Here is a 461,373-nt window from a genome sequence, read left to right on the forward strand (position 1 = left end):
AGCAGTTGCCCAAGGCCCGCGAATACGCCGAGACCACCACCCGTGTGCGCCTGGCCTATCAGGAGCAGTTCGGTATCGGCCAGCGGACCCTGCTCGACGTGCTGGACAGCGAGAACGAGCTGTACACTGCGGCCCTGCGCCTGAACGAAGTGCGCTACACCGGTGAGTACTCCAAGTACCGCGTGCTGGCGACCATGGGCGACCTGCTGAGCAAGCAGCGGATCGTGCTGCCCTCCGAAGCGGTCGCGCGCAACGATGTGCGCAACGAGGCCAGGCTGCCGGCCATGCAATAAGGCCGGCTCATCGACCGACTGTACGGTCGATTGCAGCCCTGGCTGTATGGCAAGGGCTGCCTGAGGGCACGCTAGGCTTCGAAGGTGATCGCGCAAAGGGACGGACGCTGGCGACAGCGCCGTGGCTTGCCCGGTCACCTTTTGTTCGCCGCGTAAAGGATCTACCCTCATGTCCAGTGTCACCCCCTTCCCCCGCCGGCTGCTGGCCGACACCTCGCCCTCGGCCCTGGTCGCAGGGTTCATCGCCATGCTCACCGCCTACACCAGTTCGCTGGTGCTGATGTTCCAAGCCGGCCAGGCCGCCGGGTTGAGCAGCGCGCAGATCTCGTCCTGGATCTGGGCGCTGTCGATCGGCATGGCGGTGTGCAGTGTCGGCTTGTCGCTGCGTTATCGCATGCCCATCACCGTAGCCTGGTCGACCCCGGGCGCGGCGCTGCTGATCACCAGCCTGGGTGGGGTCGCCTACAGCGAGGCGATCGGCGCCTACATCGTCTGCGCGCTGCTGGTGCTGGTCTGCGGGCTCACGGGCAGCTTCGAACGGCTGGTCCGCCGCATACCGGCGTCGCTGGCGTCCGCCCTGCTGGCCGGGATCCTGTTCAAGATCGGCAGCGAGCTGTTCGTGGCCGCCGAGCACCGCACGTTGCTGGTGCTGGGCATGTTCTTCAGTTACCTGCTGACCAAGCGTCTGTCGCCGCGTTACTGCGTGCTGGCGGCGCTGGTGGTCGGCACCGCCTTGTCCGGCGCGCTCGGCCTGCTCGACTTCAGGGGGTTCACGCTGGAGCTGGCGCAACCGGTGTGGACCACGCCGACCTTTTCCCTGGCGGCGACCATCAGCATCGCCCTGCCGCTGTTCGTGGTGGCGATGACCTCCCAGAACATGCCGGGCATGGCCGTGCTGCGCGCCGATGGCTACACGGTGCCGGCCTCGCCGCTGATCAGCGCCACCGGCCTGATGTCGCTGCTGATCGCGCCGTTCGGTGCCCACGGGGTCAACCTGGCGGCCATCAGCGCGGCGATCTGCACCGGGCCCCATGCGCACGAGGATCCGTCCAGGCGCTATGTCGCGGCGGTCTGGTGTGGGCTGCTGTACGCCGTCGCCGGCGTGTTCGGGGCGACTTTGGCGGCCCTGTTCGCAGCGCTGCCCAAGGAGCTGGTGCTGTCGATCGCCGCTCTGGCGCTGTTCGGCTCGATCATGAACGGGTTGAGCGTGGCCATGGCCGAGGCGCGCGAGCGTGAAGCCGCGTTGATCACCTTCATGGTCACGGCTTCGGGGCTGACGTTGTTCTCGGTGGGGTCGGCGTTCTGGGGGATCGTCGCGGGGCTGATTGCGCAGGCGATTCTGACAGGGCGCAGGGGGTCAGTGGGGCGGTGACGGACCCGACGCCATCGCGGGCAAGCCCGCTCCCACAGGTCCGTGACAGCCGGTTTCAGCGAGGTGTGGTGGGGTTGATCGCGCAGGCGATTCTGACAGGGCGCAGGGGGTCAGTGGGGCGGTGACGGACCCGACGCTATCGCGGGCAAGCCCGCTCCCACAGGTCCGTGACAGCCGGTTTCAGCGAGGTGTGGCGGGGTTGATCGCGCAGGCGATTCTGACGCGATGAGGCGGGACGCCGCGGGCCCATGTGGGAGCGGGCTTGCCCGCGATCGGGCCCGCAGGGCCCGTGCGTGCTGGAGCATGGAGCATGGAGCATGGAGCATGGAGCGAGCGAGCGAGAAGACCATGGCTTGTGCCTCAGATGCCCCCAAATGAAAAAACCCGGCCAAGGCCGGGTTTTTCGCACTGCTGGGACCGCTTACTTCTTGCTGCGGCCCTTGAAGGTGCCGTCGCGGGTATCGATGTCGATCATTTCGTCGATCTCGATGAAGTCGGCAACCTGGATTTCAGTGCCGTTGGCCAGCTTGGCAGGCTTCATGACCTTGCCGGAGGTGTCGCCACGGGCGGAACCTTCGGTGTAGTCGACGCGGCGGCTGATGGTGGTCGGCAGCTCGACCGACACCAGACGGTCTTCGAAGAACACGGCTTCGCAGACGTCGGTCATGCCTTCTTCGATGTACGGCAGAACGGCTTCGATGTCCTCGGCGTTCAGTTCGTACATGGTGTAGTCGGTGGTGTCCATGAACGTGTACGAGTCACCGCTGATGAAGGACAGGGTCGCTTCTTTACGGTCCAGGATCACGTCGTCCAGCTTGTCGTCGGCGAAGTAGACGGTTTCAGTCTTGTAGCCGGTCAGCAGGTTCTTCAGCTTGGTCTTCATGATCGCGCTGTTGCGACCGGACTTGGTGAACTCGGCTTTCTGTACCAGCCATGGGTCGTTTTCGATCCGCAGGACGGTGCCGGGTTTCAGTTCTTTACCAGTTTTCATTACGAGTATCCGAATCTGGATGGATTTATAAAAAATCGAGGCCGCGTATCATAGCCAATTTCGGTAAAACTGTACCAGCGCCATGGCGAGGTCCGGCCGAGCGGCCTGTGCGGCGCTCCACTGCCGGGCATGGGCGCGCCAGGCGTCCCAGTGCGGCGACAGCTGGCGCCAGGCCTGGCCCATGTCCTGGTTGGTGTTCCAGGCGCGCCACAGGTTGGCCACGGCCTCGGCCAGCGGCGCGGGCGCTTCCTGCAGGTACTGCGCGAGAAACGCCTCGAGCTTGTCCAGGTGAGCCTGCTCCTCCTGCACATAGATGTGCCAGAGCAGCGGCCGGGCCGCCCACTGGGCGCGGACGAACGAGTCCTCGCCGCGCACCGCGTTGAAATCGCAGCTCCACAGCAGACGATCGTAATCGTCCTGGCTCAGGAACGGCAGCACCTGCAGGGTCAGGCTGCCGCGCACGACCGGCGGGCCGGCCTCGAGTATCGACGCCCCCAGCCAGGCCTGCACGTCCCCGATCACGCGCCCTTCCGGCACCAGCAGATGGCTGGGCTGGGCGTCCTCGGCCAAGGCGGTCAGCCAGGTGCCCACCTGAGGGTTCTCGTAGGCGAACAGCGACAGCAGCCGCGCACCGGGCGCCGGGTGGATGCCCAACCGTGCCAGGAACGCTTCGCGCACGGAGGCCTCGTCCTGCAGGGCCTGGCGCTGGGTGAGCAGCGTGGCTTCGCGCAGCAGCCCGCCGGTCTTCGCCGTGAAGCCCGGGAAGAAGAACAGCATGCGCAGGCCGTTGCCCTGGGGCGACCACAGCCCATGGCAGCCCTCGACCCAGGGTTCGGCGCTGAGGTACTCCAGGTTGATCAGCAGCGCCGGCACCGGACGCGCGCTCAAGGCGTCCAGGTACGCGGGGGGCAAGCGGCAACCGAAGGCGGCGATGACCACATCGGCCGTGTCCGTCGCAGACCAGGTGTCCTCCCAGCGGCACACGGTCACGCCCTCGAGGTGCTGGACGGCGGCAGTGACGTCGGCACGCGGGCAGAGGCGCCCGAACGCCTGGGGGTCGTCGACCCATAGACGCACCGACAGCGCATGCTCCTCGGCCAACTGTCGGGCCAGGCGCCAGGTCACGCCGATATCGCCGAAGTTGTCCACGACCTTGCAGAAGATGTCCCAGGTGGCGCTCACGCCCGCTCCTCGTGTGTGGGCCCATGAAGCGGGCGATTGTGCGAGCAAACGTCGACGGAGGAAAGCCTCGCGAGGCGGGCAGCGTCGTGGGACGGTCGGGGTGGCACGCGGGCCTGCGCCCCACTACGCTGCCTTCAGGGTCGGTCGTCCGCCCTGTTCCATCGTTCGCAGGACTGGCACTCGTGCGCCGCCATGCGACAATGGCCCACGTTCCTTCTGTCCCGCAGGCACCGCCATGTCCGATTCCCCTCGTCGCAGCCTCACGCCGCTTCACCTGATCCTGTGCATCGCCCTGGGCCTCTGGCTGGGCGCGGTCGCCATCGCGGCCAGCGCCTGGCTGGCCTGGCGGATTTGGCCCAGCCAGGTCGAGCGCGTGCTGCCGACGGCCCCGACCCGCGTCGAGACGCCTGCCCGCCCCGCGCCACCGCCCGGCACGAGCGAGGCGCAGCAACAGATGTTCGAGCGCTACCAGCAGACCCTGCAGCGTGAACAGGATCGCCAGGCCGTGGACGCCGCCCAGGCCGACCCGCGCAATCTCGACAACCCGCGCTGTCAGTTCTGGCTGGAGCAGCACCGCAACGCACCGACGGACAAGAGCCAGGCTCAGGTCCAGGCGTTGTGCCGCTGACATGGACAAGCACGCCCTGCTCCAGGCGATCATCGCCACCCTGGAAGAAAACGTCCGCACCCTCGAACGGGCGGCGCAGACGGCCTATGAAGCCGCCACCGCCGAAGAGAACATCGCCGAGAACAAGTACGACACCCTCAGCCTGGAAGCCTCCTACCTGGCCACCGGCCAGGCCCGGCGTACCGCCGAGATCCGCCAGGCGCTGCTCGCGTTTCGGCAGCTGACCCTGCGCGACTACGACCCGGCACGGGGCATCCAGGTCAGTCAGCTGGTCGAGCTGGAGGACGCCCAGGGCGCAGCGCGCCTGGTGTTTCTCGGCCCCGAAGGCGCCGGCCTGAACATCACCCTGGCAGGCCGCCAGGTCACGGTCATCACGCCGCGCTCGCCACTGGGCCAGCAGTTGCTCGGCAAGCGGCCAGACGACGAGGTTCGGCTGTCGATCGGCGCCACCGCGCAGTGCCTGTCGATCGTCGAGGTGACGTGAGCCGTCGCGCCACTGTCCGATCACTACCGCGTCACCTGCCGTGATGCCCTGCCTTCGTCCGAAGAGGTCCCGATGGATACCCCGCCCCTGAGCCGTGCCTTGATCCTGCTGATGGCCACGGCCACCGGTCTGGCCGTGGCCAGCAACTATTACGCCCAACCGTTGCTGCACAGCATCGCCGAGTACTTCGGCCTCAGCACCGTCAGTGCCGGCAGCATCGTCATCGCCGCGCAGCTGAGCTACGGCGTGGGCCTGGTCTTGCTGGCACCGCTGGGTGACCTGTTCGAGCAACGCCGGCTGATCGTGGTGATGATGGGCGTGGCGGTGCTCGGACTGTTGATCAGCGCCAGTGCATCCAGCCTGCCATGGCTGATCGTCGGCACGGCGCTGACCGGGCTGTTCTCGGTGGTGGCCCAGGTGCTGGTGCCGATGGCCGCGGCGCTGAGTTCGCCGGCCGAGCGCGGACGCGCCGTGGGCACCTTGATGAGCGGGCTGCTGCTCGGCATCCTGCTGGCGCGCACCGCGGCTGGATTCACCGCCGAGCTGGGTGGCTGGCGCGCCATCTACTGCCTGGCCGCGGTGCTGATGGCGATCTGCGCCATCGCCTTGCACCGCAGCCTGCCGGTGCACCGCAGCCACGCCGGCCTGAGCTACCCTGCCCTGCTCGGCTCGCTGTTCGTCCTGTTCCGCGAAGAACCCGTGCTGCGCCTGCGCGCTGCATTGGGGTTGCTGTCGTTCAGCCTGTTCGCGCTGTTCTGGACACCGCTGGCCTTCCTGCTGGCCCGCGAGCCGTACCACTACTCCGACGCCACCATCGGCCTGTTCGGGCTGGCCGGGGCGGCCGGTGCACTGGCGGCGAACTGGGCCGGGCGCCTGGCCGATCGGGGCCAGGGAGCGCTGGGCACCACCGTGGGCCTGCTGGCGCTGCTGGCCGCCTGGCTGCCGCTGGGCCTGGCCGAAACTTCACTGGTCGCGCTGCTGGCCGGTGTCCTGCTATTGGACCTGGCGGTGCAACTGGTGCACGTCAGCAACCAGAACGCGGTGATCGCCCTGCGCCCGACGGCCCGCACGCGATTGAATGCCGTGTACATCACCTGCTACTTCATCGGCGGCGCCCTGGGTTCACTGCTCGGCACGCAGCTGTTCGAACGGGCCGGCTGGATGGGCATCGTCTGGGCCGGCGTGGCCATCAGCACCCTGGCCCTGCTGGTGTGGGGCGGGGCCGAGCATGCACGGCGACGCGCCGCGCGGGTAGCCGCCGCCGTGTGAGAACGCCTGGCTGTCCCTGCGGGCCGTCACCTTGGAGGAAACAAACGGCGCCGTCGGCCGGCGCCCCTGCTACCATGCGCGCGATTTTCGTCCAGCCCGCCCGCGCCCCGCGATGACCGCCCGCGCCCGGCCTTCGAGGAGCCCCGCATGCCCCTGTCCCGCCCTCCACTGCCGCTGGGCCTGCTCAGCCTGAGCCTGGCCCTGTACGGTGTACCCGTGTTGGCCGAGACGGGCATCGAACTCGACGCCCTGCGTGTGTCCGACACTTACGATGCCGACAGCGAGCAGGCCCCACAGGCCAGCGTCGGGCAGTTCCAGAACACCCCGGTGCTCGATACGCCCGCTGCCATTCGCGTGTTCGATCGCGCGCAGCTGGAGGACCGCCAGGTCCGGCAACTGAGCGAGGTGCTGCACGGCGATGCCTCGGTCGGCGAAAGCTACGCACCGATCGGCTACTACGAGAACTTCAACGTTCGCGGCTTCACCCTCGATGCCGCCAGCAGCTACCAGATCAACGGCCAGACCGTCGTCGGCGAGCAGAACGTGGCGCTCGAGAACAAGGAACGGGTCGAACTGCTCAAGGGGCTGTCGGGGCTGCAAAGCGGCGTCTCCGAGCCGGGCGGGCTGATCGACTACGTGACCAAGCGCCCGGAAGACGTGCGCCGCGTGACCCTGTCGACCAACGATCAGGGCGAGCGCTACCTGGCCACCGACCTGGGCGGTTGGTTCGGCGGCGAGCGGCAGTTCGGCCTGCGCGCCAACCTGGCCCACGAGGACATCCGCAGCTACGTCGACCATGCCGACGGCCGACGCGACTTCGCCTCCCTGGCGTTCGACTGGCAGATCAACCCGGACGCCACCTTGCAGCTCGATGCCGACTACCAGCACCGCGAGCAGCGCTCGGTGCCCGGCTATCAACTGCTCGGCGGGGATCGCCTGCCGCACCACGTGGACCCGAACGACCGGCTGGCCTACCAGCCTTGGGCCAAGCCGGTGCAGAGCGATGCCCTGAACCTCGGTGGACGTTTCGAGTACCGCTTCGACGACGACTGGACCGGCACCGTGAGCGCCTCCCACAGCCGCGTGGTGATCGACGACTACAGCGCGTTCGCCTGGGGCTGCTACGGCGCCGCCAGCTGCGCCGGCCTGGACGTGCCGAACCACTTCAGCCCCGACGGCGAGTACGACATCTACGACTACCGCAGCCCCGACGACACGCGCCGCACCGACGAGCTGCAGGCCACGCTCGGCGGGCGCTTCACGGCCTTCGGCCTGGCGCACGCCGTGACCTTGGGCAGCAGCGCCCGCCGGCGCACGCTCGACCAGCGCCCCTATTACAACGAATGGGTCGGCAGCGGCCAGATCGGGACCGGTGCGCCCTGGGTCGAGCCGTCGACGCGCGCGGTCGGTGCCAGCGTGCGGCGCCTGGACAGCCGGCAGTACGGGGTGTTCTTCAGCGACCGCATCACGCTCAGTGAACGCTGGCAGGTGGTGGTCGGTGCGCGTGAAGTGCGCCTGGACGAGCGCGCCTGGGCCGAGGACAAGACCCTCGACCGACACACCCAACGCTACGAACTGCTGCCCAATGCCGCGCTGCTCTACAAGCCGCAGGCCGATACCACGCTGTACCTGAGCTACGCCAAGGGCCTGTCGGACGGCGGCACGGCGCCCTGGTTCACCCGCAACGCCGCGCAGATCCTGGCGCCGACCGTGTCACGACAGCTCGAACTGGGCGTCAAGCACGACTGGCATGGCATGAGCCTGAGCGCAGCGCTGTTCCAGATCCGCCAGGCCTACCAGTACGCACGGCCGCAAGACGGTGGCTTCACCTACGTGCAGCAAGGGCAGCAGAAGAACCTCGGGCTGGAGCTGGGTGCCAGCGGCGCGCTGACCGACAACCTGCGCCTGCAGGCCAGCGCTGCGGCCTTGCGCGCTCGCGTCGAAGACAGCGGCACCTCGGCCTACGAAGGCCACCAGGCGCTGAACGTGCCGAACCTGCGCCTGGCGGTGCAGGCCGAGTACAGCCTGCCGGTGCCTGGCCTGGCGCTGCTGGGCGGTGCGCGCTACAGCGCCAGCAAGTACGCCGACCGCACCGGTGACGTCGCCGTGGGCGGCTACACGGTAGTGGATGTGGGCGCTCGCTATCGCACCCGCCTCGGCGACTACGACACGACATGGCGGCTGACCGTGGACAACCTGTTCGACAAGCGTTACTGGCGCGACGTGGGCGATTACCTGGGGGATGCCTACCTGTTCCAGGGTGCGCCGCGTACGGCGCGGTTGTCGGCGTCGGTGGACTTCTAGCGGCTGCGCCCGGTCCTGTCGCGCTTCGCACAGGACCAGGCGACACGGGCGAGTTCGCCTTCAGAAACGAAAAACCCCCGAAGGTTTTCACCTTCGGGGGCTCTTCTGAATGTGGCGGTGAAGAAGGGATTTGAACCCTTGATACGGTTTCCCGTATACACACTTTCCAGGCGTGCTCCTTCGACCACTCGGACACTTCACCGTTTCTCTTCAAGCTGTTCAGCCTGTCGAGGCGCGCTAATTTAGTCGAAGCCCTGGACGATGGCAAGCTTTTTTTCAGAATTTTCATGCGCTTAAGCCGTCTGGCCGGAAACCTGCCCCGGACAGGGCTATCCGGCCAATCGAACCGGCGGTTCGGCAGGGCCAACGTATGGGTGCGCACACTGGCGCCAGCGGCCCAGTCCTGCCTGACTGGCCGGTCAGCCTTGCTGCTTTACCTGGCCGCCCGCGCTGGGTAACGTCGGCGGCTCATCCATCGAAAGGACGCTGTCATGACCGAGCTGATCACCTACCACTGCGAAGACGGCGTTGCCCTGCTGACCTTGAACAACGGCAAGGTCAACGCCATCTCGCCAGCGGTCGTCGAGGCCTTCAACACCGCCCTGGACCGCGCCGAGCAGGACCGTGCGGTGGTGGTGATCACGGGGCAGCCGGGCATTCTCTCGGGTGGCTACGACCTGAAGGTGATGACCAGCGGCCCCCAGGCGGCGATCGACCTGGTCAGCGCCGGTTCGAGCCTGTCCCGTCGCCTGCTCGCCCACCCCTTCCCGGTGATCGCCGCCTGCCCTGGCAACGCGGTGGCCAAGGGCGCGTTCCTGCTGCTGTCGAGCGACTACCGGATCGGCGTCGACGGGCCTTACAAGATCTGCCTGAACGAAGTGCAGATCGGCATGACCATGCACCATGCCGGCATCACCCTGGCGCGCGATCGCCTGCAACCGGCGGCGTTCCAGCGCGCGGTGATCAATGCCGAGGTGTTCGATCCGCAGCAGGCGCGTGAGGCTGGCTTCCTGGACAAGGTGGTGTCGCCGGAGCAACTTCACGAGACTGCCCTGGCTGCGGCCCATGAGCTGAAGAAGCTGAACATGCGGGCGCACCGGGAGACCAAGCTGAAGGTGCGCAAGGTGCTGCTGGAGACGCTGGACGAGGCGATCGGGCTGGACAAGGTGTACTGAGATCGCTGTTGGTGTGTGGTGAGCCCGTCCACAAGGCAGAAGGGTCGCTGACCCATACCCTATCTTGATCAGACCGGCCGTCCCGGACCTGTAGGAACAAACTTGCTTGCGATGCAGGCGGTGACGGGCCGGACGCCATCGCGGGCAAGCCCGCTCCCACAAGCTGCTTGCGCAGCCATGCCGGCACTGAACTGACAGGCTGCAGCGATCTAGGTGGGAGCTGGCTTGCCAGCGATAGGGCCCTGTCAAGCGCCGCCTGCATCGCGGGCAAGCCCCACAAGCTGCTTACGCAGCCATGCCGGCACTGAACTGACAGGCTGCAGCGATCTAGGTGGGAGCTGGCTTGCCAGCGATAGGGCCCTGTCAGGCGCCACCTACGTCGCGGGCAAGCCCGCTCCCACAAGCTGCTTGCGCAGCCATGCCGGCACTGAACTGACAGGCTGCAGCGATCTGGGTGGGAGCTGGCTTGCCAGCGATAGGGCCCTGTCAGGCGCCGCCTGCATCGCAGGCAAGCCCCACAGGATCCCGCGATAGCCTGCAATGCCGTAGTACGCCCCCTTGCAGCTTTTCAGTGCACAGCCGTACACTGCCCCGCGAACCTTTGGTTGCGAGCCTTTCCATGCTTTATCTTCTGCGCATGATGCTTCTCGGCCTGCACGTCGTCCTGGCCAGCCTGGTGGGCCTGGTGATCGGCCTGTGCCGCCCCTTCAATCCAGACAACAGCCGCCTCTTCGCGCGTCTTTACGGCATTCCCGCGACGCGCATCATGGGCCTGCGCCTGAAGGATGAAACCGGCCCTCTGGCCGATCAGCCGCCAGGCTGCGTGATCATCGCCAACCACCAGTCCAACTACGATCTGTTCATCCTTGGCCAGGTCATCCCGCGCTGCACGGTGGCCGTGGGCAAGAAGAGCCTCGGACTGATCCCGCTGTTCGGCCAGCTGCTGTGGCTGGGCGGCAACGTACTGGTGGACCGGGGCAATGCCTACCAGGCGCGCAAGGCCATGCACCTGACCACGCGCAAGCTGCAGAATGGCGCGTCGATCTTCATCTTCCCCGAAGGCACGCGCAACCGCAGCGATCATCTGCTCGGCTTCAAGAAAGGCGCCTTCCACATGGCGATCGAGGCCGGTGTGCCGATCGTGCCGGTATGCGTCAGCCGCTATGCCGCCGACCTGACGCTCAACGGCTGGCGTCGGCGCACGGTGGTGGTGCGCTCGCTGCCGCCGATCCCGACCACCGGCCTGAGCAAGCAGGACATCCCGGCCTTGATCGAACAGTGCCGTGGCCAGATGCAGCAGTGCATCGACCGCCTGGACCAGGAGCGCCTGAGCGACGCCCGCTATCGCTGACATGCCCCTTGCCCGCCAGCGCGGCCGGCCCCAAGCTAGGCCGCAATCGGGCGAGAGAGCAGGTCATCATGGGACGTGTCGTGGCGGCAGCGGTATACAGCGGTGGGCGCAAGGTCACCAACATCGGTATCGATCAAGGCCGTGAATGGGCGACCAAGCCAGGGCACTTCGTCTGGATAGGCCTGGAGGAGCCCTGCGCCCAGGAACTGGAGACCTTGCAGCAGCAGTTCGACCTGCACGAGCTGTCCATCGAGGACGCCCTGGAAAAGCACAGCCGCTCCAAGCTCGAAACCTTCGGCGACGCGCTGTTCATCGTGACCTACTCGCCCGTCCGACAGAACGGGCAACTGCAGTTCATCGAGACACACATCTTCGCCGGCAAGGGCTATGTCATCACCTGCCGCAACGGTCACTCCACCTCCTACGCCCAGGTGCGCCAGCGCTGCGAGGCGCGTCCGCTGCTGCTCGAGCACGGCGAGGACTTCGTGCTGTACGCGCTGCTGGACTTCGTCACCGAGAACTACCAGCCGGTCAGCGAGGCGATCCACGAAGAGATCCAGTCCTTGGAGCAACGGGTGCTGGCCGGCACCCTGGTGGAAGAGGACATCAAGCACCTGCACCGCCTGCGCCGCGACGTCCTGCGCATGAAGCGCTACGTGGCACCGATGGTGGAGATCAGTGAGGAGCTGCAACGGCTGAAATTCCCCTTCATCGACAAGAACATGCGCCCCTACTTTCGCGACGTGCAGATCCACGTCAAACGGCAGATGGAAGACCTCTCCACCGTTCACGAGATCGCCAGCCAGACCATCGAAGTCGGCCTGCTGCTGGATTCGGCGCGCCAGAGCGCGGTGCAACGCAAGTTCGCCGCCTGGGCGGCGATCCTGGCCTTCCCCACGGCCATTGCCGGGATCTACGGCATGAACTTCCAGAACATGCCCGAGCTGAGCTGGCACTACGGCTACTTCATGGTGCTGGGGGTCATCGCCACGGGCTGCACGGGGCTGTTCGTCAGCTTCAAGCGCTCCGGCTGGCTGTGACGGCGTTCAGGAAGGCTTGATCAGGTAATTGATGAACAACCGGAACAGCTCGGTGTGGCTGGCGATGCCCAGGCGTTGGCAGATGTTGTGGCGGTGGACCTTGACCGTACCCTCGGAGATGCCCAGGGTGGCCGAAATCGACTGACTGCTGTGCCCTTGCAGGATCAGCTTGGCCACGTGCCGTTGGGTTTCGGTCAACTGCCCCTGGAGGATTTCCACGAAGGCGTCTTCCATCACCGGGTCGGCGCGGGTCGGATCGCTCAGGTCGTCGGCGTGGCGCAGGCTCAGGTGCAGCCCGAATGCCGACTCGATGACCGGGGCCAATGCGGCCAGCGCCTGCAGCTCGGCCTCGCTGAAGGCGCCCTGGTCCAATCCGCGCATGAGCGAGTAGACCAGCGCGGTCTTGGGCTGCACCGGGACGATGAAGCCGATTTCCTCGATCAGGCTGCCATGGTGCGAGGACACGCACGGGTGGATGTCACGCGAGATGGAAAACCCCGAGGCATGGAAGCTGTCCGGGGCCAGGTCGCTCATGCGCCAGAGGCCCGCCGGGTGCTGGTGGGTGCAGGCCACGTAGAACGGGTCGAGCAGGTAACCGCCACGCAGGTAGGCCTTGAGCGTGCGCTCGGCCACGCGCTGGCGGTAGCCGTCGTGCACCAGCACCGGCGGCTGGTTGAAGCGAAACAGGTAGGCGCAGCTCATGTCGAAGGCGAGCGTGGCCTGCACCGCGGCATCGACCGCCTGACCCAGGCGCTCAGAGCCGATGGCATCGATGACGTAGGCAAGGCGAGAGACGTCTGCGGCGTTCATGGGGTGGCGACCCTGGGGCGATGGACGATGCGCCGGTCGAAGCCGACCCTGCCGGTGGGCAAGGTCGCGACGCGGCGCTCATTGAACGACGCCCAGTGGCTTCAGTGCAACTGCGCGCCGACCCGCACGGCGACCTCGGCCTGCTCTTCACGCCCCAGTTCCACGGCCTTGGGCACGGCCAGCCAGTACGCCAGGAAGATGCCGAGCACCCCGCCACTGAGCTTGCCGAGGATCAACGGCAGGATCAGCGTCGGCTGGAAGTTGGCCGAATAGGCCAGGTGATCGCCGAAGGTGAAGGCCGCGCACACGGCGAAAGCGATCACCAGCACTTTGTCCTTGGGCGGCATGTCGGCGACCAGGCGGAACATCGCCAGGATGTTCGCCGATGCGGCCAGAATGCCCGCCGCCCCGACCGGCGACAGCCCCAGGCGCCCGGCCACCGCTTCGATGGGCCGGGACAGGAACCGCTTGATCAGGTACACCATCGGGAACGCGCCGCAGAGCATGATGCCCACGTAACCGGCGATCTCCAGCGCCCGGAACTGGTCCGCCTTGTCGGCGATGATCGGCGCGAAGCCCCAGCCCCCGAACAGGTGGGTGAAGACGCCGGTGAAGTACTCGACGATCGACGCCACCAGCACCAGGGTCACCGCGGCATACATCAACTGCCCCAGGCGCAGGAACAGGCTGACCATCAGGTTCGGCATGAAGCGCAGCGCAGCGGCCAACGCACAGCAGAACAGGATCAGCGGCGACAGGTTCTGCAGCAACTGCCCCAGGGAGAAGTGCAGCACCTGGGTCGGTGCGCCGCTGGTGGCGATGTCCGGGCGTACGCCGAGATCGAGCCACTGCATCCCCAGGGCGATCAGGACGATGCTGACCGGGATGCTCAGCAGGCCGGCCATGATCCCCAGCGCCATGTACTTGTGATCGGCCTTGTCGAGCATGGCCAGCCCCACCGGGATCACGAAGATCACCGTCGACCCGCACTGAAAGCCGGTGATCAGCCCGAGGATCCAGCCTTCGGGGCTGTGGGACAGGGCCTGCGCCAGCTGGTAGCCGCCCAGGTCGGAGGCGATGAAGATCGGCCCGGCGATCCCGGCATCGGCCCCCATCGCCAGGAACATCGGGCCGATGACCTGGCTGATGAAGCTGGAAATGAACGGGATGGAGGCCATGATCCCGGCCACGGGGATGAAGATCGGCCCGATGCTGTGGAGCCCGGCGGTGAACTCCTTGGCCAGCTCCGATTCGGCGTTGACGATCGATGCGATCGCGCCGATCACGGCGCAGACCATGATGAGGTAAATGACGTACGTGCCTATGTTTTCCATCTGCTGCCTCGTTCTTGTTGGCTATTGTGGTGTGGGCAGAATTGAAAGGGTGTGGCGCGCGCCTGGGGCGCTGTCGTTGTAAATGAAAAGCCCGGCAGGGTGAGCCGCCGGGTGGGGTTCACATGGCGGTGTAGGCGTTGTCGACGAACAGGTGCGAGCCGCTGACGAAGCTGGCGTCGTCGCTGGCCAGGAACAGCGCCGCCGAGGCCACCTCGGCCGGGTCGCAGAGACGGCCTTGCATCGTCTTGATGGCCTCGTCGGAAGCATCGACGCCCAGGCCGCGCAACAGGTCCAGCTCGCGGCGACCATGGGCGGTGCCGATGAAGCCAGGGCAGATGGCATTGCTGCGGATGTTGCGGTCGCGGTACTCCACCGCCAGCGCCCGGGCGAACATGTGGCAGGCGCCCTTGGTGGTGCAGTACAGCACCTCCATGGGCGTGCCGACCACGGCGGAGATCGACGAGGTGCAGATGATGCTGCCACCGCCGGCGGCGAGCATGCCGGGCAGCACGGCCTGGGTGACCAGGAACATGCTCTTGACGTTGACGTTCATCAACCGGTCCCAGTCGGCTTCGGTGGTGTCCAGGAACGGCCCGGCGGCGATGATACCGGCGTGGTTCATCAGCACGGTGATGGGGCCGAAGGCCGCCTGCGCCTCGCGCACCGCCTGCTGCACCTGGTCGGCCACCGAGACGTCGGCCGGCAGGAACAGCGCCTCGCCGCCCGCGGCATTGATCCGTGCAGCGACGACCTCGCCCTGGCTGGTCGGCAGGTCGAGCATCGCGACCTTGGCGCCCTGTGCGGCGAACAGCTCCGAAGCCGCCAGGCCGCAGCCGCCTGCACCGCCGGTGATCAACGCGACCTTGCCTTGAAGACGTCCCATGGTATGCACTCCTCGCTGTGATCAGCTGTTAGGTTTGTGCGTTTACGCTAAGGGGCGTGGGCGGGGGCGTCCATATAGTCCAGGGTATAGGGAGGGGCTGGCAGAGGGAATGGCGAGTGGGAAGCAGGGCCATTGATCGATGGCTAATCACGGGCCCATGCACCCGCGCGTGACAGACTTCATGGGCCCTGCAGGCCCAATCGCGGCCGGTCCGGCGCCACGGCTGGGGCCGCTCACCCGTAACCCCACCGCGGGGTTGCAGGCTATCGCGGTCCCCTGTAGGAGCGGCCCCTGTGCCGCGATTGGGCCCGCAGGGCCCACAAAACCAGCCAATCCGCCAGAACAGGCGATAAAGCAAAGCCCAGCCCCCTGTGGGAGCGGGCTTGCCCGCGATGACGGCCATGCAGTCACCATCGCCCCCAAGCCTATCCACCCCTGTAAAAGCAGACGTGCCTGGCACCCGCCCCAACGAAGCCGACCCTCGCCTTACTCCGCCGCGGGCGTACGCTTCTTCAACGGCGCCATCCCATCGGCACTGGCCAGGGGCTTGGCCTTCGGACGAGCAGCCGGCTTGCGCTTGGCGGCGGTCTTCTTGTCGGTCTTCTTCTCGACCTTTTTCTTCTTGCTGCCCGCTGCCTTGCCCGAGGCCTTGACCTTCTTCGGCCCGTTGTAGGTGCCCTTGACCTCCTTGATCACCCGACGCTCGAACTGCTGCTTGAGGTAGCGTTCGATGCTCGACATCAGGTTCCAGTCGTTATGGCACACCAGCGAGATCGCCAGACCTTCGGCGCCAGCCCGCCCGGTACGCCCGACACGGTGCACGTACTCGTCACCACTGCGCGGCATGTCGAAGTTGATCACCAGGTCCAGGCCTTCGATGTCCAGCCCGCGCGCCGCCACGTCGGTGGCCACCAGCACCTTGGAACTGCCCTGCTTGAAGCGCTCGATGGCCAGCTTGCGGTCCTTGGAGTCCTTCTCGCCGTGCAGCACGAACACCTTCACGTCCTGCGCCACCAGGTGTCCGTACAGACGGTCGGCCCAGGCGCGGGTGTTGGTGAAGATGATCGCCTTCTGGTAGGTCTCGTTCTGCAGCAGCCACTGGACGATCTTTTCCTTGTGCTGGTCATGATCGGCAGTGATGACCTGCTGACGGGTGCCTTCGGCCAGCTGCGAAACACTGTTGAGCATCAGGTGCTCAGGGTCCTTGAGCACCTTGCCGATCACATCGCGCAGCGCCGCGCCACCCGTAGTGGCGGAGAACAGCAGGGTCTGCTCGCGGTTGGCGCACTCGTGGCACAGCCGCTCCATGTCTTCGGCGAAGCCCATGTCGAGCATGCGGTCGGCTTCATCGAGGATCAGCACCTGCACGTGGGACAGATCGAGGTTGCCGGCATTGAGCTGCTCGAGCAGGCGCCCCGGTGTGCCGATCAGCACGTCCGGCACCTTGCGCAGCATGGCTGCCTGTTCCTTGAAGTCCGCGCCGCCCGTGACCAGGCCCGACTTGATGTAGGTGAACTGCGAGAACAGCTGCACCTGCTTGAGGGTCTGCTGCGCCAGCTCACGGGTCGGCAGCAGGATCAGCGCACGGATCTCCACACGGCGCTCGCGCAGGTCCACCAGCCGGTTGAGCATGGGCAGCACGAACGCCGCCGTCTTGCCGCTGCCGGTTTGCGCCGTGACCCGCAGGTCTCGCCCTTGCAAGGCCGGGGGGATGGCCGCTGCCTGTACCGGGGTCGGCTCGACAAAGTTCAGCTCGGCCACGGCTTTGAGCAGGCGTTCATGCAGGGCGAATTGGGAAAACACGGGATGTAACCTCGGGCATGTGCAGAAATTCAGTTGCATAGGGTAACGTTTTCCGTGCCCATAGCCGAGTTTCTTTTATCCAACACACCGCCGTTACGCGGTCTAATAGCGCCTGATTTCGCAACGATGGCCACACGCTTCCCATGGATATCCGACAACTCTGGCTCGACACCCTCGACCTCTGGGGCTCCCTCGACCAACACCCCCTGCTCCACGCCAGCCTCGGCCTGGCCGTGCTCTTCGGCGTCTCGCTGGTCCTGGGCCGCCTGGCCCGCTTCCTGGTCCTGCACGGCAGCCGCCTGCTGGCCCGCCAACCGGCCCTACGCTGGCTGGACGACCTGCGGCACAACAAGGTCTTCCATCGCCTGGCCCAGACCACGCCATCACTGGTCATCCAGTTCGGCCTCAAGCTGGTGCCGGGCCTGAGCGCCGTCACCCTGCACTTTCTCGACAACCTGGCGCTGGCCTTCACCCTGCTGTTCATGACCCTGGCCCTGGCCAGCCTGCTGGACGCCCTGCTCGACATCTACGCGCGCACCGAGCACGCCCGCACTCGCTCGATCAAAGGCTACGTGCAATTGGCGAAGATGGTCCTGTGGGTGTTCAGCGCCATCGTCATCGTCGCCACCCTGATCGACCGCTCGCCGCTGCTGCTGCTCTCGGGTCTGGGCGCCATGTCGGCGGTGCTGCTGTTGGTCTACAAGGACACCCTGCTGTCGTTCGTCGCCAGCGTGCAGCTCACCAGCAACGACATGCTCCATGTCGGCGATTGGATCGAGATGCCCCAGGTCGGCGCCGATGGCGATGTGGTGGACATCACGCTGCACACGGTCAAGGTGCAGAACTTCGACAAGACCATCGTCTCGATTCCCACCTGGCGGTTGATGAGCGAGTCCTTCCGCAACTACCGCGGCATGCAGCAAGCGGGTGGACGGCGGATCAAACGCAGCCTGTTCATCGACGCGACCGGCGTGCGCTTTCTCACCGCGCCTGAGGAACGCACGCTGAGTCAGGTGCGTTTGCTGGGCGATTATCTGGTCGGCAAGCAGCATGAATTGACCGCCTGGAACGAGGCCCTGGGCCCTGCTGGCGAGGTGACGGCGAACCGGCGGCAACTGACCAATATCGGCACCTTCCGCGCCTTCGCACTGGCCTACCTGCGGCATCACCCCGAGATACGCCAGGACATGACCTGCATGGTCCGGCAGATGGAACCGACCGCCCAAGGGGTGCCGCTGGAGATCTATTGCTTCACTTCGACCACGGTGTGGGCGGAGTACGAGCGGATCCAGGGGGATATCTTCGATTACCTGCTGGCGGTGCTGCCGGAGTTTGGGCTGGGGGTGTATCAGCAGCCCAGTGGGGCGGATTGGCGGGTGGGGTTGGCGGGGCGGGGGCGTGATCGGGCTTTGCACAGCCTCAAGGAGATGAGTGAGGCCTGAGGTGGCTGGGGCTTGCGCCCGCCAGGGCGCGAGTCTTTCTCTCGCACGAGCCAGTGATCGCGATGGATTATCCAGATGTAATCCGTCGTGCAAGGCAGTTATCGACTCAAGTCTATTAGGCGCAACGCTGCGGTTCATCTGCTGCGTGTGCTGATCGGTCAAGGGCTGCATGAAGGTAGCGCTTGGCGATCACGCCTTCCCATTGTAATTGCTGGCGTCGCTGAGGGTTTCCGCTATCGTGCTGGCTGTACATCTAGAATATAGATAACGCTATGCCAAGTTCGTCACTCGTTGTGCGCGTTTTTTTCGCATGCTGTCTTTGCCTTGCCACCGCTAATCATATCCATGCAGACGTTTCGCATGGATTGCTCTGGGACTACGGATACGGGTCTAGCGCTTACTTAGCCAGCCGTCTTTTCTGGGGCGCCCTCACGTTTTTGGACCCACTTGCGGCACTGCTGCTTTTCGTCAAACCGAGAGCCGGAGTCGTGCTGACGGCGGCAATTATCGTAGTCGACGTAGCGCACAACACATTCTACGTCGCCTTGAAGCAACAGTGGCTAGAGCCATTCTATCTGTCCCAGGTAGCCTTCCTTATTCTGGTATCCCTACTCTCACCCATGGCTTGGAATGACCCTGTTCGAGGGGCAGGGCTCATCCATCCAGCTCGAGAATAATGCGTAAAAGTACGGGAATACGCCTTTTACAGGTGAGGCCATTATGCATGCATCCGGCTCATGGGCTGAGCCGGTCCCATTGCTGGCGCACGAAGGCTGCGGCACTGCCGAACCAGACCAGCCAGGCCAGTGCTACCTGCCAATGGGCGAATATGGCTTGTGGCTCACCCATAAAAAATATGGTCGCGATCAGCGAGAGAAGCAGTGCCACGACGGCTAGCGGTATCCTGACCAGCCCGATGAACCCGCGAGCCATGCCCCATTTCCTCAACAGGGTCAAGCTGCCCAGTAGCAGGGACAAGATGAACAATAAAAACGGAATACCGATGAGCGCCATCGCGGGCTCCACTTCGCCGCCATCCTCTCCTGGCACATAGTAGCTGGCGTACCAGAGCTCTTGGCATATGATAAAGGTCAGATAGATCACTGCAATCGGCGCGATTGGAAAGATCAGCACGCTGATGACATGGGTGGCGATTTTCATGATTCAGTCCTGTCCTTAGACATTGTTCCCAACCTGTAATACGGGATAGGCTGCCTCTGCTTTAGTTTCCACCTTTGCTATTAAGGAAACTCGCATGAAAGGGCTGCGCACTGCCGCTGCCGTATTTGAACATATCCATTCTACCTGGGAGTCTCTACGCGCAGCGTTTGACAGGCCTGCGAAACGGGTGAGAGATCGAACTGCGGTCGACATCGTACAGACACGAAAATGCGTTGGCGGCGTTGGATGCCAACGCGAACGCAGTCCGTGGGGAGAGTGCTGAGCTCGTTGCGGCGAGCATTGGGCCGGGATGATCAACTGTTTCAACGCTGGGTGGACGCCTGCTTCATTGCCGACCGCGTATAGTGATCGTCGGCCATGACGCTCATAAAGCCTTGGCGTTACCCAGCCAGGCAGTCCATCAAGCGGCTGCGCTTCCTGATTACCTGCGTTAATACAGCGAGTGCAGGCTGACTGTCTAGCCGCACATTGGTCACCGCGCTCAGTCAACATTCAATCTGCGTACAAGGAATCACTCGATGCATCATTCCATCAGTGCTGGTCGCTACCAAGCCAAATTTTCTCGCAGCGCCTGCGCGTGGCTAATGATTGATGGGATCGGTATTGAGCAGTGGGTTGCCCGGCACCTGGACTATCAGGACGCAGCAATGCTTGCCCTTTCATTGATCTGGCTGATCAATGAGGATGAAGAGGCTCTGGCCAAACGTCGATTCGCTATTGGTGAAAACAACACCTCAACCTTGGTACCACTGCTGGTTTGTTCAGACGATATGGACTTCGACTGCACCGTGCTCATGGTCGAGCAGGTCGTTGCAGACGGAGTGGTGACGTGGTCAAGGTTTGGGCTGAGTGTTTCGGACGGATTGGAGGTGGGTGTGCAAACGCGGTGGATGGAGGACTGCAAGCCGGCATCCTTTCTCGCCTCTGAGTTTCAACAGGCGCTTGAAGATTTCGAAGGGATCCTAGCCAACTGGACTGAAAGCTGACGCCTTGATGGCCGACTGGCTTCATCTGGAGACCTGCAGCCTGAATCATCTTGTTGGGCACACACGTCGCGTGGTGATGGTTCGTCCTCTGCCAAGCCACCAGTCGCTGGAAGAACGTCAGCACGGCAGCTTGCAGCATGTCTGGTGCAGCGTCGCGCTGGGTCAACGTCAGGTAAAGACTATCCAGCCCAGCAAACAACGCAGGGTCGGTGCTGTGGGTCTCTACGAAAGGCGTGAAGCCCTTTGTCGCTCCGATACCCTCCTCCTGTTGCACCGAGGCCAGCCACTCGGCATCGACGTAGAACATCCGATAAGCCCAAGGCTGGCCCTGCAAGGGATTGCACGCATGCACCACACCAGGGTTCATCAACACGACACTCCCGGCTGAAATGTGACGGACACTTTGCCCGTTCAGGTAGCTGCTCTGCCCTGCCATGATCGCGCCGATGGAAAAGGTGGCGTGAGCGTGGCTTGCGTGACTGAAGGTGCGGCCATCCTCTACATTCCGGATCTCGATATGGGGAACAGCCGGGTGACGCCAGTAGTGGGACATGGATTCTCCAATCCGTTAGAGCACGTTTTTCATTCCGTCGATGACTGAGGCGCAAGACAGCCCTGCCCCAATCCTAGCTTCAGTTCCTGATCCATGCGCGTCGTTTACGCGTCCTCGGCCATCAGCTCGCTTGAGGTGCCTTCACCGTCGGCGTCACCACCTACAGCCCCGTGGGTATCGGCACTCAGGTAAAATATCGTTGTCTTCCACGCGGATGTCTGGAGCGTTCGTCGTCATGTCCCTTCTGCTCACACTCCCCCAGAATCACGCTGGCCGCGACTTCATCGTGGGCGACATCCACTTCAAGATCCGTGAGCTTCACAGAGGCCTGCAAGCGCTCGCTTTCGATCGGTCTGTCGACCGGCTGATCGCCGTGGGGGATCTCATCGACCGTGGGCCAGACATGCTGGACGGCCTCACCTTGCTGGGTGAGCCCTGGTTCTTTTGCGTGAGGGGCAATCACGAGCAAATGCTCATCGACGCCTATCGCGCCAATCCTCACCTGCCCTATTCGGCGCACGGTGCAGGGTGGTGGATGACGATCGATGAGTCATCGAAGCCCATGATCATCGCCAAGCTCGAGAGCTTGCCCCTGGTCATCGAGGTGGAGACCGCTCGAGGTCGGGTAGGTGTGGTGCATGCTGATGTGCCTAGGGGATTGGCCTGGGACGAGTTCACCCAACGGCTTGCAGACACGCAGGTTCAGGCTGTCGCACAGTGGGGCCGCGAGCGGATCAAAACGCATCAGGCGCACGGCGTAGGGGGCGTCTGGCGTATCTGTGTCGGGCATACATGGGTTCCTCATGCTCTGCGGCTGGGGAATGTCGTTGCCCTGGATGTGACGGGGGGTGGTGAGGGTCCGCTGGCGATCTATTCGGTTCAGGAAGACAGCGTTTACGTGAAGGGTGAAACCTCGGAACCTACTCAGGCAAAGCCTCTCAGTGAGTAACTGAGTGAGCTTGGGTAATCGCTCACCTCACTGAAAATCCTGATGAACGCAAACGGGCTACTTGAAATTCGAATCGCGAGTTTTGATGTTGAGGCCCGTATTTGGCAGATACCTCTATCTGGCTAGCCTGAACCGTTCAAGACAGCTTTGAGGCTGCTAGAACAGTTTGCCATTCCAGCCTGAGCATCTAAGCTGTTTGAGAGGACAATTCCTAACTTCGAGGATGCAAAGGATATGCGTAATAAAGGTCAGTCTTGGCTCCTGCCGTTACTAGTTTTCTTTGTCGTTCTCTGGGCGATTGGCAAAAAAGACCCATCTGAAATTGATCCTCCAGTGAGCCCAACGCCTGTGAACACGTTGGCAATAGCGTCATCACCTGAACCCCAACCCACTCAAGACTCAGCACCAGAGCACTTCGTCAACGCGGACAAGCTGAATCTGCGAGCGCAACCAGGTGGGAAAGTAATTTCAAGCCTCAAGCGTGGTGAAAAGGTACAGGTTTTTGAGCAGCGTGAGGAATGGGCGCGCATCAGCTTTGATGGGCAGCCTCAGCGTTGGATTTCCTACAAAAATCTATGTAAAGGCTTGAACTGCTTTGTTACCTCGAAGCCAAAGAGGGAACGCCCTGCTCCTCAACCCGCTCGAACGGCAACACCTGATTACGGATCATCATGCCCTTGCTCTTCAGGTCGCATCTGCATCGGCCCAAGAGGGGGCCGCTACTGCATCACATCTGGCGGCAACAAGCGATACGGCGTTTAGGTCTTGTACGAAAAGTCAGTGTGATCAGAATGGCCGCCATGACTGCTTGGAGGCCCACATGTCGAGGCGTTACGAACTCTCTGATGCATCGTGGGAACTGATCAAGGTTTTGGTTTCTCCACAACAGATAACGGGCCGTCGTCGCAGCGAGGATCGCTTTGTTCTCTCCGGAATTCTCTGAGTTCTAGGTTCGGGCGCTACCCGGCCTGATCTGCCTGAGCGCTTTGGGTCTTGGTCAACGGTGTGTCGGCGTTTTCATGACTGGCGCAACGACAGCACATTCGAGCGAGTACTGGAGCGTCTGCACATTCGGCTGGGCTAATTGACTTGGACACCTGAATGATCGACCCCACCGCGATACGAGCAACCCTAGCCCTTCAGGCGCCGCGAAAAAAGGGGTTTGAAAAACCGTTAAACTTTGCCTTGGGACGCAATCGAGGCGGTCTGACCGCCAAGATTCACATGGTTTGCGCTATCAATGGCGTCCCACTGTATTCAGGCTTTCATCAGGATAAGCCAGTGATATTCCCCCCGCTCAGCTGTACTCTCAAGCGAATGTTTGACTGGCTGAAAGAGGACCCTCGGATCGCCCCGTGCTTCGAAAAACTCGCAAACAGCTATGCTGCCATGGTCTCACTAGCCTGTGCCATGGGTGTTGACCACATCTTTTTCGTACTAGAAGCCTAATCATGATGCTTTGCAATGGAAAAACAGGACATCGAAACAATGAAATGCTGGCTCAAGACGCTACTGATCGATAGTCTAAACAGCCTCTATTTTCCACACGGCAATCCACTCGGTAAAAATTCTCCCCAACATCCGTAAGCACCTTAATGCTCCTGGGCGAAAGCCGACGATATGATAAGCGTAGACTACAGAAATACCATTATAGAAAATGGCTGCAGGCTAGCACATCGAAGCTTGCTCGCGCATAAAACCTAGACTTTAAAATCAACTATAACGTTAACGAAAAGGATGCAATTATGTGGGTACTAAACGCAGGAAGAAAATCTTTCCTGGAATTCCTTCGCAACACATCGGCTCAATTTTTCATCATGCTCCTTGTTGCAATTCTGCTTAAGAAACTTGACATCCTCATCGCACACCAAGACACAAATAACATTATCTCATTGAGCATCATCTGTGCGCTTGTTTTTTTCATTCTCCTACTGGCAGCCATTGCCAATATCAAAGCATTCTTCCTGGACTTTAAGGAATGGGCTATGGCTGACTTTAACGCCTACGTCGCAGCATTTGACAGCAAAAACGTCAGAAGTAAAAAGCTCATGACAGTTTCCTATCTACTTAAAAATAAGAAGATTGCCTTCTTAGAATCCTGCCTCCTGATGGCAGGCATCTATTTCTTTATGGTCTTTGGCCTTTTTCATTCTATAGAAAGTGCCCACCTATTACTGAGCAATGCCACAAACGCCAGCGTGTAAAGTACGACGGAATCAAAAGGGGCCTACTTCGGCGTTAAACAGCCTCTGCCTCTTCTGGTCCGCCTCCTATGCACAAGGGAATCAATGCGATCTGATCAGTACCACTTGAAAGTATCCAGCCACAGTCTACGCTCATTGGACATCCCCTGATCTTCACATGAACACGAGGACGATCCCATGGCTCTCAAACCCGGCCCGAAGCCTACCGCCAAATCAACCGGCGAAGTCGACAAGCGTCGTCATGACAACAAGGAGACACAAGGAAACAATCCCGAGTTGAAGCCGAGCAAACCTGAAAAGAAATAGCCATTCACTGACAAGCGACCTTGGCTGTGGCGTGCTCATCATTCAAACCAAGGGCTACTCACGAAGGCGCGTGTACGTCGTGAGCAGCCCTTGAGCACATTACCAGCGCATGCCCTTGAACGGGTTCCAGCCCTGCTCACCCTTACGCTCTTTCAGGTAGTAGGCATAGTTCGTACTCAGCCCGTACAGCAGGTTGGTTGCTACACCAAACCCGCTGTTGATGGCACGTGGTGTTTCCATGCCGAGCAAGGCGAAAAGCACATCGATCGCCAAACCGGCCCCGATGATGATACCCAGCAACGCCAGGTTCTTTTTCCACAAGCCCAGTACGAACAGGTAGATAGGGCCAAAGAACAAGGCAATGAAGTTCATGTTGATCAGCAGCTTCTTCTTGAACGGCTGCTGTTTGAGTGCTGCCTTGTACTCGGGCGAACTGGGCGCCCCATGCGCATCGAAAAACGCAAACCGCTCTTGCCATTTGGGCTTGTGCTGAGAAATATCCTTGCTGGCTTCGGCGACGCTCATTTAAAAATTCCCTATAGTCCTTGAATGATCGAACACACGGCTTGCCGTGCTTGGAGCATCTGAAGGCCCGACTTCATTGTTCAAGCCTACTGCCGACGCTCCACGCATCATTTTGTCACCCGCCAGCTCAACCAACAACCGCATCGCCCGCACGTCCATGCCCAGGTGTGATCGACCGCACGTTTCCAACGCCAGGCTGTAAGCTGCCGGATGTTGCTACGCTGATAGCACACCCTGCGACCTATGCAACGGAGGCTGACTTGACGACCACCCATGCCTATCTGAGCGAGTCAGGTGACCGCAACGCGATCGCTGCAACAGCACCAGGCTCGGGCCGTCTGGTCATCTGCACCCTCCTCGTCAGCACCACGCACCTGCACGCAGTCCGCGAGCAGGCCGAGCACCTGTGCCGACAGCAGATCCACCTCGCCGACCTGACGCCTGGCAAACGCCGCGCAGCCCAGGCAAACCAGCACGCCGAGCTGCTGGCCGATGTCGCGCGATGGCCGGTGAAGCTGCACGTCATCGTCGTGGACAGGGCGCGCATCCACCGGGACGGCGGCCTGCAACTGAAAACCTCGTTCACCGAGCATGTCGCCGGGCTGTTGCATGCCCGCCTGTTCCGGGACCTACGTGACGTTCAGGTGAACGTGGACGCGGACGGTGACGTGACGCTTCGCGAGCGTCTGCAAGGGCTGATACAGGGCCGCTACGCCGATGATCTGTTCGGCGACGAGCAGATGTTCCAGGTGCGCGCCCGTGAGGATGATGCCTTGCTCCACATCGCGCAGGGGCTGGCGAACGCCGTGAGCGAGGTGCATGGCGGCAAGGCCAAGCCAGGGGTCCGGCACGCCTACGAGACGCTGTTGCAGGCCCGCACCTTGGGCCTGCTGGAATGGCCGCCGGCCTTCACCTCGCTTCTGCCACCGCCCATGGACGAGGCGCAATACGCCGATTATCAGGTGCATCAGGAAGCGTTGCGTCAGGCCGACCGTTTCATCGAGCAGGCTGGCGAGCATCCGGACGAGGACATGCGCTTGCAACTGGCCATCCTGGAGTACCTGAGGTTCCAGAGTGAATTCGTCACCCAGGACTACCTGCCGACGGCCGACATCCTGGCCCACCTCCATGACCGGGGCTTCGGCGATGTGTCCGAACACAAGATCCGCTCCAATGGCATCGCCAAGCTGCGCGACGCCAACGTGATCATCACCAGCACGGCCAAGGGCTACAAGATTCCGCAGACACGGGCCGACCTCAACGACTTTCTCGAGATGGCCTCAGGGGTGGTGGTGCCGTTGCTCGAACGGGTGCGCAAAGCGCGTGAGGTCTATCGGCAGAGCAGTGGCGGCACCTACGACATCGTCAGTGAGGCAGGCTTGGCGGCCCTGGAGCGTCTGCTGGTGACGTCCGACACGCCCTCTGCTGACTAGCACCAGGCGTCAGTGCTGCCCCTGGGCCAGGGCGAAGGCGTCCAGCGTGTGCTGGAAGTCGTCCAGGGCGCGCGACAGGAACTTGTCCCGGTGGTGTACGACGTGCAACTGGCGTGTCTGCGCCGGGAGGTCATGATCGAGGACGGCCAACTACCCTTGAGCGATCAGGTCGCTCACCACCCAGTACGACAGACAACTGATCCCCAGACCGGCAGCGACCATGCGCTTGATCGCTTCGGAGCTGCCGATGCGGCGGGTGTCTTCCAGGTGACCCAAATGAGGCATCAACCGGTGGGCGACTTCCTCGGCGGTGCCTGAACCGGCCTCGCGCATCAGCCAGGATGCGGTGCGCAAGGCCTGGCGCGTGACCGGATGGCCTTGCGCCAGGGGGTCGTCAGCGGCGGCGATAATCACCAGCTCGTCTTCGAACCAGGGGCGCACGATCAGCTCAGGCAGGTGGCAGGGGCCCTCGATCAGGCCGATGTCGATGGACAGCTGGCCGGCCTGGCGGGCGATGTCGGCGCTGTTGCCGATGACCACGTCGATGCGCAGGCCGGGGTGATGCCGGGCGAGCGTCTCCATCAGGATCGGCATGAGGTAGCTGCCGATGGTGGTGCTGCAGCCGACCGTAAGTCGCGTGGCCTGATCGCTGCCCTCGAAGCCGTCCTCGATCTGCGCGGCCGCTTCCAGCAGGCGCACGGCCTGGGGCAGCAAGGCGTGGCCGTTGGCATTGAGGACCAGACGCTTGCCGACACGGTCGAACAGGCGCACGTCGAGTGCGCTTTCCAGCTCCTGGAGCGCTGAACTGGTGGCTGATTGGGAAAGCGACAGGGCCGCGCTGGCATTCACGGTCGAGCCGTGCTGGGCAATGGCCTTGAAGATATCGAGTTGACGCAAGGTAAGGCGCATCGATCTAACGGCTCAATGGGTAAGTGATAAGCAGATTACGCGTTTTACCGGTTGATGCCAGTTCGTCATGCTCTTAGCGTCATCGACTCGACGCCCTGGAGGGCACTGTGCAGTACTTCGGCCCACGCTTGCGTACGCCTTTCCCGCGACCGCTGTCCGCCCTTTCGGGCTGGCCGGAGGTGGTGCGGCAGTTCACGCCGCAATGGTTCTCGGTGGTCATGGGCACGGGCATCCTGGCATTGCTGCTGGGGCAGCTGCCTGACGCCGGGGCTTCACTGTCGTATCTGGGCACTGGGCTCTGGCAATTCAGCGCGGTGCTGTTCGTCGTGTTCACCGGGCTGTACCTGGCGCGCTGGGTGCTGTTCTTCGACGAAGCCAGGCGCATCGTCGAGCACCCGACTGCCTCGATGTTTCTCGGGACGATCCCGATGGCCTTGGCGACGTTGATCAACGGCCTGCTGCAGTATGGTTTGCCGGCCTGGGGGACTGCTGTCGTGCCGTGGGCGCAGGCGCTCTGGTGGCTGGATGTGGCGTTGGCGATGGCCTGTGGGGTATGGGTGCCGTTTCTGATGGTCACGCGCCAGCGGCACAGCCTGGAGCAGATGACGGCGGTCTGGTTGTTGCCGGTGGTGGCGGCCGAAGTGGCGGCCGTCACGGGTGGGCTCATCGTGCCGCATGTGACGCAGGCGCCTGCGCAGTTGCACATGCTGGTGCTGTGTTACGTGCTGTGGGCGTATTCGGTGCCGGTCGCGCTGAGCCTGCTGGTGGTGCTGCTGTTGCGCTTGGTGGTGCACCGGCTGCCGCCGCAGGCGCTGGCGGCGTCGATCTGGCTGTCGCTCGGCCCGATCGGCACGGGGGCGTTGGGGATGCTGGTGCTGGGCAGTGCGGCACCGACGGTCTTTGCGGCCAATGGGTTGGGCGAGATCGGTGCGACGGCGGCGGGGATGGGGGCGATTGGTGGCATGCTGTTGTGGGGCCTGGGGGTGTGGTGGCTGTTGCTGGCGGTGCTCATCACCGTGCGCCAGGTGGCGTTGGGGATGTCGTTCAATCTGGGGTGGTGGGCCTTCGTGTTTCCGTTGGGGGTGTATGCGGCGGCGACCTTGAAGCTGGGGGGTGTGCTGGGGATGGGGGTGTTCGAAGGGTTGGGTGAGGGGTTGGTCGTGATCGTTGGGGTGATGTGGGGATGGGTGGCGGTGCGTACGGCGGTGGGGGCGTATCGGGGGGAGTTGTTTCATTCGCCGTGCGGTGGTCAACTTTTTCCGGACACCTTGATCGGTGATTTTCAGGCGGCCTTCAGCTCGTATTGATTCGGAGCCAGGTAGCCTAGTGTCGAGTGCAACCGTGTCCTGTTGTAGAAGCGCATGATGTAGTCCGTGATGTCCTTGATCGCCTCGCCATGATTGGCGTAATCCTTGCGCCAGACGCGCTCCATCTTCAGGTTCAGGAAGAAGCGCTCCATCACGGCGTTGTCCCAACAGTTCCCCTTGCGACTCATGCTGCAGTGCATGCCGTGCCGCGCCAGCAGACTCTGATAGGCAACGCCGGCGTACTGGCTGCCGCGGTCAGAGTGGGCAATCAGGCCCGGTGGCGGCTGCCGTTGCGCAATCGCCAGTTGCAGGGCATTGCATACCAGGTCGGCACGCATGTGCGGCGCCATCGCCCAACCCACGATCTTGCGCGAGAACAAGTCCATGACCACGGCCAGGTACAGCCAGCCGCTGCGGGTACGGATGTACGTGATGTCAGCTACCCAAGACTGATTGACCCCTGCTGGCGTGAACTGGCGGTTGAGCAGGTTTGGGGCGACCGGGTAACTGTGCTTGCTGTTGGTAGTATGAACAAACTTGCGTTTCCAGACTGGGCGTAAGCCCTGTTGTTTCATGAGGCTGCGGACCTTGAAGCGACCGATGACCATGCCCTCATTGCGCAGTGCGCCGAGCAGGCGGCGGCTTCCGTAGCAGCGCTCCGTGGATTCGAAGGTGGCCTTGAGCCGGGCAGTGATCGGACAGGCCGGACGCGGTCTGGCTTGTTGCTGACGGGCTTCGTAGAACCTCGAGCGACTGATCCGCAGTACCCGGCAGACACGTGCCACCGGGTAGGCCTTGCGTTGCAATTGGTGAACCAGCTGGTGGATCACTTCAATTCGCGGGCAAAGAAGGCCGTAGCTTTTTTTAAGATGTCGTTGTCCATCTTCAACTCGCGAACCTGCTGCTCCAGCTGGCGAATCCGCTGCTGCTCACTGGTAAGCGGCTTGCCGATGCCCGGACCACCCAGCTGCTCGGCCTTGTACTGCTGAACCCAGCGGCGCACGGCCGTGTCGCTCAGGCTCAGATCCATGCACACCGAGTTCACACTCTGGCCCTGGTCGACGATCAGCCGGCAAACCTCCAGCTTGAACGCAGCATCGAATTGTCTGTATTTCTTGGTCATGAAAACTCCTCAGTAGGGGTATTTTCACCTATTGAGGTGTCCGGGGCCATTAGACCAGCTCACCGTGTCTGGTGGGGCTGTGAGGGTGTGGTCTGGGGTTGGGACGGCGGGGCTGATTTTATGGGCCCTTCGGGCCCAATCGCGGCACAGGGGCCGCTCCTTGTATCTACACCCGTAGCGCCAACGCGGTGACTCAGAACAGCACCACATTTCTCCTGTAGGAGCGGCCCCCGTGCCGCGATTGGGCCTGGAAGGCCCACAAAACCATTCAACGCAGTAGCGCAGGCCAAAGAAAAACGGCCATGCCCACCCTCACGCTCACTGGACAACCCCACCGCCAGACGCTAGAAAGAGCCACCTCAACCGCCCTGCCCCCTCTGGAGCCTGTCTTGAACTCGAAACCCTTCTGGTCCCTGGCCATGGTCGCCATCACCGCCGTCTGGGGCTGGAGCTTCGTGGCCAAGCAGCAGAGCCTGCACGGCATGACAGCGTCTGCGCTGAACACGTGGATCTTCACCATCGCCACGCTGTTCCTCGCGCCGATGGCCTATGCCTCGCTGAAGCGCCTGACGCGTCGGGACGTGCTGTCGGGCATCGCCGCCGGTGTCATGCTGTTCATCGCCTTTGCCTTCCAGACCAGCGGTATCGGCCTGACGACGCCGTCCAACGCCGGGTTCATCACCGGGCTGTCGGTGGTGTTCACGCCCATCCTGTTGTTCTTCCTCTACCGCGACCGGCTGACCGGGCCGCAGTGGCTGGGCGCGGCGGTAGCACTGGTGGGGTTGGGGCTGCTCAGCCTGGCGGATTTTGCCCTGCACCTGGGCGATGCGCTGATCCTCTGCTGCGCGCTGTTCTTCGCCGGTCACATCGTCATGCTGGCCAAGCTGCCGTTTTCCGGCACGCCCCTGGCGTTCGCCTGCCTGCAGATGCTGACCGTGGCGCTGCTCTCGGGCCTGTGGAGCACGGCGTCGGGCGAGTTCAGCGTGCCAACCGACGGCGATACCTGGCGCGTCCTCGTGCTGCTCGGCATCCTCGGCACGGGGCTGGCCTACTTCGTGCAAACCCAGGCCCAGTCGCTCATGCACCCGCAGGCCGTGGCCTTGATCCTGTTGTTCGAACCGGTGTTCAGCGGCCTGTTCGGCTACTGGCTGGCGGGGGACCGGCTCACCGACGTGAACATCCTGGGGGCCGTACTGATCCTGGTGGGCATGCTGGTCAGCGAGTTCGGCGCCTTCGCCCAGGGCAAGCTCAAACGCCCGGCCCGCGGCTGACCCGCGTCGCTCCCGTCACCCTCGATCTCATGAAGAAGGCTGCCGTCGCAGCCTTCTCCCGCAGCGCCTTCACGCCGCTTGCGGCATGCGCCGTGTGCCCAGTCGGCTGAGCCATACCGACGCCAGAATGATGCCCCCGCCCACCAGCAACCGACCCAATGGCTGGGCCTGATTCCAGATCAGCAGGTTGAGCACCAGCCCGATGGGCACATGCAGGTTGTTCATCACCGCCAAGGTCGCGCCCGGCACCAGGCAGGCGCCCTTGTTCCACCAGTACAGCCCCAGCGCCGTCGGGCACAGGCCCAGGAACAGCAGCACCAGCCATTGGCTGTCGGTGCTGGGCAGGTGCTGGACGTTGCCGAAGGCGAGAAACGCCGGCAACACCACCAGCAACGCGCCGAGGTAGAAGTAGCCGAAGCGTCGGTAATGCGGCTCGTCGCTCGGGTGACGGGCGACCAGATGACGATAGAACACCTGACCGGCTGCATAGGTGAAGTTGGCCAGTTGCAGCAGCAGGAAGCCGATGAAGAAGTCTCCGCTCAAGGTGTCAAAGCGGATCACCGCCGCGCCTGCCACCGCCACGGCCGCCGCCACCAGGGCCCAGGCATTGAAGCGCCGGTTTAGGGCATCCTCGATCAGGGTTACGTGCAACGGCGTGAGGATGGTGAACAGCAGTACCTCCGGCACGCTGAGCACCCGAAAGCTCAAGTACAGGCATACGTAGGTGATACCGTACTGCAAGGCGCCGATGAGCAGCATGGCACGCAGGAAGCGCGGCTCGACCTGACGCCAGCGGGTCAGCGGCAGAAACACCAGGCCAGCCAGGATCACCCTGGCCAGCACGGCGAAATAGCTGTCCACCTGGCCGGCGAGGTATTCACCGATGAGGTTGAAGGAAAACGCCTGGATCAGCGCGACGACGAATAGGTAGACCATGGTTGCCTCTGTGCAGTCGAGGCGGCGACCTTAGCGGCTGGCGTTCGAACGGGCAATGACTAACGACCTCGCCGGTACGTCAGGGCAAAGAGGGACACAGGGAAAAGCCTTCCCCTCCCCCTGTCCACTGCACGGACAAAGGGAACGGGCCATGGGTTGTCAGACGGAAAACGACAGGACTGCGCCGGCTCAGGCCAGCAACCGCTCGTGCTTGACGCCCCAGCCTTCGACTTCGCCGCCCAGGGGCGACACTGCCGACTCGAACACCTGTTCGAACGCCCCGATGCCTTTGTAGGTGGCGTACATGACCTTGCTCAACTGCAGGTGCCAGGCACCGTCGTCGAGCTCGGAAACTTGTGCATTCAGGGATTCACCCCGGAACTGCCCTGCCGCTTCGCGGGCGCAGGCTTCGTCGGGGAAGGTGGCGTAGAACTCGATGGGATGAATACGGGTGAAGTCGAACCCCCCGTCCTTCATCTGCCGCAGGACACTGCTGCTGACATCTTCGTTATGGCTGCTCATGAAACGTCCTCCTCAAGTGCATGGATAGACTTTCAGTGCGTAGGCACCTGCCGGGCGCTGGTGCGCCGGGTAATGCGAGCTGCTTGCTTCGATGTGGAGCGGTGTTGAAAAGGCGACCCGGAAAGGACAGTCGCCTACTGACACGTTAGCGCCCCGCAAGGGCACTTGCCAAGGGCCTGTCAGGCCTTTTCTTCGACGCCGAGGATGATGACGCTGTTCTGTTCCTTGAGCACACGCTCGGTGGGCGACTCCACACGGCCCTGCAGGTCGTTGAGGTCGGCCTGGGCCATGACCGGGAACAGCTTGGCCCGGATCCACTGTGCGGCCTCTTCCTTGCTGGGGCGTTCTTCGGCGCTATAGGCCAGGGAACTCTGCACACCGTTCTGATCCAGAAAAGTGATTTCCCATTCTTTCATCAAATAGACCTCGCCATGAAAAACGTTGAATGACGCCCGTTCTAGCTTGACCTTGCAGGTCGGGTTTTTGTTCAGCCCAAAAGCGGCCCACCCGATGGAAAACCCGACGAGCCGGGCCACGGAGCCTAGGGGACGAAGGGGCATGCCTGCCCCTCCGTCGTCTGCATCAGTCCGGAACGCCGTGCACCACGCCGGCCGTGTTGTCCAGCAGGCTCTTGGTGGCCGTCTGAATGTAGGACTCGAGCTTCTTCACCATCGCGGATTGATCGTCACTGTCGATCAGCTCGGCCTTGAACTCGCCGCCCAACTGGTAGCGGTACAGGCGCGGCGACATGTCCTTGGACTCGATCAGGATGCGGTCGCCCTGCACCAAGCCGACGATCTGCTCGCTGCCCGACGGCTTGATGATGCCGATGCCCGGATCGCCTGCCGGCAGGTTGAGCAGGTCACGGCCCCAGCACTGGTGGCGGGTCTCGCCACCCAGACGGCCCATGATGGTCGGCACGATGTCGACCTGGGTGCCCACAGTGTGGTTGACCGCCCCAAAGGCGTCCTGGATGCCAGGGGCGATCAGCAGCAGCGGCACGTTGAAGCGCCCCAGGTCCAGCTCGGTGACCTGCTGGTGGTTACCGAAGCCATGGTCGCCGACGATCACGAACAGGGTGTCCTTGTAGTACGGCTGCTTGCTGGCCTTCTCGAAGAACTGGCCCAGCGCCCAGTCGGAGTAGCGCATGGCGGTCAGGTGCTCGTCCAGGCGGCCCTGGCCGGTGACCGGCTTGACCGGCAGGTCCTTGGGCAGCGCGTACGGCGTGTGGTTGGACAGCGTCTGCAGCAAGGCATAGAACGGTTTCTTGCCGTAGTTGTGCGCCAGCTCCTCGTTCGCCCGGTCGAACATGTCCTGGTCGGACACGCCCCAGGTTGGGTCGGAGAACACCGGATTGACGAAGTCGTTACGGCCGATGAAGGTGGTCATGCCCTGGTTGCCGAAGAACCCGGACTGGTTGTCCCAGGCAAAATCGCCGTTGTAGACGTACACGTCGTCGTAGTCACGGGCGCTGAGCAGCGCTGGCAGACCGGACAGCTTGTGCCCGCCTTCGGGTGTCTGCATCAGGTATTCGAACCCGGGCAGGTTGGGGAAGCAGGCCATGGTGGCGAACATGCCCTGGTGGGTATGGGTGCCGTTGGAGAAGAAGCGGTCGAACAGCAGCCCCTGCTTGGCCAGGCGGTCGAAGTTCGGGGTGATGTCGTTGCGGCTGCCCAGGGCGCCCACCGAGTGCCCGGCGAAGCTCTCCATCAGGATCACCACCACGTTGCGGATCGGCAGGGTGCGCTCGGCGGGCGGCACGAAGTCGCGACGCACGGCGGCGCTGTCGGCATCGACCAGGGTGTCATGGGGGGTCAGCAGCAGGTCGCGCACGGTCTGCTGGGCCTGCTGAGGGTCCAGGGTAGCCTTCCAGATGTTGGCGCGGTCTTCGCCGAAGCGGCTCTTGGCAGCATCGATCAGCGTCAGGGTGCCATTGAGGCCCAGCTGGTTGACGAAGTTCGAGTCCGTGGTGAAGGCATCGCCCCAGCGCATGGGCGGGCCCTGGCGCAGGGTGCCACGGGCTGCGACCACCGCCACCAGCAGGATGACCATGAACACCGCCAGGCGGTTGTACCACGGGGTGACCACACGGGTGGCGACCTGCCCGGGCTCGCGCGCCGGGCCACGGGTCAGGCGGTCGATGCCCTTGAACAGCAGACTGATCAGCCAGGTGCCGAAGGCCCAGGCGAGCAGGTAGCGCACGACCGGGAAGCCGTACCAGAGCATGCTCATCACGGTCTTGGGGTCTTCCTTGATGTACTGGAAGACCAGGCCGTTGAGGCGCTGGTGGAACTCGCGGTAGAAGTCCATCTCCACCAGCCCGAGGAACAGCACGGCGCTGGAGGCCAGGGTCAGCCACAGACGGAACACGCCGCGCCGCGCCATCGCCCAGGGGCTGAGGATGGCCAGCAGCAGCGGGATGCTGATGTACACCACCACGCGCAGGTCGAAGCGCAACCCGTTGAGGAAGCCCTCGGCCACGGTCGAATAGGGCGTCTCGCCGATCATGTCGCTGTTGTAGATCAGCAGGCCGAGACGCACCAGGCTGAGCATCAGCATGATGGTCAGGCCGCTGAGCAGCGTGTAGGCCAGGTGGGACGTGAGCGTGGGAGAGAACGTGCGCGACGGCGCGGGTTGCTTCAGGGCATCCGGATTAGCCATGAACGAGGGTCCTGGACAGGCGGTTTTCGAAGAGGCGCAGGCGTCTGCTACCGAGGGGGTGGGCAGTGCCTTGCGCGACGGCCATTGGGCCAAGGCCGTATTGTGCGGCGCGGAGTGTGGGCAATCCAGTGTGAAAATTGTGTCGGGGGGGCAGGAGCGTGTTGGGTTAGGCCGTCGGATGGGGCTGTCTGTGCAGGTTTTACCTGATCCATGGGGTGGCTGATTTCATGGGCCCCTTGGGCCCAATCGCGGCACAGGAGCCGCTCTTACACCCGTAGCCCCTCTGCGGAGTTGCAGGCTATCGCGGTCATCTGTGGGAGGAGCGTGTCGGGTCAGGCCGTCGGATGGGGCTGTCTGTGCAGGTTTTACCTGATCCATGGGGTGGCTGATTTCATGGGCCCGTTGGGCCCAATCGCGGCACAGGGGCCGCTCCTACACCCGTAGCGCCTCTGCGGAGTTGCAGGCTATCGCGGTCATCTGTGGGAGCGGCCCCTGTGCCGCGATTGGGCCTGAAAGGCCCACAAATCCCGTCACCGCGTTGGCTCAGGCCTGCGCTGCCAGCGAGGCCCGGCAATGCCCCAGACGATGACGCCGATCACCGGCGCCCCCACGATCCACAAACTCCAGAGGCCTTTCTTCCACCCCTGTACCCCGCTGCCGAGAACGTTGACGAGCGCCCAGAGGTCGAACCCGAGTAGGATCAGACCGGCCAGCCCGTTGAACGTCGAACCCATATCGATGCTCCCGTGCCTGTCTTCGATCGTCGCGCCATGGTCCGTCATTCATCATGAAGAAGGAACCCTGGCGCCTCGAATCCGCCCTACCCTGACACGCCCAACCCACCTGCCACGAGGTTTGCATGCCCCAAGCCACCACCGACAGCGTCGTCGTCAATACCTTGCGCAGTGCCTGGCGCGACCAGATCAAGACCGCGCCCTGGCTCAGCGCAGGGCTGGGCGTGAGCCTGCTGGCGGTGTTGGCGCTGCTGGGCGCGAGCATCTGGAATGCCTTCAGCGGGGATCATGCGCACAACCTGCACTTGGCAGCATTGGGCGGGCTGTCGGGCTTTGCCGCCACTGCGCTTGGTGCCGTGCTGGCCGTGGTGCTGCGTGATGTCAGCGTGCGCAGCCAGGACGTGATGCTGGGCTTCGCGGCCGGCATGATGCTGGCGGCCAGTTCATTCTCGCTGATCCTGCCGGGGCTCGAGGCCGCGCGGGAGATCACCGGCAGTGGCACCGGTGCCGCGTTCACGGTGGTGGTCGGCCTGGGGCTGGGCGTGCTGCTGATGCTGGGGCTCGAGCGTTTCACGCCCCATGAACATGAGAGCACCGGCCCGCTGGGCCCGGAAGCCGACCGCATCAACCGCGTCTGGCTGTTCGTGCTGGCCATCACCTTGCACAACCTACCCGAAGGCATGGCCATCGGCGTCAGCTTCACCAACGGCGACATGGCGGTCGGGCTGCCGTTGACCAGCGCCATCGCCATCCAGGACATCCCGGAAGGCCTGGCGGTCGCCCTGGCGCTGCGGGCCACGGGCCTGTCGAACTTCAAGGCGGCGATGGTCGCGATCGGCTCGGGCCTGATGGAGCCCCTGGGCGCCGTGATCGGCCTGGGCATCTCCACCGGCTTCGCCCTGGCCTACCCGGTCAGCATGGGCCTGGCGGCCGGGGCAATGCTGTTCGTGGTCTCCCACGAGGTGATCCCGGAAACCCACCGCCACGGTCACCAGACCTCGGCCACCCTCGGGTTGATGGGCGGCTTCGCGGTCATGATGTTCCTCGACACGGCGTTGGGCTGAAAGAACCTCAGGCCTGGCGCAGGGCCTCGAGCGCCGGGGCGGCGGCGATACCGACTTCTTCGCTCAATGCCAGCACGCGCGCCAGGTCGTGCTGGCCGACCATGACCATCTGCAGCTCATCGTCAAGGGGCTGGCTGAAGTTGACCAGCACGTAGCCGCCCGCTTCCTTGTTCAAGGCGCCCAGTTGCACCTGGATGCGGTTCAGCGCCGTCAACGGCTCGGTACGCGCCAGCTGTTTGGCCTTGAGGTTCAGCGGCACGCTCTTGTCGAACGACGCGGCGATCTGCTCGAACAGCTCTTGGTAGCTGTCGGCCTGGAACAGCACGGTATCCGGCAGGCTGCCGACCACCACCCATTCGCCCAGCGGAATCGGGAAGCTGTCGTCGTAGTTGATGTCCGGGTTGGCCGCGAGGAAGGCGGCCGGATCGGCGTAGGCCTGGGCCGCCTCGTCGGCGATCCGCGCCATGTCGTCCTCGGGCATGCAGCCGGCGCCGACCAGGCGGATGAGTTCGAGCAGTGCGTGTTTCATGGTGGCCCCTTGCGAGCGACGAAAAAAGTCGCCAAGGATAGCCGCAAACGCCCGCCGCCGGTTAGTGGGTCAAGGCCTGCAGCCGTGCCACCGCTTCACTGGCGCCCATGGTCATGGCCGCAGCCAGGGCATTGGCGCCACCGACGTCGCGACGCGCAGGGTCGGCGCCCTTCTCCAGCAGGTAGTCGAGCATTTCCACACGGTTGAACATGGCGGCCAGCATCAGTGCGGTACGGCCATCGGCAGCACAGGCATCGACCGGCACGCCTTCTTCGAGCAGCAGCTGGATCATCTGCAGGTCACCCTTGAACGCGGCACCGGCGATGGGCAGTTGCCCACGGTCATTGGCCATCAAGGGGTCGGCACCGTGCTTGAGCAACACGCGGACCGCGTCGTGGTGCCCGTGGTAGCTGGCCAGCATCAGCAAGGTGTCGCCCTTGCCGTTGCGCAGGTTGACCGGCAGCCCGCTGGTGATCAACCGCTCGAGCATCTCGGCATCCCCCACACGAGCCCGATCGAAGACCTGCTCGGCAAATTGCACCGCCTCTTCTTCGGTCATGGCGCGGCCGGCACCGGCTGGGGTCTGCGACGAATCGGTCATCTGTGTGCTCCTGGGCAATCGGGTCGAATGGTTTAGGCAGCACGCCCGGAAGGATGGTTCCAAGCCGACGCGCCTGCCGGGCGTTGCAAAATGCACTGTGCAATTTGCATGACCATGCACTCTGCATGGCACACTGAAATTGTCACATAGTTAAGCTATTGATTTTAAAGGATATTTTTTTAGCAAAAAGCTGGCACGCTCGCTGCAATCCTTCTACCCAGAATCTGCACACATCCATTTCGGGAGTTGGACATGAACCTCATTCAAGAGAAATTCGCCTCGGTATTCGCAGCCTACCAGGTCGCTACCCAGCCGCGTCCCGATGGCGGCATCCTGCTGACCCTGCGCAGCGCCGACGGCAAAACCACCCGTCGCGTACTGTCCTACGGCCAACTGCACAGCGCCGAACAGCTGTCCTGGGCCATCAGCGCCATCCGCCGTGATCTGGCCGAACAAGCCAGCGAGCTGCCGGTCATCAACATGCTGCAAAGCCAGCAACGCTTCGCCCTGCCTACCTACCGCTAATGACGGTCCGGGCCTCGTAAGGCACGCCAACGCTCATCGGGCTTTCCCTGTGAACATTGGCCTGCCTTTCGAACGGCACGTGACTGCTTTCAGAACGCTTCGATGCCAGGAAATTCCCTGGCCGTCTCGTCGCCCGTAAACCGCGTCAGTGCTTCGCCTTCGTTCCTGAACGCGCGGATGGCCAGGCAGAACGGACGCTCCCCCAGTTCCAACCAGCGCCGCACCCCTGCGGGTAGCGTCAGCACATCCCCTTTCTCGCACACTACCGACAGCACGCGCTCATCCAGGCGCACGCTCAGTTCGGCACGCCCGCTCAGCACCACGAACACTTCCTCACCGCTCTGCACATGCTCTTCGCGCCAGCCCAGCGAACCCTGGTCGACGCCATCCTGATTGAGCAGCCGCAGCACACCGCAGTCACGCTCATGGGCCAGACGTTCGAACACGTCTACGTAACGCGCCCTCACCTCGCCCTCTTCCGTTCCCGGACGCACGGCCGTGTCGCTCGGCCAGTGCTCGAAGCGCAGGCCATGCTCGGCGAGGGTCGCCGCGATGTCTTCGTGATGGGTCAGGACCTTGTCCGGCACGGCCGGGCTGGATACCTGGAATACACTGAGGATGCTCATGCATTGCTCCTGCTTCGTTTCAGTCGAACGATCATGATGAAAGCGGCCAGCAGCGCTGCGCCGCTGGCCAGCCCGAACGTCATGCCAGGCCCGAGCCGGGCCCAGCTGTAACCGGAGTACAGCGCACCCAGGGCGCCGCCGGTACCGGCCAGTGCCGCGTACAGCGCCTGACCCTGGCCCTGCTGACGCGCGCCGAAACTGCCCTGCACGAACGCGATCGCTGCCGCATGGAAACAGCCGAAGGTGGCCGCATGCAACAGCTGGGCGAACAACAGCACGGCGGGCACCTGCGCCAGCTCGCCCAGCAGCAGCCAGCGCAGGGCCGCCAACAGGAAACTGGCGCACAGCACCTGCTGTACCGAAAACCGCTGGAACACCCGGGCCATCAGCAGGAACATCAGCACTTCGGCGACCACGCCCAGCGCCCACAACAGGCCGATGGCGCCCCGTGTGTAGCCCAGGTGTTCCAGGTGCAAGGTGAGGAAGGTGTAGTACGGCCCATGGCTGAACTGCATCAGTGCCACGCACAGGTAAAAGGCCAGCACGCCCGGCGCCGCCAGTTGCGCGAGAAAACCGCCGGCTGGCTGCCGCTCGGTCGGTTCAGGCGGCTGTGCATTGGGCACCCAAAGGCTGGCGACGACGATACCGGCCATGATGAGCACCACCGCGACCGGGTAGACGTCCAGGCTGAAACGCTCGAACAGCCCGCCCAGGCCGATCACCGCCAGGATGAAACCGATCGAGCCCCACAAGCGTACCTGGCTGTAGCGGCCAGTCTGCCCTTGCAGGTGCGCCAGGGTGATGACCTCGAACTGCGGCAGCACCGCATGCCAGAAGAACGCATGCAGGGCCATCACCAGCGCCAGCCAGGCATAGCTGGCCCCGAAGAAGATCAGCGCGAAACTGGCCAGGGTCGACAGCGCGCCCAGGCGCACGATCAGCAGGCGGCGCCCGCTGCGATCACCCAGCCACCCCCACAGGTTCGGCGCGACGCAGCGCATCAGCATGGGGATGGCCACCAGCTCGCCGATGCGCGCCGGGGCGAACCCCAGGTGGTCGAAGTACAGCGCCAGGAACGGCGCGGTGGCGCCGAGCAGGGCGAAATAGAACAGATAGAAACTGGACAGGCGCCAGTAGGGCAGCGGCGCCATGGTTCAGTGCACCGCGCGCCGGTCGCGCATCAGCGCAGCACCGGCGTCGACACCTGCACCTCGGCGTTCTGCCCACGGTGACGCAGCAGGTGGTCCATCAGCACGATGGCCATCATCGCCTCGGCGATCGGCGTGGCGCGGATGCCCACGCACGGGTCGTGACGGCCCTTGGTGACCATGTCCACCGGGTTGCCCTGGGTGTCGATCGAGCGGCCCGGCACGGTGATGCTCGAGGTGGGCTTGAGCGCCAGGTGCGCGACGATCGGCTGGCCCGAGGAAATACCACCGAGGATGCCCCCGGCGTTGTTGCTGAGAAAACCGTCCGGCGTCAGTTCGTCGCGGTGTTCGGTACCGCGCTGGGCGACGCTGGCGAAGCCTGCGCCGATCTCCACGCCCTTGACCGCGTTGATGCTCATCAGCGCATGGGCAAGCTCGGCGTCCAACCGGTCGAAGATCGGCTCGCCCAGCCCTGGCATCACGCCTTCGGCGACCACGGTGATCTTGGCACCGACCGAGTCCTGGTCACGGCGCAGCTGGTCCATGTAGGTCTCGAGTTCGGTGACCTTGTCCGGGTCGGGGCAGAAGAAGGCGTTCTGCTCGACGCTGTCCCAGGTCTTGAACGGAATCTCGATGGGCCCGAGCTGGCTCATGTAGCCGCGCACCTGGATGCCCTGGGTGGCGAGGTACTTCTTGGCGATGGCCCCGGCCGCCACGCGCATGGCAGTCTCGCGCGCCGAGCTGCGGCCACCGCCACGGTAGTCGCGGGTACCGTACTTGTGGTGGTAGGTGTAGTCGGCATGGGCCGGGCGGAACAGGTCCTTGATGGCCGAGTAGTCCTTGGACTTCTGGTCGGTGTTGCGGATCAGCAGGCCGATCGAGCAGCCGGTGGTGCGGCCTTCGAACACCCCGGAAAGGATCTCGACCTCGTCGGCCTCCTGACGCTGGGTGGTGTGGCGGCTGGTGCCCGGCTTGCGGCGGTCCAGGTCGTGCTGCAGGTCGGCCAGGGTGATCTCCAGGCCCGGCGGGCAGCCGTCGACAATGGCGACCAACGCCGGGCCATGGCTTTCGCCAGCGGTGGTGACAGTGAACAGCTTGCCAAAGGTATTGCCGGACATGCAGGACGCTCCGCGAATCAGCCTGGTTTGAACAAGGCCGCCAGTATACGCAGCCCTACCCATGAGTTCATCCCTGACGAACGAACCTTGTGCCGCAGCGCCCGGTCCAAGCGCCATCCCACCTCTGGAAGCGGCCTGGCCGCGTTGGTAGCTTGATGAAGTCGCGCATGGTCGCCGTGTTTCTGCTGTGTTTCGCTGGCCTGGTCCAGGCCGCCTCCCCCACCGTCCTGCAACGCCCGATCAGCCTGGACACCGGGCAAGGTGTGCTGCACGGCAGCCTGCTGCTGCCCGAAAGCGAGACGCCACCGCCGGTGGCGCTGATCATCGCCGGCTCCGGCCCGACCGATCGCAACGGCAACAACCCGGCCGGCGGTCGGGTCGACAACCTCAAGCGCCTGGCCCTGCTGCTGGCCAACGCGCACATCGCCAGCGTGCGCTACGACAAGCGTGGCGTGGCGGCCAGCCAACCGGCCACGCCGGACGAGCGTGACCTGAGCGTCGAGCGCTACGTGCAGGACGTGGTGGCCTGGGGGCAGACGCTCAAGGCCGACCCACGGTTCGGCCCGCTGATCCTGATCGGCCACAGCGAAGGCGCCTTGATCGCCAGCCTGGCCGCCGAACCGGCCGGTGCCAGTGCCGTGATCACCCTGGCCGGCAGCGGTCGGCCGGTGGCGGACGTCCTGCGCGAGCAACTGGCCCAGCGCCTGCCACCCCGCCAGCTGGCCAAGGGCAATGCCTTGCTCGATCGCCTGCAGGCCGGCCAGACCAGCCTGGACGTGCCTGCACCCCTGCGCCAGGTCTTTCGTCCCAGCGTGCAGCCCTACCTGATCAGCCTGTTCCGCCAGGACCCGGCCCAGGCCTTCGCCCGGCTGACGGTGCCCGCGCTGATCATCCAGGGCCGCAACGACGTGCAGGTCGACGTGGAGGATGCCGAACGCCTGAAGGCCGCACGACCCGAGGCCGAGCTGGTGCTGATCGACGGCATGAACCACATGCTGCGCATCAGCCCACGGGACATGAGCCAGCAGCGCGAGAGCTACAACAACCCGGAACTGCCGCTGGCGCGGGAACTGGGGGAGCGCGTGGTGGCGTTCATCCGCCAGGTCGTGGGGCCGTAAGCGTTCAGGTTTTGCGCCGGATGCCGATAGCAGGAGGATGGGTGGGTCGAGCCGAGACGTCCGGACGCCACCCCGCCTGACCCGAGGATCAACGGATGACCGATACCGAAACACCCCCTTCGCCGGAGCCTGCCGCCCTGCCCTGGGCCGACGTGCATGCCGAGCACTTTCAACTGCTGCGCCTGGCGCCGCTGCCCACCAGCCACGACGGCAGCCGCCCCCTGCGCTTCGTCGAAGTCGGGCATGCCGAGCGCCATGACCTGGCCTTCAGCCTGCTGCGTCTGGAAGTCCGCCTGCCCGGCCAACGGGTACACAAGACCCAGAACCGCCTGGACGTCTGGGTCGATCACCAGAGCAAGTCCGTTCGCCTGGGGGCCGACCTCGACCTTCAGCCGCTCGATCGCGGCCTGGGCCGCTTCCTGCTAGCCCAGGCCGTGACCTGGCTGCAACGGCGTTGGTCGCACTACCGGGTCGAAAGTCGGGTTCTGCCGCCCCGGGATGCCCTGCGGCCGGAGACCAAGCTGCGGCGCGACCACGTGCTGGAACGGCTCGGCATCCCCCTGGTCGATGCGGATGGCCAGACCCCCGACCATACGGCCGAGCTGGACGTCGCCCAGCTCAAGGGCGGCTTCAACCCCGAACGGGTCCAGCGCGTGGACACGCTCGAGTCCGCCGGCCTGCTGCAACAGGCCGATGCCGACCTTCAGGCCCAGGAGGCTTCGCTGCGCGAGCGGGACGAACGGGTGGCGCGCTACCAGCGTGAAGACGGCAGCCTGCGCTTCACCATCGCCTGCCTGGTGGCCTTCGCGGTGTTTCAGGCCGCCTTGCTGATCTGGATGGCGTCACGTTGAGGCCTGCCTGGATGGCAGCAGGCCTCGACGCACGAAGCGCGGGTCAGACCCGCGACTGGAACAGGGCCTGGTGGTCGCGGCACTGCTGGGCGGTCAACATGAACACGCCATGCCCGCCACGCTCGAAGTCGAGCCAGGCGAAGTCCACTTCAGGGTATTGCTCGGCCACGTGCACCTGGCTGTTGCCGACCTCGACGATCAGCAAGCCTTTCTCGGTCAGGTGATCGGCGGCTTCGGCCAGCATGCGACGTACCAGGTCCAGGCCGTCCTGCCCGCAGGCCAGGCCCAGCTCGGGTTCGTGGTGGTATTCGGCCGGCATGTCGGCGAAGTCTTCGGCATCGACGTAGGGCGGGTTGGACAGGATCAGGTCGAAGCGCTGGCCCGGCAGGCCGCCGAAGCCGTCGCCCTGCACGGTGTAGACCCGGCCCTCCAGCCCATGGCGCTCGATGTTGCGGTTGGCCACTTCCAGGGCGTCGAACGACAGGTCGGCCAGCGCCACTTCGGCGTCGGGGAACACGTCGGCGGCGACGATGCCGATGCAGCCCGAGCCGGTGCACAGGTCGAGGATGCGCGCAGGATCCTGGGCCAGCCAGGGTTCGAAGCGCTTCTCGATCAGTTCGCCGATGGGCGAGCGTGGTACCAGCACGCGCTCGTCGACCAGGAACGACATGCCGCAGAACCATGCCTCACCCAGCAGGTACGCCGTCGGCACGCGCTCGTCGATGCGGCGCTTGATCAGGTGCAGCAGGCGCACGCGCTCGTCGTCCTCGAGCTGGCAATCCAGGTAGCTGTCGGCGATCTCCCACGGCAGGTGCACGGCACCGAGCACCAGCAGGCGCGCCTCGTCCCAGGCGTTGTCGGCCCCGTGGCCGAAGAACAGGTCGTGTTCGTGGAAGCGGCTGACCGCCCAGCGGATGTGGTCGCGCAGCGTGCGCAGGCGGGATGTGATCACGAAGAACTCCTTATCAGACAGTCCGAAAGTCTAACAGCAGCCAGGTGCAAATGGTTCCCCCGGGCTGCCGGCGAACCCGCTCCAGGCCAGGAAACGCGCTGCCTGCGCTGTCAAGCATTCCCAACGGCGTCGCGGCAGAGGACAATAGGCCACAAAAGCCCTAGCCAAGGAGCCATCGATGTCCGTTCCAACCACCATGTTCCGCCTGAGCGGCCGCGACTACCCGCCGGCCCGGCTGAACCAGGCCAGCCTCATCGTGATCGACGCCCAGAAGGAATACCTGAGTGGGCCGCTGGCGCTGTCGGGCATGGACGCGGCGGTCGCCAACATCGCCCGGCTGCTGGACGCCGCGCGCAAAGCCGGACGCCCGATCGTCCATGTCCGCCACCTCGGCACCGTGGGCGGCCCGTTCGACCCGCAGGGCAGCCGTGGCGAGTTCATTCCCGGGCTCGAACCACGTGACGGCGAGACCGTCATCGAAAAGCGCATGCCCAATGCCTTCAAGAACACCCCCTTGCACGAGACGCTCCAGGCGCTGGGTCATCTGGACCTCATCGTCTGCGGCTTCATGAGCCACTCCAGCGTCAGCACCACCGTGCGCCGCGCCAAAGACTACGGCTACCGCTGCACGCTGGTCGAGGATGCCTCCACCACCCGCGATCTGGCGTTCAAGGACGAGATCATTCCGGCAGCGCAGATCCACCGCTGCGAGATGGCGGTGATGGCCGACAACTTCGCCTGCGTCGCACCGACCGACAGCCTGATCTGATCCGTACCGCCCGCCCGACGGTCGCGTGGAACGCCCGTCCGGTCCGGCGAGTCTCATGAACGGATACCCCCGGAGGAGACCGGCATGAAACCCACCGACCGTTTCGACACCCCTTCCTCGCGCGCCAAAGGCCCTGGCGGTCGCGGCGCGCAGCTGGCGGCCGGCCTGTCGGCCATGGTCGCGACCCTGGGCATCCTCATGGCCATGGCTGGCGTCGCCGGCCTGCTGGGCAATTACGAGGCCTTCGCCGAACTCAATGCCAACCGTCCGCTGGCCAGCGTGCTGGTGGTGGCCGGCCTGCTGCTGCTCTGGCTGGGCGTGCGTGGCTGGCGCCTCAGCCGCCTGCGCCTGCGTCGGCGTCATGAGCTGGGCCTGTCGCCCCACCTGACGAAAAAGCGCGGTTGAGCGCCGGACAGTCGCGTAAGATACGCCGCCTCAAGGCGTGGAGACCGGCATGCAAGACGATGACTTTTCCCTTTTCCGGGGCCAGATGCAGGGCGTGAAGCAGATCCGTCATGACCGTGCGGACGTCGGCAAGCCCAAGGCCGATCGCCGGCAACTGGCCGGTCTGCGTCAGGCGGCCACCGTTCGCAGCGACCAGCCACTGGTGATCGACGGGCTGTCCGATCAGTTCGTGATCGACGTGGGGGCCGAGGATGAGCTGATGTGGCGCCGCGACGGCGTGCAGGAAGCGCAGATGCGCAAGCTCAAGCTGGGCCAGATCCCCTTCGAGGGCAGCCTGGACCTGCATGGCATGAGTGTCGAGAAAGCGCGTGAAACGCTGTGGGATTTCATCGCCGAAGCGACCAAGCTCGAAGTGCGCTGCGTGCGTGTGACCCACGGCAAGGCGGCACGGCTCGATGGCAAGCGTCCGATGATCAAGAGCCACGTCAATACCTGGCTGCGTCAGCATCCCCAGGTGCTGGGGTTCACGTCATGCAACGCGCGCCACGGGGGCACGGGGGCGGTGTATGTGATGCTCAAGCGCACCATGCTCGAAGGCCGTGACGAGTGACGCCGCGCTTGCAGCGTCGCGCGTGCCGCCGTAACCTTCGCCTTTGCAAAAATTCCCACAGGTAGATCCATGTCCCTGGAACAGAACTACACCGAGATCCTCAGCCAGATCGGCGAGGACGTCTCCCGCGAGGGCCTGCGCGACACGCCCAAGCGGGCAGCGAAGGCCATGCAGTACCTTTGCCGCGGTTATGAGCAAACTCTGGAAGAAGTCACCAACGGCGCGTTGTTCACCTCGGACAACAGCGAGATGGTGCTGGTTCGGGACATTGAGCTGTATTCGATGTGCGAGCATCACATGCTGCCGTTCATCGGCAAGGCGCACGTGGCCTACCTGCCCAAGGGCAAGGTCCTGGGCCTGTCGAAGGTCGCGCGCATCGTTGACATGTACGCCCGCCGCCTGCAGATCCAGGAAAACCTCAGCCGGCAGATCGCCGACGCGATCGCCCAGGTCACCGATGCGGCCGGCGTGGCCGTGGTCATCGAAGCCAAGCACATGTGCATGATGATGCGCGGCGTCGAAAAGCAGAATTCGGCGATGATCACCTCGGTCATGCTCGGCGAGTTCCGCCACAACGCCGCCACCCGCAGCGAGTTCCTCAGCCTGATCAAGTGACAGGCCCATGACGCCAGGCCCACAGGGTCTGGCTCTTGCATCAGGAGTCATCGATGATCGTCAAAGCCCTCCGGGTCGGACTCGGCCAACTGATCGTGTTCGGCGAGTGGATCAGCCGCCCGGCCAAGCGCAAGCGCAACCCGGCCGCCCAGGCCCAGGTCGACCAGGCTGCCCGTCAGCTGTCGCTGTACCAGTTCCATGCCTGCCCGTTCTGCGTGAAGACGCGACGTACCTTGCACCGCCTGAACGTGCCGGTGGCGCTGCGCGATGCCAAGCATGATCCCGTGCATCGCCAGGCGCTGCTCGAAGGCGGTGGGCGGGTGAAGGTGCCGTGCCTGCGGATCGACGAGGGTGACAAGACGACGTGGATGTATGAGTCCAAGGACATCATTGCGTATCTGGATGGGCGGTTTGCTGGGGTGTAGAGGCTGACTGGCTGGTAAGGCGGTGCTGGTTTTACGGGCCCGGTGGGCCTGATCGCGGCCGGTCCGGCGCCCCGGCAGGGGCCGCTCCTACAGAGAGCGCGTTTGGCTACGCAGGTGGGTCAGATCAGCGCTGCGATCCTCTGTGAGCGGTCCCTGCCGGGGCCGTCAGCCCTACACGACGATGACCCAGGCTTACCTACCCTACCCCCGCTTCACCCGTGATTACGCGCAAACACCTCCGCCCCCATGGCCTCGATCTGCCCTTCGATCAAGGCGTCGAAGGGCCTGAGCAGCTCATCGAAACACGCCGGCGCGTCCAGCACGTTCAGGGCCCGTGTCACGGCCTCGATGGTCGACAAGGCGCCCTCCCCGGGTGCCTTGCGCAGACGGTAGCGAGAAGGCGCGGCGTCATCCTCCAGGGTCACCCGCGGCAATGCTGCCAGCGCCGGGTTTAGGTACACCAGCTTGCGTGCCTTGCGCCATGTCCCGTCCGGTACCACCAGCAGCCAGGGCCGGTCGTCTGGTCTCGAAGGCTTCACCACCTCTGCCCCTTCCCCCGGAAACAGCAGGACGGGTCGATAGGCCGGCGTGGCCAGCCAATCGGGCAAGCGGTCGAACACTTCACCCACCTCAAGCACTGCATTCACCAATCCCAGGCTCGCCAGACGCGCCGTGTTCAACGCATGCCCGACCTCACTGGGGTGTTGCAGCAACAGCACCCGCGTACGGCTTGGCAATCGAGGGATCAGCGGGCACAGGCAATGATCGAGCGGCCTGAGGCAGCGCTCACAGCGGGGTCTTGGCATGGGGGTCTCTGGACGCGAGGCTGGAACTGAGAGCTGCGAACGAAGGCGGCTGGCTGTCAGCCGCTTGGCTGCACGCTCTCAAAGCGCTGCATCTTAAAGCGCTGCAAGACTCATGGCGAGCCGAGCAGGTACAGGCAGGCTGCCTGACTCTTGCAACGTGCGGTGTGCAGCGACACCGCCTAGCGGCGCTGCCCGGGGCGACGACGCTTGTCATCGGTTGGGATCGGCACCGGCTGCAGCGGTGGCGGGACGAGACCCAGCGCGACGGCCAGGTCATGGAGCCAATTGTTCATACGGTTCTTCATAATGCCCCCTTTGACGGGTCAGGCTCACGGTCTAACGGCTCTGCGATGCTTCTTACAGATTTTAGCGGCGTATCTGAATAAACACGCCGCTCTGTTCTTGCAGATTGTGCCAAGTGTGCCGGGTATCAAGCCGCTTGTGCGAGTCCCGGCGGTCGGCCAACTGTTTCACCTTGTTGCAACATGGGCAACACGTTCGCTTACCGTCGACTGAACGTGCCCCACGCCTCTCAAATCGCTCCGTTGGACAACTGCGGGTCGGCGGTCACTTCCTTGAACACTTCCACGTCCAGTGCATCGCCTTGCTTGTCGAGGGTACGGCGTGGACGGTCGTCACCGGGAATGCTGCTGTCGATGGCGCTGAGCAGCCGCGAGCCCAGTTCGGTGAGCATCAAGTCGCCTTGGGCATCGCCTGTCGAGGACGTCAGGTAGCCGCGCTCGAGCAGCAAAGCCATGTAGTCGCGCGCCTGGGCATGGAGCTGGGTGGCGTCGCGGGCGGAGCGGCCTTTGGCAGCCATCGCATCGACCAACGCCTGCGGGTCGGTATTGGGCGTCATGCTCTGGTTGGCGCCTTTTTGAACGTTCTGGAGCAGGTGTTCGATCAAGTCCCAATCGTATTTTTTTTCTGTCGATTCAGTCATGGACGAAGTCTCCGAGGGTGACACCGTGGGTTCATGCATGAGACCGGGCATGAGCGGCGGTTGTTCGATCCGATCCTGGGCAGAAGGATGACTGGCAAGTCTTTTTCGCCGGCGATCAGGCCAGGTACCGATGGTTTGCCAATGGCCTGTACCTGCCATACCCACCTTCTGCAACCGAACTGAACGCGTCAGCGACTCGATGGGTCTGCTGCTTACACTTGAACAGGAGACTTTGCCATGCTCGATCTTCATTCCGATTCCAAGAACGTCCACGGCCTGGAACGCGCCGGTTCCCTGGCAGGCGGCGCGCTGATGGTCAGCAAAGGCCTGCGCCAGGGCGGCTTCCTTGGCCTGCTGCAACTGGCCGTCGGTGGCCTGGCGCTGGCCCGCGGGTTCAGCGGCCATTGCGCGGCCAAGAGCTGGCTGCACCGCCAGACCAACGAGATGCATGGCCTGCGTGCCGACATCGAGGACAGTGCGGACAAACTGGTGCGCCTGAAAGACAAGGCCGTCGACACGGTGAGCGAGAAGGCCGAGACAGGTGCAGACAAACTGTCCCGCCTGAAGGACAAAGCCGTCGATGCCGTCAGCGAAACCACCGTGACCGGTAACGAGACGCTGTCGAATCCGAAGCTGTAAGGACGAGAAGCGGTCGCCTGAGCGATGGCGGCGTCTGACAGGCCATCGCCGGCAAGCCGGCTCCCACAGGTTCGGGTCAAGTCTTGCATTGCAAGCATTGGCCTGATGCCAACCTGAGGGAGTCCGCTCGCCGCCTTGGCGCTGTGCTGTCTCGCAGAGATCATGGCGATAGATGGAAGGTTCCGGGGCTTCATTGCTAAGCGATTTTAGGGCCGCCTTGCGGCCCATCGCGGCACAGGGGCCGCTCCTACACCCGTAGTCCCACCGCGGAGTTGCAGGCTATCGCGGTCAACTGTGGGAGCGGCCCCTGTGCCGCGATTGGGCCCGCAGGGCCCACAAAATCCTGAAATTATTCCTTTTAAAATCAAAAAGATATTTTATGTTATATGAGAGCGGGCTTGCCCGCGATGAGCTCGAAGCCACCCGCTCATCCCCATGGCCGTGCTAGTGCAGCACCGGCGCCTCCAGCACGCTCGACCCCCGCTCCAGCACCTGCTCGCTCAACTGCACGAACTCCTCCGTACTGACACTCGGCAGGCGCATCAGCGCACGGGTCACGTCATCCAGCGAGCGCTTGCCATGGCTGTACACCCGAATTTCCTTGTCCAGCGCCTGCAACAGCAGCACGCCACGCGCCACCTGCGCTGGGGTCGCCTGGTCGCCGCGCAGGGTCGTGACGCCCTCGGCCTCGGCATGCAGACGCCGCTGCAGGACGCGGTAGCGGTCATCGCTCAGACCGCCGGCCCGGTGCAGCACGACCATGGCGTAGTAATCGACCAGGCTCTCCCCCAGCCAGTCGCTGCGCTCGCGATCCCGCACCTGGGCGAAGGTCTCGACCAGGCCGCGCAACAGCGGACTGCTGCCGTTCTCGCTGACCAGCGCACGCCCACTGTTGAGGTACAACGAATGGGGCGCGGCCACTGCGGTACGGCGCATCGGATCGTGGGCGCCGACCACCAGCAGCTTGGGCAGAGGGCGTGGGAACACGGCCTGCAACTGCGGCCAGACGAAGGTCATCAGGGTCAGCGTGTCGAGGCGGCGCATCCCTTGCCCGCGCGGTGCGGCGATCGTCACGTCGGTCTCGCCCAGGCGCGCCCGTCGGCTGCCCAGGTTGCCTGCCAGCATCCAGCCCGTGGGCCGGTCGAACCGCCGGGATACGTCATCGATGCGAAAACGCTGCTTGCCGATGCGCGGCCAGGCCGTCTCGATGCCGGTCCAGCCCTTGGGCAGCGCCACGGTCAGGCGCGCGACCAAGTCGACGCCATCCTGCTGATCGAGCTTCGCCGGGGGCACCAGTTGCTCGCCGCGAAACAGGGCCCAATGTGGCGTGAGACGCGTGTCGTAATCACCGTTGGCCGCTTGCTGGGTCAGGCGCACGCGGTACGTCAGGCTGCTCTTGCCCGGCGCAGGTCTCCACAGACCCCGGTGGCCCTGCTGGCCAAGCGTCCACTGCCCGTCGCCGGCGAAGTCACTGTAGGCGCCGCGCTGCCCCAGGTTGAAATCCAGGCTGCGCACGGCGCTGCCGTCTGCCAGCGTGACCTGGACCTCGGCCTGGCCGCTGCCGGGCAGCAGCTGGACGTGGTAGTCCAGATCGACCTTGCGCGCCCAACTGGGTGTGCTGACGCACAAGCACAGCAACACCATCACGACACGATGCATTCGAAGCTCCAGGGGAGGCGGAAAGCGGAAGTTGGACGCGCTCAGCTGGCGCGGAAGATCAGGTAGTCTTCCCAATCGTCTTCGGCCACGCTCTTTTCGCTGAGCATGCGACCCGACTGAGAAACGCGCTGCACGTGCACCTGGCTGCGGTCGCCGCAGACCAGGTGGTGCCAGTCCGGCAGGTCCTTGCCCTCGCTGACCAGCCGGTAACCGCAGGTCGCCGGCAGCCAGGTGAAGGCATCGGCCTTGCCGGGCGTGAGCTGGATGCAGTCGGGGACGTGGTCGAAACGTCGGGGGTAGTCGCTGCACTGGCAGGTGCCCAGGTCCAGCAGTTTGCAGGCCACACGGGTGTACCAGATGCTGTTGTCGTCCTCGTCCTCGAGCTTTTGCAGGCAGCACAGCCCACAGCCGTCACAGAGCGATTCCCACTCTTGCGCGTCGAGTTGGTCGAGGGTCTTGCGCCGCCAGAAGGGCGCGGTGTCAGCATTCATCACACGGGGTTCCTGCAGTGAGCTCGAAGGCCGCCAGGCGCGGCGGCGCCAGTCTAGAGCCTGATCGCGACCTTTGCCAGACCGCTTGTCAGGGTTGAGGCAACCCAGTAGCGTGCGGGTTTGCCCACCGTTGCAGGAGCCCTCATGAGCGCCAATACCCGTATCGCCGATCATGCCATCGACGAACTGTTCATCACCCGCTGGTCACCCCGTGCCTTCAACGCCGAGCCGATCGGCGAGCAGACCGTCCTCACCTTCCTCGAAGCCGCCCGCTGGGCACCGTCGGCGTACAACTCGCAACCGTGGCGCTTTCTCTACGCACGCCGCGACACGCCGAACTGGACGCGCTACCTGGACCTGCTGGTGCCCTTCAACCGCGACTGGGCACAGCATGCCTCGGCGCTGGTGGTGATCGTGTCCAAGACCACCTTCACCGCACCCGGGGCCACTGAAGAAAAGCCGGCCCTGTGGCACACCTTCGACACCGGCGCGGCCTGGGCGCACCTGGCGCTGCAGGCCAGTCTGAGCGGCTGGCACACCCACGGCATGGCCGGCTTCGACAAGGACCTAGCCCGTCGCGAGCTGAAGATTCCGGAAGGCTATGAAGTGCACGCGATGATCGCCATCGGCAAGTTGGGCGACAAGGTCAACCTGGCCGAAGCCCTGCAAGCCCGTGAGACCCCGAGTCTGCGTCGGCCCTTGAGCGAGCTGGCGGCCGAGGGGGATTTTTCGTTGTGATGTGGGGGTGAGGGGCGAGCTGCAAGCTACAAGCTACAAGCTACAAGCAGATGCTCAGGGCTGATGGTTAGCGGCAACGGTTCATGAACCAAGCGCTTAACCAAAAGCCCTGCAGATCGCTTTTGCTTGCAGCTTGCAGCTTGCGGCTTGCAGCTTGCAGCTTGCGGCTTGCGGCTTGCGGCTTGCGGCTTGCGGCTTGCAGCTTGCCACTCGCAGCTCCCCTCTCAGTAACCGCGATTGAAATCGACCTCCCCCTGAAGCGACTGGCCATGCTGGAACGCGTGCAGGTTGTGCAGGAACAGCTGCGCCATGGCCGGCGTCGACGTCGGGGCGGCGGTGTGGCCGGTCAGCAGCAGGTTGGGTGTGCGCCAGAACGGGTGATCGCCGGGGGGCGGTTCCTGGCGGCAGACGTCCAGGACGGCGGCGGCCAGCCGACCCTCGATCAGGGCCGCGCACAGGTCGGCATCGACCACCGAGGTGCCGCGACCGGCGTTGACCAGTACGGCGCTGGGTTTGCAGCGGCGCAGCAGCGTGGCGTCGTAGAGATCACGGGTCGTGGGCGTGTCGGGCAGCAGGTTGAGGATGTAGTCGGCCTGGGGAATGCACTCGGCCAACGCGCTCAAGGGCGCCACCCGTTCGAATGGAGGCTGCTCGCGCGCCTGGCTGGCGATGCCGTGCAGCACGACGCCGAAAGGCTCCAGCATTCGCGCGACCTGCTGGCCGATGTCGCCAATGCCGACGATCAGGACGGTGCGCCCTTGCAGGGTGCCACCGGGGCGCGTGTCCCACTGTCGCTCGGCTTGAGTACGCGGCAGGGCCAGGAGTCGGCGCTCATGGGCCAGCAAGTGACCCACCATGTACTCGGCCATGACCTGGCCGAAGATGCCGACGGCGCGGCTCAGGCGATAGGTGCGCGGTACGGCGGTGGCCAACAGTGGCGTGATGCCGGCCCAGGTGGACTGTATCCAGTGCGGGGGCGGTGCCTTGTGCAGGAGGTCGGCCAACAGGTCGGGCTGGCCGAGCCAGATCGGGCAATGGGCGGCGTGTTGGGCGAGATCGGCCAGGGCGGCGCTGGCGGTGATGTTCAAGGTGGGGTGGGTGCTGGACAGCAGCTGGCTGTAGCGGACGTGGTCGTGCTCGGCGATCAGGAGGCGCATGAGGGGCTGCCTTTTCAGGAAACAGGGGCCGGGCAAAAGGGATCGGGGTGGGAAGAGGTCGTGCCGCGGCTGGGAGGTTGATCGTGGCGGATAAGGCGGGGATTGGCCAGTGATGGGTGGGGCTGACTTACGGGCCCTGCGGGCCCGATCGCGGCACAGGGGCCGCTCCTACACCCGTAGCTCCATTGCGGGGTTGCAGGCTATCGCGGTCACCTGTGGGAGCGGCCCCAGTGCCGCGATCGGGCCCGCAGGGCCCGCAAGACCCTTCAGGCGCTGAGGGTCAGACCGGATCGTTACGCCGCAACAGCTCATCCGGCAAATGCTCGATGTACTCGTCGTCCGGCGGTGGCATCTGCAGGTGATACCCCTGCCCGTCCAGGTTCTCCAGCACCTTGGCAATGTCTTCGCGGGCCAGCTTGCGCTCGGGCGACAGCACCAGGTCGAAGGCGTGCACCGGTGTGCCAAAGAACGGGATCAACCCTTCGGGCACTTTCTCCAGGCCATCGGCCTTGAGCACGTACAGATACATCTCGCGCTTGCGTGGGCTCTTGTAGATCGAGCAGATACGTTTCATCAGGATTCTCCAGCGCTGGCCAAGCTGTCGAGCAGGGCTTGGCCCATGCGTTCGCGACGCCAGCCGCGCAAGGCGTCGGGCAATTGGTAAGGGCCGTTGGGGTAGCCGCTCTTGAGCAGCGCCTCGAGGGCCTTCTTGCGCAGCATCAGCTCGGGCGCGATGCCCAGCCGCTCGCCCTCGGCCTGGCCGATGGCGCGCAGCCGCTTGAGCACGCTCGAGGCTTCGATCGGCAAGGGCTCGGGCAACGGCTCCGGCCATTGTTCGGGCGGCGTGGCGGCAGCCGTGCGGATCAGCGCGAGCAGGGTTTCCCCATCCTGGCGCAGGGTGCGTGGGTGCATGTCTTCGATCTTGGCCAGCGCCGTCAGGTGGCTGGGCTGGTTCTTGGCCAACGGCCAGAGCGAGTGCTCACGCAGGATACGGTTGCGCGGGACGTCGCGACTGCGCGCCTCGCGCTCACGCCAGGCGCACAGGGCACGCAGCACGGCCAGTTGCTGGCGCGACAGCTTCCAGCCCAGCTTGACGTCGCGATACAGCGACTCCGGCTCGACCTCGCGGCGCAACTGCGCGACCAGCTCGGCGCCATCGTCCAGCACCCAGGCGAACTTGTCGTCCGACAGACGGGGCTGCAAGGCGCTGAACAGCTCGGCCAGGTGCACGGCATCCTCGGCGGCGTAGCTGACCTGCGTGTCGGACAGGGGGCGCTGCAACCAGTCCGAGCGCGTCTCGCCCTTGGGCAGCTCGAGGCCCAGGACCTCCTGCACCAGGCGCGAGTAACCCATCGAGAACCCGATGTTCAGGTAACCGGCGGCCAGTTGCGTGTCGAACAACGGCTGCGGCAGCTTGCCGGTCAGGCGCAGCAGCACTTCGAGGTCTTCGCTGCAGGCATGCAGCACCTTGACCACCGCCGGATCTTCGAGCAGGTCGGCCAGGGGCTGCCAGTCGCCGATCGACAGCGGGTCGATGAGAAAGGCACGGCCTTCGTCACCGACCTGGATCAGGCCGGCCTTCGGGTAGAAGGTATCGACCCGCATGAATTCAGTGTCCAGTGCCACGAACGGGCGTCGGCGCCAGGCCCGGCAATGCTCGGCCAGACTCTGGTCGTCGCGTATCCAGTGTATTTCGATGGCCACAAGGTTCTCCCACAAACAGTGGCGCGCAGTATATACGGCGCGGGCCATGCACGGGAAACCGGGCCATGCCGGCGGGCGCCCTTCGACCGCTGGCACCCTGAGCGGATCGCTACTGCGGCGGCAGGTGCAGCTTGACGTAGGTGTGCGGATCCAGCTCGTGGATTTCGACGCTGAACTGCACGTCCACCTCGGCGCTCGGGCCGATGGACTCGTGCAGCACCTCCAGCAAGGCACTGGACAGCTGTTTTTTCACCAAGGGGTGACGACCGGCCATGATCGCCAGGCGGATATGGGCGAACCCACGCGGCAGTGGCGAGGTGCCGACCCGAAAGTGAGCAACGGCCTGCGCCCGGCTCTTGATGTCCAGTTCGTCGGCGAACTGCCCACTGGCGACCAGGGCCTGGTTCAGGCGCAACAGGAGCAGATCCACCTTGATATCGGGCAGGTTGGCGCTGTATTCGAGGTTCAGGTGCGGCATGAAGGACGATCCCGGCAATGAAGACGTCTGCCAAGGCTAGCGCAGGATGGGAACCTCGCCAGGCAGCGGGTCTCAAACGTCATGATCCTGCCAATCCCTGAACGAGGTGAAGAGATGCCAGTCCCGCACGATCTGCTCGCTGACCTGCATGTGACCGAAGACGCCTTCCAGGCGCTCATCGACAAGGATGCCGACCTGCATCGACTGCACAAGGAGTACAACGCCAGTGACAAAGCCGTCATAGCGGCGGAAAACAACGGTAGGTCCGACGATGAGGTCAGCCGCCTGCGCAAGGAGCGGCTGTTGATCAAGGACAAGATCGAACGCCTGGTACACCCGCCCAAGGCCTGAACCCGCCGACCGCCTGGCCGAACGTCGTGCGCACCATGACGTCGGTCTGGGGTCCCCAGAGGAAGGGGCAGCCGCTCACGACTGCCCTTCCCGCTACCGCCAGCTTTCTTTCACCGGTTCACGCCTGAAACCCAGGATCAACCGGCCCAGCAGCACCAGCACACTCTCCACCACCAGCGCCAGCACGAAGCCCAGGCCGATGCCCCAGCCGACGGCCTCGGGGACCAGCAGCACCTGATAGGTGTAGCCGTCCAGCGTTTCATCGCGCAGCTGAGGATCCGGCGTCACCAGCACGTGCCAGGTGCGGCTAGCCCAGGGGCCTTGCAACTGTCGCCACTCTTCTTCCAAGACCTGATTGCGCGTCAACAGGCTGTCGATGCTGTTGGCATCGCTGTTGAACACCGGATCATCACTGGTGCGGTAATGCCGGACCAGCGCCTGCAGGTCGCCATTGAAGAAACGTTCCGCGGTTTGCTGGAAGCCTTTGAGCGCTTCACGCGATTCGAGCAGATGCGCCTCGACCCGTTGCGTGTAGCTGTCGATGAAACCTGGCACCTGGACACCGACCAGCAGGCCGAGGGTGAACAACAGCAATCGAAGGTAGCTTCTGAACATCAAACGGCTTCCCTGGCTTCAGCTTTGCCCGTGGGCGACGCACTCGCCATGCCGCCACAGGGCCCATTGACCTGGCGCGTAGCGCTGCCAGATCTCGTTCTCGGTCAGCGGTTCGGTGGCGATCACGGTGACCACGTCGTTGGGCGTGGTCTCGGACTGGAAATCGACGATCACGTCGACGTCCTTGAGCCGAGCCGGACCGAACGGCGCACGGCGCGTGATGTGGACCAGCTTGGTCGAACAGAAGCAGAACAACCAGTCGCCGTTGCTGAACAGGCAGTTGAACACGCCCTTGCCCCGATACTCCGCACAGGCTTCGACCAGCACCGGCAGCAGCTGTTCCACCTCTACAGGGTCGGGGAAGGCCGTGCGCACGCGGTTGAGCAGGTCGCAGAACGCCGCTTCGCTGTCGGTGTCGCCCACGGGCCGGTAGAAGCTGGCCGACCCTTGGAACGCCGCCAGCTGGCCATTGTGCGCGAAGCACCAGTTGTGGCCCCACAGTTCACGCACGAAGGGGTGGGTGTTGGCCAGGCAGACCCGGCCGACGTTGGCCTGGCGGATATGGCCGATGACCACCTCGCTCTTGATCGGGTAGCGCTGCACCAGGTTGGCGACTTCCGACTCGCTGCTGGCGGTCGGGTCCTGGAACAGACGCAGGCCACGGCCCTCGTAGAAGGCGATGCCCCAACCGTCGCGGTGCGGGCCGGTGCGCCCGCCGCGCTGCATCAGGCCGGTGAAGCTGAAGACGATGTCGGTCGGTACGTTGGCGCTCATGCCCAGCAGTTCGCACATGGTCCAGCGCTCGCTCAGAGACGGGGTTCGACACGCCCGCCGGCAGGGGCCGGCGTCGTATCGCGGTAGCGATCCTGGCGATCGGCGACCAGCGAAGGCTCGACCGCCGTGGAGGCATAAGGCTCATCGGCCGCCGTCTGCTCCGCACGCTTGGCCTGCGCTTCGGCGCGCGCCTGACGACGCTTGAGCCACGGCCAGCGGATCAGCGCGAACACCCCGTACAGCACGAAGGCGATCATGCCGTACATGGCCAGGTCAGAGGCTGCGCGCAGGACGTTGTTGCCGACCTTGAAGGCCAGGTCCAGCACGACGATGGCGATGGCGGGGGCGAAGCTGTCCTTGGCCGGGTCGACGATGGTCGGGGTCAGCAGCAGGACGGCCAGCACGACCCGCAGGGGCTCGCGCAGCCAGCGCCACATCCAGCCCGTGAACACGAAGCCCACCAGCAGACAGCCCAGGGCCGCGACGACGTAAAGGCCCCAGGCCAGCTGATAATCATGTTCGGTCATGGTGTATGGGTGCATGCCAGGCAAAGAGAGGCCTATGATAAACCCTTTTCGGCGCGCAGGCGCCCCCATGCCAAGAGATCGCCCCATGCCCGTCACCGAGACCGCCCCCCGCGCCCCGATCGCCCGTCAGGACGACGGCGCGGACCCGTACGCCTGGCTGCAGGCGCGTGACACCCCCGAGGTGCTGGAGTACCTGAACGCGGAAAACGCTTACACCGACGCTTGCCTGGCGGATCAGGCGCCCTTGCGCGAACAGCTGTTCGAAGAGATCAAGGGCCGCATCCTGGAAACCGACCTGTCGCTGCCCTCCCCCTGGGGCCCCTGGCTGTACTACACCCGCACCACCGCAGGTGACGAGTACGCGCGGCACTACCGCTGCCCTCGCCCCGCGGACGACACCCTGACGGTCGACCCGGCGCAAGAGCAGTTGCTGCTCGACCCCAATGCGCTGGCGGGGGGCGGCTTCCTGTCGCTGGGCGCCTTCAGCATCAGCCCGGATCACCGTCTGCTGGCCTACAGCCTGGACACCTCGGGCGACGAGATCTACCAGCTGCAGGTCAAGGACCTGGCGAGCGGTCAGGTCACGCCCCTGCCCTTCGAAGACTGCGACGGCAGCATGACCTGGGCCAATGACAACCAGACCCTGTTCTTCACCCAGCTGGACGAGACCCATCGGCCGTTCAGGCTGATGCGTCATCGCCTGGGTGAGGACGACGCGCAGCCGGTGTTCGAAGAGCCCGATGGCCGTTTCTTCCTGCATTGCTACCGGACCAGCTCCGAACGCCAGCTGGTGCTGCTGCTCAACAGCAAGACCACCAGCGAGGCCTGGGTGCTGGACGCCGAGATGCCCCAGGCGGACTTCACCTGCCTGGCGCCCCGCAGCGAAGGGCACGAGTACTACCCCGATCACGGGCATCTCGACGGCGACTGGCGCTGGTTCATCCGCACCAACCAGGATGGCATCAACTACGCGCTCTACCAAGCGCCTACCGAGCCGGTGCCGAGCCGCGCGCAGTGGCAGCCGCTGGTCGCGCACCGCGACACGGTCATGCTCGACGACGTGAGCCTGAACGCCGAAGCCGTGAGCCTGAGCCTGCGAGAAGGCGGCCTGCCGATCATCGAAGTCCACCCCCAGGGCCTGCCGAGCTACCGCGTGCAGTTGCCCGATGCGGCCTACAGCCTGTACGTACAGGACAGCCTGGAGTTCGACAGCCCGAGCGTGCGCCTGCGCTACGAGGCCTTGAACCGACCGGCCCAGGTACGCCAGCTGAGCCTGGCCGACGGCGCCCAGCAGGTGCTCAAGCAGACGCCGGTGCTGGGCGAGTTCGACGCCGACGACTACGTCAGCGAACGCCTGTGGGCCAGCGCGCCCGACGGCACGCAGATCCCAATCAGCCTGGTGCGCCGCCGTGAGGACGTGGGCCGTGAAGTGCCCTTGTACCTCTATGGCTACGGCGCCTACGGCAGCAGCCTCGACCCGTGGTTCTCCCATGCGCGCCTGAGCCTGCTGCAACGGGGCATGGGCTTTGCCATCGCCCACGTGCGTGGCGGCGGCGAACTGGGCGAGGCCTGGTACCGGGCCGGCAAGCAGGCGCACAAGCAGAACACCTTCGATGACTTCATCGCCTGCGCCGAGCACTTGGTGGCTTGCGGCGTGACGTCCTCGGCACGGCTGGCGATCAGCGGCGGCAGCGCGGGCGGGCTGCTGATCGGCGCGGTGCTCAACCTGCGTCCCGCGCTGTTCCGCTGCGCCATCGCCGAAGTGCCGTTCGTCGATGTCCTCAACACCATGCTCGACCCTGAGCTGCCGCTGACCGTCACCGAATACGACGAATGGGGCAACCCGCAGGAGCCGGAGGTGTTCGAGCGCATCAAGGCCTACGCGCCCTATGAGAACGTCAAGGCCCAGGCCTACCCGGCCATGCTGGTGATCGCCGGTTACAACGACAGCCGTGTGCAGTACTGGGAAGCGGCCAAGTGGGTAGCGCGCCTGCGCACGCACAAGACCGACGACAACCGCCTGCTGCTCAAGACCGAAATGGGCGCCGGCCATGGCGGCATGAGCGGGCGTTACCAGGGGCTGCGCGATGTGGCGCTGGAATACGCGTTCGTCTTCGACGAGCTTGGTGTGGTCTAGGGCGCCGGATCGGTCCAGTTCGGTGCGCCGAGCCCCGTGGGCGACGGTTGCACCGGGTCGGGTCGCAGGCCGGGCAAGGGCTGGTCTTTCGGCGGCCCTGGCACGGGCATGGGCAACAGCAAGGGCGCACCGGGCCGGGCGTCACCGGCCCTGACCGGCGTGGCCGGGGTGATCTGCGGATAGGGCGTCGGCGTGGCGGTGCCGGGCGAGCCCGGTACGGGTACGCTCAGGCGCGGCGGTTCGGCGGCCGCCTGGGCGGTCGTGGCGCTGAGGAACGCCAGCATGACGAGAAGCAGAAGACGCATCGTTCACCTCCTGTCGGTAAGGTGGCCCCAGCCTACGCCCAACCGCGCGTTTTTGCCTGTCCGTCGTGACGGTGGCCCGCTAGAATCCAAGGTATAACCGTCATCTGCCTGAACGAGAACAAAGGACCTACCATGAGCACGGCCTCCTCCGCTGCCGCCACTGCCCGCCTCGACCGCATCCTTGCCGACGCCAAGCGCGACAAGGAAATGGGCTACCGGGACAAGGCACTGAAAATGTATCCGCATGTTTGCGGTCGTTGCACCCGCGAGTTTTCCGGCAAACGTTTGTCGGAGCTGACCGTGCACCACCGCGACCATAACCATGACAACAACCCGCAGGATGGCTCGAACTGGGAGCTGCTGTGCCTGTATTGCCATGACAACGAACATTCGCGGTACACCGACCAGCAGTACTTCGGCGAAGGCTCGCTGAGCAGCCCCAAGACCGCGACCGCGACCCATAACCCGTTTGCGGGGTTGGCGGATCTGTTGAAGAAGTGATTGGGCGGGTGAAGGTGACGGGGTGTTCTGGCGGATACCGTGTTGCCTTCATCGCTGGCAAGCCAGCTCCCACAGGGTCTCCTGTGCCTGGTCTGGCTTGGTTCATCTCACCGAGCGACTGTCAGGCTGCATGGGCTCTTGTGTGAGAGCAGTTCCCCCAGGGACTAATGTCCCTGGTCCAGCTTGGTTCGTTTCACCGAGCGACTGTCAGGCTGCAGAGGCTCTTGTGTGAGAGCAGTCCTACAGGGACCAATGTCCCTGGTCCAGCTTGGTTCATTTCACCGAGCGACTGTCAGGCTGCATGGGTTCTTGTGTGAGAGCAGTTCCCCCAGGGACTAATGTCCCTGGTCCAGCTTGGTTCATTTCACCGGACGATTGTCAGGCCGCATTGGCCCCTGTGGGAGCGGGCTTGCCCGCGATGGCGTCAGGTCATGCACCGCCTTCATCGCGCGTCAGCTTTCCCCGAGATTGAAGTGGCCTCAGCCCTGTCGATACGGCAACGCCTGGCGTGCCGCTTCGGCATAGCCCAGCACACCTTCGCGCTCTTGGACCAGGAACTCTTCCACCGCCTGGCGCAGACCTGGGTGCAGTAGGTAATGCCAGGACCGTGTGATCACCGGCTCGAATCCGCGGATCAGCTTGTGCTCGCCTTGAGCCCCGGCATCGAACCGCTGTAGACCCTCGCGAATGGCGAACTCCATGCCCTGGTAGAAACAGGTCTCGAAGTGCAGCCGGTCGAATTCGTCCAGGCACCCCCAGTACCGTCCGTAGAAACTGTCGCCGCCTACCAGGCTCAGGGCCATCGCCACGTCCTGCTGCCCCTGGCGCGCGATCACCACGCGGATCGCCTCGGGCATGCGCTCGGCCAGCAGGCTGAAGAACGCACGCGTCAGGTACGGCGGGCGCCCGCGCACCCGGTAGGTGTTGGCATAGCAGGTGTAGACGAAGTCCCACTGCACCTCGCTGAGCTGGTCGCCCCGGTACCAGTCGAAGGTCATCCCCTGCCCGGCAACCTGCTCGCGCTCCTTGCGCATCTGCTTGCGCTTGCGCGAGCTGAGCGCGTCGAGAAAGTCCTGGAAATCGCGGTAGCCCTGGTTGCGCCAGTGGAACTGACAACCCAGTCGCTCCATCCAGCCCGGCAGCTCGCGCAAGGGTACGTCGGTGGCCGTGTCCGTGAAGTTGATGTGAGCGCCGGAGAGGCCAGCCTGGGCCAGGTACTGCGGCAAGGCCTGCAGCAATAACCGGGCATCGTCCGGGTCGGCGGCCAGCAGCCGTGGCCCCCCGACCGGGCTGAACGGCACCGCGCCGAGCAACTTGGGGTAGTAGGCGATGCCGGCCCGCTCACAGGCATCCGCCCAGCCGTGATCGAACACGTATTCGCCATAGGAGTGCCATTTGCGATAGGCCGGCAGCAAGGCACGCACCTGGCCATCGCGCTCCAGCACCAGGTGTTCGGCGGCCCATCCGGTTCCTTCGCCGAGGCTGCCGCTGTCCTCCAGCGACGACAGGAAGGCATGCCGCAGGAAAGGCTGGTCGGCGGGGACCTGTGCATCCCACACGGCCGGTGGCAAGTCGCTCAATCGGGCAAGGCTGTAGAGGCTGGTCACAGGGCAGGACTCGTGGCGAGTGAGCCGACAGTATCGCGGAAGACGACGCCCGGACTCAAATGCCTCGACCCCTGCCGCTTCATCACAGCGCCATCAAAGAGACATCAACCTGTCATTTGCCCCCGCAATACTTGCGCCTGTTTTCCGGAAGCCCAGAACCTGTCTAGCCAGGCACTTTCCGGTGACATGCCAATTCGGGGCGGGCGCCAGCCTCCCCACTTTTTTCAACAGGGAGAACCGTATGCGTCTTGTTTCTACACTCACCGGAGCGGGCCTGTGCACCAGCGTGATGCTGGCTCTGAGTACTCCGGCCAGTGCGGCCGTCGACGCCAAGCTGCTCGAGATGCTGCGCGCCAACGGCTCGATCAACCAGGCGCAATACAACGAACTGCAAGGCGACCTGGCCAAGGAAACGCAAGAGAAGGCCACCCAGAAGGCCCAGTCGGAACGCCTGAATTCGTTCGAGCAGAAAGTGGCCTGGGCGGCCAAGACCCAGATCAAGGGCGACGTGCGCCTGCGCTACGAAGACGTCAACGTCGAGAACCCGACCTCGCGCAGCAACAACCAGGACCGTGAGCGCGTCCGTGCCCGCCTGGGTGTCTACAGCGAGATCAACCCGCAAGTCGATGCCGGCATCCGCGTGGCCACCGGCAGCGGCGCCGATGCGCGCTCGACCAACCAGAGCCTGGACAACTACTTCGAGAAGAAATCGCTGTGGGTCGACCTGGCCTACCTCGACTGGCACCCGACCGGCGTGCCGAACCTGCACCTGATCGGCGGCAAGATGCCCCAACCGTGGGTGAGCATGGGCGACGTGATCTGGGACAGCGACGTCAACCCGGAAGGCGTGGCCGCCACCTACAAGACCGACCTGGGCGGGGTCGAGCTGTTCGGCAGTGCCGGTCACTACATGCTCAAGGACAACGTCGATGGCGACGGCGTGCAGTTCAAGCATGACCTGCAGCTGTACGCAGGCCAGCTGGGCGCTCGCTTCGCACCGGCCGACACGCTCAAGCTGACCCTGGGCGGCAGCGTGTATGGTTACGACAACGGCGATTCGTCGGCACCGCTGCTGGTCAACGGCAACACCACCAACCAGTTCAACCTGGTGGAAGGCTTCGGCCAGCTGGACTTCACCGGCCTGGCCATCCCGCTTTCGGCGTATGGCCAGTACGTGGTCAACACCGAGGCCGACGACAGCGAGGACACCGCCTGGCTGGCGGGCGTGAAGACCAAGCTCGGCGCCTTCGGCATCGACTACAACTACCGCGACGTGCAGCGCAACGCGGTGGTCAGCGCCTTCACCGACTCGGACTTCGCCAACGGCTTCACCGGTTCGCGCGGGCACAAGATCAAGGTCGGTTACGAGATCGACAAGAACTTCTCGGTGGCCGCGGCGTACCTGGCGGCCAAGTCGGACCGCTCGAACCTGCCGCGTAACGATGCGAACGTGGATACGGTGCAGGTGGATCTGGAGGCGAAGTTCTAAGCGCGACTTGGAAGCAGGCGTGGGGTAGAGGCGGACGTCCTAGGGGGCGTCTGCCTTTTTGGCTGTGCGGGCGGTGCATTGAGGATGGGTCGGGGTGGCTGGTTTGTGGGCCCTGCGGGCCCAATCGCGGCACTGGGGCCGCTCCTACACCCGTAGTGAGAGCGGTGTTGTATCGGCTATTGCTGAGGGTGCGTAGGCGCGGGTTGGGGTGGCTGTTTTGTGGGCCCTGCGGGCCCAATCGCGGCACTGGGGCCGCTCCTGCACCCGTAGTGACACCACCGTAGTAACAGCTATCGCGGCTCCATGGAATCGCCCCTGCCGTAGCGCCGGACCGGCCGCGATTGCGCCTGTAGGGCCCACAAACAACGCCGGTGTTACTACGGGTGTAGGAGCGGCCCCTGTGCCGCGATTGGGCCTGCAAGGCCCATGAAATCAGCCATCGACTACTGTCAGGTGAGTTGCTCAGCCTTAGAAACACAGGCCACTGCAAACGTGGGGAATGATCGGTAAAACAGTCATGCCTGCACATGATCACCTCACCTTCTAAGCTTCCTGGCCTCTATCCCGCCAAGGAGGCCCCCCATGCCCTACCCCGCATCCCATCGACTGCGCCGCGGCCGGTTTTCAGAGCCTGGCCGCCTCTACCTCGTCACCACCGTCACCCATCGGCGGGCGCCGCTGTTTCAGCAGCTCAAGGCCGCCCGAACCGTCATCCGCCACGTACAAACGCGCCCCGGCGAATTCGACACCCTGGCCTGGGTCCTGATGCCCGATCACCTGCACTGGCTGCTCCAGCTGGAATCAGCCGGGCTCGCGCAGGTGGTGCATGGCTTCAAGTCCTGCAGCAGTGCGGCGCTGATCAAGGCAGGGTTGGCTTGCGGGCAGGTATGGCAGGCGGGTTATCACGACCGGGCGCTGCGTCGTTGGGACGATGTACGAACCGCAGCGCGCTATATCGTAGCCAACCCGCTACGGGCAGGCCTGGTGGACCGGGTGGGCGCTTATCCGCACTGGGACGCAGTATGGCTATGAACGACCTGCGCGGCGGCCCCGCTCTGTCGAGAAACGAGGCCAGCCCATGGCCTGCCTTTACCGCTTGCGCAGCACCACGCTCCCGATCGAGTACCCCGCCCCGAACGAACTCAACACCCCCAATGCCCCCGACGCCAGGTCGTCCTGGTACAGATGGAAGGCGATCACCGAGCCGGCCGAACTGGTGTTGGCATAACGGTCGAGGATCACCGGCGCCTCGGCCTCGGTCGCCTCGCGCCCCAGCAGTTTCTTGACGATCAGCTGGTTCATGCTCAGGTTGGCCTGGTGCAGCCAGAAACGCTGCACGTCCTGGGGCTGCAGGTCGTGTTCGGCCAGGTGCTGGCCGATCAGTTCGGCGACCATCGGACAGACTTCGCGGAACACCTTGCGGCCTTCCTGCACGAACAGCTTCTCCTGGGCCAGGCCGTCGTCCGCTTCGGCGCGGTTGAGGAAGCCGAAGTTGTTGCGGATGTTGTTGGAGAACTGGGTCAGCAGCTTGGTCCCGAGGATCTCGAAGACCTGATCCGAGACGGCCTGGTCGGCCCGCTCGATCACCAGGGCGGTGGCGGCATCGCCGAAGATGAAGTGGCTGTCGCGGTCGCGGAAGTTCAGGTGGCCGGTGCAGATCTCCGGGTTGACCACCAGGATGGCCCGTGCCTGGCCCAGCTGCACACTGTTGGCGGCGGTCTGGATGCCGAAGGTGGCCGAGGAGCAGGCCACGTTCATGTCGAAGGCGAAGCCCTGGACACCCAGCGCCTGCTGCACTTCGATGGCGATGGCCGGATAAGGACGCTGCAGGTTGGAGCAGGCGACGATCACCCCGTCGATGTCGGCAGCGCTGCGACCGGCGCGCTCGAGCGCCTGGTGGGCGGCGGCCACGGCCATCTCGCAGAGGATCGAGGGTTCGTCGTCGCTACGCGCCCGCAGGTGCGGCTTCATGCGCTGAGGGTCGAGGATGCCGGCCTTGTCCATGACGTAGCGGCTCTTGATGCCGGAGGCCTTTTCGATGAAGGCGGCGTTGGATTCGTCCTTGGCCTGCAGCTCGCCGCGGGCGATGGCCTCGGCGTGCTCATGGTTGTACTGGTGCACCCAGGTGTTGAAAGACGCCACCAGCTCTTCGTTGCTGATGCGCTGGGCCGGGGTGTAGAGCCCGGTGCCGCTGATCACGACGTTGTGCACGCTCGTTCCTCTTGTTCTGTGGCCCCGCGCGGTGTGGCATGGGCCTGGATCGGGTGGAGTGGATGGCACGGTGTGCCGATGGGCAGTGGTCTGGATTCTAAGCCGCCGCAGGGCCCTGGCGGCAAGTTTTTACGCCACGATTGAGTGACCAATGGGTCACATCCGTGACGCAGTTGGCGAACGGGGGCCGCCGTGCAGCCCCCACCCAGGCCCTACCCTTCCACCAGCGTCCACTGCTTGTTCAGGCGCTTGTCCGACACCGGCACCTTGGTGCCCAGCTGCTGGGCGAACAACGACACGCGGTACTCTTCCAGCCACCAGCGGTACAGGGCCAGCTGCTCGTCGCGCTTGCCTTCCTGGGCATGCTTGTCGGCGCGGGCCTGGTACTGGGCCCAGAGCGTGCTCAGCTCGCTGCTCCAGACCCGGTCCTTCTGCACCTGCGCGCCCAGCTTCTCCAGCCGCAGCTCGATGGCCTTGAGGTAGCGCGACAACTCCTTGAACCAGACATGGGGCGTCTGGCGCACGAAGCCGGTATAGACCAGGTGGCCCAGCTGCTGCTTGATGTCGTTGAGCGCCACCGCCTGGCTCAGGTCGATCTTGCCCTTGAAGCGCTTTTGCAGGCCATGCCACAGCTTGAGCACCTCCAGGGTCTGGCGGGCCAGGCGTTCGGCGTGCTCGGCCCAGGCACCGCGCTTGCGCTCGGCCAGCGAGGCCAGAGCCGCGCCGTCACGGGGCAGCGGGTCCTCGCCTTCGAGGATGCAGCTGTCCAGGCTGGCCAGCAGGATGTCCTCGACCAGGGCCTCGACCCGGCCCAGTTCACGGTAGAGCAGCCCCAGCTCGGTCAGCCCCGGCAGCTTGCCGCGCAGGAACTTGGCCGGCTCGGCCAACTGCTGCAGGAGCAGGCGCTGCAAGGCCCGACGGTGCTGGAACTCGGCCTCGGCCTGGGTCGAGAACCGGCCTTCGCGCACGGCGCCGTTGTCTTCCACCAAGGCCGGATAGACCGTCAGCGACAGCCCGGCGATCTTCTGCTGGGCGGTCTGGGCCACCTGGCCGAAGGCCTTGGCCTGGACGGGCTGATCGGCCTTTTCGTGACGCGGCATGGCCAATGCGGCCTGGCTGGCGGCGGCAAAGCGCGCGGTCAGCTCGGCCAGGTCGCGGCCTTCGCCGAGGAACTTGCCCTGCCCGTCGACCACCTCGATGTTCATCCGCAGGTGGCTGTCGACCTGGCTGGCCGCCTCCGCCCAGGCCTCGTCGCTGACCCGGGCGCCGGTCATGCGCAACAGCTCGTGGCCCAGGGCCTGGGGCAAGGCCCCCTGGCCGAAGACCAGCCGAGCCATGGCTGCCTTGACGAAGTCCGGCACCGGCACGAAGTTCTTGCGCAGCGCCTTGGGCAGGTTGCGCACCAGGGCGATGCACTTGGCTTCCAGCAGACCTGGCACCAGCCATTCCAGGCGTTCGGCCGGCAGGCTCGGCAGCAGGGGCGCGGGCACCCGCACGGTGACGCCGTCACGGGCGTGGTTGGGCTCGAAATGGTAGGTCAGCGACAGGCGCAGGTCGCCGAACTGCAAGGTATCGGGGTACTGCGCGGCGGTCACCTCGCTGGCCTCGCGGGCCAGCACGTCCTCCTCGCGCATGATCAGCAGGTTCGGGTCCTTCTGGCTCTGGGTGCGGTACCAGCTGTCGAAGGTGGCGGTCTGGTGGATCTCTTCCGGCAGGCGCGCTTCGTAGAAGGCGTACAAGGTCTCTTCGTCGGCCAGGATGTCGCGCCGACGGGCCTTGGCTTCCAGTTCATCGAGCTGCTCGAGCAGGCGCCGGTTGGCCGCCAGGCACTTGGCGCGCGACTGGATCTGCCCGCCGACCAGGCCCTCGCGGATGAACAGCTCGCGCGAGACCACCGGGTCGATCGGCCCGAAGTGCACGGGACGACGCCCGACCAGGATCAGCCCGTACAAGGTGATCTGCTCGAAGGCCACCACTTGCCCGCGCTTCTTCTCCCAGTGCGGCTCGAAGTGGTTCTTCTTGATCAGGTGCCCGGCCAGTGGCTCGATCCAGTCCGGCTCGATCCGCGCCACCATGCGTGCGTACAGCTTGGTGGTCTCCACCAGTTCGGCCGCCATCAGCCACTGCGGGCGCTTGCGGCCCAGGCCGGACGACGGGTGCACCCAGAAGCGCCGCTGACGGGCGCCCTGGTAGTCGCCCTCTTCGGCCTTGTGGCCGATCTGGCTGAGCAGGCCGCTGAGGATGGCCTTGTGCACCGGCAGGTAATCGGCCGGCTCCTTGTTGACCACCAGGTGCAGGTCGCGGCAGATCAGCGCCAGCTGGCGGTGGGCGTCGCGCCATTCGCGCAGGCGCAGGTAATTGAGGAACTGCTTGCGGCACCAGTTGCGCAGCGGGTTGGCGGTGAGCGCCTGACGCTGCTCCTCGAAGCCGCGCCAGAGGTTGATCAAGGCCGCGAAGTCCGAGTCGACGTCCTTCCACTGGGCATGGGCCTGGTCGGCCGCCTGTTGACGCTCCGGCGGACGTTCGCGCGGATCCTGCACCGACAGCGCACTGGCGACGATCAGCACTTCTTGCAGGCTGCCCTGGCGGGCGCCCTCGAGCAGCATGCGGCCCAGGCGCGGGTCGATGGGCAGGCGCGCCAGCTGACGCCCGAGCGGGGTCAGCTGGTTCTCGCGGTTGACCGCCGACAGCTCCTGCAACAGGTTGAAGCCGTCGCTGATGGCCTTGCCGTCCGGCGGCTCGATGAACGGGAAGGCATCGATGGCGCCCAGGCGCAGGTGCAGCATCTGCAGGATCACCGCCGCCAGGTTGGTGCGCAGGATCTCCGGGTCGGTGAAGGCCGGCCGTGCGTTGAAATCCTCTTCGCTGTACAGCCGGATGCAGATGCCCGGCTCGACCCGTCCGCAACGGCCCTTGCGCTGGTTGGCGCTGGCCTGGGAGACCGCCTCGATGGGCAGCCGCTGGACCTTGGCGCGGTAGCTGTAGCGGCTGATGCGCGCCGTGCCGCTGTCGATCACGTAGCGGATGCCCGGCACGGTCAGCGAGGTTTCCGCCACGTTGGTGGCCAGCACCACGCGGCGTCCGGCATGGGACTGGAAGATACGCTGCTGCTCGGCGGGCGACAGGCGCGCGTACAGCGGCAGGATCTCGGTGTGACGCAGCTGGGCCTTGCGCAGCATCTCGGCGGCGTCGCGAATCTCGCGCTCGCCCGGCAGGAACACCAGCACGTCACCCGGGCTCTTGCGTTCGCGGCGCTCGTGGTCGGCGATCTCGTCCAGCGTGGCCAGGATCGCCTGGTCGACAGTGAGGTCGTCCTCGACCGGGTTGCCCTCCTCGTCCTGCTCGCTGGTCAACGGGCGGTACCAGGTCTCGACCGGGTAGGTACGGCCCGACACCTCGATGATCGGCGCGTCGTCGAAGTGCTTGGAGAAGCGCTCCAGGTCAATAGTCGCCGAGGTGATGATCAGCTTGAGGTCCGGGCGGCGCGGCAGCAGGGTCTTGAGGTAACCCAGCAGGAAGTCGATGTTCAGGCTGCGTTCGTGGGCCTCGTCGACGATGATGGTGTCGTAGCGCTCGAGGAAGCGATCGTGCTGGGTTTCGGCCAGCAGGATGCCGTCGGTCATCAGCTTGACCAGGGTGTTGGCGTCGCTCTGGTCCTCGAAACGCACCTGGTAGCCGACCAGGCCACCCAGGGGTGTACCCAGTTCGTCGGCCACTCGCGAGGCCACGCTGCGCGCGGCGATCCGGCGCGGCTGGGTGTGGGCGATCAGCCCGTGGCTGCCACGGCCCAGTTCGAGGCAGATCTTCGGCAGCTGGGTGGTCTTGCCCGAGCCGGTTTCGCCGGCGATCACCAGCACCTGGTGTTCGGACAGGGCTTTCTTGATGTCGTCGCGCTTGGCGGCGATCGGCAGGCTGTCGTCGTAGCGCACGGTCGGCACGCTGGCCTGGCGGGCGCTGACCTGGGCGCAGGAGGCCTGCAGGCGTTCGGCCCACTGCGCCAGCTTGGCGTCGTCGGGGCGCTTGTTCAGCTCGTGCAGTTGCCGACGCAGGCGATGGCGGTCGGCGATCATGGCGTGGTCGAGGTTGTTCAGCAGCTTGGCGGTGGCGTGGTCTGTCATGAGGCTCGCGTGGCGCAGGGGGGCCCTGCTTGATGAGAGGTCATCCAGCCCGCAGGGCATGGCGTGCAGGGTGCCGGATCGGCAACGCCCGCCCGTGCCCAGGGGCCGCGTGGGTGACGCAGGCGCAGTGGATGAGCAGCAATGTAAGGCGGTGATTGTCGCAGATTTGCCGATGGGAGGCACGCGGCCACCGGTCAGGACGACCGGCAGCGTACAGCCCGAGGCGTCACCGACGGGGCTGCACAGCCCTGTGGCGACGGCTCCGGATCAGGCGGTCTTGGCCTGGCCCTGTTTCTTCAGCTCTTCGTCACGCAGCTCGCGGCGCAGGATCTTGCCGACGTTGGTGGTCGGCAGCGAATCGCGGAACTCGACCTGGCGCGGGATCTTGTAGCCGGTGAGGTTGGCCCGCGTGTGTTCCAGGACCTGCTCCTTGGTCAGGGTCATGCCCGGCTTGACCACCAGGAATACTTTGATCAGCTCGCCGGACTTCTCGTTCGGCACGCCGATGGCCGCGCATTGCAACACGCCAGGCAGGCTGGCCAGCACGTCCTCGATCTCGTTGGGGTACACGTTGAAGCCGGACACCAGGATCATGTCCTTCTTACGGTCGACGATGCGCAGGTAGCCATCGGGCTCGATCAGCGCGATGTCGCCGGTCTTGAGCCAGCCCTCGTGGTCGAGCACCTCGTCGGTAGCTTCCTGGCGCTGCCAGTAGCCCTTCATCACCTGCGGGCCCTTGACGCACAGCTCGCCCGGCTCGCCGTGGGGCACCTCGCGGCCTTGGTCATCGACGATCTTGCACAGGGTCGACGGCACCGGGATACCGATGGTGCCGACGCGGTTGGCTTCGGCCGGGTTGACGGTGGCCACCGGGCTGGTCTCGGTCATGCCGTAGCCTTCGCAGATGGCGCAGCCGGTCACCGACTTCCAGCGCTCGGCGACGCTCAACTGCAGGGCCATGCCGCCAGACAGGGTGATCTTCAGCGAGGAGAAGTCCAGGGCGCGGAAAGCATCGTTGTTGCACAGCGCGACGAACAGGGTGTTGAGCCCGACGAAGCCGCTGAACTTCCACTTCGACAGTTCCTTGACCATCGCCGGCAGGTCGCGCGGGTTGGTGATCAGCACGTTGTGGTTGCCGATCAGCATCATCGCCATGCAATGGAAGGTGAAGGCATAGATGTGGTACAGCGGCAGCGGCGTGATGAGGATCTCGCAGCCTTCGCGCAGGTTGGCGCCCATCAGCGCGCGGCACTGCAGCATGTTCGCCACCAGGTTGCGGTGGGTGAGCATGGCGCCCTTGGCCACGCCCGTGGTGCCGCCGGTGTACTGCAGCACGGCCACGTCATGAGCGCCCGGGTTGGCCTCCACCACCGGCTGGCCCTTGCCCTTGGCCAGGGCGTCGTTGAAGCGCACGGCCTTGGGCAGGTGGTAGGCCGGGACCATCTTCTTGACGTACTTGACCACGCTGTTGACCAGCAGGCGCTTGAGCGGCGGCAGCAGGTCGGCGACTTCGGTGATGATGACGTGGCGCACGTCGGTCTTGGGCACGACCTTTTCGGCCAGGTGGGCCATGTTGGCCAGACAGACCAGCGCCTTGGCGCCGGAGTCCTTGAACTGGTGCTCGAGTTCGCGGGCGGTGTACAGGGGGTTGGTGTTGACCACGACCAGGCCGGCGCGCATGGCGCCGAAGACCACCACCGGGTACTGCAGGACGTTGGGCAGTTGCACGGCGATGCGATCGCCCGGCTGCAGGTCGGTGTGCTGCTGCAGCCAGGCGGCGAAGGCGCCCGACAGGCTGTAGAGCTCGCCGTAGGTCAGGGTCTTGCCGAGGTTGCTGAAGGCAGGCTTGTCGGCGAAGCGTTGGCAGGACTGCTTGAGTACGGCCTGGAGGTTGGGAAACTCGTCGGCATCGATTTCGGCCGCGACTCCGGCTGGGTACTTGTCCTTCCAAAAGGTTTCGATCATGGAACCCCACTCCTTGAACACAGCAGAATCTTGATCGCATCGATGCGATTATTATTGATATAGGATGACGGTCGCTGGAACCGTTTCATCGGCAAGCGGGGCGAGATTAGCAGCTTTGCCAGGGGGCGCCTAGGGCCAGCGGTGGCCATGGAGTTGTCTTTGTGACCGAAATTTTAATATTGGTCACATTTTGTTTCAGCCGTAGTGCCTTGTTACGCAGGTCGGGTTCTGCTGGATCCGCCGCCCTCTTCATTCAGGCTCGGCGTGTCCCTGTACGCGTCAATCAGCCAAGCAACAAACCCCACCAACCGATATCATCGCACCCTTTCGCCGGCGTCCTGCGGGACGTGCCGTCACGTATCGTCTTTCTCGCTCAAGGAAGCCCAGATGACCCAGGTCACCAATACCCCCTACGAAACCCTCGAAGTCGGTCAGACCGCGACCTACAGCAAGTCCGTGGAAGAGCGCGACATTCAGTTGTTCGCCGCGATGTCCGGTGACCACAACCCGGTGCACCTGGACGCCGAGTTCGCCGCCAAGAGCCTGTTCCGCGAGCGTATCGCCCATGGCATGTTCAGCGGCGCGCTGATCAGCGCCGCCGTGGCCTGCACGCTGCCAGGCCCGGGCACCATCTACCTGGGGCAGACCATGAGCTTCCAGAAGCCGGTCAAGATCGGCGACACCCTGACGGTGCGCCTGGAAATCCTCGAGAAGCTGCCCAAGTTCAAGGTGCGCATCGCCACCAACGTCTACAACCAGCACGATGAACTGGTAGTGCAAGGCGAGGCCGAGATCCTGGCGCCGCGCAAGCAGCAGACGGTCGAGCTGGTCAGCCCGCCGAACTTCGTCGCCAGCTGAAGGCAGGACGGGCGGGCCTGATCGCGCCTACAGCCCCGTGGGCGCGAGGATGAATTCGCGGTAGCCGGACAGGATCACGTACACCGCGAAGTAGCAGAAGATGGCGGCCGAGGCCAGGTAGGACCAGGTCAGCAGACGATCGCCCAGCAGCCGCCCGCCGTGGCTGGCCACGCCGCACAGCCCGGCGCTCCAGACCAGCCCGGCCAGAAAGAAACCGCTCAGGAACAGGCTGGCCTCGACCAGCCCGCCCTCGGCCGAGCGGGAGATCAGCACCCCACCGACCGCCGCGAACCAGAGGATGGCGCTGGGCGAGGACATGGCCAGGAACAGGCCACGCAGGAACTCGCGCCAGGCAGGCTCTACCACCGCCGCCCCCTGGGCTCGCAGGTGCCCACCGCGCCAGGCGGCCAGCAGCATCTTGACTGCGAACAGCACCAGCAAGGCCGAGCCTCCGAGCCACAGCACCCAGCGGACGGTCTCGAACTGCAGCAGCACGGTCATCCCGGCCAACGCCGCCACGGCGTAGATCAGATCCCCCACGCAGGTGCCCAGCCCCAGCCAGAACCCTTGCAGGAATCCGCGCTGCATGGCGAGGGTGATCATGGCGATGTTGGCGACACCGATGTCCAGGCAAAGGGACAGGCTGAGGAGGAATCCGTTCGAGAAAGGCATGGGGCGTTGGGGTCCGGGCGAGCGAGGGCTGGAGGGGTGTGAAAGCGGGGGCAGTATACGGCGGGGAGGTAGGATCGGGCAGGTGGAGCAGTAAGTCGGGAGTCTTCATGTCCGTCCAGCGGTGGCCTGAGCAGCGCTCGGTCTGGGCTGCGGTGGTCAACTTTTTCCGGACACCTTGATCGGTGATTTTCAGGCGGCCTTCAGCTCGTATTGATTCGGAGCCAGGTAGCCTAGTGTCGAGTGCAACCGTGTCCTGTTGTAGAAGCGCATGATGTAGTCCGTGATGTCCTTGATCGCCTCGCCATGATTGGCGTAATCCTTGCGCCAGACGCGCTCCATCTTCAGGTTCAGGAAGAAGCGCTCCATCACGGCGTTGTCCCAACAGTTCCCCTTGCGACTCATGCTGCAGTGCATGCCGTGCCGCGCCAGCAGACTCTGATAGGCAACGCCGGCGTACTGGCTGCCGCGGTCAGAGTGGGCAATCAGGCCCGGTGGCGGCTGCCGTTGCGCAATCGCCAGTTGCAGGGCATTGCATACCAGGTCGGCACGCATGTGCGGCGCCATCGCCCAACCCACGATCTTGCGCGAGAACAAGTCCATGACCACGGCCAGGTACAGCCAGCCGCTGCGGGTACGGATGTACGTGATGTCAGCTACCCAAGACTGATTGACCCCTGCTGGCGTGAACTGGCGGTTGAGCAGGTTTGGGGCGACCGGGTAACTGTGTTTGCTGTTGGTAGTATGAACAAACTTGCGTTTCCAGACTGGCCGTAAGCCCTGTTGTTTCATGAGGCTGCGGACCTTGAAGCGGCCGATGACCATGCCCTCATTGCGCAGTGCGCCGAGCAGGCGGCGGCTTCCGTAGCAGCGCTCCGTGGATTCGAAGGTGGCCTTGAGCCGGGCAGTGATCGGACAGGCCGGACGCGGTCTGGCTTGTTGCTGACGGGCTTCGTAGAACCTCGAGCGACTGATCCGCAGTACCCGGCAGACACGTGCCACCGGGTAGGCCTTGCGTTGCAATTGGTGAACCAGCTGGTGGATCACTTCAATTCGCGGGCAAAGAAGGCCGTAGCTTTTTTTAAGATGTCGTTGTCCATCTTCAACTCGCGAACCTGCTGCTCCAGCTGGCGAATCCGCTGCTGCTCACTGGTAAGCGGCTTGCCGATGCCCGGACCACCCAGCTGCTCGGCCTTGTACTGCTGAACCCAGCGGCGCACGGCCGTGTCGCTCAGGCTCAGATCCATGCACACCGAGTTCACACTCTGGCCCTGGTCGACGATCAGCCGGCAGACCTCCAGCTTGAACGCAGCATCGAATTGTCTGTATTTCTTGGTCATGAAAACTCCTCAGTAGGGGTATTTTCACCTATTGAGGTGTCCGGGGCCATTAGACCAGCTCAGGCCTTTCGCGGTGGCTTCATCGCGGGCAAGCCCGCTCCCACACCTGTAGTTGTACTCCCACACCCGTAGTTACACCGCGTTGGTGCAGGCTATCTCAGGTCCATGTGGGAGATTCTATGGTTTCTGCTAAGTGCTGATGTGAACCCTGGCGGGCCCAATCGCGGCCGGTCCGGCGCCCCGGCAGGGGTCGCTCCTACACCCGTAGCTACATCGCAGTGGTGCAAGCGATCGCGGTACTGTGGGAGATTCTATGGTAATTGCCAAGCGCTTAAGCGGCTTTGGGGCGATATTCCTCTCCGCTTCTGATCAGGGCAAAGACCACTCGAGCCAGCTTGCGGGCCAGCATGACCAGGACTTGAGTCTTTTTAAAACCGCGGCTCTGCTTGTCTTCGTAAAACGTTTTCCAAGCAGCTGTCCTGCCTGCTGACATCGCCGCGTTGTGCAGCAAACGACGGACCTCTGGATCGCCTCGTTTGGTCAACGTCGAGCGTTCTTTTTTCTTGCCCGACTGAGCCACTCGCAGGTCCATTCCTAGAAAGGCGATAAAGGCATCGGCACTCTTGAACTCGCCTCGCTGGTAGGTGGCGACCAAACGCGCAGCGGTAAGAAAACCAATACCTTCAACTTTCATACACTGCTTTACTAACGGCATCAGTCCTGCCTGGTCGAGCAGCTTCTTGATCATGTTTTCAATGAGGTCTTCAAGGCGCTTCATCGAGGTGAGCTGGGACTTCAAAAGGTTCTTGAGCAGCGGCTCACCCTCCCAGCTCAGTCTCAGCGCTGTACGCGTCTGGACGAGCATCGCGCGCCTGCGAAACAGGCTGACAAGGTCGCGATAGAGCGTCGAAGGTGGGACCCAGGGGGTAAGATTAGCGCCTTCGTTCTTGAGGTACCGGGCCAGTACCCTTGCATCGATCGGGTCAGTCTTGGCGCGTGAACCAATACCTTTTCGGTAGTGACTCAGGGCATAACCATCCATCAAGTAAAGGGTATGTCCTGCTTCATGGACCATATCGGTAAACAGCAGGTGATAGACATTGGTGGCCTCGATTGCAATCGAGACCTTGCCGTGCAATGCCTTGATCCATTGCTTGATGGCCGTCTTGTTGTTGGCAATAGTGCTCAACTGTCCGGAGCTGTCTTCGTAAATGACGAGCTCAGCCTTAGCAACGTCGACGCCTATGATCGTGCTGTGTTCGGATGATGGCATTGCCATGAGCGCGTCTCCGCAGGTAAGGTCTAAGGGCTTGAAGGGCCACCCAGAGGCGCAGGCTTGTACTTTCGTCGGTCAAAACCGGAAGCATTCCTTATCGGCGCTTAGGTGAAGGGAGGAGGGGCGAAATCTCCCACGGTCTGTACTGCGCGAACAGTCAGAAGCGGATCTAGTCCCTCCTCCTCCCTTCAAGTCCTACCATACAAGCGGGCTTGCCCGCGATGAAGGCCCCGCGCTGTGGGCAGGGAAGACAAGCAGGTATGCTGTGCGCTCTTCAACCCATGGCCCTTTCATGCACGCCTCACCCGCCCTGCGCTGTACGCCCCTGACCGGACTCGAACGCCGCTTGCTGGATCACTTCTACCGCCAGCACGGCTCACGCATGCGCACGCCAGCCGACGGCCAACCCTGGGTCGCGCGGTCCGTGTCAATCGTGGCCGGGTTGAGTCTGACGCCCGTGGAAGGCGGTCACTGGTTAACCGGATTGCTGGTAGCCCCCCAGTGGCGGCAACGGGGTGTTGCCTCGAGCCTGATGACGGCGGCCATGGCCGGGCTGGAAGGGACGGTATGGCTGTTCTGCCACCCTGACCTGCTGCCGTTCTACCGACGGCTGTGCTTCGAACCGGCCGTCGCTCTGCCCGAGGTCTTGGCGGGGCGCCTGCACCGTTACCAACGGCACAAGCCCCTGATCGCCTTGCAGTCCACCCCGTGCCTACCACCGGCAGGTGTGGGCATCGACACCTGAGCCACCCCGCTGAAGTGCCCTGCTCTTTCAGGCCAGGGCACCCTCAGCCTCAATGGCCGTTGGCGCCGCCTGGCTGCGCGGCAGCGGGTGCAGGCTCTTCCTTGCCCAAGACCGACTTGGGCTCCGGCGCCGTGGTGCCGTCGAAGTCCTTCTCGCCCTTGTCCTTGCCCTCGGCGGACATGTGCTCGATCACCGCGTTCATCTCCGCGCCCAGCAACAGCACGGCCGAGGAGATGTAGAAGTACAGCAGCAGCACGATGATGGTCCCGATGCTGCCGTACATGGCGTTGTAGTCGGCAAAGTTCTTCACGTAGAACCCAAAGCCCAGCGAGGCGACGATCCACACCACCACGGCCAGCACGGAGCCAGGGGTGATGAAGCGAAACTGCTGCTTCACGTCGGGCATCAGGTAGTACATCAAGGCCACCGCGATCATCATCAGGATGATGATCACCGGCCACCGCAGCACGGTCCATACAGTGACGATGAAGTCACCCAGCCCGACCTGCGAAGCGATCCACTCCATCACCTGTGGCCCCAGCACCATGAGTGCCGCAACCGACAACAGCATGCCGGCGAAGCCTATGGTGTAGAGCACCGACAGCGGAATGCGCTTCCACACCGGACGGCCTTCCGGCACGTCGTAGGCAGCGTTCATCGCGCTCATCATCAGGCGCACGCCGGCCGAAGCCGTCCACAGCGCGATGACGATACCCACAGACAGCAACCCGCCCTGGGACTGCTGCAACTGGTCGATCACCGGGTTTACCTGCTCCAGCGCCTGGCCGGGCAAGACCAGTTCGGCCTGCAAGCGCAGCCAGGAGAAGAAGTCCGGCAGGTGCAGGAAGCCGATCAGCGCAATGAGAAACAGCAGGAAGGGGAACAGCGAAAACAGCATCTGGTACGCCAGTGCGGAGGCATACGTGGACATCTCGTCATCGAGAAACTCGTTGACGGTGCGAATCAATACCTTGTGTACAGGCAGGCCCTGCATGGCTTTGAACATGGTTAGCGTCTCCCTCGCCGCTTCGACGGTCATCGGTACAGGCCCGACAACGCTTCGGGGCCTACGTGGCTGCAATCTAGTCTAGTAGACCACGCTGACCGGCCACCGCTCCCTTGCGAGCCAACAAAAACGACCCCGCATAAAAAACGGCCACTCGAGGTGGCCGTTTTCGCGAAACGGGACCTTATGGCTTGGTCACGTCGTCGACTTTGTTCTTCACATCGCCCTTGACCTGCTGGCCTTCGCCTTTGATCTCTTGGGCCTTGCCTTCGGCTTTCAGCTTGTCGTTGTCGGTCATGTTGCCGACGCCTTGCTTGACGTTGCCGACCGCTTCGTTAGCCATCCCTTTTACTTTGTCTGTGGTGCCGCTCATGGGAACTCTCCTTCAAAGGACACGGGACTGTGTCGTTACTAGATGGAGGGGTAAGCCCGGGTGGAAGTTCCAGATTTTTTGCGCAGCCTTGCCACAAAAACGACGGGCTCAGAACACACGGGGCAATGCATGGCCTGTCCGCTGTAGCAGCTTTGCTGCCGCTGCTTTCCCGTTCTGCCCTTGCGACGCCGATTGCGCCCACCCCTCTCTAGGCCGAAAGCCATGACGACGACGATGGGTCCGACGGCCTGCGCCGGGGAGGCGTGACATGCAAGATGTGAATGTCAGCGGTCTTGGAGTGCGTGCCTTGCATGGACACTGATAATTCTGACAGTTGTGCCGATGCCAAAGGTCTGAAATCGTGTGCTCAGCCGTATCTTAACAAGGCAAACGGGAGCCCACCATGTCTACTGTGCTTTTTTTCTACCAAGGGGCTACGCTAACCAGTGAGATTTTGGGCCCAACGAAACGCAGCTTTTTTACACATGGGCGGGATGCATTTGCAGAAATCGTACATCTGCCCAGGACATCGAGCACTACGTTGCTAGGGGTTGATAGGCTCGGTTCAATCACCACCGCAGCCCCAACGACGCAACGGTATGGTCCTTATGGATACGATCGTGCAACCCTACCCTCACGCTCGACCGTACTGGGTTTTACGGGTGCACGGCGCGGGCCAATGGAAGGAGACTATCTACTAGGCAACGGCTATCGCACTTACAAGTCATGGCTCATGCGTTTCAACTCTCCTGACGTCATGAGTCCGTTTCTTGAAGGCGGCATTAATGCCTATGCCTATTGCCAAGGCGACCCTATCAATTTCGCTGACCCCACCGGTAAGATAAAGAAAAAAATGTTTGAGAGATACAAGCTATTGCAGCGACAGCAACAGCAACGATCCAGTGCCATCCAGCATGCACCTGGAACCAGACGAACACCTCATAACCCTTCAGCTAGCATCCCTGCTTCAAGCCCGCCTGCTACGGGCAGCTCTGCCAACGCAATGCCTGGTTCATCGTCTCAAATGACGCGGGGAATCGCCGAGCCCATAACCCCATCAAAACCCATGAAATGGGCAATGACTGCATCGCGCTTTAAAGATAAGAACGCACGTGCAGAGCGAGTGAAGGAAGTTGTTGATGCGCTTATTATCTCCCCCCCTAGAGACGTCAAACATGCACAGCTGGATGTTCCCCACCCACAAGACGCCTTAAAGGCTGAACTAGAAGAAACCAAGACAATTGTGTTGCAACAGATGGATCAGCCTTGGTCATCCACACCACGAGGCTACGTTGGAAGAAACACCAGGCCCGAGTATCTACGAGGTATTATCGAAAAAGTTCGAAAGGCGTTGTAATATCAAAAACCTCGCTGACACTACCGTGCGAAGAGCACCTTCATCCCTATGGCTAACCGCTCACGGACGCATTAACACGTTAGTACTTGCCTGTACGAAGTCTTACTGACTGCTCAAGCTGAAACACGCCTCGAGTAGACATTTTAAATGTGCGGGATCATCGTACCGGCCCTATATGGCATCATGACCGGTACTGCCCCAGCTCACGCAAGAGGGTGGTGCCTACGTCAGCTTACCGTCCAAGCTCACTGACTACCGACGCCAGTGCCACGGCCGGGTCGGATGCCTGCGTAATCGGCCGCCCGATGACCAGATAATCCGACCCTACCTCCAACGCCTGGCGCGGCGTCAGGATGCGGCGCTGGTCGTCCTGGGCGCTGCCGGCCGGACGGATCCCCGGCGTCACCAGTTGCAAGCCTGGGTAGGTGCCTTTCAGGGCGGGCGCTTCGAGCGCCGAGCACACCAGACCGTCCATGCCCGCCTGCTGCGCCAGACCTGCCAGGCGCAGCACCTGCTCCTGCGGCTCGATGTCCAGGCCGATGCCGGCCAGGTCCTCGCGCTCCATGCTGGTGAGCACGGTCACACCGATCAGCAGCGGCTGCGGGCCGCTGCGCTGGGCGAGCACTTCGCGGCAGGCCGACATCATGCGCAGGCCACCGGAGCAGTGCACGTTGACCATCCACACACCCATCTCCGCGGCGGCCTTGACGGCCATGGCGGTGGTGTTGGGGATGTCGTGGAACTTGAGGTCGAGGAACACTTCGAAGCCCTTGTCGCGCAGCGCCTCGACGATGCCCGATGCGCTGCTGGTGAACAGCTCCTTGCCGACCTTGACCCGGCACAGGGCAGGGTCGAGCTGGTCGGCCAGGCGCAGGGCGGCTTCGCGGGTCGGGAAATCCAGGGCAACGATCAGGGGCGTCTGGCAGGCGGGCATGGCAATGGTCTCTAGGCAAGGCGTGAACGGCGCGCATTGTAAACGAAGTGCCCCGCCGATGGGGCGCGGATCGACGCCAGGGCGTCGCGGTCCGTGGGAACCCCCGCCCTGCCCCAGGCTCGAACGTTACAATGGGCCTCGGCCTTCATGAGAGTGGGAGAACATCATGCCGTGGTACGCCTGGTTGATACTGCTGGTGGCGATTGGGTCCATCGTGGGTGGGCTGCTGATGCTGCGTGACACAGCGAGCAAGCTGCCGTTGAGCGACGAGCAGAAGCAGAAGATCAAGCAACGCAATGCCGAGATGGATGCCAAGGAGGCGCGGGATCGCTGAGGCCTGCGTCATGCCTGGACGGAGGGCACTGCCCAGGCGACGCAAGACGGGAGGAACACGGCCCCCAGGTGGAAGGGGTATACTGACGCCCTTTCATTTTCCACCGACTAGGGCCGTCACTTCCCCATGGTTAAGATCACCCCCACTATCGACTGCGCCAACGACAAACCCTTCGTCCTGTTCGGCGGCGTCAACGTGCTCGAATCCCTCGACCTGGCCCTGACCGCCTGCGCCGAGTACGTCCGGGTCACTGAAAAGCTCGGCATCCCCTACGTGTTCAAGGCCAGCTTCGACAAGGCCAACCGTTCCTCGATCCACTCCTACCGTGGCCCAGGCCTGGAAGAAGGCCTGCGCATCTTCGAAAAGGTGAAGGCCGAATTCGGCGTGCCGGTGATCACCGACGTGCACGAGATCCACCAGGCCGCGCCCGTGGCCGAAGTGGTCGACGTGCTGCAGCTGCCTGCCTTCCTGGCGCGCCAGACCGACCTGGTGATGGCGCTGGCCAAGACCAACAAGCCGGTCAACATCAAGAAGCCGCAGTTCCTCAGCCCGTCGCAGATGCAGAACATCGTGCAGAAATTCCGCGAAGCCGGTAACGAGCAGCTGATCCTCTGCGACCGCGGCACCTGCCTGGGCTACGACAACCTGGTGGTGGACATGCTCGGCTTCGGCGTGATGAAGCGCACCTGCGACGACCTGCCGATCATCTTCGACGTGACCCACGCCCTGCAGCAGCGCGACCCGTCGGGCGCAGCTTCCGGTGGCCGTCGCGAGCAGGTGGTGGAGCTGGCGCGTGCCGGCATGGGCGTCGGCCTGGCCGGCCTGTTCCTCGAAGCGCACCCCAACCCCGACCAGGCCAAGTGCGACGGCCCCAGCGCCCTGCCGCTGGACCAGCTCGAGCCGTTCCTGGCGCAGATCAAGGCGCTGGACGACCTGGTCAAGTCCTTCCCGGCCCTGAACATCCGCTAAGCCCATCGCGCTGAACGAGGGACTGACATGACAGGTACCGAACAACGGGTCGCGATCGTGATCCCGGCGCGCTATGGCTCGACCCGTCTGCCGGGCAAGCCGCTGGCGGACATCCTCGGCAAGCCGATGGTGCAGCACGTCTACGAGCGCGCCTTGCAGGTCGGCAACGCCGATCAGGTGGTGATCGCCACGGACGATGCCCGTGTGGCGCAGGCCGTGGAGGCCTTCGGTGGGGTCTGCGTGATGACCTCGCCCGAGCATCCGTCGGGCACCGACCGCCTGGCCGAGGTGATGGGCCAGGTGCAGGCCGATGTGTACATCAACCTGCAAGGCGACGAGCCGCTGGTGCGGCCGACCGACATCGAGGCGCTGATCGCCGGCATGCTGGCCGACCCCACGGTCGCCATCGGCACCCTGTGCCACGCCATCGACAGCCACGAGGCCAAGCGCCCCGAGGCGGTCAAGGTGGTGCTGGGCCACAACGGCAACGCGCTGTACTTCAGCCGCTCGCCGATCCCCTATCCGCGCGATGGGGAGGCTGCCCGCTACCTCAAGCATGTGGGGGTGTACGGTTATCGCCGTCAGGTCCTGGCCGAGTACAGCGCCCTGCCGCAACCGATGCTCGAACATGCCGAAAAGCTCGAGCAGTTGCGCCTGCTGGCCGCGGGCTACAGCATCCGCGCGTATCACGTCGAGCCGACCGGCCCAGGCGTCGACACGCCTGAAGGGCTGGAGCAGGTGCGTGCGCTGATGAGTGGCCAGCCAGCACCGGTCCTGCCGACGCTGGCCGACGTGCGCCTGGTGATCACCGACGTCGACGGCGTGCTGACCGATGGCGGCCTGTTCTACGACGGCAACGGCGAGTGCATCAAGCGCTTCCACGTGCGCGACGGCATGGGCATGCGCCTGCTGGAAGAGAACGGCGTGCGCGTGGCAGTGCTGTCGGGGCGCGACTCGGCGACCTTGCGCAAGCGCGTCGCCGACCTGGGCATCACGCTGTGCCAGTTCGGGGTCAAGGACAAGCAGACGGCCTGCGAGCAGTTGATGGACGAAGCGGGCGTCAGCGCCGCGCAGACGGCCTGCCTTGGCGATGACAGCATCGACCTGCCCGCCTTCGCCACGTGCGGCCTGTCGTTCGCGGTGGCCGATGCTCCGGTGTATGTCAAGGCTGCGGCCTCGGGCGTGCTGAACGCCGCAGGCGGTACGGGCGCGTTCCGCGAGCTGGCCGATGCCATCCTGATCGCCCAGGGCAAAGCCGAGGTGTTCGAGACGGCGGCGGGCTATTCGCGGGTCATGGGCAAGATGGCCCAGTGACTCCCACTGCGTGAGCGGTCGGCCAGCCCTGCCAGGTGCAGGCTGGCCGACCGGCCTTGCCTAACGGCCCCACGGGCCCGAACGCTTCATGGGCCGGACGGGGCGCAGGCTCACTCCAGCGTGAGCTTGTCCCGATTTCGCTCCAGCAGCGCACTGCCGATGCCTTTCACCTCCAACAGCTCATCCACGCTCGTGAATGGGCCGTGCGCCTCTCGGTAGGCCACGATGGCCTCGGCCTTTGACTTGCCGATACCGGTCAGCTCGCTTTGCAACGTGGCGACATCGGCCTTGTTCACGTCGACCGTGGCCGCTGTCTGCACCACGGCTGACGGCGTGCCGGGTTGCGTGGCCGAGGCTGCGCTGATGGAGAACGACAGGCTGGCGAACAGGGGCAGCAGCAGGGATTTGCAGAGGGTCTTGCGCATGGGGATCACTCCTGTGAATGGTGGACATGGTGCAGCGATTCCAGTGGCTGCCCCGTCACACTAGCCGTTGCCCGGCCCCTCGCCCAGCCTCGCACGCAGGCCAATGGTTACTGAATCAGACAGCGTAAACAGGGCGTTGCACGCGGCCTTCGCCTGCTTGCCACACGTCCTACAGCCGGCATTGGAAAGCGCCATTGGGCACGACCATTTGAATTGATCCGCATTGCTTGCCAGACTCGCGTCCCGCTGCGGCCATCGCCGCCGGGATGCACGTCGAAAAGAGGATCACCGTTGAACGAACACACCCTGTCCCAGCGCCTGGAGCGCGTCGCGGCGCACGTGCCTGCCGGCGCACGCCTGGCCGACATCGGCTCGGACCATGGCTACCTGCCCGTGGCCCTGGTGCGCCGTGGCGTCATCGAAGCTGCCGTGGCTGGCGAAGTGGCGCTGACGCCCTTCCACGCCGCCGAACGCACCGTGCGCGAGAACGACCTGGCCGACCAAATTACGGTGCGCCTGGCCGATGGCCTGGAGGCGTTGCGACCGGAAGACGGCATCACCACGGTCAGCCTGTGCGGCATGGGCGGTGAGACCATTCGCGACATCCTCGACCGGGGCAAGGCACGCTTGAATGGGCAGGAGCGTCTGGTGCTGCAGCCCAATGGGGGTGAGCAACCCTTGCGGGTGTGGCTGATGGAACACGGTTACCGGATCGTGCACGAAGAGGCCTTGCGTGAGCACCGCTTCGACTACGAAATCATCGTCGCCGAACCCACCGGACCGGTGCAGTACACCGAGCAGGAGCTGTACTTCGGCCCCGTGCAGATGCAGGTGCGCAGCCCGGCGTTCCTGAACAAGTGGCAACGCATGCTGCGCCAGAAAGAGCAGACGCTGAAGAACCTGGCGCGTGCGCGGCAAGCGGTGCCAGAGGAGAAAGTGCGCGAGATGACCCGCCAGGCCGAGTGGATCACCCACCTGCTGGCGCAGGCCTGAGCGCGCCGCCCGGGCGACTTGGTTTACAATGCGCCCGCTCATGCCTGGTCGACGACGGTCTATTCCGTGCAGCGCCAGCCAGGCTGATTTCCCGTCCCGTGCCACCTCTGCGCACGGTCGTCGTGCCCATCGGCCCTGCCTTTGGCCGACGTGTTTCCCGTTATTTGCGAAGACGAATCCTGCACATGAAACATCTACCGATCGCCCAACAAGCCCTCGCCGCCCAGGCCCAGGCCCTGACCCAGATGGCAGACCGCCTCGATGGCGCCTTTCAGCAGGCCGTGGACCTGATACTGGGTTGCCAGGGCCGTACGGTGGTCTGCGGTATCGGCAAGTCCGGCCTGATCGGCAAGAAGATGGTCGCCACCTTCGCCTCCACCGGCACGCCGAGCTTCTTCCTGCACCCGGCCGAAGCGTTTCACGGTGACCTGGGCATGCTCAAGCCCATCGACGTGCTGGTCCTGATCAGCTACAGCGGCGAGACCGACGAGCTGATCAAGCTGATCCCGAGCCTGAAGTCCTTCGGCAACCCGATCATCGCCATGACCGGCAACGGCCGCTCGACCCTGGCGCGGCATGCCGACGTCTGGCTGGACGTGTCGGTCGAGCGCGAGGTGTGCCCGAACAACCTGGCACCGACCACCTCGACCCTGGCGACCATGGCCATGGGCGATGCCCTGGCCGTGGCCCTGATCGACGCCTTGCAGTTCAAGCCCATGGATTTTGCCCGTTACCACCCCGGCGGCAGCCTGGGCCGCAAGCTGCTGACCCGCGTGCGGGACGTGATGCATGCACCGGCGCCGGTCGTGACGCCGCAGACTGCGTTCCACGATTGCCTGCTGGTGATGACGCAGAGTCGGTTGGGGATGGCGGTGGTGATGGAGGGCGAGACCCTGGCCGGGATCGTCACCGATGGCGATCTGCGACGGGCGTTGCTGGAGGACCAAGGGGTGGTGAAGGCGTCGGTCGCCGAATTCATGACGACGACACCGCGGACCATTCGCAGCGATGCGCAGCTGGCCGAGGCGGAGGCGTTCATGGTGGAGCACAAGATTCGGGTGTTGGCGGTGACGGATGAAGTGGGTGCGGTGGTGGGGGTGGTTGAGATATTTGATTGAGAGGTGGGGGCGGTAGAGGACGGTGCTGGTCAGGCGTAGTCATTGATCGGAGACGGCGGGGCTGGGTTGTGGGCCCTGCGGGCCCAATCGCGGCACAGGGGCCGCTCCTACAGGGGACAGTGTCAGCCTGCCAGATCAGCAGCGCGGTCCAAACCTACAGCGGAACAACACACCTCTGCCAGATCAGCAACGCGGTCCACCTGTAGGAGCGGCCCCTGTGCCGCGATTGGGCCTGAAAGGCCCACAAACCCGCCCCACCGTCTCTGCATGTCGAGGCGCATCCGAAGCGCCTCACCACCTCGACTCAGGAATCCTGCCGCCGCTGCTGGTAGATCCAATCCACGATCTCCCCCTCCGGCGCATACCCGCACACCAGCTCGCGCAGCAGCTTGCGCACCTGTGGGTAATCGTTCGCCTCGACCGAGGCCAGCAAGGCCTCCAGCCGGCCCTTGAGCACGCTCCACGGCAGGCAATCCTCGTTCGCCGACATGATCATCGGGTGCCGGGTCGGTTCGACGTTGTCGCCGATCAGCAGCTCTTCGTACAGCTTCTCCCCCGGCCGCAGCCCGGTGAACTCGATGGCAATGTCGCCCGTCGGGTTGCGCTCGGAGCGCACGCTGAAGCCGGACAGGTGGATCATCTTCTCGGCCAGCTCGACGATCTTCACCGGCTTGCCCATGTCCAGCACGAACACATCGCCGCCCTGCCCCATGGACCCGGCCTGGATCACCAGCTGCGCCGCCTCAGGAATGGTCATGAAGTACCGCGTGATCTTCGGGTGGGTGACCGACAGGGGCCCGCCCGCCTTGATCTGCTTGTGGAACAGCGGAATCACCGACCCCGACGACCCCAGCACGTTGCCGAAGCGCACCATGGTGAAGCGGGTCTTGTTGACCTGCGCGACGTTGTGCGGATCTCCCAGCAACACGGGGGCGGTTTCGCCGCTCAGGGCCTGCAGGGTCATCTCGGCCAGGCGCTTGGTACTGCCCATGACGTTGGTCGGGCGCACGGCCTTGTCGGTGGAGATCAGCACGAAGCTCGACACGCCGGCCTGCAGCGCGGCCTGGGCCGTGCTGAGCGTGCCCATGACATTGTTCAGCACACCCTCGGCCACGTTGTGCTCGACGATCGGCACGTGCTTGTAGGCGGCGGCGTGGTAGACGGTGTCGACCCGCCACGCGTTGAGGATGTCCACCAGTTGCGTCTGGTTGCGCACCGAGCCGAGGATGGGCAGCAGCTGCACGGGCCGCGGCTCGCGCCGCAGGGTCGCCTCCAGCTCGGCATGGATGCAGTAGAGGTTGTACTCGCAGTGATCGAAGAGGATCAGTACCTGGGGCTGCTGCTCCAGAATCTGCCGACACAGCTCCGAACCGATCGAGCCACCCGCGCCGGTGACCAGCACCACCTGGCCCACGATGCAGCGCTCCAGCAGATCGCTCTGGGCCGGCACCGGATCGCGGCCCAGCAGGTCACCGATGTCCACTTCGCGAATGTCGTCGACCTGCACCCGTCCACTGGCCAGGTCCATGATCCCGGGAATACTGCGCACGTGCAGCGCGAAGCCTTCCAGGTAGCCGAGAATCTCTCGTCGCCGCTCCCGGGCAGCCGAAGGCAAGGCCAGCAGGATCTCTTCGGCACCCGTGGCCTTGATCATGCGCTGGATATCGGCAGGTTTGTAGACCTGCAGGCCGGAGATCATCCGGTCGGCGATGTCGGGATCGTCGTCGATGAAGGCCACCGGGCGCATGACCTTGCCCATGCGCAGGGCCGCGACCAGCTGGTTGCCCGCCGAGCCGGCGCCGTAGATAGCCACCTTGGGCAAGCCATTGTCACGGTTGGCGAACGGCACGTGCTGGGCAGCGGTGAACCAGTCGCCCAAAAAATACTGGCGCATCGCAAGGCGCAGGCCGCCGACGATCACCATGCTCAACCACCAGTAGTTGAAGATGATCGAGCGCGGGACCACGGGCGGCGGCGGGCTGTACCAGTAGACGACCAGGGTCAGCAGCAGGGACGACAGGCTGACGGCCTTGACGATGGCGACCAGGGCGTCGTTGCCGAAGTAGCGCATGACCGCCCGGTACAGGCCGAAACGAATGAACAGCGGAATCGCCACGATCGGAGCGGCAATGAACAGGAAGGCGTGGACCTTGATCGGGTTGTACATCTCGTCGTAGCCGAGCCGGATGACGAACGCCAGCCACAGGGCGGCCCACACCAGCATGACGTCGGTGGTCACTTGGATCAGGCGCTTCTGTCGACGCGACAGGTTCACCAGGAAGGTACGCAGCTTGTCCATATCCGCCGACCGGGTCGGCTTGCCCTCATCGTTGTTGTACAGAGGATGCCGCCGGGCATCCGTCAGTGAACAGGTACACTACACCTGACCGTCAGTCGCCGGCCTTTCCGGCATCGTAACGCACGGCCAGCAGCACCAGCGGTACGTAGGCGATCACGGTGCCCAGCACGCCGTCGAGCCCGGCCAGCACCACGAGGCAGGCGATGGGCAGCAACCAGCCCAGCGTGAGCGCGGCCACGGCCAGGGTGACGGGGCGATGACCGGCCACACGGCGAGCAGCATGCTGATAGGCATGGCTGCGGTGCGCTTCGTAGACCTTGTCGCCATTGAACAGCCGTCGCAGCAGGGTCACGGTGGCATCGACGATGAACACCCCGAGCAGGATCAGCCAGGCCCACAGGTAGTCAGGCGCGACCCAGGCCCCTTGCAGCGATAGCCCACCCAAGGTCACGCCCAGAAAGCCGCTGCCGGCATCGCCCATGAAGATCTTGGCCGGCGGGAAGTTCCAGAGCAGAAACCCCATCACTGCCGCGACCAGCACCAGCGGCGCGATCATCGCCTCGGCATGCCCGCCGGCCAGGTACAGCGCACTCATGGCCAGGCACACGACGACTGCCTCGAGCCCGGCGATGCCATCGATCCCGTCCATGAAATTATAGAGGTTGAGCAGCCAGACCAGGTACAGCACCGCCAGGGGGACGAGCAGCCAGGGCGCGCTCACGGACAGGCCAGCGACCACCACGGTGGGCAGCCCGCCCAGCCAGGCGAGCAGCCAGATGGCTGCCAGCCCATGCCCGAGCAACCGCCAGCGCGCGGGGATGTGCTGGTGATCGTCGATGAAACCGACCACGGCGACCAGCAGGCCCGCGCCGCCCAGGGCGATGACGTCAGCGCTGGCGACCTGGCCGAACGACCAGAGCCCGGCCAGCGCCAGCAGGAAGGCGCACACGATGGCCACGCCACCGCCGCGCGGGGTCGGCACGCTGTGGGAACTGCGCGCATTGGGAACATCCATCAGGCTGCGCGCCAAGGCATAGCGCCGGATCAGCGCGGTCAACACAAAAGCAGCCAGCGCGACGGCGGCCAGCAGCCAGACGAAGGACATCAAGGGCGTGACTCCAGGAAAGAAGCGGCAGTGGTACGCAAGGCATGGTCTACCGTGACGACAGGCCGCCAGCCCAGCAGCCGTCGGTTCTTGTCGATGTCCACCTGCAGCGAGCCGAACAGCCGCTGGGTGATCGACGTGCGCCCGATCAGGTGCGCGGCCAGCGTCAGCAGGCGCGGGGGGACGGGCAGCAGCCAAGGCCGCCGTCCCAGGGCCAAGCCCAGACGGCGCAGCAGATCGGTGGTGGACAGGTCTTCGCCGTCGCTGACCAGAAAGACCTGGTTGGCGGCGTTGGGGTGGTCCAGACAGACGGCGATCAGGTCTACCAGATTGTCCAGGCTCACCAAGCTGCGCCGGTTGCGCACGGCGCCCAACGGCAGCGGCACCCCGCGCTTCAGCCAGCGCATCAGGCTGGCGAAGTTGGCGCCGACACCAGGGCCATAGACCAGCACGGGGCGGATGATCACCACCTCCATGGCCGTGTCGCGGGCCAGACGAAGCAGGCCCTGCTCGGCTTCATGCTTGGAGAGGCCATAGGGGTCGGTGGGCGCGACGGGTTGATCCGCGTCGAAGGGTCGGCCCGGCGCGGTCTGCTCACCATTGACCTTGATCGAGCTGATGAACACGAAGCGGCGCACACCGGCCCGTGCGGCCTGCTCGGCCAGGGCCAGGGTGCCCTGGGTGTTGACTCGACGGAACGCGGTGAGCGGGTCGGCTTCGGTCTCGTCCATGACGTGCACACGGGCAGCCGCATGAACGACCTGGTCGACACCCGCCAAGGCGTTCGCCCAATCCGCCTCCGGCCCCAGGGTCGGCACGCTCCGAGGCTCGGCACCCGCCGGTACACGGGCGTCGGAGCGCCGTACGCCTGCGACCACGGTACGGTCATGACGACGCAGCAAGTGGTCGACCAAGGCGTGCCCGACAAAGCCATTGGCCCCGGTCACCAGCACCGTGCCGCCGTTCAGGGCCTCGCTCATGCCGGACGATCGAGCAGTTGACGGTACAGCTGCACGTAGCTGTCGATCATGGTGGTGGACGCGAACATCGTCTCGAAGCGCCGACGGGCGTTTTGCCCCATTTCGGCTGCCCGCTGGGGATCGTTCCACAAGGTGCGCATGGCATCGGCCAGGCTGTCGACATCGCGCGGCGCCGCCACCAGGCCGGTTTCACCGTCCAGGTTGATGTAGGTGGTGCCGCTGCCGATCTCGCAGGAGATCATCGGCTTGCCATACATTGCCGCCTCGAGCAGCGAGATCCCGAAGGCTTCCGAACGCAGGTGCGAGGGGAAGACGAAACCTTCGCACAGCTTGAGCAGTGCCACCTTGTCGAGATCATCGACGCCGCCGACGAAACGCACCGAATCGGCGCCGAGGCTGCTGGCCTGGGCGCGCAGTGTCTGCTCGAGGTGGCCATGGCCGACGATGACCACCGGCAGCCCGGTCTTGCTGGCGGCTTCGATCAGGTAGTTCAGGCCCTTGTAGTAACGCAGCGCACCGACGAAGAGGAAGAACCGAGGGCCGACCTGCTTACGCCAATGGTCCAGGCGCTGTTCGTCCACCGTCGGGTAGGTCGACTCATCCAGGCCGAAGGGAATCACTTCGACCTTGTTCTCGAAACGCTGCAGCGTCTCGCTGTGCGCCACGTAGTTCGGGGACGAGGCGACGATGCGATCGACGCTGCGAAGGAAGCGATGCATCAAGGGCTGGTACAGCTTGAGCAGGGTCTTCTGCTTGACGATATCGGAGTGATACGTGACCACGGTCGGCTTGTTCAGGCGATTGGCGAAGTGCACCAGGTCCATGAACGGCCAGGGGAAGTGGTAATGGATGATATCGGCCTGCCGGGCCAGCTCGGCGAAGTCCTTGAACGCCGACGCCGAGAAGCCGGTCGAGGCGACCTGCAGGTCCAGCTTGGAGCGATGGGCCCGGTGATGCCCGACCACCTCGTCACGCCCGGCACCGCGCGTGCTCAACGACAAGACCTCGGCTTCGATGCCGTGGGCACGCCCCCCCTCGGCCAACTGGAAGATCACCTGTTCGATGCCGCCCATGGTCTCGGGGTAGTACGTCTTGAAGAAGTGCAGGACCTTGATCATCGCGAGGCCACCGTGCGGCGATAGACATTGAGGGTGTCGAGCGCGCAGCGCTCCCAGGAGAAACGGGCGGCATGGGCCAGCCCGGCAGGTACGGCGCGGGCGCGCCAGGCGTCGTCTTCCAGCCCTTTGGCGATCAACGCCGTCAGTACCTCGACATCCATGGCGTCACACATCATCGCCGCCTCGCCCGCCACTTCCGGTAGCGACGAGGTGTTGGAGCAGACCACCGGCACGCCGGAGGCCATGGCTTCGAGCACGGGCAGGCCGAAGCCTTCGTACAGCGAGGGGAAGGTGAACAGCCGTGCTCCTGCGAACAACGAAGGCAGGTCCTGGCTGGGCACGAAGCCCAGGTAGTAGGCCCAGCCCTCGCGGCGGGCGCTCTCGAGCCGCTGGTGAATGGCTTCGCTGCACCATCCCTGGTAACCGGTCAGCACCAACGGCCAACGGGTGCGCACGGCCAGCGGCAGACGCTGGTAGGCATCGAGCAGGGTCTGGATGTTCTTGCGCGGCTCGATGGTACCGACGAACAGGCTGTAGCCCCCCGGCTGCAGACCATGCCGGTCGAGCACGGGGCGAAGCGCTGCCTCGTTGCGCGGGTGGAACTCCGGTGCACTGGCCAGGGGGACGGTGTCGATGCGGTCCAACGGCCAGTCGAAGAACGCCGCCAGTTCCTGGCGGGTGAACTCCGAGTCGGTGATCAGCCGATCGGCGCGCTTGGTGGTCTGTGTCAGCTCCTTGCGCAGGAAGCGCGCCATCTGCGGCGCATGACACTGTGGCCAGGTGAAGGGCGACAAGTCATGAAAGGTCGCCACCCGCGGCCCCTTGAACGGGGGCAGGTAGTAGTTGGGGCTGTGGTAGAGGTAATCAGCGTGACCTTTCAGGGCGCGGCTCTTGAGCCAGGGCATGAGCACGCGGTAGGCCTCGATGGCGACCGGCATCTTCTGCACCAGGCGCTTGAGGCCATGCCCGCCACCGGATTGATCCTGGGGGCTGGGCAGCGCGGGCAGGAAACGCCGACCCGCCATGTAGCGCAGCTCGGTGATGTCAGGGCATTGCGCCAGGCGCTGCGCCAGCTCGTAGGTATAGCGGCCGATGCCCGTCAGCGGAAAGCGGACAGGCTCGACGGAAAGCACGACTTTCATTATTGCGCATCCAGCATCCAGGCCAAGGTGTCCCTCAGGGGGGGCGTGCTCCAATCCGGCACCAGACCCCGCAGGCGCGTGTTGTCGCCAGTCAGCGTCTTCACCTCGTTGGCCCGCACGAAGGCCGGGTTCACGGTCACTTCGATCTGGTGGCCGGTGATCTGCTCGCACAGCGCGATGACGTCGCGCAGCGAATGGGCCACACCAGAGCTGACGTTCACCGTCTGGCCGACCGGTGCCGCTTCGAGCAGCCCACGGTAGGCGGCCACGACCGCGCGCACGTCACTGAAGTCGCGCCAGACATCGAGGTTGCCCAGTTCGATCACAGGCGCGCGACGGCGGAAGTGCGACACGATCTTGGACAACAGGAAATTCTCGCCCTGTCCCACACCCGAATAGTTGAACGGGCGTGTGATGACCAGGGGTAGATGGTCTTGCCACAAGCGGGCCATGTACTCCATGCCCAGCTTGCTGACTGCATAATCGTTCGCCGGGGCCGGCAGCGTGGCTTCGCTCAGCATCCCGTCGGAGGCATTGCCGTAGACGTTGGCGCTGCTGGCGAGCAGCACGCAGTCCGGCACCTTGCCACAGGCGGCGATGGCTTCGAGCAGGTTGCGCGTGCCGATCAGGTTGACCTGATAGAACGCGTCGGCCACGCCATGGCCCACGAAGGCGAGTGCAGCCAGATGCACGACGACATCGGGCTGCAGGTCGGCCAGCAGCGCGCGCAGCCTGACCGCATCGGTCAGGTCTGCCTGAAAATAGCCTGGCTCATCGGACGGCTGGCTGCCGGTACCGAGCACTTCGAAGCCTTGAGCCCGAAGTTCGGCAGCCATGTAGCGCCCGGTGAAGCCTTGGATACCGGTGATCAGTGCGCGTTTGCTGGCCTGGGTCATCAGAACGAGAACCCTTGCTCGTTACGACGCAGGTCGGCTTCGACCATCATGCGGCACAGCTCTTCGAGCGAGGTCTTCGGCTCCCAGCCCAGAACTTCCTTGGCCTTGGCCGGGTTGCCGATCAGCAGGTCGACTTCGGTCGGGCGGTAGAACTTCGGATTGATCGAGACCAGGACCTTGCCGGTAGCGGCGCAGATGCCTTGCTCGGCTTCGGCTTCGCCCTTCCAGTTCAGAGTGATGTCGACGGCCTTGAAGGCCATGCTGACGAAGTCACGCACGGTTTCGGTACGGTTGGTGGCCAGGACGAAGGTGTCCGGCTCGTCGGCCTGCAGCATGCGCCACATGCCTTCGACGTATTCCTTGGCGAAGCCCCAGTCGCGCTTGGCGTCGAGGTTGCCCAGTTCCAGGGTGTCCTGCAGGCCCAGCTTGATCTTGGCGACGGTGTCGGTGATCTTGCGGGTCACGAACTCACGGCCGCGCAGTGGCGACTCGTGGTTGAACAGGATGCCGCTGGTGGCGAAGATGCCGTAGGACTCGCGGTAGTTGATGGTCATCCAGTGCGCGTACAGCTTGGCGACGCCGTACGGGCTGCGCGGGTAGAACGGGGTGCTCTCGATCTGCGGGATGGCCTGGACCTTGCCGAACATCTCGGAGGTGGACGCCTGGTAGAAGCGGACCTTCGGGTTGACGATGCGGATGGCTTCCAGCAGGTTGACCGCGCCCAGGCCGGTGATTTCGGCGGTGGTCAGCGGCTGCTCGAAGGACACGCCGACGAAGCTCTGCGCGGCAAGGTTGTACACCTCGGTGGCTTCGGTGGTCTGCAGCAGACGGATGCTGGCGGACAGGTCGGTCAGGTCGTACTCGACCAGGTGCAGGTTCGGGTTGTTCTGGATGCCCAGTTCTTCAATACGCCAGAAGTTGACGGAGCTGGTACGGCGGTAGGTGCCATAGACGGTGTAGCCCTTCTCCAGCAGCAGTTCTGCCAGGTAGGCGCCATCTTGACCAGTGATCCCAGTGACGATTGCTTTCATGCGAATTAACCAACTCCGTTAGTACGATAAAGGGCATTCATGTGCCGATGGCAGGCCCCGAAAGGCTGCAAAGCACGCCGGCGTGAACTGTGGGTGCGTGAGTATACATCTACCGCCGCATCGTGCTCGACGTAGATCACGTAACAGGATCACACACTGCGACTTGCGGCGACATGATCGTGCAGGTGGTAGGGACATCAAAGCAAATTTTTCGTTCGCGGGGGTATCGGATAAAACCGATTTTGGGGGTGGGCGGCAAGCGGCGAGGCGTGTGGGTGTAGGTAGGCGGCGGGGAAAGAGGCAGGTGGCAGGATTGGAGGGGTAGAGGCGTGCCATCGTTGTTTAAACGAGTAGCTGTATCCTGAGGCAGCGGGTTGAATGGTTTCGTGGGTCCTGCGGACCCAATCGCGGCACTGGGGCCGCTCCCACAGGTGACCGCGATAGCCTGCAACGCCGCGGTGGGGCTACGGGTGTAGGAGCGGCCCCTGCCGGGGCGCCGGACCAGCCGCGATGGACCGCAAAGCGATCCCTGAAATCGATCAACGACATATCTTACGAGACCGCCGCCTATCGCCATGTTCTCTGCACAACAGCGCGGCGCCAAGGCGGCGGGCGGACTCCCATAGAGGATCGCGTTTCCCTCCAACACCATGATGGCACTACGGGTGTAGGAGCGGCCCCTGTGCCGCGATTGGGCCCGCAGGGCCCACAAGACAGTCACTACGCAGGCCCATGGAACAAGGCAAAGACAGCCACCTCCCCATGAAGCCGCAACGGTTTGCGCCCCTGCGCTGTACCTAGAGACGCAAAAGCCGGCTTGTCAACGACAGAGCCGGCTCAGACTATACCTACCCTACTCTCTCCACTCAGCGCTTGGCCGTAGGCTTGTCATCCACCCTGGCCAGATCCCCACCCGGCAACCCTTTGTCCGGCTCCGGGCTGAGCCACACGTTCACGCTGTCCACACTCTCCTGGTTCAACTGACCGCTCCAGCGGTTGAGCATGAACAGGTTGGTGATGAAGTCATACTGCGACTTGAGCAGATCCCGACGGGCCTTGAACTCGTTCTGCACGCTGGTCAGCACGTCCACCGCGTTCACCACGCCATAGGCGAACGCCTTCTGCGCCGCGATGCTCGACTGCTGCGCCGAAGACAGCGCATTGCGGTTGGCGCGGATCTTCTCGACGGCCGCCTGGGCGGTCAGGTAAGAGGTCGTAGTCTCCTTGACGACTTGGCGACGAACACCTTCCAGGTCCTGCTCGGCGGCCAACTGGTCGTTATACAGACCGCGCACCCGCGCCGAGGTCGAGCCACCGCTGTACAACGGCAGCGAGATCCCGACGCTCGCCACATAGCTGTCACTGCGCGGCGTCTGCGTGTTGTCGTAGCCCACGTCACTGCGCTGGGCACTCAGGTTCAGGGACACTTGCGGGTAATGCCCGCCCTTCCCTTCACGCACGGCCGCATTGGCGGCTTCGGCGCCATATTCGTAGGACTTGAGCAACGGGTTGGCGTCGATCGCCTGGGCCACGTAATTGGCCAAGGGACGGGGCGGTGCCTCCAGGGCCACATCGTTACGCACTCGGCTCAACCGCTCGGTGATCGGCCGCCCGACCAGCTCGGACAACGCCTCACGGCTGACCTGCACCTGATTGCGCGCCTCGACCTCCTGGGCCGCGAGGAAGTCCACGCGCGCCTGGAGATCGAGCTTGTCGGTGATCTTGGCCATCTGCTGCGCGAACATCATCGTCACGCGATCGAGGTTCTTCTGCGTCGCGCGCCGCTCGGCCTGCACCAGCTCGAGTTCGTCATCCGCCGCCAGGGCCACGAAGTAGCGCTTGGCCAGCTCGACGGTCGCTTCGGCATGGGCATCCTCGGCCTGCTCGCCACGCTGACGCGTCACGCTCTTGGACTTCTGCCAGGTTTCCCAAGCCGTCTTGTTGTACAGGTACTGGGTCAGCGTGACCGAGTTGCTTTTGTTGTTGTAGATCTCGCGCGAGGCTTCGTCCTTGCGCAAGATCCGGTTGCCGCTGCTGTTGGCGGAGAGCTGGGGAAGCAGGCCACCCAACGAGGCACGCTGCTGTTCGACCGCTGACTGCGCACGCAGGTAGGCGGCCAGTACGCGTGGGTCTTCCAGGCGCGCCTCGCGGTACAGCCCCCCCAGGTCCAACGCATAGGTGGAGGCCGACACCTGCTTGGGCGGCACGTCCTTGGGCACGACAGGTTCAGCGGCCATGGCTTGCGCCACGGCCAGGCTCAGCAATACACCGGGTAAGAAACGCAACACACTCATTCCTCGATCATCGATGTGGCAAACATGTTGCGCGCCGGCTTGAGCAGGTACTCGAGCATGGTGCGATCGCCGGCGTTGATCAGCACTTCGGCTGGCATACCCGGCTGCAGCTTGCGGTTGGCGAGCTTCTTCATGCCGTCGTCGGTGACCTTGACCCGGACCAGGTAGTAAGGGTCGCCCGAACGTTCATCGGTCAAGCGGTCGGCAGAGATGCGGGTCAGCTTGCCTTCGATGACCGGGGTGGTGGCGTTGTTGAACGCGCTGAAACGAATGTCAGCCGTCTTGCCCAGCTCCAACCGATCAATATCGTTCGGCGCTACCTTGGCCTCGACGACCAGGTCGGAGGTGATGGGCACGATGTCCATCAAGGGGGTCGCCGCTTGCACGACACCGCCAATGGTGTGCACCTTCATGTCCAGCACCATGCCGCTTTCCGGCGCACGGATCACGATGCGCGACAGGCGATCCTGCAGCGCCGCTTCCTTCTCTTGCAGATCGAACACCTGCGCCTGGACCTGCGCCAGCTCATCGGCCACATCGGCGCTGAATTTCTTGTCCAGCTGGACGATCTGCAGCTCGGTCTCGCTGATCTGCAATTTGGTCTTGGCGATGGTCGATTTGTGATCGGCCATTTCGGTGCGCAACATGTCCAGCTTGCGCTGCGACTCCAGCAGGCGCTGGTTATCGACGAAGCCTTGGGCCAGCAGGTCCTTGAGCTGTTTGATTTCACCGCTGTAGGACTTCTCGAGCCCCTGCTTGGTCCGGATCATCTCTTCCAGACCACCGATCTGCGCCTTGAGCTGGCTGATCTGTTCGCGGTGTACCGAGATCTCACCCAGTCGCGATGCCTTGCGGGAGACGAAGACCTGTTGCTCGCCGGCGAGTGCTTCCTTGGCACGATCGGAATCGGTGCCTTTGAGTTCCACAGGCGGAATCGTATCGAGCTGGTCCCGCTCCGCACGCAGACGCGCTTCTTTATAACGTGCGACGATCAGTTGGTTACGGGTGGACTCGTACTCGGCGCTGAGCTGGGATTCGTCCAGAACGATGACGGGGTCACCCTTCTTCACCGAATCACCGTCCCGCACCAGCAGTTCCTTGACGATCCCGCCTTCCAGGTGCTGGACGGTCTTGCGGTAGCTCTGCACGGTCACGAAACCGGAGCCGTGCACCGCATTGCTCAAGGGCGCGAAGGCAGCCCAGGTGCCGAAAATGCCAAAGGTCACCAGGACGATGGTCAGGCCGATGCGGCGAATGCCACGATCGGAGGTGGGCATGTCATCGAAGTTGTGGTCGAACTGCGTTATGGCTTTGCTGGTCATCGATGAGGTCCTTTCACACGCCGTTGGGGGTTGCTGGTGATGGCGCGGCGGGGTTGCCCCCCGCAGGTGCTACAGGTGGTGTGGGGGCCGCAGGCGCCCCGGGTGCGGCAGGGCCAGCAGGCGCGGTAGGCGCAGCAGGGCCGGCGGGGGGAGCCGCCTTGGCAACCCGTGGCTGGTTACCCGCCTGCTGTTGCGCCAATTGGGCGATGACCTTGTCACGCTCGCCATAGAGGGAGATGGTACCGCCAGCCATGACCAGCACACGATCGAGACGCGAGAGGATGTTCGGACGGTGCGACACGATGAAGACGGTCGCCCCGCTTTCCTTGACCTTCTGAAGCGCGATGCCCAAGGCCTTCTCACCCACATCGTCAAGGTTGGAGTTGGGCTCGTCGAGCACGATCAGCCGCGGCTTGCCATACAGGGCACGGGCCAGGCCGATACGCTGACGCTGACCACCCGACAGGTTGACCCCCTCACTGCCAATGACCGTGTCGTAGCCATCGGGCTGCATGAGGATCATCTCGTGCACGCCGGCCATCTGCGCCGCTTCCACTACCTTTTCAGGGTCGACCTTGTCGAACCGAGCGATGTTTTCGCTGATGCTGCCTTCGAACAGTTCGATGTCCTGGGGCAGGTAACCCACATAAGGGCCAAGGGCTTGCTTGTCCCAAGTGGCGATGTCGGCACCATCGAGGCGCACGACGCCATGCTGAGGCGGCCAGATACCCATGAGGGCACGTACCAAGGTGGACTTGCCGGCGGCACTGGGGCCTACGATGCCGACGATGGAGCCAGCCGGAGCGACGAAGCTGATGCTGCGCAGGACCGGGGCTTTGGAACCCGGGGGAGCCACAATAAGGTTTTCGACCTGGATGTGGCCTTCGGGCGCGGGCAGCGGCATGCGCTCGGGCTCGTTTTTCAGGTCGTCCATTACCTTGTTCAGGCGATCATATTGAACCTTGGCCCCAACGAAGCCTTTCCAGTTGCTGATCATCTGATCAATAGGCGCCAACGCACGACCTAACAACAGCGACCCTGCCATGAGCAAGCCAGGGTTGATTTCGTGAGTGATCACCAGATAAGCGCCTGTGGCCAGCATGATCGACTGGGACCAGGTGCGGAACGTCTTGGAGGTCGAGCTTACAAGGCCGCCTTTATCGCTGGCGTTCGACTGCAGCAACATGACATTGCGCTGGCGTTTGGCCCAGCGGTTCATCAGCGTTTCCAGCATCCCCATCGATTCGATGACTTCGGCGTTGCGCAGGGTCTTGGTGGTCACGACATTGGAAGCGACGTTCTCCTTGTTGGCGGTGGCCAGCGCCTGACCCGTCACCCTATGGTTGACGACCGCCAGTACCGTGAGGACTGCACCACACCCCAGAGTTATCCAGCCGAACCAGGGGTGGAACAAGAACATCACGATCGTGTAGATGGGGAACCAAGGCGCGTCGAAGAACGCGAACAGCCCTGAACCCGTGAAGAACTGCCGAAGGGAGGTCAAATCGCTGAGTGATTGGGCTGTCGCATCGGCACCACCGCTGGAGAGCGCACGCTTGAAGCTGGCTCGATAAACATCCCGGCTGAGCAGGACATCCAAGCGGTTGCTGATACGCACCATGATGCGAGAGCGCACCCACTCCAGAGCGCCCATGGTCACCACCAGCACCGTCATGATGAGCGTCAGCATGAGCAGGGTCGAGGTGCTGCTGGATGGTACGACACGACCCGATACCTGGATCATGTAAAAGGTAGGCACCAGCATCAGAGCGTTGACGAAGAAACTGAAGAAGCCTACCGAGAGAAAGCTGCTCTTGCAGGCTTTGAGGGCGGCTTGCAGGTTATTGTCGGATTGATAACTCATGGCATCCATACTGAGGAATGGCGAAAGCGGCGGGCAGTGTACCACCGACCAAAGAAGGCGGCGCATCGGACTGCGCCTGCCGTGATTTTGTTCACACAAGACGCCCAGTGTTTCATGAAATTTGTCGCCGATCATGAAACCTAGCACCGTCTGGATCAGCATCCTGACGATGCGACCAGTGGCGTCCCCTAATATGATCACGGGAGAGGTGTGTCAAAAAAACTGTCCGACTTTGCGGGAAAAATTCTTAAGTCTTCATTCCTATGATTTAAAAGGAATTTTCCTATTGAAAAAGATTCCTACTAGGATACTCGGATATCCTTGAACCGCCTTCGCGGATCGCAGCGCTAGCGGCTAAGTTCCCACGGAATTCAGAATTTTTTTTTAATTTCTTGGTTGACATCCTTTCCCTCGGACGGCATCTTCGCCACTCGCAGGAAGCCTTCAATGGCCGCTTAGTGTATGCACGGGTCTGAGCAAGTTAGCTACCAGTGTTAGTGCTTAAAAGGAGCTTAACAACGCCATGTCTATGCCTTCACAGACCCTCGATGGCCTGAAGATCAGCTCACGGGTCACGCTACTCGAGCCGGGCATGTACATCTTCAGATACGCCTCGCAGCCCCCCGCTGACAAGCCCGTCTGCATCGCCCTTCAGCAAGCCCCCCTGGGTAAAGGCTCCATCGACTTCTTCCCCGCCGAGGGTGTCAGCAAGAACATGCTGACCAAGCTGGGCGACACCATCATCGCCCGCGTCAAGGCCGGTGTCACCACGGTGCTGATCACCGAATACCACATGTTCGACGAAGTGATCGAACCAGTGGATCTGCGCATCGACCGCATCGACACCTCGCCCGCCATCATGCGCACTTTTGCCGTGGTGGCCAGCACCGACTCGAACCAAGCCCTCCCGGCCGACACGCCCCTGCCCCTCACGATCACCGCTCACTTGAACGCGAGTGGCGAAGTCGTTTCTAACGACGGCTACGTGGGTGAACCGGGTGCCGACGAATTCATCGAATCGTTCGCAATCGACTGGGCCGAGAAACCAATCGGCATCGACCTTGTCTACACCTGCACGGTGGCCGGGTCCGGCCCCTGCCGCAACGTTTCCACAGGCACCGTTATCGGTGCGCGCGCTCAAGGCTTGCCCTTGATCAGCGCAGGCTTCAGCCTCGTGGGCCCAATGCGCAAGCATTACGAATTGACGGGCGTTGTGGTGTTCGGTACTGCCGAACCACAACACCTGGTTGCCAATCAGATGATGCATGGCCCCACCGGCAACGAGCCGTTGGTGGCGCTGCACCTCACCGTAACCCCCGCTACGAAGATGAACGCTGCCCGCCTTAAGTCTCCGTGGGAAAACTCTGCGTCACAGCAGAACATTATTGCAGCAGGCCACATGGCTTGAAGTAACAGGAATACATCATGCAATACGATAGCCCCGTATCGAGCAGCGCTCTTCAATCCGACCTGAACGCCACCAGCGCCAACCTGTCGGAAAGCACCCTGGCAGCAATCAACAGCCTGCTGAACCTGGACACCGTCGAGAACGTCGGCATCGCCGGCATCGAAGGCAATGCCGTTCAGCTGCCAACTTCCGGCACCGCTGACATCGTCTTCGGCGCAGTCGAAGGCGAGCAAGGCGACCAAGTCGTTGTTGACCTGGCTGCTGCTGAAGAAGCTGGCGTCAGCGCTTACGTGCTGCAGAGCGATGCCAACCTGGTTGTTGACCTGCAAGGTCAAGCAGCTGCTGGCGACGTTCAGACCTTCGCTGCTGCTATCGCTCCAGCTGCAGTCGACACCTCGGCCATCGAACTGGTAGTTGCTACCGGTAACGGCGACGACGTGATCACCGTTAGCGGCGACCAGAACACCCTGATCGATGCTGGCGCCGGCAACGACACCATCATCACCGGCAACGGCAACAACACCGTTATCGCTGGCCTGGGCAACAACAACGTCACCACCGGCTCGGGCGATGACACCATCATCCTGAGCGGCTCCAACCACGCTGACATCGTCAACGCTGGCGAAGGCTACGACGTCGTTCAACTGGACGGCTCGCGTGACGACTACACCGTGACCACCGGCAACAGCTTCAACGTCAACCTGACCGGCAACCAAACTGCCGCCATCAGCAACGCTGAATTCCTGTCGTTCGTGAACGGTGACGAAGTCGAGACCATCGCACTGGCTCACAGCGAAGCTGAAGCTTCCGCTCTGCGCCTGTTCGAAGGCATCCTGGGTCGCGACGCTGACCAGGACGGCGCCAAGTTCTTCGTTGACCAAGTCAACCAAGGCACTACCCTGGACGTGATCGCCAACCAGTTCCTGAACTCTGCCGAGTTCGCTGGCGTTGCCAACGGCGAGAACATCAACGACCTGTACAACGCCCTGCTGGGTCGTGACGCTGACGAAGATGGCACCGCGCTGTTCCAGAACTACCTGGCTACCGGTGGTTCGCTGGCAGACGTTGCTGCGTTCATCTCGGTTTCCGAGGAAGCGCAGGACCGTGACCAGTCCAACGGCGACTTCGTCCGTGAGCTGTACACCAGCGCACTGGGTCGTGACGCTGACGAAAGCGGTCTGGACACCTATGTCTCGGCACTGTTCAACGGCACCAGCCGTGCAGATGTTGCCAAGTACATCGTTGGTTCGGAAGAAGCTGCTCAGAAATCCACCGGCGAGTTCATCGACGCACTGTACAGCTCCGCGCTGGGTCGTGAAGCTGACACCGCTGGCAAGGCATTCTGGACTGCCCAGCTGGACGGCGGCCTGAACAAAGCCGACGTAGCTATCAGCATCATCGGTTCGCCTGAAGCTGCTGATCACATCGACAACGTGGTAGTTCTGCACGGTAACGTGTAACTAGCACTGTCGTAGTGAAGGATACGCCCGGCCGCAAGGCCGGGACGTATACGAAAAGGGGCGACTTTCGAGTTGCCCCTCTTTTTATTTATCTCCCGAATACGCCAGCTTATGTCCAGACAACTCGACCATGGGCGAGAAACGCTCATGGACATTTTCCACCGTTATCAGCAAGCCAATGAGCACGAGGCGGCAGCAGCCGTACTGGAACGTGCTCTACAGGTTCCCGCCTACCGGCCCGAAGCATTAGTGTGGAAAGGCATCGCGGCTCTGCCGCAAACTCCCAAGCTGGCCTTTTTATTTTTTGCAGAAGCAGCCCAGGCTCTCCCGGAGCGGGCCGATGTACACGCCTTGGTTGGTCGAAGCCTCTTGGCTCAAGGCAATCCAGCGCTTGCAACACGCTATCTCACGCATGCATGGAAAACTCAACCCAATGACCTTGCACTGCGCCTGACCCTTTGGGAAGCCAGAAGCCAGTCTGAGACGCCTGCTGAATTACGCCGCATGATTCTCGCCCACCTTCCCGATATCCACGGGGGCAAGGAGCTTGGGGTAGTTCTGAAGCTGCTGGCTGCACAAGCCAATGCTCCAAGTACCGTCGGTGTGGTGCGCTACGTCCCAGAGCATAAAGAAATACAGGGTTGGGCGATCAATCTGCGGGACCTGCAAACGCCGGTCGCCTTGCAGATAGACGTTGAAGGCAACCGAGTCAATATGGTGGCCAACGCTATTCATCCCCTGCTGAAGGCCGCGGGTCTGCCAGATACAAATGGCGGGATAAGGATACGCGCGCCCAATCCAACTCCAGCAGTGCATGTACGTTTTGTCGACGGTACGCCCCTGCTTGGGAGCCCACTCTACGCAATGCCCGCGTTCGTACCGCCCGCTCCCGCCGCTACGCGTGGAGGCAAGAAGGGCTCCGTCGATGTGTTGATCCCTGTCTACGACGGTCTTGAGGAAACGCTTGAGTGCATCAACAGTGCATTGGAAGCCCGCAAGCTCAACCGTACCCCACACCGGCTGGTGGTGATCGAAGATAAAACGCCTGTATCTGCGCTGGCAAAAGCCCTGAAAGTGCTTGCAGCCAAAGGCAAGATCACGCTCGTGCAGAACCAGGTGAACCTGGGCTTCATCCGTAGCATGAACCGGGCTATGGCCTTGAGCCCTACCAGGGATGTGGTATGGCTTAATGCTGACACCCGAGTGCACGGAGCTTGGCTGGATCGCCTCCATGCGGTGGCCTACAGCGCCAACGATATTGCCTCAGTCACACCTTTTACCAACAATGGTGAACTGATGAGCTTTCCACGCAGCCGGTTTAGTCATCCGATGCCCAATGCGGTAGAGCATGCTCAACTCGATGATCTAGCGCGTCAGGTTGCCAGCTTGCCAGTGGATATAGAAACCGGTTGTGGATTCTGTCTTTACATTAAGCGCGAAGCGATTGAGCAGACAGGTTATTTAGATGAAATTTACCTATCACGGGGCTATGGTGAGGAAACCGACTGGTGCCTGCGTGCGCGGATCCTTGGCTGGCGACACGTAGGCGCACCTAATGTTTTCGTGGCGCACCAAGGCGGGATCTCATTCGGCGCGGAAAAGACATTGCGTGTGGCGCATAATAATGCTGTTCTGCGTAAGCGTTACCCGGAAGCTTCAGCGCGCTACCAAGACTTTTGTCAGCGTGACCCTATTAAGCCTGCGCGCGATGCCTTGCAGCGCGCTCGCCTCGCTAAGCTTGGGCAATCGACCGATGTAGGGCAATCGAAAACATGGCCAACTCAGGGATCTAGGACGCTATACTTGGGTCGCAGCCTTTCGGATGATGATTGCTCTCTTCGTTTGAGCTGGCAGCATGATAGTCATCGAAGCTGGGTTACTCTCCAAGCGCCAATAAGCGCGTTGTCATTGACGTTGGATTATGAGATGCCGCATGATTTTACCGATCTTGTGGAATCACTTCGCCTGCTTCCACTAGAAGAACTGGTGTTCGAGCAGCTGGATCATTGCCCTGTTGAGTTATGTGGCTTACCTGCGCTTCTGAACAAGCCATACCACATCCTCCGCTGCGACTCGCGGCTATCTAGTCAAGAAAATTCGTATGATTGGCAGCGCTTCGCTCGCGAGGCTACGAGCATTAATAGGTTTTGGAATGCTTTGAAGGAACACGATGTCACCGTGTTGTCAAATAGCTACCTATCGGCTGCTACTACCCTTGCTGCTAATACCCTCTTAGGAGATTCACCTCGCGTATTGCTTATCGGCGACTCTCTCCAGGATGCAGATCTCAGCCATCAATGGCTTGTTTTGGCACGTCGCATTGCTCGTGAATGCATATCTTTGATATTAGTAGCAAAAGATGATAAGCCCTGGCTAAAGGCACTCTGTGCAACAGGCGTCGTTCATCTGCTTCCCAAGCTCGATGAACTGACTTTTGCAGAGACTGTCAAGGCCATTGGGTGCGATGTCGTGGTCAGCCTTACTGAAAAACCTGATAACAATTGGTTGGCAATCAGTCTGGCTATTGAGTTGGGTTTGCCATTGGATGCCAGACCCATATCGACCAATGAAGAGGTCGATACGATGGCAGCTACCCATTTACCCTTATATTGAGCCAAGTGAAATGTCTCAAAAAGCTTTCGACGTGTCCCAAGCAGGACAGACATCTACTAAACATACACATATACGTGGCGCGATACTTGGTTTACAAGGCGATGTGCTTCAGGGCTGGGCACTGGACAGCGTGCGACCTGAACAACGCCTAGTGGTCGAGATATTTGTTGATGGCACCAGTGTAGCTTTAGCTCGCGCCGATCAGTTTGAACCCGAGGCACCAATCGGTGACCTCTTTCACGGGTTTGCCGTGCAGTTACGACAAAGTTGGCTGGATGACGCAGCTTTGATCACAGCTCACATTGCCAACCAAGATCTGGTGCTGGACGGCCAAGTGCGGATCCCAGCACCCACCACTCAAAATGCTTCTGCCATTACCGCCCAAGTTTGGCATAGCGGCGGTCTGCGTGTTAGTGGCTGGGCATGGGATCCTGCCTTACCAACACGACATATGCAGATCAGCGTGCAGGAGGGGAATCGTGTTATTGCCCAAGCCCTGTGCAACGAGCACCATCAGGCTTTGGTGTATCGTACGTCGGCAAACCATGGTTTCACACTCGACCTGCCTTGGGAAATTGCTGATGGCCAACTCCATATCTTGAATGTAGTGAACGATCTAGGTCAACCGCTGCCTGGAAGTCCTATCCGTTTGTGCTGTCATCCGGAAGGTATAGAAGGGCTTCTGCAGCGGTTAGATATACCAAAGAACGATCCGACCTTTAAACTACTTGAAGGCGTAGCCAAAGAACAGGCTGTTAGGTTGCCTAAAAGCGCGGGCTGGCATCTTTATCCTCAATGGTTCAAAGCCTTTCAATCGTTGGATAACGTATCCTCACCTATTTTGAAAAGCACATTGGGCATATTGCTGATTAGCGCAGGTGATAAAACACTTGAGGATATCAGCCTCGCAAATGTGAACGATGGGAGTGTATCAGTACAAGCTGTTGCAATAGCGCCTCCCGAGCAGGTAGCCCCTGCACTCCAAAAACTGCTCAACGCAGGATGTGATCGCATCATTGCGATAACAGCAGGCGATCGGTTAGCACGCCATGCGCTTCCGCATCTTAGTGCGTTATTGGACGACAAGAGTGCATGGGGCTACGCAGATTGTGACCATGACGACGAATATGGTAATCGTAGTTATCCGTGGCTAAAGCCTATCTGGGATGTGGATCTGTTTATTGGGGCCGATATTTATACGCCTGGGGCAATTTTTGGCAACGATGTCATCCAACGAGCCTTGTGCTCAATAGACGAGTATAGTTCCAATAAATCCGTTCATTGGTACGATTTTATCGCGGCCGTTGCATGGATCACGGAGCGCGATAAGCTAGTCGTCTCCCACCTGCCTCGCGTACTCTATCATAGGCAACATACTGCACCGGTGAGCCCTGAGCAAAGTGTACGCTCTCCGCAGCGTCGGCAAGCAATCAGTTGGCTTTGCGAGCGACTAGCACCCGGCACGACAGTCAGTGAATTGGCATCGTACCCTGCCTTGTTGAGGGCCCACTGGCCGTTACCTAAAATTCTTCCGCGCGTAAGCCTGATAGTACCTACAAAGGATCAATATAAGCTGTTATCAACGTGCATAGATGGGCTTATCAACCATACAGATTACCCCAATCTAGAAATCATCATAGTAGACAATCAATCAACAGACATTGAAACGCTTAACTACTTGGAGCAATTGCAGGAGCAAGGCCTCACTATACTTAGGCACCCTTACCCCTTTAACTATTCCATTATCAACAACAGAGCGGCTCGTATAGCCACTGGCGATCTAATAGGATTGATAAATAATGATATCGAAATTATTAGTCGTGACTGGTTAAAAGAACTAGTAACTCAACTACTAAGGCCCTCCGTTGGAGCTGTAGGGGCCAAACTGCTTTGGCCTAACCACATGGTACAGCATGGCGGAGTAGTGGTTGGTATCAATGGCCTGGCGGCTCATGTGGGCAATAAAATAGCGCGGTGCGATCCTGGTTATCTTGCAACAAACCAACTTACCCGCCGTCTAAGTGCTGTGACGGCAGCCTGTTTGCTCATGAGAAAATCAGTATTTGAGCAGTTGGATGGACTGGATGAAAATAATTATCCTGTTGCCTTCAACGACGTCGATCTGTGCCTGCGCATCAGATCGCTTAATTTGAATATTGTTTGGTGCGCCTCATCGGAACTGATTCATGCAGAATCAGCAAGCCGTGGAAAAGATTTGAGTACGGAAAAGCAATCGCGTGCGTTACGAGAGCAGCGTAACTTTATCGAAAGTTGGTGTATAACTGGCACAAATGACAAACACTACCATCCAGCTTTAAGCTTGGATTATTTAAGTGAGCCTTATGGCGGCCTAGCCATTCCATTCAAGTACCCACAGGCGCGTAGCTGAGCATGCCGACATTCAGCGATAGGTCCGCTGCACTCTCAACACCCAACGTTTATAAATGTGGTGAGCCTCAGCTTGAACGTCCTGTAATGCTAAGAATCCCCGTAGATCGAAAGAATAGGTGATGCCTACTATGAAAAAAGAAGAGCAAGCTTTTCATTTTAGATTGCGTTAGCATTTTGACAGCTGCCGTCTCCTTTCAATGCAGAATACTGCACGTCGATATTACAGCATGAATTCAGCCCTCTATTACTACTCAGCAGATCAAAAATGACCATCTTCTGTATATCGCCCAATACGCCAAATTCGACCAACCGATTCGAAGCTGCTTTTGCCAATGCTGGGGTTGCTTCTGCTCAAAGCTCCCACAAAAGCGCTGATATTTCGATACAGCAGTGGCAAACGCGGGTATTAGCACAACACCCACTAAGCTGGAGAGAAAACTTCAGCAAAGAAAATATTGACAAAAAATCGATAAAACTTGCTATAGAAGTTCTTTCAGCAAATCCTGAAGACCATTGGTTCTGGGCTAGCGAAGACAGTTTGCAATTCATTGACTTTTGGAAGGCGATGGATGAGAAAATTAAATTCTTACTGGTCTACACGGACATAAAAGTCTACCTTGCAAACTTATTAGAGCATGGTGAACTCGACTCCAACCATCTTTCAGAAATTATTGGCATCTGGGTCGAGCGGACTGAGAAAATTCGGCTATTTCAAAAAGGTGATCCTGAACGTTGCGTTCTTGTGTGGAATGAAGAGACGGACGCTCAAGCGAGATCGGTGGTTAAACTGCTAACGGAAAAGAAAAAAAGCAGCAGTGGAAAAGCTACAAGTAAAACCTCGAAAGCTTCACCTGTACAAAATGAAGTTCACGCTTATATTGTCGCGCAAATATTGAACGACTATCCGGATGCTGTGCAACTCTCCAACACGATGTCCGCGCTACTGACAAAGCACATTCCTGATACCCAATTGTCGCCAGTGAAAAATATAGCCAAGATTGTTGACTATATTAGGTCTTCAAAGTACCAAGCAACTGATGAAGCTTTGAACAAACGTAAAAAAAGTAACAGAACCTTTTCCGCTGACAACACGGTCAGATTTGACGCGCTCGAGACTGAGAAACTCAGTCTCCAAGAAAGCTTCAGCCAATTAGCTGAGGAACACGAACGCCTCAAGACAAATGCCGAAAATCAGCTAGAACAGGTTAGAAGCGAAAACGAATCTATTATGTACCAGCTTCATAACTGCCAAGAACAGCTCGAAAAGGCATATATCAACTCGCGCGCAGCTCAAAAACATAACGTAAACTTGGCAAAAGCACTTGCCGCCCTTTCAAAAAAACTCCCCGATTTTTATCATTTCGAAAGCATACATGTTCTGCCAATAGCTGGAAACGATCACTTGCATACGCAGTGGCACATTGAAAACTGCATTATAAACGGAAAATTTATTCCGCAGATTCGTTTTCATACTGGCGTCTTCCAGGGCAATTTTGGGATTATCTTTCATCATCCGTTTACCGATTGGCTAACGACCCCTAAAGACGCAACACAAGACAATATGCTGCGCTGTATACCTGAAAAGAATACAGTTTACGACGGCAATAATTTGCCTCTTACAAGCCTATCAACATCTTCTTGGAGAAGCCTGAAGGCGCTATTAGGCAGCCTCGTACAAGAATGGAATAATTCGAATGACTTGAACATGGGTTCAAACATTGAAAATAAAATCTTGAAACCCTATTTTTCGAATCTCTATCAAACACTCGATGCTTGGCCTAACGTTCTGAGATACGACGACATCGATGTACTTGCTGAAATCGAGACAGAAACTCTTAACCGCCTTGAACTCCGACTAAGAAACGCCAGTATCATTAATGATCAGTGGGAGGAGGTTCATTATGCGCTCTCCAGTATTGATAACCCTGGCTCATTTGGGACCCATCCAAAACTGGAGTTTCCAAAATCCTCTCCAAGCGCGCTAGACAAATGGTACCCGGAAACCATTGATGAGCGTGGGTCGCGTTTAGAGCTACGCTTCAAGCAACCAAATGTAATGGACACAGAAGTTTGGAATGTGCTTAGTGGGAAAGACCAAATCCTGATCGCCTCTTTGCTTACATCTTTAAAAGCACAGCTCACAGAGCTAGTACGTGGCGAAAAGATTGACAGAGACGGTTTCCAAAAATGGCACGACCTCAGCACAAAAATCAAAAATATCATGTCCAAGAACTTAAATCCTCTTGCTACCTGACAAAAAATTTGAATCTATTACGGCTGCTAACAGCTGCAGCACTGCAACCCTGGGTAGAAAGATAAATTTTTATGATGGCCTTTAACATGAATGAAATATCTCAACAATCTTCCTTGAGCCTGGGCAATATCGCATTTCGCAACGGCGATTACAGCACAGCAATTGCTTATTATAAAAAAGCCGCTCAGGAAAACCCTGAAATGGCTGATGCTATTGCTTTTAATATCATAAATTGCGAAGGAAAACTTAAAAAAATTGATTATCCTGAGCTTTCCGAAAAATCAATAAAGAAAACGGCCATCAAAACCAAGCCAATAGAAGAGGTAGAGCTCTCTAGCACTTTCGTACCACTTAAATCGCTCAGAAACTGGAATGAGACACAAGACTATCTGAAAGAGGCAGAGCCCTTAGATGAAAACTTTTCTGCCATTTCCAAAAGCGGCTTATTCGACAAAGAATACTACTATAAAACATACGTCGACGTTGCAAACAGTGGTATAAATCCTATAGAACACTACTGCAATCACGGGTGGCAAGAGCATCGAAATCCTAGTCCAAACTTTAACAGCCATTATTATCTAGGAAAAAACCAGGACGTCGCACAGGCAGGCGTGAACCCTTTTGTTCATTGGATCAAATATGGTCGTCATGAAGGCCGGAAAGCTAACATAATTGAAATCGATACAACATTAAATATCGAACGCCACACACCTACGCTTTTATTTGTTAGCCATGAAGCCTCGCAAACAGGTGCACCAGCAGTTCTCCTGACTTTAATGAAGTGGCTAAAAGAAAACACTTCTATCAAATTCTCGATACTAGTAGGTGCAAGCGGCCCTTGGAACGAACGATTCAAACAAATTGCACCATGCTTTTTCTTTGACGACGACCATCCTCAAGGCTTCGAGGAAGAACTAAAATTCTTTTGCGGGAGTGATGTTAGTACCATCTATATCAACACGATTGCAGCAGGATTATACGCAAAGCATCTTGACTATTTGGATGCTGAACTGATTACTCATGTTCACGAGATGGAGAATCTTTTTGAAATATTTGCTGATAGCTTTGATTATATAAAACAGCGATGCAATAAGTACATAGCCGTCTCGCAAGGCTCCGTGGATGCCTTGAACAAAAGGTTACCTGCCACAGCCGAGATAAGCTTTCTGAAGCCATTTATCGACAAACGACCAGCTTATGCAAGCGCTGCTTCAAGGCGAACGTCAAAGTTTACAATTTTTGGATGTGGTGCCGTTGAGAGAAGAAAAGGATTTGATTTATTCTGCGATGTAGCCGCTCAAATGCTTAAAATGGGATTCCAGGACTTCAAAATGTACTGGATTGGTTCAGCAGAAAATAAAGATCTTATTCCCACAGCTGAAATTCATAAGCACAACGTTAGCGGCTATGTTGAGTGGTTGGGACCTCAAGAAAACGTACGTGACCATTTCGTAAACGGTAACGTCTTCCTGCTGCCCTCCCGTGAAGATCCTTATCCACTGGTCTGTATGGAAGCAGCTGAATGCCGCATGCCCGTCATTTGCTTTGATGCTGCTGCAGGGGGTATGCATTCTTTTGTGGAAGCGGATGCTGGAGTAGTCGTGCCCTACTTGGACACTCGAGCTATGGCATCGGCCGTGATTGATATTTACGGCAATAATGAGCTTCGTGACCAGATGGGCAAAATGGCCGCGAAAAAAGTAGCTGAACGACACTACGTCAGTGTCGTTGCCCCCAAAATCATGACGCTATTTCCCCCTGTAGAAGAAATTCTGGAACCACGTCTATTAAGGTTTGCTCGCCTAATTGATGAAAGCGAAGCAGTCTCCTTCGATATTTTCGATACGCTCGTGACACGTAGGATAAGTGATCCAGCGGTTGCGTTTGATCTCATTGAATTCAAACATACGCAGAATGAACCTGCACTCGTCCCATTGTTTCAGGAGCGAATGAACACCGCAGGTCAGGTACTCGCCTCCCACAATGGAAAGGTGGACGACATCTCCATCGACGACATTTACAAATCCATGCCATTTTTCAAAGATTCATCACATGAAAAAGGCATTGAAATCGCACTATGCGTACCGCACCCACTTGGTATAAAGCTTTATAATTACGCTCGAAAAAAGAAGAAAAAGATCTACATTGCAAGCGATATGTATCTTGACCAAACAACTATTGAATCAATACTTAGGAATTGTGGCATTACCCATTGGGATGAACTCTATCTTTCTTCTTCAATTGGAAAAAAGAAGGATACGGGTAAACTATTCGCTCTGATGATTGAAAAGGCAAGACGCACAGGAATTTCTGCAAACAAGATTTTTCACATCGGTGATAACTGGACTGGAGACGTTAGACAGCCAAAACTCCAAGGACTGGCTGTCAAGCGTTTTTCCCCGATTAATGAAACTGTACCGAATTTAATAGCGCTGAATACTGAAATAAAGAAAAGCCTCTCTCAAGCGGGTAAGATCTGGGAGAGTTTTTGCACGCAATCAAGTAGACTCTGGCATAAATCCAATCCAGGCTCTGCGGTCGACTTTTACACTAAACTCGGCTTTGAACTAACTGGCCCTCTTGCTTCCATGATGGCAATGCATACTGCCATCGAGGCGAGAAAAGGCAATGTTAAGAAAGTTGTCTTCATGGCTCGTGATGGTCGAATTATAAAGAAAGCATTTGACTCCCTTTATAGAGAAGAAATCAGCTGTGGAATTTTTGACTCCTGCTATCTTCATTTGTCACGTGCTACTGTAGTACCTGCCACCTTTTCACATCCTCTTAGTGCAAACGACGTAGCTTTTCTAACTGAAGGATTACATCTTGCACAAAAGCCCATCAGCTACTTTATTGAAAAAGCCGGCCTAAGCCCTGACAACAAAGATGTCGCAAAGGTTGTATATAGCAGATTTGACTCTTTTGAGTATATTCCAACTTGGAATGATTTGGGCAAAATGGGCAGCATGTTTGATGCCCTTTCCCAACAGGTCTTTGATGCCAATAAAATTCACCGTGATAACCTACGCGGTTACCTAGAGCATCATGGACTTCTATCTTGTGAAAAAATCATCGTTGTTGATGTAGGATGGCTGCTTAACATTCATTCACGTTTAAAAAAATTTCTCAAGGCAGAAGGCAGTCATTCAGAAATTATTGGCTGCTATGTAGGTTCACGGGACCGCGCTGATAAGAGCCTTGCGGTACAGCCGCTTCTTTTCAATGGAGGCGATCCTTACCAATACTCTAGCTTCATTGAGAAGCATACTACTTTGTTTGAAGTATTGTTTTCAGCTCCAGAAGCCTCAGCCAAAGCGCTTAGCAAAAACGCGCGTAGTGTAAGCCCGCAATTTAAACCGCTGGGCAACCCATTGCCTAATGAAATCCTAGTGGCTCAAAAACTTCATATGGGGGCTGAAGCCTTCTTTGAGATGCTCACAAGTGCTAGAGAAGACTTTTTCCCTGAAGTCATTTCCAAAGATTACTTCTTCCACATTTTTGAAGCACTTGTTAATGTTGATAATGACGCAGCAAAGGCAACATTAGGGTCTTTCGAAGTCCGCTTAGGCGGACATCACGAATTCATTTCATATGAAAGTCTTATTGCCCAGACGGATCCGACAGTAGATTACGTCACTAAACCACCTCAGGACGAATTCTCTCCAATAACAACCACGTGCCGTAATCCTAAAGCGAAGGCTGTCATAGTCACTTCTGCAGGGACTTTCAATGGCTCAACACGGTATCGCAGTCTTCACCTTGCTGAAGTGCTGAAAAATATTGAAATTGAGTCCGTGCTGCTTTATGCATCTCTTAGACCTGAATTCTTTAGCGAAGCTATTCTCGATGCGACTTATGTCATCTTCCAGCGTTGCTTTGAGGAGCAGGGGAACATTGGCGAATTCCTTAAACTTGCTAAAGCTGCTGGCAAGATTTGCGTGGGTGAAATGGATGACTTGGTCTTCCCTGAGCATATTGAGACTATTGGATCAGTGAAAGGAGGAGAATGGAATCTCAAAGAAGCACTTCACGTAGCGTCTGGCTATGAAAAGCTTATCAAAAAAATGGATCAATGCATCGCATCTACGCCTGTACTAAAATCCTATATTGAAACCACTTACAAAAAGCCTACATTACTTCTGAGGAATCGCGTTCTTCCTGAAATCCTTCGTTCACCTAAGCAGAAAGAGTATCGGTCTCTTAATTTACTCTATGCCTCAGGAACTTACTCTCATAAAGCCGACTTCATGATGATTGAAGAGACTTTGTTTGAACTCTTATCACGCGAGCCCCACTTGCAGCTTTCCATCTTGGGGGCTGCGCAGGCGTCAGAGCGCATACTGGCTTTGAATAATGTATCAAGCTACCCATTACTACCGTATCACGCCATGCTGGACTTCTTTGCAAAGCATGATGTGTTGTTAGTACCGCTCGAAGATACAATTTTCAATAGAGCTAAATCCACAGTTAAATTCATCGAGGCTGCGGCAGTAGGCTTACCAATCCTCGCTTCGGCAGTGGGCGAGTTCAACTCGTGTATTGCACACAGAAGCAACGGCCTTCTTGCTAAGTCAGTAGATGACTGGAAAAACTTGCTGAATGAGTTAACTGCTAGACCTAAACAGCTGAAAAACTTAGCAAAAAACGCTAATCAAGCGGTGAGAAGCCACTACCTCACTACTTCCGGCACTGACTTAGTCAAAAATTTTTTATTTGGCTATGAATCGAACGAGCGCGTAGTTAACTAATCAAAGAAATATGAGTAAGACTATGAAAATTTTAGTAGTGGGTGGAGCTGGGTATATTGGCTCGCATATGGTGCATCTTCTTAACACTTCGGGTTATGAAGCCGTAGTGTTAGATGATTTCAGTGCAGGGCATCGAGATGCAGTGAAAAATGCACTCGTTATCGAAGGCTCGATAAAAGACCGTGGACTGCTAGATAATTTGTTTACACAGCATAATTTTGAAGCCGTGATGCATTTCGCCTCATCAATACAAGTGGGAGAATCGGTTCGCCAACCCGACTTATATTACGAAAACAACTTTAGCAATACTTTGATCTTGCTTAACGCGATGATTAAGGCTGGCATCAAGAAATTCATATTTTCCTCGACAGCCGCCGTATACGGCGATCCTCTTTATACTCCTATCGATGAAAGTCATCAGAAAGTGCCTGTCAATCCATATGGCCGAACAAAATGGATGGTAGAGCAAGCGCTTAGTGATTATGACAGCGCTTATGGATTAAAATCGCTGACCTTACGTTATTTCAATGCTGCAGGCGGCATGCCACAGCAGGGACTGGGGGAGCGTCATGAACCAGAAACACATCTTATCCCGCTAGTTCTTCAAGCAGCTTCTGGGCGAAGGCAATCTATCTCTGTATTCGGCTCGGACTATCCTACCCAAGATGGTACGTGCGTCCGTGATTACATTCATGTAGAAGATTTGTGCAGTGCGCATCTATTGGCATTGAAAAAAATTCTGAGCGGCGCCGACTCAGACCAATATAATTTAGGTAATGGGGAAGGTTTCTCGGTACAAGAAGTAATCAATTGCGCCAAATCTGTGACGGCGCGTGATATTAAAATTGAGTATTCGCCTAGACGTCCAGGCGATCCTGCAGTTTTGGTGGCCGATTCAACAAAAGCTAAATGCGCTTTAGGATGGGCGCCTCAAAGGGCAGAGCTATCTGAAATTATCAAAGATGCTTGGGAGTGGGAAATTAAGCACAACTGGCCTCTGGCATAAATACATCAAATAAATCGAAAATCTGCTGGAGTAAAGATGAGCAAACTCAAAACTACTCCAGCATTTGGCCTAATTATTCAGAAGGCAATACATTCAAAAAGCGCTCTATACTTTGACAGACAACCAAGTCAGGTCTCACCTGATTTACTAGATTTGGCAAGTACTCTGGCGACCAGCAAAAATGAAACTCTTTGAATAAACGAGAAAACCACCACGACAGCGTACTTGAAACTTGGCCGCGCTCGAACGAAGAACCTCCAAAACATAACACACGTTTTTGTATAGGAGCATCGGAACACTTCCACGCGCGCTGCAAACCGATATTGCCCTTTGGGCTATCATAAGAATATATAAGAGAAGGCTCTAACAAATTGCCGCTTACATCATATAAACTCGAGTAAAGCGGTGGCTTTTCTATAACCTGGCCATCATCCAAAAAGCGTGATCCAATATCACCATGTGCTTCACCAAAGCACACCTCACCAGTTCTATAGAGTAAACCCTTGAAGAAAAATTTTTCGAAGAATTTGTCTACAATTAACTTAGCCCCATATGTAGACAAATGCGTATCAAAAGATCTGAAAATGCTCTCACAGTGAATCTCGTCCGGCAAATATTCTAAATGACTAAGCGTAATGGCTGGAAGCAGTTCATCCTGCTTGATTTGCTGCAATAGCTTATTAAAAGCAGGTGATCCCTTTGTTGCCTTAAATGGCACATTCCAATAATTAACCGATGATTTTTCGGGAATAAACATCTGAATAAAACTAACATCTAACGCATTTGACGTTTTTTTTCTTCGATTTAAAAGCTCAACCCAACCTTCTGTATCTATATTGAACTCATCTAAATACATGCCTTCAACATTGTTAGACCCCCCCTTTAAAAAGATATTACCTCCCGCGCCTATTACGGCCGCGCCATCCGATGAAACTCTACCGAAAGCTATGCCGCTTTTTATACCAATATTAGAATTTAACGCTTGAAGCATCAATTGCGGAGTCACGCATATTGGATACTCTTGAAGGTCATGCGAAATCCTTAGCTGAATTGAGCATGTTGAAGCTCCCTTGTAAAATCTTTCCGAATCAAAGTCAAACTCTATGTTATATGTGTTCGGAATACGCTCTAAATCTGGACGATTGCTCCTTACAACAGTGATTGGCTTGACCCAACTTCTTCTGCCAGACTCAAACACGACCAAGCTCATCTCAGAACCTGTCCATTCATTCTTCATCGATATCCATCCAGAAAAACGATTACCAGCAACTCCTTCGACCCATCCAATAATCATACAATTCGTCCCTTCAAAAGGCCATAAATTATCATTAATCCTTTACACATGCAATTATATGATTAATATTTAACACGCCCGCTATATAGTTATTGCTCTCTCTGACAAAAGTAAACGAACAGAGCCTTGACCTTCTCAGCCTTGACGGCTCATGCACAAAAATATTCTACAGCCATTAACCTTAAATTTGATACACATATCACCTTTATAACCTTTGCCAAACATATTTATCGCGCTTCTTGCAAAAAATAGCCACCAAAACTTCCTTGCTTCGCATCAATTACACCTCATTACTTCATTTCGAATCCATAGAGTTAACCTCTTTAAATAATTTTACAAACAATATTGCGAACTTTAATATCCACATCAAAATATTAACTCTGACCCATTCGTCGCAAGCCCTCACCCAAACCATTACTTGGCTTCTGAACTATAATAAGGGCGCCCATGCAGTTGACATCAGCACGAGCTTAAATTGAACTCAAAAAACCTGAGATAGCGCTATTAATCCGAAATGCGAGGTGATACTCATGTCACACCAATTTTTTTATATCTGTCGCGCTCTGGTATCAATATTGCTTGACCAAACCTATCACGATAGAGTGTCATTTCCGAGGCCATGCTTATCGGACTAGCAGTTCTCAGCGCATCTTTTTAAAGCCTTGCATCGTACTAACATTGCGAAGCCTTAAGGTATACTCTCTCCCTCGCATTTCCATGAATGCTATTTCTCACATATTTGGATTTGCACCACGCTTATCCGCTTTTTCAGAACGCAAGGTAAATTTCTTATGAAGATCTTAGTAACAGGTGGTGCCGGCTTCATAGGCTCGGCAGTCGTGCGACACATCATCTCCAACACCACCGACTCGGTCGTCAACGTCGACAAGCTGACGTACGCGGGCAATCTCGAGTCGCTCCAGTCGGTCGATCAGAGCGACCGCTACGCCTTCGAACGCGTCGACATCTGTGACCGCGAAGCGCTAGACCGCATGTTCCGTGAACACCAGCCTGATGCCGTCATGCACCTCGCTGCCGAGTCGCATGTTGACCGTTCGATCAGCGGCCCCTCCGAGTTCATCCACACCAACATCATTGGTACCTACGCGCTGCTGGAAGCGGCACGTAGCTACTGGAGTTCGCTGGACGAGAACCGCAAGGCTGCCTTCCGCTTCCACCACATCTCCACCGATGAGGTATATGGCGACCTGGAAGGCCCGGAGGATCTGTTCACCGAGACCACCCCTTACCAGCCAAGCTCACCCTACTCCGCCAGCAAGGCCAGCTCGGACCACTTGGTCCGCGCCTGGGCACGCACCTATGGGCTGCCTACGCTGGTAACCAACTGCTCTAACAACTACGGCCCGTTCCACTTCCCCGAGAAGCTGATCCCGCTGGTCATCCTCAATGCCTTGGAAGGCAAACCTCTGCCCATCTACGGCAAAGGCGACCAGATCCGCGACTGGCTGTACGTCGAAGATCACGCTCGCGCGCTCTACAAGGTCGTTACCGAAGGTGAAGTAGGTGAAACCTACAACATCGGCGGGCACAACGAAAAACAGAACATCGAAGTGGTACGAACGGTTTGCGCACTGCTTGACGAGCTGCGGCCTGACTCCCAATTCCGCCCACATGTCGACCTGCTGACCTATGTACAGGATCGCCCAGGCCACGATCTGCGTTATGCGATCGATGCCAGCAAAATCCAGCGTGAACTGGGCTGGGTGCCGGAAGAAACCTTCGAATCCGGTATCCGCAAGACCGTGCAGTGGTACCTGGACAACCCCGAGTGGGTCGCTCACGTCAAAAGCGGCAGCTACCAGCAGTGGATCGACAGCAACTACGCCGAGCGCACGGACCAAGCATGAAAATCCTGCTGCTAGGTAAAAATGGCCAGGTGGGTTGGGAGCTGCAACGGGCGCTGAGCGTGCTCGGTGAAGTCGTGGCACTCGATCGTCATCGTGCGGCTACGGACCATGGGGATCTGGCAGGTGATTTGTCAGACCTTGACGGCCTACGGGATGCCATCCGCGCTGTCTCGCCTCAGGTGATCGTCAACGCGGCCGCCTATACAGCCGTCGACAAGGCCGAAAGCGAGCGAGAGATGGCCCACACCGTCAATGCGCTGGCTAGCCAGGTCATGGCCGAAGAAGCCAAGCGCCTCGATGCTTGGTTGGTTCACTACTCCACCGACTACGTTTTTGACGGTACAGGCTCCACGTCTTGGAAGGAGACCGACGACGTTTCGCCGGTCAACCACTACGGTGCAACCAAGCTCGAAGGCGAACGACTGATTCAGGCGTCGGGCTGCAAGCATCTGATTTTCCGCACCAGCTGGGTATATGCCGCACGGGGTAACAACTTCGCGAAAACCATGCTGCGCCTGGCCAAGGATCGCCCCACGCTCAACGTCATCGCCGATCAGGTCGGGGTGCCGACAGGGGCCGATCTGCTTGCGGATGTGGCGGTGGCTGCGCTTCAACAAGCCCAGCATAACCCAGCGCTGAGTGGCATCTACCACTTGGCGCCATCGGGCGAGACGAGCTGGCACGGCTACGCCAGCTACGTTATTCAGTTTGCCCGGAAACATGGCGAAGCGCTTGCGGTCGAAGCGGTGAATCCGATCGCCACGACCGAGTATCCCACCCCGGCCAGTCGCCCATTGAATTCCCGCTTGGATACCGCCAAGCTTCGTCACTCGTTCGCACTGCACCTGCCCGATTGGCAGTGTGGTGTCACCCGTATGCTCATGGAAGTTCTGAACAAATGAACGCAACCAATCGTAAAGGGATTATTCTGGCAGGGGGCTCAGGCACCCGTCTTCACCCGGCCACCCTGTCGGTGTCCAAGCAACTGCTGCCAGTCTACGACAAACCCATGATCTACTATCCGCTGAGCACGCTGCTGCTCGCCGGGATTCGGGACATCCTGATCATCTCCACACCGCAGGACACCCCGCGTTTCGAACAGTTGTTGGGGAACGGTCACCAGTGGGGCATCAATCTGTCCTATGCCGTTCAACCTAGCCCCGATGGGCTGGCCCAGGCGTTCACCATTGGTGCTGATTTCATCGGTAACAATCCTTCTGCGCTCGTGCTTGGCGACAACATCTTCTACGGTCACGACTTCCAGTCGCTTCTGCTCAGTGCAGACAAGCGCTCGTCCGGCGCGTCGGTGTTCGCGTACCACGTGCACGATCCTGAGCGCTACGGCGTCGCCGAGTTCGACGACAGCGGTCGCGTGCTTTCGTTGGAAGAGAAACCGGCAGTTCCCAAATCGAGCTATGCCGTGACGGGGCTGTACTTCTATGACAACCAGGTGGTCGACCTGGCCCGCGAACTCAAGCCCTCCGTGCGTGGCGAGCTGGAAATCACCGACCTCAACAACCTTTACCTGCAGCAGCAGCAACTCCAGGTCGAGATCATGGGCCGTGGTTACGCGTGGTTGGATACCGGTACCCACGACAGTCTGCTCGAAGCCAGCCAGTACATCGCAACCATGGAGCGCCGTCAGGGGCTGAAGGTCGCGTGCCCTGAGGAAATCTGCTACCGCGCCGGGTGGATCTCGGCTGAACAGGTAGAGCGTCTGGCACAGCCCATGCTGAAAAATGGCTACGGCAAGTACCTGCAAAATCTGCTGAAAGAAAAGGTGTTCTGATGCAGGCCGTTCGCTTGGCTATCCCCGATGTCGTGCTGCTCACCCCGAAAGTCTTCGGCGACGACCGCGGCTTCTTCTACGAGAGCTTCAACGCACGCGCCTTCGAAGCCGCCACCGGCCTGAACCCGGACTTCGTGCAGGACAACCACTCCCGCTCGGTCAAGGGCGTGCTCCGTGGCCTGCACTACCAGCTGGCACCCCACGCCCAGGGCAAGCTCGTGCGCGTGGTGCAGGGCGAGGTCTTCGACGTGGCGGTGGATATCCGCCGCGCCTCGCCGACCTTCGGTCAATGGGTCGGTGCCGTGCTGTCCGCCGAGAACAAGAACCAGCTGTGGATCCCGCCAGGGTTCGCGCATGGCTTCGTCACCTTGAGCGACACCGCCGAGTTCCTCTACAAGACGACGGACGTCTACTCGCCCGAGTGTGAGCGCTGCATCGCCTGGGATGACCCGACCATCGCCATCGACTGGCCCATCGACTACGCGCCCAGCTTGTCCGGCAAGGACCAGCTAGGCGTGGCGTTGACCGAAGCAGACGTCTTCGATTGACGAACGGCGGGGTTGTGGCATCTGTCGCAGCCCCGCTTCGTTGACCACCACACGTTTTCACGCCCCACTCAGACTTGCATTGACAGTGTCTTGCGCAAGGTCCCGGCATTTCGCCTCTACCTCGCCCTGATCCCTCCAATGCCTGCCGCCTTCTCCTCGACCGAACGGCTCTATACCCTGGATACCCTGTGCGGTCTCGCCGCGCTCAGTGCCGCGTGCTGCCACTGGTGGGTCGAACGGCCGGCGCAACACTGGTTGCGCAACAGGCGTCTGCCGGACGTTTGTCGAACGCACGGTCAGGCCCTCGTCTAGCGCTGCGGCGCACCCTGCCCTTGTCGCCAAGGCCGCGCAGTGCCGGATTGGCCGCTGTCGACGGCCCACGCCGCAGCCCTGCTCGATGAGCGAGCGGCCGCCCGCTCATCCTTCTCCGAACGCACAACGTTCTCTGGTATCCTCAGGCGTTTTTTCGACAGGCTGCAGGCCGATGTCAGGCAACGGCCTGCAACCGGCTGGGCATGAGTGGCACAGGACCCGTCGGCCTGGATTCGATGCCCAGTGTCGTGCCCGAGGGTTCTGAAAGAACCATTGCCCGGTCAGTCACCGATCTCATCCTCTGCCTGTCGGCACCGCCCTGTCCCAACCCTGAATCGGTTGAGGACAGCGGCTACAGCTATCCATGACAAAAACTGTCAAGCTGCCGGATTGGATTCGGCAGCCGTTCAGCGGACGCCGAGCGACCTTGAGCTGAGCGAAGAACCAACGCACTGAAACAGCGTCTCATGGCGCTCCAGTACCTTAAGAAAGGAGATCACATGTTTGGATTATTGAGAGGGCTATTCAGCTATCGCAGCTTTATCGCCACCTCGATCCGCAACGAGTTCGTTTCTCGATTCTCGCGGAGTAGCCTTGGCGGGCTGTGGATGATCATCAACCCCTTGGCGAACGTGCTGATCTATGCGCTCATCCTGTCGAACGTGCTGGCGGCGAAGCTGCCGGGCATCGACAACAAATATGCGTATGCCCTGTATCTGATGGCCGGCACCCTGGCCTGGAGCCTGTTCTCCGAAATCGTCAACCGGTGCCTGACGCTGTTCATCGAAAACGGCAACCTCATGAAGAAGATGAAGTTTCCCAGGATCACCCTGCCCTTCATCGTCCTGGGTTCGGCGTTGCTCAACAATTTCCTGCTGCTGCTTTCCGTCCTGGGCGTGTTCATCTGTCTCGGCCATTTGCCGACCTGGCAGATGCTGTGGGCAGTGCCCCTGATCCTGACCGTGGCTGCGCTGGCGATGGGGTTGGGGCTGGTACTGGGCGTGCTGAACGTCTTCGTCAGGGACATTGGCCAGGTCGTTCCCATCGTCTTGCAGATTCTGTTCTGGTTCACACCGATCGTGTACCCGATCAACATCATCCCCGAGGACTTGCAGTCGCTGATCGGCTACAACCCCATGCTGCCGCTCGTCACCGCCTACCACGACGTGTTCGTCTACGGCCTGTCGCCCAATTTCATGGACTTGACCAGCACCGTTGTCCTGACCCTGCTGCTGCTGGCATTGGGTCTTTACATTTTCCGCCGCGCGGCGCCTGAAATGGTGGATGCCCTATGACTCTGTTGAGCGCCAAAGACCTAGGCAAAGCCTACCGTACCTACCGAAGCGAATGGCAGCGTATCGCACGCTGGCTGGGGATCAGGATCGCCCCACGCGAAGAGCACTGGGTGCTGCGGCACATCAATTTCGTGATCAACGCGGGCGAAGCGATCGGCATCGTCGGTCAGAACGGCGCCGGCAAGTCGACCCTGCTGAAGATGCTGACCGGCACGCTGCAACCCACCACGGGCGAGGTGAAGGTCAATGGCCGGATCGCGGCCATCCTGGAACTCGGCATGGGCTTCAACCCGGAGCTGACCGGGCGCCAGAACGTCCGCCACGCTGCCGGCCTGATGGGCTTCAATGCCCAGGAGATCGAGGCGTTCATGCCGGAGGTCGAGGCCTTCGCCGAGGTCGGTGAGTACTTCGATCAGGCGGTGCGGACCTATTCCAGCGGCATGCAGATGCGCGTCGCGTTCGCCGTGGCCACGGCGCGGCGCCCGGAGATTCTGATCGTCGACGAAGCGCTCTCGGTGGGCGACAGCTATTTCCAGCATAAAAGCTTTGACCGCATACGCGAATTCCAGGAGCAAGGCACCACGCTGCTGATCGTGTCCCACGACCGCAGCTCGATCCAGGCCTTGTGCGATCGCGTCCTGCTGATCGAAGGCGGCACCGTGATCAAGGATGGCGCGCCTGAAGAGGTGATGGATTTCTACAACGCCATCATCGCCGAAAAAGAAAACGCCACCGTCCAGGTCCATACATTGGCCGACGGCACCGTGCAGACCCGATCCGGCTCGGGTGAAGCGACCATCGAAAGCCTGGCCCTCTACAACGAGCTCGATGCGCCGATCGAATTCGTGAGCGTGGGGCAACCTGTGAACCTGAAGATCAAGGTCAAGGTGAACCAGGCGATCCCCGAGCTGGTGGTGGGCTACATGATCAAGGATCGCCTGGGTCAGCCCATCTATGGAACCAACACCCACCATCTGGGCAAGAAGATGGAGCACCTGGCTGCCGGCGCCGAGATGGAATACACCTTCACGTTCGAAGCCAACATCGGTGTGGGCTCCTATTCCATCGCGGTAGCGCTTCATACCGCCGACACCCACCTCAGTGCCAATTACGAGTGGCGGGACCTCGCGCTCGTGTTCAACGTCATCAATGCTGACAAGGTGCCCTTCGTGGGTTCGGCATGGATCCAGCCCACAGTGGAGTGCGCCCAATGAGCCAGTTCTATCGCGCTTTCGAGGATGAACACCGCGGTTCACACGACACCATCAAGCAGCGCCTGCAGGTCTACCTGCCGTTCATCACCCCCCTGTTGAAGCTCTACCCCGAGTGTCGAGCCGTCGATGTGGGCTGTGGCCGTGGCGAATGGCTGGAGACGCTGATCGAAAACGGTTTCGACGCCACGGGCGTCGACCTGGACGAAGGCATGCTGGAGGCCTGTCAGGCGCGTTCGTTGCCTGCCGAGAAAGCAGAAGCCGTTTCATACCTGCAGTCACTGCCCGATGAAAGCCTGACCGTCCTGAGCGGTTTTCATATCGTCGAACATATTCCGTTCGACGCGCTGAAGGCGTTGGTCAGCGAGGCGAACCGGGTGCTCAAGCCCGGTGGGCTGCTGATTCTCGAAACGCCGAATGCCGAAAACCTGATCGTCGGCACCCAGAATTTCTATCTGGACCCTACCCACGAGCGCCCGATTCCGCACATGCTGCTGGAATTTTTGGTGAAGTTCAGCGGCTTCCAGCGCTCCAAGCTGATGCGCCTGCAGGAAAGCCCGAGGTTGGTCGAATCGCCTTCACCGACCCTGATGGAGGTGCTCGGTGGCGCCAGCCCCGATTATGCGATCGTCGCCCAGAAAGCGCCGGCCAACGTCGACCTCTCGGCATTCGACGCCGTGTTCGAGGGCAGCTACGGTCTGAGCCTGGCGGATCTGGCGCAGCGCTACGAGGCAAGCCTGGCCACCAAGACCGAAGAACAGCGGCAGCGGTGGGACACCGACAATGCAACGGTCAGCCAGCGCCTGGATGCCCTGGAATATGACAATGCAGCCCTGCACAAACGTGCGGATTTCGTCGAGCACGAAAACTCAGTGCTTCACAACCGCGTGGACTTCGTCGAGCACGAACATGCGGCGCTGCTCACCCAGATGCACGACCTGAAAGCCTCCGTGTCGGACCTGAAATTCGATGAGCTCAAGCTGGCCAACGAAGCGCTTCAGCGCTCGCTGGACGAGTCGCTGAAAAATGCGCATCACTGGTACACCGAGGCCGTTGCTCATCAGCAGCACATCGCGGCCCTCGGCGATGCCCACGCCTATCAGCATCAGACGGTCAGTGCCCTGACGGACCAGATCCAGCAGCTGCGCACCAGTACCTCGTGGCGAGTGACAGCGCCCATGCGGCAGGGCGTCATCGTCACGAGGAAATTGGCCTCCTCACCGGTACAGACCTCCAAACACCTCGCTCGCACAGCGCTGAAAGGGGTTCTGAACCAGCCAAGACTTCGCACGCTCATCAAGAAGATCCTGGTCCGCCACCCCCCGACCTACGCCCGCCTGCAAAGGCTGGCGGCGCGCTTGCGCGCTGCACCGGTTGCGCCCTTCCAGAGCGTGCCGTCCACGGCGCCTCAGGCCTTCGCGGCAACCGAGGCGGGTCACGCGCCAGCAGCGCCCGCCCATCTCTCGGAAAATGCCAAAGCGATCTACTTGCGGTTGAACAGAAACGAACCACGTAAGGATGTGAAGTGATGCGCGTAGTCATTGACCTGCAGGGCGCCCAAGCCGAGAACAGAAACCGGGGCATCGGGCGTTACGCGCTTTCCTTCACCAAGGCCTTCATCCAGAACGCCGGCGACATCGAAGTGTTCGTCGTGCTCAATGGTCTGTTCGGCGAGTCGATCGACGCGATTCGCGACGAGCTGCAAGGCGTTCTGCCTGAACGCCAGATCCGGGTGTGGACGCCTTGCGGCAAGGTCAGCGCCTTGCCGCCCGAGCACCGGTGGAGCACGCAAGCATCGGAACGGGTGAGAGAGGCTTTCATCGGCGAACTGCACCCCGACCTGGTGCTGGTCACCAGCCTGTTCGAAGGCTTGGTGGACGACGCCGTGACCAGCATCAAGGCGCTGGACTCGACCGTGCCCACGGCAGCCATCGTCTATGACCTGATCCCGCACATCAACCCTGAGACCTACCTGAGTTCGGCGCCGGTCCGGCAGTGGTACGAAGCGAAGCTCAAGCACCTGCGCCGCGCCGATCTGGTACTGGCCATTTCGAATTCGTCTCGCGCCGAGGTGATCGATCACCTGGGCTTCCTGCCCGAGCGCGTGGTCAACATTTCGACGGCGATCGACACCGACCACTTCAAGCCCACGCCCGATGATCTGCAGGGTGCAGCGCTCAAGGCCCGCCTGGGTATCGACCGCCCGTTCGTGATGTACACGGGCGGTATCGACCCGCGGAAGAACATCGAAGGGCTGATCAGCGCCTACGCAGCACTCGAGGCACCGCTGCGCCGTGCACACCAGTTGGTCATCGTCTGCAACATCCGTCCTGAGGATCGCTCACGGCTCGAAGGCCTTGCCCTTGCCAACGGTTTGAAGAAGGGCGATGTCTGCTTCACCGGTTTCGTCAGTGAAGAAGACCTGCTCGCGCTCTACAACCTGTGCACGCTGTTCGTCTTCCCCTCCTTGCACGAAGGCTTCGGCCTGCCTGCACTGGAGGCGATGGCCTGCGGCAAGCCCGTGATCGGCTCGAACACCTCCAGCCTGCCCGAAGTCATCGGCAATGCCGAGGCGCTCTTCGACCCTTACCAGGTCACGTCCATCACGGCGAAGCTCGAAGCAGTGCTTGGCGATGAAGCCTTGAGGGCCCAGATGGCGTCGCTGGCGCTCGAGCAGGCGCGTCACTTCAGCTGGGACCAGACAGCGATCACGGCCGTGGAGGCCGTTCACACGCTCCTCGGTGAACTCACCCGCCGCTCCCACACCCTGCGGTCGACCAGACGCCCTCGTCTGGCGTACGTGTCCCCTCTTCCGCCGGCCCGCAGCGGCATCAGCGACTACAGCGCAGAGCTGCTTCCCGAGCTTGCCCAGTACTACGAGATCGATGCCATCGTGGCCCAGGAGTCGGTTTCCAGCTCGGATGCCGGCATCAACTACGCTGTTCGTTCGGTGGCGTGGTTCGAGGAGAATGCGCACCGGTTCGACCGCGTCATCTACCACTTCGGCAACTCCTCCTTCCATGAACACATGTTCCGGTTGCTGGAGAAGATTCCGGGAACGGTGGTGCTGCACGACTTCTTCCTGTCAGGTGTCGTGGCAGACATCGACGTCAACAAGGGGCGGTCAGGCTTCTGGACGGACGCCCTGTACCATAGCCATGGCTACAAGGCCATCGAGGAACGTATCAACGGGCTGGACAGCGCCGATGCCGTCTGGAAATACCCGTGCAACCTGCGCGTGCTCCAACAGGCCGAGGGCGTCATCGTTCACTCGAACTATTCGATCCGCCTGACGCATGCCTGGTATGGCGAGCATATCGGCCGCGACTGGAAGGAAATCCCCCTCCTGCGCACGCCGCGGTTCCCCAACGCGCGCAAGCGGGCTGCCGCCCGGGATAAGCTTGGGTTTGGCGAACAGGATTTCATCGTCTGCAGCTTCGGCTTGCTCGGCCCTTCCAAACTGAACGACCGCCTGCTCGAGGCCTGGCTCGAGTCGGAGCTGTCGAAAGACGAACGCTGCCACTTGATCTACGTCGGCCAGAACAACGAAGGTCTGTATGGCGAACGCCTGCTCAAGCGCATCAATGGCAGCCATTGTCGCAACCGTGTAAAGATCACGGGCTGGACGGACACGGAGCTGTTCAAGGCCTATCTGGACATCGCGGACGCCGCCGTTCAACTGCGCACCTTGTCACGAGGCGAAACGTCGGCCGCCGTGCTGGACTGCCTGAACTACGGCATTCCCACGATCGTCAACGCCAACGGCAGCATGGCGGACATTCCCGAAGCCAGCCTCATCATGCTGCCCGACACGTTCGAGGATGGCGCGCTGTCCGAGGCGCTGAACCTGTTACGCAATGACGTCCCCACGCGCGAACGCTTGAGTGCACAGGCCCAACGCCTGATTCATACCGATCACGCACCTCGAGCCTGCGCAGCCCTGTACCGCGATGCGATCGAGACCTTCCACGAAGACGCCACCCACTCCATAGCCGGGACGATCGACGCGATCGCGGAGCTGGACAAGGCCCACTTCACGTTCGAAGATTCCGTGGCCCTTGCCCAGTCCATCGACGAAAGCCTCACGCCGCCGATGACGAAGCCGCAACTGCTGGTCGATATTTCCGAACTGGTCAACCGGGATGCCAAGAGCGGTATCCAGCGGGTCGTTCGGAACATCCTGAGCATCTGGCTCTCGACGCCCCCTGCCGGCTACCGTGTGGAGCCTGTCTACGCGACCGACGACAGCGCAGGTTACCGATATGCTCGGCACTTCACGCTGGGCTTCCTGAACTGCCCTCAGCATCTGCTGCAGGACGAACCCGTGGTGGTGCGCCAGGGTGACCGTTTCATCGGTCTGGACCTGCAGCCCTCCATCGTGCCGAAACAGCGACACGCGCTGGCAGAAATGAGGCGCCGGGGTGTGAACGTGCAGTTCGTGGTGTACGACCTGCTGCTGAAGAAGCTCTCGCATTGCTTCGTCGAAGGCGCAGCAGACGCCCTCGACCGCTGGCTGGACGTCGTCTCGCAATCGGATGGCGTCGTCTGCATCTCCAAGGCCGTGGCCGATGAAATGGAAGAATGGGTGGCCGAGCACCGGCCATCCAGCAAGCGTCCCTTCTCCATCTCCTGGTTCCACCTGGGCGCCGACATCGCTGCGCCTTCGCAGACCAAGGCTGCCAACGTCATTCCAAAGCAGGTGCTCTCGCAACTGCAGGCGCGCCCTTCTCTGTTGATGGTAGGTACCGTCGAGCCCAGGAAGGGCCACACCCAGGTACTGGATGCGTTCGAACTGCTCTGGGCCGACCAGAAGGACGCGAACCTGCTCATCGTCGGCAAGCAAGGGTGGATGGTCGAATCGCTCGTGCAGCGCTTGAAGAGTCACCCTGAGCAGGGCAAACGGCTCTTCTGGTTCGAAGGGATCGACGACGATTACCTGTGCAACCTATACGCACAGGCCGACGCACTGATTGCCGCTTCGTTGGGAGAAGGGTTCGGCTTGCCACTGATCGAAGCCGCGCAAGCCAACTTGCCGCTGATCGTGAGAGACATCCCCGTGTTCCGCGAGGTGGCAGGCGATCATGCCTTCTACTTTGAAGGCGAACAGCCAGAGGCGCTGTACGAGTCCCTCGTCACCTGGCTGGACCTGCACAAGGATGGCCGCCATCCCTCGTCCGCTGCGATGCCGTGGATCACCTGGGAGCAGAGTGCGCAGCAGCTGTTTGCCGCAATCGAGGCAACCGCCAAGTAGCGCTGAAATCGGTGTCTCCCTCCTGGTACAGGAAGGAGACACCGGGTTTCTTACGCCGTTACCTTGGCGCTAGCGACAGAAAAGTAACGCTTTTTCATGTCGAGCGCAGGCTTCTCGACGAAGTGCCACGAGGCGGCACCGACCAGCGCGGAGAGCGCCAGCGACAGGAACGTGAAGGCATACACGTCGGTCAGGTCAGGGAACAGACTGACCAGCATCTGCTGGATGACGAAGCCGTACACGTAGATCCCGTACGAGTAGTCGAACCGGTTCAGGAAGCTCATTTTCTTCGAGAGCACGCAGATCGAGATCAGGCAGTAAGGCCACAGCACCAGGTAGAAACCTGCGGAGAAGTGCCAATCACCGCCGTTGTTGAAGAAGGCCCAGAGGATGAGGGCCACGGCCGGCACCGTGATGAACCACGACATGTAGACCTTGTCCTTCAGGTGCGCCAGCAGTGCGCCGTACAGGAACAGGTAACCCAGCTCGTTCAGGAACAGTTTGGACACGGTGAAGACGTAGCTGTCGCGCATGAACGTATCGTGCAGGTGCAGGGTCAGCATCACCAGCATGGCCAACAGCACGAACCGCCAGTTGAACGCCTTGGACCAGGCCAGCACCAGGATACCGAGGTAGCACAGCACTTCCAGGGGCAGCGTCCACAGGCATCCATTGATCACCTGCACGGGGTTTTCAGTGAACACGCCAGGTATGAACGGATGCAGATCGAAGAGGGTCGCGTTGCGCAGGTATTGCCAGGTTTCGCCTTGCGCCAGGTACTGCGAGTAGCTGGGCGCGAACAGGCCGACTACCAGCATCGTCGCCAGCACCGAAACGATCAGGCCGGGGAAGATGCGCGTCACGCGATTGGTGAAGAAGGTGACGAGGCTCTGCCCTCTGAGCATCGACAGCGTCACCAGGTACCCGGAAATAACGAAGAAGGCGTCGACGCCAATCTTGCTGAAACCGATCAGTCCATTTCGTTCAAAGACGTCGCCGTGGTCCAGGCCAAGCACGACGTACGTATGAGTAATGATTACCAACGATGCGGCAATGAGCCTCACCATAGTAAAGCCATTTCTCTTGTCAGCAATCACATCTCTTCTCCATCGGAAACCCTTAAAGATACCTACCCTGTGGCCATATTTTGACGCATGGCCGTCAACACTCAGGCGGTGATCTTTATACGCACTTTGGAAGCGTCGGCCAACTGACGACCGACGCAGGGTGACCTAGAGCGCGCCTGAAGCCGCGATGCACCGCGACCTCGTGCGTCGTTGAGGAAGGGCTTAACCTTGAATCAGACGTTCGATTTCAGCGACACGCTGAGCCACCAGGGCCTCGTCACCGCGGCTCTCGACGTTCAGACGCAGCAACGGCTCGGTGTTGGAGCCGCGCAGGCTGAAGCGCCAATCGGCGAAGGCCACGCTGATACCGTCGGTGCGGTCGACCTCGGGGGCCTGGGGCAGATAGAAGGCCAGGACCTTTTCCACCGATGCCTTGACGTCGTCGACCTGGTAGTTGATCTCGCCACTGCACGGGAACGCCGCGATGCGCTCGTCCACCAGCTGGGCCAAGGTCTTGCCGCTGACGCTCATCAGCTCGGCCACCAGCAGCCATGGGATGTTGCCGCTGTCGCAGTAGGCAAAGTCACGGAAGTAATGGTGAGCGCTCATTTCGCCGCCGTAGACCGCATCCTCGGCGCGCATGCGTTCCTTGATGAAGGCATGGCCGGTCTTGCTCTGGATGGCCTGGCCGCCAGCGGCCTGCACCTGCTCGATGGTGTTCCAGGTCAGGCGCGGGTCGTGGATGATCTTGCTGCCGGGATGCTTGCGCAGCAGCATTTCGGCCAGCAGGCCGACCAGGTAGTAGCCTTCGATGAAGCGGCCCTGGCCGTCGAAGAAGAAGCAGCGGTCGAAGTCACCGTCCCAGGCCAGACCCAGATCGGCCTGGCGCTCGAGCACGGCGTTGCGGGTCAGTTCGCGGTTTTCCGGCAGCAGCGGGTTGGGTACGCCGTTGGGGAATTCACCGTCCGGTTCACCGTTGATGACATCGATGTGCAGCGGCAGGCGCGCCTTGAGCAGCTCGATCACCGGGCCCACGGCACCGTTGCCGGGATCGGCCAGGACCTTGAGCGGCTTGAGTGCCGAGACGTCGACGTAGGTCAGCAGGTGGTCGATGTAGGCGGTCTTGTCGAAGGCTTCCTGCACCTGGCCTGGGGTTGCAGCCAGCTCACCCAGACGGCCAGCCTCGACGCGGTCGCGAATGGCGAACAGCCCCGAGTCACCGCTGATCGGCTTGGAGTGCTCGCGCACCAGCTTCATGCCGTTGTAACCCTTGGGGTTGTGGCTGGCGGTGATCATGATGCCGCCATCGGCCTGCAGGTGGCTGGTGGCGAAGTAGACTTCTTCGGTACCGCACAGGCCGATGTCCAGCACGTCGGCACCCGCCTCGGTCAGGCCGCGGGTCAGGGCCTGGGCCAGCATGGGGCTTTCCAGACGCATGTCACGGCCGACCACGTAGCGCTTGCCGCCCAGTTCGGCGACCAGCGCACGGCCGATTCGGTAGGCGACGTCCTCGTTGAGGTCGGCAGGTACTTGCCCACGGATGTCGTAGGCCTTGAAGCAACGGGTCTGGATAGATGGGTACATGGTTCTCACTTTGACGAGCCGTCCGCAGACGGCGATCGATGTGTACGCAGGCCACTCATGGGCAGCCGATGGCAAACGGCCCATGGTACTCGGAAGGAGCACCACGGGCCGCGCGGGAAGCATCAGGACTCAGCCGGTGCAGCGACCGTACTTGTCCTCGAAGCGGACGATGTCGTCTTCGCCGAGGTAGTCACCGCTCTGCACTTCGATCAGGACCAGGTCGATGACGCCCGGGTTTTCCAGTCGGTGCGTATGGCCTGCACGAATGAAGGTGGATTCATTGGTGTGCAGCATCATTTCCTTGTCGTCGTTGACCACGACGGCGGTGCCGCTGACCACGATCCAGTGCTCGCTGCGGTGATGGTGCATCTGCAGCGACAGCGACGCCTTGGGCTTGACCACGATGCGCTTGATCTTGAAGCGATCGCCGTTTTCCAAGGTGGTGTAGGTACCCCATGGGCGGTGCACGGTGCGGTGCAGCTGGTGCACGGTGTGGCCCTTGCTCTTGAGCTGGCCGACGATGTGCTTGACGTCCTGGGCGTGGTCCTTGTGGGCAATCATCACCGCGTCAGGGGTGTCGATCACCAGCAGGTCCTCGACGCCGACCAGGGCGGTGAGACGGTCTTCGCTGTTGACGTAGTTGTTGCGCGAGGCATGGGCCAGCACTTCGCCTTCGAAGCGGTTGCCGTCGGCGTCCGCCGGGGTGAGTTCGCTGACCGCGTTCCACGAGCCGATGTCGCTCCAGCCGATGTCGCACGGGACGGTGGCAACACGCTCGGAGCGCTCCATCAGGGCGTAGTCGATGGAAATGTCCGGGACCTGGGCGAAGCTGTCGGGGTCGATGCTCAGGCAGCTGTAGCTCTTGCCTTCGGCCAGGCGCGACTGGCGCTTGGCGTGAGCAGCGGCCTGCAGCACGTCGGGGGAGTGCTTTTCGAACTCTTCCAGGACCGTGCCGACACGGAAGCAGAACATGCCGGAGTTCCAGAAGTAGTTGCCGGCGGCCACATAGGACTCAGCCACTTGCAGGGTCGGCTTCTCGACGAACCGCGCGACCTTCAGGCCATGCTGCAGCTCGCCCGCCTGGCCGGCCTCGATGTAGCCGAAACCGGTCTCGGGGTACTGGGGCTTGATACCGAAGGTCACCAGCCAGCCTTGGCTGGACAGCTCGACGGCCTTACTCACGGCTTCGGCGAAAGCCTGTTCGTTCTGGATCAGGTGGTCGGCTGCCAGCACCAGCATGTGCGCGTCGTCGCCATGGCTGTCGCGCAGTTGCAGGGCGGCCAGCGCGACGGCTGCGGCGGTATTGCGGCCGAAGGGTTCAAGGATGAAGGCCTGGGCAGGACCAGACTGCTGCACGGCGCGGTATTCGTCTTCGGTCTTGAACAGCAGCTCCCGGTTGGTCACGGTGAGCACTTCCGAGACACCGGCCAGGTTCGAAGCCCGCAGGAAAGTCTTTTGAATCAGGTTCTGGCCATCAGGCAAGGTCATGAAGGGTTTGGGATGAGCCTCGCGGGACACGGGCCACAGCCGGCTGCCGACGCCGCCTGACAAAATTACGGGTATCAAGTCCATATCTTATAATCCTGCTGGCCATTCGCATGGCACGTAGACGAAACGCAAAGTACTACAGCAACGATATGCCACTTCGCATCTTTAACGATCAAATTCCTTGCTGATCCAGCTGCTTGGCTTCAACGACGCGTGAAGGCAGGCTAACCCCTAAATTCGAGCGCTCAAGAATATCAGAGAACATTCAGTGAGGCTCGTCCATAGGCGCTGTGCTGGGCGATCCATTGTCGCCCCCTTGGACACCAATGAGATTCATTCGATCTTCACGGTCAGGCCTTTTTTTGCATAGGCCTCTCGCAGACGCTCTGCCAGGGCCTGACGGGCAGGTGCCTCACCGTGCACCAACCGTATGCGCGACGGCCACCGCGCCATGCTCGTCACGAACTCGACCAAGCCTGCCTGATCCGCATGGGCCGAATACCCCGGCACGCTGAACACCTTGGCGCGCACGTCGTACAACTGCCCATCCAGGTCGATGCTAACGAACCCCTCCGCGCCGGCACTCGCCTGAATCACGGCGCCCGGCGTCCCCGGCACCTGATGCCCGACGAACACGACCTCATGGCGCGGATCGCCCAGCATCGCCTTGAGGTACGCGACGATGCGCCCGCCGGAGCACATGCCGTTACCCGCGATGACGATGGCCGGCTTGCCGGTGCTCTTGAGGTAATTCACCACCCGGGCGTGGTCGGCATGGCGGTCGATGGAAATCAACTGCCCGAACCCCAGCGGTGCGCGTCCTTCGCGCAGGCGCTGGCTGGCGTCGTCGTTCCAATGGGCATGCAGCTCGCGGTAGACCTGGGTGATGCGCTGGGCCAGCGGCGAGTCGAGGATGACCGGCAGTTGCGACCAGTCCAGCCTGGACAACGGATCGTCGGGTGCACCACCTTGACTCGACGCACACAGCGCCTTGCGGTGCAGGATGGCTTCCAGATCGAACAGCACTTCCTGCGTGCGCCCCAGGCTGAATGCCGGAATCAACACGGTGCCCTGGTCGGCGAGCGCGCGCTCTACCACCGCCTCGAGGGCCTGCTGTCGATCGCCGGCGGCGTGCAGGCGGTCTCCATAGGTGCTTTCGAGCACCAGCAGGTCGGCGTGCTCAGGGGGCTCGACCGCCCGCAACAGGCCACGAGACGGCGCGCCGAGGTCGCCCGAGAACACGACCCGGGTATGCCGGTCGGTCGCGTGGTCATGGACATCGCATTCGACGTAGGCGGACCCGAGCACATGCCCGGCGCGCTGCAGGCGCACGCGGCAGGTCAGGCCCTGGCGCTCCACCAGGGTATGCCATTGCGCGAAGGGCAACGGGCGAACGCGGGCCTGGACGAACGCCAGGTAGCGCGCCACGTCGGCAGGCTCGCTGCTGATGGTCAGCTTGTAGGCGTCTTCGAGTACCAGCGGCAACAGCTTGGCCGAGGGCTCGCTGCAGAAAATGGGCCCACGGTAACCGGCTGCGAACAACGCCGGCAGTCGGCCGACATGGTCCAGGTGCACATGGGTGACGATGAGCGCTTCGAGGGTATCGAGGGCGACAGTGAGCGAGGCAGGCCCGGGTGTCGCGTCGGCGCCCTGCTCCAGGCCACAGTCGATCAGCACACTGGAGTGGGCGTCGAGATGCAGTTGGTGGCACGAGCCCGTGACGGTCTGGGCGCCACCGTGATGAGTAAGGCTGGGATAGGGCATGGGTACGCGCTCTGTAGCGGCAGGGCGCGGTATTACGGCAGAGCGTGAACGCCGGGAAAATCAGATCTCAGCGTTCATTGTGTAGGACTTTTCTTAGCGTTCGGCCAGGGCCGCTTCACGGGCCTTGAGACGAATGCGACGGCGCGACCGCAACACGGCATAGCTGCCCAGCACGGGCCCGACGGCCAAGCCTATGATCAACGCGGCGAGCACCGGCAAGGCCACCGGCATGGCGGGCGCTGCCCAGCCGAACAGGACCAGGGACACGTCCTGCTGGTTTTCCAGCACAAAGAACAGGACCACCGCGGCCAACAGCAGTACCAGCAGCGCCACCAGGGCACGTTTGAGATTACGCATCAGACAGTTCCTTGGGGCACGTCAGGCCTGGGCCTCGTGCTCGTCTTCGTTGACCCGGTCGCGCAGTTCCTTGCCGGGCTTGAAGTGCGGCACGAACTTGCCATCCAGGCTGACCGACTGGCCAGTCTTGGGGTTACGCCCCACACGGGGGGCACGATAATGGAGAGAAAAGCTGCCGAAGCCCCGGATCTCGATACGATCGCCCGTGGCCAAGCACTGTGACATCTGTTCAAGCATGGTCTTGATGGCCAGCTCCACGTCTTTGGGGGACAGCAGACCCTGGTGGTTGACAATCCGATCGATCAGCTCCGACTTCGTCATGTTTTTCCCTTCGTTATCAAGCAGCTAGATCATTGCTCAATTGGTTGTAGCACGTCGCGCTGGATTTGAACAGGGTGATGCTTGACTTCGGGAAAAAATCGAGTTTGAGCAGATTTCAGGATCGGGCCAGGTACCCGCTTGCGTCAGACTGTATCCGCCTCACCATCGCGTCTGGGCCGGGTCTTGTAGATGGCCCGGTGCTCGGTATAGACCACGGTGTCGTCCGGCACGTCCTTGTCCACGTAGGCCTGGGCGCCGATCATGACGTTGTTGCCGATGGTGATCTCACCGACGATGCAGGCGTTGGCACCAATGGTCACGTCATCGCCGATGCGGATGTGGCCGTTGATGTCCTTGGAGCCGATGGTGGTGTTCTGGCGCAGGCGCAGGTTGCGGCCGATGATCGCCCGATGGGTGATCACGATGCCGATACGGTGCGAGAAGCAGATGCCGGGACCGATCTGGGCGGGCAGTCCGATGTCGATGTTGTGCTCACGGATCAGGCGTCGATTGATGCGCTTGGCCCACTTGCGGTAATTGATCAGCCCACGCGGCTTGTTGTACAGGTACTGCGCGATCCTGAACCAGAACACATAGTGGTAGCGCTCCTTGGCCATCACCCGGTTGAACAGGGTGCTGAGCTTGGCGCTGCCATCTTCCTTGGTGGCGATTTCCTCGGTGAGGTAGGCGCGCAGTTCTTTGAAATCTTTCACGTCTCGTCCCTTGCAGGCTTCAGGGCGTCAGACGGCGCGTGGCCGTGACGAACCGGTACGGTCATGGGGTCAATCGATGGACGAAAAAAAGGGCGACCGAAGTCGCCCTTTTCTTTCGCAAGCCGAACTTAGTTCTGCTTGGCCATCGCTTCGCGCAGCAGCGCAGCCATGGTGGTGTCGCCAGTGCTTTCCGGAGCGTTGGTTTTCAGGCTCTGGATCGCTTCGCGCTCGTCAGCATCGTCCTTCGACTTGATGGACAGGCTGATGACGCGGCTCTTGCGGTCGACGCTGATGATCTTGGCTTCGATCTCTTCGCCTTCTTTCAGCACGTTGCGGGCGTCTTCAACGCGGTCGCGGCTGATTTCGGAGGCTTTGAGGGTCGCTTCGATGTCGTCGGCCAAGGTCACGATGGCGCCTTTGGCGTCAACTTCCTTGACGATGCCCTTGACGATGGCACCCTTGTCGTTCAGGGACACGAAGTTGGAGAACGGATCGTCTTCCAGCTGCTTGATGCCCAGGGAGATGCGCTCGCGCTCTGGGTCAACCGACAGGATGACGGTTTCCAGCTCGTCGCCCTTCTTGAAGCGACGCACGGCTTCTTCGCCGGCTTCGTTCCAGGAGATGTCGGACAGGTGAACCAGACCGTCGATGCCGCCTTCCAGACCAATGAAGATACCGAAATCGGTGATCGACTTGATGGTGCCGGAGATCTTGTCGCCCTTGTTGAACTGGCCAGAGAAGTCTTCCCATGGGTTCGACTTGCACTGCTTGATGCCCAGGGAGATACGACGACGCTCTTCGTCGATGTCCAGAACCATGACTTCCACTTCGTCGCCAACCTGAACGACTTTCGACGGGTGGATGTTCTTGTTGGTCCAGTCCATTTCGGACACGTGCACCAGGCCTTCAACGCCTTCTTCCAGCTCAGCGAAGCAGCCGTAGTCGGTCAGGTTGGTGACGCGTGCGGTGACGCGGGTGCCTTCTGGGTAACGTGCCTTGATAGCAACCCATGGGTCTTCGCCCAGTTGCTTCAGGCCCAGGGAAACACGGTTACGCTCGCGATCGTACTTCAGGACCTTGACGTCGATCTCGTCGCCAACGTTGACGATCTCGGACGGGTGCTTGATACGCTTCCAGGCCATGTCGGTGATGTGCAGCAGGCCGTCCACGCCGCCCAGGTCCACGAAGGCGCCGTAGTCGGTGAGGTTCTTGACGATACCCTTGACCTGCTGGCCTTCCTGCAGCGATTCCAGCAGCGCTTCGCGCTCTGCACTGTTCTCGGCTTCCAGGACGCTACGACGGGAAACGACAACGTTGTTGCGCTTCTGGTCCAGCTTGATGACCTTGAATTCCAGCTCTTTGCCTTCGAGGTGGGTGGTGTCGCGCACTGGGCGGACATCAACCAGGGAGCCCGGCAGGAACGCACGGATGCCGTTAACGTCGACCGTGAAGCCGCCCTTAACCTTACCGTTGATAACGCCCTTGACGACTTCTTCGGCAGCGAAAGCAGCTTCCAGAACGATCCAGCACTCGGCGCGCTTGGCTTTTTCACGGGACAGCTTGGTTTCGCCAAAGCCGTCTTCGACCGCGTCCAGCGCAACGTGAACTTCGTCACCGACCTTGATGGTCAGCTCGCCAGCTTCGTTGTAGAACTGCTCGAGCGGGATGACGCCCTCGGACTTCAGGCCAGCGTGTACGGTAACCCAGTCGCCGTCGATGTCGACAACGATACCGGTGATGATCGCACCCGGCTGAAGATTGAGGGTTTTCAGGCTTTCTTCAAAGAGTTCTGCAAAGCTTTCGCTCATTTTAATTCCTGTAGATTAGGGCGAGACAGACGCCCATCAGCCACATTCCAGACAATGTGGGTTTCGTTCATGTAAAGGAAGGCCGACAGGACAGTGACTGGAGCCCCTGCCTGCCATTCCTGATGATCAGAGCAGATCGCGCTGGGCGAGCTCGCTTCTGATCCGTTGCAACACCTGCTCGATGGACAACTCGGTCGAGTCCAGCTGGATGGCATCGGCCGCCGGCTTGAGCGGGGCCACTGCACGCTGGGTATCACGCTCATCGCGTGCCTGTATCTCTTCCAGCAGACTCGACAGACTAACAGCTTCGCCCTTCCCCTTCAACTGCAGGAAACGACGACGTGCGCGTTCCTCGGCGCTGGCGGTCAGGAAGACCTTCAGCGGCGCGTCGGGGAACACCACGGTGCCCATGTCCCGCCCGTCGGCGATCAGCCCGGGGGCCTCGCGAAACGCGCGCTGACGCTGCAGCAAGGCTTCGCGTACCGCCGGCAGCGAGGCGACCAGGGAGGCGCCGGCACCGACCGTTTCGGTACGGATGACGTTGCTGACGTCTTCGCCTTCGAGAATGATCTGCTGGAGTTTACCGGGTTCGGCGGCGATGAACTGCACGTCCAGATGAGCGGCCAGCGCCTTGAGCAGTTCTTCGTTGGTCAGGTCCACGCCGTGGTTGCTGGCATTGAACGCCAGCAGACGGTACAGCGCGCCGGAATCCAGCAGTCGCCAGCCCAGTTCGCGCGCCAGCAGGCCCGCCACGGTGCCCTTGCCCGAGCCGCTCGGCCCGTCGATGGTAATGACCGGTGCCAAGGTGTTCACGACTTGCCCTCTTCTGCCACACGGATGCCGACCTGCGCGCACAGGGCGAGGAAGTTGGGGAACGAGGTCGCGACGTTGGCGCAGTCATGAATGCGGATCGGCGCGCTGGCGCGCAGCGAGGCGACGCTGAAGGCCATGGCGATGCGGTGGTCACCGTGACCGTGCACCTCGCCGCCGCCGATCTGGCCACCGTCGATGACGATGCCATCGGGCGTCGGCTCGCACTGCACGCCCAGGACCTTGAGGCCGTCGGCCATGACCTGGATGCGGTCGGATTCCTTGACCCGCAGCTCTTCGGCGCCGCGCAGCACGGTACGGCCTTCGGCGCAGGCCGCGGCGACGAACAGCACGGGGAATTCGTCGATGGCCAGGGGCACGAGGTGCTCCGGGATGTCGATGCCCTTCAGGCGTGCGCCACGCACGCGCAGGTCGGCCACCGGCTCGCCGCCGACTTCACGCTGGTTTTCCAGTGTGATGTCGCCGCCCATCAGGCGCAGGATGTCGATGACACCGGTGCGGGTCGGGTTGATGCCGACATGCTCGAGCACCAGCTCCGAGCCTTCGGCGATCGACGCCGCCACCAGGAAGAACGCCGCCGAGGAGATGTCGGCCGGTACTTCGATGCGGGTGGCGGTCAGCGTGCCCCCGGCGCGCAGCGAGGCGACGGGGCCGTTGGATTCCACGGTGTAGCCGAAGCCGCGCAGCATGCGCTCGGTATGGTCGCGGGTCGGTGCGGGCTCGGTCACGGTGGTGACGCCTTCGGCGTACAGGCCGGCCAGCAGCAGGCAGGATTTGACCTGGGCGCTGGCCATCGGCAGCGTGTAGTCGAGCGCCTTGAGCGGCTGCCCGCCACGGATGGTCAGCGGCGGACGCCCGTCCGGGCCGGTCTCGATCACCGCCCCCATCTCACGCAGCGGGTTGGCGACACGGTTCATCGGACGCTTGGACAGCGACGCATCGCCGGTCATGGTCACGTCGAACGGTTGCGCGGCCAGCAGGCCGGACAGCAGGCGCATCGAGGTGCCCGAATTGCCCAGGTAGATCGGCCCCGGTGGTGGCTTCAGGCCGTGCAGGCCGACACCGTGAATGGTCACGCGCCCCTGGCTGGGGCCTTCGATGACCACGCCCATGTCGCGGAAGGCCTGCAACGTGGCCAGGGCGTCCTCGCCCTCGAGGAACCCTTCGACTTCGGTCGTGCCTTCGGCCAGCGAGCCCAGCATGATCGAGCGGTGGGAAATCGATTTGTCGCCCGGAACGCGGATCCGTCCGCTCAGGCGGCCACCCGGTTGGGCCAGGAAAATCAAGTCGTTGGCGTTCATAGCGTCCACATAGGCCCGGCGGGCCAGGATTGTGCTGAAGTGCTCGCGGGCCACCTGTGCGCGGGTGAATACCCCCAGCAACTGGTGCCCGTCCCCTGAATCGACCGCGTCGCGCAAGGCGTCGAGGTCACTGCGATACGTGTCCAGCGTGCGTAGCACGGCCTCGCGGTTGGCGAGGAAGATATCGTGCCACATGGTCGGATCGCTGCCGGCGATCCGGGTGAAGTCGCGGAAACCTCCCGCAGCGTAGCGGAAGATCTCCAGGTTTTCGTCGCGCTTGGCCAGCGAGTCCACCAGACCGAAGGCCAGCAGGTGCGGCAGGTGGCTGGTGGCAGCCAGGACTTCGTCGTGGCGCTCCACGGCCATGTGCTCGACGTCGGCCTCGAGGGCGCGCCAGAGGCGGTCCACGACAGCCAGGGCGTCGGCGTCGGTTTCCGGCAGCGGCGTGAGGATCACCTTGTGACGGCGGTACAGCTCGGCGTTGGAGGCCTCCACGCCGCTCTGCTCGGAGCCGGCGATCGGGTGCCCGGGCACGAAGCGCGACAGGCGATCGCCCAGTACGGCACGCGCGGCGCGCACTACGTTGCCCTTGGCGCTGCCAGCGTCGGTGAGCACGGCTGCGCCCAGGTCGAGGGCGGCGAGCTTGGCCAGGAGGGTTTCCATGGCCAGGATCGGCACGGCGAGCTGGATCACGTCGGCACCGACGCAGGCCGCAGCCAGGTCGTCCTCGCAGCGATCGACCACGCCCAGCTCGACGGCCTTCTGTCGCGAACGCGGGTCGAGGTCGACGCCCACTACTTCGCGGCACAGACCGCTCTGGCGGATACCCTTGGCGAAAGAGCCGCCGATCAGGCCGAGGCCGATGACCACCAGGCGGCCGATGGGCGGGGTAGGTTTGTTCGTGACTGCATCAACCACAAGTGTGGGCCCTGTGTAGTACGGCGGTTTTTGCGGAGTTTGTGGGGCCGCGTTGCGGCCCATCGCGGCCGGTCCGGCGATCCGGCAGGGGCCGCTCCTACAGGTCGAGCCCGCAACACCCTTTTCGAAGGTGAGCGCAATCACTTTGTAGGAGCGGCCCCTGTGCCGCGATAGGCCGCACAGCGACCTCACAGCCTCTGAATGTCAACGGCTCAAAGCACCGCCTTCGGATACGACCCCAGCACCTTCAACCCCACGGCTTCCTGGCTGATCTGCTCCAGTACGGCCTTGATCAGCGGGTCGCGGTGGTGGCCGACGAAGTCGATGAAGAACACGTAGGTCCACTTGCCGCTGCGCGAAGGCCGGGTCTCGATGCGGGTCAGGTCGATGTCGTTCTGGTGGAACGGCACCAGCAGCTCGTGCAAGGCCCCGGGCTTGTTGCTCATGGAGACGATGATCGAGGTCTTGTCGTCGCCGGTCGGTGGCACTTCCTGGTTGCCGATCATCAGGAACCGCGTGGAGTTGTCCGGGCGGTCCTCGATCTTCTCGGCCAGGCGCTCCAGACCATACAGGTTGGCCGCCATGTCGCCGGCGATCGCCGCCGAGTTCCACTCGCCCTTGACCCGCTTGGCCGCCTCGGCATTGCTCGACACGGCGATACGCTCGACGTTCGGGTAATGCGCGTCCAGCCACTTGCGGCACTGGGCCAGGGACTGGGCGTGGGAGTAGATGCGGGTGATGCTGTTGGTCTTGGTGTTCTCGCCCACCAGCAGGTGATGGTGGATACGCAGCTCGACTTCGCCACAGATGACCATGTCGTGCTCGAGGAAGCTGTCCAGGGTGTGGCTCACGGCGCCCTCGGTGGAGTTCTCCACCGGCACCACACCGAAGTTGACGGCACCGGCCGCCACTTCACGGAACACTTCGTCGATGGCCGCCATGGGCCGGCTGACCACGGCGTGGCCGAAGTGCTTCATGGCCGCGGCCTGGGTGAAGGTGCCCTCAGGGCCGAGGTAGGCGACCTTGAGCGGCTCTTCCAGGGCCAGGCAGGACGACATGATCTCGCGGAACAACCGGGCCATTTCTTCGTTGCCCAATGGGCCACGGTTACGCTCCATGACCCGTTTGAGCACCTGGGCCTCGCGCTCGGGCCGGTAGAACACCGGCTTCTCGCCTTCGGCCAGGGTCGCGGTCTTGACCCGCGCCACTTCCTGGGCGCAGCGGGCGCGCTCGCTGATCAGCTCGAGGATCTTCTCGTCGAGGCTGTCGATGCGGACCCGCAGCGCCTTGAGTTCCTGCTCGGACATCAGGCGTGCTCCTTCTCGAATTCACTCATGTAGGCGATCAGTGCCTCGACCGCATCCATCCCCAGGGCGTTGTAGATCGACGCGCGCATGCCGCCCACCGAACGGTGCCCCTTGAGGTTGAGCAGGCCACGGGCGTCGGCGCCCGCCAGGAAGGTCTTGTCCAGGCGCTCGTCGGCCAGGCGGAACGGCACGTTCATCCACGACCGGGCGCTGGTGCTGATCGGGTTGCTGTAGAAGGCGCTGGCATCGATGAAGCCGTAGAGACGGTCCTTCTTCGCCCGGTTGCGCGCTTCCATGGCCTCGACGCCGCCCTGCTCCTTGAGCCACTCGAAGACCAGGCCGGAGAGGTACCAGGAGTAGCTCGCCGGGGTGTTGTACATCGAGCCGTTGTCGGCCGAGATCTTGTAGTCGAGCATGGTCGGGCAGCTGCTGCGGGCATGGCCGAGCAGGTCTTCGCGCACGATCACCACCACCAGGCCGCTGGGGCCGATGTTCTTCTGCGCGCCAGCGTAGATCAGGCCGAACTGCGAGACGTCGATGCTGCGCGAGAGGATGTCCGAGGACATGTCCACCACCAGCGGCACGTCGCCGGTCTGCGGCACCCAGTCGAACTGCAGGCCGCCGATGGTCTCGTTGGAAGCGTAGTGGACATAGGCCGCGTTCTGGCTCAACTGCCATTCGTTCTGCCCGGGAATGGCCTGGTAATCGTAGGCCTTGGCGCTGGCCGCGACGTTGACGTGGCCGAAACGGCTGGCCTCGTCGACAGCCTTCTTCGACCAGATGCCGGTGTCGATGTAGTCGGCCGTGCCGCCTTCAGGCATCAGGTTCAGCGGAATCTGTGCGAACTGCTGGCTGGCACCGCCCTGGAGGAACAGCACCTTGTAGTTGGACGGGATGCTGAGCAGGTCGCGCAGGTCCTGCTCGGCCTTCTCGGCGATGGCCACGTAGTCGTCGCTGCGATGGCTCATCTCCATCACCGACAACCCCTTGCCGCGCCAGTCGAGCAGCTCGTCCTGGGCACGCCGCAGGACCGCTTCGGGAAGCGCGGCCGGGCCTGCGCAGAAGTTAAAGGCTCGTTTGCTCACATCCACTCTCGCTCTGCCTACCTAAATAGAACACACCGTGACCGCTGCTCGTCCGCAAGGCAGCGCTGCAGCGGTCATGCCAGCTGTAGTAATCGAACGGGGCAACCTTGGTTGCCCCGTCCGGGTTTGTCGCCTGTTACTCCTGCGGGGCCTGCTCGGCGTCCGCTGCCTCGTCGTCTTCTCCGGCCACGAGGTCGGCCGCGTCGTCCAGCGCCTCGTCGTCGAGCAGCGCGTCGAGCTCTTCCTCGGCCGGTTCCTGGATACGCTCCAGGCCCACCAGGGTCTCGTCGCTGGCCAGCTTGATCAGCGTCACACCCTGGGTGTTACGGCCCAGGCTGGACACTTCGCCGACGCGGGTGCGGACCAGGGTGCCCTGGTCGGAGATCAGCATGATCTCTTCGCCCAGGTGCACCTGGATGGCGCCGACCAGGTTGCCGTTGCGGCCCTTGGTGCCCATGGCGATCACGCCCTGGCCACCGCGGCCGCGACGCGGGAACTTCGACAGCGGCGTGCGCTTGCCGAAGCCGCGCTCGGAGGCGGTGAGGATCTGCGCACCGGACTCGGGGATCAGCATGGAGATGACCTCCTGGCCCTTGCCCAGCTTCATGCCGCGCACGCCGCGCGCGGTACGGCCCATCTCGCGGACCATGCCTTCGGCGAAGCGAATGACCTTGCCGGCGCTGGAGAACATCATGACTTCCTTGGCGCCGTCGGTGATGGCCGCGGCGATCAGGGTGTCGCCTTCCTTGAGCTTCAGGGCGATCAGGCCGTTGGAGCGCGGACGGGCGAACTGCACCAGCGGGGTCTTCTTGACCGTGCCGCCCGCGGTGGCCATGAAGATGTAGGCACCGGTCGGCTCGGCGACCAGCTCGGGGGTGTCTTCTTCGTCGACGTCCTCGGGCTCGATCACTTCACCTTCGAGGACGGTGTCGTCGACCTCTTCCAGTTCTTCGTCGAGGTCGGCGCTCTGCTGCAGGGCTTCCAGGTCGATCTGCAGCATGGCGGTGATGCGCTCACCCTCCTCCAGCGGCAGCAGGTTGACCAGCGGACGCCCACGGGCGGCGCGGGAGGCTTCCGGGATCTCGTAGGTCTTCTTCCAGTACACCTTGCCCTTGCTGGAGAACAGCAGCAGCGTGGCGTGGCTGTTGGCGACCAGCAGGTGCTCGATGAAGTCCTCGTCCTTGACGCCACTGGCCGACTTGCCCTTGCCGCCGCGGCGCTGGGCCTGGTAGGACGACAGTGGCTGGGTCTTGGCGTAGCCGCCGTGGGAGATGGTCACCACGCGCTCTTCCTCGGGGATCATGTCGCCCAGGCTGAGGTCGTGGCGCGCATCGAGGATTTCGGTGCGGCGCGCATCGCCGTATTCGGCGCGGATGGCTTCGAGCTCTTCGCGGATCACTTCCATCAGGCGCTGGGCGCTGTTCAGGATGCGGATCAGCTCGCCGATCTGCTCGAGGATCTCCTGGTACTCGGCCAGCAGCTTCTCGTGCTCCAGGCCGGTCAGGCGGTGCAGGCGCAGGTCGAGGATGGCCTGGGCCTGTTCGGGCGACAGGTAGTAGCGACCGTCGCGCAGGCCGTATTGCGCGTCGAGGTTTTCCGGACGGCAGGATTCGGCACCCGCACGCTCGACCATGACCTGCACGGCGTTGGATTCCCACGGCGTGCCGATCAGGGCTTCCTTGGCTTCGGACGGCGTCGGCGAGGCCTTGATCAGCGCGATGACCGGGTCGATGTTGGACAGCGCCACCGCCTGGCCTTCGAGGATGTGGCCACGCTCGCGGGCCTTGCGCAGCTCGAAGACCGTACGACGGGTCACCACTTCACGGCGGTGACGGACGAAGGCTTCGAGCAGGTCCTTGAGGTTGAGCAGGCGTGGACGGCCGTCGATCAGGGCCACCACGTTGATGCCGAAGACGCTCTGCAGCTGGGTCTGGGCATACAGGTTGTTGAGCACCACTTCCGGCACTTCGCCACGGCGCAGCTCGATGACCACGCGCATGCCGTCCTTGTCGGACTCGTCGCGCAGCTCGGTGATGCCTTCGAGCTTCTTGTCCTTGACCAGCTCGGCGATCTTCTCGATCAGACGCGCCTTGTTCAGCTGGTAGGGCAGCTCGGTGATGACGATCTGCTGGCGGCCGCCGACCTTGTCGATGTCCTCGACCTCGGAGCGTGCACGCATGTAGATGCGCCCGCGACCGGTGCGGTAGGCCTCGATGATGCCCTGGCGGCCGTTGATCAGGCCGGCGGTGGGGAAGTCCGGGCCCGGGATGAACTGCATCAGCTCATCGACCGTGATCTCGGGGTTGTCGATCAGCGCCAGGCAGCCATCGATCACTTCGCCCAGGTTGTGCGGCGGAATGTTGGTGGCCATGCCCACGGCGATGCCGCTGGAGCCGTTGACCAGCAGGTTGGGGATGCGCGTGGGCATGACCGCCGGGATCTGCTCGGTGCCGTCGTAGTTGGGCACCCAGTCGACGGTCTCCTTGTGCAGGTCGGCCAGCAGCTCGTGGGCCAGCTTGGACATGCGCACTTCGGTGTATCGCATGGCCGCGGCGTTGTCGCCGTCGACCGAACCGAAGTTGCCCTGGCCGTCGACCAGCAGGTAGCGCAGCGAGAACGGCTGCGCCATGCGCACGATGGTGTCGTAGACCGCGGTATCACCGTGGGGGTGGTACTTACCGATCACGTCACCGACCACGCGGGCGGATTTCTTGTAGGGTTTGTTCCAGTCGTTGCCCAGCTCGCTCATCGCAAACAGAACGCGACGATGCACGGGCTTCAAGCCATCACGCGCATCGGGCAGTGCCCGCCCGACAATGACGCTCATCGCGTAGTCGAGGTAAGACTGTCTCAGTTCGTCTTCGATATTGACCGGGAGGATTTCTTTGGCCAGTTCGCCCATGAGAAGCCTGATTCCTTTTTCTGGTGAAACCCCGCCGCCCCCTGGGGCGCACGAAGCTCGCCGTCGCAGCGCACGAAGGGGGTGCGACGACATACGACAAATCAATGAATTGAGCCACGGATCTGCGCAGTGAAGGCCGCATCAAGGGGCGGCCTTGGAAACTGTCGGATGGTACCACAAAAGGACGTGGCTTGGGAGGGTCGAGGGGTAGGTTTGGTGGGGGTGTCGGGGTGGCTGCCGGGGGGCGTGGCGGGGCTTCTGGACGTGTCCTGCGAGGTGGGGCTTCCTGGGTCGGCGAGGGAGGGGCTGGGCTGCTGAAAGGGTGCAGGATAAAAGGCACGGCGGCGCTGGTTTTATGGGCCTTGCAGGCCCAATCGCGGCACAGGGGCCGCTCCTACAGGGACCGCGCCTGCCTGCTTTATCCGAGTGCGGCTAGGAAGCTCTTGCCAAAGTACCCGTACGCTGACAAATAGGCGGCGCGGTCTCCTGTAGGAGCGGCCCCTGTGCCGCGATCGGGCCCCCAGGGCCCGCAAAACCAGCGATTGCGCCCTTTCAGAACACCTGCAGAAGCACAGCCCTGCCGCCACCCTTCAATGCAACCGCTTGCGACACATCAGCTGGGCCAGCTTGGCCTTGTCCGGCCGCTCGACGACGCCCTTCTCGGTGACGATCACGTCGATCAGGTCCGCCGGGGTGATGTCGAACACCGGATTGAAGGCCTCGACCTGCGCCGCCACCCGTGTACCGGCCAGGTCCAGCAGCTCGCTCTGGGCGCGTTCCTCGAGCTCGATGTCTTCGCCGCTCTCCAGGTTCAGGTCGATGGTGGAGCTGGGCGCCACCACCATGAAGCGTACCCCGTGGTGCATGGCCAGGACCGCCAGCTGGTAGGTGCCGATCTTGCTGGCCACGTCGCCATTGGCGGTGATGCAGTCCGCCCCCACGATCACCCAGGTCAGGCCCTTGGTCTTCATCAGGTGGGCGGCGGCGGAGTCGGCACTGACCACCACCGGCACCTGCTCGCCCGCCAGCTCCCAGGCGGTCAGCCGCGAGCCCTGCAGCCAGGGCCGGGTCTCGCTGGCGAACACACGCTCGATCATGCCTTCCAGGTAAGCGGCACGGATCACCCCCAGCGCAGTGCCGAAGCCGCCCGTGGCCAGGGCGCCGGCGTTGCCGTGGGTCAGCACCACCTGTTCGTTGCCCTGGTGGCGGCGGATCAGGTCGACGCCATGCTGGGCCATGGTCAGGTTGGCTTCGCGGTCGCTCTGGTGGATGGCCACCGCCTCGGCCTCCATGATCGCCAGCACGTCGTCGCCGTCACGCAGGCGCAGCAGGCGCTCGCGCATGCGGTTCAAGGCCCAGAACAGGTTGGCGGCCGTGGGCCGGGACTCGGCCAGCTGCTGGAAGTCCTCTTCCAGCGCGACCTCCCAGTCGCCGCCCTCGGCCAGGCGCTGACGCAGCGCCAGCAGCAGGCCATAGGCCGCGCTGATGCCGATGGCTGGCGCACCGCGCACGGCCATGCCACGGATCGCCTCGGCCACGCTGTCGATGTCGGTGCAGGTCAGCCAGCTCTCGCGGGCTGGCAACAGGCGTTGGTCGAGCAGGTGCAAGGCGCCGTCTCGCCACTCGAGCGCCCGCACCTTTTCCGCCGCCAACAGTCGCTCGCGCATTGCCTCTCCCCGTCGTTCGAACATCAAAAGCCGGCGATTATAGCGACCCTGGGCGATGGGCGCTCGGGTATACTGCGGCTCACGTCAAATCGCCCCAGGTGCCCCACGCATGCCCACGACCGCCCTGCCCCTCGACCTGCTGCTGTTGCCCGACTGGCTGGTGCCCGTCGAACCGGCCGGGGTGGTGCTGCGGGACCAAGGATTGGGTATTCGCGATGGCCTGATCGCCTGGGTCGGCCCCCGCGCGCAGGCGCCGATCGCCCAGGAGACCCGCGAGCTGCCGGGCTGCGTGCTGACGCCGGGCCTGGTCAACGCCCATGGGCATGCGGCGATGAGCCTGTTCCGAGGGCTGGCCGACGATCTGCCGCTGATGACCTGGCTGCAGGATCACATCTGGCCGGCCGAGGCACGCTGGGTCGATGAAGCCTTCGTGCGCGACGGCACCGACCTGGCCATCGCCGAGCAGCTCAAGGGCGGCATCACCTGTTTCGCCGACATGTACTTCTTCCCCCGCGAAGCCTGCGAACGGGTGCACCGCAGCGGCATTCGCGCCCAGATCGCCGCCCCGCTGCTGGACTTCCCGATCCCCGGCGCGGCGACGCCCGACGAAGGCTTGAACGCGGCGGTCGAGCTGTACAGCGAACTGCGTCACCACCCGCGCATCAGCATCGCCCTGGGCCCGCATGCGCCCTACACGGTCAGCGACCAGACGCTGGAGAAGGTCCGGGTCATCGCCGACGAGCTTGACGCCCCTATCCAGATGCACCTGCACGAAACCGCCGACGAGGTCGAGCGCGCCCTGGCCCAGCACGGTGAGCGCCCCTTGGCGCGCCTGGCCCGCCTCGGCCTGCTGGGCCCGCGCTTGCAGGCCGTGCACGTGACCCAGGTCAACGACGAGGACCTGGCCCTGCTGGTGGAGAGCAACACCAGCGTGGTGCACTGCCCCGAATCCAACCTCAAGCTGGCCAGCGGCTTCTGCCCGGTGGAGCGGCTCTGGCAGGCCGGGGTCAACGTGGCCATCGGCACCGACGGCGCGGCCAGCAACAACGACCTGGACCTGCTCGGCGAAACCCGTACCGCCGCGCTGCTGGCCAAGGCCGTGGCCGGCTCGGCGACGGCCCTGGACGCCCACCGCGCCCTGCGCATGGCGACCCTCAATGGCGCCCGGGCGCTGGGCCTGGAGGCGGTCATCGGTTCGCTGGAGGTCGGCAAGGCAGCGGACCTTGCGGCCTTCGACCTTTCGGGGCTGGCACAGCAGCCGGTGCACGACCCGGTCTCGCAACTGATCTACGCCACCGGCCGGGACTGCGTCCGGCACGTCTGGGTCGCCGGGCGCCCGCTGCTCGACGACCGGCGCCTGCTGCGCATGGACGAGGCCGCCCTGATCCAGACCGCGCGCGCCTGGGGCGAGCGCATCGGCGAACACCTTCATTGAGCGGCCGGCAGCGCTGGCTGCCGCCGCCCGACACCTTGACATCGAAGTTTCAGAGGACCGTTCCATGAGCAACGTCGACCACGCCGAAATCGCCAAATTCGAGGCCCTGGCCCACCGCTGGTGGGACCGCGAGAGCGAGTTCAAGCCCTTGCACGACATCAACCCGCTGCGGGTCAACTGGGTCGACGAGCGCGTCGGCCTGGCCGGCAAGAAGGTGCTGGACGTCGGCTGCGGCGGCGGCATCCTCAGCGAGGCGATGGCCCTGCGCGGCGCCACGGTCACCGGCATCGACATGGGCGAGGCGCCGCTGGCGGTGGCCCGCCTGCACCAGCTGGAGTCCGGCGTCGAGGTCGACTACCGGCAGATCACTGCCGAAGCCATGGCCGAAGAGATGCCCGGCCAGTTCGACGTGGTCACCTGCCTGGAGATGCTCGAGCACGTGCCGGATCCGTCCTCGGTGATCCGCGCCTGCCATCGCCTGGTCAAGCCCGGCGGCCAGGTGTTCTTCTCGACCATCAACCGCAACCCCAAGGCTTACCTGTTCGCCATCATCGGTGCCGAGTACATCATGAAGCTGCTGCCGCGCGGCACGCACGACTTCAAGAAATTCATCCGCCCCTCCGAGCTGGGCGTGTGGAGCCGCACGGCCGGCCTCACCGTCAAGGACATCGTCGGCCTGACCTACAACCCGCTGACCAAGCACTACAAGCTCAGCAGCGACGTCGACGTCAACTACATGATCCAGACCCTGCGCGAGGAATGAGCATGCGTTTGCGAGCGGTACTTTTCGACATGGACGGCACCCTGCTCGACACGGCGCCGGACTTCATCGCCATCTGCCAGGGCATGCTCGCCGACCGCGGCCTGCCACCGGTCGAGGACGCGCGCATTCGCGACGAAATTTCCGGCGGTGCGCGGGCGATGGTCGCGGCCACCTTCGGCATGGACCCGGACGCGCCGGACTTCGAGGCCTTGCGCCTGGAGTTCCTCGAGCGCTACCTGCGTGACTGCGCGGTGCACAGCCGCTTGTTCGACGGCATGGAGCAGCTGCTGGCCGACCTCGAGCACGGCAAGCTGCTGTGGGGCGTGGTGACCAACAAGCCGGTGCGTTTCGCCGAGCCGATCATGCAGCGGCTGGGCCTGGCCGAGCGCTCGGCGGTGCTGATCTGCCCGGACCATGTGACCCACAGCAAACCGGACCCCGAGCCGGTGACCCTGGCGTGCAAGACCTTGAACCTGGATCCGGGCAGCGTGCTGTTCGTCGGGGACGATTTGCGCGACATCCAGTCGGGTCGTGATGCGGGGACGCGTACGGCGGCGGTGCGTTATGGGTACATTCATCCGCAGGACAATCCCGATCATTGGGGGGCGGATGTGGTTGTGGATCGGCCGCAGGATCTACGTCGGATCATTGATGGGGCGTTGTGTGGGTGTTGAGGAGCAGATCCATGCTGCACTGCATTGGCTGATCTTGTGGGCCCTGCGGGCCCAATCGCGGCACTGGGGCCGCTCCCACAGGTGACCGCGATAGCCTGTGCTGCCATGGGTGATGGCGGAGGTGACCGCTGGCAAGCTGGCAAGCTGGCGAGCTGGCAAGCCAGTGCGATTACCCAGGGGTGGCTGTCCTGTTCCGAAGATCCATGCTGCATTGCGATGGCTGATCTTGTGGGCCCTGCGGGCCCAATCGCGGCACAGGGGCCGCTCCTACAGGGGATCGTGCAATCTGACAAACTGGCGTTGCGATCCCTGCCGGGGCGCGGGGCCAGCCGCGATCGGGTCTGCAGGGTCTGGATTCGATGAAATGACCGGGGTGTCTGGTAGAGTGGTCCTTTGAGGAACCGCAGGCCTCGCTGGTCCTGTGGGAGCCGGCTTGCCGGCGATGGCGGCGGCACAGACGCCCTCGCCTTCGCCGACGCGGCGCCTGGCAGGCAAGCGGCACCTGTGACGCCGACCGATGTTCGGCCCTTCTACCCTTCCCGACCCGGAGACCCCACCATGTTCGACTACACCGCCCGCCCCGACCTGCTCGCAGGCCGTATCATCCTGGTGACCGGTGCCGGTCGCGGCATCGGCGCCGCGGCGGCCCGGGCCTATGCGGCCCATGGCGCCACGGTCCTGCTGCTGGGCAAGACCGAGGCCAACCTCGTCGAGGTCTATGACCAGATCGAAGCGGCAGGCCACCCGCAACCGGTGGTGATCCCGTTCAACCTGGAAACCGCCGAACCGCACCACTACGGCGAACTCGCCGCCCTGATCGAAACCCAGTTCGGCCGTCTGGACGGGCTGCTCAACAACGCCTCGATCATCGGCCCGCGCACGCCGCTGGACCAGCTGTCCGGCGAGCACTTCATGCGCGTCATGCACATCAACGTCAATGCCACGTTCCTGCTGACCAGCACCCTGCTGCCGCTGCTCAGGCTGTCGAGCGATGCGTCGATCGCCTTCACCTCCAGCAGTGTCGGGCGCAAGGGTCGGGCGCACTGGGGCGCCTATGGTGTCTCGAAGTTCGCCACCGAAGGCCTGATGCAGACCCTGGCCGACGAACTCGAAGGCGTCGCCCCGATCCGCTCCAACAGCATCAACCCTGGCGCCACGCGCACGGCCATGCGTGCGCTGGCCTACCCGGCCGAGAACCCCCAGGACAACCCGGCACCCGAAGACATCATGCCGGTCTACCTCTACCTGATGGGCCCGGACAGCGCCGGGGTCAACGGTCAGGCGTTCAACGCCCAATAGCCTCGGCGACCGCCAGGGTGGGCCGCACGTGCTCGTCCTGGCCCAGCTCCATCTGCATGCAGCGCTCCAGGAACACGAACATGCAGTCGTAGCTCTTGCAGATCGCCTTGCGCAGCGCGGTGCACAGCGCCGGGTCCGGGTGCTCGCCCGCCAGCGTGCAGATGATCTCCAGCGCTTCCCACGGGTGGGTGTCGTCGTAATGGGCGTGCATCTTCAGCCACTTCATCGCCCGCTTGCGGCCTTCCTCGGGGAAGCCCTGGGCGTAGGTGTCGGTCGAGCACACCAGCGCCGACCACTCGCCCGTCGCCCCCTCGATGGCATAGTTGGTCGCGGCGATCGCCACCACCAGCGGCTCGGTGGTGCAGACGCGCCAGCACCAGTCGTTCAAGGCGTTGAGCTCCAACGGCACGTCCTGCGCCTGAAGGTCCGCCAGGCTGACGCCATGGGCCTGGGCCCAGTGCAACCAGTAGTCGGCGTGGTTGAGCTCGACGCGGATGTTGCGCATCAACCAGCGGCGCGCCATGTCTTCCCCCGGATGACGGGCGAAGCGCGTGCGGGTGAGGTTGTGCGCCATGTACAGCGAAAACTGCTCGACCACCGGCCAGCCACCGATCAGGTACTGCTGGATGGTCGCCGGCTTGATCCGGTCGTCGCGCAGACGCTGGTAGAACTCATGTTCGACCACGCGGCGCTTGCTCTCATGACAATCGCGCAACAGTTGCTGGGCCCAGGCGGGGTAACTGGCGGGGTCCATGAGAGGTCCGACTCGAACGAATGCATCTTTCACGATCAGCTCCTTGATTCCTTGTGATGTACAACGTTTGTTTCAGCGAAAAGCCCCCGGCACCGACTGACGGGCGACCGCCACGGCCGGGCGTCGAGGATACAGGCTGGCGCAATTGAACGCCTGGGGACGTTCGACCAGGTACCCTTGGGCGTAATCTACGCCGATGTCCCGCAAGACGCTTTCGATCACGGGCGTTTCGACGAACTCGGCGATGGTGCGCTTGCCCATGACGTGACCAATGTGGTTGATGACCTCGACCATGGCCCGGTTGATCGGGTCGTCGAGCATGTCCTTCACGAAACTGCCGTCGATCTTCAGATAATCCACCGGCAAATGTTTCAAATAGGCGAACGACGACATGCCGGCGCAGAAATCATCCAGCGAGAACCGGCAACCCAGGTTCTTGAGCTGGTTGATGAAGCGGATGGCGCTGCCCAGGTTGGAAATGGCGCTGGTCTCGGTGATCTCGAAACAGATCATCTGCGCCGGAATGCGGAATTCGCTGAACTGGCGCTCCAGGTATTCGAGGAACTTGTCGTCACCGATGCTGGTGCCCGAGAGGTTGATGGCGCACATGGCCAACGGGCCTTCGTGTCCGTCGTCCAGGCACTGGCGGATGGTCTGGAATACGCTGCGTACCACCCAGCGGTCGAGCGCGCTCATCAGCCCGTAGCGCTCGGCGGCAGGGATGAAGTTCTCCGGCAGGATTGTCCGCCCGTTCTCGTCATGCAGGCGCAGCAGGATTTCGATGTGGCTGTCGCCTTCCCCGTTGAGCGGCACGATGGCCTGGGCGTACAGGCAGAAGCGGTTCTCCTCGAGGGCGACGTGCAGCCGCTGGATCCAGGCCATCTCGCCGAAGCGCGTGGACAGCTCGCTGTCGTCGGCATGGTAGACCTGCACGCGGTTGCGGCCTTTTTCCTTGGCCATGTAGCAGGCCATGTCGGCGGCGCGCAGCGAGGCTTCCAGGGTGGTCGGCCCTTGGGCGATGTGCACCAGACCGACGCTCACGGTGGTGACGAAAGGTCGCTCCTTCCACACGAAATGCAGGCTTTGCACCAGCTGGCGCAGGTGTTCGGCGATGCGCTCGGCCTGGTCGGCCGGGCAGTTCTTCAGCAGCACGCCGAATTCGTCGCCGCCCAGTCGCGCCAAGGTGTCGCCCTCGCGCAGGCCGGACTGCAGCACGGCGCAGATGTGCCGCAGCAGCTCGTCACCGGCCGCATGGCCACAGGTGTCGTTGACCAGCTTGAACTGGTCCAGGTCGAGGAACATCAGGGCGTGTCGGGCCGGCTGGCGGGCCAGTTCGTTCAGCGCCTGTTCCAGGCGGTATTCGAACTCCCGGCGGTTGGCCAGGCCGGTCAGCGCATCGTGGGTGGCCTGCCAGGACAGGTTGGCGATGTACTGGCGCTCCTGGGTCATGTCATGGAGCACCAGCACGGTGCCGCTGGCCACGCCTTCGGTCAGGATCGGCGAGCCGACCAGGTTGACCGACACGGTGCTGCCATCCAGGCGCTGGATGCAGCGCGTGTGCTCGGTGCCCCCACGCAGGTTGCCGGACAGCACCTGCTCGACCAGGTTGTGGCTCTCCTGCGCGGCCGGCTCGTCGAGCAGGCTGAACAGCGCGGCCATGGGCAGGCCGTGGGCGTGCTCGGCGTTCCAGTGGGTCAGCTGCTCGGCGGCCGGGTTCATGTAGGTGATGCTGCCTTCGACATCGGTGGTGATCACCGCATCGCCGATCGAGGCCAGGGTGATCTGCGCACGCTCCTTTTCCGCCTGCAGGGCATTGGCGAAGGCCTGGCGTTGGGTCAGCAGCCGGGCCGAGCGTCGCCAGGCCAGGGCGATCAGGAACAGCGCGGTGGCCAGGTTGGTCAGCAGCAGCACCTTCAACAGTGTGCGTGAGCCAGCCCCCAGGGCATCGCTGAAGGCCACGGCCGCCGGGGTAACGTCGTCGTTGATGGCTGCGATCCTGGCCTTCCAGTCGGCGATGCGTGCGGCCTCCACCGGCCCCTGGTCGAAGGCCTGGCGCATCTGCCCGGCCAGCTGGTTCAGCGCCATGAGGTAGCTGTCGCCCACTTCCCACTTGTCGATGGCCTGGTCCATGTAGCTGACGTCGCGGAAGTACCGGTAGAACCAGATCACCCGGGTGACGTCGGCGGGGTGGTTGCCGCCGAGCAGGATGCCTTCGCGGGCAGCCTCCAGGTCGGGTTCGGGTTGGTCCATGGCCTTGCGCAGCTGGTAGCCGCCCAAGGGGATGGCGATGGCGCGCTGGTAGCTCTGGAAGATCCGTTCGTCGTGGGTATCGGCGTAGAGACTGAGGTAATAGATGGCGTCTTTCTGGCCTTTGGACCACAGGCTTTCACCAGCCACGTAGGCGCGCACGGCGGACAGCGCGTAGAGGCTCAGGCTGCCGAGCAGGACCTGAAACGCGACCACGGCGATGAACGGCCAGATGATGCCGAGCAGTCTTGGTGTGTCGAGCGTCCGATGTTCCTTCATGGGGTCCTTGTCGTGCGACGTTTACGGCTTGGATAACGCCTGGCCCAGCACAGCCTAGGCGATGTGCCATGACTGTGGCAGCTTTTTTGCGACCCGCAAAGCCCCGGTCGGCGGGGGACGACGGGGGTTGTGGGGTGGGGGGCGTGATTGGGGGAATGTGGTGAAGGTTTCTGGGCGTAGGATGGAGTATCTGATGGAAGGAGATGGCTGATCTGCGGGCCCTTCAGGCCCGATCGCGGCACAGGGGCCGCTCCTACAGGGATCGCGATAGCCTGCAACCCTGCGGTGGGGCTACAGGTGTAGGAGCGGCCCCTGCCGGGGCGCCGGACCGGCCGCGATCGGGTCCAAAGGACCCGTAAAACCAGCGCCCCCTGCGCCACAGGCACGCCTCCTCCCCTCAACTCTGCTGCAAATGCCCATACAGCTTGGCATACAGCCCACCCTCGGCGATCAGCTGCTGATGATCGCCATCCTCGGCCACCTGCCCGCCATCGAACACCAGCACGCGGTCGGCCTGCTTCACCGCTGACAACCGGTGAGCAATGATCAGGGTCGTGCGGCCGCTGAGGAAGCGGGCCAGCGCCTGGTGCAGGTTGTACTCGGTGGCCGCGTCCAGGGCCGAGGTGGCTTCGTCGAGGATCACCACCTTGGGTTCGGCCAGGATCATGCGGGCGATGGCCAGGCGTTGCCGCTGCCCGCCGGACAGGCGCACTCCGGAGCGGCCGACCATGCTGTCCAGGCCGTGCGGCAGGGCAGCGATGACCGGCTCGAGCTGGGCGATGCGCAGGGCCTCCCAGCAGGCCTCGTCGGTGCAGTCGCGGCCCATGGCCAGGTTGGCGCGCACGCTGTCGTTGAACAGCGCCGGGTGTTGCAGCACCACGGCCACCTGCTCGCGCAGGGTCTCCAGGCCGATCTCCTGCAGGCTCGCGCCACCGAAGCGGATGGTGCCGGCCTGGGCGCTGTAGAGACCCAGCAGCAACTGCACCAAGGTGCTCTTGCCGCCCCCGCTGGCGCCGACGATCGCGACTTTTTCGCCAGGGGCGATCGACAGGTTCAGCTGGTCCAGCACCGGCTCGTCGCCGTAGGCGAAGCGCAGATCGCGTACGTCGATCCCCACCGTGGTGCGCCCGGCGAACGGGTCGGTGGCGCTGGCGAAGTGCGGTTCGTCCTCGCGAGACAGCAGCTCGTTGAGCCGCCCCAGGGCCCCGCCTGCGGCATAGTAGGCGTATTGCAGGTTGAGCAGCTGCTCGACCGGCCCGATCATGAACCACAGGTAGCTGAACACCGCCAGCATCTGCCCGATGGACAGGTCGGAAAACAGCACGGTGAGCATGGCCGCCGCGCGGAACAGGTCGATGCCGAACTGGAACAGCAGCCCGCTGGCGCGACTGCTGGCATCGCTCTTCCACTGCGAGGCGACGGCCCGGTCGCGCACTTCACGGGCGCGCAGGCCCAGGCGACCGAGGAAATACCCCTGGCGGTTGCTGGCACGGATCTCCTGAACGGCGTCGAGGGTTTCGGTCAACGCCTGGGTGAAGCGGGCGGTGCTGTCGTTCTCCAGTTTCTTCAGGTGCTTGACCCGCTTGCCCAGCTGCACGGTGCAGTAGATCACCAGCGGGTTGAACAGCAGGATCAGCAGCGCCAGCTTCCAGTGCATCCAGATCAGGATGGCGGCGGTGCCGGTCAGGGTGAGCATGGCCACCAGGAACCGGCTCAGGGTCTCGCCGACGAACTTGTCCAGCGTGTCCAGATCGGTCACCAGGTGCGTGGCGACGGTGCCGCTGCCCAGGTTCTCGTATTCCTTGAGCGAAATCCGCTTGAGCCGTTCGATCAGGCGGATACGCAGGCGGTAGACGATGTCCTTGGCCAGCCCGGCGAACAGGCGCGCCTGGGCGACGTTGAACGCCAGCGCCGCCAGCCGCAGGCAGAAGGTCACGCCCAGCATCAGGCCGATGTAGCCGACCGGCACCTGCCAGTCGGCAGGCAACAGTCGGTTCATCCAGTTCAGGGCCTTGTCGCCGTTGCCCAGCAGCACTTCGTCGACCAGCAGCGGCAAGAGCAGCGGAATGGGCACGCTGCACAAGGCGCCGAACACGGCGATCAGGTTGGCGGCCCAGAGGGCTTTGCGGTGGTGCAGCGCCAGGCGACGAATCTCGGCCCAGCTCAGGCGGTCGGCCGCTTTGGGCGAGGCCCCGGCGGGCGGCTCGGGCGAGCCGGGCAGGTCAAGCACAGGCTGCCTGCTCCAGCCAACGGGCCAGCAAGGGTTGCAGACGTTCCAAGGGTTGGAAGCCGTTGGTCAACAAGGCCAGCTGACCGTTGCGCTCGGCCAGCAAGGTCGGGAAGCCGGCGATCCCCAGGCGCTGCGCCCAGGCGAAATCGGCCTCGGTGGCGGCGCGGGTATCGGCCTGGTCGAAGGCGATGCGGAACCGCTCGCGGTCGAACCCGGCCTGCTCGGCCAGCGCCACCAGTTGCGGGGCGCGGGTGATGTCCGTCCCCGCCTGGTAGAACGCCTTCTGGATCAGTACCAGCAGCGGCCACAGGCGCGAAGCGTCCAGTTCACGGGCCGCCACCAGGGCCCGGCACGCCGGCTCGGTGTCGTAGACGAAACCGTCCGGCAAGGCGCCCTCGAACGCGAACGGTTGCCCGGTCGCCTCGCTGACGGCCTGCCAGTGGTCGAGGATGTAACGCCGGGTCGAGGCATCCAGTACGCTGCTGCCCCGGCGCAGCCCACCGACCACCAGGCAGGTGTCGACCCCGGCCTGCGCCGCCTGCTCGATCAGGGCCTGCGCCACCGGCGCGAAGCCCCAGCACCAGGAACACATCGGGTCCATCACATAGAGCAGGCGTGCACTCATGGATCAGGCCTCGGCCTTGCGGTAGTTGTGCCCGATCGGGTGCGGCAGGTTGCGGGCCTTGGCCAGCTCGATCTGCTTCTGCCGGTCGATGGCGCTGCGACGGGTCTTCTCGCTCAGGCTGTCCCAGCAATGGGGGCAGCTGATGCCTGGCGCATAATGCTCGCTGGCCCGGTCCTCGACGCTGACCGGGTGACGGCAGGCGTGGCACTGGTCGTAGTCACCTTCGGAAAGGTCATGGCGCACGGTGACGCGGTTGTCGAAGACGAAGCAGTCGCCTTCCCACAGGCTGTCTTCCTGGGGCACCTCCTCGAAGTACTTGAGGATGCCGCCCTTGAGGTGATAGACCGCCTCGAAACCTTCGCCGAGCATGTAGCTGGAGGCCTTCTCGCAGCGGATGCCGCCGGTGCAGAACATGGCGACCTTCTTGTGCCGGCTCGGGTCGAAGTGCTCCTTGATGTACTGGGGGAACTCGCGGAAGCTGGTGGTCTTGGGGTCGATGGCGTCCTTGAAGGTGCCGATGGCCACTTCGTAGTCGTTGCGGGTGTCGATCAGCAGCACTTCAGGGTCGCTGATCAGCGCGTTCCAGTCCTTGGGCTCGACGTAGGTCCCGACCGCCTGGTTGGGGTCGACGCCCGGCACGCCAAGGGTGACGATCTCTTTCTTGAGCTTGACCTTGGTGCGGTAGAACGGCTGCTCGTCGCAGAGGGATTCTTTGTGGTCGATGTCGACCAGGCGCGGGTCGTTGCGCAGCCAGGCGAGCAAGGCATCGATGCCCTGACGGGTGCCCGAGACGGTGCCGTTGATGCCTTCTTCGGCCAGCAGCAGCGTGCCTTTGACGTCATGGGCCAGCATGGCCTGGTGCAGAGGCTCGCGCAGGGCCTCGTAGTCTTTCAGGGTGACGAACTTGTACAGCGCCGCGACGACGATCGGTTGGGACATGCAGGGATTCTCCAGGTGGTCACCCGCGCAAGGGGCGGACCGGACGACAAACGAAAAACGCGCCGACGGGCGGCGCGCTTCGAAGTCTAGCAAATTCCGGCGAACGAATCAGTGCCGGCTGCCGCCTGCACAGACGGGCGAGGCCGGCGCGGCGCCGACCTGTGCCCATTCTTCCGGGGTGTAGGTGTGCAGCGCCAGGGCATGGAACTCGCCCATCAGCGCGCCCAGGATGGCGTAGACCTTCTGGTGACGCTTGACGCTGTTCAGGCCGGCGAACTGCGCACTGACGATGATCGCCTTGTAGTGCGTCTGCTGGCCACGGCTGTGCATGTGGCTCTCGTCGAGCACCTCGAGGTGCTCGGGCGTCAGCAGGGCCAGACTGTGCTCGATGCGTTGCTGCATGGTCATCGTGCCGGGCTCACTTCTTCGCCGGCGCGGCAGCCTTGCCGGCGTTCGGGTCGAGTTCCTTGGTCATGTCCTCGAGCAGCTTGTTGACCACCGGAACGGCCGGCTCCAGCTTGGACTGGGTCAGCTGGGCGGACTGCTGGGTGACCTTGGGCATTTCACGCATCACCTTGCGACCGACCGGCGACTCGTAGAACTTGACCAGTTCCTTGAGCTCGTCCTCGGTGAAGCTGGTGGTGTACAGCTTGACCATGTCGGGCTTGAGCTTCTTCCAGCCGATGGCGCTTTCCAGCGCGGCATTGGCCTTGGCCTGATAGCTGTCGAGCACGGCTTTCTTCGAGGCAGGCGCCTTGGTCTGTTCGAAGCGCTGGGCGAACATCTGCTGGACCTGCATGTACACCGGGGTGCCCAGCTTGTCGGCGTTGGCCAGGGCGAGGAATTTCTCGGCGCTGGCGTTGTGGCTGGCTGTGTCGGCGAGTACCTGGCCACTGGCACAGGCCAGTGCCACGGCGGCGCAGAGGGCACGAAGACGGGTCATTGCACTTCCTTCATCTGACAGGCGAGGTAGCACCTCGGGGTAGAGCATTCTGCGCCTCGAAGGGCCCAGGGCTCAAGCGGGTGACGAGCGATGGAACCGCTCGAATGGATCAGGGCCTAAAACTGCGGATACACACCACAAAGGAGTGAGCAGCATGAGCCGTACCGAAACTGACAGCCTGGGACCGGTCGAAGTTCCTCAAGAGGCCTACTGGGGGGCGCAGACGCAACGCTCGCTGATCAACTTCGCCATCGGTCAGCAGCGCATGCCGATCGAGGTGGTGCACGCCCTGGCGCTGATCAAGAAGGCTGCCGCACGGGTCAACGATCGCAACGGCGACCTGGCGGCCGACCTGGCCCGGTTGATCGAACAGGCGGCGGACGAAGTCCTGGCGGGCGACCACGACACGCAGTTCCCGCTGGTGGTCTGGCAGACCGGCAGCGGCACCCAGAGCAACATGAACGTCAACGAGGTGATCGCCGGGCGGGCCAACGAACTGGCCGGGCAAGGCCGCGGCGGCAAGTCGCCGGTGCACCCGAACGATCACGTCAACCGCTCGCAGAGTTCCAACGACTGCTTCCCGACCGCCATGCACATCGCCGCCGCCAAGGCCGTGCACGAGCAGCTGCTGCCGGCGATCGCCGAGCTGTCCGCCGGCCTGGCCGAGCTGGGCGCGCGCCACCAGCACCTGGTCAAGACCGGGCGTACCCACATGATGGACGCCACGCCGATCACCTTCGGCCAGGAAGTGTCGGCGTTCGTCGCGCAACTCGACTATGCCCAGCGCGCCATCCGCGCCAGCCTGCCGGCGGTGTACGAGCTGGCCCAGGGCGGCACGGCGGTCGGGACCGGGCTGAACGCGCCTCAGGGTTTTGCCGAAGCAGTGGCGGCCGAACTGGCGGCGTTGTCGGGCTTGCCGTTCGTCACCGCACCGAACAAGTTCGCCGCACTGGCCGGGCATGAGCCGCTGACCAGCCTGGCCGGTGGCTTGAAGACCTTGGCGGTGGCGCTGATGAAGATCGCCAACGACTTGCGCCTGCTCGGCTCCGGCCCACGTGCCGGGCTGGCCGAAGTGCGCCTGCCGGCCAACGAACCCGGCAGCTCGATCATGCCGGGCAAGGTCAACCCGACCCAGTGCGAGGCCTTGTCGATGCTGGCCTGCCAGGTGCTGGGCAACGATGCGACGATCGGCTTTGCCGCCAGTCAGGGCCACCTGCAGCTGAACGTGTTCAAGCCGGTGATCATCCACAACCTGCTGCAGTCGATCGAGCTGTTGGCCGACGGCTGCCGCAACTTCACCGAGCATTGCGTGACGGGGATCGAACCGGATGCCGAGAAGATGGCCGAGCACCTGGAGCGTGGCCTGATGCTGGTGACGGCCCTGAACCCGCACATCGGCTACGACAAGTCGGCCGAGATCGCCAAGAAGGCCTATGGCGAGGGGCTGACCTTGCGTGAAGCCGCGCTGGCGTTGGGGTACCTGACCAACGAGCAGTTCGATGAGTGGGTGCGGCCCGAGCAGATGCTGGCGCCGGGCAGCAGAGGCTGATCGTAAGGCCGAGGTCCGGGCGCCGCCCCCCATCGCGGCGCCCTCCTCGGCTCAAAGGCTTTTGCCGGGCTTAAGCAGACGCTTGAAAAACGATGTCGCTGACTGCCGTACGGCTCTGCTGCGCTCGCGTATGGCCTCGCAGTGCTCGCAATCGTCGGCCGGCCCTTGCTCAGGGTAGCGCAGAGACATCGGGTGAGTGTCTTTGCAGCACGCGACACAGCCGACCTCGGGGTACCCATGGGTGAGGGTTTCCCACATGTAGTGGAAATCGCCCTGCGCAGGACGATGCCGGGCGATGAACGCGCGGGTCTGTGGCAGGTGCCTGCCCAAGCGCACCGCGTAATGGGTATAGGCGATCTCGAATGTCCACTGCGCACTGAGCTTGAAGCCTGAGTACTGCGTGCTCAGGTCTGGCATCAGCGCAATGTTTTCGTACCCGCAATGCAGCTCCATGGCCTTGGTGAGGCGTTCTTCCGCTTGGGTCTCGGTGTCCTGATAGAGATCGATACCGTGCATCAACGCCGTTTCGGCCACATTGATGGTCGAGGCCAGGCCATAGGCCGTGTGGGCGAAGTCGCGACAGGTTTCGATGTTCAAACCGTCGATGAAGCGCCAGGGTCGACCCCAGGCGACCTTGAATTCCTCTTCCGTGGGTTGCCTGCTCCAGTTGGGCAGTAACCGGGGGACCGGGCCGTCGGTCTCCAGATAGATCTGGGCGACCAGATGGTCCTTCCAGAACTGCAGGCTGCGGGCGGCTAACGCAAGGTCGTCGGTATGGATGGCAATGTAGTAGAGCGCCTCGATGCCGGTCGCGCGCCAGTTGCTTGCCCAGATATCACGCAACCAGCCTTCGCCGTAGAACAGTTTTTCGATGATCGGCTGAAACTGGGTCTTCAGCATGGTCTTGAAGGCTTGCTGGCCCTGGCTGCTCCAACCCGCGTCGGTATGGACCAGGATTTCGGCGGCGCAGGTAAAGATCGAAGCGGCCCAGGAGGCCTGTAGCCTGGCATTTTCACCGACATGGCCCTGTGTCAGATTGGCAGACCAGGCATCGAGGATGCGGATGGACGTGGCGGCGTAGTCCCGATCGCCAGTGATGGTCCACAGCAGCGCTTGCCCGTAGGCGGCCTGCGCATCGCGCGTTTCGTCGGTGCACCCCAGATCAGGGTTGCTGTAGGCGCCACACTCGACCTGGTGCCTGGGTTTGGGTTGCCAGTTCTTCGAGCCGCGACCCAGATAGTCGTTGACGACTTTCTCATAGGCACTTTTCCACGGTTCCTTGTCCAGATTCCTGCCGACGAAGGTGCTCATGTAGTGGACGTTGACCTTGATGCCGGGATGCATGAAGGGGGACACCGCGCCGTGCTCGATCGCGTCTGTCTTTTCCATTGTCTTGTGCCCTGTAGGTGGAGGCCTTATTGAATGCCCTCACCTCATGAAGGGACAACTGGCACAATTGACAGGTCACCCACGCGTCTGGCCGCTCTGCGCGGATCCGCGCCGCAGACGCCACTGCGCGACCAGCGAAGGCCCCAGCGCCACCAGCGTCGAGCCCACCACTACGGTGACCGCCCCGACATAGCCCACGGCATTGATGTCCTCGGCCTGCACATAGTCGGGCCAGACGACGGCCGCCAGCGCCACGGCCACGAAGGTCACCAGAGGCGTCAGGGCCAGGGTGGCGCTGACCTTCGAGGCCTCCCAGTGCGCCAGCGCCTCGGCGAAGGCGCCATAGGCCACCAGGGTATTGAGGCAGCAGGCCAGCAGCAGCCACTTCTGCACGGAGGACAGCTCGAGCGCTTCCAGCGGATGCACCCAGGGGATCAGCAACGTGGCGCAGCCCAGGTAGATCACCATCATCACCTGCTGCGAGTGCCAGACCGTGAGCAGCTGCTTCTGGCTCAAGGCGTAGAAGACCCAGATGCTGGTGGCCAGAAGGATGGTCAGCACGCCCGTGGTGTAGGTGCCCAGCGAGGTCAGCAGTTCGCTCAGGCGCTGGTTGAAGAACAGGCCGAAGCCCACCAGCAACACCAGCAATCCCAGGCCTTGGCCGAGGCTGAAGCGTTCCTTGAAGACGAACACGCTGGCCACCAGCAACAGCACCGGCCCCATCTGCACCACCAGTTGTGCCGTCCCCGGGCTGAGCAGGTTGAGCCCCATCAGGTACAACACGTAGTTGCCCAGCAGACCGGCGATCGCCAGCCCGACCAGCCCATAGCGCCGACGCCCCAGCCCCTGGAAGCGCGGCAGGCGCTTCTGCGCCGCCAGCCAGGCCAGCAGCAACCCACCCGATACCAGCAGGCGGTACCAGGTGACCGTCACCGGATCCATCACCTGCAGCACCTGCTTGAGCTTGATCGGCAAGATGCCCCACAGAAACGCGGTCACGAGCGCCAAGAACAGACCGCGTACCCAGCGTCCGGAAGAAATGTGCATGAAACCCTCGAATGACGCCTGAACGAAAAGATGCCTGGATTCTAGGCGGTGCGCCGGAGCAGCGGTATTGGAAAAGGCTGAAAAGAATTCCTCGGCTCATTCCCCGGCGGATCGATGTCGCCCCACACGTCAGGCCACGCTGGCCTTCACGTCGTCCTGACGATACGCTATGTATACGTTTCATATAGCGAGAGACCCATGGGCATCGTCAAGATCTCCGACACCCTGCATGAAGACCTGCGCCTGGCCAGCACGGTCATGTCCCGTTCGATCAATGCCCAGGCCGAGCACTGGATTCGCCTGGGCATGCTCGCCGAGCTGCACCCGCAAGCCACGTATCAGGACCTGCTGCGCCAACTGCTGCGCCAGGAACAGGCCACCCTCCAGGCGTTGCTGCAATGAGCCAGGTCATCCTCAAGACCGCACCGCAACTGGCGTTGATGCGTCGCGCCGGGCAACTGCTGGCCGAGGTATTCGCCGAGCTAGACCGCTTTATCCAGCCTGGCGTCACCACGATGCAGATCAACGACCACGCCGAAGCCTTCATCGTCCAGACGCTCAAGGCACGCCCGGCCAGCAAGGGGCAATACGGCTTCCCCTACGCCCTGAACACCTCGGTCGATCACGTGGTCTGCCACGGCATGCCCGATGCCAGGCAGCGTCTGGAGGCAGGCAGCATCGTCAATGTCGACATCACCCTCGAGCAAGGCGGCTACATTGCCGACTCGTCGAAGATGTACGCCATCGGCGCCATCGACGAGGCAGCCCGCCACCTGGTCGACACCACCTACGAGGCGCTGTGGAAAGGCATCGAGCAGGTGCGACCTGGCGCGACCCTGGGCGATATCGGCCATGCCATCCAGGCCCACGCCGAAGCGGCGGGCTACAGCGTGGTGCGCGAATACTGCGGCCACGGCATCGGCCAGCAGATGCACGAAAAGCCCGAGGTGCTGCATTACGGCCAACGTGGCAGCGGCCTGCGCCTGAAACCTGGCATGGTCTTCACCATCGAGCCGATGATCAACCAGGGCGCCCGTGGCGTGAAGACCTTGCGCGATGGCTGGACCGTGATCACCCGCGATCGCCTGCTGTCGGCGCAATGGGAGCATACCGTGGCGGTGACCGAGGACGGGGTCGAGGTGCTGACCCTGCGGGCCGAAGAGGCCGGACGCCTGGGGCGCTGAGGATTGCCCGGGGCGCCGGGCCTCTTCTACACTCGGCGCCCAGGTCACCCCTTCTCGTGCTGCACAGGAGTCTTTTTTCAGTGGATGAAAACGCCCGTCGCTGGCTGTATGCCTTGTCGAGCCCCATGGCCGCGCTCAATGGCGCCAGCTACACCTCGGCCACGTACTTCGAGGGTGAAGACACCTCCAACCTGGAGCACGCCTGGGGCATCGACGGCCGCGAGCGCTTGCTCGACACCCTGTCGATGGCCGACGCAGGCCACGCCTGCGAGCTGAACGACCTCTATTGGCAGTACCAGCGCTGCCTGCCCAGCCAATGGCGTGCGTTGCTCGACAGCCTGCCGCGCCGGGCACGTCGTCTGCACGAATACGTCGCCAGCACCTTCGCCGACTGTGGCGACGGCGGAACCCGGGCCTGGGACCTCGGCCGCATGAGCTACCTGCTGCGGGTCGGCACGCTGCGCGGCTATATCGACGAAGACGAAAGCCTGTACCTGCACTACCGGCTCTCGTTGCGCGCCCGGCATTACTACGAGAGCTGGAACCGCTACCTGACCGGCTACCTGCTGGGCAAGGCGCTGTGGAACGTCTCCGATCTCGACGACGACGCCTTCGACGCTGCCCTGCCCCGGCAAGGCAGCGACCACTGGAATCGCTGCATCGCCCTCAACCTGAGCCAGGGCGCCAGCGAGGTGCTGGCCTCGCTGCCGTGGCACCTGCCGCTGCCCGAACTCGAGCGCCCAGCCAGCCTGCCGCGGGAGGGCTGGTCATGAGCTGCTGGACCCTGCTGGACATCGCACCGACCGACGATACCCAGGCCATTCGCCTGGCCTACCGTACGCGCCTGCCGGCGTTTCACCCCGAGACTGACCCCGAGGGCTTCCAGGCCCTGCGCGAAGCCTATGAACAGGCCCTGCGCCTAGCCCGCGAACAGCCCCAGGCAGCGACCGCCGACTCGACTGAAGTCGGGGCGCAGGCAGACGTGGAAACCGTGCACGAGGCCGAAGCGGTCGATGACGCTCGGCGTCAACGCGATGAGGCCTTCCAGGCCTTCGAAACGCTGCTCGACACCCCCCGCACGCGCTTCGACCTGGCGGCCTGGCAGGCCTATGTGGTGGCGCTCGACGACCTGCCGCTCGACGCCCTGGATGACCTGGGCTGGGACATTCTGGCCCTGCTGCAGGACTGCGGGCCGATCTCCCACCGCTGCGCCGACTTGCTGGCCCAGCGCTTCGCCTGGGCGCAACAGCTGCTGCGGCTCGACGATCCCGCCGAGACCGAAGCCTTCCTGCAACGCCTGAGCACGCCAGACCCGTTCGACACGGGGTTGATGCGCGACTGGCCAAGCGCGGCACAGCTGGAAACGTTCTGGTACCTGCGCACCCTGGCCTATTGCTACGCCCAACGTCCCTTCCACGAGTACCGCGACTTCGCCGGACGTCACACCTGCCTGCCCTTGCCGGACGACGACGCCCTGATGCTGCGGCTGCGAACCCAGTTCTGTCAGGTCGGCGTGCCGGCCAAGGCCTGGCGTGACGAGCTGCAGGCCCAGTGGCAGGCGGCCCCGGACGATATCGACCTGTTGTACCTGCTGACGCGTCAGCACGGGGCCTTGGGCGACGATGAGCAGGCGCTGGACTGCTGGGCGACGCTGTGGCGTACGCACCGTCACCCCGAAGCGCCCGCCGCCCTCCTGGCCCTGTGCAGCCGACAGGCGCCGCATCGCCTGCCGTTGCTGATCCAGGCCCTGGATGGTTTCGAGCTGCCGGGCTATTGGCCACAGGATCTGGCTCATCCGATTCAAGGCTGGGCCAGTCCGGCGCAGCGCCCAGAAACCTTGACCCGTTGGCTGGTCGCCTCTCGCCTGCCACTCGAAGGGATCGCCGCAGCCTTTACCCAGTGGTGCCTGAACGGTGACGATGAACTGCCGCTGCTGGCCTGGCTGCTCGAGGCTCCGGCGGATGCCACCTTGCAGCGCCGCTACTGGCATGCCTGGGCCTTGCAGCGCGGGGAAGCCGATCTGCTGCGCCAGGTGGTGGACGAGCCGGACGGCGAAGCAGGGCTCGATGCCTTGATCGTCGAGGGTTTTCGCGCCCAGGCCAGGCAGACCCTGCACTGGCTGCACCAGGCACCGATCCCGCGCGCACTGGCCACCTTCTGTGCCAACGACGACGCCAGCCTGCCCCCTGCCCTGCTGACGGACGAGGCCCACCCGGCGTGCCGCGAATGGCTGCGCCGCCTGCGTCGCTACTCGCCCCGTGCGCTGGACGCCCTGCTCGAACACTTCCAGACCGGCCGCATGCTGCCTCGCCCGTTCGGGCTGTGGGCACAGTACCGGTTGATGCTCGAAGGCTTCACGCTGCCAGCGGTCGACGACACCCAGGACCTGATCGCCTGGCATCGCCAGCAGTTGTTCACGCTGGCCCTGCTGGAGCAGCCCGGGCGCTGGCTGAGGCTGGTGTCACGCGACTGCGTCGAGCGGCTGGCCTTCCCGCCCGCGCATTTCCTCGCCTCGCTGCCCGTCGACCACCTGCGGCCTGTGGACACCGACGACCTGGAGGGCGTGCTGCTCGATCGGCTCGACCTGAACGACACGGCCCAGCGCCTGCTGGCGTCACGCTTGATCACCTGGGCCCATTGCTTCGACAGCCCGCGCCTGCCCAGTACGGCACAGCTCTTCGAGTGTGCCGACCAGGACAGCGGCTGGCTGGAAGACCATCCGCTCGGTTGCCTGCTGCTCAGTGCCACCTTCCTCTGCGATGCCAGCCTGTCCGACGAACAACGGGGCAAGGCCCACGGGATGATGGACTTCATCAAGGAAGCCCATCCTCGGCTCGGGCCGGTGTTCGAACAGTTGCTCAAGGGCCAGGGCAGACGACTCTCGGCCGACCTGCTCGAAGGGGTCGATGTGGCCTTGTACAACACTGCGCTGGAAGCCTTCGGCAACCTGGCCGGGCACGGCCGCGTGTCGAGCCTGCGGGTGCTCAAGGCCCTTCAGCGCGGCAAGGACGACCCTGCGCAGGATGCGGGTCTGCGCTGTGCGATCCTGGCCCTGCTGGCCTGGTCGGAGCGCCTGCTCGAGCAACAGGCGCAGCAGCCGTCGGCACCGGCCTGGGCGGTCTGGCGGCTGGACACACGGCTGACGCGCACGGGACTTGCCGGCCACTTGGCGTCAGGCCTGTTATTGATACCGCCGCAGACCCAGGGGGTGGCGATGATCGTGGTCGGCCTGCTGGTCATGAGCGGGCTGCTGCGGCGCCTGCGCGACGTGGGCCAGGGCGTGCCGGCCTTGATCATCCTGCTGGCGCTGCTGCGCTGGATACCGATCCTGCCGTTGCTGCTGCTCGGCTGGCCGGGCGACCCGCTGCCCAACCGCAGCGGCCCTCCGCCTGGCCAGACCAACACTCTGCCCCACGGCCTGCAGGCGGCCTTGCGTCAGCTCGACGCTCAGTAACGCAGTTCGTCCAGCGCCTGATTCAGGTGCTGGCGCTGGCGGCTGATCTCGGCACTGTGCTGGGCACTGAGCACGGCGTTGAACGCCGCCAGCCAACTGCCGATCAGGTCGCGCTCCTCGCCCAGGCTCTGCATCCAGGCCCGCTCCAGCCGCGCCAGCAAGGTGCGATTGGGCAAGGTGTCGCGCGGGTGGATCTTCAACCCGGCCAGCCGGTCGTGGCTGGCCTGGCGCGCGTCGGCGTCCAGGCCGGTGGGGCTGCGGTCGATGCTGTGGCTGTGCTTGAGCCCGGTTTCCAGGAAGGTCACGTCGACTTCCAGCAAGCCATTGATGTCGTAGCTGAAGCGCACGTCCAGCGACTGGATCTCGCCCGTGGACTTGAGCGGGATCTCGAAGCTGTCGACCAGAATGTTGTCGCGTACCCAGGGCCGCTCACCCTGGTACACGGCGATGCGCACCACCTCCTGTTGCGGGTGCGAGCTATAGAAGCGCTCCACCTTGGACGTCGGGATGACCGTGTTGCGTTCGATGATCGGTGAGAACGACGCGCCGGTGTGCTCGGTGTGTCCGGCGGCGACCCCCAGGGTGTAAGGGCAGACGTCGGTCAGGATCAGCTCTTCGATGGTCTGCTCGCGGGCCTTGCAGGCCGCCTGGCTGGCAGCGCCCAGGGCGACCAGGGTATCCGGGTCCAGGTGGCGGTACGGCAGGCGACCGAACAGCTTGGCCACCAGCTGCTGGATCTGTGGCATGCGCGTGGCGCCACCGACCAGCACCAGGCTGTCCAGCTCGCGCGGGCTCAGCCGGGCGTCGCGCAACGCTTGCTCGATCGGGGCGCGCACCCGGGTCAGCAGGGGCGCCCACAGCGACTGCAAGGCCGCGCCATCGAGCACCCACTGGCGTGCCTGGCCATCGCCCTTCCAGTGCAGGGTACCGCCGCCCTCGCCCAGCTCGCATTTGAACCGCTCGATGGCGTCCCGCAGGCTGGCCAGCTCGCGCGGTTGCAAGGCCTGGGCGCTGAGCTGCCAGTCACGCAGGCAACCGGCCAACAGCGCTTCGGTGAAGTCTTCGCCGCCCAGGTAGTTGTCGCCGGTGGAGGCATGCACCTCGATCAGCGGCAAGGCGTACTCGAGCACGGTGACATCGAAGGTGCCACCGCCCAGGTCGAAGACCAGTGTCCGTTCCAGGGCCTGCTCATGCAGCCCGTAAGCCATGGCGGCGGCAGTCGGCTCGTTGATCAGCCGCTGCACGGTCAGCCCGGCCAGTTCGGCGGCGAAGACCGTGCGCTTGCGCTGTTCGTCGCTGAAATAGGCCGGTACCGAGATCACCGCCTCGGTCACGGGGCAACCCAGGTAGGCCTCGGCGTCGCGCTTGAGCGCGCCCAGCACCAGGGCGGACAGTTCCTCGGGGGAAAACGACTGTTCGCCCAGCTGAAACCGTTTGTCGCTGCCCATGAAACGCTTGAAGGCCGCCACGCTGAGGTGGGGATGGGTGGTGAGCCGGGCCTTGGCAGCCTGACCGACCAGTACGCTGCCGTCGTCGTCCACGCTGACCACCGACGGGGTCAGGGTCTCACCCAGGGCATTGGCGATCAGCTGCGCCCGCCCCTGCTGCCAGACGGCGATCAAGCTGTTGGTGGTGCCCAGGTCGATGCCCAGCAAGGGCGCGGACCGCGAAGGGCCTGAGGGAAACGGAGCGGAGGGAAGAGCGGCATCCTGCATGTTCGGCCTCTTGCATGAGAAGAGCCGGTGGCAGCCTGCTGGCCGCGGGCCGGCGGACAAGGCATTTTGACCCAATCGGAGAAACAAAAAAAGCGACCCTAAGGTCGCTTTCGTTGTGGCTTCCGGGTGTTCAGTGGGCCCTGGAAGCTCGAAGATGGCGCAGCGGACGGGACTCGAACCCGCGACCCCCGGCGTGACAGGCCGGTATTCTAACCGACTGAACTACCGCTGCGCGATACACTGAGAAGTGGTGGGTGATGACGGGATCGAACCGCCGACCCTCTGCTTGTAAGGCAGATGCTCTCCCGGCTGAGCTAATCACCCTTCGTCTCGGTGTGGCGCGCATTCTACGGAGGACATCCCACCCTGGCAAGCACTTTTTTAAAAAAATTTTCCAAGCCTTTCAATGACCTATCGGCACCCCTGCTCACCGACCAATAACCGGGCAAATGCCGGCCGTAGGGTTGGCCTGGCCCCTGACTCGGAGAATAATGCCCGCCTCGTGTATTAAGGAGAGCTTCACCCCATGTGGTTCAAGAACCTGCTGACCTACCGCCTCACCCAGGACGTACCGTTCGACCCCGAGACCCTCGAGGCAGCCCTGGCCAGCAAGCCGGCTCGCCCCTGCGCCAGCCAGGAACTGACCACCTACGGTTTCGTCGCGCCCTTCGGCAAAGGCGAGGACGCTCCGCTGGTCCACGTCAGTGGCGAGTTCCTGCTGATCGCCGCGCGCAAGGAAGAACGCATCCTGCCCAGCAGCGTGGTCAATGACGCGGTCAAGGAAAAGGTCGAAGAGATCGAGACCGAGCAGATGCGCAAGGTCTACAAGAAGGAGCGCGACCAGATTAAGGACGAGATCATCCAGGCCTTCCTGCCGCGTGCGTTCATCCGCCGCTCGATGATCTTCGCCGCCATCGCCCCGCGCCAGGGCCTCATCCTGGTCAACTCGGCCAGCGCCAAGCGTGCCGAAGACCTGCTGTCGACGCTGCGCGAAGTGATGGGCTCGCTGCCGGTGCGCCCGGCCACCGTGAAGATCGCCCCGAGCGCCACCATGACCGACTGGGTCAAGTCGCAACAGGCCGCCGACGGCTTCTATGTACTGGACGAATGCGAACTGCGCGACACCGCCGAAGATGGCGGCATCGTGCGCTGCAAGCGCCAGGACCTGACCAGCGAGGAAATCCAGCTGCACCTGAGCACCGGCAAGCTGGTCACCCAGCTGTCCCTGGCCTGGCAGGACAAGCTGTCGTTCGTGCTGGACGACAAGATGGTGATCAAGCGCCTGAAGTTCGAGGAGCTGCTGCAAGAGCAAGCCGAACAGGATGGCGGCGACGAGGCCCAGCAACAGTTCGACGCCTCGTTCCAGCTGATGATGATGACCTTCGCCGAGTTCCTGCCGATCCTCTTCGAAGCCTTGGGTGGTGAAGAGCTGCCGCAGGGCGTCTGACCGAGGCCTTGAGCTGCATGCTGCCCGCTGGGACGCGGGGTGGCCTGGACGCTGTATCCTTCAGGCCACCTTATAGAGGTGCTTCACAGCCGATCAGCTTTTAGCGTGCAGCCTGCCACTTGCCGCCAATGATAGGAGATCCCATGCGAGCCTTGGCCGCCTTGAGCCGCTTCGTCGGCAACACGTTCGCCCTGTGGGTCCTGGTGTTTTCCTGCCTGGCCTACCTCCAGCCCCAGTGGTTCATCGGCCTGAAGGTCGCCATCGTTCCCTTGCTGGGGCTGGTGATGTTCGGCATGGGGTTGACCCTCAAGCTCGACGACTTCGCCGCCCTTGCCCGCCAGCCCTGGCGGGTGGCGCTGGGGGTGGTCGCGCATTTCGTGATCATGCCGGGCGTGGCCTGGCTGCTGTGCCAGCTGTTCCACCTGCCCCCGGAGATCGCCGTGGGCGTGATCCTGGTCGGCTGCTGCCCCAGCGGCACGGCCTCGAACGTGATGGTCTGGCTGTCCAAGGGTGACCTGGCGTTGGCCGTGGCGATCGCCGCGGTCACGACGTTGCTCGCGCCTCTGCTCACCCCGACCTTGATCTGGCTGCTGGCGTCGGCCTGGCTGCCGGTTTCGTTCATGGACATGTTCTGGTCGATCCTGCAGCTGGTGATGCTGCCCATCGTGCTAGGGGTGCTGGCGCAGAAACTGCTCGGCGCCCGGGTGCACCTGGCGGTTCAGGTGCTGCCGCTGGTGTCGGTGGTGAGCATCGTGCTGATCGTCTGCGCCGTGGTGGCGGCCAGCCAGGCGAAGATCGCCGAGTCGGGCCTGCTGATCATGGCGGTGGTGATCCTGCACAACAGCTTCGGCTTCCTGCTGGGCTACCTGACAGGCAAGTTCTGCAAGCTGCCTCTGGCCCAGCGCAAGTCCCTGGCGCTGGAGGTCGGCATGCAGAACTCGGGGCTGGGCGCAGCCTTGGCCAGTGCGCACTTCTCGCCCCTGGCGGCCGTGCCGAGCGCGCTGTTCAGCGTGTGGCACAATATCTCCGGTGCGTTGCTCTCCACTTGGTTCAGACGCATGAAGGAAGACCCGGCGGCGGCCCAGAGGCCGAGTACTCGACCCTGAGGCTTGCTGCGTCGGCATGGACGCCATCGCAGGCAAGCCCGCTCCCACAGGTCGGTGGCATTGACGTGATCGTGGTCCAGCAGTCTTGTGGAGGCGGGCTTTTCTGGGCTGACGTGGGGGCTGATTCTGTGGGCCCTGCGGGCCCAATCGCGGCACTGGGGCCGCTCCTACACCCGTAGTCCCTCCGCGGGGTTGCAGGCTATAGCGGTCATCTGTGAGCGGCCCCTGCCGGGGCGCCGGACCGGCCGCGATTGGGCCTGCAAGGCCCATAAAATCAGCGCACCTTCTCCGTCAGGCGAACCTGCCTCCCACAGGTCGGTGGCATTGGCGTGATCATGGGCCAGCAGTCTTGTGGAAGCGGGCTTTTCTGAGCTGACGTGGGGGCTGATCCTGTGGGCCCTGCGGGCCCAATCGCGGCACTGGGGCCGCTCCTACACCCGTAGCCCCACCGCGGGGTTGCAGGCTATCGCGGTCATCTGTGGGAGCGGCCCCAGTGCCGCGATTGGGCCCGCAGGGCCCATAAAATCAGCGCACCCCCTCTATCAGGCACGCCTGCCTTTCTGCCGCCACCCCATGAAAACAGGCCACGGCCTCCGCACCCCACTTGCCAGAAACGCCCGGCTTGTGCAGCATGCAGGCACGGTAAGGACGGCCTTACGACGCTTGGCGTGAACACTTCGGGGACGGCCCCATTCGCATGTCTGAATGGAGGTTTTCCATGTCCTGGATCATTCTGTTTTTCGCAGGCCTGTTCGAAGTGGGCTGGGCCGTCGGGCTCAAGTACACCGAAGGCTTCACCCGTCCCCTGCCCACGGCGTTGACGATCGCCGCCATGGCCGTGAGCCTGGGGTTGCTGGGCCTGGCGGTGAAGGAGCTGCCACTGGGGACCGCCTACGCGATCTGGACCGGCGTCGGCGCCGTGGGCACGGTCATTGCCGGGATCATCCTGTTCGGTGAATCCATGGCGTTGGTGCGGCTGCTCAGCGTCGCGCTGATCGTCGCCGGCCTGATCGGCCTGAAGGTCAGCGCGAGCTGACCTCCCCTCCCCGCCTCAGCGAAGGTCGCCCCGCAACGCGGCGACCTTTTCCCGCAGCACGCCGGGCTTTGCCGCTTCTGCCGGCACCGGGTCGCCCGCCACCAGGGTCACCCGCGACCAGAACCGCTTGAACAGGCCTTTGTCCGGATCGCGGCTGAAGAAGCTGCCCCACAACCCTTGCAACGCCAGCGGGATCACCGGCACCGGCGTTTCGGCCAGGATCCGGTTGATGCCGCCCTTGAACGCATCGATCTCGCCATCGGTGCTCAGCTTGCCTTCGGGGAAGATGCACACCAGCTCGCCCTCGGCCAGGTACTGGGCGACGCGGGCGAAGGCGCGTTCATAGGTGGCTTCGTCCTCGCCGCGCCCCGCGATCGGAATGGCCCCCGCGGTGCGGAAGATGAAATGCAGCACCGGCAGGCGGTAGATCTTGTAGTACATGACGAAGCGGATCGGACGTCGCACGGCCCCGGCCATGAGCAGCGCGTCGACGTAGGACACGTGGTTGCACACCAGCAACGCCGCCCCTTCGTCAGGAATGCGCTGCAGATCACGGTGCTCGACCCGGTACATGGCATGGCCGAGCAGCCAGATCATGAAGCGCATGGTGAACTCGGGCACGATGCTGAAGATGTACGCGTTGACGCCGATGTTGAGCAGCGAGACCACCAGGAACAGCTGCGGAATGCTCAGGTCGGCCACGCTCAGCAACGCGATGGTGACGAGCGCCGAGACCACCATGAACAAGGCGTTGAGGATGTTGTTGGCGGCGATCACCCGGGCGCGCTGGCGCTCGGGCGTGCGGGCCTGGATCAGGGCATACAGCGGCACGATGTAGAAGCCGCCGAACACGCCCAGGCCGACGATCGACAGCAGGATCCACCAGGCCTGGCCGAGCGACAGCAGCGCGAGCCAGTCGTAGGGCGCATCGCCACGTGGCACATCACCCGAATGCCACCACCAGAGCAGGCCGAACAGGGTCAGGCCGAACGAGCCGAACGGTACCAGCCCGATCTCGACCTTGCGCCCGCTGAGTCGCTCGCACAGCAGCGAGCCGAGGGCGATGCCGATGGAAAACAGCGTCAGCACCAGGGTCACCACGGTCTCGTCACCGTGCAGCCAGTCCTTGGCATAGGCCGGGATCTGCGTCAGGTAGATGGCGCCGACGAACCAGAACCAGGAGTTGCCGACGATCGAGCGCGATACCGCGGGGGTCTGGCCGAGCCCCAGGCGCAAGGTGGCCCAGGACTGACTGACGATGTTCCAGTTGAGCTTCATGCCCGGTTCGGCGGCAGGCGCCTTGGGAATCCACTGGCTGGCCAGGTAGCCCAGCACCGCCGTGCCCACTACGCCGCCGGCCACCACCGTGGCATAGGACGCGGACGACATCATCATCCCGGCACCGATGGTCCCGGCCAGGATCGCCAGGAACGTGCCCATTTCCACCAGGCCATTGCCGCCCACCAGCTCCTGCTCGCGCAGGGCCTGGGGCAGGATCGAATACTTCACCGGGCCGAACAGCGCCGAATGGGTGCCCATGGCGAACAGCGCCACCAGCATCAGGGTCAGGTGGCCGGTGACGAACCCGGCGCCGCCGATGGCCATGATCCCGATCTCGGCCAGCTTGATCATCCGGATCAGGCGGTCCTTGGCGAACTTCTCGCCGAACTGCCCGGCCAGGGCGGAGAACAGGAAGAACGGGAGGATGAACAGCAAGGCGCACAGGTTGACCCAGATCGAGCGGTCGCCCTCCAGGCTGAGCTTGTAGAGGATCGCCAGGATCAGGGATTGCTTGAACAGGTTGTCATTGAAGGCGCCGAGCGACTGGGTGACGAAGAACGGCAGGAATCGCCGCTTGCCGAGCAGCGCGAATTGCGAAGGGTGACTCATCGTCCTTGTACCTGAATGGCTTTGTCCATCGCGCAAACTACAAGGGTTGGCGGGGGGCGACAAGTTTCAAGCTTCAAGCTTCAAGCTTCAAGCTTCAAGCTTCAAGCGAAAGCCTCAGCGCCGCCTCGACGTCATGCCAACCCCTGACTTACCGCACTACCGTCCGCTTGTAGCTTGTAGCTTGCAGCTTGCAGCTCGCCTCTCTACAGCTGCGACCTTGGTCGGCGCTGACGAACGCGAAGCGGCATGCCAGACTGCCCGACCGAGAATGGGCCTTCTTCTTGTCGCGGAGTCTTCATGTCGTTGTCCAGCGGGCTGATCGCCCTGGTCGCCCTGGCCTACATGGCCGTCATGTTCGCCATCGCCTTCTATGGCGATCGCCGCAGCACACCGCTGCCGCCGCGCCTGCGGGCGTGGGTGTACAGCCTGTCGCTGGCGGTGTACTGCACCAGCTGGACGTTCTTCGGCGCGGTCGGGCAGGCAGCCGAGCAGCTGTGGGCGTTCCTGCCGATCTACCTGGGGCCGATCCTGCTGCTGATCCTGGCGCCCTGGGTGGTGCAGAAGATGGTGCTGATCAGCAAGCAGGAAAACATCACCTCTATCGCCGACTTCATCGCCGCCCGCTACGGCAAGTCGCAGGCGCTGGCCGTGGTGGTGGCGCTGATCTGCCTGGTCGGAGTGCTGCCCTACATCGCCCTGCAGCTCAAGGGCATCGTGCTGGGCGTGAACCTGCTGATCGGCGCCAGTGCCGACGCCACCGGCACCCGTGTCCAGGACACCGCCCTGGTGGTGTCGCTGGTGCTGGCCCTGTTCGCCATCGTGTTCGGCACGCGCAGCCTCGACGTCACCGAGCACCACCGCGGCATGGTGCTGGCGATCGCCTTCGAGTCCCTGGTCAAGCTGCTGGCCTTCCTGGCCGTGGGCGTGTTCGTGGTGTTCAACCTCTATGACGGCTTCGACGACCTGCTGAGCCAGGCGCGGCAGTCCCTCCAGTTGCAAGGGTACTGGCAGGAGACCGTCAACTGGCCGTCGATGATCGTGCAGACCGGGGTGGCGATGATGGCGATCATCTGCCTGCCGCGGCAATTCCACGTCACCGTGGTGGAGAACATCGAACCGCAGGACGTGCGCCTGGCGCGCTGGGTGTTTCCGCTGTACCTGGCCCTGGCCGGGCTGTTCGTGGTGCCCATCGCGCTGGCCGGGCAGATGCTGCTGCCCGGCAGCCTGCTGCCAGACTCCTTCGTCATCAGCCTGCCCCTGGCCCAGGCCCATCCGAGCCTGGCGCTGCTGGCGTTCATCGGCGGGGCGTCGGCCGCCACCGGCATGGTGATCGTCGAGGCGGTGGCGCTGTCGACCATGGTCTCCAACGACATGCTGCTGCCCTGGCTGCTGCGGCGCAACAATGCCGAGCGCCCCTTCGAGGCCTTCCGCCACTGGATGCTGTCGGTGCGCCGCGTCACCATCGTGGTGATCCTGCTGCTGGCCTACGTCAGCTATCGCCTGCTCGGCTCCACCGCAAGCCTGGCGACCATCGGCCAGATCGCCTTCGCCGCCGTGACCCAGCTCGCCCCGGCGATGATCGGTGCGCTGTACTGGAAGCAGGCCAACCGTCGCGGCGTGTTCGCCGGCCTGGCCGCCGGCACCTTCCTGTGGTTCTACACGCTGGTGCTGCCGATCGCCGCCCACAGCCTGGGCTGGCCGCTGACGCTGTTCCCGGGCTTGGCCTGGCTGCACGGCAACCCGCTGAACCTGCCGATCTCGCCGCTGACCCAAGGCGTGGTGCTGTCGCTGGCCGGCAACTTCACCCTGTTCGCCTGGGTCTCGGTGCTGTCGCGTACGCGGGTCTCCGAGCACTGGCAGGCCGGGCGCTTCATCGGCCAGCAGACCAGTGCCCGCCCCGGCAGCCGCACGCTGCTGGCGGTGCAGATCGACGACCTGCTCAACCTGGCCTCGCGCTTCGTCGGCGAGGAACGGGCGCGGCAGAGCTTCATCCGCTTCGCCTACCGCCAGGGCAAGGGCTTCAACCCCAACCAGAACGCCGATGGCGAATGGATCGAGCACACCGAACGGCTCCTGGCCGGGGTGCTCGGCACCTCGTCGACGCGTGCCGTGGTCAAGGCGGCCATCGAAGGCCGCGACATGCAGCTCGAGGACGTGGTACGCATCGCCGACGAAGCCTCGGAAGTGCTGCAGTTCAACCGGGCGCTGCTGCAAGGCGCCATCGAGAACATCAACCAGGGCCTGAGCGTGGTCGACCAGAACCTGCACCTGGTGGCCTGGAACCGGCGCTACCTGGAGCTATTCAACTACCCGGACGGCCTGATCGCCGTGGGCCGGCCGATCGCCGACATCATCCGCTACAACGCCGAGCGCGGCCTGTGCGGCCCGGGCGAGGCCCAGGTCCATGTCGCCCGGCGCCTGCACTGGATGCGCCAGGGCCGTGCGCACACCTCCGAACGGCTGTTCCCCAATGGCCGGGTCATCGAGCTGATCGGCAACCCGATGCCGGGGGGCGGGTTCGTCATGAGCTTCAGCGACATCACCCCGTTCCGGGAAGCCGAGCAGGCCCTGAAGGACGCCAACGAGCGCCTCGAGCAACGGGTCGCCGAACGTACCCACGAGCTGTCGCAGCTCAACCAGGCGTTGAGCGAGGCCAAGAGCCATGCCGAAGCGGTCAGCCAGTCCAAGACGCGCTTCCTGGCCGCCGTGAGCCACGACCTGATGCAGCCGCTCAACGCAGCGCGGCTGTTCTCCGCCGCATTGTCGCAGCAGGACGAGCATCTTTCGGAAGAGGCCCGGCAACTGGTCGGCCACATGGACAGTTCATTGCGCTCGGCCGAAGAGCTGATCAGCGACCTGCTGGACATCTCGCGCCTGGAAAACGGCCGCATCACCCCGGATGCCAAACCCTTCGCCCTGCACGACCTGTTCGACATGCTGGGCGCCGAGTTCGCCGTGCTGGCCGCGGAAAAAGGGCTGGACTTCCGGCTACGGGGCAGCCGCCTGCGGGTGCACAGCGACGTCAAGCTGCTGCGCCGGATCCTGCAGAACTTCCTGACCAACGCCCTGCGCTATGGCAAGGGCCCGATCCTGCTGGGCGCACGGCGCAGTGGCGAGCACCTGTGGCTCGAGGTCTGGGATCGCGGCCCGGGCATCGCCGATGACAAGCTGCAGGTGATCTTCCAGGAGTTCAAGCGCCTGGACAGCCACCAGACACGGGCGGAAAAGGGCCTGGGCCTGGGGCTGGCGATCGCCGATGGCCTGTGCCGCGTCCTGGGTCATCGCCTCGAAGTGCGCTCCTGGCCCGGCAAGGGCAGCGTGTTTCGCGTGCAGGTCCCTGTCAGCCGCACGGCCGCCGCCCCGGTCGCCGCGCCGGAACAGGCAGGGCAACCCCTGGCCGGCCTGCGGGTGCTGTGCGTGGACAACGAGGCCAGCATCCTGATCGGCATGAGCAGCCTGCTCACGCGCTGGGGCTGCCAGGTCTGGACCGCACCGGACCGCGCGACCTGCGAAGCCTTGCTGGACGAAGGCCATCGGCCGCACCTGGCGCTGGTCGACTACCACCTGGATGCCGGCGAAACCGGCATCGGCCTGATGGCCTGGCTGCGCACGCGCCTGGGCGAGCCCGTGCCAGGGGTGGTGATCAGCGCCGACAACCGCAGCGAGATGGTCACCCAGGTGCATGCCGCCGGCCTGGACTTCCTGCCAAAGCCGGTCAAGCCGGCGGCGCTGCGTGCCTTGCTCAATCGCTATCTGAACCTGGTTCAGTGACGGCAGCATCGCTCATCGCCCGCTCCAGCAGGTCGGCAGGCAGGCTCTTGCTGGCGCGGGCCCCGAGCAGCTTGAGCTGCTCGCTGCGGCTGACCAGGTTGCCGCGACCTTCGCACAGCTTGTTGCGTGCCGCGGCGTAGGCCTTGTCCACCTGCTGCAGGCGGTTGCCCAGCTCGTCCAGGTCCTGGATGAACAGCACGAACTTGTCGTACAGCCAGCCGGCGCGCTCGGCGATCTCGCGGGCGTTCTGGGTCTGACGCTCCTGCTTCCACAGGCTGTCGATGACCCGCAGGGTCGCCAGCAAGGTGGTGGGGCTGACGATCACGATCTGCCGGTCGAAGGCTTCCTGGAACAGGTTCGGCTCGGCCTGCAGGGCAGCGGAGAAGGCGGCTTCGATGGGCACGAAGAGCAGCACGAAGTCCAGGCTGTGCAGCCCTTCGAGGCGGTTGTAGTCCTTGCCGGACAGCCCTTTGACGTGGTTGCGCAGCGACTGCACGTGCTGCTTGAGCGCCGCCTGGGCCCGCTCGCCGTCCGGGTCGCTGACGAACTGCTGGTAGGCGGTCAGGCTGACCTTGGCATCGACCACCACCTGCTTGTTGCCGGGCAGCATGATCAGTACGTCGGGCTGGTAGCGCTCGCCGTCGGCGCTCTTGAGGCTGACCTGGGTGTGGTACTCGCGGCCCTTCTCCAGGCCGGCATGCTCCAGCACCCGCTCGAGAATCAGCTCGCCCCAGTTGCCCTGGGTCTTCTGGCCCTTGAGCGCCTGGGTCAGATTGGTGGCCTCGTCGGACAGCCGCTGGTTGAGCTGCTGCAGGCGCTCGAGCTCCTTGGCCAGCGAGAACCGCTCGCGCGCCTCCTGCTGGTAGCTGTCCTCGACCCGCTTCTCGAAAGCCTGGATGCGCTCCTTGAGCGGATCGAGCAGTTGCCCCAGGTGCTGCTGGCTGGTCTGGGCAAAGCGTTGTTCGCGCTCGTCGAAGATGCGTGTTGCCAGGTCAGCGAACTGTGCACGCAAGGTGTCGCGGGCGTCCTGCAGGTCTTCGAGGCGTTGCGTATGGCCTTCCTGCTGCTCGCGCAACTCGGCCTCCAGCCCGGCGACCCTCGATTCCAGGCGCCGCAGCTCGGCTTCGCGCGCGGTGCGCTCCAGGTTCCAGGCATGGGCTGCATCGCGGGCATTGTCGCGCTCGATCTGCAGCAGCTCCACCTCCCGCTGCTGCGCGGCCAGGCTGGCCTGTTTGAGCGCGTTGGCCTCACCGAGGTCGCTGACCTCGTCGCGACAGGCGTCCAGCTGCGCCTGCAAGCCTTCCTGGGCCAGCTGGGCGCTGAGCAGGCGCTCTTCGGCCAGCGACAGGGCCGCCTGGTGCACGGTTGCCTGGCGCTGCACCCGGAACGTCCAGACGAGGCCGGGTATCGACGCCGCCACGATGCCAAGCAGGATGCTGGCCAGATCCACTGTCATGATGTTTCCCGGTGCTGTGCGTAGAAGTGGACACGAGCTTATCAGGCCATGGCGGCCAGGGCTTCAGTCGGGAAACAGGCGCCTGAGCAGGTGGCGGGCTTCCGGGGAGCCTTGCGCCGCGGCCAGCTCGAGCCAGTGGCGCGCACGCTCGGACGAAAGGTCGGGCGAATCCGCGCACAGACGACCGTATTCGAACTGGGCCTTGGGGTCACCGGAGCGGGCCGCCTGACGCAGCAGTTCGTGGCCCATGCGCCGGTCGCGCGCACTGCCGCACTCGTTGCACAGCATCTGGCCCAGGCGACGTTGCGCCACGACCACGCCCTGGCGTGCGGGCTGCTTGAGCAGGCGTCCGGCAAGGTGCTTGATATGGGGCTTGCTGCCCAGGTGAGGGCTGTCGAGCAACCAGAGGGCGACCTTGAGCGTGAAGCGTTTGCCCGGTGCGGGTTCGATGATCCCTTGGCCAGGCGAGACGATTTTTTTGCCTTGAAACATAGGAGCGAGCGTTGAGGCGGATGTGGGGCGCGCCACTCTACGCTTTTTTTCAGCCGATGGCGTCCCCTGCAGAAGCCCGACACATGCTGAAAATTTTATTTCTGCCTGGATTTCGGACGAACGGTAGGCGCTTGGATTATTACGCTCTTGATTGTCAGACAATGGCGGTTTGGCAGACAGGCTTGCGCTAGAGCCTGTGGCGCGCACAATCCACAGAAGCTGTGGATAACTCGGTGGACAACCTCTTGGGTAACCTCGCAAACCCTTGTGGAATGGGCGCTCCAGACAAACTGGCGTTTTTTTCACCAGTTCAAATTAGTGTTTTTTTTCATTGACTTAACGCCCGCCGGGGTGCATCTGCCGACGACGAGCGTGTTCTGACGAGCTGCAGGCTCACGCTAAACGCATTGTGTACAACCGGCGGAATATCGCTATATCAGCGAAACTGCTTAGCACTTTTGCCACCTTTCAGGGTCTGAGCCCCCTTCCCATCCGCTAGACGAATGGCCATAATGGTCGGCTTTCCGGGGAATCGACAAAACACTTGCACAGCCTTCACGCTTTGTGTAGTGTGGCGACCGTTAGTACCCAAGCTGAAAAATCAAAAGGTCGCTGACCAGGCGTTCGACACTCGAACCTACCCCCTGGCCGCACCGACTCCTCGGATGGTTCACTCGGCAGCCTGCGCTGCTCCAGCACGAATCACCTCTCGGATTGATCAGGACCTGCACCGGGCGTTCTTGAACCTCGTTCCCGTGTGTTGCCTGCCTCCTCAAGTACCTACCAGTCAGCCCAGCGCTCTAGATCATGCGCCCCGCCTGGCTGCTCTGTTCCAGACAGGTTCTGCGCCTTTTTCCTAATTCTTGGCGCCACTGGAACGTTTTCATCGTGCACGGTTCGAATCCGTGTCAATTGCAGGACATCCAATAATATGAATACGCATCATCAGTTCCAAACCGCCATCGGCGCCCTGTCCCAAGCCTTCGCACCGATGAAGTGCCTGATCGTGGCACCCCGCAACGGCAGCTTCAGCTTCACCCTCGTCGACGAGCATGGCATCGCCTGCCACAGCGAGCGTCTGTATCCGGAGCAGTACAACCGCGCCGGTACTTTGCAGGCCGTCATCGACCGTACGCGCCAGTCCATCACCGCGTGATCGCGTCCGCGTTCACTCATCTCGCACATGAAGAAATGCCCGGTCCAGCCACCGGGCTAATCGCCAGTGGGTATATGCCTGGCGCCTTCTGCGTGCAATCGATTTAAAAACAGTCCTTTACCTCAGCCTCATCACACTACACTTGAACTTGAGCGGTCCAGGCCGCTTTCGGCGGGTCCGGCTGTGATCCATTCGCTGCCAGGCGCCCGGGCCCGTCGGTCACCCACGTGCGAGGGCATCATGGCATTCGCCGCTATCGAGTTGAGCCATTACGTGATTCGCCCGACCCTCGAGTACCTGGGGCGGCGGACAATCCGTGCAGAAGCTTTGTTACTGGGCGTTGCGGCTAGCCAGTCGGCCCTGGGCGCAGGCCTGTGTGATCGACGCGGCCATGGGCTCTACCGCATCACTGGGCCCCGCCATCACGACCTGTGGGACACCTATCTGGCTGCCGACCCGGAGTTGGCCAGCCTGGTACGCGGGTTGGCCAGCCAGCATGCGTTCCTGCGCGGACCGCACATCGAATTGACGGTCAATCTGCGCTATGCCACGGCGATTGCTTGGATGCTGATCGAGGCACAGGCGGTGTCTCTGCCTGCGCCGAACGATCTGATGGGCATGGCGCGTCTGTGGCGTCAGATCTTCCATCCCCAGGGGCGTCTACGTGATTTTGCGACCGCGTGGCAGACCTGCGTCGCGCCGGGCATTCCTCTGGCCTCCTGAAAAGGCCTACACCCTATTCTGGTTTTGTCTTACAAAGCAGTTAGATTGTCCTACAAAACTCGTCTAACTCCTTAAAATTCGCCTATAGCGCCCTGCGCAAAATGTTGGTAGCGTTCCGCCTCGGAGATCCCAAGGAGTTCTAATAATGAAAAAAGCAATGCTCAACACCTCCCTCGGTCTGGCTGTCGCACTGGCATCCGGGCACCTGCTGGCCAACGGCTTCGCGCTCAATGAGCAGAGCATCAGCAGCATGGGGGTAGGTTTCGCGGGTCGTTCTTCCTCTGCCGAAGACGCAAGCACCATCTACGGCAACCCTGCCGGCATGTCACAACTCAAGCGCGCGCAGGCGACCGTCGGGGCAGCAGGCATCTTCGCCAAGTCCGACATCAGTGGCCGAAGCACCTTCGGGGGGGAAACCGACGGTGACATGGTGCCGGTCGTCGCCGTGCCCATGGGCTACTACGTCAAGCCCCTGGACGATCACTGGACCGTGGGCTTCGGGGTCTACGTGCCGTTCGGCCTGGTCACCGACTACGGCAGCGACGACGCGGCGCGTTACTGGGGCAAGAAAAGCCACGTCGAAGTTATCACCTTCCAGCCGACCATCAGCTACGCCTTCAACGACAAGGTCTCGATCGGCGTCGGGCCGACGTTCAACCGCATCCGTGGCGAGCTGGGTTCCAACCTGCTCAACCCACGCAGCCCGGGCCGCAACGACGGCGAAGTCAAGATCAAGGGCGACGACACGGCCGTCGGCTACAACGTGGGCCTGCTGGTCCAGGCGACCGACCGTACGCGCATCGGCCTGACCTACCACTCGATGGTCGACTACAAGCTCGAAGGCAAGACCAAGGTGAGCTCCACGGCCATCGGCCCGTTCAGTGGCAGCAAGTTCGACGCCGACCTCAACATCAAGACGCCGGAATCGGTCGACCTGTCGGTGACCCATGCGCTCGATGACCAGTGGACCCTGTACGCAGGCAGCACCTGGACGCGCTGGAGCCGCCTGGAACACATCATCGTGAACAACGATGTGCCAGCGCCGCTGGCAGGCTCTCCGTTCGCCACCATCACCGAAGAGCAGAACTGGCATGACACCTGGTCGCACGCCATCGGCGCCGCCTACAAGGTGAACAAGCAGTGGACGTTGCGCAGCGGCTTCACCGTCGACCAGTCGCCGACCAACAACCATGACCGTTCTCCGCGCATCCCGACCGGCGATCGCAAGATGGTCAGCCTGGGCGCCGGCTGGAGCCCGAACGACGACATGACCATCGATGTGGCCTACTCCTACCTGTGGGAAGAGGACGCCAAGGTCAACCTGGCCAGCTCGACCAAGGGCGCCTACCGCGCCAAGTACGAAAACAGCGCCCACACCGTCGGTGCTTCGCTGACCTACCGCTTCTGATCCACGCCTGTGCACACGGCGCCCTCTCCAGTCTGGACAGGGCGCCGTGTTCGTTTGGGGGGATTACAGGGCGGGTGAGCCAATGGCCTTCTCGAGGGTGGCCTTGAAGGCTTCGTCGTCCGGCTTGGTCAGGCTGGAGAAACTGCCGATCACCTTGCCTCGGCGGTCCACCACGTACTTGTAGAAATTCCACTTGGGCGCGCTGCTCTGGCGCGCCAGCTCGACGAACAGTGGGATCGCATCGCTGCCGCGTACGGGCTGGGCCTTGGTCATGGTGAACGTCACGCCATAGTTGGCGTAGCAGACCTTGGCAGTCTTCTCGCTGTCGCTGTCCTCCTGCTTGAAGTCATTGGACGGCACGCCGAGCATCTCCAGACCTTGGGCGTGATAATGCTGGTACACCGCCTCCAGTCCTTCGAACTGCGGTGCGAAACCGCAGTAGCTGGCCGTGTTGATGATCACCAACGGCTTGCCCGCGTAGCGGTCGCATAGATCGATCTGCCCCTTGCCCCGCAGCTCGGGCAAGCTGCCTTGAAGCAGTGCCGGGCAGTCGCTGGCCCAAGCGGGACCGAGTGCCGAAAGTGCCAATAATGGGACGACCCACCAACGTGCCTGCATATGCGTTCTCCTGCCGAACATTCCTGAACGTGCAGCGTAGCGGCTTATGCAGGCGCGTGCGTGGTTCTCGCGCTCGACCCGCCTTTCAGCTGCCTTCGACCGGCCTGGACAAGCGTCGCCGAATGGGTTCGAACGCCGACGTGGCCTGGCGTGCCAGCGGGTCGGGCTGGCCTGCATCGATGGCCTGCCAGTAGCGCCAGGGCACCTTGGCCTGCCCCAGTTCGTAATCCATGCCATCCCAGCTGTCTTCGCGGAAGCTGTAGAACGCCCAGTGCACACGCTGCTCGTCGAGCACCGTCAACACGTCTTCGAGGTACTGCCTGCAACCGGGCAGGCGGCGCATGCAGCCGAACTCACCGACGACCAGGCGCGAGCGCGGCACCTGGTGTGCGTCGGCCCAGTCGATCGGTCGACGCAGATAGGCAGCCACACGTGGCGCATCCCAGCGCATTTGCTGACCGGCGTAAGGGGCCTTGCCGGGGTAATCGAAGGGCTTGGCCCTGGCCAGGTTCGGCGCGCTGGTGGCCGAATAGGGTTCGTACATGTGCACGCTGTAGAGGACGCGCGGGTCCTCCAGTGCGTTTGGCCAGTAGTCGAATGCGTCGGCGGCCGCGTACCAGCCTGCATCGACCATCACCGGCGTCACCGAGTCGACCTCGCGCACTGCCGCCAGCATGTGGCGGTAGAACGCTGGCAGGTCCCGGCTGCTGCCCTGACGCGTCGCATACCAGCGCTTCATGCGTTCGAGCGTGGCGTGCTCGGCCAGCCCGCCCAGCTTTTCAGGCGCAGGTTCGTTGATCAGGTTGTAGGCGGCCACGGCCGGGTGATCCTTGAGCGCCGCGGCCAGGTCCCGCCAGAAGGCGGCCGCCTGGTCCCACCAGGCCTTGTCCTGCCAGAGACGGTCGTCGAACACGTCGCCGTTGTTCTGCGACCAGCGCATGCCGGGCAAGGACAGAGGGGCGATCACGACTTTCAGGCCAGCGCGGTGTGCGCGGTCCAGGGTGGAGCGCAGCTGCTGCAGGTCGGCAGGTTCGAGCCCCTGGTAGTGATCGGCATCGCCCAACAGCATGTCGCGTCGAGCGGGTTGCCATTTGTCGTAGGAGAGCCGTACCCACGTTGCGCCGTAGTCGTGCAACGCATCGAAATAGGCCTGGTCGGGCGGGAGACGGTTGAAGCTGTTGCCGCCGTAGCGGGGGGTGTCCCAGAAATCGATCAGGTCGGCGGCCTGGAGCGATGGGAGGCCGAGCGCGAGCAGGCAGGCGAGGAGAAATCGACGCATCATGATGGGGCTTCCTTGGCCTGGGGAAGCGGCGATTTTACGAAGGTGGTCGAGGGGGATCACGGGGGAAAATTTTGCTAGGCGTTTCAAAGCAGAAAGCGGTGAGCCGCAAGCGGCAGGCGAGTGTATGGCGGCACGATACAGGGGTGCCTGATTTACCCGGTGGCTGATTTTATGGGCCCTGCGGGCCCAATCGCGGCACTGGGGCCGCTCCTACAGGTGACCGCGATAGCCTGCAACACCGCGGTGGGGCTACGGGTGTAGGAGCGGCCCCTGTGCCGCGATTGGGTCCGCCAGGGCCCACGCATTCGGCAAAAACCACAGAATCCCCCACAGGTAACCGCGATAACCTGCAACACCGCGGTGTGGCTACGGGTGGAGCGGCCCCCGTGCCGCGATTGGGCCCGCCAGGGCCCACATCAGCATTGGCAAAGCCCACGGAATCTGTCAGCTGCCCCGAAGCAAGGCGACTCACAGCACCAACCCGATCACCACCACCGCTTCCAGCAACTCGAGCAACGCGCCGGCCGTGTCGCCGGTGGTACCGCCCAGGCGACGTATCATGGCTGCGCGCAGGCCCATGAAGGCGACCAGCACGAGGCACAGCGTCATGATGCCGGCACTGCCCAGGCACAGCAGACAGGCCAGCGTACTCGCCCCCAGCACCCACCAGCCCTGCCTGACCGGCAAGTGCTGCGCCAGAGCCTCGCCCAGCCCGCCGGGCCGCACATAGGTCGTGCACAGGAACAGCGCCAGCAGCGCCGCGCGCCCGATCACCGGGGCCACGAGCAGGCCGAGGCTGTCGCCCTGTTCGATCAAGGCCAGCAGCGCACAGAACTTGAGCAGCAGCAGCAGCACCAGGGTCACCACCGCGATCGGCCCGCTGCGGGGGTCCTTCATGATCCGCAAGGTGCGCTCGCGGTCGCCGAAACCGCCCAGCCAGGCATCGGCGCTGTCGGCCAGGCCATCGAGGTGCAGGGCGCCGCTGAGCATCACCCAGAGGCTGAGCAACAAGGCGGCGTGCAGATAAGGCGGCGTGCCGCCCAGCGCATGACTGACCAGCCACAGCACGGCCCCGAACACGGCCCCGACCACCGGGTACCAGAGCAACGAGCGGCCCAGTTGCGCGGGTGTCGGCATGCCGGGCAAGGTGACCGGCAGGCTGCTCAGGAACTGCAAGGCGATCCAGAACGGCAGCATCTCAGACTTCCTCGCGCAGCAGGCCATCGGCGCCGACGTAGAGCCGCGACAGGCTGCCATGGGGCACCTCGACCTGCAGCAGGTGCGCCCTCGGCAAGCCGCGTGCGCGCGCCAGCAACAGGCGGATGACGCCCCCATGGGTGACCAGCAGCACCGCCTGCCCGGCGTAGCGCTCGCGCAACCGGGCGAGCGCCGCCAGAACCCGCTCGGCGAAGGCTTCCACCGGCTCGCCCTGGGGAGGCGTGAAGGCGTAGGGATCGTTCCAAAAAGCCCCCAGACCGTCGGCGTCGGTTTCCATGAGCTGGGCGGCGCTGTGGCCTTCCCAGTCACCGAAATGCAGCTCGCGCAGGTCCGGCTCCAACGCGAATGGCACGTCCAGCCGTTGAGCCAGGGGCTCGGCGAAACGGGCGCACCGTTGCAGGGGCGAGCTGATCACCACCTGCCATGGCCCGGCGTCGGCGACGGCGGCCTGCATCTGCGCCCAGCCCTGTTCGGTCAAGGCATCGTCGAGGCTGCCACGCAGTCCGCCGCCCAGTTCGGTCTGCCCATGGCGCAACAGGTCGAGCCTCATGCCGGACGATCCGCCACGGCGGCCTCGGCGAAGGTGGCCATGTCGGCATGCAGGGCGCAGGCCAGCCGCAACAGCGGAACCGCCAGCGCAGCGCCGCTGCCCTCCCCCAGGCGCAGGCCGAGGGCCAGCAAGGGGTCGGCGTCGAGCGCGTCGAGCACTTGCCGGTGGCCTGGCTCGGCGCCGTGGTGGGCGAACAGCAGCCAAGGGCGGCAAGTCGGGCTCAGGCGTACGGCGAGCAACGCCGCCACGCTGCAGATGAAGCCATCGACCAGCACGGCGATGCCCCGTTGCGCGCAGGCCAGGTAGGCTCCCGCCAGCGCGACCAGCTCGAAGCCGCCGACGCAGGCAGCGGCGCGCCATGGGTCCTGGGCATCCAGCCCATGCAAGGCCAGCGCCCGTTCGATGACCTCGGCCTTGTGCCGCACACCGGCCTCGTCCAGCCCCGTGCCAGGCCCGCTCAGGGTGGCCGCGCCACACCCGAGCAAGGCACTGGCCAGCGCGGCCGCCGCCGTGGTGTTGCCGATGCCCATCTCGCCGCCGATGAACAGTTGCGTCCCTGTCTGGGCGGCCCGTTCGGCACTGTCATGGCCGGCCTGCAAGGCAGCGTTCAACTGCGCTTCGGTCATCGCCGGTTGGTGGGCGAAGTTGGCCGTGCCGGCGCCCAGGCGCAGATGGCGCACGCCGGGCAGCGTCAGCGTCGGGTCCACGGTGCCGAGGTCGACCACCTCGAGGTGGGCCTGCAAATGGCGCGCCAGCACGCTGATCGCCGCACCGCCAGCGACGAAGTTGCCGAGCATCTGCCCAGTCACCGATTGCGGGTAGGCCGAGATACCTTCGGCCACCACGCCATGGTCGCCGGCGAAGACCGCGATGGCGACCTGCTCCAGGCGCGGACGCTCACGCCCTTGCAGCCCGGCCAGGCGGATCGCCACGGTCTCGAGCTGGCCCAGGGAGCCGGCAGGCTTGGTCAGTTGGCGTTGCCGCTCGGTCGCCTGGGTCATGGCAGCGGTGTCGACGGGTTGGCAGGCATCGCGCCACCAGAGGTGTGTCATACAGCAGGTCCTTTGAGCAGAAGAGGAAGGCCAGCGACCGTGAGCACCACGCGCTGGCACCGTTCGGCGATCGCCTGGTGCAGCCAGCCGGCCTCGTCGACGTAGCGCCGGGTCAGTTCGCCCATGGGCACCACGCCCAGGCCGGTTTCGTTGCTGACCAGCAGCACCACGCCAGGCAAGGTGTCGAGGCAGTCGAGTAGTGCATCACGCTCGCGCGCCAGGCGCTCGGGGTCGTCGAGCATCAGCAGGTTGGTCAGCCACAGTGTCAGGCAATCGACCAGCAGGCAGCGATCGGCAGCCGCCGACGCGCGCAGGGTCGCGGCAAGGGCCAGGGGCTCTTCGATCAGGCCCCAGGTGTCGGGGCGACGCTCGCGGTGCAGGCGCACGCGCGCGGACATTTCGCCGTCCAGTGGTTCGCTGGTGGCGATGTAGGTCACCGGCAGGCCGCTGTCGGCCGCAAGGCGCTCGGCCAGTCGGCTCTTGCCGGAGCGGGCGCCGCCCAGGATCAGGCTGCGCATTCAGGCCACTCCACACAGGGCGCGCAGGCGCGCGGTATCCAGATGCTGGTCGACCAGGTCGGCCAGGCGTTCGATGTCACGCTCGCGCAGGCCGTGGTAGTCGAAGGCTTCCACCGTCTCCAGGCCAGCCCAGTGCAGCAGCGCGGCACAGGCGCGTTCGTTCTCGAACAGGCCGTGCAGGTAGGTCGCCAGCACCTGGCCGTCGTTGCTCACGGCGCCGTCGCAGCGGCCGTCGGCCAGGCGCACCGCCGGGCGCTCCAGGGCGGCGCCCGTGGTCACGCCGGCATGGATCTCGTAGCCCTCGATCGGCACAGCGTCCAGGTGCAGGACGCCGGTGACGTTGCGCAACTGCTTGTCGGCTTCCAGCACGGTCTCGTAGTCCAGCACCCCCAGGCCTGGGCTGGTGCCGGCCGGGCCTTCCAGCCCGAGCGGGTCGTGCACGGCCTGGCCGAGCATCTGCAACCCGCCGCAGACGCCGATCACCTTGCCGCCGTAGCGCAGGTGACGCGCCAGCGCCTGCGCCCAGCCGCGCTCGCGCAGTTGCGCCAAGTCGCTGCGCACGCTCTTGGAGCCGGGCAAAATGATCAGGTCGGCGGCGGGGATCGGCTCACCGGGGCCAATGAAGTGCAGGTCGACCTGCGGGTGCAGGCGCAGCGGGTCGAAGTCGGTGTGGTTGCTGATGCGTGGCAGCACCGGCACGATCACCTTCAGCAGCCGTCCCTGCTTGGGCGCCTGGCGTGCATCGACGGCGTCTTCGGCTTCCAGGTGCAGGTCGCTGACGAATGGCAGCACGCCCAGCACCGGTTTGCCGGTGCGCTGTTCGAGCCAGTCCAGGCCCGGTTGCAGCAGGGCGATGTCGCCACGGAAGCGGTTGATGACGAAGCCCTGCACGCGAGCCTGTTCGCTGGGCGAAAGCAACTCGAGCGTGCCGACCAGATGGGCGAAGACCCCGCCACGGTGGATGTCGGCCACCAGGATCACCGGGCAGTCGACGGCTTCGGCGAAGCCCATGTTGGCGATGTCGCCGGCCCGCAGGTTGATCTCGGCAGGCGACCCGGCGCCTTCGACCATGACCACCGGGTAGGCGTCGCTCAGCCGCTGGTGCGATGCCAGCACGGCCTGCATGGCGACGGCCTTGTAGTCGTGGTAGGCCACCGCGTTCATGCTGGTGACGGCGCGCCCATGGATGATCACCTGGGCGCCGGTCTCGCTGTTGGGCTTGAGCAGCACCGGGTTCATGTCAGTGTGCGGTGCCAGACGGCAGGCCTGGGCCTGGACGGCCTGGGCGCGACCGATCTCGCCGCCTTCGGCGGTAACGGCACTGTTGAGCGCCATGTTCTGCGGCTTGAACGGCACCACCGCGACACCCTGGCGCAGCAGCCAGCGGCACAGCGCGGTGACCAGGGTGCTCTTGCCGGCATCGGAGGTGGTGCCCTGCACCATCAGTGTGGTCATGGTCGGTTCTCTTCGAGTGACGGAGGGAAGGCCTGCAGGGCATCGGTCAGACGTTGCCACTGGGTTTCGTCGGCCGGCAGGCCCAGGCGCACGGCAGGCGGGTGCTCGAACAGCCGCACGAGAATGCCCTGTCGGGCCAGGTGCTCGTGCAGCTGGGCAGCCTCGGGCAGGGCGATGTACTGGAACAGGTCGCACCCGCCGGAGGGCGGGAGCTGCGCGGCCTGGAGCACTGTGGCCAGGCGCTGGCTGGCCGTGGCGCAGCGTTCGGTCTGCAGACGGCAGGCGGCTGCATCGTTCAGGCAGGCCTGCCCGACCACCCGGGCCGGGCCGCTGACCGTCCAGGGGCCAAGCACGTCGGCCAGGCGTTCGAGCAGCGTCGGCTCGGCCATCACGAAGCCCAGGCGCACGCCGGCCAGGCCGAAGAACTTGCCGAACGAGCGCAGGACGATCAGCCCCGGCTGCCCGGCCTGGTCCACGAGGCTGTCGGCGGGCGTGTTGTCCATGAAGGCTTCGTCCACCACCAGCCAGCCGCCGCGGCGGGCCAGGCGCGCGTGCCAGTCGAGCAGGCGTGCGCGGGACAGGCGCAGGCCGGTGGGGTTGTTGGGGTTGACCAGCAGCAGTACGTCCAGGCTGTCCAGGACGGAGTCGACGCCCTCGGCGTCGAGGGTCACGAGCTGGTGGCCGGCGTGGGTCCAGGCATGGGGGTGCTCGGCGTAACAGGGCGACAGTACCCCCACGCGACCGCGCGGGCGCAAACCGGGCAAGGCCTGGATCGCGGCCTGGGAGCCCGCCGTGGCGAGCAGCGTCTGGGCGCCATAGTAGCGCCGCGCGGCCTGTTCGAGGCCGTCTTCGGTTTCCGGCAGGCGGGCCCAGGCCTCCTGCCCGATGGCCGGGATCGCGAAGGGCCAGGGGGCAATCCCGCTGGACAGGTCGACCCACCGTTCGCGCGCGATCCCGTAGCGGCGCACCGCGCCGAGCAACCGTCCGCCATGTTCTATCAAACCCGATGCCTCTCTGGTGCGCCGCTGGGCGCTGTCGATGATGGAAGGAAGTGTGTGCCACCTATTACGCGAACCTGAACGCGCCTCTGTATTGGCGAGGCCGACAGGGCTTCACCGGCGCCATCGCGGGCAAGCCCGCTCCCACAGGTTGCCTGGGCATTACGTTCGTTCACCCCAGGTAACCCGCCAGGCAGATGACCAGCAACCACAGCCATACCCCGCGGCTCACCAGTGCCCAGCCACGCTCGATGGACCCGGCATCGGCAGCCGGTCCCTGCCCCAGGGGGGGACGCTCGTGCAGTTGGCCATGGTAGATCGCCGGGCCGCCCAGGGCGACGCCCAGGGCGCCGGCACCGGCCGCCATCACCGGGCCGGCGTTCGGGCTGTCCCAGGTCGGGGCCTGGCGCCGCCAGCAGCTCAGGGCCAGGCGGGTCTTGCCAAGCACGGCATAGGTCAGCGCCACCAGGCGCGCCGGCAGGTAGTTGAGCCCATCGTCGATGCGCGCCGCCGCCCAGCCGAAGCGCTCGAAGCGCGCATTGCGGTATCCCCACATGGCATCGAGGGTATTGCTCAGCCGGTACAGCACCACTCCTGGCGCACCGGCCACGACGAACCAGAACAACGCGGCGAACACCGCATCGCTGCCGTTTTCCAGCACCGACTCGGTCGCCGCGCGGGCCACCGCCGTTTCGTCCAGTTCGGCCGTCTCGCGGCTGACCAGGTAGCTCACGCGGCGCCGCGCTTCGCCCAGGTCGCCTCGGCGCAAGGCCGTGGCCACCGGCAGCACGTGCTCGCCCAGGCTGCGCAAGCCCAGCGCGCAGTACAGCGCCAGCGCATCGACCAGCCAACCGATACCCGGCAGCCGTGACAGCACCAGCGCCAGCAGCGTCAGCGGTACCACGGCCAGGCACCAGGCACTCACGCCATGGCTGCGCCAGCCTCGGCCACCGGCATTGAGGCGTTTTTCCAGGCGCCCCGCCAAGCGTCCGAAGGCCACCAGCGGATGGCGGCGACGGGGCTCGCCCAGCAGCGCATCCAGGGCGACGCCGATCACGGTCAGCAAGGCGATGCTCATGGACGCTGCTCCCACCGGTTCTCGAACACGAAGGCCTCCAGCGGCTGCACCTGCGCCCACTGCTCCAGGGCCAGCATCGGCGCCGGGTAGAAGGCCTCGACAGGCCCCAGGCACAGCACCGCGACCGGCTTGGCGCCCGGCGGCATGCCCAGCAGCTCGCCCAGGGCCTGCGGGTCGAACAGCGACACCCAGCCCATGCCGAGCCCTTCGGCGCGGGCAGCCAGCCAGAGGTTCTGGATGGCGCACGCCAGGGAGGCCAGGTCCATCTCGGGCAAGGTACGGCGCCCGAACACGTAGCCTTCACGCGCGTCCATTAGGGCAGCCACCAGCACCTCGGCGCAGTCGCCAATGCCTTCGACTTTGAGTTTCATGAAGTCCTCGCCCCGCTCGCCCAGGGCGTCGGCGGTGCGCTGGCGTTCGTCCTCGACCTGGGCCTGGATGCGCACGCGCAAGGCCGGGTCGGTGATGCGCACGAAGCGCCAAGGCTGCATGAGCCCAACGCTGGGTGCCTGGTGCGCCGCGGCCAGCAGCCGGGCGAGCACGCTCGGCTCGACCTGACCACCGATGAAATGACGCATGTCGCGCCGCTCACCGATGGCCCGGTAGACCGCCGCCCTGTCGGCCTCGCTGAAGGCATGCTCGCTCATGGTCGCAACAGCGCGGCGGCCGCCTCCGGGTTGGACGGGAAATAGAAGTGCACGTAGGAAGCGGTCAGCCTGCCGATCCGGTACACCGCCTCGGCGCCTCGGCCGCCATTGGGGCTGTGGCCGCGGGCGATCGGCGTGTGCGGCGTCTCGGTCAACGAGTGGTGATAGGTGTGCCCGCGCAGGGCGCCTTCGGGCAGGTCGACGGTTTGCAGGGCCAGGGCCGCCAGGCGCTTCTGCATCACCGCCTCGCCGCTGAGCAACCCCAGCAGTTCGGCGCGCTGGCCTGCCACATCGGTCAACGCGTCGAGCAGGTAGAGCATGCCGCCACACTCGGCGAGCAGGGGCTTGCCGTCGGCATGGTGCGCGCGGATTGCCTCCCCCATGGCGGTGTTCTGCGCCAGTGCGCCATGGTGCAGCTCGGGATAGCCGCCTGGCAGGTACAGGCTGTCGACCGCCGGCAGCACCGTGTCGTGCAGCGGCGAGAAGAACGCCAGTTCGGCGCCCATGGCCCGCAGCAGGTCGAGGTTGGCCCCATAGAGGAAGGCGAAGGCTTCGTCACGGGCAACCCCGATGCGTACCCCGGCCAGCAGCGGCGGAAGGGCCACTGCGTCAGGCGCGGCGAAGCGCACGGCGGGCGGCAAAGCCGCATCGCAACTGGCGCCCAAGGCCTCGGCGGCGGCGTCCAGGCGCTGGTCCAGGTCGTTCAGCTCACTGGCCTGGACCAACCCCAGATGACGGCTGGGCAACTCGATGCCGCGCTCGCGCGACAGGCCGCCGTACCAGCGCAGCCCTTCGGTCAGGCTGCCTTCGAGCAGTTGCGCGTGGCGCAGGCTGCCGACCCGGTTGGCCAGCACGCCGGCGAACGGCAGGTCAGGCTGGTAACGGGCCAGGCCCAATGCCAGCGCCCCGAATGTCTGGGCCATGGCGGTACCGTCGATGACTGCCAGCACCGGCACGCCGAAGTGCCGGGCCAGGTCGGCGCTCGACGGCGTGCCGTCGAACAGCCCCATCACGCCTTCGATGAGGATCAGGTCCGCTTCGCCTGCCGCCTCCCACAGCAGCCTGCGGCTTTCCTCGACGCCGATCATCCACAGGTCCAGCTGGTAGACCGGCGCGCCGCTGGCCCGCTCGTGGATCATCGGGTCGAGAAAGTCCGGCCCGCACTTGAACACCCGCACGGTACGCCCGAGGTTGCGGTGCAGCCGTGCCAACGCGGCGGTGACGGTGGTCTTGCCCTGGCCGGAGGCCGGGGCGGCGATCAGCACCGCCGGGCAGTGGCGCGCCTCTCTCACAGTTCGACGCCCTTCTGCGCGCGGATGCCGGCCTGGAAGGCGTGCTTGACCATGCCCATCTCGGTCACCGTGTCGGCCAGCTCGACCATCTCGGGCTTGGCGCCGCGCCCGGTGACGATCACGTGCTGCATGGGTGGCCGCGCCTGCAGGTCGCTCAGCACCTGGTCCAGGTCCAGGTAGCCGTGCTTGAGCGCGATGTTCAGCTCGTCGAGCACCACGAAGTGCACGTCCGGGTCCTGCAGCATCTGCTGCGAGACCGCCCAGGCCGCCTCGGCCGCGGCGATGTCGCGCTGGCGGTCCTGGGTCTCCCAGGTGAAGCCTTCGCCCATCACGTGGTAGCGCACCTCCTCCGGGAAGCGCCGGAAGAACAGCTCCTCGCCGGTGCTCTGGCGCCCCTTGATGAACTGCACCACGCCGCAGCGCATGCCATGCCCCATGGCCCGGGCGAGCATGCCGAACGCCGAGCTGCTCTTGCCCTTGCCGTTGCCGCTCAGGACCAGCAGCAGGCCGCACTGGTTGGGCGAGTTGGCGATGCGCTCGTCGATGATCGCCTTCTTGCGCTGCATGCGCGCCAGGTGACGTTGATCACGGTCGTCGGGGGATGGGTTCATCGAGGTTCTCCGCAAGCTGCCGGCCCGTCGCCGGGCGACAGGGGTCTGGCGAACGCCAGGCGACAGATGAATGACAGACTCACGGGGGCGCGCAGGGGCTGCGACAGGCTCGCAGGGCTCCGCGCATCACCCTCCGTGATGCCGTTTGGCAGTGACAGGCCGGTCTCCGGGCTCGCGCGCGGCCCGATGGGCCCTCAGGCGCCTTCCCGGGTGAATGCCCAGTGGCCTTGCCTGATCTCGACTCGCTTACCGTTGCGGGGGCAGCGCCGGACTCGCGCCACGACAGCGCCCACCGGCTTCCCAGTTTCACCCTGCCCAGCGATGGCTGGCGGGGCACCTGAAACGAAGCGCGAAGGGTAGAGGGTTGCCGGCGGAGCGTCAATCGAACCCCAGGCCCGACACGACCGCAGGTGCTGTTGCGGGGAACCTCCTGGCGCGGTTGCGCTTCTCACCTCAAGCGAACCATTGGTCGAGGAAACGGACATGGGCAAGGTACGGGTTGCAGGCATGCTGGTGCTGATGGTCGGTCTGGGGGGCTGCGGCGAAGCGGCGCGGCTGAGCGTCAGCGACGGGACCGGGCCCACGCCGCGCCTGCCCGAGCCGGACAAACGCCTGATTCCGACCGTGAACATCGCGCCCGCCGTCGGCTGGCCACGGGGCCGTACCCCGCACGCGGCGCCCGGTACCCAGGTCACGGCCTTCGCCACCGGCCTGGACCATCCGCGCTGGCTGTACGTGCTGCCCAACGGCGACGTGCTGGTGGCCGAAACCAATGCGCCGCCCAAACCGGACGACACCCGTGGCCTGCGCGGCTGGGTGATGGAAAAGGTCATGAAGCGGGCCGGTGCTGGCGTGCCCAGCGCCAACCGGATCACCCTGCTGCGCGACCAGAACAAGGATGGCGTGGCCGAGATGCGCGCGACCTTCCTGGAAGGGCTGAACTCGCCCTTCGGCATGGCGCTGGTGGGCAACGATTTCTACGTCGCCGATACCGACAAGCTGCTGCGCTATCACTACTCCCCCGGCGCCATGCAGCTCACGGGCGAAGCGACCACCGTGACCGACCTTCCCGCCGGGACGCTCAACCACCACTGGACCAAGAACGTCATCGCCAGCCCGGACGGCAAGACCCTCTACGTGACCGTCGGCTCCAACAGCAACGTTGGCGAGAATGGGCTGGAGCAGGAGCAGGGCCGCGCGGCGATCTGGGAAGTCGACCGTGCCACCGGCCAGCGGCAGCTGTTCGCCTCGGGCCTGCGCAACCCTAACGGGATGGCCTGGGAACCGAGCAGCGGTGCGCTGTGGACGGTGGTCAATGAACGCGACGAGATCGGCAGCGACCTGGTGCCGGACTACATGACCTCGGTCAAGCGCGGCGGCTTCTATGGCTGGCCCTACAGCTATTATGGCCAACACGTGGATGCGCGGGTGAAGCCTCAGGCGCCGGACCGGGTAGCGCAGGCGATCGTCCCGGATTATGCCCTGGGTCCGCACACGGCTTCTCTCGGGCTGACCTTCATTCAGCCAGGGGCCTTGCCGGCGCCGTTCGAACGTGGCGCGCTCATTGGCCAGCATGGGTCCTGGAACCGCAAGCCCCATAGCGGCTACAAGGTGGTGTTCGTGCCCTTCGATGCCCATGGTGCTCCGCAGGGTCAGCCGGTCGACCTGCTGAGTGGTTTTCTCAATGAGAAGGAAGAGGCGATGGGGCGCCCCGTGGGCGTGGTCACTGATGCGCGCGGTGGTGTGCTGGTGGCCGATGATGTGGGGAATGTAATCTGGCGGGTCAGCAAGACGCCTTGAGAGGCTGGGGCTGCGCGGTCGTGCAGCGAGCAGAGCGATGGCTGGCAGGATTCAAGGCTTCCCTGCTGAGCGATCTCCAGGGTCGCTCACTCATGACTACGCCACAGTAAGACAGGCTGTCACGGGCATGGAGGGCAACCGTCTTTTCCACTCGGTACATGCACGACCGCATGGGGCGCCTGGCAGTGCCCTATCGCTGGCAAGCCAGCTCCCACCCAGACCTCCGCAGCCGTCAATGTCGGCAGGGCTGCGCAAGCAGCTTATGGGAGCAACCTTCTTTTCTACTCGGTACATGTTCGACCGCATGCGGCGTCTGGCAGGGCCCTATCGCTGGCAAGCCAGCTCCCACCCAGACCTCCGCAGCCGTCAATGTCGGCAGGGCTGTGCAAGCAGCTTGTGGGAGCAACCTTCTTTTCTACTCGGTACATGTTCGACCGCATGCGGCGTCTGGCAGGGCCCTATCGCTGGCAAGCCAGCTCCCACCCAGACCTTTGTAGTGGTCAATATAGACAGGGCTGCGCAAGCAGCTTGTGGGAGCGGGCTTGCCCGCGATAGCGTCCGATCCGTCACAGCCTGCATCGCGGGCAAGCCCGCTCCCACAGTACCGTGATCGCCTTTACCACAGCGGCGTAACAACAGGTGTGGCGACCGTGATTAGGCTTGCAGGGCCCACCAGTCCACAAGCCCGTGTCACGGGTTCTGTGCCAGGTGCCCCGCCGGGATGATGCGCTTGGCCTGTAAATAGGCCTTGTGCCAGTAACTGTTCGACAGATGGTCCAGGCGCACGGTGCCGCCCGTGGACGGGGCGTGGACGAAGCGCCCCTCTCCGACATAGATCCCTGCATGGCTGACCTGCGAACCGCCGCCGGTGGCGAAGAACACCACGTCGCCTGACTGCAAGGCATTGATGTCGACGTTGGGCGCGCGCATGACGATCATCTCGCGGGTGGAGCGCGGCAGGCGGATGCCTGCCGCATCCTGGTACACGTACTTGATCAAGCCGCTGCAATCGAACCCGGAATCCGGCGTGTTGCCACCCCAGCGGTACGGGGTACCGACCAGACCGATGGCGCGAAACAGCACGTCTTCGGCGACTGGCGAGAACGAGGGTTGATGGTTGATCACCAGAGGTCGCTGCTTGGGCACGACCGGTGCCGGGGCAGGCGCCTGACTGGAACAGGCAGTCAACAGGGCTGCCAGGGAGAGAAATGCGAAGCGCGCCAACATCGCCATGAGCCAGAGCTTCCTGTCTGAGTCGTTCGGGCAATTGCCGAAAAGAGTTGAGAAATTAGATTAGACGCTTTCTGTAAATACGCACGGCGGCTCGCTTTTCAGCTGAGCCGCCGTGTTGGACCACGCCGCCTTGCGTCAGTTGCGCGCGATCGTGGTCGGTGCCATGGCCAAGGCGCGCTTGGCTTCCATGAAGGTCTTGCTCCAGTAGCGATCGCCCAGGCTGTCGATGCGCACGCCACCGCTGCGGCGGCTGCTGGAGTGGATGAACTGGTTGTCGCCGAGGTAGATGCCCGCGTGGCTGACGCGACCGCGACCGTTGGTGCTGAAGAACAGCAGGTCGCCTGGCTTGAGCTTGCTGCGCGACACGGTCGGCGCGTCGACGTTGATCATTTCGCGCGTCGAGCGTGGCAGGTTCATGCCGGCTTCTTCACGGAACAGGTAGCCGATGAAACCGCTGCAATCGAACCCGGATTTCTCCGTGGTGCCACCGAACCGGTAGCGCGTTCCGATCAGCTCTTTGCCACGTTCGAGGATGCTGTCGGCCAGCACCGGCAGGCGGTAAGGCTGGCTGCCATGGGCGAAGGGCTGAGTGTCTTCGTCTTCTGCAGGTTCTGCGTCGAAGACCGAAGCGACCGGTGCTTGCGCCTTGTGTTGAACCTGAGCGGTGACGGGGGCGTGATCCTGAGGCTGGGAAACAGGGCCTTGAGCGGCGCAGCCAAAAAGCAGGGTCACCAGTGCAAGTGGCACGAGGGGTGCGAAGCGAGACAGCATGGGCACGACCGTGACTGATTGTTGGGAAGGTTGGCACTATGCCTTCCGCTAAATCTATTTGCAAATTTTATCGAAAAAAATGTGACTTTTGCGTTTCGACGCGTTCGAAGGGTTTCGCATAGATCGGTTGATGCTTACCAACCCAGCGTTTCCTTGAGAAAAGGAATGGTCAATTTGCGCTGCGCCTGCAGCGAAGCCTGGTCGAGACGCTCGAGCAGGTCGAACAAGGCAGCCATGCTGCGCGTGCCCCGGGTCAGGATGAAATGGCCCACCTCGTCGGTCATCTGCAGGCCGCGACGCGACGCCCGCAGTTGCAGCGCACGCAACTTGTCTTCATCGCTCAACCCTCGCATCTGGAAAATCAGCGCCAAGGTCAGCCGCGACTTGAGGTCGGGCAGACGAATCGGCAGCTCGCGTGGAGAGCTGGCCGCAGCCAGCAGCAGACGTCGACCACTGTCGCGCAGGCGATTGAACAGGTGGAACATGGCCTCTTCCCAGTCGGCCTTGCCGGCGATCACGTGCAGGTCGTCGATGCAGACCAGTTCGTACTGCTCCAGGTGATCGAGCAGTTCCACGCCGCGGTCGAGCAGTTGCGCCAGAGGCAGGTAGACGGCCGGCTCGCCCAGTTGCTGGAAACGGTGGGTGGCGGCCTGTAGCAGATGGGTACGCCCGACGCCCTGCTTGCCCCACAGGTAGATGAGGCTTTCGGTCCAGCCGGCGTCGGCTTCGCATAACCGTTCGACATAGCCCAGCGCCGCGGCGTTGGCGCCCGGGTAGTAGTTGATGAAGGTGGCGTCGTCGCGCAAGCGCACACCCAGGGGCAACTGGATCGGTTTCATGCTGGCTGACGGTCGCGAGGACCACGGGGGGCCTTTGGAGAACGGTGCGCGAAGTCTATACCCGCAATGCCGAGCGCACAATCGGCGACGCACCAAGGGCGAGGGAAATCAACGGCTTGCGGGACGGATCGAGGGCGGGTGTCGAACAGTGGGCGCTTCTTGACCTTCTATTAAGGAGGGCGACAGATTCTATGCCGCCCTCCTGAAAAGCGACGCTCACCAACCGAAGCGCAAGCCCTCGAACGACTCGGCCGGTGGTGTCGCGGCCTTGGCCTCGCTGCCGTCTGCCGGGGGCACCGGTGCCGGTACGAGGGCAGGCGCTGCCGGCAGCTCGTGCAGCTTGGCCAGCCCCAATTGCGCACGCAGCTGTTCGCGGTTGCCGGTCACGGCATAGGTCAGCGTGTCGCCGTCCACCTGATGCAACTGCGCGCCATAGGGCTCGAGCGTCCGACCCAGCTCGGCATAACGGGGCAGGTTCATGCCCTCGACCTGTATCTGCAGATCGCTGCCGCTGCCAGGGCGGGTGACGAAGCGTGGTGCCAGGCGCAGACTGACCGCCCGCATCACCGCATCGGCCAGGCTGGCCGGGTCGGCGCCCTCGGCCCGCCCCTGTTCGTGGGTATCACCGAGCCACAGCTGCCAGCCCGCCTGCCAGCCCCCTTCGCCCTGGCGTGCATGCACGGCCAGTACGGCATCGGTGGCATAGCGCTGCGACGCGTCTCGCAGCGCGTCGGGCGCCTGGCTGTCGAGCTGCGCGCCGTCGGCGACCAGTTGCTCCTGCAGGTCGGCCAGGGGCAGGCGCAGCGGCAAGCCGCGGTGCTGCGCGGCCTGACGCAGCACGCCGGCTTCGGACTGGCCATCGCCTACCAGATGGCTGCCCTCGACGGTCTCGTTGAGCCACCAGCCAATGATCGATGGTCGGTTGCTGCCCCAGAGCGCCAGCCCTGCCTGATGCAAGGCGCGCTCGGTGCTGCCGGGGTCGAAGTCGACGACCAGGGTTTCCGGCGGCCCGGCCTCGTAACCGAACTGGCTGATGATGCGCTGAGGGTCCTTGCGCAAGGAGGCCAGGGCCGCGCCTTGGGCCGCCTTGGGGTCGCCGGTCAGGCGCAGCACCAAGGTCTGCAAGGCCTTGCCAGTGGCGGCGGCGCGTGCCTCGGGCCCTTGGCCTTCGACGGCTTCGCGCACCTGGTAGAGTCCGGGAACGGACGCGGCCTGCGCGACGGCGCCAACGGTGACGAGGCAGCCGGCGAGCAGGTAGTTGAACAATCGCATGAATGAATCCTGTCCTGATGACATGGGGCACTGTCCTGCCGGGCCGAACCAGGTCGGCCTGGGCGGGACGAGGCTGGCGCCTACCTTATTACAGGCATCGGCACGACAACCAGAGCAGGCGCGCGCACAGGCACTTTTTGTCGTTCGGCCCTGCCGGCCGACGGCTTGAGGATGGCCGCTGCCGGGCAACCCTGATAAAATCGCGCGCCTTCGCAGACCATTGGCGTTCATGCCCCGCCGTCCTTCAGGACCGGCCGTGGCCGTCGCGGTCGTTTCCCCTGAATCCCTCCCTCTAAAGGCCTGGATCAATGAGCAAGCAACCCTCCCTGAGCTACAAGGACGCCGGTGTAGACATCGACGCCGGCGAAGCACTGGTCGAACGCATCAAGGGCGTGGCCAAGCGCACCGCGCGCCCTGAAGTCATGGGTGGCCTGGGCGGCTTCGGCGCCCTCTGCGAGATCCCGGCCGGCTACAAGCAGCCGGTGCTGGTCTCGGGAACCGACGGTGTGGGCACCAAGCTGCGTCTGGCGCTGAACCTGAACAAGCATGACAGCATCGGCCAGGACCTGGTCGCCATGTGCGTCAACGACCTGGTGGTCTGCGGTGCCGAGCCGCTGTTCTTCCTCGACTACTACGCCACCGGCAAGCTGAACGTCGACGTGGCGGCCACCGTGGTCACCGGCATCGGCGCAGGTTGCGAGCTGGCCGGCTGCTCGCTGGTAGGCGGCGAGACCGCCGAGATGCCAGGCATGTACGAAGGCGAAGACTACGACCTGGCCGGCTTCTGCGTCGGCGTGGTGGAGAAGGCCGAGATCATCGACGGCTCCAAGGTCGCCACGGGTGACGCGCTGATCGCCCTGCCCTCTTCCGGCCCGCACTCCAATGGCTATTCGCTGATCCGCAAGATCCTCGAGGTCTCCGGCACCGACATCGACAGCACCCAGCTCGACGGCACGCCTCTGGCCGACCTGCTGATGGCGCCCACGCGCATCTACGTCAAGCCACTGCTGGAGCTGATCAAGCGCACCGGCGCGGTCAAGGCCATGGCCCACATCACCGGTGGCGGCCTGCTGGACAACATCCCGCGCGTGCTGCCCGAAGGCGCTCAGGCGGTGGTCGATGTGGCCAGCTGGCAGCGTCCGGCGGTGTTCGACTTCCTGCAGCAGAAAGGCAACGTCGACGAGCACGAGATGCACCGCGTGCTCAACTGCGGCGTCGGCATGGTCATCTGCGTGGCCCAGGACCAGGTGGACAGCGCCCTGAACGTGCTCACCGAAGCCGGCGAGCAGCCGTGGGTCATCGGTCACATCGCCCAGGCACCGGCCGGTGCCGCCCAGGTCGAGCTGCAGAACCTCAAGGCACACTGATGCCGAGCGAGTCCTGCAATGTCGTGGTCCTGCTGTCCGGTAGCGGCAGCAACCTGCAAGCCCTGATCGACAGCACGCGCGCAGCACCGGGCCCGGCCCGGATCTGCGCGGTGATCGCCAACCGCGCCGATGCCTATGGCCTGCAGCGCGCCCAGGCGGCCGGGATCCCCACTGCCGTGCTCGAACACCCCGGTTTCGAAGGTCGCGAAGCCTTCGACGCCGCCCTGGCCGAGCTGATCGACGGGTTCTCGCCGGACCTGGTGGTGCTGGCAGGCTTCATGCGCATCCTCAGTGCCGGCTTCGTCCGGCACTACCAGGGCCGCCTGCTGAACATCCACCCGTCCCTGCTTCCGAAGTACAAGGGCCTGCACACGCATCGCCGTGCGCTGGAGGCCGGGGATGCCGAGCATGGCTGCAGCGTGCACTTCGTGACCGAGGAACTCGATGGCGGCCCCTTGGTCGTACAGGCTGTGCTGCCGGTCGAGCCGGACGATACCGTCGAGTCGCTCGCCCAGCGCGTGCACCACCACGAACACCAGATCTACCCGCTGGCGGTACGCTGGTTTGCCGAAGGACGCTTGCGTCTGGGCGCAGAGGGTGCCTTACTGGATGCCCAACCGCTGCCTGCCTGCGGTCACCTGATCCGATCCTAGGAGAACATATGCGTCGTGCCCTTTTCCTGGCTCTTGCCGTGCTTGCCCTGCCCTTGCACGCGGCTGAACTGAAGCCGTTCTCGGCCAGCTACACGGCCGACTGGAAGCAACTGCCCATGAGCGGTACCGCCGAACGCAGCCTGACCAAAGGCGCCGACGGCAACTGGTCGCTCGACTTCAAGGCATCGATGATGATCGCCAGCCTGACCGAGCAAAGCACCGTGCGGATGGACAAGGACCTTCTGCTGCCGCAGAAGTACCACTTCGAACGGGGCGGCCTGGGCAAGGCCAAGAAAGTCGACCTGACCTTCGACTGGTCGGCCAAGAAGATCACCGGCAGCGACCGTGGCGATGCGGTGAGCCTGCCGCTGAACCGGGGCGTGCTGGACAAGTCGTCCTACCAGCTGGCGTTGCAGCATGACGTGGCGGCCGGCAAGAAGAGCATGACCTACCAGGTGGTCGACGGTGACGAGATCGACACCTACGACTTCCGCGTGCTGGGCACCGAGAAAGTCACCACCAAGACCGGTCAGGTCGAGGCGGTCAAGGTCGAGCGTGTGCGCGATCCGAGCCAGAGCAAGCGGGTGACCGAGTTGTGGTTCGCCAAGGATTGGGACTACCTGCTGGTGCAGTTGCGCCAAGTGGAGACCGATGGCAAGGAATACGTGATCGTGCTGCAGGATGGCACGGTGGACGGCAAGGCGGTCAAGGGCAGTTGAGGTGATCGGGGTGTGACAACGCTCTGGTGATCGACTGATCGAGCATCCCGGTTCGTGCTGAGGCATGGGCCGGGATTTTTTGTTTGTGCGGGCAAGGTGACTGTCGGATCGGCGTTGGCTGAGCCGACGCTATCGCTGGCAAGCCAGCTCCCACAGGGTCCCGCGATAACCTGCAATGCTGCGGTATGGCTAGGGGTGTAGGAGATTCTATGGTTTCTACCAAGTGCTAATGTGGGCCCTGGCGGGCCCAATCGCGGCACTGGGGCCGCTCCCACAGGTGACCGCGATAGCCTGCAACCCCGCGGTGGGGCTACGGGTGTAGGAGCGGCCCCAGTGCCGCGATTGGGCCCGCCAGGGCCCACATTGGCACGTGGCAAAACCATAGAATCTCCCCCCTCGGGCCAGTCCAGGCGTTGATGACTTCATCGGGCTCATGGAAGCTGACGACACCGTGGACAACCTGTCCTCTCCGGGAGCTGCATGAAACATGTTTCACCGTCGTTTTATTTACTTAGGCGGCTATCGAACCCTATAACAGAGGCATGCGACATGGTGTCGCAGCCTACTGAAAGTGGAGTTTGACGATGACTGTTCAAGTGACCGAACGCGACGAATCGAAACTGTCCCACGAAGGTCTGGCCGCCGGTGTGCGGATCTGGGACGTGCACCAGCAGGGCTTGCTGGTCGGCATGTTCCACACCGAGCAAGACGCCAATGCCTACCGGCAGGAACTCGAAGGGCTGGAACACGAGGGGCGGTTGCAGCACGGCTGAGGATGCCTGAGGGCCGTCGTTCACGGCCCTCGGCGCCGCCGGGCGAATCAACGAGCGGTGGTTACCACATCAGGTCGTCCGGGATCTTGTAGGCCGCGTACGGATCGTCCTCGTCCGCTTCTTCCACATGGGTATTGAGCAGCAGGATGCGGTGCGCATCGCGCTCCTGGATCTTCAGCGCGGCCTCGCGCGGAATCACCTCGTACCCTCCCCCATGTGAAACGATCGCCAGGGCGCCGTTGCTCAGCTTGCTGCGCATCAGGGCATTGACGGCGATCCGCTTGACCTTCTTGTCGTCGACGAAGTTGAAATAATCTTCCGTCGTCAGCTTCGGCAGACGGGTCGCTTCGATCAACTGCTTGACCTGGGCGGCACGGGCCTTCTGCTCGGCCTTTTCCTGCTGCTGTCGGTTCAGCTCGTTGTCGCGCTTGACCTTTTCGGCCATGGCCTCTTTGGCCAGGCGCTGCTGGGTGTCGTCGACCTCGACCTGGCCTTTCTGCTCCAGGCGTTTCTGCTTCTTCTCGGTTTTGTTGACCTGCTTGACCTGCTTCTGGTTGACCAGACCGGCCTTGAGCAACTGGTCGCGAAGGGAAAGACTCATGTGTTCACTCACTTATGCATCGGCTCAGCCGCAGCTGGGCAGGTTCTTTTCCTGACGCTTGGCTTCGCCCCACAGGGCGTCCAGCTCGTCGAGGGTGCAATCTTCGAACGGACGGGCGCTGTCGCGCAATGCCTGTTCGATGAATCGGAAACGCCGCTCGAACTTGCGGTTGGCGCGGCGCAGGGCATTTTCGGGGTCCTGCTTCAGGTGACGGGCCAGGTTGGCCGTGGCGAACAGCAGGTCGCCCAGCTCATCCTCGATCGCGTCGGCGTCGCCCTCGGCCATGGCCTGCAGGACTTCGTCGAGCTCCTCGCGCACCTTGTCGAGCACCGGCAGTGCGTCAGGCCAGTCAAAGCCGACCTGGGCAGCGCGCTTTTGCAGCTTGGTCGCCCGCGACAGCGTCGGCAAGGCGGCGGGCACGTCGTCGAGCAACGACAATTGCTCAGGCACGCCCTGCTCGGCACGTTCCTCGGCCTTGATCGCCTCCCAGCGTGCCTTGACCTGGTCTTCGCTCAGGCGCGGGGTGTCCAGAGGGGCATGCAGGTCGCCGGTGGGAAAGACATGGGGATGACGGCGGATCAGCTTGCGGGTGATGCCATCGACCACCTCGGCGAAGGCGAAGCGCCCTTCCTCGCGAGCCAGCTGGCTGTAGTAGACCACCTGGAACAGCAGATCGCCCAGCTCACCTTGCAGGTGCGCGAAATCGCCCCGCTCGATGGTGTCGGCGACCTCGTAGGCTTCCTCGAGGGTGTGCTTCACGATACTGGCGTAATCCTGCTTCAGGTCCCAGGGGCACCCGTGTTGCGGATGGCGCAGGCGCGCCATCAGGGCGAGCAGGTCGTCTAGCGTGTAGGTCATACGTGTGTCCTTCATCGCCCGACGGCACTGCCTGGGCAGGCAGTGCCGTCGGGCGATCGCGAGGGTCAAGGCGTGCGGTTGCGTCGGGTCTCGATGATGTTGGGCAACTGGGAAATCCTGCCCAGCAGCCGGCCCAGGGCGTCGATCCCCGGAATCTCGATGGTCAACGACATCAGCGCGCTGTTGTCTTCCTTGTTGGAGCGGGTGTTGACCGCCAGCACGTTGATCCGCTCGTTGAGCAGCACCTGCGAGACGTCGCGCAGCAGCCCCGGACGGTCGTAGGCGCGGACGATGATGTCCACCGGGTAAGTCTGGACCGGCACCGGGCCCCAGTTCACCTGGATCATGCGTTCCGGTTCACGGCCACCCAGCTGCAGCACCGAGGCGCAGTCCTGGCGATGGATGGTCACGCCGCGGCCCTGGGTGATGTAGCCGACGATGGGATCGCCGGGCAACGGCTGGCAGCAACCGGCGATCTGCGTCAGCAGGTTGCCCACGCCCTGGATCTGGATGTCGCCACGCTTGCCGTTGCGCGGGCTGGTGGGCTTGCGCGCGATCAGCTCGATCTGCTCGTTGCGGTCGGGCTCGAGCAGTTGCTGGGCGGCATTGACCATCTGCGCCAGGCGCAGGTCGCCGGCCCCGAGCGCCGCGAACATGTCCTCGGCGGTCTTGACGTTGGCTTTTTCGGCCAACTTCTCGAAGTCCACCTGCGGCAGGCCCAGTCGGCTCAGCTCACGCTCGAACAGACTCTTGCCGGCAGCGACGTTCTGATCGCGGGCCTGCAGCTTGAACCAGTGCACGATCTTGGCCCGGGCACGCGAGGTGGTGACGTAGCCGAGGTTGGAGTTCAGCCAGTCGCGGCTCGGGTTGCCGTGCTTGCTGGTGATGATCTCCACCTGCTCGCCGGTCTGCAGGCTGTAGTTCAGCGGCACGATGCGCCCGTTGATCTTGGCGCCCCGGCAGTTGTGGCCGATCTCGGTGTGCACGCGGTAGGCGAAGTCCAGCGGCGTGGCGCCCTTGGGCAGGTCGATGGCATGGCCGTCGGGGGTGAAGACGTAGACCCGGTCCGGCTCGATGTCGACGCGCAACTGGTCGGCCAGGCCGCCGATGTCGCCCAGCTCCTCGTGCCACTCGAGCACCTGGCGCAGCCAGGAGATCTTCTCTTCGTAGTGATTGGAGCTGGGCTTGACGTCGGTGCCCTTGTAGCGCCAGTGGGCGCAGACACCCAGCTCGGCTTCCTCGTGCATGCCGTGGGTGCGGATCTGCACTTCCAGCACCTTGCCCTCGGGACCGATCACCGCCGTGTGCAGCGAGCGGTAGCCGTTTTCCTTGGGGTTGGCGATGTAGTCGTCGAATTCCTTGGGGATGTGCCGCCACAAGGTGTGCACGATGCCCAGCGCGGTGTAGCAGTCGCGTACTTCGGGCACCAGCACGCGCACGGCGCGCACGTCGTAGATCTGGCTGAATTCCAGCCCTTTGCGCTTCATCTTGCGCCAGATCGAATAGATGTGTTTCGCGCGGCCGCTGATGTCGGCATTGACGCCGGTGGCCAGCAGCTCGTTCTGCAACTGGTTCATCACGTCATTGATGAAACGCTCGCGGTCCAGCCGGCGCTCGTGCAACAGCTTGGCGATCTGCTTGTACTGCTCGGGCTCGAGGTAGCGGAAGGACAGGTCCTCCAGCTCCCACTTGATATGACCAATGCCCAGCCGGTGGGCCAGAGGCGCATAGATGTCGAAGACCTCGCGGGCCACGCGCAGGCGCTTGTCGTCGTCGGCGACCTTGACCGCACGGATGGCGCAGGTCCGTTCGGCCAGCTTGATCAGCGCCACGCGCACGTCATCGACCATGGCCACGAGCATCTTGCGCAGGTTCTCGACCTGCGCCTGGGAACCGAGCACCAGCGACTGGCGGGGGTTGAGGCTGGCGCTGATGGCGGCCATGCGCAGCACGCCGTCGATCAGCTTGGCCACCACCGGGCCGAAGCGCTCGCCGACCTCGGCCAGGGTCGCCTTGCCTTCGCGCACGGCGCGGTAGACCACCGCTGCGACCAGCGAGTCCTGATCGAGCTTGAGGTCGGCGAGGATCTCGGCGATCTCCAGGCCCGCCTGGAAGCTGGAGGTGCCGTCGGCCCAGGAATGCTTGGCCGGGTTGCCGTTCTTCTCGACGTCCTGGGCGAAATCGCAAGCCTCCTTGAGGGCCGCACGATCGAGCGCCGAATCGACGCTCACCACATGGTCGAGCCATGCATCGAGATTGATACTGCCGTCGGTATTGACCGGCTGGTGCACTCTCACCTGTACCATCTTTGTTCTACCTTTCCATACAGCGCGTCTCGCAGGACACGCTGGCAATCACCGTGCGACCTCCCGTCCGTGGACGTCGCACCAAGGGGCCAGCCTGGCTAGCCCACTTCGAATAACGCCATGGCTTCGACATGCGCCGTCTGAGGAAACATGTCGAGAATCCCGGCTCTCTTTAACCGGTACCCCTGGGCCACCAAGGTCTGGGTATCTCTTGCCAGCGTAGCTGGGTTGCAGGAGACGTAGACCAGTCGACGGGCGCCCAGGCGCACAATATTTTTCACCACTTCCTGGGCACCGTCCCGAGGGGGGTCCAAGAGTACCGCAGAAAATCCGTTGGCGGCCCAGGCAGCATCGCCCAAGGGCTGCGACAAGTCAGCCTGATGGAAGCTGGCGTTGACGAGACCGTTGGCCTGCGCATTGGCCGCCGCGCGCTCGACCATGGCCTGCACGCCTTCGACCGCCACCACTTCACCCGCCGAGCGGGCCAGCGGCAGGGCGAAGTTGCCCAGGCCGCAGAACAGGTCAAGCACACGCTCGTCGGCCTGGGGTGCGAGCCAGGCCAGGGCCTGCTCGATCATCGCCAGGTTGACGGCGGCATTGACCTGGACGAAGTCTCCAGGCCGCCAGGCCAGGGTCAGGTCCCACGGCGTCAGCTCGAAGCCCAAGGTCTGCCCCGGCTGGTCCGGTGTCGGTTCGCCCTCCCCCTGCAACCACAACTGGGCGTCGCTCTGCTGGCAGAACGCACGCAGGCGGGCCAGGTCCTGGTCGGCCAGGGGCGCGACATGCCGCACCAGCACGGCCTCGGCCGTGGCGCTGAACAGTTCGACATGGCCCAGTACCTGGGGTTTGTCGAAGCTGCGCAGCACCGTCGGCAGGTGCCGCAGGATCGTCTGCAAGGGCTGTACCAGCACCGGGCAGTCTTCGATGGCGACGATGTCCTGGCTGGCTTCGGCCCGGAAGCCCACGTCGAGTTCCCGACGTTTCGGATCCCAGCGCACGGCGACCCGGGCACGGCGGCGGTAGCCGAACTCCGGCCCGCTCAACGGCGCGGCCCAGTGCTCCGGCGCCACGCCAGCGACCCGCTGCAGCTGCTCGGCCAGGGTGCGCTGCTTGAGCGCCAGCTGGTCGGCGTGGGGCAGGTGCTGAAGGTTGCACCCGCCGCAGCGGTCATAGTGCCGGCAAGGCGCTGCACGTCGCTCGGCGCTGGCCTGCTGGACCCGCTCCAGGCGCGCCTCGACCACCTTGCCACGGGCGGCAAGCACCCGGGCCTCGACGGTTTCGCCCGCCAGCGCGCCACTGACGAACCAGGTGCGGCCGTCCTCGAAGGCGATGCCACGGCCGTCACCGGCCAGGCGTTCGATGACCAGGCGTTGCTTCTTGCCCACGGGCACCTGAGTGGCGCGCTCGCCACCGGCCGGCTGGAAGCGCAGCCCGCCATTGCGTTTATGTCTGGACATCAGGGTGCGTCGAACAGGCCGGTGGACAGGTAGCGATCGCCGCGGTCGCAGATGATCGCCACCATCACCGCGTTCTCGACTTCGCGGGACAGGCGCAGCATGGCCGCCACCGCACCACCGGACGACACGCCACAGAAAATGCCCTCTTCTCGGGCAAGCCGGCGCATGGTGACCTCGGCTTCGTCCTGGGACATGTCGACCACGCGGTCGATGCGCGTGGCATCGAAGATCTTCGGCAGGTAGGCCTCCGGCCAGCGCCGGATACCCGGGATGGCCGCGCCTTCCATGGGTTGCAGGCCAACCACCTGCACCGCCGGATTCTGTTCCTTGAGGTAGCGCGAGCAGCCCATGATGGTGCCGGTCGTGCCCATGGAACTGATGAAGTGGGTGACCTGGCCCTGGGTCTGCTGCCAGATTTCCGGCCCGGTGCTGGCGTAATGCGCCTCGGGGTTGTCGCCGTTGCCGAACTGGTCCAGCACCAGACCACGGCCTTCGGCCTGCAGCCGCTCGGCCAGGTCGCGCGCGCCTTCCATGCCCTCGTCCTTGCTCACCACGATCAGCTCGGCGCCGTAGGCGGCCATGGCCGCCTTGCGCTCGGCGGTGGAGTTGTCGGGCATGATCAGGATCATCTTGTAGCCCTTGATCGCCGCCGCCATGGCCAGGGCGATGCCGGTGTTGCCGGAGGTCGCCTCGATGAGCGTGTCGCCCGGCGTGATCTGGCCGCGCAGCTCGGCACGGGTGATCATCGACAGCGCTGGACGGTCCTTCACCGAACCGGCCGGGTTGTTGCCTTCGAGCTTGAGCAGCAAGGTATTGCTGGTTTCCCCGGCAAGGCGTTGCAGGCGCACCAGCGGCGTGTTGCCGACGCAGTCGGCGATGGTTGGAAACTGCAGGGTCATGGCGTAGTTCGCAATCGGGACGACAAGGGCGCCCATCATACCGACAAACCCGCACAGGCCATATCACGCAATCGATGGACGTCATAGCCAGGGGTTCTAAGGCGCTGGCGCGGGGTGTCGATCTAGGGAGTGCATTGGCGTCACGGGCGGAGTAACGTGCGGGGGCTGGGTTCGCCTGCATCACAACAAGACAGCCACGAAACAGGAGTACGTCGTGTTCGATCGACTGGGAATCAGGAGCCGGGTGCTGCTGCTGGCACTGGTGCCTGCCGGCCTGATGGCGGTGGTACTGGGCAGTTACTTCACCTGGTTGCAGCAGAACGAATTGCGCACGCAGCTACTGCAGCGTGGCCAGATGCTGGCCGAGCACCTGGCGCCCCTGGCCGCCCCCGCCCTGGCCCAGGGCGCCACGGCCCAACTCGAACGCATCGCCGCCGAATCCCTGGAGCAGGAAGACGTGCGCGCCGTGACCTTCCTGGACGCCGACAGGAAGCGCCTGGCCCATGCCGGGCCGAGCATGCTCAACCCCTCGCCCAGCGACTCCGGCACCGGCAGGCGCCTGCTGCAACGCACGGGCAACGATGCCACCCGCTACCTGCTGCCCGTGCTGGGCCACCACCGCGACCTGGCGACCCACGCCGTGCCCGCCGAATCGGAGCGGCTGCTGGGCTGGGTCGAGATCGAGCTGTCCCATGGCAACACCTTGCTGCGGGGTTACCGCAACGGGTTCGCCAGCGTGCTGCTGATCCTCGCCTGCCTGGCCTTCACCGTCCTGCTGGCCTTGCGCATGGGCCGAGCGATCAATACGCCGATCAGCCAGATCAAGCATGCCGTGGGCCAGCTCAAGGACGGTCACCTCGACGAGCGCTTGCCCGCGCTGGGCAGCCGCGAGCTGGACGAGCTGGCCTCCGGCATCAACCGCATGGCCGAGACGCTGCACATCGCTCGCGAGGAGCTGCAGCACAGCATCGACCAGGCCACCGAAGACGTGCGCCAGAACCTGGAGACCATCGAGATCCAGAACATCGAGCTGGACATGGCACGCAAAGAGGCGCTCGAGGCCAGCCGCATCAAGTCCGAATTCCTGACCAACATGAGCCATGAGATCCGCACGCCGCTCAATGGCATCCTGGGGTTCACGCACCTGTTGCAGAAGAGCGAGCTGGCGCCGCGCCAGCTCGACTACCTGAACACCATCGAGAACTCGGCCGACAACCTGCTGGGCATCATCAACGAGGTCCTGGACTTCTCCAAGATCGAAGCCGGCAAGCTGGTGCTCGACAGCGTGCCGTTCAACCTGCGCGACGTGCTGCAGGACACCTTGACCATCATGGCCCCCACGGCCCATGCCAAGCAGCTGGAGCTGGTCAGCCTGATCTACCGCGACACGCCGCTGTCGCTGATCGGCGACCCGCTGCGCCTGCGGCAGATCGTCACCAACCTGGTCAGCAATGCCATCAAGTTCACCCACGAGGGCACCATCGTCGTGCGGGCCATGCTGGAGGACGAGCACAAGGACCAGGCGCAGTTGCGCATCAGTGTGCAGGACACCGGCATCGGCCTGTCGCCGGACGATGTGCGTGCCCTGTTCCAGGCGTTCAGCCAGGCCGACAACTCGCTGTCGCGCCAGACCGGCGGAACCGGCCTGGGGCTGGTGATCTCCAAGCGCCTGATCGAGCAGATGGGCGGCGAGATCGGCGTCGACAGCACACCGGGCGAGGGCTCGCAGTTCTGGATCACCCTGAGCCTGCCCAAGGCCCACGACGATGTGGAAACCTCGCCACCCTCGGCCCTGGTCGGCCGTCGCGTCGCCCTTGCCGACCCTCATGCCCTGGCCTGCCAGGCCCTGGAGCACCAGGTCGCCGATTGCGGGCTCGACGGTACTGTCTTCGCTTCTTTCGACACCCTGCTCGAGGCCGTCCAGGCCTCCGCCCAGGCGGGTCGGCCGTTCGACTTCGCGGTCCTGGGCGTGCACCTGGGGGTGCTTTCGCCCACCCAGCTGGGCGAGCTTGCGCACCAACTCGAGCACCTGGGATGCCAGTGCGTGGTGCTCTGCCCCACGACTCAGCAGGCCCAGTACCACGCCTACCTGAGCGATGGGCAGACTCAACTGCTGGCCAAGCCGACCTGCACCCGCAAGTTGCGGCGTACCTTGCTGGAACTGGTGCAGCCCCGCCGCCTCACCCGCGAGCCTGCGGGCAGCGACATGCGCGCACCGCGCCTGCTGTGCGTGGACGACAACCCGGCCAACCTGCTGCTGGTCCAGACCTTGCTCGAAGACATGGGCGCCGAGGTCACGGCGGTGGACAACGGCCAGGCGGCGATCGATGCGGTGCGCGATCGCCCCTTCGACCTGGTGCTGATGGACGTGCAGATGCCTGGCATGGACGGCCCCACCTGTACACAACGGATTCGCCAGTGGGAGTCGGGCCGCGAGACCGCACGCCTGCCGATCGTCGCGCTGACCGCCCATGCCATGGCCAATGAAAAGCGTGCGTTGCTGCTGGGCGGGATGGACGACTACCTGACCAAGCCCATCAGCGAGCGCCAGCTGGCCCAGGTGGTCCTGAAGTGGACCGGGCTGAGCCTGGACACCTCCGATTCGCTGTCACGCCCCGAACGCTTCGCGCACCGTCACGAACTCAAGGTGCTGGACGCCGAGGAAGGCTTGCGCCTGGCCGCCGGCAAGCCGGACCTGGCCGCGGACATGCTGGCGATGCTGCTGGCTTCGCTCGACAGCGACCGGGAAGCCATCCGCGCGGCGCGCGCTGCCGACGACCGCGATACGTTGATCGCCCAGGTGCACCGACTCAACGGCGCCACGCGCTACTGTGGCGTGCCCCAGTTGCGCGCGGCCTGCCAGCACAGCGAGACCTTGCTCAAGCAGGACCATGTCGAGGCGCCCCAGGCCCTGGACGAACTCGACCGCGCCATCACCCGTCTGGCGCAGCAGGCCAGGTCGAACGCCTGACGCGTCCTGGGCCAGGTGCCGACACAGGTCAATGCAGGTGTCGGGCGCCTGGCTACACTTGGGCTTTCTTCGAGTGGAAGACGGCCATGCGCGTTCTCGTGTTCAGCAGCCAGCACTACGACCAGCACAGCTTCGATCGCGCCGCCGCTGATCAGGCGCTCGTCCTGCACCATCAGCCCGCGCGCCTGACGTTCGATACCGCGGTGCTGGCCCAGGGGTTCGATGTGGTCTGCGCCTTCATCAACGACCAGCTGGATGCGCCCGTGCTCGAACGCCTGGCCGCCGGTGGGACGCGCCTGATCGCCCTGCGGTCGGCCGGCTACAACCATGTCGACCTGGCAGCCGCTGCGCGCCTCGGCCTGGTGGTGACGCGCGTACCGGCCTATTCCCCGCACGCCGTGGCCGAACATGCCGTCGCCCTGGTGCTGGCGCTCAACCGCCACCTGCACCGGGCCTATAACCGCACCCGTGATGGTGACTTCACCCTGCACGGGCTGACCGGGTTCGACCTGCACGGCAAGACAGTGGGCATCGTCGGCACAGGCCAGATCGGCGAAGCCTTCGCCCGGATCATGGCCGGGTTCGGTTGCCAGCTGCTGGCGCACGACCCCTCCCCCAACCCCGCCGTGCTGGCCCTGGGCGCGCGTTACGTCACCCTGCCAACGCTGCTGCGCCAGTCGCACATCATCAGCCTGCACTGCCCCTTGACCGAACAGACCCATCACCTGATCGATGCCCACAGCCTGGCCGAACTGCAACCGGGTGCCATGCTGATCAACACCGGGCGGGGTGCGCTGGTCGATACCCCGGCGCTGATCGATGCGCTCAAGTGCGGGCAACTGGGTTACCTGGGGCTGGACGTCTACGAAGAGGAAGCGCAGCTGTTCTTCGAGGACCGTTCGGACCTGCCGCTGCAGGACGATGTACTGGCGCGTCTGCTGACGTTCCCCAACGTGATCGTCACCGCCCACCAGGCCTTTCTGACCCGCGAGGCGCTGGATGCCATCGCCCGCACGACCCTGGACAACATCCTCGCCTGGTCGCAAGGCCAGCCCCGCCACACCGTGCTCGCCTGAGGCGGACAGGGGGCGGACGGTCGTGATTAAAAGCGCGGCAGCCCTTACACTAGGCGGCATTTCTGGAGGACCCATGGTCGAACACGATTTCCGCTACACCCTGTTCAATCCGCAGCACACCTTGATCGAATGCCGTGCCCTGGTGCCGGGCCGCTATCAGGTCACCGGCAACGGTGGCTCGATTCAGCGCGGCGACGTGCTGCTGGTGACGCTCAAGGGCAGCAAGAGCCTGTCCATGCGCCTGACCGTCGAAAGCGTGCGCCACCTGATCAACCCTCACGGCCAATGGGTGGCGGTGGCCAGCGGGCCTGCGTTCACCGAACTGGAAATCCTGCAATGGCAGGTTACCTGCGATCAGTGCCAGGCCGTGCTGGACGTCGAGTTCGCCGTGGACGCCAAGCTCGGCGCCAAGGCACGCAAGCCGGCGGCCACTGCACGGGTGGCCGAACTGGGCTGGGCGACACAGGGCCAGGGGCACCTGTGCCCTGCCTGTCAGGAGGCGTCTGCATGAAACACCTGCTCGTCACTTCGCTCGTGGCCCTAGGGCTGACCGGCTGCGCGACCGAGGCACCGCCGTTGCAACAAGAGCGCAGCTACGTACTGGAATGGATTGGCGAACGTCCGCTGATCGACGACAGCCACCTGACCCTGACCCTGGGCTCGGACAATCGCGCCTATGGCAACGCTGGCTGCAACCACTGGTTCGCGCCCTACACGCTCGACGGCGATCACCTGGTGTTCGGCCCGCCGGGGAGCACGCGCAAGCTGTGTGCGCCGGCGATCATGGAGCAGGAACAGCGCTTCCTCGAGGCCCTGCCCAAGGTGCAGCGTTGGGATACGTCCGCCGAAGGGCAACTGCGCCTGTGGACGGGCGTGGGGCAGCCGTTGCGGTTGTGGCCGGACGAGGGTTGAGTGGGTAGAGGCTAGCGGTGTTCGACGGGTGAGATTCGGCTCGTCTGGTTGACCTGGCAGGCCGGTGCAGGCTCCTGTGGGAGTCCGCCCGCCGTCTTGGCGCCGCGCTGTCGCATAAGAGAACATGGCGATAGTTGGCAGGATCCGAAGCTTCATTGCTAATCGATTTTAGGGCCGCTTTGCGGCCCATCGCGGCACTGGGGCCGCTCCTACACCCGTAGCCCCACCGCGGGGTTGCAGGCTATCGCGGTCACCTGTGGGAGCGGCCCCTGTGCCGCGATTGGGCCCGCAGGGCCCACAAAACCTTGAAATTATTCCTTTCAAAATCAACAAGATATTTTATGTTCTGTGGGAGCGGGCTTGCCCGCGATAGCGTTCGGTCCGTCACCGCCTGCATCGCGGGCAAGCCCGCTCCCACACGATGGAATCCACGCGCGCTTACCTGCTTCTTGCAGCCCCCGCTCAGACCTCCGGCCCATTCAGTGCCTTCAGGCGCGCCTTGAGGCTTTCCAGGGTCTGCTCGCCGACCAGTTGCTCGCGCACCTTGCCCTTGTCGTCGATGATGTAGGTGACCGGCAGCGCCTCGCTGCGCGGCAGGTCGTAGTGCTCGGCCGGGTCCTGGGCCAGCACGGTGAACTGGATGCCGAGGGTCTCGCTGGCCTGCTTGAGCTCATCGCCCTGCAAACCGTCGAAGTTGACGCCGATGACCTTCACGCCACTGGCCTGCCAGCGCTGCGCGGCGGTGTTCAGTTCGGGGACTTCCAGACGGCACGGTCCGCACCATTCGGCCCAATAGTTGAGAATCACCCAATGTCCGTCGACCTGGCTGGCCTCGACGGCCTTGCCGTGCTGATCGACACCGTAGTCCGCGCCGCAACCACCGAGCAGCAGGCCTGCGGTAATGGCCAGTGCTGCCGCGAAACGCCTTGCCATGCGTGCATCCTTCTTGAAGTTTGAAGCGAACGATCGATTCGCTGAGGTTAGAATAGCCGCCACACCCTGCTGGATGCGACCTGTGATGACCGATCTGACGCTGTATCATAACCCGCGCTGCTCCAAATCCCGCGAGGCCCTGGCGCTGCTCGAGGCCCGCGGCCTGGCGCCGACGGTGGTGCGCTACCTGGAGACGCCGCCGGATGCCGAGACCCTGCGTGCCGTGCTCGGTGCCCTGGGGCTGTCGGCACGCCAGCTGCTGCGCAGTGGCGAAGACGCCTACAAGACCTTGGGATTGGCCGACCCTGCACTCACCGAGGCCCAGCTGGTCGATGCCATGGTCGCGCACCCCATCCTGATCGAGCGCCCCATCCTGGTCGCGGGTGACCGGGCCGTGGTCGGTCGTCCGCCCGAGAAGGTGCTGGAGATCCTGCCATGAGCGCGCCCTACATCCTGGTGCTGTTCTACAGCCGGCACGGCGCGACCCGTGACATGGCTCGGCACATCGCCCGTGGCATCGAGCTGACGGGCCTTGAAGCACGCCTGCGGACCGTGCCGGCCGTGTCCAGCGACTGCGAAGCGGTCGCGCCGGACATCCCCGAGCACGGCGCGCCGTACGCCACGCTCGACGACCTGCGCGACTGCGCCGGCCTGGTGCTGGGCAGCCCGACCCGCTTCGGCAACATGGCCGCACCGTTGAAGTACTTCCTGGACGGCACCAGCGGCCTGTGGCTCAGCGGCGATCTGGTCGGCAAGCCGGCGGCGGTGTTCACCTCCACGGCCAGCCTGCATGGCGGCCAGGAGAGCACCCTGCTGTCGATGCTGTTGCCGCTGCTGCACCACGGCATGCTGGTGCTGGGCCTGCCGTACAGCGAATCGGCGCTGATCGAGACCCGGGGTGGTGGCACGCCTTATGGCGCCAGCCACCATGCCGGTGCCGATGGCAAACGTGCGCTGGATGCGGAAGAGATCGCCCTGTGCCGCGCCCTGGGCCAGCGCGTGGCGAACACTGCCAAGACGCTCGCCCACCCGGCCCGCTGAGACGCGAGCGCTCGGGCCTCAGTGATTGACCGTGTGTGCCAGCATCACCGACAGCTGGCACAGCGGTCGACCGCTTTCCTGATGCCACTGGTTGAATGCCTGCTGCACCAGCGCCAGGTCGCGCTGGCTGGTGGGCTGCTTGTCGATCACGCCCTGGGCGATCAAGGCGGCCGCCATATCGGTGGTGGGCACGAAGGTGTCTTTGCCGATCATGCGCAGGAAGCGCGGTGCCGACAACCCGCCCAGCTGGTTGCCATGGCGGGTCAGGTACTTCCATAGCCCCACGATGTCGTCCACCGGCCAGTCGGCGATGAACGCCGCGAAACTACCGTGCTCATACTGCACGTCGAGGATCATCTGGGCATTGCGCGGCACGCTCTTGAGCTTGGCCAGGTGGCGGATGATGCGCGTGTCCTGCATCAGCCGCTCCAGGTGCTCGGCGCCCATCAGCACGACCTTCTCTGGGTCGAAGCCGAAGAACACCTGCTCGAAGGCCGGCCACTTGGCATCGACCAGGCTGTGCTTGAGCCCGGCGCGGAAGACCCGCAACGCCAGGGTCGACAGGTAGCGGTCGTCACCGATCGCCCGAAGCTGGTCGGGCGTCTTGGGCCGTGGCAGGCGCGCTTCGAGCGCGGCGGCCGAGCCGAAGCGGTTGAGGCAGTACTCGTGCAGCCACGTGTAGTTACGCATGGGTCAGAGGTTCACCACGTCGAGGAAGCGCGGGGTCGCGTTTTCGTCGATCTTCAGGCTGCCGAAGTCGAACAGGTCGCGGTCGGCCAGCTGGGACGGCACCACGTGCTGCAGGCCGCGGAAGATGTTGTCGGTACGCCCCGGGTGCTTGCGTTCCCACTCCACCAGCATGTCCTTGACCACCTGGCGTTGCAGGTTCTCCTGGGAGCCGCAGAGGTTGCACGGGATGATCGGGAACTCGCGCATGTCCGAGTAGGCCTGGATGTCCTTCTCGCTGCAGTAGGCCAGCGGGCGGATCACCACATTGCGGCCATCGTCGGCCCGCAGCTTGGGCGGCATGGCCTTGAGCGTGCCGTTGAAGAACATGTTGAGGAAGAAGGTCTCGACGATGTCGTCGCGGTGGTGCCCCAGGGCCATCTTGGTCGCGCCGATCTCGTCGGCGAAGGTGTACAGCGTGCCACGGCGCAGGCGCGAGCACAGCGAGCAGGTGGTCTTGCCTTCGGGGATCAGTTCCTTGACCACCGAGTAGGTGTCCTTCTCGACGATGTGGTACTCGATGCCGAGGGTCTTGAGGTAGGCCGGCAGCACGTGCTCGGGGAAGCCTGGCTGCTTCTGGTCCATGTTCACCGCGACGATCTCGAACTGGATCGGCGCCACTTTCTGCAGGTGCAGCAGAACGTCGAGCATGGTGTAGCTGTCCTTGCCACCGGACAGGCAGACCATGACCTTGTCGCCATCCTCGATCATGTTGTAGTCGGTGATGGCTTCGCCGGCAAGGCGTCGCAGGCGTTTCTGCAGTTTGTTCTGATTGACCGAAAGGGTGCCCATAGCGCTTGGATCCGCAAGGTGTGACAAAAGCCGGCCATTTTACGCACAAAGCGGCGTTTCGCGTAGGGTAATCCGATGAAGACCGTGACCGGCGACCGGCCGGCCGACGGTGCCTTGGCGATGCCGGGCGTGAGGCATAATGGCCGGCCAGGAGATCGTTCGTCATGCCAGACCTGCTCAACCAACGCGTGGACGCCTGCTACCGACAGGCCGAAGCGTTCTTCGACCGTCGCTTCCCTCGGCCCGAGGTGAGCCTCAAGCTGCGCGGCCAGAAAGCGGGGGTGGCGCACCTTCAGCAGAACCTGTTGCGGTTCAATGCCCAGTTGTATCGGGAGAACGCCGAGCACTTCCTGCGCCAGACCGTGGCCCATGAGGTCGCGCACCTGGTGGCGCACCAGGTGTTCGGCGGTCGCATCCAGCCCCATGGCCGCGAGTGGCAGTCGATCATGGTCGGGGTGTACGGCCTGCCGGCCGATCGTTGCCACAGCTACGCCGTGGAGCGGCGCAGCGTCTTGCGCTACCTGTACCACTGCCCGTGCCCGGAGAGCGAGTTCGCGTTCACGGCGCAGCGGCACCGGCTGGTGCGCAATGGGCGGCGGTATGTGTGTCGGCGCTGCAAGCAGGTGTTGCAGTACAGAGGGGAGACTCGGGTGGTGTGAGTCCGGGTGGAGGGGTTACAGGCAGCGCGGTACCTTGGTGGTTTGTCTGGGCTTTGGGGGTGGCTGATTTCGTGGGCCCTGCGGGCCCAATCGCGGCACTGGGGCCGCTCCTACACCCGTAGCCCCGCCGCAGCGTTGCAGGCCATCGCGGTCACCTGAGCGGCCCCTGCCGGGGTGCCGGACCGACCGCGATCGCGCGGAAGGATCGCTGCTTCACAAAAGCGGGCTACCCGCCCTCACGAAAAAGGCGACCCGAAGGTCGCCTTTTTCATACACGTCAATCGATCAGCGGGCCGGACCTTCGGCCACGCCCAGGTCGTCGGTCGGACGGGTTTCGACCAGTGGCGCGCCACCGGAGGCCAGCTCGGAAGCCAGCTTGTCGTTGTCCATCTCGTTGACCCACTTGGCCACGACCACGGTGGCCACGGCGTTGCCGACCAGGTTGGTCAGGGCGCGCGCTTCGGACATGAAGCGGTCGATGCCGAGGATCAGCGCCAGGCCTGCCACCGGCAGGTGACCGACGGCCGACAGGGTGGCCGCCAGGACGATGAAGCCCGAACCGGTCACGCCCGCAGCGCCCTTGGAGGCGACCAGCAGTACCAGCAGCAGGGTGATCTGGTGGGTGATGTCCATGGTGGTGTCGGTCGCCTGGGCGATGAACACGGCCGCCATGGTCAGGTAGATCGAGGTGCCGTCGAGGTTGAACGAGTAACCGGTCGGAATGACCAGACCCACCACCGACTTCTTGGCGCCCAGACGCTCCATCTTGGCCAGCATGCGTGGCAGGGCCGATTCCGACGATGAGGTGCCCAGCACGATCAGCAACTCTTCACGGATGTAGCGGATCAGCTTCAGGACGCTGAAGCCATGGGCGCGGCAGATGCCACCGAGCACCACCAGCACGAACAGCAGGCAGGTGATGTAGAAGCAGGCCATCAGGTAGCCCAGCTGTACCAGCGAGCCGACGCCGTATTGGCCGATGGTGAAAGCCATGGCGCCGAACGCGCCGACCGGGGCCAGCTTCATGATCATGTTGATGATGTTGAACATGACATGGGCGAAGCGATCGATCATGTCCAGCATCGGCTTGCCGAAGCTGCCCAGACGGTGCAGGGCGAAGCCGAACAGCACGGAGAACATCAGCACCTGGAGGATGTCGCCGTTGGCGAAGGCACCGACCACGGTATTGGGGATCACGTTGAGCAGGAAGCCCACGGTGGTCTGCTGCGCACCGGCGGCGGCATAGGCAGCCACGCTGCTGGCGTTCAGGGTGCTGACGTCGACGTGCATGCCGGCGCCTGGCTGGACCACGTTGACCACGACCAGACCGATGATCAGGGCAATGGTGGAGACAACTTCGAAGTACAGCAGCGCGTAGCCACCGGTCTTGCCGACCGACTTCATGCTCTGCATGCCGGCGATACCGCTGACCACGGTACAGAAGATGATCGGGGCGATCACCATCTTGATGAGTTTGACGAAGCCGTCGCCCAGGGGCTTCAGAGCAACACCGGTTTCAGGATAGAAGTGGCCGAGCAGGATACCGACGGTGATGGCGACCAACACCTGGACATACAGGGATTTGTACAGCGGCTGACGTGTCGTCATGGCTCAATTTCCTCAGTGTGCGGCGCCACCCTTCCCAGGGCGTCGAAGCACCTAGCGCGAACCCTCCTGCACTGGGAGGGATTTGTTGTAGGAGCTGCTGATTGCAAGACTCTGCCAAATGCTTAGCAAGGCCGGTGCCACAATGCACGGAGTCGGGGCACACGCCGTGTTCATGGGACTTTGCTGCGCCATTCGGGGGCAGGCCTGACAGGCCCTCATGGCGGAAACCCGCCGCCACCGCCAGCCGACCGTGCCGTGATGGCGGAAATCCGCCCGTGCCTGCGCGTCTACCGCCCCCTTCACCGCCGGCTCCCCTCCCACGCCTGAGGCTGGCACAATGGCCACCATGAACCGACTTCCCCACTGCTGTGCCCCCCTCCAGCACTACTGGCCCCTGCCCCGTCCACTTCCGGGCGCGGTGCTGGTCAGCTGCGCCTTCGATCCCGCTCGACTGGCAGCGGACGATTTCCAACGTGCGGGTATCGTGCAGACCCCAGCGCTGCAACGCTCGGTCGCCAAGCGCCAGGCCGAGTACCTGGCCGGGCGGGTCTGCGCCCGCGCTGCGCTGAAACGCCTGGACGGCCGTGATCACGTGCCGGCGACCCACGAGGATCGCTCGCCCATCTGGGCCAGTGGCGTGCATGGCGCCATTACCCATGGTCAGGGCTGGGCCGCCGCCGTGGTGGTTGCCCACGACGACTGTGGAGGGGTCGGCCTGGATGTGGAAAGCCTGTTAAGCGACGAGCGTGCCGAGCGCCTGGCGGGCGAGATCCTGACCCCTGCCGAGCTGCAACGTCTGGACCGGAGCCAGCTCGGCCTGACAGTTACCCTCACCTTCTCGCTCAAGGAAAGCCTGTTCAAGACCTTGTACCCGCTGACCGGCACGCGGTTCTGGTTCGAGGATGCCGAGGTGCTGGACTGGTCGGCAGACGGTGACGCACGACTGCGGTTGCTGACGGACCTGTCGCCAACCTGGCGCGCCGGTCAGGAAATACAGGGGCAGTTCCAGGTCGAACGCGGGCAGTTGCTCAGCCTGGTCAGTGTCTGACGCGCTGGCTATGGAGTTCCCTCAAAAAACAAAGAAAATTCGCCGACCAATGGCGATGCCGTTGTAAGACGCGAGCTACAAGGGATGCGACCCCCTACGCACAAAATACCCACACGTTATCCACAGATGCGTCGTCTTGCATTAGGCCTTCGACCGCACTATCTTGTATCGCCATGACCGGCGACCAACTACATGTTGGGTTTTACGCCAAATCGCAAACACAAGTCAGGCAGAAAACTCAAGCCCTTCAAGGGCCTTTTTTCGGCGTGTACGTGACGCGAAGTCGCCAACCAGACCGCTCCTGCGGAGGCCCTCGAGGCCTGTCTGAATCAGACGTGATCGAGGTAGGAAAACCAGCGCCCATGGCGCGGTAGACCACGGCAACAGATGTTGGGCACATGCCCAGGACGTTTGACATCGGCCAGGGAGCGGCAGGCGATTGCCCCCTTTTATTTCCGATCTGTCCAACGTCGGTGGGCCCTGGCGGGCCATTGCACCTGTGTCGTGCATTGGCCGCCTGGGCCCACCAGCGCTTGATCAGCTCGGTGGACGTCCCGGACGTTCGTACAAACATTGAGAATGTGGAGAGTCACCCCCCATGCAAACCGACACAACTCGCGAGAACCCGCAGGCCCAGGTGCCCTCGGCCGCCGATTCCAATGCGGATCTGGCTGCGACCGCTCCCGGTCAACTGCGTGTGATCAAGCGCAACGGTACCGTCGTCGCCTACACCGATGACAAGATCACCGTCGCCATCACCAAGGCGTTCCTCGCGGTTGAGGGCGGCACCGCCGCCGCCTCGTCGCGCATCCATGACACCGTCGCCCGCCTGACCGAACAGGTCACCGCCACCTTCAAGCGTCGCATGCCTTCGGGCGGCACCATCCACATCGAAGAGATCCAGGACCAGGTCGAACTGGCCCTGATGCGCTCCGGTGAGCAGAAGGTCGCGCGCGACTACGTGATCTACCGCGAACAACGCGCCAAGGAGCGCGCCACCCGCGCCAACACCGGCGCCGTGGTCGAACCGCACCCGTCGATCCGTATCACCCTGGCCGACGGCAGCAAGTCGCCGCTGGACATGGCGCGCCTGAACACCATCATCAGCGAAGCCTGCGAAGGCCTGGCCGAAGTCGACGGCGAGCTGATCCAGCGCGAGACCCTGAAGAACCTGTACGACGGCGTGTCCCTCAAGGACGTCAACACCGCCCTGGTGATGACCGCCCGTACCCTGGTCGAGCGTGAACCGAACTACTCGTTCGTTACCGCCCGCCTGCTGATGGACACCCTGCGCGCCGAAGGCCTGGGCTTCCTCGGCGTGGCCGAGAGCGCCACGCACCACGAGATGGCCGAGCTGTACGCCAAGGCCCTGCCTGCCTATGTCGCCAAGGGCATCGAGTTCGAGCTGCTCAACCCGGCACTGGCCGACTTCGATCTGGAGCGCCTGGGCAAGGCCATCGATCACGAGCGTGACCAGCAGTTCACCTACCTGGGCCTGCAGACCCTGTACGACCGTTACTTCATCCACAAGGATGGCGTGCGCTTCGAGCTGCCGCAGGTGTTCTTCATGCGCGTGGCCATGGGCCTGGCGCTGGAAGAGGCCGACAAGGAAGCCCGTGCGATCGAGTTCTACACCCTGCTGTCGTCCTTCGACTACATGGCCTCGACCCCGACCCTGTTCAACGCCGGTACCCTGCGTCCACAGCTGTCGAGCTGCTACCTGACCACCGTGCCGGACGACCTGTCGGGCATCTACCACGCGATCCACGACAACGCCATGCTGTCGAAATTCGCCGGTGGCCTGGGCAACGACTGGACTCCGGTCCGTGCGCTGGGCTCGTACATCAAGGGCACCAACGGCAAGTCCCAGGGCGTCGTGCCCTTCCTGAAGGTGGTCAACGACACCGCCGTGGCGGTCAACCAGGGCGGCAAGCGCAAGGGCGCGGTCTGCGCGTACCTGGAAACCTGGCACTTGGACATCGAAGAGTTCATCGAGCTGCGCAAGAACACCGGTGACGATCGTCGTCGTACCCACGACATGAACACCGCCAACTGGATCCCGGACCTGTTCATGAAGCGCGTCTTCGACGACGGCAAGTGGACCCTGTTCTCGCCGTCGGAAGTGCCGGACCTGCACGACCTGACCGGCAAGGCCTTCGAAGAGCGCTACGAGTACTACGAAGCCCTGACCGAGTACAACAAGATCAAGGTGTTCAAGACCATCCAGGCCAAGGACCTGTGGCGCAAGATGCTCTCGATGCTGTTCGAGACCGGCCACCCGTGGCTGACCTTCAAGGATCCGTGCAACCTGCGCTCGCCGCAGCAGCACGTGGGCGTCGTGCACAGCTCCAACCTGTGCACCGAGATCACCCTGAACACCAACAAGGACGAGATCGCCGTCTGCAACCTGGGCTCGATCAACCTGCCGAACCACATCGTCGATGGCAAGCTGGACACCGCCAAGCTGCAGCGCACCGTCAACACCGCCGTGCGCATGCTCGACAACGTGATCGACATCAACTACTACTCGGTCCCGCAGGCACGCAACTCGAACTTCAAGCACCGTCCGGTCGGCCTGGGCATCATGGGCTTCCAGGACGCGCTGTACCTGCAGCACATCCCGTACGGCTCCGATGCCGCGGTCGAGTTCGCCGACAAGTCGATGGAAGCGGTCAGCTACTACGCGATCCAGGCCTCGTGCGATCTGGCCGACGAGCGTGGCGCCTACGAGACGTTCCAGGGCTCGCTGTGGTCCAAAGGCATCCTGCCACTGGATTCCCAGCAGATCCTGATCGAAGCCCGTGGCCAGAAGTACATCGACGTCGACCTCAACGAGAGCCTCGACTGGGCGCCGGTCCGTGCCCGCGTGCAGAAAGGCATCCGTAACTCGAACATCATGGCCATCGCACCGACCGCGACCATCGCCAACATCACCGGCGTGTCGCAGTCGATCGAGCCGACGTACCAGAACCTGTACGTCAAGTCGAACCTGTCCGGCGAATTCACCGTGATCAACCCGTACCTGGTCCGCGACCTCAAGGCGCGCGACCTGTGGGACTCGGTGATGATCAACGACCTCAAGTACTACGACGGCTCCGTGCAGCAGATCGAGCGTATTCCGCAAGAGCTGAAAGACCTGTACGCCACCGCCTTCGAAGTCGAGACCAAGTGGATCGTCGATGCCGCCAGCCGTCGCCAGAAGTGGATCGACCAGGCGCAATCGCTGAACCTGTACATCGCCGGCGCCTCGGGCAAGAAACTCGACGTGACCTACCGCATGGCCTGGTACCGTGGTCTGAAGACCACCTACTACCTCCGTGCCCTGGCCGCGACCAGCACCGAGAAGTCGACCATCAACACCGGCAAGCTCAACGCCGTGTCCAGCGGTGGCGACAGCGCTCCGATCCAGGCCGCCGGCCCTGCCCCGGTACCGAAGGCGTGCGCGATCGACGAGCCGGATTGCGAGGCGTGCCAGTAAGCGCCGCGCGAGGCCTTCCCCGGAAGGCCTCTTTGCCCGGACGTGTCATCGCGTCAGGGTCGCCGTGACAGCACCAAGGCTGCAGGGCATGGGCCATCACTCCATCGAGTGGACTGTCCCAGCCCTGCAACCTCCTACAACAGGCCGACGCCGCGTAGCGTCAGCCCGCCCCTTCCGGGGCCTCCCCGATTTGCGTGCACCCGCAGTACCCCCACACGGGGCTCAGGCACCGCAACCATGATCCACTGGCTTTCCGTCATGGAAGGCCCCTCGAGCAGGAGATGTTCACCATGCTGAGCTGGGACGAATTCGATAAAGAAGACGGCGACGTCGCCGCCAAAGGCAACACCCATGCCCCCCAGGCCGAATCGGCCACTGCCCTGGACAAGCTCGACAGCGCCGGCGATGCCGCTGCGCAACAGGCTCGTGCCGTCGTCGCCACCGACTCCGAGGCCGTCAAGCGCGCCAAGGCGTCGCTGGACAAGCTCGACATCGCCGAAGGCCTGGCCGAGCTGGAAGGCTCCTCGGCCCGTGTCGCGGTCGACGAGAAACGCATGATCAACTGCCGCGCCGACCTCAACCAGCTGGTGCCCTTCAAGTATGACTGGGCCTGGCAGAAGTACCTGGACGGCTGCGCCAACCACTGGATGCCGCAAGAGGTCAACATGACCGCGGACATCGCCCTGTGGCGTGCCCAGGACGGCCTGACCGAAGACGAGCGCCGCATCGTGATGCGCAACCTCGGCTTCTTCTCCACCGCCGACTCGCTGGTCGCCAACAACCTGGCCCTGGCCGTGTACCGCCTGATCACCAACCCGGAGTGCCGCCAGTACATCCTGCGCCAGGCCTTCGAAGAGGCGATCCACACCCACGCCTACCAGTACTGCATCGAATCGCTGGGCATGGACGAAGGCGAGATCTTCAACATGTACCACGAGATCCCGTCGGTGGCGAAGAAAGCCGCCTGGGGCCTGAAGTACACCCGCGCCATCTCCGACCCGGAATTCGACACCGGTACCGTCGAGACCGACAAGGAGCTGCTGCGCAACCTGATCGCCTACTACTGCGTGCTCGAAGGCATCTTCTTCTACTGCGGCTTCACCCAGATCCTGTCCATGGGTCGCCGCAACAAGATGACCGGCGTCGCCGAGCAGTTCCAGTACATCCTGCGTGACGAGTCCATGCACCTGAACTTCGGCATCGACGTGATCAACCAGATCAAGATCGAGAACCCGCACCTGTGGGACGCCGAGATGAAGGAAGAAGCGACCCAGATGATCCTGCAGGGCACCCAGCTGGAGATCGAATACGCACGCGACACCATGCCGCGCGGTGTACTGGGCATGAACGCGGCGATGATGGAGGACTACCTCAAGTTCATCGCCAACCGTCGCCTGACCCAGATCGGCCTGAAGGAAGAGTACCCAGGGACCACCAACCCGTTCCCGTGGATGAGCGAGATCATGGACTTGAAGAAAGAGAAGAACTTCTTCGAGACCCGCGTGATCGAGTATCAGACCGGTGGGGCGTTGAGCTGGGATTGATTCGCCTGGCTTTATGAAAAGGCTGCCTTTGGGCAGCCTTTTTCGCTTAAGGGCTGTCGCCCTGCCAGAGAACTGCTCGCCGATATCGCCTCGCTAAGCACGCGTCACCCAACTTAAGGCGGATGGAATTCATGGAGCGCTTACGGTATTCCCACAGCCCGCCGATACCTGCCTGATCCCCCTCCTCCTATCCTGCATCTGTAGGATGGCGACACGCCTCGAACAATCCGATACTCAGTCCAAGCCCCGTCACCTCGACGCCAGGCTGTTACCCATGCCGTGACAGAACAACAACAACGTCGCAATCGGGGAAACCGCATGAACAGCAATGACCCTGCTGATCACACGATTGGAATTGACCTGCTGAAAGCCTTCAGTGAAATCACACTGGAGATCCAGCGCTTGGCCCGCGACCGGCCGATCGAGCATTTTCACGCCCAGGCTCTGGCCTTGTTGCAACGTTTGCTCCCATTCGACAGAGCCTGGTGGGGGCGCGCGGCCATCGTCGACGGCCTACCGGAAATGCACAGCTCGCACCTGCTCAACTTACCACCGGAGTACGTGGCTGATTGGCAATCGATTCGCCACGAGGACATTACCGTGGGCTTGACCATCGCCACGCCCAGAAAAACGGTGCTCATCGACAGCGGCAAAAGCACACCGGGCCTGAGCTGGTTGGGTAAACGCCACGGTTTTCGCGAATTTCTTTGCGTCATCCATTCAGACCCGCAAACCGGGCTAATCGATCACCTTACGCTCTACCGGGCTCCAGACGCTGACGCTTTCACTGCACAGGATAAACTGCTGCTGGACAACCTGATGGGGCACCTGACCGCTGCGGTATCGGCCAATCAGATCCGCACCCTGGTCACCAAGCGCGAAAGCCTGGCCCACTCTTCTACCCTAGCCCTGGCAGTGTGCGACGCACGTGGCACATTGCACTGTGCCGAACGCGGCTTCATCGACTTGTTGCTCAGCGAGTGGCCCGACTGGACCGGCCCGCAATTGCCCGACACGATCGGTCTGGACGGCTACCAGGGAAACCAATTGTTGCTGGAAGCGTCAGCCGTGGGCGACCTGTTGCTGCTCACCGGAAGAAGTCACGGCCTGATGCACCACCTCAGCGCTCGCGAGAACGAAGTGGCGCGGCGCTTTGGCGAAGGCAAGACCTATAAAGAAATTGCCCGGGACCTGGGCCTAGCACCCAACACGGTTCGTCATCATATCCGCACCATCTATTCCAAGCTGGGAGTGAACGACAAGGTGAGCATCGCCCACCTCATCCACGCGCCCGTCGACTGACCTTCCTACTGCCTGAACGTCGCTGCCCTGCCCGGCAGGACAAGGGCGGAGCTTTGCCTGAAAACTACACTATAAAAAGAGAGAGGCGCACCGCCCATGCTCCCTGCTTACCTGACCCGCACGGCCTTGCTTGGTTATACCCTGCTGTCGCTGACCGCACAGGCCGCCGACATGAACGCCAGAGACTTCTTCTCTGCCCCCTCAGGCACCCAGCTGGGCGTGCTCTACCTATCCGCCAACCGCGCCCATAACTTCCATGGCGCAGCGGATGCCAACGGCAAGGCCACGCTTGAGGTCAACGCTCTGGCTTACCGCCACGTGCTGTTCACCGATGCCTGCGGCACCCTCTGCACACCACAATTCATCGTGCCTTACGTGGACATCGACGCACGTTTACCGGGCGCTACCGAACAGACGGCCGAGCGTGGCGTTGGCGACCCTCAACTCGGCGGCACGCTGTTCATCATCAACGACCCGGCAAGCCGTACTTACAGCGGGCTGCTCAGCCTCCTGACAGTGCCCGTGGGCGAGTATCACAGCAACAACCCAGGCGTCTCACCGGGCGCCAATCGCTGGGGCTTGACCTTCAACTACAACTACACCCAAGGCGTGGGGGAGCGCTGGGTGCTGGAGGCCAACCTCGAAGCGCAGTTCTACGGCAAGAACGACGACTATTACGGCATGCCCCTGGAGCAGGCGCCGCTTTACCGCCTGCAGGCATTCGCTTCCTATGATTTCACCCCGACCACCTATGGCGCACTACGCCTCATACATGCCGAGGGCGGGGAACTGAGCCTGAACGACCATACGCTCGATGCTACCCATCAGCGCTACACCCAACTGGGTGCCGAACTTGGTCACTGGTTGGATCGCAACAACCAACTGATGGTGTCCTTCTCGCACAACGTCGACACCGACAACGGCTACCACGGCGCCCAGGCGTTGCTGCGCCTGACTCACGTGTTTTGACGTGGGGAATAGCGCTGATCCTGATGGCCAATGCTCTGTCGTTTCTGACAGTGCCTGCCACCCTCGGCAGCCGTCTGCGCCCTGCGCCTCTCTTCCGACATGAACCTTGCAAGCCCATTTCAAAACCGCGGAGCAACCGAACATGAGCCGTCGTACTGCTTTTTTCTTTGATGAACTGTCGCTTTGGCATAGTGCCAGCCAATATGCTCTGGTCTTGCCAGTGGGTGGCTGGGTGCAACCCCCCTCGGCCGCCGGCCATGCCGAATCGCCGGAAACCAAACGGCGCCTGAAAAACCTGATGGATGTTTCCGGCCTCACCCGCCGGTTAGACCTTCGCAGCGCAGCGCCTGCCAGCGAAGAAGACTTGATGCGCGTGCATCCGCCGCATTACCTGGAGCGTTTCAAGGCCCTGAGCGACGCTGGCGGAGGTGACCTTGGTGACCACGCGCCCATCGGACCCGGTAGCTACGAAATCGCCAAACTGTCCGCCGGTCTAGCGATGGCAGCCGTCGATGCCGTGCTCAAGGGCGAAGCTGACAATGCCTATTCCTTGTCACGCCCACCGGGGCACCATTGCCTGCCAGACCATGCCATGGGGTTCTGCATGCTGGCGAACATTCCGATCGCCATCGAAGCGGCGAAGGCGCGCCATGGTCTTGGCAAAGTCGCAGTGATCGACTGGGACGTACACCATGGCAATGGCACTCAGGCGGTGTATTACAACCGTGCTGACGTGCTCACCATTTCCTTGCACCAGGACGGTTGTTTCCCACCAGGCTATAACGGTGCCGAAGATCGTGGCGAAGGCGAAGGGATGGGGGCCAACCTCAATATTCCACTACTGCCTGGCAGTGGCCACGATGCCTATATGGAAGCCATGACGCGCATCGTGGTACCAGCGCTGGAGCGTTTCGGGCCCGAATTGATCGTGGTGGCCTGTGGTTTCGACGCCAATGGCGTGGATCCCTTGGCGCGCATGCTGCTGCACAGTGAAAGCTTTCGCAGTATGACCAGGACCGTTCGTGAAGTAGCCGAACGCCTGTGCCAGGGGAGACTGGTACTGGTGCATGAAGGCGGGTATGCCGAGGCGTATGTGCCGTTTTGTGGCCAGGCGGTGATCGAGGAGTTGTCAGGTGTGAGCACCGACGTGAACGACCCGTTAAGAGGACTGATCGAACAGCAGCAGCCAAATGCTGCTCATCGTCAGCTTCAGAGCGAATTGATCGGGGAGATGACCAGAAACTTCGGCTTGACCTGACTCTAGAAGCGCAACAGCCTGGCGTTCCTTTCGGGAACGCCAGGCCTTTCGCCTCCCCCGCCTCTAGTGTCGGGTACCGGCAGCGACCTGCTGCTGATGGCGGTAGAGCCCACGCACGGCCTCGACGACCTCGGGTACGCAGGCTTGCCGCTGCGCCTCGCTCATGGCATCGAGCAGCTCGACGTTGTCTTCCAGGCCATGCAGGGAAATCGTCTTGAGCAACGCGTCCTGCTCGGCAGGCAAGTCCGCCCATTCGGCGACCTGGGTACCGCGCATGTAGCCAAAGCACCACTCTTCCAGGATGGTGACCGGCCCCTCCTCGCCCTCGCCTTCCTCGAACAATGGCTCGAAACCGTCCAGGTCCGACACCAGTGCCTGGTCGATCTGGTCGCAGTAGCGCAGCATCAGGGCGGTGTAGGCCTCGCCATGGGCGGCGCTCTTGAACTTGGGCACCTTGCCGCCGCTGACGGCAGGCAGCCAGCGCTCGGCGTTGACCCGGGCCGGCGAGCTGGCCAGGGCGGTGAAGAAGCCGTTGAGCTCGGCCAGGTTGATGACGGAGAAGTCGTTGCCGTAGGTGATCAGCAGGTCTTCGAGGCGGTTGAGTTCTTTTTCGGAGAGTGCAGGCAGCATGAAAGCAGGTGTCCTTGGGTGAGTGCCTGCACCCTAGCACAGCGGGTCGCGGACTGCCGCCTCAGGAGGCGAAGCTGCGAGCCGCCTTGATGGCACTGAAGATCCCCAGCAAAGGGGCGAGCGCCAGCAGCGCGAACAGCCAGAACGCTGCATGGCTGAGCGTAGCGACGTCCGTGCTGCCATCACCGAGCCCGGCCAGGTTGACGATCATGCCGCTCAAGGCCGCACCCAACGCCGTGGCGAACAATTGAACGGTGGTGAGCGAAGCGCCAGCGGCCTCCTGGTCCGCCTCGGGCGTGATGACCAACACCTGCGTCAACAAGTGCGGCCAACCCAGGCCGATGCCGAAACCGACCAGGCCGAGCCCTGCGCAGATGCCGGTCATGACCCACGCATCGCCCAGCGACGCGATGGGGCTGGCGGCCGCCAGCATGGCCATGCCGACGAACACGCAGATCGGCCCGTTGATGATGGCCAGGCGTGCGCCTCGTGCCTGCCAGCCGGAGCTCATGACTTCCGAGACCGTCCAGCCCGCAGCCATGAGCGCGGCGATGTAGCCGGATACCAGCGGTGTCTGGCCCTGCAGCGTCTGCAGGAAGTACGGCACGAAGGTTTCGCTGGTCATGCCGACCACCAGCAACCCCATGGTCAGGTAGAGCGCACACAAGGGCGAGGACAGTCGGAGGGCACCCTGCGGCAGCAAGCGGACCTCGCTCACGCGCTCCAGGCGTGCGATCCAGACCACCAGCAACAGCGCGGTGACGACGCCCAGCACGTTCAGCGCCGGTACGCTCGAGACGCTGCCGGCACTGACCGCCAGCACCGCGGCAGTCAAGGCCATGAGCTGTGGAATGGCCAGCGCACCGCCGTCGCTTCCGCCCTCTTTGGCCGGCAGCACCCACCAGACGAATACGGTGTAGAGCAGCGTGATGGGGACCAGGATACCGAAGGCCATGCGCCAGGCGTCGTACTCGGCGAAGATGCCACCGATGGCCGGCCCCAACAGGGTGGCGACACCCCACATGGCTGAAATCAATGCCATGGCCCGTGGCCACAAGCGCTCCGCGAAGACGCTTTGAATCATCGAATAGCTCAACGCGAACAGGAAACCTCCGCCCAGGCCTTGCAGCGTTCGGCCTATCAACATCACGGTCATGCTGGGCGCAAGGGCGCAGGTCAGGCTGCCCAGCATGAAGCACAGCGCCGCTACCGCGTAGGCGCCGCGCGATCCACGGCGTGCCAACAGGCGAGCCGTCAGGGCCGAACCAATAATCGACGCCACGACGAACAGCGTCATGTTCCAGGCATAGAGACTGACTCCGCCGATCTCGGCGACGACAGACGGCAACACGGTGGTCGCGATGTAGATATTGATGGCGTGCAACGCCACCCCCCCTGACAAGGCGAGCGAACGTGCGCCATTGCGGCCTGACAGCAGGCTCCCCCAACTTGCATTCACAGTATCCATACAGCCCTCCTGGCTTATCCTCGTGCGGATTGTCTGAATCCGCGCCGTGGGTTACGCTTAATAAAACAAGTGAATTCTTTTTTTATTCTTGAAGGGAGAGGTTGCCGTTGTCAAGCCACCATCAGGACATCGAGGACAGGCCACAGGCCACGGCGGATCGTCTGCTCCACCTGCTCAAGACACGTGGTGCGCAACAGGCGGTCGATGCAGGTCAGGTATTGGGCATGACGCCCGAAGCGGCCAGGCAGCAGTTCGCGAAGCTGGCTGCACAGGGGTGGGTGGAGGCGTATTCGGAAGCGCGAGGGGTGGGACGCCCTGCGCAGTTCTGGCAGTTGACGAGCAAAGGGCATGGTCGTTTTCCCGACACGCATGCGGACCTGACGGTGCAACTGCTCGATTCGGTGCGCCAGGCTTTCGGGGAGCCGGCCATCGAGACGCTGATCTCGATCCGCGAACGGCAGAATCTCGACACCTACCTGAAGGCGATCGGTGAAACGGATTCGCTCGTGGAAAAGGTCCAGCGCCTGACCGAGGCACGCTGTCGCGAAGGGTACATGGCGGAGTATGCCCTTGAGACGGATGGCACCCTGACGTTCATCGAGAATCACTGCCCGATCTGTTCGGCAGCGGCGTCTTGCCAAGGTTTCTGTCGCTCCGAACTGGAGCTGTTCGAGCGGATCCTGGGCGCACGTGTGGAGAGAACCGAGCATATCCTGGCTCAGGCACGGCGTTGTTGCTACAGGATCAGTCCACTCTGAATGCAGGACCATGCCGCCCGTACTGCCAATGGCTGGCAGTACGGGCGATTGCAGGGGTCAGACCGCCAGCGCACGCTCACGCAGTTCGCTGTTGAGGATGCGGTCGTTCTCGCTGTAGTCGACCGGGCAGTCGATCACGTGCACGCCTGGGGTCTTCACGCAGTGCTCGAGCAGCGGCAACAGGCCGTCTGCGCTTTCCACGCGGTGGCCGTTGGCGCCATAGGCTTCGGCGTACTTGACGAAGTCCGGGTTGCCGTAGTCCAGGCCGAAATCGGTGAAGCCCATGTTGGCCTGCTTCCAGCGGATCATGCCGTAGCCATCGTCACGCAGGATCACCACAGTGATGTGCATGCCCAGACGTACGGCCGTTTCCAGCTCCTGGCTGTTCATCATGAAGCCGCCGTCGCCGCAGACCGAGATGACCGGGCGCTCCGGGTAGACCAGGTGCGCAGCCATGGCCGACGGCAGGCCGGCGCCCATGGTCGCCAGGGCGTTGTCCAGCAGCACGGTGTTGGGCTTGTGCGCCTTGTAGTTGCGGGCGAACCAGATCTTGTAGATGCCGTTGTCCAGCGCCACGATGCCTTCGGACGGCAGTACGCGACGGATGTCGGCAACCAGGCGCTGCGGGTAGACCGGGAAGCGGTCGTCGTCGGCGCCTTCGGCGATCTGCGCTTCGTTGGCCTCACGGATCGCCATCAGGCGGGTGAAGTCCCAGTGGCTGGTGTCGCTCAGGGCTTCGCCGATCTGCCAGACGGTGTTGGCGATGTCGCCGATCACTTCGACCTGGGGGAAGTACACGGCATCGACTTCGGCGCTGCGGAAGCTGATGTGAATGACTTCGGTACCGCCACGGACCATGAAGAACGGCGGCTTCTCGATCACGTCGTGGCCGATGTTGATGATCAGGTCGGCGGCCTCGACGGCGCGGTGCACGAAGTCACCGGACGACAGGGCGGCGTTACCGAGGAAGCGTGGGTGACGCTCGTCGACCACGCCCTTGCCCATCTGGGTGGTGATGAACGGGATGCCGGTCTTGTCGATCAGCTGCTTGAGGACCTTGGCGGTCATCTTGCGGTTGGCGCCGGCGCCGATCACCAGGATCGGGCTGCGAGCGTTCTGCAGCTTCTGCACGGCAGCTTCGATGGCCTTGTGCTCGGCCAGCGGGCGACGGTGCAGGCTGCGCGGGATCGGCAGGGCATCGGTCTGCTCGGCGGCGATGTCTTCCGGCAGCTCCAGGTGCACGGCACCGGGCTTTTCTTCTTCGGCCAGGCGGAAGGCTTCACGCATGCGGGCCGGGATGTTGTCGGCCGAGGCGAACTGGTGGGTGTACTTGGTGATGGGGTCCATCATGCCGCACACGTCGATGATCTGGAAGCGGCCCTGCTTGGACTTCTTGATCGGCTTCTGGCCGGTGATCATCATCATCGGCATGCCGCCGAGATAAGCGTAGGCGCTGGCGGTCACCAGGTTGGTGGCGCCTGGGCCGAGGGTCGACAGGCTGACGCCGGTCTTGCCGGTCAGACGGCCATAGGTCGCCGCCATGAAGCCTGCGGACTGTTCGTGGCGAGTCAGTACCAGCTTGATCTTGGATTTGCGCAGGGACTCGAGCAGGTCGAGGTTTTCCTCACCTGGGATGCCGAATACAAACTCGACACCTTCGTTTTCCAGGCATTGCACAACGACATCGGCGGCCTTGGCCATCTTGCTTCTTACCTCAAGTGATAGTGCGGTGGTGAATCCGGGCATGTTTCAGCGCACAGCGCTGCATCGGTCGGTCCGCGAGCCTGTCTGTGGATCGCGAACAAGGTCTTGACGCAACGTCAGCACGCGAAAGTCACGTGCGATCACGTTCCTGTCGCAATCGGTGACAAGGGTGCCGTGCATGACTGACGGCGTCCAGGCTTTATTGCCCGTGCAGCAACAAACACCTCCGGGTCACGACCTCAAAACGTCGAGGGGCCGATGAGCAGGCCGATGAGTGGATTCAGCACCAAGGTGCCCAACGCCATGGCCAGGGCACAGCCGATGTGCACGTGCAGGTCGTCCGGCAAGCGCAGCGTGATGGCAATGGCCAGGGGCGGCAGAATGGTGGCCCCGAGTAGAGCGCTCCAGAGGATGACGCTGAGCTGGCCCCCATAGGTCATCAAGGCGACGGGCACGATCGAGACGATGGGCAGGTAGGTGGGGTACCAGCCCAGGCTGATCCAATGCCGCCGCCAGATCAGGATGCCCAGCAACGAGGCCAGGGCTTGGCCAGCGATCAGCTCGGGGACGAGGTCTGAACCGTAGGCAGGGCTGACAGGCGACAGCAGATAGGCCAGCAACACGCCGCCCAACAGACCCAGACTGGCCCACTCGTTGCCGAAAAACATCACTTCGCTGAAGTCAGCCAGCACGCGCCGCAGGATCCACACGGGGCCGTGCCCTGTGTGGACCTTCACCGGCCGTTTTGCAAAATCGCACTGACGACTGCCCAGCCAGTGGGAGTAATGCGTACACAGGCGTGAGGCCAAGGCACACGCGATCGCCACGCCGAGCATGTTGCCTGTGACGCTCGGCCAATTCAGGGGCCGACACATTAAATTGAAGAGCAGCAGGCTGATGGGCGTGACCAGCAGAGCGCCCAGTACGGCACCACTGCACAGCACCCGCCACCCACCGCCGTGGGCCATCACCAGCAAGGCCGGAACGGACACGAAAGCCACATAGGTGGGTTGCCAGTTGCCCCATTGCAGCGTCCATCCCCAGAGGGCATTGCTCAGCAGTAGGCTGACGACCGAACTGCCGACCACCCATCCCCAACCTCCATTGCCGTGGCAGATGGCGAAGCCTTGCCAGCCAGAGGCACGCCGGCAAGCCTGATGGGCGAACCAGCCGCCCCATAGCAACCCCAGCGAGGCCAGTTCGTGCTTGTAGAAGGTCGCCTCGCTCATGTCGCCCAGGAACCAGCGCAGGCGGCCCAGGGGTTCGCCGATATGCAGCAGCATGTCCTGGTAGTCGGGCCACACGCCCAGCCAGGCCTGTGCACGGCCGCTGACGATCTCGATGAACAAGACGGTGAACAGGGAAATTGCCAGGCAGATCAGTCCATGTGAATAGACGCTCTGGCGAAAAGGAGGGAGGGCATTATCCATCTGCAGATCCTTCACGGTAAGAAGGTCACAGTTAAGCGGGCAAAGCCTGGGGGGTGACAGTCAGACGCTTCCGACACGAACGCGGGAAACCTCAATTAGCCAGGCGCGAGTCGGCCTATTGAAAGACAGACGTGAACGCTCTGCGCTTTTGCCTCATGGCGTCAAGGCGAGGTGCGCTCGGGGTTTCGGGCGTAGAAAAGACAAAACCCCTACCTGCATATGCAGATAGGGGTTTTGCGAAATGAATCTTGGCGATGACCTACTCTCACATGGGGAAACCCCACACTACCATCGGCGATGCATCGTTTCACTACTGAGTTCGGGAAGGGATCAGGTGGTTCCAATGCTCTATGGTCGCCAAGAAATTCGGTAGCCGGACCGTCGTATCGACAGGCCAGCAGATTCGGATATGTGATCTTTGTGTGTTTGCGAACTTTCGGTTCGTGTGTCTTCGCACCCAACCTGCGCTTGGCAGATTGCTTGGGTGTTATATGGTCAAGCCTCACGGGCAATTAGTATTGGTTAGCTCAACGCCTCACAGCGCTTACACACCCAACCTATCAACGTCGTAGTCTTCGACGGCCCTTTAGGGGATTCAAGATCCCAGTGAGATCTCATCTTGAGGCAAGTTTCCCGCTTAGATGCTTTCAGCGGTTATCTCTTCCGAACATAGCTACCCGGCAATGCCACTGGCGTGACAACCGGAACACCAGAGGTTCGTCCACTCCGGTCCTCTCGTACTAGGAGCAGCCCCTCTCAAATCTCAAACGTCCACGGCAGATAGGGACCGAACTGTCTCACGACGTTCTAAACCCAGCTCGCGTACCACTTTAAATGGCGAACAGCCATACCCTTGGGACCGGCTTCAGCCCCAGGATGTGATGAGCCGACATCGAGGTGCCAAACACCGCCGTCGATATGAACTCTTGGGCGGTATCAGCCTGTTATCCCCGGAGTACCTTTTATCCGTTGAGCGATGGCCCTTCCATACAGAACCACCGGATCACTAAGACCTACTTTCGTACCTGCTCGACGTGTGGGTCTCGCAGTCAAGCGCGCTTTTGCCTTTATACTCTACGACCGATTTCCGACCGGTCTGAGCGCACCTTCGTACTCCTCCGTTACTCTTTGGGAGGAGACCGCCCCAGTCAAACTACCCACCATACACTGTCCTCGATCCGGATGACGGACCTGAGTTAGAACCTCAAAGTTGCCAGGGTGGTATTTCAAGGATGGCTCCACGCAGACTGGCGTCCACGCTTCAAAGCCTCCCACCTATCCTACACAAGCAAATTCAAAGTCCAGTGCAAAGCTATAGTAAAGGTTCACGGGGTCTTTCCGTCTAGCCGCGGATACACTGCATCTTCACAGCGATTTCAATTTCACTGAGTCTCGGGTGGAGACAGCGCCGCCATCGTTACGCCATTCGTGCAGGTCGGAACTTACCCGACAAGGAATTTCGCTACCTTAGGACCGTTATAGTTACGGCCGCCGTTTACCGGGGCTTCGATCAAGAGCTTCGCTTGCGCTAACCCCATCAATTAACCTTCCGGCACCGGGCAGGCGTCACACCCTATACGTCCACTTTCGTGTTTGCAGAGTGCTGTGTTTTTAATAAACAGTCGCAGCGGCCTGGTATCTTCGACCGGCATGGGCTTACGGAGCAAGTCCTTGACCCTCGCCGGCGCACCTTCTCCCGAAGTTACGGTGCCATTTTGCCTAGTTCCTTCACCCGAGTTCTCTCAAGCGCCTTGGTATTCTCTACCTAACCACCTGTGTCGGTTTGGGGTACGGTTCCCGATTATCTGAAGCTTAGGAGCTTTTCTTGGAAGCATGGCATCAACCACTTCGTCGCCTAAAGGCAACTCGTCATCAGCTCTCGGCCTTGAGATCCCGGATTTGCCTAAGATCTCAGCCTACCACCTTAAACTTGGACAACCAACGCCAAGCTGGCCTAGCCTTCTCCGTCCCTCCATCGCAATAACCGGAAGTACAGGAATATTAACCTGTTTTCCATCGACTACGCTTTTCAGCCTCGCCTTAGGGACCGACTAACCCTGCGTCGATTAACGTTGCGCAGGAAACCTTGGTCTTTCGGCGTGGGAGTTTTTCACTCCCATTGTCGTTACTCATGTCAGCATTCGCACTTCTGATACCTCCAGCCAGCTTCTCAACTGACCTTCACAGGCTTACAGAACGCTCCTCTACCGCATCACCTAGTGGTGATACCCGTAGCTTCGGTGCATGGTTTGAGCCCCGTTACATCTTCCGCGCAGGCCGACTCGACTAGTGAGCTATTACGCTTTCTTTAAAGGGTGGCTGCTTCTAAGCCAACCTCCTAGCTGTCTAAGCCTTCCCACATCGTTTCCCACTTAACCATGACTTTGGGACCTTAGCTGACGGTCTGGGTTGTTTCCCTTTTCACGACGGACGTTAGCACCCGCCGTGTGTCTCCCATGCTCGGCACTTGCTGGTATTCGGAGTTTGCATCGGTTTGGTAAGTCGGGATGACCCCCTAGCCGAAACAGTGCTCTACCCCCAGCAGTGATACATGAGGCGCTACCTAAATAGCTTTCGAGGAGAACCAGCTATCTCCGAGCTTGATTAGCCTTTCACTCCGATCCACAGGTCATCCGCTAACTTTTCAACGGTAGTCGGTTCGGTCCTCCAGTCAGTGTTACCTAACCTTCAACCTGCCCATGGATAGATCGCCCGGTTTCGGGTCTATACCCAGCGACTGTTCGCCCTATTAAGACTCGCTTTCGCTACGCCTCCCCTATTCGGTTAAGCTCGCCACTGAATATAAGTCGCTGACCCATTATACAAAAGGTACGCAGTCACCTAACAAGTAGGCTCCCACTGCTTGTACGCATACGGTTTCAGGTTCTATTTCACTCCCCTCTCCGGGGTTCTTTTCGCCTTTCCCTCACGGTACTGGTTCACTATCGGTCAGTCAGTAGTATTTAGCCTTGGAGGATGGTCCCCCCATATTCAGACAAAGTTTCTCGTGCTCCGTCCTACTCGATTTCATTGGAAGAAGATTTTCGTGTACGGGGCTATCACCCACTATGGCCGCACTTTCCAGAGCGTTCCACTAATCTTCAACCAACTTAAGGGCTGGTCCCCGTTCGCTCGCCACTACTAAGGGAATCTCGGTTGATTTCTATTCCTCAGGGTACTTAGATGTTTCAGTTCCCCTGGTTCGCCTCATGCACCTATGTATTCAGTGCAGGATACTCAGCTTATGCTGAGTGGGTTCCCCCATTCAGAGATCTCTGGATCACAGTCTGTTTGCCGACTCCCCAAAGCTTATCGCAGGCTACCACGTCTTTCATCGCCTCTGACTGCCAAGGCATCCACCGTATGCGCTTCTTCACTTGACCATATAACCCCAAGCAATCTGGTTATACTGTGAAGACGACATTCGCCGAAAATTCGCATGTTGCGCTTTCGCGCAGAACTCACAAATTTTACCTTAGCCTGATCACCACCAGTGAAAGTGGCCATCAGTCTATTTCTATCACATATCCGAATTTTTAAAGAACGATCTGACAAAAGTCAGAAATCAACATTTCACAGCTTCAGGCTGCAAATGTTCATTTCTAAGTTCTGAACAGCGGCGACGATGGAAGTGGTGGAGCCAAGCGGGATCGAACCGCTGACCTCCTGCGTGCAAGGCAGGCGCTCTCCCAGCTGAGCTATGGCCCCGTGTGTCGTAGCATCAAGCCGCACCATGAAATGGTAGGTCTGGGCAGATTTGAACTGCCGACCTCACCCTTATCAGGGGTGCGCTCTAACCAACTGAGCTACAGACCTATAACAGGGTCGCGTTACAGCATCGTCTTCGTACAAAGAATCAAGCAATTCGTGTGGGGGCTCATCAGCTGGCTGATGTCGTCGATTAAGGAGGTGATCCAGCCGCAGGTTCCCCTACGGCTACCTTGTTACGACTTCACCCCAGTCATGAATCACACCGTGGTAACCGTCCTCCCGAGGGTTAGACTAGCTACTTCTGGTGCAACCCACTCCCATGGTGTGACGGGCGGTGTGTACAAGGCCCGGGAACGTATTCACCGCGACATTCTGATTCGCGATTACTAGCGATTCCGACTTCACGCAGTCGAGTTGCAGACTGCGATCCGGACTACGATCGGTTTTGTGAGATTAGCTCCACCTCGCGGCTTGGCAACCCTCTGTACCGACCATTGTAGCACGTGTGTAGCCCAGGCCGTAAGGGCCATGATGACTTGACGTCATCCCCACCTTCCTCCGGTTTGTCACCGGCAGTCTCCTTAGAGTGCCCACCATAACGTGCTGGTAACTAAGGACAAGGGTTGCGCTCGTTACGGGACTTAACCCAACATCTCACGACACGAGCTGACGACAGCCATGCAGCACCTGTGTCAGAGTTCCCGAAGGCACCCATCCATCTCTGGAAAGTTCTCTGCATGTCAAGGCCTGGTAAGGTTCTTCGCGTTGCTTCGAATTAAACCACATGCTCCACCGCTTGTGCGGGCCCCCGTCAATTCATTTGAGTTTTAACCTTGCGGCCGTACTCCCCAGGCGGTCAACTTAATGCGTTAGCTGCGCCACTAAAATCTCAAGGATTCCAACGGCTAGTTGACATCGTTTACGGCGTGGACTACCAGGGTATCTAATCCTGTTTGCTCCCCACGCTTTCGCACCTCAGTGTCAGTATCAGTCCAGGTGGTCGCCTTCGCCACTGGTGTTCCTTCCTATATCTACGCATTTCACCGCTACACAGGAAATTCCACCACCCTCTACCGTACTCTAGCCTGCCAGTTTTGGATGCAGTTCCCAGGTTGAGCCCGGGGCTTTCACATCCAACTTAACAAACCACCTACGCGCGCTTTACGCCCAGTAATTCCGATTAACGCTTGCACCCTCTGTATTACCGCGGCTGCTGGCACAGAGTTAGCCGGTGCTTATTCTGTCGGTAACGTCAAAATTGCAGAGTATTAATCTACAACCCTTCCTCCCAACTTAAAGTGCTTTACAATCCGAAGACCTTCTTCACACACGCGGCATGGCTGGATCAGGCTTTCGCCCATTGTCCAATATTCCCCACTGCTGCCTCCCGTAGGAGTCTGGACCGTGTCTCAGTTCCAGTGTGACTGATCATCCTCTCAGACCAGTTACGGATCGTCGCCTTGGTGAGCCATTACCTCACCAACTAGCTAATCCGACCTAGGCTCATCTGATAGCGCAAGGCCCGAAGGTCCCCTGCTTTCTCCCGTAGGACGTATGCGGTATTAGCGTTCCTTTCGAAACGTTGTCCCCCACTACCAGGCAGATTCCTAGGCATTACTCACCCGTCCGCCGCTGAATCCGGGAGCAAGCTCCCGTCATCCGCTCGACTTGCATGTGTTAGGCCTGCCGCCAGCGTTCAATCTGAGCCATGATCAAACTCTTCAGTTCAATACTGCTTGGGTTTTTAAGAAACCCTAAACTTGGCTCAGCAATCTCAAATGACTACTATGATTACTCATGTGTCACTTGTGATGCTGATAATCTATGTGACTATCAGTCCAAACTCACAAGCACCCACACGAATTGCTTGATTCAATTTGTTAAAGAGCGTTTGGCTGAGAAGCTTTCGTCTCAACCGAGGCGCGCATTCTACGCTGTCCTCGTTGTGTGTCAAGCGTTTATTTTGAAGTTTTTTTCGATCTGGTTTCTGTCGAAACCGTGATCACTTCATGCCGCGCTTGACCCCGCTGCAAGTGCATCGCTGCGGGAGGCGAATAATACGTCATTCACAGACAGTGTCAACCACGATATCGAAAATATTTCCAAATCCCTGGATGGGGCCCAGGCAACTATTTAAGGCCGCTCTGATCTGTACCTACAGTCACCTGCAGAGCGAACCCTTCATGAACGACGAACACGAAGAAAAGACCCCGGGCCTCTCGGCCGACGAAGAGCAGGAAGCCAGCCACAACCAACCTCCCCGCGCCGCCGTGCTGCACGAGATCATTCGCACCCAGGGTGATCACGAGCTCGAGCGCACCGTGGCGGCCCTCTGGTGGTCGGCCCTGGCTGCCGGCCTGAGCATGGGATTGTCCTTCATGGCGATGGGCCTGTTCTCGGCACGCTTGCCGGACGTCGAAAGCAGCCACGTGATCGCCAGCCTCGGCTACAGCGCCGGCTTCCTGGCCGTCATCATCGCCCGTCAGCAACTCTTCACCGAGAACACCCTCACGGCCGTGCTGCCGCTGATGAGCGCCCCGACCTTCGCCAATCTCGGACGCCTGCTCAGGTTGTGGGGCGTGGTACTGGTCGGCAACCTGGCCGGCACGCTGCTGGTGGCCTGGGTCATGCTCGAACTGCCGATCTTCGACATCAAGACCGACGCGGCCTTCCTCGACATCGGGCGCAAGGTCATGGAGAACGACATCGCTCAGATGTTTGCCAAGGGCATCATCTCGGGCTGGATGATCGCCACCATGGTCTGGATGATCCCGTCCATGGAGCACGCCAAGATCTGGATCATCATACTGATCACCTACCTGATGGCCCTGGGCGACTTCACCCATATCGTGGTCGGTTCGGTCGAGGTCTCCTATCTGGTCTGGGCAGGCGAGCAAACCTGGGGCGACTTCTGGCTTCAGTTCGCGTTGCCGACTCTGGCCGGCAACATCATCGGCGGCAGCTTCATCTTTGCCTTGATCAGTCACGCCCAGGTTCGCAGCGACAGCGAACACCCTTCCCCTGATCTCGAAAAGCCTGACGCTTCCAAGTCAGAACGCCGGCGCGACGCCGACGAAGGTTCGTCACGCAAGCCATGACGTCCTGCATGGGCAGCCGCCAGCCCTGGCTGCCCATGCTGCTTTCCCCTCCCACCTCCACCGCTGATCGGCAGCGCCCGCATACCGTCGTATTTTTTCGAATAGCCCATTCCCTGCTCGCTGCGTACGGCTATCATAAGCAGGCCTGACGCAATGTCCTTTTCGTCAGGCGACGATCGTCGCCGCCGGCAGTGCTGCACCGCCACGCCATATGCCTGGCAGGCATCGTGATCGAAACGGCCCCATATCGGCCTCAAGGTCAAGTTCCTCCCTATAGAAGTGCTTCTAAAACCGTTTGCCTGCAACGTGCGCCCCGACGCGCCCAGGGATTGACCTCGATCATGATCGACAACACGACCGGTAGCGGTCTTTCTTTCGTCAAACGCATCTACTGGCCACGCATCGTGGGCAAGGTGCTCGGCCTGATCGCCGTGCTGGCGGTATTCACCACGCTGAGCCTGCCCGATTGGGTCTGGGGCCTGGTCCTGTTCAATGGGCTGGTCTGGCCGCACGTTGCCTACTGCTGGGCGTCACGCGCACGCATCCCTTACAAGGCCGAGCGACGCAACCTGCTGATCGACTCCTTGATGACCGGGTTCTGGATCGCCTGCATGCAGTTCAACCCCCTCCCCAGCCTGACCATTCTGTCGATGGTAACCATGAACAACGTGGCCGTGGGCGGCAAGCGCCTGGTGGCCCACGGCATGCTCGCGCAACTGATCGGCATGACGTTGGGCGTCGCCTGCTTCGGCCTGAACCTGCAACTCGACGTCACCCCCTACCAGGTCTATGCCTGCCTGCCGATGCTGACGTTTTACCCACTGGCGCTTGGCTGGGTGTCCTACCGCCTGGCGATCACGCTGTCCGAACACAAGCAACGCCTGGGCGTCCTGAGCCGTACGGACAGCCTGACCGGCCTGCTCAACCACGGCGCCTGGCAGAACCTGCTGAAAATAGCGTTCAATCGCTGCCAGACGAAGGGCGAGCACGCCATCATCGCGCTGATCGATGTCGACCACTTCAAGCCCATCAACGACACTTTCGGCCATGCCGTGGGCGATACCGTGTTGCGCCTGCTGAGCCAGGAACTCAAGGGCAACCTGCGCCCGACCGACCGCGCCGGCCGTTATGGCGGCGACGAGTTCTGTGTACTGCTGCGGGACGTCACAGAAGCCCAGGCCTACCAGATCATGGACCGCGTGCGGCAGCGCATCGCCAGCTACCATGATCCGCTGTTGCCTGAGCTGCGCATCAGCCTGAGCATCGGGCTGGCCAGCTTCCGTGCCGACCTGGTCAGTGCCGACGCCTGGCTGGAGAACGCCGACAAGGCGCTCTATGCCGCCAAGCACCAAGGCCGCGACCGGGTCTTCGCACGCCCGTCGCACCCGCAATTGCGCTTGGTCAACCCCGACTGACGAGCCTGATGCCCGGCGAGGCGGTCGCGCCACCACCTTTGCGGCATGACGCACGTCAATACATTGTGCGATGCCTTCGATTCGACCTGCGCTCGTGCCCCGCCGCGATGACCTGCCGACTAGACTGAGCGGCACACGGTCCGTCCTGACAAGCCGCCAGGTAAGGTATGAGCATCGACATCGCAGCCGACATCGCAATCCTTGGGCGCATCACGGCGGTGCCCGCCATCTTGCAAGTCATCCACGAGCAGACCGGCCTGCGCTTCGCGGCCGTGGCGCGGGTGACCGAAGACCGCTGGACGGCCTGCGCCGTGCTCGACCTGAACCAGGTCGGCCTCAAGCCGGGCGATGCCCTGGACGCGACCACGACGCTGTGCCACGACATCCGGGCGACCCGTCGCACCATCGTGATCGACCATGCCCGTGAAGATCCGCGTTATTGTCACCACCAGGCCCCTCGCCTGCACCATTTCGAAAGCTACATCTCGGTGCCCATCCTGCGCACCGACGGCCGTTTCTTCGGCACCCTCTGCGCGCTCGACGTACAGCCCGCCGCCCTGCAAGGCAGCGCCATCGTGCCGATGATGGAGGCCTTCGCCCGGCTGCTGTCGATCCAGATCGCCAGCGAAGAGAGCGCGCAACGCACCGAGCACGCCCTGCTCGAAGCGCGTGCCATGGCCGACGTGCGCGAGCATTTCATCGCCGTGCTGGGTCATGACCTGCGCAATCCGTTGTTCGCCATCAGTGCAGGGGCCGAGCTGTTGGCGCAACGCCTCACATCGCCACGCGACGTGACCATCGCGCGGCATATCCAGACTTGCGGCAAGCGCGCGTCACAACTGGTACGCGATGTACTGGACTTCGCTCGAGGCCGGCTGGGTGGAGGCATCCTGCTGGACGTGCGCCCCTGCCCGGACCTCGACAAGGCCATCGAGCACGTCGCCCTGGAACTGCACAGCGTGCATCCGCACCGAGACATTCGCCTGTGCCTGCAGGCCCTGCACGGCGTGCATTGCGATCGGGAGCGGGTCATGCAACTGCTCTCCAACCTGATCGCCAATGCCCTCAATCATGGTGCGAGCGATGGCCCCATCACCATACAGGCCGAGGTCGAGCGCGACATGCTGCGCCTGAGCGTCCACAACCAGGGGGAGCCGATCCCGCCTGCCATCCTGGCGCATCTGTTCCAGCCGTTCTCAAGCCCGGTCGATGGCAAGCCTCGGCAAGGCCTGGGGCTGGGGCTCTACATCGCCAACCAGATCGCCGTGGCCCATGGCGGGCGTCTCAGCGTCGTCTCGAACCAGGCCGCCGGCACAACGTTCACCTTCACCTTGCCGCTGACGCACGTGCTGCCCAAGGCCGGCGGCAACCCGCTGTCGGGTGCGACCGAACACCATCAGCGGTCGGAGCGATCGGCGCTCTGATGAACCCGCACGCTGGCCGTCATGCCGGCGCTGAGCACCCTGTCTGCCGGCACCTGCTCGAGCCGAATGCGCACCGGGATGCGCTGCGCCAGCCGTACCCAGTTGAACGTAGGTTCCACCTCGGCGAGCAACTGGCCATCTGGCGTCGTGTTGCGGTCGTTGATCCCCCGGCTGATGCTGTCGATACGACCGGCGAGCGGCTCCCCCGCGCTCATCAACCACACCTGCACCGGATCACCCACGTGTACACGCGGCAGTTTGGTTTCCTCGAAATAGGCCTGCACGTAGAACGTGGCATCGTCCACCAGCGCCATGACCGACTGCCCGGCCGTGGCGTAGTTGCCCTGCGCCAGGCGCAGGTTGGTGATGTGTCCTGCCCGGGGCGCACGCACGTCGCTGCGCGCCAGGTTGATCTTCGCCAGCTCCAGGTCCGCCTGGGCCTGGTGCAGTTCGCCACGGGCGATGGCGGCCGTGATCTGCGCGTTCTCGCGGGTTTCGGCACTGATCGCCTCGGCCCCCAACGCCACCCGGCGCGCCGCTTCGCGTTCGCGCAGGCGTGCTTGCTGCGCGCGGGTCTCGACCACGGCCTTGGCCTTGTCCACTGCCGCCTGGAAACGCTCCCGATCGATGCGCATCAACAGCTCACCGGCCTTGACCGCCTGGTTGTCCCGCACCCTGAGCTCGCTCACCCACCCCGACACATCCGGCGCGATCACGACCACGTCGGCGCGCACCCGCGCATCACGGGTCCAGGGCGTGAGCATGTAGTACTGCCACAGCTGGTAACCGGCGAACAGGGCGACGATCACCACGCACAAGGTGACCAGAACACGGGCGGTCATACGCATGACAGGCTCCTTAGCGATAGCTCGGCAGATGGACGATCAACGACAACACACAGACGAACAGCGCCGTGTCGAACAACGCTTCGTGCCAGATCCAGCGTCCCAGCACCGTGGCCTGCACCAGCAAACGCAGCACGCCGGTCACCGCCAGCGCCAGCACCACATCCAACAGGAAAGGACTCAGCAGTACCCCGCCCAACGCCCATTCACGCAACTCCATCCTCGACCTCCTGCCAACGACACCACCGGGCCCAACTGCTGCGCAACTGCAGGATCGCTCCTTCAGCCAGACGCACGGCATCGCTCGACGGTTGCCGCTGCAGCGCATCGAGCAAGTGCGCGCTGACCGCATCGAGCCGGTCTTCACGGTCGGGGGCAGGTCCCTCGGCCAAGGCGCTGCGCACTTGTTCCAGGTACTGCTGCTCGGCCCCGGCCAAAGGCGCCTGGGCGATGGCCAGGCACATGCGCAGGTGCACCAGCTCGTCACCGATGTCCAGCCCGTGCAACCCCTCGTCCCACCGACGCCGCTCGGTCTGCGGCAGTTCCTGGGCGTGACGCGCCAGTAGCATCAGGCGGTCGGCCATGCGTCCGCCGAACCAGCCATCGGCGCTGCGCAGGTCGCGTCGCGTGAGCCTGACCAGGTCGTTCTGGGTGGCCGCACGCAAACGACGACGCAGCCAGTTGGGGTGCCGCAGCACCACCAGCTTGAAGGCCAGCACGGCGGCACTCACCCCCATCAGCATGGCCAAGGCGCTGTTGAGCATGGTCTCGACGCTGAACTGCATCGTGTTGAGCGGCGCCACCAGCACGATGAAGTGCAGGCAGAAGGACGTCGCCGTCGGCCCGGTGCGTGGGTTGGCCATGCACAAGGCGCCGAGAAACAGGGGCACGCCCAGGCCCAGGCACAGCAGCGCGAAGCCGCTCCACTGCGGCAGCAGGATCTGCCCGACGACGAAGGCACTGGGGATGGCCAGGGCAATGCCGCGCAGGAAGCTCAGGCCGATCTGGGCGCCGTTCTCACGGCTGGCGAACAAGCTGCAGACCACACAGGTCAGCACCAGCCCACCGATGGCCGAGGGCCAGGCGGTGGCCAGCCAGAACGTGCACATGGTCAGGAAGGCCAGGGCACTGCGCGCGCCGAACAGCAAGGCCAGTGGCGGGTCACGGTGCGCGGCCAGGCCTTCGACGACTCCCTTGGGCGTCCTGCCCGCCTCCACATCGGCCAACGCCTGGTGAGCGGCCAGCACCTTGTCCAGCAGCAAGGCCAGACGTGCCAGGCAATAATGCTCGGTGGCACTGACCTGCTCGTCATGCGCGGCGTCCCGAATACGCTGACCGAGCAAGGACAGGTCCGGTGCCTGGGGCGCCAGCAGGTGCTCATGCACCTCGTCCAGCCACGGCGCCAGGCGTGCGGCTTCATGATCGTCGAGCTGCCGCCACTGACGACGTACCGAGCGGGCCACCCGCAGCAGCACCATCAACTGCTGACTCAGTGCTCCGATGGCCCGCTCCCGCTGGCGCCCACGGGAGCCTTCGAAACCCGCATGCTCACGCTGGGTATCGATCGCCACGATGCGCCCCAGGATTTCCAGCAACCCTTGACGGGCCTGCTCGTCGCCTGCCAGCACCGCCCTGGCCGCACGCAACCCCGCGTCCCAGGCCTGACGCGCCTGGTCGGCCAACTGCTGCTCGACCCGCATGGGCCAGAGCAATGCGCTGGTCAAGGTGGCGCAGACGATCCCCAGGCTGATCTCGGTGCAGCGTGCGACCGCCTGATCGAAGACCTGCAAGGGGTTCGAGGTGGCAGGCAAGGCGATGATCGCCGCCGTGTAGCCGGCCAGGACGAACGCATAGGCCCATGCGCTGCGCAACTGTGTGGAGGTGGCGGTGCAGATGGCCAACCAAGTGGCCAGGCTCAGCAGGAACAGCCAGGGTGTCTGCGCGAACAGCGCGATCAGCAGCACCGCCATGCAGGTGCCGGCCACGGTCCCGGCCAACCGTGCCAGGCCTTTCTGGATCACCATGCCGGACAGCGGCTGCGCGACCACGAACGCCGTCATCAAGGCCCAGGACGGCTGTTCCAGCTCCAGGCGCATCGCCAGCCACAACGCCAGGCCGCCACCGAGCACGGTCTTGAGCGCGAATTTCACGGCGGTGGCGTTGGGCGCGAACAGCGCCTGCAAGGTGATCGGCACGACGGAGAACCCTGGACGTCCATGGGGAATCATCCATAGACAGCAGCGGCGCGTAGAGGGTCGATCAGTCGCCACCTGAAATATGGCACGCAAAAAAAAGGGGCAACCGAAGTTGCCCTAAATGCCTTGCGTGCCCTTGGACCCGAGGACACCGACAGCCTGACCGTGTCGATGTACCCCGCGTGAATAGCCCGGATCGGCGACGGCCTGTCCCGTGAGCCGAAGGTGCCGTGGTAGGCACCCGTCACCGTCCGATGGGGCACAAGGTAATCGATCTTCGACACGACACCATTGATCAGGGTCAATGGTCGCGATGGGGCAGCTCTTGAAGGGCAAGGCCTCAGCCTTTGCGTGGCTTGCCCTTGGGCTTTTTCTTCTTTTTCGGCTTCGTGGCGCCCAGGGGCATGGCCTGTTCGAAGGCCTGGCGCATGTCGTCCAGGCGCTTGTCGTTGAGGTCATGGACACGTTTGGCGCGCTCGGCGCCGAAATCGATGAGGTTATCCTGGCTCATGGCATGGTCGTTCTGGCGGGACAGGTGCCCATGATGAAGCGGCGTACCGGCGCTGACCAGCCCCGGCTCAGATTTCGATGTCCACCAACAGGCCCTGCCGCGGGCTGTCGCCGGTCAGCGGCGCGACCGGTACGGTGTTGTCGGCATTGAGTTCGTCACCTGGCACGGCGCTGTAGCGCTCTTCACGCTCGCGCTCGCGACGCCCCTGCTGCTGGCGCTGCTCTTCACGCAGCAGGTAGGTCTGCTCATCAGGATCGCGCTGATTCTTCAGGTCGATGGTGCTGTCGCCCGCCCCTGGCTGAACGGCCACCACGGGCGCGATGGCCGGCGCCTGCCTGGGCGGATCGAGCTGGGACGTGACGGACACGGCGCTGAGCGGAATGATGGGTGGCAGCATGGGGACTCTCCTGTTCACCACTGTATCGGCCTGTCAGCCGTGCACTTGAGTGTGCACCGCTCGGCATGCCGACGCGAGCCCTGATCGAGGCGGGGCGATGAGCCGAGTCAACGGGGATCGTCGTCCTGCTCGTCGGACACGCTGCCGGTCTCGCTCCAGGGCCGTTTGTAGATGGTCTGCCAGACCTCGTCCAGGTGCGTCCGGAATACCTGCGGGGCCGTCTTGAACGAAGCACTGTCGTGCCGCTCGCCGCCGATCGGCTCCTCGGCGGCCGGCACGATCAGCGATTCCCCGGTGAGGGTATAGCGGGCCTCGCCTTCGCGCATGTCGAGGGTGATGTCATGGGGGTCGATGCCGCCGCCGCAGAACGCGTGGCTGGCCACGGTGGTCTCGGCGCGACCGTTGCCGTCCAGGTCGCTCACGCCACTGACGTCCCCATAGAAATCCACGTCCAGGTCGAGCCCGGCGCACGTGGTCTCCTGCTCGGTCTGCCAGCGCGGCGTGAAGCCTGCGCCCTCGTGCCGCTCGTACAGGGTCGTGCGCAGCACCACCCTGTCCACTTCCTGCTCGGTCTCAGGATCGGTGGCCTGCCCGTCCACACGGCTCAGGACCAGCAGCCCTTCGCCGTCGACGTCGCGAAAATGCACGCTCTTGATGGGCGTCTGCACGCCCAGGACTTCCAGCTGCTCGACCGGAACGGGATCGAGCACCTCGAAACGTTTCTGTTCGCAGCCTGCCAGCAGCGCGAGGCCGCTCAGGGCGAATGCAAGGGGCAACGCAGGGTAGGCAGCAAGCATGTCGGACATCACCCTTTCGATCAGCATGGCGTTCGTCGATGAAGTGGCCAGAGGCTTTGGTCTGCATCGGCTATCCGTTAAGATAGTCGGCTTTTCATCGCGGGAGTCAGGCAGTATGGCGCAGCAGTATCAACCGGGGCAACGCTGGATCAGCGACAGCGAAGCCGAGCTAGGCCTAGGCACCGTCCTGGCGCAAGACGGTCGCCTGCTGACCGTGCTCTATCCGGCCACCGGCGAGACCCGTCAGTACGCCCTGCGAAACGCACCGCTGACCCGCGTGCGCTTCTCCCCCGGCGACCAGATCACCCACTTCGAAGGCTGGAAACTGACCGTCCGCGAGGTCGAGGACCATGAAGGCCTGCTGGTCTACCACGGCCTGGACCAGCAGAACCAGCTGCGCACCTTGCCAGAGACCCAGCTGTCGAACTTCATCCAGTTCCGCCTGGCCAGCGATCGCCTGTTCGCCGGTCAGATCGACCCGCTGCCCTGGTTCTCGCTGCGCTACAACACCCTCGAGCACACCAGCCGGCAGATGCAGTCTCCGCTGTGGGGCCTGGGCGGCTACCGGGCACAGCCGATCGCCCACCAGTTGCACATCGCCCGTGAAGTGGCCGACCGGATCGCCCCGCGCGTCCTGCTGGCCGACGAAGTCGGTCTGGGCAAGACCATCGAGGCGGGCCTGGTGATCCATCGCCAACTGCTGTCGGGGCGCGCCAGCCGCGTGCTGATCCTGGTGCCGGAGAACCTTCAGCACCAGTGGCTGGTGGAAATGCGCCGACGCTTCAACCTGCAGGTGGCGCTGTTCGACGCCGAACGCTTCATCGAAAGCGACGCCAGCAACCCCTTCGAGGACACCCAGCTGGCGCTGGTGGCACTGGAATGGGTGACCGAGGACGAAAAGGCCCAGGACGCCCTGTTCGCCGCGGGCTGGGACCTGATGGTGGTCGACGAGGCCCACCACCTGGTGTGGCACGAGGACCGTGTCAGCCGTGAGTATTCTCTGGTCGAGCAACTGGCCGAAGTCACGCCTGGCGTGCTGCTGCTGACGGCGACCCCGGAGCAGCTCGGGCAGGACAGCCACTTCGCCCGCTTGCGTCTGCTGGACCCTAACCGCTTCCATGACCTGCAGGCCTTCCGCGCCGAAAGCGCGCATTACCGGCCGGTAGCCGAGGCGGTTCAGGAGCTGCTCGACGAAGGCCGCCTGTCGCCAGCGTCCCAGGCCACCATCCACGACTTCCTCGGCGCCGAGGGCGATGCCCTGCTCGAGGCCGTGAACGGCGGTGACAGCCAGGCCAGCGCACGCCTGATCCGCGAGCTGCTCGATCGCCACGGCACCGGCCGGGTGCTGTTCCGCAACACCCGTGCCGCCATCCAGGGCTTCCCCGAGCGCGAGCTGCACGCCCACCCGCTGGCGCTGCCCGAACCCTACCAGGACCACCCGGAACAGGTGGGCGATGGCCTCTACCCGGAAGCGGCCTTCCAGGCGCCGGATGCCACTGACGATGCGCGCTGGTGGCGGTTCGACCCACGGGTCGACTGGCTGGTCGACACCCTCAAGCAGCTCAAGCGCACCAAGGTGCTGGTGATCTGCGCCCATGCCGAAACCGCCATGGACCTGGAAGACGCGCTGCGCTTGCGCTCCGGTATCCCTGCCAGCGTGTTCCACGAAGGCATGAGCATTCTCGAGCGTGACCGCGCCGCCGCCTACTTCGCCGACGAAGAGTTCGGCGCCCAGGTGCTGATCTGTTCGGAAATCGGCAGCGAGGGGCGCAACTTCCAGTTCGCTCATCACCTGGTGATGTTCGACCTGCCCGCCCACCCTGACCTGCTCGAGCAGCGCATCGGTCGTCTCGACCGGATCGGCCAGAAGCAGGTGATCCAGCTGCACGTGCCTTATCTGCTCGACAGCCCGCAGGCGCGGCTGTTCCAGTGGTATCACCTGGCCCTGAATGCCTTCCTGGCCACCTGCCCGACCGGCAATGCCCTGCAGCATCAGTTCGGCGAGCGCCTGCACGCGCTGCTGCAAGGCGGCGACGACAGCGACTGGGAAGCGCTGATCGAAGAGGCCCGGGGTGAGCGTGAGCGGCTCGAAGCCGAGCTGCACAGTGGCCGTGACCGTCTGCTGGAGCTCAACTCCGGTGGCGCGGGCGAAGGCGAAGCCCTGGTCGAGGCGATCCTCGAACAGGACGACCAGTTCGCCCTGCCGATCTACATGGAAACCCTGTTCGATGCGTTCGGCATCGACAGCGAGGACCATTCCGACAACGCGCTGATCCTGCGCCCCAGCGAAAAGATGCTCGACGCCAGCTTCCCCCTGGGCGACGACGAAGGCGTGACCATCACCTACGACCGTGACCAGGCGCTGTCGCGCGAGGACATGCAGTTCCTCACCTGGGAACACCCCATGGTGCAGGGCGGCATGGACCTGGTGCTGTCCGGCTCCATGGGCAACACGGCCGTGGCGCTGATCAAGAACAAGGCACTCAAGCCCGGCACCGTCCTGCTCGAACTGCTGTACGTCAGCGAGGTGGTCGCGCCCCGCAACCTGCAACTGGGCCGTTACCTGCCTCCTGCCGCGCTGCGCTGCCTGCTCGATGCCAACGGCAACGACCTGGCGCCGCGGGTGGCCTTCGAGACGCTCAACGATCAGCTCGAAAGCGTGCCCCGGGCCAGCGCCAACAAGTTCATCCAGGCCCAGCGCGACGTGCTGTCCAAGCGCATCGCCGCCGGTGAGGAGAAGGTGCTGCCGCGTCACGAGGCGCGCGTCGCCGAAGCGCGCCGTCGCCTGGGCGACGAGGCCGACGAAGAGCTGGCACGCCTGATCGCCTTGAAGGCCGTGAACCCGAGCGTGCGTGACAGCGAGATCCAGACGCTGGGCAAGCAGCGTGACGATGGCCTGGCCATGCTGGAGAAGGCTGCACTGCGCCTGGAGGCGATTCGCATCCTGGTGGCAGGCTAGATCGCGTCGTCAGGCCTTGGCACATCCCTTTCAGGTGTCCAGGGCGTGACACGCATGATCTCGTGATGACTGTTACCGGCAGCGGGCTGCAATGGCCCGACTGTTACCAAGGGTCACTTAAAGAGGCAGGCGCCGCACCTGAAAAGTGCCAAGGCGCCTGGCTTCGCACCAAGACTGTGCGTTCAGTGCGGCCCTTGGTTTTCCTGAACCAGCACGAAGGGCGAGACGACCACGGCCCACAGCTCGGGATCTCGTTGCTGGAAGTCCAGCGCCTGCTCTACCGCCAGGGGTCCGACGGTGCCGGCCTCGCGCCAGGCGGCGAATGTTCCTTGCTGGTTTTCGGCCATGGCGGCTGCGACTTCGATGAGGTCCAGCGAAGGGTCGACCCAAATCAGGTCACCTTTGGCCCAGAAGCGCTCCAAAGCTTTCCACTCGATGGTGGCGGTCTCGCCAAGCAGTTTGGCATAGAGGGTGCTTGTTCGATCAGTCATGACTAGGTAATCCGGCAGCGGTCCATTCGTTTCGAAGCGGCGGATTGTCCCAGAAAAACCTGGTTTCAAATACGGACGAACGGCTTTGGCGCGGTTTTACGGGGCGATAGAGGGTCAGTCGAGTCGGTAATGGCGTTTTAATGTACGTTCATGTCGATCAGGCGACACCTTCGAATCAAGCCTTCAAACCGCGGCTTTTCAAGCGAACGGACCCCGCTCTACACTGTACCGGTACAGTTCCGGGACATGTTCCGGGGGAAGGTGTGGCATGGGTGATGGCATGGCCATGACACCCGTCCCGCCCGGTCTGTCGCCCTGGCCGCCAGGACCATAAGAATTACAACAGAATGAGTGGAGCACCATGATCAAGATTTCCAAGCTGTTCGCTGCAATGGTATTGGCCGGTGTCGCGAGCCATTCGATGGCCGCCGACACCATCAAGATCGGCATCGCCGGCCCCAAGACCGGCCCGGTCACGCAGTACGGCGACATGCAGTTCATCGGCGCCAAGCAGGCCATCAAGGACATCAACGCCAAGGGCGGCGTCGATGGCAAGATGCTCGAGGCCAAGGAATACGATGATGCCTGCGATCCCAAGCAGGCCGTGGCAGTCGCCAACAAGGTGGTCAACGACGGCGTCAAGTTCGTGATCGGCCACCTGTGCTCCAGCTCCACTCAACCGGCCTCGGACATCTACGAGGACGAAGGCGTGATCATGATCACCCCTGCGGCCACCAGCCCGGACATCACCTCGCGTGGCTACAAGCTGGTGTTCCGCACCATCGGTCTGGACAGCGCCCAGGGTCCGGCTGCCGGCAACTACATCGCCGACCACGTCAAGCCCAAGGTGGTCGCGGTCCTGCACGACAAGCAGCAGTACGGTGAAGGCATCGCCACCGCCGTCAAGCAGACCCTCGAAAGCAAGAACATCAAGGTGGCGGTCTTCGAAGGCCTCAACGCGGGTGACAAGGACTTCTCCTCGATCATCCAGAAGCTCAAGCAGAACAACGTCGACTTCGTCTACTACGGCGGCTACCACCCCGAGCTGGGCCTGATCCTGCGCCAAGCCAAGGAAAAAGGCCTGAACGCCAAGTTCATGGGCCCCGAGGGCGTGGGCAACGACTCGATCTCGCAGATCGCCCAGAACGCCTCCGAGGGCTTGCTGGTCACCCTGCCCAAGTCCTTCGATGCCGATCCTGAGAACCAGGCCATCGTCGAGGCGATCAAGGCTGACGGCAAGGATCCGAGCGGTCCATTCGTCTTCCCCTCCTACTCGGCCGTGGAGCTGATCGCCCAGGGCATCAAGGCGGCTGGGAACGAGGAGCCGGAAGACGTGGCGGCGGCCCTGCACAAGGGTAGCTTCAAGACCCCGACCGGTACCCTGTCGTTCGACGACAAGGGCGACCTCAAGGACTTCAAGTTCGTGGTCTACGAGTGGCACTTCGGCAAGCCCAAGACCGAAGTTTCGCCCCAGTGATCGGTATCTGATCCGCTGACCGAAAGCCCACTGTGCGAGCAGTGGGCTTTGTTTTACGAGGTTCATGGGCCCGGCGACCGCGATCCGGCGACCGGCCCACCTGAAAATCTTAAAACCGTCACCCGCGGTTCCCTGGTTATGCGCGTTCGAATCGGCTCATGCCGTCGGTCGAGGCCGAGCGTGTGCCTGTGAATGCGATCAGGTTTTTAGGAGCGTTGTAATGCCCGAGATCTACCACTTCTTCCAACAGCTGATCAATGGCCTGACCATTGGCAGCACCTATGCCTTGATAGCCATTGGCTACACGATGGTGTACGGCATCATTGGAATGATCAACTTCGCCCACGGCGAGGTGTACATGATCGGTTCCTACGTGGCCTTCATCGCCCTGGCGGGGCTGGCCATGATGGGCATCGATTCGTTGCCGATCCTGATGACCGTGGCCTTCGTCGCCACCATCTTCGTCACCAGCGCCTACGGCTACAGCATCGAACGGGTCGCCTACCGGCCGCTGCGCAACAGCAACCGGCTGATCCCGCTGATTTCCGCGATCGGCATGTCGATCTTCCTGCAGAACACCGTGCTGCTGTCGCAGGACTCCAAGGACAAGTCGATCCCCAACCTGATCCCCGGGAGCTTCTCCTTCGGCCCAGGCGGGGCCGAGGAAGTCCTGGTGTCGTACATGCAGATCCTGGTGTTCGTCGTCACCCTGGTGTCGATGGTCGGCCTGACCCTGTTCATCTCGCGCTCGCGCCTGGGTCGTGCCTGCCGTGCCTGCGCCGAAGACATCAAGATGGCCAACCTGCTGGGCATCAACACCAACAACATCATCGCCCTGACCTTCGTCATCGGTGCCGCGCTGGCGGCAGTGGCAGCCGTGCTGCTGAGCATGCAGTACGGTGTGATCAACCCCAACGCCGGCTTCCTGGTGGGCCTGAAGGCTTTCACCGCCGCGGTGCTCGGCGGCATCGGCAGCATTCCGGGCGCCATGCTCGGTGGGCTGGTGCTGGGCGTCGCCGAAGCCTTCGGTGCCGACATCTTCGGCGACCAGTACAAGGATGTGGTGGCGTTCGGGCTTCTGGTCCTGGTCCTGCTGTTCCGGCCGACTGGCATTCTGGGCCGTCCGGAGGTTGAAAAAGTATGAATCGAAATCTCAAACCGGCGTTCTTCAGCGCCCTGCTGGTCTGGGCCGTGGCCTTCCCGGTGCTCGGCCTGAAACTCAGCATCGACGGCATCAATCTCATCGTGCACAGCCAGGGGCCCTTCACCCTGACGGTGATCGCGGTCTGCTCGGTGCTGATGTTCCTGCGCGTGCTGTTCGACAAGCAGTGGAGCGCCGTGATGCGCAGCCGCTCGGACCGCAAGCTGATCTCCCCGGCCGTCAGCAACTTCCTGACTCTGCCGCGCACCCAGCGCTGGATCATCCTCGGGCTGATCGTGGTGGCGCTGGTCTGGCCGTTCTTCGGCTCGCGCGGCGCAGTGGACATCGCCACGCTGATCCTGATCTACGTGATGCTGGGCCTGGGCCTGAACATCGTGGTCGGTCTGGCGGGCCTGCTCGACCTGGGCTACGTGGGCTTCTACGCGGTCGGCGCCTACAGCTACGCGCTGCTGTCGCACTACTACGGCCTGAGCTTCTGGGTCTGCCTGCCGATCGCCGGGCTGATGGCCGCGACCTTCGGCTTCCTGTTGGGCTTCCCGGTGCTGCGCCTGCGTGGCGACTACCTGGCCATCGTCACCCTGGGCTTCGGCGAGATCATCCGGCTGTTCCTGCGCAACCTCACCGACCTCACCGGTGGCCCCAACGGCATCAGCAACATCGAGAAGCCCACGTTCTTCGGCCTGAGCTTCGAGCGCCGCGCGGCCGAGGGCATGCAGACGTTCCACGAGTTCTTCGGCTTGCCCTACAACTCGATCAACAAGGTGATCTTCCTCTACCTGGTGGCCCTGCTGCTGGCGCTGCTCGCGCTGTTCGTGATCAACCGGCTGCTGCGCATGCCGATCGGCCGCGCCTGGGAAGCCCTGCGCGAGGATGAGATCGCCTGCCGTGCGCTCGGCCTGAACCCCACCGTGATCAAGCTCTCGGCCTTCACCCTCGGGGCCAGTTTCGCCGGCTTCGCCGGCAGCTTCTTCGCGGCGCGGCAAGGCCTGGTGACGCCTGAATCGTTCACCTTCATCGAGTCGGCCATCATCCTGGCGATCGTGGTGCTCGGCGGCATGGGCTCGCAGCTGGGCGTGATCCTGGCCGCGATCGTCATGATCCTGCTGCCGGAGCTGATGCGTGAATTCAGCGAATACCGGATGCTCATGTTCGGTGCGCTGATGGTGTTGATGATGATCTGGCGTCCGCAAGGCCTGCTGCCGATGCAACGCCCCCACCTGGAGCTGCGCCGATGAGCCGTGACATTCTGCAAGTCAGCGACCTGAGCATGCGCTTCGGCGGCCTGCTGGCGGTCAACGGCGTCGGCCTGACCGTCAAGGAGCGTCAGGTCGTGGCACTGATCGGTCCCAATGGGGCCGGCAAGACCACCGTCTTCAACTGCCTGACCGGTTTCTACAAGCCCAGTGGCGGCACCATCCTGCTCGATGGCCAGCCGATCCAGGGGCTGGCCGGGCACCAGATCGCCCGCAAGGGCGTGGTGCGTACCTTCCAGAACGTGCGCCTGTTCAAGGAAATGACCGCGCTGGAGAACCTGCTGATCGCCCAGCACCGCCACCTGAACACCAACTTCCTGGCAGGCCTGTTCAAGACGCCGGCATTCCGCCGCAGCGAGCAGGAAGCCATGGAGCGGGCGCAGTACTGGCTGGAGCGGGTCAACCTGACCGAGTTCGCCAACCGCACGGCAGGCACCCTGGCCTATGGGCAGCAACGTCGCCTGGAAATCGCCCGCTGCATGATGACCCGTCCGCGGATCATCATGCTCGACGAGCCAGCGGCCGGTCTCAACCCCAAGGAAACCGAAGACCTCAAGGCCCTGATCGGCTACCTGCGCGAGGAGCATGCGGTCACGGTGCTACTGATCGAGCACGACATGAAACTGGTGATGAGCATTTCCGACCACATCGTGGTCATCAACCAGGGCACGCCCCTGGCCGACGGCACGCCCGATGCGATTCGCGGCAACCCCGAGGTGATCAAGGCCTACCTGGGGGAAGCGTGATGCTGACATTCGAGAACGTATCCACCTTCTACGGCAAGATCCAGGCGCTGCACAGCGTCAACGTGGAGATCAAGCAAGGCGAGATCGTCACCTTGATCGGTGCCAACGGCGCGGGCAAATCCACGCTGCTGATGACCTTGTGCGGATCACCTCAGGCACACGCTGGCAGCATCCGCTACCTGGGCGAAGAGCTGGTGGGCCAGCCCTCGTCGCACATCATGCGCAAGAGCATCGCGGTGGTGCCCGAAGGTCGCCGCGTGTTTTCGCGGCTGACGGTGGAGGAGAACCTGGCCATGGGCGGGTTCTTCACCGACAAGGGCGACTACCAGGCGCAGCTGGACAAGGTGCTGCACCTGTTCCCGCGCCTGAAGGAGCGCTATGCCCAGCGCGGCGGCACCATGTCCGGGGGCGAGCAGCAGATGCTGGCGATCGGCCGTGCCTTGATGAGCAAGCCGAAGCTGCTGCTGCTCGATGAACCGTCGCTGGGGCTGGCGCCGATCATCATCCAGCAGATCTTCGACATCATCGAGCAGCTGCGCCAGGATGGCGTGACGGTGTTCCTGGTGGAGCAGAACGCCAACCAGGCGCTGAAGATCGCCGACCGGGCTTATGTGCTGGAAAACGGCCATGTGGTGATGCAAGGGTCCGGGGAAGCGTTGCTGACCGATCCGAAGGTACGGGAGGCGTACCTGGGGGGGTGAGGCCTGGCCTGGGTTTCACCGTGCCTCGATGCCCGTCGTACAAGTGACGAGCATCGAGGCAAGCGCCGCTAGCTGGTCAGTTGCATGATGAATCCGGTAAAACTTCCGACATTGTATAGGCTTCAATGAGGAATAAAGTAAGCCTCGAGCATGGTTCCCCCCCACCGCCCCGTCTACTGACAGAAATGGCAGGCCCTGGCTTCGATTCGACAGCGGATTTGCAGCCTGGCTGGCGCGCAGGCCGTTCAAACTCCCCTTGAGCTGCCTCGAAAGCCTGAGTACCGTGACGGGCACTTTTGCACGGATCTCGGAGTTTTCGATGCGCCTCACCCTCCTCCTGCCGCTCGCCGCGCTGCTACCGGTATTCGCCGGCTGTCAGATGTTCTCGGAGCAGCCGAGCAATCCAAACGTGGGCACCTCCCGCCTGCAAGGCGAACTGGTCAGCAGTGATGGCCAGTTGTTGTTCAAGCCTTGTACCGAAGCGCGCCGTTTCGTGGTCAACGACGCTGCCGACCTCGGGCTGTCCCAGGATGTGAAGAACCTGCCGCAGAGCGCATCAGGCAAGGTGTTCGCCGACCTGCGCGGCACCCTGGGCGGTACCCCCACCGCCACGGGCGATGGCACCTTTGACGTGACCCGCGTCTATCGCCTGGAGGCTGCATCCGGCGCCTGTGAGGATCCGGCCTTCAAGCGCCTGACCGTACACGCCAGCGGCCAGAACCCCACCTGGGAACTCAAGGCCAGCGGCAAGGGCATGGTCCTGAACCGTGAAGGCCAGCCGCCACTGGCGCTGCCGTTCGTGGAGGAACAGATTCCGGGCGGCAGTCTCAACCTGTCGACCGAAGCCAACCATCAGCAGATCCAGGTGTGGCTGGCGCCACAACGCTGCGTCGACACCGGGAGCGGCGCGATCCGGCACCTGCATGCCGAGCTGCGCATCGATGGCCAGACCCTGCAGGGGTGCGGTTATTACGGCGGGGCGCGGGACAACTGATCACTGGTGACGTTTCTCCTGCCAGTCAGGCGGACGAAAGGCTTATAATCGGCGGTTTACGTAAAGCCACCGGCCGTTCGAGGCCGGGATACCGGACTCCGCCATGCTACGAATCACCGAACTGAAGCTGCCCCTGGACCATCCTGACGAGGCGCTGCGCGAAGCCATCCTGCAGCGCCTGGGCATCACCGACGAACAGCTGACGGGCTTCACCCTGTTCAAACGCAGCTACGATGCGCGCAAGAAGAACAGCGAGCTGCTGTTCATCTACACCATCGACCTGGAAGCGACCAACGAAGCCGAGCTGCTGCGCCGCTTCGCCGACGATCGCAACATCAGCGTGGCCCCGGACACCACCTACCGCTTCGTCGGCCATGCCAGCCAGGCACCCGAGCAGCGCCCCCTGGTGGTCGGGTTCGGCCCATGCGGCATCTTCGCCGGGCTGCTGCTGGCGCAGATGGGCCTGCGCCCGATCATCCTCGAGCGTGGCAAGGACGTGCGTCAGCGCACCAAGGACACCTGGGGCCTGTGGCGCAAGAGCGAACTCAACCCGGAGTCGAACGTGCAGTTCGGCGAGGGGGGTGCAGGCACCTTCTCCGACGGCAAGCTGTACAGCCAGATCAAGGACCCCCAGCACCATGGCCGCAAGGTCTTGGAAGAGTTCGTCAAGGCCGGTGCGCCCGAGGAAATCCTCTACATCAACAAGCCGCACATCGGCACCTTCCGCCTGACCGGCATGGTCGAGCGCATGCGCGAGGAGATCATCGCCTTGGGCGGCGAGGTGCGCTTCGAGCAGAAGGTCACCGACCTGCTGATCGACAATGACCAACTGCAGGGTGTCGTGCTGCACAGTGGCGAGCAGTTGCAGGCACGTCACGTGGTGCTGGCGCTGGGCCACAGCGCGCGCGACACCTTCCGCATGCTGCACGGCAAGGGTGTGTACATGGAAGCCAAGCCGTTCTCGGTGGGTTTCCGCATCGAGCATCCGCAGTCACTGATCGACCAGGCGCGCCTGGGCAAGTACGCGGGCCATCCGAAACTGGGCGCTGCCGACTACAAGCTGGTCTACCACGCCAGCAACGGGCGTTCGGTGTACAGCTTCTGCATGTGTCCGGGCGGCACCGTGGTCGCGGCCACCAGCGAACCGGGCCGCGTCGTGACCAACGGCATGAGCCAGTACTCGCGCAACGAGCGCAATGCCAACTCGGGCATCGTGGTCGGGATCGATCCTGAACGCGATTACCCCGGTAGCCCGCTGGCCGGTATCGAGCTGCAGGAGCGCCTGGAAGCGCACGCCTATGTGATGGGCGGCAGCAACTACCAGGCACCTGCGCAGTTGGTCGGTGACTTCGTCGCCGGTCGTCCGTCCACCGCGCTGGGCAGCGTCGAGCCGTCCTACAAGCCGGGTGTGACCCTCGGTGACCTGGCCCCTAGCCTGCCGGCCTTCGCCATCGAGGCGATCCGCGAAGCGCTGCCGGCCTTCGACCGCCAGATCAAGGGGTACAACCTGCCGGACGCGATCCTGACCGGCATCGAGACCCGCACCTCGTCGCCGCTGCGCATCACCCGTGACGACAGTTACCAGAGCCTGAACCTCAAGGGCCTGTTCCCGGCGGGTGAAGGCGCCGGTTATGCCGGTGGCATTCTGTCGGCCGGGGTCGATGGCATCCGTGTGGCCGAGGCCGTGGCGCGCGACATGCTGGGCCTCACGGCCTGAGACGTGCGCCCATGAAAACGCCCCGGGCAGCAAGGCTGGCCGGGGCGCTTGGGTAACGCAGTGATCAGTGCGAGACGCGGCTGGTGCCATCCACGGTCATGATGCGCACGCGCTCGCCAACCCGGAAGATTTCGTTCGACTGCACGGCCTGGACATAGGCGCGGGTGCTGCCGTCGTCCTCACGCACGGTGATCTCCACGCCCTGGGTACGGGTGATGCCTTCTTCAGCCGCCGAACCGGCCAGGCCGCCAGCGACCGCACCGATCACCGCGGCGACGAGGCTGCCGCGTCCACCACCGATGGCGCTGCCTGCCACACCACCGACGATGGCGCCTGCGCCACCACCGATCGGCGTCTTGGTGCCTTCGATCTTCACGGGGCGCAAGGCTTCGATGGTACCCATGCGCACCGTCTGGACGCGCCGGGCCTCATCGCGAGAGTAGGTATCGCCCGCCAGGTTCGAGGCACAGCCGCCGAGCAGCAATGAAAAGGCGGTGAAGCTCGCTACCAGCAATCCGGATCTACGCATGGGATGTTCTCCAATAATCGAGTGTCCATTAGACCCCGTGTGCGCAGTGGCTGTCACGGGGCCTGAGGTTAAATCGTTTTTCATTCAGGCCTGGCGACGGCTGTCGCACACGGTGCGGTTACCCATGGGACCACGCCTGGCGGCAATGAATCCGTCACGTTGCGCCAGTCTGGGCTATAAGGGCGGGTCTGACAGACCGGCGTCATGCTGGCGATACAGGCGGAGACGGAGCAGACGCCATCGCGGGCAAGCCCCCCACAGTACCGCGACCGCCTGTACCACTGCGGTGTAACTACGGGTGTGGGAGATTCTATGGTTTCTGCCAATTGCTAATGTGGGCCCTGGCGGGCCCAATCGCGGCACAGGGGCCGCTCCTACACCCGTAGCCCTACCGCGGTGATGCAGGCCATCGCGGTTACTGTGTGCGGGCTTGCCCGCGACGCAAGGGGTGACGAACGTCAGGGCGCGAGGCGCTCACGTTGCCATTGCCCTTCCACCGCACGGTAGTTCAGGCGGTCGTGCAGGCGGCTGGGGCGGCCTTGCCAGAACTCAACGCGATCCGGCACCAGACGGTAGCCGCCCCAATGCTCGGGGCAGTGCGGCGCCGTGTCCTTGAAGCGTGTCTGCGTGGCCTGCACCAGGCCCTCCAGTTCCTCACGACCCGAGATCACCCGACTCTGCGGCGATGCCCATGCCCCCAGGCGGCTGCCCAGGGGGCGCACCTGGTAGTAGGCGTCGGACTCTTGCGCCGTGACCTTCTCCACGCGGCCCTCGATCCGCACCTGACGCTCCAGCGCCGGCCAGAAGAAGGTGATGGCAGCGAACGGGTTGCTGCGCAGCTGCTCGCCCTTGGCACTGTCGTAGTTGCTGAAGAAGGTGAACCCTCGCGCGTCCAGCCCCTTGAGCAACAAGACCCGGCAGTGCGGCCGACCGTCGGCATCGACGGTGGCGAGGGTCATGGCATTGGCCTCGACAGGCGCCTGCTCGGTCTGCACGGCGTCGTCGAACCACTGGTGAAACAGCGCGAACGGTTCGTCCGGCGCCTGTGCTTCGGCCAGGCCATCGCGGGTGTAGTCACGCCGCATATCAGCCAGGGTCTGGGTCATGTCGAGCTTCCTTGACGATCAGTTGGTCTTGTTGGCCGCAACCTTCTTGTCCACGGCGGCCTTCTTGGCGGCAGGCTTGGCTGCGGCTTTCTTCGCCACCGGCTTGGCCTTGGCCTTGGCCACGGTTTTCTTGGCGGCTGGCTTGGCAGCGGCCTTGGCCGTCGGCTTGCTGGCCGCTGCCTTGACCACAGGCGCCTTGGCATCCTGGGTGGCGACCATGGCCGCAGGCGCGACCACCGGGGTCGCCTGCTGGTACTTGGCGAGCAGGGCGACCATGGTGTTCTGCGGCGTCAGCAGCATTTCGACGCGGCGGTTCAGGGCACGGCCTTCGGCGCTGTCGTTGGCCGCACGCGGCATTACCGACCCCATGCCCTTGAGGATCAGGCGGTCACGCTGCAGGCCGCTGAGACGGAAAATCGCCGAGACCGAAGCCGCACGCTCCAGGCTGAGCTTCTGGTTGGCCGCCGCGGCGCCCGTGCTGTCGGCATGGCCCAGGACCAGGACGGCGGTCTTCGGGTCGCTTTCCACGGCCTTGGCCACGCGGGTGATCGGACCCAGCGTGACAGGCAGCAGCATGTTCGGACGGTCCGGGTTGTAGTTGCCATCGACCGGCAGGGTCACGGCCAGCAGGTCGTCGCGACGCTCGACCTGCAGGTTGGTGCCTTTTACCGCCTCACGCAATTTCGGCTCGTAGTCGTCCAGCCAGGCCTGGGTGGCCTTCTGGTCGATCTTCGGCACCACTGGCTGAGCCTGGGCGGTCTGCTTGTCTTCACCGCCGAACGGCCACCACCAGCGGCTGCCGCTCTCGGACTTGGCATCAGCCTTGGCGACTTTTTCGGTCACCGCGTCCTTGACCTCCTGGTCAGCCACCTGGTCGGAGCCAAACGGCCACCAGTGACGGCTGGTCTGGGCAGAGCCGTCTTGAGCGTGCTGAGCGCAGCCGGTCATGGCTAGGCACAGGGCAAGTGCTAAGGTTTTTTGTGAAGACATCAGCGATACACCATGAATTGGAAGGAGTTCTGCCCAGCCGGGGAGGGGCGTTGGCGTTGAGGATAGACAAAGCCTGCGGTCAATACTTGTACAACCCGATCAAAGGCAACCGGCCAAGGCGCGAACCAGCGCCTGGGCGCGTGGGTCCATCAGGACGTACGGCCCCAAGGTAGGGGTGACGAAGCCGAACGCGACGTCGTGCTCAGGATCGGCAAAGCCGACCGAGCCGCCTGCACCGGGGTGACCGAAGGCCTTGGCGCCCAGACCGAAGGTGGCATTGGGCTGGTCGGGTTGATCGAGCATGCAGCCCAGACCGAAGCGGGTCGAGGTGAGCAGCGTCAGGTCATGCCCGCAGCTGTGCTCGCGGGTCATTTCATCCAGCAGCTCGGCTTCCAGCAGGCTGCCGTCGAGCAGACCGGCATAGAAGCCTGCCAGGGCTCGCGCCGTGCCATGCCCGTTCGCCGCCGGTTGCTGCATGCGGCGCCAGGCAGGCTTGTTGGTACTGGTCAGCATGCCCGGCGGGTTGGTGAAGGCGCGTGTGGACAATGCCTCGGGTTCGCGCAGGGTCACGTGCAGCAGGCGCTGCGCGGCGGCGTCGCCGGCATTGCCCTTGGCCCGGGCCAGGTGCGCCACACGGTCGAAGTCATCGTCATGCAGCCCGATGTGGAAGTCCAGGCCCAGGGGCCTGGCGGTGCGGGCGACGATCGAGTCGCCCGGCATGCGGCCATCCACACGGCGGATCAGCTCGCCCACCAGCCAACCATAGGTGAGGGCTGCATAGCCGTGTGCCGTGCCCGGCGTCCACCAGGGCGTCTCGGCAGCCAGCGTATCGACCATGCGCGGCCAGTCGTAGAGCGCTTCGGCCGGCAGCAGGTCGTGGATGGCCGGCACACCGGCGCGGTGGCTGAGCAGCTGGCGAACGGTGACGGACTGCTTGCCGGCCTGGGCGAATTCCGGCCAGTAGCGCGCCACCGGGGCATCCAGGGCCAGCTTGCCCTCGCCCACCAGTTGCAACACCGTCACGGCAGTGAAGGCCTTGGTGCAGGAGAACAGGTTGACCAGGGTGTCGCTGTGCCAGGCCTCGGTGCCGTCCTTGTCGGCCATACCGGCCCACAGGTCGATCACGACCTCGCCGCCGACCTGGATGCACAACGCCGCGCCGCGCGCCTGAGGATCGTCGAACAGCGCGGCGAATGCCTCGCGCACGGCTTCGAACTTCAGCTCGTAATGACCCTGGATCTGCACTTACCCGCCCCTCGTTCACCGGTGTCGCAAAGGCGTGCATTGTTTCAGTAGTTGGGCGTTTTGCATACACCACGCTCGCGAGGAAAAGACGAGCCCCTGCGCTCGCCATCCCGCGAAGTGGAGTGTCAGGCCAGGCATGCGGGCGTCAGGGCACCTGGGCGGGCGCCGCGACCTTCACCTGCTCACGCAAGGCCGTCATGGCCCGTGCATGGCTCTTGCTCACCGCCTCGACGAACCCTGACCAGGGCACATCGGTGATTGCCACCAGGCCCAGGTGACCGTTCTCGCCATCGAGCAGGCGCCCGCTCGCCGGTTGATCGAGGTACTGGAACCAGTGCGCCCCCACGATCAACGGCTGCGCCAGCGCGGCGTCGATGAACGCGGCGTAGGCCGGCCCGCGGGCTTCCTCACGGGGCACTTCCACCGGCCCGGGCCAGAACGGACCGCGGTCGCGTGAACCGAACTGGAACTCCGACACCAGCACGGGCTTGTCCAGCTCGGCCAGGCGCGCGAAGTCGTAACCGTCCTCGGGCTTGAGGGTGTAGAAGTTGAAGCTCAGCACGTCGCAGAACTCGGCGCAGGCCTGCACCGCCTCGGGCGTGCTGACCGCGAAACGCCCACCGAGCAGCAGGTGATTGGGGGCATGCCAATCCAGTGCGTCGGCGATGGTCTTGAAATAGGTCTGGGCGAACACTGCCTGGAAGTGCTGGTAGTCGCGCTCGATCTCCGGGTGCGCCGGGTCGGGCAAGGGGGCTTCGAAGCCGGGGTCTTCCATCAGCTCCCAGGCCGGCAACTGGATACCCCAGGCTTTCGACAGCCCTTCCTGGTTGCGGTACTTGTCGCGCAGCTGCTTGAGAAACGCGCGCTTGGCCGGCACGTCGGTGGTCAGGCGCAGGGTGCCGAAGGCCAGGCCATAGCGCGCCCTGGGGTCGTCGCCCGGCGCTGCCCAGGCCAGCTCGTTGTCGGCGAAGTAGCCGATCAGCCACGGGTCGTCGCGGTGATCTCGCGCCGCGATGGCCACGGCGCGTTCGGTGGCCATGGCAAAGCGCGGGTCGAACGGATCGGGCATGCGCCCCCACCAGTCCATGCCGGTGCTGATGCTGGCGTAGTCGCCGACGATCGACAAAGGCAGCGTATAGGGCACCCGTGCCGCCTGGCCGAGCGCCGGGTCGCTCCAGTTGCCCAGGGTATTGAAGCCCCAGGCCTGGAGCCGATCCAGCGTCTGGGCCTGCCAGCGTGACGCATCGACCTGCGCAGGTGGGCAGGCCGCCTCAGGCGTGGCGACCGGAGCCGCGCAGTCGGCCGTCACGGTACGCGCCAGGTTGGCGGCGTAGAAGTCGAACCAGCGCCCTTGCTTGTAGCCGCGGCCTTGCGAGGAGGCATTGCCGTCATCGTTGTTGCCTTCACCATAGAAAGCGGCCAGAGGCTCGCCCTCGCCCGGCAGCTGGCTGAACATGCGTTCCCGACCTGCCACGTACGTGCGCCCGCCGTCGCGAGCCACGGCATTGACGCCCAACGAAAAGAACGGATGACCTTCCGGCGTGACCAGGTACCAGTGTCCATCGCGCTTCTCCGTGCGGAAGAACCCGGTGGCCTCGAACGCCTGACCGCCACTGACGCCGCCGTAGGTATCCAGCGCTTGCTGGCTTCGGGCCTGCAACGCCGCCTGCACGCGCTGCCGCTCGCGCTCGGCCCCCGTCTTGAGTTGCGTATCGTTCTCGACCTTGTCTGGCCAGCGTCCACGGTTGGCCTGCCCATACCCGTCTATCAGGTTGGCATACGCCGCCTCGATGGCCTGGGCATCGTCCTGCACCGCCACCTTTTCGATCAGCAGGCTTTGCGCCACGGCCGGTCGTGGAATGCTCAAGGTGATCGACGCCACCTGCGCCAGGTCGACCCCGCCACTGCTGGCCGTGACCAGCAGGCGTTGGCCTTCCTGTATCCAGGGCATGGGGGGGCCGGCGCGCATGCCCTCGCTCAGCGGCCCATGGGCCTGCAAGGGGATCCAGACCGTCTGGGCAGGGCCGGCCGGCAGGTCGATGCGACTGGTCAGGCGCTGTCCGGCCGTGTCCTGCACCGTCACCTCGACGGTCAGGGCCCAGTCCATGCCGCTTTGCAGGCGCAGGCTCACCGCTCGCTGGGCCGACCAGTCCCAGACGCCCTCCTGGGGCGCCAGGCGCAACCAGGGGCTAGGCGCCGGATTGAAGACCACCCGCCGCAAGACTTCGCCGGCGATGGTCTGCTCGGCATTGGACTGCGGCAATCCAGCGTCGCCCGTCGTGACCGCCACTACCGACGCCGGGCGCACGAAGCTGAACAGCGTCTGCTGCGCGGCCCAGGCAGGGGAAGCCAACGCCGCGCTCAACGCGGTGGCCATCAGGTAACGGATCATGACGCAGGTTCTCCTTGAAAGCGCAAGGCCCCTGAATGGGGCCTGGGTCAGCCGGCCGTGGCGCCTGACGTCGAGGGTTCAGCCAATCTCCCGCCGGAAAGGCGGCAACGCATTGAGGATAGCCTTTCCGTAGCGCTGGGTGACCACGCGCCGGTCCAGCAAGGTGATGGTGCCGCGGTCCTGTTCGGTCCGCAGCAGTCGACCGCACGCCTGGATCAGACGCAGCGAGGCATCCGGCACGGCGATCTCCATGAACGGATTGCCGCCCCGCGCCTCGATCCACTCGGCCAGGGCCGCCTCCACCGGATCGTCCGGTACGGCGAACGGGATCTTGGCGATCACCACGTGCTCGCAATAGGCGCCAGGCAGGTCGACGCCCTCGGCGAAACTGGCCAGCCCGAACAGCACGCTGGACTGGCCGTCGTCGACCCGGGCCTTGTGCTTGTTGAGGGTTTCCTGCTTGGACAGGTTGCCCTGAATCAGCACGACCTTGCGCCAGTCGCGGTCCAGCCCGTCGAACACGTCCTGCATCTGCTTGCGCGAGGAGAACAGCACCAGCGAGCCGCGCGAGCCTTCGACCAGGTCGGGCAGGTCGCGGATGATGGCAGCGGTGTGCGCGGGCACGTCGCGCGGGTCGGCCCGCAGGTCGGGCACCCGCAGCACACCGGCATCGGCATGGTGGAACGGGCTGGGCACCACGCAGGTGACCGCATCGCGGGGCACGCCGGAACGCATGCGGAAGCGGTCGAACTTGCCCAGCGCGGTCAGCGTCGCCGAGGTCACCAGCGCGCCATGGGCCACGTTCCACAAGCTGCGGCGCAGCATGTCGGCAGCCAGGATCGGGCTGGCGTTGACCTCGATGTCGAACAAGGCACCGCCTTCGACCAAGGTCAGCCAGCGCGCCATGGGCGGGTTGTCTTCCGGGTCTTCGGCGGTGAACGCGCCCCACAGTTCCCAGTTGCCCTGGGCACGGGTCACCAGGGTGCCGAACAGCGGGTACCACTCCTCGGCCTGGTGGCTGGCGATGCCGATGTTCTTCTCGCCGTCCATGCCTTCCTTGAGCAGGTCGGCCAGACGAGTGAACAGGTCGTTCAGCTGGCCGAAACCTTTCTTCAGTTCCAGGCCCGCCTCGCGCATGGCGTCGGGCACCACCCCGCCCTCGAAGCGATAACGCGGCCGCTCGCGGCCTTCGACGTCCTCGCCAGGGCGGAAATCGGCGATCTGCTCGCACAGGGTGAACATGAACTGCTGCTGGGTGCGCAGGGCCCGCGCCAGTTCCGGCACCTGCTCGATCAGCCGGCCCAGGTCGCCCGGTAGCGGGTGCTGGGCCAGCAGCTTGGTGAGGTTCTTGGCGGTCTGCTCCAGCCAGTCGGCGGTGGAACGCAGGCGCGAATAATGGGCGAAGTGGCCGATGGCCTTGTCCGGCAGGTGATGGCCCTCGTCGAACACATAGACCGTGTCGCGCGGATCGGGCAGCACGGCACCGCCGCCCAGCGCCAGGTCGGCCAAGACCATGTCGTGGTTGGTGACGATGACGTCCACCTTGCCCATGCCTTCGCGGGCTTTGTAGAACACGCACTGCTGGAAATTCGGACAGTGTCGGCCGGTGCACTGGCCATGATCGGTGGTCAGCCGGGCCCAGGCCTGGTCGTCCACGGCCTCGGGCCAGCTGTCGCGGTCGCCATCCCAGCGGTTGCCGGCCAGGCGCTCGATCATGGTATTGAAGAGCTTCTGGCTGGCCTCGTCGACCTCGATGTGAAAGCCCTCCTCCTCGAACAGCTGCGCGGTGGCCGAATGGGCGTTGCCTTCCTGCAGCAGCAGGTCGAGCTTGGACAGGCACAGGTAGCGGCCACGGCCCTTGGCCAAGGCGAAGCTGAAGTTCAGCCCGCTGTTGCGCATCAGGTCGGGCAGGTCCTTGAAGACGATCTGCTCCTGCAGGGCCACGGTGGCGGTGGCGATCACCAGGCGCTTGCCGGCTGCCTTGGCCGCCGGAATGGCCGCCAGGCTGTAGGCGACGGTCTTGCCGGTACCGGTGCCTGCCTCGACCGCGACCACGGCCGGCTCACCGGACCGCCGCCCTTCGTCGTCGCAGGGGATGTCGCCGAGGACCTTGGCCACTTCGGCGATCATCAGCCGCTGGCCATAACGGGGACGCAGGCTCTTGGCCTCGAGGAAACGCGAATAGGCGCCCTGGATGGTGCTCTTGAGTTCGGTACTGATCATGATCTGGGCGCGCCCGGAGGGCTGTATGGATTTTCAGTGTTTCGCATGGGCCGCTATCATACCCGGCTCGCGCGTCGATTGCCCCCCGGAGATCCACATGACTGCCCTTGCCCTGCCCAACCTGCTGCACGCCGCCGCCACCGCGATCTGGCTGTGCGGGCTGGGCTACCTGTGGTGGGCGCTACGCCTGGAGCCGGTCGCGACCGTCCATCGGCCGGCGCACCTGCAGCGCTGGGGCGACCTTTTCCGACAGCGTTTCGGAGCGATCTGGCTGGTACTGGTGATTCTCTCGGCCAGCGGCGTCAGCCTGATGCACGCCAGCGGCCTGACCCTGGACACGGCGCCACGCCCGGTCCAGGTAATGATCGGGGGTGCCATCGCCAGCTTCGCCCTGTGCCTGCGCATCCGCTCACTACTAGGTCCGGAACTGGACGCAGCGCTCGCGGTGCAGGACTGGGCGACCGGCGCCTGGGTACTGGCCAGGATCCGACGAATGGTCGGGGCCTGCCTGCTCATCGGCGTGGCCGTGGCCAGCGTGGCCCTGTGGCAGCTGTCCTGGTGACCGGTCCTGCCCGGCAAGCGCCCGGGCCGATCAGTCGACCGTGCGGCGACGAGACATGGAGACGATGTGGAAGATCCCCGTCAGCAGGATCTGCAGACGGTCGAACACGCGGTGACGACGCCCACGCAGGCTGGCGTTGAACCACAGCATCTCCAGCACGTGCAGGCCCAGCAGCAGGCACCCGGCTGCGGCGATCAGCAGGTTGAAGGGCCTGGCAGCAGGCATCAGTACGTTCCACAGCACCACCCACCAGAACGCGATGGTCAGCAGCTTGCCCACGGCGGTCACGACGCCCATGTTCGCCTCCCTTGATTCGATCATCGATGCAGAGGCCGGCAGCGGCGCCCCTTGGCCCGCCCGACCTTACCGCATGCAGTAAAGCCCCGCAGCCTGTCTCCCGCCAGCCGAGCCCTGGCGACGCACTCACCTGCCCCTATGCCGGATGCCTGCAACCCCTTACTCTTGCCGCTTCAGCACGAGGACCGGCCATGCGCGACGGATTTTCCCAACGAACGCCCCAACAGGCCCTGGCGGCCCTGCTCGAGCGGGTTTCACCGCAGCGTCTGCTGCTGGTCGGCAGCCGCTTTCCAGCGCTCGACGCCTTCGTCGAGGCGCATCCACACGTACAGATCGACATCGCACCGCCCGGACCGCTGCCGAGCGCCCTGGCAGCCGCGCGCTTCGACCTGGCCGTGCTGGTCGAGTGCCTGGAACACCTGCCCAAGCGCGAGGGCCTGCAATTGCTGGGCGGCATCCGCAACCTCAACGCCAGCCGCGTGGCCGTGCTGGCGGACCTGGCCGCCTGCGGCTGGCACGCCACGGACTTCTTCGCCCTGGCCCTGTCTGAAAGCGAACGGTTTCGCCGCGAGGCGCAGGTGCTGAGCCTGTTCACCTATGACCTGCACGACTACAAGCAGGTGCCGGACTGGCTCAATGCCCGGTTCTGGGCCAACCCGGAGATGTTCGGCAAGTATTGGTGGTGACCCTGCGTACCCGCTTGCGGTCCGGGAGTCTGTCGCTGACACTGTCTTCTGCCCGCCCCTGACTCCCGAGGCCTTCCATGAATGCATCCACACCTGCCCTGCCCGCCTGCCTGCCCATCGAGGGCGGGCGATGAGCGTCGCGGTCTGCCCCTGCGGCAGTGGCAACCTGCTCGACGCCTGCTGCGGCCACCTGCACGCCGGCACCCCCGCGCCGGATGCGCAATCGTTGATGCGCTCGCGCTACAGCGCCTACGTGCTGGGCCTGGTCGACTACCTGGTGGAGACGACCCTGCCGGTGCAGCGCGATGCCCTGGATCGCGCCGGCATCGCGGCGTGGAGCGCCGAGAGCACCTGGTTGGGCCTGGAGGTGGAAGACGCCGAAGTGTTCGGCGGCCAGCCCGAGCATGCCTTCGTCACCTTCACCGCTCGCTGGCACGACGCCTCGGGCGACCACCAGCACCGTGAGCGCTCGGCCTTCGTCCAGCAGGCAGGTCGCTGGTACTTCCTCGACCCGACCGTCGGCCTCAAGGCCGGGCGCAACGACCCCTGCCCCTGCGCCAGCGGGCAGAAGTTCAAGAAGTGCTGTTCCAGTTACCTGGAGCAGTGAGATGAGCGCCCTCTTGCGTGCGCTGACACTCGGGATCGTCCTGGCGCTGCTCAGCGGCTGCGTGAGCTGGGGGGCGGATACCTGGCAAGAACCTGAACTGCACTTGTTGAAGGTGCGCAAGGTCAAGGCGGGCCTGCACCAGCAGGAATTCGTGCTGTACGTGCGCGTGGTCAACCCGAACGACAGCCGTCTGTTCATTCGTCACCTGGACTACTCGGTGCGCCTGGGCGGCCTGCTGCTGGTGGACGCCGACGAAAGCCTGTGGCGCAGCGTCGGGGCGCATGAGCAACGGACCTTCCAGATCACCGCACGGACCAACCTGTGGAAGCAGCTGCGCCCCCTGGCCCGCCTGCTCAAGCGCCACGAGCCGTTGCCGTACCAGCTGGAGGTGGACGTGGCCAGCGGATTATTCTTCTGGCACGACCTGCACTTGTCGCGCAGGGGTGAGATAATGCCCGGTGATCTCAAACCGGAGTAACCGCAATGACCCAGCAACCCCATGTTCACGGCCCTGACTGCAACCACGATCATGACCATCATCACGACCATGACCACGGCCACGTGCATGGCCCGCACTGCAACCACGCCCCGCAAGAGCCGGTGCGCAACGCGCTGAAGGACGTAGGCCGCAACGACCCGTGCCCCTGCGGCAGCGAGAAGAAATTCAAGAAGTGCCACGGGGCTTGAGTTGACTGCACGCTGCAAGCCGGACCGTCCGTTTCGGCTTGCAGCGCATAGCTCGTCCCCTTTCTCTTTCAGGAGCCTGGCCATGGCCGTCCTTCGTTTTCCTTCCTCGCGCCCACGCCTGCGTGCGGCGGCGATGCTTTGCGGCGTGCTCGGCCTGGCCGGCTGTCAGACAGTGTCCCAGCAGTCCACCTTGCCCCCGAGCGCAGGCGTACAGCCACTCAAGGGCCTAGCCCAGAACGTCTCGGTGCGGCGCAATCCCCAGGGCATGCCGTTGATCGAGAGCAGCACGTTCCACGACGCGCTGTTCAGCCTCGGCTACCTGCACGCCGTAGACCGTATCGAGCAGATGATCACCCTGCGCCTGCTGGCGCAGGGGCGGTTGGCCGAGCTGGAAGGTCCGCAGGCCCTGGACACCGACCGCTTGATGCGCGCCGCCAACCTGCGGCGCAGCGCCGACCAGCTGTACGCCGACGCCTCGCCGCGCCTGAAGCGCTTCTTCGAGGTCTATGCCCGGGGCGTCAACGCCTACCTGTTCCGCTTCCGCGACGCCCTGCCGGGCAACCTGGCCAAGGCCGGCTATCGACCCGACTACTGGAAACCCGAAGACTCGGCCTTGCTGTTCAGCCTCTACGCCTTCAGCCAGTCGGTGAACCTGCAGGAAGAGCTTGCCGGCCTGACCCTGGCGCAACGGGTCGGCGTCGATCGGCTGGCCTGGCTGTTGCCCAGCGCCGCAGACGAACCGCTGCCCGAGGCCGAGGCGGCCAAGCTCCAGGGCCTGGACCTGACCCGCGGGTTGCCAGGGCTCGGTGCGCTGAATGCCGCCAGCCAGCGGTTGGCGGCCTTCGACCTGCTGGGCAGTCCAGGCTCGGCGAGCTGGGTCCTGGGCCCGCAGCGCAGCCAGAGCGGCCGCAGCCTGCTCGCCAGCGACAGCCGTGCGGCCTGGGCGTTGTCCCCGGTGCAGATCCACACGGGCAAATACCAGGCCGCCGGCCTGACCCTGCCGGGGTTGCCGCTGATCCTGGCCGGCTTCAACGGCAAGCTGGCCTGGAGCAGCAGCGCGGTGATGGCCGACAACCAGGACCTCTACCTGGAGAAACTGCGGCGCCAGGGCAACCAGCTGACCTACCTGGCCGACGGCAAATGGCAGCCCGCACGCGGACGTACCGAAACGTTCCTGGTCCGTGGCCAGCGCCCGCAGCGCGAGGTCCTGTACGAAACGCGGCATGGCACGCTGCTCGGGCAACCGGGCAACGAGGCCCTCGGCCTGGCCTTGCAGATGCCGACGCTGCAGGGCGATCGCAGCCTGGATGCACTGTTCGACCTGACCCGCGCCAGCACCCTGGAGCGCGCGTCCGACAGCGCACGCGCCATTGGCGCCGCCGCGCTCAACCTGGTCTTCGCCGACGCCCAGCACATCGGCTGGCAGGTCACCGGCCGCTACCCGAACCGGCGTGACGGGCAGGGCCTGCTGCCCTCGCCGGGCTGGGACGGACGTTACGACTGGGATGGCTATGCCGACGCGATGCTGCATCCCTATGACCAGGACCCTGCCAGTGGCTGGATCGGCCACGCCAACCAGCGCAGCCTGGCGCGCGGCTATGGCATGCAGCTGTCCAACACCTGGGACTACCCCGAGCGCGCCGAACGCCTGGCGCAACTGATCGGCACCGGGCGTCATGATGCGCGCAGCCTGGCGGCCATGCAGAACGATCAGCTCACGCCCCTGGCCGGCAAGCTCAAGCAGATGCTCGATGCACCCGGCATGGCCTCGGCGCTGCCACAGGCCATCGACGCCCTGCCTGCGGCGCAACGCGACCTTGCCCGTCAGGCTCTGGCTCGCCTCAAGGCTTTCGACGGTCGCCTGAGCGCCCAGTCGGCGGACGCGGCCCTGTACGCGCTGTTCCTGCACCAGGTCGCCCGGCAGACGTTCCTCGACGAGCTGGGCCCGGAGTCGGGCGAGGCCTGGCAGACCTTCGTCGCCAATGCGCGGCTGTCCTACTCGGCCCAGGCCGACCATCTGCTGGGGCGTGACGACAGCCCGTTCTGGGACGACCGTTCGACCCCGCAGCACGAAGACAAACCGACCATTCTGGCGCGCAGCCTGGCGGCCGCGATGGAGGCCGGCCGGGCGCAACTGGGCAACGATCCGCGCACCTGGCAATGGGGCCGCCTGCATGCCTACCACTGGCCGATGCCGACCTGGCAGGGGTTGGGCGATGGCGTGGCGCGCCCCGCGCGTGCTGCCGGTGGCGACTTCAGCACCCTGGCGCTCACGCCCTACGCCTGGGGCCGCGATTTCGACACGCAATTGCCACCGTCGGTACGCCTGATCGTCGATTTCGGCCAGGCCGAGCCGCTACGCGTGCTGACCAGCACCGGCCCGTCCGGCCACTCGGCCAGCGCCCGCGCGAACGACGGCCTCCAGGACTGGTTCGCAGGCCGCTTCACCACCTTGCCGCTGCAGCCGCAGCACTTCACCCAGGGGTATGGCAGCCAGCGCCTGAGCCTGGTCCCCGAGCGCTAGCCGCGACCGGGTCGGGACCCTGCGCAAGCCGGTGTCCCGACCCTCTGTCCACGCGCCCGGTCATGTCGCGACCGGGCCACCCCCAATCCCCTCGAACTCCCCGGCAGGGCACGACTCCTACCTTGTAACTCCCCTGCCAGTGGCCTGCCCATGGACCTCGTCATCGCCCGCCCCGAAGGGTTGTACTGCCCGCCCGGTGATTTCTACATCGATCCCTGGCGCCCGGTGGAGCGCGCGGTCATCACCCATGGCCACGGCGACCACTCCCGACCGGGCAATACCCATTACCTGACCGCCGAACCCGGCGCGGGCGTGCTGCGCAGCCGGCTGGGCGAGGACATTCGCCTGCAGACCTTGCCCTATGGGCAACGCCTCGATCACCACGGCGTGACCCTGAGTTTCCACCCGGCCGGACACGTGCTGGGGTCGGCCCAGGTACGCCTGGAATACCAGGGTGAAGTCTGGGTGGCTTCGGGCGACTACAAGGTCGAGCCGGACGGCACCTGCACCCCGTTCGAACCGGTGCGCTGCCATACCTTCATCACCGAGTCGACCTTCGGCCTGCCCATCTACCGCTGGCCGTCGCAGGCCGAGGTGTTCGCCGAGATCAACGCCTGGTGGCGCGCCAACCGCGAACAGGGCAAGGCCAGCGTGCTGTTCAGCTACGCCTTCGGCAAGGCCCAGCGCATCCTCCATGGGCTGGACGCCGGGATCGGGCCGATCCTGGTGCACGGCGCCGTGGAGCCGCTCAACCGGGTTTACCGTGAGGCCGGTGTGGCCTTGCCACCGACGGTGTACGCCGGCGATGTACCGCGCAACGACCCGATGATGCGCGAGGCCTTGATCATGGCGCCGCCCTCGGCCTCGGGCAGCAGCTGGATGAAACGCTTCGGCGACTACAGCGACGCCTTCGCCAGCGGCTGGATGCTGCTGCGCGGCACCCGTCGGCGGCGCGGCGTGGACCGGGGCTTCGTGCTGTCCGACCATGCCGACTGGCCGGGGCTGCTGTGGGCCATTGAGCAGACTGGCGCAGAGCGGGTGATGGTCACCCACGGCTCGGTCGGCGTGCTGGTGCGTTACCTCAACGAGCTGGGGCTCGACGCACGAGCGTTCGTCACCGAATACGGCGACGAAGACGATGCCCAGGCCACCCCGGAGACCCCGACATGAAGGCCTTCGCCGAGCTTTACCTGCGCCTGGACGCCACCACCTCCAGCAACGCCAAGCTTCGTGCGTTGCAGGACTATTTTGCCGAGGCGGCGCCCCATGAAGCGGCCTGGGCCGTGTATTTCCTGGCCGGCGGCCGCCCTCGGCAACTGGTGCCCACGCGCCTGCTGCGCGAACTGACCATCGAGCTGACGGGCTTGCCTGAATGGTTGTTCGAGGAAAGCTACCAGTCGGTGGGCGACCTGGCCGAAGCCATCTCGCTGCTATTGCCGTCGTCCGAGCAGACCAGTGACGAGGACCTGGCGCACTGGGTCGAAGTGCACCTGCTGCCGCTGCGTGGTCAGGCGCCCGAGCAGATCAAGGAGCAACTGCCGGCGCTGTGGGCACGCCTGGACCGGCCCAGCCTGATGCTCTGCCTCAAGCTGATCACCGGCAGCTTCCGGGTCGGGGTGTCGAAGCTGCTGGTCACCCGCGCCCTCGCGCAACTGGCCGGGCTGGACGCCAAGCGCGTCGCCCAGCGCCTGGTGGGCTACACCGACCTGTCCCATCGGCCGACGGCGGCCAGCTACCAGAAGCTGATCGCCCCGGAGTCGGCGGACGAGCATGCCCAGCGCGGTGGACAACCCTACCCGTTCTTCCTGGCTCACGCCCTGCAAGCGCCCACCGAGCAGTTCGATGCACTGCTCGGGCCGACCGGCGACTGGCAGGCCGAATGGAAGTGGGACGGCATCCGCGCCCAGGTGGTCAAGCGTGACGGCCAGTTGTGGATCTGGTCACGCGGCGAAGAGCTGGTCACCGACCGCTTTCCGGAACTGCACAGCCTGGTCGACAGCCTGCCCGACGGCGTCGTGCTCGATGGCGAAATCCTGGTCTGGAAAGCGCCCGACGCCGGGCAGGAAGCGGCGGTCCAGCCCTTTGCCCTCCTGCAGCAGCGATTAGGGCGCAAGACCCTGGGCAAGAAACTGTTGGCCGATGCCCCGGTGGTGCTGCAAGCCTACGACCTGCTCGAATGGGAAGGCGAAGACTGGCGCACGCGCCCTCAGCACGTACGACGCGCCCAGCTCGAACACCTGGTCGAGCACCACCCCTCGGCACCGGTGCTGCTCTCGCCGCTGCTCACGGGCAAGGACTGGGCCGATCTTGCCCAGCAGCGCGAGCAGTCACGGGCCCTGGGCGTCGAAGGGCTGATGCTCAAGCAGCGTGAAGCGCTGTACGGCGTCGGGCGCACCAAGGACATGGGCCTGTGGTGGAAGTGGAAGATCGACCCGTTCAGCGTGGACGCCGTGCTGATCTACGCACAACGAGGCCATGGACGCCGCGCCAGCCTCTACAGCGACTACACCTTCGCGGTCTGGGACGGCCCGCCCGGTTCGCCGGACCGTACCCTGGTGCCTTTCGCCAAGGCCTACTCGGGGCTGACCGATGCCGAAATGCGCAAGGTCGACGCCATCGTGCGCAAGACCACCGTCGACACCTTCGGCCCGGTGCGCAGCGTGACACCAACCTTGGTGTTCGAGCTGGGGTTCGAGGGCATCGCCCTGTCCAAGCGCCACAAGAGCGGCATCGCCGTGCGCTTCCCGCGCATGCTGCGCTGGCGCCACGACAAACCGGTGGACGAGGCCGACGACCTGGCGACCCTGCAGGACCTGCTGGCCTGAGCGCGCAGGGCGGTCCATGCTGCACGATCGTCCGTCCTGTGAGTGTATGCTCCTTCCAGTGCCTCTCTCTCGTCGATCCAGGAGTCCCATGCGCCACATGATCCATGACCTGCTCGGGCCCACGCCCGGCAGCGTCCGTCAACTGCACAGCTTTCACTACGGCCCGAGCACCGGCGGCAAGGTCTACATCCAGGCCTCGCTGCACGCCGACGAACTGCCCGGCATGCTGGTGGCCTGGCACCTCAAGCATCGATTGGCCGCGCTGGAAGCCGAAGGGCAACTGCGGCACGAGATCGTCCTGGTGCCGGTCGCCAACCCGGCGGGCCTGGAGCAGGTCGTGCTCGATGCACCGCTGGGGCGCTTCGAGTTGCACAGCGGCGAAAACTTCAACCGGCACTTCGTCGACCTGTCCGACACGATCGGCGACCAGGTCGAAGGCCTGCTCGGCCAGGACCCGGAGCTGAACCAGGAGCTGATCCGCGACCACCTGCGGCGCAACCTGCTGGCCCATCCGGCCCACACCCCGTTGCAGGCCCAACGCCTGACCCTGCAGCGCCTGGCCTGCGACGCCGACCTGATCCTCGACCTGCACTGCGATTTCGAGGCAGTCGAGCACCTCTACACCACGCCCGAGGCCTGGCCACAGATCGAACCCCTGGCCGGCTATCTGGGCGCCCAGGCCAGCCTGCTGGCCACCGACTCGGGCGGTCAGTCGTTCGATGAATGTTTCAGCCTGCTGTGGTTGCAGCTGCAGCAACGGTTCGCCAGGCGTTTTCCGATCCCCACGGGCAGCGTTTCGGTGACCCTCGAGTTGCGCGGGCAGGCGGATGTCAGCCATGGGCTGGCTGAACGGGACTGCCAGGCGATCCTCGACTACCTGACATTCAGGGGCGCCCTGGCAGGCCAGGCACCGCCACCGCCCGCGCCGCCACGTCCGGCGACCCCCCTGGCGGCCGTGGAATTGCTGGTGGCGCCGCATGGCGGCCTGCTGGTGTTCCGGGCCAAGCCAGGGCAATACCTGGAGGCCGGCCAGGTGGTCGCCGAGGTCATCGATCCGCTCGACGATCGCGTCACGCCCATCCACACGCAGCAGGCAGGCCTGCTCTACGCGCGCAGCGGCCGCCGCCTGGCCACCCACGGCATGGCCATCGCCCATGTGGCAGGCGAACGTCTCTGTCGCTCAGGCTACCTGCTGGCGCCTTGAGCGAGTAAAACCAACCGGGCCTGGCGGCGGTCTGTAGAGCACACCCTCCAGAACGGTCCGCCGCATGCCGCCAGCTTCCGACCTTGCCAGTCAATGGTTCAGCGCCCAGGGCTGGAAGCCCTTTGCCTTCCAGCGCAGCGTCTGGGCCGCCGTGTCGCGAGGCGAGTCCGGGCTGTTGCACGCCAACACCGGCGCGGGCAAGACCTACGCGGTGTGGTTCGCCGCGCTGCGCGCATTCCGCGTGCCCAAGGCCCGTCAGCCGGCGCCGATCCAGGTGCTCTGGATCACCCCGATGCGAGCCCTGGCGGCGGACACGGCCAAGGCCCTGCAAGCGCCCCTGGCCGACCTGGAACTGGACTGGAGCGTCGGCGTGCGCAGCGGCGACACCGGCGCGGCCGAGCGTGCGCGTCAGGCCCGCCGCCTGCCCAGCGTGCTGATCACCACCCCGAGAGCCTGACCCTGCTGCTCACCCGCGAACATGCCGAGGAAGAGTTCAAGACCTTGCGCATGGTGGTGGTCGATGAGTGGCACGAACTGCTCGGCAGCAAACGCGGCGTGCAACTGCAGCTGGCGCTGGCTCGGCTGCGACGCTGGCGCCCTGAACTGGTGACCTGGGGGCTGTCGGCTACGCTGGGCAACCTCGAACACGCCCGAGACGTGCTGTTGCCCGAGGGCGGCGCGCTGGTCAAGGGCCGCCAGGACAAGCGCATCGAGGTCGACAGCCTGCTGCCACCGGCCCTCGAGCGCTTTCCGTGGGCCGGCCAGATGGGCCTGAAAATGCTGGCTCAGGTCCGCGACGAAATCGAGGCCAGTGCCAGCTGTCTGGTGTTCACCAACACCCGTGCACAGGCCGAACTCTGGTACCAGGCGCTGCTCGATGCACGTCCCGACTGGGCGGGCCTGATCGCGCTGCACCATTCCTCGCTGGCCCGGGCGACCCGCGACTGGGTCGAACGCAGTCTGAAGGAAGGCGCGCTGAAGGCGGTCATCTGCACGTCCAGCCTCGACCTGGGCGTGGATTTCCTGCCCGTGGAGCGGGTGCTGCAGATCGGTTCGCCCAAGGGCGTGGCGCGGCTGCTGCAACGGGCCGGACGCTCCGGTCACGCACCAGGACGGGCTTCGCGCATCACCTTGGTTCCCACCCACAGCATGGAACTGGTGGAGGCGGCCGCCGTGCGCCAGGCGCTTGCCGCAGGCCACATCGAAGCGCGGCAGTCGCCCCGGCTGTGCATGGACGTGCTGGTACAGCATCTGGTGAGCATGGCCCTGGGCAGCGGTTTCGTCCCCGACCAGCTGCTGGCCGAGGTGCGCAGCACCTGGGCGTTCAAGGACCTGCGCGACAGCCAGTGGGCCTGGGCGCTGGCCTTCGTGCGCAACGGCGGCGACTCGCTGAGCGCTTACCCCGACTATCAACGGGTGGAAGTGCACCCCGACGGTGTCTGGCGCGTGGCCAGCCAGCGCCTGGCGCGCCGGCACCGGATGGGCATCGGCACCATCGTCAGCGAGGCGCAGTTGCAGCTCAAGTTCTGGAGCAAGGGCGGCGGCGGGCGCTCGCTGGGCAGCGTAGAGGAAGGCTTCATCGCACGGTTGCGCCCTGGCGATACCCTGGTGTTCGGCGGGCGCATCCTCGAGCTGGTGCGGGTCGAGAACATGACCGCCTACGTGCGGCGCAGCACCCAGCGCAAGGCAGCGGTGGCGCGCTGGAGCGGCTCGCGACTCCCGCTGTCCAGCGAGCTGGCCGACGCCATGGTGGATCAGCTGGACACCGCCAGCCAGGGGCGCTTCACCGGACCGGAAATGCGCGCGGTGCGTCCGCTGCTGGACATCCAGGCGCAGTGGTCCGCCCTGCCCGCACGCGACACGTTGCTGGTCGAGACCCTCGACTCGCGGCAAGGCTCGCACCTGTTCGTCTACCCGTTCGCCGGGCGCATGGCGAACCTTGGCCTGGCCAACCTGATCGCCTGGCGGATCAGCCAGACCCAGCCGCTGAGCATTTCCATCGCCGTGAACGACTATGGCTTCGAACTGCTCAGCCCCAGCCACGTCGCCTGGGCCGACCTGTTGCCGACGGCGATGAAGGCAGAGGGTCTGCTGGAGGATGTCCTGCACAGCCTGAACGCCGGTGAAATGGCGCTGCGGCGCTTTCGCGAGATCGCCCGGATTTCCGGTCTGGTGTTCGGCGGCTACCCGGCCGCGCAGAAGAGCATGCGGCAGATCCAGGCCTCCAGCGGTCTGTTCTACGAAGTGTTTCGCAAGCACGATACCGACAACCTGTTGCTGGGGCAGGCCCGGGACGAAGTCCTGCGCGAGGAGCTTGAAATCGAACGGCTGCAGCGCCAACTGGTGCGTATCAACCAGTTGCGCCTGGACGTGCATGCGCTGGCGCGCCCGGGGCCCTTGGCCTTTGCCCTGATCGTCGAGGGCCTGCGCGAAACCATGACCAGCGAAAAGCTCGCCGACCGTATCGCACGCATGGTCGCCGATCTGGAAAAAGCTGCAGGAGGCCCTTGGCCGTGAGTGAGCACCACGTCATCGAACATCGCGGGGAAACGTTGTGGTTGCTGGTGGACAAGGCGCTGTATTGGCCTCGGGAGAAAACCCTGCTGATCGCTGACCTGCACCTGGGCAAGGCCGCCAGCTACCGGGCTCTGCACCAGCCGGTGCCGCGCGGCACCACAGAATTGAACCTGTCGCGCCTGGACGCCTTGCTGGCGGCATACGACTGCAAACGCCTGGTCGTGCTCGGCGACTTCCTGCATGCCAAGACCGCACGTGCCCCCGCCGTCATGGCGCGCCTGGAAGCCTGGCGCGCGCGTCATTCTGACTTGGACATCGTGCTGATTCGCGGCAACCACGACCAGCATGCCGGCGATCCGCCTGCCAGCCTGGGCATGCAGGTGGTCGACGAGCCTTGGTTGCTGGGGCCCTTCGCCCTGCGTCATGAGCCCGAGCCGCACCCGACCCATGCCGTACTGGCAGGACACGTGCATCCGGTCTACGTGTTGCGCGGGCGCGGTCGGCAACGGTTACGCCTGCCTTGCTACGTCGTAGAGGACGGGGTCAGCCTGTTGCCGGCCTTCGGGGAGTTCACAGGCGGCTGGGAGGTCAAGCCCACCGGAGCCGCCAGGGTCTACCTGACGGGCGGCGAGCGGGTCTGGGCCGTGCCGTGACTCACGCCTGTGGCGCGGGTGGCGGCTCGTCAGGCACAGTCGGCACACCTCCGGGCTCGTTATCTGGCTCGGTCGGCTGAGGGAAATCGGGATCAGGTTGTCCGGGCATGCCGCCGGCCTGCAAGGGGGAGCGCGGCTGGGCCAGCAGTGACCATGCCAACAGCCCGATCTGGTTGGGCTGCAGCACGGCCAGCTTTGCATTGATGACGGGGTCTAGTTTCATAGGGTACTCCTGGCGAGCGCCCGGCGCTCTTGATGAGCACCGGGACTGTTCACTGGTTTGGAGCCCTGATCGACAAACTAATTCCCGCGCTTCGTCGGCTCAGGTACGTGGCAGGGTGACACCACGCTGGCCCTGGTACTTGCCGCCACGGTCCTTGTACGAGACTTCGCAGGCTTCGTCCGACTCGAGGAACAGCATCTGTGCCACGCCTTCGTTGGCGTAGATCTTGGCCGGCAAGGTGGTGGTATTGGAGAATTCCAGCGTCACGTGGCCTTCCCATTCCGGCTCGAGCGGCGTCACGTTGACGATGATGCCGCAACGCGCGTAGGTGCTCTTGCCCAGGCAGATGGTCAGCACGTTGCGCGGGATGCGGAAGTACTCGACGGTGCGCGCCAGGGCGAAGGAGTTGGGCGGAATGATGCAGACGTCGCTCTTGATGTCGACGAAGCTGCCGGCGTCGAAGTTCTTCGGGTCGACGGTGGCCGAGTTGATGTTGGTGAACACCTTGAATTCATCGGCGCAGCGCACGTCGTAGCCGTAGCTCGAGACGCCAAAGGAGATGACCCGGCTGTCCTGCTCGCCGCGCACCTGGCGCTCGACGAACGGCTCGATCATGCCGTGTTCCTGCGCCATGCGGCGAATCCACTTGTCCGATTTGATGCTCATGGCCGGTGTCCTGAAAGTGCGATGTGAAAAACCTGGGCGCATCTTACCGGTCCGGGCGCCGACGGCAAAGTTTCCCGCCGCAATCCCGCGCCGTCCGTGACGTGCGGCCACCACCGATCCGAATTCGAACAAAGGGGGCATTGGCCATTGGCAGGTTGCCCAAAGTGGGGTAAGGTGACGCCACTGTGCTGCACGTGACACCGAGAATCTCTGTTTGATGCACGATTACCATCGGCCCATCGCTGAATTTTCCTGCTCTTTGCACTCAGTCCCGGCCGGGGCGTTTCCCGTGCCGAAATCAACTTTGTCCAAGGAGACAGACACATGTCCAATCGCCAATCCGGTACCGTCAAGTGGTTCAACGATGAGAAGGGCTACGGCTTCATCACTCCTCAGTCGGGTGACGACCTGTTCGTACACTTCAAGGCCATCCAGGCTGACGGCTTCAAAACCCTGAAAGAAGGCCAGGCTGTTACTTTCGTCGCTACCCGCGGCCAGAAAGGCATGCAGGCTGAAGAAGTGCAGATCGCCTAAGTCGATCTCGCTTTAGAAAAAACCCGCCAATGGCGGGTTTTTTCATGCCTGCAGAAAAGGCCCAGGCGCCGCCGACCGCGCAGGTCGACGGCGCCTGACGGGCTCAGGCGTCGGTGATGGTGATGCTCGGCATCGCAGCCGAGGCCGCCTCTTCGAGGACGATGCGGGCGCCGACCTGTCGCGCCAGCTCCTGGTAGACCAGGGCGATCTGCCCATCGGGTTCGGCGATGACCGTGGGCTGGCCGTTGTCGGCCTGCTCGCGGATCGTCATCGACAGGGGCAACGAGGCCAGCAGCTCGACGCCATAGCCGGCGGCGAGCTTTTCACCGCCCCCCTCGCCGAACAGATGCTCGGCGTGCCCACAGTTCGAGCACACGTGCACGGCCATGTTCTCGACCACACCCAGGACCGGGATGTTGACCTTGCGGAACATTTCCACGCCCTTGCGCGCATCCAGCAGGGCCAGGTCCTGGGGCGTGGTGACGATCACCGAGCCGGCGACCGGGACTTTCTGCGCCAAGGTCAACTGGATGTCGCCGGTGCCTGGCGGCATGTCGATCACCAGGTAGTCCAGGTCATCCCAGGCCGTCTGCGTGACCAGTTGCAGCAAGGCACCGGAGACCATCGGCCCTCGCCAGACCATGGGTGTGTTGTCATCGGTCAAGAAAGCCATCGACATGACGTCCACGCCGTGGGCCTTGATCGGCACGAACCACTTCTGCTCGCGCACCTGGGGCCGCGTGCCTTCGGGGATGCCGAACATGATGCCCTGGCTGGGGCCGTAGATGTCCGCATCGAGGATACCGACCCGCGCGCCCTCGCGCGCCAGGGCCAGGGCCAGGTTGGCGGCGGTGGTGGACTTGCCGACGCCGCCCTTGCCCGAGGCCACGGCGATGACGTTCTTGACATTGGCCAGGCCCGGCACCTGCGCCTGAGCCTTGTGCGGCACGATCACGCTGTCGACGGTCACCCGTGCGGTCTCGACGCCGTCCAGGCCCTCGAGCGCGGTACGCAGGACCTGCGCCCAACCGTTCACGAACAGGCCGGCGGCATAGCCGATGCGCAGGCGCACGTCGACCTGGCCACCCTGCACCTCGATGTGCTCGACGCACCCGGCCGTGACGGGGTCCTGGTTCAGGTAAGGGTCGGTGTACTGGCGAAGGACGGCTTCGACGGCGGCGCGCGTGACGGCACTCATGGGATCTCCCGTGGCGGAACTGACGTGGTGGACGAGCGCCTATGCTAACCCGTCAGCCATCGACAGTTGTGCCGATGGGGTGAAATATCTTCGCCAGCGCTTTATAGTGACCGATCATCTTCACGTCATCACGCCGTCAAACAAGTAGCCGAGCCACCATGTCCGAGCCACGCCAGATTCTCGTTACCAGCGCCCTGCCCTATGCCAATGGATCCATCCACCTTGGCCACATGCTCGAGTACATCCAGACGGACATGTGGGTTCGCTTCCAGAAACTGCGCGGCCACCAGTGCATCTACGTCTGCGCGGACGATGCGCACGGCTCGGCCATCATGCTGCGCGCCGAGAAGGAGGGCGTCACGCCCGAGCAACTGATCGCGGCAGTGCAGGCCGAGCACAGCGCCGACTTCGCCGACTTCCTGGTGAACTTCGACAATTTCCACTCGACCCACTGCGACGAGAACCGCGAGCTGTCCGCCGAGATCTACCGGCGCCTGCGCGATGCCGGGCATATCGCCAGCCGTGCGGTCACGCAGTACTTCGACCCGGAAAAAGGCATGTTCCTGGCCGACCGTTTCATCAAGGGCACCTGCCCCAAGTGCGCGGCCGAAGACCAGTACGGCGACAACTGCGAGAAGTGCGGCGCCACCTACTCGCCCACTGAATTGAAAGACCCGCGCTCGGCGATCTCGGGCGCCACGCCCGTGCTGCGCGACTCCAAGCACTTCTTCTTCAAGCTGCCGAACTTCCAGGCCATGCTGCAGGACTGGACCCGCAGCGGCACCCTGCAAGAGCCGGTGGCCAACAAGATCGCCGAATGGCTCGACGCAGGCCTGCAGGAGTGGGACATCTCCCGTGATGCGCCGTACTTCGGCTTCGAGATCCCCGACGAACCGGGCAAGTACTTCTATGTCTGGCTGGATGCGCCGATCGGCTACATGGCCAGCCTCAAGAACCTCTGCGCACGACGCCCCGAGCTGGACTTCGATGCCTTCTGGCACAAGGACTCCACGGCCGAGCTGTATCACTTCATCGGCAAGGACATCGTCAACTTCCACGCCCTGTTCTGGCCGGCCATGCTCGAAGGCGCGGGCCTGCGCAAGCCGACCGCGATCAACGTGCACGGCTACCTGACGGTCAACGGCGCGAAAATGTCGAAGTCCCGCGGCACCTTCATCAAGGCCCGCACCTACCTCGACCACCTGTCGCCGGAGTACCTGCGCTACTACTACGCGTCCAAGCTGGGCCGCGGCGTGGACGACCTGGACCTCAACCTCGACGACTTCGTGCAGAAGGTCAACTCCGACCTGGTGGGCAAGGTGGTCAACATCGCCAGCCGTTGCGCCGGCTTCATCCATAAAGGCAACCAGGGTGTCATGGTGGCGGGCGACGCCGAGCCTGCACTGACCGAGGCCTTCCTGGCCGCCGCGCCCGGTATCGCCGAGGCCTACGAGGCCCGTGACTTCGCCCGTGCCATGCGCGAGATCATGGCGCTGGCCGACCGCGCCAATGCCTGGATCGCCGACAAGGCCCCTTGGTCGCTGGCCAAGCAGGACGGCAAGCAGGACGAGGTCCAGGCCATCTGCGCCCAGGGCATCAACCTGTTCCGCAGCCTGGTGATCTTCCTCAAGCCGGTGCTGCCGCAGCTGGCGGCCGACGCCGAGGCCTTCCTGAACGTGGCGCCGCTGTGCTGGGACGACCACGCCACGCGTCTGGAGAACCACCGCCTGGAGGCCTTCAAGCCGTTGATGAGCCGGATCGAGCCGGCCAAGATCGAGGCGATCGTCACCGCCAGCCAGCAGGACCTGGCCGCTGCCAGCGCGAGCGCGCCACAGGCACCGGTGGGCAACGGCGAGCTGGCCAAGGAGCCAGTGGCCGAGCAGATCGAGTTCGATACCTTCGCCGCCGTCGACCTGCGTGTGGCCTTGATCGTCAAGGCCGAAGCCGTGGAGGGTGCCGACAAGCTGCTGCGCCTGACGCTCGACATCGGTGACGAGCAGCGCAACGTGTTTTCCGGCATCAAGTCGGCCTACCCGGACCCCGCGCAGCTGGAAGGCCGCCTGACGATGATGGTCGCCAACCTCAAGCCCCGCAAGATGCGTTTCGGCGTGTCCGAAGGCATGGTCATGGCGGCCGGCCCTGGCGGTGAAGAGATCTACCTGCTCAGCCCGGACAGCGGCGCCAAGCCCGGTCAGCGCATCAAGTGATCGTTCGCGCTCCGGCACCGCTGGAGCGCATCACCAACGAGGCCCGTCAGCCGCTGGACGGCGCCTGTGGTGTCAGGCCTCTGAACCGCAGCGCCGGGCCGACGCTGACGCCTGGAGAACACCACACGCATGAATGCCGCCAAACGCCTGGAAATCTTCCGTCGACTGCGTGAGGACAACCCCGAGCCGCGCACGGAGTTGTCCTACACGACCCCTTTCGAACTGCTGATCGCCGTCATCCTGTCCGCCCAGGCCACCGATGTCGGGGTCAACAAGGCCACGGCACGTCTGTTCCCGGTCGCCAATACGCCCGAGGCGATCCACGCGCTGGGCGTCGAGGGCTTGAGCGACTACATCAAGACCATCGGTCTGTACAACGCCAAGGCACGCAATGTCATCGAAACCTGCCGGTTGCTGATCGAGCGTCATGGCAGCCAGGTACCCGACGAGCGTGAAGCGCTCGAGGCCTTGCCGGGCGTTGGGCGCAAGACGGCCAACGTCGTGCTCAACACGGCCTTCAGGCAACTGACCATGGCGGTGGATACGCACATCTTCCGGGTGAGCAACCGCACGAACATCGCGCCAGGCAAGAACGTCCTGGAGGTCGAGCACAAGCTGTTGAAGTTCGTGCCGCGTGATTACCTGCTGGACGCCCACCACTGGTTGATCCTGCATGGCCGGTACGTCTGCCAGGCACGCAAGCCACGCTGCGGCAGCTGTCGCATCGAAGACCTGTGCGAGTACAAGGCCAAGACCTCGGACGATTGAGCCGATTTGGAAAATCATTCGTTTCGATTGAAAAAATCTTTTTTACCGGCTTCACGAATCCCGTTATAAGGTCGCCCATGGCTCTCGCTTGGAGTGACACATGGGTAGTGAAAAAGAAGACCTGGTGCTGGACGACGATTTCAGTACCAGCACCGAAGACGAGGCAGACCAGCCAGCCGTCAGCCTCAAGACCGACCTGAGCAAGCGACGCACCATCGACAACCTGCTGGAAGAGCGCAGGCTGAAACGCCAACTGGCCGAGTACGATTACGACCTCTAGGGGACGCGCCTGAGCCTGTCGGGTCGGGTCGTCAGGTCAGACCATGGCGGTTGGCAAGCTCGATGAGGTCGACCAGTGAGCGCGCATTGAGCTTGTGAAGCAGCCGTGTCTTGTAGGTGCTGACGGTCTTGTTGCTGAGGAACATGCTGTCGGCGATTTCCTTGTTGCTACGCCCCTTGGCCAGCTGTTGCAACACCATCATCTCCCGCCCGGACAGGCGTTCGACCATTTCGGTCTCCGTGCCCCCGTTGAGCACACAGCGCGCCTTGTGCAACGCCTGGTTCGGGAAATAGCTATACCCTGACAGGACCGCCTTGATGGCGCTGAGCAGCTCGGTCAGCTCCTGTTGCTTGCACACGTAGCCCGCGGCGCCTGCCTGCATGCACCGCATCGAGAAATGGCCAGGCGCCTGGGACGTCAGGACCAGCACCTTGGCATTGGGGTTGCACATGGCCAGCCGCGTGATGACTTCAAGGCCATCGAGCTTGGGAATACCAATGTCCAGGATGATGACGTCGGGACGGTGCTCTTTCGCCAACTGCAAGGCATCGACGCCATTGTCCGTCTCTGCCGCCACATCGTAACCATGCCGCTCCATCAACATGCGCACTGCCAGCCGGATGACTGGATGGTCATCTACGATCAACACTTTGTTCATGTGCTACCCAACTTTCCGTTGTTCTCGTTCTGAAGCGCCACAATAACCGAGACGGTCGTATAATTGCGTACGGCTTCTGCGCTCATTTGATAGCAAAGATAAAACTTACAGCAACTAGCGAAACTTCCTACATCCAGTACGGTTTTGATTTAGTTAGCGATCCAGACACTCGCGACTTAAGTAACACCCTATCAGACGAAGGACCGAACCTGATGTGGGCGACATCGCACTCGTTGGCAGGCAAAGACTCTTTTGAATGGCAGAAAGGGCAGTGGGTCGAAACGCGGCGTATCGGCAACTCGCCTTTCTGAAGAAGTGTTTCACCTTCCAGGCCACGCGCGGCTTGTGGTACACCCGCTGCAATGTCCTGACAGGCCGGCCGTCATGAACGAAACGAACCCCATCAGCCCGTTGACCGTGATCGCGATCTTCGCGGGCATCATCGAAGCGTCCGCCCTGGCCTCGCTGCCTTTTCTGAGCGAGCGCAGCCAGACGATCTACACCTGGTTCCTGGTGGGCTTTCCGTTTTTCCTGACGCTGTTGTTCTTCCTGACGCTCAACTTCAACTACAGGTCGCTGTACTCGCCCACGACACAGGCCTCCAGGCTCAGCGCTGCCGAGCGCTCCGAGGGTAACGTGCCACGTTCGCAGGCTCGCACCCTCGCGCACAGCTCGGGCCTCCCTATCGATGTCGATGCGCAAACGTTGGTGGTATCAGGGCCGGAAGCCAGGCGTACGGTCGAGCAGCACATGACGCAAGTGGTCAACACGACGCCACCGGTTCATTGCCACTGGATCATCTATGACAGGGAACGCAGCCTGTGCGTACGCCTGAGGGTAGAGCCGTTGTCCACCGCGCAGTCCCCTTGCGCCACGGCGACATGAGCGCAGCGCTCGAGGCAAGGCCGAGTGCGCGACGCCAGGGCGTCGCCACTCGCTTGCCGGTCCAGGACTGACCGGCAGGAGCGCCCGCCTTGCGCACCGACCCTGTGGCCGGGCACCCAGCGGGCGAGGTCGTTACAGCATCGAACGGCCTTTGTTGGCCGCGATGCGCATGCGCAGGGCGTTGAGCTTGATGAAGCCCGCCGCATCGGCCTGGTTGTAGGCACCGCCGTCCTCTTCGAACGTCGCGATGTTGGCATCGAACAGCGAGTCGTCCGACTTGCGCCCTACTACCACGATGTTGCCCTTGTACAGCTTCAGACGCACCACGCCGTTGACGCTGGTCTGGGACGCATCGATCATCTGCTGGAGCATCAGGCGCTCCGGGCTCCACCAGTAGCCGGTGTAGATCAGGCTGGCGTACTTGGGCATCAGCTCGTCCTTGAGGTGCGCCACTTCGCGGTCCAGGGTGATCGACTCGATGGCGCGGTGCGCCTTGAGCATGATGCTGCCACCTGGGGTTTCGTAGCAGCCGCGCGACTTCATGCCGACATAGCGGTTCTCGACGATGTCCAGTCGGCCGATGCCGTTGGCGCCGCCGATGCGGTTGAGTTCGGCCAGCACGGTAGCCGGGCTCATCTCGACGCCATCGATGGCAACGATGTCGCCATTGCGGTAGGTCAGCTCGAGGTAGGTCGCCTGGTCAGGCGCGTTCTCGGGCGAGACGCTCCAGCGCCACATGTCCTCTTCGTGCTCGGTCCAGGTGTCTTCCAGCACACCGCCCTCATAGGAGATGTGCAGCAGGTTGGCGTCCATCGAGTAGGGCGACTTCTTCTTGCCGTGACGCTCGATCGGAATGCCGTGCTTCTCGGCGTAGTCCATCAGCTTCTCGCGGGACAGCAGGTCCCACTCGCGCCACGGTGCGATGACCTTGACGCCGGGCTTGAGCGCGTAGGCACCCAGCTCGAAACGGACCTGATCGTTGCCCTTGCCGGTAGCACCGTGGGAAATGGCGTCGGCACCGGTTTCGTTGGCGATTTCGATCAGACGCTTGGCGATCAGCGGACGAGCGATCGAGGTACCGAGCAGGTACTCACCCTCGTAGACGGTATTGGCACGGAACATCGGGAAGACGAAGTCGCGCACGAACTCTTCGCGCAGGTCGTCGATGTAGATTTCCTTGACGCCCATTGCCTGCGCCTTGGCGCGTGCAGGCTCGACTTCCTCGCCCTGACCGAGGTCGGCGGTGAAGGTCACCACTTCGCAGTCATAGGTGTCTTGCAGCCACTTGAGAATCACCGAAGTATCGAGGCCGCCGGAATACGCCAGTACGACCTTTTTTACGTCCGCCATGCCATCACTCCACGGGGTTGTGCGAAAAGCCCACGATTCTACCGGGCTCGGCACAAAATTTACAGTGGGGCGACAGCTTGTGACGGCCAGGCGACACTACCTTGAAGGGCCAACGGGCACGCCCGGCTGCTCAGGGCTTGGCTGAGGCCGGCGCAGGCGCCGCGGCGCTCGGAGCGGGGGCCGGTGCCGTCGCAGGCGCCTGGCTGGCCGCGGGCGTCGCAGGCGTGGCGACTTCGCTGGCCGGTGCAGGCGCTTCGAGCGGTGCACCTCGCTCCAGCTGGATGCTGACACGTCGGTTGCGGGCCCGATTGGCCGCGCTGTTGTTGCGCACCAGAGGGTAGCGCTCGCCATGGAAGCGAACGGTGAGCCGCGCGTCGGTAACGCCATGGGCCTTGAAGTAGTCCGCCACGGCCAGGGCACGCCGCCGGGACAGCTCGCGATTGGTCAGGCGATCGCCACTGTTGTCGGAGTGTCCGTCGAGCTCGATGCGGTTGACGGTCGGATCGGCCTTCATGTAATCGAGCAGCACATCTAGGCGTGCCTTGGCGGAGGCGTCCAGGTCCGTGCCATCGCGGGCGGGGAAGCCGACCTGGGTCTGGCGGATCTGGTCGTAGTTCATCGGCAGCAGACGACTGGCGCACGCCTGGTAGTCCGCATAGGCCTTGGTGAAACTCACCGGCAGCACACGCACTTCCATCGCCCGACCGCCCTCCCCGGCCCGGTTGCGCACGACCGTGCTGCGTCCGTCGAGCAACCCGTTGATCAGGCGACTGGCCTGGCCCTGGGAGGAACTGAACAGCACGCCCGTGCGACCTAGGCTTACGCTGCCCAGATCGATGTCGGCACGGCCTGGCTGCCAGGGCGCCGCAGCGGCCAGCAGGGTCGCAGGTCCGGCCCCCAAGGCATTGCCGGACGAGCGCAGCTGGAACGTGGCCGCCTCCCCTGCACGGCGCACGAATTCCCCGCTGCCGAAGCCTTCCACGGGCTGGACCAGCCGGCACTCGAAGACATCGCCCTCGACCTTCCAGGCGACGTTCTCCATGCGCGTCTGGAACGTCAGCGCCATCGCCGGCAGGCTGGCAAACATACTGAACAAGGCAAGGTAACGCTGGCGCACGGCGGGCTCCACGGATGATCACGGCTCACGTCAGCGTATCGGTCGCCGCGCGGCAAACTTGATAGCCCGTGCCCGAGAAGGGCTTTTCCGGTAGCATTGCGCCTTGAGTTCGACCCGCCTGGAATCCCCAATGTCCGATCGCCTGACCCTTCTGCGTCCCGATGACTGGCATATTCACCTGCGCGATGGCGCGGTGTTGCCGCATACCGTCGGCGACGTGGCGCGCACGTTCGCCCGCGCCATCATCATGCCCAACCTGGTCCCGCCCGTGCGCACCGCTTCCGAGGCCAGCGCCTACCGTGAGCGCATCCTGGCGGCCCGACCGACCGGCAGCCGCTTCGAGCCGCTGATGGTGCTGTACCTCACCGACCGGACCACCGCGCAGGACATCGCCGAGGCCAAGGCCAGCGGCCTGGTGTACGCCGCCAAGCTGTACCCGGCAGGCGCGACCACCAATTCCGATTCCGGCGTCACGAGCATCGACAACATCTTCCCCGCACTGGAGGCGCTGGCCGAGGCCGGTCTGCCGTTGCTGGTGCATGGCGAGGTGACACGCGCGGAGATCGACGTGTTCGACCGCGAGAAGCGTTTCATCGACGAGCACCTGCGCCGTGTGGTCGAACGCTTCCCGACCCTCAAGGTGGTCTTCGAGCACATCACCACCGCCGATGCCGCGCAGTTCGTCACCGAGGCACCCGACAACGTCGGGGCGACCATCACCGCGCAGCACCTGCTGTACAACCGCAACCACATGCTGGTGGGCGGTATCCGTCCGCACTTCTACTGCCTGCCGATCCTCAAGCGCAATACGCACCAGGAGGCCTTGCTCGACGCCGCCACCAGTGGCAACCGCAAGTTCTTCCTGGGCACCGATTCGGCGCCCCATGCACGTCACGCCAAGGAGTCGGCCTGCGGCTGTGCAGGCTGCTACACCGCCTATGCGGCGATCGAGCTGTATGCCGAGGCCTTCGAAAGCCGCAACGCGCTGGACAAGCTGGAAGGCTTCGCCAGCCTGCACGGCCCGGCGTTCTACGGTCTGCCGGCCAACACCGACACCATCACCCTGGTCCGCGAGGCCTGGACCGCACCTGAGAGCCTGCCCTTCGGCGAGCAGACGGTGATACCGCTACGCGCCGGCGAAACGCTGCGCTGGCGCCTGCTGGAGGACCACGCGTGAGCGACGATCTGTACGACGAAGACCAGGACGGTCAATCGGCCAACCTGCGCCACCCCATGGCCGAACGCTTCCGCGGCTACCTGCCGGTGGTCGTGGACGTGGAGACGGGCGGCTTCAACAGCGCCACCGACGCGCTGCTGGAGATCGCCGCAGTCACCATCGGCATGGACGAGAAAGGCTTCCTGTTCCCGGAGCACACCTACTTCCACCGAGTCGAGCCATTCGCCGGCGCCAACATCGAGCAGGCGGCACTGGAGTTCACCGGCATCAAGCTCGATCACCCGTTGCGCATGGCCGTCAGCGAGGAAACCGCGCTGACCGACATCTTCCGCGGCGTGCGCAAGGCCTTGAAGGCCAACGGTTGCAAGCGCGCCATCCTGGTCGGCCACAACAGCAGCTTCGACCTGGGCTTCCTCAACGCCGCCGTGGCGCGGGGCGACCTCAAGCGCAACCCGTTCCACCCGTTCTCCAGCTTCGACACGGCCACCCTGGCCGGCCTGGCCTACGGTCAGACGGTGCTGGCGCGGGCATGCCAGAGCGCGGACATCGACTTCGATGGCCGCGAGGCTCATTCGGCCCGTTACGACACGGAAAAGACCGCCGAGCTGTTCTGCGCCATCGTCAATCGCTGGAAGGACATGGGCGGCTGGCGTCATTTCGACGACTGAATGCCTCCTGACAGCGCGAGGCCGCCCAGGCATGCACCTGGACGGCCTCGAAAACCGGCGCGCAACGCGCCGGTCGTCATCGACCGGGCCCATGGTGGCCCGGTCTGACGCTTACAGCTTGCCGGCGTTCTCGCTCAGGTATGCCGCAACGCCTTCAGGCGAGGCGGTCATGCCCTTGTCGCCCTTCTTCCAGTTGGCAGGGCAGACTTCACCGTGCTCTTCGTGGAACTGCAAGGCATCGACCAGACGCAGCAGCTCGTCCATGTTACGGCCCAGCGGCAGGTCGTTGATGATCTGCGAGCGCACCACGCCGTTCTGGTCGATCAGGAACGCGCCGCGGAAGGCCACGCCGCCTTCGGACTCGACGTCGTAGGCTTTGCAGATCTCATGGGAGATGTCGGCTGCCAGGGTGTACTTGACCTGGCCGATACCGCCCTTCTCGACCGGCGTGTTGCGCCAGGCGTTGTGAGTGAAATGGGAGTCGATGGACACGCCGATCACTTCCACGCCGCGTGCCTGAAACTCAGGCATGCGGTTGTCCAGGGCGATCAGCTCCGACGGGCAGACGAAGGTGAAGTCCAGGGGATAGAAGAACACCAGGCCGTACTTGCCCTTGATGGCCGAAGCCAGGTTGAAGCTGTCGACGATCTCGCCACTGCCCAGTACGGCGGCGACGGTGAAGTCCGGGGCGGGTTTTCCAACGAGTACGCTCATTGCTCATCTCCTGATAGGTAAACGTCATGCACGACCCGCACAGACAGGCTGCGCAGTTCGCAAGGGCGCCCATCATACATGGCATCCCAGGGCAGGCCGACCCTGACCGTTGGTCAGAAGCCTCGAACGCCCTGCTCCGGTATTTTGACAAGCATTCTCATTAGCATTACTCTCCTGACCATCCAGCCGCCACTGACGATGGGCCGACTATGTACGTGTGTCTTTGTGTAGGTGTCACCGACGGACAGATCCGCGACGCGATCTATGAAGGATGCTGCAGCTACAAGGAAGTCCGGGCCGCCACGAACGTGGGGACCCAGTGCGGCAAATGCGCGTGCCTGGCCAAGGAGGTGGTACGCGACACCCTTGCCGATCTGCAGGTCGGCCAGCAGGCGGCCTTGGCCTACCCGGTAGAATTTACCGCGGCGTGAACACACCGATTTCCAAAGAACCAGGCCCCGGCCTGGTTTTTTTATGCCTTCAATTCAAACAGTTAGTCGCCAGACGCGGTTTTGAAACATTCTTATTCTTATTGATTTTCATAGACTATTCAATTACTTAAGTTTGACACTTGCCCAGCCTCGTCGCACACTTCGCCCATTGCACTTATTGAATGGCAGGCTCCCGACATGAAAGGCGACATCAGCGTTATCCAGCACCTCAACAAAATCCTCGGAAACGAGCTGGTCGCGATCAACCAATACTTCCTGCATGCGCGCATGTATGAAGACTGGGGCCTGCATGCGATTGGCAAGCACGAGTACAAAGCCTCGATTCACGCGATGAAATACGCCGACGTCCTGATCAAGCGTATCTTGTTCCTCGAGGGCATTCCCAACGTGCAGGACCTGGGCAAGCTGCTGATCGGCGAGCATACCCGCGAGATGATCGAGTGCGACCTGCGTGTCGAACAGAAAGGCTTGTCCGACCTCAAGGCCGCCATTGCCCACTGCGAGACGGCAGGCGATTTCGGCAGCCGGGATCAGCTCGAGGACATTCTCGAGGGCAAGGAAGAACAGATCGACTGGTTGGAAACCCAACTGGGGCTGATCGACAAGATCAGCATCGAAAACTACATGCAGTCGCAGATGGGCGAAGAGTAAGCCCGCGACGGCATCGTGCTCCCGCCTGGGCAGCACCTACACATCAGCGCGCCGGTACCGGCTTGGCACGGGAGCATTCCCAGTGGCAAGCCGGTACCGGCGCGATGTGCATGAAGCCGGGTCAAGAGGCAGCCTTGCGCTGCATCATGACCGCCCTCGAGGCGCCGCCGCATGGGCGACGCGCGATGGATCAGGCCTCGGACGTCTTGGCCTTGGCGGCCGCTTCCTTGATCAAGGTCTGCAGTTCACCCTTCTCGTACATTTCCAGCAGGATGTCGCTACCGCCGACCAGCTCGCCGCCGACCCACAGTTGCGGGAACGTCGGCCAGTTGGCGTACTTGGGCAGGTTGGCGCGGATTTCAGGGTTCTGCAGGATATCGACGTAGGCGAACTTCTCGCCGCATCCCATCACTGCCTGCGACGCGCGAGCGGAGAAACCACACTGCGGCGCGTTCGGCGAGCCTTTCATGTAAAGCAGAACCGTATTGTTGGCAATCTGCTCTTTGATTGTTTCGATGATATCCATGGAGCACCTCGGCTTAACTTTCCGACACGATCGCCGGCACGGTAGCGCAGTGTAACGGAAAGCCGGGCGACTTGTCCGGTCCCCTGGCGCGCTTGCCCTCCCGTGTCGCAGCAAGAGCGAAATGATAGGCTGCGGGACGGCAGTCACCGCTTCGTTTGCGACAGGCGTTTGCCAAGCCCGCCAGAGACCGTGTACAAACGGAGCGGTCCTGAACGTCACGCGAGCCTCCGGCCGGAAACGCCTTGTGACAGCCTTGCGTCACACCCTCTTGGTTTCAGGCGACATTTAATTATAGTATTGCGCCCTTCCCATTCTCGTCGCTTGGTGCGGCATACGCCGCAGGTCACACCCGTTGTCGTTCGAAAACGCCGGAACTGGCCTGCATCCGTTGCAGATAAGGTAGTCACTCATGAACGCTAGGCACTTCCTCTCCCTGATGGATCTCACTGCTGACGAACTGCTCGGCGTGATTCGTCGCGGCATCGAGCTGAAGGCCCTGCGCCAGCGCGGCGTGGTGTTCGAACCGTTGAAGAACCGCGTCCTGGGCATGATTTTCGAAAAATCCTCCACGCGTACGCGGGTGTCGTTCGAAGCCGGCATGATCCAGCTCGGTGGCCAGGCCATCTTCCTCTCGCCTCGCGATACGCAACTGGGCCGTGGCGAGCCGATCGCCGACAGCGCCATCGTGATGTCGAGCATGCTCGATGCCGTGATGATCCGCACCTTCGCCCACGCCACGCTCACCGAATTCGCCGCCCACTCCCGGGTGCCGGTCATCAATGGGTTGTCCGACGACCTGCACCCCTGCCAGTTGCTGGCCGACATGCAGACGTTCCTCGAACATCGCGGCTCGATCCAGGGCAAGACCGTGGCCTGGATCGGCGATGGCAACAACATGTGCAACAGCTACGTGGAGGCGGCTCGCCAGTTCGACTTCCAGTTGCGCATCGCCTGCCCCGAAGGCTACGAGCCCGATCCACGCTTCCTGGCCGAGGCAGGCGATCGTGTGCAGGTCCTGCGCGACCCGCGTGAAGCCGTGCGCGATGCGCACCTGATCAGCACCGACGTCTGGACTTCCATGGGCCAGGAGGAGGAAACTGCACGGCGCCTGGCGCACTTCGCGCCTTACCAGGTCAACAAGGCACTGCTCGACCTGGCGGCACCCGATGCCCTGTTCATGCATTGCCTGCCCGCCCACCGTGGCGAGGAAATCAGCCTGGACCTGCTCGACGACCCACGTTCGGTCGCCTGGTCCCAGGCAGAAAACCGCTTGCATGCGCAGAAGGCGCTTCTCGAACTTCTGGTAGAACCGGCATACCACCACGCATGAGCCCTTCCCTACTGTTGTCGTTGCGCGATCTCGCCTGCGGCTATGGCGACCAGCGTGTCGTCCAGAACCTCAACCTGCACCTCAACGCGGGCGACATCGGTTGCCTGCTCGGGTCCTCAGGGTGCGGCAAGACCACGACCCTGCGCGCGATCGCGGGCTTCGAGCCGGTGCATGCCGGCGAGATCCGCCTGGCGGGCGAGGTCATCTCCCGGGCCGGCTTCACGCTGGCGCCCGAGAAACGCCGGATCGGCATGGTGTTCCAGGACTATGCGCTGTTTCCGCACCTGACCGTGGCGCAGAACATCGCCTTCGGCATCGCCAAGCACCCGCAACAACGCCGGGTGATCGAGGAGATGCTCGAACTGGTCAAGCTCGACGGCCTGGGCGGGCGGTATCCGCACGAGCTGTCGGGCGGGCAGCAGCAGCGTGTCGCCCTGGCACGGGCCCTGGCGCCGGAGCCGCAACTGCTCCTGCTGGACGAGCCTTTCTCCAACCTCGACGTCGAACTGCGCCGTCGCCTCAGCCATGAAGTGCGCGACATCCTGAAAAGCCGTGGCACCAGCGCCATCCTGGTGACCCACGATCAGGAGGAGGCCTTCGCGGTCAGCGATCACGTCGGCGTGTTCAAGGCCGGCTGCCTGGAGCAATGGGATACGCCCTACAACCTCTACCACGAGCCACAGACACCGTTCGTGGCCAGCTTCATCGGTCAGGGCTACTTCATCCGTGGCCAATTGACCAGCCACGAATCGGTCAGTACCGAGCTGGGCGAGCTGCGCGGCAACCGTGCCTACAGCATGGCGCCCGGCAGTGCCGTCGACGTGCTGTTGCGGCCCGACGACATCGTGCACGCGCCGAACAGCCCGTTGCGCCCGCGCATCGTCGGCAAGAGCTTCCTGGGCGCTTCGACCCTGTATCGCCTCCAGCTGGCGACCGGCAGCCAGCTCGAGGCGATCTTCCCCAGCCATGTCGATCACCAGGTCGGTGAAGACGTGGGCGTGGCCGTCGAGGCCGATCACCTGGTGGTGTTTCCGGCCCAAGGCAGTGTCGCTGCGCAGCTGCCAAATGCGCAGGCCAGCGTTCGACGCTACAGCACGTCGCACTGATCGCGACGCATGACGGCAGCGTCAGGGCTGCCGTCCCTCATCCTCGCCCGATATCGGCGAACGTGGCCTGGGTCAGCGCTGCCAGCGCGGCGGCGGTCAGCTCGACTTCCAGGCCGCGCCGCCCGGCGCTCACATGCAGGGTCGCCAGCCCCTGGGCAGACGTGTCGATGAACGTACGCAGGCGTTTCTTCTGGCCCAGCGGGCTGATCCCTCCGACCAGGTAACCCGTCGAGCGCTGGGCAGCCGTCGGGTCGGCCATCTCGCACTTCTTCACCTGCGCTGCCTGGGCCAGCCCCTTGAGGTCCAAGGTGCCCGTCACCGGCACCACGGCCACCAGCAGCTCGCCCTTCTCGGTGCAGGCCAGCAAGGTCTTGAACACCTGACGCGCCTCCAGACCGAGCTTTTCAGCCGCCTCCAGACCATAGGAAGCGGCTTTCGGATCATGTTCGTAGCTGTGTACGCGGTGGTCGACGCGGGCTTTCTTGAGCAGGGCCAGTGCGGGGGTCATGGGCAATTCCGACGAGGGACGGTCAGGGGCACTGTAGGCCAAAACCGTGGTGCGGACCAGATCAGGCACACGCCGTTCGCGCGTCCATGACGAGACGCCCTTCAAAAGACCGGTCACGAAATGGCTGACCGTTCGGTTTCGACCTTTGACATTAGTATTTCTTGTCTATATTTTTTCGTTTCTGAAGAAACCCTGCCTCATCAGGGTGCATCCCGATTCAAACGCCCAGCTTCAGTGCGGATCGAAGCGGGCCTTGCTGTCGAGCGCAGCCGCGCCTAACAACAACAAGAACGAGGTCATACATGACGAATACCGCTCCTACCCTACGGGCCCAGTGCCTGGCCGAGTTTCTCGGCACTGCCCTGCTCATCTTCTTCGGCACCGGCTGCGTGGCGGCCATGAAAGTCGCCGGCGCCGGCTTCGGACTCTGGGAAATCAGCATCGTCTGGGGCATCGGCGTGAGCATGGGCATCTACCTGACCGCGGGCATTTCCGGTGCTCACCTGAACCCGGCCGTCAGCATCGCGCTGTGGCTGTTCGCCGGCTTCGAGCGACGCAAGGTGCCTTTCTACATCCTGGCCCAGGTGCTGGGCGCCTTCTGCTCGGCGGCGCTGGTGTACACCTTGTACAGCAACCTGTTTTTCGATTTCGAACAAAGCCATGGCATGGTGCGGGGCAGCGTCGAGAGCCTCGAGCTGGCCTCGATCTTCTCCACCTATCCCAACGCCGCCCTGGGTGTCGGCCAGGCCTTCCTGGTCGAGGTGGTCATCACGGCCATCCTGATGGGGGTGATCATGGCCCTGACCGATGACAACAATGGGCTGCGCCGCGGTCCGATGGCCCCGCTGCTGATCGGCCTGCTGATCGCAGTGATCGGCAGTGCCATGGGCCCGCTGACCGGCTTTGCCATGAACCCGGCGCGGGACTTCGGCCCCAAGCTGATGACGTTCCTGGCCGGCTGGGGCGAGGTGAGCCTGACCGGCGGCCGCGACATTCCCTACTTCCTGATACCGATCGTCGCGCCGATCCTCGGTGCCTGCCTGGGGGCTGCGGCCTACCGTGGCATGATTGCGCGCCACTTGCCGAGCGTGGCCCTCGAGCCTGAGCAGGCCGATGCGGCCCGTGTGAATACCCCTGTTTCCTGAGCGACGGCTGCGAATCTTCCCCACGCCCAGCCGCCTCCCCTTTTTTGCAAGGTCACCGACATGACAGACAGCCTCGACAAACAGTACATCATCGCCCTGGACCAGGGCACGACCAGTTCGCGAGCCATCATTTTCGACCGTGACGCCAACGTGGTTTGCACTTCACAACGCGAATTCGCCCAGCACTACCCCCAGGCGGGCTGGGTCGAGCATGACCCGATGGAGATCTTCGCCACCCAGAGCGCCACCATGGTCGAAGCGCTGGCCCAGGCCAACATCAGCCATGCCCAGGTGGCGGCGCTGGGGATCACCAACCAGCGTGAAACCACCGTGGTCTGGGACCGGGAAACCGGTCGTCCGGTGTACAACGCCATCGTCTGGCAGTGCCGACGCAGCACCGGCATCTGCGAGCAGCTCAAGCTCGACGGGCACGAGGACTACATTCGCCAGACCACCGGGCTGGTCATCGACCCCTACTTCTCCGGCACCAAGCTCAAGTGGATCCTGGACAATGTCGAGGGTGTGCGCGAACGTGCCGAGCGCGGCGAGCTGATGTTCGGAACCGTCGATACCTGGCTGATCTGGAAGTTCTCCGGCGGCAAGATCCACGTCACCGACTACACCAATGCTTCGCGCACCTTGATGTTCAACATCCACACCCTGACCTGGGACGCGAAGATGCTGGACCTGCTCGGCATTCCGTCGAGTCTGCTGCCGGAAGTCCGCAGCTCCTCGGAAGTCTATGGCCATACCAAGAGCGGTATCGCCATCGCCGGTATCGCGGGTGACCAGCAGTCTGCGCTCTTCGGGCAGATGTGCGTGGAGCCTGGGCAGGCCAAGAACACCTACGGCACCGGCTGCTTCCTGTTGATGAACACCGGCAGCCAGCCGGTGAGTTCCTCCCATGGTTTGCTGACCACCATCGCCTGCGGTCCACGTGGCGAAGTGGCCTATGCACTGGAAGGCGCGGTGTTCAATGGCGGCTCGACCGTGCAGTGGCTGCGTGACGAACTGAAGATCGTCAACGACGCGCTCGACACCGAATACTTCGCCAGTAAGGTCAAGGACAGCAACGGCGTGTACCTGGTCCCGGCCTTCACCGGTCTGGGCGCGCCCTACTGGGACCCCTATGCACGTGGCGCGCTGTTCGGCCTGACCCGCGGCGTGAAGGTGGATCACATCATCCGCGCGGCCCTGGAGTCCATCGCCTACCAGACCCGTGACGTGCTCGATGCCATGCAGCAGGACTGCGGCCAGCGCCTCAGCGAGCTGCGCGTGGATGGCGGCGCGGTGGCCAACAACTTCCTCATGCAGTTCCAGGCCGACATCCTGGGCACCTGTGTCGAACGTCCGCAGATGCGCGAGACCACCGCCCTGGGCGCTGCCTACCTGGCAGGCCTGGCCTGCGGTTTCTGGAGCGGGCTGGACGAGCTGCGCGGCAAGGCCGTGATCGAACGCGAATTCACGCCACGCCTGGAAGAAGCCGAGAAAGAAAAGCTCTATGCCGGCTGGAAGAAGGCCATCGAGCGTACTCGCGACTGGGAGGCCTGATAGCGGCAAGCTGCGTTGGGTGAACCTTCTCCTTCAGGGTTCACCTGTTTCCGGGGTCGCCTCGCGGCCCCTGCCGATGCACCGGGCTGCCAACGCCCGGTGATGCGCCCCATCAGTCACGCCCTCCATCAGTCTTGCGCCACCGTCCAGCTTGCAGCCAGCGCCCCCTAGCTTGTACCGTCTGGGCTTTTGCTGGCCGCCTGAAGGAAGCCCATGAACCTGCCCCCCCGACAACAACAGATTCTCGAGCTGGTGCGCGAACGCGGCTACGTCAGCATCGAGGAAATGGCGCAGCTGTTCGTCATGACGCCGCAAACCATTCGACGCGACATCAACCAACTGGCCGAAGCCAACCTGCTGCGCCGCTACCATGGTGGCGCCGCCTACGACTCGAGCATCGAGAACACCGCCTACGCCATGCGCGCCGACCAGATGCGCGACGAGAAGCAACGGATCGCCGAAGCCGTGGCCCGACAGATTCCCGACCACGCGTCGCTGTTCATCAACATCGGCACCACCACGGAGTTCATCGCCCGTGCCCTGCTCAATCACGAACACCTGAAGGTCATCACCAACAACCTGCACGTGGCCTCGATCCTCAGCGCCAAGGACGATTTCGAGGTGCTGGTGGCAGGCGGCAAGGTACGTCGTGATGGCGGCGTGGTCGGCCAGGCAAGCGTCGACTTCATCGATCAGTTCAAGGTGGACGTCGCCGTGGTCGGGATCAGTGGCATCGACGAAGACGGCAGCCTGCTCGATTTCGACTACCAGGAAGTGCGTGTGTCGCAATCGATCATCACCAATGCCCGCCAGGTGATCCTGGCCGCCGACTCGAGCAAGTTCGGGCGCAACGCCATGGTCCGACTGGGCTCGATCAGCCTGGTGGACTGCCTGGTCACCGACCGCCCTCCGTCGCCTGCCTTGGCCGACCTGCTCAACCAGCACAAGGTCCGTCTCGAAGTGGTCTGAGCCCGGCCTGCCGTTTCGCACAGGATCTTTCGTGGGCCTGCGGGCCCATGAACACAAGCGATCATGGGTTGTCAGGCCACTGAAGGTCGATCAACAGGCCTTCCCATCGGCCGTGTGTCCGATCGTGTAAGCGCTTTGAAACCATGGCCCTCTATTCTCGGTAAGCACCACGCCTGCTCAGCCGACGCATGTTCGGAAATGTTCGAACCACCGGCCCCATCGATTTTTTCTATGGAAATCGCGCTGGTGAACCGGTCGCTATTGCGCTAGTATTTTCGCAAACGAACATTGATGTTCGCATTCGCTGCGATCCATCATCAGGAGGCTCCGCCGTGTCCCATTCCGCTTCTCCCCAGACAACGCCCGACGACTGCTACGATCTGGCCGTGATCGGCGGCGGGATCAACGGTGTAGGCATTGCCGCCGACGCCGCCGGCCGGGGCCTCAAGGTCTTCCTGTGCGAAAAGGACGATCTGGCCAGCCACACCTCGTCAGCCAGCAGCAAGCTGATCCACGGTGGCCTGCGCTACCTGGAGCACTACGAATTCCGCCTGGTCCGCGAAGCCCTGGCCGAGCGCGAAGTGCTGCTCGCCAAGGCGCCGCACATCGTCAAGCCCATGCGCTTCGTATTGCCTCACCGCCCTCACCTGCGTCCAGCCTGGATGATCCGTGCCGGTCTGTTCCTGTACGACCACCTCGGCAAGCGCAAGCGCCTGGGCGCCTCGCGCAGCCTGCGCTTCGGCGCCGACAGTGCGCTCAAGCCCAGCATCACCCGTGGTTTCGAATACGCCGACTGCTGGGTGGACGATGCCCGCCTGGTCGCCCTCAACGCCATGAGCGCACGTGAACACGGTGCCGACATCCGCACCCGTACACGCTGCCTGGGTGCCAAACGTGTAGGCAACCTGTGGCACGTCGAGATCCAGAACGCCGACGGTACCTCGCAGACCCTGCACGCACGGGCGCTGGTCAACGCCGGAGGCCCCTGGGTCTCGAGCTTCATCAAGGACGATCTGCAGCTCGATGCCCCCTATGGCATCCGCCTGATCCAGGGCAGCCACCTGATCGTGCCACGCCTGTACGACGGCGAGCATGCGCACATCCTGCAGAACGAAGACCAGCGCATCGTTTTCGCCATCCCGTACCTGGATCGCTTCACCCTGATCGGCACCACCGACCGTGAATACACCGGCGACCCGGCCAAGGTACGCATCACCGACGAAGAAACCGACTACATCCTCAAGGTGGTCAACGCCCACTTCAACCGCCAGGTCAGCCGCGACGACATTCTGCACACCTACTCCGGCGTACGTCCGCTGTGCAACGACGAGTCGGACAACCCTTCGGCGGTGACGCGCGACTACACCCTGGCGCTGTCCACCTCGGCCGGCCAGGCGCCGTTGCTGTCGGTCTTCGGCGGCAAGCTCACCACCTACCGCAAGCTGGCCGAGTCGGCGATGGCCGAACTCAAGCCGTTCTTCGCCCACATGGGCGCCAGCTGGACGGCCGATGCACCGCTGCCAGGGGGCGAACGCATGAGCGATGTGCAAAGCCTGACGGACGAGCTGCTGCGTCGCCATGGCTGGATGCCGGCCGCACTCGCCCGGCGCTGGGCGGCCACGTATGGCAGCCGTGTGTGGAACCTGCTGGAGGGCGTCACGGGCCTCGACGGGCTCGGCCAGCCGATCAGTGCCGACCTGTACACCCGGGAAGTCGATTACCTGTGCGACCACGAGTGGGCGCGGGAGGCGGACGACATCCTGTGGCGCCGCACCAAGCTCGGCCTGTCGACCACCCCCGACGAACAACAGGCCCTGCGCGCCTACCTGGCCCAGCGCAACGCAATCCCCTACGCGGCCACGCTCCACTCCCTGCCCGCCTGACAGGCGTCAGCGCTGCCCGGCTAGCGCTGGGCGGCGCGTGCATAGGCCTCATCGGCCAACGTACGCATCAGCGCACGCTCTGCACCCTCTAGTTCCTCCTTCAGGCGGTTGCTCGCCTCCAGCCACTGACCGGAGTCGGGCGTACCCGATTCGAGGGCTTCCAGACGCTCGTAGAACGGCGCGCTCAGCGCCTCGAAACGTTGCGCGTACCGCTCACGCACGAAATGCTGCCAGAACGGACGCTCGGCCAACGAAGCGGCAAGGGCCTCGGGATTTTCCGCAGCAAGCACCTCATCGGCAGCGCGCCGCAAATCACGGCTGGTGACTTGGGCGAAGTGCTCGTAGTGCATGGCATTCGGTGTCGCGGGCAGCCCTAGCACATTGCGCAGCTTGACCCGGTAATACAGCCGCACCTCGATCTCGTCGACCAGGGGCACGTGAGCGTTGTACAGGCGCTCGATGTGTCGTGTCGCGATGCCATCCAACACGTCCATCCTGAACAATGATCGCTCAAGCCCCAGCAGACGCGCTTCCACGAACTCGGCCGGACCATCGATCACCGCACGCTCCACCAGCACACTCAATTCCAGCTGCGCCATGATCAGCAGCAGACGGTCTTCGCAGGTCCGGTCGCCAGCGGCGGTTTCGAACAGGCGGGTGCGCAACGCCTGGTGTGCATGGGCGGACTCGAGCATGTGCCAGACACGGTCGCGGTAATGGTCCGGCTGCTGTTCGAAATCCTCGGTATCGGCGAAGTCCGCCAGGAAACGGAACAGATCGCCAGCGTTCTCCTGCTCGTGCAACTCCCGCCAGACCTGGACACGCCGCCCATGCTCGGCAGCTGACGGCAGCCCGATCCAGCGCTCGAGCAGGGCATCGTCGATGGCGCTGTGTCGATAGGAGGCGCTTGCTCGGGTACGCGGGGCGTCAGTGTCATGAAGCGCGTCGAGCAGTTGAACGCTCGCTGGATCCAGCGGGTTGTCATGCAGGCTCACCCGTTGCCACAGGCCGTGAAGCTCCTGGCGCAGTTGCTGGATGCGGTTTTCCCGCATGTCGACATGGGCGCGCCACGGCAAGGCCTGGACCGGAGGCAGGTGCTCCAGCCCTGTGTTGCGCAAGCGCAGATGCGTCAGGCGGCTCAGTTCGGTGAGTGTCGGCGCCTGCCCCAGCGGGTTACGGCTGAGGTCGAGCCATTGCAGGTGTTGCAGTGCCGACAACCGTCGATTGCCCTCGGGCGTCATGACGATCTCATTGTGCTGCAGGTGAAGTCGACGCAGCCGGCCAAGGTGTTCGATGCCGGCAGGGACTTGCGTCAGTCGGTTGCCCTGCAGGTCCAACTCGGTCACCTGACTGAAGCGCCGCAGAAAATCTTCGTCGATCTCGTTCAACTTCATGTTGCGCAGGGCCAGCCGCCTGACGTGCGAAAAGTCCACGGAGGTCGGCAACTGCGGCAGGTTGCCCACCCGTTCACCGTCGATCTCCAGCACATAGTCGCCGGCATAGTCGACCAGCTTGCGGCGCCAGCAACGGCGCAGTTGTGTCGCGACCCGTCTACGCCGCAGAGACACGATCAACCCGGCCTCGCTTCGCCACAAGGTCAGGGCGTGCCTCAGGCGTGCCAGGGTTTCCCTCAAATCGCCATAGTGCTGCCACAGGTCCACGTTGCGATCGAGCAGGTCGGCGATGTAGGTCTCCAGCTGAGCGTCGTCGAGCAGCGGAAAGAGCTGATGGATGCCACTGCGGATGGCTTGGCGGCTGCCGGGCAGGCGGCCGCTGAGCGGGTAGCCCAGGCGACCATCGGCCAGCCGCCTGGGCGGGCGCAGACCTGTGCCGACAGGCGCCATGCCCAGCAGGTCGGCGCAGCGCTGGCGGTCCTGCCCGGCCTGATCGGCCAGCCACTGGCGCAGCCCCGCCTCGTCGAGATCGGCCTGCGCGTCTTCGCCGGGTTCGGCCCCGCTCAGCAGACGCTTCTGAGTGGGGTCGAGGCTCAACAGCAGCGCCTGCCACAGGCTGTTCCCCGCTGCCCCCTGCCGTATGGGGTGTGCAGGCAAGGCAACGTAGCCCTCGTTGCGCCGCACGATCACCCGGACCTCGGGCGCCAGCGTGTTGCCCGTGGCCACGACCACGGGACCGTCGTAGTCGTGCTCGCGCAGTTCCACGCGAACACCGCTCGGCCAGGGCGCCGACTGCTCGAGCAACCCCAGCGCCAGGCGCTCGGTATCGGCGTTGACGGCTTGTGCGAGCTGCAGGCCGAGACAGGCACGGTCCAGGCGTGCGTCACGTGCCGCCCAGCGCGCCCGCTCGGCCAGGGACAATGGAATGCGCCCGGTGGCTTGCAGGGCCTCGACCTCGGCACTGCTCGCGTGATCGAGCAGCTCCTGCGTCTGGCGCCTGGACAGGCTTGGGAAGGCGCGTATCAAGGGGGCCTGCAAGGCCGTTGCCGGGGCCTGACGACTCATCAGCTCAGTGTCGAACGAGGCGCCTCGCAAGCTCGGCAACCGCGTGTGCAATGCCATGCGCTCATGCATGTCGTGCACCCTGGCCAGGGGGCCGGCATGCTCGACATGCAGTCGGCGCAGTTGCGCAGGGGTCAGGTCGGTCACCTGCAACAGCGCTTCGGCCTGCCAGTCGGGTGTGTCGGCGAACGGTCCGCCCAGGCGCCTGACCAGCTCGCCCGTATCGGCTACCGTCTGGATCGGTGGTTTACCATGGGTCAGGCGTACCTGGCCTTCAGCGTCGAGCACCGGGGTCAGCGCATCGACGAACGCAAACCGCGGCAGCCCATGCAAGGCCGCCCAGCCGAGGGCACTGGTGGCCGTTCCCAAGGCCAGGCACTCGGCAACCCCGAACAGATGCTCCAAGGCCCCTTGCCGGTCCCCCAGGCGCCAGTCCTGATAGCCTTCGTAGACCTGGGCAGCGATCTGTACCGCCGATACCGCGAACATGACTTCACCCAGGCCTGGTACGAACAGCGCGGCAAGGTTCAACAGATTGAGCCCGGCGTTGATCGATGCCTGCAGGCGCGCATGGCGGCTGGCCAGGTCTTCGTCGCCGGTCGGCACGGCCAGTACCCGGGCATCGTCGAGCATCTTGCGGGTGTGCAGCGTGCACAGGTAGCCGAACAGCGGTCCGTCGATGGCGAAGTGGCGCCCGTCGAGCTGCAACGGCGTGCCACGCTCGGTGGCTTCGTGCAAGCGCAACAACGTCTCGGTGAACGCCGGGCGGTCCCGCTCGCTGATGAAGCGTGCGAAGAACGTTCGGTAACGCTCGCTGCGCAGGCGCTTGCCCAGCCATTGGTAGAGCGCTTCCCAGGAGGCATGCTGGCTGACCGATGACGAAGGATCCTGGGGAATCCAGGCTGTGATCGACTGTATCGCCCCGTCCGGCACGTCGCGCTGTTCGAACGTGACCACGCCGCGGATGCACTTGCCCAACAGATACAGTTGCCGTGGCGTGGCACTGCCCGGTACCGGCGGGACGACCGGCGCCTCGGTCCAGAGCGGCAACAGCCGGTAGAAGGCATACGCCGCCAGTTTGCCTCGGAGCCTGGCCTGGCGCACGGCAACCTCCAACTGCGCCCGCATGTTGTCCTCCAGCATCCGCTCCACGGCCTTGACTGCCGCGTCGGCCGGCGCCGGGGGCCGTGCCTTGGGCGACAGCAGGCTGGTCAGCAACCGTTGGTATTGCCCGCCCAGGTCCAGTGTCCGGCAACAATGGGCGAACTCCTCGAAACCCAGCGCGAGGCGCTGGCCATCGGCATCGGCCAACCAGGCCCGGCGTTGCAGACCAGGCCTGAGTTCTTCTTCGTGGAAGTTGTGCAGCGCCGACGCCAGCAGGCTCCGTTGAGAGCGGTAGGTCTGACGGTTGACCAGCAGCTTGGGCGCTGCGCTGGGCAGCTCGATCACCTGCTCGATGTGCACCGTCATGCGGCGCACATCCGGTTCAGCGACGCCAATGGTGCGCAACGCCTGCGTCAGCAAGGGTTCGGCGAAGGCATCGATGGACGGAAGCGGCCTGAAATGGTTGCCGACCTGCACGGCCATCGCCTGCTCGCGGCGCAAGGCCCGGTGCAGGGCTCTGATCTGATCGACATCCGCGGTGGTCAGCCAGACGGGCAGGCGGTCGGCGATCAGGCGATCGATCGAGTCACGGGGTATGAAGTCATGGGGCATGGGGGTGGTCCTGTGGAGCAAAACCACAGCAAACCCGGTTGCGCGAAGCCAGGAGCCGTACCCGGCTAACACCCTGGGCCTGGACCTTGCGGGAGCACCGCGATCATCGTTCGGAATTCCGAATAGCCATTTCCGGGGAATTCGGAATGCCGTACGCTGCGCCTACACGAACTGTGTGATCACTGAACGCAACGACGCGATCTTCAACGGTTTCTGCCTCCACCTCCCCGTTGGCACGACTCATGCTCTACACTTGGCAATCGAATACAGTCGGGTCTCGTATTCGTTGAACGAAGAGTCCGCCAACGGCTCCATAAAAAAAACAACGTCGAGGAATTACTGATGCGCATCGTTCGTCATTTGCTGGGTGCCGCCATCGCCGCCACCCTGATCGCGTCCCCGGTCATGGCCGAAGAGCTCACCGGCACCCTGAAGAAGATCAAGGATTCGGGCACCATTACCCTGGGGCACCGCGACTCCTCCATTCCGTTCTCTTACCTGGCCGGCAAGCCAGAACCCGTCGGCTACTCCCACGACATCCAACTGGCCGTGGTCGAATCGCTGAAGAAGCAGCTCGATGCACCTGACCTGAAGGTGCGCTACAACCTGGTCACCTCGCAGACACGCATTCCGCTGGTACAGAACGGCACCGTCGATCTGGAATGCGGCTCCACCACCAATAACGTCGAGCGCCAACAGCAGGTCGGCTTCTCGGTCGGCATCTTCGAAGTCGGTACCCGCCTGCTGGTCAAGGTCAAGGATGGGCAGCCTTCCTACAAGGACTTCGAGGACCTGAAGGGCAAGAACGTGGTGACCACCGCCGGCACCACCTCCGAGCGTCTGCTCAAGGCCATGAATGCCGACAAGCAGATGGGCATGAACGTGATCTCCGCCAAGGACCATGGCGAGTCGTTCAACATGCTCGAAAGCGGTCGTGCGGTCGCCTTCATGATGGACGATGCCCTGCTGGCCGGCGAAATGGCCAAGGCCCGCAAGCCGTCGGACTGGGTCATCACCGGTACGCCACAGTCCTATGAAATCTATGGCTGCATGGTGCGCAAGGGTGACGATGCCTTCAAGAAGGCAGTCGACGACGCCATCGTCGGTTACTTCAAGTCGGGTGACGTCAACAAGAGCTACGAGAAGTGGTTCCAGCAGCCGATCCCGCCGAAGGGCCTGAACCTCAACTTCCCGATGAGCGAAGAGCTGAAGAAACTGATCGCCGAGCCGACCGACAAGGCTGCGGACGAGAAACAGTCCTGATCTGACCTGCGGCCTGTCGCCCCTCCCGGGCGACACGTCATCCGACAGGCCGCCCAATAAGTGTCTAACCTTTCATCCAGAGGCGCCTGCGCCTCTGGATGCTGGAAGTTGTCCGTGAAACGACCGTTCGAGGGGAAATCCCGATGAATTACAACTGGGACTGGGGCGTGTTCTTCAAGTCCACCGGCGTGGGCAGCGAGATCTATCTGGACTGGTACGTCACCGGTCTGGGCTGGACCATCGCCATCGCCATCTGTGCATGGGTCATCGCCTTGCTGCTCGGCTCGATCCTGGGCGTCATGCGCACCGTGCAAAACCGGCTGGTATCGGGAATCGCCACCGTCTACGTGGAGCTGTTCCGCAACGTGCCGCTGCTGGTGCAGCTGTTCCTCTGGTACTTCCTGGTACCGGACCTGCTGCCCGAAGGCCTGCAGGAATGGTTCAAGCAGGACCTGAATCCGACCACCTCGGCCTTGATCAGCGTGATCATCTGCCTGGGCCTGTTCACCGCCGCGCGGGTCTGCGAGCAGGTCCGTACCGGCATCCAGGCGCTGCCACGCGGCCAGGAAGCTGCTGCGCGGGCCATGGGCTTCCGGACCTCGCAGATCTACACCACCGTCCTGCTGCCCCAGGCCTACCGGATCATCATTCCGCCCCTCACCTCGGAATTTTTGAACGTGTTCAAGAACTCGTCGGTGGCCTCGCTGATCGGCCTGATGGAGCTGCTGGCGCAGACCAAGCAGACCGCCGAGTTCTCCGCCAACCTGTTCGAGGCATTCACCCTGGCCACCCTGATCTACTTCACCTTGAACATGGGCCTGATGCTGCTCATGCGCCTGATCGAGAAGAAGGTTGCGGTGCCTGGCCTGATCTCCGTGGGGGGCAAGTAAATGGAACTGGATTTCAGTGAAATCATTCCGGCCTTGCCGGCCCTGTGGGACGGCATGCTGCTGACCCTCGAGCTGATGGTCATGGGCGTGATCGGCGGTATCGTGCTGGGTACCGTGCTGGCCTTGATGCGGCTGTCCTCCAACAAGCTGATGTCGAGGGTCGCTGGCGCCTACGTCAACTACTTCCGTTCGATCCCGCTGCTGCTGGTGATCACCTGGTTCTACCTGGCGGTGCCGTTCGTGCTGCGCTGGATCACCGGCGAGGACACCCCGATCGGTGCCTTCACCTCGTGCGTGGTGGCCTTCATGATGTTCGAAGCGGCCTACTTCTGCGAGATCGTCCGGGCCGGCGTGCAGTCCATTGCCAAGGGCCAGATGGGCGCTGCCCAGGCCCTGGGCATGACCTATGGCCAGACCATGCGCCTGATCATCCTGCCCCAGGCCTTTCGCAAGATGACCCCGCTGCTGCTGCAGCAGAGCATCATCCTGTTCCAGGACACCTCGCTGGTCTACACCGTGGGCCTGGTGGACTTCCTCAACTCGGCACGCGCCAACGGCGACATCATCGGACGCTCCCACGAGTTCCTGATCTTCGCGGGTGTCGTGTACTTCATCATCAGTTTCTCCGCTTCCTGGCTGGTCAAGCGCCTGCAAAAAAGGATCACCGTATGATTTCCATCAAGAACGTCAACAAGTGGTACGGCGACTTCCAGGTGCTGACCGATTGCAGCACCGAGGTGAAGAAGGGCGAGGTCGTGGTGGTCTGCGGCCCGTCCGGTTCGGGCAAGTCCACCCTGATCAAGTGCGTCAACGCGCTGGAGCCGTTCCAGAAGGGTGACATCGTCGTCGACGGCACCTCCATCGCCGACCCGAAGACCAACCTGCCCAAGCTGCGCTCGCGGGTCGGCATGGTGTTCCAGCATTTCGAACTGTTCCCGCACCTGTCGATCACCGAGAACCTCACCATTGCCCAGCGCAAGGTGCTCGGCCGCAGCGAGGCGGAAGCCAACAAGAAAGGCCTGGCACTGCTCGATCGTGTCGGCCTGAGCGCACATGCCAAGAAGCATCCGGGGCAACTGTCCGGTGGTCAGCAGCAGCGCGTGGCGATTGCCCGCGCGCTGTCCATGGACCCGATCGTGATGCTGTTCGACGAACCCACCTCGGCCCTCGACCCGGAAATGGTCAACGAGGTGCTCGATGTGATGGTCGAACTGGCCCACGAAGGCATGACCATGATGTGCGTGACCCACGAAACGGGCTTCGCGCGCAAGGTCGCCAACCGAGTGATCTTCATGGACAAGGGCAGCATCATCGAGGACTGCCAGAAGGAAGACTTCTTCGGCAACCCAGGCGCGCGCCACGAGCGCACCCAACAATTCCTCAGCAAGATCCTGCAACACTGAGGCTGAAGGCGCCCATCGTCCGCCAGGTCGGACAATGGGCGCTGGTGACGGCGAGAGCACTGTGATGAAATGCGACCCCGCCCTGTCCTTGCCTGACCCGCCTGCCTTCGCCGTGAAATCTCGTCTGATCCGCCAACTGCTGCTGCCGCCCCTGATCGTTTTGCTGATGGTCGGCCTGGGCTGCGTGGCGTTCATGCTGAGCGAGCGCAGTGGCATCCGCAGCCTGAGCGAAAACGGCGAGCGCCAGCTCGAACTGCATGCGCGGACCGTCGAGAGCGAGATCAGCAAATACACCTACCTGCCCAGCCTGCTGGAGCTCGAAGGCAGTGTATCGACCCTGCTCGAAAGCCCGGAGGGCGAAGGCCGCCAAGCCGTCAACGAATACCTCGAAGGCCTGAACCGGCGCAGCCGCAGCAAGGCCATCTTCATCCTCGACACCAGCGGCCGCGTCCAGGCCACCAGCAACTGGCGCGACGCCGGCTCGTTCCTGGGCGAGGACCTGTCGTTTCGCGCCTACTTCCAGGACGCGATACGCGGTCGGCCGGGACGCTTCTACGGCATCGGCAGTACCACGGGCGACCCCGGCTACTACCTGGCCCATGGCCTGGAAGAGCATGGCCGGATCAAGGGCGTGGCGGTGATCAAGGTTGGCCTCGACACGCTGGAGGAGCGCTGGCAGCGGGCACGCCTGGAGGCGTTCGTCAGCGACGAGAATGGCGTGATCATCCTGTCCAGCGACCCGGCCCGTCGCCTCAAGTCGGTCTGGCCGCTGACGCCGGAGGTCAAGGAACGCCTGGCCCGCAGCCTGCAATACTACTGGTGGCCGATCAACGAACTGCAGCCCCTGGATCGCGAGGTGCTGGGCGATGGGACCGAGCTGCTGACCTTCCCGGCCCTTGATCAGACCGAAGGCGAGCACACGGAACGACGAGCCGTGACCTACCTGGCCCAGACACGGCGCCTGGCCGATACCCCCTGGCGCCTGACCCTGCTCACGCCGCTGCACGAACTCAAGCGTGAAGCGATGATCCAGGGCGTGCTGGCCGGGTTCTTCTTCGCCCTGCTGACCATCGTGCTGATCGCCTGGAACGAGCGGCGCAAGGTGCTGGCGACGCGCCTGGCGGCCCGTGAGGCGCTGGAGCAGGCCAACAGCCACCTGGAGCGACGCATCGCCGAACGCACGGCCGACCTGCGAGCCAGCAACGAGCGGCTCAAGGGGCAGATCCGCGAACGTCGCCAGGCGGAACAGACGCTGCGTCAGGCCCAGGACGAGCTGGTCCAGGCGGGCAAGCTGGCCGCCATCGGGCAGATGTCCACCAGCATCGCCCATGAGCTGAACCAGCCGCTGGCCGCCCTGCGCACCCTGTCGGGCAATACCGTGCGTTTCCTGGAGCGCGGCGCCATGGACACGGCCAGCGCCAACCTGCTGACCATGAACGACCTGATCGACCGCATGGGGCGCATCACCGCCAGCCTGCGCTCGTTCGCCCGGCGCAGCGACGACAGCGGCCAGGCCGCGCTGAACAAGGCGGTCGAGGCCGTGCTGCAGGTGCTGGCGCCCCGCATCACGGCCTGCGGGCTGCGCGTGCACCAGGCCCTCGACGATCCGCGCCTGGCCATCGACCAGACGCGGCTCGAGCAGATCCTGACCAACCTCATCGGCAACGCACTGGACGCCATGGCCCACCAGCCCGCCCCCGAGCTGTGGCTGGAAGGCTCGCTCGACGAGGGCCGTTACCGGCTTCACGTGCGCGACAACGGCCACGGGATCGATGACGAGACCCGCAAGCATTTGTTCGAACCTTTCTTCACCACCAAGCCGGGCGATCACGGCCTGGGCTTGGGCCTGACGCTGTCGGCCAGCCTGGCCGCAGCCGCCAAGGGCACGCTCAGTGTCGAGCACCCCTCCCCTGGCGGCACGGCCTTCGTGCTCGTGCTGCCCTTGGCCACCCCTCAAGGAACCGGTAGCGCACCATGACCCCCGAGCCTCTTACCGTCCTGATCGTCGAGGACGATCCCCATGTATTGCTGGGCTGCCAGCAGGCCCTGGCCCTGGAGGACATCGTCAGCGAAGGCGTCGGCAGTGCCGAGCAGGCGCTCGAACGCATCGACGATAACTTCGCCGGCATCGTCGTCAGCGACATCCGCCTGCCCGGCATCGATGGCCTCGAATTGCTCAAGCAGCTCAAGGCCCGCGATCGCAGCCTGCCGGTGGTGCTGATCACCGGCCATGGCGACATCAGCATGGCGGTCGGGGCGATGCGCAGCGGTGCCTACGATTTCATGGAAAAGCCCTTTTCGCCCGAACGCCTTGTCGATGTGGTGCGGCGCGCGCTCGAACAGCGGGGCCTGTCCCGTGAGGTGAACACCCTCCGGCGCCAGTTGGCCAGCCAGGGCTCGCTGGAGGCGCGCATCATCGGCCGCTCGCCGGCCATGCAGCACTTGCGCGAGCTGATCGCCAACGTCGGCGATACGTCGGCCAACGTGCTCATCGAGGGCGAAACCGGCACCGGCAAGGAGTTGGTCGCCCGCTGTTTGCATGACTTCAGCCGCCGTCATGATCGCCCGTTCGTGGCGCTCAACTGCGGCGGGCTGCCAGAAAACCTGTTCGAAAGCGAAATCTTCGGCCACGAAGCCAACGCCTTCACCGGTGCCGGCAAGCGGCGTATCGGCAAGATCGAGCACGCCAATGGCGGCACGCTGTTTCTCGACGAAGTGGAAAGCATGCCGATCAACCTGCAGATCAAACTGCTGCGCGTGTTGCAGGAGCGGACCCTGGAGCGGCTCGGCTCGAACCAGAGCATCGCCGTGGACTGCCGGGTGATCGCGGCGACCAAGGCCGACCTGGCAGAGCTTGGCCAGCGCGGTGAGTTCCGCAGCGACCTGTACTACCGCTTGAACGTGGTGTCGCTGGAGCTGCCAGCGCTGCGCGAACGACGCGAAGACATCCTGCAGCTGTTCGAGCACTTTCTCGAGCAGGCCGCCCTGCGTTTCGATCGCCCGGTGCCGGAGATCGACGCCCAGACCCTGTCGCGGCTCATGGCGCATGACTGGCCGGGCAACGTGCGTGAACTGCGCAACGTCGCCGAACGTCATGCGCTGGGGTTACCGGCCTTCAAGAAGCCTGACGCCGGTACCGGCCAGGCCCTGGGTTTCGCCGAGGCGGTCGAGGCCTTCGAACGTCACTTGCTCAGCGATGCCCTGCAGCGCAGCGGCGGCAATCTGAGCCAGGCCAGCCAGGAGCTGGGCATGGCCAAGACCACCTTGTTCGACAAGGTCAAGAAATACGGCCTCGGCTGACCGATCACCCACGGGAACTTCCTGTCATGGACCTGTTCATCAAAGCCGCCATCGGCGCGGGCGTGGTGCTGCTGCTCGCCCTGCTGTCGAAGACGCGCAACTACTACCTCGCCGGGCTGGTGCCGCTGTTTCCCACCTTCGCCCTGATCGCCCACTACATCGTCGGCAAGGGGCGCTCGGTGGCCGACCTGAAGACCACCATCGTGTTCGGCATGTGGTCGATCCTGCCCTATTTCGTGTACCTGGCGGCGCTCTATGTGGCGATCGACCGCCTACGCCTGGAGGCGGCACTGGCCACGGCAGCGTGCGCCTGGCTGATCGCGGCCATGGTGCTGGTGGCGATCTGGGTCCGCCTGCACTGATGTCCATGGGCGGCTGAACCTGGTCGATCTGCGCCGTCCAGACCTGAGGCGCTCAGATCTATCTACCACGTTCGTCGCGTCGCGCTTCGTTTCAATCCTCGGGCCACCTTCGGCCAACCGATCGGATTGATGACATGAGCGACCATCCCATGACCGACACGACGCCCTTTCTACGCCCCACGCAGTTGCAACCGGCCCGCCCAACTTCGCACGCCGCCGCCTGGGCCCAGGCGCGCCTGGGCGAGCTTGGCGCCGCCTTCGACGACCTGATCAGGCAAGCGCCCGGCGTGCGCCAGGTGATCGGCGAGCAGATCGCCCTTCACCTGGCCCTCGATGCCCAGGCCACGGGATTGACGCCTGCGCGGGACGACACCCCTGCGTTCGTCAGCCTGGCCCACGTCTGCGTTTTCGCACGGCATCACCCCGTCTCGATACCCGACCTGTCCGACAAGGTAAGCCTTCGTCACCTGGACGGCAGCCTGCCCGGCACGGACCTGCCCCTTGCCTCACTGTTGGCCACGCTGCAGTCGATCGACCTGTACGATGCCCTGACCCACGCCTGGAATCGCTACTGGCACGGGTGCCAGCCCGGTACGCCGTCGAACCGCAAGGACCATGCTCGAGCGCTTTACCAGGAACACGTCCTGGTGTCCTTGCAGGCGGTGCAGGATCAGCTGTCCGACGATGCCGCGCTCGGCCCTCTGATCGAAGCGATCCTGACCGATCCGCACGCCGCCTCGGCCCGTCGGCCAGGGCTGATCATCGAAAGCGCTGCGGCTTGTCCTGGCGCCCTGGTGTTCAGCCTGGAGGGCCAGGAGGCCAAGCTGTCGTATCGACCGGACCGCTACCCCAGCATCGTGTCGCACACCCACGACAGCACACTCTGGCAGGTGCTGTCCGGCCAGTCGGCGACGCCCCTTCCCCTGCAGCGGCTGGACGCCATCGCCCATGGCTTCACCCTCTGGCAGGGTCTTTTGTTCGAGCGCCTGGCCGCCACGCTGGCGCAGGACCCTGGCGATGATCTGTGGCAGCACGGGCCATTGGCCCTGCAGGCCGCTGATCGGCTGGCCCAGGCGTGGCACGAAGCGGTCTTCCTGGTCCGCCCGTCAGAGGCGCATGAAGGGCCGCTCGAAGACGACACACGACCGTCCCTGTTCGACCTGGGTGGGCTGCAGCTGGATGTACCTACCTCGGAGCGGGCGGCACAGATCAGCCGCCAGCTGGAGCAGGTGTCCAGGGTCGCCGAGCACCACCCTGAGCGTCTGACGCAGTGCCAGACCGCCTTGACGGCGGCACAGGAAGCCGCGTTGCCAGGCATCGACGCGTTGTTGCGCCAGCCCCACTGGCATTCCGATGCTGCGCCGATCGAGTTCAGTGCCGCCTTGATCGAAGCGCACCGCCAGGGCCTGCTTGCCCATGCACGTTTCCAGCGGCTGCTGGGCGAACTCGATGACCAGGACCTCGCGCGCCTCGAGACGGTCGCGACGGCGACGGACCCGCAAAGCCTCGCCTGCCTCCAGGTGAGCCACCCCCTGCTGCTGCAGGCGGCTCAGCCTGAAGATCACGTGCAGGCGCAGTCGTACGTGTTGAAAGAAGCGGTCGTCATCGCCAGCACCCTTGCCGACGACGGAACACCGGCGGGACACCTATGGCTCTACTGGATCGGCGAACAGGGTGGCTTGCTGCGCTGCGCCGATCGCGCCCAACTCGAACACTGCCTGCGCGTTCACCCGGAGCATGGACAGTCATTGGCCTACGTCCCGGTCTCCGAGCCTCTATTCGATGCGCTGCTGCAAGGCGTCATTGTCCAGGCACGGGCGCAGCGTCAACGGATCCAGGACGAACACGGCCTCGATGCCGTCGCCCAGGCATTGCCCGAACTGCGCGAGGTGGTGTCCCGACAGCTTCGGGTGCCGCGGCATGCGGCGCGCGACCTTGCGCTGGACATGCTCGAGGCCCAGCAGCGCGCCTTGCGCGTTGCCGACCAGGCGCCCGACTGGCTCAAGACGCTGCCGATCGCCACGCGCTCGGCCTTGCAAGCGGTGGTCGAGGCCTACGTCGAGGCGTCCCGACGCGCCCATGCCCTGGTCGTGCGAGACCTGCCGGTGCGCGACGTGTACTGCCGCGCGTTGGTCGCGCAGCGCTTGCGCCAGGATTTTCCAGACTATGACGACAGCCCGGTGACGATCGACCTGCCCACCGGCGTCAGCTGGCAGGACGATCCCATTGCCGGCAGTGGTGCGCCGGGCGTGCCGGTGAAGCAGAAACTGGTGCCGAGCGCACAGCGCGAACAGGTTGCGCTCGATGTGCTGCTGTTGAATCACGTCGACGAAGGCACGCTGCTGCGGCTGAAGTTCTCGACGCTGGTGATCGATACGCCAGACCTGGTCTTGAAGCAGGCGCTGGAGCGAGGGCTGACGCCAGCGTACCTTCAGGCGCTCGCCAAGGACCTGGACCTGGCCCAGGCCTATGAGAACCTGATCCTGCATACCTATCGCGGCGTGGAGGAAGACACCTGCGCGGCGCGCTGGCGCCGTGCGTGCCTGACACGTCCACTGCAGCTGATGCTCAAGCTGCAGGCCTTGCTGCTGCAAAGCCGTGGTCTTCTGGATGCCGCTGGCCATGCCATCCTGGACGTGGCCTTGAACGCCCAGTCCCAGACCGACTACCAGGCCGGTGGCCATGATGTCCGGTTGCTCGCGGCAACGCTCACGGCGGGGGGCCCGGACACCGATGACAGGCCCGCCACGCTGTCCGGCGTGACCTTCATCGAAGACCAGGCCAGCGGCATCACGCTGTTGTGCCTGCCCGAGCATCCAGACCTGCCGCTCAGCCAGTACCCCGACCTGGAAAGTGCCCGCTGGGCGCTGTACAGGACCAGCCTGAGGGACAGCGACCGCACCTACCTGGCGTCGCGTGCACTGGAGGGCGATCCGAGCGCCCACCGCTCGCGTCTGCAGCAGGCGCAGGTCCACGGCTTCGACGGCATCATCGGCATCGGGGCGACCTGGCCGGCCAACCTGTCGCTCCCGGCCTTGCTGCTCGAGGCCCAGCTCGGCAAGATCCTGACCGCACACAGGACCAGCTCGCGCTCGAACCGCGACCTGTGGCTGGAGCACTTCACCCACCAGAGCGGCATGATCTTCAACTACCTCAAGATGGCCCTGAGCGTGTTGCCGTTCGTGGGCACCGCGATCGGTATCCACGATGTCGTCACGGCCGGGGCACGTGCCGCGGCCGCGTTCGTCGAGGGTGAGACGGGACGTGCCCTCGTCGAGGTCAACGATGTGCTGTTGGCGCTGATCGACGTTGCCATGGACCTGGTGACCGGCGTGGCGGTCAACACCAGCCTCGTTCGCCAGGCGACGCGCCAGCGCCAGATTCGCCAGTTGCAGACGGGGCTGGCCTCGCTCCGACGCCCCAGGCCGACCCTGGGGGCACGGCTGTCGTCGCTCGATGGCTACGTCTACGAGCGCCCGCTGTCGCTGCAAGGGACACGCCTCGGCACGGAAGGTCGCTACAAAGGGGTCTACCGCCATGCCGAGGGCGACTTCATCCTGATCGACGGTCGTCCCCTGGAGGTGATCTGGGACGCCACCGCCCATACCTGGCGGCTCAAGGGCAAGCCGGGGCACGTCTGGCAGCGCGCCGTGGCGCTCGACGAGCAGGGGCGCTGGGACACGCACTTCGCGCTGTATGGCGTGCACCTGTACGGCGGCGGCGCCGGCGGTGGCCAGGCCCTCGGACGCCTGGCGGATCAGCTCGAGCCGCATTGGCCAGCAGCGATCCGCGAGCGTCTGCCACGCTTTCTGGTCGATCGACACTACCGCCGCCAACGTATGCTGCAGACCCAATGCCAGACGGACGAGCGGCGCCTGCAGCGTTCGCTGGCACACACCAATCAGCTGTTCACGGCCTACGAAAACACACCGCTCCTGGAGAGACTGGCCCAGATCCCTTCCTTGCTCGAGGCCAGCGAGACCGACATCCGCCTGGCCGAACAGCTCTATCGCTCGTGGGACGACTATCTGAACATCAGCGCAGGCCGCAACCGGCGGGTGCCTCTGGAGCAGAAGGCTGATACCGCCCGCGTCATTTGCGACCGACTGCTCAACCAAGTGGACCTGCACAACCTGCTTAGCCAACAGACGCTCTGGGAAAGCGCCCAACTGCACCTGTACATCGATGAGCTCAAGGGGCTGTTCGCACGCGCGCCCTTGCTGCGCGAGGCACGCAAGCATGCGATCGCGCAGCTGGGGCACCGTGAACGGATGTTCAAGACCATGGAGCGGTTCGAAGCCTGGTATCCCAAGGCGACCCCGTCGCAGGTGCTGAACGAAAGCGCCACGCGGTACCGAGCGGCGCTCAATGGTGAATTCAAGGCCTGGTATCAGACCTACCACCTGATGCTGGCCTCGAAACGCTTCACCGATGCCACGGTGGTAGCGGAATTCCTGCTCGAAGGTGTAGGCGAGGTAGAAAGCGAAGTCCTGGCAGCGCGCAGCACACTGTTCGACCTTCATGACGCGTCCCTTTCCGTCGCGCAGCGGCGCACGATCCATCAGCAGACTCGGGAGACCCTCGAGCGTTGCAAACGACAGCTGCACTCCGCCTATGCCAGCATGCCGAGCCTGTTCGAGGAAGATTACCTCAAGCAACTGCAGGCCAACCTGGACACCTTGCTGGGCATGGTCGAGCGCAAGCTACGCCGATTGCCAAACTTTTCGAAGGGCCATGGCGAGGCGGCACGCAGCCCGAGGCTGTTTCTCGACACCAACGACCGCGCGTACATCGGCGATTTCCTGCCAGGCGTCAATGGCCAGCCCGAGCAGATGGTCATACGCGCCGACGATGGATCGATCCTCAGGCGCTTCATCCGGGCTCAGGGCGATCGCTGGCTGCCGGCCGCGCCTGCAGTCCGGGCCCGTGAGCTGCGTGAGGTGAGCACCATCGCCAGTGACATGCTCGCCGGTCTGGAGGCATACCGTGGAAGGATCCAGCGGTACCAGCGCCAGGGCATGCTGGCCGTCGACCTGGAGCACATGATGCGCATCAAGGCCGAAGACCTGGAGCGCTGCGCCCATGACCTGCGCCGGCTCGACCCTGCGGCAGCCGACCTGTCACGCCTGGTGGATCAGGCGCGGGCACTGCGCGAAGAAGGCCGCGTCCTGCGCGTGGCCCAGAGCAAGCGCACCCGGACGCCGGACACGGGCCACTTGACCTATCTGCTGGAGCAGCAGGAAGTGTCGATTCGGCGCGTTGGTGACCGACAGGCGCTGGGCACTCATGACTATCTGCAGGAGTACGCGATCGTCGACGAGGCCGCCGAAGGCCAGCCTGCGCTGTGGTATGCGCACTTTCACTACCGCAGGGCCGAGACGCCGTTCACCGCTTTCACCGCCGCGCACCTGAAGCGAGCGGCCGATCGCTACGTGGGCCGCGACCACCCCGAGGTCTGGCGTGGAACGATCAGCCCGCAGACCGCCAACGAACTGTTCGCTCACCTGTGACCTGGGCCGGACGGAGCCCTGCCGGCTCCGTCCGTCTGCTGCCAGGTGCATCGACAGCCGCGCCAACATGAGACACACTCAAGCGCTTACCGCTTTCCTTCAAGCGTTGCTGCGAGAGTCCTTGTGCTGGAAATCCGTCACCTGAAAACCCTTCATGCGTTGCGCGAGGCAGACAGCCTGGTCGAAGCCGCCGAGCGCCTGCACCTGACCCAGTCGGCCCTGTCCCATCAGTTCAAGGAGCTCGAAGAGCGTCTGGGTATGCAGTTGTTCGTGCGCAAGACCAAGCCCATCCGCTTCACCAGCGCCGGCTTGCGCCTGCTGCAGCTGGCCGACGCCACCCTGCCGCTGCTGCGCGGCGCCGAGCGCGACATCGCACGACTGGCGGGCGGCACGGCCGGCCGTCTGCACATGGCGATCGAATGCCACAGCTGCTTCCAGTGGCTGATGCCGACCATCGACCAGTTCCGCGATGCCTGGCCGGAGGTCGAGCTCGACCTGGCTTCGGGCTTCGCCTTCGCCCCCTTGCCGGCCCTGGCCCGTGGCGACCTGGACCTGGTGGTGACCTCCGACCCGCTGGACTTGTCCGGGATCACCTACGTGCCCTTGTTCACCTACGAAGCGATGCTGGCGGTAGCCAACCAGCACGCCCTAGCCAGCAAGCCGTACATCGTGCCTTCAGACCTGCTCGACCAGACCTTGATCACCTACCCGGTCGAGCGCGATCGGCTGGACATCTTCACCCGCTTTCTCGAACCGGCGGACATCGAACCTGCCACGATCCGCACCTCGGAGCTGACGGTGATGATGATGCAGCTGGTGGCCAGTGGCCGCGGCGTCTGCGGCATGCCGCACTGGGCCTTGCACGAATACAGCGCGCGCGGCTACGTGAAGGCCAAGCGCCTGGGCGAGAAAGGCCTGTTCGCCACCTTGTACGCGGCGGTGCGCACCGACATGCTCGACGCCCCCTACATGCGCGACTTCCTGCTGACGGCCAAGGACACCTCGTTCGCCACCCTTGATGGGGTCAGCGCGGTGCGCTGAGCAGATCGCGATACAACGGCAGGATCACATCGCGCGTCAGGGGCGCCAGCACCATATCGTGCGTCTCGTCGGCACTCACCCAGGCCAGGGCCTCGATCTCCGCCGCCGCGCGTGGTTGTTCATCGCTGTCGACACGAAACAGTTCGGCCTGCACCTGACAGCCTGGCTCATTGGCTGCCACGGCCTGGAACCTGCCCAGATGAGCAGGCGCGTCTGGATGCACGCGCAGGCCAAGCTCTTCGTGAAGCTCGCGCGCCAGCGCGGCCCGTGCCGACTCGCCTTCGTCGATCTTGCCGCCTGGCTGCATGAATGCCTGGGTGCCACGCTTGCGTACCAGCAGGGTTCGTCCTTCAGAATCGATCAGCAAAGCTGCTGCAATGCGGATGAGGGCGGGTGAGGCAACGGTCATCGGGGATGTTCCTTCCTGTCATGTCCGCTTAGTGTAAAGCGTCAAGCCCCACCCAGACGGCTGACGTCGCGCTTGCTCGCCTTGCGAGACAGTCGCAGGCGCCTAGGGAAATATCACTTGCCAGCACGGCCCCGGTCGCGCATAACCGCTCGATGACTCTTTTCACGCAGGCACCGTCGGCGCTCTCTGGCTTTCACCCTGCGGTCGTGGCCTGGTTCAACCAGCAGTTCGACCGCGTCACGGACGCCCAGGCGCGCACCTGGCCGCTGATCCAGGCGGGCCAGTCCGTGCTGCTGGCGGCGCCGACCGGGTCCGGCAAGACCTTGAGCGCCTTCCTGGCCGTGCTCGACGAACTGGTTCGCCAGGGGCTGGCGGCAGAAAACGGGCTGCCTGACCGTACCCAGGTGGTGTACGTGTCGCCGCTCAAGGCCTTGTCCAACGACATCCAGTTGAATTTGCAGCGCCCATTGGAAGGCATCGGCCAGGCACTGGAGGCACAGGGGCTGGCGGCACCCCGCATCACCACCGCCGTGCGCACGGGCGACACGCCCCAGAACGTGCGCGCGGCCATGCGCCGCAAGCCCCCGCATATCCTGGTGACCACGCCGGAATCGTTGTACGTGCTGCTGGGCTCTGCCTCCGGCCGCGCCGGCCTGGGCGACGTGCACACGGTGATCATCGATGAGATCCATGCGGTGGCCGGCAACAAGCGCGGTTGCCACCTGGCACTGACCCTGGAACGGCTCGAGGCGTTGTGCGATCGGCCCTTGCGGCGGATCGGCCTGTCGGCGACCCAGCGCCCGGTCGAGCAGGTGGCGCGTCTGCTGGTCGGCCATGCGCGCCCCTGCGCCATCGTCGACATCGGCCATGCACGGCCCCGCGACCTGGCCCTGGAGTTGCCGCCAGTGCCATTGGGCGCGGCGCTGTCCAGCGAAGATTGGGGCCTGGTCTACGACCGGCTGGCCGAGCTGGCGCGTCAGCACACCACCACGCTGGTGTTCGTCAACACACGACGCCTTGCCGAGCGCCTGGCGCGGCACCTGGGCGAACGCCTCGGCGTGATCCAGGTCGCAGCGCACCATGGCAGCCTGTCCCGAGCGCATCGGCTGGAGGTCGAACAACGCCTCAAGCGCGGTGACCTGCACGTGCTGGTGGCCACCGCCTCGCTGGAACTGGGGATCGACATCGGCGACGTCGACCTGGTCTGCCAGATCGCCTCGCCAGGCTCGATCGCGGCCTTTCTGCAACGGGTCGGACGTGCCGGGCACCAGGTCGATGGCACGTCCAAGGGGCGACTGTTCGCCACGTCGCGGGACGATCTGATCGAGTGCGTGGCCCTGCTCGACTGCGTGCGACGCGGCGAGCTGGACGTGCTGCACATCCCCCAGGCGCCGCTGGACGTGCTGGCCCAGCAGATCGTCGCCGAGGTCAGCAACCAGCCCTGGGACGAGGCCGAGCTGCTGGCCTGTGTGCGCCGCGCCGCGCCCTACGCCGCACTCGAGCAGGACGATTACCAGGCTGTGCTGCACATGCTCGCCGAGGGTCACGTCTCGCCCCAGGGCGTGCGGGGTGCCTACGTGCAGCGCGATGCCGTCAGTGGCCAGCTGCGCGGCCGTCGCGGCAGCCAGCTGGCCGCCCTCACCAGTGCCGGCACCCTGCCGGACAGCGCCGACTACGCCGTGGTCCTCGACCCCCAGGCCTTGAACATCGGCAGCGTCAACGAAGACTTCGCGGTGGAAAGCAGCGCAGGCGACATCGTCCAGCTGGGCAATGCGTCGTACCGCATCCTGAGGGTCGAGCCAGGTCGCGTACGGGTCGAAGACGCCCACGGCCTGCCGCCGACCATTCCGTTCTGGGTCGGCGAGACGCCCGGGCGCAGCACCGAGCTGTCGGCGTCCGTGGCACGTTTTCAGGCGGCGTTCGACCGGCAGCTGACGGACTGCGCGGGCGACCCGGCACAGGCTTCGACCTGGCTGCGCGAACACTACCGGCTCGACGTGGACGCCGCGGCACAGGTGTTCGACTACCTGGGACGCGCCTGGGCCCTCCTGGGTGCACTGCCCTCCCAAGACACCCTGGTGCTGGAACGCTTCCTCGACGCCGCGGGCGACTTCCAGCTGATCCTGCATGCGCCTTTCGGCAGCCGGGTCAACCGGGCGTGGGGGCTGGCCCTGCGGGCACGGCTTGCTGGTCTTTTCGACATCGATCTGCATGTGGCCGCCGGCGAGGATGCGCTGGTGTTCGCGGTGCCCGCCGCTGCGCACTTCGCGCTGAACGACCTCTGGCAGTGCCTGCCCAGTGCCACGGCCGAGTCGATCCTGGTCCAGGCGGTGCTCGACGCGCCGCTGTTCGGCGTGCGCTGGCGCTGGAATGCGGCAGTGGCCATGGCGTTGCCGCGGATGATCGCCGGCCGCAAGGTCGCGCCCCAGGTGCAGCGCCTGAAAAGCCAGGCGCTGGTCGAGGCCGTGTTTCCCGAGCTGGCCGAGGCCAGAACGCCTGGCGAGGCACGTCCGTTACCGAGCCATCCGCTGGTTCGGCAGACGCTGGACGACTGCCTGCACGAGGCCATGGACAGCACCGGCTGGCTGGCCCTGCTACAGCGCATCGAACAGGCCGAGCTGCGACTGATCGGCCTCGACCTGGCGACACCTTCGCCGCTCGCCCTGGCCAGGCTCGACGCCAGGCCCTACGCGCTGGTCGACAACGCGCCGATGGCGGAACGGCGAACTCAGGCGCTGTTGAGCCCCCGTTGGCAGGCACCGACCTCGGCCGACGCCCTGGGTCTGCTGGACCCCGAGGCCATCGAGGCCTTACGCGATCAGGCCTGGCCCTGCCCGCGCACGGCCGATGAGCTGCACGATGCACTGATGAGCCTGGGCGCGATCACCGAGCAGGAGGCGCTGGGGCCACCTGACTGGCATCCGCTTCTGGACACGCTGAGCCAGGCCGGTCGCGCCGTCTGTCTGCACACCGGCGGTCTGCGCCTGTGGTTCGCCCGCGAACGCCTGTCCATGGCCCAGGCCTTGTACCCCCAGGCCGAGGTTCGGCCGCCGCTTCTGCCCCTGCCTGGTCTCGACCGTCCTCTGACGCCTGCCAGCGCCGTGCGCGACCTGCTGCGGGCACGGCTCGGCGGCCTTGGACCGGTGACGCTGGAGCAAGTGCGCGCGCCCTTCGGGCTGTCGGTACCGGCCACCGAGCAGGCCCTGGCGCAGCTGGAAGCCGAGGGGCAGGTGCTGCAAGGCACGTTCGACCCGGATGTACAGGCGCGCCAGTGGTGCGAGCGGCACCTGCTGGGCCGTATCCACCGTGACACGATCAGACGCCTGCGGCGCGACATCGAACCGGTCAGCGTGCAGGACTACCTGCGTTTTCTGCTCGACTGGCAGCACCTGAGCGACGACACGCGACTGCGGGGCCCGCAGGCCGTCGAGGCGGCACTCGCGCGGCTCGAAGGCTTCCCCTGTGCGGCAGCGGCCTGGGAAACCGAGCTGCTGCCGATGCGGGTCGGTGCCTATGCGCCGTACAGGCTCGACCAGGCCTGCCAGGAAGGGCGCTGGGCCTGGTGTCGGCTGGCGACCCAGACCGCGGCCGGCCTGGTGCCCAGTACGCCACTGCTGCTGGTCCCGCGGTCGGCCTTGACGTACTGGCAGGGCCTTGGGCAGGCGCCGGGCCTGGATCAGCTCGGCGCTCGCGCCCAGAAAGTACACGAGGTGCTGCACGCACACGGGCCGCTGCGTTTCGACGAAGTGCTCCGGCATGCCCGGCTATTGCCGAGCGAACTGGAGACTGCGTTGCAAGCCCTGGTCGGCAGCGGCCTGGTGAACGCAGACAGTTTCATCGGCCTGCGTGCCTTGATCACCCCGAGCGCCAGGCGCACGTCCCGCCAGCGCAGCCGCGGGCTGGTACCGCTGTCGAGCAGCCTGGATCAGGCTGGCCGCTGGACGCTGCTGGGCGCAACGGACGACGACCGCCGTTCGCCAGCCCGTATCGAGCATATCGCCTGGGTGCTGTTGCGACGCTATGGCGTGGTGTGCTGGCGGCTGTTGGCACGTGAAAGCGACGCCTTGCCACCCTGGCGCGAACTGCTGCGCTGCTATCACCGACTGGAAGCCCGTGGCGAGATTCGCGGCGGACGCTTCATCGACGACCTGGCCGGCGAGCAGTTCGCCCTGCCCGAGGCGCTGACGGCCCTGCGCCAGATACGTCAGCGTGCGCTGGACGGCCGCCTGGTGGTGGTGAGCGCCAGCGACCCGCTCAACCTGCTGGGCAGCCTGCTGCCTGGCGCCAAGGTGCCGGCCGTGGGCAGCAACCGGTTGCTATATCGCGATGGGTTGCCGGTGGCGATCCGGGTGAACAATCGCTACCGCGCGCTGGTGGAGGCCGACCCTGACACGCAGCGGCGCTGGCAGGAGCGTTTGCTCAAGCCGGTGTCCTGGTTCGACTGACACCGGTTGCGGACGCCGCCAGACCGCGGCGTTCGTCCGCCTCGATGGCCGATGCAGTCAGTTGGCCGTCGACGTCGTGCTGGAGAACCCCGCAAAGCGCTTGTTGAACCCGGCCACACGGCCTTCGGCCTGGGTCTGGCGCTGCTTGCCGGTATAGACCGGGTGCGAGGCGCTGGACACGTCGAGCGCGACATAGGGATAGGTGACACCGTCGGTGTGCTGCTGAGTGCGGTCGGTGTCCACGGTCGAGCCGATGACGAAGAACACGTCGGCCGCGGTGTCGTGGAACAGGACCGGGCGGTATTCAGGGTGGATATCGGGTTTCATGGCTTCACCTCGCTAAGAATTGATACTGTATAACATACATAGCAAAAGTCATTCGCGCCAGCTCCTCTCCCTTTTATCGGTTGCGAGTTCTGGGTAAAGATCGTCAGGCCGATGCCCTTCGAACAGGTCTCCAGTCAAGCGCTGTGCTTTTCACAAAATTTTCATCGAACTCCCTCACCGTCTACGCTTCAGACAGGCAGGCGTAAACAAGACGGGTTGAGCGAACGACTATGGGTGTGTTGTGGCAATCGGAACCAACCAGGACGGACACCGATGAGGAACGTCCTGACGCGGCCTCCCCGCCCCCTGCGCCGCGTCGACGACGCCGGGTGTGGCTGTGGTCGTTCGTACTGGTGATCGGCGTGGGGCTGGTGGTCGTAGGCCTGGCCGTGCATGACGAGATCCAGACCTCGCAGCTGCAATCGCGCACGTTCAGCCGTCTGGCCTCGACCCTGACCTACACGCTGCAGCCAGGCCCCAGCGACGCCATCGTCTATCCGGGAGAGGGCCCGTTCGACAAGCGGCTGGGCTACAGCGCCCTCGGCGATTTCCTGCCGCGCCTGCTCAAGCGTGACTATTTGATCAGCCAGCAGGTGCGCTTTTCGCCAGCGCTGATGCGCTATGTCGATCACGGCCTGTTCGTGCCCTACCGAGAAAAGAGTCAGGCCGGCCTGTCCATCACCGACTGCCGCGGCGACACGCTGTACCAGTACACCTACCCCCAGCACGTGTACCCCGATTACGCGGCCATTCCGCCGGTGATGGTCAAGAGCCTGCTGTTCATCGAGAACCGTGACCTGCTGGACCCGAACGACCCGCGCAGCAACCCGGCCGTGGACTGGCCACGTTTCGCCAAGGCGGCCTATTCCCAGGTGGCCAAGTACCTGGCCTTGCCGGGACAGTCGGCGGGGGGCAGCACCTTGGCGACGCAGCTCGAGAAGTACCGCCACTCTCCCGATGGCCTGACCGCCTCGGGCATGGAGAAACTTCGACAGATGTTCTCGGCCAGCGTGCGTGCTTACCAGGACGGTCCCGACACCACCCAGGCGCGCCAGCGCATCGTGCGCGACTACCTCAACAGCGTGCCGTTGTCCGCCGTGCCGGGGCATGGCGAAGTGCATGGCATGGCCGAGGGACTGCGGGTCTGGTATGGCGCCGACTTCGAACAGGTCAACGCGACCCTGTCATCCACCGCCCAGGACGCCGACAGCCTGGCGGCCCGAGGCCTGGCACTGCGCCAGGTGCTGTCGCTGATGATCGCGCAGCGCCGGCCCTCGTACTACCTGTCCAAGGGCCGTGTGGAGCTTGCCGAACTGGCCGATGCCCATATCCGCCTGTTGGCCGGTAGCGCCATCATCGACCCACCCCTGGCCGAGGCCGCCCTGGCCAGCAAGGCCGTGTACCGCGACTGGGTCGCGCAACCGACGATACAGCCGATCGTCACCAACAAAGGCATCAGCCTGGCGCGCAACCGTCTGGCGGGCATGCTGGACCGTCCGCTGTACGACCTCGACCGCCTCGACCTGTCCGCCACCAGCACCTTGAAGGCCGATCTGCAATGGCAGGTCAGCCAGTACCTGCGTGACCTGGCCGACCCGGCCTTCGCCGAGCGGGTGGGGTTGATCGGCCATCGTCTGCTCACCGCGCGCACCACCGACCAGGTGCGCTACAGCTTCACGCTGTTCGAGCGCACCGCCGACGGCTCACGTGTGCGGGTACAGACCGACAGCACCGACCAGCCCTTCGACATCAACGAAGGCAGCAAGCTGGAACTGGGCTCCACCGCCAAGCTGCGGGTCATGACCACCTACCTGGAGATCATCGCCGAGTTGCATGATGCCCATGCCGGCAAGCCGGTCGCGGAACTGCGCACGATACCGGTGGCCGAGCTGGACCAGCTCAGCCGCTGGTCGATCGACTGGCTGATCCGCAACCAGCAGGATCAGAACCTGGCCGCCATGCTCGACGCAGCCTTGGAGCGCAAGTATTCGGCCAGCCCGGGTGAAGCCTTCTTCACCGGGGGTGGCCTGCACCGTTTCAACAACTTCCGCGCCCAGGACAACGGCCGCAACCCGACCCTCAAGGAGGCCCTGCGCGAATCGATCAACCTGCCGTTCATTCGCCTGATGCGCGATGTGGTGCGTTATGTGACCTATCAGCAACCCTACAACCGCGAGCCGCTGCTCAAGGACGACAGCGATCCGCGCCGCCAGGAATACCTCGCGCGCTTCGCCGACCGCGAAGGCACGCATTACCTGATGCGTTTCTGGAAGAAGTACCAGCGCAAGACCTCGCAGCAACGCCTGGACACGTTCCTGGATGGCATGCGCGTGACCCCGCAACGGCTCGCGGCCGTGCACCGCTACCTGTTCCCCGGGGCCCGACAGGCAACGTTCGACGCGTTCGTGCGCAATCACAGCCAGGACAATCGCGCCGCCCTGGCCAAGTTGACCGACGACCGCCTGGTGAACCTCTACGACAGCTATGGCCCTGGCAAATACGACCTGCCCGACCAGGGCTACATCGCCAAGGTGCACCCGCTGGATCTGTGGCTGCTGGGCTACCTGCTGAAGAATCCAGGCGCGACGCAGCGCGAAGCGATCAATGCCAGCCGCTTCGAGCGTCAGGAGGTCTATGGCTGGTTGTTCAAGAGCCGTCACCAGGGCGCGCGGGACAGCCGCATCCGCACCATGGTCGAGATCGAGGCGTTTCTCGACATTCATCAGCGCTGGAAGCGCGTCGGCTACCCGTTCGACCACCTGGTGCCGTCGCTGGCCACGGCCATCGGCAGTTCGGGCGACCGGCCTGCGGCGTTGTCGGAACTGATCGGGATCATCCAGAACGACGGTGTGCGCCTGCCGACGCTGCGCATCGACACCTTGCACTTCGCTGCCGGTACGCCCTATGAGACGCAACTGGTCAGCGACCCGGACCGTGGCCGGCGGATCCTGCCGGTGGAAGTGGCGCATGCCTTGCGCGACGCACTGTCCCAGGTCGTCGATGCCGGTACCGCACGGCGGGTCTCGGGCAGCTTCAAGCTGCAGGACGGCTCTGCGTTGGTGATGGGCGGCAAGACCGGCACCGGCGACAACCGCATCGAGAGCTTCGGCGCTGGCGGTCGGCTGATCGGTTCACGCTCGCTGAACCGGACCGCCACGTTCGTGTTCTTCCTGGGCGACCATCACTTCGGCACCTTGACCGCCTTCGTGCCGGGTCGTGCGGCGGAAACCTTCACCTTCACCTCGGCCTTGCCGGTGCAGGTGCTCAAGGGCATGGCACCGATCCTGATGCCGTACCTGGAGCCAGGCGAGTCGACCCAGTGCGCCGCGCCCTCCGTGGCGGCGCGCTAGCCAGGCAAGGGCCTAGTCGGCCCGTGTCGGCATGGCCGGGCGCGGGCGCAGTCGGCGATCGAGCCACAGCAAGAGCGTGCCAATGGCCAGGAAGCTGGCCAGCACTGCGCAGGCGTTGAGCATCACCCTGGGGTAACCGAGCGTCGCGACGTCGACGAAGGGGTAGGGATAGACGCCGATTTCGTGCCCGCGCCACAGCACGAAGAGGAAGTAGACCGCTGGATAGAGGCACCCGGCGGCCAGGTGCCAGGGTCGCAGCGTGCCCTTGGGCACGACACGCCACCAGTACAGGACGAACAGCACGGGCAGGATGTCGTGCAGCAGTTCGTCGGCCACCCACTGCCACCCCGTGGGCTCCCAGAGCTGGCGCAGCAGCAGGCTGTAGGTCAGCGCGACCAGCACGATGCTCGCCGCGATGCAGGTGCTGACGCCGGGTGACAGGAAGAAGCGGCGCGCAGGCCCCGGACGACCGAACGCGGCATGGCTCAACGTCGTGGCGACCAGGGTATTGGTGAGCATGGTGAAATAGCTGAACACGCTGACCAATCCGCCCATCAGGCTGGCCTGCTGCTCCCAACGTGCCAGCAGCACCAGGTACACCTGCACCACCAAGCCGAACCAGCCCAGGCAGGCGCCGAGCGTCAGCCAGGGGCGCCGGGGCATCAACGTGCCGTGCACAGCTCGACGTACAGCTGTTCGACCTTTTCCCGCGCCCAGGGCGTCTTGCGCAGGAAGGTCAGGCTCGACTTGAGGCTGGGATCGCTCTTGAAGCATCGGACGTCGATGCGCTGGGCCAGGCCCTCCCAGTGGTAATGCTCGACCAGCGTGGTCAGGATCTGTGCCAGGGTCTTGCCGTGCAAGGCGGCGTGCTGAGCGGTGCCCATGGGTGTCTCCAGTGAGTCAAAGCCGGTCACGATACACCAGTGCGCGGCGTCGCGAGAGGCGCAGGCACAGGCGCTTGGCGCAGGCAGGTCAATGCGCTGATTGTAATAATGTAACCATTTCTTACATTCCTGATGTTATATTGTAACTATTCATATCTCTCATCCAGGAATGCTCCTTCCCATGCCTGCTCTATCCCTGCGCCTTTCGCCCCTGGCCGCCGCGTTGTACCTTGCCTCGTTGTCGGTTCAGGCGCTCGAACTCGACCCCCAGGTCATCACCGCCAATCCCTTGGGCAATCGCCAGTTGGCGAGCCCCAGCACCGTGCTCGAGGGCGATGACCTGACCCAGCAGCAGCACGGCAGCCTGGGCGAAACGCTCAATCGGCAACCCGGCATCGCCTCCACCTGGTTCGGACCGGGCGCCAGCCGTCCGGTCATTCGCGGCCTGGACGGCGACCGTATCCGCCTCTTGCGCAATGGCGTGGGCGCCTTGGATGCCTCGTCACTGTCCTATGACCACGCCGTGCCGCTGGACCCGAATACCGTCGAGCGCATCGAGGTGGTGCGCGGGCCGGCGGCCTTGCTGTACGGCGGCAGCGCCATCGGGGGTGTGATCAACACCTTCGACAACCGCATCCCCGAATCGCCCATCGACGGCATCCAGGGCTCGGGCGAGTTGCGTTACGGGGGCGCCGACACGACCCGCAGCCGTGCCGGCAAGCTGGAAGCCGGGGACGGCACCTTCGCGCTGCACATCGACGCCAACAGCCGTCAGTTCGATGACCTGCGCATTCCCGGTCATGCCTACAGTGACCACGTACGCACCGACGAAGCACCTGGCGGACGGCATCGGCTGGACAATAGCGATGGGCGCCAGGACGGCGGCGCGGTGGGTGGCGCCTACCACTGGGATCATGGCTACGCCGGGCTGTCCTACAGCCGCTACGACGGCAACTATGGCTCGGTGGCCGAACCCGGCGTGCGCCTGGACATGGAACAGGATCACTATGGCTTCGCCTCGGAGATCCGCGACCTCGAAGGCCTCTTCAGCTCGGTCAAGCTCGATGCCAGCTACACCGACTACCAGCACCGCGAGATCGAAGACGGCGAGGTCAACACCACCTTCAAGAACAAAGGCTACGAAGCCCGGATCGAGGCGCGGCACCGACCGTTCGGGCCGGTAGAAGGCGTGATCGGCGCGCAGGTCGCCCGCAGCGAGTTCTCCGCGCTGGGCGAGGAAGCCTTCGTGCCGCACACCGACACCGACACGGCCGCGCTCTTTCTGCTCGAGCAATGGCACGCGACCGATCGCCTGGACCTGAGCCTCGGTGCCCGCCTGGAGCACACCCGGGTCGACCCGGATGCCCAGGGCAACGACACCTTCGCCGCACTCGACACGGCCAGCCGCTTCACCACCGGCAGCCTGTCCTCGGGTGCGGTGTACCAGCTCGACCCGGTCTGGTCGCTGGCCGCCAACCTGGCCTATACCGAACGGGCGCCGACCTTCTACGAGCTGTACGCCAACGGTGCGCACGTGGCCACCGGCGCCTACGAAATCGGCGACGCCGACCTGGGCAAGGAGCGCGCCGTGTCGGCAGACCTCGCGCTGCGCTTCGACAACGGTACCCATGTGGGCAGTGTGGGCGCCTTCTACAGCCACTTTCGCAACTACATCGGACTGATCGGCACGGGCAACCTGCGCGAGGGAGAAGACGATGAAGGCCTGCCTGAATATGCGTATGAAGGCGTGCGTGCACGCTTCTATGGGCTCGAGGCGCAGGATCGCTGGCAGTTGCTGGACAATCGCTATGGCCGCTTCGCCCTGGAGCTCTCCGGCGACTATACCCGCGCGCAGAACCTCGACACCGACGAGCCTTTGCCACGCATCGCCCCACTGCGCGTGAACAGCGGCCTGCTCTGGTCGCTGGACCGCTGGCAGGCCCGGGTCGACGTGCAGCATGCCGCCGCCCAGCACCGCACGCCGGCCAACGACACCTCGACCGACGGCTACACCACGCTCGGCGCCAGCCTCGGGTACCGGTTCGAGGTCGGTCAGAGCCAGTGGCTGGCCTTCGTGCGTGGGGAAAACCTCACCGACCAGACGGTACGCTATGCCAGTTCGATCCTGCGTGACATCGCGCCGGCTCCTGGCCGTAGCGTGGAGGTCGGCTTGCGCACCTCATTCTGACGCCCTTCCCCTGCGCCGGAATGCCTGGCAGTCCGGCGCCCCCTCCCCCGTCGATTGGCCCTTCCTTACATCCGCTGCTAGCGTCATGACAAGGAACAATTTGTTTAAATTGGTTGCCAGAAACGAAACAGGCTGTAGGCTTGCCACCCTTTCGTTTCACCCATTCCTTTCAACGCCATGCCCGGTTCAAGGGCCGATGGAGACAATCGACGATGAGCACTGCGAGTGCCAAACACGAAACACTGTGGCTACCGCGCCTGCTAGGCGTGCTGCTGCTACTGATGGGCCTGGCCCTGGTGGCGGGCGGCCTGACCCTCGTCCAGCTGGACGGGTCGCTGTATTACCTGCTGGGGGGCGCTGCACTGGCGCTCTCGGGCATCCTGCTGTTGGCCCGCCGCCGTCTCGGTCTGGGCCTGTATGGCGTGTTCCTGCTGGCCAGCACCGTCTGGGCGCTGTGGGAAGTGGGCCTGGACTGGTGGCAGCTGGTACCACGCCTGTCGCTGTGGTTCGTGTTCGGCGTGCTGCTGTTGCTGCCCTGGGCACGCCGCCCGCTGATCGGCGCCTCGGCCAAGGCCAACGTGGCCGTGCTGAGCGTGGCGGTCATCGCTTCCGGGGCTTCGGCCATCGGTAGCCAGTTCACCCACCCGGGCGAAATCCAGGGCGAGCTGGGTCGCGATACCAGCGAGATGGCCAGCGCTGCGCCGTCGATGCCCGAGGGCGACTGGCAGGCCTATGGTCGGACCGAACACGGCGACCGGTATTCGCCGCTGCGTCAGATCACGCCGCAGAACGTGTCTCGCCTGGAAGAAGCCTGGCGCATCCGCACCGGCGACATGCCGCGTGACGATGACCCCGTCGAGATCACCAACGAGAACACCCCGCTGAAGGTCAACGGCAAGCTGTATGCCTGCACCGCGCACAGCCAGGTGCTGGCGCTGGACCCGGACACCGGCAAGGAACTCTGGCGCTACGACCCGCAGCTCAAGAGCCCGGTCGGCTTCAAGGGCTTCGCCCACATGACCTGCCGTGGCGTCTCCTACTATGACGAGAACAACTACGTCAGCCGTGATGGCAGCCCGGCGCCGCAGATTTCCGCCGCGGGCCTGGAGGTCGCACGTGCCTGCCCTCGCCGCCTGTACCTGCCGACCGCCGACGCGCGCCTGATCGCGCTCAATGCCGACACCGGCAAGGTCTGCGAAGGCTTCGCCAACCAGGGCGTGGTCGACCTCAAGCAAGGCATCGGTCCGTTCACGCCGGGTGGGTACTACTCCACGTCGCCCGTCGCCATCACCCGCGACCTGGTGATCATCGGCGGCCACGTCACCGACAACGAGTCCACCAACGAACCGTCGGGTGTGATCCGCGCCTATGACGTGCACGACGGTCACCTGGTCTGGAATTGGGACAGCAACAACCCGGATGACACCCGTCCGTTGCCAGCCGGCCAGACCTACAGCCGCAACTCGGCGAACATGTGGTCCCTGGCCAGCGTCGACGAGACCCTGGGCATGGTCTACCTGCCCCTGGGCAACCAGATGCCCGACCAGTGGGGCGGCGACCGTACCCCGGGCGCCGAGCGCTTCAGCGCCGGCATCGTCGCGCTGAACCTGGCCGACGGCAAGGTCCGCTGGAACTACCAGTTCACGCACCATGACCTGTGGGACATGGACGTGGGCAGCCAGCCGACGCTGGTGCACCTGAAGACCGACGACGGCATCAAGCCGGCGATCATCGCACCGACCAAGCAGGGCAGCCTGTACGTGCTCGACCGCCGCGACGGTACGCCGATCGTGCCGATCCGCGAGATCCCCGTGCCGCAAGGCGCCGTCGAGGGTGACCACACCGCACCGACCCAGGCCCGTTCGGACCTGAACCTGCTGGGTCCGGAGCTGAACGAGCGTGCGATGTGGGGTGCCACCCCGTTCGACCAGATGCTGTGCCGGATCCAGTTCCGCCAGCTGCGCTACGAAGGCCAGTACACCCCGCCGTCCGAGCAGGGCTCGCTGGTCTACCCCGGCAACGTCGGGGTCTTCAACTGGGGCGGTGTGTCGGTCGATCCGGTGCGCCAGCTGCTGTTCACCTCGCCGAACTACATGGCGTTCGTCTCCAAGATGGTGCCGCGTGACAAGGTCGAAGCCGGGAGCCATCGCGAAAGCGAGACCAGCGGCGTGCAGCCCAACACCGGTGCCCCGTACGCGGTGATCATGCACCCGTTCCTGTCGCCGTTCGGCCTGCCGTGCCAGGCACCGGCCTGGGGCTACGTGGCCGCCGTCGACCTGTTCACCCACAAGGTGGTCTGGAAGCACAAGAACGGCACCACCCGTGACAGCACCCCGGTGCCGATCGGCCTGCCGGTCGGCGTGCCGAGCATGGGCGGCTCGATCGTCACCGCCGGCGGCGTGGCGTTCCTCAGCGGGACGCTGGACCAGTACCTGCGGGCCTATGACGTGAACAACGGCAAAGAGCTGTGGAAAGGTCGCCTGCCAGCAGGCGGTCAGGCCACCCCGATGACCTACACCGGCAAGGACGGCGCGCAGTACGTGCTGATCACCGCCGGTGGCCACGGGTCGCTGGGTACGCGCATGGGTGATTACATCATCGCCTACAAGTTGCGCTGAGGCGTTTCGAGGGCGGGCCGCACGGCCCGCTCTTGGCGCGATCGCGCGCAGTTTGCGAGTCGAGTGCACGCTTGCACCCGACTCGTCGACTGGACGGCCTCCATCGCTGGCAAGCCAGCTCCCACCTAGGGCCAGTCCAGGCTCCGATTACCGCAGTGCAGTCATGGGCCTCATCGCTGGCAAGCCAGCTCCCACCTTGGGCCAGTCCAGGCTTTGATTACCGCAGGGCAATCACTGGTCTCATCGCAGGCAAGCCAGCTCCCACCTTGGGCCAAGTCTTTTCTGGAAACGCTCGACCCGAAGCCCGATTCGCGCTCTGATCGTGCATGTCGGCACTGCCTGTGGGAGCTGGCTTGCCAGCGATGAGGCCTGCGCCGACGCCGAGGAAGGGTGCAGACCACAGGCTGACGGTCATTCACCTCCCGACGTGGCGAAACTTGAAACCCACCCCCGATCCCCCCATCTAAGCACCATAGCCATTCACGCAGGTGCCCCATGAGCGACCAGCAGGACTACCCGGATCATCCCGAAGAACACGAAGTCGAACACATCGATGCCCAGGCCGTCTCGGGACAGCACCTGGCCCTGCCAGGCCAGCAGTTGCCGGACAAGGTCTATGTGATCCCGATCCACAATCGCCCGTTCTTCCCTGCACAGGTGCTGCCGGTCATCGTCAACGAGGAGCCCTGGGCCGAAACGCTCGACCTGGTCGCCAAGACGCCGCACCACTCGCTGGCGCTGTTCTTCATGGACACGCCGCCGGAAGACCACCGCCATTTCGACACGTCGGCCCTTCCCGAGTACGGCACCTTGGTCAAGGTGCACCACGCCAGCCGCGAGAACGGCAAGCTGCAGTTCGTCGCCCAGGGCCTGACTCGTGTGCGTATCCGCACCTGGCTCAAGCACCACCGTCCGCCCTACCTGGTGGAAGTCGAATACCCACGCCAGCTGTCCGAGCCCACCGACGAGATCAAGGCCTACGGCATGGCCCTGATCAACGCGATCAAGGAGCTGCTGCCGCTCAACCCGCTCTACAGCGAAGAGCTGAAGAACTACCTCAACCGCTTCAGCCCCAACGACCCCTCCCCGCTGACCGACTTCGCCGCCGCCTTGACCTCGGCCACCGGCCTGCAGCTGCAGGAAGTGCTCGACTGCGTGCCGATGCTCAAGCGCATGGAGAAGGTCCTGCCGATGCTGCGCAAGGAGGTCGAGGTCGCGCACCTGCAGAACGAGATCTCCGCCGAGGTCAATCGCCAGATCGGCGAGCACCAGCGCCAGTTCTTCCTCAAGGAACAGCTCAAGGTCATCCAGCAGGAGCTGGGCCTGACCAAGGACGACCGCAGTGCCGACCTCGAGCAGTTCGAGCAGCGCCTCAAGGACAAGACCCTGCCGCCGCCCGCGCAGAAGCGCATCGACGAAGAGATGGGCAAGCTGGCCATTCTCGAAACCGGCTCGCCGGAGTACGCCGTCACCCGCAACTACCTGGACTGGGCCACCGCGCTGCCGTGGGGGGTGTATGGCAAGGACAAGCTCGACCTCAAGCACGCCCGCAAGGTGCTCGACCAGCACCATGCCGGCCTGAACGACATCAAGGACCGCATCCTCGAGTTCCTCGCCGTCGGTGCCTGGAAAGGCGAGATCAGCGGCTCCATCGTGCTGCTGGTCGGCCCGCCGGGCGTGGGCAAGACGAGCATCGGCAAGTCCATCGCCGAGTCCCTGGGGCGGCCGTTCTACCGGTTCAGCGTCGGCGGCATGCGCGACGAAGCCGAGATCAAGGGCCACCGGCGCACTTACATCGGCGCCCAGCCAGGCAAGCTGGTGCAGGCCCTGAAGGACGTCGAGGTGATGAACCCGGTCATCATGCTCGACGAGATCGACAAGATGGGCCAGAGCTACCAGGGCGATCCGGCCTCGGCCCTGCTCGAGACCCTCGACCCGGAGCAGAACGTCGACTTCCTCGACCACTACCTGGACCTGCGCCTGGACCTGTCCAAGGTGCTGTTCGTCTGCACCGCCAACACCCTCGACTCGATTCCCGGCCCGCTGCTCGACCGCATGGAAGTGATCCGCCTGTCCGGCTACATCACCGAAGAGAAGCTGGCCATCGCCAAGCGTCACCTGTGGCCCAAGCAGCTGGCCAAGGCCGGCGTCGCCAAGTCCAGCCTGAGCATCAGCGACAGCGCCCTGCGCCTGGTGATCGATGGCTACGCCCGTGAGGCCGGGGTGCGTCAGCTCGAGAAGCAGCTGGGCAAGCTGGTGCGCAAGGCCGTGCTCAAACTGCTGGAAGACCCCAAGGCCAAGCTCAAGATCGGCCCGAAGGACCTGGAAGCCGCGCTCGGCATCCCGGTGTTCCGCAGCGAGCAGGTCCTGGAAGGCAAAGGCGTGATCACCGGCCTGGCCTGGACCAGCATGGGCGGGGCCACCCTGCCGATCGAAGCCAATCGGGTACACACCCTCAACCGCGGCTTCAAGTTGACCGGCAAGCTGGGCGACGTGATGAAGGAGTCGGCCGAGATCGCCTACAGCTACGTCAGCTCGAACCTCACCCAGTTCGGCGGCGATCCGGCGTTCTTCGACGAGGCGTTCATCCACCTGCACGTGCCGGAAGGCGCGACGCCGAAGGACGGCCCAAGCGCCGGCATCACCATGGCCAGTGCCCTGTTGTCGCTGGCCCGTGACCAGGCGCCCAAGCGCGGCGTGGCCATGACCGGCGAGCTGACCCTGACCGGGCAGGTGCTGCCGATCGGCGGCGTGCGCGAGAAAGTCATCGCGGCCCGTCGGCAGAAGCTCTTCGAGCTGATTCTGCCGGACGCCAACCGCGGGGATTTCGAAGAGCTGCCCGACTACCTGCGCGAAGGACTGACCGTACACTTCGCCAAGCGCTACGGTGACGTTGCCAAGGTCTTGTTTGCTTGAGTGAAGCTGCAAGCTGCAAGCTGCCAGCTGCCAGCTGCCAGCTGCCAGCTGCCAGCTGCCAGCCGACACAGTTCAGCTTGAAGCTTGAAGCTTGAAGCTCCAAGTCCCCCTCAACCGATGCACGGCAAGGGCGCTTCGGCTAGAATGCCGCCCTTTTCCCGATTCCCTCTGGAACTGCCGTGAGCCAAGACCCCGACCGCCTTTTCGCCCAGCCCCTGGAGCAGGTGCCCGACTTCGTGTTCAACGAGGACGTGGTCCGGGTGTTCCCGGACATGATCAAGCGCTCCGTGCCTGGCTACCCGACCATCGTGGAAAACCTCGGGGTGGTCGCCGCACGCTTCGCCCAGCCGGGCACGGCGCTGTACGACCTGGGCGCCTCGCTCGGTGCGGTCACCCAGGCGCTGCGTCGGCACGTGCAGGCCGAAGGCTGTCGCGTGATCGCGGTGGACAATTCGGCGGCCATGGTCGAGCGCTGCCGCCAGTACCTGACCGCACAGGACTCGATGTTCCAGGAGCTGCTGCCGGTCCAGGTGGTGGAGGCCGATATCCTGGCACTGCCGTTGGAGCCTGCGTCGGTGGTGGCGATGAACTTCACCTTGCAGTTCATCGCCCCTGACCAGCGCCTGGCCCTGCTGAGCCGCATCCGTCAGGCCCTGCTGCCCGGCGGGGCGCTGATCCTGTCCGAGAAGCTGCGCTTCGAAGACGCCCAGGCCCAGGCGCTGCTCGGCGACCTGCACCTGGACTTCAAGCGCGCCAATGGCTACAGCGACCTGGAAATCGCCCAGAAACGCAGTGCCATCGAACACGTGATGAAACCGGACAGCCTCGAGATCCACCGCGAGCGCCTGCTGGCGGCGGGCTTCTCCCAGGTGGTGCCCTGGTTCCAATGCCTCAATTTCGCCTCTCTGATTGCCTTGCCATGATCGATCTCTCGCCCCTGATTCAGCGCCTTGCCCCTACGCCCCTGGCGCAGTGGGCCACCACCCTGCCCGCTCAACTCGAGACCAAGCTGCGCAAAGGCCACGGCGACCTGGCGCGCTGGCAGGCCGCCGTCGATGCCCTGCCCGCCCTGCACCCCAGCGACGTCGACCTGGTCGACGGCGTGCGCCTGGACGCGGCCTGTGACGAGGCCACACGCCAGCAGGTGCAGACCGCCCTGATGGGGCTCTCGCCGTGGCGCAAGGGGCCGTTCGATCTGTTCGGGGTGCACGTCGACACCGAGTGGCGCTCGGACTGGAAATGGTCGCGCGTGGCGCCGCACCTGGATCTGGTCGGCAAGCGCGTGCTGGACGTCGGCTGCGGCAATGGCTACTACCAGTGGCGCATGCTCGGTGCTGGCGCCGACCTGGTCGTCGGGATCGATCCCAACTGGCTGTTCTTCTGCCAGTTCCAGGCCGTCCAGCGCTATCTGCCGCAGCAGCCTGCCTGGCACCTGCCCTTCGCGCTGGAAGAGCTGCCCGCGCAGCTGGAAGGCTTCGACACCGTGTTCTCCATGGGCGTGTTCTATCACCGCCGCTCGCCCATCGAGCACCTGCTGGCGCTCAAGGACTGCCTGGTCAAAGGCGGCGAGCTGGTGCTGGAAACCTTGGTCATCGAAGGCGACGAACAGCAGATGCTGGTGCCCGAGGACCGTTATGCGCAGATGCGCAACGTCTGGTTCCTGCCCTCGGTGCCAGCGCTGGCACGCCTGATGCGCCGCGCCGGGTTCAGCGACGTGCGCTGTGTGGACGTCAGCGTCACCCAGGTCGAGGAACAGCGCAGCACGCCGTGGATGCGCTATCAGTCGCTCAGCGACTTCCTCGACCCGAACGATCCGACCCGCACCGTCGAAGGCCTGCCGGCGCCCCGCCGTGCCGTGATGGTGGCGCGCAAGTGATGCGCGCCTGGCGGCGTTAGCGCGCCGCCGCGACGATCAGGGCTTTCATTTCGGCGACCGCCGCCTTGAACCCGACGAACAGGGCATGGGCCACCAAGGCGTGGCCGATGTTAAGCTCGCTGATGCCACGGATCGCTGCCACGGCCTCGACGTTGTGATAATGCAGACCATGCCCGGCATTGACGATCAGCCCCTGCTCCACGCCCTTGGCCACGCCCTGGGCGATCCGTTCGAGTTCGGCCGCCACGTCGGTCGGGGTCTGCGCATCGGCATACCGCCCCGTGTGCAGCTCGATGGCGGGCGCGCCCACGCGACGGGCCGCTTCGATCTGCCGGGCATCGGCGTCGATGAACAACGAGACCTCGGCACCCGTACGAGCCAGGCGTTCCACGGCGGCCTGGATGCGGGCCTCCTGGCCGGCCACGTCCAGCCCGCCTTCGGTGGTCAGTTCCTGACGGGTTTCGGGCACCAGGCACACATGCGCGGGACGAATGCGCTCGGCGAAGGCGATCATCTCCTCGGTGACGCCCATTTCGAAGTTCATGCGGGTCTGCAGGACGTCCTTGAGCAGCAGCACGTCGCGATCCTGGATGTGCCGGCGGTCTTCACGCAGGTGCACGGTGATGCCGTCGGCACCCGCCTCCTCGGCGTCCAGCGCCGCCTTGACCGGGTCGGGGTAGCGCGTGCCCCGGGCCTGACGCAGGGTCGCGACATGGTCGATGTTGACGCCAAGAAGGATGCGGTTGCTGTGGTTCACGAAGGGCGCTCCTGAAAGTTGAGCCCTACAGCATACGACGTGCTCAGCGCTTGCGAAACAGTTCGCGGCTGACCAGTGGCTTGGCCCCCAGGTGCACGGCCAGGGCCTGGCGCATCAGGCGCTTGGCGGCCAGCAGGCTGCCGGACGCTTCCCAGTCGGCGTCGGCCAGGGCCAGCAGGTCGGCACCGACGAACAGGCCTGGCTGCGCCAGCTCCACACGTTCGAGGCCGGCATCGACTTGCAGCCGGTACAGCGCACCGGGCTCGATCGCCTCGCCCTGGACATCCTGATTCAACGAGAAGGCATAGCCCAGCTCGTCCAGCAGACGCCATTCGAAGGCCCGCAGCAATGGCTCCAACGCCCGCCCCTGGGCCAGCGCCTGCAACGTCAGGCCATAGTGCTCGAACAACACCGGATGCGGCACTTCGGGCGCCAGCAGGCGCACCAGCAGTTCATTGAGGTAGAGCCCGCTAAACAGGGCATCGCCGTGCAGCCAGGGCGCGTTGCCGACGCCTTCCAGCCGCCCGACGGTCTTGAGTTCGCCGCGCCCGCGCAGCTCGACCTCGAGCAGGGCGAACGGCCGCATGACGCTGCCGCTCTTGCCCCGTGCACGGCGCAGCACGCCACGCACGCAGCCTTGCGGCGTGAAGAAGTCCACCAGGGCACTGGCTTCGCGATAGGCCCGGCTGTGCAGCACGTAGGCCGGTTGTCCGACAGCTTGCTGCATCAGGCATCGTTCCTGGAGAAAGCGGCCTGCCAGGCGGCAGGCCGGTGGGTGTTACAGATCGCCGTAACCGAGCGAGCGCAGGGCGCGTTCGTCGTCGGACCAGCCGCCTTTGACCTTGACCCACAGGTTGAGCATGACCTTGGCGTCGAACAGGGTTTCCATGTCCTTGCGGGCCTCGGAGCCGATGCGCTTGATGCGCTCGCCCTTGTCGCCGATGATGATCTTCTTCTGGCCATCACGCTCGACCAGGATCAGCGCATGGATGTGCAGGACATGGCCCTGCTGCTTGAATTCCTCGATCTCGACGGTGATCTGGTACGGCAGCTCGGCACCCAGCTGGCGCATGATCTTCTCGCGCACCAGTTCGGCGGCCAGGAAGCGGCTGCTGCGGTCGGTGATCTGGTCTTCCGGGAAGAAGTGCTCGTTTTCCGGCAGGTGCTTGGCGATCAGGCCCTCGAGCGCCTCGAGGTTGTGGCCCTGCTGTGCGGAGATCGGCACGATCTCGGCCGATGGCAGCTGGGTCTGCAGCCATTGCAGGTGCGGAATCAGCTCGGCCTTCTCGTCTAGGCGGTCGGTCTTGTTGACCGCGAGGATCACCGGCCCCTCGACGTACTGGATGCGCTCGAGCACCAGTTGGTCCTCGTCGGTCCAGCGCGCACGGTCGACCACGAAGATCACCACGTCGACGTCCTTGAGGGCCGCCGAGGCGTTGCGGTTCATGTAGCGGTTCAAGGCCTTGTCGTTGGCCTTGTGCATGCCGGGGGTGTCGACGTAGATGGCCTGCACGTCGCCTTCGGTCTTGATCCCGAGCATGTTGTGCCGGGTGGTCTGCGGCTTGCGCGAGGTGATCGCCAGCTTTTGCCCGAGGATGTGGTTGAGCAAGGTCGACTTGCCCACGTTCGGACGGCCCACGATGGCCACGTAGCCGCAACGGGTCGAAGTGTTCTCAGTCATTGCCATTCTCCACGCCCAAGGCGATCAGTGCGGACGCCGCGGCGACCTGTTCAGCGATGCGCCGGCTCACGCCCTGGCCACGGCTCTTGTTGTTGAGCAACACCACTTCGCATTCGACGAGGAAGGTGCGGCAGTGGGGTTCGCCCTGGATGTCCACCACTTCATAGCGCGGCAACTCGCAGCCGCGCGATTGCAGAAACTCCTGCAAGCGGGTCTTGGGGTCCTTGTTGGTGTCGACCAGGGTCAGCCCTTCGAACTCGTCGACCAGCCAGGCCAGGATGCGCTCGCGCGCTGCCTCCATGCCGGCATCCAGGTAGATCGCACCGATCAGTGCTTCCAGCGCATCGGCCAGGATCGACTCACGGCGGAAGCCGCCGCTCTTGAGTTCACCCGAGCCCAGGCGCAGGTACTCGCCCAGGTCGAAGCCACGGGCCAATCGCGCCAGGGTCTCGCCCTTGACCAGGCGTGCACGCAGTCGCGACAGCTGGCCTTCGCGCGCCTGCGGGAAGCGCTCGAACAGCGCCTCGCCAGCCACGAAGTTGAGGATCGCATCGCCCAGGAACTCCAGGCGCTCGTTGTTGCGGCCGGCGAAGCTACGGTGCGTCAGGGCCAGCACCATCTGGTCCTGGTCCTTGAAGGTGTAGCCCAGCTTGCGCTCGAGACGACTCAGTGGCGCGCTCATGCCGCCACCTGACGGGCGGACCCGGTCTTCTTGCTCGGCGTCTCGCGAAGGAGCGCCGTCATGTTCAACACAGTGTTCAAATCAACATCCTGGAAAGACTGTTTGGCTGTGCGCCCCGTTCGGGCGTGGCCGGTGCATTCGACCGTCTTGGACACAGCCTATGCCATAAATGCATTCGGCGCCGTCTTGCGACAGCGCCGATTGGGTATTACCGGATCAGGCCGACCCGTGACAGCGTGGGCAAGTGGCTGAGCTTGGGCTCGGGCCAACTCATCCACACGGCGAAGGCTTTGCCGACGATATTGCGGTCGGGCACCATGCCGTGCAGCGGCTGCGGGATGTTGGGATCGTCCCAGAAGCGGCTGTCGTTGGAGTTGTCGCGGTTGTCGCCCATCATGAAGTAGTGGCCGGCCGGCACGGTCCATGACTGGTCCGGCAGGACACGGCTACGCCGCATTTCCTTGCGGATCAGGTGTTCCGCTGCGCCCAGCTGCTCCTTGTACCGTTGGGCGCTGCCCAGGGTCCCAGGCTCGGGGCCGACCAGTTGTTCGGCGATCGGCTGGTCGTTGACGTACAGGTGCTTGTCGGCGGTGTAACGCACCGTGTCACCTGGCACACCCACCACACGCTTGATGTAGTTGACGTTCGGATCGCTCGGGTAGCGGAAGACCATCACATCACCGCGCTGGGGATTGCCCACTTCGATGATCTTCTTGTCCAGCACCGGCAGGCGAATGCCGTAGGAGAACTTGTTCACCAGAATGAAATCGCCCACTTCCAGGGTCGGCTTCATCGACCCCGACGGGATCTGGAACGGCTCGACCAGAAACGAGCGCAGCACCAGCACGATGAACAGCACCGGGAAGAACGACTTGCCGTACTCGACCAGCAACGGCTCCTTGTCCAGTCGCTCGACCACGGCCATGTCTGGCTGGCTGACACTGGTCTGGTAGTTGGCGATGGCCTTGCGCCGACGGGGTGCCAGCAGCACCAGGTCGATCAGGGCCAACGCGCCACAGACGGCAACGGCGATGACGAGCAACAGCGGGAAATTTAGCGACATAGGACCTAGCTATCCAACCTGAGCACGGCAAGGAAGGCTTCCTGTGGAATTTCCACGTTGCCCACCTGCTTCATGCGTTTCTTACCGGCCTTCTGCTTTTCGAGCAGTTTACGCTTACGGCTCACGTCGCCACCGTAGCATTTGGCCAGAACGTTTTTCCTGAGGGCCTTGACGGTCGTCCGGGCCACGATCTGGCCGCCGATGGCAGCCTGGATCGCAACGTCGAACATCTGCCGAGGAATCAGCTCTTTCATCTTCTCGGTCAAGGCGCGCCCTTTGTAGTGCGCATTGTCCCGGTGCACGATCAGCGCCAGGGCATCGACCTTGTCGCCGTTGATCAACACGTCCAGCTTGACCAGATTGGCCGACTGGTAGCGGTCGAAATGGTAGTCCAGCGACGCATAGCCACGGCTGGTGGACTTCAGGCGATCGAAGAAGTCCAGCACCACCTCGTTCATCGGCAGGTCGTAACGCACCTGCACCTGTGCACCCAGGAACTGCATATCGCGCTGGACGCCACGCTTCTCGATGCACAGGGTAATGACGTTGCCCAGGTGTTCCTGAGGCACAAGGATGGTGGCCGAGACGATCGGCTCGCGGAAATCTTCCACCGAGGACACGTCCGGGAGCTTGGACGGGTTGTCGACGTAGATGGTTTCACCGGTCTTGAGCTTGACCTCGAAGATCACGCTCGGCGCCGTGGTGATCAGGTCCAGGTCGTACTCGCGCTCCAGGCGCTCCTGGATGATTTCCATGTGCAGCATGCCGAGGAAGCCGCAACGGAAGCCGAAGCCCAGGGCATCGGAGCTTTCCGGCAGGTACTGCAGCGACGAGTCGTTCAGGGTCAGCTTCTGCAGGGCATCGCGGAAGTCCTCGAAGTCGTCGGAACTGACCGGGAACAGGCCGGCGTAGACCTGGGGCTGGATCTTCTTGAAGCCCGACAGCATCTCGACTTCCGGCGTCGAGGACAGGGTCAGGGTGTCGCCCACCGGCGCGCCGTGAATGTCCTTGATGCTGGCGATGATGAAGCCGACTTCGCCGGCCTTCAGGTCCGGCATCTGGGTGTGCTTGGGGTTGAAGACGCCGACGCTGTCGACCAGGTGCACCTTGCCGGTGGACTTGACCAGGATCTTGTCGCCCTTCTTGACCCGGCCCTGGCGCACACGCACCAGCGAGACCACGCCCAGGTAGTTGTCGAACCAGGAGTCGATGATCAGCGCCTGCAGCGGCGCCTCGATCTCGCCTTCCGGCGCTGGAATGGTCTGCACCAGGCGCTCGAGCACCTCGTCCACGCCCATGCCGCTCTTGGCGCTGCAGGCGACCGCGTCGGTGGCGTCGATGCCGATGATCTTCTCGATCTCGTCCTTGACGCGATCGGGATCGGCCTGGGGCAGGTCCATCTTGTTCAGCACGGGCATGACTTCCAGGCCCTGCTCGATGGCGGTGTAGCAGTTGGCGACCGACTGGGCCTCGACACCCTGCCCCGCATCGACCACCAGCAAGGCGCCTTCACAGGCCGCCAGCGACCGGCTGACCTCATAGGTGAAGTCGACGTGGCCTGGGGTGTCGATGAAGTTCAGCTGGTAGGTCTTGCCGTCGCGCGCCTTGTAATGCAGCGTCACGCTGTGGGCCTTGATGGTGATCCCGCGCTCGCGCTCCAGGTCCATCGAATCAAGTACCTGGGCTTCCATCTCGCGCGCCGTCAGGCCGCCGCACAGTTGGATGAACCGGTCGGCCAGCGTCGACTTGCCATGGTCGATGTGGGCGATGATGGAGAAATTGCGGATATGACTCAAATCACTCACGGGTCAACACTCGATAAGGCTGCGAGCCGGACGCCCGCGGAAAATAGCCGGGAATTGTACTGGAAAGAGGGGGGGTCGGCTACCTGGGTGAGTGGCAAGGGGTAAGCGGCAAGCTGTGAGCTGCAAGCTGCAAGCTGCAAGCTGAACGGTGGAGCTGGGAAGACCCGCAAAGATGCAGGCATTGTCATGACTGTCCCCTGGAAAGCTCCGCCCCCCTTAAACACAAGGCCAGTGCACGGAACGAATCCCCACACTGGCCCTGCTTTTACTTGCTGCTTGCAGCTCACACCTTGCCGCTGCTCTTACTCCGCCAGCTTGAAGGTGATGAAGCTGGCGCGACCCTGACGCAGCACCCGCATCGACACGGAGCGGTTCTTCGGCAGGTCCTTGGCGATCTCGGTGAACTGCTTGGCCGAGGTGATCGCCTGGTTGTTCAGGTGGCTGATGACGTCACCTGGACGCAGACCGATCAGGGCAGCCGGGCCGTCCTGCACGTCCTTGATGACCACGCCGCCCTTGAGCTCCAGCGACTTCTTCTGTTCGGCGCTCAATTCGGCCACGGACACGCCCAGGCGATTGCTGCTGCGCTCGGCGCCCGCCTGACCACCGGTGCCGATGTCGGCATCGTCTTCGGGCAGCGCGCCGACGGTCACGTCGAGGTTCTGGCGCTTGCCGTTGCGGATGATTTCCAGCTTGGCGACGGCGCCGTCCTTCAGGCTGCCGACCAGGTGCGGCAGGTCGGCGGACATGACGATCGGCTGGCCGTTCATGCTGAGGATCACGTCGCCGACCTGCAGGCCGCTCTTGGCTGCCGGGCCGTCTTCGAGCACCTGGGCGACCAGGGCGCCTGCCGGACGCTCGAGACCGAAGGATTCGGCCAGGTCCTTGTTGACCTCCTGGATGACCACGCCCAGCCAGCCGCGGCTGACCTTGCCGTCTTTCTTGAGCTGGTTGGACACGTCCAGCGCGACGTCGATCGGGATGGCGAAGGACAGGCCCATGAAACCGCCCGAGCGGGTGAAGATCTGCGAGTTGATGCCGACCACTTCACCGTTCATGTTGAACAGCGGGCCACCGGAGTTGCCCGGGTTGATGGCCACGTCGGTCTGGATGAACGGCACGTAGGTATCGTTGGGCAGGGTACGACCCTTGGCGCTGACGATCCCCTTGGTCACCGAGTGATCGAAGCCGAACGGCGAGCCGATGGCCAGTACCCACTCACCCACCTTGAGCTTCTCGGAATCGCCCAGCTTGACGGTCGGCAGGTTCTTGCCGTCCACCTTCAGCAACGCCACGTCGGTACGCGGATCGGTGCCGACCAGCTTGGCCTGCAGCTCGCTGCGGTCGGACAGGCGTACGATGATTTCGTCGGCATCGGCGATCACGTGGTTGTTGGTCAGCACATAGCCATCGCTGGAAATGATGAAGCCCGAGCCCAGCGACTGGGCCTCGCGCTGGCGATCACCGCGCGGCGAACGTGGCTGCTGCGGCAGGCCGCGCTCGAAGAATTCGCGGAACATCGGTGGCAGGCCTTCGAGGTCAGGCATCTGCCCTTGGGCGATGCGCCGGGCAGGCAGCTTCTGCTTGGTACTGATGTTCACCACGGCAGGCGAGGCTTGCTCGACCAGGGTGGTGAAGTCAGGCAAGGCTTCCTGCGCCTGGGCGACCGCCAGTTGGCCGAGCATGAACACGGCGGCGAACATCGAGAGGTAGGATTTGAAACGAGGTAGTGACATACGGCTCCCGTCAAAACGAGCGTAGTTGGCAATGAGGCCTCTGCAACGCAGGAGAGGTCAGGCGTCGAGGAGCCTGACCTATAAAAAATCCGCGCGCTTTTTGCAAATGACAAAACGTTAATTTCGTTTCAAGCCGTGACCCGAAGGCCCCGGCTCACGGGCGCTCGGCGCGTGCCTGGGGCCGCATGGACAGTGCCACGCGCTCGGCCGTGCCCAGCGGCACCTCGCCAACCACCGTGATCATGAACGCGCCTTCGGCCGTGTTCAGCTGCCTGGAAACGGCCACGGTCGGCCCTACGGCCAGGCGCATGTCCTTGACCTGCGTATCGTCGACCTTCTCGAGGAACACGGAGAAGCGCGCCAGGCCATCGTCGTACAGCAGGCTTTCGACCTGGCTGTTGCGCTGAGGGTCACGCCGTACGCTGCTGTCGGTCAATTCGAACCCAGGCGGCAACCAGTCGGCACGCCAGGCAGGGGCTTCATCGACGCCCGCCGCCGGGACAGGCTTGACGGCGCGACAGTCTGCGCCTGGACGCAACTGGGCGTCGGTCGGCGGTGTCGTGTCCAGGCGGGTCATCTGGAAGCGTTCCAGCAACTGCCCCTTGTCATTGGTCATCAGCGAACGCAGCAGCAACCCGGTCTTGCGATCCAGGTGGTACTCGAAGCCGTAACGGTGGTTATCGCGGGGCGCCAGACTGATCACAACAGCGTCACGACCGGCCACGCGCGAGCGTCCGGTGACCGTGAGGTCGTACCAGCTCATCAGCTTGAGGGGATCGAGGGTGTGCTTGGCCTGACTGGCCGGCGTCAGGGCATCGTTGCCCAGCGCGCCACTGACGCATTGGACCTTGCCGTTGACACGGACGATTTCCTGGGGGGCGTCGTCGAGCTGCGACAGACGTTCGCTGACCTTCCCCGCCTGGACCCGACGCCAGATGTCGTGGGAAGAGAAGCTGCCGTTGCGCTCGTAAACGAAGGAACCTTGGTAACTCTGTCCTTGCTCGGCGTGGGCCAGCCTGTTCAGCCAGTCATTCGCCTCCGGCGAAGAACTGGCTGCCAGTGCAGGCGCCGCCATCAAGCCGCTGAAGACCAACGGCAACAGTGGTAGCGCGCGCATGAACGTCCTTGATCAGTGGTTTTCCATGCTGGCGGCACGGGCATAAGGCAGTGCGCCGTCATTGCCTTTCAGGGCAGAGTCCTGAGCATGCTGACGCATGTAGCCTGGCAGGCGCTTGTCCCAGTTGCCTGGATTCTGCATGACGCCATTGGTGACCGGCGCTGCGGTCTGGTCGGCACCCTCGGTGTAGCCCGCCAGCACGGCCGGACCCTGGGCCTGCGGAGCGACCACGCCCTGCTGGACAGGTTGCTGCGCAGCCAGCTGGTTGCCCGCGATGTCATCCTGGTTGTACAGACGTACACCGGCCAGGACGGCGAAGGTCACCGACGCGGCGACGGCCAGACGGCCCAGACCACGCCATGCACCACGCTTGACAGGCGCAGGCGCCTCCTCTTCAGCCAAGGCTGCGGAGACCGCCGAGGCGATGTCCAGCTTTGGCAGCAGCAGTTCTTTGTGCATCGCTGCACGTACGACCTGGTAGCGTGCCCACGTGGCACGTGCTTCGGCGTCGTTCGTGGCATTGAGCACACGACGCAGTTCCAGTTCGTCCGCTTCGTTGTCCATCACCGCGGACAGCGATTCCTGCAAAGCTTCACGACTCATGGCGGTTCCTCTCTTGGCTGTAGCCGCTGTCTCAGGTTTCATGCAACAGGGGTTGCAAGGCTTTATCGATGGCCTCCCGAGCGCGGAAAATCCTGGAACGCACGGTACCCACCGGACACTGCATGACGCTGGCAATGTCCTCGTAACTCAGACCGTCGAATTCACGCAACGTCAGGGCCGTGCGCAAATCTTCGGGCAATTGCTGGATGGTCCGATGGACGGTGCCTTCGATCTCATCCCGCAACAACGAACGCTCAGGGGACTCAAGATCCTTGAGACCGTGATCGCCGTCGTAGAATTCCGCATCCTCGGAATTCACGTCGCTGTCCGGTGGCCGCCGACCGCGGGACACCAGGTAGTTCTTCGCCGTGTTGATGGCGATGCGGTACAGCCACGTGTAGAACGCACTGTCGCCGCGGAAGTTGCCAAGCGCTCGGTACGCCTTGATAAAGGCTTCCTGAGCCACGTCCTGGGCTTCGTGGGTATCGTGCACGAACCGCACGATCAACCCGAGAATCTTGTGCTGATACTTCAGCACCAACAGATCAAACGCTCGCCTGTCGCCCCGCTGTACGCGCTCGACAAGCTGCTGATCCTCTTCCTGGGTTAGCATGAACACTCCTCAGTAGTCTTGAAGGAGCGTTGCAACGGCCATCGCTCAGGCTTGCAACCATAGACTCGGGCTTCGCGCAAAAGTTCTCCCCCTTCAAGCAAGTTTCCTGCGACCTCTGACGGCTCGCATGGAAGACGCAGCGCGCTCACGGCCTGCCACGTCGATAGTCTGGTCTTCGATACACAAGCTGCCCGGCTGGACGCTTCGCTTGTGTCGCCGCGGCAATCATGACGTGTGGGCAGCCTTCTATTGAGGGACTTCCCTTGCAGAAAGTTCCCAGAAAGATCGGCCTTCCTGACGACGCCCATGGAAATCGGGCGGGTGTGGCTGCTATAAAGGCAGCCGGTCTGGATTCACGATGGTTTCACAATGCCACCTGCGCGTGACTATTGTGCCGCGCCCCTCCCAAAGAATACTAGTGCCCTGACATGAGCCAACACCTTCAACACGATGTTCTGGTTATCGGCAGTGGTGCCGCCGGCCTTAGCCTGGCCCTGAATCTTCCCGCGCACCTGCGCATCGCGGTGCTGAGCAAGGGCGACCTGGCCAACGGTTCCACGTTCTGGGCCCAGGGTGGCGTCGCCGCCGTGCTGGACGATGCCGACACCGTGCAGTCGCATGTCGAGGACACCCTCGACGCCGGCGGCGGCCTGTGCAACGAGGCCGCCGTGCGTTTCACCGTGGAGCACAGCCGCGAAGCCATCGAATGGCTGATCGAGCAAGGGGTGCCGTTCACCCGGGACGCCGACACCGACGGTCGCGAGCGCGGTTTCCAGTTCCACCTGACCCGCGAGGGCGGGCACAGTCACCGCCGTATCATTCATGCCGCCGACGCTACCGGCGCGGCGATCTTCGCCACCCTGCTCGAACAGGCCCGCCTGCGCCCGAATATCGAGCTGCTCGAGCAGCGGGTGGCGGTCGACCTGATCACCGAGCGGCGCCTGGGCCTGGACGGCGAGCGTTGCCTGGGTGCCTACGTGCTCGACCGGGCCACGGGTGAGGTCGACACCTTCGGCGCACGCTTCACCGTGCTCGCCACCGGCGGCGCGGCCAAGGTCTACCTCTACACCAGCAACCCCGACGGTGCCTGCGGCGACGGCATCGCCATGGCCTGGCGGGCCGGCTGCCGGGTGGCGAACCTGGAATTCAACCAGTTCCACCCCACCTGCCTGTATCACCCCCAGGCCAAGAGCTTCCTGATCACCGAGGCGCTGCGGGGCGAGGGCGCGCTGCTGCGTCTGCCCGATGGCGAACGGTTCATGCCGCGTTTCGATGCCCGTGAAGAACTCGCACCCCGCGATATCGTCGCCCGTGCCATCGACCACGAAATGAAGCGCTTAGGCATCGATTGCGTGTACCTGGACATCACCCACAAGCCCGCCGCGTTCATCAAGAGCCACTTCCCCACGGTCTACGAACGCTGCCTGACCTTCGGCATCGACATCACCCGCCAGCCCATCCCCGTGGTACCGGCGGCCCACTACACCTGTGGCGGCGTGCTGGTGGACGAACGCGGCCTGACCGACGTGCCGAACCTGTATGCGATCGGCGAGACCAGTTGCACCGGCCTGCACGGCGCCAACCGCATGGCTAGCAACTCGCTGCTGGAATGCTTCGTCTATGGTCGCTCGGCCGCGCTGGACATCCAGGCGCGCCTGGACCAGGTCGAGCACCCTCGCGCCCTGCCCTGCTGGGACGCCAGCCAGGTGACCGATTCGGACGAGGACGTGATCATCGCGCACAACTGGGACGAACTGCGGCGGTTCATGTGGGACTACGTGGGGATCGTGCGCACCAGCAAGCGCTTGCAGCGCGCCGAGCATCGGGTGCGCCTGCTGCTCGACGAGATCGACGAGTTCTACAGCAACTACAAGGTCAGCCGCGACCTGATCGAGCTGCGCAACCTGGCGCAGGTGGCCGAGCTGATGATCCGGTCGGCCATGGCGCGGCGCGAATCCCGAGGGTTGCACTACACGCTGGACTACCCGGCCCTGCTGCCCGAAGCGTTCGACACTATTCTGCAGCCGCCCAACGCCGTCGACTGAAGGCCAGGCGCACCCGCAGGCGACGGTGCGCGTCCGCCGGCATCGCATCTAAGGGAATGCACTGGCTACGCCCCAGGCGTGCGCCCTGGGGCACGTAGCGCAGCACCACCAGGCGCGGCCAGGCCACGCTGTCGCGGCACAGACGCACCGGCTGCCAACCGGACGCCCGGGTGTACAGCTGCCAGCCGCCACGGTCGTGGCGCAGCCCGGTGACCGCGTCTGGATGGCTGAGCAGGATACGCCGCGGCAGGGCCCAGACCCCATGCCCCAGGCAGGCGAGCAGCGCGCCTGCGACCAGCCAGCCTGGCAACGCCGCCATCAGAAGCGTACCCAAGGCCAGGGCCTGGCCGATCAGATAGGCCACCAGCAGCCGGCGTGAGCCGTGCCAGTGGCACTCGAAGCATTCACTTGGGCTGGACACGGTCCAGGATGATGCGGACCATGCGCTGCAATTCCGGGTCCTCGGACTCGTTGCGCTCCATGAACCAGCCGAACATGTCCTGGTCCTCGCAGCTCAGCAGGCGACGGTACAGGGCGCGGTCGTCTTCGCTCAGGGTGGCATAGACCTCCTGGGTAAAGGGCACCAGCAGCACGTCCAGCTCGAGCATGCCACGTCGGCTGTGCCAGAACAGCCGGTTGAGTTCAGTTTGTTCGACCATGGGACCCTCCTCGAATGGCCGGCCAGTATACAGGCCCGCCCGGCCCGCGACACGCGGCATTGGTCGCACGCCCCTGTCAGCCCCTTCGCCATCCAGCCGGCCTGCGCACCTACCTATTTTGCCCGTGGCCCTCTATCATGACTGCAGACTTACCAACTGCGATGACCCATGGCCGACTCCGCGTTCTACTGCCCACTCAGCCACGAAGGCATTCTTGCCGTCCAAGGCTCCGATGCCGGCAAGTTCCTGCAGGGACAACTGACCTGCAACCTCACCTATCTCGACCCCGCGCATTCCAGCCTCGGCGCCCGCTGCACGCCCAAGGGCCGCATGCAGTCGAGCTTTCGCATCGTGCCGCACGACGCAGGCTTCCTGTTGGCCATGACCCAGGCACTGCTGGCGCCTCAATTGGCGGACCTGAAGAAATACGCGGTGTTCTCCAAGGCGACCCTGAGCGACGCCAGTGCCCACTGGTCACGCTATGGCGTGCAGCAGGGCGAATCGCTGCTCGCGGCGCTCGGCCTTGTGCTGCCGGACGAAGCGGGCGGGCTCTGCACGCACGATGGCCTGATCGCCATCAACGTCTCGCCGCAGCGGGCCGAGCTGTGGGTGCCCGCCGAACAGCATGACGCCGTGCTGGCACGCCTGCGTGACGCCCTGCCCGAAGCCCCCCTGGATCGCTGGTTGCTCGGGCAGGTCCGTGCCGGCCTGGGCCAGGTCATGGAGCAGACCCGCGAGCTGTTCATCCCGCAGATGATCAACCTGCAGGCCGTCGGCGGCGTGAGCTTCAAGAAAGGCTGCTACACCGGCCAGGAAATCGTCGCGCGCATGCAGTACCTGGGCAAGCTCAAGCGCCGCCAGTACCGGCTGCTGCTGGACGACGGCCAGGCGCCTGCGCCGGGCACCGGCCTGTTTTCGCCGGTGCATGGTTCCTCGGTCGGCGAGGTGGTGCTGGCTGCGCCCACGGGTGAAGGCGGTTGCGAGCTGCTGGCAGTGGTGGCGGCCGATGCCATCGAGTCCGGGCAGTTGCACCTGGGCAGCCCCGAAGGCCCGCGCCTGACCCTGGCGAGCCTGCCGTACGAACTGGATCGCGACCGGGAAATCCAGCGTTGACCTGCCTGCCCCGTCTGTCGAGCGGGGCAGCCTTCTTTTGCGGTAGCTTTTGATGAATACATTGGCTGAGACGGTCAAGGCGCAACTGGTGGTCGCCATCGAGAATGACGACCTGGTGCTGCCGACCTTGCCCGAAGTGGCACTGAGCATCCGGGAAGCTGCCGAAGACAGCGAGATCAGCGTCGCGGCGCTGAGCAAGGTCATCGGCCGTGACGCCGCGCTGGCGGCGCGCCTGATCAAGGTGGTCAACAGCCCGCTGCTGCGGGCGACCGTGGAGGTCACCGACCTGCACACGGCCATCACGCGGCTGGGCGTCAACTACAGCTGCAACCTGGCGATCGGGCTGGTCATCGAACAGATCTTCCATGCCCGCGAGCCGGCCGTGGAACAGAAGCTGCGGGCGATCTGGACCAGCAGCCTGGAAGTGGCGGGCATCAGCTACGAGCTGTGCCGCCGCTACACCCGGCTCACGCCGGACCAGGCCGCACTGGGCGGGCTGGTACATCAGATCGGCGCCCTGCCGATCCTGATCCACGCCCAGGAGCACAACGAACTGCTGTCCGACCCCGTGTGCCTGGATCACGTCATCGAGCAGATCCAACCGGCGTTGGGCGACAAGATCCTCAGCGCCTGGGAGTTTCCCGAACAGCTGGTGCGATTGCCCGGACAGATCCAGGACCTGGATCGCCAGACCGCGCGCATCGACTACATCGACATCGTGCAACTGGCCCGGCACGTGAGCCAAGGCGAGCCGGGACGTGCGCTCGACACCCTCCCCGCCTACCGCCACCTGAGCCTGCCGACCGGCACGCGACTGGAAGCGGCGGAGCTGCTGCACGCACGCGGCCTGCTGCGCTGAAGGTCAGTCGGCGAGGAAGCTGACGCGCACCTTCAGCCCTCCGTTCTCGCCGTCGTGCAAGGTGATCTGCGCCAGGTGGGCGCGGCAGATCTCGCCGACGATCGCCAGGCCCAGCCCGGTACCCTGGGGGCCACGCCGGTAGAAACGTTCGAAGACGCGTTCGCGCTCGCTCTCCGGAATGCCCGGCCCATCGTCCTCGACCTCGAGCACCGCAGGCGCCAGCACTCGAAGCACCACGTCGCCGCCTGACGGCGTATGGGCCAGGGCATTGTCCACCAGGTTGCTGAGCAGCTCGTTGAGCAAGGTCGGTTCACCCTTCAGCCAGACCGGGGCCTGCGCTTCCAGGGCCAGGGAGACGCCGCGCGCATGGGCCAGCGGCGCCATGGCCATGCCCAGTTCGCGGGTCAGCTGGCTGAGGTCCAGGCGCTGGGCACCGCCCTCGGCGATCGCCCGGGCGCCGTTCTCCACGCGTGCCAGCGAGAGCAGCTGGTTGGCCAAGTGCGTCAGGCGATCGGTGCCCTGCACCGCCGATTCCAGTGTCTGCCGCCAGGTCTCTGGATCCTGGGCACGCAGGCCCAGTTCGACCCGCGCCTTCAACACCGCCAGAGGCGTGCGCAATTCGTGGGCCGCCTCGGCGATGAACTGCGCCTGGCGCTGGAACTGGCCACGCAGCCGCTCGGTGAAGTGGTCCAGCGCGCGCACCAGCGGTTCCAGCTCGCGCTGTACCTGCACCACCGGCAAGGCCCGCAGATCGTCCGGCTGGCGCTCCTCGACCGCCGTGCGCAGACGCTCCAGCGGGCGCAAGGCCGCGCTCACCGCGAACCAGACCATCAGCAACGCCCCCAGCGCCAGCATCCCCAGGCGCAGCAAGGTATCGGCCATCAGGCTGCGGGCCATGCTGACACGTGCCTCTTCGGTCTCGGCCACGCGGATCTCGGCCATGCCGTTCATGTTCGGCTCGCTCACGGCCTTGAGCAGGCTGACCACGCGCACGTTCTCGCCCAGGTACCTGGCATTGTAGAACCGCGCCAACGCCGGGTAGTCGTCGGTGCGTGGCGTGCCGGCCGGTGGGGCGGGCAGGTGCTCGTAGCCCGAGATCAGCCGCTGGTGGATGTCCAGCACCTGGTAATAGATACGGCCGGCGCTGTCGTAGGCGAAGGTGTCCAGCGCCACGTACGGCACGTCGGCACTGAGCGTGCCGTCGCGCTGGGACAATCCGGCGGCGATGGTCCGCGCCGATGCCAGCAGCGTGCGGTCGTAGGCGGTATCGGCCGCTTCCCGCCCGTTCCAGTAGGCGCTCAGGCCGCTGGCGGTCATCAGCACCACCAGCAGCAACGCCAGGTTCCACAGCAGTCGCCCGCGCAGGCTGCCCGTGTCACGCATCGCGGTGCTCGAGCAGGTAGCCCAGGCCGCGGAAGGTGACGATGGCGACCGGCTGGCCGTCGAGCTTCTTGCGCAGGCGGTGGATGTAGATCTCGATGGCGTCGGGGCTGGCATCCTGGTCCAGGCCGAAGACCTGGGCGGCCAGTTGCTCCTTGCTCATCACCCGGCCCGGCCGGGCAATGAGCGCTTCGAGCACGCTCTGCTCGCGCGAGGTCAAGGTCAAGGTGTCCTCGCCCAGGCTGAAGCGACGGGTATCGAGGTCGTAGACCAGCGGTCCGCAGCGCTGCTGGCGCTCGCCACCCAGTACGCTGCGCCGCAGCAGCGCCTTGACCCGCGCCTCCAGTTCGCTCAGTTCGAAGGGCTTGGCCAGGTAGTCGTCGGCGCCCAGGTTGAGCCCATGGACCCGGTCCTTGACGTCGCTGCGCGCGGTGAGCATCAGCACCGGCAGGTTGCGCCCACGCCCACGCAGACGCGCCAGCACTTCGAAGCCGTCCATGCGCGGCAGGCCAACGTCCAGTACCGCCACCGCATAGTCTTCGCTGGCCAGGGCCAGGTCCGCGGCGACGCCGTCGTGCAGCACATCGACCGTCAGCCCGGTGCTCTTGAGGGCCTGGGCCACGCTTTCAGCCAGTTGCAGGTGGTCTTCGACCAGCAGCACACGCATTGTTTTCTCCCCTTGCCAATCGGTGGATGCCGCGGAGTGTACCCCTGTCAACGGGGTCGTGAAGCGCCTTGTAACAATCCTTTCAAACTGAAAGCTTGGTGAAAGGTTCATTTCCTAGGATCGCACCACGGCACAGCAAAGATGCCGACTCTGCACCTCGATCGTGCATCCAATAAGAACAAGAACTGGAGTCATCGATATGCTGCCACCGCAGCCCTCGGCGCGTGCGCCACACCGATCCTTTTCCGCTCGTCCCTCCGCCATCACCTGTGCCCTGGCCTTTGCCAGCGTCGCGCCCGTGAGTCAGGCCGCCTTTTTCGAAGACAGCAAGGCGACCCTCGAAACCCGCAACATGTACTTCAACCGCGACTTTCGCGATGGCACCAGCCGTCAGCAGTCCAAGCGCGACGAGTGGGCCCAGGGGTTCATGCTCAACGTCCAGTCCGGCTACACCGAAGGCACGGTCGGTTTCGGCGTGGACGCGCTCGGCATGCTGGGGATCAAGCTCGATTCCAGCCCGGACCGCACCGGTACCGGCCTGTTGCCGACCCATGACGACGGGCGCGCCGCGGATGAGTACTCCAAGCTGGGCCTGACCGGCAAGGTGCGCATCTCCAAGACCGAGCTCAAGGTCGGCACGCTAATCCCCGACCTGCCCACCGTGCAGCCCAACGACGGGCGTATCCTGCCGCAGACCTTCGAGGGTGCGCTGGTCAGTTCCGAGGACCTGGAGCGATTCACGCTCATCGGCGGCCGTCTGGAAAAAGCCAAGGACCGCGACAACACCAACCGTGAAGACATCGCGATCAACAACAAGAACAACCGCTTCGGGGCGACCGTGGCCGGCGAACATTTCGACCTGGCCGGCTTCGACTATGCGTTCACCGACCGCATCAGTGGCAGCTACCACTTCGCCCAGCTGGACGAGGTCTACCGTCAGCATTTCCTCGGCCTGGTGATCAACCAGCCGCTGGGGACCGGCATCCTGGGTGCCGACCTGCGCCTGTCGACCAGCGACGACCAGGGTCAGGCCCGCGCCGGTCGGATCGACAACACCACCTTCAACGGCCTGGTCAGCTATGGCCTGAACGGCCACAAGTTCAGCGGCGCCTACCAGCAGCTGTCCGGCGACAGCGCCTTCCCTTATCTCGACGGCGCCGACCCCTACCTGGTCAACTTCGTGCAGATCAACGATTTCGCCAACGCCGACGAACGCTCCTGGCAGCTGCGCTACGACTATGACCTGGGCAAGCTCGGCATTCCCGGCCTGACCTTCATGACCCGCTACCTGAGCGGTGACAACGTCAGCCGCGCCGCCGGCGGTGAAGGCCGCGAGTGGGAACGTGACACCGAACTCAAGTACGTGGTGCAGAACGGGCCGTTGAAGAACGTCGCCGTCCGCCTGCGCAACGCCAGCTTCCGCTCGAACTTCGCCCGTGACGCCGACGAGATGCGCGTGCTGGTGAGTTACAGCGTGGCCCTGTGGTAATCCGACAACAACAACGCTCACGGAGACCGACCATGACCCCAACCCTACGCCGTCTCGTCCTCGCCACTGGCTGCCTGCTGCTGGCCGGCCAGGCGCTGGCCGCCGAACCCAAGCGCCCCGAATGCATTGCCCCGGCTTCGCCGGGCGGTGGTTTCGACCTGACCTGCAAGCTGGTGCAGAGCGCGCTGGTCAACGAGAAGATCCTCAGCAAGCCCATGCGCGTGACCTACATGCCCGGTGGCGTGGGGGCGGTGGCCTACAACGCGGTGGTCGCCCAGCGTCCGGGCGACGCCGGCACCCTGGTGGCCTGGTCCAGCGGCTCGCTGCTGAACCTGGCCCAGGGCAAGTTCGGCCGTTTCGATGAAAACGCGGTGAAGTGGCTGGCGGCCGTGGGCACCAGCTACGGCGCCATCGCGGTCAAGAGCGATTCGCCCTACAAGACCCTGGACGACCTGGTCGCGGCCTTGAAGAAAGACCCGAGCAAGGTGGTGATCGGTTCGGGCGGCACCGTGGGCAGCCAGGACTGGATGCAGACCGCGCTGATCGCCAAGGCCGCCGGGATCAACCCGCGCGACCTGCGCTACGTGGCGCTCGAAGGGGGCGGTGAAATCGCCACCGCGCTGCTGGGCGGGCACATCCAGGTCGGCTCGACCGACATCTCCGACTCCATGCCGCACATCCAGAGCGGCAACATGCGCATCCTGGCCGTGTTCTCGGAAAACCGCCTGGACGAGCCCGAGATGAAGGACATCCCCACCGCCAAGGAACAGGGCTACGACATCGTCTGGCCGGTGGTGCGTGGCTTCTACCTCGGGCCGAAGGTCAGCGACGAAGACTACGCCTGGTGGAAAGCCTCCTTCGACAAGCTGCTGGCGTCGGAAGACTTCGCCAAGCTGCGTGACCAGCGCGAGCTGTTCCCCTTCGCCATGACCGGCGAAGAGCTCGATGGCTACGTGAAGAAGCAGGTCGCCGACTACAAGGCGCTGGCCCAGGAATTCGGCCTGATCCAGTAACCGCCCAGGACCGGCCTGGCCTCGCCTCGGCCCGCGTGCGAACGCGGGCTCGAACGCCACGCCGTGCAGCCTCATCCTTTTCGAGGATTTCCCCATGATCCTGCAACGCCTCTTCGCCCTGGTGCTGCTGGCTGTGTGCGCCGCGCTGGCGGTGATGGCCTGGCCGTACCAGGCAGCGTTTTCCTACGAGCCGGTCGGGCCACGCGCCTACCCGCTGCTCATGCTCGGGCTGATGGGCCTGGGCCTGCTGTACCTGGCCATCCGTCCGACACCGATCGTGCACAAGGACGACGAGCCGCCCCTGGACCGCGAGACCCTGATCAAGATCGCCTGCTGCGTCGGTCTGCTGCTCGTCTTCGCCGCGACCTTCGAACCGCTGGGCTTCATCCTCAGCGCCATCCTCACCGGCCTGCCCATGGCCCGCCTCTATGGCGGTCGCTGGCTGTACAGCGCCGTGGTGGTGGTCGGCATGAGCCTGTTCCTGTACTGGCTGTTCGATCGCGTGATGGATGTACCGCTGCCCCTGGGCCTGCTCGACGTTCTGGAGAACTGACACATGGATACCTTGAGTTATCTCGGCCAGGGCTTCGGCGTCGCGCTGACCCCCTACAACCTGGTCACTGCCCTGTCCGGCACCCTCATCGGCACGGTGGTCGGCCTGCTGCCGGGCCTGGGCCCGATCAACGGCGTCGCCCTGCTCATCCCGATCGCCTTCGCCCTGGGCCTGCCGCCGGAATCGGCGCTGATCCTGCTGGCGGCGGTGTACCTGGGTTGCGAGTACGGCGGGCGCATCAGCTCGATCCTGCTCAACATCCCGGGCGAAGCCTCGACGGTGATGACCACCCTCGACGGTTACCCCATGGCCCGCAAAGGCCTGGCTGGCGTGGCCCTGTCCCTGTCGGCTTGGAGCTCGTTCATCGGTGCGTTCATCGCCACCTGCGGCATGGTGCTGTTCGCACCCTTGCTGGCCAAGTGGGCGATCGCCTTCGGACCGGCCGAGTACTTCGTGCTGATGGTGTTCGCCATCGTCGCGCTGGGCGGCATGGCCGGCGACAAGCCGCTGAAGACCTTCATCGCGGCCTTGATCGGCCTGTTCCTGTCGGCCGTGGGCATCGATGCCAACAGCGGCGTCTACCGCTTCACCGGTGACAGCGTGCACCTGGCCGACGGCATCCAGTTCGTGGTGCTGGTACTGGGCCTGTTCTCGATCAGCGAGATCCTGCTGCTGCTGGAGAAGACCCACCATGGCCACCAGGCGGTCAAGGCCACCGGGCGCATGCTGTTCAACGTCAAGGAAGCGGCCTCGGTGTTCGCGGTCAACATCCGCTGCGGCCTGCTCGGTTTCGTCATGGGCGTGCTGCCGGGCGCTGGCGCGACGCTGGCCAGTGCCGTGGCCTACATGACCGAGAAGCGCATGGCCGGTGAGAGCGGCACGTTCGGCAAGGGCGATGCCCGTGGTCTGGCCGCGCCGGAAACCGCCATCGGTGCCTCGTGCTGTGGCGCCCTGGTGCCGATGCTGACGCTCGGCGTACCGGGTTCGGGGACCACTGCCGTGATGATCGGCGCCCTGACGCTGTACAACATCACCCCTGGCCCGATGCTGTTCGAGCAGCAGCCGGACATCGTCTGGGGCCTGATCGCTTCGCTGTTCATCGCCAACATCATGCTGGTGATCCTGAACATCCCGATGATCCGCATCTTCACCCGCATCCTCGCCGTGCCGAACTGGGCCTTGGTGCCAGTGATCGCGATCATCACCGGGATCGGTGTGTACGCCGTCCATGCCACCACCTTCGACCTGTTCCTGATGGTCGGCATCGGCATCATGGGCTACATCCTGCGCAAGCTGGACTTCCCGCTGTCGCCGATCCTGCTCGGCTTCATCCTGGGTGGGCTGATGGAGCAGAACCTGCGTCGCGCGCTGTCGATCTCCAACGGCGAACTGGGCATCCTGTGGTCGAGCCCGATCAGCCTGTCGGTATGGGTGGTGACCCTGTGCATGCTGGCCCTTCCGGTGGTGCGCATCTGGCGTCGCCGTGCCCGTCAGCGTCAGGCAGCGGCCGGTGCCTGATCGCACCCTCCCGCTGTATTGGGTCACCGGCCTGGTCGGTCTGGTCGGTGGCCTGCTCGCCAGCCAGCTCGGCTGGCCATTGCCCTGGATGGTCGGCTCGTTGCTGGCGATCATCCTGGTGCGCTGCCTGACCCCCTGGCAGCTGCCGGAAATCCCCAACGGCCGCAAGTGCGGCCAGTGGATCATCGGCATCGGCATCGGCCTGCACTTCACCCCCGAAGTGATCGATCAAGTCGCCAGCCACTTTGCCCTGATCCTGTTCGGTGCGCTCCTGGTCACGGTCTCGAGCGTGGTCGGCGTCTGGTTGCTCAGGCGCGGCGGCGAAGACCCGGCCACGGCGTTCTTCGCCAGCATGCCGGGCGGCTCCGGCGAGATGGTCAACCTCGGTGCCCGTAATGGCGCGGCGCTCAGCCAGGTGGCCGCGGCGCAGAGCCTGCGGGTGCTGGCGGTGGTGCTGTGCGTGCCGGCGCTGTTCAAGTTTCTGCTGGGGGATGGCGCTCCCTTGACCCATGCCGGACAGGTCAGCTGGGGCTGGCTGGCGCTGGTCGCACCGCTCGGCCTGCTGGCGGCGTGGCTCTGGCAACGCCTGCGTCAACCCAATCCGTGGTTGTTCGGCCCCCTGCTGGTGGCGGCCAGCATCAGCCTAGCCGCTGACCTGCGCATCGGCCTGCCCGACGGCGGCAGCCAGATCGGCCAGTGGCTGATCGGCAGCGGGCTGGCCTGTCACTTCAACCGCGCGTTCTTCCGCCGGGCCCCGGCGTTTCTCGGGCGCACCTTGCTGGCCACGGCGCTGAGCATGTCGATCGCCGGTGCGGCCGCCTGGGCGCTCAGTTACCTGACGCACCTGGACGTTCGTTCGCTCACCCTGGGCATGATGCCAGGCGGGATCGCCGAGATGAGCCTGACGGCCGAGACCCTGCAGCTGTCGGTGCCGCTGGTGACGGCGATGCAGGTGATGCGGCTGCTGTTCGTGCTGTTTCTGGCCGAGCCGTTGTTTCGGCGGTGGGCCGGACGTGGGAGTGCCTGAGCGCTCCTACGGCGTCTGAACGACCCTATCGCGGGCAAGCCCGCTCCCACAGGGGGCCAATGGCCTGCAGCATCGCGGCCAGGGGTTGTTGTGGGAGCAACTGTCTTTTCTAGTCGGTATATGCCTGACCGCGTGCGGCGCCTGGCAGGGCCCTATCGCTGGCAAGCCAGCTCCCACCCAGGCCTCTGCAACCATCAATGTAGTCATGGCTGCGCAAGCAGCTTGTGGGAGCGGGCTTGCCCGCGATGGGCGGCGGCACCTCCTGACTGTAGAGAAACCGCCTGCCGACCCCGCAGCGCAGGCCCTGCCTTCTTAACCCACCGTTTCCGGCAACGACCAATCGATCGGCGTCATGCCCCGCTGCTCGAGGAAGGCGTTGGTCCGGCTGAAATGCCCACACCCGATGAACCCTCGATAAGCCGACAGCGGCGACGGGTGCACCGACTTGAGGATCAGGTGCTTGGTGCCGTCGATCAGCTTCTGCTTGCTCTGCGCATGGGCGCCCCACAGCAGGAACACCACGTGCTCGCACTGCTCGCTCACCACCTGGATGACACGGTCGGTGAAGAACTCCCAGCCTTTCTTGGCATGGGATGCGGCATTGGCACGTTCGACCGTCAAGGTGGTGTTGAGCAGCAGCACGCCCTGGTCCGCCCAGTGCTGCAGGTAACCGTGATTCGGTATCGGCAGGTTCAGGTCGCGATGCAGTTCCTTGTAGATGTTGACCAGCGAGGGTGGCGTCGACACGCCCGGCTGGACCGAGAAGCACAGCCCATGGGCCTGGCCAGGGCCGTGGTAGGGGTCCTGGCCGAGGATGACCACCTTGACCTGGTCCAGCGGCGTGGAGTTGAGCGCGTTGAAGATCAGCGGCCCGGGTGGATAGATCTGCTTGCCTGCGGCATGCTCGTGGCGCAGGAACTCACGCAACTGATGCATGTAGGGCTGGTCGAACTCGGCACGCAGCGCGGCTTTCCAGCTGGGTTCGAGCTTGATGCGATCGTCGTCGGTCATAGGTTCATCCGTTGGCAAGGTGGCGCGACGGTAGGAAAGCCATCGTGCCTTGTCAATCAGTCCGACCACGGCCAGGCGCGTTCGCTCCGACCAGCCATACTAGAGGCGGTCTTGAAGAGGGAACAGCATGTCCATTCATTGTGAAGTGCATACCGGCGCATACGGCGCACGCATCGGTATTGCGACGCTCGATGCGCCCAAGTCGCTCAACGCCCTGAACCTGGAGATGATCGAGACACTCGACGGTCACCTGCGGGCCTGGGCCGAGGATCCGAAGGTGGTCTGCGTGCTGCTGCGCGGCAACGGCCCCAAGGCCTTCTGCGCGGGGGGCGATGTGCGCAGCCTGGTCCAGGCCTGCCGTGAGCAGCCCGGCAGCGCGCCGCCCCTGGCCGCACGTTTCTTCGCCACCGAATACCGGCTCGATCATCGCCTGCACACCTACCCCAAACCCGTGCTCTGCTGGGGCCATGGGCACGTGCTGGGCGGTGGCATGGGCCTGCTGCAAGGGGCCTCCATCCGCATCGTCACGCCCAGCAGCCAACTGGCGATGCCCGAAATCAGCATCGGTCTCTACCCGGATGTCGGCGCCAGCTGGTACCTGAGCCGCCTGCCAGGCCGACTGGGCCTGTTCCTCGGGCTGACGGGCGCGCCGATCAATGCCCGCGATGCCCTGGACCTGGGCCTGGCCGATCGCTTCCTCAACGATGCGCAGCAGGACGCGTTGATCGACGAACTGCTGCAGCTCGACTGGGACGCGCATGTCGACCTGCAGCTCAACAGCCTGCTCAAGGCCGAGCAGCGGTGCGCGGTCGACGCGCTGCCCGAGGCCCAGTGGCTGCCACGCCGGGCACGGATCGATGCCCTGCTCGATGTCGCCGAGCCTGTCGCCGCCTGGCACGCCGTGTCTGCATTGCGCCACGACGCCGACCCCCTGCTCGCGGCCGCAGGCCAGCGATTGCACGACGGTTGCCCGCTGACGGCACGCCTGGTCTGGGAACAGCTCAGGCGCGCTCGCCACCAATCGCTGGCCCAGGCGCTGCGCATGGAATACACCTTGAGCCTGAACTGCTGCCGGCACCCGGAATTCAGCGAGGGGGTGCGCGCGCGCCTGCTGGACAAGGACAACACCCCGCACTGGCACTGGCCCGACATCGCCCGTGTGCCGGATGCGGTCGTGGCGGCGCACTTTCAGGAGGACCACCAGACGCCTCACCCGCTGGCCGACCTGATCTGATCAGCGCTGCCAGCCGCGGGGGCCCCACCCTCGGGGGTGCGCGCCTGGCACGCCACGCTGGTCGAATGCGCGCCGCTGCTCCTGGTAACGGCGATCGTACACACGGCGGTCACGGTCGCGGCCGTAGTCGTAGCGGTGGCGCTGCCCGATGAAGCGCCGATCCTGCACGTCGCCGCCTTGCCAATGGGGGTTCAGGCCTGGCGGCGGATACGGCACGAAACGCGGTGGGCGGGCATGCCGGTGGTACGGTCTGGGCGGCACCGCGTAATACCCAGGCGGCGTCACCACCTGATAGCGGTCGACTTGATAATACGTCGGATAGACAGGGCGGTCCGTGGTGTAGTACTGGGTACTGTAGGAACCGACATAGGGTGTACACGCCGTGGTCAACAGCCCCAACCAGGCAATCAGCAGCAGTCGTCTGTACATGGCGGCCTCCCGGACCGCTGAGGATTCCGGCCAGCGACGCTGGCCGACGCGATCGCCACACGGGGATCGACCCTGAATCAGACTAACGAACAGGCGTGCAGTGCCCTTGCTGTAATGAATTGAAACAAAGCTTTACGCCGCTCACATATTCGACTCATTTCGCCATGACCGCTCTAGAATGGCGCCACAGGCACACATCACAGGAAGATCATGCCGTCACGTTCCGTTCTGCTCTCGCAACGCTCGTTGATCTTCACGCTCTTGCTTCTGCTGGCCTGTGGCTTCCTGGCGACGTCCTTCCTGAGCTTTTTCGCTTCGCGCAGTGCGCTGCGCGATAACCTGCTGAATACCGAACTGCCACTGACCTCGGATCGCGTCTACGCCGAGATCCAGAAGGACCTGGTGCACCCCATCCTGGTCGCCGGGATGATGGCGCGCGATACCTTCCTGCGTGACTGGATCCTGGGCGGCGAGCAGGATCCCCGGCAGGTCACTCGCTATCTGGAAGAGATCGTCAGCCAGCAGGCAACGTGCACGGCCTTTTTCGTGTCTGACCGCAGCCAGCGCTACTACCAGGCCAAGGGCGTGCTGAAGCAGGTGGCGCCCACGGCCTGGCGAGACGCCTGGTACTACCGGCTCAAGGACACCAAGACGCCCTACGAGATCAACGTCGACCTGGACATGGCCAACCAGGATGCGCTCACGGTGTTCGTCAACTATCGCGTCCTCGACTACCAGCAACGCTTCATCGGTGCCGCCGGTGTCGGCCTGAGCGTCGACGCGGTGGTCGAGCTGATCGATGAGTACCAGCAACGCTACCAGCGCTCGGTGTTCTTCACCGATGCGCAAGGACGCGTGCTGCTGACCGGCTCCGAGGGCGGCCCTCATGGCCTGCGGGCCGGCCAGTCGCTGAGCCAGCAGGCACCGTGGAAAGCGCTGCTGACGGACCAGCCCATCCTCAGCGACGGCAGCCATGAGTACCGCGACGCGAGTGATCAGCGTCATTTCATGAACGTGCGCCTGATCCCTGAGCTGAACTGGTACCTGATGGTCGACAAACGTGAGGACGGCGCCCTGGACCGTATTCGCCAGTCGCTGTACCTGAACCTGGCGATCTGCGCCATGATCACCCTGGTGGTGCTGTCGCTGTTGCATGCCATGCTCAAGCGTCACCAGCACGACACCGAGGTGCTGGCCGGCCTGGACAGCCTCACCGGCCTGCCGAACCGTCGCAGCTTCGACCGCACGGCAGGCCAGGCCCTGGACGATGCCCAGCGTGAGCATGAACCTCTGGTCGCCCTGCTGATCGACCTGGACCACTTCAAGGCGCTCAACGACACCCACGGCCACCTGGCCGGCGACGAAGTGCTGCGCGAGTTCGCCCTGGTCCTGCGCAGCAGCTTGCGTCAGACCGACATCCTGTGCCGCTGGGGCGGTGAGGAGTTCATCGTGCTGTTGCGTGACGTCGAGCCGGCACGGGCCCATGAAGTGGCCGAGAAGATCCGCCGTCGCACCGAGCATCTGGCGTTTGCCTTCACCGACCACCCGCTGCGCCTGACCACCAGCATCGGCTTGAGTTACCGGCGGCCCGACGATACCCTGCACAGCCTGATCAGCCGCGCCGACGACGCGCTGTACCAGGCCAAGCAGCGTGGACGCAACCGCGTCTGTGCCGAACCCAGCGATGCCTGACGCCCCCATGACCGATACACGACGCTGCCCCGCCTGCGGGGGCCTCAACGACTGTGCCCTGGCCGACCCGGCCACCGCCACGCAGACTTGCTGGTGCTTCGACGTGAAGATCGACCCGGCCGTGCTCCAGGCCATCGCCGCCGACCTGCGCGACCGTGCCTGCCTGTGCCCGCGCTGTGCCCAGGGCCTGAACCCGGCAGCCGACCCCGCGCCCTGACGGCCTTCCCTCAACCCTCGGATCGACCATGCGTCTGGATCGTTTTCTCGGCAACCTGCCGTGCTTCAATCGCCAGCAGGTGCGCCTGTCACTGGCCCAGCGTCGTGTGCGCGTCAACGGCCACACGGTCGATGATCCACGCCATGACGTCAGCGTCTTCGACCACATCGACGTCGACGGGCAGGTGATGCAGGCCGGCGAGCCTGCCCACTACTGGATGCTGCACAAGCCGGCAGGCTGCGTCAGCGCCACCACCGACCCGGACCACCGCACGGTGATCGATCTGCTGCCGGCCGCCGTGGGCCAGGGCCTGCACATCGCCGGCCGGCTCGACTACAACACCACCGGCCTGATGATCCTGACCAACGACGGGCAGTGGTCGCGCCGCCTGACGCAACCTGCCACCAAGCAGCCGAAGGTGTACTTGGTCGAGACGCAAGAGGAGATCGCTGCGCATTATGTCGAGCAGTTTCGGCAAGGCTTCTACTTCGCCTTCGAAGACCTCACCACCCTCCCCGCCGAACTGACCGTGCTGGGCCCGCGCCTGGCCCGGCTGAGCATCGTCGAGGGGCGTTATCACCAGGTGAAACGGATGTTCGGGTACTTCGACAACAAGGTGGTGGGGCTGCACCGGGAGCGCATGGGGGGCATCGTGCTGGATGAGGGGCTGGCGCCGGGGGAGTATCGCGCCTTGACCGCCGCGGAGATCGCCCTGGTCTGAACGCAGTGGCCATGAGTTTTTTTGAGCCTCAGGCTTCTCATCGGGCCGAGGTTCTGGTAAAACGTTCAGCTCCGAAGCGAGTGCTGGTCATAACCAGGCGGCATAAGGCAGGACGCGGCGGATCGCTCGACAGGCGGGTATAGTTTAGTGGCAAAACGAAAGCTTCCCAAGCTTTAGTTGAGGGTTCGATTCCCTCTACCCGCTCCATCTCTTCTTCTCCAGAAACGTCGAACACCTCTATCGAGCATTCCAAGCCGTTAAAGACAAATGGCTTTCCCAGCTCGACTCCACGACGTTCATCGAAGTCCAAGCCAAGGCTTCAACTTCTACTGACCCCTAGCCATGCTCCAGCGAAATCAGCTGTCACGCGCCTGCGGGAGCAGCTGTCATTTTCTATTCGGTATATGCCCAACCGCATTGGCTGATGTATGGCTTACTGCGACGCAGACGGCGCTTTATAGGCCCCTATCGCTGGCAAGCCAGCTCCCACTCAGATCTCTGTAGCCTGTCGGTGTATGCATGGCTGCGCAAGCAGCCTGTGGGAGCAGCTGTCTTTTTCTACTCGATACATGCCCGACCGCATCGGCTGATGTATGGCTTACCTGCGACGTAGACGGCGCCTTGTAGGCCCCTATCGCTGGCAAGCCAGCTCCCACTCAGATCTCTATAGCCTGTTGGTGTATGCATGGCTGCGCAAGCAGCCTGTGGGAGCAGCTGTCATTTTCTATTCGGTACATGCCCGACCGCATTGGCTGATGTATGGCTTACCTGCGACGCAGACGGCGCCTTGTAGGCCCCTATCGCTGACAAGCCAGCTCCCACTCAGATCTCTGTAGCCTGTCGGTGTATGCATGGCTGCGCAAGCAGCTTGTGGGAGCGGGCTTGCCCGCGATAGCGTCTGGTCCGCCACTGCCTGCATCGAGAGCAAGCCCGCTCCCACAGAAGGTTTGCGTCCGCCTACATCGACATCGTTAACGTTCTAGAACAAAGCTGCCCGATCGTTAGCGTTTTTGAGTCCTTGTTAAAGGATTTCATCACGCAGGCCGGTTTCAAGACGCTGCCATCACCCAGCCCTTCTCCACCGACCGCGCCCGACCTGGGTAGCCCACTGGGCTGGATCTTCGTCTCGGAAGGCTCCAAACTGGGCGCTGCGCTCCTTCGAACGCTTCACCGTTTTGCTCCAGCATGCCTACGCGAACCACACGGCATGCGCCTGACCCGTACTCGACCGCTGCTGCTGGCGGTCGAACCACCGTTGCGCGAGACCATGACCCAGCCCGCCCGATCCAAGCTGTCCCGCCTGCTCTACGCGCTCCTGGCCTACACCAGCCTGGGCATCGGCCTGATCGCGATCGTCATCCCCGGGCTGCCGACCACCGAGTTCATCCTGCTCGCGGCCTGGGCGGCGACGCGCAGCTCGCCCAGGCTCAGCGCCTGGCTGGAGACGCACCGGGTGTTCGGGCCGATCCTGCACAACTGGCGCAACGGCAAGGTCATCCAGCGCCGGGCCAAGATCAGCGCCACCGTGAGCATGCTCGTCTGCGCGGTCGTGATGCTGGTCTGGCTCGACCACCGCTGGCCGGTCTTTCTGGCCATCGGTGGCATGGCGTTGGGCAACCTGTGGATCTGGTCGCGCCCCGAGCGGGTGATCGTGACGCCGCCGCCTGCATCCCCCGAGGACCGCAAGTCGCAAGAGGGTTGACCTGTGCCCTGGGCTGGCATGCACTGCGCGTCAGGCAACGATGCCTGTTCACATTCACGCCTTCATGAGGAGATCGACATGGCCCGCTTCGTACCTGGTCACCTGCACATCGAGCGTCATGCCCTGAACAAGGACGATCACAGCTACGCGCTGAGCCTGGACTACGAAGTCGCCCAGGATCCGCAGGAGGGCAAGGGCATGCAGTTCAGGCTGCACGGCACGGTCCAGAACACGGCGCTGGACGAGACGTTCTTCCTGGCCAAGGACCAGGCGTTCGACTTCGCCCGCCACGCCACCCGCATCGCACATCAGTACGGACTGCCCAGCAATGACGGCCTCGTGTCGGCGCACGCGTCCTACGATGCGATGTTCGAGGACGTCCGTGCCCAGCTGGACGTGCATTCGGGCGATCCCGTCAAGCCGGAGCATCTGGTGTAGCACGAAGACCGGGAAGGTGGCACAGGCCGGTCAGGCAGCGGCCACCCGGCCTCGACAGCGCCCGTCAGGGCCCCCGAAATTACCACCTGCACCCCCTTTGGCAGCCTGGATTGTCCGGCGGATCTGCCGCTCTGCCTGCCAGGCCAGCCAAACCCACCGATTCCTCCACATCGTCGCCAGACCCAAGGCATACTGCGCGCATCTACCCCCTCGGCTTTCCCTCCATGCGCATCCATGTCAGCTTCATCGACCGCGTCGGCATCACCCAGGAAGTCCTGGCACTGCTCGGCGCGCGCCACCTCAATCTCGATGCCGTGGAGATGGTGCCGCCCAACGTCTACATCGATGCCCCCACCCTGAGCCCGGCGGTCCTCGAAGAGTTGCACGATGCCCTGTTCGAGGTAAGCGGCGTGCAGGCCGTGGAGGTGGTCGACATCCTGCCAGGGCAGCGCCGTCACCTGCAGCTCGATGCCCTGCTGGCGGCCATGAGCGATCCGGTGCTGGCCGTCGATCGCGCCGGCCAGGTGCTGCTGGCCAACCCGGCGTTCATCGCGCTGTGCGGGCGTGAATCGGCCGGACGCTCGATCGGCGAGCTGTTCGGCGATCCGGCCTTGCACCAGGCGCTGCTCGACAACAACTTCCGCCTGCCGATGCGCGAGATGCAGCTCGACGGCCAGAGCCTGCTGCTCGATGCCACGCCGATCACCGATGCCGGCGGGCTGCTGACGCTGTATCCACCACAGCGTATGGGCGAGCGACTGTCGGCCCTGCACCATGGCCATGCCGAAGGCTTCGACGCCTTGCTTGGCGAATCGACCGCCATCCGCACCCTCAAGGCGCGCGCCCTGCGGGTCGCCGTTCTGGAAGCGCCCTTGCTGGTGCAAGGCGAAACGGGCACTGGCAAAGAGCTGGTGGCCCGCGGCTGCCATGCCGCCAGCAGTCGCCGCAACGGGCCTTTCCTGGCACTCAACTGCGCGGCGCTGCCGGAAAGCCTGGCCGAGAGCGAGCTGTTCGGCTACGCGCCTGGCGCCTTCACCGGCGCCCAACGCGGGGGCAAGCCGGGGTTGATGGAGCTGGCCAACCACGGCACGGTGTTTCTCGACGAGATCGGCGAGATGTCGCCCTACCTGCAGGCCAAGCTGCTGCGCTTTCTCAGCGACGGCACGTTTCGCCGGGTGGGGGGCGACCGCGAGATCAAGGTGGACGTGCGCATCGTCAGCGCGACCCATCGCGACCTGGAAGCCATGGTGGCCCAGGGCAGTTTCCGTGAAGACCTGTTCTATCGCCTGAACGTGCTGAACCTCCAGGTGCCGCCCCTGCGCGAGCGCGGTCAGGACATCCTGCTGCTGGCGCACATGTTCATGCAGCAGGCCTGCGCCCAGATCCAGCGCCCGGCCTGTCGCCTGGCCACGGCCACCCATGCGGCGCTGGCGGCCAATCCCTGGCCAGGCAACGTGCGCCAGTTGCAGAACGTGATCTTCCGAGCGGCGGCCATCTGTGAAGGCCCCTGGGTAGGGATCGATGACCTCGATATCGCTGGCACCTCGGTGGCCGGCAGACAGGACAGCGACGTGATCAGCCTCGAGCAGGCCGTGGAAGCCTTCGAGCGCGACTTGCTGCAAAAACTCTACGTCAGCTTTCCTTCGACGCGTCTGCTGGCGGCTCGCCTGGAGACCTCGCACACGGCAATCGCCCATCGCCTGCGCAAGTACGGTATTCGCGGCCTGGGCTGACTGGAACGATTTCGATACGGTGTATCGATAGCGTTCCAGACGCATAGAAGCAAGCATTCTAGTGTTAGATCCAGATGGTGCCAGGGTCGACCAGGACGTGCTTCTGCAGCTTTGGAATGATTTCGTTACAGTCAATACACGTGGGCCCGTGCGCGGGCGCTTGGTCCAGGCCTCCTATCGTCTCGGCGTCATGAGAAAGGAAGAAACACACCCCTTCTTTCAGGCCGGGGCTGGGTCAGGACTCGATGAACGGAGGGTTCTCTACAGGTTGGCCGCGTTATTGCTACGCAGAACGTCGAGCACTTCAAGCAGCACGACGCACTGCCCTCCTGACCCGTGGGCTTCTTTCTGACGCCGTGCGCTTCACCGAACGATCACCCCAGGTCGAGGCTAACAGCACCATGTCCCATACACTTGGCACCGCCAACGAATTCGTCAGCCGCCACATCGGCCCTGACCACGACGACGAGCAGGTCATGCTCCAGACCCTGGGCTTCGACTCGCTCGACGCGCTGACCGACGCCGTCATTCCTGCAGGCATCAAGGGCAGCAGCGTCCTGCCTGCGGGCGATGGGCAAAGCGAGGCCCATGCCCTGGCCGCACTCAAGGCCATCGCCGAGCGCAACCACCTGTTCAGGAGTTTCATCGGCCAGGGTTACCACAACTGCCATACCCCTGCGCCGATCCTGCGCAACCTGCTGGAAAACCCGGCCTGGTACACCGCCTATACCCCCTACCAGCCGGAGATTTCCCAGGGCCGCCTGGAGGCGTTGCTCAATTTCCAGACGCTGATCAGCGACCTCACCGGGCTGCCCATCGCCAACGCCTCGCTGCTCGACGAAGCCACGGCGGCGGCCGAGGCCATGACCTTCTGCAAGCGTCTGTCGAAGAACAAGGCCAGCGAGGCGTTCTTCGTCTCCTGCCATTGCCATCCACAAACCGTGGATGTGCTGCGCACCCGCGCCGCGCCGCTGGGCATCGAGATCGTGGTAGGCGACGAGCAGGCCTGGCCGGCCGAGACGTCGTTCTTCGGCGCCCTGCTGCAATACCCCGCCAGCCAAGGTGACGTGGTCGATCACCGTGCCTTGGTGGAGCGCCTGCATGGGGTCAACACCCTGGTGGTGGTCGCCGCCGACCTGCTGGCGCTGACCTTGTTGACGCCACCCGGTGAATTCGGTGCCGACGTGGCCATCGGCACGGCCCAGCGCTTCGGTGTACCCCTGGGGTTCGGCGGCCCGCATGCGGCCTACTTCGCCACCCGCGATGCGTTCAAGCGCGACATGCCAGGGCGACTGGTCGGCGTGTCGGTCGACCGCTTCGGCGCACCGGCACTGCGCCTGGCCATGCAGACCCGCGAGCAACACATCCGCCGCGAGAAGGCCACCAGCAACATCTGCACGGCGCAAGTCCTGCTGGCCAACATCGCCAGCATGTATGCGGTGTACCACGGCCCGGCCGGACTGACGCGCATCGCCCGACGCACGCACTCCCTGACCAGTATCCTCGCTGCCGGGCTGCGTCAGCTGGGCGTGAACGTGGTCACCCAGGCCTGGTTCGACACCCTGACCCTGGCCACGGGCAGCGCCACGGCGCAGTTGCATGACCGCGCCCGGTCGCAGCAGATCAACCTGCGGGTGATCGATGACCGGCACCTGGGCCTGTCGCTGGACGAAACCACCACGCCAGCCGACGTCGAGGCGCTCTGGGCCTTGTTCGCCGAGCAGCAAGCGTGTCCGAATTTCGAGGCCCTGGCCGAGGCGTCGGCCTCCCCGCTGCCAGCGCACCTGCTGCGCCAATCGGCCTTCCTGCAGCACCCGGTGTTCAATCGTCACCACAGCGAAACTGAGCTGATGCGCTACCTGCGGCGCCTGGCCGACAAGGACCTGGCCCTGGACCGCAGCATGATCCCGCTGGGCTCCTGCACCATGAAGCTCAATGCCGCCAGCGAGATGATCCCGGTCACCTGGCCGGCCTTTGCCAACGTGCACCCGTTCGTGCCTGCCGAGCAGAGCCAGGGGTACCGTCAGCTCACCGACGAGCTCGAAGCGATGCTCTGTGCCGCGACCGGCTACGACGCCGTTTCGCTGCAGCCCAACGCCGGCTCCCAAGGCGAATATGCCGGCTTGCTGGCGATCCGTGCCTACCACCGCAGCCGTGGCGAGGCGCACCGTGACGTGTGCCTGATCCCGTCTTCGGCCCATGGCACCAACCCGGCTACCGCGCACATGGCGGGCATGCGCGTGGTGGTGACCGCCTGCGACGCACGGGGCAACGTCGATCTGGCCGACTTGCGGGCCAAGGCCGAACAGCATGGCACCCACCTGGCCGCGCTGATGATCACCTACCCGTCCACCCATGGCGTGTTCGAGGAAGCGATCAAGGACATCTGCGCCATCATCCACGCCCAAGGCGGCCAGGTGTACATCGACGGTGCCAACATGAACGCGATGGTCGGGCTGTGTGCACCAGGCCAGTTCGGCGGCGACGTCTCCCACCTCAACCTGCACAAGACCTTCTGCATTCCCCACGGGGGTGGCGGGCCGGGTGTCGGGCCGATCGGCGTCAAGGCGCACCTGGCGCCGTTCCTGCCGGGTCACGCGCGCCTGGGCAATGCCGACGGCGTGGTCTGCGCCGCGCCGTTCGGCAGCGCCAGCATCCTGCCGATCACCTGGATGTACATCCGCATGATGGGCGGCAGCGGCCTGAAGCGTGCCTCTCAGGTCGCCATCCTCAACGCCAACTACATCGCCCGCCGCCTGGAAGCGCACTACCCGGTGCTGTACGCCGGCAGCAACGGCCTGGTGGCGCACGAGTGCATCCTCGACCTGCGGCCCCTGAAAGAGACCAGCGGCATCACGGTGGACGATGTCGCCAAGCGATTGATCGACTTCGGCTTCCACGCCCCGACCATGTCGTTCCCGGTGGCGGGCACCTTGATGATCGAGCCTACCGAAAGCGAATCGTTGCATGAGCTGGAGCGCTTCTGCGAAGCGATGATCCGCATCCGCGAGGAGATCCGCGCCATCGAGGCCGGCCACGCGGACCGTGAGGACAACCCCTTGAAGAACGCGCCGCACACGGCCGCTGAACTGGTTGGCGACTGGCCGCACGGCTACGGGCGCGAGCAGGCCGTGTACCCGGTCCCGAGCCTGGTGCAGGACAAGTACTGGCCGCCGGTGGGCCGGGTCGACAACGTCTTCGGCGATCGCAACCTGGTGTGCGCCTGCCCATCGGTCGAAAGCTATCAGGACGCCTGAGGAGTCAGCATGAGCGACACATTACACAAGACCCCGCTGCATGCACTGCACGTCGAGCTGGGCGCGCGCCTGGTGCCCTTCGCCGGCTACGAGATGCCGGTGCAGTATCCGCTGGGCGTGCTCAAGGAGCACCTGCACACCCGTGCGCAGGCCGGACTGTTCGACGTTTCGCACATGGGCCAGATCCTGCTGGTCGGCGAGCAGGCCGCCGCGGCCCTGGAGACCCTGGTGCCGGTGGACATCCTCGACCTGCCCCAGGGCCTGCAACGTTATGCACTGTTCACCGACTCGAACGGCGGCATTCTCGATGACCTGATGGTGGCCCGACTGGGGCCGGACCGGTTGCTGCTGGTGGTCAACGCCGCCTGCAAGGACCAGGACCTGGCACACCTGCGCCAACACCTGGAGGGACAGTGCGACATCCATGCACTGTTCGAGGAACGCGCGCTGCTGGCCCTGCAAGGGCCGGCTGCCGTGCAAGTTCTGGAAGACCTGGCGCCCGAGGTGGCCTCGATGACGTTCATGCAGGTGCGCGAAGTGCGCCTGCTGGGAGAGAACTGCATCGTCAGCCGTTCGGGCTACACCGGCGAGGACGGCTTCGAGATCTCGGTGCCCGCCCCGGCTGCCGAAGCCCTGGCCCGTCGTCTGCTGACTTACCCGCAGGTCGAGGCGATCGGCCTAGGGGCCCGCGACTCGCTGCGCCTGGAGGCTGGCCTGTGCCTGTACGGGCACGACATGAGCGTCGCTACCACGCCGCTGGAAGCAGGCCTGGGCTGGGCGATTTCCAAGGTCCGTCGCACCGAGGGCGCGCGGGCCGGCGGGTTCCCGGGCGCCGACCCTGTACTGGCGCAGTTCACCCAGGGCCTCGCACGCAAGCGGACGGGGCTGCTGGTCCAGGAACGCACGCCGGTACGCGAAGGGGCCGAGATCGTCGATGACCAGGGACGTGTCGTGGGGACGGTGTGCAGCGGCGGCTACGGCCCGACGCGTGGGGCGCCCGTGGCCATGGCCTATCTCGAGACCCAGGCAGCAAGCGAGACGCACCCGTTGTTCGCCGTCGTGCGCGGCAAGCAGGTACCGGTGATACCGAGCCCGATGCCCTTCGTGCAGACGCGTTACTACCGCGGTCGGTAACAACGACAGGGCAGCACGGCCTGTTCGTTTTCGAACCTGCCGTGCGCTTGCGCGGCAGGTCTTCGGCCCAGGTGCCACGCGGCTTTCAGGCGCTTGTGAGGCGGTCGGCCAAGGGGTGTCGCAAGGGTGTCTGAGAGGGCTTGTATTTGTCGCTGAAGTTGGCGTAGAGTCGGCTCACTGTGTTTGCGTGGGTCGCAACAGTTCGTGACCTGGGCCAGTAGCCATAACCTGCTACAACCCGTTCGTCGTCCTACTTTCCGCAACCCGGCCCAGTGCACTTTCATACCTGTATGAAAGCAACTGTCATCTCATTTAGGTTTCAAAGGAAATAAGACAATGGCTACGCGTCAGAACGGTACCGTCAAGTGGTTCAACGACGAAAAGGGTTACGGCTTCATCACTCCAGAATCCGGTGCAGACCTCTTCGTGCACTTCCGTGCCATCGAAGGTAATGGCTTCAAGAGCCTGAAGGAAGGCCAGAAGGTCACCTTCGAAGCCGTGCAGGGCCAGAAAGGCATGCAGGCCGACAAAGTACAAGTCGCCGAGTAATCGCGCGTCGTCGAAAGAGCCCTCGCCCTGTGCGGGGGTTTTTTTCGTCTTCTTGAAACTGCCCGCTTTGCCACAGAGTGCCTGTTCATGACCCGCCCCCTCTCGCGCCCCGCTGGGGACCTTCCGCCCGCGGGGCTTGGTGTCCGGCTGGCGGCCATGGCCTATGACGGCCTGCTGTGCATCGCGCTGCTGGTGGTGACCGCAGGCCTGTACACACTGGCGCGGATGGCCATCCTGGGGGAGGCACGTCTGCGGGCGTTGAGCGAGGCCGGCGTCCTGGATGGCGATCCATGGCTGAGGCTTGTGTTGCTGGGGGTGCTGTTCGGGTTTTTCGCCCTGTTCTGGATGCGCGGCGGACAGACCCTGGGCATGCAGGTGTGGCGGGTGCGGGTTCAAGACGAAGCCGGCGGTGCGCTCAGCCTGCGCCAGGCCGCGGTGCGCTTCGTGGTCGCGGTCGTCTCGTGGGGGTGTCTTGGGCTGGGAGTTGCCTGGGCGCTGCGTGACGGACAGCGGCGCTGCTGGCATGACCTGTGTTCAGGCAGCCGGCTGGTGCGATTGCCCAAGCGTCAGGGCTAAGGCTACTCGGGAGCGTCGATCTGCCTGCTGGAGGTCGAGAGCTTGGATTGTCTTCGAGGGCCCTATCGCGGGCAAGCCCGCTCCCACAGGACCGCGATGGCCTGCATCGCCGCGGTGAGGCTACGGGTGTAGGAGCGGCCCCTGTGCCGCGATTAGGCCTGCAAGGCACTTGGCAGAAACCATAGAATCTTCCACAGGGACCGCGATGGCCAGCATCGCCGCGGTGGGGCTATGGGTGTAGGAGCGGCCCCTGTGCCGCGATTAGGCCTGCAAGGCACTTGGCAGAAACCATAGAATCTTCCACAGGGACCGTGATGGCCAGCATCGCCGCGGTAGCGCTACGGGTGTAGGAGCGGCCCCTGTGCCGCGATAGATCCTGCAGCGCCGCACGGGTGCAGGGCTGCACGGCCCAGCAAGCGGCCATAGAGACCGCTTGCCAGGCACTGCCGCTTAGCCGGCCCGACGCAACAACCAGACCCCGGCCAGGGCGCAGATGCCGGCCGGCAACAGCACGGCCAACAGGGGCGGGAAGCCGAACACCTGGCTCGACGGGCCGAGCAGGTCCTGAGCAATGCGGAACACGAAGCCCACCAGCACGCCGGTGAACACCCGCTGCCCCAACGTCACCGAACGCAGCGGCCCGAAGATGAACGAGATCGCCATCAGCACCAGCGCTGCCGTTACCGCCGGCTGCAGGATCTTGGTCCAGAACGCCAGCCAGTAACGGGCGTTGTTCAGCCCCTGGTCGCTGAGGTAGTGGATGTAGTCCCACAGCCCCGTGATGGACAGCGACTCGGGCGCCAGGATCACGGTGTTGAGCAGCTCAGGCGTGACCGACACGTCCCAGCGCTCTTCGTCGGCCTTGACCACTTCGGTGTGATCGCCCCGGAACCAAGTCGTGCTGACCTCGTTGAGCGTCCAGTGATCGGTCGCATAGGTGGCACGGCGCGCGAAGCTGGCGCTGAGGATCTTGCGCTGGTCGTCGAAGCGATAACGCGTCACCCCCAGCAGCAACCCATTGGGCTGGACCGAGTTGATGTGCACGAACTCTTCGCCCTGGCGATGCCACATGCCGTGCTTGGAGCTTTGCGACTCGCCCGCGCCCTGGGCCAGCGAGCGACGGGCCTGGGCAGCGTTCTCGGTGGCCGGGGCCACGTACTCGCCGATCAGCAGACCGGCCAGCATCAGTACCAGCATCGGCTTCATGACCGCCCAGACGATCCGCCCGATCGACACGCCCGCGGCGCGCATGATGGTCAGTTCGCTGCTGCTGGCCAGCGTGCCCAGGCCGATCAGGCAGCCGATCAGCGCGGCCATCGGCAGCATGTCGTACAGCCGACGCGGCGCGGTCAGCAGCACGTACCAGCCGGCCTCCCACAAGGTGTAGGTATCGCTCAGGTCGCCCATCTCGTCGATGAAGGCGAACAGCGAGGCCAGGCCGAGGATGATGCCCAGCACCGCCAGGATGGCCAGCAGCACGCTGGTGCCGATGTAGCGATCCAGCTTGGTCATTGGGCCACCCCCGCACGGCGGGCGGCGCGCTTGAGCTTGAGCGGCTCCCAGTACAGCAGCGCCAGGCCGATCAGCAGGAACACCCCGTGGACCCACCACATGCCCAGGCCGATGGGCAGCTTGCCCTTCTCCAGGGCGCCACGCACGGAAATCAACATCGTCAGGTACGCCATGTACAGAAGAATCGCCGGCAGCAGCTTGAGGAAGCGGCCTTGACGTGGATTGACCCGCGACAGCGGCACGGCCATCAGGGTCACGATGAACACCAGGATCGGCAACGACAGGCGCCATTGCAGCTCGGCCCGCTCGCGCAGCCCCTCCTGGCCAAGCAGTTGCATCGTCGGAATGGCTTCACGCTCGGTGACTTCCTCGCTGACTTCCGGCTTGGGCAGCAGCACGCCATAGGTGTCGTACTGGATGGCACGGTAATCGGCCTCGCCCGGATTACCGTCGTAGCGGTAGCCGTTCTCCAGGATCAGGTAGCGATTGCCGTCAGGGCGCACCTCCTGGTGCCCCCGCTCGGCGACCAGGACCGACGGCCCCCGCTCCTTGGTCTTGTCCTGGTTCAGGCGCTTTTCGGAAATGAACACGCCACCGAGGTTGGCACGGTCATCGGACAGCTCTTCGGTGTAGGTCACCCGCGTGCCGTCGCGCAAGGTCTGGAAGCGACCCGGCACCAGGGTGTCGAATTCGGTCAGCGCGTCCTGCTGGCTGATGATCTTCTGCACCTGCGCCACGCCGACCGGCGCCAGGCTCAGGCTCAGCCAGGCCACCAGCACGGCGATCAGCGCGGCCGGAGCCAGGGTCAGGGCCAGCAGACGCTGCTGGCTCATGCCGGTGGCCGAGAGCACGGTCATCTCGCTTTCCAGGTACAACCGTCCATAGGCCAGCAGGATGCCGAGAAACAGCCCCAGTGGCAGGATCAGCTGCAGGAAGCCGGGCAGACGGAAGCCCATGATCATGAACAGCACGCCAGGATCGAGCGCGCCCTGGGCCGCCTGGGCCAAGTACTTGATGAAGCGCCCGCTCATGATGATCACCAGCAGCACGGCGCTGACGGCGCTCAAGGTCACCAGGACCTCGCGGGAAAGATAACGGAAGACGATCAAACCAGACACTCCTGGGTTGTCAGGGACGAACAGCCGGACAATGGGTACAGACAGCGGCTACCAAGGCCGGTTCGCCAGCGGCGGGCCGCCTCGTGAAGTGCGCGCATTATCCTGTGATTGACCGCGCCTGTCACTGCACGACGCGCGACCTGTCATGCCGGGGTTGTCAGCGCGCCCGCCGCAGGCTCAAACTGGCAGCTTTTCGACTGGCCTGCGTTCGCGCGGCCAGCTCCGCCGGGCAGGCTCGAACAGGCCGCCCACAGATCGAACATTCGGGGATCCTGACATGGAACTGGTTGTAAAGAGCGCAGCGGCTGCATCGGTGAAAACTGCCACCCTGGTCCTGGCGATCGGCGAAGGCCAGGTTCTGGGCCGTAGCGCCCAGGCCATCGACGCGGCCAGCGGCGGCGAACTCAGCCGCGTGCTGGCCCGTGGCGACCTGGCCGGCAAGCCGGGCCAGACCCTGCTGCTGCAAGGCCTGTCCGGGGTCAAGGCCGAGCGCGTGCTGCTGGTCGGGCATGGCAAGGAAGACGCGCTCGGCGATCGCGCCTGGCGCAAGCTGGTCACGGCCGTCGCCGGCGCCTTGAAGAACCTGGCCGGCAGCGACGCGACCCTGGCCTTCGACGACCTGCGTGTCGAGGGCCGCGAAGGCCACTATGGCAAATACCGCCTGCTGGCCGAGACGCTGCTCGACAGCGAATACGTGTTCGACCGTTTCAAGCTCACCAAGGCCGAGCCGCGTGCCCTGAAGAAGCTCGCCCTGCTGGTCGACGACGTGGCCGTGGACGAGGCCGAGCGCGCCGTGCGCCATGCCCGCGCCATTGCCGGTGGCATGGCCTACACCCGCGACCTGGGCAACCTGCCGCCGAACATCTGCCACCCCAGCTTCCTCGCCGAACAGGCCAAGGACCTGGGCAAGGCCCACAAGAAGCTCAAGGTCGACGTCCTCGACGAGAAGAAGATCAAGGACCTGGGCATGGGCGCCTTCTACGCCGTCGGCCAGGGCAGCGACCAGCCACCCCGGCTGATCGTGCTCAACTACCAGGGCGCGAAGAAGTCCGAACAGCCCTTCGTGCTGGTGGGCAAGGGCATCACCTTCGACACCGGCGGCATCAGCCTCAAGCCCGGCGCCGGCATGGACGAGATGAAGTACGACATGGGCGGCGCCGCCAGCGTCTTCGGTACCCTGCGCGCGGTCCTGGAGCTGGAGCTGCCGATCAACCTGGTGTGCCTGCTGGCCTGCGCCGAGAACATGCCCAGCGGTGGCGCCACGCGCCCTGGCGACATCGTCACCACCATGAGCGGGCAGACCGTCGAGATCCTCAACACCGACGCCGAAGGCCGCCTGGTGCTGTGCGATACCCTGACCTACGCCGAGCGCTTCAAGCCCCGCGCGGTGATCGACATCGCCACCCTGACCGGCGCCTGCATCGTGGCCCTGGGCAGCCATGTGTCGGGCCTGATGGGCAACGACGACGCGCTGGTGGAGCAGTTGCTGTCCGCCGGCAAGCGCGCCGACGACCGTGCCTGGCAGCTGCCGCTGTTCGACGAGTACCAGGAACAGCTGGACAGTCCGTTCGCCGACATCGCCAACATCGGCGGCCCCAAGGCCGGCTCCATCACGGCGGGCTGCTTCCTGTCGCGCTTCGCCAAGACCTACGCCTGGGCGCACCTGGACATCGCCGGGACCGCCTGGATCAGCGGCGGCAAGGACAAGGGCGCCAGCGGCCGTCCCGTGCCCCTGCTGACCCAGTACCTGCTCGACCGCATCGAGGCCTGAGGCCGAAGGCCGACACCCTCACACGGTGTCGGCCCGCCGTGTTCCCATGAGCCAAGTCGACTTCTACATCCTGCCCACCCACGCCCTGCCGGCGCGGCTGGAATTCGCCTGCAAGCTCTGCGAAAAGGCCTGGCGGCTCGGCCACCCGGTGTACCTGCACTGCCAGGATGCCGAGCAGCGTGACGCGCTCGACCAGCAGCTCTGGCAGTTCAAGGGCGAGGCCTTCGTGCCCCATGACCGGGTCGAGGAAAACGCCGAGGGGCCGGTGGTGCTGGGCATCGGTGCCGACGTCGGAGCGCGCGGTGGCCTGCTGATCAACCTGGGCGCCGAGGTGCCGGCCTTCGTCGGCCAGTTCGAGCGCATCGCCGAGATCGTCGTCGAGGAGCCGGGCAGTCGCCAGGCGGCGCGAGAACGGTTCCGTTTCTACCGTGAACAGGGCTATGCTCTGCACAACCACCGCCTACAACGACTCTGACGCCGATGGACAAGCCTGCGCACCTGCCCCGCTCCACGCACCTGCTGGACGACCTGGAATCGATTCGCCAGTTGCTCGGCGAGCATGACCTCCAGCCGCCCCTGCTGACCGAGACCGTCGAGCAGGTCACGCCTGCGCCCCTTGCCGTGACCGTCGAACCTGTCGTCACCGACCTCGTCCCGGTCGGTGCCACGCCGCCTGCCGACACGGCCCAGGCCCGTCGCCAGGACACCCTGCTGCACCTGGACGCCGACCTGCGCGCCGCCGCCCAGCAGATCATGCAGGACGTGATCAACGACTTCACCCCGCACATCGAAACCGAAATCAAGCGCCGCCTCGATGCGCGCCTGGAGCGCCTGCTCAAGCGGTCGGAGTGAGCCGCAAGCCGCAAGCCGCAAGCCGCAAGCCGCAAGCCGCAAGCCGCAAGCCAGAGCATCAGCGCCGCCCCCACGCCCAGTCAACACCTGACGCACCGCACCACCGTCAGCTTGCAGCTTGCAGCTCACAGCTTATAGCTCACACCTCCGTGCCCACCGCCTGTGGCCTGCCCCACCCCCCTCCGCTATACTGCCCGGCTTTTCCCGGACAAATGCCATAGGGTCCCGCCGCGCATGGATAAGACCTACCAGCCGCACGCCATCGAAACTTCCTGGTACAACACTTGGGAGTCGGAAAACTACTTCGCCCCACAAGGTGCGGGCGAGCCCTACACCATCATGATCCCGCCGCCGAACGTGACCGGCAGCCTGCACATGGGCCACGGCTTCAACAACGCGATCATGGACGCCCTGATCCGTTTCCGCCGCATGCAAGGCCGTGACACGCTGTGGCAGCCCGGCACCGACCATGCCGGTATCGCGACCCAGATGCTGGTCGAGCGCCAGCTCGAGGCCAAGGGCCAGAATCGCCATGACCTGGGGCGCGAGCAGTTCCTGGAGAAGGTCTGGGAATGGAAGGGCCAGTCCGGTGGCAACATCAGCCGTCAGATCCGTCGCCTGGGCTCGTCCGTCGACTGGAGCCGTGAGCGCTTCACCATGGACGACGGCCTGTCCGAAGCGGTCAAGGAAGCCTTCGTGCGCCTGCACGAGGACGGCCTGATCTACCGCGGCAAGCGCCTGGTCAACTGGGACACCAAGCTGCACACCGCCATCTCCGACCTCGAAGTGGAAAACCACGACGAGAAAGGCCACCTGTGGAACCTGCGCTACCCGTTGGCCGACGGTGCCACCACGGCCGAAGGCAAGGACCATCTGGTGGTCGCCACCACGCGTCCGGAAACCCTGCTGGGCGACGCCGCCGTCGCGGTCAACCCCAACGACGAGCGCTACCAGGCCCTGATCGGCCAGTTCGTCGAGCTGCCGCTGGTCGGTCGCCGCATCCCGATCATCGCCGACGACTACTGCGACCCTGAATTCGGGACCGGCTGCGTCAAGATCACCCCGGCCCACGACTTCAACGACTACGAAGTCGGCAAACGCCATGCCCTGCCGTTGCTGAACATCTTCGACAAGAACGCCACGGTGCTGGCCAGTGCCCAGGCGTTCAACCTCGACGGCTCGCTCAACGAGGCGTTCGACACCACCCTGCCCGCCCAGTACGCCGGCCTGGACCGCTTCGCCGCGCGCAAGCAGATCGTCGCCGACCTGGACGCCGCCGGCCTGCTGGTCGGCATCGACGACCACGCGCTGAAGGTGCCCAAGGGCGACCGTTCCGGCACCGTCATCGAGCCGTGGCTGACCGACCAGTGGTACGTGTCGACCAAGCCGCTGGCCGAACCGGCCATCGCTGCCGTCGAGGACGGGCGCATTCAGTTCGTGCCCAAGCAGTACGAGAACATGTACTTCTCCTGGATGCGTGACATCCAGGACTGGTGCATCAGCCGCCAGCTGTGGTGGGGCCATCGCATCCCGGCCTGGTACGACGAGGCCGGCCAGGTCTACGTCGGCCGCAGCGAGCAGGAGGTCCGCGCGCGCCACGGCCTGGGCGACGACGTCGCGCTGCGCCAGGACGACGACGTGCTCGACACCTGGTTCAGCTCCGGGCTGTGGACCTTCTCGACGCTCGGCTGGCCCGAGCAGACCGAGTTCCTGAAGAAATTCCACTCCACCGACGTGCTGGTGACCGGCTTCGACATCATCTTCTTCTGGGTCGCGCGCATGATCATGCTGACCCTGCACCTGGTGAAGAACGAGGATGGCACGCCGCAGGTGCCGTTCAAGACCGTGTACGTCCACGGCCTGGTGCGCGATGGCCAGGGCCAGAAGATGTCCAAGTCCAAGGGCAACGTCCTGGACCCGCTGGACATCGTCGACGGCATCACCCTCGACGCCCTGCTCGAGAAGCGCACCAGCGGCCTGATGCAGCCCAAGCTGGCCGACAAGATCGCCAAGCAGACCAAGGCCGAGTTCCCCGAGGGCATCGCCAGCTACGGCACCGACGCCCTGCGCTTCACCTTCTGCTCGCTGGCCTCGACCGGGCGTGACATCAAGTTCGACATGGGCCGCGTCGAGGGCTACCGCAACTTCTGCAACAAGATCTGGAACGCCGCCCGCTACGTGCTGGACAAGGGCGAGGACTGCGGCCAGAACGGCGAGCCGGTCGAGCTGTCCCTGGCCGACCGCTGGATCATCTCGCAGCTGCAGCGCACCGAAGCCGAAGTCACGCGCCAGCTCGAGCAGTTCCGCTTCGACCTGGCCAGCCAGGCGCTCTACGAGTTCATCTGGAACCAGTACTGCGACTGGTACCTGGAGCTGTCCAAGCCTGTGTTGTGGGACGAGAACGCCCCGGTCGAGCGCGCCCGCGGCACCCGTCGCACCCTGGTGCGGGTCCTGGAAGTGGCGCTGCGCCTGGCGCACCCGTTCATGCCGTTCATCACCGAAGAGATCTGGCAGCGCATCGCGCCGCTGGCCGGTGTGCAGGGCAAGACACTGATGCTGCAACCGTGGCCGGTGGCCAACGAGAGCCGTATCGACAGCGCCGCCGAAGGCGACATCGAGTGGCTCAAGGAACTGATGGTCGGCCTGCGCAACATCCGCGCCGAGATGAACATCGGCCCGGGCAAGCCACTGCCGCTGTTCCTGAAGAACGCCAGTGCCGACGACCAGCGCCGCCTGCAGGAGAACGAGGCGCTGCTGAAGAAGCTGGCCAAGGTCGAATCCTTCACGGTGCTGGGCGAGCAGGACGAAGCGCCGCTGTCGGCCACGGCCCTGGTCGGCGACCTGCAGGTGCTGGTGCCGATGGCCGGGCTGATCGACAAGGATGCCGAACTGGCTCGCCTGAACAAGGAGATCCAGCGTCTGCAAGGCGAAGTCCAGCGCGTCGGCGGCAAGCTGTCCAACGCCGCCTTCGTCGACAAGGCGCCGCCGACGGTGATCGACAAGGAGCGCGCCAAGCTGGCGGAAGCCGAGCAGGCGCTGGCGAACTTCACCGAACAGCACGCCCGGATCGCTGCGTTGTAAGGTGACGACACGCAACACGATCTGACTGGAGGGGCTGCCTGGCAGCCCCTTCGTCGTATCCGCTCCGCCTCCGGCAAGCCATGCTTCTTCAGGACCCTCCCTTGACCCAGAAACCGACCCTCCACCCGCGCAACCGCCACACCGGGCGATACGACTTTCCCAGCCTCATCGAGGTGCACCCGGACCTGGCCCGCTTCACCCTGGTCAATCCGTACGGCAACCCGAGCATCGACTTCGCCAACCCCGAGGCGGTGCGGGTCTTCAACCGTGCGCTGCTCAAGGCGCACTACGGCATCCAGCACTGGGACATTCCGGCGGACTACCTCTGCCCGCCGATTCCCGGTCGCGCCGACTACGTACACGTGCTGGCCGACCTGCTCGCCGAGGACAACGGCGGTGACATTCCACGCGGCGCACAAGTGCGTGCCCTGGACGTCGGGGTCGGTGCCAACTGCATCTATCCGTTGCTCGGCAACGCCGACTACCGCTGGCGCTTCATCGGCTCGGACATCGATCCGGTCGCACTGGCCGCCGCCGCGACCATCGTCCAGGCCAACGGGCTGGGCAAGTTCATCGAGTTGCGCCAGCAAGCCGAGCGCCGTCACATCCTGCAGGGGCTGCTCAAGCCCGAGGAGCGCCTGGACCTGACCCTGTGCAATCCACCGTTCCACGCGTCACGGGAAGAAGCGACACGGGGCAGTCAGCGCAAGTGGAAGAACCTTGGCAAGCAGGACCCCAAGCGTACCCTGCCCGTCCTGAATTTCGGCGGACAGAACAACGAGCTGTGGTGCGAGGGGGGCGAGATCCGCTTCGTCACCCAGCTGATCGGCGAAAGCGTGTCCGTGGGCCAGCAGGTGCTGTGGTTCTCCAGCCTGGTGTCCAAGGCCAGCAACCTGCCCGGCATCGAGGCGGCGCTGAACAAGGCCGGCGCGGTGGCACGGCGGGTGATCGAGATGGGCCAGGGGCAGAAGCAGAGTCGCGTGGTCGCCTGGAGCTTTTACGACGAGGCTGGACGCCGTGCCTGGCAGGCGCGCCGCTCCGGCAAATCCCAGGCATGAAAAAGCCGCGCCGGGGTCACCCCGGGCGCGGCTTTCAGTCACGCGTCGACAATTACTTGTTGACGGCGTCGGTCAGGCCTTTGGCCGGCACGAACTTGACGACTTTCTTGGCAGCGATTTCGATGGCAGCGCCAGTCGAAGGGTTGCGGCCGGTACGGGCAGGACGCTCGGAAACTTTCAGCTTGCCGATGCCAGGCAGGGTGATCTCGGCGCCGTTTTCCAGCTGATCAGCGACGATCTGGCCCAGTTGCTCCAGAGCGTTGCGCGCGGTGTTCTTCGGCGCATCGATCGCTTCGGCGATGTCGGCAATCAGTTGGTCTTTGGTCAATGCCATGGTGGTGTTCCTTCCCTATCAATTCAGAGGTTATGCAACGTTCTACATGGGTCATCGAGCCAGGCCCCTCAGGCCCCGGCGTACCGCGTCGTTCGCGTATGTAGATACGCAAACCCGCGTTTGGTTCGACCTCATGCGAGCACGCTGCCAGCAATGCGCTACCCGAAGGACGCACGACCGGCCAAAGCTACCACAGCAGCGGACAAATATCCGCAGACGCAGCGCTTTTGTGCAGGTTTTTCGGGGGTTTGCGGGCAAAAAATGCGCAATTCGTACAAAAAACGAACAACTGCCCAGCGACCGACCATCGTCCTGCCGAGAGCGGCGCGGGGTGCGGTAAACTGGGCCCTTTGCCGCGCTCAACCCAGTCGAGATTTCCATGCCCATTCGTCACTGCATCGTCCACCTGATCGACAAGAAGCCCGACGGCAGTCCGGCCGTGCTGCATGCACGCGATTCGGAGCTGACCGGGTCCGACGCCATCGAACACCTGCTGGCCGACCTGAACGACAGCTACAACGCCAAGCAAGGCAAGGCGTGGGGGCTGTTCCACGGCGAGTCCGGCGCCTACCCCTTCAGCGGCTGGCTGAAACAGTACCTAGAGGGGCAGCAGGACTTCACCGCCTTCAGCAAACAGGCGGTCGAACACCTGCAGGCGCTCATGGAGGAATCCAACCTCTCCACCGGCGGCCATGTACTGTTCGCCCACTACCAGCAGGGCATGACCGAGTATCTGGCCATCGCGTTGCTGCACCACAGCGACGGGGTGGCGGTCAGCGACACGCTCGACGTGACGCCTTCCCGTCACCTGGACCTGGGGCAACTGCACCTGGCGGCGCGCATCAACCTGTCCGAGTGGCAGAACAATCCTCAGTCCAAGCAGTACATCTCCTTCATCAAGGGGCGTAACGGCAAGAAGGTCTCGGAGTACTTCCGCGACTTCATCGGCTGCCAGGAAGGCGTCGACGGCCCTGGTGAAACCCGCACCCTGCTCAAGGCCTTCAGCGACTTCGTCGAGCAGGAAGACCTGCCCGAGGAGGCCGCGCGGGAGAAGACCCAGACCCTGGTGGACTACGCGACCAGCCAGACCAAGCGGGGCGAGCCGGTGACCCTGGAAGAGCTGTCCAGCCTGATCGACGAGGACCGGCCGAAGGCGTTCTTCGAACATATTCGCAATCAAGACTACGGGCTCTCGCCGGAGATCCCGGCGGACAAGCGCACGCTGAACCAGTTCAAGCGCTTCACCGGACGCGCCGAAGGACTGTCGATCAGCTTCGAGTCGCACCTGCTGGGCTCGAAGATCGAATACGACGAAGAGGCCGGAACCCTGGTGATCAAAGGCCTGCCGACTCAGTTGGTCGACCAGCTGAAGCGGCGCAAGGACTGATACCGGCAGGTGTGACCTGGGTGGATGCAGGCCTGGGTGGCGCACAGCGTCCTGGCCTATGGGGGGCGAGCTTGCCTGCAACCGGTGACGGGCCGGACGCCATCGCGGGCAAGCCCGCTCCCACAGGTCCCTGACCCAGGCACGTATTAGCTTGATGGATTAGGTGATCGCAAAGCCGATTTACCAGGCTGGCGCAATTCTTATGTGGGAGCGGGCTTGCCCGCGATGCAGGCGGTGACGGACCGGAGGCTATCGCGGGCAGGACGCCCTTTCACGCGCAGCACGATGGCCGTTCAGCCAGCCTGCTCGATTTCACCCGTATACGAACGCACCAGCGCTTCCTTGGCCGACTTGCGCAGCTTCTTCACCAGCCGCTCCTGGCGCAAGGCTTCGGACTTGTCCGGCCAGCGTTCGACATACACCAGCGCCTGGGCCGGGCTGGTCTTGAAGTAGCGTGCCCCCTGCCCCTTGCAATGGGCCAGGAAGCGCCGCTGCGGATCGTCGCTGATGCCGCAGTAGAGCGAGCCATTGGCCGCCCTTACCAGATAGACGTACCACGGCTTGCTCACCGCGATCGTCTGGGCGGCCGGGTCGATCAGACCGGCATCCATCGCTGACGTGGCCACGTGACGGGCTTTCGCACTTACCTGCGGCATTGCCTTACACCCGCTCGCTGGTGACCTGCACATGCAACGCCCGCCCCGCCTTCAGGCCGAACAGCACAGCACCGAGCCCCAGCGCAGCGAACACCCAGCCCAGCACGCTCCAGCCACCGGTCAGGTCATGCAGGACACCGACCGCGAACGGCCCTATGGATGCCAGCGTATAGCCCACGCCCTGTGCCATGCTCGACAGGTTGGCCGCCACGTGCGCGTCTTTGGAGCGCAGCACGATCAAGGTCAGGGCCAGGGCGAAGGTCCCGCCCTGCCCCAGCCCCAGCAGAATGGCCCAGCCCCACAGCCCTGAGAGCGGCGCATACAGGCAGCCGAACAACCCGAGCAAGGTGGTCGACATCGCCAGCACGATGATCAACCGCTGGTCCTTGCTGCGCGAGGCGAGCCATGGCAGGCCCAGGGAACTGACCAGCTGCGTCACCACCGACCCGGACAGCACCAGCCCGGCCTCGGTCGGCGTCAGGCCACGCCCGATGAGGATCGAGGGCAACCAACCGAAGACGATGTAGGCCAGCGACGACTGCATGCCCATGTACAGCGTCACCTGCCAGGCCAGAGGATCGCGCCACAGGCCGCGCACGCGATACACCGCGCGGTGCGTGCCATGGCCCTGACGCGCCTGGGGTGCCCATATCAGCATCGCCAGCAACGCCGGAATGGCCCAGCAGCCCAGGCCGATTTCCCAACTGTCGCCGAAATGCTGGCTGATGGGCACCGTGGCACCGGCTGCCAGCGCCGCACCCAGGCACAAGGCCATGGTGTAGACGCCGGTCATGGTGCCCGCCTGCTGGGGGAAATCGCGCTTGACGATGCCAGGCAACAACACGCCGATGACACCGATGCTAGCACCGGCCAGCAGGCTGCCGACGAACACGCCGGCCACCCCCAGGCTGCTGCGCAGCAGGATGCCACCTGCCAGCACCAGCAAGATGCCCAGCACCACGCGCTCGGCACCGAACCGGCGGGCCAGCACCGGCGCCAAAGGCGCGAACAGCCCCAGGCACAGGACCGGCAAGGTCGTCAGCAGCCCGGCCTGGGACGCATTGAGCCCCAGGCTGTCGGACACCTGACCGAGCATGGGCGCCAGGCTCGACAACGCCGGGCGCAGGTTCAGGGCCACCAGCACCAGGCCCAGCAGCAGAAGCCAGGGCCTCATGGCGGGCACAGGCGCAGCCTGGGCTTGATCGTCTTCGGCGTCGATCAGCAAGGTGTCGACCTGGGGCGGCGTGGTGGGGTTCGGGTCTTTCATGGTCATCGAGGCTCACGGTTCTGTCGAGGCAGGCCTGGTCGGCGGCCTGAAAAGCGCCGGGGCCGCATAGCGGCCCCGGCGTCAGGGATCACGGTTCGACCCGCGATCAGTCCAGCGCGTTCAGCAAGGCCTGGTTCTGCTCGGGGGTACCGATGGTGATGCGCAGGTACTGGGCGATGCGCGCCTGCTTGAAGTGCCGCACGATCACCCCTTGGCCACGCAGGTGCGCTGCCAGCTGCGCGGCATCCTGATGCGAATGACGCGCGAAGATGAAGTTCGCCGCCGACGGCAATACCTCGAACCCGCGCGCCACCAAGGCCTCCACCAGCGCTTCGCGGCTCTCGATCACCTGGCGGCAGGTCTTCTCGAAGTACGCCCGATCCTCGAACGCCGCCGCCGCCCCGACGATCGCCAGGCGATCGAGCGGATAGGAGTTGAAGCTGTTCTTGATCCGCTCCAGCGCCTCGATCAGGTCCGGGTGCCCCACGGCCAGGCCGACCCGCAGACCAGCCAGCGAGCGCGACTTGGACAGGGTCTGGGTCACCAGCAGGTTGTCATAGCGGTCGATCAGGCTGATCGCGGTCTGACCGCCAAAATCGATGTAGGCCTCGTCCACCACCACCACCGAGTCGCGGTTGTGCTGCAGCAGCTGCTCGATCGCCTCCAGCGGCAACAACACCCCGGTCGGCGCATTGGGATTGGGGAAGATGATGCCGGCATTGGCGGTGCGGTAATCTTCGATGCGGATGCGGAACTGCTCGTCCAGCGCCACCGGCTCGAAGGGAATGCCATACAGCCCGCAGTAGACCGGGTAGAAGCTGTAGCTGATGTCCGGGAACAGCAACGGCCCTTCATGCTGGAACAGCCCGTGGAAGATGTGCGCCAGCACTTCGTCCGAACCGTTGCCGAGAAACACCTGGTTCGAGGCGATACCGTAGTGCTCGGCCACCGCCTGCTTGAGCACATCGCTGTTCGGATCGGGGTACAGGCGCAAGCCATCGCCCAACTCGCCGCGCATCGCCTCCAGGGCCTTCGGCGAAGGGCCATAGGGGTTCTCGTTGGTGTTGAGCTTGACCAGCCGTGCCAGCTTGGGCTGTTCGCCCGGTACGTACGGCACCAGGTCCTTGACGAACGGGCTCCAGAATCGACTCATGCTCACTCCCCCTGCCGCGCGTCGCGGATACGGTATTCGGCGCTGCGAGCGTGGGCCGTCAGCGATTCACCACGAGCCAGCACCGAAGCGGTCTTGCCCAGCTCGGAGGCACCGGCCTCGGAGCAGAAGATGATCGACGAACGCTTCTGGAAGTCGTACACGCCGAGCGGCGACGAGAAGCGCGCGGTGCCCGAGGTGGGCAGGACATGGTTCGGGCCGGCGCAGTAGTCGCCCAGCGCCTCGCTGGTGTGGCGCCCCATGAAGATCGCCCCGGCATGGCGGATCTGCGGCAGCCAGGCCTGCGGGTCGGCGACCGACAGTTCGAGGTGTTCCGGCGCGATCCGGTTGGCCACCTCGATGGCCTGCTGCATGTCGCGCACCTGGATCAGGGCGCCGCGGCCGTTGATCGACTTCTCGGCGATCTCGGCGCGTTCCAGGGTCGGCAGCAACCTCTCGATGCTGGCGGCGACCTGGTCGAGGAAGGCGGCGTCCGGGCTGACCAGGATGGCTTGCGCGTCCTCGTCATGCTCGGCCTGGGAGAACAGGTCCATGGCGATCCAGTCCGGATCGGTCTGCCCGTCGCAGACCACCAGGATCTCCGACGGCCCGGCGATCATATCGATGCCCACCTGGCCGAACACGTGGCGCTTGGCGGTGGCGACGTAGATGTTGCCGGGGCCGACGATCTTGTCCACCGGCGGCACGCTCTCGGTGCCATAGGCCAGCGCCGCGATGGCCTGGGCGCCACCGAGGGTGAAGACCCGATCGACCCCGGCGATGCACGCCGCTGCCAGCACCAGTTCGTTGATCTCGCCACGCGGCGTCGGCACCACCATGACCACCTCGGCCACGCCGGCGACCTTGGCCGGCAAGGCGTTCATCAGCACCGAGGACGGATAGGACGCCTTGCCACCCGGCACGTACAGCCCGGCGCGGTCCAGCGGGGTGACCTTCTGCCCCAGCACGGTGCCGTCGGCCTCGGTGTACTGCCAGGAGTCCTGCTTCTGCCGTTCGTGGTAGACCCGCACGCGCTCGGCGGCGGTCTCGAGGGCCTGGCGCTGGGCCGGCGTGATCCGCGTCAGGGCCAGTTCGAGCCGCGCACGGTCGAGGATCAGGTCGTCGATGGTCGTGGCCTGGACGCCGTCGAAGCGCTGGGTGAACTCCACCAGCGCCGCATCACCGCGCTCGCGCACGGCCTTGATGATGTCCAGCACACGCTGATTGACCGCATCGTCGGACACGCTCTCCCAGCTCAGCAGATGATCCAGATGTCGGGCGAACTCCGGATCAGCGGCATTGAGACGAGCAATTGCAGTGGGCAGAGTCATGACGAGGGCCTCGATGATTGGCGAATGCTCAGGCGCCCAGGGCTACCGATCGATCCGCGCGGGCACCCGAGAAAAAGGCTGTGGACGCGGAAGGACGGGCGCGACGGTGGACGTCGCGCGCGGGAGTCAGCCGCGGTGTCGTGCCTGCACGGCGTGACGCAGGGTGTCGATCAGGCTTTGGATGCGCGCATGCTGCATCTTCATCGACGCCTTGTTCACCACCAGGCGCGAACTGACGTGGGCGATCAGTTCCTGAGGTTCCAGGCCGTTGGCCCGCAAGGTATTGCCGGTGTCGACCACGTCGATGATCTTGTCGGCCAGGCCGATCAGCGGGGCCAGCTCCATCGAGCCGTACAGCTTGATGATGTCGACCTGCCGGCCTTGCTCGGCGTAGTAGCGCTTGGCGACATTGACGAACTTGGTGGCCACGCGCAGGCGCCCAGCAGGTTCGATCGCGCCGACGGCGCCTGCGGTCATCAGCTTGCACTGAGCGATCTGCAGATCGAGCGGCTCGTACAGGCCCTGGCCGCCGTACTCCATCAGCACGTCCTTGCCGGCCACGCCGAGGTCGGCCGCGCCATGCTCGACATAGGTCGGCACGTCGGTGGCCCGCACGATGAGCAAGCGGACGTCATCCTGGGTGGTCGGGATGATCAGCTTGCGGCTCTTGTCAGGGTTCTCGGTGGGGACGATGCCGGCATCGGCCAGCAGCGGCAGGGTGTCATCGAGAATACGGCCCTTGGATAGCGCAATGGTCAACATGGAACGTGAATCCTTCAGCAGTTCTGACCGGTCGGGCCTGGCCCGACCGGAGGGGTGACGGCTGGCGCACGCCGCCCGGGCTCAGCCCGGAACGCGACGGATCTTGGCGCCCAGCATCTGCAGTTTTTCCTCGATGCACTCGTAGCCACGGTCGATGTGGTAGATGCGGTCGATCAGCGTATCGCCCTCGGCGACCAGGGCCGACAGCACCAGGCTGGCCGACGCACGCAGGTCGGTGGCCATGACGGGTGCGCCCTTGAGCGTGTCGACGCCGGTGACGATGGCGGTGTTGCCCTCGACCTGGATCTGCGCGCCCATGCGGTGCATCTCGTACACGTGCATGAAGCGGTTCTCGAAGATCGTCTCGATCACCGCACCGGTGCCTTCGGCCACGGCGTTGAGCGAGATGAACTGCGCCTGCATGTCGGTGGGGAACGCCGGGTAAGGTGCGGTGCGCAGGTTGACGGCCTTGGCCTTGCGCCCGTGCATGTCCAGGGCGATCCAGTCCGCGCCGGTGGTCACGTCGGCACCGGCTTCCCGGAGCTTCTCCAGCACGGCTTCGAGGATGGTCGGATCAGTGTCCTTGACCTTGACGCGCCCGCCGGTGATGGCGGCAGCGACCAGGTAGGTGCCGGTCTCGATGCGGTCGGGCATGACGCGGTAGTTGGCCGAGTGCAGGCGCTCCACACCGTCGATGGTGATGGTGTCGGTGCCGGCGCCCTGGACGTTGCCGCCCATGGCGTTGATGAAGTTGGCCAGGTCGACCACCTCCGGCTCGCGGGCAGCGTTCTGCAGCACGCTGCGGCCCTTGGCCAGGGCAGCGGCCATCATGATGTTCTCGGTACCGGTCACGCTGACGGTGTCGAAGAAGAAGTGCGCGCCACGCAGGCCGCCCTCAGGCGCCTCGGCCTTGATGTAGCCGCCTTCCACTTCGATCTTCGCGCCCATGGCCTCCAGACCACGGATGTGCAGGTCGACCGGACGCGAACCGATCGCGCAGCCACCGGGCAGTGCGACTTCGGCCTTGCCGAAACGGGCGACCATCGGGCCGAGGACCAGGATCGAGGCGCGCATGGTCTTGACCAGCTCGTACGGGGCGACCAGGGTCTTGATGGTGCGCGGGTCGATCTCGACCGCGAGCTTCTCGTCGATCACAGGCTCGATGCCCATGCGCCCGAACAGCTCGATCATGGTGGTGATGTCGTGCAGGTGCGGCAGGTTGCCGACCGTGACCGGGCCATCGGCCAGCAGGGTCGCGGCCAGGATCGGCAGGGCGGCGTTCTTCGCCCCGGAAATGCGGATCTCGCCGTCGAGACGCGCGCCGCCAGTGATAATCAGTTTGTCCATTGGAATCTCGCCGCCAAGTTGGCTCAGGTGCGCTCAGCCCAGGCTGCGCTGCTGAAGAATTTCATGGTTACCGCGTGGATGCTGCCGTCGGCGATCCAGGGATTCAGGTGGGCGTAGATCGCCTGCTGACGCTTGACCGGGCTTTGGCCAGCCAATTCGTCGCTGATCACGTTCAGCTGGAAGTTGCAGCCCTCGCCCTCGACTTCGACCCGGGCGCCCGGCAGTTTTTCTTCAAGGAACTTCTTAACGTCTACGGCGTGCATGCTCAACCTCAATCGGCGCTCTGTGCGCGCGGGGTCGGTCATCATACAAAAAAGCCCCTCGCCTGCGAAGCCCATGAACGAGCACGCTGACCGAGGGGCATCGATGACGGACGCGTTTCAGCGCGTCAGCACATCGTCCAGATCGTAGACATCGGCGATTTCCCGCATGTCCGCCGGCATGTCGCGCAGCTCGCAGGTCTTGCCGGCCGCCTGCGCGTCACGCATGAACGCCAGCAGCAACGACAGGCCGACACTGCTGGAGCGCTGGACGGCAGAGCAGTCCAGCACCAGGCGAGGCTCACGGCAGGCCGCGATCAGTGCCTTGCCCTGCTTGCGCAGCGACGGGCCGCTGCGGTAGTCCAGGATGCCCCCCAGGCACAGGGTGTCCGGCTGTGGCATGCCGATGCTGGCATCACTCATTGCACCGCCTTCTCGGGAGAGCTGTCGGCCGTCTGCTTGGCCTTGGCCACTTCGCCCGCCCAGCCGTCGATGGTCTTGTCCAGGTCATTGCCGTTGCGCTGCATGGCGTCGGCGAACTGGTCACGGAACAGCTTGCCGATGTTGATGCCGTTGACGATGACGTTACGCACCTTCCACTCGTTGCCGAGCTTCTCCAGGGTGTAGGACACCGGGTACACCGCGCCGTTGTTGCCACGGACCTTCATGCCGACGCTGGTGCGCTTGCCGTCCTCGGCCTTGGCCGGATCGAGCGTGATGCCCTGGTTGTCGTAGTCGAGCAGCGCATTGCCGTAGAACTGCAGCAGGCTGCGCTTGAAGTTTTCCTGGAAACGCTGCATCTGCGCCGGGGTCGCCTTGCGCGAATACTTGACGGTCATGATGCTCTTGGAAATGCCGTCGGCGTCGACCACCGGACCCAGGATGCGGTTGAGCGACTGATAGAAGGCTTCGCGATCGTTGCGGTAGCTGTCGCGGTTGTTCTTCAGGTCGGTCAGCAGCGCATCGGTGGTGCCCTGGATCACTTCGTGGGCCGATTGCCCAGGCGCAGCGTTGGCCAGCATCGGGAGGGCCGCCAGCAACACCAGCAGGCCACGTCGCAGGATCGAAATCATGAAAACTCCTTATTTAGCTTCTTTGCCAACGGAATTGAGCAGGAACTTGCCGATCAGGTCTTCCAGCACCAGTGACGACTGGGTGTCGTGAATGGTTCCGCCTTCCTTGAGCACGTCCTCTTCGCCACCAACGCTGATGCCGATGTACTTCTCGCCGAGCAGCCCGGCGGTGAGGATCGAGGCGGTGGAGTCGGTCGGCAGGTTGTCGACGTCGCTGTCCAGTTGCAGGGTGACCCGCCCCATGTAGCTGTCGCGGTCCAGGTCGATCGCCGTGACCTTGCCGATGGTCACCCCGGCCATGGTGACCTTGGCGCGCACGGTGAGGCCGGCGATGTTGTCGAAGTAGGCATAGACCTTGTAGGTCTCGGTGGTCGGGCTTGCCGACAGGCCGCTGACACGCAGCGCCAGCAGCAGCAGGGCCAGGATCCCAGCCAGAAGGAACAGGCCGACACCGATTTCCAGGGTGCGGTTTTGCATCAGAAATCTCCAAACATCAAGGCGGTCAGAATGAAGTCCAGGCCCAGGACTGCCAAGGAGGCATAGACCACGGTTCTGGTGGTGGCGCGACTGATCCCTTCCGAGGTCGGCTCGCAGTCGTAGCCCTGGAACACGGCGATCCAGGTGACGACGAAGGCGAACACCACGCTCTTGACCAGGCCGTTGAGGACATCGTCGGTGAAGGAAACGCTGTTCTGCATGTTGGACCAGAAGGAACCCTCATAGACTCCCAGCCAATCCACGGCGACCCAGGAGCCGCCCCAGATCCCGACCACACTGAAGATCAGCGCCAGCAGCGGCAGGGAAATGAAGCCGGCCCACAGGCGTGGCGCGACGATGTACTTGAGCGGGTCGACGCCGATCATCTCCAGGCTCGAGAGCTGCTCGGTGGATTTCATGTTGCCGATCTCGGCGGTCAGCGCCGAACCGGCGCGCCCGGCGAACAGCAAGGCGGTGACCACCGGCCCCAGCTCGCGCAGCAGGGTCAGGGCGATCATCTGCCCCACCGCCTGCTCGGACCCGTACTTGGTCAGGATGCTGTAGCCCTGCAGCGACAGCACCATGCCGATGAACACACCGGACACGGCAATGATCGCCAGCGACAGGACGCCGACCGAATACAGCTGCCTGACCAGCAGCTGGAAACCGCCGCCGATGCCGCCGCGCCCGACCAGGGCATGCATCAGGAACAGGCAGGACCGGCCCAGCACGGCGACGATGTCGATGGCTGCGCGGCCGAACAGGCGGACGCGCTCAAGCAAGGATCTTCTGCGCATCAACGCGCTCCCAACAAATCGGCGCGGTAATCGGGCGCGGGGAAATGGAATGGCACGGGGCCGTCCGGGTCGCCTTTCATGAACTGGCGGATGCGCGGATTGTCCGACCCCATCAGCTCTTCGGGCGTACCCTGGCCCAGTACCTGACCGTCGCCGACCACGTAGATGTAGTCGGCGATGCTGGCGGTCTCGGCCAGGTCGTGGGAGACCACGATGCTGGTGATCCCCAAGGCGTCGTTGAGCAGGCGGATCAGCCGCACCAGCACGCCCATGGCGATCGGGTCCTGACCTACGAAGGGTTCGTCGTACATCAGGATCTGCGGGTCCAGGGCGATCGCCCGGGCCAGGGCCACGCGGCGCTTCATCCCGCCCGACAGCTCATCGGGCATCAGCTCGATGGCGCCGCGCAGGCCGACGGCCTGCAGCTTCATCAGCACGATGTCGCGAATCATCTCTTCGGGAAGATCGGTATGCACCCGCAGCGGGAAGGCGACGTTCTCGAACACATCCAGATCGGTGAACAGCGCGCCGCTTTGGAACAGCACGCCCATCTGCTTGCGCGCATCGAACAGGTCGGCACGCGACAGCGTCGGCAGGTTCTGGCCATTGACCCAGACCTCGCCACCGGCCGGACGCAGCTGCGCGCCCATCAGCCGTAAGAGGGTCGTCTTGCCGCATCCGGAGGGACCCATGATGCCCGTGACCTTGCCACGCGGGATGCGGATGTCCACATCCTTGAAAATACTGCGCGAACCGCGCTTGAAGGAGACGCCCTTCAACTCGACCGCGTAGTCGCTGTGCACACTCATCTAGACTCCTTGCGATGCGACTTTCGTCAGTTGGACGCCCACCTTCACGGTGAAGGCACACCCCTCGGGCCGTCCAGACAGCGGCGGACTATACCATCGGGCATGAACCCGGCCAAAGACGCGGACGCCTGGGACAGGGGTTTGCACACCAGGGTGCGCAGGGCAACGCAATCACAGGGTGAGGCTTTCGCCCATACCCGGTATAATCGACAGTTCCAAATCAGATATGCCTCAATCGACATGAGCCCAACCCGTGAGCTGATCCTTTCCGCCCAACGCACCCTGCAGTTGGAGCGCGATGCCATCGACGATCTGCTGGCCCGTATCGACGACACGTTCGTGCAGGCCTGCCAGCTGATCCTGGGCAGTCGCGGCCGGGTCGTGGTGCTCGGCATGGGCAAATCCGGCCATGTCGGCAACAAGATCGCCGCGACCCTGGCCAGCACCGGCACGCCGGCGTTCTTCGTCCATCCGGCCGAAGCCAGCCATGGCGACATGGGCATGATCACCCGGGACGACGTGATCCTGGCCCTGTCGAATTCCGGGACCACCTCGGAAATCGTCACGCTGCTGCCGCTGATCAAGCGCCTGGGCATCCGCATGATCGCCCTCACCGGCAATCCGGACTCGACCCTGGCGCGGGCGGCCAACGTCAACCTCGACGTGAGCGTGGCCCAGGAAGCCTGCCCGCTGAACCTGGCACCCACCTCGTCCACCACCAGCGCGCTGGCCCTGGGCGATGCCCTGGCCATCGCCCTGCTCGAGGCCCGTGGCTTCACCGCCGAGGATTTCGCCTTCTCGCACCCCGGCGGTGCCCTGGGCCGCCGCCTGCTGCTCAAGGTCGAGGACATCATGCACGCCGGCGATGCCCTGCCCCGCGTACCACGCGCCACCTCGCTGAAGGATGCCCTGCTGGAGATGTCGCGCAAGGGCCTGGGCATGACCGTGGTGGTGGATGACGACGGGCGCCTGGCCGGCATCTTCACCGACGGCGACCTGCGGCGCAGCCTGGACCGCGACCTCGACATGCGCCATGCGCGCATCGACGACGTCATGACGGTCCACGGCAAGACCGTGCGCGCCGACATGCTCGCCGCCGAAGCCTTGAAGATCATGGAGGATTTCAAGATCAACGCCCTGGCCGTGGTGGACGCCACCGACCGTCCGATCGGCGCGCTCAACATGCACGATCTGCTGCGCGCCGGGGTGCTCTGATGCACACGTCCACCGAGCAATGTGGCGGGCGTACCTGTCACACGTCTATGCTGCACGTCCGGGATGACCTGGACCGTGTCATCGCCAACCTTCTGTAGAGCTTCGTATGTTCAGCAAGAAAGCCCGCAACATCGCCATGCTGGTCGCGATCGCCGCCGTGCTGGGCGCGATCGGCTACTGGAACGTGAGCCCCGAGAGCTTCCTGGAAAAGCCGGTAGCCCAAGTGGACGAGAGCGCCATCGACTACTACGCGATCAATGCGCACAGCGTCCAGTACCTGCCGGACGGCAAGATGCAGTACGACATGACCGCCGACGAGGTCGAGCACATGAAGGCCAGCGAGGTGACCCTGCTGACCCGACCGAACCTGCAGATGTACCGCGGTACCACGTATCCCTGGCACGTCACCAGCGAGCGCGCCGAGGTCAATCCGGACGGCACCGAGGTCGAGCTGATCGACAAGGTGCGCGTCGCCCGTACCGACGAACGCAAGCGCGATACCATCATCACCACCACGCGCATGACCGTATTCCCGCAGAAGCAATATGCGCAGACCGAGCAAGCCGTTAGAATCGACGGCGCCGGTGGCACGACTACGGGCACAGGCATGAAAGCCTATTTGAAAGACGGCAGGATGGACCTGCTGTCCAACGTAAGAGGACAGTATGAGGCTCGTTAAAACCCTCCCCTTTTTGCTCAGCCTGAGCGCGGCACTGGGAAGCGCGAGCGCCTGGGCCCTGCCGACCGACCGTGACCAGCCCATCCGCATCCAGGCCGACGACGCCCACCTCGACGACAAGCAGGGTGTGGCGACCTATACCGGCGATGTGGTGATCACCCAGGGTTCCATGGTCATCAAGGGCAACAAGGTCACCATCACGCGGGCCAGCTCCGGCGACATCGACGTGGTCACCTCGGTCGGCAACCTGGCCTACTTCGAGCAGCGCCAGAGTGCAGCCAAGCCCGACAAGATGCAGGGCTGGGCGGTCACCATCCAGTACCAGGCGCTCAAGGACACGATCGTTCTGACCGATCGCGCCAAGGTCACCAACGAAGGCAACAGCACCGAAGGCGAGAAGATCGTCTACAACACCAAGACCCAGGTCGCGACCGCCGGTCGGGGTGGCAACGTGACGTCGCCCCGCCAGCGCATCGACATGGTGATCCAGCCGAAGAAGAAGGCCGAGTAAATGGCAACCCTCAAAGCCCAGCATCTGGCCAAGAGCTACAAGGGCCGTCAAGTGGTGCGCGACGTCAGCCTGTCGATCGAGAGCGGGCAGATCGTCGGCCTGCTCGGCCCCAACGGCGCCGGCAAGACCACTTGCTTCTACATGATCGTCGGCCTGGTACAGGCCGACCAGGGCCGCGTCCTCATCGACACCCTGGATGTCAGCCATCAGCCCATGCACGGTCGCGCACGCGCCGGCATCGGCTACCTGCCGCAGGAAGCCTCGATCTTCCGCAAGCTGTCGGTGGCCGACAACATCATGGCGATCCTCGAGACCCGCAAGGAGCTGGACACGGAAGGCCGTCGCAAGGAACTCGAGGGGCTGCTCCAGGAGTTCCACATCACCCACATCCGCGACAACCTCGGCATGAGCCTGTCCGGGGGTGAGCGCCGCCGTGTCGAGATCGCCCGCGCCCTGGCCACCGCGCCCAAGTTCATCCTGCTGGACGAACCCTTCGCCGGTGTCGACCCGATCTCGGTGGGTGACATCAAGCAGATCATCCACCACCTCAAGGCCAAGGGCATCGGCGTGCTGATCACCGACCACAACGTCCGTGAGACGCTGGACATCTGCGAGACGGCCTACATCGTCAACGATGGCCAGCTGATCGCCGAGGGCGATGCCCAGACCATCCTGTCGAACGACCTGGTCAAGGAAGTCTACCTGGGGCACGAGTTCCGCCTGTGATGCTGCCCCGGAGGGTCCATGCCCTCCCGGGTGATGCAGGCACGAGCGGTGGCGCGCCAACGTGCCATGGCACGCCACGCCTTTACACGTCAAGCCTAGGCAAACGCGGCAAATTCAGGCATATGACCTCTTCGTGAGCAGCGCTCTGGCGCTCTGGCATATGTGTAGTGGATGGCGCAGGCGCGCCGGCGAACAAGGTATTAAGCCCCAGCCATGAAAGCATCGCTCGTCCTAAAAATGGGCCAGCAACTGACGATGACCCCGCAGTTGCAACAGGCCATTCGTCTGCTCCAGCTTTCCACCCTGGACCTCCAGCAAGAGATCCAGGAGGCGCTGGAATCGAACCCGATGCTCGAACGTCAGGAAGACGGCGAGGATTTCGACAACAGCGACCCGATGGCCGACAACGCCGAGAGCAAGCCGGTCGCCGAAATCCAGGACACCAGCCACCAGGACAGCGCCTTGAGCGCCGACAACCTGGAAGAAGGCGACTGGAACGAACGCATCCCCAGTGAACTGCCCGTCGACACGGCCTGGGAGGACATCTACCAGACCAGCGCCAGCAGCCTGCCGGCAGGCGATGACGACGAGTGGGACTTCACCACGCGTACATCGGTCGGCGAAAGCCTGCAGAGCCATCTGCTCTGGCAGTTGAACCTGGCGCCGATGTCCGACACCGACCGCCTGATCGCCGTCACCCTGATCGACTCGATCAACGACCGTGGCTACCTGGAGGAAACCCTCGAGGAGATCTGCGCCTCGTTCGACCCCGAGCTGGACATCGAGCTCGACGAAGTCGAGGCCGTGCTGCACCGCATCCAGCAGTTCGAACCGGCCGGCATCGGCGCACGGACCCTGGGCGAATGCCTGCTCCTGCAACTGCGCCAGCTACCGGTCAGCACGCCCTGGATGGGCGAAGCGCAGCGCCTGGTCACCGACTACATCGACCTGCTCGGCGCGCGCGACTACAGCCAGTTGATGCGCCGGATGAAGCTCAAGGAAGACGAGCTTCGCCAGGTCATCGAGCTGGTGCAGAGCCTCAATCCGCGCCCTGGTCTGCAGATCGAGTCGAGCGAGCCCGAGTACGTGGTACCGGATGTGATCGTGCGCAAGCACCATGACCGCTGGCTGGTCGAGCTCAACCAGGAGGCGGTGCCCCGGCTGCGCGTCAACGCCCAGTACGCCGGCTTCGTGCGCCGCGCCGACACCAGCGCCGACAACACCTTCATGCGCAACCAGCTGCAGGAAGCGCGCTGGTTCATCAAGAGCCTGCAGAGTCGCAACGAGACGCTGATGAAGGTGGCCACGCAGATCGTCGAGCACCAGCGTGGGTTCCTCGACCACGGTGACGAGGCGATGAAGCCGCTGGTACTGCACGACATCGCCGAGGCCGTCGGCATGCACGAGTCGACCATCTCGCGCGTCACGACCCAGAAGTACATGCACACGCCCCGTGGCATCTACGAATTGAAATACTTTTTCTCCAGCCACGTCAGCACGGCCGAAGGCGGGGAATGCTCGTCCACGGCCATCCGCGCGATCATCAAGAAACTGGTGGCGGCGGAAAATCAGAAAAAGCCATTGAGCGATAGCAAGATCGCTGGTTTACTGGAGGCACAAGGCATCCAGGTCGCACGTCGAACGGTCGCCAAGTACCGTGAGTCGCTCGGCATCGCACCGTCGAGCGAACGCAAGCGACTGATGTAGCCTGGATGTGCCACAGCGTTCCGGTGGCAGGTGCAACACCTGCCGCTTTATGCACGGGCAACACAAGGAGAAGCTGTATGCAAGTCAACATCAGTGGACACCATGTCGAAGTCACTCAGCCGCTTCGCGACTACCTCGACCAGAAGCTCAAGCGTCTGGAGGGTCATTTCGACAAGATCACCAACGTGCAGGTCATCATGAAGGTCGAAAAGCTTCAGCAGAAAGTCGAAGCGACCTTGCAGATTCCTGGCGGTGAAGTGGTCGCCAATGCCGAGCACGAAGACATGTATGCAGCCATCGACGCCCTGGCCGACAAGCTCGACCGCCAACTGAAAAAACACAAGGAAAAACAGCAGAGTCTGCTGCAAGGCGCCGCAGCTCGCTGATCCCCACTTCATGATCCGACTCGAAACCATCCTGACCCCCGGCCGTTCCCAGGTGAACGCGCCGGGCGGCAGCAAGAAACGCGTCCTCCAGAACATCGCCACCCTGATCGCCCACGAGGTATCGGAACTGCACGAGGACGACGTCTTCACAAAGCTGGTCGCTCGCGAGAAGCTGGGCTCCACCGGCTTTGGCAACGGCATCGCCATTCCCCACTGCCGCCTGCCAGGCTGCAACACGCCGGTCAGCGCCCTGGTCAAGCTGGAACACCCCATCGACTACGATGCCATCGACGGCGCCCCGGTGGACCTGCTGTTCGTGCTGCTGGTGCCGGAAGCGGCGACCGATGCGCATCTGGAACTGTTGCGCCAGATCGCCAGCATGCTGGATCGCCAGGAGATCCGTGAGCGCCTGCGCAGCGCGCAAAGCAGCGAAGCCCTTTACCACATGGTTCTGGACATACAGAAAGAGGCTTGAGCATGCGCCTGATCGTCGTCAGTGGCCGGTCTGGTTCCGGCAAGAGTACGGCCCTGAACGTTCTGGAAGACAACGGCTTCTACTGCATCGACAACCTGCCAGCGGCCCTGCTGCCGCAGCTGGCGGAAAATGCCCTGCTCAACACGGACATGCTGCAACCCAAGGTGGCCGTGTCCATCGACGCCCGCAACCTGCCCACCCACCTGCTCCAGTTTCCCGAGCTGCTCGAGAGCACGCGCGCCCGGCACATCCAGTGCGACGTGCTGTACCTCGATGCCGACGAAGACGTCCTGCTCAAGCGTTTTTCCGAGACACGCCGCCGCCATCCGCTGACCAATGCCAACCGCTCGCTGGCCGAGGCGATTCGCGTCGAGACCGAACTGCTGGGGCCGATCGCCGACCTGGCCGACCTCAAGATCGACACCACCCGCCTCAACCTGTACCAGTTGCGCGACTCCATCACCCTGCGCCTGCTCGACAAGCCCGAGCCTGGCACGGCGTTCCTGGTGGAGTCGTTCGGGTTCAAGCGCGGCATGCCGGTTGACGCCGACGTGGTGTTCGATGTGCGCTGCCTGCCCAACCCCTACTGGAAGCCGGAATTGCGCGACCATTCAGGGCTGGAGCAGCCCGTGATCGATTACCTGGCCGCTCAGCCGGATGTCGAGGACATGTTCCAGGACATCTCAGGCTACCTGGTCAAGTGGCTGCCCCGCTTCGCCGCCAGCAACCGCGCGTACGTGACCATTGCCATCGGCTGCACGGGCGGTCACCATCGCTCGGTCTACCTGACCGAACGGCTCGGGCGACTGCTCCAGCAAACCCTGAAAAACGTCCAGGTTCGCCACCGCGACCTCTAGCCACAGGATCCACCCTACGATGCCCGCCCGCGAAATCACCATCATCAACAAGTTGGGCCTGCACGCTCGCGCGGCCGCCAAGTTCGTCGGCGTGGCCGGTCGTTTTCCGTGTCAGGTCAGGATCGGGCGTGCGGCGGACGCATTGGTGGACGGCAAGAGCATCATGGCCGTGATGATGCTGGCCGCGGGCAAAGGCACCCAGGTCCACCTGTCGACCGAAGGCGATCAGGCGCAGGAAGCCATGGACGCCGTGGTGGCGTTGATCGAGAACCGATTCGACGAAGGCGAGTAATGGCCATCCCGTGACATCCGGTCCGGGCGCGTCCCGCTGGAGTGCGCTCGAGGGAGGTAGAACACCCCCCTCAAGGCTGTAACGCGCGGGTCGTCAGAAACCCAGCCAAGCGATCCCACGCACCATCAGGAGCGCGGTGCCGGCCAGCAGCAGCGCGGTACCCAGCACGAACCTGAACTGCCGCAGACTACCGGTCGACATCGCTCCGAGGCGCATGATCAATGGCTCACTTCACGGCTTCAGCGTAACGGCGTTCCACTTCGGCCCAGTCGACCACGTTGTAGAAGGCGCCGATGTACTCAGGACGACGGTTCTGGTACTTGAGGTAGTACGCATGCTCCCAGACGTCCAGCCCCAGGATCGGCGTGTTGCCGTGCATCAGCGGGCTGTCCTGGTTGCCGCTGCTTTCGACCACCAGCTTCTTCTCGGGGGTGACGCTCAGCCAGGCCCAGCCACTGCCGAAGCGGCTCAGCGCTGCCTTGGTGAACGCTTCCTTGAACGCTTCGAAACCGCCCAACTGCGCGTCGATGGCCTTGGCCACCTCGCCCTGGGGCTGGCCACCGCCTTGCGGCGACATCACGGTCCAGAACAGGGTGTGGTTGGCGTGACCGCCACCTTGGTTGATCACCGGCCCCTGCAGCTTCTCAGGCAGTTGCTTGACCGAAGCGACCAGCTTCTCGACCGGCCATTCGGCGTATTCGGTCCCGTCGATGGCAGCGTTTAGGTTGTTGATGTAGGTCTGGTGGTGCTTGGTGTAGTGGATCTCCATGGTCTGCGCATCGATGTGCGGTTCCAGGGCATCGTAGGCGTAGGCCAGGTTAGGCAAGCTATGGGACATGACAATGGATTCCATGTGATGGGGTTATAAAGTCCGACAACAGGTGTTCAGGTGAGTGCGCTCGTTCATCGCCTGCGGCGGACGAGCAGACGGTCGGTACGTCGCGGTACCGACCGCGCTCGCCGCCGACCTTCAGCGCCATACGGCAGACGTGGTGCAGTGACGCACGGGACGCTCGCCGGTCAGAGACCGCCTGCCGTGAGCTTTTCAGGGTCGAGCAAGGCCTCGAGCTGCTCACGGGACAGATCGGTGTGCTCGAGGGCCACGTCGATGATCGGCCGGCCCTGCTTGTAGGCGGTCTTGGCGATCTCGGCGGCCTTCAGGTAGCCGATGATCGGGTTCAGCGCCGTCACCAGAATCGGATTGCGTGACAGCGCTTCCTTGAGCTTGTCTTCGTTGACCTTGAAGCTGGCGATGGCCTTGTCGGCCAACAGACGGCTGGCATTGGCCAGCAAGGTGATGCTCTCCAGCAGGTTGCGCGCGATCACCGGCAGCATCACGTTCAGCTCGAAGTTGCCCGACTGCCCGGCCACGGCGATGGTCGCGTCATTGCCGATCACCTGGGCCGCGACCATGGCCGTCGCTTCCGGAATCACGGGGTTGACCTTGCCAGGCATGATCGACGAGCCCGGCTGCAGGGCTTCCAGTTCGATCTCGCCCAGGCCGGCCAGAGGGCCGGAGTTCATCCAGCGCAGGTCGTTGGCGATCTTCATCAGCGCGACGGCAGTGGTCTTGAGCTGTCCGGACACGGCCACGGCGGTGTCCTGCGAGCCGATCAAGGCGAACAGGTTCTCGCCAGGGGCAAAGTTCACCTGGGTCAGGTCGCTGAGCTGACGGGCAAAACCTGCACTGAACCGCGGGTGCGCATTGATACCCGTGCCGACGGCCGTGCCGCCCTGGGCCAGGGCCTGAAGGCTGGGCAAGGAGGCCTCCAGGTGCGCCACCGCGCCCTGAATCTGCGCCGACCAGCCTCCGAGCACCTGGCTCATGCGCACCGGCATGGCGTCCATGAGGTGGGTGCGGCCCGTCTTGACGTGGGCATGCACCTGGGCGGCCTTGGCATCGAGGGTCTCGATCAGATGGCGCAGCGCAGGCAGCAGTTGCTCATGCAGGCCCAGCGCGGCGCTGACGTGCAAGGTGGTGGGAATGATGTCGTTGCTGCTCTGGCCGCAGTTGACGTGGTCGTTGGCGTTGACGGGCTCGCCCAGAAGCCGCGTCGCCAGGGTGGCGATGACTTCGTTGGCGTTCATGTTCGAGCTGGTGCCCGAGCCGGTCTGGAAGACATCCACCGGGAAATGCTGGAGGAAGTCACCCGCCAGCAGTTGCTCCACGGCCCCGACGATGGCCTGGCCCTGCCCTGCGCTGATCTGCTCCAGCTCGACGTTGGTCCTGGCGGCCGCCGACTTGGCCAGCAGCAGGGCACGGATGAACTGGGCCGGCATGCGCTGGCCACTGATCGGGAAGTTATCGACCGCGCGCTGGGTCTGGGCACCGTACAGGGCCTGCGCAGGCACCTGCAGTTCGCCCATGCTGTCGCGTTCGATACGGGTATCACTCATCGTCATGTCCTTGCATCAGTTCATCGGAGGAAATCGATGGCAGCAGCACGCAGGTGGCCAGCTGCGTGGCATAAGGCTGCCAGCGGTCGTTGTGTTCGCGTCGATCGAGGGTGCGCAGCTGCAGCAGCGGCCGCCAGGCCTGGTCCAGGCAGATGCAGCGCCAGTGCCACGGCAGCATGCGGTCACAGGCCGTGTCGAGCAGCAGGCGGAATGAGGTCAGGGCGACCGTCCAGGCCGACGTGTCGGTGCAGCACACCAGGTAGCGTCCTTCGGCCAGGTAATGGTCGATCACACGTGGCTCGTCGGGTTCGAGTGCGCATCGGATACGGCGACTGAGCCAGCGCCAGTTTTCCAGGTAGGGCAATTCGTGGAGGGCGGTTTTCATGAACATCATCGCCAGTGCTTGGATAATGATATTCATTATTAAGTGATAAATGGAATCACTTCAAGTGAAAAGCCGTGCATGAGGCCGCGCTGTCTTCGTCTGCATTGCAGACTTGCCGCGAGGCAGGCGGGGTCTGATCGAGCGCTATCGCTGGCAAGCCAGCTCCCATAGGCCCCGATTCCACACAGATGTCGGCGTAATGATTACTCTCCTGTGGGAGTCCACCCGCCGCCTTGGCGCCGCGCTGTCGCGCAGAGAACATGTCGATAACTGGCAGGATCCGAAGCTTCATTGCTAATCGATTTTAGGGCCGCTTTGCGGCCCATCGCGGCACAGGGGCCGCTCCTACACCCGTAGCCCCACCGCGGGGTTGCAGGCTATCGCGGTCACCTGTGGGAGCGGCCCCTGTGCCGCGATTGGGCCCGCAGGGCCCACAAAATTCTAAAAATATTTCCTTTGAAATCAACAAGCTATTTTTTGTTCTATAGGAGCGGGCTTGCCCGCGATGGGCGGCGCAAGCCGCCTCTGGAAGGCGATTCGAATCGAGTGGCGAACGCCAGGGTAATCAGCCTCTGCAGCCTGCCCGTCGCAGGCTGCAGCAAGCCGATCGTCACTCGCGTGACAGACCCGGCGCCTTAGCTGCCCGCCACGGTCATGCGCTCGATCAGCACCGAGCCGGTGTGGATGTTGCTGCGGGTTTCGACGTCGCTGCCAATGGCGACGATCTTGTCGAACATGTCCTTCATGTTGCCGGCGATGGTCACTTCCTGCACGGCGAACTGGATCTCGCCATTCTCCACCCAATAGCCTGCCGCGCCACGGGAATAGTCGCCCGTCACCATGTTCAGGCCATGCCCCATCAGCTCGGTGACCAACAGGCCCCGGCCCATCTGCCGGATCAGCGCGGCCTGGTCCTGATCGCCATGGGTCACGAAGAGGTTGTGCACGCCTCCCGAGTTGGCGGTGCTCGGCAGCCCCAGCTTGCGCCCCGAATAGGTCCCCAGCACGTAGGACACCAATTCACCGTTCTCCACGAACGGCTTGGCATAAGTGGCCAGGCCGTCGCCATCGAAGGCCGCACTGGCCAGGGCGCGTGGCAGGTGAGGACGCTCGTCCAGGGTCAACCAGCTGGGGAACAGGCGCTGCCCCAAGGCCCCTTCGAGGAAGGACGACTTGCGGTACAGGTTGCCCCCCGAAATCGCCGACAGGAAACTGCCGAACAGGCCACCGGCCAGCTCGGCCGAGAACAGTACCGGCACTTCGCACGTGGGCACCGGGCGCGCACCCAATCGACTGGCGGCACGTTGCGCGGCGCGCTGGCCGATGCTGCGCGGGTCGGCCAGCAGGTTGCCCTGGCGATTCACGTCGTACCAGTAGTCACGCTGCATCTGGCCATCGCTTTCGGCGATCATCACGCAGCTCAGGCTGTGGCGCGTCGAGGCGTAGCCACCGACGAAGCCATGGCTGTTGCCATAGACACGGCAGCCCTGGTGCGTGTTGAGGCTGGTGCCGTCGGCGTTACTGATGCGCGCATCGGCCTCGAACGCGGCGTCCTCGCATGCCAGGGCCAGTTCGATGGCGCGCTCGGGCGAGACGTCCCAGGCGTGGTAGAGGTCGAGGTCCGGCAGGTCGCGCGCCATCAGCGCCGCGTCCGCCAACCCCGAGCACTCGTCCTCGGAGGTGTGCTTGGCAATCGCCAGGGCAGCCGCGACGGTTTCACGGATGGCCTCGGCCCCGCTGGCCGAGGTGCTGGCCGAGCCTTTTCGCTGGCCGACGTAGAGCGTAATGCCGAACCCCTGGTCGCGGTTGAATTCCACCGTCTCGACCTCGCGCTGGCGGACCGTGGTGGACAGGCCCTGTTCCAGCGAGACGGCCACCTCGCAGGCGCTGGCGCCCTGGCGTCGGGCTTCGTCGATGATCTGCTCGACTTGTTCCTGCAAGGCCGGCAGGTCCTGCGGGCCTATGCTCTGGACTGCGCTCATGGTTGTCTCCAACTGATTCTGTGTTCGGCGGAGGTCTTCGTCCGAGCGGACCGGACAAGCTGCCTCCGACTGGTTATCATGGCGGCGTTTTTCAGCGGACGGCCCCCATGGTTGATTCATACGACGACGCCTTCGACGGCGAAAAAAGCAAGACCCAGATCAAGCGCGAGCTGCATGCGCTGGTCGAACTCGGCGAGCGCCTCACCACGCTCAAGGCCGACACCCTGGCACGCCTGCCTTTGACCGATGCGCTGCGCAAGGCACTGGCCGAAGCCAGCAAGCACACCGCGCACATCGCCCGTAAACGACACATGTCGTTCGTCGGCAAGCTGATGCGCGACCAGGACATCGAGGCCATCACTTCGGTGATCGACCAGCTCGACAGCTCGACGCGCGAGTACAACGAACGTTTCCACGGCCTGGAGCGCTGGCGTGACCGATTGGTCGACGGCAACGACGAGGACCTGGAGCGTTTCGTCAACGAGTACCCGGACACCGATCGCCAGCACCTGCGCTCGCTGATCCGCCACGCGCAGCACGAGAAGGCTCGCAACAAGCCGCCGGCAGCGGCGCGCAAGGTCTTCAAGTACATTCGCGACCTCGACGAGACCCAGCGCGGCCTGCGCTGATCGACGCGGCACGCCTGGCCACCCGTGCCTCGGCACGGGCAGGTCCGGACGTGAAACGGCGCTTCACGCGCCGGTGCCCCCCACGGTGATCGCATCGAGCTTGAGCGTCGGCTGGCCGACACCCACCGGTACCGATTGCCCATCCTTGCCGCAGGTGCCCACGCCACTGTCGAGCGCCAGATCGTTGCCGACCATCGAGACCCGGCTCATCGCCTCGGGCCCGTTGCCGATCAGTGTCGCGCCCTTGACCGGCGCGGTGATCTTGCCGTCCTCGATCAGGTAGGCCTCGCTGGTGGAGAAGACGAACTTGCCGCTGGTGATGTCCACCTGACCACCGCCCAGGTTGGCGCAGTACAGCCCGCGTTTCACCGATGCGATGATTTCCTGCGGGTCGCTGTCGCCAGCACGCATGTAGGTGTTGGTCATGCGTGGCATCGGCAGGTGCGCATAGGATTCGCGACGACCGTTGCCGGTGACCGCCATGCCCATCAACCGGGCGTTGAGCTTGTCCTGCATGTAGCCTTTGAGAATGCCGTTCTCGATCAGCGTGGTGCACTCGGTCGGCGTGCCCTCGTCGTCCACGCTGAGCGAACCGCGCCGGTCCCGCAAGGTACCGTCGTCGACGATGGTGCACAGGCTGGACGCCACCTTCTGACCGATCTTGCCGCTGTAGGCCGAGCTGCCCTTGCGGTTGAAGTCACCTTCCAGGCCATGCCCGACTGCCTCGTGCAACAGCACGCCGGACCAGCCCGAGCCGAGCACCACCGGCAACGTGCCGGCCGGTGCCGGTACCGCCTCGAGGTTGACCAGGGCCTGGCGCAGGGCCTCGCGGGCATAGCCCATCACGCGTTCTTCGGTGAAGTAGCGGTAGTCGGTACGGCCACCCCCACCCTGCCCGCCCCGTTCACGACGACCATTCTGCTCGACGATCACGCTGACGTTGAAACGCACCAGCGGGCGCACGTCCGCCGCCAGGCTGCCGTCGGCCGCGGCCACCAGGATGCGCTCCCAGACCCCGGCCATGCTGACGCTGACCTGCTGGATCCGAGGGTCCAGCGCACGGGTCGCCGCATCGACGCGCTTGAGCAGCTCGACCTTTTCGGCGCGGCTGAGCACGTCCAGCGGATTGTCCGGCGTATACAGCGCGGCCACTTCCTGGCTACGGAAGGCCTGGACCCGGCCGTTCTGGCCGGCGCGGGAGATCGAGCGCGCGGCACGGGCCGCGGACGTCAGGGCTTCGAGGTTGATGGCATTGCTGTAGGCGAAACCGGTCTTCTCGCCAGACTGGGCACGTACGCCGACCCCTTGGTCGAGGTTGAAACTGCCTTCCTTGACGATGCCGTCTTCCAGGGCCCAGGTTTCCGATATCTGCCCCTGGAAATACAGGTCCGCAGCATCGATGCCAGGGCTGGCCAACTCGCCCAGCACGGCCTGAAGGCTGTCCAGGGTCAGACCGCCCGGGGTCAGCAGCTGCTCGCTGACGGTGGTTAACATCTGGCTCATAATCACTCCGAAATAGGCGCGGGCCGCCAGGCGTCCCGCGAGAAAAAGCGTCGGTGCGCCAGCACCGGCATGCGCGCCCGGATGGACGCCTGTTCTTGGCTGTCGCGCGTGGCGATCAGCACGGCTTCGCCCTGGGCCTGTTGCGCGATCACGCGCCCCCAGGCATCGACGATCGCCGCATGGCCGAAGGTCTCCCTCGGCCCTGGATGCGTGCCGCCCTGGGCCGCCGCCAGCAGGTAGCACTGGGTCTCGATGGCCCGTGCCCGGATCAGCACCTCCCAGTGCGCGGTGCCGGTCACCGCGGTGAAGGCCGACGGCGCGCTGATCAGCTCGGCCCCGGCGGCGCGCAGGGCGCTGTACAGCTCCGGGAAGCGCAGGTCGTAGCACACGCTCAGGCCCAGGCGCCCGACCGGGGTATCGGCCACCACCACTTCCTGGCCATGGGCGTAGTCGTCCGACTCACGGTAGCGGCCTCGCTGATCGGCCACGTCGACGTCGAACAGGTGCAGCTTGTCGTACCGTGCCACGACTTCCCCCTGTGCGTCGACCAGCAACGAACAGGCGCGCGGCTTGGCATCGGGACGATCGAGCGGAGGCAACGGCACGGTGCCGGCCACGATCCATAACGTGAGGTCGCGGGCGGCGCGTTTCAACCAGGGCAGGATCGGCCCTTCTCCCACGGCCTCCGCCCGCCCCAGGCCGGCGGCATCGCGGCAGCCCAGGGTGGCGAAGTTTTCCGGCAGTACCGCCAGCCGCGCGCCGTCTGCGGCGGCCTGTTCGAGCAGGGCTCGCGCCCGTGCCAGGTTGGCGTGTACGTCCGCCTGGCTGACCATCTGAATCACCGCTGCCTTCATCAACGCTCCTTGCGTGGTTTCTGAAACGGCTTCACAAAGGTGATTCTAGGCGCTTTCAAGGGACCGACGACGTGATAATTCACGCTGGCGAAGCGCGAGACCTTGTCGCCGATCAGCTGGTCGACCAGGAACAGGGCACCACCGACCACGGGGGCGCCCACCAGGATCGCGGCCAAGGGCAGGTTGTCGGTGACCGGCAGGCTCACACGCAGGTTGGCGACGACGCGCTCGCGGGCCAGGTCCAGCGTGCCCTCGAGGTCGAGATTGCTCGAGGGGCTGGTGACGGTGATGGGTTCACGCGTCACGTAGACGCCTTCGCTGGCCATCAACAGGCCTTTGACCCGGTCGTAGGCCAGGCCTTTGCCCAGCAGGTCGGAGAAGTCCAGGCGCAGACGCCGTCCGATGGCGTTGAAGTTGAGCAGGCCGAAGACCCGCAGGGCCTGCGCACCGCCTTCGATCTCCACGAACTGGCCGTCGCGCAGCGAGGCGTCGAGGCTGCCGGAGAACCGCTTCAGGGCGATCCAGGCCGGCGAGCCCGGCCAGCGGCCGTCGGCATCCACGCGGAACGAGCGACTGGTCACGGTCGGCGCGAACCCCCAAGCCTTCAGCACCGCGCCCAGATCGCGCCCATGCAGGCGGCCCTTGAACGCACTGGTCGTGGCGCCAGGGGTGCCTTCCCACGCGGCGTCCCCTTCGACACGCAAGCCCTTGAGGTCCAGGTCGATGGCGTTCACGTTCACGCCCTTGGCCGTCGGTCGCAGCTGCATGGACCAGCGTCCGTAGAATTCATCACCGCGGTAGAGCCTGTCGATGCTCACGTCGAGCCTCGGTGCCTGGCGTGGATCAAAGCTGGCCAGCGGGTCGGGCACGTTCTCGGCGCGGTCCTGGGCCTCGTCGCCGGCGGGAAGGCGCAAGGTGCGCAGGCGCACCACCATCGGCGCCTGTCTGGCATCCGGCAACTGGGCATCGCCGATCACCTCACGGCTGTCCAGGCGCAGGTCCCAGCTGCGCGGCAGCCGCGCCAGGCGAACCACCGCCTGGTTGAGGTCGAAGCCGAAGGCCGTCAGGCGACCGATGCTCAGGTGCACCGACTGCAGCCATTGCTGCAGGCCGCTGGTGCTCGAACCGCCAGAGCCGGTACCCGTGCCGGACGAGGCCAAGGTACCCGAGCGCTCCAGGGCTTTCTGCCAGGCTTGTATGTCCAGCGTGTCCAGGCGCCCTGCGACGCGCAGGCCTGACGCCACCGGCAGCAAGGCCTCGGCGCCGCCCAGTCGCAGCTCGCCGCGACCCTCCAGCAAATGCTCGGCAGGCGCCGCGTAGGCCAGCGTGGCCAAGTCGGCGTAGCGTGCGTCGATCCGCCGCTCGGCGCCGTCCAGGCTCATGCCGAAGGTGCCGTCGCGCGCCGTGCTGGCCGCCTTGCCGAACGGCGCTGGCAGGTCGATGGTCACCCCCTTGAGGTTCGAGTTCACCGCCAGCTGGTTGCGCGCGCCCAGATCGAGGCGCAGGCGATAGGGGATCTCGCCCGACACCGGTAGCGCTTGCTTGAACTGCAGCCAGTCGGTCAGCGCGTTCAGGGCCACCTGCCCTTGTGCATCGATGCGGGTCTGCAAGCGACCCGGTGCGCCTTCGGCCGTGATCGTGGCGGTGACGGGTCGGTCGAAGGCGCGCAGGCGAATACCGCTGCCGCTCAGGCCCTTGTCCAGGTCGAAGGTGAAGTCCCCGCCCAGACGACTCAGTTCCAGCCGTGGCGACGCCACCGTCAGCCGCGCGTCGGTGGTCTGGAAGTCGACCTTGACCTTGGGCAGTTGCTCGCCCCCCAGCGGGATGCCAAGCCGTACACGCCCCTTCAACGGCCCCTGGCCTTCCCAGCCGGCGAAGGTCTCGCCGGTGCCGATGGGTGCTTCCTGGAGGATCTTCAACCCATCGCTCAGGCTGCCGTCGAACGTGCCGTCCAGGTTCAGGTAACTGTGCTGTTCACCTTCGACCGGTGGAATGTCGACGCTCACATCGCTGACCCGGGTGTCGAGCAGCTTTCCGCGACGCGCCTTGACCCGCACGTGGGTGTTCTCGATGAACACCTGGCCGTCCACCTGTTGCACCTGAGGCCAGCCTGGCTGGAAGTCCAGGGTCGCATCGTGCACCTTGAAGAACAGGCTGATGCTGCGTGAATGGGCGGGTGCGGCATGGCTGAGCGCGCCCTGGTACTGGAAATAGCCTTCGTCGACGGCGCCCTTGACGATGGCGCTGCGCAACCACTTGTCCAGCGCCGGGCTGAGTACCTCGGGCAGGTACTTGGCGGTGTAGCGGCCATCGCCATCGGTGAGGCCGACACGCAGGTCCATGTAGTCTTCGCGGTGATCGTCCAGGTGCAGGCGGATCAAGAAGTCCGCGGCGATGTGGCCTTCGTCACCCAGGACCTTGATGTACGGCGCTGCCAGGGTGAAGCGCTGCGCATCGAGTTGCCAGGTCAGGCGCGCGTTGGCCTTCGTGTAGTGCCACGGTTTGGCGAAGATCGGGTCCAGGTGCAGCATGAAGTCGTCGCTGTCGAGTCGCAGCTCGCCCTGCCCCAGGTCGCCCTGCACGCTACCGCTGACGTTGCCCGCCGCTGGAGCGCCATGATAGGCATCGAAGCCGACCTGCTCGAGGTTGGCGGCGAAGCTCAGGCGCTGGTTGCCCTCGGCCTTGGGTCGAACCTGCAGCTTCACGTTGCGCAGGGTGCCGGTCACCTGCAAGGCGTCGACCGCCGTCCTGGCGGCCTCCGGCAACGGCGCCAGGGCATCGATCAGGGGCGTGAGCGGCGTCAGGGGCAGCGTATCGGCGTCGATCAGCCAGGTCTCGTCGGCCGGTTGCGGGCCGGTCTGCTGACGCACCAGCAGCCGCGACGACAACGACGTCTGACCCATGGTCGCGCTCAAGGCGTCGACCGTCAGCCGCAACCCCTCGTCACGGCGATCGACCCAGGCCGAGACCGCCATGTCCTGCACCGTCACCGGCGCCTGCCGCGCATGGGCGCCTTTCAGGCGCGGCGCCGCCAGCTCCACCGTCGCCCCTTGCAGGCGGCCTTGGCGCCAGTCGACCCAGGCCTGCCCCCCGGCCTGCAACGTGTCAGCCCGCCAGTCGCCCAGCAGGCGGCTCGGCAACCAGCGTGCCCAGTCGGCTTGCGGTAATTGCATATAGGCCTCGAACGACCCGTCCAGCCAGGCGTCCGGGTCGACCTGGGCACGCAGGCTCAGGCTCAGCGGATGACCATCGGGCAGGTTGGCCTGCACGTCCAGGCGCTGGTTCGGCGCGCCGGCCTGGAGGCCGACGTTGACGTAGGACAGGGTCATCGGGTCGTGCTGCCAGGGGCGTAGCACCAGCTGACTGTCGAGCACGTCGACCCGGCCCAGCTGGCGCAGGCGCTGCAGCATCTGCCCCGGGTCGCTGGGCGCGTCTTCCTGGGACGGCAGGCCGTCAGCCGACCAGCGTCCGTTCGCATCCTCGCTCAGCCCCAGGTGCACGCCTTGCAGTTGAAGCCGTGACAGGCGCGGCTCGCGCGCCAGCAGGCTGGCCCAGAGCCCTGGCACCACGCGGGCCTGGTCCAGGTGCAGGGCCTGTTCACCCTCGCCCACCTGCACGTCGCGCAGCGTCAGCACGGGTGCCAGGCCTTGCCACTGCCCCTCCAGCGCGCCGATGCGCACCGGTACGCCCAGGGCTTGGCGCGCCTTGGTTTCGACCACATTGCGGTATTCGGCGACCAGAGGGATCAAGGCGCGGCCCAGGCTCGCGTAGACGGCGACCAGCACGATGAGAAGTGCGCACAGGGCCAGGGCCCAGCGGGTCAGCGCAGCGAAAGGACGCATCAGACGCTCCATGGCCAGGACATAGCAAGGCAGGCCCACGGAGTCGATACCGCCCGAGTCGTCCGGGTGCCTTCCGCGTACCGAGCGATCATGCCCGGTTTACAGAGGGGGAAGGCGACGCCAGGACGTCTCAGAGCAGCACCACGTCGTATTGCTCCTGCGAATACATGGACTCGACCTGAAAGCGAATGGTTCGGCCAATGAACGCTTCGAGTTCGGCGACATTGCCCGATTCCTCGTCCAGCAGACGATCGACCACCTTCTGGTTGGCCAGCACCCGGTATCCCTCGGCCTGGTAGGCCCGGGCCTCGCGCAGGATCTCGCGGAAGATTTCGTAGCACACGGTCTCCGGCGTCTTCAGCTTGCCGCGCCCGGCGCAGGCCAGGCAGGGTTCGCAGAGCACCTGTTCGAGGCTCTCGCGGGTACGCTTGCGGGTCATCTGCACCAGGCCCAGCTCGGTGATGCCGATGATGTTGGTCTTGGCGTGGTCGCGCTCGAGCTGCTTTTCCAGTGTGCGCAGCACCTGGCGCTGGTGATCCTCGGTCTCCATGTCGATGAAGTCGATGATGATGATCCCGCCGATGTTGCGCAGCCGCAGTTGCCGGGCGATGGCCGTGGCGGCCTCCAGGTTGGTCTTGAAGATGGTCTCTTCGAGGTTGCGGTGACCGACGAAGGCACCCGTGTTGACGTCGATGGTGGTCATCGCCTCGGCCGGGTCCACCACCAGGTAGCCACCGGACTTGAGCGGCACCTTGCGCTCCAGGGCCCGCTGGATCTCGTCCTCGACGCCGTAGAGGTCGAAGATCGGCCGCTCGCCGGGGTAGTGCTCCAGGCGGTTGGCGATTTCCGGCATCAGCTCTTCGACGAACTGAGTGGTCTTCTGGAACGTCTCGCGCGAATCGATGCGGATCTTCTCGATCTTGGCGTTGACCAGGTCGCGCAGGGTACGCAGGGCCAAGCCCAGGTCCTCGTAGATTTCGGTCGGCGCGCCGCAGGTCTTGATCTGCTGGCCGATCTGCTCCCAGAGGCGTCGCAGGTAGCGGATGTCCTGGAGGATGTCTTCGGCACGCGCCCCTTCGGCGGCCGTGCGCAAGATGAAGCCGCCAGCGTTCTTCATGTCCTCACGGGCCATACAGTCGGTGACCACCTGCTTGAGGCGGTCGCGCTCGGCCTCGTCCTCGATCTTCAGCGAGATGCCGACGTGGCTGCTGCGCGGCATGTACACCAGGTAGCGCGAAGGGATGGACAGCTGCGTGGTCAGCCGTGCGCCCTTGCTGCCGATCGGGTCCTTGGTGACTTGCACCACCAGGGCCTGCCCTTCGTGCACCAGCGCGCTGATGGTCTCGACGGCCGAGCCTTCGCGCAGGGAAATCTCCGAGGCATGGATGAAGGCCGCCCGCTCCAGCCCGATGTCGACGAACGCGGCCTGCATGCCGGGCAGGACCCGCACCACCTTGCCCTTGTAGATGTTGCCGACGATGCCACGCCGCTGGGTGCGCTCGACATGCACCTCCTGCAGGACACCGTTCTCCACGACCGCCACGCGTGATTCCATCGGGGTGATGTTGATGAGGATCTCTTCGCTCATGGCCGCTTCTCGTCAGAATTCTTGTAAGGATGTCTCGCGCCACGGGGTCAGGCTGTCAGAGGCGGACCGTCTCCTCGGCAGCGCCCGGCTGGGCCTGCCAGCAGGCTATGCCAAATCGCTCCAGCAGCGCGGCGGTTTCGGCCAGTGGCAAACCGACCACTGCCGAGTAGCTGCCGTGCAGGGCGGTGACGAACACCGCCCCCAAGCCCTGCACAGCATACCCGCCCGCCTTGTCCAGCGGCTCGCCGGTGGCCCAGTAGCGCTGCGCCTCGGCCACGTCGATGCCGCGGAACGTCACCTCGCTCGCGACGCACAGGCTCTCACACCGCGCGCCGTTCGTCACCGCGACGGCGGTCATGACCTGATGGCGACGGCCTGACAGGGCTGCGAGCATGGCCAGGGCGTGCTCGCGGTTCTCCGGCTTGCCGAGGATCTGGCCATCGAGCACCACGGCGGTGTCCGACCCCAGGACCACGCCTGGCTCGGTGAGACAGGCCCGTCCGGCCTCGGCCTTGGCCCGTGCCAGGCGCTCGACGTAGGCCGCGGCGGCTTCGCCAGGGTGCACCGCTTCGTCGATCGGCGCACTGACCACCGTGAGCGGCACGCCGATCTGCGCCAGCAATTCGCGGCGACGGGGGGAAGCGGAAGCCAGGTACAGCGTGTTCATGCGGACGTCTCCCGGTCGGTTCGGCGTGGCGCTCAGTTGACGCCCAGGCGCTTGCGCACGTCGCGCAAGGCGAAGCTCAGCCAGGGCCAGAGCAAGGCGCTGATGACGGCGGACCAGACCAGGGCGAGTGTCGGCAGACGGTTGCCGGTCAGGGCGCTGAGCCAGAGCTGGATCAGTTGCGCGATGCCGAAGATCACCAGGATCACCAGGCTCTGCTGCCACAACGGGAACATGCGCAGGCGCTGCTGCAAGGACAGCACCAGGAAGGTGATCAGCGTCAGGATCAGCGCGTTTTGCCCCAACAGGGTGCCGTACAGCACATCCTCGGCCAGTCCCAGCACGAACGCCGTGGTCATGCCCACCCGGTGCGGCACCGCCAGGGCCCAGAAGGCCACCAGCATGGCCAGCCACATGGGTCGGAAGACTTCCATGAACTGCGGCATGGGAGAGACGCTGAGCAGCAGGCCGACCGCGAAGGTCAGCCAGATCACCCAGCCATTCTTGCTGCGAACGCTTGCCATCAGTGCCCCCGTGGCGGTGCGGACGTGGCCGGGGCCACGGATGGGGACGACGCGGGTGCCGCGCCGCCGGTCGGTGCCGCCGGGGCGGTGGTGCCCGGCGCAGTGCCTGGCGCCTGCCCCGTGCCGGAGGCTGGCGCGGCGTTGGCCGGCGCCGAAGTGCCCGAGGCCGCAGGCGCCTGCTTGCGATCGGCTTCTTCCTGGGCCATGGCGGCGTCGGTAGCGCGCTGCTCGGGCGTGCGGCTGTCGGTGAACACCAGCAGCATGTAGCGGCTGCGGTTGAGCGCGGCGGTCGGAATGGCACGCACGATGGCGAACGGTTGCCCCGAGTCGTGGATCACCTCGTTGACGGTGGCCACCGGGTAACCGGCCGGGAAACGCTGGCCCATGCCGGAACTCACCAGCAGGTCGCCTTCCTTGACGTCGGCGGTGTCGGCGACGTGGCGCAGCTCCAGACGCTCCGGGTTGCCGGTGCCGCTGGCGATGGCGCGCAGGCCGTTGCGGTTGATCTGCACCGGAATGCTGTGGGTGGAGTCGGTCAGCAGCAGGACGCGCGAGGTGTAGGGCATCAGCTCGACCACCTGCCCCATCAGGCCACGGGCATCGAGCACCGGCTGGCCGAGGAACACGCCGTCACGCTCGCCCTTGTTGATCAGGATGCGGTGGGTGAACGGGTTCGGGTCCACGCCGATCAGCTCGGCGACCTCGACCTTCTCGTTGACCAGCGCCGAGGAATTGAGCAGCTCGCGCAGGCGCACGTTCTGCTCGGTCAGGGCCGCCAGCTTCTGCAGGCGCCCCTGCAGCAGCAAGGCCTCGGTCTTGAGCTTCTCGTTCTCGGCGATCAGTTCGGTGCGGCTGCCGAACTGGCCGGCCACACCTTGCCACACACGCTGCGGCAGGTCGGTCAGCCAGTACGATTCCATCAGCACCAGCCCCATCTGGCTGCGCACGGGTTTGAGCACGGCGAAGCGCGCATCGACCACCATCAGGGCGATCGACAGCACCACCAGCACGAGTAGACGAACGCCCAGCGAGGGGCCCTTGGAGAAAAGCGGTTTAATGGGCCGTTCCTCGTGGACGACGGTTCAGGGGTGGAGAGGCCACGCTGCGTGGCCCAGCCTGTGGATCACTGCATCGGCGCCTTTCGGGCGGGCCGTGCAGCGCCTACAGGTAGCATCGCTGGGGACAGCTGTAAACCGGGGCGTGTCGCCCACGGTCTTGGCCTCACTCGCTGGAGAGCAGGTCCATGGCGTGCTTGTCCATCATTTCCAGCGCACGACCGCCGCCACGGGCGACGCAGGTCAGCGGGTCTTCGGCGACGATGACCGGCAGGCCGGTTTCCTGGGCCAGCAGCTTGTCCAGGTCGCGCAGCAGTGCGCCACCGCCGGTCAGCACCAGGCCGCGCTCGGCGATGTCGGAGGCCAGTTCCGGCGGCGACTGTTCCAGCGCGCTCTTCACGGCCTGGACGATGGTCGCCAGGGACTCCTGGAGGGCTTCGAGCACTTCGTTGGAATTGAGCGTGAAGGCACGCGGCACGCCTTCGGCCAGGTTACGGCCGCGCACGTCGACTTCGCGGACTTCGCCACCGGGGTAGGCGGTGCCGATTTCCTGCTTGATGCGCTCGGCGGTGGACTCGCCGATCAGGCTGCCGTAGTTGCGGCGCACGTAGGTGACGATGGCTTCGTCGAAGCGGTCGCCGCCGACCCGGACCGACTCGGCGTAGACCACGCCGTTCAGGGAAATCAGCGCGATCTCGGTGGTACCGCCGCCGATGTCGACGACCATGGAGCCCCGGGCTTCCTCGACCGGCAGACCGGCACCGATGGCCGCGGCCATCGGTTCTTCGATCAGGAACACCTCACGGGCACCGGCGCCCAGGGCCGATTCGCGAATGGCGCGGCGCTCGACCTGGGTGGACTTGCAGGGGACGCAGATCAGCACGCGCGGGCTGGGCTGCAGGAAGCTGTTTTCGTGCACTTTGTTGATGAAGTACTGCAGCATTTTTTCGCAAACGCTGAAGTCGGCGATCACGCCGTCCTTCATCGGACGAATGGCCGCGATGTTGCCGGGGGTCCGGCCGAGCATGCGCTTGGCTTCGGTACCGACGGCGACGACGCTTTTCTGGTTGCCATGGGTCCGGATGGCAACGACCGAGGGCTCATTCAGAACGATACCGCGCTCACGCACGTAGATAAGGGTGTTGGCAGTCCCCAGATCGATGGACAGATCGCTGGAAAACATGCCACGCAGTTTCTTGAACATGGGAAAGTGACCCTAGGCAAAGCGTGGGTAAAAAGTGCGGCAAACTCTAACAATGGCGGGGATTTTGGGCAAGGCGCCAATATGTTAAATTGGCAGTTTTTCCGAGCATGCCAGCAGATGATCGCGGCCATTGGACCGCAATGTTGCCAACATGTTCCTCACCGTCGCTTCCGTTTCCCCTGGAGATCCCCATGGCGCTTCAACGCTCCGACGTGGAGAAGATCGCCCACCTGGCCCGCCTGGGCCTGGATGAGCGCGAGCTGCCACGCACCACCGACGCCTTGAACAGTATTCTCGGGCTGGTCGACCAGATGCAGGCCGTCGACACCGACGGCATCGAACCCCTGGCCCACCCGCTCGAGGCCAGCCAGCGCCTGCGCGCCGACCAGGTCACCGAACGCAACCAGCGCGACGCCTACCAGGCCATCGCGCCCGCGACCGAAAACGGTCTGTACCTGGTTCCGAAAGTCATCGAGTAAGGGATAGCACCTGCCATGCATCAATTGACCCTGGCCGAGATCGCCCGCGGACTCGCCGACAAGTCGTTTTCCTCCGAAGAGCTGACCGGCGCCCTGCTGGCGCGCATCCGGTCGCTCGACCCTTCGATCAACAGCTTCATCAGCGTGACCGACGAGCTGGCGCTCGAGCAGGCACGGGCCGCCGACGCGCGCCGTGCGGCAGGCGAGTCCGGCACGCTGCTCGGCGCACCGATCGGCCACAAGGACCTGTTCTGCACCACCGGCGTGCGCACCAGCTGCGGCTCGCGCATGCTCGACTCGTTCAAGGCGCCCTACGACGCCACCGTGGTCGAGCGCCTCGCCCAGGCGGGCATGGTGACGCTGGGCAAGACCAACATGGACGAGTTCGCCATGGGCTCGGCCAACGAATCGAGCCACTATGGCCCGGTGAAGAACCCCTGGAACCTCGAGCACGTCCCGGGCGGCTCGTCCGGGGGGTCCGCCGCCGCCGTGGCCGCGCGCCTGCTGCCGGCCACCACCGGCACCGACACCGGCGGCTCGATCCGCCAGCCGGCGGCACTAACCAACCTCACCGGCCTCAAGCCGACCTATGGCCGCGTCTCGCGCTGGGGCATGATCGCCTATGCCTCGAGCCTCGATCAGGGCGGGCCGATGGCCCGCACCGCCGAAGACTGCGCGCTGCTGCTGCAAGGCATGGCCGGCTTCGACCACAAGGACTCCACCAGCATCGACGAGCCGGTGCCGGACTACAGCGCCAGCCTCAACGCCTCGCTGCAGGGCCTGCGCATCGGCCTGCCCAAGGAGTACTTCGGTGCTGGCCTCGACCCGCGCATCGCCGACCTGGTCCAGGCCAGCGTCCAGGCGTTGGAGAAGCTCGGCGCCGTGGTGCGCGAGATCAGCCTGCCGAACATGCAGCATGCCATTCCCGCCTACTACGTGATCGCCCCGGCCGAAGCCTCGTCCAACCTGTCGCGCTTCGACGGCGTGCGCTTCGGCCACCGCTGCGAGAACCCCAAGGACCTCACCGACCTGTACAAGCGTTCGCGCGGTGAAGGCTTCGGCGCCGAGGTCCAGCGTCGCATCATGGTCGGCGCCTACGCGCTGTCGGCTGGCTACTACGACGCCTACTACCTCAAGGCGCAGAAGATCCGCCGCCTGATCAAGAACGACTTCATGACCGCCTTCGAAGGCGTCGACCTGATCCTCGGCCCGACCACGCCGAACCTGGCCTGGAAACTCGGCGCCAAGGGCGACGACCCGGTCGCGGCGTACCTCGAGGACGTCTACACCATCACCGCCAACCTGGCGGGCCTGCCCGGCCTGTCGATGCCGGCCGGCTTCGTCGACGGCCTGCCGGTCGGCGTGCAGCTGCTGGCGCCGTATTTCCAGGAAGGCCGCCTGCTCAATGTGGCGCACCGCTACCAGCAGGTCACCGACTGGCACACCCGCGTCCCTACCGGCTTCTGAGGAATTCACACATGCAATGGGAAGTTGTGATCGGGCTGGAGATTCATACCCAGCTCGCCACCCAGTCGAAGATCTTCTCCGGCAGCGCCACCACCTTCGGCTCCGAGCCCAACACCCAGGCCAGCCTGGTTGACCTGGGCATGCCGGGGGTCCTGCCGGTGCTGAACGAGGAAGCGGTACGCATGGCGTGCATGTTCGGCCTGGCGATCGATGCCGAGATCGGCCAGCGCAACGTGTTCGCGCGCAAGAACTACTTCTACCCCGACCTGCCCAAGGGCTACCAGATCAGCCAGATGGACCTGCCGATCGTCGGCAAGGGCCACCTGGACATCGCCCTGGAGGACGGCACCGTCAAGCGCGTCGGCATCACCCGCGCGCACCTGGAGGAAGATGCCGGCAAGAGCCTGCACGAAGACTTCAACGGCGCCACCGGCATCGACCTGAACCGCGCCGGCACCCCGCTGCTGGAGATCGTCTCCGAGCCCGACATGCGCAGCGCCAAGGAAGCGGTGGCCTACGTCAAGGCCATTCACGCCCTGGTGCGCTACCTGGGCATCTGCGACGGCAACATGGCCGAAGGTTCGCTGCGCTGCGACTGCAACGTGTCGATCCGGCCCAAGGGCCAGGTCGAGTTCGGCACCCGCTGCGAGATCAAGAACGTCAACTCGTTCCGCTTCATCGAGCGCGCCATCAACAGCGAGATCCAGCGGCAGATCGACCTGATCGAGGACGGCGGCAAGGTGGTGCAGGAAACTCGCCTGTACGATCCGAACAAGGACGAGACCCGCTCGATGCGCAGCAAGGAGGAAGCCAACGACTACCGTTACTTCCCCGACCCGGACCTGCTGCCGGTGGTGATCGAGGACGCGTTCCTCGAGGCTACCCGCGCCAGTCTGCCCGAACTGCCTCAACAGAAGGTCGAGCGCTTCCAGGCGCAGTACGGCTTGTCGGCCTACGACGCCAACGTGCTGGCCTCGAGCCGCGAGCAGGCCGACTACTTCGAGCAGGTCGTGCAGATCGGCGGCGACGCCAAGCTGGCGGCCAACTGGGTCATGGTCGAGCTGGGCAGCCTGCTCAACAAGCTCGGCGTGGAGATCGACCAGGCACCGGTCAGCGCCGCCCAGCTCGGCGGCATGCTGCTGCGCCTTCGCGACAACACCATCAGCGGCAAGATCGCCAAGATCGTGTTCGAAGCGATGGCCGCCGGGGAAGGCGACGCCGACGCCATCATCGAGGCCCGCGGCCTGAAGCAGGTCACCGACAGCGGCGCCATCGAGCAGATGCTCGACGCGGTGCTGGCGGCCAACGCCGATCAGGTCGAACAGTACCGCGCCGCCGACGAGGCCAAGCGCGGCAAGATGTTCGGCTTCTTCGTCGGCCAGGCGATGAAGGCGTCCAAGGGCAAGGCCAACCCCCAGCAGGTCAACGAACTGCTCAAGGCCAAGCTCGAAGGGTGAGGCCACGCCAGGCTGGCAGGTCGGCGCCGACAGGGGCCAGCCTGCCAGCCTGAACAGGGTATCTGCCCTTCTCCACCCGGTGTGCGCCGCCCTAGGTGGACTGACCGGCGATTGGACGCGTCGACTCAGCGTCCAGCCTCGCCGGCAGGCCTCCACAGGATCGGCGCCATGCTCGAGCTTCATCGAGCAGCCTGGAGCATGCTCAAGGAGCCTTATCATGCAACGTCCACTGTACGCGCTGGCGCTGACGGCCGTGCTGGCCGGATGCGCCAGCCATGACGTCGACCCCCGTGGTTACGACCAGACCGGCAAGGCCTCGTGGTACGGTGCCCGCCATCAAGGCAAGCGTACCGCCAGCGGAGAGCCCTTCAACGCCCGCGGCCTGAGCGCCGCCCATCGCAGCCTGGCGTTCGGCAGTCGGGTGCGCGTCACCAACCTGAGCAACCAGCGCAGCGTGGTGGTGCGCATTAACGACCGGGGGCCGCACCAGCGAGGCCGACTGATCGACCTGTCGCGCGCCGCCGCGGCACAGATCGGCATGCTGCGCAGCGGCACGGCTCGGGTTAGAGTGCAAGGCTTGCGCGACTGAGCAGAGGAGCAGCAGACCATTCACAACCTGGCCAACCTTCCCACCTTCAGCCTGCTGCAACTGGGCTTCGGTCTGGTGTTCCTGGTGCTGGGCGCCGAACTGCTGGTGCGCGCCGCCGTGCGCCTGGCCTTGCGCCTGCATGTGCGTCCCCTGGTGATCGGCTTGAGCCTGGTGGCCTTCGGCAGCACCGCCCCGCAACTGACCGTCAGCCTGCAGGCCGCCTACCAGGGCGCGCCGGACGTGGCGGTGGGCAGCGTGATCGGCAGCAACATCTTCAACGTGCTGGTGGTGCTCGGCCTGGCGGCGCTGATCATTCCGCTGCGGGTCTCGCGGCAACTGGTACGCCTGGACCTGCCACTGATGATCGCGGCCAGCGTACTGGTGGCCCTGCTGGCCCTGGACCGCGAGCTGGGACGGCTGGACGGCGTGCTGCTGTTGCTGGGCCTGCTGGCCTACCTGGGCATGCTCTGGCACCAGTCGCGTCATTACGCCCGCATCTACCCCGCCCCTGCCGCCGCCAGTCCGCACCGGGCCCGGTTCTGGACACTGACCTGCGGGCAGATCCTGCTGGGCCTGGTGCTGCTCAGCGTGGCAGGTCACTTTCTGCTGGAGGCGGCCGTGGAAGTCGCCACCGACCTGGGCTTGTCCGAGCGGGTCATCGGCCTGACCGTGGTCGCGGTGTGTACGTCGTTGCCCGAACTGGCGGCCGCGTCGATCGCCGCGCTGCGTGGCGAGCGTGACATCGCGGTCGGTACGGTGATCGGCAGCAACCTGTTCAACCTGCTGGCCGTGCTGGGGCTGACGGCCGTCACGGCGCCCCAGCCGCTGTCGATCTCGCCCAATGCCCTGGACTTCGACCTGCCGGTGATGTGCGGCGTCGCGTTGCTGAGCCTGCCGGTGTTCTATTCGGGGTACCGCATCACGCGGGTGGAGGGGCTGGTGTTGCTGTGCCTGTACCTGGCGTATGGGCTGCACGTGGTCAGCTTCACCACCGGGATGCCCCTGGCGGGCCGGGTGGAGCAACTGATGCTGCATTATGTGCTGCCGGTGCTGGCGGTGGGGTTGGCGGTGACGACGGTGCGGGCGTGGCGTAGACAGCATTGAGGTGGGGCGTGGGAGCTGGCATGCCGGGCTTAGGGCGGGTTGCGGTCAAGGCGCTTCACACGCATGACGCGGTGAGTGCAGGTTGGCCTGACACACGGCGTGGCTGATTTCATGGGCCCTGCGGGCCCAATCGCGGCACAGGGGCCGCTCCTACAGATGACCGCGATGACCTGCTTCGCCGCGGTGTCACTACGGGTGTAGGAGCGGCCCCTGTGCCGCGATGGGCCGCAAAGCGGCCCTAAAATCGATCAGCAATAAAGCCCCGGACCCTGCCAGCTATCGTCATATTCTCTGCGCGACAGCGCGACAACGCGGCGCCAAGGCGGCGGGCGGGCTCCCACAGGAACCGCGATGACCTGCATCGCCGCGGTGTCACTACGGGTGTGAGCGGCCCCTGCCGGGGCGCCGGACCGGCCGCGATTGGGCCCGCCAGGGCCCACAAAACCCGTCACCGCGTAAAGCACAGGACAACGCAGAACGCTACCTGCCCTCCGTCAGCCCTGCTGGCGTTTCTTCAGGCGGAACGCCACCCACAGCACCGCGATCCAGGCCGGAATCAACAGCACGGAGATCCGGATCGGCGGCGTCAGGTACATCACCACCAGGATCAGCACGATGAACGCCAGGCACAGGTAATTGGTCACCGGCGCCCCCCAGCTGCGATAGAACGGCACCTTGCCGGAGGCCACGCTGGCCTTGCGGAACTTCAGGTGGGTGATGCTGATGCTGGCCCAGTTGATCACCAGCGCCGACACCGCCAGCGCCATCAGCAGACCGAACGCCTCACCCGGCATGAGGTAGTTGATCACCACGCACAGGCCGGTCGCCAGCGCCGAGACGCCCAAGGCCACCAGCGGTACGCCCCGACGGTTCACGGTGGTCAGCACACGGGGCGCGTCACCCTGGCTGGCCAGGCCGAACAGCATGCGGCTGTTGCAGTAGACGCAGCTGTTGTAGACCGACAGCGCCGCCGTCAGCACCACGACGTTCAGTACCGTGGCCACCAGGTTGCTGTCCAGCGCATGGAAGATCATCACGAACGGACTGCCGCCCTGCACGACCTTCTGCCACGGGTACAATGCCAGCAGCACGGCCAGTGCGCCGATGTAGAAGATCAGGATGCGGTAGACCACCTGATTGGTGGCCTTGGGGATGCTACGCCGCGGATCGTCCGCCTCGGCAGCGGTGATACCGACCAGCTCCAGCCCGCCGAACGAGAACATGATCACCGCCAGGGCCATGACCAGTCCGGTCACACCATGGGGGAAGAAGCCACCGTACTGCCACAGGTTGGCGACCGCCGCGTCCGGGCCGCCGTTGCCGCTGGCGAGCAGCCAGGCCCCGAAACCGATCATGCCGACGATGGCCACAACCTTGACCAGGGCGAACCAGAACTCCAGCTCACCATAGACCTTCACCTGGCTCAGGTTGAGCAGGTTGATCACCACGAAGAAGATCGCCGCGGTCGCCCAGGTCGGGAATTCAGGCCACCAGTACTGCACATAGATGCCCACGGCGGTCAGTTCGGCCATGCCCACCAGCACGTACACGACCCAGTAGTTCCACCCCGAGACGAAGCCTGCGAATTCGCTCCAGTAACGGTGGGCGAAGTGGCTGAAGCTGCCGGCCACCGGCTCTTCGACGACCATCTCGCCCAGTTGGCGCATGATGAAGAACGCCATGAGACCGGCGATCGCGTAGCCGAGCAGCACCGACGGCCCGGCCAGCTGGATGGTCTGGGCGATCCCCAGGAACAGCCCGGTGCCGATGGCGCCCCCCAGGGCGATCAGCTGGATATGACGGTTTTTCAGCCCGCGTTGCAACGGCTCGGGCGTGCGCTGGTCTTGCATGCAGTGTCCTCAGGTCAGGGGGCAGTGTTGTTGGTATTGTCGGCGCGATGACGCTAGATCCACCCGCCCCACTGGAGGATGAACAGGCCGATGTTGGTGGTCACGGCCGCCAGCAGGGTGGTGATCACGATGATCGAGGCCGCCAGCTCATGGTTGCCCCCGGACGCGCGCGCCATGACGTAGCTGGCCGCCGCCGTCGGGCTGCCGATGTAGAGAAACAGGATGCCCAGCTCGGCCCCGCGGAATCCGCACAGCCAGGCCCCCAGGGTGCCGATCAGTGGCAGGCCGACCATCTTCAGCAGACTGACGTCGACGGCCAGGCGACCACTGGCACGCAGCGCGGGCAGGGACAGGGTACCGCCGATGCAGATCAGCGCCAGGGGCAAGGTCATCTGGGCCAGGTAGTCGCCGCTGGTCAGCAGCCAGTTGGGCAGGCCGACCTGGCCGTAGGCCATGGGCACCGCGACCAGCACCGAGAGAATCAACGGGTTCTTGAAGATCCCCTTGCAGATGCTCCAGGGGTCTGACTTCAGCAGAGGGCTGTAGACCGCCAGCACGATCACCGACAGCGTGTTGTAGAGCACGATGACCAGCCCGGCCAGCACGGCGCCGAGCGAGATCCCGTAGTCGCCGTACAGGCTGGCGGCCAGGGCCAGGCCGATGACGCCGTTGTTGCCGCGGAAGGCGCCCTGGACGTAGATGCCGCGATCGATCAGCGGGCAGCGCCAGATCGCGACCAGCCAGCAGATCAGAAAGCCGGCCAGGGTGATCCCGGTGAAGTAGACCAGGACCCCGGGCTTCACTGCCGCCGACAGGTCGGCGTGGTAGATGCCGAGAAACAGCAGCGCTGGCATGCAGACGTTGAACACCAGGCCGGATGCAACCTGGCTGAAACCGTCGTCGATCACGCGCAGGCGCTTGAGCAGCACGCCCATGAACAGCATGGCGAACACGGGCGCCGTGATGTTCAGTATCTGGATGAGCAGGGCAAGCATGGGACGGTTCCGAGGGTAAGCGACAAGCCGCCAATCATACGTCAGGCGTACGGCGTTGCGCCCGTCATGACCGGAATAAAGGGAAGATTCCTGCGGCAAATCGGCCTTTCGACCGACGGAACGGTGCGGGCCACCCTTTCACGACCTGGTCACACGCACGCCGAACCGACCCCGCGTACAGCGCAGCGACACAGGCTCAGCGCCGTACCGGTCGCTTCTGCAACTTGCGCTGGAGGGTACGACGGTGCATGCCCAGGGCACGCGCCGTGGCCGAAATGTTGCCATCGTGCTCGGTCAGCACGCGCTGGATGTGCTCCCACTGCAAGCGGTCGACCGACATCGGGTTTTCCGGCACCAGCGAGTCCAGGTCGGCGTGGGTGGACAGCAGCGCCGCCAGCACGTCGTCGGCATCGGCCGGCTTGCACAGGTAGTTGCAGGCGCCGCGCTTGATCGCCTCGACCGCCGTGGCGATGCTCGAATAGCCGGTCAGGATCAGCACACGCATCTCCGGGTCCAGTTCCAGCAGCTTGGGCAGCAACACCAAGCCCGAATCGCCTTCCATCTTCAGGTCGAGCGTGGCGTATTCGGGCAGGTCCTTCTTGGCCAGCGCCAGACCTTCTTCGGCCGAGCCGGCCGTACTGACACGGAAGCCTCGGCGGCTCATGGCGCGGGCCATGACGCGGGTGAAGGTGGCATCGTCATCCACCAGCAGCAGGTGCGGCAGCTCTTCGACTTCCACCTGGTTTTCTTCGCTCATCAACGTTCTCCTCGGGTGCCGTACGGCAGACGCAATTCGGTCAGGGTGCCACCCTGCTCATGACTATAGAGTTTCACCGAGCCGCCCGCACGCGTCACGCTGGCCTTGCTCAGGAACAGGCCCAGGCCGAAACCCTTGCCCTTGGTGGTGATGAACGGCTTGCCGATGGCTTCGGCAATCGCCGGCGGCACGCCGGGGCCGTGGTCACGGATGGTGATGACGATGTCGTGCGCATCCCAGTCCAGGCTCACGTCCAGGTTGTCCGGGCAGGCATCGGCGGCATTGTTCAACAGGTTCAGCAGCGCCTGGGTCAGGTCGGGCGGCGGCGTCAGGCGCGGCGCTTCGCCCTCGCGCAGGCGATGGAAGCGGTAACTGGTTTCCGGACGCATCAGGTGCCAGCGATCGAGCGACTCGCGCATCCAGTCGGTCACCGACTGCTCGTCGACGGCCATGCGGCGGTTGGCCTCGGCGGCCCGTACCAGGTGCTGCAGGGTCTCCTTGCACAGCTTGACCTGGTCCTGCAGCACACCGAGGTCTTCGAGCAGCTGCGGGTCGGTGTGGTCCTGGCGCATCTCGTTGAGCAGCACGCTCATGGTCGCCAGGGGCGTGCCCAGTTCGTGGGCCGCACCGGCGGCCTGGGTGGCCACGGCCAGCAACTGCTCGTCGCGCAGGCTGTCCTCGCGACGCTCGCTGCGCAATTGCTCCTGGCGGCGCAGCTCCTCGGCCATGCGCGCGGCGAACAGCGTGATCACCGCGGCGGCCAGGGCGATGCTCAGCCACATCCCGTAGACCTGCATGGTGTCGCGGGCCAGCGGCAGGTGCTCGAGCGGATAGAACTGCACCAGCAGCAGGCTGTAGGCCACCAGCGCGATGCCCGAGAGCACCAGCGAATAGATCCACGGCAAGGTCACCGCGGCGATGGCCAGCGGCACCAGGTAGTAGGACACGAACGGGTTGGTCGAACCGCCCGAGTAGTACAGCAGCACGCTGTGGATCAGCAGGTCGCAGGCCAGCTGCAGGGCGTACTCCAGCTCGGTGACCGGCAACGACAGGCGCAGGCGCAGAGCGGTGAAGGCGCACAGCAGCGACGACAGCGCCAGGGTGATGCTCAGCGACAGCCACGGCAGTGGCATCAGCTCGGTCCAGTAGGCCACGGCCACCGAACCGGCCTGGGCCGCCAGCACCAGGATGCGGATGAGGGTCAGACGCCAGAGGTTCTGACGATTGGCGGACAACGGGTGTGCAGCGGCGAGCATGAGCTCTCCTGATGAGTGCTCCAGAAAAATCGGCTGGAGTATACCGAAGCGGCGCGGAGCACGGCGGCGATGCGGCAAAGCGCCACACTTTGTGACAGTGTCGGCCCGGGTGTCGCTGAACCGAGCACACGCTGGCCGGTCTTATCGGCCATGCGTGCAACGATACCCTGTTCACGCCCCATTCGAGGAGTTTCACATGCACCTGTCCCGTCGCGGCACCGCCTTGATCCTGTCGTGTGGCCTGCTGGCCAGCCTGCCTGCCCTGGCCGAGGACGCGCCCCGCTACAACCAGATTTCCCTGCGCGCCGAGGTCAGCAAGGACGTACCACGCGACCTGATGGTCGTCACCCTGTACAGCGAAGCCCAGGACACCGACCCTGGCAAGCTGGCCAAGGGCATCACCGAGACCCTGAACAAGGCCCTGCAGCAGGCGCGCCAGGTCAAGGACGTGAAGGTCAGCCAGGGCAGCCGCAACAGCTACCCGGTCTATGACGACAAGGGCCAGAAGATCACTGGCTGGCGCGAACGTGGCGAGCTGCGTCTGGAAAGCGCCGACTTCCCGGCCCTGTCCAAGCTGACCGGTGAACTGCTGCAGGACCTGAAGATGGGCGGCATGGACTTCTCCATCGCACCGGCCACGCGCAAGGGCAATGAGGACCAACTGCTCAAGGATGCGGTCGCCGCCTTCAAGGCCCGCGCCCAGATGGCCACCGAAGCGCTGGGCGGTACCGGCTACAAGATCGTCAACATGAACCTGAACAGCAGCGGGTATCCGCAACCCTATCTGCGCAGCGCACCGATGGCCATGAAAGCCATGGCAGCCGATTCGACCGCCACCCCCGACGTGGAGGCGGGCACCAGCGAAGTGAACATGACGGCCGAAGGGACCATCGAAGTGCAGGTACCCTGACGCTTCAGCACAGAAGGAAGCGCAACCGACCCAAGAGGGCGTTATTTCTTCTGAAAAACAGGAGATTTCTCTATTCATATAGGAAATCTCCTATTGCCTTTTTTATTTCGAAATAACTTTAAAAGGCTGCGTTCTGCAGCAAATCGGTTATCAACAGGCGGCAACTTTCATGAATGCGACATTCACTTGCATTCAAGTTCCCAACTGTCCCCTTCTGCGCGTTCCGCCGGTTGCGTTCTCGATGACCCTTGTCCAAGTATGGAAAAACCGGTGCTTGAACCGGTCCTCCCGACTATGACAAGAACGAGGCCTTCATGCTCAAACACGCCGTCATCCCGCTTCTGGTCGGCGCCAGCCTGCTCGCTGGTGCTTCCTCGGTGCAGGCTGCTACCAACCTGGTGTTCTGCTCCGAGGGCAGCCCTGCCGGGTTCGACCCCGGGCAATACACCACCGGAACCGACTTCGATGCCTCGGCCGAGCCCCTGTTCAACCGCCTGACCCATTTCGAGCGCGGCGGCACCGCCGTGATTCCGGGCCTGGCGACCCGCTGGGAGGTCTCGGACGATGGCCTGGTGTACACCTTCCACCTGCGCGAAGGCGTGAAGTTCCACACCACCGACTACTTCACCCCGACCCGTGACTTCGACGCCGACGACGTGCTGTTCACCTTCAACCGCATGCTCGACAAGCAGCATCCGTTCCGCAAGGCCTACCCCACCGAGTTCCCCTACTTCACCGACATGGGGATGGACAAGAACATCGCCAAGCTCGAGAAGCTCGATGCCCATACGGTCCGCTTCACCCTCGCCCAGGTCGATGCCGCCTTCATCCAGAACCTGGCCATGAGCTTCGCCTCGATCCAGTCCGCCGAATACGCGCAACGCCTGCTCGACGAAGGCCGGCCGGCCGACATCAACCAGAAGCCGATCGGCACCGGCCCGTTCGTGTTCAGCCGTTACCAGAAGGATTCGACCATCCGCTACAAGGGCAACACGCAGTACTGGAAGCCCGAGGACGTGAAGCTGGACAACCTGATCTTCGCCATCACCACCGATGCCTCGGTGCGCATGCAGAAGCTGAAGAAGGGCGAGTGCCAGGTCACTTTGTTCCCGCGGCCTGCCGACATCGAGCCGCTCAAGGCCGACAAGAGCCTGCAGATGCCGCACCAGGCAGGCTTCAACCTGGGCTACATCGCCTACAACGTGATGGACAAGGTCAAGGGCAGCAACGAACCCAATCCCCTGGCCAAGCTGGAAGTCCGCCAGGCGCTGGACATGGCCGTGGACAAGCAGAAGATCATCGAGTCGGTCTACCAGGGTGCCGGCCAGTCGGCGGTCAATGCCATGCCACCGACCCAGTGGTCCTATGACGACAGCATCAAGGGGACGCCGTACGACCCCGAGAAAGCCAAGGCCCTGCTCAAGGAGGCCGGCATCAAGGAAGGGACCGAAATCACCCTGTGGGCCATGCCGGTGCAGCGCCCGTACAACCCCAATGCCAGACTGATGGCCGAAATGCTTCAGTCCGACTGGGCCAAGATCGGGATCAAGGCCAAGATCGTCAGTTACGAATGGGGTGAGTACATCAAGCGCTCCAAGGGCGGAGAACAAGGCGCCATGCTGATCGGCTGGAGCGGCGACAACGGTGACCCGGACAACTGGTTGGGTACCCTGTACGGCTGCGATGCGATCAACGGCAACAACTTCTCGAAGTGGTGCTACAAGCCCTACGACGACCTGATCAAGCAAGCCAAGGCTACCTCCGACCAGGCCAAGCGTGTCGAGCTGTACCAGAAAGCCCAGCACATCCTCAAAGAACAGGTACCGATCACGCCGATCGCCCACTCCACGGTGTATCAGCCCATGAGCGCCAAGGTAGAGGGCTTCAAGATCAGCCCCTTCAGCCTCAACTCCTTCTACGGGGTCGGCATCCGCAAGTGACGCATGGCGGGGCCTGACCGCACCTGGCAGGCCCCATCAAGGCAACGTCCCAACACAGCTTGGGAAATTTCCCTGACAGAAAAGGCAACGGACTCTACCTCCGCCTTCCTGACGTCCCTAACGTCAGGAACGGCCCTCTGCTGCCGCGCGTTGGCCAGCCCGCTGCTCCGAACCGACAAGGAGGACCTTCACCATGCACCTTCGCCCCCTCGCAGGCTGCCTGCTCGGCCTGACCCTGCTGATCCATGCGTCGACCAGCCAGGCTCGCACGCTGGTGTTCTGTTCCGAAGGCAGCCCTGCCGGTTTCGACACCGCGCAGCACACGACGGCCACCGACAATGACGCGGCCCAACCGATCTACAACCGCCTGGTGGAGTTCGAGCGCGGCGGCACTGCGGTCGAGCCCGCGCTGGCCCGACGCTGGGAGGTGTCGCCCGACGGCCTGCGCTACACCTTCCACCTGCGCGACGACGTGCACTGGCACACGACGCCCTACTTCACGCCCAGCCGACCGTTCGACGCCGACGACGTGCTGTTCACCTTCGAGCGCATGCGGGACAGACAGCACCCCTTCCGCCAGGCCTACCCCACGGAATTTCCGTATTTCGTCAGCATGGGCCTGGACCGCAACATCGCCCGCGTCGAGAAGACCGGCCCGCACACGGTGGTGTTCACTCTGGCCCAAGTCGATGCGGCCTTCCTGCAGAACCTGGCCATGAGCTTCGCCTCGATCCTGTCGGCCGAATACGCCGACCAGTTGCTGCGCACGGGCCGCCCCAGCGACCTCAACCACAAGCCGATCGGCACGGGGCCATTCGTCTTCCAGCGCTACCAGAAGGATGCGCAGGTTCGCTACGTGGCCAACCCCCGCTACTGGAAAGCCGGGCAAGGCAATGTCGACAAGCTGGTGTTCTCGATCAACGTCGACCCGGCGGTGCGGCTGCAGAAACTCAAGCGCAACGAGTGCCAGGTCACGCTCAACCCACGCCCGGCGGACCTACCGTCGCTCGAGCAGGCCCCAGGGGTGACGGTGATGACGGCGCCAGGCTTCAACCTCGGTTTTCTGGCCTACAACACCCAGCGTGCGCCGTTCGACCAGGTGCAGGTACGCCAGGCCCTGGACATGGCCGTCAACAAGCAGGCGATCATCGACGCCGTGTTCCAGGAGGCAGGCCAGGTGGCGGTCAATGCCATGCCGCCGACCCAGTGGTCCTACGACGCCAGCCTCCAGGATGCACCCTACGACCCGGACCGGGCCAAGGTGCTGCTCGAACAGGCCGGGATCACACCGGACCGCGAATTCACCCTGTGGGCCATGCCCGTGCAGCGCCCCTACAACCCCAACGCCCGGCTGATGGCCGAAATGCTCCAGGCCGACTGGGCCAAGGTCGGGCTCAAAGTACGCATCGTCAGCTACGAATGGGGCGAGTACGTCAAACGGCTGAAGAACGGCGAGCACGACATCGCGCTGATCGGCTGGACGGGTGACAACGGCGATCCGGACAACTGGCTGGGCACGCTCTTCGGCTGCGCGGCCGTCGGCGGCAACAACTATGCCCGCTGGTGCGATGCCGAGTACGACGCGCTGATCACCCAGGCGCGCAGCGTCACCGAGCGGACGCAACGCACGCCGCTCTACCAGCAGGCCCAACGGCTGCTCAAGCAGCACGTGCCGATCACGCCCATCGCCCATTCCACGGTTCATCAACCCCTCAGTACCCGGGTCAAGGGGTTCAAGGTCAGCCCGTTCGGGCGCAACGATTTCTTCGCCGTCGACCTCGAGTAAAGCCTTTTTCGTCAAGGGGGCCACAGGGCCTCCACGGGGAAGGTGCGTCCTGGGGAGGGCGCCGTCGACGGCATGGCTTCACCGCAGCACACCCGGCCTGCATGGGCCGGACATAACGAGAACCACCAAGGAGCTTCGAACATGAGACATTCCCTACCCGTCGTGGCGACGCTTTGCCTGGGCGTCTGCCTCGGCCAGGCCCAGGCGAACGACAGCGCCGTCTTCCCCCTCGAGCGCAAGGCCGACAGCGCGCAAGCGGGCGCCGAAGGCTTTTTCGAGGGCCAGCACCTGTCCGGCACCACACGCAACTGGTACGCCCGTGAGCATTCGACGCGCGGTGCGCTATGGCGCTACACGGCAGGCGATGGCAGCCGCCGGGAGACCCACTCGCGCACCAACTGGGTCCAGGGCACCGTGCTGGACTACGGCTCGGGCTTCACGCAGGGCACCGTCGGGATCGCGGTCGAGGCGGCGCTGTACAACGCCGTGGCGCTGGAGCGCGGACGCGCCAAGGTCACCGGCCCCAACAACCGCACGCTGACGCACCGCGACGGCGAGGTAGTGGACCAATGGAGCAAGGCGGGTCTTGCCAACGTCAAGGCACGGATTTCCAACACCACGCTGACTGCCGGGCGACAGGCGATCGACACGCCGGTGCTGGCCACGATCGGCAACCGTGCCCTGCCGTCGAGCTTCCAGGGGGTCAGCCTCAACAGCAGCGAGTTCGAGCAGTTGTCCTTCGAGCTGGGCACCTTCGACCGGGTCTCGCCGCGTACCGAGCAAGGCCTGCGCGGTTTCCGCAGCGAATACGCCGCGATCGGCGTCGAAACCGATCGGGTCAGCCTGTTTGGCGTCAACTACCGCCCCACTGCCGCGCTGAGCACCAGCCTGTTCGCCGCCAAGGTCGAGGACTTCTGGAACCAGTACTACTTCGACGCCAGCCATGCGCTCACCGATGGCGACGACTGGAGTCTGGTCACCACCTTGAAGTATTACAAGACGGTCGACGAAGGGCGCCGCGTCCTGGGGCCGATCGACAATGACACCTACAGCCTGGACTTCTCGCTGGCCTACCAGGCGCATACCTTCGGCCTGGCCTGGCAGCAGGTGCTGGGCGACGAATACTTCGACTACCTGAACGAAACCAACGGCATCTACCTGGCCAACTCGCTGTTCTCCGACTACAACGGGCCGAACGAGAAGTCGCTGCAGTTCTCCTATGTCCTGGACCTGGCTCCGTACGGCGTGCCCGGGCTCAAGCTCAATGCCTATACCGCACGCGGCTGGGGCATCGACGGCACGCATTACAAGGGCACCGGCTACGATGTCAGGGGCATGGACGGCGAGCACCACACCGAGTGGAGCGTGGGCGCTACCTATGCCGTGCAATCGGGCGCACTGAAGAACACCACGGTGCGTGCCACCTACACCGCCCACCGCGCCAGCCGAGGCCAGGCCGATGGCAGCCTCGACGAGTTCCGTCTGGTCACGACGGTGCCGTTCGACATCCTGTGAGCACGGGCCGTCGCGCGACGTTTGCCGCGTGACGGCCATGCCCCATCCTTCACCGCAGGAGGTTTCATGAATGCATGCATGCGCCGGATCGTTCTGGCGACCGTAGCCCTGGGCATGGCCGGCAGCCTGGCCGCCAAGCCCTTGGTGGTCTGCACCGAGGCCAGCCCGGAAGGGTTCGACATGGTCCAGTACACGACGGCGGTCACTGCCGACGCCGTGGCGGAGACACTCTTCGATCGTCTGGTCAGGTTCGCGCCCGGCACCACCGAGATCGAGCCCGCACTCGCCGAGCGCTGGGACATCAGCCCCGATGGGCTCACCTATACGTTCCATCTGCGCCGTGGCGTGGCCTTCCACCGGACCGACTACTTCAGCCCGACCCGCGAACTCGAGGCCGACGATGTGCTGTGGAGTTTCAGGCGCCAGCTCGACCCCGCTCATCCCTGGCATGACAAGACCAGCGTCGGCTATCCCTATTTCGAAAGCATGGCGCTGCGTGACCTGATCCGCTCGGTGGAGAAGACCGATGCCCATACGGTGGTGTTCACCCTGAACCGGCCCGATGCGCCCTTCCTGCGCAACCTGGCCATGGCCTTCGCCTCGATCTACTCGGCCGAATACGCCGACCAGCTGCTGGCCGCTGGTCAGACCCAGGCGCTCAATAGCAAGCCGATCGGCACCGGGCCGTTCATCTTCCAGCGCTACAACAAGGACGCCCAGGTCCGCTACAAGCCCAACCCCGCGTACTTCCGGGGCAAGCCACCGGCCGACGCGCTGATCTTCGCCATCACCCCGGACAACAACGTGCGCCTGCAAAAGCTGCGTGCCAACGAATGCCAGATCGCGCTGCACCCCAAGCCGGACGACGTCCCGGCGATCAAGGCCGACCCCTTGCTCAAGGTCGCCGAGAACGACGCGCTGGTCACCGGCTACATCGCCCTCAACACCCAGCATCGCTACCTGAACGACGTGCGCGTACGCCGCGCGTTGAACCTGGCCTTCGACCGCCAACGCCACGTCGCGCAACTGTTCGGCCAGGGCAACGCCCAGGTGGCGGTCAACCCCTACCCCGCCAGCATGCTGGGCTACAACACCGACAACCGCAGCCCGGCCTACGATCCGGCCGCCGCCCGGGCCCTGCTCGCACAGGCTGGGGTGCCGGAAGGTACGACCTTCACGCTGTTCACCCGCAACGGCGGTGGTCCGACCAACCCCAATCCCCGGTTGTCCGCCGAAATGCTCCAGGCCGATCTGGCCAAAGTCGGGTTGAAGCTCGACATCCGGGTGATGGAGTGGGCCGAGATGCTGCGTCGTGCCAAGCGCGGCGAGGCCGACCTGGTGGCCACGGGCTGGGCCAGCGACAACGGGGATCCGGACAATTTCCTCAGCCCGCTGCTCAGCTGCGACGCGGCCGCGTCCGGGGAGAACTACGCACGCTGGTGCGACAGCCGATTCCAGGCGCTGATCAGCCGCGCGCGTCAGGTAAGCAACGAACAGGAGCGGGCGACACTCTATAGCCAGGCCCTGGCGGTGTACGATGCGCAACAGCCGTGGCTGGCGGTGGCGCACCCCCGGGTATTCGTCGCCATGCGCGCCAACGTGCAGGGCTATCAGGTCAACCCGCTGACCAGCAACAACTTCGCCACTACCCTGGTGGAGTAGAACAATCACGACCGTCGGCTCACGAAGCCGACGGCACCGCCTGACCGCTGATGAGGTGACGTGCGACCATGTTGAGTTTTATTGCCCGACGCATCGGGCTGCTGATTCCGACCTTCTTCGGCATCACGCTGCTGACCTTCGCCCTCATACGGCTGATTCCGGGCGACCCGGTGGAAGTGATGATGGGCGAGCGCCGGGTCGACCCGCAGATGCATGCCGAAGCCATGCAGCGCCTGGGCCTGGACAAGCCCCTGCCCGTCCAGTACCTGGACTACATCGGCAAGCTGGCCCACGGCGACCTGGGTGAGTCGCTGCGTACCCGCGAGAGCGTCTGGAGCGAGTTCACCACGCTGTTCCCGGCCACCCTGGAGCTGGCCCTGGCGGCCCTGCTGTTCGCGGCCGTGGTGGGGATCCTGGCCGGGGTGATCGCCGCGCTCAAGCGCGGTTCGCTGCTCGACCACGGGGTGATGGGCATCTCGCTGGCCGGGTACTCCATGCCGATCTTCTGGTGGGGCCTGATCCTGATCATGTTCTTCTCGGTCAGCCTGGGCTGGACCCCAGTGTCCGGGCGCATCGACCTGCTCTACGACATCGAGCCCAAGACCGGGCTGATGCTGATCGACACCCTGCTCAGCGACGAGGAAGGCGCGTTCAAGGACGCCGTGATGCACCTAATCCTGCCGGCGATCGTGCTGGGCACCATCCCCTTGGCGGTCATCGCCCGCATGACCCGCTCGTCGATGCTCGAGGTGCTGCGCGAGGACTACATCCGTACCGCACGCGCCAAGGGCCTGTCGCCCGCGCGCGTGGTGTTCATCCACGGCCTGCGCAACGCGCTGATTCCAGTGCTGACGGTGCTCGGCCTGCAAGTCGGCGCCTTGCTCGCCGGGGCCGTGCTGACCGAGACGATCTTCTCCTGGCCGGGTATCGGCAAGTGGCTGATCGAGGCCATCGGCGCACGTGACTACCCCGTGGTACAGAACGGCATTCTGCTCATCGCCTGCCTGGTGATCCTGGTCAACTTCGTGGTGGACATCCTCTACGGGCTGGCCAACCCCCGCATCCGTCATCAGCGCTGAGGCCCGATCATGGTGAATCCTGTCGTGAACGACGCAACATCGACTTCCCCGAACGGCAGCCTCGACCAGAGCCTGCTCTACCCTTCTCCGCTCAAGGAGTTCTGGCACGCCTTCTCGCGCAACAAGGGCGCGGTGATGGGCCTGGCCTTCGTCTGCCTGATCGTCTTCTGTGCGCTGTTCGCCCCTTGGGTCGCCCCCCATGACCCGAGCGAGCAGTACCGTGAAGCGCTGCTCACCCCACCGGCCTGGCTCGAAGGTGGCAGCCTGCAGTACTTGCTGGGCACCGACGAACTGGGCCGCGACCTGCTGTCGCGGCTGATCCATGGTGCGCGCCTGTCGCTGCTGATCGGCCTGTCCTCGGTGGTGCTGTCGCTGATCCCTGGCATCTTCATGGGCTTGCTGGCCGGCTTTTTCCCACGCCTGCTCGGCCCCTCGATCATGCGCATGATGGACGTGATGCTGGCACTGCCGTCGCTGCTGCTGGCGGTCGCCGTGGTGGCCATTCTCGGCCCTGGCCTGATCAACACGGTGATCGCCATCGCCATCGTCTCGCTGCCGTCCTACGTGCGGCTGACCCGCGCCGCGGTGATGGGCGAGCTCAACCGCGACTACGTCACCGCCGCACGCCTGGCCGGCGCCAGCCTGCCACGGCTGATGTTCGTGACCGTGCTGCCCAACTGCATGGCGCCGCTGATCGTCCAGGCCACGCTGAGCTTTTCCTCGGCGATCCTCGACGCCGCGGCCCTGGGTTTCCTCGGCCTTGGTGTGCAACCCCCCACGCCGGAATGGGGCACCATGCTGGCTTCGGCCCGTGACTACATCGAGCGCGCCTGGTGGGTGGTGAGCCTGCCGGGCCTGACCATCCTGCTCAGCGTGCTGGCGATCAACCTGATGGGCGATGGGCTGCGTGACGCCCTCGACCCCAAACTCAAGAACGCCGCCTGAGGACCACGCCATGTCACTTCTACAGATCAACAACCTGGCGGTGCGATTCGGCGACGCCAACGCCACGCCTGTGGTCGACGGCCTCGACCTGAGCGTGTCGGCCGGTGAAATCCTGGCCATCGTCGGTGAGTCCGGCTCTGGCAAGTCGGTGACCATGATGGCCCTGATGGGGCTGATCGAGGCGCCCGGGCGCGTCACCGCCGACACCCTGCGCTTCGACGGCACCGACATGCTCGGCCTGAGCGCCCGACAGCGGCGCAAGATCATCGGCAAGGACATCGCCATGGTCTTCCAGGACCCGATGACCGCGCTCAACCCCAGCTACACCGTGGGCTTCCAGATCGAGGAGGTGTTGCGCCAGCACCTGGGCCTCAAGGGCCGGGCGGCCCGTCAGCGGGCCCTGGAGCTGCTGCAGAAGGTGGAAATCCCCGCCCCCGAAAGCCGCCTCGACGCCTACCCGCACCAGCTGTCCGGCGGCATGAGCCAACGGGTGGCCATCGCCATGGCCATCGCGGGCGAACCGCGCCTGCTGATCGCCGACGAGCCGACCACGGCGCTCGACGTGACCATCCAGGCGCAGATCATGGAGCTGCTGGTGAACCTGCAGAAGGCCCAGGACATGGCGCTGATCCTCATCACCCACGACCTGGCCGTGGTCGCCGAGACGGCCAAGCGGGTGTGCGTGATGTACGCCGGCCAAGCGGTCGAGGTCGGCCAGGTGCCGGAGCTGTTCGACGTCCCGGCCCACCCCTACACCGAAGCGCTGCTGGCGGCGATTCCCGAGCACAGCCTCGGTGCCGAACGCCTGGCCACCTTGCCGGGCATCGTGCCCGGACGCTACGACCGACCCAGCGGCTGCCTGCTGTCACCGCGCTGCCCCTACGTGCGCGACAACTGCCGCCAGCAGCGGCCGGCCCTCGACCCCAAGGCGCAGAGCCTGGCGCGCTGCTTCTACCCGCTCAACCAGGAGGTGGCGTGATGACCGTGGTCCTGACTGCGCGTGACCTGACGCGCCATTACGAAGTGTCCCGCGGCCTCTTCAAGGGGTCGGCGCACGTGCGTGCGCTCAACGGGGTGTCGTTCGAACTGGAAGCCGGCAAGACCCTGGCGGTGGTCGGCGAGTCCGGCTGCGGCAAGTCGACCCTGGCCCGCGCCCTGACGCTGATCGAAGAACCCACCTCCGGCTCGTTGCGCATCGACGGCCTGGAGGTCAAGGGTGCTGACAAGGCCGAACGCAAGCAACTGCGCCGCGACGTGCAGATGGTGTTCCAGAGCCCCTACGCCTCGCTCAACCCTCGGCAGAAGATCGGCGACCAGTTGGCCGAACCGCTGCTGATCAACACGTCGTTGAGCAAGGCCGAACGCCGCGAGCGTGTACAGCGGATGATGGAGCAGGTCGGCCTGCGTCCCGAGCATTACCAGCGCTACCCGCACATGTTCTCCGGCGGCCAGCGCCAGCGGATCGCCCTGGCCCGGGCAATGATGCTGCAACCCAAGGTCCTGGTGGCCGACGAACCGACCTCGGCGCTGGACGTGTCCATCCAGGCGCAGGTGCTGAACCTGTTCATGGACTTGCAGCGCGAGTACCACACCGCCTACGTGTTCATCTCGCACAACCTGGCGGTGGTGCGCCACGTGGCCGATGACGTGCTGGTGATGTACCTGGGTGCCCCGGTCGAGATGGGCGACAAGCAGCGCATCTACGAACGACCGCTGCACCCCTACACCCAGGCGCTGCTGTCGGCCACGCCCTCGATCCATCCGGATCCGGCCAAACCGAAGATCCGCATCGCCGGCGAGCTGCCCAACCCGCTGAACCCACCGTCCGGGTGCACTTTCCATAAACGCTGCCCCTACGCCACGCAGCGCTGCGTTGCCGAGGTACCGGCGTTGCGCACGGTGGATCAGCGGCAGGTGGCTTGTCACTATGCCGAGCAGTTCCTTTAGTCACGCCTCAACGCACGCAAACAAAAACGCCGTCATCTGAGATGACGGCGTTTTCGTTCATGCCCCTGAATCAGATCAGTGCATGAAGATCGCGATCAGGATGATCACTGGGATCGGCACGCCGAGGAACCACAACAGAAGTGAGCGCATAATCGTTTCTCCTTGTTCGATGAACGGATAGGGTCAGTTAGCGGATCGTTGCATTGGTCACGGTGCGACGGTCATCGGTCTCGATCCAACGAGCCGAGTCACGCTGACGACCACCGAACAGCGCAGCGATGCTGGCGAAGAAGGCGCCGCACAGCATGGCGATGAAGGTCCACAGGGCAGTCCAGGCAGCGGTCTTGGCAGCGGCGTCGGCAGCTTCCTGAGCGGTGCGCTTGGCGTCTTCGGCGGCTTGACGAGCCTGAGCGTAGACCTGGTCGACGCGGGCTTCGGCTTCGGCCTGGGTCAGGCGGGTGCGCTGGGCGACCATCTGGGCCAGGTAGGCGCGGTCGTCGACGTTCAGGGTGCCATCACCGGCCAGGGCCTTGGTGAAGATACGGTTGGCGACGCCGTTGGCGGCATCTTCGCTCACGCCGCTTGGACCTTCGCTGCGGAACAGGCTGTCGACGAAGTAACCCATCGGGTTGCTGCCACGGCCATCGTTGTCGGCAGCAGCGCCAACGGCAGCACTGGCGCCGGAAGCGACCCCACCTACGACCGAGGCGCCGGCTTGGGCACCTGCGCCGATGACGTTACCGGCAGCGCTGATGATCAGCATGGCGGCGACCAGCGTGGAAACGGCCCACGACAGGAAACCATGTGCGGTATCACGGAAATACACTTCATCGCCGTGCAGGTTGGCCCACTTCACACGCAGACGCCCGGCGACATAGCCACCCAGGCCCGACGACAGGATTTGCGTGATCAACAACCAGACGATCGTGGAGATACCCAGGGCTTTCGCGCTGGCGCCCTCATTGGCCCACGGCGACATGGCGGCAAAGCCAAGGCCCGTGCCCAGGATGACAAGGATCAACGACAGCGAGGCCGCAGCAGCCGCACCAGCGAAGATGGCTGCCCAGGACACGCCCGAGCGGTTGCCGTCGGAGACGGCAGATGGGTAATCGGCAGAAGTGATCATAGTGAGTGGCGCCTTTTTTAGTGAGCAACAAATCCGTTCGCAAAGGGGTCTGTGCACGGGGCATGCCAACTGTGTCAAAACATTAAATCCAGGGATTTCAATGCGTTAGAGAAAGAGGGTCGAAACGGCATCATGCAAAATGCCGGATGTCTTGGGGAGGGGTACGGTTTTCTGCAAGACGGCCCGGGAAAGGCGCTTTGAGAAGAAGGAGAAGCAGTGACGTCTGTGGCGGGGCGGGCTAGTGGGCTGGAAGCGCTGGCGTAGAGCGGGTGTGGCTGCATCACGCGCAAGCCAGCCCCTATAGAACAAAAATAGCTTGTCGATTTAAAAGGAAATAATTTTTAGGGTTTTGTGGGCCCTGCGGGCCCAATCGCGGCACTGGGGCCGCTCCCACAGGTGACCGCGATAGCCTGCAACCCCGCGGTGGGGCTACGGGTGTAGGAGCGGCCCCTGTGCCGCGATGGGCCGCAAAGCGGCCCTAAATCGATCAGCAATAAAGCTCCGGATCCTGCCAGCTATCGCCATGTTCTCTGCGCGACAGCGCGGCGCCAAGGCGGCGGGCGGACTCCCACAGGTGGGGGTGTCATGAGCGTTCAGCTTGAAGGCCAATCGCGGTCGCGACCGGCCACCGCGATCGTCACGATAGCCGGCGATCACTCAATGGTGCTCGCGCGTTGCGCGGAAGTTGACGTCTGGCCAGCGCTCTTCCATCAGCGACAGGTTCACCCGGGTCGGTGCCAGGTAGGTCAGGTGACCGCCGCCGTCGATGGCCAGGTTCTCCATGGCCTTGACCTTGAAGTCCTCGAGCATCTTCTTGTCATTGCAGGTGATCCAGCGGGCCGACCAGACGGTGATCGGCTCGTAGGCGCACTCGACCTTGTACTCTTCCTTCAGGCGGCTGGCGACCACATCGAACTGCAGCACGCCGACGGCGCCCAGGATGATGTCGTTGCTGCGCTCGGGGAAGAACACCTGGGTCGCGCCTTCTTCGGCCAGCTGCTGCAAGCCCTGGCGCAGCTGCTTGGACTTGAGCGGGTCCTTCAGGCGCACCCGGCGGAACAGCTCCGGCGCGAAGTGCGGGATACCGGTGAAGCCCAGTGCTTCGCCTTCGCTGAAGGTGTCACCGATCTGGATGGTGCCGTGGTTGTGCAGGCCGATGATGTCGCCGGCGTAGGCTTCCTCGAGCTGTTCGCGCTCGGACGAGAAGAAGGTCAACGCATCGCCGATGCGCAGGTCCTTGTTCAGCCGCACGTGGCGCATCTTCATGCCCTTCTCGTACTTGCCCGAGCAGATGCGCATGAAGGCGATACGGTCGCGGTGCTTGGGGTCCATGTTCGCCTGGATCTTGAACACGAAGCCGGTGAACTTCTCTTCGGTTGGCTCGACGGTCCGCTCGTTGGCCACACGGCCCAACGGGCGCGGCGCCCAGTCCACCACCGCGTCGAGTACATGGTCCACACCGAAGTTGCCCAATGCCGTGCCGAAGAACACCGGCGTCAGCTGGCCATTGATGAACTCGTCCTGGTTGAACTCATGGCAGGCGCCCTGGACCAGCTCCAGCTGCTCGACGAAGCTGTCGTACTGATCGCCCAGGTGCGCGCGCGCTTCGTCGGAGTCGAGCTTCTCGATGATCTTGGTTTCGGTGCGTTCGTGACCGTGACCTGGGGTGTAGACGATGATGTAGTCGCCGGTCAGGTGATAGACGCCCTTGAAATCCCGGTAACAACCGATCGGCCAGGTGATCGGCGCGGCCTTGATCTTCAGCACCGCCTCGATCTCGTCGAGCAGTTCGATCGGGTCGCGGATGTCGCGGTCGAGCTTGTTGATGAAGCTGACGATCGGCGTGTCGCGCAGGCGGCAGACGTCCATCAGGGCGATGGTCCGTGGCTCGACGCCCTTACCACCGTCCAGCACCATCAGGGCCGAGTCGACAGCGGTCAGGGTGCGGTAGGTGTCTTCCGAGAAGTCTTCGTGACCGGGCGTGTCGAGCAGGTTGATCATCTGCTCGCGGTAGGGGAACTGCATCACCGAGGTGGTGATGGAGATGCCCCGCTGCTTTTCCATTTCCATCCAGTCGGAGGTGGCGTGGCGGTCGGACTTGCGCGACTTCACGGTACCGGCGACGGCAATGGCCTTGCCCATCAGCAAGAGCTTCTCGGTGATGGTGGTCTTACCGGCGTCGGGGTGGGAAATAATGGCGAAAGTGCGGCGCTTCGCGACTTCGGCGGCCTGTTGGGTCATGGGAAATCGCCTGACTGGGTCTTCGAAAAAGGGGCGGTATGATACCCGATCTCGCGGCCAGACCAAAGCCATGCTCGTCAATACCCCTCGCCGTACGTCTCTCCCCCTGCACCTGCCAGAAAACCCTGCAAAGGCAGTGTTTTCACTGGCTTGAAGCGACAAAGAGACTTGTTTTTCCTGCCGATCTTCGAAGTGAGTAGTGGATTAACGCTAGCCAAATGCCCGCTGACGTGTAAACCTTTGCCCTCTTCGGAGACGTCCACTCCCCTGCCGCTCACGGCGTGCCAGGGCTGGCAGTACCTGCTTCACAAGCCTGACGAGGCTTGGCTCATGGCGTGATCCGCCGCCGCTCGCTGGCGCCACGCTGCTACTCGCGAACCCACGACCCGCCGCCCACCGTGGCCGGCCTGCAGGGCAGTGCGTTCGCCGATCTGACAAAGGAGTCCACCTGTGGCTAGACGCTACGGAAAGGGGCTGATGGGATGGGCCGCCGTGCTCGTCATCCTGGCCCTGCTGATCCACTGGATCGGCATCGATACGATCACCCGCTACCGGGACGATCTGGGTTTCTACCTGCAAGCGCATCTTGTGCTGGTGCTGGCCTCGATGGCCGCGGCGTTGGTGGTGGGGATCCCCGCCGGCATTGCCTTGAGTCGACCGCACAGGGTCGACAAGGCCGAGCGCTTCATGCAGTTCTTCAACGTAGGCAACACCATCCCTCCCCTGGCCGTTCTGGCCATTGCCCTCAGCGTGCTGGGCATCGGCGCCGGCCCTGCGATCTTCGCCCTGTTCCTCGCCTCGCTGCTGCCGATCGTGCGCAACACCTTCGAAGGCCTGAAGAACGTCCCCGCCTCGCTCAAGGAAGCCGCCACCGGCATCGGCATGACCCCGCGCCAGCAACTCTGGCAAGTCGAGATGCCCAATGCCATGCCCATCATCGTCGGTGGCGTACGGGTGGCCCTGGCGCTGAATGTCGGCACCGCGCCGCTGTCGTTCCTGATCGGTGCCAACAGCCTGGGCAGCCTGATCTTCCCCGGCATCGCCCTGAACAATCAGCCTCAACTGCTGCTCGGCGCCGCCTGCACCGCGCTGCTGGCGCTGTTGCTCGATGTGCTGGTGAGCGCCTCCAGCAAACGCTGGCTGGAACGCGGCCTGGCCCACTAAACGAGGATTGTCATGAAACGATTGATCGCCATTACCCTGGGCGCGGCCTTGCTGTGGGCAAACGTTGCCCAGGCCGCACAGAAACCGCTGATCCGCATCGGCGCCCGCGTGTTCACCGAGCAGACCATCCTGGCTGAAATCACCGCGCAGTACCTGCGCGCCAACGGCTTCGACGTGCGCATCACCTCGGGTCTGGGCAGCAACATCGCACGCCAGGCCCAGGAAACCGGGCAGCTCGACATGCTGTGGGAATACACCGGCGTGTCGCTGGTCTCCTACAACCACATCGACGAGCGCATGCCCAACCCCGAGGCTACCTATGCCAAGGTCAAGCAGCTCGATGCGCAGAAGGGCCTGACCTGGCTGGCACCGTCGAAATTCAGCAACACCTACGCCTTGGGCCTGCCGCAGAACGTGGCCCAGGCGTATCCGCAGATCGACAGCATCAGCGACCTGACCCGCGTGCTGCGCGACGAGTCCGAGCGCCACCACCTGGTCGCCCTGGACACCGAGTTCGCCAACCGCCCCGACGGCCTGGTCGGTCTGCGCGAGCTCTACGACATGCCGCTGGACCGGCGCAACATCCGCCAGATGGACACAGGGCTGGTCTACACCGCGATGCGCAACAACCAAGTCTTCGCGGGGCTGGTCTACACCACCGACGGCCGTCTGAACGCGTTCCACCTCAAGCTGCTCGAAGACGACCGGCACTACTTCCCCGACTACACTGCCGCCCCGGTGCTGCGCACCGAAGTGCTCAAGGCCCATCCGCAACTGGCGACGCTGCTCGAGCCCCTGGCCGCCGCGCTCGACGACCAGACCATGCGCACGCTCAACGCGAGCATCGACGTCGAGCACCAGAGCCCGAGCCGCGTGGCAGCGGCCTTCCTGCGTGAACATGCCTTCGGCGAGGTGAAGCCATGAGTCTGCTCGATACCTTCAGCCACCTCGATTGGGCCTTGGTGCTGCAGCTGACCTTGCAGCACCTGACCCTGGTCGGTGTCGCGGTGGGCCTGGCGATTCTCTTCGGCGTGCCGCTGGGCATCCTGATGACGCGCTTCCCGGCCGTGGCCGGCCCGGTACAGGCCTGTGCCACCGTGCTGCTGACCATCCCTTCCATCGCCCTGTTCGGCCTGCTGCTGCCGTTCTATTCCAAGTTCGGTCAGGGCCTGGGCCCGCTGCCAGCGATCACTGCGGTGTTCCTCTACTCGCTGCTGCCGATCCTGCGCAACACCTACCTGGCCCTGACCAGCGTCGAGCCAGGCATCCGTGAAGCGGCGCGGGGCATCGGCATGACTTTCGGCCAGCGCCTGCGCATGGTCGAGCTGCCCATCGCCGTACCGGTGATCCTGGCCGGCGTGCGCACCGCCGTGGTGATGAACATCGGCGTGATGACCATCGCCGCGACCATCGGTGCCGGCGGCCTGGGCGTGCTCATCCTCACCTCCATCAGCCGCAGCGACATGTCGATGCTGCTCGTGGGCGCCGTGCTGGTCAGCCTGCTGGCCATCGTCGCCGACCTGCTCCTGCAAACCTTGCAACGTGCCCTGACTCCAGAAGGACTGCGCTCATGATCGAACTGAAGAACCTCAGCAAGACCTTCACCGCCAACGGCAAGCAGATCAAGGCCGTCGATTCGGTCAGCCTGACCGTCAACGAAGGCGAGATCTGCGTGTTCCTGGGGCCTTCGGGCTGTGGCAAGAGCACCACGCTGAAAATGATCAACCGCCTGATCACCCCCACCTCGGGCCAGGTGTTCATCAATGGCGAAGACACCACGGGCCTGGACGAGGTGACCCTGCGTCGGCACATCGGCTACGTGATCCAGCAGATCGGCCTGTTCCCCAACATGACCATCGAAGAGAACATCACCGTGGTGCCGCGCCTGCTGGGCTGGGACAAGCAGCGCTGCCATGACCGTGCCCGCGAGCTGATGAGCATGATCAAGCTCGAACCCAAGCAGTACCTGCAGCGCTACCCGCGTGAACTGTCCGGCGGCCAGCAGCAGCGCATCGGCGTGATCCGCGCGCTGGCGGCCGACGCCCCGGTGCTGCTGATGGACGAGCCCTTCGGCGCGGTCGACCCGATCAACCGGGAAATGATCCAGAACGAGTTCTTCGAGATGCAGCGGGCCTTGAACAAGACCGTGATCATGGTCAGCCACGACATCGACGAGGCCATCAAGCTGGGCGACAAGATCGCCATCTTCCGGGCGGGCAAGCTGTTGCAGCTCGATCATCCCGACACCCTGCTCGCGCACCCGGCCGACGAGTTCGTGAGCAGCTTCGTCGGCCAGGACAGTACCCTCAAGCGCCTGCTGCTGGTCAAGGCCGAGGACGCCGCCGACAATGCCCCGTCGGTCAGCCCCGAGACACCGGTGGCCGAGGCGCTGGAACTGCTCGACGAGCACGACCGTCGCTACGTGGTGGTGACCGATGCCGCCAACAAGGCCTTGGGCTACGTGCGTCGCCGCGACATGCATCGCCAGCAAGGCAGCTGCGCCGACTTCCTGCGTCCGTTCAACGCCACGGCCTCCCACGAAGAGCACCTGCGCATCCTGTTGTCGCGCATGTACGAGTTCAACCGCGCCTGGCTGCCGGTGCTTGATGCCGAGCAGGTGTTCCTGGGCGAGGTCACCCAGGAGTCCATCGCGGCCTACCTGAGTTCGGGGCGTTCGCGGGGCGCGAAGACCAGCATCGTGTCACCGGCCGACGCTGTTTCCTGAGTCGGTAACAAAAAATTTATGGCCGATCGTCTGCGCGTTGGCGCAGGCCATCGTGGCCATAAATATGGACACCTGGGAGGCGATCGCGGCTGAGCCTGGGCGGCCAAGGTGGGCCTCGCCAGTGCGGGGCCATCCGCACGGCGGGCAAAACCGGCCCCCTCACAGCGCTTGCGCGGCAGTGCCTCCCGGGCCCCGTCTCGCCTGCCCTTCCACAATAGTTGACGGCTGCCGCGCCTCTTGAATTCGTCGTCGTTCGAATCCGCCCGGCGCCCGGCGTACAGGCCCGATCCGCCTGTTGATTCGACGGTCTTCACGCCCTACAGTGCGCGCCGAACGTCCATGCTGGAAACGATCCATCCGGCCCGATCGACAGGTCGCGCCAACCAACATGGGGATACGGAGGGCGTTCGCCTGCACCCACTCATTCATTCCGTTTGCCCATGGAGTCCCTGAGCATGTCGATCCAAGTCGAAGACTATTTCGCGCGTGACACCTTCCAGAAGATGAAGGCGTTCGCCGACACGCAGGAAACCCCGTTCGTCCTCATCGATACGCAGATGATCAGCCAGGCCTACGACGACCTGCGCGCCGGTTTCGAATTCGCCAAGGTCTACTACGCGGTCAAGGCCAACCCGGCCGTGGAAATCATCGACCTGCTCAAGGACAAGGGCTCGAACTTCGACATCGCCTCGATCTACGAGCTGGACAAGGTGATGAACCAGGGCGTGAGTGCCGATCGCATCAGCTACGGCAACACCATCAAGAAGTCCAAGGACATTCGTTACTTCTACGAAAAAGGCGTGCGCCTCTACGCGACCGACTCGGAAGCCGACCTGCGCAACATCGCCAAGGCCGCACCGGGCTCGAAGGTCTACGTGCGCATCCTGACCGAAGGCTCGACCACCGCCGACTGGCCTTTGTCGCGCAAGTTCGGCTGCCAGACCGACATGGCCATGGACCTGCTGATCCTCGCCCGCGACCTGGGCCTGGTGCCTTACGGCATCTCGTTCCACGTCGGTTCCCAGCAGCGCGACATCAGCGTCTGGGACGCGGCCATCGCCAAGGTCAAGGTGATCTTCGAGCGCCTGAAGGAAGAAGACGGGATCGAGCTGAAGCTGATCAACATGGGCGGCGGCTTCCCGGCCAACTACATCACCCGCACCAACAGCCTGGAAACCTATGCCGAAGAGATCATCCGCTTCCTCAAGGAAGACTTCGGTGACGACCTGCCGGAAATCATCCTCGAGCCGGGCCGCTCGCTGATCGCCAACGCCGGCATCCTGGTCAGTGAAGTGGTGCTGGTGGCGCGCAAGTCGCGCACCGCGGTCGAGCGCTGGGTGTACACCGACGTGGGCAAGTTCTCGGGCCTGATCGAAACCATGGACGAGTCGATCAAGTTCCCGATCTGGACCGAGAAGAAGGGCGAGATGGAAGAAGTGGTGATCGCCGGGCCGACCTGCGACAGCGCCGACATCATGTACGAGCACTACAAGTACGGCCTGCCGCTGAACCTGGCGATCGGCGACCGCCTGTACTGGCTGTCCACCGGGGCCTACACCACCAGCTACAGCGCCGTCGAATTCAACGGCTTCCCGCCGCTGAAAGCCTTCTACCTGTAAGGTGATGGCAGCGGGCCACGGGGCAATCCCGTGGCCCGTCCTCAGGCGTCCATTCTGCGGACGCTCAACGTCGAAACTCTCTCAACTGGGTGAAGCTGTCGAACGCCTGAACCCCGACGTGCTCGATGCCCAGGGACAGGAACAGCTTGTTCGCCGCGCCAGCCTCGACGTAACGGTTCTCCCAGGCTTTCCGATCTCGCACGCCCAGCGGCACGCTGCCAACCGCTGCGATGGTGATGCCGTCCTGGACACCGGTCGCCGGTACGCCGAATGGATCTCCATGGGCCCAAAGTCGCCAGAGCACGGGGTGACGCGCCGTCAGGTCGTAGCCGACCCATTGCTTGCTCAGCTCCCACGCCTCGTAGTGGGCATCACCGTCGGTGAATTCGACCGCGCGTACCCGGTACCCGGGACGATCCCCCTCGTAGTAGCCGAACCAGAAACGCTGAGGCTGCTCGACGGCACTGAAGGGGCAGACGCTCAGCCAGCGGTGCGTACGTTGGTAGACGGAGTTGGCGGTGATTTCGAAGGAATCGAGCACGCCCTCGTACCCGGGGGTACGGGAAGTCACACTGGCGATGAAAGAACGCTCTTGGATATATCGCATGGTCTGGTCCTGTGAAAGTGGAGCGATGAGGCTGCCATGCCCTCCCCACTCGACGCAGACCGCAGCCTTTCCCCGCTCGCCTGCCCGTCGAATCCTGGCTCCAAGCACGAACCCCATCACATTCGAAGGCGCGAACCGTTCGCATTCGTCGCATAATGCACGCCGACGGCATTCGCAGGGCAAGACAAGGTGACAGGTGTGTTCAAGAAGACGATGTTCCAGATGCACTGGCTGTTCGGCATCACGGCAGGCCTGGTGCTGGCGGTGATGGGGATCACCGGCGCGATCTGGTCCTTTCAGGATGAGTTGCTGCGCCTGTTCAATCCCGAGGTCCGGACCGTCGAGGCGCGTCCGGGTGGCGTGTTGCCGCCTGCCGAGTTGATCCGTCGGGTAGAGGCCGCGCAGCAGGACAAGGTCTCGATGCTCTGGGTCGACCTGCGCCGGCCAGATGCCGCACGTGTCTTCTTCACGCCAGCGCCGGGCGAACGACGCGGCGAGCTGCGCTATGCCGACCCCTACACCGGCGAGCTAAAGGGAGACGTGACCGGCCAAGGCTTCTTCGACCTGATGCTGCGCCTGCACCGCTTCCTGGCCATGGGTGCGACCGGTCGACAGATCACGGGGGCCTGCACGCTGATGCTGGTGTTCTTCTGCCTGTCGGGGCTGTACCTGCGTTGGCCCCGGCACGCCTTGAGCTGGCGCACCTGGCTGCTGGTCGACGGCGCCAAGCGTGGCCGTGCCTTCCAGTGGGACTTGCATGCCGTGGCCGGTACCTGGTGCCTGCTGTTCTACCTGCTGTTCGCCCTCACCGGGCTGTTCTGGTCCTACGAGTGGTACCGGCAAGGCCTGAACCGGCTGTTCGCCGATGCGCCTGCGGCAGGTGCGCCCGGCCATGCACGGGGGGCACGGGGCCAGCCTCCGGCGTCCGATGACGCCACCCAGGCGCCCCGTGCATCGACCAACCCTGACGCGCTCTGGCAGACCCTGCGCGACGCGGCCGGGCCGGGGCTTGCCGCCTACAACCTGCGCCTGCCGATGGCCGCCGGTCAGCCGGCCATGGTCTTCTACCTGCTCGACCAGGCGCCCCACGAGCGCGCGTTCAACACCCTGACGCTCGACCCGGCGACCGGCGCCATCCGTCAGCACGACCGCTTCGACGCCAAGTCCACCAAGGCGCAGCTGCTGGCCAGCGTCTATGCCCTGCACGTCGGCAGCTACTTTGGCCTGCCAGGGCGGATCCTCGTCACCCTCGCCAGCCTGACCATGCCGCTGTTCTTCGTCACCGGCTGGCTGTTGTACCTCGACCGTCGGCGCAAGCAGCGCCAGGCACGGGCGGCACGTGGGCAGGTGCAGCCTGGCGCGCCGGGCGAAGACAGCTGGTTGATCGGCTATGCCAGCCAGAGCGGCTTCGCCGAACAGCTCGCCTGGCAGAGCGCTGGACACTTGCAGGCTGCCGGCCTGTCGGTGCAGGTACGCCCATTGCGCACGGTGGACGAGCAGACGCTGCGTGAGACGCGCCGCGCCCTGTTCGTGCTCAGCACCTTCGGCGATGGCGAGCCGCCCGACAGCGCCCGTCTGTTCGAGCGCCAAGTCCTGGGCCAGGCTTGGTCGCTCGCGCACCTGAACTACGCCGTGCTCGCCCTGGGCGACCGGCAATACCCCGCGTTCTGCGGTTTCGCCAGACGGGTCCAGGCCTGGCTCGACACCTGTGGCGCCCACCAGACGTTCGCTGCCGTGGAAGTGGACAACGCTGACCCCCTCGCGCTCGGTCATTGGCAGCAGGCGCTGGCCAACCTGACCGGCGTGCAGACGATCAACGCCTGGAAGCCGCCGTCCTACGGCCATTGGGTGCTTCGCGAACGCCAGCGGCTCAACCCGGGCAGCCAGGGTGCTCCCGTGTTCCGCCTGGCATTGAGGGCCGATACGCCCACGATCTGGGAGGCCGGTGATCTGGTGGAGGTCATGCCGCGCAATGGCAGCGAGGCCATCCAGGCCTTCGTGACGAAACTGGGGTTGCAGGCCGATACACCCGTGCAGCGTCACGGCGTGTTCATGCGTCTGGACGTGGCACTGGCCGGCGTTCAGCTACCGACCGGGCGCGAGCACCTGATCGGTCTGCACGCCCAGGCGGTGCTGGACGCGCTGGCACCGATCGGGCCGCGTGACTACTCGATCGCCTCGATCGCCAGCGACGGCCTGCTGGAGCTGATCGTGCGCCAGACACGGGATGCGCACGGCGTGCTGGGGCTGGGCTCCGGCTGGCTGACCGAGCACCTGGCCGAGGGGGGCGTGGCCGCCCTGCGGGTGCGGCGCAACAGCGGCTTCCACCTGCCCGACACGCCGGCTCCGATGATCCTGATCGGCAACGGTACGGGCCTGGCGGGCCTGCGCAGCCTGCTCAAGGCACGCATCGTCGCCGGGGAGTCGCGCAACTGGCTGCTGTTCGGTGAGCGTCAGCGCGATCACGACTTGCATTGCGCGCACGAACTCCAGCAATGGCTGCAGCAGGGCGATCTGGCCCATCTGGACCTGGCCTTTTCCCGTGACCAGGCTGAAAAGTACTACGTGCAGGATGCGTTACGGGCGCAGGCCGATCGTCTGCGTGCCTGGGTGGACGACGGGGCTTACCTGTACCTGTGCGGCAGCCAGCGAGGCATGGCTTCGGGCGTGGACGCCGTGTTGAACGAGGTGCTGGGGCATGCCCAGGTGCAGGCGTTGATCGAGGAAGGCCGTTACCGGCGCGACGTCTACTGACGCCTGCCGCGCAGGACCGGGCCTATGGCCCGTTTCTGCGCAGATGCCCAAGCGCTGTCAGCGCAGCACGAAAGCGTCAGCGTCGAGGTCGGCCGGGAAACGCGCACGGTAGGTGGCCAGGTCGGCCGCGCTCAGGGTGGCCTTGAACACGCCGTTGGCGTCGCCTGCGTTGAGCAAGGGGTCGCCATGGAAGTCCAGCACCTGGCTGTCCCCCGCGTAGTCCAGCCCCTTGCCGTCGCTACCGACCCGGTTCACCGCGGCGACATAACAGAGGTTCTCGATGCCCCGCGCGGGCAGCAGGCGATTCC

The 461,373-nt window shown here is 64.2% G+C and carries 379 protein-coding genes, 6 tRNA genes, 3 rRNA genes, 7 pseudogenes and 1 other annotated feature (2 of these 396 running past the window's edge); of the genes and pseudogenes, 195 read left to right on the forward strand and 200 right to left on the reverse strand.

Annotated elements, in window-relative coordinates; translation table 11 throughout:
* Both APT63_14485 and APT63_14490 read left to right on the forward strand, forming a co-directional pair.
* A protein-coding gene (locus tag APT63_14485) for a channel protein TolC (protein ID AMA46724.1) crosses the window boundary here: on the forward strand, nt 1-293 show its 3' end. It extends 1,081 nt beyond the left edge of the window; only the last 293 of its 1,374 coding nucleotides appear in the window; the start codon falls outside the window, past its left edge; it ends in the stop codon at nt 291-293.
* Nucleotides 294-462: 169 nt separating this feature from the next.
* Entirely contained in the window at nt 463-1,665 is a 1,203-nt protein-coding gene (locus APT63_14490) for a hypothetical protein (protein ID AMA46725.1), read from the forward strand.
* A 421-nt stretch (nt 1,666-2,086) separates the two neighbouring features.
* Here the strand turns inward: APT63_14490 and APT63_14495 are convergent, their stop codons facing one another.
* Nucleotides 2,087-2,656: an elongation factor P gene (locus APT63_14495; protein ID AMA46726.1), complete on the reverse strand. Its 570-nt coding sequence runs from the start codon at nt 2,654-2,656 to the stop codon at nt 2,087-2,089.
* Nucleotides 2,657-2,704: 48 nt separating this feature from the next.
* Complete coding sequence (locus APT63_14500; protein ID AMA46727.1) at nt 2,705-3,838, reverse strand: hypothetical protein; 1,134 nt, start codon at nt 3,836-3,838, stop codon at nt 2,705-2,707.
* Between the two features lie 235 nt (nt 3,839-4,073).
* Here APT63_14500 and APT63_14505 point away from each other — a divergent pair, with 235 nt between their 5' ends.
* The 4 genes from APT63_14505 to APT63_14520 all read left to right on the forward strand — a co-directional run bounded on the left by APT63_14505 (nt 4,074) and on the right by APT63_14520 (nt 8,523).
* Nucleotides 4,074-4,466: a hypothetical protein gene (locus APT63_14505; GenBank protein AMA46728.1), complete on the forward strand. Its 393-nt coding sequence runs from the start codon at nt 4,074-4,076 to the stop codon at nt 4,464-4,466.
* A gap of 1 nt (nt 4,467) precedes the next feature.
* The gene (locus APT63_14510; GenBank protein AMA46729.1) at nt 4,468-4,950 is read left to right on the forward strand and encodes a transcription elongation factor GreAB; all 483 of its coding nucleotides are present in this window, start codon (nt 4,468-4,470) and stop codon (nt 4,948-4,950) included.
* Nucleotides 4,951-5,022: 72 nt separating this feature from the next.
* Nucleotides 5,023-6,219: a transporter gene (locus APT63_14515; GenBank protein AMA46730.1), complete on the forward strand. Its 1,197-nt coding sequence runs from the start codon at nt 5,023-5,025 to the stop codon at nt 6,217-6,219.
* 147 nt (nt 6,220-6,366) lie between these two features.
* Entirely contained in the window at nt 6,367-8,523 is a 2,157-nt protein-coding gene (locus APT63_14520; GenBank protein ID AMA46731.1) for a TonB-dependent receptor, read from the forward strand.
* Between the two features lie 112 nt (nt 8,524-8,635).
* Here the strand turns inward: APT63_14520 and APT63_14525 are convergent.
* Nucleotides 8,636-8,725: transfer RNA gene (locus APT63_14525), tRNA-Ser, on the reverse strand.
* Between the two features lie 289 nt (nt 8,726-9,014).
* Between APT63_14525 and APT63_14530 the strand changes: the two genes are divergently transcribed.
* The 3 genes from APT63_14530 (at nt 9,015) to APT63_14540 (ending at nt 12,089) form a co-directional block, all read left to right on the forward strand.
* Complete coding sequence (locus tag APT63_14530) at nt 9,015-9,698, forward strand: enoyl-CoA hydratase (GenBank protein AMA46732.1); 684 nt, start codon at nt 9,015-9,017, stop codon at nt 9,696-9,698.
* A 619-nt stretch (nt 9,699-10,317) separates the two neighbouring features.
* Nucleotides 10,318-11,049 carry an acyl-phosphate glycerol 3-phosphate acyltransferase gene (locus APT63_14535; GenBank protein AMA46733.1) on the forward strand — a complete coding sequence of 244 codons (732 nt, stop codon included), beginning with the start codon at nt 10,318-10,320 and terminating at the stop codon, nt 11,047-11,049.
* Between the two features lie 68 nt (nt 11,050-11,117).
* Entirely contained in the window at nt 11,118-12,089 is a 972-nt protein-coding gene (locus APT63_14540; protein ID AMA46734.1) for a magnesium transporter, read from the forward strand.
* 6 nt (nt 12,090-12,095) lie between these two features.
* On the opposite strand, the gene APT63_14545 is transcribed toward APT63_14540, so the two are convergent.
* The 4 genes from APT63_14545 to APT63_14560 form a co-directional block, all read right to left on the reverse strand.
* Nucleotides 12,096-12,899, reverse strand: a complete 804-nt coding sequence (locus APT63_14545; GenBank protein ID AMA46735.1) for a helix-turn-helix transcriptional regulator — start codon at nt 12,897-12,899, stop codon at nt 12,096-12,098.
* A 101-nt stretch (nt 12,900-13,000) separates the two neighbouring features.
* Nucleotides 13,001-14,233, reverse strand: a complete 1,233-nt coding sequence (locus tag APT63_14550) for an ethanolamine utilization protein EutH (protein ID AMA46736.1) — start codon at nt 14,231-14,233, stop codon at nt 13,001-13,003.
* A gap of 118 nt (nt 14,234-14,351) precedes the next feature.
* Nucleotides 14,352-15,116, reverse strand: coding sequence for an oxidoreductase (locus APT63_14555; GenBank protein ID AMA46737.1), 765 nt, complete (start codon nt 15,114-15,116; stop codon nt 14,352-14,354).
* Between the two features lie 486 nt (nt 15,117-15,602).
* Nucleotides 15,603-16,958 (reverse strand): RNA helicase, encoded by a 1,356-nt coding sequence (locus APT63_14560; protein ID AMA46738.1) that lies wholly within the window; start codon nt 16,956-16,958, stop codon nt 15,603-15,605.
* A 104-nt stretch (nt 16,959-17,062) separates the two neighbouring features.
* On the opposite strand from APT63_14560, the gene APT63_14565 reads away from it, so the two are divergent.
* On the forward strand, nt 17,063-18,361 hold the full coding sequence (locus APT63_14565) for a mechanosensitive ion channel protein MscS (GenBank protein AMA46739.1): 1,299 nt from the start codon (nt 17,063-17,065) through the stop codon (nt 18,359-18,361).
* Between the two features lie 735 nt (nt 18,362-19,096).
* Here APT63_14565 and APT63_14570 read toward each other — a convergent pair.
* Nucleotides 19,097-19,522, reverse strand: a complete 426-nt coding sequence (locus APT63_14570; protein AMA46740.1) for a hypothetical protein — start codon at nt 19,520-19,522, stop codon at nt 19,097-19,099.
* Between the two features lie 539 nt (nt 19,523-20,061).
* On the opposite strand from APT63_14570, the gene APT63_14575 reads away from it, so the two are divergent.
* The 3 genes from APT63_14575 to APT63_14585 all read left to right on the forward strand — a co-directional run bounded on the left by APT63_14575 (nt 20,062) and on the right by APT63_14585 (nt 24,235).
* Nucleotides 20,062-20,529, forward strand: a complete 468-nt coding sequence (locus APT63_14575) for a hypothetical protein (protein ID AMA46741.1) — start codon at nt 20,062-20,064, stop codon at nt 20,527-20,529.
* A gap of 788 nt (nt 20,530-21,317) precedes the next feature.
* A complete protein-coding gene (locus APT63_14580) occupies nt 21,318-22,031 on the forward strand; it encodes a hypothetical protein (protein ID AMA46742.1) in 714 nt (237 codons plus the stop codon).
* Between the two features lie 1,745 nt (nt 22,032-23,776).
* The gene (locus tag APT63_14585; protein AMA46743.1) at nt 23,777-24,235 is read left to right on the forward strand and encodes a hypothetical protein; all 459 of its coding nucleotides are present in this window, start codon (nt 23,777-23,779) and stop codon (nt 24,233-24,235) included.
* A gap of 405 nt (nt 24,236-24,640) precedes the next feature.
* Here APT63_14585 and APT63_14590 read toward each other — a convergent pair whose 3' ends face one another.
* A complete protein-coding gene (locus APT63_14590; protein ID AMA46744.1) occupies nt 24,641-25,066 on the reverse strand; it encodes a hypothetical protein in 426 nt (141 codons plus the stop codon).
* 260 nt (nt 25,067-25,326) lie between these two features.
* Between APT63_14590 and APT63_14595 the strand changes: the two genes are divergently transcribed.
* Complete coding sequence (locus tag APT63_14595) at nt 25,327-26,499, forward strand: hypothetical protein (protein ID AMA46745.1); 1,173 nt, start codon at nt 25,327-25,329, stop codon at nt 26,497-26,499.
* Nucleotides 26,500-26,508: 9 nt separating this feature from the next.
* Here APT63_14595 and APT63_14600 read toward each other — a convergent pair.
* A pseudogene (locus APT63_14600) lies at nt 26,509-27,408 on the reverse strand (transcriptional regulator).
* A gap of 128 nt (nt 27,409-27,536) precedes the next feature.
* Here APT63_14600 and APT63_14605 point away from each other — a divergent pair.
* On the forward strand, nt 27,537-28,715 hold the full coding sequence (locus tag APT63_14605; GenBank protein ID AMA47908.1) for a C4-dicarboxylate ABC transporter: 1,179 nt from the start codon (nt 27,537-27,539) through the stop codon (nt 28,713-28,715).
* On the opposite strand, the gene APT63_14610 is transcribed toward APT63_14605, so the two are convergent.
* The gene (locus APT63_14610) at nt 28,691-29,545 is read right to left on the reverse strand and encodes an integrase (protein AMA46746.1); all 855 of its coding nucleotides are present in this window, start codon (nt 29,543-29,545) and stop codon (nt 28,691-28,693) included. The genes APT63_14605 and APT63_14610 overlap by 25 nt on opposite strands.
* A complete protein-coding gene (locus APT63_14615) occupies nt 29,542-29,838 on the reverse strand; it encodes a transposase (GenBank protein ID AMA46747.1) in 297 nt (98 codons plus the stop codon). The genes APT63_14610 and APT63_14615 overlap by 4 nt, the downstream gene beginning before the upstream one ends.
* Before the next feature lie 389 nt (nt 29,839-30,227).
* Here APT63_14615 and APT63_14620 point away from each other — a divergent pair, with 389 nt between their 5' ends.
* Nucleotides 30,228-31,109, forward strand: coding sequence for a hypothetical protein (locus APT63_14620; protein AMA46748.1), 882 nt, complete (start codon nt 30,228-30,230; stop codon nt 31,107-31,109).
* 69 nt (nt 31,110-31,178) lie between these two features.
* Here APT63_14620 and APT63_14625 read toward each other — a convergent pair whose 3' ends face one another.
* The 5 genes from APT63_14625 to APT63_14645 form a co-directional block, all read right to left on the reverse strand.
* Entirely contained in the window at nt 31,179-32,045 is an 867-nt protein-coding gene (locus APT63_14625; protein ID AMA46749.1) for a hypothetical protein, read from the reverse strand.
* A gap of 189 nt (nt 32,046-32,234) precedes the next feature.
* Entirely contained in the window at nt 32,235-32,567 is a 333-nt protein-coding gene (locus APT63_14630) for a superfamily II DNA/RNA helicase, SNF2 family protein (GenBank protein ID AMA46750.1), read from the reverse strand.
* 179 nt (nt 32,568-32,746) lie between these two features.
* Complete coding sequence (locus tag APT63_14635; protein AMA46751.1) at nt 32,747-32,983, reverse strand: hypothetical protein; 237 nt, start codon at nt 32,981-32,983, stop codon at nt 32,747-32,749.
* A 166-nt stretch (nt 32,984-33,149) separates the two neighbouring features.
* The gene (locus tag APT63_14640; protein AMA46752.1) at nt 33,150-35,228 is read right to left on the reverse strand and encodes a hypothetical protein; all 2,079 of its coding nucleotides are present in this window, start codon (nt 35,226-35,228) and stop codon (nt 33,150-33,152) included.
* Nucleotides 35,229-35,758: 530 nt separating this feature from the next.
* Entirely contained in the window at nt 35,759-35,962 is a 204-nt protein-coding gene (locus tag APT63_14645; GenBank protein AMA47909.1) for a hypothetical protein, read from the reverse strand.
* A 125-nt stretch (nt 35,963-36,087) separates the two neighbouring features.
* On the opposite strand from APT63_14645, the gene APT63_14650 reads away from it, so the two are divergent.
* Entirely contained in the window at nt 36,088-37,026 is a 939-nt protein-coding gene (locus tag APT63_14650) for a hypothetical protein (GenBank protein AMA46753.1), read from the forward strand.
* Nucleotides 37,027-37,033: 7 nt separating this feature from the next.
* On the opposite strand, the gene APT63_14655 is transcribed toward APT63_14650, so the two are convergent.
* Both APT63_14655 and APT63_14660 read right to left on the reverse strand, forming a co-directional pair.
* Entirely contained in the window at nt 37,034-37,555 is a 522-nt protein-coding gene (locus tag APT63_14655; protein AMA46754.1) for a hypothetical protein, read from the reverse strand.
* 61 nt (nt 37,556-37,616) lie between these two features.
* Nucleotides 37,617-38,114 carry a hypothetical protein gene (locus APT63_14660; GenBank protein AMA47910.1) on the reverse strand — a complete coding sequence of 166 codons (498 nt, stop codon included), beginning with the start codon at nt 38,112-38,114 and terminating at the stop codon, nt 37,617-37,619.
* 294 nt (nt 38,115-38,408) lie between these two features.
* On the opposite strand from APT63_14660, the gene APT63_14665 reads away from it, so the two are divergent.
* Nucleotides 38,409-38,681 carry a hypothetical protein gene (locus APT63_14665; GenBank protein ID AMA46755.1) on the forward strand — a complete coding sequence of 91 codons (273 nt, stop codon included), beginning with the start codon at nt 38,409-38,411 and terminating at the stop codon, nt 38,679-38,681.
* Nucleotides 38,682-38,770: 89 nt separating this feature from the next.
* Here the strand turns inward: APT63_14665 and APT63_14670 are convergent, their stop codons facing one another.
* The 3 genes from APT63_14670 to APT63_14680 are packed head-to-tail and all read right to left on the reverse strand — an operon-like array spanning nt 38,771 to nt 41,573.
* Nucleotides 38,771-39,307 carry an oxidase gene (locus APT63_14670; GenBank protein ID AMA46756.1) on the reverse strand — a complete coding sequence of 179 codons (537 nt, stop codon included), beginning with the start codon at nt 39,305-39,307 and terminating at the stop codon, nt 38,771-38,773.
* Nucleotides 39,304-40,458: an MFS transporter gene (locus APT63_14675; GenBank protein AMA46757.1), complete on the reverse strand. Its 1,155-nt coding sequence runs from the start codon at nt 40,456-40,458 to the stop codon at nt 39,304-39,306. The genes APT63_14670 and APT63_14675 overlap by 4 nt, the downstream gene beginning before the upstream one ends.
* 29 nt (nt 40,459-40,487) lie before the next feature.
* Nucleotides 40,488-41,573, reverse strand: coding sequence for a chorismate synthase (locus tag APT63_14680; GenBank protein ID AMA46758.1), 1,086 nt, complete (start codon nt 41,571-41,573; stop codon nt 40,488-40,490).
* Between the two features lie 155 nt (nt 41,574-41,728).
* Here APT63_14680 and APT63_14685 point away from each other — a divergent pair, with 155 nt between their 5' ends.
* Both APT63_14685 and APT63_14690 read left to right on the forward strand, forming a co-directional pair.
* Complete coding sequence (locus APT63_14685) at nt 41,729-42,691, forward strand: alpha/beta hydrolase (GenBank protein AMA46759.1); 963 nt, start codon at nt 41,729-41,731, stop codon at nt 42,689-42,691.
* Nucleotides 42,692-42,786: 95 nt separating this feature from the next.
* Nucleotides 42,787-43,542, forward strand: coding sequence for a hypothetical protein (locus tag APT63_14690; GenBank protein ID AMA46760.1), 756 nt, complete (start codon nt 42,787-42,789; stop codon nt 43,540-43,542).
* 43 nt (nt 43,543-43,585) lie between these two features.
* On the opposite strand, the gene APT63_14695 is transcribed toward APT63_14690, so the two are convergent.
* Nucleotides 43,586-44,494 carry a ribosomal protein L3 N(5)-glutamine methyltransferase gene (locus APT63_14695; protein AMA46761.1) on the reverse strand — a complete coding sequence of 303 codons (909 nt, stop codon included), beginning with the start codon at nt 44,492-44,494 and terminating at the stop codon, nt 43,586-43,588.
* 178 nt (nt 44,495-44,672) lie between these two features.
* Here APT63_14695 and APT63_14700 point away from each other — a divergent pair, with 178 nt between their 5' ends.
* The 5 genes from APT63_14700 to APT63_14720 all read left to right on the forward strand — a co-directional run bounded on the left by APT63_14700 (nt 44,673) and on the right by APT63_14720 (nt 47,318).
* Complete coding sequence (locus APT63_14700; GenBank protein AMA46762.1) at nt 44,673-45,263, forward strand: isochorismatase; 591 nt, start codon at nt 44,673-44,675, stop codon at nt 45,261-45,263.
* An 84-nt stretch (nt 45,264-45,347) separates the two neighbouring features.
* The gene (locus APT63_14705) at nt 45,348-45,668 is read left to right on the forward strand and encodes a hypothetical protein (protein AMA46763.1); all 321 of its coding nucleotides are present in this window, start codon (nt 45,348-45,350) and stop codon (nt 45,666-45,668) included.
* 49 nt (nt 45,669-45,717) lie between these two features.
* A complete protein-coding gene (locus tag APT63_14710) occupies nt 45,718-46,278 on the forward strand; it encodes a DNA mismatch repair protein MutS (protein ID AMA46764.1) in 561 nt (186 codons plus the stop codon).
* Between the two features lie 69 nt (nt 46,279-46,347).
* Nucleotides 46,348-46,893: a GTP cyclohydrolase I gene (locus APT63_14715; protein ID AMA46765.1), complete on the forward strand. Its 546-nt coding sequence runs from the start codon at nt 46,348-46,350 to the stop codon at nt 46,891-46,893.
* 53 nt (nt 46,894-46,946) lie between these two features.
* Nucleotides 46,947-47,318 carry a glutaredoxin gene (locus APT63_14720; GenBank protein AMA46766.1) on the forward strand — a complete coding sequence of 124 codons (372 nt, stop codon included), beginning with the start codon at nt 46,947-46,949 and terminating at the stop codon, nt 47,316-47,318.
* 212 nt (nt 47,319-47,530) lie between these two features.
* Here APT63_14720 and APT63_14725 read toward each other — a convergent pair whose 3' ends face one another.
* Together APT63_14725 and APT63_14730 are read right to left on the reverse strand one after the other, a co-directional pair.
* Complete coding sequence (locus APT63_14725) at nt 47,531-48,124, reverse strand: hypothetical protein (protein AMA46767.1); 594 nt, start codon at nt 48,122-48,124, stop codon at nt 47,531-47,533.
* A gap of 532 nt (nt 48,125-48,656) precedes the next feature.
* Nucleotides 48,657-49,031: a hypothetical protein gene (locus tag APT63_14730; protein AMA46768.1), complete on the reverse strand. Its 375-nt coding sequence runs from the start codon at nt 49,029-49,031 to the stop codon at nt 48,657-48,659.
* A 273-nt stretch (nt 49,032-49,304) separates the two neighbouring features.
* On the opposite strand from APT63_14730, the pseudogene APT63_14735 reads away from it, so the two are divergent.
* A pseudogene (locus APT63_14735) lies at nt 49,305-49,568 on the forward strand (hypothetical protein).
* Nucleotides 49,569-50,150: 582 nt separating this feature from the next.
* On the opposite strand, the gene APT63_14740 reads toward APT63_14735, so the two are convergent.
* Both APT63_14740 and APT63_14745 read right to left on the reverse strand, forming a co-directional pair.
* Nucleotides 50,151-51,365 carry a hypothetical protein gene (locus tag APT63_14740; protein AMA46769.1) on the reverse strand — a complete coding sequence of 405 codons (1,215 nt, stop codon included), beginning with the start codon at nt 51,363-51,365 and terminating at the stop codon, nt 50,151-50,153.
* 41 nt (nt 51,366-51,406) lie between these two features.
* Nucleotides 51,407-51,856, reverse strand: coding sequence for a hypothetical protein (locus APT63_14745; GenBank protein ID AMA46770.1), 450 nt, complete (start codon nt 51,854-51,856; stop codon nt 51,407-51,409).
* 144 nt (nt 51,857-52,000) lie between these two features.
* On the opposite strand from APT63_14745, the gene APT63_14750 reads away from it, so the two are divergent.
* The gene (locus tag APT63_14750) at nt 52,001-52,594 is read left to right on the forward strand and encodes an NADH dehydrogenase (protein AMA46771.1); all 594 of its coding nucleotides are present in this window, start codon (nt 52,001-52,003) and stop codon (nt 52,592-52,594) included.
* Between the two features lie 224 nt (nt 52,595-52,818).
* Here the strand turns inward: APT63_14750 and APT63_14755 are convergent, their stop codons facing one another.
* The 4 genes from APT63_14755 to APT63_14770 all read right to left on the reverse strand — a co-directional run bounded on the left by APT63_14755 (nt 52,819) and on the right by APT63_14770 (nt 55,933).
* Entirely contained in the window at nt 52,819-53,751 is a 933-nt protein-coding gene (locus APT63_14755) for a hydroxyacid dehydrogenase (GenBank protein ID AMA46772.1), read from the reverse strand.
* A 280-nt stretch (nt 53,752-54,031) separates the two neighbouring features.
* On the reverse strand, nt 54,032-54,325 hold the full coding sequence (locus APT63_14760; GenBank protein AMA46773.1) for a hypothetical protein: 294 nt from the start codon (nt 54,323-54,325) through the stop codon (nt 54,032-54,034).
* Nucleotides 54,325-55,455 (reverse strand): ribonuclease D, encoded by a 1,131-nt coding sequence (locus tag APT63_14765; protein AMA46774.1) that lies wholly within the window; start codon nt 55,453-55,455, stop codon nt 54,325-54,327. Before APT63_14765 ends, APT63_14760 begins: the two co-directional genes overlap by 1 nt.
* 109 nt (nt 55,456-55,564) lie before the next feature.
* Nucleotides 55,565-55,933: a 5-carboxymethyl-2-hydroxymuconate isomerase gene (locus APT63_14770; protein AMA46775.1), complete on the reverse strand. Its 369-nt coding sequence runs from the start codon at nt 55,931-55,933 to the stop codon at nt 55,565-55,567.
* Between the two features lie 114 nt (nt 55,934-56,047).
* Between APT63_14770 and APT63_14775 the strand changes: the two genes are divergently transcribed.
* Nucleotides 56,048-56,284, forward strand: a complete 237-nt coding sequence (locus APT63_14775; protein AMA46776.1) for a hypothetical protein — start codon at nt 56,048-56,050, stop codon at nt 56,282-56,284.
* 93 nt (nt 56,285-56,377) lie between these two features.
* Here the strand turns inward: APT63_14775 and APT63_14780 are convergent, their stop codons facing one another.
* Genes APT63_14780 through APT63_14790 form a run of 3 tightly spaced genes read right to left on the reverse strand, consistent with a single transcriptional unit; the run spans nt 56,378 to nt 58,200 of the window.
* Nucleotides 56,378-56,899, reverse strand: coding sequence for a hypothetical protein (locus APT63_14780; GenBank protein ID AMA46777.1), 522 nt, complete (start codon nt 56,897-56,899; stop codon nt 56,378-56,380).
* 18 nt (nt 56,900-56,917) lie between these two features.
* On the reverse strand, nt 56,918-57,691 hold the full coding sequence (locus APT63_14785) for a class II glutamine amidotransferase (GenBank protein ID AMA46778.1): 774 nt from the start codon (nt 57,689-57,691) through the stop codon (nt 56,918-56,920).
* Between the two features lie 14 nt (nt 57,692-57,705).
* On the reverse strand, nt 57,706-58,200 hold the full coding sequence (locus APT63_14790; protein ID AMA46779.1) for an MFS transporter: 495 nt from the start codon (nt 58,198-58,200) through the stop codon (nt 57,706-57,708).
* Between the two features lie 85 nt (nt 58,201-58,285).
* On the opposite strand from APT63_14790, the gene APT63_14795 reads away from it, so the two are divergent.
* Nucleotides 58,286-60,337: a peptidase S9 gene (locus APT63_14795; protein AMA46780.1), complete on the forward strand. Its 2,052-nt coding sequence runs from the start codon at nt 58,286-58,288 to the stop codon at nt 60,335-60,337.
* On the opposite strand, the gene APT63_14800 is transcribed toward APT63_14795, so the two are convergent.
* Complete coding sequence (locus APT63_14800) at nt 60,334-60,642, reverse strand: hypothetical protein (GenBank protein ID AMA46781.1); 309 nt, start codon at nt 60,640-60,642, stop codon at nt 60,334-60,336. The genes APT63_14795 and APT63_14800 overlap by 4 nt on opposite strands.
* 132 nt (nt 60,643-60,774) lie before the next feature.
* Here APT63_14800 and APT63_14805 point away from each other — a divergent pair, with 132 nt between their 5' ends.
* Nucleotides 60,775-61,143 (forward strand): restriction endonuclease, encoded by a 369-nt coding sequence (locus APT63_14805; protein ID AMA46782.1) that lies wholly within the window; start codon nt 60,775-60,777, stop codon nt 61,141-61,143.
* A 479-nt stretch (nt 61,144-61,622) separates the two neighbouring features.
* Here the strand turns inward: APT63_14805 and APT63_14810 are convergent, their stop codons facing one another.
* Nucleotides 61,623-62,750, reverse strand: a complete 1,128-nt coding sequence (locus tag APT63_14810; protein AMA46783.1) for an acyltransferase superfamily protein — start codon at nt 62,748-62,750, stop codon at nt 61,623-61,625.
* A gap of 241 nt (nt 62,751-62,991) precedes the next feature.
* Here APT63_14810 and APT63_14815 point away from each other — a divergent pair, with 241 nt between their 5' ends.
* A complete protein-coding gene (locus tag APT63_14815) occupies nt 62,992-64,239 on the forward strand; it encodes a hypothetical protein (protein ID AMA46784.1) in 1,248 nt (415 codons plus the stop codon).
* A gap of 582 nt (nt 64,240-64,821) precedes the next feature.
* Complete coding sequence (locus APT63_14820; protein ID AMA46785.1) at nt 64,822-65,271, forward strand: transposase; 450 nt, start codon at nt 64,822-64,824, stop codon at nt 65,269-65,271.
* A gap of 57 nt (nt 65,272-65,328) precedes the next feature.
* Here the strand turns inward: APT63_14820 and APT63_14825 are convergent, their stop codons facing one another.
* The 3 genes from APT63_14825 to APT63_14835 all read right to left on the reverse strand — a co-directional run bounded on the left by APT63_14825 (nt 65,329) and on the right by APT63_14835 (nt 72,533).
* Nucleotides 65,329-66,450 (reverse strand): 3-oxoacyl-ACP synthase, encoded by a 1,122-nt coding sequence (locus tag APT63_14825; protein AMA46786.1) that lies wholly within the window; start codon nt 66,448-66,450, stop codon nt 65,329-65,331.
* A 212-nt stretch (nt 66,451-66,662) separates the two neighbouring features.
* The gene (locus tag APT63_14830) at nt 66,663-70,568 is read right to left on the reverse strand and encodes an ATP-dependent RNA helicase HrpA (GenBank protein AMA46787.1); all 3,906 of its coding nucleotides are present in this window, start codon (nt 70,566-70,568) and stop codon (nt 66,663-66,665) included.
* A gap of 267 nt (nt 70,569-70,835) precedes the next feature.
* A complete protein-coding gene (locus APT63_14835; protein ID AMA46788.1) occupies nt 70,836-72,533 on the reverse strand; it encodes a long-chain fatty acid--CoA ligase in 1,698 nt (565 codons plus the stop codon).
* Between the two features lie 387 nt (nt 72,534-72,920).
* On the opposite strand from APT63_14835, the gene APT63_14840 reads away from it, so the two are divergent.
* Nucleotides 72,921-73,391, forward strand: a complete 471-nt coding sequence (locus APT63_14840) for a 3-hydroxybutyryl-CoA dehydratase (GenBank protein ID AMA46789.1) — start codon at nt 72,921-72,923, stop codon at nt 73,389-73,391.
* Nucleotides 73,392-73,418: 27 nt separating this feature from the next.
* Here the strand turns inward: APT63_14840 and APT63_14845 are convergent, their stop codons facing one another.
* The 4 genes from APT63_14845 to APT63_14860 all read right to left on the reverse strand — a co-directional run bounded on the left by APT63_14845 (nt 73,419) and on the right by APT63_14860 (nt 76,679).
* Nucleotides 73,419-74,063, reverse strand: coding sequence for a lysine transporter LysE (locus tag APT63_14845; GenBank protein AMA46790.1), 645 nt, complete (start codon nt 74,061-74,063; stop codon nt 73,419-73,421).
* 189 nt (nt 74,064-74,252) lie between these two features.
* Complete coding sequence (locus APT63_14850; GenBank protein AMA46791.1) at nt 74,253-75,107, reverse strand: integrase; 855 nt, start codon at nt 75,105-75,107, stop codon at nt 74,253-74,255.
* Entirely contained in the window at nt 75,104-75,400 is a 297-nt protein-coding gene (locus APT63_14855; protein AMA46792.1) for a transposase, read from the reverse strand. Before APT63_14855 ends, APT63_14850 begins: the two co-directional genes overlap by 4 nt.
* A gap of 331 nt (nt 75,401-75,731) precedes the next feature.
* The gene (locus tag APT63_14860; GenBank protein AMA46793.1) at nt 75,732-76,679 is read right to left on the reverse strand and encodes a transposase; all 948 of its coding nucleotides are present in this window, start codon (nt 76,677-76,679) and stop codon (nt 75,732-75,734) included.
* Nucleotides 76,680-77,058: 379 nt separating this feature from the next.
* Here APT63_14860 and APT63_14865 point away from each other — a divergent pair, with 379 nt between their 5' ends.
* Entirely contained in the window at nt 77,059-77,421 is a 363-nt protein-coding gene (locus tag APT63_14865) for an acetyltransferase (protein ID AMA47911.1), read from the forward strand.
* A 49-nt stretch (nt 77,422-77,470) separates the two neighbouring features.
* On the opposite strand, the gene APT63_14870 is transcribed toward APT63_14865, so the two are convergent.
* From APT63_14870 to APT63_14880, 3 genes are all read right to left on the reverse strand, one after another.
* The gene (locus tag APT63_14870; GenBank protein AMA46794.1) at nt 77,471-78,427 is read right to left on the reverse strand and encodes a ribonuclease BN; all 957 of its coding nucleotides are present in this window, start codon (nt 78,425-78,427) and stop codon (nt 77,471-77,473) included.
* A 184-nt stretch (nt 78,428-78,611) separates the two neighbouring features.
* A complete protein-coding gene (locus APT63_14875) occupies nt 78,612-78,800 on the reverse strand; it encodes a hypothetical protein (GenBank protein ID AMA46795.1) in 189 nt (62 codons plus the stop codon).
* 1,589 nt (nt 78,801-80,389) lie between these two features.
* Nucleotides 80,390-81,091 carry an orotidine 5'-phosphate decarboxylase gene (locus APT63_14880; GenBank protein ID AMA46796.1) on the reverse strand — a complete coding sequence of 234 codons (702 nt, stop codon included), beginning with the start codon at nt 81,089-81,091 and terminating at the stop codon, nt 80,390-80,392.
* A gap of 460 nt (nt 81,092-81,551) precedes the next feature.
* On the opposite strand from APT63_14880, the gene APT63_14885 reads away from it, so the two are divergent.
* The 3 genes and pseudogenes from APT63_14885 (at nt 81,552) to APT63_14895 (ending at nt 83,708) form a co-directional block, all read left to right on the forward strand.
* Nucleotides 81,552-82,394 (forward strand): 2-dehydro-3-deoxyphosphooctonate aldolase, encoded by an 843-nt coding sequence (locus APT63_14885; GenBank protein AMA46797.1) that lies wholly within the window; start codon nt 81,552-81,554, stop codon nt 82,392-82,394.
* Between the two features lie 27 nt (nt 82,395-82,421).
* Nucleotides 82,422-83,162: pseudogene (locus tag APT63_14890) on the forward strand (hypothetical protein).
* A 30-nt stretch (nt 83,163-83,192) separates the two neighbouring features.
* Complete coding sequence (locus APT63_14895) at nt 83,193-83,708, forward strand: 3-deoxy-D-manno-octulosonate 8-phosphate phosphatase (GenBank protein AMA47912.1); 516 nt, start codon at nt 83,193-83,195, stop codon at nt 83,706-83,708.
* Between the two features lie 110 nt (nt 83,709-83,818).
* Here APT63_14895 and APT63_14900 read toward each other — a convergent pair whose 3' ends face one another.
* The gene (locus APT63_14900) at nt 83,819-84,133 is read right to left on the reverse strand and encodes a competence protein ComEA (protein AMA46798.1); all 315 of its coding nucleotides are present in this window, start codon (nt 84,131-84,133) and stop codon (nt 83,819-83,821) included.
* Nucleotides 84,134-84,424: 291 nt separating this feature from the next.
* Here APT63_14900 and APT63_14905 point away from each other — a divergent pair, with 291 nt between their 5' ends.
* A complete protein-coding gene (locus tag APT63_14905; GenBank protein AMA46799.1) occupies nt 84,425-85,126 on the forward strand; it encodes an SAM-dependent methyltransferase in 702 nt (233 codons plus the stop codon).
* Nucleotides 85,127-85,311: 185 nt separating this feature from the next.
* Nucleotides 85,312-86,244 carry an arabinose-5-phosphate isomerase gene (locus APT63_14910; protein ID AMA46800.1) on the forward strand — a complete coding sequence of 311 codons (933 nt, stop codon included), beginning with the start codon at nt 85,312-85,314 and terminating at the stop codon, nt 86,242-86,244.
* Between the two features lie 304 nt (nt 86,245-86,548).
* Here APT63_14910 and APT63_14915 read toward each other — a convergent pair whose 3' ends face one another.
* The 10 genes from APT63_14915 to APT63_14960 form a co-directional block, all read right to left on the reverse strand.
* Nucleotides 86,549-88,543 carry a hypothetical protein gene (locus tag APT63_14915; protein AMA46801.1) on the reverse strand — a complete coding sequence of 665 codons (1,995 nt, stop codon included), beginning with the start codon at nt 88,541-88,543 and terminating at the stop codon, nt 86,549-86,551.
* A 91-nt stretch (nt 88,544-88,634) separates the two neighbouring features.
* A complete protein-coding gene (locus tag APT63_14920) occupies nt 88,635-89,648 on the reverse strand; it encodes a glycosyl transferase (GenBank protein AMA46802.1) in 1,014 nt (337 codons plus the stop codon).
* Entirely contained in the window at nt 89,648-90,628 is a 981-nt protein-coding gene (locus APT63_14925; protein AMA46803.1) for a hypothetical protein, read from the reverse strand. The genes APT63_14920 and APT63_14925 overlap by 1 nt, the downstream gene beginning before the upstream one ends.
* The gene (locus tag APT63_14930) at nt 90,625-91,746 is read right to left on the reverse strand and encodes a glycosyl transferase family 1 (protein AMA46804.1); all 1,122 of its coding nucleotides are present in this window, start codon (nt 91,744-91,746) and stop codon (nt 90,625-90,627) included. Before APT63_14930 ends, APT63_14925 begins: the two co-directional genes overlap by 4 nt.
* Nucleotides 91,743-92,888 carry a mannosyltransferase gene (locus APT63_14935; protein AMA46805.1) on the reverse strand — a complete coding sequence of 382 codons (1,146 nt, stop codon included), beginning with the start codon at nt 92,886-92,888 and terminating at the stop codon, nt 91,743-91,745. Before APT63_14935 ends, APT63_14930 begins: the two co-directional genes overlap by 4 nt.
* A complete protein-coding gene (locus tag APT63_14940; GenBank protein AMA46806.1) occupies nt 92,888-93,784 on the reverse strand; it encodes a GDP-mannose 4,6 dehydratase in 897 nt (298 codons plus the stop codon). Before APT63_14940 ends, APT63_14935 begins: the two co-directional genes overlap by 1 nt.
* Nucleotides 93,784-94,815 carry a GDP-mannose 4,6 dehydratase gene (locus APT63_14945; GenBank protein ID AMA46807.1) on the reverse strand — a complete coding sequence of 344 codons (1,032 nt, stop codon included), beginning with the start codon at nt 94,813-94,815 and terminating at the stop codon, nt 93,784-93,786. The genes APT63_14940 and APT63_14945 overlap by 1 nt, the downstream gene beginning before the upstream one ends.
* Nucleotides 94,816-95,681: 866 nt before the next feature.
* Nucleotides 95,682-97,109, reverse strand: coding sequence for a channel protein TolC (locus tag APT63_14950; GenBank protein AMA46808.1), 1,428 nt, complete (start codon nt 97,107-97,109; stop codon nt 95,682-95,684).
* Nucleotides 97,106-98,431 (reverse strand): hemolysin secretion protein D, encoded by a 1,326-nt coding sequence (locus APT63_14955; protein AMA46809.1) that lies wholly within the window; start codon nt 98,429-98,431, stop codon nt 97,106-97,108. The genes APT63_14950 and APT63_14955 overlap by 4 nt, the downstream gene beginning before the upstream one ends.
* A gap of 13 nt (nt 98,432-98,444) precedes the next feature.
* Nucleotides 98,445-100,295: a peptidase gene (locus tag APT63_14960; protein AMA46810.1), complete on the reverse strand. Its 1,851-nt coding sequence runs from the start codon at nt 100,293-100,295 to the stop codon at nt 98,445-98,447.
* Nucleotides 100,296-100,824: 529 nt separating this feature from the next.
* Here APT63_14960 and APT63_14965 point away from each other — a divergent pair.
* The 4 genes from APT63_14965 (at nt 100,825) to APT63_14980 (ending at nt 108,165) form a co-directional block, all read left to right on the forward strand.
* Nucleotides 100,825-101,703, forward strand: coding sequence for a hypothetical protein (locus APT63_14965; protein AMA46811.1), 879 nt, complete (start codon nt 100,825-100,827; stop codon nt 101,701-101,703).
* A 17-nt stretch (nt 101,704-101,720) separates the two neighbouring features.
* Nucleotides 101,721-103,163: a hemolysin gene (locus tag APT63_14970; protein ID AMA46812.1), complete on the forward strand. Its 1,443-nt coding sequence runs from the start codon at nt 101,721-101,723 to the stop codon at nt 103,161-103,163.
* A gap of 147 nt (nt 103,164-103,310) precedes the next feature.
* On the forward strand, nt 103,311-105,776 hold the full coding sequence (locus tag APT63_14975; protein AMA46813.1) for a glycosyl transferase: 2,466 nt from the start codon (nt 103,311-103,313) through the stop codon (nt 105,774-105,776).
* A gap of 10 nt (nt 105,777-105,786) precedes the next feature.
* Nucleotides 105,787-108,165 (forward strand): glycosyl transferase, encoded by a 2,379-nt coding sequence (locus APT63_14980; protein AMA46814.1) that lies wholly within the window; start codon nt 105,787-105,789, stop codon nt 108,163-108,165.
* Nucleotides 108,166-111,767: 3,602 nt separating this feature from the next.
* Here the strand turns inward: APT63_14980 and APT63_14985 are convergent.
* Both APT63_14985 and APT63_14990 read right to left on the reverse strand, forming a co-directional pair.
* Complete coding sequence (locus APT63_14985) at nt 111,768-112,136, reverse strand: hypothetical protein (GenBank protein AMA46815.1); 369 nt, start codon at nt 112,134-112,136, stop codon at nt 111,768-111,770.
* 2,019 nt (nt 112,137-114,155) lie between these two features.
* A complete protein-coding gene (locus APT63_14990; protein AMA46816.1) occupies nt 114,156-114,395 on the reverse strand; it encodes a hypothetical protein in 240 nt (79 codons plus the stop codon).
* Between the two features lie 3,865 nt (nt 114,396-118,260).
* Between APT63_14990 and APT63_14995 the strand changes: the two genes are divergently transcribed.
* From APT63_14995 to APT63_15030, 8 genes are all read left to right on the forward strand, one after another.
* A complete protein-coding gene (locus APT63_14995; protein AMA46817.1) occupies nt 118,261-119,337 on the forward strand; it encodes a dTDP-glucose 4,6-dehydratase in 1,077 nt (358 codons plus the stop codon).
* Entirely contained in the window at nt 119,334-120,239 is a 906-nt protein-coding gene (locus APT63_15000; protein AMA46818.1) for a dTDP-4-dehydrorhamnose reductase, read from the forward strand. Before APT63_14995 ends, APT63_15000 begins: the two co-directional genes overlap by 4 nt.
* Nucleotides 120,236-121,126, forward strand: coding sequence for a glucose-1-phosphate thymidylyltransferase (locus tag APT63_15005; protein AMA46819.1), 891 nt, complete (start codon nt 120,236-120,238; stop codon nt 121,124-121,126). The genes APT63_15000 and APT63_15005 overlap by 4 nt, the downstream gene beginning before the upstream one ends.
* Nucleotides 121,126-121,674, forward strand: coding sequence for a dTDP-4-dehydrorhamnose 3,5-epimerase (locus APT63_15010; protein AMA46820.1), 549 nt, complete (start codon nt 121,126-121,128; stop codon nt 121,672-121,674). Before APT63_15005 ends, APT63_15010 begins: the two co-directional genes overlap by 1 nt.
* An 812-nt stretch (nt 121,675-122,486) precedes the next feature.
* The gene (locus tag APT63_15015; GenBank protein AMA46821.1) at nt 122,487-123,281 is read left to right on the forward strand and encodes an ABC transporter; all 795 of its coding nucleotides are present in this window, start codon (nt 122,487-122,489) and stop codon (nt 123,279-123,281) included.
* Complete coding sequence (locus APT63_15020; GenBank protein AMA46822.1) at nt 123,278-124,495, forward strand: sugar ABC transporter ATP-binding protein; 1,218 nt, start codon at nt 123,278-123,280, stop codon at nt 124,493-124,495. The genes APT63_15015 and APT63_15020 overlap by 4 nt, the downstream gene beginning before the upstream one ends.
* Nucleotides 124,492-126,021 carry a hypothetical protein gene (locus APT63_15025; GenBank protein AMA46823.1) on the forward strand — a complete coding sequence of 510 codons (1,530 nt, stop codon included), beginning with the start codon at nt 124,492-124,494 and terminating at the stop codon, nt 126,019-126,021. Before APT63_15020 ends, APT63_15025 begins: the two co-directional genes overlap by 4 nt.
* On the forward strand, nt 126,021-129,743 hold the full coding sequence (locus APT63_15030; protein AMA46824.1) for a glycosyl transferase family 1: 3,723 nt from the start codon (nt 126,021-126,023) through the stop codon (nt 129,741-129,743). Before APT63_15025 ends, APT63_15030 begins: the two co-directional genes overlap by 1 nt.
* A gap of 50 nt (nt 129,744-129,793) precedes the next feature.
* Here the strand turns inward: APT63_15030 and APT63_15035 are convergent, their stop codons facing one another.
* The 14 genes from APT63_15035 to APT63_15100 all read right to left on the reverse strand — a co-directional run bounded on the left by APT63_15035 (nt 129,794) and on the right by APT63_15100 (nt 148,856).
* A complete protein-coding gene (locus APT63_15035) occupies nt 129,794-130,810 on the reverse strand; it encodes a hypothetical protein (GenBank protein AMA46825.1) in 1,017 nt (338 codons plus the stop codon).
* A 222-nt stretch (nt 130,811-131,032) separates the two neighbouring features.
* Nucleotides 131,033-132,394 carry a phosphomannomutase gene (locus APT63_15040; GenBank protein AMA46826.1) on the reverse strand — a complete coding sequence of 454 codons (1,362 nt, stop codon included), beginning with the start codon at nt 132,392-132,394 and terminating at the stop codon, nt 131,033-131,035.
* Between the two features lie 129 nt (nt 132,395-132,523).
* Nucleotides 132,524-133,966: a mannose-1-phosphate guanyltransferase gene (gene cpsB, locus APT63_15045; protein ID AMA46827.1), complete on the reverse strand. Its 1,443-nt coding sequence runs from the start codon at nt 133,964-133,966 to the stop codon at nt 132,524-132,526.
* Nucleotides 133,967-134,215: 249 nt separating this feature from the next.
* Nucleotides 134,216-135,646 carry an MBL fold metallo-hydrolase gene (locus tag APT63_15050; GenBank protein ID AMA46828.1) on the reverse strand — a complete coding sequence of 477 codons (1,431 nt, stop codon included), beginning with the start codon at nt 135,644-135,646 and terminating at the stop codon, nt 134,216-134,218.
* Nucleotides 135,647-135,739: 93 nt separating this feature from the next.
* Nucleotides 135,740-136,003, reverse strand: coding sequence for a hypothetical protein (locus APT63_15055; protein AMA46829.1), 264 nt, complete (start codon nt 136,001-136,003; stop codon nt 135,740-135,742).
* 21 nt (nt 136,004-136,024) lie between these two features.
* Nucleotides 136,025-136,324 (reverse strand): integration host factor subunit beta, encoded by a 300-nt coding sequence (locus APT63_15060; GenBank protein ID AMA46830.1) that lies wholly within the window; start codon nt 136,322-136,324, stop codon nt 136,025-136,027.
* A 143-nt stretch (nt 136,325-136,467) separates the two neighbouring features.
* Nucleotides 136,468-137,037, reverse strand: a complete 570-nt coding sequence (locus tag APT63_15065) for a hypothetical protein (GenBank protein ID AMA46831.1) — start codon at nt 137,035-137,037, stop codon at nt 136,468-136,470.
* 128 nt (nt 137,038-137,165) lie between these two features.
* A complete protein-coding gene (gene rpsA / locus APT63_15070) occupies nt 137,166-138,845 on the reverse strand; it encodes a 30S ribosomal protein S1 (protein ID AMA46832.1) in 1,680 nt (559 codons plus the stop codon).
* A 126-nt stretch (nt 138,846-138,971) separates the two neighbouring features.
* The gene (locus tag APT63_15075) at nt 138,972-139,658 is read right to left on the reverse strand and encodes a cytidylate kinase (GenBank protein AMA46833.1); all 687 of its coding nucleotides are present in this window, start codon (nt 139,656-139,658) and stop codon (nt 138,972-138,974) included.
* A complete protein-coding gene (locus APT63_15080) occupies nt 139,655-141,895 on the reverse strand; it encodes a 3-phosphoshikimate 1-carboxyvinyltransferase (GenBank protein AMA46834.1) in 2,241 nt (746 codons plus the stop codon). Before APT63_15080 ends, APT63_15075 begins: the two co-directional genes overlap by 4 nt.
* Nucleotides 141,896-142,107: 212 nt before the next feature.
* Nucleotides 142,108-143,202, reverse strand: coding sequence for a prephenate dehydratase (locus tag APT63_15085; GenBank protein ID AMA46835.1), 1,095 nt, complete (start codon nt 143,200-143,202; stop codon nt 142,108-142,110).
* Nucleotides 143,202-144,287, reverse strand: a complete 1,086-nt coding sequence (locus APT63_15090) for a 3-phosphoserine/phosphohydroxythreonine aminotransferase (protein AMA46836.1) — start codon at nt 144,285-144,287, stop codon at nt 143,202-143,204. Before APT63_15090 ends, APT63_15085 begins: the two co-directional genes overlap by 1 nt.
* 136 nt (nt 144,288-144,423) lie before the next feature.
* Nucleotides 144,424-147,189: a DNA gyrase subunit A gene (locus tag APT63_15095; GenBank protein AMA46837.1), complete on the reverse strand. Its 2,766-nt coding sequence runs from the start codon at nt 147,187-147,189 to the stop codon at nt 144,424-144,426.
* 590 nt (nt 147,190-147,779) lie between these two features.
* On the reverse strand, nt 147,780-148,856 hold the full coding sequence (locus tag APT63_15100; protein AMA46838.1) for a methylthioribose-1-phosphate isomerase: 1,077 nt from the start codon (nt 148,854-148,856) through the stop codon (nt 147,780-147,782).
* A gap of 109 nt (nt 148,857-148,965) precedes the next feature.
* On the opposite strand from APT63_15100, the gene APT63_15105 reads away from it, so the two are divergent.
* From APT63_15105 to APT63_15120, 4 genes are all read left to right on the forward strand, one after another.
* A complete protein-coding gene (locus APT63_15105; GenBank protein ID AMA46839.1) occupies nt 148,966-150,291 on the forward strand; it encodes an N-ethylammeline chlorohydrolase in 1,326 nt (441 codons plus the stop codon).
* A gap of 64 nt (nt 150,292-150,355) precedes the next feature.
* The gene (locus APT63_15110) at nt 150,356-151,054 is read left to right on the forward strand and encodes a bifunctional 3-demethylubiquinol 3-O-methyltransferase/2-polyprenyl-6-hydroxyphenol methylase (protein ID AMA46840.1); all 699 of its coding nucleotides are present in this window, start codon (nt 150,356-150,358) and stop codon (nt 151,052-151,054) included.
* A gap of 2 nt (nt 151,055-151,056) precedes the next feature.
* Nucleotides 151,057-151,728 (forward strand): phosphoglycolate phosphatase, encoded by a 672-nt coding sequence (locus tag APT63_15115; protein ID AMA46841.1) that lies wholly within the window; start codon nt 151,057-151,059, stop codon nt 151,726-151,728.
* Between the two features lie 558 nt (nt 151,729-152,286).
* Nucleotides 152,287-153,027: a YciK family oxidoreductase gene (locus APT63_15120; GenBank protein AMA46842.1), complete on the forward strand. Its 741-nt coding sequence runs from the start codon at nt 152,287-152,289 to the stop codon at nt 153,025-153,027.
* Here the strand turns inward: APT63_15120 and APT63_15125 are convergent.
* The 7 genes from APT63_15125 to APT63_15155 form a co-directional block, all read right to left on the reverse strand.
* Nucleotides 153,014-153,814 (reverse strand): TenA family transcriptional regulator, encoded by an 801-nt coding sequence (locus APT63_15125; protein ID AMA46843.1) that lies wholly within the window; start codon nt 153,812-153,814, stop codon nt 153,014-153,016. The two genes, APT63_15120 and APT63_15125, sit on opposite strands and share 14 nt — an antisense overlap.
* A 39-nt stretch (nt 153,815-153,853) precedes the next feature.
* Nucleotides 153,854-156,307 (reverse strand): PAS domain S-box protein, encoded by a 2,454-nt coding sequence (locus APT63_15130; GenBank protein ID AMA46844.1) that lies wholly within the window; start codon nt 156,305-156,307, stop codon nt 153,854-153,856.
* A 397-nt stretch (nt 156,308-156,704) separates the two neighbouring features.
* The gene (locus APT63_15135) at nt 156,705-158,537 is read right to left on the reverse strand and encodes an ABC transporter ATP-binding protein (GenBank protein AMA46845.1); all 1,833 of its coding nucleotides are present in this window, start codon (nt 158,535-158,537) and stop codon (nt 156,705-156,707) included.
* Complete coding sequence (locus tag APT63_15140) at nt 158,530-159,162, reverse strand: disulfide bond formation protein DsbA (protein ID AMA46846.1); 633 nt, start codon at nt 159,160-159,162, stop codon at nt 158,530-158,532. Before APT63_15140 ends, APT63_15135 begins: the two co-directional genes overlap by 8 nt.
* Before the next feature lie 3 nt (nt 159,163-159,165).
* Nucleotides 159,166-160,101: a hypothetical protein gene (locus tag APT63_15145; GenBank protein AMA46847.1), complete on the reverse strand. Its 936-nt coding sequence runs from the start codon at nt 160,099-160,101 to the stop codon at nt 159,166-159,168.
* Nucleotides 160,102-160,209: 108 nt separating this feature from the next.
* Nucleotides 160,210-160,509 carry a BolA family transcriptional regulator gene (locus APT63_15150; protein ID AMA46848.1) on the reverse strand — a complete coding sequence of 100 codons (300 nt, stop codon included), beginning with the start codon at nt 160,507-160,509 and terminating at the stop codon, nt 160,210-160,212.
* Nucleotides 160,510-160,519: 10 nt separating this feature from the next.
* Nucleotides 160,520-161,044: a hypothetical protein gene (locus tag APT63_15155; protein ID AMA46849.1), complete on the reverse strand. Its 525-nt coding sequence runs from the start codon at nt 161,042-161,044 to the stop codon at nt 160,520-160,522.
* Between the two features lie 154 nt (nt 161,045-161,198).
* On the opposite strand from APT63_15155, the gene APT63_15160 reads away from it, so the two are divergent.
* Nucleotides 161,199-162,593, forward strand: coding sequence for a class II fumarate hydratase (locus tag APT63_15160; GenBank protein AMA46850.1), 1,395 nt, complete (start codon nt 161,199-161,201; stop codon nt 162,591-162,593).
* 228 nt (nt 162,594-162,821) lie between these two features.
* Here the strand turns inward: APT63_15160 and APT63_15165 are convergent.
* Both APT63_15165 and APT63_15170 read right to left on the reverse strand, forming a co-directional pair.
* A pseudogene (locus tag APT63_15165) lies at nt 162,822-163,493 on the reverse strand (hypothetical protein).
* Nucleotides 163,494-164,057: 564 nt separating this feature from the next.
* Nucleotides 164,058-165,029, reverse strand: coding sequence for a hypothetical protein (locus APT63_15170; protein ID AMA46851.1), 972 nt, complete (start codon nt 165,027-165,029; stop codon nt 164,058-164,060).
* 198 nt (nt 165,030-165,227) lie between these two features.
* Between APT63_15170 and APT63_15175 the strand changes: the two genes are divergently transcribed.
* From APT63_15175 to APT63_15190, 4 genes are all read left to right on the forward strand, one after another.
* Entirely contained in the window at nt 165,228-165,431 is a 204-nt protein-coding gene (locus APT63_15175) for a hypothetical protein (protein ID AMA46852.1), read from the forward strand.
* Nucleotides 165,428-166,213 carry a methionine aminopeptidase gene (locus APT63_15180; GenBank protein AMA46853.1) on the forward strand — a complete coding sequence of 262 codons (786 nt, stop codon included), beginning with the start codon at nt 165,428-165,430 and terminating at the stop codon, nt 166,211-166,213. Before APT63_15175 ends, APT63_15180 begins: the two co-directional genes overlap by 4 nt.
* A gap of 80 nt (nt 166,214-166,293) precedes the next feature.
* Nucleotides 166,294-166,986 (forward strand): hypothetical protein, encoded by a 693-nt coding sequence (locus APT63_15185; GenBank protein AMA46854.1) that lies wholly within the window; start codon nt 166,294-166,296, stop codon nt 166,984-166,986.
* The gene (locus tag APT63_15190; protein AMA46855.1) at nt 166,983-169,667 is read left to right on the forward strand and encodes a hypothetical protein; all 2,685 of its coding nucleotides are present in this window, start codon (nt 166,983-166,985) and stop codon (nt 169,665-169,667) included. Before APT63_15185 ends, APT63_15190 begins: the two co-directional genes overlap by 4 nt.
* Here APT63_15190 and APT63_15195 read toward each other — a convergent pair.
* The 3 genes from APT63_15195 to APT63_15205 all read right to left on the reverse strand — a co-directional run bounded on the left by APT63_15195 (nt 169,661) and on the right by APT63_15205 (nt 171,706).
* A complete protein-coding gene (locus APT63_15195; protein AMA46856.1) occupies nt 169,661-171,382 on the reverse strand; it encodes a molecular chaperone HscC in 1,722 nt (573 codons plus the stop codon). The two genes, APT63_15190 and APT63_15195, sit on opposite strands and share 7 nt — an antisense overlap.
* 155 nt (nt 171,383-171,537) lie before the next feature.
* Nucleotides 171,538-171,614 (reverse strand) — tRNA-Asp (locus APT63_15200).
* Between the two features lie 16 nt (nt 171,615-171,630).
* A tRNA-Val gene (locus APT63_15205) sits at nt 171,631-171,706 on the reverse strand.
* A gap of 202 nt (nt 171,707-171,908) precedes the next feature.
* Here APT63_15205 and APT63_15210 point away from each other — a divergent pair.
* The 3 genes from APT63_15210 (at nt 171,909) to APT63_15220 (ending at nt 174,971) form a co-directional block, all read left to right on the forward strand.
* The gene (locus tag APT63_15210; protein ID AMA46857.1) at nt 171,909-172,829 is read left to right on the forward strand and encodes a recombination-associated protein RdgC; all 921 of its coding nucleotides are present in this window, start codon (nt 171,909-171,911) and stop codon (nt 172,827-172,829) included.
* A gap of 143 nt (nt 172,830-172,972) precedes the next feature.
* The gene (locus tag APT63_15215; GenBank protein ID AMA46858.1) at nt 172,973-173,935 is read left to right on the forward strand and encodes a sodium transporter; all 963 of its coding nucleotides are present in this window, start codon (nt 172,973-172,975) and stop codon (nt 173,933-173,935) included.
* A gap of 718 nt (nt 173,936-174,653) precedes the next feature.
* Entirely contained in the window at nt 174,654-174,971 is a 318-nt protein-coding gene (locus APT63_15220; GenBank protein AMA46859.1) for a molecular chaperone, read from the forward strand.
* A gap of 15 nt (nt 174,972-174,986) precedes the next feature.
* Here the strand turns inward: APT63_15220 and APT63_15225 are convergent, their stop codons facing one another.
* Complete coding sequence (locus APT63_15225) at nt 174,987-176,861, reverse strand: glycerol acyltransferase (GenBank protein AMA46860.1); 1,875 nt, start codon at nt 176,859-176,861, stop codon at nt 174,987-174,989.
* A gap of 297 nt (nt 176,862-177,158) precedes the next feature.
* Between APT63_15225 and APT63_15230 the strand changes: the two genes are divergently transcribed.
* On the forward strand, nt 177,159-180,632 hold the full coding sequence (locus APT63_15230; GenBank protein AMA46861.1) for a hybrid sensor histidine kinase/response regulator: 3,474 nt from the start codon (nt 177,159-177,161) through the stop codon (nt 180,630-180,632).
* Here the strand turns inward: APT63_15230 and APT63_15235 are convergent.
* The gene (locus tag APT63_15235) at nt 180,604-182,088 is read right to left on the reverse strand and encodes a recombinase RmuC (GenBank protein ID AMA46862.1); all 1,485 of its coding nucleotides are present in this window, start codon (nt 182,086-182,088) and stop codon (nt 180,604-180,606) included. The two genes, APT63_15230 and APT63_15235, sit on opposite strands and share 29 nt — an antisense overlap.
* A 63-nt stretch (nt 182,089-182,151) precedes the next feature.
* Nucleotides 182,152-182,580, reverse strand: a complete 429-nt coding sequence (locus APT63_15240) for a hypothetical protein (protein AMA46863.1) — start codon at nt 182,578-182,580, stop codon at nt 182,152-182,154.
* A 931-nt stretch (nt 182,581-183,511) separates the two neighbouring features.
* On the opposite strand from APT63_15240, the gene APT63_15245 reads away from it, so the two are divergent.
* The 3 genes from APT63_15245 to APT63_15255 all read left to right on the forward strand — a co-directional run bounded on the left by APT63_15245 (nt 183,512) and on the right by APT63_15255 (nt 185,867).
* Complete coding sequence (locus APT63_15245; GenBank protein ID AMA46864.1) at nt 183,512-183,736, forward strand: hypothetical protein; 225 nt, start codon at nt 183,512-183,514, stop codon at nt 183,734-183,736.
* Between the two features lie 240 nt (nt 183,737-183,976).
* The gene (locus APT63_15250) at nt 183,977-184,459 is read left to right on the forward strand and encodes a hypothetical protein (protein ID AMA46865.1); all 483 of its coding nucleotides are present in this window, start codon (nt 183,977-183,979) and stop codon (nt 184,457-184,459) included.
* Nucleotides 184,460-184,604: 145 nt separating this feature from the next.
* The gene (locus APT63_15255) at nt 184,605-185,867 is read left to right on the forward strand and encodes a Long-chain fatty acid transport protein (protein ID AMA46866.1); all 1,263 of its coding nucleotides are present in this window, start codon (nt 184,605-184,607) and stop codon (nt 185,865-185,867) included.
* Nucleotides 185,868-185,930: 63 nt separating this feature from the next.
* On the opposite strand, the gene APT63_15260 is transcribed toward APT63_15255, so the two are convergent.
* The 12 genes from APT63_15260 to APT63_15315 all read right to left on the reverse strand — a co-directional run bounded on the left by APT63_15260 (nt 185,931) and on the right by APT63_15315 (nt 197,186).
* Nucleotides 185,931-186,485 (reverse strand): glutathione peroxidase, encoded by a 555-nt coding sequence (locus APT63_15260; protein ID AMA46867.1) that lies wholly within the window; start codon nt 186,483-186,485, stop codon nt 185,931-185,933.
* An 85-nt stretch (nt 186,486-186,570) separates the two neighbouring features.
* Entirely contained in the window at nt 186,571-187,764 is a 1,194-nt protein-coding gene (locus APT63_15265; GenBank protein ID AMA47913.1) for a glycosyl hydrolase, read from the reverse strand.
* Between the two features lie 471 nt (nt 187,765-188,235).
* Nucleotides 188,236-188,964: an adenosylcobinamide-GDP ribazoletransferase gene (locus APT63_15270; GenBank protein ID AMA46868.1), complete on the reverse strand. Its 729-nt coding sequence runs from the start codon at nt 188,962-188,964 to the stop codon at nt 188,236-188,238.
* Between the two features lies 1 nt (nt 188,965).
* Complete coding sequence (locus APT63_15275; GenBank protein AMA46869.1) at nt 188,966-189,535, reverse strand: alpha-ribazole phosphatase; 570 nt, start codon at nt 189,533-189,535, stop codon at nt 188,966-188,968.
* Entirely contained in the window at nt 189,532-190,587 is a 1,056-nt protein-coding gene (locus APT63_15280; GenBank protein AMA46870.1) for a nicotinate-nucleotide--dimethylbenzimidazole phosphoribosyltransferase, read from the reverse strand. The genes APT63_15275 and APT63_15280 overlap by 4 nt, the downstream gene beginning before the upstream one ends.
* Entirely contained in the window at nt 190,584-191,105 is a 522-nt protein-coding gene (locus tag APT63_15285; GenBank protein ID AMA46871.1) for a bifunctional adenosylcobinamide kinase/adenosylcobinamide-phosphate guanylyltransferase, read from the reverse strand. The genes APT63_15280 and APT63_15285 overlap by 4 nt, the downstream gene beginning before the upstream one ends.
* Nucleotides 191,106-192,560, reverse strand: a complete 1,455-nt coding sequence (locus APT63_15290) for a cobyric acid synthase (protein AMA46872.1) — start codon at nt 192,558-192,560, stop codon at nt 191,106-191,108.
* Nucleotides 192,557-193,561, reverse strand: coding sequence for a threonine-phosphate decarboxylase (locus tag APT63_15295; GenBank protein AMA46873.1), 1,005 nt, complete (start codon nt 193,559-193,561; stop codon nt 192,557-192,559). The genes APT63_15290 and APT63_15295 overlap by 4 nt, the downstream gene beginning before the upstream one ends.
* A 169-nt stretch (nt 193,562-193,730) precedes the next feature.
* Complete coding sequence (locus APT63_15300) at nt 193,731-194,636, reverse strand: cobalamin biosynthesis protein (GenBank protein AMA46874.1); 906 nt, start codon at nt 194,634-194,636, stop codon at nt 193,731-193,733.
* Nucleotides 194,633-195,283: a 5,6-dimethylbenzimidazole synthase gene (locus tag APT63_15305; protein AMA46875.1), complete on the reverse strand. Its 651-nt coding sequence runs from the start codon at nt 195,281-195,283 to the stop codon at nt 194,633-194,635. Before APT63_15305 ends, APT63_15300 begins: the two co-directional genes overlap by 4 nt.
* Nucleotides 195,280-196,575, reverse strand: a complete 1,296-nt coding sequence (locus APT63_15310; protein ID AMA46876.1) for a cobyrinic acid a,c-diamide synthase — start codon at nt 196,573-196,575, stop codon at nt 195,280-195,282. Before APT63_15310 ends, APT63_15305 begins: the two co-directional genes overlap by 4 nt.
* Complete coding sequence (locus APT63_15315) at nt 196,572-197,186, reverse strand: cob(I)yrinic acid a,c-diamide adenosyltransferase (GenBank protein ID AMA46877.1); 615 nt, start codon at nt 197,184-197,186, stop codon at nt 196,572-196,574. The genes APT63_15310 and APT63_15315 overlap by 4 nt, the downstream gene beginning before the upstream one ends.
* Before the next feature lie 139 nt (nt 197,187-197,325).
* Nucleotides 197,326-197,542, reverse strand: a binding site (cobalamin riboswitch).
* A gap of 127 nt (nt 197,543-197,669) precedes the next feature.
* Here APT63_15315 and APT63_15320 point away from each other — a divergent pair.
* Complete coding sequence (locus APT63_15320) at nt 197,670-198,986, forward strand: sorbosone dehydrogenase (protein AMA46878.1); 1,317 nt, start codon at nt 197,670-197,672, stop codon at nt 198,984-198,986.
* Nucleotides 198,987-199,676: 690 nt separating this feature from the next.
* On the opposite strand, the gene APT63_15325 is transcribed toward APT63_15320, so the two are convergent.
* The 4 genes from APT63_15325 to APT63_15340 all read right to left on the reverse strand — a co-directional run bounded on the left by APT63_15325 (nt 199,677) and on the right by APT63_15340 (nt 203,101).
* The gene (locus APT63_15325; GenBank protein ID AMA46879.1) at nt 199,677-200,219 is read right to left on the reverse strand and encodes a hydrolase Nlp/P60; all 543 of its coding nucleotides are present in this window, start codon (nt 200,217-200,219) and stop codon (nt 199,677-199,679) included.
* Nucleotides 200,220-200,354: 135 nt separating this feature from the next.
* Nucleotides 200,355-200,990 carry a peptidase P60 gene (locus APT63_15330; protein ID AMA46880.1) on the reverse strand — a complete coding sequence of 212 codons (636 nt, stop codon included), beginning with the start codon at nt 200,988-200,990 and terminating at the stop codon, nt 200,355-200,357.
* A 134-nt stretch (nt 200,991-201,124) separates the two neighbouring features.
* Nucleotides 201,125-201,829 carry a DnaA regulatory inactivator Hda gene (locus APT63_15335; protein AMA46881.1) on the reverse strand — a complete coding sequence of 235 codons (705 nt, stop codon included), beginning with the start codon at nt 201,827-201,829 and terminating at the stop codon, nt 201,125-201,127.
* 216 nt (nt 201,830-202,045) lie between these two features.
* Nucleotides 202,046-203,101: a hypothetical protein gene (locus APT63_15340; GenBank protein AMA46882.1), complete on the reverse strand. Its 1,056-nt coding sequence runs from the start codon at nt 203,099-203,101 to the stop codon at nt 202,046-202,048.
* Nucleotides 203,102-203,409: 308 nt separating this feature from the next.
* Between APT63_15340 and APT63_15345 the strand changes: the two genes are divergently transcribed.
* The 4 genes from APT63_15345 to APT63_15360 all read left to right on the forward strand — a co-directional run bounded on the left by APT63_15345 (nt 203,410) and on the right by APT63_15360 (nt 206,613).
* Nucleotides 203,410-204,468 (forward strand): phosphoribosylaminoimidazole synthetase, encoded by a 1,059-nt coding sequence (locus APT63_15345; protein ID AMA46883.1) that lies wholly within the window; start codon nt 203,410-203,412, stop codon nt 204,466-204,468.
* Nucleotides 204,468-205,121, forward strand: a complete 654-nt coding sequence (locus tag APT63_15350; protein ID AMA46884.1) for a phosphoribosylglycinamide formyltransferase — start codon at nt 204,468-204,470, stop codon at nt 205,119-205,121. Before APT63_15345 ends, APT63_15350 begins: the two co-directional genes overlap by 1 nt.
* A gap of 8 nt (nt 205,122-205,129) precedes the next feature.
* A complete protein-coding gene (locus APT63_15355; protein AMA46885.1) occupies nt 205,130-205,840 on the forward strand; it encodes a dehydrogenase in 711 nt (236 codons plus the stop codon).
* Between the two features lie 584 nt (nt 205,841-206,424).
* Nucleotides 206,425-206,613 carry a hypothetical protein gene (locus APT63_15360; GenBank protein ID AMA46886.1) on the forward strand — a complete coding sequence of 63 codons (189 nt, stop codon included), beginning with the start codon at nt 206,425-206,427 and terminating at the stop codon, nt 206,611-206,613.
* A 61-nt stretch (nt 206,614-206,674) separates the two neighbouring features.
* Here the strand turns inward: APT63_15360 and APT63_15365 are convergent, their stop codons facing one another.
* The 5 genes from APT63_15365 to APT63_15385 form a co-directional block, all read right to left on the reverse strand.
* Complete coding sequence (locus APT63_15365; protein ID AMA46887.1) at nt 206,675-207,214, reverse strand: nucleoprotein/polynucleotide-associated enzyme; 540 nt, start codon at nt 207,212-207,214, stop codon at nt 206,675-206,677.
* 24 nt (nt 207,215-207,238) lie between these two features.
* Complete coding sequence (locus tag APT63_15370; protein ID AMA46888.1) at nt 207,239-208,072, reverse strand: nucleoside triphosphate hydrolase; 834 nt, start codon at nt 208,070-208,072, stop codon at nt 207,239-207,241.
* A 65-nt stretch (nt 208,073-208,137) separates the two neighbouring features.
* Nucleotides 208,138-210,378 carry a (p)ppGpp synthetase gene (relA, locus tag APT63_15375; GenBank protein AMA46889.1) on the reverse strand — a complete coding sequence of 747 codons (2,241 nt, stop codon included), beginning with the start codon at nt 210,376-210,378 and terminating at the stop codon, nt 208,138-208,140.
* Between the two features lie 98 nt (nt 210,379-210,476).
* The gene (locus APT63_15380; GenBank protein ID AMA46890.1) at nt 210,477-211,835 is read right to left on the reverse strand and encodes a 23S rRNA methyltransferase; all 1,359 of its coding nucleotides are present in this window, start codon (nt 211,833-211,835) and stop codon (nt 210,477-210,479) included.
* The gene (locus APT63_15385; GenBank protein AMA47914.1) at nt 211,835-212,734 is read right to left on the reverse strand and encodes a cysteine synthase; all 900 of its coding nucleotides are present in this window, start codon (nt 212,732-212,734) and stop codon (nt 211,835-211,837) included. Before APT63_15385 ends, APT63_15380 begins: the two co-directional genes overlap by 1 nt.
* A 214-nt stretch (nt 212,735-212,948) precedes the next feature.
* On the opposite strand from APT63_15385, the gene APT63_15390 reads away from it, so the two are divergent.
* The 4 genes from APT63_15390 to APT63_15405 all read left to right on the forward strand — a co-directional run bounded on the left by APT63_15390 (nt 212,949) and on the right by APT63_15405 (nt 217,693).
* Nucleotides 212,949-215,705, forward strand: coding sequence for a hybrid sensor histidine kinase/response regulator (locus tag APT63_15390; protein AMA46891.1), 2,757 nt, complete (start codon nt 212,949-212,951; stop codon nt 215,703-215,705).
* 86 nt (nt 215,706-215,791) lie between these two features.
* Entirely contained in the window at nt 215,792-216,781 is a 990-nt protein-coding gene (locus APT63_15395; GenBank protein AMA46892.1) for a hydroxyacid dehydrogenase, read from the forward strand.
* 73 nt (nt 216,782-216,854) lie between these two features.
* A complete protein-coding gene (locus tag APT63_15400) occupies nt 216,855-217,292 on the forward strand; it encodes a hypothetical protein (GenBank protein ID AMA46893.1) in 438 nt (145 codons plus the stop codon).
* Nucleotides 217,289-217,693, forward strand: coding sequence for a hypothetical protein (locus APT63_15405; protein AMA46894.1), 405 nt, complete (start codon nt 217,289-217,291; stop codon nt 217,691-217,693). The genes APT63_15400 and APT63_15405 overlap by 4 nt, the downstream gene beginning before the upstream one ends.
* Before the next feature lie 462 nt (nt 217,694-218,155).
* On the opposite strand, the gene APT63_15410 is transcribed toward APT63_15405, so the two are convergent.
* Complete coding sequence (locus APT63_15410; protein ID AMA46895.1) at nt 218,156-218,626, reverse strand: peroxiredoxin; 471 nt, start codon at nt 218,624-218,626, stop codon at nt 218,156-218,158.
* 85 nt (nt 218,627-218,711) lie between these two features.
* Between APT63_15410 and APT63_15415 the strand changes: the two genes are divergently transcribed.
* Both APT63_15415 and APT63_15420 read left to right on the forward strand, forming a co-directional pair.
* Complete coding sequence (locus tag APT63_15415; protein AMA46896.1) at nt 218,712-219,065, forward strand: arsenate reductase; 354 nt, start codon at nt 218,712-218,714, stop codon at nt 219,063-219,065.
* Entirely contained in the window at nt 219,062-219,667 is a 606-nt protein-coding gene (locus APT63_15420) for an NAD(P)H-quinone oxidoreductase (protein AMA46897.1), read from the forward strand. The genes APT63_15415 and APT63_15420 overlap by 4 nt, the downstream gene beginning before the upstream one ends.
* Before the next feature lie 18 nt (nt 219,668-219,685).
* On the opposite strand, the gene APT63_15425 is transcribed toward APT63_15420, so the two are convergent.
* Both APT63_15425 and APT63_15430 read right to left on the reverse strand, forming a co-directional pair.
* On the reverse strand, nt 219,686-220,357 hold the full coding sequence (locus APT63_15425; protein ID AMA46898.1) for a 3-methyladenine DNA glycosylase: 672 nt from the start codon (nt 220,355-220,357) through the stop codon (nt 219,686-219,688).
* A gap of 3 nt (nt 220,358-220,360) precedes the next feature.
* Nucleotides 220,361-221,185 carry a tRNA 2-thiocytidine(32) synthetase TtcA gene (locus tag APT63_15430; GenBank protein ID AMA46899.1) on the reverse strand — a complete coding sequence of 275 codons (825 nt, stop codon included), beginning with the start codon at nt 221,183-221,185 and terminating at the stop codon, nt 220,361-220,363.
* 164 nt (nt 221,186-221,349) lie between these two features.
* Here APT63_15430 and APT63_15435 point away from each other — a divergent pair, with 164 nt between their 5' ends.
* On the forward strand, nt 221,350-221,844 hold the full coding sequence (locus APT63_15435) for a SprT family protein (GenBank protein ID AMA46900.1): 495 nt from the start codon (nt 221,350-221,352) through the stop codon (nt 221,842-221,844).
* 285 nt (nt 221,845-222,129) lie between these two features.
* On the opposite strand, the gene APT63_15440 is transcribed toward APT63_15435, so the two are convergent.
* Nucleotides 222,130-223,452, reverse strand: a complete 1,323-nt coding sequence (locus APT63_15440) for a C4-dicarboxylate transporter (protein ID AMA46901.1) — start codon at nt 223,450-223,452, stop codon at nt 222,130-222,132.
* Between the two features lie 346 nt (nt 223,453-223,798).
* Here APT63_15440 and APT63_15445 point away from each other — a divergent pair, with 346 nt between their 5' ends.
* The 6 genes from APT63_15445 (at nt 223,799) to APT63_15470 (ending at nt 233,051) form a co-directional block, all read left to right on the forward strand.
* On the forward strand, nt 223,799-224,500 hold the full coding sequence (locus APT63_15445; GenBank protein AMA47915.1) for a 4'-phosphopantetheinyl transferase: 702 nt from the start codon (nt 223,799-223,801) through the stop codon (nt 224,498-224,500).
* A 598-nt stretch (nt 224,501-225,098) separates the two neighbouring features.
* Nucleotides 225,099-227,978, forward strand: a complete 2,880-nt coding sequence (locus APT63_15450; protein ID AMA46902.1) for a ribonucleotide-diphosphate reductase subunit alpha — start codon at nt 225,099-225,101, stop codon at nt 227,976-227,978.
* A gap of 290 nt (nt 227,979-228,268) precedes the next feature.
* Entirely contained in the window at nt 228,269-229,522 is a 1,254-nt protein-coding gene (locus APT63_15455) for a ribonucleotide-diphosphate reductase subunit beta (GenBank protein ID AMA47916.1), read from the forward strand.
* A 318-nt stretch (nt 229,523-229,840) separates the two neighbouring features.
* Nucleotides 229,841-230,824, forward strand: a complete 984-nt coding sequence (locus APT63_15460; GenBank protein ID AMA46903.1) for a helix-turn-helix transcriptional regulator — start codon at nt 229,841-229,843, stop codon at nt 230,822-230,824.
* A 96-nt stretch (nt 230,825-230,920) separates the two neighbouring features.
* Nucleotides 230,921-231,793 (forward strand): protein QbdB, encoded by an 873-nt coding sequence (locus APT63_15465; GenBank protein ID AMA46904.1) that lies wholly within the window; start codon nt 230,921-230,923, stop codon nt 231,791-231,793.
* A 142-nt stretch (nt 231,794-231,935) separates the two neighbouring features.
* On the forward strand, nt 231,936-233,051 hold the full coding sequence (locus tag APT63_15470; protein AMA46905.1) for an acetoin utilization protein: 1,116 nt from the start codon (nt 231,936-231,938) through the stop codon (nt 233,049-233,051).
* A gap of 63 nt (nt 233,052-233,114) precedes the next feature.
* Here APT63_15470 and APT63_15475 read toward each other — a convergent pair whose 3' ends face one another.
* Both APT63_15475 and APT63_15480 read right to left on the reverse strand, forming a co-directional pair.
* Nucleotides 233,115-233,681, reverse strand: a complete 567-nt coding sequence (locus APT63_15475; GenBank protein AMA46906.1) for a metal-binding protein — start codon at nt 233,679-233,681, stop codon at nt 233,115-233,117.
* 61 nt (nt 233,682-233,742) lie between these two features.
* On the reverse strand, nt 233,743-235,149 hold the full coding sequence (locus APT63_15480) for an MFS transporter (GenBank protein ID AMA46907.1): 1,407 nt from the start codon (nt 235,147-235,149) through the stop codon (nt 233,743-233,745).
* Nucleotides 235,150-235,256: 107 nt separating this feature from the next.
* Between APT63_15480 and APT63_15485 the strand changes: the two genes are divergently transcribed.
* A complete protein-coding gene (locus APT63_15485; GenBank protein ID AMA46908.1) occupies nt 235,257-235,907 on the forward strand; it encodes a transcriptional regulator in 651 nt (216 codons plus the stop codon).
* A gap of 57 nt (nt 235,908-235,964) precedes the next feature.
* On the opposite strand, the gene APT63_15490 is transcribed toward APT63_15485, so the two are convergent.
* From APT63_15490 to APT63_15520, 7 genes are all read right to left on the reverse strand, one after another.
* Nucleotides 235,965-237,608: an acetolactate synthase gene (locus tag APT63_15490; protein AMA46909.1), complete on the reverse strand. Its 1,644-nt coding sequence runs from the start codon at nt 237,606-237,608 to the stop codon at nt 235,965-235,967.
* 242 nt (nt 237,609-237,850) lie between these two features.
* A complete protein-coding gene (locus APT63_15495; protein ID AMA46910.1) occupies nt 237,851-239,041 on the reverse strand; it encodes a hypothetical protein in 1,191 nt (396 codons plus the stop codon).
* A 246-nt stretch (nt 239,042-239,287) separates the two neighbouring features.
* Nucleotides 239,288-239,403: ribosomal RNA gene (rrf, locus tag APT63_15500) — 5S ribosomal RNA — on the reverse strand.
* Between the two features lie 115 nt (nt 239,404-239,518).
* Nucleotides 239,519-242,431: ribosomal RNA gene (locus tag APT63_15505) — 23S ribosomal RNA — on the reverse strand.
* 242 nt (nt 242,432-242,673) lie between these two features.
* A tRNA-Ala gene (locus APT63_15510) sits at nt 242,674-242,749 on the reverse strand.
* Nucleotides 242,750-242,780: 31 nt separating this feature from the next.
* A tRNA-Ile gene (locus tag APT63_15515) sits at nt 242,781-242,857 on the reverse strand.
* A 76-nt stretch (nt 242,858-242,933) separates the two neighbouring features.
* Nucleotides 242,934-244,480, reverse strand: a 16S ribosomal RNA gene (locus tag APT63_15520).
* The 16S, 23S and 5S rRNA genes sit together here with 2 tRNA genes alongside, the layout of an rRNA operon.
* A gap of 455 nt (nt 244,481-244,935) precedes the next feature.
* On the opposite strand from APT63_15520, the gene APT63_15525 reads away from it, so the two are divergent.
* The 3 genes and pseudogenes from APT63_15525 to APT63_15535 all read left to right on the forward strand — a co-directional run bounded on the left by APT63_15525 (nt 244,936) and on the right by APT63_15535 (nt 248,605).
* Nucleotides 244,936-245,850 carry a hypothetical protein gene (locus tag APT63_15525; GenBank protein ID AMA46911.1) on the forward strand — a complete coding sequence of 305 codons (915 nt, stop codon included), beginning with the start codon at nt 244,936-244,938 and terminating at the stop codon, nt 245,848-245,850.
* 344 nt (nt 245,851-246,194) lie between these two features.
* Complete coding sequence (locus tag APT63_15530) at nt 246,195-247,265, forward strand: diguanylate cyclase AdrA (protein ID AMA47917.1); 1,071 nt, start codon at nt 246,195-246,197, stop codon at nt 247,263-247,265.
* Nucleotides 247,266-247,432: 167 nt separating this feature from the next.
* Nucleotides 247,433-248,605 (forward strand): annotated as a pseudogene (locus APT63_15535) (histidine kinase).
* A 56-nt stretch (nt 248,606-248,661) separates the two neighbouring features.
* Here APT63_15535 and APT63_15540 read toward each other — a convergent pair.
* From APT63_15540 to APT63_15560, 5 genes are all read right to left on the reverse strand, one after another.
* Nucleotides 248,662-249,537, reverse strand: coding sequence for an efflux transporter periplasmic adaptor subunit (locus APT63_15540; GenBank protein ID AMA46912.1), 876 nt, complete (start codon nt 249,535-249,537; stop codon nt 248,662-248,664).
* Between the two features lie 10 nt (nt 249,538-249,547).
* On the reverse strand, nt 249,548-249,754 hold the full coding sequence (locus APT63_15545; GenBank protein ID AMA46913.1) for a transporter: 207 nt from the start codon (nt 249,752-249,754) through the stop codon (nt 249,548-249,550).
* Nucleotides 249,741-251,729, reverse strand: coding sequence for a fusaric acid resistance protein (locus APT63_15550; GenBank protein AMA46914.1), 1,989 nt, complete (start codon nt 251,727-251,729; stop codon nt 249,741-249,743). The genes APT63_15545 and APT63_15550 overlap by 14 nt, the downstream gene beginning before the upstream one ends.
* 578 nt (nt 251,730-252,307) lie before the next feature.
* A complete protein-coding gene (locus APT63_15555; protein AMA46915.1) occupies nt 252,308-252,637 on the reverse strand; it encodes an aspartate-semialdehyde dehydrogenase in 330 nt (109 codons plus the stop codon).
* A 107-nt stretch (nt 252,638-252,744) separates the two neighbouring features.
* Entirely contained in the window at nt 252,745-253,434 is a 690-nt protein-coding gene (locus tag APT63_15560; protein ID AMA47918.1) for a hypothetical protein, read from the reverse strand.
* 115 nt (nt 253,435-253,549) lie between these two features.
* Here APT63_15560 and APT63_15565 point away from each other — a divergent pair, with 115 nt between their 5' ends.
* Nucleotides 253,550-256,393 (forward strand): RNA polymerase-binding ATPase, encoded by a 2,844-nt coding sequence (locus APT63_15565; GenBank protein ID AMA46916.1) that lies wholly within the window; start codon nt 253,550-253,552, stop codon nt 256,391-256,393.
* A 182-nt stretch (nt 256,394-256,575) separates the two neighbouring features.
* Here the strand turns inward: APT63_15565 and APT63_15570 are convergent, their stop codons facing one another.
* Entirely contained in the window at nt 256,576-256,884 is a 309-nt protein-coding gene (locus tag APT63_15570) for a hypothetical protein (GenBank protein ID AMA46917.1), read from the reverse strand.
* A 361-nt stretch (nt 256,885-257,245) separates the two neighbouring features.
* Between APT63_15570 and APT63_15575 the strand changes: the two genes are divergently transcribed.
* The 7 genes from APT63_15575 (at nt 257,246) to APT63_15605 (ending at nt 264,934) form a co-directional block, all read left to right on the forward strand.
* The gene (locus APT63_15575) at nt 257,246-258,361 is read left to right on the forward strand and encodes a leucine ABC transporter subunit substrate-binding protein LivK (protein ID AMA46918.1); all 1,116 of its coding nucleotides are present in this window, start codon (nt 257,246-257,248) and stop codon (nt 258,359-258,361) included.
* Between the two features lie 220 nt (nt 258,362-258,581).
* On the forward strand, nt 258,582-259,505 hold the full coding sequence (locus tag APT63_15580) for a branched-chain amino acid transporter permease subunit LivH (protein ID AMA46919.1): 924 nt from the start codon (nt 258,582-258,584) through the stop codon (nt 259,503-259,505).
* Nucleotides 259,502-260,758, forward strand: a complete 1,257-nt coding sequence (gene livM / locus APT63_15585; GenBank protein ID AMA46920.1) for a branched-chain amino acid ABC transporter permease — start codon at nt 259,502-259,504, stop codon at nt 260,756-260,758. Before APT63_15580 ends, livM begins: the two co-directional genes overlap by 4 nt.
* On the forward strand, nt 260,755-261,522 hold the full coding sequence (gene livG / locus APT63_15590; GenBank protein ID AMA46921.1) for an ABC transporter ATP-binding protein: 768 nt from the start codon (nt 260,755-260,757) through the stop codon (nt 261,520-261,522). Before livM ends, livG begins: the two co-directional genes overlap by 4 nt.
* On the forward strand, nt 261,522-262,223 hold the full coding sequence (locus APT63_15595) for an ABC transporter ATP-binding protein (protein ID AMA46922.1): 702 nt from the start codon (nt 261,522-261,524) through the stop codon (nt 262,221-262,223). Before livG ends, APT63_15595 begins: the two co-directional genes overlap by 1 nt.
* Before the next feature lie 319 nt (nt 262,224-262,542).
* Entirely contained in the window at nt 262,543-263,217 is a 675-nt protein-coding gene (locus APT63_15600) for a hypothetical protein (GenBank protein AMA46923.1), read from the forward strand.
* Between the two features lie 103 nt (nt 263,218-263,320).
* Nucleotides 263,321-264,934, forward strand: a complete 1,614-nt coding sequence (locus APT63_15605; protein ID AMA46924.1) for a hypothetical protein — start codon at nt 263,321-263,323, stop codon at nt 264,932-264,934.
* A 64-nt stretch (nt 264,935-264,998) separates the two neighbouring features.
* On the opposite strand, the gene APT63_15610 is transcribed toward APT63_15605, so the two are convergent.
* From APT63_15610 to APT63_15635, 6 genes are all read right to left on the reverse strand, one after another.
* A complete protein-coding gene (locus tag APT63_15610) occupies nt 264,999-265,463 on the reverse strand; it encodes a hypothetical protein (GenBank protein AMA46925.1) in 465 nt (154 codons plus the stop codon).
* 458 nt (nt 265,464-265,921) lie between these two features.
* A complete protein-coding gene (locus APT63_15615) occupies nt 265,922-266,569 on the reverse strand; it encodes a pyridoxine 5'-phosphate oxidase (protein ID AMA46926.1) in 648 nt (215 codons plus the stop codon).
* An 18-nt stretch (nt 266,570-266,587) separates the two neighbouring features.
* On the reverse strand, nt 266,588-267,559 hold the full coding sequence (locus tag APT63_15620; GenBank protein AMA46927.1) for a flagellar motor protein MotB: 972 nt from the start codon (nt 267,557-267,559) through the stop codon (nt 266,588-266,590).
* 99 nt (nt 267,560-267,658) lie between these two features.
* On the reverse strand, nt 267,659-268,804 hold the full coding sequence (locus tag APT63_15625; protein AMA46928.1) for a serine hydrolase: 1,146 nt from the start codon (nt 268,802-268,804) through the stop codon (nt 267,659-267,661).
* Between the two features lie 145 nt (nt 268,805-268,949).
* Nucleotides 268,950-271,196 (reverse strand): beta-agarase, encoded by a 2,247-nt coding sequence (locus APT63_15630; GenBank protein ID AMA46929.1) that lies wholly within the window; start codon nt 271,194-271,196, stop codon nt 268,950-268,952.
* A gap of 78 nt (nt 271,197-271,274) precedes the next feature.
* On the reverse strand, nt 271,275-273,419 hold the full coding sequence (locus APT63_15635; GenBank protein ID AMA46930.1) for an ATP-dependent DNA helicase DinG: 2,145 nt from the start codon (nt 273,417-273,419) through the stop codon (nt 271,275-271,277).
* A gap of 97 nt (nt 273,420-273,516) precedes the next feature.
* Here APT63_15635 and APT63_15640 point away from each other — a divergent pair, with 97 nt between their 5' ends.
* The gene (locus APT63_15640; GenBank protein ID AMA46931.1) at nt 273,517-273,981 is read left to right on the forward strand and encodes a hypothetical protein; all 465 of its coding nucleotides are present in this window, start codon (nt 273,517-273,519) and stop codon (nt 273,979-273,981) included.
* 30 nt (nt 273,982-274,011) lie between these two features.
* Here the strand turns inward: APT63_15640 and APT63_15645 are convergent, their stop codons facing one another.
* The gene (locus APT63_15645; protein ID AMA46932.1) at nt 274,012-274,278 is read right to left on the reverse strand and encodes a hypothetical protein; all 267 of its coding nucleotides are present in this window, start codon (nt 274,276-274,278) and stop codon (nt 274,012-274,014) included.
* A gap of 191 nt (nt 274,279-274,469) precedes the next feature.
* On the opposite strand from APT63_15645, the gene APT63_15650 reads away from it, so the two are divergent.
* The 10 genes and pseudogenes from APT63_15650 to APT63_15695 all read left to right on the forward strand — a co-directional run bounded on the left by APT63_15650 (nt 274,470) and on the right by APT63_15695 (nt 285,981).
* Nucleotides 274,470-274,964, forward strand: coding sequence for a hypothetical protein (locus APT63_15650; GenBank protein ID AMA46933.1), 495 nt, complete (start codon nt 274,470-274,472; stop codon nt 274,962-274,964).
* Between the two features lie 130 nt (nt 274,965-275,094).
* Complete coding sequence (locus tag APT63_15655; protein AMA46934.1) at nt 275,095-275,571, forward strand: hypothetical protein; 477 nt, start codon at nt 275,095-275,097, stop codon at nt 275,569-275,571.
* 1 nt (nt 275,572) lies between these two features.
* A complete protein-coding gene (locus APT63_15660) occupies nt 275,573-276,049 on the forward strand; it encodes a hypothetical protein (GenBank protein AMA46935.1) in 477 nt (158 codons plus the stop codon).
* 5 nt (nt 276,050-276,054) lie between these two features.
* On the forward strand, nt 276,055-276,258 hold the full coding sequence (locus APT63_15665) for a zinc chelation protein SecC (GenBank protein AMA46936.1): 204 nt from the start codon (nt 276,055-276,057) through the stop codon (nt 276,256-276,258).
* Between the two features lie 82 nt (nt 276,259-276,340).
* On the forward strand, nt 276,341-278,782 hold the full coding sequence (locus tag APT63_15670; GenBank protein ID AMA46937.1) for an acyl-homoserine lactone acylase subunit beta: 2,442 nt from the start codon (nt 276,341-276,343) through the stop codon (nt 278,780-278,782).
* A gap of 150 nt (nt 278,783-278,932) precedes the next feature.
* On the forward strand, nt 278,933-279,952 hold the full coding sequence (locus tag APT63_15675; protein ID AMA46938.1) for a DNA ligase-associated DEXH box helicase: 1,020 nt from the start codon (nt 278,933-278,935) through the stop codon (nt 279,950-279,952).
* Nucleotides 279,949-281,607 carry an ATP-dependent DNA ligase gene (locus APT63_15680; GenBank protein AMA46939.1) on the forward strand — a complete coding sequence of 553 codons (1,659 nt, stop codon included), beginning with the start codon at nt 279,949-279,951 and terminating at the stop codon, nt 281,605-281,607. Before APT63_15675 ends, APT63_15680 begins: the two co-directional genes overlap by 4 nt.
* 88 nt (nt 281,608-281,695) lie before the next feature.
* Nucleotides 281,696-282,811, forward strand: a complete 1,116-nt coding sequence (locus APT63_15685) for a succinylglutamate desuccinylase (GenBank protein AMA46940.1) — start codon at nt 281,696-281,698, stop codon at nt 282,809-282,811.
* Nucleotides 282,812-282,875: 64 nt separating this feature from the next.
* Nucleotides 282,876-285,328 (forward strand): annotated as a pseudogene (locus APT63_15690) (DNA ligase-associated DEXH box helicase).
* A complete protein-coding gene (locus tag APT63_15695; protein ID AMA47919.1) occupies nt 285,325-285,981 on the forward strand; it encodes a DEAD/DEAH box helicase in 657 nt (218 codons plus the stop codon). The pseudogene APT63_15690 and the gene APT63_15695 overlap by 4 nt, the downstream one beginning before the upstream one ends.
* A 1-nt stretch (nt 285,982) precedes the next feature.
* Here the strand turns inward: APT63_15695 and APT63_15700 are convergent, their stop codons facing one another.
* Together APT63_15700 and dcd are read right to left on the reverse strand one after the other, a co-directional pair.
* Nucleotides 285,983-286,204: a hypothetical protein gene (locus APT63_15700; GenBank protein ID AMA46941.1), complete on the reverse strand. Its 222-nt coding sequence runs from the start codon at nt 286,202-286,204 to the stop codon at nt 285,983-285,985.
* Between the two features lie 99 nt (nt 286,205-286,303).
* The gene (gene dcd / locus APT63_15705) at nt 286,304-286,870 is read right to left on the reverse strand and encodes a dCTP deaminase (protein ID AMA46942.1); all 567 of its coding nucleotides are present in this window, start codon (nt 286,868-286,870) and stop codon (nt 286,304-286,306) included.
* A gap of 324 nt (nt 286,871-287,194) precedes the next feature.
* On the opposite strand from dcd, the gene APT63_15710 reads away from it, so the two are divergent.
* Complete coding sequence (locus APT63_15710; GenBank protein ID AMA46943.1) at nt 287,195-287,404, forward strand: cold-shock protein; 210 nt, start codon at nt 287,195-287,197, stop codon at nt 287,402-287,404.
* Nucleotides 287,405-287,507: 103 nt separating this feature from the next.
* On the opposite strand, the gene APT63_15715 is transcribed toward APT63_15710, so the two are convergent.
* The gene (locus APT63_15715) at nt 287,508-288,602 is read right to left on the reverse strand and encodes an ATP-binding protein (protein AMA46944.1); all 1,095 of its coding nucleotides are present in this window, start codon (nt 288,600-288,602) and stop codon (nt 287,508-287,510) included.
* A gap of 158 nt (nt 288,603-288,760) precedes the next feature.
* Here APT63_15715 and metG point away from each other — a divergent pair, with 158 nt between their 5' ends.
* The 3 genes from metG to APT63_15730 all read left to right on the forward strand — a co-directional run bounded on the left by metG (nt 288,761) and on the right by APT63_15730 (nt 291,857).
* Nucleotides 288,761-290,809, forward strand: coding sequence for a methionine--tRNA ligase (gene metG, locus APT63_15720; protein ID AMA46945.1), 2,049 nt, complete (start codon nt 288,761-288,763; stop codon nt 290,807-290,809).
* Between the two features lie 129 nt (nt 290,810-290,938).
* Nucleotides 290,939-291,577, forward strand: coding sequence for an endonuclease III (locus APT63_15725; GenBank protein ID AMA46946.1), 639 nt, complete (start codon nt 290,939-290,941; stop codon nt 291,575-291,577).
* Between the two features lie 100 nt (nt 291,578-291,677).
* Nucleotides 291,678-291,857: a hypothetical protein gene (locus APT63_15730; protein AMA46947.1), complete on the forward strand. Its 180-nt coding sequence runs from the start codon at nt 291,678-291,680 to the stop codon at nt 291,855-291,857.
* Nucleotides 291,858-291,888: 31 nt separating this feature from the next.
* On the opposite strand, the gene APT63_15735 is transcribed toward APT63_15730, so the two are convergent.
* Nucleotides 291,889-292,515: a LuxR family transcriptional regulator gene (locus APT63_15735; GenBank protein ID AMA46948.1), complete on the reverse strand. Its 627-nt coding sequence runs from the start codon at nt 292,513-292,515 to the stop codon at nt 291,889-291,891.
* Between the two features lie 384 nt (nt 292,516-292,899).
* On the opposite strand from APT63_15735, the pseudogene APT63_15740 reads away from it, so the two are divergent.
* Nucleotides 292,900-293,103, forward strand: a pseudogene (locus tag APT63_15740) (hypothetical protein).
* A 429-nt stretch (nt 293,104-293,532) separates the two neighbouring features.
* Here APT63_15740 and APT63_15745 read toward each other — a convergent pair.
* On the reverse strand, nt 293,533-294,750 hold the full coding sequence (locus tag APT63_15745; protein AMA46949.1) for an argininosuccinate synthase: 1,218 nt from the start codon (nt 294,748-294,750) through the stop codon (nt 293,533-293,535).
* A 130-nt stretch (nt 294,751-294,880) separates the two neighbouring features.
* On the reverse strand, nt 294,881-295,867 hold the full coding sequence (locus APT63_15750; protein AMA46950.1) for a hypothetical protein: 987 nt from the start codon (nt 295,865-295,867) through the stop codon (nt 294,881-294,883).
* Between the two features lie 130 nt (nt 295,868-295,997).
* Here APT63_15750 and APT63_15755 point away from each other — a divergent pair, with 130 nt between their 5' ends.
* Nucleotides 295,998-297,044, forward strand: coding sequence for a dihydroorotase (locus tag APT63_15755; GenBank protein AMA46951.1), 1,047 nt, complete (start codon nt 295,998-296,000; stop codon nt 297,042-297,044).
* The gene (locus APT63_15760) at nt 297,041-297,712 is read left to right on the forward strand and encodes a ribonuclease T (GenBank protein ID AMA46952.1); all 672 of its coding nucleotides are present in this window, start codon (nt 297,041-297,043) and stop codon (nt 297,710-297,712) included. Before APT63_15755 ends, APT63_15760 begins: the two co-directional genes overlap by 4 nt.
* A gap of 111 nt (nt 297,713-297,823) precedes the next feature.
* On the opposite strand, the gene APT63_15765 is transcribed toward APT63_15760, so the two are convergent.
* Nucleotides 297,824-298,426 (reverse strand): alkyl hydroperoxide reductase, encoded by a 603-nt coding sequence (locus APT63_15765; protein AMA46953.1) that lies wholly within the window; start codon nt 298,424-298,426, stop codon nt 297,824-297,826.
* A gap of 209 nt (nt 298,427-298,635) precedes the next feature.
* On the opposite strand from APT63_15765, the gene APT63_15770 reads away from it, so the two are divergent.
* Together APT63_15770 and APT63_15775 are read left to right on the forward strand one after the other, a co-directional pair.
* Nucleotides 298,636-298,857, forward strand: coding sequence for a (2Fe-2S)-binding protein (locus APT63_15770; GenBank protein ID AMA46954.1), 222 nt, complete (start codon nt 298,636-298,638; stop codon nt 298,855-298,857).
* 198 nt (nt 298,858-299,055) lie between these two features.
* The gene (locus APT63_15775; protein AMA46955.1) at nt 299,056-299,529 is read left to right on the forward strand and encodes a bacterioferritin; all 474 of its coding nucleotides are present in this window, start codon (nt 299,056-299,058) and stop codon (nt 299,527-299,529) included.
* 190 nt (nt 299,530-299,719) lie between these two features.
* Here the strand turns inward: APT63_15775 and APT63_15780 are convergent, their stop codons facing one another.
* Nucleotides 299,720-300,055 (reverse strand): glutaredoxin, encoded by a 336-nt coding sequence (locus APT63_15780; GenBank protein AMA46956.1) that lies wholly within the window; start codon nt 300,053-300,055, stop codon nt 299,720-299,722.
* 409 nt (nt 300,056-300,464) lie between these two features.
* On the opposite strand from APT63_15780, the gene APT63_15785 reads away from it, so the two are divergent.
* Together APT63_15785 and APT63_15790 are read left to right on the forward strand one after the other, a co-directional pair.
* The gene (locus tag APT63_15785; protein AMA46957.1) at nt 300,465-301,385 is read left to right on the forward strand and encodes an ornithine carbamoyltransferase; all 921 of its coding nucleotides are present in this window, start codon (nt 300,465-300,467) and stop codon (nt 301,383-301,385) included.
* Nucleotides 301,382-302,491, forward strand: a complete 1,110-nt coding sequence (locus APT63_15790; protein ID AMA46958.1) for an iron ABC transporter ATP-binding protein — start codon at nt 301,382-301,384, stop codon at nt 302,489-302,491. Before APT63_15785 ends, APT63_15790 begins: the two co-directional genes overlap by 4 nt.
* A gap of 37 nt (nt 302,492-302,528) precedes the next feature.
* On the opposite strand, the gene APT63_15795 is transcribed toward APT63_15790, so the two are convergent.
* Nucleotides 302,529-302,999, reverse strand: a complete 471-nt coding sequence (locus APT63_15795) for an aminoacyl-tRNA deacylase (protein ID AMA46959.1) — start codon at nt 302,997-302,999, stop codon at nt 302,529-302,531.
* 302 nt (nt 303,000-303,301) lie between these two features.
* Here APT63_15795 and APT63_15800 point away from each other — a divergent pair, with 302 nt between their 5' ends.
* From APT63_15800 to glpD, 4 genes are all read left to right on the forward strand, one after another.
* Entirely contained in the window at nt 303,302-304,144 is an 843-nt protein-coding gene (locus tag APT63_15800; GenBank protein ID AMA46960.1) for an aquaporin, read from the forward strand.
* Nucleotides 304,145-304,204: 60 nt separating this feature from the next.
* On the forward strand, nt 304,205-305,695 hold the full coding sequence (gene glpK, locus APT63_15805; GenBank protein ID AMA46961.1) for a glycerol kinase: 1,491 nt from the start codon (nt 304,205-304,207) through the stop codon (nt 305,693-305,695).
* Nucleotides 305,696-305,908: 213 nt separating this feature from the next.
* Nucleotides 305,909-306,664, forward strand: coding sequence for a DeoR family transcriptional regulator (locus APT63_15810; GenBank protein AMA46962.1), 756 nt, complete (start codon nt 305,909-305,911; stop codon nt 306,662-306,664).
* Nucleotides 306,665-306,996: 332 nt separating this feature from the next.
* On the forward strand, nt 306,997-308,547 hold the full coding sequence (gene glpD, locus APT63_15815; protein ID AMA46963.1) for a glycerol-3-phosphate dehydrogenase: 1,551 nt from the start codon (nt 306,997-306,999) through the stop codon (nt 308,545-308,547).
* Between the two features lie 20 nt (nt 308,548-308,567).
* Here the strand turns inward: glpD and APT63_15820 are convergent, their stop codons facing one another.
* Nucleotides 308,568-312,719: a hypothetical protein gene (locus tag APT63_15820; protein AMA46964.1), complete on the reverse strand. Its 4,152-nt coding sequence runs from the start codon at nt 312,717-312,719 to the stop codon at nt 308,568-308,570.
* Between the two features lie 342 nt (nt 312,720-313,061).
* Here APT63_15820 and APT63_15825 point away from each other — a divergent pair, with 342 nt between their 5' ends.
* The 9 genes from APT63_15825 to APT63_15865 all read left to right on the forward strand — a co-directional run bounded on the left by APT63_15825 (nt 313,062) and on the right by APT63_15865 (nt 326,488).
* The gene (locus APT63_15825) at nt 313,062-313,982 is read left to right on the forward strand and encodes an ABC transporter (protein ID AMA46965.1); all 921 of its coding nucleotides are present in this window, start codon (nt 313,062-313,064) and stop codon (nt 313,980-313,982) included.
* Nucleotides 313,983-314,125: 143 nt separating this feature from the next.
* The gene (locus APT63_15830) at nt 314,126-314,872 is read left to right on the forward strand and encodes an amino acid ABC transporter permease (protein ID AMA46966.1); all 747 of its coding nucleotides are present in this window, start codon (nt 314,126-314,128) and stop codon (nt 314,870-314,872) included.
* Entirely contained in the window at nt 314,873-315,544 is a 672-nt protein-coding gene (locus APT63_15835) for an amino acid ABC transporter permease (GenBank protein ID AMA46967.1), read from the forward strand.
* Nucleotides 315,541-316,275, forward strand: a complete 735-nt coding sequence (locus APT63_15840; GenBank protein AMA46968.1) for an amino acid ABC transporter ATP-binding protein — start codon at nt 315,541-315,543, stop codon at nt 316,273-316,275. Before APT63_15835 ends, APT63_15840 begins: the two co-directional genes overlap by 4 nt.
* Before the next feature lie 64 nt (nt 316,276-316,339).
* Entirely contained in the window at nt 316,340-318,253 is a 1,914-nt protein-coding gene (locus tag APT63_15845) for a histidine kinase (GenBank protein ID AMA46969.1), read from the forward strand.
* A complete protein-coding gene (locus APT63_15850; GenBank protein ID AMA46970.1) occupies nt 318,250-319,575 on the forward strand; it encodes a Fis family transcriptional regulator in 1,326 nt (441 codons plus the stop codon). Before APT63_15845 ends, APT63_15850 begins: the two co-directional genes overlap by 4 nt.
* A gap of 26 nt (nt 319,576-319,601) precedes the next feature.
* Nucleotides 319,602-319,937 carry a hypothetical protein gene (locus tag APT63_15855; GenBank protein ID AMA46971.1) on the forward strand — a complete coding sequence of 112 codons (336 nt, stop codon included), beginning with the start codon at nt 319,602-319,604 and terminating at the stop codon, nt 319,935-319,937.
* A gap of 149 nt (nt 319,938-320,086) precedes the next feature.
* The gene (locus tag APT63_15860; protein ID AMA46972.1) at nt 320,087-325,447 is read left to right on the forward strand and encodes a hypothetical protein; all 5,361 of its coding nucleotides are present in this window, start codon (nt 320,087-320,089) and stop codon (nt 325,445-325,447) included.
* A 123-nt stretch (nt 325,448-325,570) separates the two neighbouring features.
* On the forward strand, nt 325,571-326,488 hold the full coding sequence (locus tag APT63_15865) for an XRE family transcriptional regulator (protein AMA46973.1): 918 nt from the start codon (nt 325,571-325,573) through the stop codon (nt 326,486-326,488).
* Here the strand turns inward: APT63_15865 and APT63_15870 are convergent.
* Nucleotides 326,472-326,897: a DNA mismatch repair protein MutT gene (locus tag APT63_15870; GenBank protein ID AMA46974.1), complete on the reverse strand. Its 426-nt coding sequence runs from the start codon at nt 326,895-326,897 to the stop codon at nt 326,472-326,474. The two genes, APT63_15865 and APT63_15870, sit on opposite strands and share 17 nt — an antisense overlap.
* 152 nt (nt 326,898-327,049) lie before the next feature.
* Here APT63_15870 and APT63_15875 point away from each other — a divergent pair, with 152 nt between their 5' ends.
* Nucleotides 327,050-331,342 (forward strand): ATP-dependent DNA helicase, encoded by a 4,293-nt coding sequence (locus APT63_15875; GenBank protein ID AMA46975.1) that lies wholly within the window; start codon nt 327,050-327,052, stop codon nt 331,340-331,342.
* 57 nt (nt 331,343-331,399) lie between these two features.
* Here APT63_15875 and APT63_15880 read toward each other — a convergent pair whose 3' ends face one another.
* The gene (locus APT63_15880) at nt 331,400-331,669 is read right to left on the reverse strand and encodes a 50S ribosomal protein L31 (GenBank protein AMA46976.1); all 270 of its coding nucleotides are present in this window, start codon (nt 331,667-331,669) and stop codon (nt 331,400-331,402) included.
* A 230-nt stretch (nt 331,670-331,899) separates the two neighbouring features.
* On the opposite strand from APT63_15880, the gene APT63_15885 reads away from it, so the two are divergent.
* The gene (locus APT63_15885; protein ID AMA46977.1) at nt 331,900-335,019 is read left to right on the forward strand and encodes a glycosyl transferase family 51; all 3,120 of its coding nucleotides are present in this window, start codon (nt 331,900-331,902) and stop codon (nt 335,017-335,019) included.
* Nucleotides 335,020-335,031: 12 nt separating this feature from the next.
* Here the strand turns inward: APT63_15885 and APT63_15890 are convergent, their stop codons facing one another.
* Both APT63_15890 and APT63_15895 read right to left on the reverse strand, forming a co-directional pair.
* Nucleotides 335,032-335,682, reverse strand: coding sequence for a hypothetical protein (locus APT63_15890; protein ID AMA46978.1), 651 nt, complete (start codon nt 335,680-335,682; stop codon nt 335,032-335,034).
* Nucleotides 335,682-335,903 carry a hypothetical protein gene (locus APT63_15895; protein AMA46979.1) on the reverse strand — a complete coding sequence of 74 codons (222 nt, stop codon included), beginning with the start codon at nt 335,901-335,903 and terminating at the stop codon, nt 335,682-335,684. The genes APT63_15890 and APT63_15895 overlap by 1 nt, the downstream gene beginning before the upstream one ends.
* Before the next feature lie 181 nt (nt 335,904-336,084).
* Here APT63_15895 and APT63_15900 point away from each other — a divergent pair, with 181 nt between their 5' ends.
* The 5 genes from APT63_15900 to APT63_15920 all read left to right on the forward strand — a co-directional run bounded on the left by APT63_15900 (nt 336,085) and on the right by APT63_15920 (nt 345,501).
* Nucleotides 336,085-338,091: a TonB-dependent receptor gene (locus APT63_15900; protein AMA46980.1), complete on the forward strand. Its 2,007-nt coding sequence runs from the start codon at nt 336,085-336,087 to the stop codon at nt 338,089-338,091.
* Between the two features lie 212 nt (nt 338,092-338,303).
* Entirely contained in the window at nt 338,304-340,709 is a 2,406-nt protein-coding gene (locus tag APT63_15905; GenBank protein AMA46981.1) for a glucose dehydrogenase, read from the forward strand.
* A 495-nt stretch (nt 340,710-341,204) separates the two neighbouring features.
* Complete coding sequence (locus tag APT63_15910; GenBank protein ID AMA46982.1) at nt 341,205-343,625, forward strand: Lon protease; 2,421 nt, start codon at nt 341,205-341,207, stop codon at nt 343,623-343,625.
* A 179-nt stretch (nt 343,626-343,804) separates the two neighbouring features.
* On the forward strand, nt 343,805-344,548 hold the full coding sequence (locus APT63_15915) for a tRNA (cmo5U34)-methyltransferase (GenBank protein AMA46983.1): 744 nt from the start codon (nt 343,805-343,807) through the stop codon (nt 344,546-344,548).
* Nucleotides 344,545-345,501 (forward strand): tRNA 5-methoxyuridine(34) synthase CmoB, encoded by a 957-nt coding sequence (locus tag APT63_15920; protein AMA46984.1) that lies wholly within the window; start codon nt 344,545-344,547, stop codon nt 345,499-345,501. Before APT63_15915 ends, APT63_15920 begins: the two co-directional genes overlap by 4 nt.
* A 16-nt stretch (nt 345,502-345,517) precedes the next feature.
* Here the strand turns inward: APT63_15920 and APT63_15925 are convergent, their stop codons facing one another.
* From APT63_15925 to APT63_15970, 10 genes are all read right to left on the reverse strand, one after another.
* Nucleotides 345,518-346,258, reverse strand: coding sequence for a pyridoxine 5'-phosphate synthase (locus APT63_15925; protein AMA46985.1), 741 nt, complete (start codon nt 346,256-346,258; stop codon nt 345,518-345,520).
* A gap of 43 nt (nt 346,259-346,301) precedes the next feature.
* On the reverse strand, nt 346,302-346,985 hold the full coding sequence (locus tag APT63_15930; GenBank protein ID AMA46986.1) for a DNA repair protein RecO: 684 nt from the start codon (nt 346,983-346,985) through the stop codon (nt 346,302-346,304).
* A gap of 51 nt (nt 346,986-347,036) precedes the next feature.
* Nucleotides 347,037-347,939, reverse strand: coding sequence for a GTPase Era (locus APT63_15935; GenBank protein ID AMA46987.1), 903 nt, complete (start codon nt 347,937-347,939; stop codon nt 347,037-347,039).
* Nucleotides 347,932-348,621: a ribonuclease III gene (gene rnc, locus APT63_15940; GenBank protein ID AMA46988.1), complete on the reverse strand. Its 690-nt coding sequence runs from the start codon at nt 348,619-348,621 to the stop codon at nt 347,932-347,934. Before rnc ends, APT63_15935 begins: the two co-directional genes overlap by 8 nt.
* Before the next feature lie 208 nt (nt 348,622-348,829).
* Nucleotides 348,830-349,684, reverse strand: a complete 855-nt coding sequence (locus APT63_15945; GenBank protein ID AMA46989.1) for a S26 family signal peptidase — start codon at nt 349,682-349,684, stop codon at nt 348,830-348,832.
* A 5-nt stretch (nt 349,685-349,689) separates the two neighbouring features.
* Nucleotides 349,690-351,489, reverse strand: coding sequence for an elongation factor 4 (locus APT63_15950; GenBank protein AMA46990.1), 1,800 nt, complete (start codon nt 351,487-351,489; stop codon nt 349,690-349,692).
* 302 nt (nt 351,490-351,791) lie between these two features.
* Nucleotides 351,792-353,225: a serine peptidase gene (locus tag APT63_15955; GenBank protein ID AMA46991.1), complete on the reverse strand. Its 1,434-nt coding sequence runs from the start codon at nt 353,223-353,225 to the stop codon at nt 351,792-351,794.
* 154 nt (nt 353,226-353,379) lie between these two features.
* Nucleotides 353,380-354,342, reverse strand: a complete 963-nt coding sequence (locus APT63_15960; protein ID AMA46992.1) for an RNA polymerase subunit sigma — start codon at nt 354,340-354,342, stop codon at nt 353,380-353,382.
* 12 nt (nt 354,343-354,354) lie between these two features.
* Complete coding sequence (locus tag APT63_15965) at nt 354,355-354,945, reverse strand: RNA polymerase subunit sigma (protein AMA46993.1); 591 nt, start codon at nt 354,943-354,945, stop codon at nt 354,355-354,357.
* A gap of 31 nt (nt 354,946-354,976) precedes the next feature.
* On the reverse strand, nt 354,977-355,558 hold the full coding sequence (locus APT63_15970; GenBank protein AMA46994.1) for an RNA polymerase sigma factor RpoE: 582 nt from the start codon (nt 355,556-355,558) through the stop codon (nt 354,977-354,979).
* A 428-nt stretch (nt 355,559-355,986) separates the two neighbouring features.
* Between APT63_15970 and APT63_15975 the strand changes: the two genes are divergently transcribed.
* A complete protein-coding gene (locus tag APT63_15975) occupies nt 355,987-357,603 on the forward strand; it encodes an L-aspartate oxidase (protein AMA46995.1) in 1,617 nt (538 codons plus the stop codon).
* Here the strand turns inward: APT63_15975 and APT63_15980 are convergent.
* Entirely contained in the window at nt 357,572-358,024 is a 453-nt protein-coding gene (locus APT63_15980) for a hypothetical protein (protein ID AMA46996.1), read from the reverse strand. The two genes, APT63_15975 and APT63_15980, sit on opposite strands and share 32 nt — an antisense overlap.
* Nucleotides 358,008-358,262: a hypothetical protein gene (locus tag APT63_15985; protein ID AMA46997.1), complete on the reverse strand. Its 255-nt coding sequence runs from the start codon at nt 358,260-358,262 to the stop codon at nt 358,008-358,010. Before APT63_15985 ends, APT63_15980 begins: the two co-directional genes overlap by 17 nt.
* Before the next feature lie 168 nt (nt 358,263-358,430).
* On the opposite strand from APT63_15985, the gene APT63_15990 reads away from it, so the two are divergent.
* On the forward strand, nt 358,431-359,375 hold the full coding sequence (locus APT63_15990; GenBank protein ID AMA46998.1) for an aminomethyltransferase: 945 nt from the start codon (nt 358,431-358,433) through the stop codon (nt 359,373-359,375).
* Between the two features lie 52 nt (nt 359,376-359,427).
* Complete coding sequence (locus APT63_15995) at nt 359,428-360,234, forward strand: histidine kinase (protein AMA46999.1); 807 nt, start codon at nt 359,428-359,430, stop codon at nt 360,232-360,234.
* A 3-nt stretch (nt 360,235-360,237) separates the two neighbouring features.
* Here the strand turns inward: APT63_15995 and APT63_16000 are convergent, their stop codons facing one another.
* Nucleotides 360,238-361,617: a histidine kinase gene (locus tag APT63_16000; GenBank protein AMA47000.1), complete on the reverse strand. Its 1,380-nt coding sequence runs from the start codon at nt 361,615-361,617 to the stop codon at nt 360,238-360,240.
* Nucleotides 361,610-362,281 (reverse strand): two-component system response regulator, encoded by a 672-nt coding sequence (locus tag APT63_16005; GenBank protein ID AMA47001.1) that lies wholly within the window; start codon nt 362,279-362,281, stop codon nt 361,610-361,612. Before APT63_16005 ends, APT63_16000 begins: the two co-directional genes overlap by 8 nt.
* Nucleotides 362,282-362,480: 199 nt before the next feature.
* On the opposite strand from APT63_16005, the gene APT63_16010 reads away from it, so the two are divergent.
* From APT63_16010 to APT63_16030, 5 genes are all read left to right on the forward strand, one after another.
* Nucleotides 362,481-363,770 (forward strand): porin, encoded by a 1,290-nt coding sequence (locus APT63_16010; protein ID AMA47002.1) that lies wholly within the window; start codon nt 362,481-362,483, stop codon nt 363,768-363,770.
* Between the two features lie 32 nt (nt 363,771-363,802).
* Nucleotides 363,803-364,783 (forward strand): tricarboxylic transporter, encoded by a 981-nt coding sequence (locus tag APT63_16015; protein AMA47003.1) that lies wholly within the window; start codon nt 363,803-363,805, stop codon nt 364,781-364,783.
* A gap of 94 nt (nt 364,784-364,877) precedes the next feature.
* Nucleotides 364,878-365,336, forward strand: coding sequence for a hypothetical protein (locus APT63_16020; GenBank protein AMA47004.1), 459 nt, complete (start codon nt 364,878-364,880; stop codon nt 365,334-365,336).
* Nucleotides 365,337-365,339: 3 nt separating this feature from the next.
* Nucleotides 365,340-366,854, forward strand: a complete 1,515-nt coding sequence (locus APT63_16025; protein AMA47005.1) for a tripartite tricarboxylate transporter TctA — start codon at nt 365,340-365,342, stop codon at nt 366,852-366,854.
* A complete protein-coding gene (locus tag APT63_16030) occupies nt 366,847-367,881 on the forward strand; it encodes a hypothetical protein (GenBank protein ID AMA47920.1) in 1,035 nt (344 codons plus the stop codon). The genes APT63_16025 and APT63_16030 overlap by 8 nt, the downstream gene beginning before the upstream one ends.
* A 312-nt stretch (nt 367,882-368,193) precedes the next feature.
* On the opposite strand, the gene APT63_16035 is transcribed toward APT63_16030, so the two are convergent.
* Nucleotides 368,194-368,892: a uracil-DNA glycosylase gene (locus tag APT63_16035; protein ID AMA47006.1), complete on the reverse strand. Its 699-nt coding sequence runs from the start codon at nt 368,890-368,892 to the stop codon at nt 368,194-368,196.
* Between the two features lie 127 nt (nt 368,893-369,019).
* On the opposite strand from APT63_16035, the gene APT63_16040 reads away from it, so the two are divergent.
* Entirely contained in the window at nt 369,020-370,126 is a 1,107-nt protein-coding gene (locus APT63_16040; protein ID AMA47007.1) for an enoyl-CoA hydratase, read from the forward strand.
* Here APT63_16040 and APT63_16045 read toward each other — a convergent pair whose 3' ends face one another.
* On the reverse strand, nt 370,127-370,555 hold the full coding sequence (locus APT63_16045) for a hypothetical protein (GenBank protein AMA47008.1): 429 nt from the start codon (nt 370,553-370,555) through the stop codon (nt 370,127-370,129).
* A 210-nt stretch (nt 370,556-370,765) separates the two neighbouring features.
* Here APT63_16045 and APT63_16050 point away from each other — a divergent pair, with 210 nt between their 5' ends.
* The 11 genes from APT63_16050 to APT63_16100 all read left to right on the forward strand — a co-directional run bounded on the left by APT63_16050 (nt 370,766) and on the right by APT63_16100 (nt 382,574).
* Nucleotides 370,766-372,247, forward strand: coding sequence for a diguanylate cyclase (locus APT63_16050; protein AMA47009.1), 1,482 nt, complete (start codon nt 370,766-370,768; stop codon nt 372,245-372,247).
* Nucleotides 372,248-372,254: 7 nt separating this feature from the next.
* Nucleotides 372,255-372,464, forward strand: a complete 210-nt coding sequence (locus tag APT63_16055) for a helicase (GenBank protein AMA47010.1) — start codon at nt 372,255-372,257, stop codon at nt 372,462-372,464.
* Between the two features lie 28 nt (nt 372,465-372,492).
* Nucleotides 372,493-373,185, forward strand: coding sequence for a 16S rRNA pseudouridine(516) synthase (locus APT63_16060; protein ID AMA47011.1), 693 nt, complete (start codon nt 372,493-372,495; stop codon nt 373,183-373,185).
* Between the two features lie 133 nt (nt 373,186-373,318).
* Nucleotides 373,319-373,392: transfer RNA gene (locus APT63_16065), tRNA-Gly, on the forward strand.
* 1,060 nt (nt 373,393-374,452) lie between these two features.
* Nucleotides 374,453-374,887: a hypothetical protein gene (locus APT63_16070; GenBank protein ID AMA47921.1), complete on the forward strand. Its 435-nt coding sequence runs from the start codon at nt 374,453-374,455 to the stop codon at nt 374,885-374,887.
* Nucleotides 374,888-374,965: 78 nt separating this feature from the next.
* A complete protein-coding gene (locus APT63_16075) occupies nt 374,966-375,325 on the forward strand; it encodes an acetyl-CoA carboxylase (protein AMA47012.1) in 360 nt (119 codons plus the stop codon).
* A 224-nt stretch (nt 375,326-375,549) separates the two neighbouring features.
* Nucleotides 375,550-377,058 carry a Fis family transcriptional regulator gene (locus APT63_16080; protein ID AMA47013.1) on the forward strand — a complete coding sequence of 503 codons (1,509 nt, stop codon included), beginning with the start codon at nt 375,550-375,552 and terminating at the stop codon, nt 377,056-377,058.
* Nucleotides 377,059-377,459: 401 nt separating this feature from the next.
* Nucleotides 377,460-380,315, forward strand: a complete 2,856-nt coding sequence (locus APT63_16085; GenBank protein AMA47014.1) for a glycine dehydrogenase (aminomethyl-transferring) — start codon at nt 377,460-377,462, stop codon at nt 380,313-380,315.
* Nucleotides 380,316-380,324: 9 nt separating this feature from the next.
* A complete protein-coding gene (gene gcvT, locus APT63_16090) occupies nt 380,325-381,449 on the forward strand; it encodes a glycine cleavage system protein T (protein AMA47015.1) in 1,125 nt (374 codons plus the stop codon).
* Between the two features lie 336 nt (nt 381,450-381,785).
* The gene (locus tag APT63_16095) at nt 381,786-381,998 is read left to right on the forward strand and encodes a cold-shock protein (GenBank protein ID AMA47016.1); all 213 of its coding nucleotides are present in this window, start codon (nt 381,786-381,788) and stop codon (nt 381,996-381,998) included.
* 87 nt (nt 381,999-382,085) lie between these two features.
* Nucleotides 382,086-382,574, forward strand: a complete 489-nt coding sequence (locus APT63_16100; GenBank protein AMA47017.1) for a hypothetical protein — start codon at nt 382,086-382,088, stop codon at nt 382,572-382,574.
* 450 nt (nt 382,575-383,024) lie between these two features.
* Here APT63_16100 and APT63_16105 read toward each other — a convergent pair whose 3' ends face one another.
* Nucleotides 383,025-384,086 (reverse strand): LPS export ABC transporter permease LptG, encoded by a 1,062-nt coding sequence (locus APT63_16105; protein AMA47018.1) that lies wholly within the window; start codon nt 384,084-384,086, stop codon nt 383,025-383,027.
* Nucleotides 384,083-385,195, reverse strand: coding sequence for an LPS export ABC transporter permease LptF (locus tag APT63_16110; GenBank protein ID AMA47019.1), 1,113 nt, complete (start codon nt 385,193-385,195; stop codon nt 384,083-384,085). Before APT63_16110 ends, APT63_16105 begins: the two co-directional genes overlap by 4 nt.
* 286 nt (nt 385,196-385,481) lie before the next feature.
* Between APT63_16110 and APT63_16115 the strand changes: the two genes are divergently transcribed.
* The 5 genes from APT63_16115 (at nt 385,482) to APT63_16135 (ending at nt 391,966) form a co-directional block, all read left to right on the forward strand.
* Nucleotides 385,482-386,975: an aminopeptidase gene (locus APT63_16115; GenBank protein ID AMA47020.1), complete on the forward strand. Its 1,494-nt coding sequence runs from the start codon at nt 385,482-385,484 to the stop codon at nt 386,973-386,975.
* A gap of 46 nt (nt 386,976-387,021) precedes the next feature.
* On the forward strand, nt 387,022-387,450 hold the full coding sequence (locus APT63_16120) for a DNA polymerase III subunit chi (protein AMA47021.1): 429 nt from the start codon (nt 387,022-387,024) through the stop codon (nt 387,448-387,450).
* A 5-nt stretch (nt 387,451-387,455) separates the two neighbouring features.
* On the forward strand, nt 387,456-387,827 hold the full coding sequence (locus tag APT63_16125) for a DNA polymerase III subunit chi (protein ID AMA47022.1): 372 nt from the start codon (nt 387,456-387,458) through the stop codon (nt 387,825-387,827).
* Nucleotides 387,828-388,061: 234 nt separating this feature from the next.
* Nucleotides 388,062-390,908: a valine--tRNA ligase gene (locus APT63_16130; protein ID AMA47023.1), complete on the forward strand. Its 2,847-nt coding sequence runs from the start codon at nt 388,062-388,064 to the stop codon at nt 390,906-390,908.
* Between the two features lie 80 nt (nt 390,909-390,988).
* Nucleotides 390,989-391,966 (forward strand): 23S rRNA methyltransferase, encoded by a 978-nt coding sequence (locus APT63_16135; GenBank protein AMA47024.1) that lies wholly within the window; start codon nt 390,989-390,991, stop codon nt 391,964-391,966.
* A gap of 52 nt (nt 391,967-392,018) precedes the next feature.
* Here the strand turns inward: APT63_16135 and APT63_16140 are convergent, their stop codons facing one another.
* Nucleotides 392,019-392,300 carry a dipicolinate synthase gene (locus APT63_16140; protein ID AMA47025.1) on the reverse strand — a complete coding sequence of 94 codons (282 nt, stop codon included), beginning with the start codon at nt 392,298-392,300 and terminating at the stop codon, nt 392,019-392,021.
* A gap of 379 nt (nt 392,301-392,679) precedes the next feature.
* On the opposite strand from APT63_16140, the gene APT63_16145 reads away from it, so the two are divergent.
* Entirely contained in the window at nt 392,680-393,687 is a 1,008-nt protein-coding gene (locus tag APT63_16145; GenBank protein AMA47026.1) for a nucleoid-associated protein, read from the forward strand.
* Between the two features lie 293 nt (nt 393,688-393,980).
* Here the strand turns inward: APT63_16145 and APT63_16150 are convergent, their stop codons facing one another.
* The 12 genes from APT63_16150 to APT63_16205 form a co-directional block, all read right to left on the reverse strand.
* A complete protein-coding gene (locus APT63_16150; GenBank protein ID AMA47027.1) occupies nt 393,981-394,298 on the reverse strand; it encodes a GIY-YIG nuclease in 318 nt (105 codons plus the stop codon).
* A 49-nt stretch (nt 394,299-394,347) separates the two neighbouring features.
* On the reverse strand, nt 394,348-395,610 hold the full coding sequence (locus APT63_16155) for an MFS transporter (protein ID AMA47922.1): 1,263 nt from the start codon (nt 395,608-395,610) through the stop codon (nt 394,348-394,350).
* A gap of 106 nt (nt 395,611-395,716) precedes the next feature.
* On the reverse strand, nt 395,717-396,763 hold the full coding sequence (locus APT63_16160; protein AMA47028.1) for a histidinol-phosphate aminotransferase: 1,047 nt from the start codon (nt 396,761-396,763) through the stop codon (nt 395,717-395,719).
* 2 nt (nt 396,764-396,765) lie between these two features.
* Entirely contained in the window at nt 396,766-398,091 is a 1,326-nt protein-coding gene (locus tag APT63_16165; GenBank protein AMA47029.1) for a histidinol dehydrogenase, read from the reverse strand.
* 126 nt (nt 398,092-398,217) lie between these two features.
* The gene (gene hisG, locus APT63_16170; protein AMA47030.1) at nt 398,218-398,853 is read right to left on the reverse strand and encodes an ATP phosphoribosyltransferase; all 636 of its coding nucleotides are present in this window, start codon (nt 398,851-398,853) and stop codon (nt 398,218-398,220) included.
* A gap of 81 nt (nt 398,854-398,934) precedes the next feature.
* On the reverse strand, nt 398,935-400,200 hold the full coding sequence (locus tag APT63_16175; GenBank protein AMA47031.1) for a UDP-N-acetylglucosamine 1-carboxyvinyltransferase: 1,266 nt from the start codon (nt 400,198-400,200) through the stop codon (nt 398,935-398,937).
* Between the two features lie 23 nt (nt 400,201-400,223).
* Nucleotides 400,224-400,463, reverse strand: a complete 240-nt coding sequence (locus tag APT63_16180; protein ID AMA47032.1) for a BolA family transcriptional regulator — start codon at nt 400,461-400,463, stop codon at nt 400,224-400,226.
* Between the two features lie 117 nt (nt 400,464-400,580).
* Complete coding sequence (locus APT63_16185; GenBank protein ID AMA47033.1) at nt 400,581-400,883, reverse strand: anti-anti-sigma factor; 303 nt, start codon at nt 400,881-400,883, stop codon at nt 400,581-400,583.
* A complete protein-coding gene (locus APT63_16190) occupies nt 400,880-401,533 on the reverse strand; it encodes a toluene tolerance protein (GenBank protein ID AMA47034.1) in 654 nt (217 codons plus the stop codon). Before APT63_16190 ends, APT63_16185 begins: the two co-directional genes overlap by 4 nt.
* 9 nt (nt 401,534-401,542) lie before the next feature.
* Nucleotides 401,543-402,010 (reverse strand): outer membrane lipid asymmetry maintenance protein MlaD, encoded by a 468-nt coding sequence (locus APT63_16195; GenBank protein ID AMA47035.1) that lies wholly within the window; start codon nt 402,008-402,010, stop codon nt 401,543-401,545.
* Nucleotides 402,010-402,807: an ABC transporter permease gene (locus APT63_16200; protein AMA47036.1), complete on the reverse strand. Its 798-nt coding sequence runs from the start codon at nt 402,805-402,807 to the stop codon at nt 402,010-402,012. The genes APT63_16195 and APT63_16200 overlap by 1 nt, the downstream gene beginning before the upstream one ends.
* On the reverse strand, nt 402,807-403,616 hold the full coding sequence (locus tag APT63_16205; protein ID AMA47037.1) for an ABC transporter ATP-binding protein: 810 nt from the start codon (nt 403,614-403,616) through the stop codon (nt 402,807-402,809). The genes APT63_16200 and APT63_16205 overlap by 1 nt, the downstream gene beginning before the upstream one ends.
* Before the next feature lie 240 nt (nt 403,617-403,856).
* Between APT63_16205 and APT63_16210 the strand changes: the two genes are divergently transcribed.
* The 9 genes from APT63_16210 to APT63_16250 all read left to right on the forward strand — a co-directional run bounded on the left by APT63_16210 (nt 403,857) and on the right by APT63_16250 (nt 410,464).
* A complete protein-coding gene (locus tag APT63_16210; protein AMA47038.1) occupies nt 403,857-404,831 on the forward strand; it encodes a D-arabinose 5-phosphate isomerase in 975 nt (324 codons plus the stop codon).
* Between the two features lie 106 nt (nt 404,832-404,937).
* Nucleotides 404,938-405,510 carry an LPS export ABC transporter periplasmic protein LptC gene (locus APT63_16215; protein AMA47039.1) on the forward strand — a complete coding sequence of 191 codons (573 nt, stop codon included), beginning with the start codon at nt 404,938-404,940 and terminating at the stop codon, nt 405,508-405,510.
* Entirely contained in the window at nt 405,497-406,021 is a 525-nt protein-coding gene (locus APT63_16220) for a lipopolysaccharide transport periplasmic protein LptA (protein ID AMA47040.1), read from the forward strand. Before APT63_16215 ends, APT63_16220 begins: the two co-directional genes overlap by 14 nt.
* The gene (locus APT63_16225; GenBank protein ID AMA47041.1) at nt 406,022-406,747 is read left to right on the forward strand and encodes an LPS export ABC transporter ATP-binding protein; all 726 of its coding nucleotides are present in this window, start codon (nt 406,022-406,024) and stop codon (nt 406,745-406,747) included.
* 213 nt (nt 406,748-406,960) lie between these two features.
* Nucleotides 406,961-408,454 (forward strand): RNA polymerase sigma-54 factor, encoded by a 1,494-nt coding sequence (locus APT63_16230; protein ID AMA47042.1) that lies wholly within the window; start codon nt 406,961-406,963, stop codon nt 408,452-408,454.
* A gap of 77 nt (nt 408,455-408,531) precedes the next feature.
* A complete protein-coding gene (locus tag APT63_16235; protein ID AMA47043.1) occupies nt 408,532-408,840 on the forward strand; it encodes a hypothetical protein in 309 nt (102 codons plus the stop codon).
* A gap of 10 nt (nt 408,841-408,850) precedes the next feature.
* Entirely contained in the window at nt 408,851-409,315 is a 465-nt protein-coding gene (locus APT63_16240) for a PTS fructose transporter subunit IIA (GenBank protein AMA47044.1), read from the forward strand.
* Nucleotides 409,316-409,317: 2 nt separating this feature from the next.
* Nucleotides 409,318-410,172: an RNase adaptor protein RapZ gene (locus APT63_16245; GenBank protein AMA47045.1), complete on the forward strand. Its 855-nt coding sequence runs from the start codon at nt 409,318-409,320 to the stop codon at nt 410,170-410,172.
* A 19-nt stretch (nt 410,173-410,191) separates the two neighbouring features.
* Nucleotides 410,192-410,464 (forward strand): phosphocarrier protein HPr, encoded by a 273-nt coding sequence (locus APT63_16250; protein AMA47046.1) that lies wholly within the window; start codon nt 410,192-410,194, stop codon nt 410,462-410,464.
* Between the two features lie 226 nt (nt 410,465-410,690).
* Here APT63_16250 and APT63_16255 read toward each other — a convergent pair whose 3' ends face one another.
* The 4 genes from APT63_16255 to pmbA all read right to left on the reverse strand — a co-directional run bounded on the left by APT63_16255 (nt 410,691) and on the right by pmbA (nt 415,228).
* Nucleotides 410,691-411,302, reverse strand: a complete 612-nt coding sequence (locus APT63_16255; protein AMA47047.1) for a superoxide dismutase — start codon at nt 411,300-411,302, stop codon at nt 410,691-410,693.
* A 182-nt stretch (nt 411,303-411,484) separates the two neighbouring features.
* A complete protein-coding gene (gene aspA / locus APT63_16260; protein AMA47048.1) occupies nt 411,485-412,861 on the reverse strand; it encodes a class II fumarate hydratase in 1,377 nt (458 codons plus the stop codon).
* Nucleotides 412,854-413,246 (reverse strand): FagA protein, encoded by a 393-nt coding sequence (locus APT63_16265; protein ID AMA47923.1) that lies wholly within the window; start codon nt 413,244-413,246, stop codon nt 412,854-412,856. Before APT63_16265 ends, aspA begins: the two co-directional genes overlap by 8 nt.
* 635 nt (nt 413,247-413,881) lie before the next feature.
* On the reverse strand, nt 413,882-415,228 hold the full coding sequence (gene pmbA, locus APT63_16270) for a metalloprotease PmbA (GenBank protein AMA47049.1): 1,347 nt from the start codon (nt 415,226-415,228) through the stop codon (nt 413,882-413,884).
* Nucleotides 415,229-415,335: 107 nt separating this feature from the next.
* On the opposite strand from pmbA, the gene APT63_16275 reads away from it, so the two are divergent.
* A complete protein-coding gene (locus APT63_16275; GenBank protein ID AMA47050.1) occupies nt 415,336-415,857 on the forward strand; it encodes a hypothetical protein in 522 nt (173 codons plus the stop codon).
* Between the two features lie 63 nt (nt 415,858-415,920).
* Here APT63_16275 and tldD read toward each other — a convergent pair whose 3' ends face one another.
* From tldD to APT63_16315, 8 genes are all read right to left on the reverse strand, one after another.
* Nucleotides 415,921-417,360, reverse strand: a complete 1,440-nt coding sequence (tldD, locus tag APT63_16280) for a metalloprotease TldD (GenBank protein ID AMA47051.1) — start codon at nt 417,358-417,360, stop codon at nt 415,921-415,923.
* Nucleotides 417,361-417,362: 2 nt separating this feature from the next.
* Nucleotides 417,363-418,214, reverse strand: a complete 852-nt coding sequence (locus APT63_16285; GenBank protein ID AMA47052.1) for a carbon-nitrogen hydrolase — start codon at nt 418,212-418,214, stop codon at nt 417,363-417,365.
* Entirely contained in the window at nt 418,214-422,068 is a 3,855-nt protein-coding gene (locus tag APT63_16290; GenBank protein ID AMA47924.1) for a hypothetical protein, read from the reverse strand. The genes APT63_16285 and APT63_16290 overlap by 1 nt, the downstream gene beginning before the upstream one ends.
* A 118-nt stretch (nt 422,069-422,186) precedes the next feature.
* Entirely contained in the window at nt 422,187-423,644 is a 1,458-nt protein-coding gene (locus APT63_16295) for a ribonuclease G (GenBank protein ID AMA47053.1), read from the reverse strand.
* 55 nt (nt 423,645-423,699) lie between these two features.
* On the reverse strand, nt 423,700-424,311 hold the full coding sequence (locus tag APT63_16300) for a septum formation protein Maf (protein ID AMA47054.1): 612 nt from the start codon (nt 424,309-424,311) through the stop codon (nt 423,700-423,702).
* A 32-nt stretch (nt 424,312-424,343) separates the two neighbouring features.
* A complete protein-coding gene (locus tag APT63_16305; protein AMA47055.1) occupies nt 424,344-424,832 on the reverse strand; it encodes a rod shape-determining protein MreD in 489 nt (162 codons plus the stop codon).
* Nucleotides 424,832-425,830, reverse strand: a complete 999-nt coding sequence (locus APT63_16310; protein AMA47925.1) for a rod shape-determining protein MreC — start codon at nt 425,828-425,830, stop codon at nt 424,832-424,834. The genes APT63_16305 and APT63_16310 overlap by 1 nt, the downstream gene beginning before the upstream one ends.
* Nucleotides 425,831-426,053: 223 nt before the next feature.
* The gene (locus APT63_16315) at nt 426,054-427,091 is read right to left on the reverse strand and encodes a rod shape-determining protein MreB (GenBank protein AMA47056.1); all 1,038 of its coding nucleotides are present in this window, start codon (nt 427,089-427,091) and stop codon (nt 426,054-426,056) included.
* Between the two features lie 191 nt (nt 427,092-427,282).
* Here APT63_16315 and APT63_16320 point away from each other — a divergent pair, with 191 nt between their 5' ends.
* The 5 genes from APT63_16320 (at nt 427,283) to APT63_16340 (ending at nt 432,187) form a co-directional block, all read left to right on the forward strand.
* Entirely contained in the window at nt 427,283-427,570 is a 288-nt protein-coding gene (locus APT63_16320) for a glutamyl-tRNA amidotransferase (protein AMA47057.1), read from the forward strand.
* 15 nt (nt 427,571-427,585) lie between these two features.
* Nucleotides 427,586-429,037, forward strand: a complete 1,452-nt coding sequence (locus tag APT63_16325) for a glutamyl-tRNA amidotransferase (GenBank protein ID AMA47058.1) — start codon at nt 427,586-427,588, stop codon at nt 429,035-429,037.
* A gap of 11 nt (nt 429,038-429,048) precedes the next feature.
* A complete protein-coding gene (gatB, locus tag APT63_16330; protein ID AMA47059.1) occupies nt 429,049-430,494 on the forward strand; it encodes a glutamyl-tRNA amidotransferase in 1,446 nt (481 codons plus the stop codon).
* A gap of 217 nt (nt 430,495-430,711) precedes the next feature.
* Nucleotides 430,712-431,083 (forward strand): hypothetical protein, encoded by a 372-nt coding sequence (locus tag APT63_16335; GenBank protein ID AMA47060.1) that lies wholly within the window; start codon nt 430,712-430,714, stop codon nt 431,081-431,083.
* Nucleotides 431,084-431,143: 60 nt separating this feature from the next.
* Complete coding sequence (locus tag APT63_16340; protein AMA47061.1) at nt 431,144-432,187, forward strand: conjugal transfer protein TraR; 1,044 nt, start codon at nt 431,144-431,146, stop codon at nt 432,185-432,187.
* Nucleotides 432,188-432,681: 494 nt separating this feature from the next.
* Here the strand turns inward: APT63_16340 and APT63_16345 are convergent, their stop codons facing one another.
* From APT63_16345 to APT63_16360, 4 genes are all read right to left on the reverse strand, one after another.
* On the reverse strand, nt 432,682-434,037 hold the full coding sequence (locus APT63_16345; GenBank protein AMA47062.1) for an aromatic amino acid transporter: 1,356 nt from the start codon (nt 434,035-434,037) through the stop codon (nt 432,682-432,684).
* A gap of 53 nt (nt 434,038-434,090) precedes the next feature.
* Nucleotides 434,091-435,032 (reverse strand): malate transporter, encoded by a 942-nt coding sequence (locus APT63_16350; GenBank protein ID AMA47063.1) that lies wholly within the window; start codon nt 435,030-435,032, stop codon nt 434,091-434,093.
* A gap of 196 nt (nt 435,033-435,228) precedes the next feature.
* On the reverse strand, nt 435,229-435,789 hold the full coding sequence (locus APT63_16355; GenBank protein ID AMA47064.1) for a two-component system response regulator: 561 nt from the start codon (nt 435,787-435,789) through the stop codon (nt 435,229-435,231).
* A complete protein-coding gene (locus tag APT63_16360; protein ID AMA47065.1) occupies nt 435,789-437,045 on the reverse strand; it encodes a histidine kinase in 1,257 nt (418 codons plus the stop codon). The genes APT63_16355 and APT63_16360 overlap by 1 nt, the downstream gene beginning before the upstream one ends.
* A gap of 196 nt (nt 437,046-437,241) precedes the next feature.
* On the opposite strand from APT63_16360, the gene APT63_16365 reads away from it, so the two are divergent.
* The 9 genes from APT63_16365 (at nt 437,242) to APT63_16405 (ending at nt 448,829) form a co-directional block, all read left to right on the forward strand.
* Complete coding sequence (locus APT63_16365; protein AMA47066.1) at nt 437,242-437,955, forward strand: hypothetical protein; 714 nt, start codon at nt 437,242-437,244, stop codon at nt 437,953-437,955.
* 314 nt (nt 437,956-438,269) lie between these two features.
* Nucleotides 438,270-439,895 carry a peptide ABC transporter substrate-binding protein gene (locus tag APT63_16370; GenBank protein AMA47067.1) on the forward strand — a complete coding sequence of 542 codons (1,626 nt, stop codon included), beginning with the start codon at nt 438,270-438,272 and terminating at the stop codon, nt 439,893-439,895.
* A 193-nt stretch (nt 439,896-440,088) separates the two neighbouring features.
* Complete coding sequence (locus tag APT63_16375) at nt 440,089-441,681, forward strand: peptide ABC transporter substrate-binding protein (GenBank protein AMA47068.1); 1,593 nt, start codon at nt 440,089-440,091, stop codon at nt 441,679-441,681.
* A 141-nt stretch (nt 441,682-441,822) separates the two neighbouring features.
* Nucleotides 441,823-443,196 carry a porin gene (locus APT63_16380; protein AMA47069.1) on the forward strand — a complete coding sequence of 458 codons (1,374 nt, stop codon included), beginning with the start codon at nt 441,823-441,825 and terminating at the stop codon, nt 443,194-443,196.
* 66 nt (nt 443,197-443,262) lie between these two features.
* Nucleotides 443,263-444,858 carry a peptide ABC transporter substrate-binding protein gene (locus APT63_16385; GenBank protein AMA47070.1) on the forward strand — a complete coding sequence of 532 codons (1,596 nt, stop codon included), beginning with the start codon at nt 443,263-443,265 and terminating at the stop codon, nt 444,856-444,858.
* 68 nt (nt 444,859-444,926) lie between these two features.
* Nucleotides 444,927-445,937 (forward strand): peptide ABC transporter permease, encoded by a 1,011-nt coding sequence (locus APT63_16390; GenBank protein AMA47071.1) that lies wholly within the window; start codon nt 444,927-444,929, stop codon nt 445,935-445,937.
* A 9-nt stretch (nt 445,938-445,946) separates the two neighbouring features.
* A complete protein-coding gene (locus APT63_16395) occupies nt 445,947-446,882 on the forward strand; it encodes a peptide transporter (protein ID AMA47072.1) in 936 nt (311 codons plus the stop codon).
* A gap of 10 nt (nt 446,883-446,892) precedes the next feature.
* Complete coding sequence (dppD, locus tag APT63_16400; protein ID AMA47073.1) at nt 446,893-447,861, forward strand: peptide ABC transporter ATP-binding protein; 969 nt, start codon at nt 446,893-446,895, stop codon at nt 447,859-447,861.
* A complete protein-coding gene (locus APT63_16405) occupies nt 447,861-448,829 on the forward strand; it encodes a peptide ABC transporter ATP-binding protein (GenBank protein AMA47074.1) in 969 nt (322 codons plus the stop codon). Before dppD ends, APT63_16405 begins: the two co-directional genes overlap by 1 nt.
* A 187-nt stretch (nt 448,830-449,016) precedes the next feature.
* Here the strand turns inward: APT63_16405 and APT63_16410 are convergent, their stop codons facing one another.
* Nucleotides 449,017-449,955 (reverse strand): hypothetical protein, encoded by a 939-nt coding sequence (locus APT63_16410; protein ID AMA47075.1) that lies wholly within the window; start codon nt 449,953-449,955, stop codon nt 449,017-449,019.
* 657 nt (nt 449,956-450,612) lie between these two features.
* Complete coding sequence (gene prfC, locus APT63_16415; GenBank protein AMA47076.1) at nt 450,613-452,196, reverse strand: peptide chain release factor 3; 1,584 nt, start codon at nt 452,194-452,196, stop codon at nt 450,613-450,615.
* Between the two features lie 450 nt (nt 452,197-452,646).
* Between prfC and APT63_16420 the strand changes: the two genes are divergently transcribed.
* The 5 genes from APT63_16420 (at nt 452,647) to APT63_16440 (ending at nt 457,704) form a co-directional block, all read left to right on the forward strand.
* A complete protein-coding gene (locus tag APT63_16420; protein ID AMA47077.1) occupies nt 452,647-453,360 on the forward strand; it encodes a glycine/betaine ABC transporter permease in 714 nt (237 codons plus the stop codon).
* Between the two features lie 12 nt (nt 453,361-453,372).
* Nucleotides 453,373-454,284 (forward strand): glycine/betaine ABC transporter substrate-binding protein, encoded by a 912-nt coding sequence (locus APT63_16425; protein ID AMA47078.1) that lies wholly within the window; start codon nt 453,373-453,375, stop codon nt 454,282-454,284.
* The gene (locus APT63_16430) at nt 454,281-454,934 is read left to right on the forward strand and encodes a choline ABC transporter permease (protein AMA47079.1); all 654 of its coding nucleotides are present in this window, start codon (nt 454,281-454,283) and stop codon (nt 454,932-454,934) included. The genes APT63_16425 and APT63_16430 overlap by 4 nt, the downstream gene beginning before the upstream one ends.
* A complete protein-coding gene (locus APT63_16435) occupies nt 454,931-456,085 on the forward strand; it encodes a glycine/betaine ABC transporter ATP-binding protein (protein ID AMA47080.1) in 1,155 nt (384 codons plus the stop codon). Before APT63_16430 ends, APT63_16435 begins: the two co-directional genes overlap by 4 nt.
* A 455-nt stretch (nt 456,086-456,540) precedes the next feature.
* Nucleotides 456,541-457,704, forward strand: a complete 1,164-nt coding sequence (locus tag APT63_16440; GenBank protein AMA47081.1) for an ornithine decarboxylase — start codon at nt 456,541-456,543, stop codon at nt 457,702-457,704.
* 64 nt (nt 457,705-457,768) lie between these two features.
* Here the strand turns inward: APT63_16440 and APT63_16445 are convergent, their stop codons facing one another.
* Entirely contained in the window at nt 457,769-458,311 is a 543-nt protein-coding gene (locus tag APT63_16445) for a hypothetical protein (protein AMA47082.1), read from the reverse strand.
* A 198-nt stretch (nt 458,312-458,509) separates the two neighbouring features.
* Here APT63_16445 and APT63_16450 point away from each other — a divergent pair, with 198 nt between their 5' ends.
* Entirely contained in the window at nt 458,510-461,065 is a 2,556-nt protein-coding gene (locus tag APT63_16450; GenBank protein AMA47083.1) for a flavodoxin, read from the forward strand.
* Between the two features lie 57 nt (nt 461,066-461,122).
* On the opposite strand, the gene APT63_16455 is transcribed toward APT63_16450, so the two are convergent.
* Nucleotides 461,123-461,373: the end of a carbon-nitrogen hydrolase gene (locus tag APT63_16455; GenBank protein ID AMA47084.1), read on the reverse strand. Its footprint extends 541 nt past the window's final position; the window shows 251 of its 792 coding nt (coding positions 542-792); the start codon falls outside the window, past its right edge; its stop codon occupies nt 461,123-461,125.

It is taken from the genome of Pseudomonas monteilii, from assembly GCA_001534745.1.
GTDB classification, from domain to species: domain Bacteria; phylum Pseudomonadota; class Gammaproteobacteria; order Pseudomonadales; family Pseudomonadaceae; genus Aquipseudomonas; species Aquipseudomonas alabamensis.

Coding starts and splice junctions, on each gene's coding strand:
- APT63_14490 (AMA46725.1), top strand. CDS start 463: ATGTCCAGTGTCACCCCCTTCCCCCGCCGGCTGCTGGCCGACACCTCG.
- APT63_14495 (AMA46726.1), bottom strand. CDS start 2,656: ATGAAAACTGGTAAAGAACTGAAACCCGGCACCGTCCTGCGGATCGAA.
- APT63_14505 (AMA46728.1), top strand. CDS start 4,074: ATGTCCGATTCCCCTCGTCGCAGCCTCACGCCGCTTCACCTGATCCTG.
- APT63_14510 (AMA46729.1), top strand. CDS start 4,468: ATGGACAAGCACGCCCTGCTCCAGGCGATCATCGCCACCCTGGAAGAA.
- APT63_14515 (AMA46730.1), top strand. CDS start 5,023: ATGGATACCCCGCCCCTGAGCCGTGCCTTGATCCTGCTGATGGCCACG.
- APT63_14520 (AMA46731.1), top strand. CDS start 6,367: ATGCCCCTGTCCCGCCCTCCACTGCCGCTGGGCCTGCTCAGCCTGAGC.
- APT63_14530 (AMA46732.1), top strand. CDS start 9,015: ATGACCGAGCTGATCACCTACCACTGCGAAGACGGCGTTGCCCTGCTG.
- APT63_14535 (AMA46733.1), top strand. CDS start 10,318: ATGCTTTATCTTCTGCGCATGATGCTTCTCGGCCTGCACGTCGTCCTG.
- APT63_14540 (AMA46734.1), top strand. CDS start 11,118: ATGGGACGTGTCGTGGCGGCAGCGGTATACAGCGGTGGGCGCAAGGTC.
- APT63_14545 (AMA46735.1), bottom strand. CDS start 12,899: ATGAACGCCGCAGACGTCTCTCGCCTTGCCTACGTCATCGATGCCATC.
- APT63_14550 (AMA46736.1), bottom strand. CDS start 14,233: ATGGAAAACATAGGCACGTACGTCATTTACCTCATCATGGTCTGCGCC.
- APT63_14555 (AMA46737.1), bottom strand. CDS start 15,116: ATGGGACGTCTTCAAGGCAAGGTCGCGTTGATCACCGGCGGTGCAGGC.
- APT63_14560 (AMA46738.1), bottom strand. CDS start 16,958: ATGCAACTGAATTTCTGCACATGCCCGAGGTTACATCCCGTGTTTTCC.
- APT63_14565 (AMA46739.1), top strand. CDS start 17,063: ATGGATATCCGACAACTCTGGCTCGACACCCTCGACCTCTGGGGCTCC.
- APT63_14570 (AMA46740.1), bottom strand. CDS start 19,522: ATGAAAATCGCCACCCATGTCATCAGCGTGCTGATCTTTCCAATCGCG.
- APT63_14575 (AMA46741.1), top strand. CDS start 20,062: ATGCATCATTCCATCAGTGCTGGTCGCTACCAAGCCAAATTTTCTCGC.
- APT63_14580 (AMA46742.1), top strand. CDS start 21,318: ATGTCCCTTCTGCTCACACTCCCCCAGAATCACGCTGGCCGCGACTTC.
- APT63_14585 (AMA46743.1), top strand. CDS start 23,777: ATGTGGGTACTAAACGCAGGAAGAAAATCTTTCCTGGAATTCCTTCGC.
- APT63_14590 (AMA46744.1), bottom strand. CDS start 25,066: ATGAGCGTCGCCGAAGCCAGCAAGGATATTTCTCAGCACAAGCCCAAA.
- APT63_14615 (AMA46747.1), bottom strand. CDS start 29,838: ATGACCAAGAAATACAGACAATTCGATGCTGCGTTCAAGCTGGAGGTT.
- APT63_14625 (AMA46749.1), bottom strand. CDS start 32,045: ATGGTCTACCTATTCGTCGTCGCGCTGATCCAGGCGTTTTCCTTCAAC.
- APT63_14630 (AMA46750.1), bottom strand. CDS start 32,567: ATGAGCAGCCATAACGAAGATGTCAGCAGCAGTGTCCTGCGGCAGATG.
- APT63_14635 (AMA46751.1), bottom strand. CDS start 32,983: ATGAAAGAATGGGAAATCACTTTTCTGGATCAGAACGGTGTGCAGAGT.
- APT63_14640 (AMA46752.1), bottom strand. CDS start 35,228: ATGGCTAATCCGGATGCCCTGAAGCAACCCGCGCCGTCGCGCACGTTC.
- APT63_14645 (AMA47909.1), bottom strand. CDS start 35,962: ATGGGTTCGACGTTCAACGGGCTGGCCGGTCTGATCCTACTCGGGTTC.
- APT63_14650 (AMA46753.1), top strand. CDS start 36,088: ATGCCCCAAGCCACCACCGACAGCGTCGTCGTCAATACCTTGCGCAGT.
- APT63_14655 (AMA46754.1), bottom strand. CDS start 37,555: ATGAAACACGCACTGCTCGAACTCATCCGCCTGGTCGGCGCCGGCTGC.
- APT63_14660 (AMA47910.1), bottom strand. CDS start 38,114: ATGACCGAAGAAGAGGCGGTGCAATTTGCCGAGCAGGTCTTCGATCGG.
- APT63_14665 (AMA46755.1), top strand. CDS start 38,409: ATGAACCTCATTCAAGAGAAATTCGCCTCGGTATTCGCAGCCTACCAG.
- APT63_14670 (AMA46756.1), bottom strand. CDS start 39,307: ATGAGCATCCTCAGTGTATTCCAGGTATCCAGCCCGGCCGTGCCGGAC.
- APT63_14675 (AMA46757.1), bottom strand. CDS start 40,458: ATGGCGCCGCTGCCCTACTGGCGCCTGTCCAGTTTCTATCTGTTCTAT.
- APT63_14680 (AMA46758.1), bottom strand. CDS start 41,573: ATGTCCGGCAATACCTTTGGCAAGCTGTTCACTGTCACCACCGCTGGC.
- APT63_14685 (AMA46759.1), top strand. CDS start 41,729: ATGAAGTCGCGCATGGTCGCCGTGTTTCTGCTGTGTTTCGCTGGCCTG.
- APT63_14690 (AMA46760.1), top strand. CDS start 42,787: ATGACCGATACCGAAACACCCCCTTCGCCGGAGCCTGCCGCCCTGCCC.
- APT63_14700 (AMA46762.1), top strand. CDS start 44,673: ATGTCCGTTCCAACCACCATGTTCCGCCTGAGCGGCCGCGACTACCCG.
- APT63_14705 (AMA46763.1), top strand. CDS start 45,348: ATGAAACCCACCGACCGTTTCGACACCCCTTCCTCGCGCGCCAAAGGC.
- APT63_14710 (AMA46764.1), top strand. CDS start 45,718: ATGCAAGACGATGACTTTTCCCTTTTCCGGGGCCAGATGCAGGGCGTG.
- APT63_14715 (AMA46765.1), top strand. CDS start 46,348: ATGTCCCTGGAACAGAACTACACCGAGATCCTCAGCCAGATCGGCGAG.
- APT63_14720 (AMA46766.1), top strand. CDS start 46,947: ATGATCGTCAAAGCCCTCCGGGTCGGACTCGGCCAACTGATCGTGTTC.
- APT63_14725 (AMA46767.1), bottom strand. CDS start 48,124: ATGCCAAGACCCCGCTGTGAGCGCTGCCTCAGGCCGCTCGATCATTGC.
- APT63_14740 (AMA46769.1), bottom strand. CDS start 51,365: ATGCATCGTGTCGTGATGGTGTTGCTGTGCTTGTGCGTCAGCACACCC.
- APT63_14745 (AMA46770.1), bottom strand. CDS start 51,856: ATGAATGCTGACACCGCGCCCTTCTGGCGGCGCAAGACCCTCGACCAA.
- APT63_14750 (AMA46771.1), top strand. CDS start 52,001: ATGAGCGCCAATACCCGTATCGCCGATCATGCCATCGACGAACTGTTC.
- APT63_14755 (AMA46772.1), bottom strand. CDS start 53,751: ATGCGCCTCCTGATCGCCGAGCACGACCACGTCCGCTACAGCCAGCTG.
- APT63_14760 (AMA46773.1), bottom strand. CDS start 54,325: ATGAAACGTATCTGCTCGATCTACAAGAGCCCACGCAAGCGCGAGATG.
- APT63_14770 (AMA46775.1), bottom strand. CDS start 55,933: ATGCCGCACCTGAACCTCGAATACAGCGCCAACCTGCCCGATATCAAG.
- APT63_14775 (AMA46776.1), top strand. CDS start 56,048: ATGCCAGTCCCGCACGATCTGCTCGCTGACCTGCATGTGACCGAAGAC.
- APT63_14780 (AMA46777.1), bottom strand. CDS start 56,899: ATGTTCAGAAGCTACCTTCGATTGCTGTTGTTCACCCTCGGCCTGCTG.
- APT63_14785 (AMA46778.1), bottom strand. CDS start 57,691: ATGTGCGAACTGCTGGGCATGAGCGCCAACGTACCGACCGACATCGTC.
- APT63_14790 (AMA46779.1), bottom strand. CDS start 58,200: ATGACCGAACATGATTATCAGCTGGCCTGGGGCCTTTACGTCGTCGCG.
- APT63_14795 (AMA46780.1), top strand. CDS start 58,286: ATGCCCGTCACCGAGACCGCCCCCCGCGCCCCGATCGCCCGTCAGGAC.
- APT63_14800 (AMA46781.1), bottom strand. CDS start 60,642: ATGCGTCTTCTGCTTCTCGTCATGCTGGCGTTCCTCAGCGCCACGACC.
- APT63_14805 (AMA46782.1), top strand. CDS start 60,775: ATGAGCACGGCCTCCTCCGCTGCCGCCACTGCCCGCCTCGACCGCATC.
- APT63_14815 (AMA46784.1), top strand. CDS start 62,992: ATGCGTCTTGTTTCTACACTCACCGGAGCGGGCCTGTGCACCAGCGTG.
- APT63_14820 (AMA46785.1), top strand. CDS start 64,822: ATGCCCTACCCCGCATCCCATCGACTGCGCCGCGGCCGGTTTTCAGAG.
- APT63_14830 (AMA46787.1), bottom strand. CDS start 70,568: ATGACAGACCACGCCACCGCCAAGCTGCTGAACAACCTCGACCACGCC.
- APT63_14835 (AMA46788.1), bottom strand. CDS start 72,533: ATGATCGAAACCTTTTGGAAGGACAAGTACCCAGCCGGAGTCGCGGCC.
- APT63_14840 (AMA46789.1), top strand. CDS start 72,921: ATGACCCAGGTCACCAATACCCCCTACGAAACCCTCGAAGTCGGTCAG.
- APT63_14845 (AMA46790.1), bottom strand. CDS start 74,063: ATGCCTTTCTCGAACGGATTCCTCCTCAGCCTGTCCCTTTGCCTGGAC.
- APT63_14855 (AMA46792.1), bottom strand. CDS start 75,400: ATGACCAAGAAATACAGACAATTCGATGCTGCGTTCAAGCTGGAGGTC.
- APT63_14860 (AMA46793.1), bottom strand. CDS start 76,679: ATGGCAATGCCATCATCCGAACACAGCACGATCATAGGCGTCGACGTT.
- APT63_14865 (AMA47911.1), top strand. CDS start 77,059: ATGCGCACGCCAGCCGACGGCCAACCCTGGGTCGCGCGGTCCGTGTCA.
- APT63_14870 (AMA46794.1), bottom strand. CDS start 78,427: ATGTTCAAAGCCATGCAGGGCCTGCCTGTACACAAGGTATTGATTCGC.
- APT63_14875 (AMA46795.1), bottom strand. CDS start 78,800: ATGAGCGGCACCACAGACAAAGTAAAAGGGATGGCTAACGAAGCGGTC.
- APT63_14880 (AMA46796.1), bottom strand. CDS start 81,091: ATGCCCGCCTGCCAGACGCCCCTGATCGTTGCCCTGGATTTCCCGACC.
- APT63_14885 (AMA46797.1), top strand. CDS start 81,552: ATGGTTAAGATCACCCCCACTATCGACTGCGCCAACGACAAACCCTTC.
- APT63_14900 (AMA46798.1), bottom strand. CDS start 84,133: ATGCGCAAGACCCTCTGCAAATCCCTGCTGCTGCCCCTGTTCGCCAGC.
- APT63_14910 (AMA46800.1), top strand. CDS start 85,312: ATGAAACATCTACCGATCGCCCAACAAGCCCTCGCCGCCCAGGCCCAG.
- APT63_14915 (AMA46801.1), bottom strand. CDS start 88,543: ATGGACAAGCTGCGTACCTTCCTGGTGAACCTGTCGCGTCGACAGAAG.
- APT63_14920 (AMA46802.1), bottom strand. CDS start 89,648: ATGTCCTTCGTCTGGCTGCTGGCCGCCGTCGCGCTGGCTGCTTTTGTG.
- APT63_14925 (AMA46803.1), bottom strand. CDS start 90,628: ATGAGCGAGGCCCTGAACGGCGGCACGGTGCTGGTGACCGGGGCCAAT.
- APT63_14930 (AMA46804.1), bottom strand. CDS start 91,746: ATGATCAAGGTCCTGCACTTCTTCAAGACGTACTACCCCGAGACCATG.
- APT63_14935 (AMA46805.1), bottom strand. CDS start 92,888: ATGAAAGTCGTGCTTTCCGTCGAGCCTGTCCGCTTTCCGCTGACGGGC.
- APT63_14940 (AMA46806.1), bottom strand. CDS start 93,784: ATGACCCAGGCCAGCAAACGCGCACTGATCACCGGTATCCAAGGCTTC.
- APT63_14945 (AMA46807.1), bottom strand. CDS start 94,815: ATGAAAGCAATCGTCACTGGGATCACTGGTCAAGATGGCGCCTACCTG.
- APT63_14950 (AMA46808.1), bottom strand. CDS start 97,109: ATGAGTGTGTTGCGTTTCTTACCCGGTGTATTGCTGAGCCTGGCCGTG.
- APT63_14955 (AMA46809.1), bottom strand. CDS start 98,431: ATGACCAGCAAAGCCATAACGCAGTTCGACCACAACTTCGATGACATG.
- APT63_14960 (AMA46810.1), bottom strand. CDS start 100,295: ATGAGTTATCAATCCGACAATAACCTGCAAGCCGCCCTCAAAGCCTGC.
- APT63_14965 (AMA46811.1), top strand. CDS start 100,825: ATGCCTTCACAGACCCTCGATGGCCTGAAGATCAGCTCACGGGTCACG.
- APT63_14970 (AMA46812.1), top strand. CDS start 101,721: ATGCAATACGATAGCCCCGTATCGAGCAGCGCTCTTCAATCCGACCTG.
- APT63_14975 (AMA46813.1), top strand. CDS start 103,311: ATGGACATTTTCCACCGTTATCAGCAAGCCAATGAGCACGAGGCGGCA.
- APT63_14980 (AMA46814.1), top strand. CDS start 105,787: ATGTCTCAAAAAGCTTTCGACGTGTCCCAAGCAGGACAGACATCTACT.
- APT63_14990 (AMA46816.1), bottom strand. CDS start 114,395: ATGCTCAGGGAAGACCAAGTCATCCATTTCACCCACGCAAATCTTGCC.
- APT63_14995 (AMA46817.1), top strand. CDS start 118,261: ATGAAGATCTTAGTAACAGGTGGTGCCGGCTTCATAGGCTCGGCAGTC.
- APT63_15000 (AMA46818.1), top strand. CDS start 119,334: ATGAAAATCCTGCTGCTAGGTAAAAATGGCCAGGTGGGTTGGGAGCTG.
- APT63_15005 (AMA46819.1), top strand. CDS start 120,236: ATGAACGCAACCAATCGTAAAGGGATTATTCTGGCAGGGGGCTCAGGC.
- APT63_15010 (AMA46820.1), top strand. CDS start 121,126: ATGCAGGCCGTTCGCTTGGCTATCCCCGATGTCGTGCTGCTCACCCCG.
- APT63_15015 (AMA46821.1), top strand. CDS start 122,487: ATGTTTGGATTATTGAGAGGGCTATTCAGCTATCGCAGCTTTATCGCC.
- APT63_15020 (AMA46822.1), top strand. CDS start 123,278: ATGACTCTGTTGAGCGCCAAAGACCTAGGCAAAGCCTACCGTACCTAC.
- APT63_15025 (AMA46823.1), top strand. CDS start 124,492: ATGAGCCAGTTCTATCGCGCTTTCGAGGATGAACACCGCGGTTCACAC.
- APT63_15030 (AMA46824.1), top strand. CDS start 126,021: ATGCGCGTAGTCATTGACCTGCAGGGCGCCCAAGCCGAGAACAGAAAC.
- APT63_15035 (AMA46825.1), bottom strand. CDS start 130,810: ATGGTGAGGCTCATTGCCGCATCGTTGGTAATCATTACTCATACGTAC.
- APT63_15040 (AMA46826.1), bottom strand. CDS start 132,394: ATGTACCCATCTATCCAGACCCGTTGCTTCAAGGCCTACGACATCCGT.
- cpsB (AMA46827.1), bottom strand. CDS start 133,966: ATGGACTTGATACCCGTAATTTTGTCAGGCGGCGTCGGCAGCCGGCTG.
- APT63_15050 (AMA46828.1), bottom strand. CDS start 135,646: ATGCCCTATCCCAGCCTTACTCATCACGGTGGCGCCCAGACCGTCACG.
- APT63_15055 (AMA46829.1), bottom strand. CDS start 136,003: ATGCGTAATCTCAAACGTGCCCTGGTGGCGCTGCTGGTACTGCTGTTG.
- APT63_15060 (AMA46830.1), bottom strand. CDS start 136,324: ATGACGAAGTCGGAGCTGATCGATCGGATTGTCAACCACCAGGGTCTG.
- rpsA (AMA46832.1), bottom strand. CDS start 138,845: ATGAGCGAAAGCTTTGCAGAACTCTTTGAAGAAAGCCTGAAAACCCTC.
- APT63_15085 (AMA46835.1), bottom strand. CDS start 143,202: ATGTCCGAGCAGGAACTCAAGGCGCTGCGGGTCCGCATCGACAGCCTC.
- APT63_15095 (AMA46837.1), bottom strand. CDS start 147,189: ATGGGCGAACTGGCCAAAGAAATCCTCCCGGTCAATATCGAAGACGAA.
- APT63_15100 (AMA46838.1), bottom strand. CDS start 148,856: ATGCGCGAGCGACTGTTGGCGGCGGAAAAGGTGCGGGCGCTCGAGTGG.
- APT63_15105 (AMA46839.1), top strand. CDS start 148,966: ATGCCCACGACCGCCCTGCCCCTCGACCTGCTGCTGTTGCCCGACTGG.
- APT63_15110 (AMA46840.1), top strand. CDS start 150,356: ATGAGCAACGTCGACCACGCCGAAATCGCCAAATTCGAGGCCCTGGCC.
- APT63_15115 (AMA46841.1), top strand. CDS start 151,057: ATGCGTTTGCGAGCGGTACTTTTCGACATGGACGGCACCCTGCTCGAC.
- APT63_15120 (AMA46842.1), top strand. CDS start 152,287: ATGTTCGACTACACCGCCCGCCCCGACCTGCTCGCAGGCCGTATCATC.
- APT63_15130 (AMA46844.1), bottom strand. CDS start 156,307: ATGAAGGAACATCGGACGCTCGACACACCAAGACTGCTCGGCATCATC.
- APT63_15140 (AMA46846.1), bottom strand. CDS start 159,162: ATGAGTGCACGCCTGCTCTATGTGATGGACCCGATGTGTTCCTGGTGC.
- APT63_15145 (AMA46847.1), bottom strand. CDS start 160,101: ATGTCCCAACCGATCGTCGTCGCGGCGCTGTACAAGTTCGTCACCCTG.
- APT63_15150 (AMA46848.1), bottom strand. CDS start 160,509: ATGACCATGCAGCAACGCATCGAGCACAGTCTGGCCCTGCTGACGCCC.
- APT63_15155 (AMA46849.1), bottom strand. CDS start 161,044: ATGACCCGTCTTCGTGCCCTCTGCGCCGCCGTGGCACTGGCCTGTGCC.
- APT63_15160 (AMA46850.1), top strand. CDS start 161,199: ATGAGCCGTACCGAAACTGACAGCCTGGGACCGGTCGAAGTTCCTCAA.
- APT63_15170 (AMA46851.1), bottom strand. CDS start 165,029: ATGCACATTTCTTCCGGACGCTGGGTACGCGGTCTGTTCTTGGCGCTC.
- APT63_15175 (AMA46852.1), top strand. CDS start 165,228: ATGGGCATCGTCAAGATCTCCGACACCCTGCATGAAGACCTGCGCCTG.
- APT63_15180 (AMA46853.1), top strand. CDS start 165,428: ATGAGCCAGGTCATCCTCAAGACCGCACCGCAACTGGCGTTGATGCGT.
- APT63_15190 (AMA46855.1), top strand. CDS start 166,983: ATGAGCTGCTGGACCCTGCTGGACATCGCACCGACCGACGATACCCAG.
- APT63_15195 (AMA46856.1), bottom strand. CDS start 171,382: ATGCAGGATGCCGCTCTTCCCTCCGCTCCGTTTCCCTCAGGCCCTTCG.
- APT63_15210 (AMA46857.1), top strand. CDS start 171,909: ATGTGGTTCAAGAACCTGCTGACCTACCGCCTCACCCAGGACGTACCG.
- APT63_15215 (AMA46858.1), top strand. CDS start 172,973: ATGCGAGCCTTGGCCGCCTTGAGCCGCTTCGTCGGCAACACGTTCGCC.
- APT63_15220 (AMA46859.1), top strand. CDS start 174,654: ATGTCCTGGATCATTCTGTTTTTCGCAGGCCTGTTCGAAGTGGGCTGG.
- APT63_15225 (AMA46860.1), bottom strand. CDS start 176,861: ATGAGTCACCCTTCGCAATTCGCGCTGCTCGGCAAGCGGCGATTCCTG.
- APT63_15230 (AMA46861.1), top strand. CDS start 177,159: ATGTCGTTGTCCAGCGGGCTGATCGCCCTGGTCGCCCTGGCCTACATG.
- APT63_15235 (AMA46862.1), bottom strand. CDS start 182,088: ATGACAGTGGATCTGGCCAGCATCCTGCTTGGCATCGTGGCGGCGTCG.
- APT63_15240 (AMA46863.1), bottom strand. CDS start 182,580: ATGTTTCAAGGCAAAAAAATCGTCTCGCCTGGCCAAGGGATCATCGAA.
- APT63_15245 (AMA46864.1), top strand. CDS start 183,512: ATGAATACGCATCATCAGTTCCAAACCGCCATCGGCGCCCTGTCCCAA.
- APT63_15250 (AMA46865.1), top strand. CDS start 183,977: ATGGCATTCGCCGCTATCGAGTTGAGCCATTACGTGATTCGCCCGACC.
- APT63_15255 (AMA46866.1), top strand. CDS start 184,605: ATGAAAAAAGCAATGCTCAACACCTCCCTCGGTCTGGCTGTCGCACTG.
- APT63_15260 (AMA46867.1), bottom strand. CDS start 186,485: ATGCAGGCACGTTGGTGGGTCGTCCCATTATTGGCACTTTCGGCACTC.
- APT63_15265 (AMA47913.1), bottom strand. CDS start 187,764: ATGCGTCGATTTCTCCTCGCCTGCCTGCTCGCGCTCGGCCTCCCATCG.
- APT63_15270 (AMA46868.1), bottom strand. CDS start 188,964: ATGCTGCCGTTCTGGATCGCCTTGCAGTTCCTGAGCAGCCTGCCGGTC.
- APT63_15275 (AMA46869.1), bottom strand. CDS start 189,535: ATGAGGCTCGACCTGTTGCGCCATGGGCAGACCGAACTGGGCGGCGGA.
- APT63_15280 (AMA46870.1), bottom strand. CDS start 190,587: ATGACACACCTCTGGTGGCGCGATGCCTGCCAACCCGTCGACACCGCT.
- APT63_15285 (AMA46871.1), bottom strand. CDS start 191,105: ATGCGCAGCCTGATCCTGGGCGGCGCCCGCTCCGGCAAGAGCCGACTG.
- APT63_15290 (AMA46872.1), bottom strand. CDS start 192,560: ATGACCACACTGATGGTGCAGGGCACCACCTCCGATGCCGGCAAGAGC.
- APT63_15300 (AMA46874.1), bottom strand. CDS start 194,636: ATGAGCATCGCCTTGCTGACCGTGATCGGCGTCGCCCTGGATGCGCTG.
- APT63_15305 (AMA46875.1), bottom strand. CDS start 195,283: ATGAGCGAGCATGCCTTCAGCGAGGCCGACAGGGCGGCGGTCTACCGG.
- APT63_15315 (AMA46877.1), bottom strand. CDS start 197,186: ATGAACCCATCCCCCGACGACCGTGATCAACGTCACCTGGCGCGCATG.
- APT63_15320 (AMA46878.1), top strand. CDS start 197,670: ATGGGCAAGGTACGGGTTGCAGGCATGCTGGTGCTGATGGTCGGTCTG.
- APT63_15325 (AMA46879.1), bottom strand. CDS start 200,219: ATGGCGATGTTGGCGCGCTTCGCATTTCTCTCCCTGGCAGCCCTGTTG.
- APT63_15330 (AMA46880.1), bottom strand. CDS start 200,990: ATGCTGTCTCGCTTCGCACCCCTCGTGCCACTTGCACTGGTGACCCTG.
- APT63_15335 (AMA46881.1), bottom strand. CDS start 201,829: ATGAAACCGATCCAGTTGCCCCTGGGTGTGCGCTTGCGCGACGACGCC.
- APT63_15340 (AMA46882.1), bottom strand. CDS start 203,101: ATGCGATTGTTCAACTACCTGCTCGCCGGCTGCCTCGTCACCGTTGGC.
- APT63_15345 (AMA46883.1), top strand. CDS start 203,410: ATGAGCAAGCAACCCTCCCTGAGCTACAAGGACGCCGGTGTAGACATC.
- APT63_15350 (AMA46884.1), top strand. CDS start 204,468: ATGCCGAGCGAGTCCTGCAATGTCGTGGTCCTGCTGTCCGGTAGCGGC.
- APT63_15355 (AMA46885.1), top strand. CDS start 205,130: ATGCGTCGTGCCCTTTTCCTGGCTCTTGCCGTGCTTGCCCTGCCCTTG.
- APT63_15360 (AMA46886.1), top strand. CDS start 206,425: ATGACTGTTCAAGTGACCGAACGCGACGAATCGAAACTGTCCCACGAA.
- APT63_15365 (AMA46887.1), bottom strand. CDS start 207,214: ATGAGTCTTTCCCTTCGCGACCAGTTGCTCAAGGCCGGTCTGGTCAAC.
- APT63_15370 (AMA46888.1), bottom strand. CDS start 208,072: ATGACCTACACGCTAGACGACCTGCTCGCCCTGATGGCGCGCCTGCGC.
- relA (AMA46889.1), bottom strand. CDS start 210,378: ATGGTACAGGTGAGAGTGCACCAGCCGGTCAATACCGACGGCAGTATC.
- APT63_15380 (AMA46890.1), bottom strand. CDS start 211,835: ATGTCCAGACATAAACGCAATGGCGGGCTGCGCTTCCAGCCGGCCGGT.
- APT63_15385 (AMA47914.1), bottom strand. CDS start 212,734: ATGACCCTGCAGTTTCCAACCATCGCCGACTGCGTCGGCAACACGCCG.
- APT63_15395 (AMA46892.1), top strand. CDS start 215,792: ATGCGCGTTCTCGTGTTCAGCAGCCAGCACTACGACCAGCACAGCTTC.
- APT63_15400 (AMA46893.1), top strand. CDS start 216,855: ATGGTCGAACACGATTTCCGCTACACCCTGTTCAATCCGCAGCACACC.
- APT63_15405 (AMA46894.1), top strand. CDS start 217,289: ATGAAACACCTGCTCGTCACTTCGCTCGTGGCCCTAGGGCTGACCGGC.
- APT63_15410 (AMA46895.1), bottom strand. CDS start 218,626: ATGGCAAGGCGTTTCGCGGCAGCACTGGCCATTACCGCAGGCCTGCTG.
- APT63_15415 (AMA46896.1), top strand. CDS start 218,712: ATGACCGATCTGACGCTGTATCATAACCCGCGCTGCTCCAAATCCCGC.
- APT63_15420 (AMA46897.1), top strand. CDS start 219,062: ATGAGCGCGCCCTACATCCTGGTGCTGTTCTACAGCCGGCACGGCGCG.
- APT63_15425 (AMA46898.1), bottom strand. CDS start 220,357: ATGCGTAACTACACGTGGCTGCACGAGTACTGCCTCAACCGCTTCGGC.
- APT63_15430 (AMA46899.1), bottom strand. CDS start 221,185: ATGGGCACCCTTTCGGTCAATCAGAACAAACTGCAGAAACGCCTGCGA.
- APT63_15435 (AMA46900.1), top strand. CDS start 221,350: ATGCCAGACCTGCTCAACCAACGCGTGGACGCCTGCTACCGACAGGCC.
- APT63_15440 (AMA46901.1), bottom strand. CDS start 223,452: ATGACGACACGTCAGCCGCTGTACAAATCCCTGTATGTCCAGGTGTTG.
- APT63_15445 (AMA47915.1), top strand. CDS start 223,799: ATGAACCGACTTCCCCACTGCTGTGCCCCCCTCCAGCACTACTGGCCC.
- APT63_15450 (AMA46902.1), top strand. CDS start 225,099: ATGCAAACCGACACAACTCGCGAGAACCCGCAGGCCCAGGTGCCCTCG.
- APT63_15455 (AMA47916.1), top strand. CDS start 228,269: ATGCTGAGCTGGGACGAATTCGATAAAGAAGACGGCGACGTCGCCGCC.
- APT63_15460 (AMA46903.1), top strand. CDS start 229,841: ATGAACAGCAATGACCCTGCTGATCACACGATTGGAATTGACCTGCTG.
- APT63_15465 (AMA46904.1), top strand. CDS start 230,921: ATGCTCCCTGCTTACCTGACCCGCACGGCCTTGCTTGGTTATACCCTG.
- APT63_15470 (AMA46905.1), top strand. CDS start 231,936: ATGAGCCGTCGTACTGCTTTTTTCTTTGATGAACTGTCGCTTTGGCAT.
- APT63_15475 (AMA46906.1), bottom strand. CDS start 233,681: ATGCTGCCTGCACTCTCCGAAAAAGAACTCAACCGCCTCGAAGACCTG.
- APT63_15480 (AMA46907.1), bottom strand. CDS start 235,149: ATGGATACTGTGAATGCAAGTTGGGGGAGCCTGCTGTCAGGCCGCAAT.
- APT63_15490 (AMA46909.1), bottom strand. CDS start 237,608: ATGGCCAAGGCCGCCGATGTCGTTGTGCAATGCCTGGAAAACGAAGGT.
- APT63_15495 (AMA46910.1), bottom strand. CDS start 239,041: ATGGATAATGCCCTCCCTCCTTTTCGCCAGAGCGTCTATTCACATGGA.
- APT63_15525 (AMA46911.1), top strand. CDS start 244,936: ATGAACGACGAACACGAAGAAAAGACCCCGGGCCTCTCGGCCGACGAA.
- APT63_15540 (AMA46912.1), bottom strand. CDS start 249,537: ATGCGTATGACCGCCCGTGTTCTGGTCACCTTGTGCGTGGTGATCGTC.
- APT63_15545 (AMA46913.1), bottom strand. CDS start 249,754: ATGGAGTTGCGTGAATGGGCGTTGGGCGGGGTACTGCTGAGTCCTTTC.
- APT63_15555 (AMA46915.1), bottom strand. CDS start 252,637: ATGCTGCCACCCATCATTCCGCTCAGCGCCGTGTCCGTCACGTCCCAG.
- APT63_15560 (AMA47918.1), bottom strand. CDS start 253,434: ATGCTTGCTGCCTACCCTGCGTTGCCCCTTGCATTCGCCCTGAGCGGC.
- APT63_15565 (AMA46916.1), top strand. CDS start 253,550: ATGGCGCAGCAGTATCAACCGGGGCAACGCTGGATCAGCGACAGCGAA.
- APT63_15570 (AMA46917.1), bottom strand. CDS start 256,884: ATGACTGATCGAACAAGCACCCTCTATGCCAAACTGCTTGGCGAGACC.
- APT63_15575 (AMA46918.1), top strand. CDS start 257,246: ATGATCAAGATTTCCAAGCTGTTCGCTGCAATGGTATTGGCCGGTGTC.
- APT63_15580 (AMA46919.1), top strand. CDS start 258,582: ATGCCCGAGATCTACCACTTCTTCCAACAGCTGATCAATGGCCTGACC.
- livM (AMA46920.1), top strand. CDS start 259,502: ATGAATCGAAATCTCAAACCGGCGTTCTTCAGCGCCCTGCTGGTCTGG.
- livG (AMA46921.1), top strand. CDS start 260,755: ATGAGCCGTGACATTCTGCAAGTCAGCGACCTGAGCATGCGCTTCGGC.
- APT63_15595 (AMA46922.1), top strand. CDS start 261,522: ATGCTGACATTCGAGAACGTATCCACCTTCTACGGCAAGATCCAGGCG.
- APT63_15600 (AMA46923.1), top strand. CDS start 262,543: ATGCGCCTCACCCTCCTCCTGCCGCTCGCCGCGCTGCTACCGGTATTC.
- APT63_15605 (AMA46924.1), top strand. CDS start 263,321: ATGCTACGAATCACCGAACTGAAGCTGCCCCTGGACCATCCTGACGAG.
- APT63_15610 (AMA46925.1), bottom strand. CDS start 265,463: ATGCGTAGATCCGGATTGCTGGTAGCGAGCTTCACCGCCTTTTCATTG.
- APT63_15615 (AMA46926.1), bottom strand. CDS start 266,569: ATGACCCAGACCCTGGCTGATATGCGGCGTGACTACACCCGCGATGGC.
- APT63_15620 (AMA46927.1), bottom strand. CDS start 267,559: ATGTCTTCACAAAAAACCTTAGCACTTGCCCTGTGCCTAGCCATGACC.
- APT63_15630 (AMA46929.1), bottom strand. CDS start 271,196: ATGATCCGTTACCTGATGGCCACCGCGTTGAGCGCGGCGTTGGCTTCC.
- APT63_15635 (AMA46930.1), bottom strand. CDS start 273,419: ATGATCAGTACCGAACTCAAGAGCACCATCCAGGGCGCCTATTCGCGT.
- APT63_15640 (AMA46931.1), top strand. CDS start 273,517: ATGACTGCCCTTGCCCTGCCCAACCTGCTGCACGCCGCCGCCACCGCG.
- APT63_15645 (AMA46932.1), bottom strand. CDS start 274,278: ATGGGCGTCGTGACCGCCGTGGGCAAGCTGCTGACCATCGCGTTCTGG.
- APT63_15650 (AMA46933.1), top strand. CDS start 274,470: ATGCGCGACGGATTTTCCCAACGAACGCCCCAACAGGCCCTGGCGGCC.
- APT63_15655 (AMA46934.1), top strand. CDS start 275,095: ATGAGCGTCGCGGTCTGCCCCTGCGGCAGTGGCAACCTGCTCGACGCC.
- APT63_15660 (AMA46935.1), top strand. CDS start 275,573: ATGAGCGCCCTCTTGCGTGCGCTGACACTCGGGATCGTCCTGGCGCTG.
- APT63_15665 (AMA46936.1), top strand. CDS start 276,055: ATGACCCAGCAACCCCATGTTCACGGCCCTGACTGCAACCACGATCAT.
- APT63_15670 (AMA46937.1), top strand. CDS start 276,341: ATGGCCGTCCTTCGTTTTCCTTCCTCGCGCCCACGCCTGCGTGCGGCG.
- APT63_15675 (AMA46938.1), top strand. CDS start 278,933: ATGGACCTCGTCATCGCCCGCCCCGAAGGGTTGTACTGCCCGCCCGGT.
- APT63_15680 (AMA46939.1), top strand. CDS start 279,949: ATGAAGGCCTTCGCCGAGCTTTACCTGCGCCTGGACGCCACCACCTCC.
- APT63_15685 (AMA46940.1), top strand. CDS start 281,696: ATGCGCCACATGATCCATGACCTGCTCGGGCCCACGCCCGGCAGCGTC.
- APT63_15700 (AMA46941.1), bottom strand. CDS start 286,204: ATGAAACTAGACCCCGTCATCAATGCAAAGCTGGCCGTGCTGCAGCCC.
- dcd (AMA46942.1), bottom strand. CDS start 286,870: ATGAGCATCAAATCGGACAAGTGGATTCGCCGCATGGCGCAGGAACAC.
- APT63_15710 (AMA46943.1), top strand. CDS start 287,195: ATGTCCAATCGCCAATCCGGTACCGTCAAGTGGTTCAACGATGAGAAG.
- APT63_15715 (AMA46944.1), bottom strand. CDS start 288,602: ATGAGTGCCGTCACGCGCGCCGCCGTCGAAGCCGTCCTTCGCCAGTAC.
- metG (AMA46945.1), top strand. CDS start 288,761: ATGTCCGAGCCACGCCAGATTCTCGTTACCAGCGCCCTGCCCTATGCC.
- APT63_15725 (AMA46946.1), top strand. CDS start 290,939: ATGAATGCCGCCAAACGCCTGGAAATCTTCCGTCGACTGCGTGAGGAC.
- APT63_15730 (AMA46947.1), top strand. CDS start 291,678: ATGGGTAGTGAAAAAGAAGACCTGGTGCTGGACGACGATTTCAGTACC.
- APT63_15735 (AMA46948.1), bottom strand. CDS start 292,515: ATGAACAAAGTGTTGATCGTAGATGACCATCCAGTCATCCGGCTGGCA.
- APT63_15745 (AMA46949.1), bottom strand. CDS start 294,750: ATGGCGGACGTAAAAAAGGTCGTACTGGCGTATTCCGGCGGCCTCGAT.
- APT63_15755 (AMA46951.1), top strand. CDS start 295,998: ATGTCCGATCGCCTGACCCTTCTGCGTCCCGATGACTGGCATATTCAC.
- APT63_15765 (AMA46953.1), bottom strand. CDS start 298,426: ATGAGCGTACTCGTTGGAAAACCCGCCCCGGACTTCACCGTCGCCGCC.
- APT63_15770 (AMA46954.1), top strand. CDS start 298,636: ATGTACGTGTGTCTTTGTGTAGGTGTCACCGACGGACAGATCCGCGAC.
- APT63_15775 (AMA46955.1), top strand. CDS start 299,056: ATGAAAGGCGACATCAGCGTTATCCAGCACCTCAACAAAATCCTCGGA.
- APT63_15780 (AMA46956.1), bottom strand. CDS start 300,055: ATGGATATCATCGAAACAATCAAAGAGCAGATTGCCAACAATACGGTT.
- APT63_15785 (AMA46957.1), top strand. CDS start 300,465: ATGAACGCTAGGCACTTCCTCTCCCTGATGGATCTCACTGCTGACGAA.
- APT63_15790 (AMA46958.1), top strand. CDS start 301,382: ATGAGCCCTTCCCTACTGTTGTCGTTGCGCGATCTCGCCTGCGGCTAT.
- APT63_15795 (AMA46959.1), bottom strand. CDS start 302,999: ATGACCCCCGCACTGGCCCTGCTCAAGAAAGCCCGCGTCGACCACCGC.
- APT63_15800 (AMA46960.1), top strand. CDS start 303,302: ATGACGAATACCGCTCCTACCCTACGGGCCCAGTGCCTGGCCGAGTTT.
- glpK (AMA46961.1), top strand. CDS start 304,205: ATGACAGACAGCCTCGACAAACAGTACATCATCGCCCTGGACCAGGGC.
- APT63_15810 (AMA46962.1), top strand. CDS start 305,909: ATGAACCTGCCCCCCCGACAACAACAGATTCTCGAGCTGGTGCGCGAA.
- APT63_15820 (AMA46964.1), bottom strand. CDS start 312,719: ATGCCCCATGACTTCATACCCCGTGACTCGATCGATCGCCTGATCGCC.
- APT63_15825 (AMA46965.1), top strand. CDS start 313,062: ATGCGCATCGTTCGTCATTTGCTGGGTGCCGCCATCGCCGCCACCCTG.
- APT63_15830 (AMA46966.1), top strand. CDS start 314,126: ATGAATTACAACTGGGACTGGGGCGTGTTCTTCAAGTCCACCGGCGTG.
- APT63_15835 (AMA46967.1), top strand. CDS start 314,873: ATGGAACTGGATTTCAGTGAAATCATTCCGGCCTTGCCGGCCCTGTGG.
- APT63_15840 (AMA46968.1), top strand. CDS start 315,541: ATGATTTCCATCAAGAACGTCAACAAGTGGTACGGCGACTTCCAGGTG.
- APT63_15845 (AMA46969.1), top strand. CDS start 316,340: ATGAAATGCGACCCCGCCCTGTCCTTGCCTGACCCGCCTGCCTTCGCC.
- APT63_15850 (AMA46970.1), top strand. CDS start 318,250: ATGACCCCCGAGCCTCTTACCGTCCTGATCGTCGAGGACGATCCCCAT.
- APT63_15855 (AMA46971.1), top strand. CDS start 319,602: ATGGACCTGTTCATCAAAGCCGCCATCGGCGCGGGCGTGGTGCTGCTG.
- APT63_15860 (AMA46972.1), top strand. CDS start 320,087: ATGACCGACACGACGCCCTTTCTACGCCCCACGCAGTTGCAACCGGCC.
- APT63_15870 (AMA46974.1), bottom strand. CDS start 326,897: ATGACCGTTGCCTCACCCGCCCTCATCCGCATTGCAGCAGCTTTGCTG.
- APT63_15875 (AMA46975.1), top strand. CDS start 327,050: ATGACTCTTTTCACGCAGGCACCGTCGGCGCTCTCTGGCTTTCACCCT.
- APT63_15880 (AMA46976.1), bottom strand. CDS start 331,669: ATGAAACCCGATATCCACCCTGAATACCGCCCGGTCCTGTTCCACGAC.
- APT63_15885 (AMA46977.1), top strand. CDS start 331,900: ATGGGTGTGTTGTGGCAATCGGAACCAACCAGGACGGACACCGATGAG.
- APT63_15890 (AMA46978.1), bottom strand. CDS start 335,682: ATGCCCCGGCGCCCCTGGCTGACGCTCGGCGCCTGCCTGGGCTGGTTC.
- APT63_15895 (AMA46979.1), bottom strand. CDS start 335,903: ATGGGCACCGCTCAGCACGCCGCCTTGCACGGCAAGACCCTGGCACAG.
- APT63_15900 (AMA46980.1), top strand. CDS start 336,085: ATGCCTGCTCTATCCCTGCGCCTTTCGCCCCTGGCCGCCGCGTTGTAC.
- APT63_15905 (AMA46981.1), top strand. CDS start 338,304: ATGAGCACTGCGAGTGCCAAACACGAAACACTGTGGCTACCGCGCCTG.
- APT63_15910 (AMA46982.1), top strand. CDS start 341,205: ATGAGCGACCAGCAGGACTACCCGGATCATCCCGAAGAACACGAAGTC.
- APT63_15920 (AMA46984.1), top strand. CDS start 344,545: ATGATCGATCTCTCGCCCCTGATTCAGCGCCTTGCCCCTACGCCCCTG.
- APT63_15930 (AMA46986.1), bottom strand. CDS start 346,985: ATGCAGCAAGCTGTCGGACAACCGGCCTACGTGCTGCACAGCCGGGCC.
- APT63_15935 (AMA46987.1), bottom strand. CDS start 347,939: ATGACTGAGAACACTTCGACCCGTTGCGGCTACGTGGCCATCGTGGGC.
- rnc (AMA46988.1), bottom strand. CDS start 348,621: ATGAGCGCGCCACTGAGTCGTCTCGAGCGCAAGCTGGGCTACACCTTC.
- APT63_15945 (AMA46989.1), bottom strand. CDS start 349,684: ATGTCGCTAAATTTCCCGCTGTTGCTCGTCATCGCCGTTGCCGTCTGT.
- APT63_15955 (AMA46991.1), bottom strand. CDS start 353,225: ATGTCACTACCTCGTTTCAAATCCTACCTCTCGATGTTCGCCGCCGTG.
- APT63_15960 (AMA46992.1), bottom strand. CDS start 354,342: ATGCGCGCGCTACCACTGTTGCCGTTGGTCTTCAGCGGCTTGATGGCG.
- APT63_15965 (AMA46993.1), bottom strand. CDS start 354,945: ATGAGTCGTGAAGCTTTGCAGGAATCGCTGTCCGCGGTGATGGACAAC.
- APT63_15970 (AMA46994.1), bottom strand. CDS start 355,558: ATGCTAACCCAGGAAGAGGATCAGCAGCTTGTCGAGCGCGTACAGCGG.
- APT63_15975 (AMA46995.1), top strand. CDS start 355,987: ATGAGCCAACACCTTCAACACGATGTTCTGGTTATCGGCAGTGGTGCC.
- APT63_15985 (AMA46997.1), bottom strand. CDS start 358,262: ATGGTCGAACAAACTGAACTCAACCGGCTGTTCTGGCACAGCCGACGT.
- APT63_15990 (AMA46998.1), top strand. CDS start 358,431: ATGGCCGACTCCGCGTTCTACTGCCCACTCAGCCACGAAGGCATTCTT.
- APT63_15995 (AMA46999.1), top strand. CDS start 359,428: ATGAATACATTGGCTGAGACGGTCAAGGCGCAACTGGTGGTCGCCATC.
- APT63_16000 (AMA47000.1), bottom strand. CDS start 361,617: ATGCGTGACACGGGCAGCCTGCGCGGGCGACTGCTGTGGAACCTGGCG.
- APT63_16005 (AMA47001.1), bottom strand. CDS start 362,281: ATGCGTGTGCTGCTGGTCGAAGACCACCTGCAACTGGCTGAAAGCGTG.
- APT63_16010 (AMA47002.1), top strand. CDS start 362,481: ATGCTGCCACCGCAGCCCTCGGCGCGTGCGCCACACCGATCCTTTTCC.
- APT63_16015 (AMA47003.1), top strand. CDS start 363,803: ATGACCCCAACCCTACGCCGTCTCGTCCTCGCCACTGGCTGCCTGCTG.
- APT63_16020 (AMA47004.1), top strand. CDS start 364,878: ATGATCCTGCAACGCCTCTTCGCCCTGGTGCTGCTGGCTGTGTGCGCC.
- APT63_16025 (AMA47005.1), top strand. CDS start 365,340: ATGGATACCTTGAGTTATCTCGGCCAGGGCTTCGGCGTCGCGCTGACC.
- APT63_16035 (AMA47006.1), bottom strand. CDS start 368,892: ATGACCGACGACGATCGCATCAAGCTCGAACCCAGCTGGAAAGCCGCG.
- APT63_16040 (AMA47007.1), top strand. CDS start 369,020: ATGTCCATTCATTGTGAAGTGCATACCGGCGCATACGGCGCACGCATC.
- APT63_16045 (AMA47008.1), bottom strand. CDS start 370,555: ATGTACAGACGACTGCTGCTGATTGCCTGGTTGGGGCTGTTGACCACG.
- APT63_16050 (AMA47009.1), top strand. CDS start 370,766: ATGCCGTCACGTTCCGTTCTGCTCTCGCAACGCTCGTTGATCTTCACG.
- APT63_16055 (AMA47010.1), top strand. CDS start 372,255: ATGACCGATACACGACGCTGCCCCGCCTGCGGGGGCCTCAACGACTGT.
- APT63_16060 (AMA47011.1), top strand. CDS start 372,493: ATGCGTCTGGATCGTTTTCTCGGCAACCTGCCGTGCTTCAATCGCCAG.
- APT63_16070 (AMA47921.1), top strand. CDS start 374,453: ATGACCCAGCCCGCCCGATCCAAGCTGTCCCGCCTGCTCTACGCGCTC.
- APT63_16075 (AMA47012.1), top strand. CDS start 374,966: ATGGCCCGCTTCGTACCTGGTCACCTGCACATCGAGCGTCATGCCCTG.
- APT63_16080 (AMA47013.1), top strand. CDS start 375,550: ATGCGCATCCATGTCAGCTTCATCGACCGCGTCGGCATCACCCAGGAA.
- APT63_16085 (AMA47014.1), top strand. CDS start 377,460: ATGTCCCATACACTTGGCACCGCCAACGAATTCGTCAGCCGCCACATC.
- gcvT (AMA47015.1), top strand. CDS start 380,325: ATGAGCGACACATTACACAAGACCCCGCTGCATGCACTGCACGTCGAG.
- APT63_16095 (AMA47016.1), top strand. CDS start 381,786: ATGGCTACGCGTCAGAACGGTACCGTCAAGTGGTTCAACGACGAAAAG.
- APT63_16100 (AMA47017.1), top strand. CDS start 382,086: ATGACCCGCCCCCTCTCGCGCCCCGCTGGGGACCTTCCGCCCGCGGGG.
- APT63_16105 (AMA47018.1), bottom strand. CDS start 384,086: ATGACCAAGCTGGATCGCTACATCGGCACCAGCGTGCTGCTGGCCATC.
- APT63_16115 (AMA47020.1), top strand. CDS start 385,482: ATGGAACTGGTTGTAAAGAGCGCAGCGGCTGCATCGGTGAAAACTGCC.
- APT63_16120 (AMA47021.1), top strand. CDS start 387,022: ATGAGCCAAGTCGACTTCTACATCCTGCCCACCCACGCCCTGCCGGCG.
- APT63_16125 (AMA47022.1), top strand. CDS start 387,456: ATGGACAAGCCTGCGCACCTGCCCCGCTCCACGCACCTGCTGGACGAC.
- APT63_16130 (AMA47023.1), top strand. CDS start 388,062: ATGGATAAGACCTACCAGCCGCACGCCATCGAAACTTCCTGGTACAAC.
- APT63_16135 (AMA47024.1), top strand. CDS start 390,989: ATGCTTCTTCAGGACCCTCCCTTGACCCAGAAACCGACCCTCCACCCG.
- APT63_16140 (AMA47025.1), bottom strand. CDS start 392,300: ATGGCATTGACCAAAGACCAACTGATTGCCGACATCGCCGAAGCGATC.
- APT63_16145 (AMA47026.1), top strand. CDS start 392,680: ATGCCCATTCGTCACTGCATCGTCCACCTGATCGACAAGAAGCCCGAC.
- APT63_16150 (AMA47027.1), bottom strand. CDS start 394,298: ATGGATGCCGGTCTGATCGACCCGGCCGCCCAGACGATCGCGGTGAGC.
- APT63_16155 (AMA47922.1), bottom strand. CDS start 395,610: ATGAAAGACCCGAACCCCACCACGCCGCCCCAGGTCGACACCTTGCTG.
- APT63_16160 (AMA47028.1), bottom strand. CDS start 396,763: ATGAGTCGATTCTGGAGCCCGTTCGTCAAGGACCTGGTGCCGTACGTA.
- APT63_16165 (AMA47029.1), bottom strand. CDS start 398,091: ATGACTCTGCCCACTGCAATTGCTCGTCTCAATGCCGCTGATCCGGAG.
- hisG (AMA47030.1), bottom strand. CDS start 398,853: ATGTTGACCATTGCGCTATCCAAGGGCCGTATTCTCGATGACACCCTG.
- APT63_16175 (AMA47031.1), bottom strand. CDS start 400,200: ATGGACAAACTGATTATCACTGGCGGCGCGCGTCTCGACGGCGAGATC.
- APT63_16180 (AMA47032.1), bottom strand. CDS start 400,463: ATGCACGCCGTAGACGTTAAGAAGTTCCTTGAAGAAAAACTGCCGGGC.
- APT63_16185 (AMA47033.1), bottom strand. CDS start 400,883: ATGAGTGATGCCAGCATCGGCATGCCACAGCCGGACACCCTGTGCCTG.
- APT63_16190 (AMA47034.1), bottom strand. CDS start 401,533: ATGATTTCGATCCTGCGACGTGGCCTGCTGGTGTTGCTGGCGGCCCTC.
- APT63_16195 (AMA47035.1), bottom strand. CDS start 402,010: ATGCAAAACCGCACCCTGGAAATCGGTGTCGGCCTGTTCCTTCTGGCT.
- APT63_16200 (AMA47036.1), bottom strand. CDS start 402,807: ATGCGCAGAAGATCCTTGCTTGAGCGCGTCCGCCTGTTCGGCCGCGCA.
- APT63_16205 (AMA47037.1), bottom strand. CDS start 403,616: ATGAGTGTGCACAGCGACTACGCGGTCGAGTTGAAGGGCGTCTCCTTC.
- APT63_16210 (AMA47038.1), top strand. CDS start 403,857: ATGAGCCCAACCCGTGAGCTGATCCTTTCCGCCCAACGCACCCTGCAG.
- APT63_16215 (AMA47039.1), top strand. CDS start 404,938: ATGTTCAGCAAGAAAGCCCGCAACATCGCCATGCTGGTCGCGATCGCC.
- APT63_16220 (AMA47040.1), top strand. CDS start 405,497: ATGAGGCTCGTTAAAACCCTCCCCTTTTTGCTCAGCCTGAGCGCGGCA.
- APT63_16225 (AMA47041.1), top strand. CDS start 406,022: ATGGCAACCCTCAAAGCCCAGCATCTGGCCAAGAGCTACAAGGGCCGT.
- APT63_16230 (AMA47042.1), top strand. CDS start 406,961: ATGAAAGCATCGCTCGTCCTAAAAATGGGCCAGCAACTGACGATGACC.
- APT63_16235 (AMA47043.1), top strand. CDS start 408,532: ATGCAAGTCAACATCAGTGGACACCATGTCGAAGTCACTCAGCCGCTT.
- APT63_16240 (AMA47044.1), top strand. CDS start 408,851: ATGATCCGACTCGAAACCATCCTGACCCCCGGCCGTTCCCAGGTGAAC.
- APT63_16245 (AMA47045.1), top strand. CDS start 409,318: ATGCGCCTGATCGTCGTCAGTGGCCGGTCTGGTTCCGGCAAGAGTACG.
- APT63_16250 (AMA47046.1), top strand. CDS start 410,192: ATGCCCGCCCGCGAAATCACCATCATCAACAAGTTGGGCCTGCACGCT.
- APT63_16255 (AMA47047.1), bottom strand. CDS start 411,302: ATGTCCCATAGCTTGCCTAACCTGGCCTACGCCTACGATGCCCTGGAA.
- aspA (AMA47048.1), bottom strand. CDS start 412,861: ATGAGTGATACCCGTATCGAACGCGACAGCATGGGCGAACTGCAGGTG.
- APT63_16265 (AMA47923.1), bottom strand. CDS start 413,246: ATGAAAACCGCCCTCCACGAATTGCCCTACCTGGAAAACTGGCGCTGG.
- pmbA (AMA47049.1), bottom strand. CDS start 415,228: ATGAGCGCAGTCCAGAGCATAGGCCCGCAGGACCTGCCGGCCTTGCAG.
- APT63_16275 (AMA47050.1), top strand. CDS start 415,336: ATGGTTGATTCATACGACGACGCCTTCGACGGCGAAAAAAGCAAGACC.
- tldD (AMA47051.1), bottom strand. CDS start 417,360: ATGAGCCAGATGTTAACCACCGTCAGCGAGCAGCTGCTGACCCCGGGC.
- APT63_16285 (AMA47052.1), bottom strand. CDS start 418,214: ATGAAGGCAGCGGTGATTCAGATGGTCAGCCAGGCGGACGTACACGCC.
- APT63_16290 (AMA47924.1), bottom strand. CDS start 422,068: ATGGAGCGTCTGATGCGTCCTTTCGCTGCGCTGACCCGCTGGGCCCTG.
- APT63_16295 (AMA47053.1), bottom strand. CDS start 423,644: ATGAGCGAAGAGATCCTCATCAACATCACCCCGATGGAATCACGCGTG.
- APT63_16300 (AMA47054.1), bottom strand. CDS start 424,311: ATGAACACGCTGTACCTGGCTTCCGCTTCCCCCCGTCGCCGCGAATTG.
- APT63_16305 (AMA47055.1), bottom strand. CDS start 424,832: ATGGCAAGCGTTCGCAGCAAGAATGGCTGGGTGATCTGGCTGACCTTC.
- APT63_16315 (AMA47056.1), bottom strand. CDS start 427,091: ATGTTCAAGAAACTGCGTGGCATGTTTTCCAGCGATCTGTCCATCGAT.
- APT63_16320 (AMA47057.1), top strand. CDS start 427,283: ATGGCGCTTCAACGCTCCGACGTGGAGAAGATCGCCCACCTGGCCCGC.
- APT63_16325 (AMA47058.1), top strand. CDS start 427,586: ATGCATCAATTGACCCTGGCCGAGATCGCCCGCGGACTCGCCGACAAG.
- gatB (AMA47059.1), top strand. CDS start 429,049: ATGCAATGGGAAGTTGTGATCGGGCTGGAGATTCATACCCAGCTCGCC.
- APT63_16335 (AMA47060.1), top strand. CDS start 430,712: ATGCAACGTCCACTGTACGCGCTGGCGCTGACGGCCGTGCTGGCCGGA.
- APT63_16345 (AMA47062.1), bottom strand. CDS start 434,037: ATGCAAGACCAGCGCACGCCCGAGCCGTTGCAACGCGGGCTGAAAAAC.
- APT63_16350 (AMA47063.1), bottom strand. CDS start 435,032: ATGCTTGCCCTGCTCATCCAGATACTGAACATCACGGCGCCCGTGTTC.
- APT63_16355 (AMA47064.1), bottom strand. CDS start 435,789: ATGAGCGAAGAAAACCAGGTGGAAGTCGAAGAGCTGCCGCACCTGCTG.
- APT63_16360 (AMA47065.1), bottom strand. CDS start 437,045: ATGCTCGCCGCTGCACACCCGTTGTCCGCCAATCGTCAGAACCTCTGG.
- APT63_16365 (AMA47066.1), top strand. CDS start 437,242: ATGCACCTGTCCCGTCGCGGCACCGCCTTGATCCTGTCGTGTGGCCTG.
- APT63_16370 (AMA47067.1), top strand. CDS start 438,270: ATGCTCAAACACGCCGTCATCCCGCTTCTGGTCGGCGCCAGCCTGCTC.
- APT63_16375 (AMA47068.1), top strand. CDS start 440,089: ATGCACCTTCGCCCCCTCGCAGGCTGCCTGCTCGGCCTGACCCTGCTG.
- APT63_16380 (AMA47069.1), top strand. CDS start 441,823: ATGAGACATTCCCTACCCGTCGTGGCGACGCTTTGCCTGGGCGTCTGC.
- APT63_16385 (AMA47070.1), top strand. CDS start 443,263: ATGAATGCATGCATGCGCCGGATCGTTCTGGCGACCGTAGCCCTGGGC.
- APT63_16390 (AMA47071.1), top strand. CDS start 444,927: ATGTTGAGTTTTATTGCCCGACGCATCGGGCTGCTGATTCCGACCTTC.
- APT63_16395 (AMA47072.1), top strand. CDS start 445,947: ATGGTGAATCCTGTCGTGAACGACGCAACATCGACTTCCCCGAACGGC.
- dppD (AMA47073.1), top strand. CDS start 446,893: ATGTCACTTCTACAGATCAACAACCTGGCGGTGCGATTCGGCGACGCC.
- APT63_16405 (AMA47074.1), top strand. CDS start 447,861: ATGACCGTGGTCCTGACTGCGCGTGACCTGACGCGCCATTACGAAGTG.
- APT63_16410 (AMA47075.1), bottom strand. CDS start 449,955: ATGATCACTTCTGCCGATTACCCATCTGCCGTCTCCGACGGCAACCGC.
- prfC (AMA47076.1), bottom strand. CDS start 452,196: ATGACCCAACAGGCCGCCGAAGTCGCGAAGCGCCGCACTTTCGCCATT.
- APT63_16425 (AMA47078.1), top strand. CDS start 453,373: ATGAAACGATTGATCGCCATTACCCTGGGCGCGGCCTTGCTGTGGGCA.
- APT63_16430 (AMA47079.1), top strand. CDS start 454,281: ATGAGTCTGCTCGATACCTTCAGCCACCTCGATTGGGCCTTGGTGCTG.
- APT63_16435 (AMA47080.1), top strand. CDS start 454,931: ATGATCGAACTGAAGAACCTCAGCAAGACCTTCACCGCCAACGGCAAG.
- APT63_16440 (AMA47081.1), top strand. CDS start 456,541: ATGTCGATCCAAGTCGAAGACTATTTCGCGCGTGACACCTTCCAGAAG.
- APT63_16445 (AMA47082.1), bottom strand. CDS start 458,311: ATGCGATATATCCAAGAGCGTTCTTTCATCGCCAGTGTGACTTCCCGT.